The sequence below is a fragment of the Microlunatus capsulatus genome (genome assembly GCF_017876495.1).
Lineage (GTDB): Bacteria > Actinomycetota > Actinomycetes > Propionibacteriales > Propionibacteriaceae > Microlunatus > Microlunatus capsulatus.
Genome location: NZ_JAGIOB010000001.1, coordinates 282,330 through 743,702, shown reverse-complemented (window position 1 = coordinate 743,702; position 461,373 = coordinate 282,330). Strand labels below are relative to the sequence as shown.

Annotated in this window: 416 protein-coding genes, 2 tRNA genes and 4 pseudogenes (2 of these 422 running past the window's edge); 241 read left to right on the top strand and 181 right to left on the bottom strand. The window is 74.8% G+C overall.

Going from position 1 to position 461,373, the window contains the following annotated elements:
- The 5 genes from JOF54_RS03400 to JOF54_RS03380 all read right to left on the bottom strand — a co-directional run.
- Positions 1–1,075 carry the 5' portion of a toxic anion resistance protein gene (locus JOF54_RS03400; protein ID WP_210052995.1) on the bottom strand. The gene continues 164 nt to the left of window position 1, outside the view, so only the first 1,075 of its 1,239 coding nucleotides appear in the window; its start codon is at positions 1,073–1,075; its stop codon lies beyond the left edge, outside the window.
- Positions 1,076–1,200: 125 nt separating this feature from the next.
- Complete coding sequence (larC, locus tag JOF54_RS03395; protein ID WP_307803794.1) at positions 1,201–2,433, bottom strand: nickel pincer cofactor biosynthesis protein LarC; 1,233 nt, start codon at positions 2,431–2,433, stop codon at positions 1,201–1,203.
- Positions 2,430–3,167: a nickel pincer cofactor biosynthesis protein LarB gene (larB, locus tag JOF54_RS03390; RefSeq protein WP_307803793.1), complete on the bottom strand. Its 738-nt coding sequence runs from the start codon at positions 3,165–3,167 to the stop codon at positions 2,430–2,432. The genes larC and larB overlap by 4 nt, the downstream gene beginning before the upstream one ends.
- Entirely contained in the window at positions 3,164–4,015 is an 852-nt protein-coding gene (larE, locus tag JOF54_RS03385) for an ATP-dependent sacrificial sulfur transferase LarE (protein ID WP_307803792.1), read from the bottom strand. The genes larB and larE overlap by 4 nt, the downstream gene beginning before the upstream one ends.
- A 57-nt stretch (positions 4,016–4,072) precedes the next feature.
- Entirely contained in the window at positions 4,073–5,110 is a 1,038-nt protein-coding gene (locus JOF54_RS03380; protein WP_210052992.1) for a LacI family DNA-binding transcriptional regulator, read from the bottom strand.
- A 174-nt stretch (positions 5,111–5,284) separates the two neighbouring features.
- Here JOF54_RS03380 and JOF54_RS03375 point away from each other — a divergent pair, with 174 nt between their 5' ends.
- The 4 genes from JOF54_RS03375 (at position 5,285) to JOF54_RS03360 (ending at position 9,470) form a co-directional block, all read left to right on the top strand.
- The gene (locus JOF54_RS03375; protein WP_210052990.1) at positions 5,285–6,394 is read left to right on the top strand and encodes a substrate-binding domain-containing protein; all 1,110 of its coding nucleotides are present in this window, start codon (positions 5,285–5,287) and stop codon (positions 6,392–6,394) included.
- Between the two features lie 103 nt (positions 6,395–6,497).
- Entirely contained in the window at positions 6,498–7,535 is a 1,038-nt protein-coding gene (locus JOF54_RS03370; RefSeq protein WP_210052988.1) for an ABC transporter permease, read from the top strand.
- 13 nt (positions 7,536–7,548) lie between these two features.
- Positions 7,549–8,373, top strand: coding sequence for an ATP-binding cassette domain-containing protein (locus JOF54_RS03365; RefSeq protein ID WP_307803791.1), 825 nt, complete (start codon positions 7,549–7,551; stop codon positions 8,371–8,373).
- An 86-nt stretch (positions 8,374–8,459) separates the two neighbouring features.
- A complete protein-coding gene (locus JOF54_RS03360; RefSeq protein ID WP_210052984.1) occupies positions 8,460–9,470 on the top strand; it encodes a DUF4037 domain-containing protein in 1,011 nt (336 codons plus the stop codon).
- Between the two features lie 67 nt (positions 9,471–9,537).
- Here JOF54_RS03360 and JOF54_RS03355 read toward each other — a convergent pair whose 3' ends face one another.
- The gene (locus tag JOF54_RS03355; protein ID WP_307803790.1) at positions 9,538–10,173 is read right to left on the bottom strand and encodes a TetR/AcrR family transcriptional regulator; all 636 of its coding nucleotides are present in this window, start codon (positions 10,171–10,173) and stop codon (positions 9,538–9,540) included.
- A gap of 5 nt (positions 10,174–10,178) precedes the next feature.
- The gene (gene ligD, locus JOF54_RS03350; protein WP_210052982.1) at positions 10,179–11,201 is read right to left on the bottom strand and encodes a non-homologous end-joining DNA ligase; all 1,023 of its coding nucleotides are present in this window, start codon (positions 11,199–11,201) and stop codon (positions 10,179–10,181) included.
- A 33-nt stretch (positions 11,202–11,234) separates the two neighbouring features.
- On the opposite strand from ligD, the gene JOF54_RS03345 reads away from it, so the two are divergent.
- A complete protein-coding gene (locus tag JOF54_RS03345) occupies positions 11,235–12,134 on the top strand; it encodes an aminoglycoside phosphotransferase family protein (protein ID WP_210052980.1) in 900 nt (299 codons plus the stop codon).
- A 115-nt stretch (positions 12,135–12,249) separates the two neighbouring features.
- The gene (moeZ, locus tag JOF54_RS03340; RefSeq protein WP_210052977.1) at positions 12,250–13,440 is read left to right on the top strand and encodes an adenylyltransferase/sulfurtransferase MoeZ; all 1,191 of its coding nucleotides are present in this window, start codon (positions 12,250–12,252) and stop codon (positions 13,438–13,440) included.
- Between the two features lie 253 nt (positions 13,441–13,693).
- Here moeZ and JOF54_RS03335 read toward each other — a convergent pair whose 3' ends face one another.
- The 3 genes from JOF54_RS03335 to JOF54_RS03325 form a co-directional block, all read right to left on the bottom strand.
- On the bottom strand, positions 13,694–13,897 hold the full coding sequence (locus JOF54_RS03335; protein WP_091413209.1) for a cold-shock protein: 204 nt from the start codon (positions 13,895–13,897) through the stop codon (positions 13,694–13,696).
- A 192-nt stretch (positions 13,898–14,089) separates the two neighbouring features.
- Positions 14,090–14,443: an MGMT family protein gene (locus JOF54_RS03330; protein ID WP_210052975.1), complete on the bottom strand. Its 354-nt coding sequence runs from the start codon at positions 14,441–14,443 to the stop codon at positions 14,090–14,092.
- On the bottom strand, positions 14,440–14,940 hold the full coding sequence (locus JOF54_RS03325; protein ID WP_210052973.1) for a DUF427 domain-containing protein: 501 nt from the start codon (positions 14,938–14,940) through the stop codon (positions 14,440–14,442). The genes JOF54_RS03330 and JOF54_RS03325 overlap by 4 nt, the downstream gene beginning before the upstream one ends.
- Positions 14,941–14,989: 49 nt before the next feature.
- Between JOF54_RS03325 and JOF54_RS03320 the strand changes: the two genes are divergently transcribed.
- From JOF54_RS03320 to JOF54_RS03285, 8 genes are all read left to right on the top strand, one after another.
- Positions 14,990–15,706 carry a pirin family protein gene (locus JOF54_RS03320; protein WP_210052971.1) on the top strand — a complete coding sequence of 239 codons (717 nt, stop codon included), beginning with the start codon at positions 14,990–14,992 and terminating at the stop codon, positions 15,704–15,706.
- Positions 15,703–16,905, top strand: coding sequence for a phosphoserine phosphatase SerB (gene serB, locus JOF54_RS03315; protein ID WP_210052969.1), 1,203 nt, complete (start codon positions 15,703–15,705; stop codon positions 16,903–16,905). Before JOF54_RS03320 ends, serB begins: the two co-directional genes overlap by 4 nt.
- A 48-nt stretch (positions 16,906–16,953) precedes the next feature.
- On the top strand, positions 16,954–18,825 hold the full coding sequence (locus JOF54_RS21735) for an outer membrane protein assembly factor BamB family protein (protein WP_210052967.1): 1,872 nt from the start codon (positions 16,954–16,956) through the stop codon (positions 18,823–18,825).
- Complete coding sequence (locus tag JOF54_RS03305; protein WP_210052965.1) at positions 18,813–20,594, top strand: hypothetical protein; 1,782 nt, start codon at positions 18,813–18,815, stop codon at positions 20,592–20,594. Before JOF54_RS21735 ends, JOF54_RS03305 begins: the two co-directional genes overlap by 13 nt.
- A gap of 224 nt (positions 20,595–20,818) precedes the next feature.
- Positions 20,819–24,103 carry an ATP-dependent helicase gene (locus JOF54_RS03300; protein WP_210052963.1) on the top strand — a complete coding sequence of 1,095 codons (3,285 nt, stop codon included), beginning with the start codon at positions 20,819–20,821 and terminating at the stop codon, positions 24,101–24,103.
- A complete protein-coding gene (locus JOF54_RS03295) occupies positions 24,100–27,432 on the top strand; it encodes an ATP-dependent helicase (protein ID WP_307803787.1) in 3,333 nt (1,110 codons plus the stop codon). The genes JOF54_RS03300 and JOF54_RS03295 overlap by 4 nt, the downstream gene beginning before the upstream one ends.
- Positions 27,433–27,571: 139 nt before the next feature.
- Positions 27,572–28,444, top strand: coding sequence for an NAD(+) diphosphatase (nudC, locus tag JOF54_RS03290; protein ID WP_210052961.1), 873 nt, complete (start codon positions 27,572–27,574; stop codon positions 28,442–28,444).
- A 179-nt stretch (positions 28,445–28,623) separates the two neighbouring features.
- Positions 28,624–30,084 carry a nucleobase:cation symporter-2 family protein gene (locus JOF54_RS03285; protein ID WP_210052959.1) on the top strand — a complete coding sequence of 487 codons (1,461 nt, stop codon included), beginning with the start codon at positions 28,624–28,626 and terminating at the stop codon, positions 30,082–30,084.
- A gap of 74 nt (positions 30,085–30,158) precedes the next feature.
- Here JOF54_RS03285 and recD read toward each other — a convergent pair whose 3' ends face one another.
- The 6 genes from recD to JOF54_RS03255 are packed head-to-tail and all read right to left on the bottom strand — an operon-like array spanning position 30,159 to position 40,794.
- Positions 30,159–32,093, bottom strand: coding sequence for an exodeoxyribonuclease V subunit alpha (gene recD, locus JOF54_RS03280; protein WP_307803786.1), 1,935 nt, complete (start codon positions 32,091–32,093; stop codon positions 30,159–30,161).
- Positions 32,090–35,509, bottom strand: coding sequence for a UvrD-helicase domain-containing protein (locus tag JOF54_RS03275; RefSeq protein WP_210052957.1), 3,420 nt, complete (start codon positions 35,507–35,509; stop codon positions 32,090–32,092). Before JOF54_RS03275 ends, recD begins: the two co-directional genes overlap by 4 nt.
- A complete protein-coding gene (gene recC, locus JOF54_RS03270; RefSeq protein WP_210052955.1) occupies positions 35,506–38,931 on the bottom strand; it encodes an exodeoxyribonuclease V subunit gamma in 3,426 nt (1,141 codons plus the stop codon). Before recC ends, JOF54_RS03275 begins: the two co-directional genes overlap by 4 nt.
- Positions 38,932–38,988: 57 nt before the next feature.
- Positions 38,989–39,651, bottom strand: a complete 663-nt coding sequence (locus tag JOF54_RS03265; protein WP_281073544.1) for an HAD-IA family hydrolase — start codon at positions 39,649–39,651, stop codon at positions 38,989–38,991.
- A complete protein-coding gene (locus JOF54_RS03260; protein ID WP_210052953.1) occupies positions 39,648–39,914 on the bottom strand; it encodes a mycoredoxin in 267 nt (88 codons plus the stop codon). Before JOF54_RS03260 ends, JOF54_RS03265 begins: the two co-directional genes overlap by 4 nt.
- A 28-nt stretch (positions 39,915–39,942) precedes the next feature.
- On the bottom strand, positions 39,943–40,794 hold the full coding sequence (locus JOF54_RS03255) for an alpha/beta fold hydrolase (protein ID WP_210052950.1): 852 nt from the start codon (positions 40,792–40,794) through the stop codon (positions 39,943–39,945).
- Positions 40,795–40,874: 80 nt separating this feature from the next.
- On the opposite strand from JOF54_RS03255, the gene JOF54_RS03250 reads away from it, so the two are divergent.
- From JOF54_RS03250 to JOF54_RS03235, 4 genes are all read left to right on the top strand, one after another.
- Positions 40,875–41,540, top strand: coding sequence for a TetR/AcrR family transcriptional regulator (locus JOF54_RS03250; protein WP_210052948.1), 666 nt, complete (start codon positions 40,875–40,877; stop codon positions 41,538–41,540).
- A gap of 10 nt (positions 41,541–41,550) precedes the next feature.
- A complete protein-coding gene (locus JOF54_RS03245; RefSeq protein ID WP_307803785.1) occupies positions 41,551–43,680 on the top strand; it encodes an ATP-dependent DNA helicase UvrD2 in 2,130 nt (709 codons plus the stop codon).
- 137 nt (positions 43,681–43,817) lie between these two features.
- Positions 43,818–44,081: a hypothetical protein gene (locus JOF54_RS03240; RefSeq protein WP_210052944.1), complete on the top strand. Its 264-nt coding sequence runs from the start codon at positions 43,818–43,820 to the stop codon at positions 44,079–44,081.
- A 145-nt stretch (positions 44,082–44,226) separates the two neighbouring features.
- Positions 44,227–44,544, top strand: a complete 318-nt coding sequence (locus JOF54_RS03235) for a WhiB family transcriptional regulator (protein ID WP_210052942.1) — start codon at positions 44,227–44,229, stop codon at positions 44,542–44,544.
- A 336-nt stretch (positions 44,545–44,880) separates the two neighbouring features.
- Here JOF54_RS03235 and JOF54_RS03230 read toward each other — a convergent pair whose 3' ends face one another.
- The 3 genes from JOF54_RS03230 to JOF54_RS03220 all read right to left on the bottom strand — a co-directional run bounded on the left by JOF54_RS03230 (position 44,881) and on the right by JOF54_RS03220 (position 47,456).
- Entirely contained in the window at positions 44,881–46,197 is a 1,317-nt protein-coding gene (locus tag JOF54_RS03230; RefSeq protein WP_210052940.1) for an ABC1 kinase family protein, read from the bottom strand.
- Positions 46,194–46,808: a hypothetical protein gene (locus JOF54_RS03225; protein ID WP_210052939.1), complete on the bottom strand. Its 615-nt coding sequence runs from the start codon at positions 46,806–46,808 to the stop codon at positions 46,194–46,196. Before JOF54_RS03225 ends, JOF54_RS03230 begins: the two co-directional genes overlap by 4 nt.
- Positions 46,809–47,297: 489 nt before the next feature.
- On the bottom strand, positions 47,298–47,456 hold the full coding sequence (locus JOF54_RS03220; RefSeq protein ID WP_091413191.1) for a DUF5679 domain-containing protein: 159 nt from the start codon (positions 47,454–47,456) through the stop codon (positions 47,298–47,300).
- A 554-nt stretch (positions 47,457–48,010) separates the two neighbouring features.
- Between JOF54_RS03220 and JOF54_RS03215 the strand changes: the two genes are divergently transcribed.
- On the top strand, positions 48,011–48,613 hold the full coding sequence (locus JOF54_RS03215; RefSeq protein WP_210052937.1) for a M48 metallopeptidase family protein: 603 nt from the start codon (positions 48,011–48,013) through the stop codon (positions 48,611–48,613).
- Positions 48,597–49,232 carry a glycosyltransferase family protein gene (locus JOF54_RS03210; protein WP_210052935.1) on the top strand — a complete coding sequence of 212 codons (636 nt, stop codon included), beginning with the start codon at positions 48,597–48,599 and terminating at the stop codon, positions 49,230–49,232. The genes JOF54_RS03215 and JOF54_RS03210 overlap by 17 nt, the downstream gene beginning before the upstream one ends.
- A 27-nt stretch (positions 49,233–49,259) precedes the next feature.
- Here JOF54_RS03210 and JOF54_RS03205 read toward each other — a convergent pair whose 3' ends face one another.
- Positions 49,260–50,810: a zinc-dependent metalloprotease gene (locus JOF54_RS03205; RefSeq protein ID WP_210052933.1), complete on the bottom strand. Its 1,551-nt coding sequence runs from the start codon at positions 50,808–50,810 to the stop codon at positions 49,260–49,262.
- Between the two features lie 177 nt (positions 50,811–50,987).
- Between JOF54_RS03205 and JOF54_RS03200 the strand changes: the two genes are divergently transcribed.
- From JOF54_RS03200 to JOF54_RS03185, 4 genes are all read left to right on the top strand, one after another.
- The gene (locus tag JOF54_RS03200) at positions 50,988–51,428 is read left to right on the top strand and encodes a molybdenum cofactor biosynthesis protein MoaE (RefSeq protein WP_210052931.1); all 441 of its coding nucleotides are present in this window, start codon (positions 50,988–50,990) and stop codon (positions 51,426–51,428) included.
- Positions 51,425–52,471 carry a YlbL family protein gene (locus tag JOF54_RS03195; protein WP_210052928.1) on the top strand — a complete coding sequence of 349 codons (1,047 nt, stop codon included), beginning with the start codon at positions 51,425–51,427 and terminating at the stop codon, positions 52,469–52,471. The genes JOF54_RS03200 and JOF54_RS03195 overlap by 4 nt, the downstream gene beginning before the upstream one ends.
- A gap of 31 nt (positions 52,472–52,502) precedes the next feature.
- Positions 52,503–53,078, top strand: a complete 576-nt coding sequence (locus JOF54_RS03190) for a PPA1309 family protein (RefSeq protein ID WP_245357947.1) — start codon at positions 52,503–52,505, stop codon at positions 53,076–53,078.
- Between the two features lie 168 nt (positions 53,079–53,246).
- Positions 53,247–56,036 (top strand): UPF0182 family membrane protein, encoded by a 2,790-nt coding sequence (locus tag JOF54_RS03185; protein ID WP_307803783.1) that lies wholly within the window; start codon positions 53,247–53,249, stop codon positions 56,034–56,036.
- Between the two features lie 104 nt (positions 56,037–56,140).
- On the opposite strand, the gene JOF54_RS03180 is transcribed toward JOF54_RS03185, so the two are convergent.
- The 3 genes from JOF54_RS03180 to JOF54_RS03170 are packed head-to-tail and all read right to left on the bottom strand — an operon-like array spanning position 56,141 to position 59,633.
- Complete coding sequence (locus tag JOF54_RS03180) at positions 56,141–56,989, bottom strand: PhzF family phenazine biosynthesis protein (protein ID WP_210052923.1); 849 nt, start codon at positions 56,987–56,989, stop codon at positions 56,141–56,143.
- 8 nt (positions 56,990–56,997) lie between these two features.
- The gene (locus tag JOF54_RS03175; protein ID WP_210052921.1) at positions 56,998–58,347 is read right to left on the bottom strand and encodes a M16 family metallopeptidase; all 1,350 of its coding nucleotides are present in this window, start codon (positions 58,345–58,347) and stop codon (positions 56,998–57,000) included.
- The gene (locus JOF54_RS03170) at positions 58,344–59,633 is read right to left on the bottom strand and encodes a M16 family metallopeptidase (RefSeq protein ID WP_210052919.1); all 1,290 of its coding nucleotides are present in this window, start codon (positions 59,631–59,633) and stop codon (positions 58,344–58,346) included. The genes JOF54_RS03175 and JOF54_RS03170 overlap by 4 nt, the downstream gene beginning before the upstream one ends.
- Positions 59,634–59,712: 79 nt before the next feature.
- Here JOF54_RS03170 and JOF54_RS03165 point away from each other — a divergent pair, with 79 nt between their 5' ends.
- Positions 59,713–60,414 carry a GOLPH3/VPS74 family protein gene (locus JOF54_RS03165; RefSeq protein WP_210052917.1) on the top strand — a complete coding sequence of 234 codons (702 nt, stop codon included), beginning with the start codon at positions 59,713–59,715 and terminating at the stop codon, positions 60,412–60,414.
- 18 nt (positions 60,415–60,432) lie between these two features.
- Here the strand turns inward: JOF54_RS03165 and JOF54_RS03160 are convergent, their stop codons facing one another.
- On the bottom strand, positions 60,433–61,032 hold the full coding sequence (locus tag JOF54_RS03160; RefSeq protein ID WP_210052915.1) for a mismatch-specific DNA-glycosylase: 600 nt from the start codon (positions 61,030–61,032) through the stop codon (positions 60,433–60,435).
- Positions 61,033–61,239: 207 nt separating this feature from the next.
- On the opposite strand from JOF54_RS03160, the gene JOF54_RS03155 reads away from it, so the two are divergent.
- The 3 genes from JOF54_RS03155 (at position 61,240) to JOF54_RS03145 (ending at position 64,607) form a co-directional block, all read left to right on the top strand.
- Positions 61,240–61,797 carry a hemerythrin domain-containing protein gene (locus JOF54_RS03155; RefSeq protein ID WP_210052913.1) on the top strand — a complete coding sequence of 186 codons (558 nt, stop codon included), beginning with the start codon at positions 61,240–61,242 and terminating at the stop codon, positions 61,795–61,797.
- A gap of 106 nt (positions 61,798–61,903) precedes the next feature.
- The gene (locus tag JOF54_RS03150; protein ID WP_210052911.1) at positions 61,904–63,736 is read left to right on the top strand and encodes an amino acid permease; all 1,833 of its coding nucleotides are present in this window, start codon (positions 61,904–61,906) and stop codon (positions 63,734–63,736) included.
- Positions 63,737–63,740: 4 nt separating this feature from the next.
- Positions 63,741–64,607, top strand: a complete 867-nt coding sequence (locus tag JOF54_RS03145) for a universal stress protein (protein ID WP_210052909.1) — start codon at positions 63,741–63,743, stop codon at positions 64,605–64,607.
- Between the two features lie 30 nt (positions 64,608–64,637).
- Here JOF54_RS03145 and JOF54_RS03140 read toward each other — a convergent pair whose 3' ends face one another.
- Entirely contained in the window at positions 64,638–65,603 is a 966-nt protein-coding gene (locus JOF54_RS03140; RefSeq protein WP_210052907.1) for a proline dehydrogenase family protein, read from the bottom strand.
- The gene (gene pruA, locus JOF54_RS03135; protein WP_210052904.1) at positions 65,603–67,282 is read right to left on the bottom strand and encodes an L-glutamate gamma-semialdehyde dehydrogenase; all 1,680 of its coding nucleotides are present in this window, start codon (positions 67,280–67,282) and stop codon (positions 65,603–65,605) included. The genes JOF54_RS03140 and pruA overlap by 1 nt, the downstream gene beginning before the upstream one ends.
- 127 nt (positions 67,283–67,409) lie before the next feature.
- On the opposite strand from pruA, the gene JOF54_RS21730 reads away from it, so the two are divergent.
- The 3 genes from JOF54_RS21730 to pdxT all read left to right on the top strand — a co-directional run bounded on the left by JOF54_RS21730 (position 67,410) and on the right by pdxT (position 70,702).
- Positions 67,410–69,092: a helix-turn-helix domain-containing protein gene (locus tag JOF54_RS21730; RefSeq protein ID WP_210052902.1), complete on the top strand. Its 1,683-nt coding sequence runs from the start codon at positions 67,410–67,412 to the stop codon at positions 69,090–69,092.
- A gap of 90 nt (positions 69,093–69,182) precedes the next feature.
- A complete protein-coding gene (pdxS, locus tag JOF54_RS03125; RefSeq protein ID WP_210052900.1) occupies positions 69,183–70,100 on the top strand; it encodes a pyridoxal 5'-phosphate synthase lyase subunit PdxS in 918 nt (305 codons plus the stop codon).
- Complete coding sequence (gene pdxT, locus JOF54_RS03120) at positions 70,097–70,702, top strand: pyridoxal 5'-phosphate synthase glutaminase subunit PdxT (protein WP_372443464.1); 606 nt, start codon at positions 70,097–70,099, stop codon at positions 70,700–70,702. Before pdxS ends, pdxT begins: the two co-directional genes overlap by 4 nt.
- A gap of 45 nt (positions 70,703–70,747) precedes the next feature.
- Here the strand turns inward: pdxT and JOF54_RS03115 are convergent, their stop codons facing one another.
- The 4 genes from JOF54_RS03115 to JOF54_RS03100 all read right to left on the bottom strand — a co-directional run bounded on the left by JOF54_RS03115 (position 70,748) and on the right by JOF54_RS03100 (position 73,921).
- A complete protein-coding gene (locus tag JOF54_RS03115; protein WP_210052899.1) occupies positions 70,748–71,437 on the bottom strand; it encodes a GAF and ANTAR domain-containing protein in 690 nt (229 codons plus the stop codon).
- A 562-nt stretch (positions 71,438–71,999) separates the two neighbouring features.
- Positions 72,000–72,386, bottom strand: a complete 387-nt coding sequence (locus JOF54_RS03110) for a hypothetical protein (protein WP_210052897.1) — start codon at positions 72,384–72,386, stop codon at positions 72,000–72,002.
- A 191-nt stretch (positions 72,387–72,577) separates the two neighbouring features.
- Positions 72,578–73,672, bottom strand: a complete 1,095-nt coding sequence (locus JOF54_RS03105) for a DUF2332 domain-containing protein (RefSeq protein ID WP_210052895.1) — start codon at positions 73,670–73,672, stop codon at positions 72,578–72,580.
- Between the two features lie 21 nt (positions 73,673–73,693).
- The gene (locus tag JOF54_RS03100; RefSeq protein WP_210052893.1) at positions 73,694–73,921 is read right to left on the bottom strand and encodes a hypothetical protein; all 228 of its coding nucleotides are present in this window, start codon (positions 73,919–73,921) and stop codon (positions 73,694–73,696) included.
- Between the two features lie 256 nt (positions 73,922–74,177).
- On the opposite strand from JOF54_RS03100, the gene JOF54_RS03095 reads away from it, so the two are divergent.
- Positions 74,178–75,080 (top strand): phosphotransferase family protein, encoded by a 903-nt coding sequence (locus JOF54_RS03095; RefSeq protein WP_210052891.1) that lies wholly within the window; start codon positions 74,178–74,180, stop codon positions 75,078–75,080.
- A 50-nt stretch (positions 75,081–75,130) separates the two neighbouring features.
- Entirely contained in the window at positions 75,131–75,760 is a 630-nt protein-coding gene (locus tag JOF54_RS03090) for a GyrI-like domain-containing protein (RefSeq protein WP_210052889.1), read from the top strand.
- A 107-nt stretch (positions 75,761–75,867) separates the two neighbouring features.
- On the opposite strand, the gene JOF54_RS03085 is transcribed toward JOF54_RS03090, so the two are convergent.
- Positions 75,868–77,070 carry a glycoside hydrolase family 76 protein gene (locus JOF54_RS03085; protein WP_210052887.1) on the bottom strand — a complete coding sequence of 401 codons (1,203 nt, stop codon included), beginning with the start codon at positions 77,068–77,070 and terminating at the stop codon, positions 75,868–75,870.
- A gap of 218 nt (positions 77,071–77,288) precedes the next feature.
- Entirely contained in the window at positions 77,289–77,498 is a 210-nt protein-coding gene (locus JOF54_RS03080) for a hypothetical protein (protein ID WP_210052885.1), read from the bottom strand.
- Between the two features lie 304 nt (positions 77,499–77,802).
- Between JOF54_RS03080 and JOF54_RS03075 the strand changes: the two genes are divergently transcribed.
- The 3 genes from JOF54_RS03075 (at position 77,803) to JOF54_RS03065 (ending at position 81,054) form a co-directional block, all read left to right on the top strand.
- Positions 77,803–79,440, top strand: coding sequence for an MFS transporter (locus JOF54_RS03075; RefSeq protein ID WP_210052883.1), 1,638 nt, complete (start codon positions 77,803–77,805; stop codon positions 79,438–79,440).
- A 2-nt stretch (positions 79,441–79,442) separates the two neighbouring features.
- The gene (locus JOF54_RS03070; protein WP_210052881.1) at positions 79,443–79,844 is read left to right on the top strand and encodes a VOC family protein; all 402 of its coding nucleotides are present in this window, start codon (positions 79,443–79,445) and stop codon (positions 79,842–79,844) included.
- A 256-nt stretch (positions 79,845–80,100) separates the two neighbouring features.
- The gene (locus JOF54_RS03065) at positions 80,101–81,054 is read left to right on the top strand and encodes a helix-turn-helix transcriptional regulator (protein ID WP_210052879.1); all 954 of its coding nucleotides are present in this window, start codon (positions 80,101–80,103) and stop codon (positions 81,052–81,054) included.
- Positions 81,055–81,167: 113 nt separating this feature from the next.
- On the opposite strand, the gene JOF54_RS03060 is transcribed toward JOF54_RS03065, so the two are convergent.
- A tRNA-Met gene (locus tag JOF54_RS03060) sits at positions 81,168–81,241 on the bottom strand.
- Positions 81,242–81,301: 60 nt separating this feature from the next.
- Positions 81,302–82,435, bottom strand: a complete 1,134-nt coding sequence (locus JOF54_RS03055) for an FUSC family protein (protein WP_210052877.1) — start codon at positions 82,433–82,435, stop codon at positions 81,302–81,304.
- A 56-nt stretch (positions 82,436–82,491) separates the two neighbouring features.
- Between JOF54_RS03055 and JOF54_RS03050 the strand changes: the two genes are divergently transcribed.
- The 3 genes from JOF54_RS03050 (at position 82,492) to JOF54_RS03040 (ending at position 86,578) form a co-directional block, all read left to right on the top strand.
- On the top strand, positions 82,492–83,262 hold the full coding sequence (locus JOF54_RS03050) for a ThuA domain-containing protein (RefSeq protein WP_210052875.1): 771 nt from the start codon (positions 82,492–82,494) through the stop codon (positions 83,260–83,262).
- On the top strand, positions 83,259–84,365 hold the full coding sequence (locus JOF54_RS03045) for a Gfo/Idh/MocA family protein (RefSeq protein WP_307803780.1): 1,107 nt from the start codon (positions 83,259–83,261) through the stop codon (positions 84,363–84,365). Before JOF54_RS03050 ends, JOF54_RS03045 begins: the two co-directional genes overlap by 4 nt.
- A 179-nt stretch (positions 84,366–84,544) precedes the next feature.
- The gene (locus JOF54_RS03040; RefSeq protein WP_210052873.1) at positions 84,545–86,578 is read left to right on the top strand and encodes a SpoIID/LytB domain-containing protein; all 2,034 of its coding nucleotides are present in this window, start codon (positions 84,545–84,547) and stop codon (positions 86,576–86,578) included.
- Here the strand turns inward: JOF54_RS03040 and JOF54_RS03035 are convergent.
- Positions 86,575–86,940, bottom strand: coding sequence for a hypothetical protein (locus JOF54_RS03035; protein WP_210052871.1), 366 nt, complete (start codon positions 86,938–86,940; stop codon positions 86,575–86,577). The two genes, JOF54_RS03040 and JOF54_RS03035, sit on opposite strands and share 4 nt — an antisense overlap.
- Positions 86,941–87,003: 63 nt before the next feature.
- Between JOF54_RS03035 and JOF54_RS03030 the strand changes: the two genes are divergently transcribed.
- Both JOF54_RS03030 and serA read left to right on the top strand, forming a co-directional pair.
- Positions 87,004–87,990 (top strand): P1 family peptidase, encoded by a 987-nt coding sequence (locus JOF54_RS03030; protein ID WP_210052869.1) that lies wholly within the window; start codon positions 87,004–87,006, stop codon positions 87,988–87,990.
- Between the two features lie 101 nt (positions 87,991–88,091).
- Positions 88,092–89,288: a phosphoglycerate dehydrogenase gene (serA, locus tag JOF54_RS03025; protein ID WP_210052867.1), complete on the top strand. Its 1,197-nt coding sequence runs from the start codon at positions 88,092–88,094 to the stop codon at positions 89,286–89,288.
- 18 nt (positions 89,289–89,306) lie between these two features.
- Here serA and JOF54_RS03020 read toward each other — a convergent pair whose 3' ends face one another.
- The 6 genes from JOF54_RS03020 to JOF54_RS02995 form a co-directional block, all read right to left on the bottom strand.
- The gene (locus JOF54_RS03020; RefSeq protein WP_210052865.1) at positions 89,307–90,434 is read right to left on the bottom strand and encodes an XdhC family protein; all 1,128 of its coding nucleotides are present in this window, start codon (positions 90,432–90,434) and stop codon (positions 89,307–89,309) included.
- On the bottom strand, positions 90,427–91,002 hold the full coding sequence (locus JOF54_RS03015; RefSeq protein ID WP_245358739.1) for a nucleotidyltransferase family protein: 576 nt from the start codon (positions 91,000–91,002) through the stop codon (positions 90,427–90,429). The genes JOF54_RS03020 and JOF54_RS03015 overlap by 8 nt, the downstream gene beginning before the upstream one ends.
- 25 nt (positions 91,003–91,027) lie before the next feature.
- Positions 91,028–91,894, bottom strand: a complete 867-nt coding sequence (locus JOF54_RS03010; protein WP_210052863.1) for an inositol monophosphatase family protein — start codon at positions 91,892–91,894, stop codon at positions 91,028–91,030.
- 10 nt (positions 91,895–91,904) lie between these two features.
- A complete protein-coding gene (gene rsgA / locus JOF54_RS03005) occupies positions 91,905–92,900 on the bottom strand; it encodes a ribosome small subunit-dependent GTPase A (RefSeq protein WP_210052861.1) in 996 nt (331 codons plus the stop codon).
- Positions 92,901–92,916: 16 nt separating this feature from the next.
- Complete coding sequence (aroA, locus tag JOF54_RS03000; protein ID WP_210052860.1) at positions 92,917–94,254, bottom strand: 3-phosphoshikimate 1-carboxyvinyltransferase; 1,338 nt, start codon at positions 94,252–94,254, stop codon at positions 92,917–92,919.
- A 68-nt stretch (positions 94,255–94,322) separates the two neighbouring features.
- Positions 94,323–95,246, bottom strand: a complete 924-nt coding sequence (locus JOF54_RS02995; RefSeq protein ID WP_210052858.1) for a DoxX family protein — start codon at positions 95,244–95,246, stop codon at positions 94,323–94,325.
- Between the two features lie 65 nt (positions 95,247–95,311).
- Between JOF54_RS02995 and JOF54_RS02990 the strand changes: the two genes are divergently transcribed.
- The 4 genes from JOF54_RS02990 to rsrA all read left to right on the top strand — a co-directional run bounded on the left by JOF54_RS02990 (position 95,312) and on the right by rsrA (position 97,801).
- Entirely contained in the window at positions 95,312–96,106 is a 795-nt protein-coding gene (locus JOF54_RS02990; RefSeq protein WP_210052856.1) for an SOS response-associated peptidase, read from the top strand.
- Between the two features lie 77 nt (positions 96,107–96,183).
- Positions 96,184–96,768 carry an alpha/beta hydrolase family protein gene (locus JOF54_RS02985; protein WP_210052854.1) on the top strand — a complete coding sequence of 195 codons (585 nt, stop codon included), beginning with the start codon at positions 96,184–96,186 and terminating at the stop codon, positions 96,766–96,768.
- 116 nt (positions 96,769–96,884) lie between these two features.
- The gene (locus tag JOF54_RS02980; protein ID WP_210052852.1) at positions 96,885–97,526 is read left to right on the top strand and encodes a sigma-70 family RNA polymerase sigma factor; all 642 of its coding nucleotides are present in this window, start codon (positions 96,885–96,887) and stop codon (positions 97,524–97,526) included.
- Positions 97,523–97,801, top strand: coding sequence for a mycothiol system anti-sigma-R factor (rsrA, locus tag JOF54_RS02975; RefSeq protein WP_307803778.1), 279 nt, complete (start codon positions 97,523–97,525; stop codon positions 97,799–97,801). The genes JOF54_RS02980 and rsrA overlap by 4 nt, the downstream gene beginning before the upstream one ends.
- A gap of 103 nt (positions 97,802–97,904) precedes the next feature.
- Here the strand turns inward: rsrA and JOF54_RS22115 are convergent, their stop codons facing one another.
- From JOF54_RS22115 to JOF54_RS02965, 3 genes are all read right to left on the bottom strand, one after another.
- Positions 97,905–97,979, bottom strand: a complete 75-nt coding sequence (locus JOF54_RS22115) for a 50S ribosomal protein bL37 (RefSeq protein ID WP_369797015.1) — start codon at positions 97,977–97,979, stop codon at positions 97,905–97,907.
- Positions 97,980–98,102: 123 nt separating this feature from the next.
- Positions 98,103–99,737: a monocarboxylate uptake permease MctP gene (gene mctP / locus JOF54_RS02970; RefSeq protein WP_307803777.1), complete on the bottom strand. Its 1,635-nt coding sequence runs from the start codon at positions 99,735–99,737 to the stop codon at positions 98,103–98,105.
- Entirely contained in the window at positions 99,734–100,024 is a 291-nt protein-coding gene (locus JOF54_RS02965; RefSeq protein ID WP_245357943.1) for a DUF3311 domain-containing protein, read from the bottom strand. The genes mctP and JOF54_RS02965 overlap by 4 nt, the downstream gene beginning before the upstream one ends.
- A 136-nt stretch (positions 100,025–100,160) precedes the next feature.
- On the opposite strand from JOF54_RS02965, the gene JOF54_RS02960 reads away from it, so the two are divergent.
- Entirely contained in the window at positions 100,161–101,621 is a 1,461-nt protein-coding gene (locus JOF54_RS02960; protein ID WP_210052851.1) for a sensor histidine kinase, read from the top strand.
- 89 nt (positions 101,622–101,710) lie between these two features.
- Here JOF54_RS02960 and JOF54_RS02955 read toward each other — a convergent pair whose 3' ends face one another.
- Complete coding sequence (locus JOF54_RS02955; protein WP_091413122.1) at positions 101,711–101,962, bottom strand: WhiB family transcriptional regulator; 252 nt, start codon at positions 101,960–101,962, stop codon at positions 101,711–101,713.
- A gap of 247 nt (positions 101,963–102,209) precedes the next feature.
- Here JOF54_RS02955 and JOF54_RS02950 point away from each other — a divergent pair, with 247 nt between their 5' ends.
- Positions 102,210–102,611, top strand: coding sequence for a hypothetical protein (locus tag JOF54_RS02950; RefSeq protein ID WP_210052849.1), 402 nt, complete (start codon positions 102,210–102,212; stop codon positions 102,609–102,611).
- Between the two features lie 109 nt (positions 102,612–102,720).
- Here JOF54_RS02950 and JOF54_RS02945 read toward each other — a convergent pair whose 3' ends face one another.
- From JOF54_RS02945 to galK, 4 genes are all read right to left on the bottom strand, one after another.
- A complete protein-coding gene (locus JOF54_RS02945; protein WP_210059305.1) occupies positions 102,721–103,539 on the bottom strand; it encodes an amino acid ABC transporter ATP-binding protein in 819 nt (272 codons plus the stop codon).
- A 35-nt stretch (positions 103,540–103,574) separates the two neighbouring features.
- Positions 103,575–104,549, bottom strand: coding sequence for an amino acid ABC transporter permease (locus JOF54_RS02940; RefSeq protein WP_307803773.1), 975 nt, complete (start codon positions 104,547–104,549; stop codon positions 103,575–103,577).
- On the bottom strand, positions 104,546–105,436 hold the full coding sequence (locus JOF54_RS02935; RefSeq protein ID WP_210052847.1) for an ABC transporter substrate-binding protein: 891 nt from the start codon (positions 105,434–105,436) through the stop codon (positions 104,546–104,548). The genes JOF54_RS02940 and JOF54_RS02935 overlap by 4 nt, the downstream gene beginning before the upstream one ends.
- A gap of 198 nt (positions 105,437–105,634) precedes the next feature.
- Positions 105,635–106,783, bottom strand: coding sequence for a galactokinase (gene galK / locus JOF54_RS02930; protein ID WP_210052844.1), 1,149 nt, complete (start codon positions 106,781–106,783; stop codon positions 105,635–105,637).
- Between the two features lie 86 nt (positions 106,784–106,869).
- Between galK and JOF54_RS02925 the strand changes: the two genes are divergently transcribed.
- Positions 106,870–107,841, top strand: a complete 972-nt coding sequence (locus JOF54_RS02925) for a zinc-binding dehydrogenase (RefSeq protein ID WP_210052841.1) — start codon at positions 106,870–106,872, stop codon at positions 107,839–107,841.
- Positions 107,838–108,377 carry a GNAT family N-acetyltransferase gene (locus tag JOF54_RS02920; protein ID WP_307803770.1) on the top strand — a complete coding sequence of 180 codons (540 nt, stop codon included), beginning with the start codon at positions 107,838–107,840 and terminating at the stop codon, positions 108,375–108,377. The genes JOF54_RS02925 and JOF54_RS02920 overlap by 4 nt, the downstream gene beginning before the upstream one ends.
- Here the strand turns inward: JOF54_RS02920 and JOF54_RS02915 are convergent.
- The 6 genes from JOF54_RS02915 to JOF54_RS02890 form a co-directional block, all read right to left on the bottom strand.
- Positions 108,364–109,014 (bottom strand): slipin family protein, encoded by a 651-nt coding sequence (locus tag JOF54_RS02915; protein ID WP_210052840.1) that lies wholly within the window; start codon positions 109,012–109,014, stop codon positions 108,364–108,366. The two genes, JOF54_RS02920 and JOF54_RS02915, sit on opposite strands and share 14 nt — an antisense overlap.
- Positions 109,015–109,433: 419 nt before the next feature.
- Entirely contained in the window at positions 109,434–110,309 is an 876-nt protein-coding gene (locus JOF54_RS02910) for a phytanoyl-CoA dioxygenase family protein (RefSeq protein ID WP_210052837.1), read from the bottom strand.
- A 223-nt stretch (positions 110,310–110,532) separates the two neighbouring features.
- Entirely contained in the window at positions 110,533–111,261 is a 729-nt protein-coding gene (locus JOF54_RS02905) for a hemerythrin domain-containing protein (RefSeq protein WP_210052835.1), read from the bottom strand.
- A 41-nt stretch (positions 111,262–111,302) separates the two neighbouring features.
- The gene (locus JOF54_RS02900; RefSeq protein WP_210052833.1) at positions 111,303–111,479 is read right to left on the bottom strand and encodes a DUF6104 family protein; all 177 of its coding nucleotides are present in this window, start codon (positions 111,477–111,479) and stop codon (positions 111,303–111,305) included.
- A 9-nt stretch (positions 111,480–111,488) separates the two neighbouring features.
- On the bottom strand, positions 111,489–115,370 hold the full coding sequence (locus JOF54_RS02895) for a multifunctional oxoglutarate decarboxylase/oxoglutarate dehydrogenase thiamine pyrophosphate-binding subunit/dihydrolipoyllysine-residue succinyltransferase subunit (RefSeq protein WP_210052832.1): 3,882 nt from the start codon (positions 115,368–115,370) through the stop codon (positions 111,489–111,491).
- A 181-nt stretch (positions 115,371–115,551) separates the two neighbouring features.
- Positions 115,552–116,490, bottom strand: coding sequence for an N-acetylglucosamine kinase (locus JOF54_RS02890; RefSeq protein ID WP_210052830.1), 939 nt, complete (start codon positions 116,488–116,490; stop codon positions 115,552–115,554).
- A gap of 373 nt (positions 116,491–116,863) precedes the next feature.
- On the opposite strand from JOF54_RS02890, the gene ngcE reads away from it, so the two are divergent.
- From ngcE to JOF54_RS21725, 3 genes are read left to right on the top strand one after another with little or no spacing between them, the layout of a single operon-like run.
- Entirely contained in the window at positions 116,864–118,276 is a 1,413-nt protein-coding gene (gene ngcE / locus JOF54_RS02885; protein WP_210052828.1) for an N-acetylglucosamine/diacetylchitobiose ABC transporter substrate-binding protein, read from the top strand.
- A complete protein-coding gene (locus tag JOF54_RS02880; protein ID WP_307803767.1) occupies positions 118,273–119,265 on the top strand; it encodes a carbohydrate ABC transporter permease in 993 nt (330 codons plus the stop codon). Before ngcE ends, JOF54_RS02880 begins: the two co-directional genes overlap by 4 nt.
- Positions 119,262–120,164 (top strand): carbohydrate ABC transporter permease, encoded by a 903-nt coding sequence (locus JOF54_RS21725; protein WP_307803766.1) that lies wholly within the window; start codon positions 119,262–119,264, stop codon positions 120,162–120,164. Before JOF54_RS02880 ends, JOF54_RS21725 begins: the two co-directional genes overlap by 4 nt.
- 105 nt (positions 120,165–120,269) lie before the next feature.
- On the opposite strand, the gene JOF54_RS02870 is transcribed toward JOF54_RS21725, so the two are convergent.
- From JOF54_RS02870 to JOF54_RS02860, 3 genes are all read right to left on the bottom strand, one after another.
- On the bottom strand, positions 120,270–121,583 hold the full coding sequence (locus tag JOF54_RS02870; RefSeq protein ID WP_210052826.1) for a glycosyltransferase 87 family protein: 1,314 nt from the start codon (positions 121,581–121,583) through the stop codon (positions 120,270–120,272).
- 101 nt (positions 121,584–121,684) lie between these two features.
- Complete coding sequence (locus tag JOF54_RS02865; RefSeq protein WP_210052823.1) at positions 121,685–122,746, bottom strand: glycoside hydrolase family 6 protein; 1,062 nt, start codon at positions 122,744–122,746, stop codon at positions 121,685–121,687.
- A gap of 100 nt (positions 122,747–122,846) precedes the next feature.
- Positions 122,847–122,918: transfer RNA gene (locus JOF54_RS02860), tRNA-Arg, on the bottom strand.
- A 140-nt stretch (positions 122,919–123,058) separates the two neighbouring features.
- On the opposite strand from JOF54_RS02860, the gene lysA reads away from it, so the two are divergent.
- From lysA to JOF54_RS02755, 21 genes are all read left to right on the top strand, one after another.
- Positions 123,059–124,459 carry a diaminopimelate decarboxylase gene (gene lysA / locus JOF54_RS02855; RefSeq protein WP_210052821.1) on the top strand — a complete coding sequence of 467 codons (1,401 nt, stop codon included), beginning with the start codon at positions 123,059–123,061 and terminating at the stop codon, positions 124,457–124,459.
- A 127-nt stretch (positions 124,460–124,586) separates the two neighbouring features.
- On the top strand, positions 124,587–125,966 hold the full coding sequence (locus JOF54_RS02850; protein ID WP_210052819.1) for a homoserine dehydrogenase: 1,380 nt from the start codon (positions 124,587–124,589) through the stop codon (positions 125,964–125,966).
- A gap of 1 nt (position 125,967) precedes the next feature.
- On the top strand, positions 125,968–127,062 hold the full coding sequence (thrC, locus tag JOF54_RS02845) for a threonine synthase (protein ID WP_210052817.1): 1,095 nt from the start codon (positions 125,968–125,970) through the stop codon (positions 127,060–127,062).
- Between the two features lie 7 nt (positions 127,063–127,069).
- Positions 127,070–127,984: a homoserine kinase gene (gene thrB / locus JOF54_RS02840; RefSeq protein ID WP_210052816.1), complete on the top strand. Its 915-nt coding sequence runs from the start codon at positions 127,070–127,072 to the stop codon at positions 127,982–127,984.
- Positions 127,985–128,301: 317 nt separating this feature from the next.
- Positions 128,302–130,416 (top strand): transcription termination factor Rho, encoded by a 2,115-nt coding sequence (gene rho, locus JOF54_RS02835; RefSeq protein WP_210052813.1) that lies wholly within the window; start codon positions 128,302–128,304, stop codon positions 130,414–130,416.
- 153 nt (positions 130,417–130,569) lie between these two features.
- On the top strand, positions 130,570–130,779 hold the full coding sequence (gene rpmE / locus JOF54_RS02830) for a 50S ribosomal protein L31 (RefSeq protein WP_210052811.1): 210 nt from the start codon (positions 130,570–130,572) through the stop codon (positions 130,777–130,779).
- 120 nt (positions 130,780–130,899) lie between these two features.
- Positions 130,900–131,982: a peptide chain release factor 1 gene (prfA, locus tag JOF54_RS02825; RefSeq protein ID WP_210052809.1), complete on the top strand. Its 1,083-nt coding sequence runs from the start codon at positions 130,900–130,902 to the stop codon at positions 131,980–131,982.
- Positions 131,979–132,857 (top strand): peptide chain release factor N(5)-glutamine methyltransferase, encoded by an 879-nt coding sequence (gene prmC / locus JOF54_RS02820; protein ID WP_210052807.1) that lies wholly within the window; start codon positions 131,979–131,981, stop codon positions 132,855–132,857. The genes prfA and prmC overlap by 4 nt, the downstream gene beginning before the upstream one ends.
- A 253-nt stretch (positions 132,858–133,110) precedes the next feature.
- Entirely contained in the window at positions 133,111–134,127 is a 1,017-nt protein-coding gene (locus tag JOF54_RS02815) for an L-threonylcarbamoyladenylate synthase (RefSeq protein WP_210052805.1), read from the top strand.
- Positions 134,128–135,249, top strand: coding sequence for an MraY family glycosyltransferase (locus JOF54_RS02810; protein WP_210052802.1), 1,122 nt, complete (start codon positions 134,128–134,130; stop codon positions 135,247–135,249).
- A 160-nt stretch (positions 135,250–135,409) separates the two neighbouring features.
- Positions 135,410–135,907, top strand: coding sequence for a hypothetical protein (locus tag JOF54_RS02805; RefSeq protein ID WP_210052800.1), 498 nt, complete (start codon positions 135,410–135,412; stop codon positions 135,905–135,907).
- Between the two features lie 23 nt (positions 135,908–135,930).
- A complete protein-coding gene (locus JOF54_RS02800; RefSeq protein WP_245357939.1) occupies positions 135,931–136,230 on the top strand; it encodes an AtpZ/AtpI family protein in 300 nt (99 codons plus the stop codon).
- Positions 136,227–137,018, top strand: a complete 792-nt coding sequence (gene atpB / locus JOF54_RS02795; protein WP_307803765.1) for a F0F1 ATP synthase subunit A — start codon at positions 136,227–136,229, stop codon at positions 137,016–137,018. The genes JOF54_RS02800 and atpB overlap by 4 nt, the downstream gene beginning before the upstream one ends.
- A 46-nt stretch (positions 137,019–137,064) precedes the next feature.
- A complete protein-coding gene (gene atpE / locus JOF54_RS02790; RefSeq protein WP_210052798.1) occupies positions 137,065–137,292 on the top strand; it encodes an ATP synthase F0 subunit C in 228 nt (75 codons plus the stop codon).
- Between the two features lie 13 nt (positions 137,293–137,305).
- On the top strand, positions 137,306–137,851 hold the full coding sequence (locus JOF54_RS02785; RefSeq protein WP_210052796.1) for a F0F1 ATP synthase subunit B: 546 nt from the start codon (positions 137,306–137,308) through the stop codon (positions 137,849–137,851).
- Positions 137,848–138,717, top strand: a complete 870-nt coding sequence (locus JOF54_RS02780; RefSeq protein WP_210052792.1) for a F0F1 ATP synthase subunit delta — start codon at positions 137,848–137,850, stop codon at positions 138,715–138,717. Before JOF54_RS02785 ends, JOF54_RS02780 begins: the two co-directional genes overlap by 4 nt.
- A gap of 56 nt (positions 138,718–138,773) precedes the next feature.
- Positions 138,774–140,411 (top strand): F0F1 ATP synthase subunit alpha, encoded by a 1,638-nt coding sequence (gene atpA / locus JOF54_RS02775; RefSeq protein ID WP_210052790.1) that lies wholly within the window; start codon positions 138,774–138,776, stop codon positions 140,409–140,411.
- Between the two features lie 36 nt (positions 140,412–140,447).
- A complete protein-coding gene (locus JOF54_RS02770) occupies positions 140,448–141,359 on the top strand; it encodes a F0F1 ATP synthase subunit gamma (RefSeq protein WP_210052788.1) in 912 nt (303 codons plus the stop codon).
- A gap of 8 nt (positions 141,360–141,367) precedes the next feature.
- The gene (gene atpD, locus JOF54_RS02765) at positions 141,368–142,825 is read left to right on the top strand and encodes a F0F1 ATP synthase subunit beta (RefSeq protein WP_210052786.1); all 1,458 of its coding nucleotides are present in this window, start codon (positions 141,368–141,370) and stop codon (positions 142,823–142,825) included.
- Between the two features lie 39 nt (positions 142,826–142,864).
- Positions 142,865–143,266: a F0F1 ATP synthase subunit epsilon gene (locus JOF54_RS02760; protein ID WP_210052784.1), complete on the top strand. Its 402-nt coding sequence runs from the start codon at positions 142,865–142,867 to the stop codon at positions 143,264–143,266.
- A 45-nt stretch (positions 143,267–143,311) separates the two neighbouring features.
- Entirely contained in the window at positions 143,312–143,767 is a 456-nt protein-coding gene (locus JOF54_RS02755) for a DUF2550 domain-containing protein (RefSeq protein ID WP_210052782.1), read from the top strand.
- 37 nt (positions 143,768–143,804) lie between these two features.
- On the opposite strand, the gene JOF54_RS02750 is transcribed toward JOF54_RS02755, so the two are convergent.
- The 4 genes from JOF54_RS02750 to JOF54_RS02735 are packed head-to-tail and all read right to left on the bottom strand — an operon-like array spanning position 143,805 to position 147,032.
- Complete coding sequence (locus tag JOF54_RS02750) at positions 143,805–144,566, bottom strand: sensor domain-containing protein (RefSeq protein ID WP_210052780.1); 762 nt, start codon at positions 144,564–144,566, stop codon at positions 143,805–143,807.
- Positions 144,567–144,587: 21 nt separating this feature from the next.
- Positions 144,588–145,271: a sensor domain-containing protein gene (locus JOF54_RS02745; RefSeq protein ID WP_210052778.1), complete on the bottom strand. Its 684-nt coding sequence runs from the start codon at positions 145,269–145,271 to the stop codon at positions 144,588–144,590.
- A gap of 10 nt (positions 145,272–145,281) precedes the next feature.
- Positions 145,282–146,355, bottom strand: coding sequence for a sugar phosphate isomerase/epimerase family protein (locus JOF54_RS02740; RefSeq protein WP_210052776.1), 1,074 nt, complete (start codon positions 146,353–146,355; stop codon positions 145,282–145,284).
- Positions 146,352–147,032, bottom strand: coding sequence for a cob(I)yrinic acid a,c-diamide adenosyltransferase (locus tag JOF54_RS02735; protein ID WP_210052774.1), 681 nt, complete (start codon positions 147,030–147,032; stop codon positions 146,352–146,354). The genes JOF54_RS02740 and JOF54_RS02735 overlap by 4 nt, the downstream gene beginning before the upstream one ends.
- A 63-nt stretch (positions 147,033–147,095) precedes the next feature.
- On the opposite strand from JOF54_RS02735, the gene JOF54_RS02730 reads away from it, so the two are divergent.
- Positions 147,096–147,851, top strand: coding sequence for a peptidylprolyl isomerase (locus JOF54_RS02730; RefSeq protein WP_307803764.1), 756 nt, complete (start codon positions 147,096–147,098; stop codon positions 147,849–147,851).
- Positions 147,852–147,888: 37 nt separating this feature from the next.
- On the opposite strand, the gene JOF54_RS02725 is transcribed toward JOF54_RS02730, so the two are convergent.
- The 5 genes from JOF54_RS02725 to JOF54_RS21720 all read right to left on the bottom strand — a co-directional run bounded on the left by JOF54_RS02725 (position 147,889) and on the right by JOF54_RS21720 (position 150,712).
- Positions 147,889–148,107 (bottom strand): hypothetical protein, encoded by a 219-nt coding sequence (locus tag JOF54_RS02725; RefSeq protein ID WP_210052772.1) that lies wholly within the window; start codon positions 148,105–148,107, stop codon positions 147,889–147,891.
- Positions 148,104–148,256, bottom strand: a complete 153-nt coding sequence (locus tag JOF54_RS02720) for a hypothetical protein (protein WP_210052770.1) — start codon at positions 148,254–148,256, stop codon at positions 148,104–148,106. The genes JOF54_RS02725 and JOF54_RS02720 overlap by 4 nt, the downstream gene beginning before the upstream one ends.
- 148 nt (positions 148,257–148,404) lie before the next feature.
- Positions 148,405–149,220, bottom strand: a complete 816-nt coding sequence (locus JOF54_RS02715; RefSeq protein WP_210052768.1) for an alpha/beta fold hydrolase — start codon at positions 149,218–149,220, stop codon at positions 148,405–148,407.
- Positions 149,217–149,489, bottom strand: a complete 273-nt coding sequence (locus JOF54_RS02710) for an Rv1322 family protein (protein WP_210052766.1) — start codon at positions 149,487–149,489, stop codon at positions 149,217–149,219. Before JOF54_RS02710 ends, JOF54_RS02715 begins: the two co-directional genes overlap by 4 nt.
- Entirely contained in the window at positions 149,489–150,712 is a 1,224-nt protein-coding gene (locus tag JOF54_RS21720) for a 3-hydroxyacyl-CoA dehydrogenase (protein ID WP_307803763.1), read from the bottom strand. Before JOF54_RS21720 ends, JOF54_RS02710 begins: the two co-directional genes overlap by 1 nt.
- Before the next feature lie 62 nt (positions 150,713–150,774).
- Here JOF54_RS21720 and nucS point away from each other — a divergent pair, with 62 nt between their 5' ends.
- Positions 150,775–151,482 (top strand): endonuclease NucS, encoded by a 708-nt coding sequence (gene nucS / locus JOF54_RS02700; protein WP_210052764.1) that lies wholly within the window; start codon positions 150,775–150,777, stop codon positions 151,480–151,482.
- On the opposite strand, the gene JOF54_RS02695 is transcribed toward nucS, so the two are convergent.
- The 3 genes from JOF54_RS02695 to mce all read right to left on the bottom strand — a co-directional run bounded on the left by JOF54_RS02695 (position 151,434) and on the right by mce (position 154,778).
- The gene (locus tag JOF54_RS02695) at positions 151,434–152,621 is read right to left on the bottom strand and encodes a coiled-coil domain-containing protein (RefSeq protein ID WP_210052762.1); all 1,188 of its coding nucleotides are present in this window, start codon (positions 152,619–152,621) and stop codon (positions 151,434–151,436) included. The two genes, nucS and JOF54_RS02695, sit on opposite strands and share 49 nt — an antisense overlap.
- Positions 152,622–152,732: 111 nt before the next feature.
- Positions 152,733–154,199 (bottom strand): DivIVA domain-containing protein, encoded by a 1,467-nt coding sequence (locus tag JOF54_RS02690; RefSeq protein WP_210052760.1) that lies wholly within the window; start codon positions 154,197–154,199, stop codon positions 152,733–152,735.
- A gap of 87 nt (positions 154,200–154,286) precedes the next feature.
- Complete coding sequence (gene mce / locus JOF54_RS02685) at positions 154,287–154,778, bottom strand: methylmalonyl-CoA epimerase (RefSeq protein ID WP_210052759.1); 492 nt, start codon at positions 154,776–154,778, stop codon at positions 154,287–154,289.
- 62 nt (positions 154,779–154,840) lie between these two features.
- On the opposite strand from mce, the gene JOF54_RS02680 reads away from it, so the two are divergent.
- The 6 genes and pseudogenes from JOF54_RS02680 to JOF54_RS21715 all read left to right on the top strand — a co-directional run.
- Complete coding sequence (locus JOF54_RS02680) at positions 154,841–156,058, top strand: acetyl-CoA C-acetyltransferase (RefSeq protein WP_210052757.1); 1,218 nt, start codon at positions 154,841–154,843, stop codon at positions 156,056–156,058.
- Positions 155,986–157,014 carry a methylmalonyl Co-A mutase-associated GTPase MeaB gene (gene meaB, locus JOF54_RS02675; protein ID WP_372443504.1) on the top strand — a complete coding sequence of 343 codons (1,029 nt, stop codon included), beginning with the start codon at positions 155,986–155,988 and terminating at the stop codon, positions 157,012–157,014. Before JOF54_RS02680 ends, meaB begins: the two co-directional genes overlap by 73 nt.
- A 193-nt stretch (positions 157,015–157,207) precedes the next feature.
- Complete coding sequence (locus JOF54_RS02670; RefSeq protein ID WP_210052754.1) at positions 157,208–157,372, top strand: hypothetical protein; 165 nt, start codon at positions 157,208–157,210, stop codon at positions 157,370–157,372.
- Between the two features lie 5 nt (positions 157,373–157,377).
- Complete coding sequence (locus JOF54_RS02665) at positions 157,378–157,917, top strand: PH domain-containing protein (RefSeq protein ID WP_210052751.1); 540 nt, start codon at positions 157,378–157,380, stop codon at positions 157,915–157,917.
- Positions 157,914–158,441 carry a MarR family winged helix-turn-helix transcriptional regulator gene (locus tag JOF54_RS02660; RefSeq protein ID WP_307803762.1) on the top strand — a complete coding sequence of 176 codons (528 nt, stop codon included), beginning with the start codon at positions 157,914–157,916 and terminating at the stop codon, positions 158,439–158,441. Before JOF54_RS02665 ends, JOF54_RS02660 begins: the two co-directional genes overlap by 4 nt.
- A gap of 1 nt (position 158,442) precedes the next feature.
- Positions 158,443–159,477: pseudogene (locus JOF54_RS21715) on the top strand (DUF6716 putative glycosyltransferase); the annotation flags it as partial.
- A gap of 154 nt (positions 159,478–159,631) precedes the next feature.
- Here the strand turns inward: JOF54_RS21715 and JOF54_RS02655 are convergent.
- Both JOF54_RS02655 and JOF54_RS02650 read right to left on the bottom strand, forming a co-directional pair.
- Complete coding sequence (locus tag JOF54_RS02655; RefSeq protein ID WP_210052748.1) at positions 159,632–160,819, bottom strand: acylneuraminate cytidylyltransferase; 1,188 nt, start codon at positions 160,817–160,819, stop codon at positions 159,632–159,634.
- A 61-nt stretch (positions 160,820–160,880) separates the two neighbouring features.
- Entirely contained in the window at positions 160,881–161,342 is a 462-nt protein-coding gene (locus tag JOF54_RS02650; protein ID WP_210052746.1) for an Lrp/AsnC family transcriptional regulator, read from the bottom strand.
- A gap of 73 nt (positions 161,343–161,415) precedes the next feature.
- Here JOF54_RS02650 and JOF54_RS02645 point away from each other — a divergent pair, with 73 nt between their 5' ends.
- Positions 161,416–161,937 (top strand): DUF2000 domain-containing protein, encoded by a 522-nt coding sequence (locus JOF54_RS02645; protein ID WP_210052744.1) that lies wholly within the window; start codon positions 161,416–161,418, stop codon positions 161,935–161,937.
- Between the two features lie 33 nt (positions 161,938–161,970).
- On the opposite strand, the gene JOF54_RS02640 is transcribed toward JOF54_RS02645, so the two are convergent.
- Positions 161,971–162,780 carry an aldo/keto reductase gene (locus JOF54_RS02640; RefSeq protein ID WP_210059294.1) on the bottom strand — a complete coding sequence of 270 codons (810 nt, stop codon included), beginning with the start codon at positions 162,778–162,780 and terminating at the stop codon, positions 161,971–161,973.
- A 139-nt stretch (positions 162,781–162,919) separates the two neighbouring features.
- Between JOF54_RS02640 and JOF54_RS02635 the strand changes: the two genes are divergently transcribed.
- Positions 162,920–164,569, top strand: coding sequence for an NAD-binding protein (locus JOF54_RS02635; protein ID WP_210052742.1), 1,650 nt, complete (start codon positions 162,920–162,922; stop codon positions 164,567–164,569).
- A 115-nt stretch (positions 164,570–164,684) separates the two neighbouring features.
- Here JOF54_RS02635 and JOF54_RS02630 read toward each other — a convergent pair whose 3' ends face one another.
- The 5 genes from JOF54_RS02630 to pgm form a co-directional block, all read right to left on the bottom strand.
- Positions 164,685–164,990 (bottom strand): DUF3349 domain-containing protein, encoded by a 306-nt coding sequence (locus JOF54_RS02630; protein WP_210052740.1) that lies wholly within the window; start codon positions 164,988–164,990, stop codon positions 164,685–164,687.
- 1 nt (position 164,991) lies between these two features.
- Positions 164,992–165,261 (bottom strand): hypothetical protein, encoded by a 270-nt coding sequence (locus JOF54_RS02625; RefSeq protein ID WP_210052738.1) that lies wholly within the window; start codon positions 165,259–165,261, stop codon positions 164,992–164,994.
- A 10-nt stretch (positions 165,262–165,271) separates the two neighbouring features.
- Positions 165,272–166,468, bottom strand: coding sequence for an inorganic phosphate transporter (locus JOF54_RS02620; RefSeq protein WP_210052736.1), 1,197 nt, complete (start codon positions 166,466–166,468; stop codon positions 165,272–165,274).
- 106 nt (positions 166,469–166,574) lie between these two features.
- Positions 166,575–167,684, bottom strand: coding sequence for a spore photoproduct lyase family protein (locus tag JOF54_RS02615; RefSeq protein WP_245357935.1), 1,110 nt, complete (start codon positions 167,682–167,684; stop codon positions 166,575–166,577).
- A 143-nt stretch (positions 167,685–167,827) separates the two neighbouring features.
- Entirely contained in the window at positions 167,828–169,468 is a 1,641-nt protein-coding gene (gene pgm, locus JOF54_RS02610; RefSeq protein ID WP_210052734.1) for a phosphoglucomutase (alpha-D-glucose-1,6-bisphosphate-dependent), read from the bottom strand.
- Positions 169,469–169,588: 120 nt separating this feature from the next.
- Here pgm and JOF54_RS02605 point away from each other — a divergent pair, with 120 nt between their 5' ends.
- The gene (locus JOF54_RS02605; RefSeq protein ID WP_210052732.1) at positions 169,589–170,515 is read left to right on the top strand and encodes a tetratricopeptide repeat protein; all 927 of its coding nucleotides are present in this window, start codon (positions 169,589–169,591) and stop codon (positions 170,513–170,515) included.
- A gap of 9 nt (positions 170,516–170,524) precedes the next feature.
- Here JOF54_RS02605 and JOF54_RS02600 read toward each other — a convergent pair whose 3' ends face one another.
- Complete coding sequence (locus JOF54_RS02600; protein WP_307803757.1) at positions 170,525–171,484, bottom strand: helix-turn-helix transcriptional regulator; 960 nt, start codon at positions 171,482–171,484, stop codon at positions 170,525–170,527.
- 53 nt (positions 171,485–171,537) lie between these two features.
- Between JOF54_RS02600 and JOF54_RS02595 the strand changes: the two genes are divergently transcribed.
- Entirely contained in the window at positions 171,538–172,257 is a 720-nt protein-coding gene (locus JOF54_RS02595) for an alpha/beta fold hydrolase (protein ID WP_210052730.1), read from the top strand.
- Positions 172,258–172,308: 51 nt separating this feature from the next.
- On the opposite strand, the gene JOF54_RS02590 is transcribed toward JOF54_RS02595, so the two are convergent.
- From JOF54_RS02590 to JOF54_RS02575, 4 genes are read right to left on the bottom strand one after another with little or no spacing between them, the layout of a single operon-like run.
- Positions 172,309–173,100, bottom strand: a complete 792-nt coding sequence (locus JOF54_RS02590; protein ID WP_210052728.1) for an NUDIX domain-containing protein — start codon at positions 173,098–173,100, stop codon at positions 172,309–172,311.
- 11 nt (positions 173,101–173,111) lie between these two features.
- A complete protein-coding gene (gene glgB / locus JOF54_RS02585; protein ID WP_210052726.1) occupies positions 173,112–175,349 on the bottom strand; it encodes a 1,4-alpha-glucan branching protein GlgB in 2,238 nt (745 codons plus the stop codon).
- Between the two features lie 6 nt (positions 175,350–175,355).
- A complete protein-coding gene (locus JOF54_RS02580) occupies positions 175,356–176,888 on the bottom strand; it encodes a maltokinase N-terminal cap-like domain-containing protein (RefSeq protein ID WP_210052723.1) in 1,533 nt (510 codons plus the stop codon).
- Positions 176,885–178,981: an alpha-1,4-glucan--maltose-1-phosphate maltosyltransferase gene (locus JOF54_RS02575; RefSeq protein ID WP_307804451.1), complete on the bottom strand. Its 2,097-nt coding sequence runs from the start codon at positions 178,979–178,981 to the stop codon at positions 176,885–176,887. Before JOF54_RS02575 ends, JOF54_RS02580 begins: the two co-directional genes overlap by 4 nt.
- Before the next feature lie 217 nt (positions 178,982–179,198).
- On the opposite strand from JOF54_RS02575, the gene glgP reads away from it, so the two are divergent.
- Positions 179,199–181,784 carry an alpha-glucan family phosphorylase gene (glgP, locus tag JOF54_RS02570; RefSeq protein ID WP_210052719.1) on the top strand — a complete coding sequence of 862 codons (2,586 nt, stop codon included), beginning with the start codon at positions 179,199–179,201 and terminating at the stop codon, positions 181,782–181,784.
- A gap of 107 nt (positions 181,785–181,891) precedes the next feature.
- Here glgP and JOF54_RS02565 read toward each other — a convergent pair whose 3' ends face one another.
- The 3 genes from JOF54_RS02565 to glgX form a co-directional block, all read right to left on the bottom strand.
- Positions 181,892–184,144: a glycoside hydrolase family 43 protein gene (locus JOF54_RS02565; protein ID WP_307803754.1), complete on the bottom strand. Its 2,253-nt coding sequence runs from the start codon at positions 184,142–184,144 to the stop codon at positions 181,892–181,894.
- Between the two features lie 275 nt (positions 184,145–184,419).
- On the bottom strand, positions 184,420–185,373 hold the full coding sequence (locus JOF54_RS02560) for an alpha/beta hydrolase (protein ID WP_210052715.1): 954 nt from the start codon (positions 185,371–185,373) through the stop codon (positions 184,420–184,422).
- 12 nt (positions 185,374–185,385) lie between these two features.
- On the bottom strand, positions 185,386–187,488 hold the full coding sequence (gene glgX, locus JOF54_RS02555; RefSeq protein ID WP_210052713.1) for a glycogen debranching protein GlgX: 2,103 nt from the start codon (positions 187,486–187,488) through the stop codon (positions 185,386–185,388).
- A gap of 207 nt (positions 187,489–187,695) precedes the next feature.
- Between glgX and JOF54_RS02550 the strand changes: the two genes are divergently transcribed.
- From JOF54_RS02550 to ligA, 8 genes and pseudogenes are all read left to right on the top strand, one after another.
- Positions 187,696–188,493: an enoyl-CoA hydratase/isomerase family protein gene (locus tag JOF54_RS02550; RefSeq protein ID WP_210052711.1), complete on the top strand. Its 798-nt coding sequence runs from the start codon at positions 187,696–187,698 to the stop codon at positions 188,491–188,493.
- 182 nt (positions 188,494–188,675) lie between these two features.
- Positions 188,676–189,458 (top strand): electron transfer flavoprotein subunit beta/FixA family protein, encoded by a 783-nt coding sequence (locus tag JOF54_RS02545; protein WP_210052710.1) that lies wholly within the window; start codon positions 188,676–188,678, stop codon positions 189,456–189,458.
- Between the two features lie 60 nt (positions 189,459–189,518).
- Entirely contained in the window at positions 189,519–190,466 is a 948-nt protein-coding gene (locus JOF54_RS02540; RefSeq protein ID WP_210052708.1) for an electron transfer flavoprotein subunit alpha/FixB family protein, read from the top strand.
- 9 nt (positions 190,467–190,475) lie between these two features.
- Positions 190,476–191,639: a cysteine desulfurase family protein gene (locus JOF54_RS02535; RefSeq protein WP_210052706.1), complete on the top strand. Its 1,164-nt coding sequence runs from the start codon at positions 190,476–190,478 to the stop codon at positions 191,637–191,639.
- Between the two features lie 73 nt (positions 191,640–191,712).
- A complete protein-coding gene (gene mnmA, locus JOF54_RS02530) occupies positions 191,713–192,786 on the top strand; it encodes a tRNA 2-thiouridine(34) synthase MnmA (RefSeq protein WP_210052704.1) in 1,074 nt (357 codons plus the stop codon).
- Positions 192,783–193,781 (top strand): uroporphyrinogen decarboxylase/cobalamine-independent methonine synthase family protein, encoded by a 999-nt coding sequence (locus tag JOF54_RS21710; protein WP_307803753.1) that lies wholly within the window; start codon positions 192,783–192,785, stop codon positions 193,779–193,781. The genes mnmA and JOF54_RS21710 overlap by 4 nt, the downstream gene beginning before the upstream one ends.
- 50 nt (positions 193,782–193,831) lie before the next feature.
- Positions 193,832–194,221 carry a hypothetical protein gene (locus JOF54_RS02520; protein ID WP_210052703.1) on the top strand — a complete coding sequence of 130 codons (390 nt, stop codon included), beginning with the start codon at positions 193,832–193,834 and terminating at the stop codon, positions 194,219–194,221.
- 102 nt (positions 194,222–194,323) lie between these two features.
- A pseudogene (gene ligA / locus JOF54_RS02515) lies at positions 194,324–196,384 on the top strand (NAD-dependent DNA ligase LigA); the annotation flags it as partial.
- A gap of 263 nt (positions 196,385–196,647) precedes the next feature.
- Here ligA and JOF54_RS02510 read toward each other — a convergent pair.
- Positions 196,648–197,511 carry a phytanoyl-CoA dioxygenase family protein gene (locus JOF54_RS02510; protein ID WP_210052700.1) on the bottom strand — a complete coding sequence of 288 codons (864 nt, stop codon included), beginning with the start codon at positions 197,509–197,511 and terminating at the stop codon, positions 196,648–196,650.
- 72 nt (positions 197,512–197,583) lie between these two features.
- Between JOF54_RS02510 and JOF54_RS02505 the strand changes: the two genes are divergently transcribed.
- Complete coding sequence (locus JOF54_RS02505) at positions 197,584–198,846, top strand: alpha-L-fucosidase (RefSeq protein WP_307803751.1); 1,263 nt, start codon at positions 197,584–197,586, stop codon at positions 198,844–198,846.
- Positions 198,847–198,869: 23 nt separating this feature from the next.
- Here JOF54_RS02505 and JOF54_RS02500 read toward each other — a convergent pair whose 3' ends face one another.
- The 5 genes from JOF54_RS02500 to JOF54_RS02480 form a co-directional block, all read right to left on the bottom strand.
- Positions 198,870–200,450: an MFS transporter gene (locus JOF54_RS02500; RefSeq protein WP_210052699.1), complete on the bottom strand. Its 1,581-nt coding sequence runs from the start codon at positions 200,448–200,450 to the stop codon at positions 198,870–198,872.
- A gap of 29 nt (positions 200,451–200,479) precedes the next feature.
- Positions 200,480–201,214 (bottom strand): polysaccharide deacetylase family protein, encoded by a 735-nt coding sequence (locus tag JOF54_RS02495; protein ID WP_210052697.1) that lies wholly within the window; start codon positions 201,212–201,214, stop codon positions 200,480–200,482.
- Positions 201,211–201,438 (bottom strand): hypothetical protein, encoded by a 228-nt coding sequence (locus JOF54_RS02490; protein ID WP_210052695.1) that lies wholly within the window; start codon positions 201,436–201,438, stop codon positions 201,211–201,213. The genes JOF54_RS02495 and JOF54_RS02490 overlap by 4 nt, the downstream gene beginning before the upstream one ends.
- Positions 201,439–201,499: 61 nt before the next feature.
- A complete protein-coding gene (locus JOF54_RS02485; protein ID WP_210052693.1) occupies positions 201,500–202,018 on the bottom strand; it encodes a hypothetical protein in 519 nt (172 codons plus the stop codon).
- Positions 202,019–202,066: 48 nt separating this feature from the next.
- A complete protein-coding gene (locus JOF54_RS02480) occupies positions 202,067–202,681 on the bottom strand; it encodes an ACT domain-containing protein (protein ID WP_245358659.1) in 615 nt (204 codons plus the stop codon).
- Positions 202,682–202,794: 113 nt separating this feature from the next.
- Here JOF54_RS02480 and JOF54_RS02475 point away from each other — a divergent pair, with 113 nt between their 5' ends.
- The gene (locus JOF54_RS02475) at positions 202,795–203,973 is read left to right on the top strand and encodes a DUF1015 family protein (RefSeq protein ID WP_307803749.1); all 1,179 of its coding nucleotides are present in this window, start codon (positions 202,795–202,797) and stop codon (positions 203,971–203,973) included.
- 5 nt (positions 203,974–203,978) lie between these two features.
- On the opposite strand, the gene JOF54_RS02470 is transcribed toward JOF54_RS02475, so the two are convergent.
- Positions 203,979–204,998, bottom strand: coding sequence for a YdcF family protein (locus JOF54_RS02470; protein ID WP_210052687.1), 1,020 nt, complete (start codon positions 204,996–204,998; stop codon positions 203,979–203,981).
- 60 nt (positions 204,999–205,058) lie between these two features.
- Between JOF54_RS02470 and gatC the strand changes: the two genes are divergently transcribed.
- From gatC to JOF54_RS02435, 7 genes are all read left to right on the top strand, one after another.
- Positions 205,059–205,400 carry an Asp-tRNA(Asn)/Glu-tRNA(Gln) amidotransferase subunit GatC gene (gene gatC / locus JOF54_RS02465; RefSeq protein WP_210052685.1) on the top strand — a complete coding sequence of 114 codons (342 nt, stop codon included), beginning with the start codon at positions 205,059–205,061 and terminating at the stop codon, positions 205,398–205,400.
- Positions 205,397–206,908 carry an Asp-tRNA(Asn)/Glu-tRNA(Gln) amidotransferase subunit GatA gene (gene gatA, locus JOF54_RS02460; RefSeq protein WP_210052684.1) on the top strand — a complete coding sequence of 504 codons (1,512 nt, stop codon included), beginning with the start codon at positions 205,397–205,399 and terminating at the stop codon, positions 206,906–206,908. The genes gatC and gatA overlap by 4 nt, the downstream gene beginning before the upstream one ends.
- Entirely contained in the window at positions 206,905–208,398 is a 1,494-nt protein-coding gene (gene gatB / locus JOF54_RS02455; RefSeq protein WP_210052681.1) for an Asp-tRNA(Asn)/Glu-tRNA(Gln) amidotransferase subunit GatB, read from the top strand. Before gatA ends, gatB begins: the two co-directional genes overlap by 4 nt.
- 125 nt (positions 208,399–208,523) lie before the next feature.
- Positions 208,524–209,477: an endonuclease domain-containing protein gene (locus tag JOF54_RS02450; protein ID WP_210052680.1), complete on the top strand. Its 954-nt coding sequence runs from the start codon at positions 208,524–208,526 to the stop codon at positions 209,475–209,477.
- An 11-nt stretch (positions 209,478–209,488) separates the two neighbouring features.
- Positions 209,489–210,067: a hypothetical protein gene (locus JOF54_RS02445; RefSeq protein WP_210052678.1), complete on the top strand. Its 579-nt coding sequence runs from the start codon at positions 209,489–209,491 to the stop codon at positions 210,065–210,067.
- Complete coding sequence (locus tag JOF54_RS02440) at positions 210,064–210,627, top strand: DUF4352 domain-containing protein (protein ID WP_210052676.1); 564 nt, start codon at positions 210,064–210,066, stop codon at positions 210,625–210,627. Before JOF54_RS02445 ends, JOF54_RS02440 begins: the two co-directional genes overlap by 4 nt.
- Complete coding sequence (locus JOF54_RS02435; RefSeq protein ID WP_210052674.1) at positions 210,624–211,175, top strand: hypothetical protein; 552 nt, start codon at positions 210,624–210,626, stop codon at positions 211,173–211,175. The genes JOF54_RS02440 and JOF54_RS02435 overlap by 4 nt, the downstream gene beginning before the upstream one ends.
- Here the strand turns inward: JOF54_RS02435 and JOF54_RS02430 are convergent.
- From JOF54_RS02430 to JOF54_RS02405, 6 genes are all read right to left on the bottom strand, one after another.
- The gene (locus JOF54_RS02430; RefSeq protein ID WP_210052672.1) at positions 211,093–212,553 is read right to left on the bottom strand and encodes a hypothetical protein; all 1,461 of its coding nucleotides are present in this window, start codon (positions 212,551–212,553) and stop codon (positions 211,093–211,095) included. The two genes, JOF54_RS02435 and JOF54_RS02430, sit on opposite strands and share 83 nt — an antisense overlap.
- A gap of 25 nt (positions 212,554–212,578) precedes the next feature.
- Positions 212,579–214,438, bottom strand: a complete 1,860-nt coding sequence (locus JOF54_RS02425; protein WP_210052670.1) for a S9 family peptidase — start codon at positions 214,436–214,438, stop codon at positions 212,579–212,581.
- Positions 214,428–216,212, bottom strand: a complete 1,785-nt coding sequence (locus JOF54_RS02420; protein WP_210052668.1) for an N-acetylglutaminylglutamine amidotransferase — start codon at positions 216,210–216,212, stop codon at positions 214,428–214,430. Before JOF54_RS02420 ends, JOF54_RS02425 begins: the two co-directional genes overlap by 11 nt.
- Before the next feature lie 177 nt (positions 216,213–216,389).
- A complete protein-coding gene (locus JOF54_RS02415; protein WP_210052666.1) occupies positions 216,390–218,927 on the bottom strand; it encodes a carboxylate--amine ligase/circularly permuted type 2 ATP-grasp protein in 2,538 nt (845 codons plus the stop codon).
- 89 nt (positions 218,928–219,016) lie between these two features.
- Positions 219,017–219,226: a hypothetical protein gene (locus tag JOF54_RS02410; RefSeq protein WP_210052664.1), complete on the bottom strand. Its 210-nt coding sequence runs from the start codon at positions 219,224–219,226 to the stop codon at positions 219,017–219,019.
- A gap of 86 nt (positions 219,227–219,312) precedes the next feature.
- Positions 219,313–219,969 (bottom strand): TIGR03085 family metal-binding protein, encoded by a 657-nt coding sequence (locus JOF54_RS02405; RefSeq protein ID WP_210052662.1) that lies wholly within the window; start codon positions 219,967–219,969, stop codon positions 219,313–219,315.
- A gap of 98 nt (positions 219,970–220,067) precedes the next feature.
- On the opposite strand from JOF54_RS02405, the gene hisI reads away from it, so the two are divergent.
- The 12 genes and pseudogenes from hisI (at position 220,068) to JOF54_RS02345 (ending at position 235,209) form a co-directional block, all read left to right on the top strand.
- Positions 220,068–220,553: a phosphoribosyl-AMP cyclohydrolase gene (gene hisI, locus JOF54_RS02400; RefSeq protein WP_307803748.1), complete on the top strand. Its 486-nt coding sequence runs from the start codon at positions 220,068–220,070 to the stop codon at positions 220,551–220,553.
- Complete coding sequence (locus tag JOF54_RS02395) at positions 220,550–222,085, top strand: anthranilate synthase component I (protein WP_210052658.1); 1,536 nt, start codon at positions 220,550–220,552, stop codon at positions 222,083–222,085. Before hisI ends, JOF54_RS02395 begins: the two co-directional genes overlap by 4 nt.
- Entirely contained in the window at positions 222,082–222,792 is a 711-nt protein-coding gene (locus tag JOF54_RS02390; RefSeq protein WP_210052657.1) for a Trp biosynthesis-associated membrane protein, read from the top strand. The genes JOF54_RS02395 and JOF54_RS02390 overlap by 4 nt, the downstream gene beginning before the upstream one ends.
- 6 nt (positions 222,793–222,798) lie before the next feature.
- Entirely contained in the window at positions 222,799–223,029 is a 231-nt protein-coding gene (locus JOF54_RS02385; protein ID WP_210052654.1) for an HGxxPAAW family protein, read from the top strand.
- 13 nt (positions 223,030–223,042) lie between these two features.
- Positions 223,043–223,846: an indole-3-glycerol phosphate synthase TrpC gene (gene trpC, locus JOF54_RS02380; RefSeq protein WP_210052652.1), complete on the top strand. Its 804-nt coding sequence runs from the start codon at positions 223,043–223,045 to the stop codon at positions 223,844–223,846.
- Between the two features lie 148 nt (positions 223,847–223,994).
- Positions 223,995–225,221 (top strand): annotated as a pseudogene (trpB, locus tag JOF54_RS02375) (tryptophan synthase subunit beta); the annotation flags it as partial.
- A gap of 116 nt (positions 225,222–225,337) precedes the next feature.
- Positions 225,338–226,231, top strand: a complete 894-nt coding sequence (trpA, locus tag JOF54_RS02370; RefSeq protein ID WP_210052650.1) for a tryptophan synthase subunit alpha — start codon at positions 225,338–225,340, stop codon at positions 226,229–226,231.
- A gap of 7 nt (positions 226,232–226,238) precedes the next feature.
- Positions 226,239–226,751: a MauE/DoxX family redox-associated membrane protein gene (locus tag JOF54_RS02365; protein ID WP_307803746.1), complete on the top strand. Its 513-nt coding sequence runs from the start codon at positions 226,239–226,241 to the stop codon at positions 226,749–226,751.
- Positions 226,748–227,497, top strand: coding sequence for a DsbA family protein (locus JOF54_RS20650; protein WP_210052648.1), 750 nt, complete (start codon positions 226,748–226,750; stop codon positions 227,495–227,497). Before JOF54_RS02365 ends, JOF54_RS20650 begins: the two co-directional genes overlap by 4 nt.
- Position 227,498: 1 nt before the next feature.
- Positions 227,499–228,497, top strand: coding sequence for a prolipoprotein diacylglyceryl transferase (gene lgt, locus JOF54_RS02355; protein WP_210052645.1), 999 nt, complete (start codon positions 227,499–227,501; stop codon positions 228,495–228,497).
- 428 nt (positions 228,498–228,925) lie between these two features.
- The gene (gltB, locus tag JOF54_RS02350) at positions 228,926–233,479 is read left to right on the top strand and encodes a glutamate synthase large subunit (RefSeq protein WP_210052643.1); all 4,554 of its coding nucleotides are present in this window, start codon (positions 228,926–228,928) and stop codon (positions 233,477–233,479) included.
- Positions 233,480–233,745: 266 nt separating this feature from the next.
- Positions 233,746–235,209, top strand: coding sequence for a glutamate synthase subunit beta (locus JOF54_RS02345; RefSeq protein ID WP_210052640.1), 1,464 nt, complete (start codon positions 233,746–233,748; stop codon positions 235,207–235,209).
- Between the two features lie 247 nt (positions 235,210–235,456).
- On the opposite strand, the gene JOF54_RS20645 is transcribed toward JOF54_RS02345, so the two are convergent.
- The gene (locus tag JOF54_RS20645; RefSeq protein ID WP_307803744.1) at positions 235,457–236,209 is read right to left on the bottom strand and encodes an aminoglycoside phosphotransferase family protein; all 753 of its coding nucleotides are present in this window, start codon (positions 236,207–236,209) and stop codon (positions 235,457–235,459) included.
- A 156-nt stretch (positions 236,210–236,365) separates the two neighbouring features.
- On the opposite strand from JOF54_RS20645, the gene JOF54_RS02335 reads away from it, so the two are divergent.
- On the top strand, positions 236,366–238,072 hold the full coding sequence (locus JOF54_RS02335; protein WP_210052638.1) for a bifunctional metallophosphatase/5'-nucleotidase: 1,707 nt from the start codon (positions 236,366–236,368) through the stop codon (positions 238,070–238,072).
- 84 nt (positions 238,073–238,156) lie between these two features.
- On the opposite strand, the gene JOF54_RS02330 is transcribed toward JOF54_RS02335, so the two are convergent.
- The 6 genes from JOF54_RS02330 to JOF54_RS02305 all read right to left on the bottom strand — a co-directional run bounded on the left by JOF54_RS02330 (position 238,157) and on the right by JOF54_RS02305 (position 245,252).
- On the bottom strand, positions 238,157–238,822 hold the full coding sequence (locus JOF54_RS02330; protein ID WP_210052637.1) for a VC0807 family protein: 666 nt from the start codon (positions 238,820–238,822) through the stop codon (positions 238,157–238,159).
- Positions 238,819–239,421: a TetR/AcrR family transcriptional regulator gene (locus JOF54_RS02325; RefSeq protein ID WP_210052635.1), complete on the bottom strand. Its 603-nt coding sequence runs from the start codon at positions 239,419–239,421 to the stop codon at positions 238,819–238,821. Before JOF54_RS02325 ends, JOF54_RS02330 begins: the two co-directional genes overlap by 4 nt.
- Before the next feature lie 86 nt (positions 239,422–239,507).
- The gene (locus tag JOF54_RS02320; protein ID WP_210052633.1) at positions 239,508–242,093 is read right to left on the bottom strand and encodes an exonuclease/endonuclease/phosphatase family protein; all 2,586 of its coding nucleotides are present in this window, start codon (positions 242,091–242,093) and stop codon (positions 239,508–239,510) included.
- Between the two features lie 484 nt (positions 242,094–242,577).
- On the bottom strand, positions 242,578–243,366 hold the full coding sequence (locus tag JOF54_RS02315) for an ABC transporter permease (RefSeq protein WP_210052632.1): 789 nt from the start codon (positions 243,364–243,366) through the stop codon (positions 242,578–242,580).
- Between the two features lies 1 nt (position 243,367).
- Entirely contained in the window at positions 243,368–244,252 is an 885-nt protein-coding gene (locus JOF54_RS02310) for an ABC transporter permease (RefSeq protein WP_210052630.1), read from the bottom strand.
- On the bottom strand, positions 244,239–245,252 hold the full coding sequence (locus JOF54_RS02305) for an ABC transporter ATP-binding protein (RefSeq protein WP_210052628.1): 1,014 nt from the start codon (positions 245,250–245,252) through the stop codon (positions 244,239–244,241). Before JOF54_RS02305 ends, JOF54_RS02310 begins: the two co-directional genes overlap by 14 nt.
- A gap of 169 nt (positions 245,253–245,421) precedes the next feature.
- On the opposite strand from JOF54_RS02305, the gene JOF54_RS02300 reads away from it, so the two are divergent.
- Complete coding sequence (locus tag JOF54_RS02300; protein ID WP_210052626.1) at positions 245,422–247,077, top strand: bifunctional 3'-5' exonuclease/DNA polymerase; 1,656 nt, start codon at positions 245,422–245,424, stop codon at positions 247,075–247,077.
- The gene (locus JOF54_RS02295; protein ID WP_210052624.1) at positions 247,074–247,364 is read left to right on the top strand and encodes an Ada metal-binding domain-containing protein; all 291 of its coding nucleotides are present in this window, start codon (positions 247,074–247,076) and stop codon (positions 247,362–247,364) included. The genes JOF54_RS02300 and JOF54_RS02295 overlap by 4 nt, the downstream gene beginning before the upstream one ends.
- 43 nt (positions 247,365–247,407) lie before the next feature.
- Here the strand turns inward: JOF54_RS02295 and JOF54_RS02290 are convergent, their stop codons facing one another.
- The 3 genes from JOF54_RS02290 to JOF54_RS02280 all read right to left on the bottom strand — a co-directional run bounded on the left by JOF54_RS02290 (position 247,408) and on the right by JOF54_RS02280 (position 250,081).
- A complete protein-coding gene (locus JOF54_RS02290; RefSeq protein WP_210052622.1) occupies positions 247,408–248,943 on the bottom strand; it encodes an FAD-dependent monooxygenase in 1,536 nt (511 codons plus the stop codon).
- Positions 248,944–249,025: 82 nt separating this feature from the next.
- Positions 249,026–249,655, bottom strand: coding sequence for a DUF8129 domain-containing protein (locus tag JOF54_RS02285; protein WP_210052620.1), 630 nt, complete (start codon positions 249,653–249,655; stop codon positions 249,026–249,028).
- Between the two features lie 33 nt (positions 249,656–249,688).
- Positions 249,689–250,081, bottom strand: coding sequence for a nuclear transport factor 2 family protein (locus JOF54_RS02280; protein WP_210052618.1), 393 nt, complete (start codon positions 250,079–250,081; stop codon positions 249,689–249,691).
- Positions 250,082–250,195: 114 nt separating this feature from the next.
- On the opposite strand from JOF54_RS02280, the gene JOF54_RS02275 reads away from it, so the two are divergent.
- Positions 250,196–250,417: a hypothetical protein gene (locus JOF54_RS02275; RefSeq protein ID WP_210052616.1), complete on the top strand. Its 222-nt coding sequence runs from the start codon at positions 250,196–250,198 to the stop codon at positions 250,415–250,417.
- Positions 250,418–250,512: 95 nt separating this feature from the next.
- Here the strand turns inward: JOF54_RS02275 and JOF54_RS02270 are convergent, their stop codons facing one another.
- Both JOF54_RS02270 and cobA read right to left on the bottom strand, forming a co-directional pair.
- Positions 250,513–251,685, bottom strand: a complete 1,173-nt coding sequence (locus JOF54_RS02270) for a uroporphyrinogen-III synthase (RefSeq protein WP_210052614.1) — start codon at positions 251,683–251,685, stop codon at positions 250,513–250,515.
- The gene (gene cobA, locus JOF54_RS02265; protein ID WP_210052612.1) at positions 251,682–252,788 is read right to left on the bottom strand and encodes a uroporphyrinogen-III C-methyltransferase; all 1,107 of its coding nucleotides are present in this window, start codon (positions 252,786–252,788) and stop codon (positions 251,682–251,684) included. Before cobA ends, JOF54_RS02270 begins: the two co-directional genes overlap by 4 nt.
- Before the next feature lie 241 nt (positions 252,789–253,029).
- On the opposite strand from cobA, the gene JOF54_RS02260 reads away from it, so the two are divergent.
- From JOF54_RS02260 to JOF54_RS02220, 9 genes are all read left to right on the top strand, one after another.
- The gene (locus JOF54_RS02260; RefSeq protein WP_307803742.1) at positions 253,030–255,603 is read left to right on the top strand and encodes a molybdopterin oxidoreductase family protein; all 2,574 of its coding nucleotides are present in this window, start codon (positions 253,030–253,032) and stop codon (positions 255,601–255,603) included.
- Positions 255,603–258,173 (top strand): nitrite reductase large subunit NirB, encoded by a 2,571-nt coding sequence (gene nirB, locus JOF54_RS02255; protein WP_210052610.1) that lies wholly within the window; start codon positions 255,603–255,605, stop codon positions 258,171–258,173. Before JOF54_RS02260 ends, nirB begins: the two co-directional genes overlap by 1 nt.
- Positions 258,170–258,487 (top strand): Rieske (2Fe-2S) protein, encoded by a 318-nt coding sequence (locus JOF54_RS02250; RefSeq protein WP_307803741.1) that lies wholly within the window; start codon positions 258,170–258,172, stop codon positions 258,485–258,487. Before nirB ends, JOF54_RS02250 begins: the two co-directional genes overlap by 4 nt.
- A gap of 46 nt (positions 258,488–258,533) precedes the next feature.
- Positions 258,534–259,916, top strand: coding sequence for a nitrate/nitrite transporter (locus JOF54_RS02245; protein WP_245357933.1), 1,383 nt, complete (start codon positions 258,534–258,536; stop codon positions 259,914–259,916).
- A gap of 43 nt (positions 259,917–259,959) precedes the next feature.
- On the top strand, positions 259,960–260,487 hold the full coding sequence (locus JOF54_RS02240; protein WP_210052608.1) for a DUF1697 domain-containing protein: 528 nt from the start codon (positions 259,960–259,962) through the stop codon (positions 260,485–260,487).
- Positions 260,488–260,828: 341 nt separating this feature from the next.
- Positions 260,829–262,142, top strand: coding sequence for an extracellular solute-binding protein (locus JOF54_RS02235; RefSeq protein WP_307803740.1), 1,314 nt, complete (start codon positions 260,829–260,831; stop codon positions 262,140–262,142).
- A 2-nt stretch (positions 262,143–262,144) separates the two neighbouring features.
- Complete coding sequence (locus JOF54_RS02230) at positions 262,145–263,107, top strand: carbohydrate ABC transporter permease (RefSeq protein ID WP_245357931.1); 963 nt, start codon at positions 262,145–262,147, stop codon at positions 263,105–263,107.
- On the top strand, positions 263,104–264,036 hold the full coding sequence (locus JOF54_RS02225) for a carbohydrate ABC transporter permease (protein ID WP_210052604.1): 933 nt from the start codon (positions 263,104–263,106) through the stop codon (positions 264,034–264,036). The genes JOF54_RS02230 and JOF54_RS02225 overlap by 4 nt, the downstream gene beginning before the upstream one ends.
- A gap of 119 nt (positions 264,037–264,155) precedes the next feature.
- A complete protein-coding gene (locus tag JOF54_RS02220) occupies positions 264,156–264,617 on the top strand; it encodes a PH domain-containing protein (protein ID WP_210052603.1) in 462 nt (153 codons plus the stop codon).
- 51 nt (positions 264,618–264,668) lie between these two features.
- Here JOF54_RS02220 and JOF54_RS02215 read toward each other — a convergent pair whose 3' ends face one another.
- On the bottom strand, positions 264,669–267,851 hold the full coding sequence (locus JOF54_RS02215) for a glycoside hydrolase family 38 N-terminal domain-containing protein (protein ID WP_210052600.1): 3,183 nt from the start codon (positions 267,849–267,851) through the stop codon (positions 264,669–264,671).
- A gap of 211 nt (positions 267,852–268,062) precedes the next feature.
- Between JOF54_RS02215 and JOF54_RS02210 the strand changes: the two genes are divergently transcribed.
- The gene (locus JOF54_RS02210) at positions 268,063–269,112 is read left to right on the top strand and encodes a LacI family DNA-binding transcriptional regulator (RefSeq protein WP_307803738.1); all 1,050 of its coding nucleotides are present in this window, start codon (positions 268,063–268,065) and stop codon (positions 269,110–269,112) included.
- Positions 269,113–269,229: 117 nt separating this feature from the next.
- Positions 269,230–271,008 (top strand): class I mannose-6-phosphate isomerase, encoded by a 1,779-nt coding sequence (locus JOF54_RS02205; protein ID WP_210052598.1) that lies wholly within the window; start codon positions 269,230–269,232, stop codon positions 271,006–271,008.
- Here the strand turns inward: JOF54_RS02205 and JOF54_RS02200 are convergent.
- The 4 genes from JOF54_RS02200 to JOF54_RS02185 form a co-directional block, all read right to left on the bottom strand.
- A complete protein-coding gene (locus JOF54_RS02200) occupies positions 270,996–271,916 on the bottom strand; it encodes an ROK family protein (protein WP_210052596.1) in 921 nt (306 codons plus the stop codon). The two genes, JOF54_RS02205 and JOF54_RS02200, sit on opposite strands and share 13 nt — an antisense overlap.
- A gap of 19 nt (positions 271,917–271,935) precedes the next feature.
- The gene (locus tag JOF54_RS02195) at positions 271,936–272,301 is read right to left on the bottom strand and encodes a VOC family protein (RefSeq protein ID WP_210052594.1); all 366 of its coding nucleotides are present in this window, start codon (positions 272,299–272,301) and stop codon (positions 271,936–271,938) included.
- Between the two features lie 121 nt (positions 272,302–272,422).
- Positions 272,423–273,691 carry a prolyl oligopeptidase family serine peptidase gene (locus JOF54_RS02190; protein ID WP_210052592.1) on the bottom strand — a complete coding sequence of 423 codons (1,269 nt, stop codon included), beginning with the start codon at positions 273,689–273,691 and terminating at the stop codon, positions 272,423–272,425.
- 202 nt (positions 273,692–273,893) lie between these two features.
- Entirely contained in the window at positions 273,894–274,631 is a 738-nt protein-coding gene (locus tag JOF54_RS02185; protein WP_210052589.1) for a polysaccharide deacetylase family protein, read from the bottom strand.
- 50 nt (positions 274,632–274,681) lie between these two features.
- Between JOF54_RS02185 and JOF54_RS02180 the strand changes: the two genes are divergently transcribed.
- A complete protein-coding gene (locus JOF54_RS02180) occupies positions 274,682–276,145 on the top strand; it encodes a YcaO-like family protein (RefSeq protein WP_210052587.1) in 1,464 nt (487 codons plus the stop codon).
- A 22-nt stretch (positions 276,146–276,167) separates the two neighbouring features.
- On the opposite strand, the gene JOF54_RS21360 is transcribed toward JOF54_RS02180, so the two are convergent.
- The 5 genes from JOF54_RS21360 to JOF54_RS02155 all read right to left on the bottom strand — a co-directional run bounded on the left by JOF54_RS21360 (position 276,168) and on the right by JOF54_RS02155 (position 281,728).
- Positions 276,168–277,220 carry an FUSC family protein gene (locus JOF54_RS21360; protein WP_210052586.1) on the bottom strand — a complete coding sequence of 351 codons (1,053 nt, stop codon included), beginning with the start codon at positions 277,218–277,220 and terminating at the stop codon, positions 276,168–276,170.
- A gap of 42 nt (positions 277,221–277,262) precedes the next feature.
- Positions 277,263–278,237, bottom strand: a complete 975-nt coding sequence (locus tag JOF54_RS02170) for a TolB-like translocation protein (protein WP_210052584.1) — start codon at positions 278,235–278,237, stop codon at positions 277,263–277,265.
- Positions 278,234–279,487: an MFS transporter gene (locus JOF54_RS02165; RefSeq protein ID WP_210052582.1), complete on the bottom strand. Its 1,254-nt coding sequence runs from the start codon at positions 279,485–279,487 to the stop codon at positions 278,234–278,236. The genes JOF54_RS02170 and JOF54_RS02165 overlap by 4 nt, the downstream gene beginning before the upstream one ends.
- A gap of 12 nt (positions 279,488–279,499) precedes the next feature.
- On the bottom strand, positions 279,500–280,849 hold the full coding sequence (locus JOF54_RS02160; protein WP_210052580.1) for an alkaline phosphatase family protein: 1,350 nt from the start codon (positions 280,847–280,849) through the stop codon (positions 279,500–279,502).
- A 117-nt stretch (positions 280,850–280,966) separates the two neighbouring features.
- Complete coding sequence (locus JOF54_RS02155; RefSeq protein ID WP_210052578.1) at positions 280,967–281,728, bottom strand: type 1 glutamine amidotransferase; 762 nt, start codon at positions 281,726–281,728, stop codon at positions 280,967–280,969.
- Between the two features lie 264 nt (positions 281,729–281,992).
- On the opposite strand from JOF54_RS02155, the gene dnaE reads away from it, so the two are divergent.
- Both dnaE and JOF54_RS02145 read left to right on the top strand, forming a co-directional pair.
- Positions 281,993–285,586, top strand: a complete 3,594-nt coding sequence (gene dnaE / locus JOF54_RS02150; RefSeq protein ID WP_210052576.1) for a DNA polymerase III subunit alpha — start codon at positions 281,993–281,995, stop codon at positions 285,584–285,586.
- Between the two features lie 7 nt (positions 285,587–285,593).
- Entirely contained in the window at positions 285,594–286,178 is a 585-nt protein-coding gene (locus tag JOF54_RS02145) for a hypothetical protein (protein ID WP_307803735.1), read from the top strand.
- 42 nt (positions 286,179–286,220) lie between these two features.
- Here JOF54_RS02145 and ybaK read toward each other — a convergent pair whose 3' ends face one another.
- On the bottom strand, positions 286,221–286,718 hold the full coding sequence (gene ybaK, locus JOF54_RS20635) for a Cys-tRNA(Pro) deacylase (RefSeq protein WP_307803734.1): 498 nt from the start codon (positions 286,716–286,718) through the stop codon (positions 286,221–286,223).
- Between the two features lie 35 nt (positions 286,719–286,753).
- Positions 286,754–287,221, bottom strand: coding sequence for a hypothetical protein (locus JOF54_RS20630; RefSeq protein ID WP_245357929.1), 468 nt, complete (start codon positions 287,219–287,221; stop codon positions 286,754–286,756).
- Positions 287,222–287,486: 265 nt separating this feature from the next.
- On the opposite strand from JOF54_RS20630, the gene JOF54_RS21705 reads away from it, so the two are divergent.
- Positions 287,487–287,708, top strand: a complete 222-nt coding sequence (locus JOF54_RS21705) for an ANTAR domain-containing protein (protein WP_210052575.1) — start codon at positions 287,487–287,489, stop codon at positions 287,706–287,708.
- A 5-nt stretch (positions 287,709–287,713) separates the two neighbouring features.
- Here JOF54_RS21705 and JOF54_RS02130 read toward each other — a convergent pair whose 3' ends face one another.
- A complete protein-coding gene (locus JOF54_RS02130; protein ID WP_210052573.1) occupies positions 287,714–288,421 on the bottom strand; it encodes a GAF and ANTAR domain-containing protein in 708 nt (235 codons plus the stop codon).
- Between the two features lie 107 nt (positions 288,422–288,528).
- Between JOF54_RS02130 and JOF54_RS02125 the strand changes: the two genes are divergently transcribed.
- Positions 288,529–289,302, top strand: coding sequence for a GAF and ANTAR domain-containing protein (locus JOF54_RS02125; protein ID WP_210052571.1), 774 nt, complete (start codon positions 288,529–288,531; stop codon positions 289,300–289,302).
- Between the two features lie 28 nt (positions 289,303–289,330).
- Here the strand turns inward: JOF54_RS02125 and JOF54_RS02120 are convergent, their stop codons facing one another.
- Positions 289,331–290,977, bottom strand: a complete 1,647-nt coding sequence (locus tag JOF54_RS02120; protein ID WP_210059279.1) for a RecQ family ATP-dependent DNA helicase — start codon at positions 290,975–290,977, stop codon at positions 289,331–289,333.
- Positions 290,978–291,239: 262 nt separating this feature from the next.
- Between JOF54_RS02120 and JOF54_RS02115 the strand changes: the two genes are divergently transcribed.
- The 4 genes from JOF54_RS02115 to deoC all read left to right on the top strand — a co-directional run bounded on the left by JOF54_RS02115 (position 291,240) and on the right by deoC (position 295,580).
- The gene (locus tag JOF54_RS02115; protein WP_307803732.1) at positions 291,240–292,313 is read left to right on the top strand and encodes a galactitol-1-phosphate 5-dehydrogenase; all 1,074 of its coding nucleotides are present in this window, start codon (positions 291,240–291,242) and stop codon (positions 292,311–292,313) included.
- A 2-nt stretch (positions 292,314–292,315) separates the two neighbouring features.
- The gene (locus JOF54_RS02110) at positions 292,316–293,836 is read left to right on the top strand and encodes an FGGY-family carbohydrate kinase (RefSeq protein ID WP_210052569.1); all 1,521 of its coding nucleotides are present in this window, start codon (positions 292,316–292,318) and stop codon (positions 293,834–293,836) included.
- Positions 293,833–294,783, top strand: a complete 951-nt coding sequence (locus JOF54_RS02105) for a sugar-binding transcriptional regulator (protein WP_210052567.1) — start codon at positions 293,833–293,835, stop codon at positions 294,781–294,783. The genes JOF54_RS02110 and JOF54_RS02105 overlap by 4 nt, the downstream gene beginning before the upstream one ends.
- Positions 294,784–294,872: 89 nt before the next feature.
- Positions 294,873–295,580 carry a deoxyribose-phosphate aldolase gene (gene deoC, locus JOF54_RS02100; RefSeq protein WP_372443457.1) on the top strand — a complete coding sequence of 236 codons (708 nt, stop codon included), beginning with the start codon at positions 294,873–294,875 and terminating at the stop codon, positions 295,578–295,580.
- On the opposite strand, the gene JOF54_RS02095 is transcribed toward deoC, so the two are convergent.
- Complete coding sequence (locus tag JOF54_RS02095) at positions 295,574–296,302, bottom strand: TetR-like C-terminal domain-containing protein (protein WP_210052562.1); 729 nt, start codon at positions 296,300–296,302, stop codon at positions 295,574–295,576. The two genes, deoC and JOF54_RS02095, sit on opposite strands and share 7 nt — an antisense overlap.
- A gap of 120 nt (positions 296,303–296,422) precedes the next feature.
- Between JOF54_RS02095 and JOF54_RS02090 the strand changes: the two genes are divergently transcribed.
- Complete coding sequence (locus JOF54_RS02090) at positions 296,423–297,469, top strand: medium chain dehydrogenase/reductase family protein (RefSeq protein ID WP_210052560.1); 1,047 nt, start codon at positions 296,423–296,425, stop codon at positions 297,467–297,469.
- A 123-nt stretch (positions 297,470–297,592) separates the two neighbouring features.
- On the opposite strand, the gene JOF54_RS02085 is transcribed toward JOF54_RS02090, so the two are convergent.
- From JOF54_RS02085 to JOF54_RS02065, 5 genes are all read right to left on the bottom strand, one after another.
- On the bottom strand, positions 297,593–298,165 hold the full coding sequence (locus JOF54_RS02085) for a hypothetical protein (RefSeq protein WP_210052559.1): 573 nt from the start codon (positions 298,163–298,165) through the stop codon (positions 297,593–297,595).
- Positions 298,166–298,177: 12 nt separating this feature from the next.
- A complete protein-coding gene (locus tag JOF54_RS02080; RefSeq protein ID WP_210052557.1) occupies positions 298,178–299,323 on the bottom strand; it encodes a zinc-dependent alcohol dehydrogenase in 1,146 nt (381 codons plus the stop codon).
- A 113-nt stretch (positions 299,324–299,436) separates the two neighbouring features.
- Complete coding sequence (locus tag JOF54_RS02075; protein WP_307803729.1) at positions 299,437–299,748, bottom strand: AzlD domain-containing protein; 312 nt, start codon at positions 299,746–299,748, stop codon at positions 299,437–299,439.
- Complete coding sequence (locus JOF54_RS02070) at positions 299,745–300,467, bottom strand: AzlC family ABC transporter permease (protein ID WP_307803728.1); 723 nt, start codon at positions 300,465–300,467, stop codon at positions 299,745–299,747. Before JOF54_RS02070 ends, JOF54_RS02075 begins: the two co-directional genes overlap by 4 nt.
- Positions 300,464–301,246 carry a DUF554 domain-containing protein gene (locus JOF54_RS02065; protein ID WP_210052555.1) on the bottom strand — a complete coding sequence of 261 codons (783 nt, stop codon included), beginning with the start codon at positions 301,244–301,246 and terminating at the stop codon, positions 300,464–300,466. The genes JOF54_RS02070 and JOF54_RS02065 overlap by 4 nt, the downstream gene beginning before the upstream one ends.
- 112 nt (positions 301,247–301,358) lie before the next feature.
- Here JOF54_RS02065 and hisD point away from each other — a divergent pair, with 112 nt between their 5' ends.
- The 6 genes from hisD (at position 301,359) to JOF54_RS02035 (ending at position 307,566) form a co-directional block, all read left to right on the top strand.
- On the top strand, positions 301,359–302,672 hold the full coding sequence (gene hisD, locus JOF54_RS02060; protein WP_210052553.1) for a histidinol dehydrogenase: 1,314 nt from the start codon (positions 301,359–301,361) through the stop codon (positions 302,670–302,672).
- Positions 302,669–303,817, top strand: coding sequence for a histidinol-phosphate transaminase (locus JOF54_RS02055; protein ID WP_307803727.1), 1,149 nt, complete (start codon positions 302,669–302,671; stop codon positions 303,815–303,817). Before hisD ends, JOF54_RS02055 begins: the two co-directional genes overlap by 4 nt.
- Entirely contained in the window at positions 303,814–304,461 is a 648-nt protein-coding gene (gene hisB / locus JOF54_RS02050; protein WP_210052551.1) for an imidazoleglycerol-phosphate dehydratase HisB, read from the top strand. The genes JOF54_RS02055 and hisB overlap by 4 nt, the downstream gene beginning before the upstream one ends.
- Entirely contained in the window at positions 304,458–305,081 is a 624-nt protein-coding gene (gene hisH / locus JOF54_RS02045) for an imidazole glycerol phosphate synthase subunit HisH (protein ID WP_210052550.1), read from the top strand. The genes hisB and hisH overlap by 4 nt, the downstream gene beginning before the upstream one ends.
- A 10-nt stretch (positions 305,082–305,091) precedes the next feature.
- Positions 305,092–306,051 carry an HAD-IA family hydrolase gene (locus JOF54_RS02040; protein ID WP_210052547.1) on the top strand — a complete coding sequence of 320 codons (960 nt, stop codon included), beginning with the start codon at positions 305,092–305,094 and terminating at the stop codon, positions 306,049–306,051.
- A gap of 210 nt (positions 306,052–306,261) precedes the next feature.
- Positions 306,262–307,566, top strand: coding sequence for a DUF6716 putative glycosyltransferase (locus JOF54_RS02035; RefSeq protein ID WP_210052545.1), 1,305 nt, complete (start codon positions 306,262–306,264; stop codon positions 307,564–307,566).
- Here JOF54_RS02035 and JOF54_RS02030 read toward each other — a convergent pair.
- From JOF54_RS02030 to JOF54_RS02020, 3 genes are all read right to left on the bottom strand, one after another.
- The gene (locus JOF54_RS02030) at positions 307,520–308,908 is read right to left on the bottom strand and encodes a polysialyltransferase family glycosyltransferase (RefSeq protein ID WP_210052543.1); all 1,389 of its coding nucleotides are present in this window, start codon (positions 308,906–308,908) and stop codon (positions 307,520–307,522) included. The two genes, JOF54_RS02035 and JOF54_RS02030, sit on opposite strands and share 47 nt — an antisense overlap.
- Positions 308,905–309,864, bottom strand: coding sequence for a glycosyltransferase family 2 protein (locus JOF54_RS02025; protein ID WP_210052541.1), 960 nt, complete (start codon positions 309,862–309,864; stop codon positions 308,905–308,907). The genes JOF54_RS02030 and JOF54_RS02025 overlap by 4 nt, the downstream gene beginning before the upstream one ends.
- A 71-nt stretch (positions 309,865–309,935) precedes the next feature.
- On the bottom strand, positions 309,936–310,874 hold the full coding sequence (locus tag JOF54_RS02020; RefSeq protein WP_210052539.1) for a class I SAM-dependent methyltransferase: 939 nt from the start codon (positions 310,872–310,874) through the stop codon (positions 309,936–309,938).
- A 170-nt stretch (positions 310,875–311,044) separates the two neighbouring features.
- On the opposite strand from JOF54_RS02020, the gene JOF54_RS02015 reads away from it, so the two are divergent.
- The 14 genes from JOF54_RS02015 to JOF54_RS01950 all read left to right on the top strand — a co-directional run bounded on the left by JOF54_RS02015 (position 311,045) and on the right by JOF54_RS01950 (position 327,224).
- Positions 311,045–311,980 (top strand): N-acetylneuraminate synthase family protein, encoded by a 936-nt coding sequence (locus JOF54_RS02015; protein WP_210052537.1) that lies wholly within the window; start codon positions 311,045–311,047, stop codon positions 311,978–311,980.
- A 2-nt stretch (positions 311,981–311,982) separates the two neighbouring features.
- Positions 311,983–313,020 (top strand): hypothetical protein, encoded by a 1,038-nt coding sequence (locus JOF54_RS02010; protein WP_210052535.1) that lies wholly within the window; start codon positions 311,983–311,985, stop codon positions 313,018–313,020.
- Between the two features lie 82 nt (positions 313,021–313,102).
- A complete protein-coding gene (gene priA / locus JOF54_RS02005; RefSeq protein ID WP_210052533.1) occupies positions 313,103–313,867 on the top strand; it encodes a bifunctional 1-(5-phosphoribosyl)-5-((5-phosphoribosylamino)methylideneamino)imidazole-4-carboxamide isomerase/phosphoribosylanthranilate isomerase PriA in 765 nt (254 codons plus the stop codon).
- The gene (locus tag JOF54_RS02000) at positions 313,864–316,224 is read left to right on the top strand and encodes an HAD-IB family hydrolase (RefSeq protein ID WP_210052531.1); all 2,361 of its coding nucleotides are present in this window, start codon (positions 313,864–313,866) and stop codon (positions 316,222–316,224) included. The genes priA and JOF54_RS02000 overlap by 4 nt, the downstream gene beginning before the upstream one ends.
- A gap of 278 nt (positions 316,225–316,502) precedes the next feature.
- Positions 316,503–317,264, top strand: a complete 762-nt coding sequence (locus JOF54_RS01995; RefSeq protein ID WP_210052529.1) for a YebC/PmpR family DNA-binding transcriptional regulator — start codon at positions 316,503–316,505, stop codon at positions 317,262–317,264.
- Between the two features lie 129 nt (positions 317,265–317,393).
- Positions 317,394–317,957: a crossover junction endodeoxyribonuclease RuvC gene (ruvC, locus tag JOF54_RS01990; RefSeq protein ID WP_210059274.1), complete on the top strand. Its 564-nt coding sequence runs from the start codon at positions 317,394–317,396 to the stop codon at positions 317,955–317,957.
- Entirely contained in the window at positions 317,954–318,559 is a 606-nt protein-coding gene (gene ruvA, locus JOF54_RS01985) for a Holliday junction branch migration protein RuvA (protein WP_210052527.1), read from the top strand. The genes ruvC and ruvA overlap by 4 nt, the downstream gene beginning before the upstream one ends.
- Positions 318,560–318,563: 4 nt before the next feature.
- The gene (gene ruvB / locus JOF54_RS01980) at positions 318,564–319,613 is read left to right on the top strand and encodes a Holliday junction branch migration DNA helicase RuvB (RefSeq protein ID WP_210052525.1); all 1,050 of its coding nucleotides are present in this window, start codon (positions 318,564–318,566) and stop codon (positions 319,611–319,613) included.
- Positions 319,614–319,759: 146 nt separating this feature from the next.
- Positions 319,760–320,200, top strand: a complete 441-nt coding sequence (gene yajC, locus JOF54_RS01975) for a preprotein translocase subunit YajC (RefSeq protein WP_210052522.1) — start codon at positions 319,760–319,762, stop codon at positions 320,198–320,200.
- Positions 320,201–320,248: 48 nt separating this feature from the next.
- Positions 320,249–322,003 carry a protein translocase subunit SecD gene (gene secD / locus JOF54_RS01970; protein ID WP_307803726.1) on the top strand — a complete coding sequence of 585 codons (1,755 nt, stop codon included), beginning with the start codon at positions 320,249–320,251 and terminating at the stop codon, positions 322,001–322,003.
- Positions 322,003–323,184 (top strand): protein translocase subunit SecF, encoded by a 1,182-nt coding sequence (secF, locus tag JOF54_RS01965; RefSeq protein ID WP_210052520.1) that lies wholly within the window; start codon positions 322,003–322,005, stop codon positions 323,182–323,184. The genes secD and secF overlap by 1 nt, the downstream gene beginning before the upstream one ends.
- A 10-nt stretch (positions 323,185–323,194) precedes the next feature.
- On the top strand, positions 323,195–323,722 hold the full coding sequence (locus JOF54_RS01960) for an adenine phosphoribosyltransferase (RefSeq protein WP_210052518.1): 528 nt from the start codon (positions 323,195–323,197) through the stop codon (positions 323,720–323,722).
- 26 nt (positions 323,723–323,748) lie between these two features.
- On the top strand, positions 323,749–324,795 hold the full coding sequence (locus JOF54_RS01955; RefSeq protein WP_210059272.1) for a potassium channel family protein: 1,047 nt from the start codon (positions 323,749–323,751) through the stop codon (positions 324,793–324,795).
- A gap of 203 nt (positions 324,796–324,998) precedes the next feature.
- Complete coding sequence (locus JOF54_RS01950; RefSeq protein ID WP_210059271.1) at positions 324,999–327,224, top strand: RelA/SpoT family protein; 2,226 nt, start codon at positions 324,999–325,001, stop codon at positions 327,222–327,224.
- Positions 327,225–327,452: 228 nt separating this feature from the next.
- Here JOF54_RS01950 and JOF54_RS01945 read toward each other — a convergent pair whose 3' ends face one another.
- Positions 327,453–328,958 carry a DUF349 domain-containing protein gene (locus JOF54_RS01945; protein ID WP_210052516.1) on the bottom strand — a complete coding sequence of 502 codons (1,506 nt, stop codon included), beginning with the start codon at positions 328,956–328,958 and terminating at the stop codon, positions 327,453–327,455.
- Positions 328,959–328,989: 31 nt separating this feature from the next.
- Here JOF54_RS01945 and JOF54_RS01940 point away from each other — a divergent pair, with 31 nt between their 5' ends.
- The 4 genes from JOF54_RS01940 to JOF54_RS01925 are packed head-to-tail and all read left to right on the top strand — an operon-like array spanning position 328,990 to position 333,262.
- A complete protein-coding gene (locus JOF54_RS01940; RefSeq protein ID WP_210052514.1) occupies positions 328,990–329,697 on the top strand; it encodes an MBL fold metallo-hydrolase in 708 nt (235 codons plus the stop codon).
- Between the two features lie 3 nt (positions 329,698–329,700).
- Positions 329,701–331,032 carry a histidine--tRNA ligase gene (hisS, locus tag JOF54_RS01935; protein WP_210052512.1) on the top strand — a complete coding sequence of 444 codons (1,332 nt, stop codon included), beginning with the start codon at positions 329,701–329,703 and terminating at the stop codon, positions 331,030–331,032.
- 40 nt (positions 331,033–331,072) lie between these two features.
- Positions 331,073–331,786 (top strand): alpha/beta fold hydrolase, encoded by a 714-nt coding sequence (locus JOF54_RS22110; protein ID WP_372443456.1) that lies wholly within the window; start codon positions 331,073–331,075, stop codon positions 331,784–331,786.
- A 24-nt stretch (positions 331,787–331,810) separates the two neighbouring features.
- Entirely contained in the window at positions 331,811–333,262 is a 1,452-nt protein-coding gene (locus JOF54_RS01925) for a DUF2252 domain-containing protein (protein WP_210052510.1), read from the top strand.
- On the opposite strand, the gene JOF54_RS01920 is transcribed toward JOF54_RS01925, so the two are convergent.
- Positions 333,242–333,790 (bottom strand): hypothetical protein, encoded by a 549-nt coding sequence (locus JOF54_RS01920; protein ID WP_210052508.1) that lies wholly within the window; start codon positions 333,788–333,790, stop codon positions 333,242–333,244. The genes JOF54_RS01925 and JOF54_RS01920 overlap by 21 nt on opposite strands.
- The gene (locus tag JOF54_RS01915; protein ID WP_210052505.1) at positions 333,787–334,392 is read right to left on the bottom strand and encodes a hypothetical protein; all 606 of its coding nucleotides are present in this window, start codon (positions 334,390–334,392) and stop codon (positions 333,787–333,789) included. Before JOF54_RS01915 ends, JOF54_RS01920 begins: the two co-directional genes overlap by 4 nt.
- Positions 334,393–334,530: 138 nt before the next feature.
- Between JOF54_RS01915 and aspS the strand changes: the two genes are divergently transcribed.
- The 3 genes from aspS to JOF54_RS01900 all read left to right on the top strand — a co-directional run bounded on the left by aspS (position 334,531) and on the right by JOF54_RS01900 (position 338,424).
- Positions 334,531–336,330, top strand: a complete 1,800-nt coding sequence (gene aspS, locus JOF54_RS01910; RefSeq protein WP_210052504.1) for an aspartate--tRNA ligase — start codon at positions 334,531–334,533, stop codon at positions 336,328–336,330.
- A 171-nt stretch (positions 336,331–336,501) separates the two neighbouring features.
- Complete coding sequence (locus tag JOF54_RS01905; protein ID WP_210052502.1) at positions 336,502–336,918, top strand: WhiB family transcriptional regulator; 417 nt, start codon at positions 336,502–336,504, stop codon at positions 336,916–336,918.
- Positions 336,919–337,029: 111 nt separating this feature from the next.
- On the top strand, positions 337,030–338,424 hold the full coding sequence (locus JOF54_RS01900) for a replication-associated recombination protein A (protein ID WP_307803724.1): 1,395 nt from the start codon (positions 337,030–337,032) through the stop codon (positions 338,422–338,424).
- On the opposite strand, the gene JOF54_RS20615 is transcribed toward JOF54_RS01900, so the two are convergent.
- A complete protein-coding gene (locus JOF54_RS20615; protein WP_307803723.1) occupies positions 338,421–338,930 on the bottom strand; it encodes a DUF3253 domain-containing protein in 510 nt (169 codons plus the stop codon). The genes JOF54_RS01900 and JOF54_RS20615 overlap by 4 nt on opposite strands.
- Before the next feature lie 196 nt (positions 338,931–339,126).
- On the opposite strand from JOF54_RS20615, the gene JOF54_RS01890 reads away from it, so the two are divergent.
- The 9 genes from JOF54_RS01890 to aroB all read left to right on the top strand — a co-directional run bounded on the left by JOF54_RS01890 (position 339,127) and on the right by aroB (position 347,913).
- On the top strand, positions 339,127–339,531 hold the full coding sequence (locus tag JOF54_RS01890; protein WP_210052500.1) for a DUF948 domain-containing protein: 405 nt from the start codon (positions 339,127–339,129) through the stop codon (positions 339,529–339,531).
- Positions 339,531–339,761 (top strand): DUF6167 family protein, encoded by a 231-nt coding sequence (locus JOF54_RS01885; protein WP_210052498.1) that lies wholly within the window; start codon positions 339,531–339,533, stop codon positions 339,759–339,761. Before JOF54_RS01890 ends, JOF54_RS01885 begins: the two co-directional genes overlap by 1 nt.
- A 36-nt stretch (positions 339,762–339,797) precedes the next feature.
- Positions 339,798–342,476, top strand: coding sequence for an alanine--tRNA ligase (gene alaS, locus JOF54_RS01880; protein ID WP_210052496.1), 2,679 nt, complete (start codon positions 339,798–339,800; stop codon positions 342,474–342,476).
- Positions 342,477–342,483: 7 nt separating this feature from the next.
- A complete protein-coding gene (gene ruvX, locus JOF54_RS01875) occupies positions 342,484–342,990 on the top strand; it encodes a Holliday junction resolvase RuvX (protein WP_210052494.1) in 507 nt (168 codons plus the stop codon).
- Positions 342,991–343,060: 70 nt separating this feature from the next.
- Complete coding sequence (gene mltG / locus JOF54_RS01870; RefSeq protein ID WP_245358535.1) at positions 343,061–344,173, top strand: endolytic transglycosylase MltG; 1,113 nt, start codon at positions 343,061–343,063, stop codon at positions 344,171–344,173.
- Complete coding sequence (locus JOF54_RS01865; RefSeq protein WP_210052490.1) at positions 344,163–344,993, top strand: shikimate dehydrogenase; 831 nt, start codon at positions 344,163–344,165, stop codon at positions 344,991–344,993. The genes mltG and JOF54_RS01865 overlap by 11 nt, the downstream gene beginning before the upstream one ends.
- A gap of 106 nt (positions 344,994–345,099) precedes the next feature.
- Positions 345,100–346,311: a chorismate synthase gene (gene aroC, locus JOF54_RS01860; protein WP_210052488.1), complete on the top strand. Its 1,212-nt coding sequence runs from the start codon at positions 345,100–345,102 to the stop codon at positions 346,309–346,311.
- Positions 346,308–346,820 (top strand): shikimate kinase, encoded by a 513-nt coding sequence (locus JOF54_RS01855; protein WP_210052485.1) that lies wholly within the window; start codon positions 346,308–346,310, stop codon positions 346,818–346,820. The genes aroC and JOF54_RS01855 overlap by 4 nt, the downstream gene beginning before the upstream one ends.
- A complete protein-coding gene (gene aroB, locus JOF54_RS01850; protein ID WP_210052483.1) occupies positions 346,813–347,913 on the top strand; it encodes a 3-dehydroquinate synthase in 1,101 nt (366 codons plus the stop codon). The genes JOF54_RS01855 and aroB overlap by 8 nt, the downstream gene beginning before the upstream one ends.
- Positions 347,914–348,028: 115 nt before the next feature.
- On the opposite strand, the gene JOF54_RS01845 is transcribed toward aroB, so the two are convergent.
- Together JOF54_RS01845 and JOF54_RS01840 are read right to left on the bottom strand one after the other, a co-directional pair.
- Complete coding sequence (locus JOF54_RS01845; protein WP_210052480.1) at positions 348,029–348,763, bottom strand: hypothetical protein; 735 nt, start codon at positions 348,761–348,763, stop codon at positions 348,029–348,031.
- A gap of 182 nt (positions 348,764–348,945) precedes the next feature.
- Positions 348,946–349,509: a hypothetical protein gene (locus tag JOF54_RS01840; protein ID WP_210052478.1), complete on the bottom strand. Its 564-nt coding sequence runs from the start codon at positions 349,507–349,509 to the stop codon at positions 348,946–348,948.
- Positions 349,510–349,687: 178 nt separating this feature from the next.
- Between JOF54_RS01840 and efp the strand changes: the two genes are divergently transcribed.
- Both efp and nusB read left to right on the top strand, forming a co-directional pair.
- Positions 349,688–350,248, top strand: a complete 561-nt coding sequence (gene efp, locus JOF54_RS01835; protein WP_210052476.1) for an elongation factor P — start codon at positions 349,688–349,690, stop codon at positions 350,246–350,248.
- A 16-nt stretch (positions 350,249–350,264) separates the two neighbouring features.
- Positions 350,265–350,720, top strand: coding sequence for a transcription antitermination factor NusB (gene nusB, locus JOF54_RS01830; protein ID WP_210052474.1), 456 nt, complete (start codon positions 350,265–350,267; stop codon positions 350,718–350,720).
- Positions 350,721–350,800: 80 nt separating this feature from the next.
- On the opposite strand, the gene JOF54_RS01825 is transcribed toward nusB, so the two are convergent.
- Both JOF54_RS01825 and JOF54_RS01820 read right to left on the bottom strand, forming a co-directional pair.
- The gene (locus JOF54_RS01825; protein WP_210052472.1) at positions 350,801–352,693 is read right to left on the bottom strand and encodes an MFS transporter; all 1,893 of its coding nucleotides are present in this window, start codon (positions 352,691–352,693) and stop codon (positions 350,801–350,803) included.
- A gap of 25 nt (positions 352,694–352,718) precedes the next feature.
- Positions 352,719–353,231 (bottom strand): MarR family winged helix-turn-helix transcriptional regulator, encoded by a 513-nt coding sequence (locus JOF54_RS01820; protein ID WP_210052470.1) that lies wholly within the window; start codon positions 353,229–353,231, stop codon positions 352,719–352,721.
- Positions 353,232–353,424: 193 nt separating this feature from the next.
- On the opposite strand from JOF54_RS01820, the gene carA reads away from it, so the two are divergent.
- The 9 genes from carA (at position 353,425) to metK (ending at position 363,858) form a co-directional block, all read left to right on the top strand.
- A complete protein-coding gene (carA, locus tag JOF54_RS01815) occupies positions 353,425–354,633 on the top strand; it encodes a glutamine-hydrolyzing carbamoyl-phosphate synthase small subunit (protein ID WP_210052468.1) in 1,209 nt (402 codons plus the stop codon).
- Positions 354,633–357,950, top strand: coding sequence for a carbamoyl-phosphate synthase large subunit (gene carB, locus JOF54_RS01810; protein WP_210052466.1), 3,318 nt, complete (start codon positions 354,633–354,635; stop codon positions 357,948–357,950). The genes carA and carB overlap by 1 nt, the downstream gene beginning before the upstream one ends.
- Positions 357,951–357,960: 10 nt before the next feature.
- Positions 357,961–359,061 carry a quinone-dependent dihydroorotate dehydrogenase gene (locus tag JOF54_RS01805; RefSeq protein WP_210052464.1) on the top strand — a complete coding sequence of 367 codons (1,101 nt, stop codon included), beginning with the start codon at positions 357,961–357,963 and terminating at the stop codon, positions 359,059–359,061.
- Positions 359,058–359,903, top strand: a complete 846-nt coding sequence (gene pyrF, locus JOF54_RS01800) for an orotidine-5'-phosphate decarboxylase (protein WP_210052462.1) — start codon at positions 359,058–359,060, stop codon at positions 359,901–359,903. Before JOF54_RS01805 ends, pyrF begins: the two co-directional genes overlap by 4 nt.
- Before the next feature lie 59 nt (positions 359,904–359,962).
- Positions 359,963–360,319 carry an integration host factor, actinobacterial type gene (gene mihF, locus JOF54_RS01795; RefSeq protein WP_210052460.1) on the top strand — a complete coding sequence of 119 codons (357 nt, stop codon included), beginning with the start codon at positions 359,963–359,965 and terminating at the stop codon, positions 360,317–360,319.
- Between the two features lie 5 nt (positions 360,320–360,324).
- Entirely contained in the window at positions 360,325–360,870 is a 546-nt protein-coding gene (gmk, locus tag JOF54_RS01790) for a guanylate kinase (protein ID WP_425560666.1), read from the top strand.
- A gap of 120 nt (positions 360,871–360,990) precedes the next feature.
- A complete protein-coding gene (gene rpoZ, locus JOF54_RS01785) occupies positions 360,991–361,308 on the top strand; it encodes a DNA-directed RNA polymerase subunit omega (protein WP_307803719.1) in 318 nt (105 codons plus the stop codon).
- A gap of 81 nt (positions 361,309–361,389) precedes the next feature.
- Entirely contained in the window at positions 361,390–362,613 is a 1,224-nt protein-coding gene (gene coaBC, locus JOF54_RS01780; protein ID WP_210052456.1) for a bifunctional phosphopantothenoylcysteine decarboxylase/phosphopantothenate--cysteine ligase CoaBC, read from the top strand.
- Positions 362,614–362,664: 51 nt separating this feature from the next.
- Positions 362,665–363,858 carry a methionine adenosyltransferase gene (metK, locus tag JOF54_RS01775; protein ID WP_210052454.1) on the top strand — a complete coding sequence of 398 codons (1,194 nt, stop codon included), beginning with the start codon at positions 362,665–362,667 and terminating at the stop codon, positions 363,856–363,858.
- 3 nt (positions 363,859–363,861) lie between these two features.
- Here metK and JOF54_RS01770 read toward each other — a convergent pair whose 3' ends face one another.
- The gene (locus JOF54_RS01770) at positions 363,862–365,121 is read right to left on the bottom strand and encodes a threonine/serine exporter family protein (RefSeq protein ID WP_210052452.1); all 1,260 of its coding nucleotides are present in this window, start codon (positions 365,119–365,121) and stop codon (positions 363,862–363,864) included.
- Between the two features lie 188 nt (positions 365,122–365,309).
- Between JOF54_RS01770 and JOF54_RS01765 the strand changes: the two genes are divergently transcribed.
- From JOF54_RS01765 to rpe, 4 genes are all read left to right on the top strand, one after another.
- Positions 365,310–367,343: a primosomal protein N' gene (locus tag JOF54_RS01765; RefSeq protein ID WP_307803718.1), complete on the top strand. Its 2,034-nt coding sequence runs from the start codon at positions 365,310–365,312 to the stop codon at positions 367,341–367,343.
- 73 nt (positions 367,344–367,416) lie between these two features.
- Positions 367,417–368,340: a methionyl-tRNA formyltransferase gene (gene fmt / locus JOF54_RS01760; protein WP_210052450.1), complete on the top strand. Its 924-nt coding sequence runs from the start codon at positions 367,417–367,419 to the stop codon at positions 368,338–368,340.
- A 1-nt stretch (position 368,341) separates the two neighbouring features.
- Positions 368,342–369,712, top strand: coding sequence for an RsmB/NOP family class I SAM-dependent RNA methyltransferase (locus tag JOF54_RS01755; protein WP_210052448.1), 1,371 nt, complete (start codon positions 368,342–368,344; stop codon positions 369,710–369,712).
- A gap of 34 nt (positions 369,713–369,746) precedes the next feature.
- Positions 369,747–370,394: a ribulose-phosphate 3-epimerase gene (gene rpe, locus JOF54_RS01750; RefSeq protein ID WP_245358514.1), complete on the top strand. Its 648-nt coding sequence runs from the start codon at positions 369,747–369,749 to the stop codon at positions 370,392–370,394.
- Here rpe and JOF54_RS01745 read toward each other — a convergent pair.
- Entirely contained in the window at positions 370,371–371,543 is a 1,173-nt protein-coding gene (locus JOF54_RS01745; protein ID WP_210052444.1) for an AI-2E family transporter, read from the bottom strand. The genes rpe and JOF54_RS01745 overlap by 24 nt on opposite strands.
- A gap of 72 nt (positions 371,544–371,615) precedes the next feature.
- The gene (locus JOF54_RS01740; RefSeq protein WP_210052443.1) at positions 371,616–372,464 is read right to left on the bottom strand and encodes a PAC2 family protein; all 849 of its coding nucleotides are present in this window, start codon (positions 372,462–372,464) and stop codon (positions 371,616–371,618) included.
- A 57-nt stretch (positions 372,465–372,521) separates the two neighbouring features.
- Here JOF54_RS01740 and metH point away from each other — a divergent pair, with 57 nt between their 5' ends.
- Positions 372,522–376,103 carry a methionine synthase gene (gene metH, locus JOF54_RS01735; protein WP_210052441.1) on the top strand — a complete coding sequence of 1,194 codons (3,582 nt, stop codon included), beginning with the start codon at positions 372,522–372,524 and terminating at the stop codon, positions 376,101–376,103.
- A 77-nt stretch (positions 376,104–376,180) separates the two neighbouring features.
- Here metH and JOF54_RS21700 read toward each other — a convergent pair whose 3' ends face one another.
- Positions 376,181–377,044 (bottom strand): DUF559 domain-containing protein, encoded by an 864-nt coding sequence (locus JOF54_RS21700; protein ID WP_210052439.1) that lies wholly within the window; start codon positions 377,042–377,044, stop codon positions 376,181–376,183.
- A gap of 125 nt (positions 377,045–377,169) precedes the next feature.
- On the opposite strand from JOF54_RS21700, the gene JOF54_RS01725 reads away from it, so the two are divergent.
- From JOF54_RS01725 to arc, 4 genes are read left to right on the top strand one after another with little or no spacing between them, the layout of a single operon-like run.
- Positions 377,170–377,859, top strand: coding sequence for an HAD family hydrolase (locus tag JOF54_RS01725; RefSeq protein ID WP_210052437.1), 690 nt, complete (start codon positions 377,170–377,172; stop codon positions 377,857–377,859).
- Positions 377,846–379,333 (top strand): ABC transporter substrate-binding protein, encoded by a 1,488-nt coding sequence (locus JOF54_RS01720; protein WP_210052435.1) that lies wholly within the window; start codon positions 377,846–377,848, stop codon positions 379,331–379,333. The genes JOF54_RS01725 and JOF54_RS01720 overlap by 14 nt, the downstream gene beginning before the upstream one ends.
- A complete protein-coding gene (locus JOF54_RS01715) occupies positions 379,326–380,225 on the top strand; it encodes a tRNA (adenine-N1)-methyltransferase (RefSeq protein ID WP_307803716.1) in 900 nt (299 codons plus the stop codon). The genes JOF54_RS01720 and JOF54_RS01715 overlap by 8 nt, the downstream gene beginning before the upstream one ends.
- A gap of 32 nt (positions 380,226–380,257) precedes the next feature.
- Complete coding sequence (gene arc / locus JOF54_RS01710; RefSeq protein ID WP_210052433.1) at positions 380,258–382,003, top strand: proteasome ATPase; 1,746 nt, start codon at positions 380,258–380,260, stop codon at positions 382,001–382,003.
- Positions 382,004–382,234: 231 nt separating this feature from the next.
- Here the strand turns inward: arc and JOF54_RS01705 are convergent, their stop codons facing one another.
- Positions 382,235–382,609 carry a DUF3054 domain-containing protein gene (locus tag JOF54_RS01705; RefSeq protein ID WP_210052431.1) on the bottom strand — a complete coding sequence of 125 codons (375 nt, stop codon included), beginning with the start codon at positions 382,607–382,609 and terminating at the stop codon, positions 382,235–382,237.
- Between the two features lie 102 nt (positions 382,610–382,711).
- Between JOF54_RS01705 and dop the strand changes: the two genes are divergently transcribed.
- The 8 genes from dop (at position 382,712) to der (ending at position 390,294) form a co-directional block, all read left to right on the top strand.
- Entirely contained in the window at positions 382,712–384,223 is a 1,512-nt protein-coding gene (gene dop / locus JOF54_RS01700) for a depupylase/deamidase Dop (protein WP_210059265.1), read from the top strand.
- Positions 384,224–384,376: 153 nt separating this feature from the next.
- On the top strand, positions 384,377–384,577 hold the full coding sequence (locus JOF54_RS01695) for a ubiquitin-like protein Pup (protein ID WP_210052429.1): 201 nt from the start codon (positions 384,377–384,379) through the stop codon (positions 384,575–384,577).
- Positions 384,574–385,413, top strand: a complete 840-nt coding sequence (gene prcB, locus JOF54_RS01690; protein WP_210052427.1) for a proteasome subunit beta — start codon at positions 384,574–384,576, stop codon at positions 385,411–385,413. The genes JOF54_RS01695 and prcB overlap by 4 nt, the downstream gene beginning before the upstream one ends.
- 59 nt (positions 385,414–385,472) lie before the next feature.
- A complete protein-coding gene (gene prcA / locus JOF54_RS01685) occupies positions 385,473–386,303 on the top strand; it encodes a proteasome subunit alpha (RefSeq protein WP_210052425.1) in 831 nt (276 codons plus the stop codon).
- A complete protein-coding gene (locus JOF54_RS01680; RefSeq protein ID WP_210052423.1) occupies positions 386,300–387,373 on the top strand; it encodes a prephenate dehydrogenase in 1,074 nt (357 codons plus the stop codon). Before prcA ends, JOF54_RS01680 begins: the two co-directional genes overlap by 4 nt.
- A 109-nt stretch (positions 387,374–387,482) precedes the next feature.
- Positions 387,483–388,151 (top strand): (d)CMP kinase, encoded by a 669-nt coding sequence (cmk, locus tag JOF54_RS01675; RefSeq protein ID WP_307803715.1) that lies wholly within the window; start codon positions 387,483–387,485, stop codon positions 388,149–388,151.
- Positions 388,148–388,876, top strand: a complete 729-nt coding sequence (locus JOF54_RS01670; protein WP_210052419.1) for a lysophospholipid acyltransferase family protein — start codon at positions 388,148–388,150, stop codon at positions 388,874–388,876. The genes cmk and JOF54_RS01670 overlap by 4 nt, the downstream gene beginning before the upstream one ends.
- 65 nt (positions 388,877–388,941) lie before the next feature.
- Positions 388,942–390,294, top strand: a complete 1,353-nt coding sequence (der, locus tag JOF54_RS01665) for a ribosome biogenesis GTPase Der (RefSeq protein WP_210052417.1) — start codon at positions 388,942–388,944, stop codon at positions 390,292–390,294.
- A gap of 66 nt (positions 390,295–390,360) precedes the next feature.
- Here the strand turns inward: der and JOF54_RS01660 are convergent, their stop codons facing one another.
- The 9 genes from JOF54_RS01660 to JOF54_RS01625 form a co-directional block, all read right to left on the bottom strand.
- Positions 390,361–392,898: a DUF4118 domain-containing protein gene (locus tag JOF54_RS01660; RefSeq protein WP_307803714.1), complete on the bottom strand. Its 2,538-nt coding sequence runs from the start codon at positions 392,896–392,898 to the stop codon at positions 390,361–390,363.
- 7 nt (positions 392,899–392,905) lie between these two features.
- A complete protein-coding gene (kdpC, locus tag JOF54_RS01655; protein ID WP_210052415.1) occupies positions 392,906–393,472 on the bottom strand; it encodes a potassium-transporting ATPase subunit KdpC in 567 nt (188 codons plus the stop codon).
- Between the two features lie 5 nt (positions 393,473–393,477).
- Complete coding sequence (gene kdpB / locus JOF54_RS01650) at positions 393,478–395,511, bottom strand: potassium-transporting ATPase subunit KdpB (RefSeq protein ID WP_372443503.1); 2,034 nt, start codon at positions 395,509–395,511, stop codon at positions 393,478–393,480.
- Between the two features lie 38 nt (positions 395,512–395,549).
- The gene (kdpA, locus tag JOF54_RS01645; RefSeq protein WP_210052410.1) at positions 395,550–397,220 is read right to left on the bottom strand and encodes a potassium-transporting ATPase subunit KdpA; all 1,671 of its coding nucleotides are present in this window, start codon (positions 397,218–397,220) and stop codon (positions 395,550–395,552) included.
- Positions 397,220–397,309 carry a potassium-transporting ATPase subunit F gene (locus JOF54_RS20605; protein WP_245357920.1) on the bottom strand — a complete coding sequence of 30 codons (90 nt, stop codon included), beginning with the start codon at positions 397,307–397,309 and terminating at the stop codon, positions 397,220–397,222. The genes kdpA and JOF54_RS20605 overlap by 1 nt, the downstream gene beginning before the upstream one ends.
- Positions 397,310–397,393: 84 nt before the next feature.
- Entirely contained in the window at positions 397,394–398,737 is a 1,344-nt protein-coding gene (locus tag JOF54_RS01640) for a hypothetical protein (protein ID WP_210052408.1), read from the bottom strand.
- Positions 398,737–399,486 carry an ABC transporter ATP-binding protein gene (locus JOF54_RS01635; protein ID WP_210052406.1) on the bottom strand — a complete coding sequence of 250 codons (750 nt, stop codon included), beginning with the start codon at positions 399,484–399,486 and terminating at the stop codon, positions 398,737–398,739. Before JOF54_RS01635 ends, JOF54_RS01640 begins: the two co-directional genes overlap by 1 nt.
- Positions 399,483–400,367, bottom strand: a complete 885-nt coding sequence (locus tag JOF54_RS01630; RefSeq protein WP_210052405.1) for an NmrA family NAD(P)-binding protein — start codon at positions 400,365–400,367, stop codon at positions 399,483–399,485. The genes JOF54_RS01635 and JOF54_RS01630 overlap by 4 nt, the downstream gene beginning before the upstream one ends.
- The gene (locus JOF54_RS01625; protein WP_307803712.1) at positions 400,364–400,720 is read right to left on the bottom strand and encodes a nuclear transport factor 2 family protein; all 357 of its coding nucleotides are present in this window, start codon (positions 400,718–400,720) and stop codon (positions 400,364–400,366) included. Before JOF54_RS01625 ends, JOF54_RS01630 begins: the two co-directional genes overlap by 4 nt.
- A 166-nt stretch (positions 400,721–400,886) precedes the next feature.
- Here JOF54_RS01625 and JOF54_RS01620 point away from each other — a divergent pair, with 166 nt between their 5' ends.
- Positions 400,887–401,360 (top strand): MarR family winged helix-turn-helix transcriptional regulator, encoded by a 474-nt coding sequence (locus JOF54_RS01620; RefSeq protein ID WP_210052402.1) that lies wholly within the window; start codon positions 400,887–400,889, stop codon positions 401,358–401,360.
- A gap of 38 nt (positions 401,361–401,398) precedes the next feature.
- Here JOF54_RS01620 and JOF54_RS01615 read toward each other — a convergent pair whose 3' ends face one another.
- Both JOF54_RS01615 and JOF54_RS01610 read right to left on the bottom strand, forming a co-directional pair.
- Positions 401,399–402,685, bottom strand: coding sequence for an ROK family protein (locus JOF54_RS01615; RefSeq protein ID WP_210052401.1), 1,287 nt, complete (start codon positions 402,683–402,685; stop codon positions 401,399–401,401).
- A 464-nt stretch (positions 402,686–403,149) separates the two neighbouring features.
- On the bottom strand, positions 403,150–403,554 hold the full coding sequence (locus JOF54_RS01610) for an ArsR/SmtB family transcription factor (protein WP_210052399.1): 405 nt from the start codon (positions 403,552–403,554) through the stop codon (positions 403,150–403,152).
- Between the two features lie 61 nt (positions 403,555–403,615).
- On the opposite strand from JOF54_RS01610, the gene JOF54_RS01605 reads away from it, so the two are divergent.
- Positions 403,616–404,821: an MFS transporter gene (locus JOF54_RS01605; protein ID WP_210052396.1), complete on the top strand. Its 1,206-nt coding sequence runs from the start codon at positions 403,616–403,618 to the stop codon at positions 404,819–404,821.
- Between the two features lie 66 nt (positions 404,822–404,887).
- Here JOF54_RS01605 and JOF54_RS01600 read toward each other — a convergent pair whose 3' ends face one another.
- Positions 404,888–405,667 carry an SDR family NAD(P)-dependent oxidoreductase gene (locus JOF54_RS01600; protein WP_210052394.1) on the bottom strand — a complete coding sequence of 260 codons (780 nt, stop codon included), beginning with the start codon at positions 405,665–405,667 and terminating at the stop codon, positions 404,888–404,890.
- Between the two features lie 126 nt (positions 405,668–405,793).
- On the opposite strand from JOF54_RS01600, the gene JOF54_RS01595 reads away from it, so the two are divergent.
- The 3 genes from JOF54_RS01595 (at position 405,794) to JOF54_RS01585 (ending at position 408,042) form a co-directional block, all read left to right on the top strand.
- Positions 405,794–406,369, top strand: coding sequence for an SH3 domain-containing protein (locus JOF54_RS01595; protein WP_210052391.1), 576 nt, complete (start codon positions 405,794–405,796; stop codon positions 406,367–406,369).
- A 72-nt stretch (positions 406,370–406,441) separates the two neighbouring features.
- Positions 406,442–407,359 (top strand): S66 peptidase family protein, encoded by a 918-nt coding sequence (locus JOF54_RS01590; RefSeq protein WP_307803711.1) that lies wholly within the window; start codon positions 406,442–406,444, stop codon positions 407,357–407,359.
- Entirely contained in the window at positions 407,356–408,042 is a 687-nt protein-coding gene (locus JOF54_RS01585; protein ID WP_210052389.1) for an HAD family hydrolase, read from the top strand. The genes JOF54_RS01590 and JOF54_RS01585 overlap by 4 nt, the downstream gene beginning before the upstream one ends.
- A 14-nt stretch (positions 408,043–408,056) precedes the next feature.
- Here JOF54_RS01585 and JOF54_RS01580 read toward each other — a convergent pair whose 3' ends face one another.
- Together JOF54_RS01580 and JOF54_RS01575 are read right to left on the bottom strand one after the other, a co-directional pair.
- Positions 408,057–408,416, bottom strand: coding sequence for a hypothetical protein (locus JOF54_RS01580; protein WP_210052387.1), 360 nt, complete (start codon positions 408,414–408,416; stop codon positions 408,057–408,059).
- A 10-nt stretch (positions 408,417–408,426) separates the two neighbouring features.
- A complete protein-coding gene (locus tag JOF54_RS01575) occupies positions 408,427–409,185 on the bottom strand; it encodes a class I SAM-dependent methyltransferase (RefSeq protein WP_210052385.1) in 759 nt (252 codons plus the stop codon).
- Positions 409,186–409,270: 85 nt separating this feature from the next.
- Here JOF54_RS01575 and JOF54_RS01570 point away from each other — a divergent pair, with 85 nt between their 5' ends.
- From JOF54_RS01570 to JOF54_RS01555, 4 genes are all read left to right on the top strand, one after another.
- Positions 409,271–409,744, top strand: a complete 474-nt coding sequence (locus JOF54_RS01570; protein ID WP_210052383.1) for a GNAT family N-acetyltransferase — start codon at positions 409,271–409,273, stop codon at positions 409,742–409,744.
- A 33-nt stretch (positions 409,745–409,777) separates the two neighbouring features.
- Positions 409,778–410,173, top strand: a complete 396-nt coding sequence (locus tag JOF54_RS01565; protein WP_210052381.1) for a hypothetical protein — start codon at positions 409,778–409,780, stop codon at positions 410,171–410,173.
- Positions 410,174–410,359: 186 nt separating this feature from the next.
- Positions 410,360–411,037: a P-loop nucleotide/nucleoside kinase family protein gene (locus tag JOF54_RS01560; RefSeq protein ID WP_210052379.1), complete on the top strand. Its 678-nt coding sequence runs from the start codon at positions 410,360–410,362 to the stop codon at positions 411,035–411,037.
- 45 nt (positions 411,038–411,082) lie between these two features.
- Complete coding sequence (locus tag JOF54_RS01555; RefSeq protein WP_210052377.1) at positions 411,083–411,832, top strand: sulfite exporter TauE/SafE family protein; 750 nt, start codon at positions 411,083–411,085, stop codon at positions 411,830–411,832.
- 26 nt (positions 411,833–411,858) lie between these two features.
- On the opposite strand, the gene JOF54_RS01550 is transcribed toward JOF54_RS01555, so the two are convergent.
- Together JOF54_RS01550 and JOF54_RS01545 are read right to left on the bottom strand one after the other, a co-directional pair.
- The gene (locus JOF54_RS01550) at positions 411,859–412,692 is read right to left on the bottom strand and encodes a hypothetical protein (protein ID WP_210052375.1); all 834 of its coding nucleotides are present in this window, start codon (positions 412,690–412,692) and stop codon (positions 411,859–411,861) included.
- Between the two features lie 100 nt (positions 412,693–412,792).
- The gene (locus JOF54_RS01545; protein WP_210052373.1) at positions 412,793–413,188 is read right to left on the bottom strand and encodes a hypothetical protein; all 396 of its coding nucleotides are present in this window, start codon (positions 413,186–413,188) and stop codon (positions 412,793–412,795) included.
- Positions 413,189–413,597: 409 nt separating this feature from the next.
- Here JOF54_RS01545 and JOF54_RS01540 point away from each other — a divergent pair, with 409 nt between their 5' ends.
- The 3 genes from JOF54_RS01540 to JOF54_RS01530 are packed head-to-tail and all read left to right on the top strand — an operon-like array spanning position 413,598 to position 415,879.
- The gene (locus tag JOF54_RS01540) at positions 413,598–414,533 is read left to right on the top strand and encodes a hypothetical protein (protein ID WP_210052371.1); all 936 of its coding nucleotides are present in this window, start codon (positions 413,598–413,600) and stop codon (positions 414,531–414,533) included.
- Complete coding sequence (locus JOF54_RS01535; protein ID WP_210052369.1) at positions 414,526–415,422, top strand: aminoglycoside phosphotransferase family protein; 897 nt, start codon at positions 414,526–414,528, stop codon at positions 415,420–415,422. The genes JOF54_RS01540 and JOF54_RS01535 overlap by 8 nt, the downstream gene beginning before the upstream one ends.
- Complete coding sequence (locus JOF54_RS01530) at positions 415,412–415,879, top strand: hypothetical protein (protein ID WP_210052367.1); 468 nt, start codon at positions 415,412–415,414, stop codon at positions 415,877–415,879. Before JOF54_RS01535 ends, JOF54_RS01530 begins: the two co-directional genes overlap by 11 nt.
- Positions 415,880–415,910: 31 nt before the next feature.
- Here the strand turns inward: JOF54_RS01530 and JOF54_RS01525 are convergent, their stop codons facing one another.
- The 8 genes from JOF54_RS01525 to JOF54_RS01490 all read right to left on the bottom strand — a co-directional run bounded on the left by JOF54_RS01525 (position 415,911) and on the right by JOF54_RS01490 (position 424,079).
- Entirely contained in the window at positions 415,911–416,234 is a 324-nt protein-coding gene (locus JOF54_RS01525) for a hypothetical protein (RefSeq protein WP_210052365.1), read from the bottom strand.
- Positions 416,231–416,665, bottom strand: coding sequence for a hypothetical protein (locus JOF54_RS01520; protein WP_210052363.1), 435 nt, complete (start codon positions 416,663–416,665; stop codon positions 416,231–416,233). The genes JOF54_RS01525 and JOF54_RS01520 overlap by 4 nt, the downstream gene beginning before the upstream one ends.
- Entirely contained in the window at positions 416,662–417,198 is a 537-nt protein-coding gene (locus tag JOF54_RS01515; RefSeq protein WP_210052361.1) for a GNAT family N-acetyltransferase, read from the bottom strand. Before JOF54_RS01515 ends, JOF54_RS01520 begins: the two co-directional genes overlap by 4 nt.
- Before the next feature lie 57 nt (positions 417,199–417,255).
- Positions 417,256–417,735, bottom strand: a complete 480-nt coding sequence (locus JOF54_RS01510) for an NUDIX hydrolase (RefSeq protein ID WP_210052359.1) — start codon at positions 417,733–417,735, stop codon at positions 417,256–417,258.
- A 77-nt stretch (positions 417,736–417,812) separates the two neighbouring features.
- Positions 417,813–418,361 carry an NUDIX domain-containing protein gene (locus tag JOF54_RS01505; protein ID WP_210052357.1) on the bottom strand — a complete coding sequence of 183 codons (549 nt, stop codon included), beginning with the start codon at positions 418,359–418,361 and terminating at the stop codon, positions 417,813–417,815.
- Between the two features lie 73 nt (positions 418,362–418,434).
- Positions 418,435–419,199: a nucleotidyltransferase domain-containing protein gene (locus JOF54_RS01500; RefSeq protein WP_210052355.1), complete on the bottom strand. Its 765-nt coding sequence runs from the start codon at positions 419,197–419,199 to the stop codon at positions 418,435–418,437.
- A 267-nt stretch (positions 419,200–419,466) separates the two neighbouring features.
- Positions 419,467–423,144, bottom strand: a complete 3,678-nt coding sequence (locus JOF54_RS01495) for a fibronectin type III domain-containing protein (protein ID WP_210052353.1) — start codon at positions 423,142–423,144, stop codon at positions 419,467–419,469.
- Between the two features lie 218 nt (positions 423,145–423,362).
- The gene (locus JOF54_RS01490; protein ID WP_210052351.1) at positions 423,363–424,079 is read right to left on the bottom strand and encodes a GAF and ANTAR domain-containing protein; all 717 of its coding nucleotides are present in this window, start codon (positions 424,077–424,079) and stop codon (positions 423,363–423,365) included.
- Between the two features lie 645 nt (positions 424,080–424,724).
- On the opposite strand from JOF54_RS01490, the gene JOF54_RS01485 reads away from it, so the two are divergent.
- On the top strand, positions 424,725–425,480 hold the full coding sequence (locus JOF54_RS01485) for a GAF and ANTAR domain-containing protein (protein ID WP_210052349.1): 756 nt from the start codon (positions 424,725–424,727) through the stop codon (positions 425,478–425,480).
- 38 nt (positions 425,481–425,518) lie between these two features.
- Complete coding sequence (locus JOF54_RS01480) at positions 425,519–425,863, top strand: DoxX family protein (protein WP_210052347.1); 345 nt, start codon at positions 425,519–425,521, stop codon at positions 425,861–425,863.
- A gap of 54 nt (positions 425,864–425,917) precedes the next feature.
- Here JOF54_RS01480 and JOF54_RS01475 read toward each other — a convergent pair whose 3' ends face one another.
- Entirely contained in the window at positions 425,918–426,490 is a 573-nt protein-coding gene (locus tag JOF54_RS01475; RefSeq protein WP_307803709.1) for a GNAT family N-acetyltransferase, read from the bottom strand.
- Positions 426,487–427,047 carry a DEAD/DEAH box helicase family protein gene (locus tag JOF54_RS01470; protein ID WP_210052346.1) on the bottom strand — a complete coding sequence of 187 codons (561 nt, stop codon included), beginning with the start codon at positions 427,045–427,047 and terminating at the stop codon, positions 426,487–426,489. Before JOF54_RS01470 ends, JOF54_RS01475 begins: the two co-directional genes overlap by 4 nt.
- A 152-nt stretch (positions 427,048–427,199) precedes the next feature.
- On the opposite strand from JOF54_RS01470, the gene JOF54_RS01465 reads away from it, so the two are divergent.
- From JOF54_RS01465 to JOF54_RS01450, 4 genes are all read left to right on the top strand, one after another.
- The gene (locus tag JOF54_RS01465) at positions 427,200–427,829 is read left to right on the top strand and encodes an SRPBCC family protein (RefSeq protein ID WP_210052345.1); all 630 of its coding nucleotides are present in this window, start codon (positions 427,200–427,202) and stop codon (positions 427,827–427,829) included.
- Positions 427,826–428,494, top strand: a complete 669-nt coding sequence (locus JOF54_RS01460; protein WP_210052343.1) for a DUF4166 domain-containing protein — start codon at positions 427,826–427,828, stop codon at positions 428,492–428,494. The genes JOF54_RS01465 and JOF54_RS01460 overlap by 4 nt, the downstream gene beginning before the upstream one ends.
- A gap of 95 nt (positions 428,495–428,589) precedes the next feature.
- On the top strand, positions 428,590–429,207 hold the full coding sequence (locus JOF54_RS01455; protein ID WP_210052342.1) for a MarR family winged helix-turn-helix transcriptional regulator: 618 nt from the start codon (positions 428,590–428,592) through the stop codon (positions 429,205–429,207).
- Between the two features lie 9 nt (positions 429,208–429,216).
- Positions 429,217–430,158 (top strand): NmrA family NAD(P)-binding protein, encoded by a 942-nt coding sequence (locus JOF54_RS01450; protein WP_210052339.1) that lies wholly within the window; start codon positions 429,217–429,219, stop codon positions 430,156–430,158.
- Positions 430,159–430,203: 45 nt separating this feature from the next.
- Here the strand turns inward: JOF54_RS01450 and JOF54_RS01445 are convergent, their stop codons facing one another.
- Positions 430,204–430,461, bottom strand: coding sequence for a hypothetical protein (locus JOF54_RS01445; RefSeq protein WP_210052337.1), 258 nt, complete (start codon positions 430,459–430,461; stop codon positions 430,204–430,206).
- 17 nt (positions 430,462–430,478) lie between these two features.
- On the opposite strand from JOF54_RS01445, the pseudogene JOF54_RS22105 reads away from it, so the two are divergent.
- The 3 genes and pseudogenes from JOF54_RS22105 to JOF54_RS01435 all read left to right on the top strand — a co-directional run.
- Positions 430,479–430,850, top strand: a pseudogene (locus JOF54_RS22105) (DUF3224 domain-containing protein); the annotation flags it as partial.
- A 106-nt stretch (positions 430,851–430,956) separates the two neighbouring features.
- A complete protein-coding gene (locus JOF54_RS20600; protein ID WP_245357918.1) occupies positions 430,957–431,358 on the top strand; it encodes a hypothetical protein in 402 nt (133 codons plus the stop codon).
- A 203-nt stretch (positions 431,359–431,561) separates the two neighbouring features.
- Positions 431,562–435,872, top strand: coding sequence for an Ig-like domain repeat protein (locus tag JOF54_RS01435; RefSeq protein ID WP_210052334.1), 4,311 nt, complete (start codon positions 431,562–431,564; stop codon positions 435,870–435,872).
- Between the two features lie 81 nt (positions 435,873–435,953).
- On the opposite strand, the gene JOF54_RS01430 is transcribed toward JOF54_RS01435, so the two are convergent.
- Positions 435,954–436,814 (bottom strand): helix-turn-helix transcriptional regulator, encoded by an 861-nt coding sequence (locus JOF54_RS01430; RefSeq protein ID WP_210052333.1) that lies wholly within the window; start codon positions 436,812–436,814, stop codon positions 435,954–435,956.
- Between the two features lie 132 nt (positions 436,815–436,946).
- Between JOF54_RS01430 and JOF54_RS01425 the strand changes: the two genes are divergently transcribed.
- The 9 genes from JOF54_RS01425 (at position 436,947) to JOF54_RS01385 (ending at position 447,732) form a co-directional block, all read left to right on the top strand.
- Positions 436,947–437,138, top strand: coding sequence for a ferredoxin (locus JOF54_RS01425; protein WP_210052331.1), 192 nt, complete (start codon positions 436,947–436,949; stop codon positions 437,136–437,138).
- Positions 437,135–438,307 carry an NAD(P)/FAD-dependent oxidoreductase gene (locus JOF54_RS01420; protein ID WP_210052327.1) on the top strand — a complete coding sequence of 391 codons (1,173 nt, stop codon included), beginning with the start codon at positions 437,135–437,137 and terminating at the stop codon, positions 438,305–438,307. The genes JOF54_RS01425 and JOF54_RS01420 overlap by 4 nt, the downstream gene beginning before the upstream one ends.
- Positions 438,308–438,383: 76 nt before the next feature.
- Positions 438,384–439,574 carry a cytochrome P450 gene (locus tag JOF54_RS01415; RefSeq protein ID WP_210052324.1) on the top strand — a complete coding sequence of 397 codons (1,191 nt, stop codon included), beginning with the start codon at positions 438,384–438,386 and terminating at the stop codon, positions 439,572–439,574.
- A gap of 70 nt (positions 439,575–439,644) precedes the next feature.
- Positions 439,645–440,664, top strand: coding sequence for a LacI family DNA-binding transcriptional regulator (locus JOF54_RS01410; protein ID WP_210052322.1), 1,020 nt, complete (start codon positions 439,645–439,647; stop codon positions 440,662–440,664).
- A 160-nt stretch (positions 440,665–440,824) separates the two neighbouring features.
- Positions 440,825–442,354 (top strand): ABC transporter substrate-binding protein, encoded by a 1,530-nt coding sequence (locus tag JOF54_RS01405; protein WP_210052320.1) that lies wholly within the window; start codon positions 440,825–440,827, stop codon positions 442,352–442,354.
- The gene (locus JOF54_RS01400; protein WP_210052318.1) at positions 442,351–443,262 is read left to right on the top strand and encodes a carbohydrate ABC transporter permease; all 912 of its coding nucleotides are present in this window, start codon (positions 442,351–442,353) and stop codon (positions 443,260–443,262) included. The genes JOF54_RS01405 and JOF54_RS01400 overlap by 4 nt, the downstream gene beginning before the upstream one ends.
- On the top strand, positions 443,259–444,161 hold the full coding sequence (locus tag JOF54_RS01395; RefSeq protein ID WP_210052316.1) for a carbohydrate ABC transporter permease: 903 nt from the start codon (positions 443,259–443,261) through the stop codon (positions 444,159–444,161). Before JOF54_RS01400 ends, JOF54_RS01395 begins: the two co-directional genes overlap by 4 nt.
- Complete coding sequence (locus JOF54_RS01390) at positions 444,158–446,515, top strand: family 78 glycoside hydrolase catalytic domain (RefSeq protein ID WP_210052314.1); 2,358 nt, start codon at positions 444,158–444,160, stop codon at positions 446,513–446,515. Before JOF54_RS01395 ends, JOF54_RS01390 begins: the two co-directional genes overlap by 4 nt.
- On the top strand, positions 446,512–447,732 hold the full coding sequence (locus tag JOF54_RS01385; protein ID WP_210052312.1) for a Gfo/Idh/MocA family protein: 1,221 nt from the start codon (positions 446,512–446,514) through the stop codon (positions 447,730–447,732). Before JOF54_RS01390 ends, JOF54_RS01385 begins: the two co-directional genes overlap by 4 nt.
- 129 nt (positions 447,733–447,861) lie before the next feature.
- Here JOF54_RS01385 and JOF54_RS01380 read toward each other — a convergent pair whose 3' ends face one another.
- On the bottom strand, positions 447,862–448,641 hold the full coding sequence (locus JOF54_RS01380; RefSeq protein WP_210052310.1) for a DedA family protein: 780 nt from the start codon (positions 448,639–448,641) through the stop codon (positions 447,862–447,864).
- Between the two features lie 391 nt (positions 448,642–449,032).
- On the opposite strand from JOF54_RS01380, the gene JOF54_RS01375 reads away from it, so the two are divergent.
- The 3 genes from JOF54_RS01375 to JOF54_RS01365 all read left to right on the top strand — a co-directional run bounded on the left by JOF54_RS01375 (position 449,033) and on the right by JOF54_RS01365 (position 452,634).
- Positions 449,033–449,638: an RNA polymerase sigma factor gene (locus tag JOF54_RS01375; protein WP_210052308.1), complete on the top strand. Its 606-nt coding sequence runs from the start codon at positions 449,033–449,035 to the stop codon at positions 449,636–449,638.
- Positions 449,639–449,749: 111 nt separating this feature from the next.
- Positions 449,750–450,874, top strand: a complete 1,125-nt coding sequence (locus tag JOF54_RS01370; RefSeq protein ID WP_210052306.1) for a magnesium and cobalt transport protein CorA — start codon at positions 449,750–449,752, stop codon at positions 450,872–450,874.
- Between the two features lie 134 nt (positions 450,875–451,008).
- Positions 451,009–452,634 (top strand): hypothetical protein, encoded by a 1,626-nt coding sequence (locus JOF54_RS01365; RefSeq protein ID WP_210052304.1) that lies wholly within the window; start codon positions 451,009–451,011, stop codon positions 452,632–452,634.
- Positions 452,635–452,701: 67 nt separating this feature from the next.
- Here JOF54_RS01365 and JOF54_RS01360 read toward each other — a convergent pair whose 3' ends face one another.
- Genes JOF54_RS01360 through JOF54_RS01350 form a run of 3 tightly spaced genes read right to left on the bottom strand, consistent with a single transcriptional unit; the run spans position 452,702 to position 457,325 of the window.
- Complete coding sequence (locus JOF54_RS01360) at positions 452,702–453,379, bottom strand: ATP-binding cassette domain-containing protein (RefSeq protein ID WP_210052302.1); 678 nt, start codon at positions 453,377–453,379, stop codon at positions 452,702–452,704.
- Complete coding sequence (locus tag JOF54_RS01355) at positions 453,376–454,227, bottom strand: ABC transporter ATP-binding protein (RefSeq protein WP_210052300.1); 852 nt, start codon at positions 454,225–454,227, stop codon at positions 453,376–453,378. Before JOF54_RS01355 ends, JOF54_RS01360 begins: the two co-directional genes overlap by 4 nt.
- On the bottom strand, positions 454,224–457,325 hold the full coding sequence (locus JOF54_RS01350; RefSeq protein WP_210052298.1) for an FtsX-like permease family protein: 3,102 nt from the start codon (positions 457,323–457,325) through the stop codon (positions 454,224–454,226). Before JOF54_RS01350 ends, JOF54_RS01355 begins: the two co-directional genes overlap by 4 nt.
- Positions 457,326–457,555: 230 nt before the next feature.
- Between JOF54_RS01350 and JOF54_RS01345 the strand changes: the two genes are divergently transcribed.
- From JOF54_RS01345 to JOF54_RS01335, 3 genes are all read left to right on the top strand, one after another.
- Positions 457,556–458,020, top strand: a complete 465-nt coding sequence (locus tag JOF54_RS01345) for a hypothetical protein (protein ID WP_210052296.1) — start codon at positions 457,556–457,558, stop codon at positions 458,018–458,020.
- 429 nt (positions 458,021–458,449) lie between these two features.
- Complete coding sequence (locus JOF54_RS01340; RefSeq protein WP_210052294.1) at positions 458,450–458,965, top strand: AAA family ATPase; 516 nt, start codon at positions 458,450–458,452, stop codon at positions 458,963–458,965.
- A 31-nt stretch (positions 458,966–458,996) separates the two neighbouring features.
- Positions 458,997–459,137 carry a hypothetical protein gene (locus JOF54_RS01335; RefSeq protein WP_210052292.1) on the top strand — a complete coding sequence of 47 codons (141 nt, stop codon included), beginning with the start codon at positions 458,997–458,999 and terminating at the stop codon, positions 459,135–459,137.
- 762 nt (positions 459,138–459,899) lie between these two features.
- Here JOF54_RS01335 and JOF54_RS01330 read toward each other — a convergent pair.
- Together JOF54_RS01330 and JOF54_RS01325 are read right to left on the bottom strand one after the other, a co-directional pair.
- Positions 459,900–460,322 (bottom strand): hypothetical protein, encoded by a 423-nt coding sequence (locus JOF54_RS01330; RefSeq protein WP_210052290.1) that lies wholly within the window; start codon positions 460,320–460,322, stop codon positions 459,900–459,902.
- The gene (locus JOF54_RS01325; RefSeq protein ID WP_210052288.1) at positions 460,322–460,657 is read right to left on the bottom strand and encodes a nucleotidyltransferase domain-containing protein; all 336 of its coding nucleotides are present in this window, start codon (positions 460,655–460,657) and stop codon (positions 460,322–460,324) included. Before JOF54_RS01325 ends, JOF54_RS01330 begins: the two co-directional genes overlap by 1 nt.
- Positions 460,658–460,844: 187 nt before the next feature.
- On the opposite strand from JOF54_RS01325, the gene JOF54_RS01320 reads away from it, so the two are divergent.
- A protein-coding gene (locus JOF54_RS01320) for a GAF domain-containing protein (RefSeq protein WP_210052286.1) crosses the window boundary here: on the top strand, positions 460,845–461,373 show its beginning. 710 nt of this gene lie beyond the right edge of the window; the window shows 529 of its 1,239 coding nt (coding positions 1–529); it begins with the start codon at positions 460,845–460,847; its stop codon lies off the right edge, out of view.

The window sequence follows — 461,373 nt, the reverse complement described above, 5'->3', positions numbered from 1 at the left end:
CGATGGAATCCATCGTCGCGTAGATGTTGGCGAACGCGGCCTGCAGCTGCGGCAGCCCGATCGTCGCCGACGCGGCCTGCTGCTGGATCTGCGCCGAGTTGTCGCGCATCATCTCCGAGGTCCGCTGGATGAGGTCCGACGTCGTCGAGTTGAGGGCGCCGATCTGGTCCAGCACGAGCTTCTGGCTGCTCAGCGCCTGGGCCACGATCACCGCCGTGCGCAGGGCCGAGACGGTCGTCGTCGAGGCGCGGTCGACGCCCTTGATCAGCTCGAGGTTGTTCTTGATCACGACGTCGATGGCCAGGTAGCTCTGGATGGCCACGGCCAGCTGGGTCAGCAGGTCCTGGTGCTTCTGCCGGACGTAGAACAGCACGTCCTGGCTGAGGGCCTTGGCCCGCTCCGGGTCGGTGAGCTCGATGGCGGCGATCTGCTCGGCCAGCCGGGCGTCGAGCCGCTCGGCGACGTAGATGTAGGAGTTCAGCCGGCCCATGGTGGCCCACAGGTTCTGCTTCTCCATGTTCAGCGCGACGTTGTCGCGGGTCAGCTCGTCCTGGCCGTTGCGCAGGCTGTGCAGGATGCCGTCGAGGTGGCTCTGCGCCGCCTGGTACTTGCGGAAGTAGTCGACGACCTTGTCGCCGAAGGGCAGGAACCCGAGCAGCTTGCGGGCCCCGGTGGCCTGGCTGGGGTCGAGCTCCTCGACGGTGCGGCGCAGCTCCAGCAGGGTGCGGCCGACGGTGGAGCCCTCGGCCAGCCCGCCCTCCTGCAGCGCCCGGACGGGAGCCTGCAGCAGCCGGTTGGAGGTCTCGGCGGCCCGTCGGATGTCGGCGTCGCCCATCGCGCGGACGTTCTCGGCCTGCGCGGTGAACTGCGGGGACCGGGTCTGCGCGGTGGCCAGGGCGTCGAGGAAGCCGTCGACCTTCTGGTCCAGGGCCGGCACCGTCGCCGGGTCGACCTGCGGGGCCATCGCCGGGGCCGAGGTGGCGGCGACCGCGCGCGGCGGCTCCGGCACGGACAGCGTCAGCGGGCTCGGGTCGGGCGGGGCCAGCGGCGAGGGCGCGGACGTGGGCTCGGTCATCGGAGTCCTCCAGGAGAGCGGGGCGCGGCCGGGCCCTGGAGGGCCGGTCGGCGGGACTGAATCTAGCCGAACCAGCGGTCCACCGGGGCTGCTCGGCGCCGGGTCGGCGCGGCTTCTCCCCGGGCTCAGACGGCGGGCCGCAGCCCGGCGGGCAGCGGCGCGCCCGGGACCAGACCGGCCGTCGTCGCGGCCGCCGTCGCCTCGGCCAGCACGTCGGGCACCGGCCGCCCGGTGCGGGCGGCGAGCCGCTCCACCGCGTCGAACTCGGGGGTGGCCCGGACCACGCGGCCGTCGCGGTGGCCCACCTTGACGGCCACCGGCTGCTCGCCGACGGCGACGTCGACCCAGCCGCGGGGCAGCGCCGTCCGTGTCCAGTCGGCGGCGCGGACGCCCAGCGTCGAGGTCTCGGCGAAGACGAGGTCGCGCAGCGCGGGCACCCGGTGCGGGTGCGCCAGCACGGTGAGGGTGTGCGCGGGCCGGCCCTTCTTCATGAGCACCGGCACCAGCCAGGCGTCCAGGGCGCCGCCGGTCAGCAGCCGGTCCAGCACCCCGGGCCACAGCCGCGGGTCGAGGTCGTCGACGTTGGCCTCGAGGACCGTCACCCGGTCGCCGTCCGGGGCCGGGGCGGCGACCGCGGCCGTCGCGCCCAGCAGCACCCGCGTGAGGTTCGGCCGGTCGGGGAAGTCCTTGGTGCCCGCCCCGGCGCCCGCGCCGTCGACGACCATCGCCGGCAGGTCCTCGTCGCGCTCGCTGAGGGCCACCACGAGGGCCATCCCGGTGGGGGTGGCCAGCTCGCCCCGGCCGCCGGCCAGCACCCGCTTGCCGGTGGAGAGCTGAACGACGGCGGGCACCGGCACGCCGATGTCGCCGTGCGCGGTGCGGATCCGGCCCGACCCGACGGCCACCGGGCCGGCGCTGAGGGTGGCCACGTCCAGCAGCTCGAGGGCCGCGCAGACGCCGACCACGTCGGCGATCGAGTCCAGGGCGCCCACCTCGTGGAAGTGCACGTCCTCGGGGCTGGTGCCGTGCACCCGGGCCTCGGCGTCGGCGAGCCGGCCGAAGGTGGCCAGCACCCGGGCCCGCGTCCGCTCCGGCAGGTCGGCGTCGGTGACCATCGTCCGGATCTCGCTCCAGTGCCGGTGCGGCAGGTCGTCGGTGAGCACCTCGACGTCGACCTTGGTGCCCGACTGGCCGGCCCGCAGCACGCCGTGCGCGACCAGCCGGACCGCCCCGGGCACGACCGCGTCGACGGCGGCCTGGACCTGCGCCAGGTCGGCGCCGGCGTCGACGAGGGCGCCCAGCAGCATGTCGCCCGCGACGCCGGCGGAGGCGTCGACCCAGGCGTGCCGCCCGCTCACGCGGCGCTCCCGTCGGCGGACGGCTCGGCGGGCACGGGTGCGGCGATCTGGGCGGCCAGGTGGCCGGCGCCGTAGCCGTTGTCGATGTTGACCACGGCCACCCCGGGCGCGCAGGCGTTGAGCATGGTGAGCAGCGGGGCGACGCCGGCGAAGGCGGCGCCGTAGCCGACGGAGGTGGGCAGGGCGACGACGGGCGCGCTGACCAGGCCGGCGACCAGGCCGGGCAGGGCGCCGTCCATGCCCGCCGCGACGACGACGACCCGGGCGCTGCGCAGCAGCTCGAGGTGGCCGAGCACCCGGTGCAGGCCGGCGATGCCGACGTCGACGACGACCTCGGACCGCCGGCCCAGGTACCGCGCCGTGAGCAGCGCCTCGCGGGCGACGGGCAGGTCGGAGGTGCCGGCGGCCACGACGACGACCAGCCCGCCGGTGGGCGCCGGGGGCTCCGGCGGCCAGGCCAGCAGGCCGGCGTCGGGGTCGTGGACGGCGTCGGGCAGCGCGGCCAGCACGGCCGCGGCGTGCTCGGCGCCGGCCCGGGTGAACAGCGTCACCTGGGCGTGCTCGCGGGCGTCGGCGGCGATCAGCCCGACCTGCGCGGGCGTCTTGCCCGCGCAGTAGACGGCCTCGGGGTAGCCGCGACGGGCCTGCCGGTCGGTGTCGAGGGTGGCGAACTCGGCCAGCACCTGGGCGGGGGAGAGCCCTCCGGCGGCGGGCGTGCCGTCGGCGGCGGTCACCGGGTCACCAGCGGCAGGGTGAAGGCGCCGGACTGGATGCCGCCCAGGTCGAGGGCGACGAAGCGGAAGCCGGCCGCGCGGACGGCGGCCTGGACGGCGCCGCGGAGCGGGTCGACGACGGCCCGGGGCAGGTCCTCGGCCAGCAGCTCGACGCGGGCGACGTCGCCGTGGTGGCGGACGCGCAGATCGGTGAGCCCGAGGGCGCGCAGAGCGCTCTCGGCCTGGTCGACCTGCCGCAGCTTCTCCGGCGTCACCGGCTCGTGGTGCGGGATGCGGGATGCCAGGCACGGCGCGGCCGGCTTGTCGGCGACGGCGAGTCCCAGGTCGCGGGCCAGCCGGCGGACGTCGGCCTTGGTGAGCGCGAGGTCGGCCAGCGGCCGCAGGACGGCGTGGGTGGTCGCGGCGCGCGAGCCGGGGCGGTCCGGCCGGCGGGCGTCGTCGGCGTTCTCGCCGTAGGCCACGGCGTCCAGGCGGTGGGTGGCCACGACCTCGTCGTCGATCCGGCTGAACAGCTCGTCCTTGCAGAAGAAGCAGCGGTCGGGGCCGTTGGCCTGGTACTCGGGCCGCTCGCCCTCGTGGGTGGTGACCTCGACGACCCCGACGCCGATCCCGCGGGCCACCTCGTGGGCGGCCACCCGCTCGTCCACGGCCAGGCTGGGGGAGACGCCGAGCAGCGCGACCACCTGGTCGGCGCCGAGGGCGCGGACGGCGAGCGCCAGCAGCAGCGAGGAGTCGACGCCGCCGGAGAACGCGACGCCCAGCCGGGCGACGCCGGCGAGCCGGTCCTGCAGGTCGGCGAGCACGGCGTCGAGCTCGACGGGAGCGGTGTCGGTGCGGGTGGCGGTCACGGCCCCACGCTAGCCGCGGCCGGCGGGCGGTCCGCCGGGTGCCCGGGGAACGGGTCCTCAGCCCCGCGGCGGCACGATCTCGCCGGAGCCGCGGACCACGAGGGTGGCCGGCACCACGAGCGTCTCCTCGGGCCCGGTGCTGCCGCCGAGGCGGTCGAACAGCCGCTCGGCGGCCAGCGTGCCGATCCGGGCCGGGTCCTGGGCCATCACGGTGACGCCGGGCTGCAGCAGGTCGGCCAGCAGCAGGTCGTCGAAGCCGACGAGGGCCACCTCGTGCTGGCGCCCGGTGCCGTGCAGGGCCCGCAGCGCGCCGATGGTCACGAGGTTCTGCGCGGTGAAGAAGGCGGTCGGCGGCTCGGCCAGGTCGAGCAGGGCGCGGACGGCGGCCTCGGCCTCGGCCTCCGAGCGCAGGTCGTCGACGTGGTGGGCCACGACGTCGGGCCCCGCCGCGGCGACGGCGTCGGCGAACCCGGCCCGGCGCTCCCGGGCGGTGGAGATCCGCAGCTCGTCGCCGATGTGGGCGACCCGGCGGTGGCCGGCGGCCAGCAGGTGCTCGGTGGCCCTCCGCGCCGCGGCCTGGTTGTCGGTGACCACGGCGTCGGCCAGCAGCCCGACCGGGGGGCGGTCGACGAAGACCAGGGGCGTGCCCTGCTCGCGCTCGGCCTGCAGGTAGCCGTGGTCCTGGCTGATCATGGTCAGCAGCAGGCCGTCGACGCGGCGGCGGGTGAAGACGTCGACCAGCTCGCGCTCCCGCTCCGGGTCGTCCTCGGAGCTGGCGGCGAAGACGGCGGTGCCGTGCCGCAGGGCCACGGCCTCGACGGCCCGGTTGATGCTGGCGGCGAAGGGGTTGTCCACGGCGTCGAGCAGCAGGCCGAGGGTCCGCGTCTTGTGGTCACCGCGGCGCAGGGCGCCCGCGCCCTGGTGGGGTTGGAAGTTCAGCGCCACGACCGCTGAGCGCACCCGCTCGCGCATGGCGGGCGATACGTTGGCCTCGTCGTTGATCACCCGCGACACCGTCTTGATGCCGACGCCGGCGAGGGCCGCGACGTCGCGGATCGTCGCCCGGGAACGGGTGGCCCTGATCGGTGTTGACACCGGTGTCTCCTCTCGACGACGGCGAGTGTAGCGAGCAGGACACGAACGGCGCGGAAGGCTTGACGGTTTCCTGAGAACAGTCTATAAACATCCCATGACACCGTTGTCACGAGGAGACGGTGCGGCTGGGGGCCCGTCGGCCCCCGGTGACCACGTGTGACCAATGGAGGCCTCATGAAGCACCCGTCCCTGAACCCGCGGCTCCTGGCCGGCCTCGCGCTGGCCGCCGCCACCACCCTCGCCCTCACCGCCTGCGGCGGGTCCGCCGAGCCCGGTTCGACCGACGGCGGCAGCGGGGGCGGCGACGACGTCGCCGTCACCTTGATCACCAAGGACAACAACAACCCGTTCTTCGTGGCCATGCAGGAGGGCGCGAAGGAGGCCGGTGCCGCCAACGGCGTGTCGCTGACCCTCGCCGCCGGCGCCAAGGACGGCGACGAGGACGGCCAGGTCAAGGCGATCGAGGCCGCCGTCGCCCGCGGCGACAAGGGCATCCTCATCACCCCCAACGGCCCCGGCGTCAACACCGCGCTGGACAGCGCCCGCTCCGCCGGTCTCTACGTGATCGCGCTGGACACCCCGCCCGACCCCGCGGACACCGTCGACATCACCTTCGCGACCGACAACTTCAAGGCCGGTGAGCTGATCGGCCAGTGGACCGCCGGCCAGCTGGACGGCAAGACCGCCAACATCGCGCTGCTCGACCTGTTCAACGACAAGATCGTCTCCGTCGACTACAACCGCGACCAGGGATTCCTGACCGGGATGGGGATCGACGTCAAGGACAAGGCGAAGAACGGCGACGAGGACAAGTCCGGCTCCTACACCGCCGGCAAGGGCGGCAGCTACACGATCGCCTGCAACGAGCCGACCCAGGGCGCGCAGGACGAGGGCAAGTCGGCCATGGAGAGCTGCCTGGCCAAGACCAAGGACATCAACGTCGTCTACACGATCAACGAGCCCGCGGCCGTGGGCGCCTCGGAGGCCCTCAAGGACGCCGGCATCACCGACGCCCTGCTGGTCTCGGTCGACGGCGGCTGCAGCCCGGGCCTGGAGGCCGTCGCCGACGGCACGATCTCGGCGACGTCGCAGCAGTACCCGCTGAAGATGGCCCAGCTGGGCGTCGAGGCGATCAAGAAGATCGCCGACGGTGGCGAGAAGCCGGCCGTCACCCCGGGCCTGGACTTCTACGACACCGGCGTCTCGCTGGTGACCGACAAGAAGGTCGACGGCGTCGAGAGCATCAGCGTTGCCGACGGCCAGAAGGAGTGCTGGGGCAAGTGAGCCCTGCGGTCGGCCCCGTCGCTGAGGCGGGGCCGACCCCTCGGGGGCCGCAGGCCCTCTCCCGGCCGGCCCGTCCGGTCCCTACGAAGGCGAGGAAGCCCACGTGACCACCACCGTCGACACGGCAGCGCCGACCAGCGCCGCCGAGCAGTTCGCGATGCGGCGGCAGTCGCCGCTGCAGCGGCTGCAGAACCTGCTCCACTCCCACCCCTCGATCAGCCCCCTGCTGGTGCTGCTGATCTCCTGCATCGTCTTCACCCTGCTGAACCCGCGGTTCGCCCAGCCGGGCACGATCGGCATCATCCTGCAGCAGACCGCGGTCATCGCCGCCCTGGCCATCGGCCAGACGCTGGTCATCCTGACCGCGGGCATCGACCTCTCGGTCGGCGCGATCGCCATCCTCTCGACGCTCTTCTCGGCCAACCTGGCCGTCAAGAACGGCGTGCCCGGGGTGGTCGCGATCCTCATCGGCGTCGCCGTCGGCGTGCTGGCCGGCGCCGTCAACGGGATGCTCGTCACCCGGCTCCGGCTCCCACCGTTCATCGTCACGCTGGGCACCCTGAGCATCTTCACCGCGATCGCCCTGCTGTACTCCGGCGGCCAGCAGGTCGGCCGGCGCGACATGCCCGCCGCCCTCAACTGGGCCGGCACCCCGATCATCGTCGGGCCGTTCCGGATCACGGCGGGCGTCATCATCGTGGTGCTGCTCGCCGTGGTGATGGCCTTCGTGCTCAGCCAGACCTCCTGGGGCCGCCACGTCTACGCCGTCGGCAACGACGTCGACGCCGCCCGGCTGGTCGGCATCCGGGTCGACCGGGTGCTGCTGAGCGTCTACACCGTCGCCGGCCTCATCTACGGCATCACCGCCTGGGTGCAGATCGGCCGCTCCGGCACCGCGAGCGCCAACGCGATCGTGGACGCCAACCTCGACTCGATCACGGCCGTGGTGATCGGCGGCACCAGCCTCTTCGGCGGCCGCGGCGCGATCATCGGCACCATCCTCGGCGCGCTGATCGTCGGCGTGTTCCGGATCGGGCTGAGCCTCGCCGGCGTCGACGACCAGTGGCGGGTCCTCGCGACCGGCCTGCTCGTCATCGTCGCCGTCTCCATCGACCAGTGGATCCGAAAGGTGAAGTCCTGACATGAGCAGCTCGGTGGCAGACCCCAGTCCCGACGAGAAGTACCGCGGCCCGGCCGGCGAGCTCGCCGACCCCAGCCAGACGGTGCTCTCGGGCCGCAACCTGATCAAGACCTTCGGCCGGGTCATCGGCCTGGACGGCGTCGACCTCGACCTCTTCCCCGGCGAGGTGCTGGCGATCATCGGCGACAACGGCGCCGGCAAGTCGACGCTGGTCAAGGCCCTCACCGGGGCGCTGGTGCCCGACTCCGGGCAGGTGTTCCTCGACGGCCGCCAGGTCAACTTCAAGACCCCGCAGGACGCCCGCTCGGCCGGCATCGAGACGGTCTACCAGACCCTCGCCGTCGCCCCGGCGCTCGACATCTCGGCCAACATGTTCCTCGGCCGCGAGCGCCGTCGGCCCGGCGTGCTGGGCTCGGTGTTCCGGATGCTCGACAAGAAGGGCATGAAGGAGGACGCGGGCCGCTCGATGGCCAACCTCGGCATCGCCACGGTGCAGAACATGGACCAGGCGGTCGAGACGCTGTCCGGCGGCCAGCGCCAGGCCGTCGCCGTGGCCCGGGCCGCGACCTTCGCGTCCAAGTTCGTCGTCCTCGACGAGCCGACCGCCGCGCTGGGGGTGAAGGAGACCGGCCAGGTGCTCAACCTGATCCGCCAGATCAAGGAGCGCGGCCTGCCGGTGATCCTGATCAGCCACAACATGCCCAACGTGTTCGAGGTGGCCGACCGGATCCACATCGCGCGGCTGGGCGGCTGCGCCGGGGTCATCACGCCCCAGTCGCACACCCCGACCGAGGCGGTAGCGATCATGACCGGCGCCACCACCCTCCAGCGCGGCTGAGCTGGCGCGGACCCACCCCGACGGCTGCGGCCCGCACCCCTGACCGGGGTGCGGGCCGTGCCCGTCCCACCCGCAGGAGGTCGGCTGTGCACGAGCTCACCCCCGGCCTGGCGCTCTGCCGGGCCTTCTACCGCGAGGCGGTGGCCCCGGTGCTGGCGGCCGCCCACCCGGACCTGCCGCACGGCGCGGCGGTGATGGGCCGCGGCTCGGAGGTGCTCGGCTTCGACGACGCGATGTCCACCGACCACGACTGGCGCCCGCGCGTCTCGGTCTTCCTGGAGCCCGCCGCGCACGCCGCGGTGGGTGCCGCGGTCCTCGCGACGCTGCAGGAGCGGGTCCCGACGACCTACCGCGGCCTGCCGTGCGCCGTCGAGGTGGTGACCGTGCACGGCTACCTGCGGGACCTGGTGGGGCTCGACCTCGACCACCCGCTGACCGCGGCGGACTGGCTCGTCACCGCCGAGCAGCAGCTGGCCCAGGCGACCGCGGGCGCGGTCTTCCACGACGCGGTGGGCCTGGTCGCCGCGCGCGAGCGGCTGGCCCGCTACCCGCACGACATCTGGCTGTACCTGATGTCGGCGGCCTGGTGGCGGATCCACCCGGAGCAGAACCTCGTCGGCCGCACCGGCTGGGCGGGCGACGAGCTGGGCTCGGCGCTGCTGGCCGCCCGGCTGGTCACCGACATGATGAGGCTGGCCTTCCTGCAGGAGTGCCGCTACGCGCCCTACGCCAAGTGGTTCGGCACCGCCTTCGGCCGGCTCGGGGGAGCGGACGAGCTGGGGCCGCTGCTCGCCGCGGTGCTGCGGGCCGAGCGGTGGCCCGAGCGCGAGCGGGCGCTGGACGCGGCCTACGTCGTCCTGGCCCGGCGCCACGACGCGCTCGGCGTCACCCCGCCGGTGCCGACCGAGGTGGTGCGGATGTGGGACCGGCCCTTCGCCGTCACCTGGGGCGACGTGCCGGGCGCCCTGCAGGCCGCCGTCGCCGACCCCGAGGTCCGCCGGATCGCCGAGCGCTGGCCGACGGGCGGGGTCGACCAGCTGCGCGAGGTGCTGTGGCACCCGCGGTCCCGCGCGGCGCTGCTCCGCGTCCTCGACTGAGGTCGGCACCGCGACAGCGTGTGACCTCGTGAGGTGATGTCACCTCCTCAGGTCACACGCAACCGGGTCAGTGCAGGCGGGCCGGGTCGTACCCGGTGAGCGGGAAGCCGCGGATGCCGCGCCAGGCCAGCCGGCTGACCAGCGAGGTGGCCTCCTCGACGGGGATCGACATGCCGGAGGAGACCCAGTAGCGCGCGCTCACCTGGGCGTTGCCCACCAGCGAGATGGCCAGCAGCTTGGCCTGCTCGCGGGGGAGCGCGGTGTCGGACTGGATGACCTCGGCGATCAGGTCGGCGATCTCCTCGTTCACCTGCCACAGCCGCTTCTGCACCGACGCGTCGCCGGTCAGGTCGGACTCGAAGACGAACCGGAACTCCCCGCTGGTGCTGGAGACGAAGGCGTAGAAGGCGTCGATGGTGGCGACGACCCGGTCGGCGTTGTGCTCGTGGCTGGCCAGCGCCCCGCGCACCACCTCGACGAGGGAGTCGCAGCTGGCGTCCAGCAGGGCCAGGTAGAGGTCCAGCTTGGAGGGGAAGTGCTGGTACAGCACCGGCTTGGACACCCCGGCGGCCTCGGCGATGTCGTCCATCGCGGCCGCGTGGTAGCCGCGGCTGGTGAAGACCTCGTTGGCGGCCTCGAGCAGCGACGCCCGCCGCTCCTCGCGGGGCATCCTCGTCGCCCGCGTGCCGGCCTGGGAAGTCACGCCCGTCACCCTACTGGGGCCGGCGGCAGCGGAGGCCGGTCCTGCTCCAGCAGGTCCTGGGCCAGGTCCCCGTGCTCGGCCAGCCGGTCGAGCACGTCCTCGGGGGAGAAGCGGAGGTCGTCGGGGCCTGTCACCGCGCCCACCTCGTCCCAGCTGACCGGGGTGGCCACGGAGGGCTGCTCGCGGCCCCGCAGGCTGTAGGGCGCGATGGTGTTCCGCGCCGCCAGGTTCTGGTGGTGGTCGACGTAGATCTTCCCGCGGCGCTGCTCCACGGACATGCTGGCGACGAAGAAGTCGGGGTGCCGCCGGGCCATGGTCGCGTTCAGCCGCTTGGTGTAGGCCCAGGCGTCGCGGCTGCGGCAGGGCGCGACGGCGGCGTAGACCTGGATGCCCTTGCTGCCCGAGCTCTGCGGCACCGGCACCAGGCCGTCCTCGGCCAGCACGGCGGCGACCAGCAGGGCGGCCCGCGCGGTCTCGACGATGCCCATCCCGGCGCCCGGGTCGAGGTCGACGACGACCCGGTCGGCCAGCGGCTCCCCGGCCCGTGGCTCGTCGCCGGGGAGGTCGAGCACGCCGTCGTCGTCGACGGTGCCGCTGGAGATCGTCCACTGCGGGGTGTGCAGCTCCAGCGCGGCGAGGTTGGCCAGCCACACCAGGGTGGCCGGCTCGTCCACCACGACGTAGTCGATGACGCCGTCGCTGGTGCCGACCCTCTGCCGGGGCACCCACGACGGGGTGCCCGCCGGGGCGTTCTTCTCGTAGAAGGCCCCGCCCGGCGGCGGTGTGGTCCCGCCGCGCTCCTCGCGCGGCTCGTCGTAGCGGACGCCGTCGGGGTAGCGCAGCCGCGTCATCGCCCGGTCGCGGACGTGCGGCAGGATCGTCGGCGCGACCTGCAGGTAGTAGCTGACGACCTCGGCCTTGGTCCAACCGGTGGCCGGGTAGAGCACCTTGTCGAGGTTGGTCAGGCCCAGCACGCGGCCGTCGACCTCGGTGGTCACGTCGCTCGGCGGTCGGTCGGCCTGGCCCATGGCCGCAGTCTCCCACCCCCTACTGTTGCGCCGGTGAGCGTGCGGGTGCCGAATCTCCTCGGACGGCAGGCGGCGCGCGGACCGGCCTGGGCCGGCTGGCTCGAGACGCTGCCCCGGCTCGTCGCCGACGTCCTCGGCGGCTGGGGCCTGGTCGCCGACGGGCCGGTGCGGACCCGGGGGAGCGGCCTGGTGCTGCCGGTGCGCGACGACGGCCGGCCGGGCGACCTCGTCCTCGGCGGTCCCGAGCCGGACGCCGCCGCGGCCCACCTCGCCCTGCGGGCCTGGGACGGCGCCGGCGCGGTCCAGCTGCTCCGCGCCGACCCCCGTCGTCGCGTCCTGCTGCTGGAGCGCTGCGAGCCCGGGCACGACCTCGCCGACCTCGACCCCGTCGACGCCTGCGCCGTGGTCGCGGGGCTGTACCCCCGGCTGCACCGGCGGCCCGTGCCCTCGCTGGACCGGCTCTCGGAGCGCTCGGCGGGCTGGGCCGACGCGCTGGCCGCCCTGCACGGGACGACGGCGGCGCCCCGCCGCTTCGTCGACCAGGCCGTCGGGCTGGCCGCCGACTTCGCCGCCGACCCGGGCACCGACGTCGCCCTGGTGCACGGGGACCTGCACACCGGCACCGTGCTGGCGGCGTCCCGCGAGCCCTGGCTCGCCGTCGACCCGCACCCGCTGGCCGGGGAGCCGTCCTTCGAGGTGGCGCCGCTGCTGTGGACCCGTTGGGACGAGGCCGTGGCCTCGGGCGACCTGCGCGGCGCCGTCCTCGACCGGCTCTACGCCGTCGTCGACACCGCCGGGCTCGACGAGGACCGCACCCGGGCCTGGGTCACCGTCCGGGTGATGGTGGCGCTGCTGGCCGCGGTGAGCGCGCCGGTGCCCGACCGGGAGGCGGTCACCCGCTGCACCACCCTGGTCAAGGCGGTCCAGCGCTGAGCCGTCCGCCTGCCGGGACGGTCGTCCAGGCCTCGGAATAGGGGGCCCGGGCCGGAGGTTGGGGGAGAGGATCGCACGTCATCCCTGACGCCCCGAACGACCAGGAGGAACGACCGTGGCCCTGCCGCCGCTGGTGGAACCCGCCACCGAGCTGACCATCGACGAGGTGCGCCGGTACAGCCGTCACCTGATCATCCCCGACGTGGGCATGGACGGGCAGAAGCGCTTCAAGAACGCCAAGGTGCTGGTCATCGGCGCCGGCGGCCTCGGCAGCCCGGCGCTGCTCTACCTGGCCGCGGCCGGCGTGGGCACCCTGGGCATCGTCGAGTTCGACACCGTCGACGAGTCGAACCTGCAGCGCCAGATCATCCACGGCCAGTCCGACATCGGGAAGTCCAAGGCGCAGTCGGCCAAGGAGTCGATCGCCGAGACGAACCCGTACGTCGACGTGGTCGTGCACGACGTCCGGCTGGACAACGACAACGTGTTCGAGATCTTCAGCCAGTACGACCTGATCGTCGACGGCACCGACAACTTCGCGACGCGCTACCTGGTCAACGACGCCGCCGTGCTGCTGCACAAGCCGTACGTGTGGGGCTCGATCTTCCGCTTCGACGGGCAGGTCAGCGTGTTCTGGGCCGACCAGGGCCCCTGCTACCGCTGCCTCTACCCCGAGCCTCCGCCGCCCGGCATGGTGCCGAGCTGCGCCGAGGGCGGTGTCCTCGGGGTGCTCTGCGCCTCGATCGGCGCCACCCAGGTCACCGAGGCGCTGAAGCTGCTGGCCGGCATCGGCGACCCGCTGGTCGGCCGGCTGCAGATCTACGACGCCCTCGAGATGAGCTGGCAGCAGCTGAAGATCCGCAAGGACCCGAACTGCGCCGTGTGCGGGGAGAACCCGACCGTCACCGAGCTGATCGACTACGACGCCTTCTGCGGCGCGATCACCGACGAGGCCGCCGAGGCCGTCGCCGGTCACACCGTGGGCGTCCAGCAGCTCGAGGACTGGCTCAACGCCCGCGAGCAGGGCGAGAAGGACTTCGTCCTCATCGACGTCCGGGAGAAGGTCGAGCGGGACATCAACCAGATCCCCGGCTCGATCCTCATCCCCAAGGGCGACTTCCAGACCGGCGAGGCCCTCGGCCAGCTGCCGCAGGACAAGCAGGTCGTCCTCTACTGCAAGACCGGCATCCGCTCGGCGGAGGTGCTCGCCATCGTCCGCGGCGCCGGCCTCGACAACGCCGTGCACGTCGGCGGCGGCGTCAGCGCCTGGGTCAACTCCATCGACCCCTCCCAGCCCGCGTACTGAGCAGAAAGGTGGGGGACGGGCGAGCCTGACGGCGGACCCGTCCCCCGCCGCTCCTCGCGCCGCCGAACGGAGGAGGAGCCGGTGAACACGTTCTTCGTTCACCGGCGACGACGACGTCGGCGGACCAGAGCGAGGAGCGCGTCCGAGCGGAGCGAGGACAGACAACACTGCGTGCAGGAACAGAAAAGCCCCTCACGCCTCGGGAGAGGCGGAGGGGCTTTTCTGTTCCTGCAAGCAGTGCGGGTGACTCAGCTCAGATGGCGTGAACCTGGTCGGCCTGCGGGCCCTTGGGGCCCTGCGTGGTCTGGAACTCGACGCGCTGACCCTCGTCCAGGGTCCGGAAACCCGTCGACTCGATCGCGCTGTAGTGGACGAAAACGTCCGGGCCGCCGCCGTCCACGGCGATGAAGCCGTAGCCCTTCTCGGCGTTGAACCACTTGACGGTTCCCTGAGCCATGTGAATCTCCCTATGATCTGGCATTCGGAGCCGCACCTCACGACCCCGACCGCTGTCGGGCACCAGGGTGATGACTGACGCCCACGCAATAGTTCTGGGGGCGTAGCACGTACCACGACACAGACCACTTGCAACAGCAGGGAAAGACTGTCACAGAACACGCCGGGATGGGAACCCCCGGCGAGAACGCATTCAGGACGCGTCAGGTACCGCGTCGGGCGGGGATCCACCCGCCCCGAGCCGCGCCTGCGCCATGACAACGCGCGGCCCCCGCAGCGGAGTTCCCTCCGCGGCCAGCCGTCGCAGCGCCTCCGCCTCGTGACCCCGCGCGGGCGAGCCGTCCGCCCGCACGACGCGCCACCACGGGACCCCGCCGCCCCAGGTCGCCATCACCGTCCCGACCTGCCGCGGGCCGCCGCGGCCGACCGCCTCGGCCAGGTCGCCGTAGGTGGTCACCCGGCCCGCCGGCACCCGTTCGACGAGCCGCAGCACCGCCTCGACGTAGGCCTCCGGGTCGGGGGCACCCGGCTCGGGCCCGGTGGTCACCAGCCGTTGCTGCCGGGGCCGCCCTTGAACGGCCCGACGACGTTCGACGTGATCCAGCCGCCGTAGAAGCCGCCGGGCTGCGGCCCGACGAGCTCGCCGTCGACGAGGCAGCGGTCCACCATCGCGGGGTAGAGCGCGACGTGGTGCCGGAGCGCGGCGTAGCGCGGGGTCGGCTGCGGGTAGTACCAGGCGGCTCGCGGCGCCACCGTCGTGCCGCCGACGAGGTCGAGGTAGGACGCCTCGCCCTTCCACTCGCAGAAGGAGCTGCCGCGGGCCGGCACCAGCGCGCCCTCCCGGAAGGCGGTGCGCGGCAGGTAGTACGTCGGCGGGTGGGAGGTCTCCAGCACCCGCCAGCTCGTCGTGGTCTCGCAGATCTCCACCCCGCCGAGGACCACGGTCACCAGCTCGTCGCTGGCCACCAGCGCCGGCGGTCGGGGGTAGTCCCAGACGGACTCCTGGCCGGGGGCGATCGGTTCGGGGACGGGTCGGGAGGCCATGGGCTGAGCGTAGACGGGTGGTCCGCGCCGGGCCCGCGATACTGGCCCGGTGAGCGACCCCCTGCTGCAGCTGCGCCGCGGCTCCGACCGCTTCACCAGCTCCGCCCCCGGGATCGAGACCGCGCACGTCTTCTCCTTCGGCGCGCACTACGACCCCGAGCACGTGGGCCACGGCCCCCTGGTGGTGGTCAACGAGGAGTCGCTGCTGGCCGGCCGCGGGTTCGACGACCACCCGCACGCCGACGCCGAGATCCTCACCTGGGTGGCGGAGGGCTCCCTGGTGCACGCCGACTCCACCGGCCACCGGGGCGTGGTCGTGCCGGGCCTGGCCCAGCGGCTGAGCGCGGGGTCGGGGGTCGTGCACGCCGAGCGCAACGACGCCCCAGGCGCCGGTCCGGCCCGCTTCGTCCAGATGTGGCTGCGGCCCGACGAGCCGGGGCTGCCGCCCGCCTACGGGCAGGGCGCGGTCGAGCGCGACGCGCTGGCCGCCGACTGGGTGCCGGTCGCGTCGGGCGGCCGGTCCGACGCGGCCGTCGGGCTGGGGACCGCGGGCGCCACGCTGTGGGTGAGCGTGCTCACGCCCGGCACCGCCCGGCTGCTGCCCGCCGGCCCGCTGGCCCACCTGTTCGTGCTCCGCGGCGCGCTGGACCTGGAGGCCGTCGGCCCGCTCGCCGCCGGTGACTCGGTCCGGCTCACCGGCGAGGCCGCGCTCCGGGCGCGCGCCGTCACCGAGGCCGAGCTGCTGGTCTGGACGTTCGCCGCGTGAGCGCCGTCGAGACCGCCACCGAGCGGCCGCTGCTGATCCGCGTCTACGGCGCCGACCGCCCCCGGGTCACCGCCGAGCTGCTGCAGCTGCTGGGGGACGCCGGGGCCGTGCTGGAGGACATGGAGCAGCTGGTGGTCCGCGAGCGGCTGACCCTCGACGTCCTCGTCCGGCTGGCCGGGGCCGACGACAGCCTGCTCCGCGACATCCTCTACTGGGGCTTCACCCGCGACCTGCGGATCGAGTTCGAGCGGGTCGAGGCCCGCTCGCGCCGGGCCCAGCTGGTCCGGCACGCCGTCACCGTGCTCGGCCGCCCGCTGCCCGCCACCGCGCTGGCCGCCGTCGCCGCGGCCGTCGCCGGCACCGGCGGCAACATCGACCGGGTGGTCCGGCTGGCCACCACGCCGGTGACGGCCTACGACCTCGTCGTCATCGCCGGCGACGTCGAGGCCATGCGCCGGGCGCTCGTCGAGGTGGCGCGCGAGCACGGCATCGACGTCGCCGTCCAGGTCAACGGGCTCGAGCGGCGGGCCAAGCGGCTGGTCGTCATGGACGTCGACTCGACGCTGATCATGGACGAGGTCATCGAGCTGCTGGCCGACGAGGCCGGCCGGCTCGAGGAGGTCGCCGCGATCACCGCCCGCGCGATGGCCGGCGAGCTGGACTTCGAGGGCTCGCTGCGGGAGCGCGTCCGGCTGCTGGCCGGGCTCGACCAGGCCGCCGTCGACCGCGTGCAGGCCCGGATCCGGCTGACCCCCGGCGCCCGCACCTTCGTCCGCACGCTCAAGCGGCTCGGCTTCACCGTCGGCATCGTCAGCGGCGGCTTCACCCCCTTCACCGACCGGCTGCGGGCCGAGCTGGGCCTCGACCACTCCTACGCCAACGGCCTCGAGGTCGTCGACGGCGTGCTGACCGGCGAGGTCGAGGGCCCGGTCGTCGACCGCGCCGGCAAGGCGCGGCTGCTGGCCGAGATCGCCGCGGCCGAGGGGGTCCCGCTCTCCCAGACCGTCGCCGTCGGGGACGGCGCGAACGACCTCGACATGCTGGCCGCGGCCGGCCTGGGGATCGCCTTCAACGCCAAGCCGGTGGTGCGGGCGCAGGCCGACACGACGGTCTCGGTGCCCTACCTCGACGCCATCCTCTTCATGCTGGGCATCCGCGGGACCGACGTCGACCGGGGCGGGGAGACCGCGCCCGGCTGATCGTCGGGACGACCCGCCCCGACCCCGGCGCTCTGCCAGGATGGCGCCGTGGCGGAGGGGACCGGGCAGCCGTCGGGCGGGTGGGCGCCCCCGCCGCGGTGGTCCCCGTACCCCGTCCAGGACTGGTCGACGCTGCCGTTCGACCCGCTCGCCCCCGCCCTGGCGCCCGCGGCGGGAGGTCCGCCCGCCGTCCCCGCCCGTCGCCGGCCGTGGTGGCTGCCGCTGGTGGCCCTGCTCCTGGTCGGCACGCTGCTGAGCCTCGTGGTGCGCGCGGCCACCGCCGGCAGCGGGGCCGAGGACGCCGCCCAGCGCTTCCTGCCCCCCGACGGGCGGGCCGCCTGGCAGCAGACCGAGGCCGGCACCCCGCAGCAGCGGCGCAGCACCACCGGCGTCACCGAGTCGGCCCGGCTCGCCGGGGTGGCCGCGGTGTTCGGGCTCGACCCGGCCCTCAGCGCCCAGCTGGTCACCGAGGCCGTCGACCACCCGGGCCTGCAGCTCTGGCGGACCGTGAGCACCCCGCTCGACGGCCGGGGCCAGACCACGCAGGTCTACCGGACCGACGACGGCGTCAGCCTCCTCGGGGAGAACGGGCCCGACGGGCTGCTCCGCTTCACCCCCGGACTGCTCGAGCTGCCCGCCGACGTCGCGCCCGGCCGCCGCTGGCAGTCCGCCGGCACCACCGGGCCCGGGCGCTCCTACCGCAGCGAGCTGACGGCCGAGGCCGCCGACGGCGGGTGCCTCGCGGTGCGGGGGCGGCTGGAGCTGGGCGACGGCACCGGCACCCGCGCGCTGGACCTCGAGCGGACCTGGTGCCCCGGCCGCGGGCTGGTGGCCGACGCGGTCACGGAGGGCAGCAGCCGCACCGCCACGCTGCCCCGCGACCCGGCCCCGCCCACCCCGGCGACGACCGCCCCGCCGCTGCGCTGGACCGCGCCCGAGCGCTGGACCGCCCGCGAGGTGGCCACGGTCGCCGTCGACCCGCAGGCCGGCGCGCAGCCGGCGGTGGGCTCACCCGGCCAGCTGCCGCCGGTCCGCACGGCGTCGGGGGTGGTGGTCCGGGCCCTGGACGCCCAGCACGACCTGGTCGGCACCACCCGGACCGACGCCGGCACCTGGCGGACGGACTGGCGGGCCCACCCCGGCGGTGCCGTGCTCAGCCTGGCCGCCCTCGGCGACGTCGTCGTGGTGACGACGAGCGAGCGCGCCGTCGTCGCCTACGACGACGAGGGGGTGCCGCTGTGGCGGGTGGCGCTGCCGGAGCTGGCGCCCACCGCCGCGGTGGCGCTCGACGACCGGACCCTCGTGCTGGCCGGGCTGGACGGCGTCGTCCGCACCTTCGCGGTGGCCGACGGCCGGCCCGGCTGGACCCACGCCCTCGACGCCGACGTCACCCTCGCCCCCGCCGTCGGGGCCGGCCTGGTCGTGGTCGCCGACCGCGGCGGCACGACGACGGCGCTGGACGCCGGCTCCGGTGCCGAGCGCTGGTCGGTGCCGCTGCTCGCCACCGGGCTCGCGGTCGCCGGACCCGGCGTCGTCGTCCTGCAGGACCAGAGCGCGCACGCGCTCGACCCGGCCGACGGCCGGCACCGCTGGCTGCGGCCCTTCCGCGGCTCGGTGCAAGCCCTCGTCCCCGCCGGCGACGGGGTGCTGGTCGCGACCAGCGGCGCGAGCGTCCGGCTGGACCGGGACGGCCGGGTGAGCGCCCGGCTGGACGGCTTCCTCGACGTCACCGCGACCGCCGACCACCTCGTCGGCTGGGGTCGGTCCGAGGCCTCGCTGCTGACGCCCGACGGCGCCGTCCTGGCCCGCTGGCCGCTACCCCCCGACGCCACGCTGTTCGGCGAGCGGCCCGCCGTGGCCCTGCCCGACGGCGTGCTGCTGGCCACGGCCACCTGGACGCTGCACGGGTGGTCGGGGTGAGCGCCGGTCCGCTCGCGCCGGTGGGGGCGCCGGCGGCGGGACCGGCCCGTCGCCCTCGGCTGCGCACCTTCGCGAGCGGGGTGCTGCGCCAGACGCTGCTCGACCCGGTCCGGGAGGGCCGGCTGCGCGACCAGGGCTGGCCGGAGGGGCTGCGCGCGGTCGTGCTGGCCGGCTACGTCGTCTTCGCCGCCGGCGGCCTGCTCGTGGTGCTGTCCGGGCCGCTGCGCCGCTCGGCCGCGCTGAGCACCGCGGGCGGCAGCGGCCTCGGACTGCCCACCGCGGCCGCCTGGCCGCTGGTGGTCATGCTGTCCTTCGTCACGGCGCTCCTGCTGCTGGCCGCGGTCCGCGGGCCGTGGTGGCTGGCCGTGCTCGGCACCCTGTTCGCGCTGGTCCAGATGGGCGTCTGGTCGCTCCGGTCGCCGTCCTCCAGCGGCGGCTGGGGGACCCCGCTGCTGGGGGCGGCGGCCATGCTCGCGGTCGTCGTCCTGGTGCCGGTCCGGCGTCGGCGCCGGTCCACCTGGTGGGAGTTCCCGCTGCTGTGGGCGCTGGTCGGCGGCGCGCTCGCGGCGGGGGCGGTCGGGATGCGCCACGGCCGCACCTTCGGGTTCGACTTCGTCCCCGTCACCCTCCAGCTGACCGCCGCGACGCTCGGCTTCCTCGCCCTGCCCGCCGCCACCATCGCGGGGGCAGCCGTCGCGGAGATCACCGTGCGCGCCACCGTCGCCGCGACCCGCGGGGCCCAGCAGCTCACCCGCGCCCGGGCCGCGTTCGCCGTGCTCGGCGTGCTCGTCGGCCTGCGGCTCCTGCAGCTCGGCCACCAGCTGGCCGGTCGCGACCCCGTCAGCCAGGGCTGGAACCTGCTGCTGCCCGCGCTGCTCGTGGTGGCCGGCACCGGCGTCGCGGGCGGTCTGCTGCTGGCGACGGCCCGGCGCCGCGGCGCGGTGCCCGTGGTCGGCGACCTCGGCGACGAGCTGGGCGCGATCGGCTTCCCCGTCGCCGTCGCGCTGATCGCGGTCAACCTGCCCGTGCAGCTGCTCGCCGCCGCCGTCCCCGTGCTGGCCGCCCTCGGCCCGGGCGGCGTCGAGGACCAGACCTGGGTCAACGACCTGCCCCTGCTCGTCGAGGTGCTGGTCGACCCCGTCCGGGCGCTGGTCGGCGTCGGCCTCCTCGTGCTGGCCGTCCGCGCCGCGCGGGCCGGCCGGGCGGGGCGCGCGCTGGTGCTGGGCAGCGTCGGCGTCGTCCTGGTGGCGCTGGCCCGCAGCCTCGTCCTCGGCGACCGGGTGGCCGGCACCACCGACCCCGACGCGTTGAACCTGGTCGCCACCGTCGTCGTGCTCGCCGCGGTGGTCGTGACGTCGGTCCGGCGCCGGCTGACCCCGGTCCGGGCGCTCGGCTTCGCCGGGGTGCTCACGCTCTCGGCCCTCGTCGCCCACCGCACCCTGCTGGCCGACCCGCTCGGGGTGCTGCTGGGGTTCTCCGGCGCCGCGCTGCTGCTCGTCGGCCTCACCTGGGACCTGCTGACCGGGGCCGGCTGGGGCAACGGCAGCTCGGCCCGTTTCCCGCGGCCCACCCGGGTGCTGCTGGTGCTGACGAACTCCCTCCTCACCATGACCGTGCTGGCCTACGCCGCCCTGGTCCGCGACGGCAGCACCACCGTCTACCTCGACCCCTACGCCGAGCTCGGCGACCTGGTGCTGGGCACCGGCCTGCTCGGCGCCGCCGTCGTGGCCGTGCTCGACGCCGCCTGGCGGGGCCGCCCGGCGGTCTGACCCGGCCGGCGCTCTGACCCGGCTGCGCCGGCAGCCCCGGCCGGGACGGGGAACCGCTGAGCGGTCGCACCGCCCGGGAGACCGGGACGTCGGCCGTCAGCGGTTCCCCCACCGGGACCGCCCGCGGGCGGCGACGACGCCGGGGTTGTCAGCGGTGTCTGGTCGAATAGGACCTCCAGCACCCCCGCCCGCCCGGGCCCGACCGCAGGGACGCACCGCACCGCATGTACCGCCTCGTCCGCTCCGCCACCCCGCTCGCCGAGGGCGCCGCCGCCGCGCCGCCGCGGCTCGACGCCGCCCAGCAGGCCGTCGTCGACCACCCCGGCGGGCCGCTCCTGGTCCTGGCCGGGCCGGGCACCGGCAAGACGACGACGCTGGTCGAGTCGGTGGTGGCCCGGATCGAGCAGCGGGGCGTGACGCCGGACAGCATCCTCGTGCTGACGTTCTCCCGCCGCGCGGCGGCCGACCTGCGGACGCGGATCGCGGCCCGGCTGGGCCGGACCGTCGTCACGCCGATGGCCATGACGTTCCACGCCTTCTGCTACGCCCTCGTCCGCCGCTTCGGCGAGCGGCTGGGGGCCGAGAACGACACGGCCGCCACCTCCGGCGCGTCCGCGCCCGTGCGGCTGCTGACCGGCCCCGAGCAGGACTTCCGCGTCCGCGAGACGCTGCAGGGGAGCCTGGAGACCTCCCGCGCCGACTGGCCCGACAGCCTGGCCCGCGCGTTCCCCACCCGCGCCTTCGCCAGCGAGGTCCGCGCCGTGCTGGCCAAGGCCCGGCAGCTGGGGATGGACCCCGACGACGTCATCGCCGCCGGCCGGGCGGCCGGCCGCGCCGAGTGGGTGAGCATCGGGGAGTTCTTCGAGGAGTACCTCGACGTGATGGACGCCGAGGGCGTCCTCGACTACGCCGAGCTGGTGCACCGCAGCCGCATCCTGCTCACCGACCCCGAGGTGGTCGCGACGCTGCGCCGCGAGATCGGCTGCGTCTACGTCGACGAGTACCAGGACACCGACCCGGCCCAGGTCCGGCTGCTGCAGACCATCGCCGGCTCCGGGGCCGACGTCGTCGTGGTGGGGGACCCCGACCAGTCGATCTACGCCTTCCGGGGCGCCGAGGCTCGCGGCATCCTCGACTTCCCCGACCTCTTCCGCACCCGCGACGGCGCCCCGGCCCCGGTGCTCGCCCTCCAGCAGACCCGGCGCTTCGGCCCGGCCCTGCTGGCCGCCAGCCGCAGCGTCGCCAGCCGGCTCGGCATCCCGCGGTCGCTGCCGCCCGACGTCTACCAGGCCTTCCGGCACCCGAGCCCCGACCCGACGCGGCCCCGCGGCCGCGTCGAGGTGCTGACCTGCACCAGCGCGGGCGCCGAGGCCGAGCACATCGCCGAGATCCTGCGCGCCGCCCACCTGCGCGACGGCATCCCCTGGGAGGAGATGGCGGTGCTGGTCCGCTCGGGCCGCGCCAGCATCCCGCCGCTGGCCCGGGCGCTCGTCTCGGCCGGGGTGCCCGTCGAGGTGGCCGGCGACGAGATCCCGCTGGCCGCCGACCCGGCCGTCCGGCCGCTGCTGCTCGCGCTGCAGGTGGCCACCCGCAGCCGCGTGCTCGGGCCTGAGGAGGCGCAGCTGCTGCTGACCTCCCCGCTCGGCGGCCTGGACGCCATGGCCACCCGACGGCTGGGCCGCGCCCTGCGGCAGGCCGAGCGCGCCGAGCTGGCCGGGACCGCGATGCCCCGGCCCTCGGCCGAGCTGCTGGCGCTGGGCCTGCGCCAGCCCGAGCTGCTGGCCGAGTGCGACGGCGGTGCCGACGCCGAGGCGGCCGGCGCGCTGGCCGACCTGCTGCGCCGCTGCGAGCGCGCCGTCGCCGCGGGCAGCACCGCCGAGGAGGTGCTCTGGCTGCTCTGGTCGCGCACCGGCTGGCCCGCCCGGCTGCGCCGCGAGTCGGCCTACGGCGGCGACACCGGTCGCCGGGCCAACCGCGACCTGGACGCGGTGTGCGCCCTGTTCGAGATCGCCGCGCGCAGCGAGGAGGTCGCCGGCCTGCGCGGGGTGACCGGCTTCCTGGCCGAGGTCGAGGGCCAGCAGATCCCCGCCGACACCCTGCGCGAGTCCGAGCTGCGCGGCGGCGGCGTGCGGGTGCTGACGGCCCACCGCTCCAAGGGCCTGGAGTGGGAGCTGGTCGTCGTCGCCGGCGTCCAGGAGGGCACCTGGCCCGACGTCCGCCGCCGGGGCTCGCTGCTGGAGGCCGACCGGCTGGGCCGCCGCGGCGTCTCCGAGGCCGTGCCCACCGCGCAGCGGATCGCCGAGGAGCGACGGCTGTTCTACGTCGCCTGCACCCGCGCCCGCAGGCGGCTGGTCGTCACCGCCGTCGCGGGCACCGAGGGGGAGGGCGACCAGCCCTCCCGCTTCCTGCCCGAGCTCGGCGTCACCGTGCAGCTGCTGCCCGGCCGGCCCCGCCGTCCGCTCTCGCTGGCCGCCCTGGTCGGGGAGCTGCGCCGGGTCAGCGTCGACGCCGAGGCGCCGCCGCCGCTCCGCGAGCAGGCCGCCCTCCGGCTGGCCCGGCTCGCCGACGCGACCGGCGCCGACGGCCGCCCGCTGGTGCCCTCCGCGGCGCCGACGGCGTGGTGGGGGATGCGCGAGCTCAGCGACGCGCCGGCGCCGGTCGTCGCACCCGGTGCCGCCGTCCGGCTCTCGGGCAGCCAGCTCGGCAACGTGCTCGCCTGCCCGCGGCAGTGGTTCCTGGCCCGGCAGGCGCACGGCGAGCCGGTCCGGAACACGGCGGCCAGCTTCGGCTCGCTGGTGCACGTGCTGGCCGAGCACGGGGCGCAGACCGATGACCCCGAGGAGCTCGCCGGCCACCTCGACGCGGTCTGGAACCAGCTGGACTTCGACGCCAACTGGCTCTCGGCCGTCGAGCGGGTGGAGGCCGAGTCGGCGCTGGAGCGGTTCGCCGCCTGGCAGGCCGGCCGCCCCGGCCAGGAGCTGCTGGGCACCGAGGTGCCGTTCACCTGCGACGTGGAGCTGGGCGACGAGCGCGTCCACCTCACCGGCACCGCCGACCGGGTCGAGCGCGACCCCGACGGCCGGATCCGGATCGTCGACTTCAAGACCTCCCGGGCCGCCCCCGGTGCCGCCGACGTCGCCCTCCAGGACCAGCTGGGCGTCTACCAGCTGGCCGTCGCCGCGGACGCGTTCGCCGAGGTCGCCGGCCCGGGCGCCCGCCCGGCGGGGGCCGAGCTCGTCTACCTGCGGCTGGCCGACGGCACCACCGGCCACCCGAAGGTGTTCCAGCAGGCCTCCCTCGACGACGTCCCCTTCCCGGTCGGCCTGCCCGAGACCGACGACCCCGCGGACGCGGCGGTGCAGCCCACCTGGGTGCACCGCCGGCTCGCCGAGGCGGCGTCGGTGATCCGCTCCGAGCGCTTCGAGGCCCGGATCGGCGCCGCCTGCCGCTACTGCCCCTTCCGCGGCAGCTGCCCCACCCAGTCCGCGGGCCAGCAGGTGGTCGCGTGAGCGTCCACCTGCTGACCCCGCCCGCCCCGACCCGTCGGCTGCGGGACACCGACGACCTCGTCGACGCCCTGGGGATCGCCTTCTCCGAGCAGCAGCTCGACGCCATCACCGCCCCGCTCGAGCCCGGCGTCATCATCGCCGGCGCCGGCTCGGGCAAGACGACGGTGATGGCAGCCCGGGTGGTCTGGTTGGTGGGCACCGGCGCCGTTCGGCCCGAGGAGGTGCTGGGGCTCACCTTCACCCGCAAGGCCGCCGCCGAGCTGTCGGCCCGCGTCCGCGCCGCGCTGCTCAAGGCCGGCGTCGTGTCCGACCGCGGCGTCGACGAGTCCGGCGAGCAGCTGGTGATGACCTACGACGCCTTCGCCGCCCGGCTGGTCTCCGAGCACGGCCTGCGGCTGGGCTACGAGGCCGACCCGACGATGGTCAGCGGGGCGACCCGCTACCGGCTCGCGTCACGGGTGGTCAAGGCCGCGGCGGGGCCGTTCGAGTTCCTGTCCCGGCTGCGGCCCGCGTCGGTGACCGAGCGGGTGCTCAAGCTGGACGCCGAGCTGCAGTCGCACCTCGTCGCCGCCGAGGCCCTCGACGCCCAGGCCCGGGAGATGCTGCTGGGCTGGGAGTCGGCGCCGCCGAACCGCTACGGCAACGTCTACGCCGACGTGAAGAAGGCCGTCATCGCCGCCCAGGAGCGGCTGGAGCTGGCGAGCCTGGTGCTGGACTACCAGGAGCTGAAGCGCCGGCTCGGGCTGGTCGAGTTCGCCGACCAGATGGCCATCGCGGCGCGGCTGGCCGAGGAGGTGCCGCAGGTCTCCGCGACGCTGCGGGCCGCCTTCAGGGTCGTGCTGCTCGACGAGTACCAGGACACCTCCGCCGCGCAGGCCATCACGCTGCGGCACCTGTTCTCGGGGCCGGTGCCCTCGCTGGGCCTGGGGCACCCGGTCACCGCCGTCGGCGACCCGTTCCAGGCCATCTACGGCTGGCGCGGGGCGGCGGCCAGCAACATCCTCGGCTTCGCCCGCGACTTCCCGCGCGCCGACTTCAGCCCCAGCCGCCGGTTCGCGCTCACGGTCAACCGTCGCAGCGGCCAGACGATCCTGGACGTCGCCAACGAGCTCAGCCGCCCGCTCCGCTCGACGACGCTGCCCGGCACGGCCGACGACGCCGCGCAGGAGGGGCTGGGCCTGCTGCACGCCCCCGAGGGGACCGCGCCCGGCACCGTCCGCGCGGCGACCTTCGACACCTGGCCGGAGGAGGTGCGCTGGATCGGGGACCAGATCGTCGCCGCGCACACCGGCGGGCAGGCCCCGCACTGGGCCGACATCGCCGTGCTCACCCGGCGCAACGCCGACATCGCCCCGCTGTACGCCGAGCTGAGCGCCCGCGACGTGCCGGTGGAGATCGTCGGCCTCGGCGGGCTGCTGCACCTGCCCGAGGTGGTCGACGTGACAGCCACCCTGCGGCTGGTCGCCGACGTCACCGCCAACCCCGACCTCATCCGGCTGCTCACCGGGCCGCGCTGGCAGGTCGGCCCCCGCGACCTCGCCCTGCTGGGCCGCCGGGCCCGCGACCTGGCCCGCGGCGGCGACCCGCGCCGGGCCGACGACGCCGCTGACGCGGGCGCCCCGCCCGACGTCGTCGCGGCGCTGTCCGACGCTGTGGCCGGGGTCGACCCGACGGAGGTCGTCAGCCTCCTCGACGCGCTGGAGAGCCCGGGGGAGGAGCCGTACTCGGCCGCGGCCCGGGAGCGGTTCGCCCGGCTCGCGGCCGAGCTGGCCTACCTGCGCCGGCACAGCGACGAGCCGCTGCTGGACCTCACCCGGCGGATCGTGGTGACGCTCGGCCTCGACGTCGAGCTGGTCGCCACCCGGGAGTTCGAGCAGAGCAACCGCCGCGACCAGCTGGGCGCCTTCCTCGACGCCGTGGCCGACTACGTCGACGTCGACGGCGAGGCCTCGCTGACGGGGCTGCTGGCCTACTTCCAGGCCGAGATCGACCAGGGCGCCGGGCTGGAGCAGGCCGTCCCGTCCGACCGCGAGGCCGTGAAGCTGCTGACGGTGCACAAGGCCAAGGGCCTGGAGTGGGAGGTCGTCTTCCTGCCCGCGCTGATGAAGGGCGTCTTCCCCAGCGACCGGGTCACCGACAACTGGGTGACCAACCCGGCCGTGCTGCCCGCGGAGCTGCGCGGCGACGCGGACGCGATCCCGCACCTGGAGGAGGCCTCCAACGCGGGCCTGGCCGCCTACAAGGCCGAGCTCACCCGCCAGCAGCTGCTGGCCGAGGACCGGCTGGCCTACGTCGCCGCCACCCGCGCGCGGCAGCTGCTGGTCGGCACCGGGCACTACTGGCGGGCCGACCTGAGCAAGCCGCGCACGCCGTCGGTGTACCTGCGGGCGATCCTCGACGAGGCCGGCCGCCAGGGCGAGGTGGTGGCCGAGGCGACGCCGTCGGGTCCCGACAACCCGCTGGTCACCGCGGCCGCCCCGCAGCCGTGGCCCAAGCCGCTGGACCCCGACGCCTGGGCGCGCCGGCAGACGGCGGCCGGGCACGTCGAGGAGGCCCGCCGGCGGCAGGCCCGCACCGGCAGCTACGAGCCCGCGGGCGGGGCCGAGCAGCTGCTGCTGGACGCCGAGGAGGTGGTGGCCGGCTGGGACTCCGACATCGACAAGCTGCTGGCCGAGCTGGCGGCGTCCCGCTCCGGCGAGCAGGGGGTCGTGCTGCCCGAGACGCTCTCGGCCACGGCTGTCCTCCGGATGACCGCCGACCCCGACGGCTACGCGGCCGACCTCGCGCGGCCGATGCCCCGGCCGCCGTCGCGGGCGGCCCGGTTCGGCACCCGCTTCCACTCCTGGGTCGAGCACTACTTCGGCCCGCGGCTGGGCCACGGCGGGCTCGGCCAGCAGCAGCTGGTGGACCCCGACGACCTGCCGGACCGCGTCGACGGCGGGACCGAGGACGAGACCGAGCTGCGCGAGCTGTGCGAGGCCTTCGTCGCCGGCCGGTTCGGGGCCTCGGCCCCGTACGCCGTCGAGGCGCCGTTCAGCCTGCTGCTCGCCGGCCGGCTGGTCCGCGGCCGGATCGACGCCGTCTACCGGCTGCCCGACGCCGCCGACGGCCGCGCCCGCTGGCAGGTCGTGGACTGGAAGACCAGCCGGCTCGACGACGCCGACCCGCTGCAGCTCGCGCTCTACCGGCTCGCCTGGGCCGAGGTGCAGCAGGTGCCGCTCGCGCAGGTGGACGCCGTCTTCTACCACGTGCGCTCCGACCAGCTGGTGCGCCCGCAGGGGCTGGGGGACCGGTCCGCCCTCGAGGCGCTGCTGCTGGACCGGGGCTGAGGCCCGGCTGCCTGCGGCCCGGGTTCCGGGTCCGGGCGGCGGGCCTGCCGTCGGCCGCACCGGTCGCGCCCTCGGTGGCCCCTCCGGGCGCCCCGGCACGGGTGCGCGCGGCGCCGGCCGGGTCGCCTAGGCTGAGCCGGTGACGACCTGGGTGACCGCGAGCGACCTCGACCGCGTCGACCACCACCGGCGCTCCACCGAGTGGGTCGCCGGTCTGTGGCGGGCGCCGGACGCGAAGCTGCTCAAGCTCAGCGCCGACGGCAAGTTCACCACCCGCGCCGACGGCACCCGGCTGCGGATGGTCAAGCCGTTCGTCGACTTCGACAGCCAGCGCCACCGCCTGCTGGGGCTGCTGCACGGCGCCCCCGTCTTCGCCGTCGAGGCGCTGACCGAGGGCGAGGTGCACGACCTCCGCGAGGTGGGCGGCGTGCTCAGCGAGGCCGAGCTCGACATCGCCGCCGCGGCGACCGCCGTGCTCAACTGGCACCGGCTCGAGTCGCTGTGCCCGCGTTGTGGCGGCCCCACCGCCGTCATCAACGGCGGCTTCGCCCGGCACTGCGAGGCGTGCGGGGAGGACCACTTCCCGCGCACCGACCCGGCCGTCATCGTCGCCGTCGTCGACGAGGACGACCGGCTGCTGCTGGGCGGCCAGGCGCACTGGGGCAACCGCGTCTCGGTGCTCGCCGGGTTCGTCGAGGCGGGGGAGTCGGCCGAGCAGGCCATCCACCGCGAGATCGCCGAGGAGGTCGACGTGGCCCTCGACGAGCTGCACTACTTCGGCAGCCAGCCCTGGCCCTTCCCGCGCTCGCTGATGCTCGGCTACTTCGCCCGTGCGACCAGCACCACCATCAACGTCGACACCGACGAGATCAGCCACGCCGCCTGGTACACCCGCGACGAGCTGACCGCCGCCCTCGACGCCGGCCGGCTGGGTCTGCCCGGGGCCAGCTCCATCGCCTCCCGGCTGATCGCCACCTGGCGCGAGGGGCAGGACCCCTTCAGCAAGCGCTGACCGCGCCGCCCCCCGCGCGGTCCTGACCCGAGCGGCGCCCGACGCCGAGCTCCGGACCCGGCCGGTCGCCCGGCGACGGGTGCTGGGGCGTTTCACCCGATCGCAACCTGACGGCGTCCCCGTCGCAACACGGGCTGCCTACGGTGCTGCTGCTGGCCACCCACGCGCAGGGAGCACCCATGACCGCCACCGCCGCAGCCCCGTCCACCGCCCCGCCCGCCGGGCGCCACCCCGTCGACGAGGTCCCCCCGCTCCGCCGGCTCGCCCCGCTCGGCCTGCAGCACGTGCTCGCGATGTACGCCGGCGCGGTGGCCGTGCCGCTCATCGTCGGCGGGGCGCTGGTGCAGGCCGGTCGGCTGGACGCCTCCGACATCCCCTACCTGATCAGCGCCGACCTGCTGGTCGCCGGGATCGCCACCCTCATCCAGTCGCTGGGCTTCTGGCGCTTCGGCGTCCGGCTGCCGCTGATGCAGGGCTGCACGTTCGCGGCGGTCTCGCCGATGATCGCCATCGGCAGCGAGTACGGCGTCACCGCGATCTACGGGTCGGTGATCGCCAGCGGGGTCTTCATGATGGCGCTGGCGCCGGTGTTCGCGAAGCTGCTCCGCTTCTTCCCCCCGCTGGTCACCGGGACGGTCATCCTCGTCATCGGCCTCAGCCTGATGCCGGTGGCCGCCGGCTGGGCGGGCGGTGGCACCGGCAGCGACGACTTCGGCGCGCCGGCGAACCTCGGGTTCGCGGCGTTCACCCTGGCGGTGATCATCCTCATCGAGCGCTTCGGACCGCCCGCGGTCAAGCGGCTCTCGATCCTCGCCGGGCTGCTCGTCGGCACCCTCGTCGCCGTGCCCTTCGGGCTGGCGGACTTCAGCGCCGTCGGCGAGGAGGCCTGGTTCGGCGTCAGCACCCCGTTCCACTTCGGGCTGCCGACGTTCCAGATCAGCGCGATCATCGCCATGTGCGTCGTCGCGCTGGTGATCATGACCGAGACGACGGGGGACATGCTGGCCATCGGCGAGATCGTCGACAAGCCGGTCGCGCCGCGCCAGCTCGCCGACGGCCTCCGCGCGGACGGGCTCTCGACGGTGCTGGGCGGGGTGTTCAACACGTTCCCCTACACGGCGTTCGCCCAGAACGTCGGGCTGGTCTCGATGACCCGGGTGAGGTCCCGCTACGTCGCCACCTTCGCGGGCGGGGTGCTGGTGGTGCTGGGGCTGGTGCCCAAGCTCGGCGGGGCGGTCGAGGGGATCCCGCTGCCGGTGCTCGGCGGCGCCGGCGTCGCGCTCTTCGGGATGGTCGCGGCCAGCGGGGTGCGCACCCTGACGAAGGTCCGCTTCAACAACACGAACATCCTCGTCGTCGCGGTCGCGGTGGGCGTCGGCCTGCTGCCGACCGTGGCGTCGTCGATCTTCGACCAGTTCCCTACCTGGTTCCAGATCATCTTCCACTCCGGCATCTCGGCCGGCGCGATCACCGCGATCCTGCTGAACCTCCTGCTCAACTCCGACCGGCTGCAGGCCGAGCTGGCCGACGACCCGGAGCTGGCCCCGCACGACGCCGTCCGCGGCCCGGCCGCCGACCCGTCGCGGCACGGGGCCGACGCCACGCCGACGACGGCCGCGCTGCCGCCCGAGCGCTCCTGACCGAGGGCTCGCGGACCGCACCGGACCGGGCCCAGGGGTCCCGGTGACAGGTCGGGGTCGGGGTCGGGGCCGGCTCAGCCGGCGAGCCGGAGCCGCAGCCCGCTCGCCCGCAGGGCCGGCCGGCGGACCGCCTGCCGGACCGCCTCCTCGGTGCCCAGCACGAGCACCCGCTCCGTCGCCCGGGTGACGGCGGTGTAGAGCAGCTCGCGGGTCAGCAGCGGCGACGCCGGCGGCGGGACCACGAAGCTGACCCGGGTGAACTGGCTGCCCTGGGCGCGGTGCACCGTCATCGCGTGCACGGTCTGCACCGCGTCCAGCCGGACGGGCGCGACCAGCGACGGCTCGGCGCCGCGGGCGAAGGCGGCCCGCACGCCCTGCGGGGTCGAGACCACCACGCCGGTGTCGCCGTTGTAGAGGCCCATCTCGTAGTCGTTCGCGGTGACCAGCAGCGGCCGGCCCAGGTACCACTCGCCGTCCTCGCCGTAGCCGGGCACCGCCTCGACCAGCCAGCGCTCGGCCTCCAGGCTCCACCGGGTGACGCCGTAAGGACCGCGCCGGTGGGCGCAGAGCAGGCGGTGCTGGTCCAGCGCGGCCAGCGCTTCGCCGACCTGCCCGGCCTCGGCGGCCGCGCGGGCCGCCCGGCCCGCCCCGCGGACGGCGTCGGCCAGCTCGGCGAGGTCCTCGGGACCGGGGACCCGGCCGGTCTCGGGGTCCAGCTCCAGCTCGCAGAAGCCGACGTCGGGCGCCCCGGAGCGCAGCACCGCGACCACCGCGTCGTCGTCGCTGGCCCGGATGGCGCGGGCCAGCTCCTCGATGGAGCCGCCGAAGCGCCACGGCCGGGTGAGCTGCACGACGCCGTGCACGGGCGGCGGCTCGTCGGCCACCCCGGGCAGCCCGAGCGCGGCCAGCTCCTCGCCCAGCGGGGCGGACGGCTCACCCGGGGCCCGGGCGACGTCGGCCAGGACCGCCCCGGCCTCGACCGACGAGAGCTGGTCGGGGTCCCCGACCAGCACCAGCCGGGCGTCGGGCCGGACGGCCTCCAGCAGCCGGGCCATCATCGTCAGCGAGACCATCGACATCTCGTCGACGATGACGACGTCGTGCGGCAGGTGGTTGGTGGCGTCGTGGCGGAACCGGCTGCGGCTGCCCGGCTGCCAGCCCAGCAGCCGGTGCAGGGTGGACGCGCTGACGTCGCCGACCCGGGCTCGGTCCTCGGGCCCCAGCCCGGCGGTGGCCGAGCGGACGGCCTCCTCGAGCCGGGCCGCCGCCTTGCCGGTGGGGGCCGCCAGCGCGATCCTCGGCTCGGGTCCGGGCTGGTCGCGCAGCAGGGCCAGCAGCCGGGCCACCGTCGTCGTCTTGCCCGTGCCCGGGCCGCCGGCCAGCACCGTGACGCGGCTGAGCAGGCTGACCGCGGCCGCCTCCTGCTGCCGGTCGACCTCGCCCGCGGCCAGCCCCTCGCGCGGGAAGAGCCGCTCGAGGGCGGCGCGGGCGCGCTCGACGTCCACGGCGTAGCCCTCTCCGCTGAACCGCCTCTGGAGCTGCTGGCGGACCAGCTCCTCCTGCTGCCAGTAGCGCTCCAGGTAGAGCTGCCCGTCGTGCCAGCGCAGCGGCCGGCTGCCGTCACCCCCGCCGCCGACGGACACCAGGGGGCTGGCCCGGCACGCCTCGGCCCACGCGTCGGGCTCGGGCCAGGGCAGCCCGGTGAGGTCGACCTGCTCCTCCGCCTCGTCGAAGACGGTGCTGCTGACCCCGGCCAGGTCGACGCAGACCGAGCCGTTGCGCAGCGCCCGGACGGCGAGCGCGAGCGCCAGCTGGACCCGCTCGTCGGGCTCACCGGCCATCCGGGCGACGGCGCGGGCGGTGTGCACGTCCGCCGGGCGCAGCACGCCGGCCGTGTTGAAGGTGCCCAGCAGGCCGCGGGCGTGCCGGACCAGCGCCGGGTCGCCCGGGCTCGGCGCCGGCGGCACCACGGGCCGGGCGGTGGCGGCGGGGTCGGTCGTCGTGCTCACCGGTGCTCCTCGGGGTCGCGGCCGTCCAGCAGGTCGGAGAGGTCGGTGACCAGCGCGGCGGGCGGGCGCCAGCTGAAGACGCCGCAGGGGACGCCGTCGACCTGGGGGGTGTCCTCCCCGGCCATCCCGCGGACGAACAGGTACAGCACCCCGCCGAGGTGGGTCTCCGGGTCGTAGCCCGGCTGGCGCCAGCGCAGCAGCCGGTGCACGGCCACGCCGTACAGCAGCGCCTGCAGCGGGTAGTGCGCCGCCATCATCGCCTCGGCCAGCCGGGGCGGGGCGTAGTCGCCGACCGTCAGCGGCCGGCCGTCGAAGCTGCCCAGCCAGTTCGTCTTGTAGTCCACGACGAGGTAGCGGGGCATCCCGGCCTCGTCGGGCACCCGCAGGACGGCGTCGATGCTGCCGTTGAGGTAGCCCCGCAGCGGCTGCTCGGCCAGCGTCGGATGCTCCAGCAGCTCGGCGTAGCGGCGCAGCGGGTCGCCGGCGGCGAGGTGGCGCCGGACCAGCGGCGCCAGCCGGCCCACCGTCGTCTCGCTCCGGGCGTCGTCCCCACCGGCCAGCGGCATCTCGAAGGCCAGCTCGGGCAGCCGGTCGCGGGGCGGGATGTCGGCCAGCCGCCGGCCGCCGGCCAGCGGACCCAGCGGGGTCTGGAAGGAGGGCAGCAGCGCGGCGGCCAGGGACTCCACGCCCAGCCCGGTGCTGCCGGCGCGGCCGAGCGCCAGCCCCGTCGCCCGCCGCAGCTCGGCGGCGAGGTCGGGGGCCGTCGGGTCGACCTCCTCGAAGACGCTGTGCACCGCGGTGCCGAAGTCGACCCCGCTGGGCAGGTCACCCATCGGGGAGCGGGCGGCGAACGGTCCACCGGCGACCGCCGACCCGCTGCCCACGTCCTCGGGGGTGCCCACGGCCGGCGCGGCCTCGTCGTCCTCGTGCAGCGGCTCGGCCTCGCTGCCCACGGCCGGGACGGCCAGCTCGACGCCGTGCACGGCGGCGGTGAGCGCGGAGTAGGAGGTGCGCCGCCAGCGCAGGTCCAGCGGACGGCCGAAGTCGCGCACCTCCATGGCGGGCGGGTCGCTCCGGTCGGGCCGCCACGGCGTCGCGGGCCGGGCCTCCAGCGGCTCGACGACGACGCCCGGCCCGAGCCCGGGCACGCTGCCCGGGTCACCGGACAGCGGGTAGGTGGCCGCGGGCACCGCGCCCTCGGTGCGGCCGCGGTAGAGGTACCGCTGGAGGGCCGAGCCCGGCGTGTTGTGCGACGGCGCCCACCACGCGACGACCTGGCAGCGGGCCCGGGTGAGCGCGACGTAGAGCAGCCGGAGGCTCTCCCCGGCGTCCTCCTCCAGCGCGGCGCGGAAGCGCTCGGCGCGCCCGGTGCCGGAGCGGCCGCCGACGTCGAGCACGGCGCTGCCGTCCTCGTGCAGGGCGACCGTGCGGCCCTCGTCCCGACCGTTCACGTGCCGGTCCCAGCCGTCGGGCAGGTAGACCAGCGGGTACTCCAGCCCCTTGCTGCGGTGCACGGTGACGACGGTGACGGCCTCGGCGTCGGTCTCGAGCCGGCGGCTGCCGTCGCCGGCCTGCCGGGCGCGGGCCTCGGCCACCCGGTCCTGCAGCCAGGCCCGCAGCGCGCCGACGCCCAGCGGCCCGGCCACCATCGCGGCGTGCAGCGCCTCGGCCAGGTGCCGCAGGTCGGTGAGCCGGCGCTCGCCGCCGACGGTGCCCAGCAGCCGCTCGGGCAGGCCGGTGTCGGCCGTCAGCGTCTCCATCAGCGCGGCCACGCCGCGGCCGGCCAGCACCCGGCTCCACCAGCGGACGCGCTGCGCGAGGTCGGTCAGCTGGTCCTCGGTGGCCTGGGCCAGCTGGGCGAACGTCCAGCCGACGAACGGGGTGAGGGCGGCCCGCCGCGCCAGCTGCTGGCGCGGCTGCTCCAGGGCGGTGAGCAGCGTCAGCCACTCCTGCGCCATCGGGGAGGTGAACACCGAGCCGGCCCCGAGCATGACGGCGGGGACGCCGGCGGCCACCAGGGCCTCCCGCACCTCCTCGCCGCGGTCGTTCGTGCGGACCAGGACGGCGATGTCGGCCGGCTGCACCGGCCGCCAGCCGCGGCCGTCGAGGTGCAGGGTCGAGCCGCCCGCCAGGGTCGCGGTGACGTCGGCCACGAGGTCGGCGAGGATGACCGGCCGCAGCTCACCCACCAGCGGCGGCTCGTCGGCGTCGGGCTCGTGCGGTCGCACCCGCAGCCGCAGCGGCGGGGGCGCCGTGCCGTCGGGTCCGCGCAGCCGCCGCTCGGCGTGGTGCGCCGCCACCGGCCGGACGACGATCCGCGGGTCACCGAGGGCCGCGCCCCCGGTCAGCGCCCCGAGCGCCTCCACCAGGGCCGCGTCGCTGCGCCAGTTGGTGGCGAGGGTGGCCACCGTCCCGGCCTCCTCGCGGGCGTCGAGGTAGCTGAACACGTCGGCCCCGCGGAAGGCGTAGATGGCCTGCTTCGGGTCTCCGATGAGGATCAGCGTCGCGTGGCCGTGGAACGCCCGGCGCAGGATGTCCCACTGCACCGGGTCGGTGTCCTGGAACTCGTCGACCATGACGACGCGGTAGCGGTCGCGCAGCCGCGCGGCGGCGGCCTCGCCCCAGCGCGGGTCGGCGAGGGCGTCGCGCAGCCGGGTGAGCATGTCGTCGTAGGTGAAGAGCCGACCGGCCAGCTTGCGCCGCTCGACCTCGGCCCGGACCTCGGTGGCGAACCCGACCCGCTCGGCGGCGTCGGTCGCCTCGTCGGGGTCGCCGGGGGCGGGCACCAGCCGGGCGTGCACGGCGCCGACGGCCCGCTGCGCCACCCCGAGCGCCTCCTCGAAGGTGCTGAAGGGCGCCCGGCCGCCGGTCGCGTAGCGGCGCAGGTAGACGTCGCTGGTCACCTCGCGGACCAGGTCGCCGAGGTGCTCGACGAAGACGGCCTGCGGCTCGCGGTCGCCGAGCACGCCGAGCCCGTCCAGCATCTGCAGGCAGAACTCGTGGGTGGTGGCGATGGTGGCGGCGTCGAACTCGGCCAGCGCCCGGGCGACCCGGGCCCGGCGGACCTCGAGCTCGTGGGTGGTGCCGTCGCAGAGCAGTGCGCCGACCTCGTCGACCGGCGGCAGCGGGAGCCCCCGGGCGGCGGCCCGGAGCGCCGCCTCGGTGGCGACCAGCCGCTCCCGCACGCGCAGCCGCAGCTCCAGGCTGGCGTTGCGGCCGAAGGTGACCAGCATGAGGTCGTCGAGCTCGACGACGCCCTCGGCCAGGTACCGGGCGGTGAGGGCCGCGATGGTGAAGGTCTTGCCGGTGCCCGCGCTGGCCTCCAGGACCGTGGTGCCGGTGGGCAGCGGACCGCGGACGTCGAAGGGCTCGAGGTCGTCGGCCGTCGGCGCGGGCGGGGCGGTGACGGTGCTCACCCGAGCTCCTCGTTGCTGATCAGGGGGTGGAAGACGCGTCGGGCCAGGGTGCCGAAGCGGCTGGGCTCGGCGAGGCTGCCGCGCTCCTCGGTGCTGCGCGACGGCTCGGCCAGCAGCGCGTCCAGCCCGGTCGGGCCGTGGCCGCCGGGCGGCGGGTCGAAGAAGCGGGCGTACAGGTCGTCGCCCTCATCGCGCCACACGCCACGGAGCAGCTTCATCCGCGGGGCCAGCGGACGGTCGGCGAACCGGATCAGGGCGTACTCGGCCGACGTCTTGGCCGCGAAGGGCAACGGCTCGGCCAGCCCGGTGCGCTGCAGCTCGACGAGGTCGGCCAGCACCCGGGCGGCCCAGCCCGGGTCGAGGGGGCCGAGCACCGACCGCCCCCGCCGGGCGACGCTGACCGCCCGCCAGGGCCGGCCCGGCCGGAGCGCGGTGAGGGCGAGCAGCTCCACCCACGCCTGCAGCCGGTGCCGGGCGCTCAGCCGGGAGTAGCTGACCTGCACCACGTCGTCGCCGTGCACGCCGGTGACGGTGCCCACCAGCAGCCGGTCGCCGAGCCGGCCGGCCAGCTCGACCCGCTGCGGCCCCTCGCCCAGGTAGGGCTCGGCCGCGGCCCGGACCTCGGCCACCTGGGCGGTGACGTCGTCGAGGACGCGCGAGCCGAAGGCCCGGGGCGGCAGGTCGCCGCGGCGCCACTCGGCCGCGCGCAGCACGTCGAGCTCGACGCCCTGCAGGTGCAGGCCGAGCATCCGCTCGCCGACCACCCAGCGCTGCAGGCCGTCGAGGTCCGCCGGGATCTCGGGGTCGGGCGGCTCGTCCTCGCCGTACAGGGAGACGGCGGCCCGGGCCCGCAGCAACCCCCGCAGCGGGTGCCGGAAGAACCGGGTCAGCTCGGCCAGCTCGACGGGCCCCTCGTCCGGCAGGGCCGGCAGCGGGGCCCGCGCGAAGACGACCGGCGGCTCGGACCGCTCGCGCAGCGACGCCCGCGCCCCGCGCAGGGCGGCGGTGTCGAAGCTGAACGCCCGCCGCGCGGCGGGCTCGAGGCCGCCGCGGGCGAAGTTGGCGGGGTCGAACGGCTGCAGCCGGTGCCGCACGGTGACGTGCGCGGACGGCGGCCGGCCGTCGTCGGTCCGGACCGCGAGGTCGACGGCGTCCACCAGCTCCTTGACGGGCACCGCGGGCGGGATGTCGACCCCGGTGCGCGGGTCCATCCCGGCGAACACGACGACGAGGTGCTCCTGCGCCGCCAGCACGGCGTCGAGCAGCAGCTGCCGGTCCTCGCTGCGCGGGTCGGGATCGCCCACCCGCGGGTCGACGGCGGTGACGTCGTCCCCGTCCAGCCGGCCCCGGCGGGGGAAGACGCCGTCGTCCACCCCGAGCAGGCAGACGACGCGGTGCGGCACCGACCGCATCGGGTGCATCGTGCAGAGGGTGAGCGTCCCGGTGCGGAAGTTGCTGCGGCCCGGCCGTCCGCGGAAGGCCTCGGCCAGCAGGGCGTTGACCTCGGCGAGCGTGAGCACGGCCATGCTCTCCTCGCCGGCGGTCTCGGTGAGCCGGCCCAGCTCGGCCTGGGCGTGCGCGACCTGCCAGGTGTCGGCGGGGGTGACGGCGGTCAGCAGCTCCAGCGCGTCGCGGAACAGGGCCACCCAGCCGGCCAGCGGCTGCGGCTCGCGGCAGCGGTCGGTCACCTCGCCGAGCCGGGCCACCAGCTCGGCCAGCCGGCCCACGAGGTCGACGTCGGCGGAGTCGACGTCGTCCAGCGGCAGCGCGGTGCCGAGGAAGTGCTGGCCGGTCTCGTCCATGGCGACCCCGAGCAGCAGGCGGTCCAGCCCGGCGCTCCAGGTGTTCTGGCCGAAGCCGGCCATCCCGAAGGAGGCGCGGTGCCCGGCGTCGAGGCCCCAGCGGACCCCGGACCGGGCGACGAGGTCGCGCAGCCGCTCCAGGTCGTCACCGGTGAAGCCGAACCGGCGGGCCACCGGCGGGGTGGAGCAGAGGTCGAGCAGGGCGGCGGACTCCATCCGCGAGCCGGCCATCTCCACCAGCCGGCTGAGCACGGACAGCAGCGGGTTGACCTGGCGCAGCGAGCGGTCGGCCAGCCGGACGCGGAGCCGGTGGCCCGGGTGCTCGGCGGTGGCCTCGTCGGTGTCGAGCCCGAACGTCGCCGCCACCAGCGGGGCGAAGGTCTCGATGTCGGGGCACATGACGAGGATGTCGCGCGGCTCGAGGGTCGGGTCGTCGGCGAGCAGCCCCACCAGGACCTCGCGGAGCACCTCGACCTGCCGGTCGGGGCCGTGCGAGTGGTGCAGCCGGACGCTGCGGTCGTCGGGGGCGAGCGCGGGGCGGTCGGCCTCCTCGGCCGGCGGCTGGTTGGCCGCGATGCCGCGCTGGAGGTGCTGGAGCAGCCGGGGTGACGGCGTCGCGGACGTCGGCGCGGCGTGGTGGTGGTCCTCCAGCGGCACGCCCGCGGCCTGCAGCACCAGCTGCAGCTCCCGGACGTCGCGGCCGAGGTAGGCCAGCAGCCGGTGCCGGGCCGCGCCGTCGCTGCGGTCCTCGGCCCGGCGGGGGAGGTCGTGGTGGGCCGGCGCGGCGGCGAGGGACGCCCAGAGGTCGGGTGAGGGGTGGGGGAGCCACAGGTGCACGTCACGGCCGGCGGACAGCGCGGCGAGCACGGCGACGTGCTGCGGCTCCAGCCGGGTGGCGCCGAACACCGAGACCCGCTCGGGCAGGTCGCTGAGGGCCGGGTCGGCGGCCAGGGCGGTGGTGCCCGCGGCCACCCGCTCGGCCGGGCTGGGGGCGTCGAGCTCGGTGCGCAGCCGGCGCCACAGCTCGGCCTGCCAGGCGCGGTCGGGGGGGAGCGGGCGGCCCTCGCCGTCGACGTCGCGCCCGGCGGCCCAGGCCTGGACCATGGCGGGCCGGGCGGCGGCGTAGTGCGCGAAGAGCCCGGCCAGCTGCCGGGCCGTGGACCAGCGCCGGCCCCGCCGGCCGGCGTCCGCCCCCGACGCGGCGTCGGGCGCCTCCGGCTCCGGGCTGCGCGGATCGGCGCCCGGCCGGTCGCCGAGGTAGCTCCACAGGACAGCGGCCCAGGCCTCCCCCCGGGCCTCGTCGAGCACGCGCAGCAGCGGCCAGACGGCGCGCTGCGGCCGCCAGGGGTCCTCCAGCCGCTGCGTCGCCGGCGTGCCGAGCGCGCGCTCGACGAGCCGGGGCAGCGGGGGGAAGTCCACGCCGGCGCAGACGCCGTCGCCGCCGGACGGGCCGACGCCGAGGCGACCGGCGAGCCGCTGGGCCAGCCAGCGCTCGACGCCGGGGGTGGGGACGCTGACGACCTCGGTGGCGAAGGGGTCGGGCAGGGGGTCGGCGAGCAGCGCGCCCAGCGCGGCGACCAGGTGGTCGGCGCGCTCGGCGCGGTGGATCTGCAGGCTCATGGTCTGCACACCCTAGGACGCCGGGCTGACAGTTCCGGCCGCGGCGACCGGGCGGCCTCAGCCGAGCAGGTCGAGCAGCTCTGCGGGGTCGTCGAGCAGGTGGTCGGCCCCGGTCGCGGCCAGCTCGGCCACCGACCCGTAGCCCCAGGTCACCGCGACCGAGCCGACGCCGACCTCGTGCGCCGCGGCGATGTCGGAGTGCCGGTCGCCGACCATGAGGACGCCGGCGCGGTCCGGGTCGCCCAGCCGCTCGAGCGCGTGGGTCAGCGTCTCGGCCTTGGTGCGGTGCGTGCCGTCGGTGCCGTTGACCACGGCGAACCGGTCGGCGAGGCCGTGCCGCTCCAGGATGGCCTGCGCGGTCGGCGTCAGCTTCATGGTCGCGGTGGCCAGCGCGACGCCCCGCGCGCGCAGGCCGTCCAGCAGCTCGGCGACGCCCGGGTAGACCCGGGCGCGGTCCATCCCGGTGTCGGCGTAGAAGCGCCGGTAGGCCGCGACGGCCGCCTCGCTGGTGGCCTCGTCCAGGCCGAGGCGGGAGAAGATCACCCCGACCGGTGGCCCGAGGTCGGAGCGCAGCACCTCTTCCTCCGGCACCGGGACGCCGACGCTGCGGAGCGCGTGCTGGTAGCCCGCGACGATGCCGTCGGCGGAGTCCAGCAGGCAGCCGTCGACGTCGAAGACGACGGTGCTGACGGCGCGGACCGCAGGTGCCGCGGTGCTCAGCGGAGCTCGGCCAGCTTGCGCTCGACCTGGGAGGCCGAGGGGTTGGTCATCGACGAGCCGTCGGAGAACAGCAGCGTCGGCACCGTCTGGTTGCCGCCGTTGACCGCGGCCACGACGTCGGCCGCGTCCGGGTGGGACTCGATGTCGACCTCGTCCCACTCGATGCCGGACCGCTTCAGCTGGCCCTTCAGCCGGGCGCAGTAGCCGCACCAGCTGGTCGTGAACATGGTCGGCTTGCCCGGGGTCGCCTCGTAGCTGCTCATGGCCTCGTCAACCCGGTCGGCGGAGGTGCTATTCCCCGCGCGGACGGGCGGCTGCGGTGGCCCAGAACGTCGTCAGCGCGGCCGCCAGGGCCGCCGGCTGCTCGATCGAGGGCAGCACCCTCGAGCCGCTGACCGTCACGACGCGGGCGTCCGCCATCTGGGCCGCCATCGCCGCCGCCTGCTCGGGCGTCCACTCGCCCCGGTCGTCGGTGGTGACCAGCAGCACCGGGCAGGTGATCCGCCGCGCGGCCCACGCGAGGTCGGTGCGGTGCAGGATCGCGGTCCGGATGGCGCGGGCCGTGGCCGCTCGCGACGACCGTTCCAGCGGACCCAGGACCTGGCCGACGCCGGCCGGGTCCTCGGCCCGGCTGCGGTCGGTGAAGAGGGTGTCGAGGATCGCCTCGCGGACCGGTCCGCGCGCCCCGATGACGCGGTAGAGCGGCACCAGCACCGCCGTGAGCAGGCGGAGCCGCGGGCCGACGGGGTGGGTCGGCGCGCTGACGGCCACGAGGTCGCGGACCAGGTCCGGCCGGGTGGCGGCCAGGTGCAGGCCGACGTGACCGCCCCAGGCGCTGCCGAGCCAGGAGACCGGTCCCGGCCCGACGACGTCCCGCAGCCCGGCCAGCAGGTCTTCCGCGGCCGCGGCGCAGGTGCCGATGTCGACCGCCCGCCGGAGCGGGTCGCTGCCCCCGGAGGAGGGGCCGTCGACGAGGACCAGCCGTCGCCCTCCCAGCAGCGGCACGAGCCGGTCCCAGCTGCCCGCGTCGGTGAACAGGCTGTGCCACAGCACGACGGGCTGCCCCGACCCGGTGACCCGGACGCGGAGCCGGCCGAGCCGGGTGGGGACGTGCAGCGTGGTGGCGTCGTCGGTGAGCGCCATGGCTCCTCCTCGGGAGTGCGGGTGGTGCGACGAGTATTCACTGGACTCTGTGTACGGTCAATAGGCTCTAGGATGGTCCGGTGGCCCGCACCTACAGCTCGGAGCTGCGGGCCGAGCGCTCGCAGCAGAACCGGGCGACCGTCCTGGAGGCCGCGCACGCGCTGTTCCTGGAGCAGGGTTGGGTGGCCACGACGATGGGTCGCGTCGCCGAGCGCGCCGGCGTCTCCCGGCAGACCGTGTACGCCCTGCACGCCTCGAAGCTGACCCTGCTCGACGCCTGCATCGACGCCGCCCTGTCCGGAGGGCGGGCGCGCCGGCTGCGGGAGCTGCCCGAGTACTGGCTGATGGCCGACGGCGACTTCGACACCCGCGCCCGGGCGGCGGCGCGCTGGCTGAGCGGCGCCCACGAGCGCTCCGCCCGGATCCAGCGCGTGCTCGACGAGGCGGCCGTGGGCGATCCGGCCGCCGCCGCCCGGCTGGCTGAGCGGGAGCAGAACCGGCTGGCCGAGGTCCGCTACGCCGCCGGGCTCGTGCTGGCCGATCCCGAGCCGCCGGACCCCGTCGTCGACGGGCTGTGGACCCTCACCTCGCGCGACGTCTGGCTCAAGCTGGTCGGCCAGCGCGGCTGGACGGCACAGGCTTGGCAGGACTGGTTCGTCACGCAGCTCGGCACCTACCGCGGGCACGCCGCCGACGGGCGGGGGGAGCCTGTTGACGACGGGGGAGCTGTCAGCGGACCGGCTTAGGGTGGTCGCCGTGCCACCTGCTCCTCCCCGCTCCGCCCACGCCGACCCCGAGGCCCTGCTGGCCGGCCTCGACCCCGAGCAGCGCGAGGTCGCCACCACGCTCAGCGGTCCGGTCGCCGTCGTCGCCGGCGCCGGCACGGGCAAGACGCGCGCCATCACCCACCGGATCGCCTACGGCGTCGCCACCGGGGTCTTCAACCCCACCGCGGTGCTCGCCGTCACCTTCACCACCCGGGCGGCCGGCGAGCTGCGCGGCCGGCTCCAGCAGCTCGGCGCGCGCGGCGTCCAGGCCCGCACCTTCCACTCCGCGGCCCTCCGGCAGGCGCAGTACTTCTGGCCGCAGGTGTACGGCGGCGACCTGCCCTCGGTGCTGGACAACCGGATGGCGCTGGTGGCCGAGGCCGCCAGCCGGCTGCGGGTCCGGGTCGACACCCCCCGGCTCCGCGACCTGGTCTCCGAGGTCGCCTGGGCCAAGGTGAGCAACGTCAGCGCCGAGGACTACCCCCGGCTGGCGGCGGCCGCGGGCCGCAGCGTCGCCTCGGTCGACCCCGAGACGGTGGCCCGCATCTTCACCGCCTACGAGGCGGCCAAGCGCGACCGGGGCCGCATCGACTTCGAGGACATCCTGCTCTGCGCGGCGGCGCTGATGTCGGAGCACGAGGAGGTGGCCGACACGATCCGGCGCACCTACCGGCACCTCGTCGTCGACGAGTACCAGGACGTCAGCCCGCTGCAGGAGGCGCTGCTGACGCTGTGGCGCGGGGACCGGACCGACGTCTGCGTCGTCGGCGACCCCGCGCAGACCATCCACTCCTTCGCCGGTGCGCAGGCCAGCTACCTCACCGACTTCGCCCGGCGGCACCCCGGGGCGACGGTGGTGAAGCTCGTCCGCGACTACCGCTCCACCCCCCAGGTGGTGGGCGCGGCCAACAAGATCATGGCCGGGGTGAAGGCGGGCGGGATCAGCGCGGTGACGCTGCAGGCCCAGCAGCCGCCCGGCCCCGAGGTCGAGTACACCGAGGCCCCCGACGAGGCGGCCGAGGCCGCGGGGATCGCCGACTGGCTGGTCCGCCGGGCCCAGGCCGGCGTCGAGTGGCGCGACATGGCCGTCCTGTTCCGCATCAACGCGCAGTCACCCGCCGTCGAGCAGGCGCTGGCCGACCGGCAGGTGCCCTACCTCGTCCGCGGCGGGGAGCGCTTCTACGAGCGGGCGGAGGTGCGGCAGGCGCTGCTGACGCTGCGCACCGAGGCCCGCGCGATGAGCGGCCAGGAGGGCGGCAGCGCCGTCGACCAGATGAAGGCCGTCCTGGGCAGCCTGGGCTGGACGGCGACCCCGCCGGAGGGCGCCGGTGCCGTCCGCGAGCGGTGGGAGTCCCTGGCCGCGCTGCTCACCGTGGCCGAGGACCTGCTCGCCCGGCCCGCCGGTGGTCCCGCGCCCGACCTGCGCGCCGTCTCGGCCGAGCTCGACGCGCGCGCGGAGGCCCAGCACGTCCCGGCCGCCCAGGGCGTGACGGTCTCGACGCTGCACTCGGCCAAGGGCCTGGAGTGGGGGTCGGTCGCCCTGCTCGGGGTCCAGGAGGGCTCGCTGCCCTTCGTGCTGGCCACCCGTCCCGAGCAGGTGGAGGAGGAGCGCCGGCTGCTCTACGTCGGGGTCACCCGGGCGCGCACCGCGCTGCGCGTCTCGTGGTCGCGCACCCGCAACGGCGGCGGCAGCACCCGCAAGCCCTCCCGCTTCCTCGACCCCGTGCTGCCCGACAGCGCCCGCGCGGGAGCCGCCGGTCCCGCCGCCCGCCGCGGTCGGGGCCGGCCCTCGGTGCTGTCGCAGCACTGCCGCTCCTGCGGAATGGCGCTGGGCGACGCCGCCGAGCGCAAGATCGGCCGCCACCTGAGCTGCCCGTCGACCTTCGACGAGCACACGATGGCGATGCTGCGGGAGTGGCGCCGGCAGCAGTCGGCCGAGCAGAAGGTGCCGGCCTTCGTCGTCTTCACCGACGCCACCCTCATCGCCATCGCCGAGGCGCGGCCGCGGACCCGCGCCGACCTCGTCAAGGTGCAGGGGCTCGGCGTCACCAAGGCCGACCGCTACGGCGAGGAGGTGCTGGCCATCGTGGCCGGCGAAGCGGGGCTCGACGGCGCCTGACGAACGCCCGCAGAACAATCCGGGACGCACTCGTTAATACCGTTGCGCGCTCCCGGCACCTCCCCTAATGTGATCTTCGACCCCGCCGGGGTCGACCCACGCCCGGTCCCGGACCGGCCCCTGGACGACGAGAGGAGATGAGTCCCATGGAGAGCACCACCACCACCCGCACCCGTGAGACGGCTCTGCTCCCGCGTGTCCTCGAGGCCGACTTCGGCTGGCGCGCCGCGGCGGAGCTGCGGGGTCGCGGGGACATCTGCGCCCTCATGGCCAAGCCCGTCGTGGGCACCTCTCAGGGCGGAGCCATCGCCGTCATCGACATGGCTGCCGTCACCCCCGTGGTCTTCGACCACTCGTACTCGACCCGACCGGGATCTCCTTCCTGCAGTCCGCCGGTGTAGCTCCACCCACCGACCGCCTCAGGCCGTGAATCCCAGAACACCGGGAATCACGGCCTTCGTGTTTCCCGCCCCGAACCCGAGCCCCGGGACCACCGGAGCTCACAGCAGACAAGTGGGAGACATGAACAACGCAGGAGGTGCCCTCATGACGGCACCGAGGTGGGAAGCACCGAGCAGGCCGGGGGCGCTGCCGTGCCACCTGGTCGACCCCGAGGTGTTCTTCGCGGAGAGCCCGGCCGACGTCGAGGCCGCCAAGGCGCTGTGCGTCGGCTGCCCTGTGCTCGAGGACTGCCTCGAGGGCGCGCTCGAGCGCCGCGAGCCCTGGGGGGTCTGGGGTGGCCAGCTCTTCATCGGCGGCGTGGTCGTGGCGCGCAAGCGTCCGCGCGGCCGGCCGCGCAAGCACCCGGTCGCCGAGCCCTACGCCCCGGCGGCGGGCCGGCAGGGCAAGGAGGCCGCGGCGTGATCCGCGACGAGGACGGGACCGGGCTGAGCCGGGGCGAGCGGATGTTCCACGCGCTGCGGCTCTGGCTCAGCCGGGCCCTGTCGTGACGACCCCGACCACGACCGGCCGGACCGCCGAGCGGGACTCCTCCCGCTGGACCGGCCGACCTATCCTGGGCGGGTGCCGTCCGGGTGACCACTCCGTGGCACAGCCGCGATCCTCGCGGTCGAGCGTGGACCCCGGGCGCCCCGCCCTGGCGCGTCCTGCGACCGCGCCGCGGCTGTGCCACGCAGTGGCCACCCGGACGGCACGTCCGCTCCCGGTGGTCCCGTCCCGACGAGGGCGACGACCGGGCCGTCAGTCCTCGACGTAGCCGGGCAGGAACTCCTCGAGCACCTCGACGAAGGCCGCGCGCACCCCCAGCTGGGACAGCACGGCGAGGCCGCCGAGCCACACGCGGTGGATCAGCAGGTAGCTGGGCGGCAGGTTGATCTTCAGCCCCATCCCGCCCGAGGCCGAGAGGTCGCGCACGCGCAGGAACTGCTCGCGCATCCACTCGCGGTTGAACTGGAACTCCGGGACGGCGGCCGGCTCGACGAAGGGGGCCAGGTAGTCCCACAGGTCGTCGGCGTCGACGTCGGCGGGCACGAAGCCCTCGCGGTGCAGCTGGTCGGCGACCTCGCGGGCGTCCCCGCGCCGGGCGATCCGCAGGATCGTCCCCATGGCCCGCGGCAGCCCCTCGGGCAGCCGGGAGACCAGGCCGAAGTCGACGACGCCCAGCCGTCCGTCCGGGGTGATCCGGAAGTTGCCGGGGTGCGGGTCGGCGTGCAGCAGCCCGACCCGGCTGGGGGCGGCGAACAGGAAGCGGACGTACAGCAGGCCGACGCGGTTGCGCTCGGCCTCGTCGCGGCCGGCGGCCACCGAGAGGGGCTCGCCCTCCACCCACTCGCTGACCATCACCTTGGACGTGGCCGTCAGCACCTGCGGGACGACGAACTCCTCGCTGCCGACGAAGCCGTCGGCCGCCTGCTGCTGGGAGGCCGCCTCGACGGTGTAGTCCAGCTCCTCGCTGGTCCGCTCGACGAGCTCGTCGACCAGCGGCGTGACGTCCATGCCGCCGGCGAGCGGGGCGAACAGCTTGGAGAGCCGGCGGATCTGCCGCAGGTCCGAGCGTAGGGCCTCGTCGGCCCCGGGGTACTGGACCTTCACCGCGACGGGGCGGCCGTCGGCCCAGGTCGCCTTGTGCACCTGCCCGATGGAGGCGGCGGCGGCCGGCTGGGGCTCGAAGTCGAGGAACAGGTCGCGCCAGTCCACCCCGAGCTCGCGGCGCAGGACGGCGTGCACCCGCGACGTGGGCATCGGCGGAGCGTCCTGCTGCAGCTTGGTCAGCTGCTCGCGGTAGGGCCCGGCGATGTCGTCGGGCAGCACCGACTCGAACAGGCTCATCGCCTGGCCGAACTTCATGGCGCCGCCCTTGAGGTCGCCGAGCACCCGGAAGAGCTGCTCGGCCGCCGCCTGCTGGAGGTGGGCGCTCACCTGGTCGGCGGACTGGCCCCCGAGCCGGCGACCCAGCCCGACGGTGGCGCGGCCGGCGGCCCCCAGCGGCAGCGACGCCAGCCGGGCGCCCCGTCGGAGGGACGACCGGACGAGCGGGTCCCGGTCGTCGTTGCTCATGGGAGCCATTCTGTCGTGCCGGACCAAGCGCAGCCGCAGCCGGCGTGCCGGGGCCACGCCCGCCAGCGCACCAGGGGGTCGGCGTCGTCGAGGTCGAGGGTGGCGCCGGCCGACTCGGGGACGGCTCCGGCGAGGTGCGCGAGCACGTGCACGGCCGCCAGGGCGGCGGCCCAGGCGGCGAGCGCGGGCCGGGCCGGGCGGTGCAGCCGGACGAGCTGGTCGAGCAGCAGGGGCCAGCCGGGGTCGACGTCACGGCGGGCCAGGTCGGTGCAGCGCAGGCAGGCCGTGCGGCCCGGCAGCACCAGCGGGCCGACGGTCACCCCCGTCCCGCTGCTGCGCAGCAGCAGGTGCGGCTGGTCGGTGCGGACCAGGTGCGCCGTCAGGACCCGGTCGACCTCGACGGTGTCCACGGCGACGACGGTGAGGGGCAGCAGCACGCCGTCCGGCTTCGACCAGTGGTTGACCGGGCGGAGCCGGCCCCGCCCCGCCGGGCGGGGGAGTGGGCCGCCGTCGGCCACGGTGGATGCGTCACCGGCGTCGGCCAGGTGGACGTCGACGTCGGCCTCCAGCAGCAGCTCGGCCAGCCGCTGGCCCAGCTGCCCGGTGCCCACCAGCCGGACCGGCGGGCACGGGCGGAGCGGCGGCCGGCTCCAGCAGGTCCGCCGCGGCCAGCCGCTCCAGCACCTGGGCGACCGCCGCGGCCTCGAGGCCTGCGTCCGCCCCCCGCTCGACGAGCCGGGACCGCGGCGTCGCCCCGTCGAGGTGGCGGAGCAGAGTCCGAGCGCGGCCGTGCAGCACGACGGCGCGCCCGGGCAGCAGGCCGACCTGGACCGCGCCGGGGCCGCGCTGCAGCACGGGGGTGCCGGCGCGGAGGCGGGGCGGCTCGGCGACCGGGTCGGGGTGGGCCACCGCAGCAGTGTGCGCGGGGCGCCGGCCCCCGGGCCGCTCGTGCACAGGGCAGGCTCCCCGGACGTGCGCCCCCGGACGTGCGCCCCCGGACCTGTGCCCCCCGGACGTGCGACAGGGGCGGTCCGAGGACCGCCCCTGCAGGGTTCACGGGGTGCCGGCGGGGTTCCCGCCGCACCGGTCGAGCTGAGTGCTCAGGCCTTGCCGAGGATGCGGTTCAGGTTCGTCCCGCAGACGGGGCACTTGGCCTTCGCCATCCGGGTGCCCTTCTCGTTGACGTGCACCTCACCGGAGGCCTCGCGCTTCTCCTTGCACTTCACGCAGTAGAACTCACCGCTGTACGTCTCCGCCATGGTCTCTCCTTGCTCGATGTGTCGTGGACGGGTCGGGTCCACGAGACGGTGCTGCCCGCTCGAGGGCCGCCTCCGTTCCCGGACGGCGTCGCCCGACCGCGGCTGCATCGCTTGGTCGCCGGTAACAATACGACAGGCGCCTGCCGGGCGGGCTGGGCCACGCCGCAGGGGTGCTCGCGGGGGCGGGGGGCCCGGGGAGAACCCGGGACAGACGAAACCTCCAGGAACATCGGCGCCGCTTGCCTTCCCCTGCGAACGGACCGACCATCTGGAGGTTTCGTTCCGCGAACGCTAGGCCCCCGTCCGGGGGCGCGTCAAACCCCTCGCCGGCCCTGCTGTCCACCGCCTGTGGACAACGGTGTGGACGAGGTGTGCAGGGCGGCGTCCGTCCTGTGGAGGGCCGCGCGTCACGCGCCGGACACGGTGTGGACACCTGCCGGACACGACCGCCCCGTCCCGTCCCGTCGCCCGAGCGCCGGTGTCCGACCGGCGGGACGGCGGTAGCGTGGGTCGCTCCGCAGCAGGACCGGTCACGTCGTCAGGGAGGGGTGCGCATGGAGGCCGTCGGCACCCCGGAGGTCCGGGTCGAGGTGCGTCGCAGCCGCCGTCGCACCCGCACCGTCACCGCCTTCCGGGAGCGCGACACGATCGTCGTCGTCATCCCCCAGCGCATGTCCCGGGCCGACGAGCGCAGCTTCGTCGACTCCATGGTGGCCAAGGTCCTCGCCCGGGAGGCGCGGACCGCGACCCCCCGCGGGGACCAGGCCCTGCGCGACCGCGCCGGCGCGCTCGCCCTGGCGCACCTGGCCCCGGTGACGGGTGACCCGCCCGCGCCGACCGACGTCCGCTGGGTCGGCAACCAGCAGCGGCGCTGGGGGTCCTGCACCCCGGCCACGGGCGTGATCCGGCTCTCCGACCGGCTGCAGCCGATGCCGGCCTGGGTCGTCGACTACGTCCTGGTCCACGAGCTCGCCCACCTCGTCGAGCCCAGCCACTCCGCCGCCTTCTGGGCGCTGGTCGCGCGCTACCCCGACGCCGAGCGGGCGAAGGGCTACCTCGAGGGCTACCTCGCCGGCCAGGGCGTCCCGGCGGCCGCCGATGAGGAGGACGTCGAGGACGCCGTCGAGGGGGCCGACGACCGTGCCGACCGCGCCTGAGCCCGGCCCCCGCCGGGCCGTCCTCGTGCTCGCCCGGCACGGCGCCGGGGCGGCCGCACCGGCCGGCGTCGACCCGGGGGACCTGGCCCGGGCGGCGCTGGCCGACACCTACGAGGTGGTGGCCGACCTGGTCGGCGTCCGCTCGGGGGTGGCCGGCGACTGCGTGCCCGCCGACCTGCTCTGGCCGGGTGCGCTGCGCCAGCCGGACCGGCCGGCCGCGGACCTGGCCGCCGCGCTGACCGGGGAGGCGGACGAGCTGGTGCTCGTGCCCGGCGACGCGCCCGACCTGCCCGGGCTGGTGCTGGCCAAGGTGTTCAAGGTGCTGCACCGCAGCGACGTCGTGCTGGCGCCCGCCCGGGGCGGGGCCGGGGTGGTGGCGCTGGGGGTCCGGCTGCCGCTGGCCGGGTGGCTGGCCCCGCTGGACCTCGACCTCGACGCCCCCGACCTGGCGGACCGGCTGCTGGCCGCCGCGCCGCGCCGGTCGGCGGTCCAGACGGCGCCCGACTGGCACCGGCTGCGCTCGCCGGGGGCGCTGGCCCGGCTGGACCCCGGCCTGGAGGGCTGGGAGGAGACGCGCGAGCTGCTCCGCGTCGCCGGCGCCCTGCCGGGCCGCCGCTGAGGGCGGGCCCGGCGGGCGACCGTCGGGTCAGGCGGGGCGGGGACCCTCGTCGTCGGGCTCCTCGGCGTCGAGCAGCTCGGCCAGGGCGGCGTCGAAGTCCTCGTCGGACTGCTGCTCGGCCTGGTCGCCGGACACGAACCCCAGCGGGTCGTCGAGGTCCGCGGCCGTCGGCACGAGGTCGGGGTGGGCCCAGACCGCGTCGCGGCCCTCGACCCCGCGGGCCTCGCGGACCGCGGCCCAGAGGTTGGCCGCGTCGCGCAGCCGGCGGGGCCGCAGCTCCAGCCCCACGAGGGTGGCGAAGGTGGCCTCGGCGGGGCCGCCGCTGGCGCGGGCGCGCCGGACCGTCTCGGCCAGGGCGCCCGCCGCGGGCATCCACGGCGCGGTCGCCTGGGTGACGACGTCGTCCACCCAGCCCTCGACCAGCGCGAGCATCGTCTCGAGCCGCTCGAGCGTGGCCACCTGCTCGGGGGTCTTGCGCGGCTCGAACAGCCCGCCCTCGAGCGTCGCGCTCAGCTCCTCCAGGTTGGTCGGGTCGATCTGCCCGACGGCCTGCTCCAGCGCCGAGGTGTCGATGGTGATGCCGGCCGCGTACTGCTCGACGAGCACGAGGACCTGCTCACGGAGCCAGCCGGCGGAGGCGAACAGCCGCTGCCGGGCGCACTCGCGCAGGGCGAGGTAGAGGGTGACGTCGGTGGCGCTCTGCTCGAGGCCCTCGCCGAAGGCGGCGACGTTCGTGGGCAGCAGCGCCACGTGGCCGGGCTCGCTGAGCGGCAGGCCGATGTCGGTCGCGCCGACGACCTCCGCCGCGAGCTGGCCGAGGCCCTGGCCCAGCTGCAGCCCGAACATCGAGGCGCCCGAGCTGCGCAGCATGGGGCGGAGCACCTGCTCCATCCCGGCCATGCCGGGGATGGCGCCGGACTCGTCGCCGCCGAAGCTGAGCGCACCCTCCATCGCGTCGGCGATGTGGCTGGCCACGGGCTCCACGAGCCGGCGCCAGACGCCCATCGTGCTCTCGACCCACTCGGCGCGGCTCCAGGCCGTGACGCTGGTGCTCACGCGCGGGAAGCGGGTGGCCTCGTCCAGCCACACCTCGGCGATCGAGGCGGCCTCGGTGATCGCGGAGCGCTGCGCCGACGTCGGCGTGGGGTCCGGGCCCAGCGAGGCGACCATCTTGCGCGCGGTGTCCTTGGTGACCTCCCAGTTGACGCCGGAGCCGGAGTCGGGGGCGCCGTGGCCGAAGAGGCCGCCGCCACCGCCGGCGCCGCCGCCGAGCATCGAGAAGGCGTTCTGCAGCTGCTGCATCATCGCGTTCATGTCGCCGGCGCCGCCGCCCGCCCCGCCCAGGGAGGAGAAGAGGGCCTCGAAGGGGTTGGGGGGCTGCTGGCCGCCGGAGCCCGAGCCGGCGCCGGAGCCCGACCCCGAGCCGCTCGAGGAGCCGCCCCCGAGGCGGTAGCCGCTGTTCGGCGAGGCGGGCCCGCTGCCGCCGGCGGGGGAGGAGCCCCCGGTGCTCGCGTCGCCGGTCCCGCCCGGCTCGTCCTCGGGCTGGTCGGCGGATCCTGGCTGCCGGTCCTCGGCCATTCCCACTCCTGATGTCTGACGGCACGACGGGCGCGCGGTGCGCTCCCTGGTCCGTCCACGGTACGCGCCCGGCACGGTCCCCGGCCGGGTGACGGGCCCCGGGTCCGGCGGCTTCGCTCAGGGCGCAACGCGCTCCGCGGGCCCGGTCACCACGGGTCCCTCGGCTAGGGTCGGGCCATGGCATCCGTGGTGCGGGAGGCGAGCATCGGCGACGCGCCGATCAGCGTCGACCGGTTGCTCGGCCTGGTCCGCGAGCCCGCCGTCGGCGGCGTCGCCCTGTTCGTCGGGGTCGTCCGCGACCACGACGAGGGCCAGGGCGTCCGCTCCCTCGACTACACCGCGCACCCCAGCGCGGCGGCCGCGCTGGCCGCCTGCGCCGAGCGGGTCGCGCAGGCCCACGACGTCCTCGCCGTCGCCGTCGAGCACCGCGTCGGGCACCTGGAGGTCGGCGACCTGGCCGTCGTCGTCGCCACCGGCGCCGTGCACCGCGCCGAGGCGCTGGCCGCCTGCCGGCAGCTGATCGACGACCTCAAGGCCGAGGTGCCGATCTGGAAGGAGCAGGCCTTCGCCGGCGGGGGCGTCGAGTGGGTCGGGCTGCCCCCGGGGGACGAGGCGTGACCCGTCAGACCTGGACGGCCCTGGTCTCGGCGCTGGTCTTCGTGCTGCTGGCGGTCGCCCTGGTCGCGGTGCCGGTGCCCTTCGTCACCTGGGCGCCCGGCGGCACGCGGGACACCCTCGGCGCCGTCGACGGCAAGCCGATCATCGAGGTGCAGGGCATCCCGACGCACGAGACGACCGGCCGGCTCGACCTCACCGTCGTCTCGGTGACCCCGGCCGGCGCCCGGCTGAGCCTGCCGCAGGCGCTGCTGGCCCACTGGCTGCCGCACCGCGACGTGCTGCCGCTCGACTCCGTCTACGCCCCCGGCAAGTCCGCCTCCCAGGTGCAGGCCGAGGACGCCGACATGATGTCGACGGCCCAGGACGACGCCGTCGTCGCGGCGCTGCGGGCCGACGACCAGCCGGTCACCCCGCTGCCGGCCGTCTTCTCGGTCACCGTCGGCGGGCCGGCGCACACGATCCTGCGGCCGGGCGACCTCGTGCTGGCCGTCGACGGCGTCGCCACCCCGGCCACCGCGGACGTCAGCCGCCGGATCCAGGCGCACAAGCCCGGGGAGACCGTCGGGTTCACCGTCGTCCGGCAGGGCGAGGAGCGCACCGAACGAGTGCGCACGGTGGTCTCGACGACCCAGGACGGGGTGCCCGTGGTGGGCATCACGCTGGGCCAGGGCTACCGCTACGACCCGCGGATCTCCTTCGAGCTGGGCCAGCGGATCGGCGGGCCCAGCGCGGGCCTGGTCTTCGCCCTGGCCATCTACGACAAGATCACCCCCGGTGCGCTGCTGGCCGGCCGGCACGTGGCCGGCACCGGCTCGATCACCCCCGACGGCGAGGTCGGCGGCATCGGCGGCATCCAGGAGAAGATCGCCGGTGCCGAGGACGCGGGCGCGACCGTCTTCCTCGTGCCGGCAGCGAACTGCGGCGACCTCGCCGGCGTCCGGACCGACATGACCCTGGTCAAGGTGGGCACGCTGGACGACGCCGTCGGCGCCCTCGAGACCCTGCAGCAGGCGGGCGGCGACGCCCGTGTGCCGCGCTGCTGACCCCGCACCCCCGCACCCAGGACGTGACCCGATGACCACCGATCCCCCCACCGCCGACCCGACCGGGGCCGGTGCGCCCGACCCGGAGCAGCACGACGCCCTGGTGGCCGCGCTCGTCGACCTCGAGCGCCACATCGGCGCTGCCGGCTGGGACCAGCCCTCCCGGCTGTTCGCGCTCGTGCTGACCGACGTCTTCGCCGCCGCCGAGCCCGAGCTGGCGGCCGAGCTGGCGCTGCGGACGAGCGCGGAGGGCGGCCCGCCCGGCGCGCTCACCGCCATCGAGCAGGAGGGGTTCGAGCCCAGCGGCGACCTGGTCGCCGACCTCGAGCAGCTGGAGTGGCCGGAGACGGTCTTCGGCTGCGCGGTGAGCGCCGAGCGGAGCTTCCTGCCCAGCGGCGCCGAGGCGGACATCCCCGACGACCCGGAGGCGGCCGCGGCCTACGTCGCCGCCCACCCCGACCGTCAGGAGATCCGCGTCGTGGTCGGCGCGGACCGGGCCGGGAACACCCACGGCGTGGCCCGGCTGGTGTCGCAGCCGGGCGAGCTGCTCGGCGGCGAGGACCTCGTACCGGGGCTCGGTGCTGCGCTGGCGCATACGCTGTCCTGACCGCTCGGGGGCGGCGGGGCGACCCACGGCCTCCCCGGGCGGTTGGACGGACGAGGTCGCCGCGGTGCCGGTGACCGGTCCGCGGACGAGGAAAAAACTGAGGGAGAGTCGAGTTCGTTGAGCAGCGTACGGATCGGTGGACGCCGGAGTGCCATCCTGCCCACCCTGGTGATCGCGGCCGTCCTGGTCGTGCTCTTCGCCATCTTCACCAGCGTGTGGACCGACCGGTTGTGGTACCGCTCGTTCGACTTCGGCTCGGTGTTCACCACCCTGCTGAGCGCGCGGATCGGGCTGTTCGCGGTCTTCGGGCTGGTGATGGCGGCCTGCGTCGCCGCCAGCGCGGCCATCGCCTACCGCTTCCGGCCCCGGGTCCGGGTCAGCACCGCCGCCAGCCCGCTGCTGGAGCGCTACCGGGAGGTCCTGGAGTCGCGCTTCGTCTGGGTGGTCGTGGCCCTCGGCGTCGTCCTCGGGCTCTTCGCGGGCGGGGCGGCCGCCGGCCAGATCTTCACCTACCTGGCCTGGCAGAACGGCACCGACTTCGGCACGACCGATCCGAAGTTCGGCCTCGACATCGGCTTCTTCGTGTTCGGGTACCCCTGGTACCGCTTCGTCCTCTCCTTCGTCTTCGCGGTGCTCGGCTTCAGCGCCGTCGCCGCCGCCCTCGTGCACTACGTGATGGGCAGCCTGCGCTTCTCGGGCGCCCGCCGCGGCGCCAGCGGGGCGGCCCAGGCACAGCTCTCGATCCTCATCGGCCTCGCCGTCGTGGTGAAGGGCGTGCAGTACTGGTTCGACCGGTACGGCCTGGAGATCCAGAACCAGCAGCTGCTGACCGGCATCAACTACACCGCCGACAACGCGACGGTGACGGCCAAGGCCATCCTCGCCGTCATCGCCGGGATCTGCGCCCTGCTGTTCTTCGCCAACGCGGTGCTGCGCCGCTGGGTGGTCCCCACCATCGGCCTCGTGCTCATGGTGCTGTCGGCCATCGTCCTCGGCGTGATCTACCCCGGCGCCGTGCAGTACTTCAGCGTCCGGCCGAGCGAGCCCACCCGGGAGCGCCCCTACATCGAGCGCAACATCGCCGCCACCCGGGCCGCCTACGGGATCGACGACGTCGAGATCACCAGCTACTCGGCCGAGACCACGGCGACGGCGGGCCAGCTCCGCTCCGACGCCGAGGCGCTGCCCGGCATCCGGCTGATCGACCCGAGCGTCGTCGGCCCGGCCTACGAGCAGCTGCAGCAGGTCCGCGGCTACTACGCGTTCCCCGAGACCCTCGACGTCGACCGGTACACCATCGACGGCACCGAGACCGACGCCGTCGTCGGCGTCCGGGAGCTGAACCTGGCCGGCGTGCCCGGGCAGAACTGGAACAACCTCAAGACCGTCTACACCCACGGCTTCGGCCTGGTGGCGGCCTACGGCAACCGGCGGCAGAGCGGCGGCGAGCCCGAGTGGATCGCCCAGGGCATCCCGCCCACCGGTGAGCTCTCCGAGGCCGAGCCGCGGATCTACTTCGGCGAGTCGCCGTCGATGGACTACTCCATCGTCGGCGCGCCGGCCGGCACCGCGCCCGTCGAGCTGGACACCCCGGGCGGCGGCGAGGGCGGCAGCCCGAAGACCTACACCTACACCGGCTCGGGCGGCGTGGGCATCGGCAGCCTGTGGCACCGGATCCTCTACGCGGCCAAGTTCGCCGACGTCAACATCCTGCTCTCCAGCCGGGTGAACGACGCGTCCAAGATCATCTACGACCGCACCCCCAAGGAGCGCGTCGCGAAGGCCGCCCCGTGGCTCAAGACCGACGGCGACAGCTACCCGGCCGTCGTCGACGGGCGGATCGTCTGGATCGTCGACGGCTACACCACGTCGAACTCCTACCCCTACAGCCAGCGGGTAGCGCTCAACCAGGTCACCTCCGACTCCCAGACCGCCACCTCCGGCGGCGCGGTCGTCGCCCAGGCCAACTCCGACATCAACTACATGCGGAACTCGGTCAAGGCGGTCGTCGACGCCTACGACGGCACGGTGAAGCTGTACCAGTGGGACACCGAGGACCCGATCCTCAAGACGTGGGAGAAGGCCTTCCCGGGCGTCGTCCTGCCGAAGTCCGACATCTCCCCGGAGCTGAAGGACCACCTGCGCTACCCGCAGGACTACTTCAAGGTGCAGCGCCAGATCCTGGCCAAGTACCACCAGACCGACCCGAACAACTGGTACCAGAACTCGGCCCTCTGGGAGGTGCCGAACGACCCGGTGAAAACGGCCGGCCAGGCCAAGGAGTCGCCGTTCTACCTCTCGGTCAAGTGGCCGGAGGACGACCGGGCGATCTTCTCCCTGACCACCGCCTTCGTGCCCCGCGGCCGGTCCAACCTCGCGGCCTACATGGCGGTGAACGCTGACGCCAGCAGCCCGGACTACGGGCGGATGCGCGTGCTGCAGATGTCCGACACCACCCAGATCGACGGGCCCGGCCAGTCGTTCAACGCCATGACGACGAACGAGACGGTCGCGGAACGGCTGCGACCGTTCCAGCAGGGCACGGCGCAGTCGTCCTTCGGGAACCTGCTCACCCTGCCCGTCGGCGGCGGCCTGCTGTACGTGACCCCGGTCTACACCCAGCGCCAGGGCAGCACCGGCTCCTACCCGGCGCTGCGGTTCGTCATCGTCCGCTTCGGCCAGTCGGTGGGCATCGGCGACACCCTCCAGCAGGCGCTGGACGAGGTGTTCGCCGGCAACTCCGGCGCCAGCACGGGCGAGGAGGAGCCGGCCGAGCCGACCGAGCCGGGGACGGGCGAGACGGACAGCTCCGCCGCGACCCAGGCGCTCGACGAGGCGCAGGCGGCCTTCCAGGCCGCGGACAAGGCGCTCGCCGACGGCGACCTCGGCACCTACCAGACGCGGATCGAGGAGGCCCAGGCCGCCACCCAGCGCGCGCTGCGGGCCATGGGCCGCTAGGCCCACCGCTGACGACGGCCCCCGGGGAGCTCCCCGGGGGCCGTCGCCGCGTCCGGGGCCGGCCGCGTGCGGGCTCGTGCGCCCGCCCGGGCGGGCGCAGCGGCTCAGAGGGTGACGGTGCCGCGGACCACCGTCGTCGTCGCCCCGCCGACCCACACGGTGCCCGCGGCGTCCTGCTCGACGTCGAGGACGCCGGTCCGCCCCACCCGGGCGCCCTGGCCCACGCGGTAGCGCGACGCCGTCCGGCCCTCGCGCAGCAGCCACTGGGCGAGCGAGGCGTTGAGGCTGCCGGTGACCGGGTCCTCGCCCAGCCCCAGCGCCGGCGCGAAGGCCCGCACCTCCCAGCGCAGCGGGTGGCCGTCGGGGTGGGCGCCGAGGACGCCGATCTTGAGGTCGGGCACGGCCGCGAGGTCCGGCTCCAGGTCCAGCACGGCGGCGGCCGAGGCCAGCTGCAGGGCCAGCCAGCCGGGACCGTTGTCGACCCACTGGTGGGCCAGCACCGCGTCGGCCCGCACCCCGAGCGCGGCGGTGACCCGGGCCAGCAGGGCGTCGTCGAGCGGGCCGCTGCGCGTCGTGGGCGGGGCGGCGAAGGCCAGGGACGACCCGCTCCGGCGGACGCGGACGGGGCCGGCCGCGCAGCTCTGGACGAGCAGCGCGGGGTCCCGCGGGACGCCGCCGGCCTCCAGCCAGGCGTGCGCCGAGCCCAGGGTGGGGTGGCCGGCGAACGGCAGCTCGGCGCCGGGAGTGAAGATCCGCAACCGGTAGTCGGCCCCGGGAGTGTCCGGCGGCAGCACGAAGGTCGTCTCCGACAGGTTGGTCCAGCGGGCGAACGCCGCCATCGCGTCCGCGTCGAGGTCGGTGCCGTCGAGCACCACCGCCACCGGGTTGCCCCCCAGCGGGGTGCTGGCGAAGACGTCGACCTGGGCGAAGGCCCGCGACCGGGGGACGGCCACCGCGGACCTCAGCGGGTGCGGACCTCGAGGTCGGCGAACCCGACCTCGCGCAGCGGCCCGGCCACCACGGCGGCGTCGCCGACGACCACGAGGCTCAGCTCGTCGAGCCGGACGACCTCCTGGAACGCCCGGGTGGCCGAGGCCGGCGTGACGTCGGCGAGGGCGGCCAGCGAGCGGTCGACGTAGTCGACGGGCAGGTCGAGCAGCACGTTCGTCCCGGCCTGGTCGGCGACGCCGTCGGCCGTGGCGTAGCGCAGCGGCGAGACCCCGACGAAGTAGGCGACGGCCTCGCGCACCTCGTCGTCGGTGAAGGGCGCCTGCTCGGTCTGCAGCAGCTCCCGCGTCAGCCGCAGCGCGTCGGCCACCACCTCGGTGCGGAAGGAGCCCTGGACGGCGAAGCTGCCGCCCGAGCGAAGCGGCGAGAACGCCATCCGCACGCCGTAGGTGTAGCCCTTGTCCTCCCGCAGCACGGCGTTGAGCCGGGACAGGAAGGCCCCGCCCATCGCGTAGCTGGCCACGGTGAGGTCGGCCCAGCGCGGGTCGGTGCGGTCGACGGCGAAGGCGCCCAGCCGGACGTCGGCCTGGACCGCGCCCGGCCGGTCGACGACCAGCGTGGCCCGGCTGCCGGGGGCGGGCGCCTGGTAGGTGGTGCGGACCTGGTCGTCGTTGCGCCAGCCGCCGAGGTGCCGCTCGGCCAGGGCGACCGGGTCGAGCGCGGAGAAGTCGCCGGCCAGCACCAGGGTGGCGCCGGCGGGGCCGTAGTGCCGGGCGTGGAAGTCCCGGACGGCCTCCGGGGTCACGGCGGCGACGGTGGCCGCCTCGCCGCCGTTCATCCGCGACGCGCGGCTGCCGGCGTCGTAGGTGAGGCCGCGGAAGGTGTGGGTGGCGGTCTGCGCCGAGTTGGCCTGGCCCTGCTCGATCTCGGCGAGCCGCAGGGTGACGTGGCGGCGGACGTCGTCGTCGCCCAGGGCGGGGGTGGTCACCGCCTCGGCGAACAGCTCCAGCGCCCGGTCCAGCCGGGAGGCGGGCACGTCGAGCACCGCCTGGGTGCCCGCGAGGGTCAGCTCGACGCCGAAGCCCGCACCCTCGGTCTCCATCAGCTCGGCGAACTCCTCGCCGGGGTGGGCCCGGCTGCCCTCGTCCAGGACGCGGGCGGTGATGGTGGCGACGCCCTCCACCGCGGGGTCCTCGGCGTTCAGCGGGACGTCGAGGACGAGGTGGACGGAGACGACGTGCTGGCCGGGCCGGTCGTAGGTGAGGGTGCGGATGCCGTTGGCGAGCGTCCCCTCGACCGGCGTCGGGAACGACCAGGCGCCGGGCGGGCCGACCGGGGGCTGGGGCAGGGAGGTGGTGGTCACGCGTGCTCCTGGCGGTAGGTCAGGGTGGCCCGCTGGTCGCTGCGGAAGACCGAGGTGAGCGCCGCGGCCACGTCGTCGAGGGTGAGGGCGTTCACCTCCGCGATCCGGGTGTTGACCAGGGCGGGGTTGCGGTGCAGGGTGGCGTGCTCGCCGAGGGCGTCGGCGCGGGAGTCGACGCGGGCCAGCTCGTGCAGCCAGTGCCGCTCGAACTGCGCCTGCGCGCGGCGCAGCTCGCGCTCGGTCGGCAGGGTGGTGGCCAGCCCGTCGACCTCGGCCACCAGGGCCTCCTCGACCTGCTCGACGGGCACGCCGTCGCGGGCCCGGCCGTAGGCGAAGCCGTAGGAGGTGCCGCCGATCAGCCCCAGCGTGGTGGCGCCGGAGGACTCGGCCAGCTCGGACCCCCGCACCAGGCTCTTGTGCAGGCGCGACGTCTGGCCGTGGCCCAGCACCGAGAAGGCCAGGTCGACGGCGTCGAAGGCGGGCGTGCCCCGGGCGGGCAGCCGCCAGCTCAGGTAGACCGCCTCGGCGGGGACGTCGGCGGAGGTCTCGGCCCGCTCGGTCCCGGTCAGCGGCGGGAGCGGCGCGACGACGGGCTTGGCCGGCCTCTGGCCGCTGTGCAGGCCGCCGAAGTAGGTGTCGGCGCGGGCGAACGCCTCCTCGGGCTCGATGTCGCCGACGATCGAGAGGACGGCGTTGCTCGGCAGGTAGTAGGTGCGGAAGAAGGTCCGCACGTCCTCCAGGGTGGCTGCGTCCAGGTCGGCCATCGAGCCGATGGTGGTGTGCCCGTAGGGGTGGTCGGCCGGGAAGGTCAGCGCGATCATCCGCTCCATGACGTCGCCGTAGGGCACGTTGTCGTAGCGCTGGCGCTTCTCCTCCTTCACCACCTCGCGCTGGTTGTCCAGGCTCTCCTGCGTCATGGTGTCGAGCAGCCCGGCCAGCCGGTCCGCCTCCAGCCACAGCGCCAGGTCGAGCCCGCCGGTGGGGAGGGTCTCGAAGTAGTTGGTGCGGTCGAACCAGGTGGTCGCGTTGACCGAGGCCCCCGCCGCCTGCAGCAGGCCGATGTGCTGACCCGAGGGGACGTGGGTGGACCCCTGGAACATCAGGTGCTCGAACAGGTGGGCGAAGCCGGTGCGGCCGGGCTCCTCGTCGCGGGAGCCCACGTCGTACCAGAGGTTCACCGCCACCGTGGGGGTCTGGTGGTCGGGGCTGGCGACGACCCGGAGGCCGTTGGCCAGCGTGCGCTGGACGATCGGGTAGGCGAGCGTCGCGCCGGAGCCGGAACTCATGGGTCCCATCACAGCACGAGGGCCCCGACGCCCGGCGCCACGGGGGCGGCGCCGGACCCGGCCTCGCTACCGTGGCGGTGTGCTGATCGCCGAAGAGCTCCTGCTGCTGGCCCTGGACGACACCACCGGACGACGGCTGGTGGGCACCGACCGGCTGGACCCGACGTTGGGCGGTGCCCTGGTCGCCGAGCTGGCGCTGGCCGAGCGGATCGGGGTGACCGGGCCGGAGACGGGCTGGACCCGCCGCGGCCGGATCACCGTCACCGACCCCCGCCCCACCGACGACGTCGAGCTGGACCGCGCCCTGGCTGCCGCCGTCGCCGCGGAGGGCCGCAAGGTCAAGGACCTGCTGAGCAGCATGTCGAGCCGGCGGATCACCAAGGGCCTGGGAGAGCGGCTGGCCGAGCGGCTGGCGCGGGTCGGCATCCTGCAGCGGGTGGACGAGAAGGTGCTGGGGCTGTTCCCGTGGACGACGTGGCCGGCGCGCGACCGCGCCGCCGAGGACGAGGTCCGGCGGCGGTTGCACGGGGCGCTGGTCGCCGGCACCACCCCGGCCGAGCGGACCGTCGTGCTGGTCGCCCTGCTCCGGGTGGCCGGGCTGCTGCCCAAGGTGCTGCCCGACCAGGACCGGCGGCTGGTCCAGCGGCGGGCGAAGGAGCTGAGCGAGGGCGACTGGGTGGCCGGTGCGGTCAAGCAGGCCCTCGACGAGGTGGCCGCGGCGACGGCGTCCGTCGTCGTCTCCGGGGGTGGTGACGGCGGCGGCGGGGGCGGTGGCAGCTGAGGCCGCGGCCGGCCGCGGTCAGGTCGGGTCGGCGGTCGTCGGGGAGGGCTCGGCCGGCAGCAGGCCGGCGGCGCGGGCGGGCTCGGCGTAGGCGGCGGCCAGGGTGGCCGTCGTCTCGTGGGCGTTGAGCCCGCTGGGGTTCGGGACCACCCAGAGCCGGGCCCCCTCCAGCGGCTCGGGCTGCTCGCCGCCGCGGGCCGCGGGCCGGCCGAACGCCGTCCGGTAGGCGGTGATGCCCAGGACGGCCACGACGAGCGGGTGGTGCGTGCGGACGAACGTGCGCAGCCGCTCCGCGCCGGCGCGGAGCTCGTCGGCGTCGAGCTCGTCGGCCCGGACGGTCGCCCGGTTCACCAGGTTGGTCTGGCCGATGCCCCGGCGGACGAAGGAGGCGCGGTCGTCGTCAGTCATCCCGGCGGCGCGGTCGACGTCGCGGTCGATGATGCCGGCCAGCCGCAGCGCGGGGTAGAACCGGTTGCCCGGGTGGGAGAAGTGGGTGCGGGTGCCGGCGGTCCACAGGCTCGGGTTGATGCCCACGAAGACGAGCCGGACGTCCGGCCCCGCGAGGTCGGGGACGGCCCGGTCCCGGAAGCTCTCCAGCTCGGCGCGCGTGAACCCCACCGGGAGAACCTACCGCCGGCCCCGACCCCGACGGGCGGTGGAGGTCGGTCCCCGCGCCCGTCCCGCACTCCTGCGCCCGTTCCGCACTCCCGCGCCCGGTGCGCCGGGCGCGGGAGTGCCGACGGGGCGCGGGAGAGGTCGGTGCGACGCCTGGCGCCGGGCTGCACGGGGTCCGGGCGGGGAGCGCCGCGCGGTAGCGTGACCGCCATGACCTCGACCCCGATCGACCTGGGCCGTCCCGTCGCCGGCGACGTCGTCGAGCTGATCCTCGACGACCACCGCCGCTTCGAGACCCTGCTGCGGCAGCTCCGCGACGCCAGCTCCGACCGCGACGCGGTCCGCCGGGCCCTCGCCGCGCTGCACGTCGCGCACGCCGAGGCCGAGGAGCGGTTCGTCTACCCGACGCTGCGCGACGACCACGCGATCGGCGACCACGAGGCCCAGCACGGCGAGCACGAGCACGCCGAGGGCAACCAGGCGCTGCTGGACGTGCTGGAGCTCACCAGCGTCGCGGGCGAGGAGTTCGACGAGGCGGTCGAGGAGCTCTCCCGGCTCATCAACCACCACCTCACCGAGGAGGAGCTGACGATCCTCAACCCGGCGCGCTCCTCCGTGCCGGCGCCAGCGCTCGCCGAGCTGGGCGCCGTGTTCGCCACCGAGCGCAACGCCCTCATCGACGGCGACTGCGGCCGGCTGGAGAACGTCCGCGCCATCGTCGCCCGCGCCGAGGAGCAGGGCCTGCTGGACGAGGCCGAGGAGGACTGAGCCCCGGCCGGTCCGCCCCGCCGACCCGGAGGTCTAGACGGGAGCGCCCGTCGGGCGTTGGATGGGCCCGTCAGGCCCCCGCCTGGCCCGAGGTGAGGGGCGCACCATGCAGGCAGCACCGACCGAGCTCAAGAAGGGCCTCAAGCAGCGGCACCTGACGATGATCGCGATGGGCGGGGTGATCGGGGCCGGCCTGTTCGTCGGCTCGGGCACCGTGATCGGCAAGGCCGGGCCGTCGGCCTTCCTCACCTACGCGATCACCGGCGTGCTGATCATCCTCGTCATGCGGATGCTCGGGGAGATGGCGACCGCCAACCCCTCGACCGGCTCGTTCGCCGACTACGCCCGGCAGGCGCTGGGCGGCTGGGCGGGCTTCTCGGTCGGCTGGCTCTACTGGTACTTCTGGGTGATCGTCATCGGCTTCGAGGCCGTGGCGGGCGCCAAGGTCCTGCAGTACTGGATCCAGGCGCCGCTGTGGCTGATCTCGCTGATCCTCATGACGCTGATGACCCTGACCAACCTGTTCTCGGTGTCCTCGTTCGGGGAGTTCGAGTTCTGGTTCGCCGGGATCAAGGTCGCCGCCATCGTGATCTTCCTCGTGCTGGGCGGTGTGTTCGTGCTGGGGTTGTGGCCCGGCCGGGACCTCGACTTCAGCAACCTGACGCAGCAGGGTGGCTTCTTCCCCAACGGGGTCAGCGAGATCTTCGCCGCGATCGTCGTGGTGATCTTCTCCATGGTGGGCGCCGAGGTGGCCACCATCGCCGCGGCCGAGTCGCCCGACCCGGGCCGCTCCATCGCCAAGGCCACCAACTCGGTCATCCTGCGGATCGCGATCTTCTTCGTCGGCTCGATCTTCCTGCTGGCCGTGATCCTGCCCTGGAACAGCGCGGAGCTCGCGGCCTCGCCCTACGTCGCGGCCTTCAACGAGATGGGCATCCCCTACGCCGACGACATCATGAACGCCGTCGTGCTGACGGCGGTGCTGTCCTGCCTCAACTCCGGCCTCTACACGTCCTCGCGGATGCTGTTCGTGCTGGCCGCCCGGCGGGAGGCCCCGTCCCGGCTGATGGAGGTCAGCCGCGGCGGCGTGCCGCGGGCCGCGATCCTGTCGTCCACCGTCGTCGGCTTCCTCTGCGTCATCGCCGCGGCGGTCTCCCCGGACCGGGTCTTCTCGTTCCTGCTCAACTCCTCGGGCGCCGTCATCCTCTTCGTCTACCTGCTGATCGCGGTCTCCCAGATCATCCTGCGGCGCCGGACGTCGCCGGAGAAGCTGACCGTCAAGATGTGGCTGTTCCCGGTGCTGTCCTTCGTCGTGGTCGCGGCCATCCTCGCCGTGCTGGTGCAGATGGCCTTCGACGCCGAGGCCCGCACCCAGCTGGTGCTGAGCCTGTCGTCCTGGGCGCTCGTCGTGCTGCTGTACGTCGGGACCCGGCGGTTCCGCAACCGCGCCCCGCGGGACGCGGTGGACCGCCCGGCGCCCGTCGGCGACGCGCCGCCGGCCGAGCGGGTGCTCGTGCTGGCCAACGAGACCGTCGAGGGCACCGAGCTGATGGAGGAGCTGCGCGCCATCGACCGGGCCGGCCACGCCCGCTACTTCGTCTGCGTGCCGGCCAACCCGATCGACACCGGTCAGGCGCTGCACCAGGGCGCGGCCTTCGTCTGGCAGGCGACGACGGAGGCGGCGCAGGCCCGGCTGGACCGGACGCTGGACCTGCTGCACCGCGAGGGCCTGGAGGCCGACGGGGCGCTGGGCACCTACAAGCCCCTGCGGGCGCTGGCCGAGGCCGTCGCGTCCTTCGACCCGGACCGGCTGGTGATCTGCACGCTGCCGGAGGACCGCTCGGCGTGGCTGCGCTACGACGTCGTCGACCGCGCGCGGGAAACCTACGACCTGCCGGTCACCCACGTCGTCGTCACGTCCACCGCCGTCGGGGTCTGAGCTCGTGAGCATCCTCATCGCCCTGGCGCCGGGGGAGCGGGGCACGTCCGCGCTGGACCTCGGGGCGGTGCTGGCCCGCTCCGGGGACGAGCGCGTCGTCGTCGTCACCGTCGTCCCGACCCCGTGGCCACCCAGCCCGTACCGCGTCGACGCCGAGTTCCTGGCCCTGCAGGAGCGCGCCGCGCAGGAGGTGCTGGAGCAGGCCCGGGCCCGCCTCGACGACGACCTGGCGGTCGAGTACCTGGTCCGCCACGACCGCTCCGTCCCGGCCGGGCTGCTCGCCGTCGCCGCGCAGGTGGGTGCGGTGCAGGTGGTGCTGGGCTCCTCGGCGTCCGGCGGCTACGGCCGGGTCAGCCTGGGCGGGGTCGCCGACCGGCTGCTGCACAGCTCGGAGGTGCCGGTGGCCCTGGCGCCCCGCGGCTTCGTCGCCCGGGCGGGCACCCGCGTCCGGCGGGTGACCGTCGCGTTCGGCCGCTCCGACGGCGACAGCGACCTGCTGCGGACCGCGGCCGGGGTGGCCGACCGGATCGGCGCGACGCTGCGGGTGGCCTGCTTCGCGGTGCACCCGGTCAACGTCTTCAGCGGCGCGGTCCCCGACGGGGCCGACGCGCTGGTGGCGGAGGAGTGGCGGCGGCTGCTGGACCGCGACATCGCCCGGGCCCTCGACGGCGGGGCGCTGGCCACCCGCGTCGAGACCGTCGTCGGCCAGGGTGACTCCTGGTCCGCCGCGCTGACCGCGGTCGCCTGGGCCGAGGGCGACGTGCTGGCCATCGGCACCTCGAGCTCGGCCATCAGCCGGTTCTTCCTCGGCTCGCACGCCTCGAAGATCGTCCGCAGCTCCCCCGTGCCGGTGGTGCTGACCCCCCGCTGAGGCCGGCCCCACCGCACCCGCCGGGCGGGCTCAGCCCCGGCTCACCAGCGAGCGCAGGAAGAACGCGAGGTTCGCGGGCCGCTCGGCCAGCCGTCGCATGAAGTAGCCGTACCACTGGTCGCCGTAGGGGGTGTAGACGCGGACGTGGTGGCCCTGCACCACCAGTCGCCGCTGCTCGGCGTCGCGGATGCCGTAGAGCATCTGGAACTCGTAGTCGTCGGCGCCCCGGCCGGTCCCGGCGACGAGGGCCTCGGCCGCGCTGATCATGGCCGGGTCGTGGCTGGCCACCATCGGGTAGCCCTGACCCCGGACCAGCACCTCCAGGCAGCGGCGGTAGGACGCGTCGACCTCCTCACCGGACTGGAAGGCCACCGAGGCGGGTTCGGCGTAGGCCCCCTTGCAGAGCCGCACCCGCGAGCCCGGCCCCGACAGCGCCCGGCAGTCGTCCTCGGTGCGGTGCAGGTAGGCCTGCAGCACGGTGGCCACGGTCGGATGGTCCTCGCGCAGCGCGCGGACGACCGCCAGCGTCGAGTCGGTGGTGGTGTGGTCCTCGGCGTCGACGTTGACCCACACGCCCGCCGCGTCGGCCGCCCGGCAGATCGTCCGGGCGTTGGCCAGCGCGACCGCCTCGCCGTCCCCGGGTAGGGACTGGCCCAGCGCCGAGAGCTTGAGCGAGACCTCCAGGGCGGGCACCGCCGTGCCCGCGGGGACGGGCAGGTCGGCCCAGGCCCGCAGCAGCGACAGGTAGGCGGCGACGGTGGCGTCGGCCTGCGCGGCGTCGGTGGTGTCCTCGCCGAGGTGGTCGACCGAGACGAACCGGCCGGAGGCCAGCAGCTCCTCGGCGGCGGCCACGACCGACGCCTCCGACTCCCCGGGCACGAACCGGTCCACGACGCGCCGGGTCAGGCCCAGCCGGCTGACGGTCCGCTCGAGCCGGGGCGAGCGGGCGGCGGCCAGCAGGGCCGGCCGCAGCGGGTTGACCAGCACCGCGGGCATCAGGCGGACTCGCGCTCGGCCGACTCGCGCTGCGCGCCGGTCTGGGGGCCCTGGTGGGCGTAGCGGTGGTCGGTGGCGGGCACGAAGGTCTCCTTGATCGTCCGGGCCGACGTCCAGCGCAGCAGGTTCTGCGCCGAGCCGGCCTTGTCGTTGGTGCCGGAGGCGCGGGCGCCGCCGAAGGGCTGCTGGCCGACGACGGCGCCGGTCGGCTTGTCGTTGACGTAGAAGTTGCCGGCGGCGAAGCGCAGCGCCGTGCTCGCCTCCTGGACCGCGTGCCGGTCGGTGGCGATGACCGCCCCGGTCAGCGCGTAGCCGGAGCCGGCGTCGACGGTGCGCAGCACGTCGGACCAGGCGCCGGGGCCGCGGTCGTCGTAGACGTGCACCGAGAGGATCGGCCCGAAGTACTCGGTCGAGAACGCCTCGTCGGCCGGGTCGTCCCCCAGCAGCACGGTGGGCTGGACGAAGTAGCCCTCGGTGTCGTCGTAGGTCCCGCCGACGGGGATGGTGATGCTGCTCGTCGCCTTCGCCCGCTCGATGGCGGCCGCGTTGCGGTCGAAGGCCCGCTGGTCGATGACGGCGCCGCCGTAGTGGCCGAGGTCGGTGACGTCGCCGTAGCTCAGCCCGCCGACCTTGGTGATGAAGTCGTCGCCCATCCGGTCCCAGACCGAGCGCGGCACGAAGGCCCGCGAGGCGGCGGAGCACTTCTGGCCCTGGTAGTCGAAGGCGCCGCGGATCAGCGCCGTGGTGAGCACGTCCGGGTCGGCCGAGGGGTGCGCGACGACGAAGTCCTTGCCGCCGGTCTCCCCGACCAGCCGCGGGTAGCCGTGGTAGCGGCCGATGTTGGCCCCCACCTGGCTCCACAGCGACTGGAAGGTCGCCGTCGAGCCCGTGAAGTGGATGCCGGCGAGCCGCGGGTCGGCCAGCGCGACCTCCGACACCAGCGGGCCGTCGCCGAGCACGAGGTTGATGACGCCGTCCGGCAGGCCCGCGGCCTCCAGCAGCTGCAGCGTGAGGTAGGCGGCGACCGCCTGGGTGGGGGACGGCTTCCACAGCACGGTGTTGCCCATCAGCGCCGGCGCGGTGGGCAGGTTGCCGGCGATGGCGCTGAAGTTGAACGGGGTGATCGCGTAGACGAAGCCCTCGAGCGGGCGGTACTCGACGCGGTTCCAGACCCCGGGGGAGGAGACGGGCTGGTCGGCGAGGATCTGCGCGGCGAAGTGCACGTTGAAGCGCAGGAAGTCCACGAGCTCGCACGGGGTGTCGATCTCGGCCTGGTAGGCCGTCTTCGACTGGCCGAGCATGGTGGCGGCGGCGGTCGTCTCGCGCCAGGGACCGGCCAGCAGGTCGGCCGCGCGCAGGAACACCGCGGCGCGCTCGTCGAAGGGCAGGTCGCGCCAGGACGGGGCCGCGGCGGCGCAGGCCTCGACGGCGTCGGCGACGTCGGCGTGGGTGGCGTCGGTGTAGCGGCCGATCACCGAGGCGTGCCGGTGCGGCTGGACGACGTCGTGCTCGGCGCCCGCGCCGCGGCGGCGGCGGCCGCCCACCACCTGCTGGATGTCCAGCGGCTCGCCGGCGAGCCGGGCCAGCTGCGTCTCCAGCCGGGCGCGCTCGGGGCTGCCGGGTGCGTAGTCGTGCACGGGCTCGTTGGTCGGGGCGGGCACGACGGTGGCGGCGTCCACGGGTTCTCCTCGGGGGTGGGGCGGGAGCGGTGCCTCCATCCAACCGCCTGCGGGAGCCCGGCGTCTCGTCCGGTCGGCCGAACCTCGGCCCTGGACTTCGTCCGACCGGACGAGGGAGGCTGGTCCCGTGACCGATCCCGCCGCCCCTCGGACGGTCGCCCGGACGAGCGGCTGGACGCCCGGCCGGGTGCCGCTGGACGCGCTGCTCCGGGCGCTGGCCCCGGCCGCCGCCGAGCTCGTCGTCCCCGGCCCGGGTCCCGTCGAGGTCGCCGCCGCCGTGCTGGTGGACGCCGACGACCTCGCCCGCCCCGACGTCGTGCCCCGCGGTCCGGGGGAGCTGTGGCTGCTCGCCGGGGTGCCCGCGGCCCGGGCGGCCGACTGGCTGACCGCGTCCCCGGGAGGGTCACCGCGCCCACGTCCCGCCGCGGTGCTGGCCCGGGCCGGCGGCGACGCGCCGGAGCTGGTCCGGGCGGCCCGCGACACCGGCGTCGCCCTGGTGTCCGTCCACCCGCGGGCCCGCTGGGAGCAGCTGCTGGCCACCGTCCGCGACGTGCTGGACCGGGTGCCGGTCGGCGCGGACGCCGGACCGGGCGGGCCGGGCGTCGACACCGACCTCGCGGGCCTCGCGCAGACGCTGTCGACGCTGACCCGCGGGATGGTGAGCATCGAGGACGAGCACGCCCGGGTGCTGGCGTACTCGGCCTCCGACGACGCCGCCGACGAGCTCCGCCGGCTCTCCATCCTCGGCCGCGCCGGCCCGCCGGTGTACCTCGAACGGCTGCGCGCCTGGGGCGTGTACGACCGGCTGCGCCGCTCCGACGCCGTGGTCGAGGTGCCGGCCGACGCCGCGCTGGGGCTCCGGCGGCGGCTCGCCGTCAGCATGCGGGAAACGGTGCCGGCCGTGCTGCCCGGCAGGACCGCCCGGCCGCGGCAGCTGGGCACCATCTGGGTGCAGGAGGGCGACGACGTGCTCGCGGCCGACGCGGAGGCGGTGCTGCGCGGGGCCGCCGCCGTCGCCGCCCGGCTGATCACCCGGGCGCGGGACGCCCCCACCCAGGAAGCGGTGCAGATCCAGCGGCTGCTCGGCGCCCGGGGCGGCAGCGTCGACGTGCCGTCCCTGGCAGCCTCGCTCGGCATCCCCACCACCGGGCCGGCCGTCGTCGTGGGCTTCGACGCCGTCGGTCCGGCCGGCCCCGAGCTGGCCGGGGAGCGGGCGGCGGCGCTGCGGCTGCACGCCAGCGGGTACGCCCGGGAGTCGCCGGTGACGACGCTGGGCGAGCGGATCTACCTGCTGCTGCCGCACGCGGCGCCGGTCCCGGCGGTGGCGGCCTGGACCAGCGGCGTGCTGGGCCGGCTCCGCAGCCGTCCGGGCGCGGGCCTGCGGGCGGCCGTCGCCGCCCCGGTCGCGGCCCTGGCCGACGTCCCCCTGGCCAGGGCCGAGGTGGACCGGGTGCTGGACCAGACGACGGGGGAGGAGGGTGTGACGACGCTGGCCGACGCCCGCACGTCGGTGCTGCTGGGCGAGGTCCTCGACCTCGTCGCCGGCCGCCCGGAGCTGCGCGACCCGCGGCTCGACGCCCTGCTCGACCACGACGCCCGGCACGGCGGGGCGGCGCGGGTGAGCGTCGAGGCCTACCTGCGCCGGTTCGGCGACGTGCGTGCTGCCGCCGCCGACCTCAGCGTCCACCCCAACACGCTGCGCTACCGGCTCCGGCGGGCCGAGGCCCTGCTGGGGATCGCCCTGGACGACCCCGACGGCCGGCTGCTGCTCGAGCTCCAGCTGGCGGTGCTGCGTCGCTCGCGGCCCTGACCCCGCAGGATCTTCCGCGCTCGCCGCGCGCGGACCCCGCACCGCGTGGACGCGGTCGCGGCCCGCGGGCGGAGGGACGAGGATGGCGGGATGACGACTCCTGACGCCCCGGCCGACCCGCGCACGCCCCAGGTCGGCACCGACCGGGTGAAGCGGGGGATGGCCGACATGCTCAAGGGCGGCGTGATCATGGACGTGGTCACCGCCGAGCAGGCGAAGATCGCCGAGGACGCCGGCGCGGTCGCGGTGATGGCGCTCGAGCGGGTGCCCGCCGACATCCGTGCCCAGGGCGGCGTCTCCCGGATGAGCGACCCCGACATGATCGACTCGATCATCGCCGCCGTCTCGATCCCGGTGATGGCGAAGGCGCGGATCGGGCACTTCGTCGAGGCCCAGGTCCTGCAGTCCCTCGGTGTCGACTACGTCGACGAGTCCGAGGTGCTGACCCCGGCCGACTACAGCCACCACATCGACAAGTGGGCCTTCACCGTCCCCTTCGTCTGCGGCGCCACCAACCTCGGCGAGGCGCTCCGCAGGATCACCGAGGGCGCGGCGATGATCCGCTCCAAGGGCGAGGCCGGCACCGGCGACGTGTCGAACGCGACCACGCACATGCGCACCATCCGCGGTGAGATCCGCCGGCTGCAGAACCTGGCTCCCGAGGAGCTGTACCTGGCGGCCAAGGAGCTCGGCGCCCCCTACGCCCTCGTCGCCGAGGTGGCCGAGGCCGGCAGGCTCCCCGTCGTGCTCTTCACCGCCGGCGGCATCGCCACCCCGGCCGACGCGGCCATGATGATGCAGCTGGGCGCGGAGGGCGTCTTCGTCGGCTCCGGCATCTTCAAGTCGGGCAACCCCGCCGAGCGCGCGGCCGCCGTCGTCCAGGCCACCACCTTCTTCGACGACCCCGACGTCATCGCCAAGGTCTCGCGCGGGCTGGGCGAGGCCATGGTGGGCATCAACGTCGACGACATCCCGGCCCCGCACCGGCTGGCCGAGCGCGGCTGGTGAGCCGTCCGCTGGTCGGCGTCCTCGCCCTGCAGGGCGACGTCGCCGACCACGAGCGCGCGCTGGCGGCGTGCGGCGCGACCACCCGCCGGGTGCGGCGCGCCGCCGAGCTGGCGGGCCTCGACGGCCTGGTGCTGCCGGGCGGTGAGTCGACGGCCATCGACACGCTCGCCCGGGTCACGGGGCTGCGCGACCCGCTGCGGGCGGCGCTCGCCGCGGGCCTGCCGGCCTACGGCTCGTGCGCCGGGATGATCCTGCTGGCGCGGGAGCTCCTGGACGGCCGGCCCGACCAGCAGACCTTCGGCGGCCTCGACGTCGCCGTGCGGCGCAACGCCTTCGGCCGGCAGACCGACTCCTTCGAGGCCGACCTGGACGTCCGCGGGGTCCCCGGCGGGCCCGTCCACGCCGTCTTCATCCGGGCGCCCTGGGTCGAGCGGGCGGGGCCGGACGTCGAGGTGCTGGCCTCGGTGACGGTGCCCGCCGACGGCTCCACCCGGGCCGTCGCCGTCCGCCAGGGGGCGCTGCTGGCCACCTCGTTCCACCCCGAGGCCACCGACGACCGCCGGCTGCACGCCTACTTCCTCGCCCACTGCCTCCCGGGCTGACGGGGCTCGGGCGCCGGGGACCCGGGGCGCTGCGCGGCCGGTGGCTCAGCCCACCGCGTCCTCGCCCGGCAGCGACCGGTGCTCGACGACGTGCTCGGCCACCCCGCGGAGCTTGACGTTGCCGTCCTGCGAGCGCCGCCGCAGGGCCTCGAAGGCGCGGTCGACGTCCAGCCCGTAGCGCTCCATGAGGATCCCCTGGGCGACGCCGATGACGTGCCGGGCGCCGACGGCCTCGGTGAGCGACGTCGCGGTCCGTGCCGCCGCCAGGGCCAGCACGGCGTGCTCGGCGAAGAGGTGCGCGGCCTCGACGGCCTCGCCCGTGAAGCCCCCGGGCGCCCGCGCGACCAGGTTGAGGGTCCCGCTGGTCCGGTCACCCTCGACCAGCGGCACGCTCAGCACGCTGAGCCAGCCGAGCTCGACCATCCGGGGGGACCAGTGCGGCCAGCGGCGCTCGTCGCGCAGGTCGGCGACGTGCACCGTCCGGGTCAGCCGGAGGGTGTCCAGGCAGGGGCCCTCGCCGGCCTCGATCTGGGCCTGCTCGGCCGCTCGCAGGACCGGGTCGGAGAGCGCCGCGGCGTGCGCCGTCCCCTTGCGCAGCAGGAACAGCCCGCAGGCGTCGGCGCCGACGGCGGCGACGGCCTGCCGGCAGATCGTGTCCAGGGTGGCCTGGAGGTCGGGCTGGTCGGCCATCGCCCGCGCTGCGGTGGCCAGGTCCCTGGCCAGGCTCGCGTCCACCGTGTCGTTCTCCTCTGTCGTGCTGCTCCCGCGGGTCGCCCCCCGGGTGGGTTCCCGGAGCGGGCGCGGCCCGGGGCGCCGTGCGCGGCCGGGCGACCTCGGCGGGTGCTCCCTCTCCTACCCCGCACCGCCCGCGGGCGGATGCAGGGCGTCGGCGGGAGCTCCGGCGCGCGGTCGGCAGGAGTTTACGTCGTAAATCCCTGACGCCGCACCGGGTCGGCGCCGAGTCCTCGGGCGGAGCGTGCCGGGCGACCCGCAACGGTGCGGCGTCCCGTAGCCTGCAGGAGCGCACCCCGCCCGCCCGGGTCGCGGCCTCCGGGCTCCGGGTCGGGGTGGACGCCTGCACGTCACCTGGGGAGGGACGGCACGCGGCCCCCGGCGCAGGAGCGCTGGGGGCCGCTCTGTCCGCCGTCGCGCCTCCCGCGCGGGAGGCGCCGGGCCGGACGGAGGTCGCTGCCGGGTGCGACGGCCCCGGTCAGCGCTGCAGCAGCCCGATGGCGAGGACGTAGGCGAGCCCGACGGCGATGAGGACCAGGGTCGAGACGAAGACGGCGCGCACCGCTCAGCCCTCCACCAGGCAGTCGTAGGGCTCGTCGGGCCGGGGGGTGCAGCCCGCGGCCGTGACCCGCCAGCCGTCGCCGAAGCGGGCCAGGAAGAGCGTGCCCGCGTCCAGCCGGACCTGGGCGCCGCCGCCCCAGACCTCGACCGAACGGGTCGCGCCCCCGGGCAGCGGCAGCGCGGCCAGGGCCTCCGGGCACGACCGGGCACTGGCCTGCTCGAGGTTCGCGCGGGCGGCGGGGGAGAGCAGGGCGCAGGCCCCGGCCCGGTCGCCGGCGCCGACGGCCGCCTGGAACTGCCGACCGGCAGCCAGCGCGGCGGGCTGCTCGGCGGGCGTGCAGCCCGTCAGCAGCAGCGCCACCACCACCGGAGCCGCCCACCTCCTGCTCATGGGTCCATGGAACCAGCCCGCTCGAGGAGGGGACGACCGGGTGCGGGTTCTCCGTGCGGCGTGCAGATCCTGTCGCGCACGAGTAAGTTGGGCGCCATGGGCTTCCGCCACCACCCCCCGGCACGGCGGACGGTCCAAGAGCGGCGTTGATCCTGGGGAGGACGGCTGCTCGGCCCGCTCGGGGCGAGGTGTCAGGGCGCCACCGAGCGGGTCTCCCACCCCGGGCCGTCGTCCACCAGCCAGCTGAGCTGCCGTCCGCGCGACCAGCAGCGGCCGAGGGCCTCGACCCGCCCCGCGCCGCTGTCCAGGAACGTGACGGCGAGGATGCTGTGCCCCGACGCCGGCCGGTCACCCAGCGTCGGCACGCCGGGCGCGACGCCCACCCCCTCGGCCGAGACCCAGGCCAGGGGGCGACGCTCGGCGGCGGTCCGGAGCCCGTCCGCGAAGCGCGCGCGGTCCCCGGGACTCAGCCGGCCGAGCGCCCAGGTGGTGGTGACGACCGGCAGCGCCCCGGCGGGCACCCGGGCCAGGGCTGTGGGCAGCAGGTCGACGACGTCACCGGCCAGCAGCACCCGCGGGACCGCCCGGGCCAGCACGACCTCGGCCTCCAGCGCGACCCGCGCCGCCGCTGGCGCGTCGGGCCCGAGGCACGCGTGCAGCCAGCGGGCGGCGTCGTCGTCGGCCACGTCGAGGGGCTCGCGGTCGACACCCACCCGGGCCAGGACCGCCGGCAGCCGGGTCGTCGGGACGGCACGCCCGCCCACCACCGAGGCCGCCACCTGCCGGGGTGAGGTGGGGTCGCCCTGCACGGGGCCCGCGTCGTAGCGGACGCCGACCCGGTCGAGGTGGAGGTCGAAGCCGGCCGAGCAGCCGAGGCCGACCAGCCCGACCGCCGCCGCTCCCGCCCGTCGGGCGGCCTCGGCGACGAGCGGGCGGAGCACCGCATGCCGGCCCACCTCCTCGGTCCGCAGCCGTCGGCTCGCGCGCTCGGCCACCGCCCCGGGCTCGTCCTGCAGGGTCGCGACGGCGGCGTCCGCGGCCGCCGCGCCGTCCCCGGCGGCCCAGGCCGCGGCGAGGACCGGGGCGCGGTCGGCCAGCACGAGGTCGTGCAGGGCGGCCAGCACCGCCGCCGGTCGCCGGGCGCGGGCCGGGAAGGCCTCGAGGAGCCGCACCGCGTCCGCCGCGCCGGCCAGCCCGGTCGCCGCGGCCGCCTGCCGCGGCGCCGTCGGGGCGAGGGCCCGGGCGGCCTCGCGGTACCGTGCGGCGACACCGCCCGCGCTAGCCACGGGCGGGCCCGCGGCCGGGCGTCATCGCGGTCCCGGGCACCAGCCGTCCGAGCTGACGCTGCGCGCGCGCCCGTCGGGGGAAGGGGCCACGTGCCCGTGCAGCTCCCCGTCGGCCGACCAGTGGAGCACGTCCTCGAGCCAGGGGCGGTCCCGCAGCCGGCGGTGCTCGTGCACCCGTCGGTGCTGGGCCCAGGCCCGTCGCACGGCGGTGGTCAGGGGGTGGTGGTGGTCGTGGACCGTCCCGCTCATGGCGGGTCTCCTCTCTCCGACGGCGTCCTGCCCGACGGCGTCCCGGTCCGGGCGGACAGGGAGGCGGTCGGCGGTCGTGGGGCCGCCGGCACCGGGAGGGGCACGACCTCAGCCTCGGGCTGAGGGGGTCGGGCGCGCATGGGTCATTCTCCTCATCCGGGACGCCGCGGCACGTGGGCGGGGGACTGAGGTGCCCGCGCCGCCCCCCGTGGTTGGCTGGCCCGGTGAGCGGTGCGGCGGACCCGGGGGACGACCGGTGAGCGTGCTGGAGTTGCCCGACCGCGCCCTGACGTGGGCGTCCGGGCTGGCGCCCGCCGCCGTCGTCGACGCCACCCCGGTCGGCGGCGGGATCACCGGCACCAAGTGGCTGCTGCGGCTGGCCGACGGCGGGCCGCTGGTGGTCCGCTGGTGCGACCCGGCGGCGTGGGGCGCGACGGGGCGCGAGCACGTCCGGCGCGAGGCGCTCGCCTGCCGGCTGCTCGCGGGGACCGACCTCCCCGTGCCGCGGCTCCTCGGCACCGACCCCGACGGGGAGCACGCCGGGGGTCCCGCGAACCTCCTGACGTGGCGCCCGGGCCGGGTCCGGCTGGACCCGCTCGACGCCTCCGCCCTCACCGCGTGGGCCCGGCTGGCCGTCGCGGTCCACCGCCAGCCCGTGCCGGCCGGGCGGCGACCGCCACCGGCCGCGTTCCGGGGCCCGGCGCGGCCGGAGGTGCCGGGCTGGGTCCGGTGGCCGGGGCTCTGGCGGCGGGCGCTGGAGATCGGGGCGGCCGGCCCGCCGGCGGGTGCGGCCGGGCTGCTGCACCGCGACTTCCACCTCGGCAACACCGTCTGGGAGGGCGACGCGGTGACCGGCCTCGTCGACTGGGCCGAGACCTCGTGGGGAGCGCCCGACCTGGACGTCGCGCACGCCTGCGCCGACCTGGCGATGCTGCACGGCACCGCCGCGGCCGTGGCGTTCCGCACCGCCTACGTCGAGCAGGGCGGACGGCTGGACCCGGACCCCGACGTCGCCCGCCGGTGGGTCGTCGGCGACGTCCTCGGCTTCCTGCCCGACCCGGCGCACATCCTCCCGGCCGTCGCCGCCGGCCGTCCGGACCTGACGGCGGACGCGGTCCGCCGGGGCCTGGAGGACCTCCTCGCGCTCACCCTGGCGTGACGCCGGCCACGCCGTCCGCCAAGCTGGGCGACGAGGGTGAGGGGGAGCGCGTGACCACCGACGTCAAGCGGCTCGTGCCGTCCTACCGGGCGCGCGCGGGGCGCTTCGCCGTCGTCGAGGTCCCGCCGCTGCAGCACCTGGCCGTCGACGGCGCCGGCGACCCGAACACCGCGCCGGCCTACGCACGGGCGCTCGCCGCGCTGTACCCGCTGGCCTACGCGCTGAAGTTCCTGAGCCGGGACGCGCTGGGCCGCGACCACGTGGTGATGCCGCTCGAGGCGCTGTGGTGGTCGGCGGACCCGGCCACGTTCACCAGCGCGCGCGACAAGTCCCGCTGGAGCTGGACGCTGATGATCATGGTCCCGGACTGGATCGGCGAGGAGCACGTCGGGACGGCCCGGGCCACGGTGCGCCGGAGGGCCGGCCCCCGGGCCCTCGACCCCACCGCTCTCGAGGAGGTGCGGTTGCAGCCCCTCGACGAGGGGCTGGCCGTGCAGACCCTGCACGTCGGGCCCTACGACGACGAGGGTCCGGTGCTGGCCGCGATGCACGACGCGTTCATCCCCGCCCAGGGGCTGCGGATGACGGGCCACCACCACGAGATCTACCTCAGCGACCCCCGCCGCACCCCGCCCGCCCGGCTGCGGACGATCCTCCGGCAGCCGGTGGCGCGGGCCTGACCGGCCCGGCCCGGCGCGGCGCCCGTCCTGCACCCCGGTCTCGCTGCCGCACCCCGAGGAGGGGTGCAGCAGCGATCTCGGGGTGCAGGAGGGCCAGCGGCCGGGGCTCAGTACAGCCGGGACAGGTGCCCAGGGGCCCAGGCCAGGACGGCGAAGACCTGCACCATGGCCGCCTGCTGGATCATCTCGGCCCGCTCGCCGTCCGCCCCGCCGAAGAGGCCGGTGGCGGGGTCGCGGCGGGTGGTCCACATCCGCTCGGCGTAGGCGGCCATGTCGTCGCGGTAGCGCGACGTCCGGGTGGCCGCCCCCAGCCGCAGCAGGTTCTTGAAGTAGATCGAGTTGAAGAAGGCCGGCTGCTCGTCGAGGCGGTCGTCGACGGCGTAGTAGGACCGGGCGGCCCGGGCGATCCGGACGGCCTCGGTGAGGTAGCGGCGCTCGCCGGTCACCTCGTGCAGGGCCACGTTGACCCCGACCGGCACCCCCTGGTTGTAGCTCCAGATCGTCTTCTCCAGGGTGCCGTCGAGGCCGAGGTGGTCGTGGTAGAGCCCGTCCTCGCGCTGCAGGTGGCGGTTCGTCCACGCGTACATCCGCAGGGCCCACTCGCGGTGGTACCGGCGCCCCGTGATCTGGTGCAGCCGCAGGCCCAGCTCGGCGCCGGGCATGTTCGAGACCGTGTTGCGGTCGTCGCTCCACGGCGCCTGGGTCCAGAAGACCCCGCCCGGGGACGCGTGGTCGGGGTCGGTGTCCCAGCCGGAGACGACGAGGTCGAAGAGCTCCTCCGCCTCGCGCAGGGCGCTGCGGTCGCGGAACATCCGCCACTGCTGGACGTCCTTGAGGCCCACCCACTCGTTGTCGTCGTAGAAGAAGTCGCCGCCGGTGCCGTAGGGCGGCAGCGGGGCCGACGCGAACCCGGGCAGCCCGGTGCTGCCGGCGTCGCTCCAGTAGCGCTGCTGACCGCGGACGTGGTCGGCCAGCACGCGGCGGTCCCGGCGGTCGGCGCCGCGCATCCCGGCCAGGTCGAGGGCCGCGACGTGGGCCTGGGAGTAGGGCCACTCGTAGGAGTAGGTCGGGTCCTCGGCCGCGACCGGGTAGCGCTCGCGGTAGAGGCCCGAGTCGTCGTCGGCCCGGAAGTAGGTCTGCAGCGCGGCGAAGCTGGCGCGGGCCCGGGTCTCCCAGACATCGGGCCGTCGACGGGGCCGGGCGCTGGCGGCCGCGGACGGCAGCAGAGCGGCCAGTCCGAGGCCGCCGACGCCCGCGGCGAAACCGCGGCGGGAGACGGGCGAGGACGGGAGGTGGTGGGGGATCGGCATCAGCTGACTCCTTCGTCAGGGTGGGCGCCGAGGGGTGACGGCGGTCGGCCGCGGGTGCGGGACGGGGCCCGGGCCTCACCACCGGGGACCGCCCGGGGCGTGGATGATCTGAACCTACAGGACGTGCTCCTGGTAAGTCCTTGCCCCGACGAGAGAGCGTGCGACGGCACGGCTCGGACCCGAACGCCCGGCTCGGCGACCGGCGGACGTCGGCGGCGTCAGAAGCCGACGCTCCCGCCGCCGCCGGCGCCCGATGCGTCGCCCGGGTGGAAGGGCTCCCACCGGTCGGGGTCCCGCTGGAGCCAGGAGGAGGTCTTCGGGTAGTGGCGGCACCGCTCGCACTGCCGGGAGGTGACGATCTCGCCCCGCTCGCCCGTGCCCTGCCGCGTCACCCACCGGTGGCGCCCCGTCGCGCACAACAGGTTCATGGCGTCATGCTCGTCCTCGGCCGACGGTGCCGCCAGGTGCCGGAACGGCCCACGAGCACGGGGCGGCGGGGCGCAGATCCCTGACGTTCCCGGTCGGTCCTCGCCTCTTCGTGAACAGGCACGTGCTGTCCGTGCAGATCCCGGCCCTCGAGGTTGCCAGGACGAGGTCCTACCCGCGAGGCTCCCGGTGCCGGCGGACGAGGTCGGCGCCACCGCCCGTCCCGACCGGAGGAACCATGGCCGACAGCGGTCGCGTGCCCGAGCCGACCACCCGCGCCCGGGCTCGAGCGACGGCGTCGACGCGATGACGACCACGGCGGCCACGGCGACGCCGTCGCCGGTGGGGATGTGGGCTCCGCTGCACCGCCCGGTCTTCCGGGCGGTGTGGTTGGCCGCGTTCATCGCCAACATCGGCAGCTGGATGCAGACGGTCGGCGCCCAGTGGCTGCTGGTCGAGCGCCACAGCTCCAGCCTGCTGATCTCCCTGGTGCAGAGCGCCTCCAGCCTGCCGGTGCTGCTGCTGGTGATCCCGGCCGGCGTGGTCGCCGACTTCGTGGACAAGCGACGGCTGCTGGTGGCCGCCCAGGGCGTCCAGGCCTCGATCACCGCCGTCCTGGCCCTGCTCACGGCCACGGGTCGGATGACGCCCGAGCTGATCCTGGCCTTCACCTTCCTGCTGGGGTGCGGGGCCGCGGTGCAGCTGCCGGCCTACCAGTCGTTCATCTCCGACCTGCTGCCGCGCACGGAGCTCGGCCAGGGCGCGGCGCTGAGCTCACTGGGCGTCAACCTGGCCCGGGCCGTGGGGCCGGCCGTCGCCGGCCTGCTGGTGGCGCCGCTGGGCGTGCCGTGGCTGTTCGCCCTCAACGCGGTCAGCTTCCTGCTGTTCGCCGCGGCCCTCCTCACCACCCCGAGGACCGCCCCCAGCGCCGCCCCGCTGGTGCGCGCCGCGTCCTGGTCCAGCCTCGGCGCCGGTGCCCACTACGTCGAGCACTCCCCGGCCGTGCGACGGATCCTGCTCCGACTGGTGCTCTTCGCCGTGCCGGCCAACGTGCTGTGGGCGCTGCTGGCGCCGCTGGCCGAGGGACGCCTGGGGCTCGGTGCCACCGGCTACGGCATCCTGCTGGGGGCCGCCGGGGCCGGAGCCGTGGCCGGAGCCGTGCTGCTCCCCGCCGTCCGGACCCGGGTGTCGCCCTCCCGGCTCCTGACCCTGTCCGGAGCGGTGTTCGGCCTGGGACTGGTCGGGCTCGCGGCCGCCAGCACCCCGGTGGTGGCCGTGCTGGTCCTGGTGCCGACCGGGATGGCGTGGATCGCCGTGATCGCCGGCCTCAACGCCACCACCCAGGCCTTCCTGCCCGACTGGGTCCGGGCGCGGGCGCTGGCCGTCTACCAGATGGTGCTGTTCGCCTCGTTCGCCGGCAGCGCGGCCCTCTGGGGCGCGGCGGCGAACCAGCTCGGCCTGGGCTCCACCTTCCTCCTGGCCGGGGTGGCGCTCCTCGTGACGACGGTGGTCGGGATCTGGCTGCCGCTGCGGCGCACGGACGTCGGCGACCGCGCGCCGGTCGCCCTGGGCGTCCTGCCGGACGTCACGGTCCTGGGCGTCCCCCTCCCCGACGACCCGGTGGAGATCGTGCTCCGCTACCGCGTCGCCCCCGAGCAGCAGGACGAGTTCCTGCAGGCGATGGGCGACGTGCGGACCAGCCGCCTGCGCACCGGTGCCACCACGTGGACCCTGCTGCGGGACGCCGTCGACGCGGAGCAGCTGGTCGAGCGCTTCCGCGTCGCCTCCTGGGCCGACCACCGCGACCAGCACGACCGACGGCTCACCCCCTTCGACCACCAGGTCGTGCAGCGTGCCGCCGCGCTGGCGCAGGACGTCTCCCCGGCCACGCACCTGCTCGTCGTCCCCGTGCCGCACCACCCCCGCCACCGACCGGGGACGTGACCATGACCGCAGCCGACCCCCAGGAGACCACCGTGCCCACCCCGCCGTTCCACGCCGTGATCGACGTCTTCTGCTTCGTCGACGACCTCGACGCCGCCGTCGCCTGGTACACCGAGCGCCTGGGGACGGCTCCCGTGCTGACCGCCCCGCAGCTGGCGCGCTTCGACCTCGGCGGCTCCCGGCTGACGGTCCACCGCACCGACGAGTTCAACGCCGGCGGTCCCGCCGGGTGCGTCGCCTACTGGGACGTCGAGGACGTCGACCGGGTCACCGCCGAGTGGGTCGCTGGCGGCGCCACCGCTCACCGCGGACCGAAGACGATCATGACCGGGGAGCGGCTGTGCCAGCTGCTCGACCCGTTCGGCAACCTCATCGGCATCCGGCAGGCCGCTGCGGCGTCCTGAGGCCCGGTCCGGCACCAGCGGCCTCCCGCCGGTGAGCGTTCCGACCCGGCCACCCGGTACCTGAGGGGCCGCTCGCCGCCTGTCGCGTCAGGCACCGGCGCGACGAGGGGCGGTGCGGTGTCCCGTCGCGCCCCGGGCCGTTCGGCCCATCCCTCCGGGGCTGCGTCCGACGACGTGCCTCGCGGCCTGCCAGACTCGGGCGGGCCGGGCGCCGTGCCCGGCCGCCGTGCTGCAGGCCGTGGATCGAGGTGCCCCCGTGACCGTGCTGCTGGACACCGACCTCCTCGCCGAGCGGGAGCGTGCCGACGCCGTCCACGCCGCCTACGCGGACCAGAGCCCACGGCGCACCGTCGTCGTCGGCCCGGGGCCCGTCCGGCACCACGTGGAGCGGGTGGGCCTGGGGGACGGCGCCCACCTGCTGCGCACCGGCGGCAGCCCGCTCGACATCGTCCGCACCGCCCGCCAGGTCCGCGGGGACGCCGACGAGCACGTCGCCCTCGGCCTGCGCCGCCGAGGCCGGGGCGTGGTCTCCGCAGGCGCCACCGAGAGCGACATGCCGGTGGGACAGCTGAACTGCGTCGACATGACGCGGCCCTACCGGCTGACGCACACGACGGCGAACACCCACGACGTCCTCATCCTCAGCAACCGCGTCGCGGGCGTCCCCGTCGACGTGGTCCGGGCTGCCCTGCCGGCGTTGGCCGGCAGCCCCGTCTACGACCTGGTCCGCGGCCACCTCGGCTCGCTGTTCACCGCCGCCCGGGCCCTGTCTCCCGAGGTGCGGGCTCTCACCGGCCAGGCCACCGTCGCGCTGGTGCGAGCGCTGCTGACCACGGCGGCGGAGGTCGACGACGGACGGGGAGCCCTGGAAGAGGCGCTGCCGACGCGGATCGCCCTGTACGTCGACGCCCACCTGACCGACCGGGGCCTCACGGTCCAACGGCTGGCCGAGGCGCACCACATCTCGGTGCGGCACCTGTACAACGTGTGGGCGGCCGCCGGGCACAGCGAGACACCCGCGCAGTGGATCATCAGCCGCCGGCTGGGGCGGGCGCGCGAGCTGCTCGCCGTCAGCGGTGAGGCCAGGACCAGCATCGCGACCGTCGCCCGCCGGTCCGGCTTCTCCGACACCAGCCACTTCGCGCGACGGTTCCGCGAGTCGTCGGGGATGTCACCCAGCGAGTGGCGCGAGGCCCGCAGCAGCACCTGACGCGACCTCGACCGCGGGACGACCCGGCTGCGATCCAGCCCCGCGGGGTGCTCGCCCGGCTCGGGAGAAAGAGAAACGGCCTGCACAGTTTCCTGTGCAGGCCGTTCCGTTCGTAGCGGGGACAGGATTTGAACCTGTGACCTCTGGGTTATGAGCCCAGCGAGCTACCGAGCTGCTCCACCCCGCGCCGCTGAACAGAACATTACCCGGGGACCCCCGGGATGCCAAATCGGGGTGCCGACGGACCTCAGTCGACCTCGGGGACCAGCTCCCGGGCGTCCTCGGTCGGCAGCCCGGTCAGCTCCAGCAGGTCGACGACCATCGAGCGGGCCTGGGCCAGCACGGCGACGGCGGAGAGGGTGTGCGGGAGCTCCAGGTGCGAGCTGACCTCGCCGAGGGCGACCAGCTCGTCGCGGGCCGCGCGGGGGAGCCGGCCCTGCTCCAGCTCGTCCGACATCGAGCGGGCCGCGGCGCCGAGCCGGCCGAGCAGCTCGAGGTAGCCGGCCGGGACGTGCTGGCCGCGCCAGACCAGCACGACCGCCCGTCGGGCCAGCACCCGGAGGTTGCGGCTGGCGCGGTCCAGCGGGTCGAGCAGCTGGGCGTAGGCCTGGACCTCCGGCAGCCGCTTCCGGCGGAAGGGCGAGTGCCGGATGACCGCCAGCCCCTCGCGGTTGGCCTCGGCCAACGTCTGCAGCTGGTCCTCGGTGGCGCGCGCCCGCTCCAGCACGCGGTCGGCGGCCGCCTCGTCGTCCAGCCGCAGCGCCGCGGCGGTCGCCTCCAGGGTGGCCGCCATCTCGGCGAGGATCGCGGCCGCCAGCTTCCCGGGCCGGCGCAGCGGCGAGCTCGGGGCGACGGTGGCCACCAGCAGCGCCACGGCGCAGCCGACGAGGGCGTCGAGCCACCGCTCCAGGCCCTGGTCGGGGTTCGGCAGGAGAAGCGTCACCACCAGCGACTGCACGGCCGCCTGCGTCGTCATCAGCTGCCCGGCCCCGAGCAGGGTGGCCAGGGCCATGGACACGCCGACCACCAGCACCACCTGCCAGGCGCCCTGGCCGAACAGCTGGACGAAGAGGTCGCCGACGGCGATGCCGACGGCCACGCCGATGGCGATCTCGACCCCGCGCCGCATCCGGTGGCCGAAGGTGCCGCCCAGGCAGATGATGGCCGCGATCGGGGCGAAGAAGGGGTTCGCGTGCTGGAAGATCGCGCTGGCCAGCAGCCAGGCGAGCCCCGCCGTCACCGCCGTCTGCGGGATGAGGAAGGCCCGCGAGCGCAGCCGCGACCACCGCGCCCCGAGCGATCGGCGCCCCACCCGGGTGGTGCGCTCGCTGAGGTCGAACGCGCGCAGCTTCATCTGCTGCACCGAGAATCCGGACGCCATGCCCGACATGATCCCGGTGCACGTGCTGTCAGCGCGAACGGGCAGACTAGGCAACCGTGAACTCACCGATCCGCGTCACCGTATGGGGCGAGAACTTCCACGAACACAGCGACCGCGACCGCGCCGGCATGGCCGAGCGCTATCCCGAGGGGATGCACGGCGCCATCGCCGCCGGGCTGTCCGAGCTCCTCGGGGACCAGGTGGAGGTGCGCACCGCCACGCTGGACCAGCCCGAGCACGGGCTGACCGAGGAGGTGCTGGCGTCGACCGACGTCCTCACCTGGTGGGGGCACGCGCGGCACGGCGCCGTCGACGACGCCGTGGTCGAGAAGGTGCACCAGCGCGTGCTGGGCGGGATGGGCCTGCTGGCCCTCCACTCGGCCCACTTCTCCAAGATCTTCATCAAGCTGATGGGCACCAGCTGCTCGCTGTCGTGGCGCAACTCCGCCGACACCGAGCTGGTCTGGAACGTCTCGCCGTCGCACCCGATCAGCCAGGGCGTGCCCCAGCCGATCGTCATCGACGAGCAGGAGATGTACGGCGAGTACTTCGACATCCCCGCCCCCGACGAGCAGGTGTTCCTCTCGACGTTCTCCGGCGGCGAGGTCTTCCGCTCCGGCTGCACCTGGCGGCGCGGCAAGGGCAAGGTCTTCTACTTCTCCCCGGGCGACCAGGAGTACCCCGTCTACCACCACCCCGACATCAAGCGGGTGCTGGCGAACGCGGTGCAGTGGGCGCGCCCCGACGAGGTCGCCGACTTCGTCCCGCCCGCCGTCGTCAACGAGCCGGCGCCGTTCTTCGCCGGCGGCAAGGCGCTGCGCTCGTGAGCGCCCCGGGCAGCGAGCAGCGCAAGCTCCGCGCCGGCGTCGTCGGCCTGGGCTGGGCCGGCCGCCAGCACATGGCCGCCTACGACGGCTCGCCCGACGTCGAGCTCGTCGCGCTGGCCGGCATGGAGGTCGAGCCGATGCAGCAGCTGGGCGACCAGTACGGCATCGCCGAGGACCACCGCTACAGCGACTGGAAGGACCTCGTCGCCAGCGGCGACCTCGACGTCGTCAGCATCGCCACCCCGACGACGCTGCACGCGCCGATCGCCGTGGCCGCGCTGGACGCGGGCATCCACGTGCTGAGCGAGAAGCCGATGGCCGAGAACGCCGAGGCCGCGCAGACGATGGTCGACGCCGCCAAGCGCAACGGCAAGGTCCTCGACGTCTCCTTCAACCACCGCCGCCGCGGCGACGTGCAGGCCCTGAAGAAGATCGTCGACGCGGGCCTGCTCGGCGACATCTACTACGCCAAGGCCGGCTGGCTGCGCCGCGAGGGCATCCCCGGTCTCGGCAGCTGGTTCACCCGCCGGGCGACCGCCGGCGGCGGCCCGCTGATGGACATCGGCGTGCACATGCTCGACATGGCCCTGCACCTGCTGCAGGAGCCGGCCGTCACGTCGGCTACCGCGGCCACCTACGCCGAGTTCGGGCCCAAGGGTCGCGGCGGTTCCCCCTACGGCTCCACCGGCAAGACCGGGGTCGAGGCCAGCGACTACGACGTCGAGGACCTCTCGACGGCGTTCCTGCGCCTGGAGGGCGGGGCCACCCTGCTGCTCGAGTCGAGCTGGGCGCAGTGGATCCCGCGCGACCAGTGCTACGTCACCCTCTACGGCTCCGAGGGCGGCGCGAGCATCGAGTGGGGCGGCGGCCCGTCGGACGCCTACGACTCGCTGAACATCTGGACCGAGAAGGACGGCGTGCCGGCCGTCCTGCAGCCCGCCGTCCCGCCGGACGGCCAGCACACGGCCGCCGTGCTCGACTTCGTCGCCGCCGTCCTCAGCGGTGACGTCGAGGGCCACCAGGGCGACGAGGCGCTGGTCCGCGCCGCCGTCGTCGACGCCTGCTACGCCTCGGCGGCGCAGGGTTCCGAGGTCCGCCTCTGAGCCGGGACCCGCGCTCCCGCACCACCCCCGAGCCGTCCGACCCCGCCCTCCCGGGCGCGGGCCGGGCGGCTCGGGACTTTCGTCCCTGATGTCCCAGGTGACCCAGGAAAGTTCTGACGCCTCTGGCGTGTCGGGTTGACGGCGGTGCAGGCTGTGCCCACCCGAACGAATGGATGGTCATGTCCTCCCCGACACGCGCCGTCACCACCGTCCGGAGCCGTACGGGGCGGCTCTGGGGCGGCGCGGTGGCTCTCAGCCTGCTCACCTCCCTCGCCCTCCTGGCGCCGCCGACGGCCTCCGCCGACTCGGCCGTGGCGCCCCGGGAGGGCAGCTTCACCATCCGCGGCGCCGGCTTCGGCCACGGCCACGGGATGTCCCAGTACGGCGCCTACGGGGCGGCGAAGAAGGGCCTGACCTGGAAGCAGATCCTCGCCTTCTACTACCCGGGCACCACGCTGACGACGATGCCCACCGGCACGACGATCAAGGTGCTGCTCACCGCGGACAGCGACGGCGACCTGCGGGTGCAGCCGGCGGCCGGGCTGAGGGTCAGCGACGGCGAGGGCGGGCGCTACACCGTCCCGACGGGTGCGACCCACACCTCCTGGCGGATCAGCCGGAAGGGCGACGGCTACCAGCTGGCCTCGCGCGACGCCGCCGGCACCTGGAAGACGCGGTCCACCGGCCTGGGCGGTGGCACCTGGTCGTTCTCCTCGACCGCGAAGGTCCTCACCCTCGTGCGACCCGGCGGCTCGACACGGCCCTACCGGGGCTCGCTGGGGCTGGTCCGCAGCGGCTCGGGCGGGAAGACGGTCAACACCGTCCTGCTCGAGGACTACGTCCGCGCCGTGGTGCCGGTCGAGATGCCCACCTCCTGGGCGGCCGACGCGGTGCGCAGCCAGGCCGTGGCCGCCCGCTCCTACGCCGTCCGCACCCGGGACTTCACCGACCGGCCCGGCTACGACATCTGCGACACCGACACCTGCCAGGTCTACGGCGGCGAGCGCGCCGAGACCAGCGGCGGCGACGCGGCCGTGAAGGCGACGGCCGGCCGGGTCGTCAGCCACGGCGGGCGGGTGGCGCTCACCCAGTTCGCCTCGTCCAACGGCGGCGCCCTGGCGGCCAGCAACCTTCCCTACCTCGTGGCCAAGGCCGACCCCTACGACGGCGTCATCACCTCCCAGGCCTGGTCGCGCACCCTGACCGCGGCCGCCATCGGCCGCTCGTGGCCCTCGGTCGGCACCGTGAAGAAGCTGCAGGTGACCCGCCGGGACGGGTCCGGTCCCTGGGGCGGCCGGGTGGAGAAGATCACCGTCACGGGCAGCAAGAGCTCCGTCACCGTCGGCGGTGAGACCTTCCAGTACCGCTTCGGGATGCGCTCCTCGCTCTTCACCGTCGCCGGGGCCAGCACCGGCGGCACCGCGACGCCCACCCCGCCGCCGGCCACGGTGCGGCCCGGCCCCGCCTACGCCAGCTACCCGCGCAGCTACAGCGCCGCCTCCCGCGCGGACCTGCTGCTGGTGAGCGGCAGCACGCTGCGCCGCTACCCGGTCACGAAGGGCGTGCTGGGTGCACCCGTCACCCTCGGCACCGGCTTCGGCGCCGCCAGCCACGTCCTCAACGCCGGGGACTGGAACGGCGACGGGTACCAGGACGTCATCACCCGGGCCTCCGACGGCACCCTGCGCCTGCACCGCGGCACCGCGACCGGCCGGCTCGCCGCCGGGGTCGTCATGGGCTTCGGCGGCGGCATCCGCGCCCTGGCCGCGGTGGGCGACGTCACCGGGGACGGCAAGCCGGACCTCGTGAGCATCAGCCCCGCGGGCAACCTCTGGCTGCACGCCGGCAACGGCCGGACGGGCCGGGCGTCGCTGACCAAGCTGGCCGGTGGCTGGTCGGACCAGGAGTCGCTGCGCGGGCCGGGCGACCTGACCGGGGACGGCCGCCCCGACCTGCTGACCACCCGCGGCGACCGGCTCCAGCTCCACCGAGGCACCGCGAGCGGGTTCGCCGAGCCGGTGACGGTGGGGACCGGCTGGTCGGCCTACCCGGCGCTCACCGCCGTCGGCGACGTCACCGGCGACGGCCGCGGTGACGTGCTGGCCCGCACGTCGGCGGGGAAGCTGGTGCTCTTCCGCGGCGACGGCCGGGGCGGCCTGGCCGCCGGCACGACCCTGCCCGGCAGCATCAGCGGCACCCGGTTCGCGATCTAGGGGCGGCTGCGGCCGGCGCCCGCCGGAGGTTTCGGCGGGTGGCCGCGCCAGCGCAGGCTCTGCTCGTCGAGCCGGCGGAGCAACGGGTCGCCCTCGGCCGCGATCCGCTCGGCCAGCGCCACGGCCGCGCGCAGCCGCTCGTCGTCCAGCTGGGCGAAGGCGGGGGGGCGGCGGCGGTCCAGCACGTCGTACCAGCACCCGCCCACCGCGTGGTCCAGCACGATCCGGCCGAAGCAGTGGTCGGCGTGCACCACCCAGCGCTCGGCTCGCGCCCGCCGGGGCAGCTCGTCCAGCACCAGCCGGCGGTAGCGGGCCAGCAGGGCGTCCCGGTCGGCCGGGCCCGCGCGGTCGGAGGAGGTCACAGCCCCCTGTCTACCCGCCCGCCCGGGGCTCCCACCCCGTGGCGGCGGTCCTAGGGTGACCAGATGGTGGCAGGCTTCGAGATCGGGCACCGCACGGCGGACGGCGACGGCTGGCTGACCGGGACGACGGTGGTGCTGGCCCCCGCGGGCGCCGTCGGCGGCGTCGACGTGCGGGGCGGCGGACCGGGGACGCGGGAGACCGACCTACTCGACCCGAGCACCCTCGTCCAGCAGGTCCAGGCGGTGGTGCTCACCGGCGGCAGCGCTTACGGCCTCGCCGCCGCCGACGGCGTGATGGCCGGTCTGGAGGCGCGCGGGCTCGGGTTCCCCGTCGGCCCCGGACCCGGGCAGGTGGTGCCGATCGTGCCCGCCGCCGTCATCTTCGACCTCGGCCGCGGCGGTCACTTCGGGCACCGCCCGACGGCGGAGTTCGGGCGTGCGGCGCTGGACGCCGCCCGGCCGGGACGCCCGGCCAGCGGCTGTGTCGGCGGCGGCACGGGCGCCCAGGCCGGCGGCCTCAAGGGCGGCTTCGGCTTCGCCGAGCAGGCGCTGCCCGACGGCGCCGCGGTCGCCGCGGCCGTCGTCGTCAACGCCGCCGGGTCGCCGGTCGACCCGCGGACGGGCCGGCTCTGGGCCGACGTCGAGCACCGGCTCCCGGAGCCGGACGCGGCGCAGCGGCAGGCGCTGGCGGCGGCGCAGGCGGGGGCGACCCCGTCGCTGGCCACCACGATCGGGGTGGTGATGACCGACCGCGCGCTGGTCCCCGCGCAGGCGCGCAAGGTCGCCGCCGTCGCGCACGACGGGCTGGCCCGTGCCGCCCGCCCCGTGCACTCGATGACCGACGGCGACACCGTCTTCTGCCTCGCCGCCGGCCGCGTGCCGGAGCCTGCCGACCCGCGGGCCGCGCTGGGGGCGATGAACGAGCTGCTCGCTGCAGCGGCCGACGTCTTCACCGCGGCCTGCCTGGACGCCCTGGTCAGCGCCACCGGCCGCGGTCCGTGGCCCGCCTACGCCGACCTCGTGCCGGGCGCCCGGCCGGGGCCGGCCTGAGCCGCGGCCGGCGGGGTGCACCTGAGACGGACGGGCGCGCGCCGCCCCCGCTTCCTAGACTGGGCCGCGCCCTGCGTGCACCAGCCAGCTGACGAGGAACCATGAAGGCTCTCCTGCTCGAGAACATCCACCCCGACGCGGTCCGGGTCCTGAGCCAGCGCGGGATCGAGGTGACCACGGCGAAGGGGGCCCTCGACGAGGCCGAGCTGGTCGAGGCCGTCCGCGACGTGCAGCTGCTGGGCATCCGCTCGAAGACCACGGTGACCAAGGCGGTGCTGGACGCCAACCCGGACCTGCTGGGCATCGGCGCCTTCTGCATCGGCACCAACCAGATCGACCTGGAGGCCGCCGCCGACCAGGGCACCGTCGTGTTCAACGCGCCGTTCTCCAACACCCGCAGCGTCGTCGAGCTCGTCATCGCCGAGATCATCGCCATGGCCCGGCACCTCACGGACAAGAACGCCAAGATGCACGCCGGCGTCTGGGACAAGTCCGCCAAGGGCGCGCACGAGGTCCGCGGCCGGACGCTGGGCATCGTCGGCTACGGCAACATCGGCAGCCAGCTCTCCGTCGTCGCGGAGTCCCTCGGCATGCGGGTGCTGTTCTACGACGTCGCCGACAAGCTGGCCCTGGGCAACGCCCGCCGCTGCGGCTCCCTCGACGAGCTGCTGGCCGAGGCCGAGACCGTCACCCTGCACGTCGACGGCCGGGCCGGCAACGCCGGGCTGTTCGGCGCCGAGCAGTTCGCGAAGATGCGGCCGCGCAGCCTGTTCCTCAACCTGTGCCGCGGCATCGTCGTCGACCACGAGGCGCTGCGCGAGCACCTGGTCAGCGGGCACATCGCCGGGGCCGCGCTCGACGTCTTCGCCGAGGAGCCCAAGACCGCGGGCGACCCCTTCGTCTCCTCGCTGCAGGGCCTGCCCAACGTCATCCTCACCCCCCACGTCGGGGGCTCCACCGAGGAGGCGCAGCAGGACATCGGCGCCTACGTCGCCGGCAAGCTCGCCGACTACGCGCTGGCCGGCACGACGACGATGTCGGTCAACCTGCCGCACGTGCAGGCCACCGACACCCCCGAGCGCTACCGCGTCCTGCACGTCCACCACAACGTCCCGGGCGTGCTGGCCACGGTCAACGGGGTGCTGGCGGACTTCGGCGTCAACATCGAGGGCCAGACGCTGTCCACCCGCGGCCAGCTCGGCTACGTGGTGACCGACATCGGCGGCCCGTTCAGCGACGAGCTGCTCGACAAGCTGCGCGCCCTGCCCGAGACGGTGCGGCTGCGCGTCATCGACTGAGCCCGCGGCGGGCCCCGCTCAGCGGGGTCCGTGGTGGATCCGGCCGCTGACCTCGCTCAGCGGCCGGCCGGCCCCGCCCCAGCGCCGGCTGACCAGCTCGGCGGCGATGGAGACCGCGGTCTCCTCCGGGGTCCGGGCGCCGAGGTCGAGGCCCAGGGGGCTCGCCATCCGGGCCAACTGGTCCTCGGTCAGCCCCTCCGCGCGCAGCCGCTCCAGCCGGTCGGCGTGGGTGCGCCGCGAGCCCATCACCCCGACGTAGCCCAGCGGCAGCCGCAGCGCGGCGGCGAGCAGCGGCACGTCGAACTTCGGGTCGTGGGTGAGGACGCAGACGGCGGTCCGCCCGTCCAGCCGGCCCGCGGCGGCCTCAGCGGCCAGGTAGCGGTGCGGCCAGTCGACCACCACGGCGTCGGCCTCGGGGAACCGGGCTGGCGTGGCGAACCGTCCCCGGGCGTCGCAGACGGTGACGTGGTGGCCGAGGAAGGCGCCCATCCGCGCCAGCGCCACCGCGAACTCGCTGGCGCCGAACACCAGCATCCGCGGCCGGGGCGCCAGCGCGGTGACGAAGACCTGCAGCCCCTCGCCGCGGCGCTCGCCGTCGGGGCCGTAGGTGAGCAGCTCGTCCCGGCCCGCGGCCAGCAGCCCGCGCGCGTCGTCGGTGACCGCCGCGTCCAGCCGGTCCGAGCCGAGGCCGCCGCCGACGGCGGGCCCGTCGGGCCGCAGCACGAGGTGCCGTCCCCGGCGGTCCACGTCGTCGGCCGCGACCACCACGGCCACGGCCACCGGCTCCCCGGCGGCCACCAGCGCGGCGACCGCGGGCAGCGCGGGGAAGGTGGCCGGGGAGACCGCGGCGACGTGCACCTCCACCGTGCCGCCGCAGGGCAGCCCGACGGCCAGCGCGTCGCCGTCGCTGACCCCGTACCGGCGCAGCACCGGGACGCCGTCGGCGAGCACCTCCTCGGCCAGCGCGCAGACGTCGGCCTCGACGCAGCCGCCCGACAGCGAGCCGACGACGCTGCCGTCGGGGCCCACGACCATCGCCGCGCCCGCCGGTCGTGGCGCGGACTCCCAGGTGCCGACGACGGTGGCCAGCGCCGCCGTCCGCCCCTGCTGCCACCAGCCGAGCAGGGCGGGCAGCACGTCACGCACGGGCGCTCCCGGCCGGGACGTCGACGTCGTGACCCGCGGCCAGGTCCCCGCAGCCGACGACGGTGGCGTCGTGCGCGGCCAGGTAGGCCTGGCCGCCGGTGTCGCCGGCCAGGCCGGCGGCCAGCGGGGCCAGGTGCACCGGGCCGACCAGCACGGGGTGCCCCGGGCGGCCGTCGTAGCCGGCGCGGGCCAGCACGTCGGGGGCCGGCGGGGCGGCCGCGAGCAGGCGGCGGACCACCGCGGGCCCGACGTCGGGCAGGTCGACGAGGTGCACCACGACGGCGGCCGGCCGCAGCCGGGCGGCGGCGTCGAGGCCGTGCCGCAGCGACCCGGCCAGGCCGTCGGCCCAGCCGGGGTGGGTCAGGGTGCGGACGTCGGCCCCGGTGACGGGGTCGGCGGCCAGCAGGGCGGAAGCCTCCGCGGCCCCGCAGCCCAGGACCACCAGGACCGGGTCGCAGCCGCCGTCGACCAGGACCCGCACCGCGCGGGTCAGCCAGGCGGTGCCGTCGGCGTCGCGGCGGAGCGCTTTGGGGCCGCCGGCGCGCCGGCCCGCCCCGGCGGCGAGCAGCAGCCCGACGACGCCGGTCGTGGGCTCAGCCGGCCGCGCGGCCGTCCCCGTCCTCCTCGTCGTCCGTCGCGTCCTCGTCGTCGAGGGCGTCCGGGCGCAGGTGCCCCAGCACGGCGTCGTGCAGCAGGCCGTTGGTGGCGTAGGCGCCCGCGCCGTGCGGCCCGGGCCGGCCGTCGACGTCGGTGAACCGGCCGCCGGCCTCGGTGACGACGAGGGAGCAGGCGGCCATGTCGTGCAGCTCCAGCTCGGGCTCGCAGGCGATGTCCACCGCGCCCTCGGCCAGCAGCATGTAGGACCAGAAGTCGCCGTAGGCGCGGGTCCGCCAGCAGCTGCGCAGCAGGTCGACGAAGCCCTGGCCCTGGCCGGTGGCGACCCACTCGCCCAGCTCGGCGTAGCTCAGCGAGGCGTCCTCGACGCGGCCCACCTCCGAGACCCGGCACGCCGTGGGGTTCATCAGCGACTTGCCCGCGTACGCGCCGCCGCCCAGCGAGGCCCACCAGCGGCGGCCGAGCGCCGGCGCGCTGACCACCCCGACGACGACCTCGTCGTTGACCAGCAGCGAGATCAGCGTCGCCCAGACCGGCACGCCGCGGACGTAGTTCTTGGTGCCGTCGATGGGGTCGACGACCCAGCGCCGCGGCCCCCAGCCGGTGTCGGCCATCTCCTCGCCGTGCACGGCGTCGCGCGGCCGGGCCTTGCCCAGCGTCCGCCGGATGGCCTCCTCGACGGCGGTGTCGGCGTCGGTGACGGGGGAGAGGTCGGGCTTCTCGGTCACCCGCAGGTCGAGGGCCTTGAACCGGCTCATGGTGATCGAGTCGGCGTCGTCGGCGAGCAGGTGGGCCAGCCGCAGGTCGTCGGTCAGGTTGCGGTGCAGCGGGCTGTCGGGAGGCATGGCCGCCAACCTACTGGCCCGCGTCGATCATCCGCCGGAACGACTCCAGGCGGGCCGGGGCGAGGTCCCCGCGGGCCACCGCGGCGTCCAGCCCGCACTCCGGGGCCCCCGTCTCGTGGGTGCAGCCGCGCGGGCAGTCCTGGGTGAGCGCGTCCAGGTCGGGGAACGCGGCGACGATGCTCTCGCGGGTGACGTGGCTCAGCCCGAAGGAGCGCACGCCGGGGGTGTCGATGACCCAGCCGCCGTTCTCGACGTCGCCGACCGGGGGCAGCCGCAGCGCGATCGCCGAGCTCGAGGTGTGCCGGCCCCGGCCGGTCACCAGGTTCACCGCGCCGGTGCCGCGGTGGGCGTCGGGGATGAGGGCGTTGACCAGCGTGGACTTGCCGACGCCGGAGTGGCCGACGAAGACGCTGGTGCGCCCGGCCAGCACGGCCCGCAGGTCGGTGAGGTCGGCCCCCGGCTGCACCGTCTGGACGGGCACGCCCAGCGGCCCGTAGAGGGCGAGCAGCTCCTCGGGGCCGGCGAGGTCGGCCTTGGTGAGGCAGAGCAGCGGGTCCAGCCCGGCGTCGTAGCCGGCCACCAGGATCCGGTCGATCATCCCGGTGCGGGGCGGCGGGTCGGCCAGCGCGGTGACGATGACGAGCTGGTCGGCGTTGGCGACGATGGGCCGCTCGTAGGGGTCGTCGTCGTCGGCGGTCCGGCGCAGCACCGTCGTGCGCTCCTCGACCTCGACGATCCGGCCCAGCGTCCCCTCCTCCCCGGAGGTGTCGCCCACCACCCGGACCTCGTCGCCGACGATGACGCCGGTGCGGCCCAGCTGGCGGGCCTTGGTGGCGGTGATTTCGCGGTCCTCCAGCAGGACGGTGAAGCGACCCCGGTCGACGGTGACCACCCGTCCGACGGTCGCCGCGGAGTAGTCGGGGCGGTCCTTGGTGCGCGGCCGGGTGCGCCGGCGCGGCCGCTCGAAGGCCGCGTTCTCGTCGGTGCGGAACTGGCGGGAGGTCACGCGACCACCGCCCCGCTCACGCCGGCACCTCGGGGTCGAGCGGGCCGACCGTCTCGATCCCGGCCTCGGTGTCGGCGACCATCGCGTCCCACAGCCCGACGAAGTCGGGCATCGTCTTGCTGGTGCAGCCGACGTCGTCGACGACGACGCCGGCCACGACCAGGCCCAGGACGGCGGCGGCGTGCGCCATCCGGTGGTCGGCGTAGGTGCGGAAGACGGCGCTGCCCAGCAGCTTCGGGTGCACGGTCAGCCCGTCGTCGTCGCTGCTGACGCCGCAGCCCAGCGCCGACAGCTCGGCCTCCAGAGCGGCGAGCCGGTCGGTCTCGTGACCGCGGATGTGCCCGACGCCGGAGATCCGGCTGCTGCCCTCGGCCAGGGCGGCGACGGCGGCGACGACGGGGGTCAGCTCGCTGGCCGCGCGCAGGTCGAGGTCGACGCCGTGCAGGAAGTGGTGGCCGCGGACGGTGAGGTCGCCCTCGAACCACGTCACCTCGGCGCCGAAGGCCTGGAGGATGCCCCGGATCTGGTCGCCGGGCTGCAGGGTGCTGGCCGGCCAGTGCCGCACGGTCACCATGCCGCCGGTGACCGCGGCGGCGGCCAGGAACGGCGCGGCGTTGGACAGGTCGGGCTCGACGACGACGTCGTGGGCCTCCAGCACGCCGGGGGAGACCCGCCAGCGCCCGGGCTCGGAGTCGTCGACCTCGACGCCCCGCTCCCGCAGCATGGCCACGGTCATCGCGATGTGGGGCAGCGACGGCACCGGGCCGCCGACGTGGCGCAGGTCGAGGCCGTCGGCCAGCCGGGCGCCGACGAGCAGCAGGGCCGAGACGTACTGGCTGGAGGTCGAGGCGTCCACCGTGACGGCGCCACCGCGGAGCCCCGGGCGGCCCGAGACGGTGAAGGGGAGGCCCGGCCCGCCGTCGGTCCGGCTCTCCGCGCCCAGTGCGGTCAGCGCGTCGAGCAGCGGGGCCATCGGCCGGGCGGCCGCCTGCTCGTCTCCCTCGAACCGGACGTCGCCCGCGGCCAGCGCGGCCAGGGCGGGCACGAAGCGCATGACGGTGCCGGCCAGGCCGCACTGGACGGTGACCCCGCCGGTGAACGCCGCGGGCGGGGTGACCAGCCACTGGCTGCCGTTCTCGACGATGACGACGCCCAGCGCGCGCAGGGCCTCGCGCATCAGCACGGTGTCGCGGGCGTCGAGGCCGTTGGTGATCACCGACGGCTTGTCGGCCAGGGCGGCCAGGACCAGCGCGCGGTTCGTCTCCGACTTCGAGCCGGGCACGGTGACCGTCGCGCTGATCGGTGCGGGCGCCTCGGGGGCGGCCCAGGGCTGCGGGGGCGGGGTGCTCGGCACGGGGCGATCCTACGGTCCCGGACCGGCCCGCCGGGGGCGGTCAGCCCCGCGGCGAGACCCGCCCCGGCTCAGTTCTCGCCGAGCTGGATGTTCTTCTTGACCTTGCCGGCCTTCTTGGCCAGCTTCTTCGCGGTCTTGCGCCCCTGCTTCACGGCCTCGGCGGACCGCTTCTGCTGCTGCTTGCGGACCTCCTCGGCACGCTTGGCGCCCTCCTTCTTGGCGATGGCGGCCTGCTTCGCGGCGACCTCGCGGGCCTCGGCCAGCTGCTTCGCGGCCACCGCCTGGGTCTTCTTGAGCTGCTTGGACGCCTGCTTGCGCGCCTTGCGGGTGGAGGCCACGGCCGCCCCGACCAGCGCAGCACCGCCGGCGAGCGCGCCGTCGGCGAGCTGGCTCGAGCTCTTGCCGACGTTCTCGGCCAGGTCGCCGGCCGCGTCGGAGAGGCTGCTGACGTTCTTGCTCAGCGCGCTGGTGGTGAGCCCGGTGCGGCGGCCGAGGCGCTTGGTCGTCCGGCGCGTGTCGCGGGCGAGGTGCTCCCCGCCCTTGGCCGCGAGGTAGACCAGGCCCGGCTTGCCCTCGGTGTCACGGGCGGCCAGCAGCACGCCGCCGAGCAGGCTGACGTTCTTGAGGAAGTGCGAGCGGTCCTCGGCCTTCTCGACGGCGTCGGTCCGGCTCCAGAAGGGGTGCTTGGCCACCGTGCTGGGGATCAGCGAGGCGGCGAGGACGACGGCGCCGAGGCGGCGACCCTTGCCGGTGGCCAGCGCGAGGCCGCCGATGAGCTGCAGGGCGCCGTTGATCCGGACCAGCGTCTGCGCGTCCTCGGGCACGTAGCCCGCCACCGAGGCGGGGGCGTAGCGCTTCACGAACGGCACCAGCTTGTCGGTGACCGGCTCGGCGGCGTCGACCAGCAGCTCGGGGTGCCGGACGGACTTGAAGCCGCTCGCGACGAAGTAGGAGGCGAGCAGGGTACGGGCGGTGGCGCGCAGCAACGTCATGGCCTATTCCTACCGTGCCGCCCGGGCCGAGCCAAGCCCGCCCTCCCGCGGGTAACGTGCCCGGCATGTGCGGTCGCTACGCGTCCACGGCGAGCCCGGCCCAGCTGGCGGAGGAGTTCGACGTGGACGACATCCTCGACGGGCTGCCCGGGCCCGACTACAACGTGGCGCCCACCGTGCCCGTGCCCGCGGTCTTCGAGCGGGTGGACAAGGGGAGCGGGGACGTCCGCCGCCGGCTGGCCCCGCTGGTCTGGGGACTGGTGCCCTCGTGGGCCAAGGACCGGGCGATCGGCGCCCGGATGATCAACGCGCGGCTCGAGACGGTGGCCGAGAAGCCGGCCTTCGCCAAGGCCTTCCGCGCCCGCCGCTGCCTGCTGCCGGCGGCCGGCTTCTACGAGTGGTACGTGCCGGAGACCCCTGCCGGCGGCCGCAAGCCGGCCAAGCAGCCCTTCTTCCTGCACCGCGCCGACGGCGGGCTGCTGGTGATGGCCGGGATCTACGAGATCTGGCGCGACCCGACGAAGGACCGCGACGACGACTCCGCCTGGCTGCGGACCTGCTCGGTCATCACCACGCAGGCGACCGACGCGGCCGGGCACATCCACGACCGGATGCCGCTCGTCGTCCCCGCCGACGCCGTCGACGGCTGGCTGGACCCCGCTCTGACCGACCCCGAGCAGGCCCTGGCGCTGCTCAGCGTCACCGGCGCCGCCGAGCTGGAGGCCTACGCCGTCAGCACTGCGGTGAACAAGGTGCAGAACAACGACCCGTCGCTGCTGGCACCCCTGGACGAGGCGGCCGAGCCGCCCGTCGACGACGCCGGGCCGGCCGACCCGCCGCAGCAGGACCGGCTGCTCTGAGCACCCGCGCGCTGGCCGTCACCACCACCCAGGGCCCGGCCCGGTGGCTGCTCGACGAGGCCGACGACCCGGGCGCGGTGCTGCTGCTGGGCCACGGCGCCGGTGGCGGGCCGGACGCTCCCGACCTCGCCGTGCTGGCCCGCCGGCTGCCCGCGCTGGGGATCGTCGTCGCCCGCTTCGAGCAGCCCTGGCGGACCGCCGGCCGGAAGGTGGCGGTGGCGCCGCCCCGGCTGGACGAGGCCTGGCTCGAGGCGGTGCCCGTGCTCCGTGCCGCCCTGCCCCCAGGACTGCCGCTCGCCGCCGGCGGCCGCAGCGCCGGCGCCCGCGTCGCCTGCCGGACGGCCGCGGCCACCGGGGCGGCGGCCGTGGTCTGCCTCGCGTTCCCGCTGCACCCGCCGGGCCGGCCCGAGCGGTCCCGCGCCGCCGAGCTGCTGGCCCCGGCGGTGCCGCGGCTGGTCCTGCAGGGCACCCGGGACACCTTCGGCGGTCCGGACGACGTGCGGCGGGCCGCCGCGGGCGACCCGGGGGTGCGGGTCGTCGAGCTGCCGGGTGCTGACCACGGCTACCGGGTCCCGGCCCGGGCGGCGTTCGGCCCGGCCGAGCTGCGGGAGCGGCTCGTGGCCGAGGTCGCGGCGCTGCTCGGGATGCCGGCCGCCGGCTGAGACGCACCCGGGAATAGGGCCGCGGCGCCGGCGTTGTACCCGACATGCCGATGACCATGCCGCGTGCTGCCGAGCAGCCGACGCTGCGCGGGACCTCGCCGGTACTCTCGTACGTGATGAGCATCCCGACGAGTTCCACCGCCAGCGCGACCGCCGCCCCGGCCGACCCGCGCGAGACCGAGACCGAGGCCGAGCGCACCGCCCGCTTCGAGGCGGAGGCGCTGCAGTACCTCGACCAGCTGTACGCCGCCGCGATGCGGATGACGCGCAACCCGGCCGACGCCGAGGACGTGGTGCAGGAGACCTTCGCGAAGGCCTACGCCTCGTTCCACCAGTTCACGCCGGGCACCAACCTCAAGGCGTGGCTGTACCGGATCCTCACCAACACCTACATCAACTCCTACCGGAAGAAGCAGCGCGAGCCGCAGCTCTCCGACGGCGAGAGCGTGGAGGACTGGCAGCTGGCGCGGGCGGAGTCCCACACCTCCAGCGGCCTCAAGTCCGCCGAGACGGTGGCCCTGGAGAACCTGCCCGACTCCGACGTCAAGGAGGCGCTGCAGCAGCTCGCCCCGGACTTCCGGCTCGCGGTGTTCCTGGCCGACGTCGAGGGGTTCTCCTACAAGGAGATCGCGGGGATCATGGGCACGCCCATCGGCACCGTGATGTCACGGCTCAACCGCGGCCGCACCCAGCTCCGGGCGCTGCTCGCCGACTACGCACGGGACCGCGGGATGGTCCGACAGGGGGGGACGAAGTGAGCGACCTGCAGAAGCCGCCGAGCACCGACTGCGAGCACATGCTCGCCCGTGTGCACGAGTTCCTGGACCACGAGCTGGACACCGCCAGCAGCGACGAGATCCGGGCCCACCTCGCCGCGTGCGAGCCGTGCCTGGACCAGTTCGACGTCGAGCAGGCGGTCCGCAGCCTGGTGAACCGCTGCTGCGGGGGCGACAAGGCCCCCAGCGCGCTGCGCACCAAGGTGCTCGGGCAGCTGGCGGCGGCGCAGGCCACCGCGCACGCGCAGCAGGCCTGAGTCACCGAGCGCCTGCGGCGCAGCACGACGAGACGACAAGACCCCCGCGGTGGTACCGCGGGGGTCTCGTCGTCGTCAGACGCATGCTCGTCGGCGCGTCGCCTCAGGCGTTGGGGCGCTTGCCGTGGTTCGCGCCCTTCTTCCTGCGGGCGCGGCGCTTGCGGCCAGTCTTACCCATCCGTGCCTCCTCACCTGTGCAGTCGGTCAGCGCCCCGGCCGGTGGTGGCACCGGGGCACGGCCAGCCATTCTGCCACACCGGCGCCCGCCCGGTCCGCGCACGGCACCGGGCGGGACCCGGTGTCAGCGCAGCGGCTCGCCCTGGGCCAGCACCGGCCGGACGCCCGGGTCGCCGACGTCGGCGAAGTAGTCGGACTGGCTGGTGATGTCGGTGCCGTTGCCCACCCGGGCCGCGTTCAGCAGGGCGCTGAGGGCGACCGTCACGACGACGTTGAGCGCCAGCGCGGTGAGGCCGATGTAGCCCGCGTCGCCCAGGCCGGGCACCACGGCGAGGGAGTTGCCGAACGGCCGCGTCGTGCAGGCGGTGCAGAACCCGTAGGCGGTGACGGTGCCGTAGAGCATCCCGACCGCCCAGCCGGCCAGCAGCGCCCAGCGGTGGAACCACCGGGTGAAGAGGCCGAAGACGATCGAGGGCAGCGTCTGCAGGATCCAGACCCCGCCCAGCAGCTGGAAGTTCAGCGCGTTCTGCTTGTCCAGCAGCAGGACGAACATCAGCGCGCCCACCTTGGTGACCAGCGAGACGATCTTGGAGACCTTGGCCTCGCGGGCGTCGTCGGCGTCGGGCTTGAGGTAGGCCTTGTAGATGTTGCGGGTGAACAGGTTCGCGGCCGCGATCGACATGATCGCCGCCGGCACCAGCGCGCCCACGGCGATGGCGCCGAAGGCCACACCGGTGAACCAGCTGGGGAAGTGGTCCTCGAACAGCTGGGGGATGACGAGCTGCGGGTTGACCTTGCCGTCGAGCCCGACCGGCTTGGTCCCGGCCTTGATCGCCACGTAGCCCAGCAGGGCCAGCAGGCCGAGCAGCAGCGAGTACGCCGGCAGGATCGCGGCGTTGCGGCGGCCGGTGCTGCGGTCCTTGGAGCTGAGCGCCGCGGTGACCGAGTGCGGGTACATGAACAGCGCCAGCGCCGAGCCCAGGGCCAGCGAGGCGTAGGCCCAGTGCTGGGTGGGTCCGGGGATGAAGACGCCGGTGGGCACGGCCGGGTTGGCCGCCGACGGCGCCGCCATCTTGGTCTGGGCCGCGTCGAAGATGCTGCTCCAGCCGCCGAACAGGCCGGGCAGGTGGATGATCGCCACGAAGATCACGATGTAGATCAGCAGGTCCTTGACCACCGCGATCATGGCCGGCGCCCGCAGGCCCGAGGAGTAGGTGTAGGCCGCCAGCACGGCGAACGCGATGAGCAGCGGCAGGTCGCGGGCCAGCAGGCTCTCCCCGCCGACGCCCAGCACCTCGAGGATCGCCTGGATGCCGACCAGCTGCAGGGCGATGTAGGGCATCGTGGCCAGGATGCCGGTGACCGCGACGGCCAGGCTCAGGCTGCGGGTGCCGTAGCGGCCCTGCACGATGTCGGCCGTGGTGATGTAGCCGTGCCGGTGGGCCACCGACCACATCCGGCCCAGGAAGAAGAAGATCACCGGGTACAGCACGATCGTGTACGGCACGGCGAAGAAGCCCGAGACCGCACCGGTCGCCCACATCGCCGCCGGCACCGCGATGAAGGTGTAGGCGGTGTAGAGGTCGCCACCCAGCAGGAACCAGGTGGTGATGGTGCCGAAGCTCTTCCCGCCCAGCCCCCACTCGTGCAGCGACTCCAGGTTCGCCGGCCGGCGCCAGCGCGCCGCCATGAAGCCCATGACCGTCACGAGCCCGAAGAGCGCGATGACGACGGCCAGGGCCACCCCGTCGACGTTCACCGGTGCTCACCCGCCCCGGTGCGGCGCTCGTGCGCGCGGCGCTCGCGCTTCAGCAGCCAGAAGCTCAGGTAGCACAGGCCAGCAGCGAGGAACACCCACAGCAGCTGGTACCAGTAGAAGAAGGGGAAGCCGAGCAGCCGGGGCTCGACCCGGTCGTAGGTGCCGACCAGCAGGGGCACGACGATGCCGACCAGCAGCAGGCCGGCCACGGCGATCTTGGTGGGGGTGAGCCGCCAGCGCGGGTCCGTCCCCCCGGGTTCCACCCGTCGTGCTGCCATCTCGTCCATCGTTGCCTCCTCAGGCGGCCACGACCCCGTGGCCCGAGTGCACGCTACTGCCCGGGCCGGAGGCGGTGCCGGAGCCCCGTTCCGGCGTGGCGGGCCTGGTCGGGGGGCCTCCCCACGCGCTACTAGGGTGGCCCGCATGCCGTCCATGTCGGAGATCGTCGCCGAGCACACCGACCTCTCCGACGCCGACCAGCGCTGGCTCAAGGTGCTGGTGTCGGAGTGGCAGCTGCTGGCCGACCTCTCCTTCTCCGACCTGGTGCTCTGGGTGCCCGACCGCGACGAGAACGTCTTCTGGGCCGCCGCCCAGATCCGGCCCAACACCGGCCCGACGGCGCTGCTGGACGACGTCGTCGGCGACCTCATCGCCTACTCCCCGGAGCACCTGGTCTCCGAGGCCTTCGGCAGCGGGCAGATCACCCGCACCAGCGCCGCCAAGCTGCAGGCCGGCATGCCCGTCGACACCCACGCCATCCCGGTGAAGCTGGCCGAGCGGGTGATCGCCGTCGTCGAGCAGCACACCAGCCAGCTCGGGGTGCGGGCGCCCAGCTCGCTCGAGTCCGCCTACACCGGCACCGGGGAGATCCTCGCCCGGATGGTGACCGTCGGCGCCTTCCCGATGCCGGCCGACTCCTCGAACCTGGCCTTCAGCCCCCGCGTCGGCGACGGCTTCATCCGGCTCGACGCCGGCGGGGAGGTCGAGTACGCCAGCCCGAACGCGCTGAGCGCCTACCGCCGGCTGGGGCAGATCGGCGACCTCGTCGACGAGCACCTGCCCAGCCTGACGGCGTCGCTGGTGCCCACCGGCCGCGGGCCCGTCGACGACTCGCTCACCTCGGTGCTGGGCGGCCGGACGGCGCGCCGGACCGAGCTGGTCTCGGGTGACGCGCACCTGATGATCCGGGTGCTGCCGCTGCTCGACGGCCGCGAGCGGGTGGGCGCCATCGTGCTCTGCCGCGACGTCAGCGACCTGCGCAGCAAGGAGCGCCAGCTCGTCACCAAGGACGCGACGATCCGGGAGATCCACCACCGCGTGAAGAACAACCTGCAGACGGTGGCGGCGCTGCTGCGGATGCAGGCCCGCCGGATGGAGTCGCCGGAGGCGAAGATCGCGCTCACCGACGCCATGTCACGGGTCGCCGCCATCGCCATCGTGCACGAGACGCTGTCCCAGGCGTTCGACGAGGCCGTCGAGTTCGACAAGGTGGCCGACGGCCTGCTGACGATGGTCGCCGACGTCTCCTCGACCTCGGCCGGGGTGACCGCAGTGCGGCGGGGCACCTTCGGCGTCGTCTCCGCCGACATGGCGACGGGGCTGTCGATGGTGGTGACCGAGCTCTGCCAGAACGCCGTGGAGCACGGGCTGGCCGACGGGTCGGGGGAGGTGCTGGTGCTGCCCAGCCGCCACGAGGGCCGGCTGCGGGTCGAGATCAGCGACGACGGCCGGGGCCTGCCCGCGGACTTCGACTGGCGGCAGTCGCGGAGCCTGGGGCTGTCCATCGTCAACACCCTGGTCGCGGAGATGGAGGGGACGTTCGCGATCGGCCCCCAGCCTGAGGGCCGGCCCGGCACCCGGGCGGTCTTCGAGATCACGGTCTGAGAGCAGCCCTGGGCTCCGAGCACGAAAAAGGACGCCGGGAGATGTCTCCCGACGTCCTCGGTCGTCCGCTGAGCGCGGCCGGCCCGGTGCTACGCGGTGCGGATGCGGGCCCGGGCGGCACGGCGCTTCAGCGCCCTGCGCTCGTCCTCGCTGAGACCGCCCCAGACCCCGTGGTCCTGACCTGCTTCCAGCGCCCACTGCAGGCACGCGTCGCGCACGTCGCACCGCCGGCAGACTTGCTTGGCCTCGTCGATCTGGAGGAGGGCCGGTCCGGTGTTCCCAATCGGGAAGAACAGCTCGGGGTCCTCGTCCAGACAGGCAGCCTTGTGGCGCCAATCCATGGCTTACTCGCTCCTTACTCGGTGACTCGGGCTGGTGGTGCCGCCCGGGAAGGTCCGGAGCCCCGTCCTCTACACTGATGAACTCGGCTTCGGATGCAACCTTTTCAAGTATCCCGGTCGCGCACAAGGGTTTCGCGCGTCGGGTGCCTCACATTTCGTCCGGGTTACAGCCGGATCACGTTCCGACCGTCGTGCTGCGGGCTCCGCGAGAGGTCGGCCGCCGCGGGCACCGCCGTAGGCTGGAGCGGTGACGACGCCCCCCGGCCGCAACCGGTTCCTCCTCCTCGCCACCGCCGGCCTCGGGCTGGAGGCCCTCGCCGCCGTCGTCTTCGCGGTGCTGGAGGCGGCCGCGATCTCCCCGGTCCGCGTCGTGCTCGGGATCGGCGTCACCCTCATCATGCTCGGCTACGGCCTGCTGCTCGTCGTCGTCGCCCGGGGGGTGCTCCGGGCCCGGCGCTGGAGCCGCGGCCTCGCCGTCGTCACCCAGCTGATCCTGCTGCTGCTGGGCTACAGCTTCCGCCAGCCGCCCACCACCTGGGTGGGCCTGGTCATGGGCCTGCTCGCCCTGGCCGTGCTGGTCGGCCTGCTGGCCCCGTCCTCCACCCGCGACTTCCTGGCGGAGGACCCGCCGGTCGACCGCGCGCCCTGAGCTCGACCCCGCGCCCTGAGCCGACTTCCGCGCCCTGAGCCTGTCGAAGGGCCTTGGACAGGCTCAGGCAGCGGTGGTCGACGGGCTCAGGCCGCGGTGGTCGACGGGCTCAGCCGGCCGGCTCCTCCAGCGTCGCCGCGAGCTCGGCGTCCCGCTCGGCCTCGGCCTGGGCCTCGGCCTTGACCCGCTGCAGGAAGGTGCGGGTCCGCTCCTCCTGCGGGTGCAGCAGCACCGCGTCGGGCGGGCCCTCCTCGACGACGACGCCCTGGTCCATGAACACGACCCGGTCGGCGACGCCGCGGGCGAAGCTCATCTCGTGGGTGACCACGATCATCGTCGTGCCCTCCTCGGCCAGCCGGCGCATGACGCCGAGCACCTCGCCGACCAGCTCGGGGTCCAGCGCCGAGGTGGGCTCGTCGAACAGCATCAGCTCGGGCTGCATGGCCAGGGCCCGGGCGATCGCCACCCGCTGCTGCTGGCCCCCGGAGAGCTGGCTGGGGTAGTAGCCCGACCGGTCGGCCAGGCCCACCATGTCGAGCAGCCGCTCCGCCTCCTGGCGCACAGCGGCCTTCGGCAGCCGCTTGACCTGGACCGGGGCCTCCATGACGTTCTCGACCGCGGTCATGTGCGGGAACAGGTTGAAGCGCTGGAAGACCATGCCGATCCGGGACCGCTGGCGGGCGATGTCCTTGTCGGTCCGGGTGTGCAGCCGCCCGCCCCGCTCCTCGACGCCGACCAGCTCACCGCCCACCCAGATGCGGCCGCCGGTGAGGGACTCCATCTGGTTGATCAGCCGGAGGAACGTCGTCTTGCCCGAGCCGCTGGGCCCCAGCAGGCAGACGACCTCGCCCGGGTCGACGGTCAGGTCGATGCCCTTGAGCACCTCGTTGCCGCCGAAGGACTTGGTGACGTTGACCGCCCGGACCAGGTGCTCGACGGGGGCGCCGTCCGCGCGCGCGGCGCTCACTTGGCCGACCCCGCCTGCAGGCCCTTGGCCGCCTTCTCGGCGTCGGAGCTGACGGTGGTGCCGAAGCCGCGGCCGAAGCGCCGCTCCAGGTAGGCCTGGCCGACCATCAGCACGCTCGAGGCGATGAGGTAGAACAGCGTGGCCGCCACCAGCACCGGGAAGGTCTGGTAGGTGCGGCTGCCGATCGCCTGCAGCTGGAAGAACAGCTCCGTGCCGACGGGGATGGCCAGCAGCAGCGAGGTGTCCTTGAGCATGGCGATCGTCTCGTTCCCCGTCGGCGGCACGATCACCCGCATGGCCTGGGGGAGCACCACCCGGCGCATCGCCCGGCCGCGGCTCATGCCGAGGGCCTGCGCGGCCTCCATCTGGCCCTTGTCCACGCTGAGGATCCCGGCGCGGGCGATCTCGGCCATGTACGCGGCCTCGGACGCGGCCAACCCGATCACCCCGCCGGCCAGGCCGACGAAGATCGCGTTGGCATCGAAGGTGGCGATCCGCCAGTCACCCGACAGGCCCAGCCAGTCGATGATCACCCAGTCGAACGGCACGCCGATCGCGATGCCCTGCTGGAAGAGGATGCCCAGCGCGCCCATGATCGTCAGCAGGACGTAGCGCGGGATCGCGCGGAAGAACCACGTGTAGACCCAGGAGACCCCGCGCAGGACCGGGTTGTCCGAGAGCCGCATGACGGCCAGCAGCACCCCGAGCGCCACGCCGAAGACCATGGCCAGCACGGTGACGAGGATGGTGCCCTTCCAGAAGCCCTCCAGCACCGGGCTCTGGTTCATGGCCTGGAAGACGAACGGCCAGTTGAAGGCCTCGTTGCCGACCAGCAGGTTGACCAGCATGGCCGCCAGCACGGCGAGCACCGCGATCGCGACCCAGCGCCACGGGTGCCGGACCGGCCGGGCCTCGATGAGACCCGGCCGGTCCTCGGCCACCGGCGGTGCCGCCGGGGCGGTGGTGGTCACGGGTTGACGGCGAAGTCCGTGACGGCGCCCTGCTCGACGCCCCACTTGGTGAGGGCCGCCTCGTAGCTGCCGTCGGCCTGGACGGCCTCGAGCGCGGCGGCGAGGGCGTCGGCGAACCCGGTCTCCTCCTTCGGCACCACGTAGCCGTAGGGGGCGGCCTCGTAGATGTCGCCGAGGGTCTCCAGCTTCCCGGCCGACTGCTTCACCGCGTAGGCGACGACGGGGGAGTCGGCCAGCATGGCGTCGGCCTTGCCGGTGACGACGGCGCTGGTGGCCTGGTCCTGGCCCTTGAACTGCAGGACCTCGATCTTGTCGTCGCCGCACTGCTCCTGCCGCGCGGGCAGGTCGTCAGTCTCCTGGACGGTGCCGGTCTGGACGGCGATCGTCTTGCCGCAGGCGTTGTCGGCGTCGATGCTCTCCGGGTTGCCGGCGGCGGTCGCCCACTGGGTGCCGGCCGAGAAGTAGCTGACCATGTTGACCTGCTGCTTGCGCTCGTCGTTGATCGTGAAGGACGAGACGCCGACGTCGTACTTGCCGCCCTGGACGCCGGTGATGATCGAGGAGAAGTCGGCGGGCTGGAACTCCGCTCGCACCCCCAGCTTCGCGGCGACCGCGTTGAACACGTCGACGTCCATGCCCTGCACCGTCTTGCCGTCGCCGGCCAGGAACTCGTTGGGCGCGTAGCTGGCGTCCGTGCCGACCTTGATCACCCCGGCGTCCCGGATCTCCTGCGGCAGCTGCGAGGCGAGGTCGGCGTCGGAGCTCACCGACACCGAGGGCGCGCTCTCGCCGGCGGGCTCGCCGCTCAGCGAGTCCGAGCCGCAGGCGCTCAGCGCCAGGGCCGCGACGCAGGCGGTGGCCAGGCCGAGCTTTGCACGTACGTTCACAGGTACTCCTCCTCTGACCCCGACCAGAAGGTGCCCGGGGTGCGGCGCTGACGCGCACGGGCGATCGACGCGGCGCACCGACCTCGGGCGGTCGCCGGCGAGGTGGGCGCTGGGTGCCCACCTCGGACGATCCTCGCACGGCCTGCGCCCGTGGCGCGGCCGTGCGCAGCCGAGAAACCTGATCGAAACGCGGCGGTCTCAGACCGCGCGGTGCGCCCCCTGCGACGGCACGCCGACGAAGTGCTCCGGCGCCGCGTGCCCCGCCGTGGCGAAGGCTTCGGCGACCGCGGCGGCCACGGCGTCGGCGCGCCCCGTCGGCACCAGCGCGATGATGCAGCCGCCGAACCCGCCGCCGGTCATCCGGGCCCCGGTGGCGCCGGCCGCCCGCGCCGTCTCCACGGCGAGGTCGACGGTGGGGACCGTGATCTCGAAGTCGTCGCGCATCGAGGTGTGCGAGGCGTCGAGCAGGGGGGCCAGCTCGGCCACCCGGCCCGTCCGCAGCACCTCCGCGGCCGCGCGCACCCGGGCGTTCTCGGTGACGACGTGCCGCACGCGCCGCTGCATGACCGGGTCGGGCAGGGCCGCCAGGGCCGCGTCGAGGTCGGTGACGTCGCGCAGCGCCGGCACCCCGAGCAGGGCGGCGGCCTCCTCGCAGGTGGCGCGGCGGTCGGCGTACTCGCCGTCGACGTGGGTGTGCGGGGTGTTCGTGTCGAGGACCAGCAGCTCCAGGCCCGCGTCCCCGAGGTCCAGCGCGACCTGGACGGCCTCGAGGGTGCGGCAGTCGAAGAAGAGCGCGTGGTCGGCGGTGCAGAGCGTCGACGCCGCCTGGTCCATGAGGCCGGTCGGGGCCCCGACGAAGGCGTTCTCGCAGCGCCGGGCCAGCACGGCCCGCTCCAGCGGCTCGACGGCCAGGCCGTCGAGGTCGGCGAAGGCGGCCAGCACGGCGCACTCCAGGGCCGCGGAGGAGGACAGGCCCGCGCCGATCGGCACGTCGGAGGTGAGCACGAGGTCGGCCCCGCCGACGGCGTGCCCGGCCTCGGCGAGAGCCCAGACGACGCCGGCGACGTAGGCCTGCCAGCCGCTCATCCCGGGCACCAGGTCGGCGCGGCCGAACTCGCGGGTCTCCCCGGTGCTCAGCGAGGTGACGCTCCACCGGTCGTCGTCGCGCGGCGCCGCCGCGACGGTGACGGCCTGGGCCAGCGCGAACGGCATGACGAAGCCGTCGTTGTAGTCGGTGTGCTCCCCGATCAGGTTCACCCGGCCCGGGGCCACCCAGACCCCGGCGGGCGGGCGCCCGTGGCGGTCGGCGAAGTCCTGCGTCACGGCGTCGGCGTCGGCGGAGGTCACCGGGGCACTCTAGCGGCGCGACCGCGGCCCCGACCCGCAGCACGGCGGGGCCGGTCCACGGCCGCGGGCGGCCCTAGGCTGCCCCTGTGCTCGCCGCCCACGCCGTCACGGCCGACCCCGACCACCCCCTCCGCGCCCTGCGCGTCGGGGAGGTCGAGCCGCCCCCCGTGCCGGAGGACTGGGTCGAGGTGCGGGTCCGCGCCACCGCCCTCAACCACCACGACGTCTGGTCGCTGCGCGGCGTGGGCCTGCCGGCGGAGCGGCTGCCGATGGTGCTGGGCTGCGACGCGGCCGGGGTCACCGCCGACGGCCGGGAGGTCGTCGTGCACGCCGTCGTCAACGACCCCGGCTTCACCGGCGTCGACACCACCCACGACCCCCGCCGCTCGCTGCTCTCCGAGCGCCACCCGGGCACCCACGCCGAGGTCGTCCGGGTGCCGGCCGCCAACCTCGTCGACAAGCCCGCCGAGCTGGGCTTCGTCGAGGCGGCCTGCCTGCCCACGGCCTGGCTGACGGCCTACCGGATGCTCTTCACCCAGTCGGGGCTGCGGCCCGGCGACACGGTGCTGGTCCAGGGCGCCGGCGGCGGGGTGGCCACCGCGCTCACCGCCCTCGGCCGCCAGGCCGGCTTCCGGGTCTGGGTCACCTCCCGCGACGAGGCCCGCGGCGCCCGGGCCGTCGCGCTGGGCGCGCACCGGGCCTTCGCGGCGGGGGAGCGGCTGCCCGAGCGGGTCGACGCGGTGATGGAGACGGTCGGCGCGGCCACCTGGTCGCACTCGGTGAACGCGCTCCGCCCGGGCGGCACGCTGGTGATCAGCGGCACCACGTCGGGGGCCGAGCCCGGCCGGGCTGAGCTGACCAAGATCTTCTTCAAGCCGCTGCGGGTCGTCGGGTCGACGATGGGCACCCGCGACGAGCTGGAGGCGCTGCTGCGGCTGCTGGTCACGACGGGGCTGCGGCCCGTCGTCGACCGCACCCTGCCGCTGGCCGACGCCGCCGAGGGCTACGCGGCCATGGTCGCGGGCGAGCTGTTCGGCAAGGTGGTCTTCGAGCCGTGAGCGGGGCGGCGGTGGTCCGGCCCGCCCGGCCCGACGACGCCGGGGCGCTCGGCCGCTGCCACCTCGCCTGCTGGGACGAGGCCTACACCGGCCTGGTGGACGGCCCCGGGTTCCGCGCGGCGCTGACCCGCGTCGACGAGCGGGTCGAGCGCTGGCGCCGGGTCCTCGCCGGGCCGCACGGGACGGTCGTCGCCGTGGTCGCGGGCGAGGGGGCCGGCGACGCCGCGGACGAGCAGGTGGTGGGCTTCGCCTCGGCGGGCCCGCAGCGCGACGAGGACGTCGACCTCCCGCGGGAGCTCTACGCCCTCTACGTCCGCCGGGCCCGGTGGGGCACCGGCCTCGGCCACCGCCTGCTGCAGACGGTGGTGGGCGACGACCCCTGCTCGCTGTGGGTGTTCCGCGACAACGCCCGGGCCCGCGGCTTCTACGCCCGGCACGGCTTCCAGCCGGACGGCGCCGCGAAGGTCGAGCCGTTCTTCGGCGGCGCCGAGGTCCGGCTGGTGCGGCGGGCCGGGCCGCCGGCTACGGCAGGGTGATGACCACCTGGCTGCCGGGCGGGGCGGACTCGACCACGCGCAGCCGGGCGAGGGCCGGGTGGTCCTCCAGCAGCCGGGCGCCGTTGGCCAGCGAGCGCAGCGCGGCGGTCTCGGACCGGGCCGCCTCCAGCCGGGCCAGCCCCCGCTGCCGGGTGGCGACCAGCTCGGCGTAGGCCGCCCGCAGGTCGGCCGGGAGCACGACGTCCTTGACGACGGCCGCCCGCACCGCGATCCCCAGCGGCTCGCCGACGGCCCGGGCGCGCTCGGTCAGGGCCGCGGCGACGTCGGCCCGGCCGGCCCGCAGCAGGTCCGCGACCTCGAGCGCGGCCAGCTGCTCGCGCAGCACCAGCTGCACGGCGAGGTAGACCTCGGCCACCGGGTCCTGCGCGACCTGGAGGTGGCGGGCCGCGTCGGCCACCCGCCAGGTGAGCGCGGCGCTCACCTTGACGCTGACGCCGTCGGCGGTCAGCAGCTCCTGCGGTGCGACCGTGCTCACCTGGTCGCGGACGTCCACCCGGGTGACCACCTGACGGCGCCGGGCCGGGTAGCGACCGGGGTCGAGGACGGCGACCAGCCGGCCGTCGACGTGGACGACGGCCTGCTCGTGGGCGTGCACGGTGAGGTGGCGCAGGGCCATGGTCGGAGCTCCTGGGAGGGTGCCGGAGGTGCCGCCGGCAGCGAGGCCGGACGGGACGCACCGGACCGCGGGACCGGTCGACGTCGAGGACGTCGCCGGCCGCAGAGCGGACCGCTGGCCTGTCCCGGCCGGCCCGCCGGCGAGGAGTCGAACCCCGGCGCCCGGGGGCGCCGCACCATTTCAGAGGTCGCACCGGGTACGACGCGTGGCATGTCCCGCCCCCAGCGGGAGCGGTCACCACTGATCCGGTGCGGCGTCAGCGTACGGGCGGGCGCCCGCCGGCGCGACGGGGTTGTCCCCTCCGGCGCCGCTCCCCGCCCAGCCGCGGGTCCGATGGCGTGGTGCGGCCGGGGCTGGCCGCAGGCCCCCCAGCGCCGCGCCGCTGGCCATCACGCCCATGCCTGTGCACGACGGGACGGTCAGGCCGGCAGGCAGGCCAGCTGCGCAGGGCTCAGACCGGCCCGGATCCGGGCGTCCTCGTCGGCGGTGAGCGGCTCGGCCGGGGGCATCGTCTTGATCGGGTGGCGCGACGTCCACGTGAAGGTGACCGAGTACCGGTCCTGGTCCTCGGCGGGGCTGGCCCGGTGCAGGATCCGGGCCGGGTCAGCCAGCACGGCCGTCCACGCCGGTCCGGTCGCCTTCACCCACGCCGAGGGCGGCACCACCTCCGCCATCTGCTCGTCGGTCACGAAGCCGGCGACATACCTCAGCCGCTGGACCGCCGGGTCCGAGACGGGCCGGGGGATGTACTGCAGGGCGCCCCCGCGCGGGCCGACGTCGTTGAGCCACACGAGGATCTTGAAGACCTTGTGGTCCTCGATGTCGCGGTGCCACTGCCGCGTCCACTGAGTCGTACCGTCGGCCACCTCGCGGTAGACCGCGGCGCCGTAGTAGGTGACCGGCAGACCGATGTAGTTCTCGACCACGTCGAGCAGCCGCTGGTCGAGACCCCACCGCCACAGCGCGGCGTCAGCGAGGAGTTCGCTGTGCGCTGGTCTGAGCGCGCTGGCCCCCTGAGGGTCCCGAGCGGCCAACGACGCCTTGAGGTGGCCGAGGACGCCCTTCAGCTGGTCTGTTCCGGGGATGCCCAGCTCGTCCTGCGAGCTGACGGCAACCCCTGTCCCCTCGACCTGCTCGAGCAGGGCCGACGTGGCAGGACTGATCGAGGGGAGGTGCTCGCGGTGGTCGCGCAGCCTCGACTGGTGGAGGCCCTCGACCAGGCGGGTGACCGGTGGGACGCGGGCGATCACCTGCCGCTTCGCCCGGTTGGTCGCTCGGCTGAGGATGTTCGTCACGGTGGGCCTCTCGACTCGAGGACGCGCCCCGGGAGACCCCGGATCTGGACGCACGTCGTCGTCGTGCGTGGCGCCACCGCGGTCCGCCATCAGTCGACCCCCCGGTCTGAGCAGCACCCTAGCCATGCGGAGCAGGGCGCGCGGGTCGTACGGGAGTTTGGTTCCGGGTGCCGGCCTCGGAGTGGAGCGTCGTAGGAGGTCGTCCGAGCCCAGCGCCTCCGGCTCAGCCGCGGGCGGTCGTGGGGTCCTCGCCCCGGCGCAGCAGCGGGACCCGCTCGACGGCGTGGGCGGCGGCGGTCAGGCCCCGGCTGGCCGTCCGCAGCACCGCGGCTCCGCGCGGCGGGCCGGCCTGCAGGACCGCGTCGACGACGTCGCGGGCCCGGTCGAGCACCGAGAGCGGCAGGGCGGCGAGGACGTTGCCGGGCGGTCGGCGCGCGACCACGGGGTGCGCGCGGGTCGGCGCCACCCGGCGGACGACCTCCCAGGCCAGGCCCAGGGCGCGCAGCCGGCCCGGGCCGACCCGCTCCTGCAGCTCGGGCAGCAGATGGTCCTCCTCGTCGCGGACGTCCTCCCGCAGGACGGCGGTCAGCCGCGCGAGCACCGCGGGTCGCTCGTCGGCCTCCGGTCCCAGCTGCTCCAGCCGGGTGACGAGCTCGTTGACCTCCTGGTGCTCCTGCTCGATCTGCAGCGTCAGCGCCGGTCCGTCGGGCAGCGAGCGGCGCAGGGCGGGCCACAGCACCGACTCCTCGGCGAAGGCGTGCGGGAAGACCAGGCGGTAGATCCGGCGCAGCACGGGGTCCTGCGCGGCCGGCGGCGTGGCGTCGAGCTGGTGCAGCAGCCGGTCGAGGTGGACGTGGTCGGCCTTCTGCCGCGCCAGGACGCTCAGCCGCCCGCCGAGCTGGGCGACGTCCTGGTCGGCCAGCGACCGCCGGGCCGGGGGTGAGGTGCTCATGCCCGGACGGTGCCCGTCCGGGCGCCGGTCAAACGGCCCCGCTACTCGTCCTCGTCGTCGAGCCGCGCCAGCCAGGTGGCCAGCCGCTCGACGGGGGTCTCGAAGTCGGGGTGCAGGTCGACGAACGTGCGCAGCTGCTCGGCGAGCCACGCCAGGGTGACCTCCTCGTCACCCCGGCGCCGCTCCAGCTCCTCGATCCCGCGGTCGGTGAAGTACACCCGTGCCGCTCAGGCGAAGGCGGCGTCGACGAGCGAGCGCTGCTGCACCTCGTGCACCTTGGCCGAGCCCACCGACGGCGCCGACGCCGCCTCGCGGGTGACGGGCAGCAGCTCCCAGCGCTTCCCGGGCGCCGCCTCGGCCAGCGCGTCGGGCAGGTTGAGGGCCATGAAGGGCCACGCGCCCTGGTTGGCCGGCTCGTCCTGCACCCAGCGGACCTCGTCGACCTGCGGGAAGCGGCTGAGCTCCTCGGCGATCTCGGCGGCCGGGAGGGGGTAGAGCCGCTCGACGGGGACGATCGCGACCTTGCCCTCGAGGCCCTCCTTGGCCCGCTTCGTCACCAGGTCCCAGCGGACCTTGCCCGAGCAGAGCAGCACGCGCTCCACCCGCGACGGGTCGGTGACCGTCGGGTCGGACAGCACGGGCCGCCAGCCGCCGGAGGTGAAGTCCGACGGGTCGGAGACCGCCTGCTTGTTGCGCAGCATCGACTTCGGCGTGGCCACGATCAGCGGGCGGTGCCGCTCGCCGAGGGCCTGGGCCCGCAGCAGGTGGAAGTAGCTGGCCGGTGTCGAGGGCTGCGCGACGGCGAAGGCGTCCTCGGCCGCGAGGGTCAGGAAGCGCTCGATCCGCGCCGAGCTGTGGTCGGGCCCCTGGCCCTCGTAGCCGTGCGGGAGCAGCAGCACCACGCCCGACTTCTGGGTCCACTTGGCCTGGCCGGAGGTGATGAACTCGTCGATGATGATCTGCGCGCCGTTGGCGAAGTCGCCGAACTGGGCCTCCCACAGCACCAGCGCCTCGGGCCGGGCCACCGAGTAGCCGTACTCGAAGCCCATCGCGGCGTACTCGCTGAGCAGCGAGTCGAAGACGTGGAACTTGCCCTGGTCGTCGTCGAGGTGCTTCAGCGGCACCCACGACTCGCCGGTGACCCGGTCGATGATGGCGGCGAAGCGCTGCACGAACGTCCCGCGGCGGGTGTCCTGACCGGTCAGCCGCACCGTGCGGCCCTCCAGCAGCAGCGAGCCCAGCGCGAGGATCTCCCCGGTCGCCCAGTCGATCGGGCCCTGGGTGATCGCCGCGGCCCGGCGCTGCAGCTGCGGCATCACCTTCGGGTGCACGTGGAAGGCGTCCGGGAACGTCGTGTGGGCGTCCGAGATCTTCTTCAGCGCCTCCAGCGAGACGGCGGTGCCGTGGTCGGCGGCCGCCTTGCTCGGGTAGGCCGGCACCCGGCTGTAGCCCGACTCGCGCGGCGGGAGCTCCGGGTCGCGGACCTCCTTGAACACGCTCTCCAGCCGCTGCTGGAACTTCGTCATCACGGCCTCGGCGTCCTCGACCGTGATGTCGCCGCGGCCGATGAGGGCCTCGGTGTAGAGCTTGCGGGTGGACCGCTTCCGCTCGATCAGGTCGTACATCTTCGGCTGCGTGAAGCTGGGGTCGTCGCCCTCGTTGTGACCGCGGCGGCGGTAGCAGACGATGTCGATGACGACGTCCTTGTGGAACGTCTGGCGGAACTCGAACGCCAGCCGCGCCACCCGGATGCACGCCTCGGGGTCGTCGCCGTTCACGTGGAAGATCGGCGCCGCGACCATCCGGGCCACGTCGGTGGAGTAGATCGACGAGCGCGACTCGGTCGGGGAGGTGGTGAAGCCCACCTGGTTGTTGACGATGATGTGGATCGTCCCGCCGGTGCGGTAGCCGCGCAGCTGGGACAGGTTCAGCGTCTCCGCCACCACGCCCTGGCCGGCGAAGGCGGCGTCGCCGTGCATGAGCACGGGCAGCACCGGGAACTCCGCCCCGCGGTCGAGGATGTCCTGCTTGGCCCGGGCGATGCCCTCCAGGACCGGGTTGACGGCCTCGAGGTGGCTGGGGTTGGCGGCGACCGAGGTCTTGATGGTGCTGCCGCTGAGCGCGGTGAACTCGCCCTCGGCGCCCAGGTGGTACTTGACGTCGCCCGAGCCCTGCACGGTGCGCGGGTCGATGTTGCCCTCGAACTCGCGGAAGATCTGCGCGTAGGACTTGCCGACGATGTTGGCCAGCACGTTCAGCCGGCCGCGGTGCGGCATGCCGATGCAGACCTCCTCCAGCCCGGCGTCGGCGGCCTGCTCGCAGACCTCGTCGAGCAGGGCGATGGCGGACTCGCCGCCCTCGAGGCTGAAGCGCTTCTGGCCGACGAACTTGGTCTGCAGGAAGGTCTCGAAGATCTCCGCCTCGTTGAGCTTGTCGAGGATCCGCAGGTGCTCGTCGCGGGGGAGCGACTCGTGCGGGCGCTCCACCCGGTCCTGGATCCAGCGGCGCTGCGCGGGCTCGGAGATGTGCATGTACTCGATGCCGGTGGTGCGGCAGTAGGAGTCGCGCAGGATGCCGAGGATCTTGCGCATCTTCATCACGCCCTGGCCGCCGGCGAACGCGCCGGTCGCGAAGCCGCGGTCGAGGTCCCACAGGGTGAGCCCGTGGTTCTGCACGTCGAGGTCGGCGTGGTCGCGCTGGCGGTACTCCAGCGGGTCGGTGTCGGCCATCAGGTGGCCGCGGACCCGGTAGGCGTTGATCATCTCCATGATCCGCGCCTGCTTGGGGATCTGGTCCTCGTGGTCGGTCGTGACGTCCTGCGCCCAGCGGATCGGCGCGTAGGGGATGCGCAGCGCGGCGAAGATGTCGTCGTAGAAGCCGTCCTCGCCCAGCAGCAGGGCGTGCAGGCGCTGCAGGTACTGGCCCGACTGCGCGCCCTGGATGATCCGGTGGTCGTACGTCGAGGTCAGCGTGAGGACCTTCGAGACGCTCATCTCGCTCAGCCGGTCGGGGTCGGAGCCCTGGAACTCCGGCGGGTAGTCCATCGAGCCGACGCCGATGATCGTGCCCTGGCCCTGGACCAGCCGCGGCACCGAGTGGTTGGTGCCGATCGTGCCGGGGTTGGTGAGGGTGATCGTGGTGTCGGCGAAGTCGGTGACGGCGAGCTGCCCGGCGCGGGCCTTCTTCACCATCTGCTCGTAGGCGGCCCAGAACTGCGCGAAGTCGAGCTTCTCGCAGTTCTTGATGCTGGGCACCAGGAGCTGGCGGGTGCCGTCCTTGGCGGGCAGGTCGATGGCCAGGCCGAGGTTGATGTGGGCCGGCACCACCATCGTCGGCTTGCCGTCGACGACCTGGTAGCTGTTGTTCATCGCGGGCACGGCCTTGAGGGCCTGCACCATCGCGTAGCCGATGAGGTGGGTGTAGGACACCTTGCCGCCGCGCGCGCGGCGCAGGTGGTTGTTGATCACGACGCGCTGGTCGATGAGCAGCTTGACCGGCAGCGAGCGGACGCTGGTGGCCGTCGGCACGCTTAGCGACAGGTCCATGTTCTTCGCCGTGCGGGCGGGCGCGCCGCGCAGCGTGGTGCGGACCGGCTCCTCGCTCGCGACGTCGGGGCGGTCGGACGGGTTGGGCGGGTCGGCCGGCACGCCGCCGCGGCTGCCCGGGGTGGCGGGGCGGCCCTCGCGGTTGGTCGAGGGCTTCTCCACCGTCGGGTTGGGCCGCGACGTGGTGCCCTTGGCCGCGGGGGGCGTCGCGGCCGGTCCCGCGCTCGGGGTGGCGGCCTGCTCGGCCGGGCGGGAGGCGGCAGTGCGGCCGTTCGTGCCGCCGGCCGGGGCGTCGGGTGCCGGGGAGGACGCCTTCGCGGCGGCCGGGGGAGCGGTGGTCCTCGCGGCCGGGGCCGGCGCGGCCTGCGGGGCGGCGGTACGGCTGGGCTCGGGGGTGGCACCGGGGGCGCCGTGCTCCGCGAAGTAGGTGGCCCAGGTCTGGTCCACCGAGCTCGGGTCGGCGGTGTACTGCTCGTACATCTCCTCGAGCAGCCAGTCGTTCGCGCCGAAGTCGGTCTCCTCGGTGGTGCCGGAGGGAGCCGTCGAGCTGGATGAGTCGGGCATGGTGGCCTGGTCGCCTTCTTCCGTGCGATTGTCGAACTGCGTCGGGTGCGGGTGTGGTCCGCCGTTCAGGCTGCACGCCAACACGATTCCGTACGCATTCCGGGCAAGCCCAGGGCTAGGTTACCCACACCGAGCAGACCAGCGTGCGACTGGTGCGCGGTGTCGTGGGGCGGGGCCCGCGTCAGCGCCGGGACGCGGCGCCCAGGGTCGCCACCAGCCGCGCGTGCAGCGCGGCCGAGGCCCGCCCCAGCCGGCGGCTCGCGATCCAGGTGGCCCCCACCAGGCCCGACTCGGCGCTCAGCAGCTCCAGCCCCGGGGCGACGCGGGCGGCGAAGCGGTCGCGGACCGGCCCCGGCGTCGCCAGCACCGAGCCGCCGAGGACCACGGGCTCGCCCGGCCGGGGGTCGAGGGTGGCGAGCGTGGCGGCCAGCAGGTCGGCGGCGGCGTCGGCGATCGCGCCGGCCACGGGGTCGTCCTCGGCGTGCCGGCTGACCAGCGGCGCGAACCGCGCCAGCCAGGTGGGCGGGTGCGTGTAGCAGGCCTGCACGAGGTCGAGGTAGCCCCCCGCCCCGGCCTCGGCCAGCACGGCGGCGGTGAGGGGGGTGGGCGGCCGACCCTCGTCGAGCACCTCCAGCGTCGCCCGGACCGCCGCCCGGCCCAGCCAGAAGCCCGAGCCCCGGTCGCCCAGGAGGTACCCCCAGCCGTCCCGCCGGGCGTGCAGCGCGTCCCCGACGACCCGGCCGGCGACGGCTCCGGTGCCGGCGATGATCATGCAGCCCTCGTCGGCCGGGGTCGCCGAGGAGAACCCGACGGCCAGGTCGGAGACCAGCACGGCGGGCGCGTCCAGCCCCGCGGGCAGCGCCGCGGGCAGGAAGGTGGGGTCGGCGGCGGCGACGGACCCTCCCGCGAGCCCGACGACGGCGCCGCGGACGGTGCCGTCCAGCCCGGCCAGGGCGCGCTCGGCCGCCCCGCGGATCTCGGCCGCCGAGCCCGCGACGCCGACGAGGTTGGGGTTGCCCGGGCCGCCCGAGGCGACGGCGAGCACGTGGCCGTCGAGGTCGACCACGGCGACCCGGGTGGAGGTGCCGCCGACGTCCGCGCCGAGGACCAGATCGGCCATCAGGAACGCTCCTCCTCGGCCTCGAGAGCCCGAATGTGTCGGCGGTGTTGCAAGTTCGTGCAAGTTCTAGCCCACATACTGCAAAACTCGCGCATCTGTGTTTGAGTGTCGGTACTTCGACGGGGCGAGAGGAGTCCGGTGCAGCGCCTTCGCAGAGCTCCTGCGTGTCGCCGTCCGCGACGCCGTCCCCGCCGGCCCGGTCACCGAGACCACGCTACCCACCACGTCCCCGGCGCGCTCGCGCCCACCGGCGTGGCGGCGGCGCCGAGAGGGCGCCCGCAGGGTGGAGTGGGGCACCGGGACCCGGTGGGTCACGCGCACCGTCCGGTCACCTCCCCGCGGTCCAGTCCCGCACACCGATGAAAGGCAGCACATGGACACCTCACGAACCCTGCAGCGCCGGCACTTCCTGCGCATCGCGCTGACCGCCGCCGCCCTCACCCCGGTGGCCGGGGGACTGGCCTCCTGTGCGGCCGGTGGCGGCGAGCCCGCGGCCAGCTCGGGCCCGACCGGCGCGGTCTCGGCCGAGAACCCCTTCGGCGTGGCCGACGGCTCCACCGTCGACGCGGTCATCTTCAACGGCGGCTACGGCACCGACTACGTCACCTTCGCGGCGACGAAGTTCAAGGAGGCGCACCCGAACGCGACGGCGAAGGTCTCGCCGTCGACCCAGATCGCCCAGGAGCTGCAGCCCCGCTTCGTCGGCGGCAACCCGCCCGACCTGATCGACAACTCCGGCGCCAACGCGATCGGCATCAGCACGATCGTCGACCAGCTGGAGGACCTCACCTCGGTCATCGACGCCCCGAACCTCGAGGGCACGACGATCCGCGAGACCCTCTACGACGGCGTCGTGGAGCCGGGCACCTTCGACGGCAAGTTCGCCGCCCTGAACTACGTGCTCACGGTCTACGCGCTCTGGTACTCGGCGTCGCTGTTCGAGGAGAACGGCTGGACCCCGCCCAAGACCTGGGACGAGGCCTACGAGCTGGGCACCAAGGCCAAGGAGAAGGGCAAGTACCTCTTCGCCTGGGGCAAGGAGGCGGCCACCTACTACCAGACGCTCGCCATCGCGTCGGCCATCAAGGAGGGCGGCGACGAGGTCCGGCTGGCGCTGGAGAACCTGGAGCCCGACTGCTGGTCCAAGCCGGCCGTCCAGTCGGTGTTCGAGGGCATGAAGAAGATCATCGACGCCGGCTACTTCAAGCCGGGTGGCTCGGGCACGCAGTTCACCGCGGCGCAGGCCCAGTGGAGCAACGACCAGGACGCGGTCCTCTACCCCTCGGGCAGCTGGATCGAGAACGAGATGAAGGACCAGACCAAGTCCGGCTTCGACATGACCGGTGCGGCCGAGCCGACCGTCACCTCGGGCAGCTCGCTGCCCTACGAGGCGCTGCACAGCACCGCCGGCGAGCCGTTCGTCGTGCCCTCGCAGGCCGCGAACGTGGCCGGCGGCAAGGAGCTGCTGCGCGTCATGCTCAGCAAGGACGCGGCCACCAACTTCGCCAAGGAGCTGCTGGCCCCGACGATCGTCAAGGGCACGGTGCCCGCCGACGGCTTCGGCTCCACCGCGCTGGTCAGCCAGACCACGCTGCTGGAGGCGGCCGGGACCAACATCTTCTCCTGGCAGTTCGTCGACTACTACGGCCTGAACACCGACCAGCTCGTCGTCTGGAACACCTTCCTCGACGGCAAGTCCGACGTCGCGACCCTGACCAAGGGCCTGCAGGGGATCACGGACAAGGTGGCGAAGGACGACTCGGTCAAGAAGATCGAGGTGAAGTGACCGCGGTCGTCACACCGCTGCAGCCGGGCAGGGGCGCCGCCGTCCCTGCCCGGCCGCGCCGGCGGAAGCTGACCCTGGACCGGGTCAGCTTCATGCTGGTGTTCCTCGGGGTGCCGCTGGCGATCTACGTGATCTTCGTGGTGTCGCCGTTCCTGCAGGCGGTGTACTACTCGCTGACGAGCTGGAGCGGGTTCACCCCCACCCAGACCTTCGTCGGGCTGGACAACTACACCCGGGTGCTGACGGACTCGATCTTCCTGCGGGCCATGCGGAACAACATCATCCTCGTGGTGGTGCTGCCGCTGGTGACGATCGTGCTGGCCCTGGCGCTGGCGTCCCTGCTCACCGTCGGCGGCAGCAGCCGCGGCCAGACCCGGGGGCTGAAGGGCTCGGACTTCTACCGCGTCGTCTCCTTCTTCCCCTACGTCATCCCGGCCATCGTCATCGGCATCATGTGGAGCCGGATCTACGACCCCAGCGCCGGCATCCTCAACGGGCTGCTGACCCGGGTCGGCGTCGACAGCGCCGCCTCCTTCCCCTGGCTGGGTGACGAGCGGACGGCCATGCCGGCCACGATCTTCGTCATCGTCTGGGGCTTCGTGGGCTTCTACATGGTGCTGTTCGTGGCCGCCATCAAGGGCATCCCGGCCGAGATCTTCGAGGCCGCCCGCATCGACGGCGCCGGCCGGCTGCGGACCGCGGTCAGCATCACCGTCCCGCTGATCCGCGACAACGTGCAGACGGCCTACGTGTACATGGGCATCCTCGCCCTCGACGCGTTCGTCTACATGGCCGCGCTGAACCCCGGCGGCGGGCCGAACAACTCGACCCTGGTGATGTCGCAGCAGCTGCTGACGACGGCGTTCACCAAGGGCCAGTTCGGCGTGGCCTGCGCCATGGGCGTCGTCCTCGCGGTGGTCACCCTGGCCTTCTCCGGCCTGGTGTTCCTCGTGAACCGCCTGCTCGGCGGCAAGGAGGAGACCCGGTGACCGCCACCCAGCTCGACCAGCCCCGCACCGACGACCGGTCCGACCCGCCGCGGCGGCGCAGCCAGGTCCCGGCGGGGGAGAAGGTCTTCGGCGGCGTCTCGCACGGGGTGCTCGTCCTGTGGTCGCTGATCGTCGTGCTGCCGCTGCTGTGGACGTTCATGACGTCGTTCAAGACGACCAGCCAGATCTTCTCGTCCCCCTTCACGTTCCCGACGTCGTTCAACTTCGTCAACTACGTGAACGCCTGGACCACCGCCGGCATCGGCAGCGCGTTCCTCAACACGATCATCGTCGTGGGCTCCGCGCTGGTGCTGGTGATGATCCTCGGCGCCATGTGCGCCTACGTGCTGGCCCGGTTCTCGTTCCCCGGCAACCGGCTCGTCTACTACGCGATGCTCGCGGGGCTGACGTTCCCGATCTTCCTCGCCATCGTGCCGCTGTTCTTCACCCTGAAGAACTTCGGGCTGCTCAACACGCTGCCCGGGCTGATCATCACCTACGTGGCGTTCGCGCTGCCGTTCACGGTGTTCTTCCTGTTCTCCTTCTTCAAGACCCTGCCGGACGAGATCGCCGAGGCGGCCGCGCTGGACGGGGCGGGGGAGTGGAAGACGTTCTTCCTCGTCATGCTGCCGATGGCGAAGAACGGCCTCACCTCGGTGCTGATCTTCAACTTCCTCGGGTTGTGGAACCAGTTCCTCATCCCGGTAGCGCTGAACACCAACGTCGCCAACTACGTGCTGTCGCAGCGGATGGCGTCCTTCGCCTCCCAGGCGGGCTACGCCGTCGACTTCGGCGCGCTGTTCGCGGCCGTGGTGATCACCGTGACGCCGGTGCTCGTGGTCTACGTGATCTTCCAGCGCCAGCTGCAGGGCTCGGTGTCCCAGGGCACGTCCAAGTAGCCGCACCCCAGGGCTCACCGCGACGCCCCGTCACCCCTCCGGGTGGCGGGGCGTCGTCGTGCCCCGGGGTCGTCGGCGTGCGCGGGCCGGGGTGCGGGGCCGCGGTCAGCGGACGAGGGCGCGGTCGCCCGCCGGGGCGCCCAGCCAGCGCCAGGCCAGCTGCACCACCCGGACCGTGAAGACGACGAGGGCGAGGTTGCGCACCGTGGTGACGACGGTCGCGGCGACCACCATGGGGTGTCCGAGGCGGCCCAGCAGGCCGTCGTAGAAGAGCGGGTAGACCAGGTGCGTGAGCAGGGCCAGCACCAGCAGGAAGGCGGCCAGGCCGCGCATCTGCGAGCGCTCGGCGGGCGTGCCGTACCGGGCCAGCAGCAGCAGGCCGGCCATCGGCCCGCCCAGCCACAGCAGGTACTGCGGGCTGAGGGTCTTGTTGGTCACCGTCATCACCGCGACCGTGGCCAGCACCACCAGGCCGACGGCCATCGCGCCGGGGGCCGGGTTGCGGAAGGCGCGCAGGTAGAGGGCCACGATGACGACGAGCCCGGCGACGGTGGCGGCGGTGGCGACGCCCAGCCAGAGCGCGACCGAGGGCCCGAAGATCTCGTACGCCTGGTACTTGGAGATGTCGACCAGCCAGCGGCCCGGCGCGAGCGCGCGGGCGACCATCACCGGCGTCGCCCAGACCGACTCGATCTGCAGGCCGCGGTCGGACTGCCAGGTGAGCGGGGAGACGAGCCGCGACCAGCCGCCGGCGACGAGGCTGACCGCCGCCAGCCCGAAGCCGACGCCGACGAACGCCCAGCCGGCCGGCTTCCGGTCGGCCCGGTGGGCCAGGAAGGCGGGGATCAGCAGCGCCGGCCACAGCTTGAGCGCGGCACCGAGCCCGGTCAGCGCACCGGTGACCCAGGGCCGGCGCCGGGCCGCCAGCAGCGCGCCTCCCGCGAGCACGGCCGGCAGCACGTCGAAGCGCAGGTAGGACAGCGGGCCGATGAGCAGCACGAAGGCCAGCCAGAAGTCGGCCGCCCCGGTGTGCCGGCGCCCGGCCACCCGGTACAGGGCCAGGGTGAAGGCGGCGTCGAGCGCGAGCATGAAGACGATGAACGCGACCAGGTAGCCCACCCGGTTGCCGCCGGTGGCCCCGTAGGGCAGCCAGAGCAGCCAGGTGACCGGCGTCGGGTACTCGTTGAGCGTCCGCTCGAGGCCGACGTCGAAGAGGGCGCGGATCTTGCGGTGGTAGTAGAAGACGTCGCCGACGACGAAGCGCTCGAACAGCGCGAGCACGCCGAGCACCGCCAGCCGGGTGAGGACCCAGGCCAGGGCCAGCGTCGGCCCGCCTCGCCGGGCGTCCCACCAGGCGGCCAGCCGGTGCAGGGGGCCGGCGGGACCCGGTCGGGTGGGGGCAGGGGCGTTCGCAGACACAGCAGCTTCCCGTCCGGGGTCAGGGGGCGGTGAATCTACCACCGCGGACCCCTCCGCGCGGGGCGCGCGAGCGGGCGCTCGGGCGCGTCCCGACGCCGCGGTCAGGGCCGCTGGTCGACGAGCCGCTGGGCCTGCTCGGGCCAGAACTCGCCGGCCGGCGGCTCGCCGGGCCGGCAGCTGCCGTCGGAGGCGCCCGGCTCCTTGACCCAGAGCAGGGCGACCGCCAGCGCCCGGTCCGGACCGGTCCGCGGGTTCTCCCCCAGCGCGGCGCCGGGCGGGTTGCACCAGGCGTCGACGCCCTCGGTGGCCGCCGGCGCCCCGCGCCCGTTGCGCGAGACGTCGACGACGAACTGGGCGTCGTCGAGCAGCGCGGACAGCCGCTCGCCGTAGGCGACGCTGGCGTCGGTGGTCTGGAAGTTGGCGACGTTGAGGCTGAACCCGTCGGCGCGCCCGACCCCGCTCGCCCGCAGGGCGTCGGCGAGCGCGTCGAGGTCGCCGACCCAGCCGGCGTGCCCGGCGTCGAGGTAGACCCGGGTGCCGGGCCGCTCGGCGAGCACGTCGACGGCGCGGCCGAGCAGCGCGTAGACGCCCGCGGCGTCCGCCGGGCTGCCGCACGTCCCGCTGAGGGCCTGGGCCACCGCGTCGGGCTCCAGCACCACCAGCGCCGGCCGGTCGCCGATCCCGGCGGCCAGCCGGCCGACCCAGGCGAGGTAGGCGTCGGCGTCGGCCGAGCCCCCGGCGGAGTAGGAGCCGCAGTCGCGGCCGGGCCGGTGGTAAGCGACCAGCACCGGCAGCGCGGCCTCGACCTCCGCGGACTGCGTCACCCGGACGGCCTCGTCGAAGGGGTCGTCGGTCTGGCCGGCCAGCCAGGTGGCCACCGGCTGGCTCGTCACCGCCTCGACGGCGGCGTCGGCGGCCGGTCCGACGCGAGCGCGCCAGGCGTCCGCCTGCTGCGCCGCCGTCGAGCGCGGGTCCACCCACAGCCGGGCACCGGCGAGCGGGTTGGCGGGCTGGGAGCCGGCGCCCGAGCCGCAGCCGGACACGGCCAGCAGCAGGGCGAGCAGCAGGGCGAGGGTGAGGGCGACGACGAGTCGGGGGCTCCCGGCACCCTCGACCCCGATCGCCGACGGGCGGGTGCGGCGGGGGTCCACGGGGTCCAGCATGGACCAGCGGGTGGTGCCGGTGGGGTGGACGGGGCCGGTGGGCCTGTGCGTGGAGGGCTCCGGACGCAGCAGAGGCGGGCGTCTCCGCCCGCCTCGTCGGCGCCCCCGGCAGGATTCGAACCTGCGCCACCGCCTCCGGAGGGCGGTGCTCTATCCCCTGAGCTACGGGGGCCGGATCCGGTGGTGACCGGCGTCCAGCCCGTCTGGGCCGAAGAGAAATGTACCAGTGTCCCGAGCCCGACCGCGCCACCGGACCGTCCAGCCCGCGGCGCGCCGCCGCCGGGCTGGATCCGGTCTGGCACGCTCGACATCGTGACCCACACCCACGTCGCCGGCTCGATCCACGCCGACGCGACCTCCCGCGCCCCGGGGTGGCTGGCGCTGCCCGACGACGTCAACGCGCTGCTGCCGCGGCTGTGGAGCCGCGGCGTCCGCAAGGACGAGGACGGCGTGCTCACCGTCGCCGGGGTCGGCGTCACCGAGCTGGCCGAGCGGTGCGGCACGCCCGTGTACGTCGTCGACGAGGACGACCTGCGCGCCCGGGCCCGTACCTTCGCCGAGGCGTTCGCCGGCTGGGAGGTCTACTACGCCGCCAAGTCCTTCCTCTGCACCGCGGTCGCCCGCTGGGTCAGCGAGGAGGGGCTGGGGCTCGACGTCTGCACCGGCGGGGAGCTCGCGGTGGCCCAGCGCGCCGGCGTCGACCTCTCCCGGGTGGGCCTGCACGGCAACAACAAGAGCCTGGACGAGCTGCGCCAGGGCCTGACCGCCGGCGTCGGGCGGATCATCGTCGACTCCTTCGACGAGGTCGCGCGGCTCTCCGCCCTGGCGGCCGAGCTGGAGGTCCGGGCCCGGGTGATGGTCCGGGTCACCACCGGTGTCGAGGCCCACACCCACGAGTACATCGCCACCGCCCACGAGGACCAGAAGTTCGGCTTCTCCATCGCCGGCGGCCAGGCGGCCCGCGCGCTGCAGGCCTGCCACGACGCCGAGTGGCTGGACCTGCGCGGCATCCACTCCCACATCGGCTCGCAGATCTTCGAGCCCGACGGCTTCGAGGTCGCGGCCCGGCGGACGCTGCGGCTGCACGCCGAGCACGCCCGCGCCACCGGCGTCGAGCTGCCCGAGCTCGACCTCGGCGGCGGCTTCGGCATCGCCTACACCAGCGCGGACAGCCCGGCCGACCCCTTCGTGCTGGCCGCGGCGCTGCGCCGCATCGTCGAGGCCGAGTGCGCGGGCCTCGGGGTGGCGGTGCCGCACCTCTCCATCGAGCCCGGCCGGGCGATCAGCGGGCCCAGCGCCTTCGCCCTCTACCGGGTGGGCACCGTCAAGCAGGTGCTGCTGGACGGCGGCACCAGCCGCACCTACGTCGCCGTCGACGGCGGGATGAGCGACAACATCCGCACCGCGCTGTACGCCGCCGAGTACTCCGCGACGCTGGCCGACCGCCGCTCCGACGCGCCGCCCGCGCTCTCCCGGGTGGTCGGCAAGCACTGCGAGGGCGGCGACATCCTCGTCCGCGACGAGTTCCTGCCGGCCGACGTCCGGCCCGGCGACCTGCTCGCGGTGCCCGCCTCGGGCGCCTACAGCCGCTCGATGGCCAGCAACTACAACCACGTGCCGCGGCCGCCGGTGGTGGCCGTCCGCGACGGCGAGATCCGCACCCTCATCCGCCGCGAGACCGTCGAGGACCTGCTCGCGCTCGACGTGGGCTGAGCCCGCCGGTCCCGGCGGCCCGCCACAGGGCGGACAGAACATTCGTGGCGCCGGGGCCGATGGGGGAGAATAAGTCGCCGCCGGCCTGTCCTGGCCGTGAGAGATGCAGGTGAGGACCTCCGTGACGATGACCAGCGCGACACCGACGGGTGTCCTCCGAGGCGACGGCGCGGTGCTCGCGACCGGGCCGGAGACCTCGCCGGACGGCAGCACCGCCACCACGCTGCGGGTCGCGCTGCTCGGCTGCGGCGTCGTCGGCTCCGAGGTGGCCCGGCTGCTCACCGAGCAGGCGGTCGACCTGCAGGCCCGCGTCGGGCGCCCGCTGGAGCTCGTCGGCATCGCCGTCCGCCGGGGGAACCGGCCGCGCCCCGGCATCGACCCGGCGCTGTTCACCACCGACGCCGAGGCGCTCGTCGCCCGGGCCGACGTCGACCTCGTCATCGAGGTGATCGGCGGCATCGAGCCCGCCCGCTCGCTGATCCTCACCGCGCTCGGCCACGGCGCCTCGGTGGTGACGGCCAACAAGGCCCTGCTGGCCCAGGACGGCGCCACCCTGTTCGCCGCCGCGGCGCGGGCCGAGGCCGACCTCTACTTCGAGGCCGCGGTCGCCGGTGCGATCCCGATCATCCGGCCGCTGCGCGAGTCGCTGGTCGGCGACGAGATCACCTCGGTGATCGGCATCGTCAACGGCACCACGAACTTCATCCTCGACAAGATGGACACCGACGGCGCGGGCTTCGGCGACACGCTCACCGAGGCCCAGGAGCTCGGCTACGCCGAGGCCGACCCGACCGCCGACGTCGAGGGCTTCGACGCCGCCGCCAAGGCCGCCATCCTGGCCAGCCTCGCCTTCCACACCCGGGTCACCGCGGCCGACGTGCACCGCGAGGGCATCACCGAGGTCACCTCCACCGACATCGCCTCGGCCAAGGCGATCGGCTGCGTCGTCAAGCTGCTGGCCATCTGCCAGCTCTCCGACGAGGCCGAGGGGGAGCGCACCGTCTCGGTCCGGGTGCACCCGGCGATGATCCCGCGCAGCCACCCGCTCGCCGGCGTCGGCGGCGCCTACAACGCCGTCTTCGTCGAGTCCCGCTCGGCCGGCCGGCTGATGTTCTACGGTCCCGGCGCCGGCGGCTCCCCGACGGCCAGCGCCGTGCTCGGCGACCTCGTCACCGTCGCCCGCAACCGCGTGCGCGGCGCCGTCGGACCGGGGGAGTCCAGCTACGCCGCCCGTCCCGTGGCCAGCATCGGCACGGTGACGACCCGCTACCACCTCTCCCTCGAGGTGGCCGACGTCGCGGGCGTGCTGGCCCGGATCGCCCAGGTCTTCGCCCAGCACGACGTGTCGATCCAGACCGTCCGCCAGAACGGCCGGGGCGAGGACGCCCAGCTGGTCGTCGTCACCCACCGCGCCACCGACGCGGCGCTCAGCGCCACGGTGGCCTCCCTCCGGGAGCTCGACATGGTGCGCGACGTGACCAGCGTGATGCGAGTGGAAGGTGAGTGACATGTCCGACGCCGCCCTGCAGGTGCGCCCCGCGACGACGGCCCGGGGGCTGATCGCCCGGTACCGGGAGTGGCTGCCGGTCGCCCCGGACGGCCCCGTCATCACCCTGGGCGAGGGCAGCACGCCGCTCGTCGAGGCCGTGGCGCTCTCGGAGCTGCTCGGCTGCTCGGTCTTCGTCAAGGTCGAGGGCGCCAACCCCACCGGCTCGTTCAAGGACCGCGGGATGACGGTGGCCGTCAGCATCTCCGCCGCCGAGGGCGCGCAGGCGGTGGTCTGCGCCTCCACCGGCAACACGTCGGCCTCCGCGGCCGCCTACGCGTCGCGGGCCGGGATGCTGCCCATCGTGCTGCTGCCCGCCGGCCGCATCTCCACCGGCAAGCTGGCCCAGGCGATCGTGCACGGCGGCAAGGTCGTGCAGGTCGACGGGAACTTCGACGACTGCCTCGACCTGGCCCGCCGGCTGGCCGACAGCTACCCCGTCGCGCTGGTGAACTCGGTCAACGACAACCGGCTCGAGGGCCAGAAGACCGCCGCCTTCGAGGTGGTCGACGACCTCGGCGACGCCCCCGACCTGCACGTGATGCCCGTCGGCAACGCGGGCAACATCTCCGCCTACTGGCGCGGCTACCGGCAGTACGCCGAGGCCGGCCGAGCCACCCGGACCCCGCGGATGTGGGGCTTCCAGGCGGCCGGTGCGGCTCCGCTGGTGCTCGGCCACCGGGTGCTGCAGCCCGACACCGTGGCCAGCGCCATCCGGATCGGCAACCCCGCCTCGGCGCACCTGGCCCGCGAGGCGCGCGACGACTCGGGCGGGCTCATCGACTCCGTCACCGACGACCAGATCCTCGACGCCCAGGCGCTGCTGGCCAGCCGGGAGGGCATCTTCGTCGAGCCCGCCTCCGCCGCGGGCGTCGCCGGCCTGCTCAAGAAGCACGCCGCGGGCGAGCTGGACCCGGGGCAGCAGGTCGTCGTCACCGTCACCGGCCACGGCCTCAAGGACATCGACACCGCGCTGACCCGCTGGACCCCGCTGCAGGCCGAGGTCGTCGCGGCCGAGCTCGAGTCCGTGGCCGCGGTCTGCGGCCTGCGCGGCTGACGCCGGGGTGAGCACGCTGGAGCCCGGCCGACGGGTCACCGTCGAGGTGCCGGCCACCAGCGCCAACCTCGGCCCCGGCTTCGACTGCTTCGGCCTGGCCCTGTCCTGGCGCGAGCAGGTCGAGCTGACCGTCACCGACGGCGGCTTCGGCGTCGACGTGACCGGTGAGGGTGCCGACGCGGTGCCGCGGGACGAGTCCCACCTCATCCTGCGCTCGACGCTGCGCGGGCTCGCCGACCTCGGGCACGCCGTCCCCGGCCTGCGTCTGCGCTGCCACGGCACCATCCCGCACGGCCGCGGCCTCGGCTCCTCCTCGGCGGCCATCGTCGCGGGCCTGCTGGCGGCGTCGGGTCTGGTGCACGGGGTGCGGGAAGAAACGGCCACGAGCCGGCGTTGGACCCTCCAGCACGCCGCCGCGATCGAGGGCCACCCCGACAACGTGGCGGCCGCGGTCCACGGCGGGTTCGTCCTGGCCTGGACCGGCCCCGAGGGGGTCGAGGTCGCCGTCAGCCCGGTGCACCCCGACGTCGCCGCCACGGTCTTCGTGCCGTCGACACCGGTGGCCACCAAGGCAGCCCGCGGCCTGCTGCCGCCCGCGGTCCCGCACCGCGACGCCGCCCGCAACGCCGGGCGGGCCGCCCTGCTGGTGCACGCGCTGGCCGTCGACCCCGGCCACCTCCTGGCCGGGACCGCCGACTGGCTGCACCAGGACCAGCGACGACCGGCGATGCCGGACTCGTGGACGCTGATGCACCACCTGCGCGGCCTCGGCCACGCCGCGGTCATCAGCGGCGCGGGGCCGACGGTGCTGGTGCTCGGCCGGCCCGCCGAGCTGGCGGGCCTGGAGGCCCGGCCCCTCGGGTTCCGGCGCGTCCCGCTGACCGTCGGCGCGGGGGCGTCCGTCACGGCCGTCCAGGGCTGAACGGGCACGGCGCACCGCGCCCGCGCGGGTGTGCCGCGAAGACGGGGGACAGTGCTAGCCTTTCTGTGCCGCAAGGCCAGGGGAACCACAGGGAGCCAGCAACTCCCAGGTAACGGTTCGGGGCCAGGCACCGCCGCAAGAGCAGGCGCGGCTCGGATGACGACGTGCAGCACTCGTGCTCCTGCGGAGTCTCCCGCCACATCATTTCCCTCCGCCACGTCGCCAGGACGTGGGGAGAACTCAGCACTCACGCCTCGTGGGAACGCACTCCGAGGTGGGGATCGGGCACACCGGTGCCTGTTCCGAAAGGAAACACGTTGACTGACATCGCCGAAGTGACGAGCGACGCGCCCGCCGAGGGTGCCGCTCGCAAGCGCCGGGGCTCCGGCCTGGACTCGATGGTCCTGCCCGAGCTCAAGCAGCTCGCGGGCTCGCTCGGTCTCAAGGGCACGGGCGCCATGCGGAAGGGCCAGCTGATCGAGGCCATCCAGTCCGCCCAGGGAGGCTCCGCCCCCGCCGCGCGCGACAGCGCGCCGGCCCAGAACGGCGGCGGCAACGGCGAGCGCCGGGTCTCCCGCCGCGCGGCCGGGCCGCCCACCACCACCACCGAGAGCGACCGCTCCGACGTCGCCGCCGCGCTCAGCGACCTGCAGCGGGCCCCGCGCGAGGAGATCGCCCGCGTCGAGGAGGGCGTCCGCTCCGAGCCCGCCGCCCCGGCCCGCACCGAGGCCCCCGAGGTCCGCAGCCGGCCCGAGCAGGGCGACGGCGGCCAGGGCTCCGACGACGACGCGAACGGCCGGGACGGCGGCGAGCGCCGCCGGCGCGGCCGCGACCGCGACCAGAACCGCGACGGCCAGCAGGCCCGCGGGGACCAGCAGGCCCGCGACGGCCAGCAGGGCCAGCAGAACCGCGACGGCCAGCAGGGCCAGCAGAACCGCGACGGCCAGCAGGGCCAGCAGAACCGGGACGGCCAGCAGGGCCAGCAGGGCCGCGGTGACCAGCAGGGTCGTGGCGACCGTGACGGCCAGCAGCAGCGCGGCGACCGCGGCAACAACCGCAACGACCGGGGCGGCGACAACCGGGGCAACGACAACCGCGGCGGCAACGACCGGGGCAACGACAACCGCGGCGGCAACGACCGGGGCGGGAACGACCGCAGCGAGGCCCCCGGCAACGACTGGGACGACGACGGCGGTCGCCGTGGTCGTCGTCGTCGCAGCCGCGACCGGCAGAACCGGCGCACCGGCCGCAACGGCTCCGGCGGCGGCTCCGAGCGGTTCGAGTCCGACCCCGTCGTCTCCGACGACGACGTCCTGGTGCCCGCCCGCGGCATCATCGACCTGCGCGACAACTACGCCTTCGTCCGCACCTCCGGCTACCTGCCCGGCTCCGAGGACGCCTACATCGCGCTCTCCACGGTCAAGAAGTTCGGCCTGCGCAAGGGCGACATCGTCACCGGCATGATCCGGGCGCCCAAGGACGGCGAGCGCAAGGAGAAGTTCGCGCCGCTGGTCAAGCTCGAGACGGTCAACGGCGGCGACCCCGAGGACGCGAAGAACCGCGTCGAGTTCGGCAAGCTGACGCCGCTGTACCCGCAGGAGCGGCTGAAGCTGGAGACCGGGCCCACCAACCTGGTCGGCCGGATCATCGACCTCGTCGCCCCCGTCGGCAAGGGCCAGCGCGGTCTGATCGTCTCCCCGTCCAAGGCCGGCAAGACGATGATCATGCAGTCCATCGCCAACGCGATCAGCCAGAACAACCCCGAGGTCCACCTCATGGTCGTGCTGGTCGACGAGCGTCCCGAGGAGGTCACCGACTTCCAGCGCGCCGTGCAGGGCGAGGTCATCGCCTCGACGTTCGACCGTCCGGCCGACGACCACACCACGGTCGCCGAGCTGGCCATCGAGCGGGCCAAGCGCCTGGTCGAGGCCGGCCGCGACGTCGTCGTGCTCCTCGACGGCATCACCCGCCTGGGCCGCGCGTACAACATCGCGGCCCCGGCCAGCGGGCGCATCCTCTCCGGTGGTGTGGACTCTGCGGCGCTCTACCCGCCGAAGAAGTTCTTCGGCGCCGCCCGCAACATCGAGCACGGCGGCTCGCTCACCATCCTCGCCACGGCGCTCATCGAGACCGGGTCGAAGATGGACGAGGTGATCTTCGAGGAGTTCAAGGGCACCGGCAACATGGAGCTCCGGCTCCGCCGTGAGTTCTCCGAGAAGCGCATCTTCCCGGCCATCGACGTCGACGCCTCGAGCACCCGGCGCGAGGAGCTGCTGATGAGCCGCGAGGAGCTGGCCATCGTCTGGAAGCTCCGCCGCGTGCTGTCGGGCCTGGACAACCTGCAGGGCCTGGAGATGCTGCTGGACCGGCTGCGCAAGACGCAGAGCAACGCCGAGTTCCTGATGGCGATCACCAAGTCCGTCCCCAGCTGAGCAGTGCCGCCGACGCCCGGGCCCGCGGAATATCCGCGGGCCCGTGGCGTTGGAGTTTGTGTCGCCGCGGAGATCTGCGGCAGACTTCACCCTTGGTGCCGGTTCACGTCGCGTGACACGCTCGACGACCCGGTGCGAGAAAAGGAGAAACCTATGAAGGCGAACATCCACCCCACGTACGTGGAGACCCAGGTCACCTGCACCTGCGGCAACACGTTCATGACCCGCAGCACCGAGACCAGCGGCACCATGCGCGCCGACGTCTGCTCGGCCTGCCACCCCTTCTACACCGGCAAGCAGAAGATCCTCGACACCGGTGGCCGCGTCGCCCGCTTCGAGAAGCGGTACGCCAAGAAGGCTTGATCCACCACGGCGCCGGGAACAGGGAGCACCTGTTCCCGGCGTTCGTCTGTCTCCACCCACCCGACCTGTCAGAACCCCGTGGGCCCGGAGCACCGCCAGGTTCTGACAAGTCGGAGACCCGTGTTTGAGCAGGCCCAGCCGCTCGTCGAGGAGTTCGCCGCGCTCGAGGCGTCCATGTCGGACCCCGCCGTGCACGCCGACCTCGCCCGCGCCCGCCGCATCGGCCGTCGCTACGCCGAGCTGACCCCCGTCGTCAAGGGCCTCGACGAGTACCACCGGCTGACCGACGACCTCACCGCGGCCCGCGAGCTCGCCGCCGACGACCCGTCGTTCGCCGCCGAGGCCACCGCCCTGGAGGCCCAGCTGGAGCCGGTCGTCCAGCGGCTCACCCGGCTGCTGGCCCCGCGGGACCCCAACGACTCCTCCGACGCCCTCGTCGAGATCAAGTCCGGCGAGGGGGGCGAGGAGTCGGCGCTCTTCGCCGGAGACCTGCTCAAGATGTACAGCCGGTTCGCGGAGTCGCGCGGCTGGAAGGTCGAGGTCCTCGACGCCCAGGAGACCGACCTCGGCGGGTACCGCTCGGTCACGGCCGCGGTCAAGGCGCCCGCCGCCGGCGACCCCGACAACATGCCCTACGGGGTGCTGAAGTTCGAGGCCGGCGTGCACCGCGTGCAGCGGGTGCCCGTCACCGAGTCGCAGGGCCGGGTGCACACCTCCGCCGCCGGCGTCCTGGTGATGCCCGAGGTCGAGGAGACCGAGGTCGAGCTGGACCCCGACGACCTCCGGATCGACGTCTTCCGCTCGTCGGGACCCGGCGGCCAGGGCGTCAACACGACCGACTCCGCCGTGCGGATCACGCACCTGCCCACGGGCATCGTCGTCTCCTGCCAGAACGAGCGCTCGCAGCTGCAGAACCGCGAGCAGGCGATGCGGATGCTCCGCTCGCGGCTCATCGCCGCGGCCGAGGAGCAGGCCGCCAGCGACGCGTCCGCGGCCCGGAAGAGCCAGGTGCGCACCGTCGACCGCTCCGAGCGGATCCGCACCTACAACTACGCGGAGAACCGGATCGCCGACCACCGGATCGGCTTCAAGGCCTACAACCTCGACGCCGTCCTCAACGGCGAGCTGGGCCCGGTCATCGGCGCCCTTCAGGAGGCCGACACCCAGCTGCGCCTCGCCGCCGTCGGCGAGCCGCAGGGGTGAGCCACCCCGTCCGGCCGCTGCTCACCGCCGCGGTCCGCCGGCTGCGCGACGCCGGCGTCGAGAGCCCCGAGCAGGACGCCCGGGTGCTGCTCAGCCTCGTGGCGGGCATCGAGCCCGCCCGGCTGCCGCTGCTCGACGCGCTCGACGACGCCCAGGCCGACCTCTTCGACTCCCTGGTCATCCAGCGCGCCGTGCGGATCCCGCTGCAGCACCTCACCGGCCGGGCCTACTTCCGCCACGTCGAGCTCGCCGTCGGCCCCGGGGTCTTCGTGCCCCGGCCCGAGACCGAGGTGATGACGGGCTGGGCCCTGGACCAGCTCCGGCCGCTCGTGTTCCAGATGCAGCGCCCGCTCGTCGTGGAGCTGTGCACCGGCTCCGGCGCGATCGCCAAGGCCCTCGTCGACGAGCTGCCGCGGCTGCGCGTGCACGCCGTCGAGAAGTCCGAGGACGCCGCCCGCTGGGCCGAGCGCAACCTCGCCGGCACCGGCGTCGCGCTGCACGTCGGGGACATGGCCCACGCGCTGCCCGAGCTCGACGGCACCGTCGACCTCGTCATCGCCAACCCGCCCTACATCCCGCTCGACGCCTACGAGTCGGTGACGCCGGAGGTCCGCGACCACGACCCGGCCCTCGCGCTGTTCTCCGGCGACGACGGCCTGGACGCCATCCGCGTGCTCACCCAGGTCGCCTCCCGGCTGCTGAAGCCGGCCGGGCTGCTCTGCTTCGAGCACGCCGACGCCCAGGGGGAGAGCGCCCCCGCCGTCGTCAGCGGGCACGGGTCCTTCACGGCCGTCCGCGACCACCGTGACCTCGCCGGCCGGCCCCGGTTCACGACGGCCGTGCGGGCGCGGCTGAGCGGCCGGATGTCTGCTTGATCTGCCCTCGCTCCGCTCGGGCGCGGACCACGCTCTGATCCGCCGTGTTCGTCGTCGCGCGTGGACGAAGAGCGTGTCCACGCGCTCCTCCTCATCACGGCGGCGCGCGGTCCGGGTGCCGGGCGGGGACGTGTCGAGGGGTGACGGCGGTGGTCGGGACTCCGCGGCCTGAGCCTGTCGAAGGCCCCGACGGAGCCCTCCGGCACGGTGCGATCGGGGCGGGGAGCGTGTCCGTCTCTGGCAGACTGACGGGGTGAGCGAAGCCGACCGTCCCGGGGATCCGGAGACCCCTGAGCCCTCCTCGTCCGACGACGCCGCGGCGGCGTTCGCCGCCGAGGACGGGCAGGAGCACGAGTTCGGCTCCGACGAGGTCGCGGACGAGGGCACCTACCAGCGGTTCGACTGCACCGGGGGGGTCGACGGCCTGGACGAGGCGACCGAGGCCGCCCGGGCCGCCGTCGAGGCGGGGGAGTGCATCGTGCTCCCCACCGACACCGTCTACGGGATCGGGGCCGACGCCTTCAGCGCCGACGCCGTCCAGCGGCTGCTGGACGCGAAGATGCGCGGCCGCGACATGCCGCCGCCGGTGCTGATCGGCGACCCGAGCCTCATCCGCGCGCTGGCGACCGACGTGCCCGACACCGCGCGCGACCTCGTCGCCGCGCACTGGCCGGGCGCCCTGACCGTCATCCTCAAGATCCAGCCCAGCCTCCGGATGGACCTCGGCGAGAACGAGGGCACCATCGCGCTGCGGGTCCCCGACCACGAGTTGGCGCGGGAGATCCTGCGCCGCACCGGCCCGATGGCCGTGAGCAGCGCCAACCTCAGCGGCAAGCCCGCCGCCCTCACCTGCGACGACGCCGTCGACCAGCTGGGGGACCGGGTCAGCGTCTACCTCGACGGCGGCGAGCTCTCCGCCTACGGCGGGGCCCCCTCCACCATCGTCGACTTCACCCAGCACGACCACGGCGAGGTCCTGCGCCGCGGCGCGCTCGACGTGGCGGTGCTCCGGGCCACCCTGCCCGACCTCGTGGACCTCACCGAGCCGGAGCCCGAGCCGGAGCCGGAGCCCGTCGACGCCGCCGCCGGCTCAGAGCCCACCACGGAGCCGGAACCGGACGGCGTCGCCGACCCGGTCGACCCGGAGCCCGTGCCGGACCCGGCGCCGCACGCCGAGGACGACGTCCCGGCCGAGCCGGACGGACGAGCCGGCGCCCACGCCCTCGACCCCGACGCCCCGGCCGACGAGCGCCCCGCCACGGGCGGCTGAGTGCGCGAGTACCTCCTCGTCCTGCTGGTCGCGGCCGCCGTCACCTACCTGACCAGCGGGCTGTGCCGGCGGCTGGCGCTGCGGACGGGAGCGCTGGCCAAGGTCCGCGACCGCGACGTCCACACCATCGAGATGCCCTACTTCGGCGGGGTGGCGATGCTGGCGGGGGTCGCGGCGGCCACCGTGCTGGCCTGGCAGCTGCCGTTCCTCGGCGCCCAGCCGACCGTCCAGCAGGACTCGCGCGGCGTCCTCGTCGCCGCCCTGGTCATCTGCCTGGTGGGGGTGCTGGACGACATCTACGACCTGCCGGCGCTGACGAAGTTCGCCGGTCAGGTGCTCGCGGCGGGGATCGCCGTGGCCCTGGGCGTCAAGATGCTCTGGATCCCGCTGCCGGGGGAGACCATCGCCCTCAACAGCTCGGCCTCGGTGGCCATCACCGTCTTCTTCATCGTGCTCTGCTCCAACGCGGTCAACTTCGTCGACGGCCTCGACGGCCTGGCCACCGGCGTGGTGGGCATCGGCGCGCTCGCCTTCTTCGCCTACTCCTACCTGCTGACCGTCACCGAGGGCCTGACGCGGGCGACGACGTCCAGCCTCATCACGGTGGCCATCGCCGGCGCCTGCCTGGGGTTCCTGCCGCACAACTTCTTCCCGGCGCGGATGTTCATGGGCGACTCGGGGGCGATGCTGCTCGGCCTGCTGCTGGCCACGTCGACGATCAGCCTCACCGGCCAGATCGACACCTCCCAGCTGCAGGAGGGGCTGGTGCCCACGGTGCTGCCGCTGGTGCTGCCGCTGGCCATCCTCGCCCTGCCCTTCCTCGACCTCGTGCTGGCCTTCGTCCGCCGGACCTACGCGGGGAAGTGGTGGTTCGTGGCCGACAAGCAGCACCTGCACCACCGGCTGCTGCAGCGCGGGCACAGCCAGCGCCGCGCCGTCCTGCTGATGTACGTCTGGTCGGCCCTGGTGTCGTTCGGGGTCATCGTGCTGGGCCTGGTGCGCGGCGACGCGCAGTGGACGGTCGTCGCCGTCTGCGTCGTGCTGGCCGTCGTGCTGCTGGTCCTGACCCTCGGCCGGCCGGTCAAGGTGGGCGCCCCGGTGCGCCGCGGAGAGCTGCCCTGAGGGTCGGCTGAAGGGTGCCTGAGGACGGCTCACCCGGGTCGTCTCGAAGCGGGTCCCAGGCGTCGCCTGTGCTAGTTTTCACCCGCACTCACGTCCCGCTCGGCACGGCCGGGCAGGTGACCTGGCCCTCCCCGACCGATCACAGAAGGACGCGCCCCCGATGACCGTGGACAGCAGAGCCGACGCCGCAGCCGACGCTGCGACCGGCCCGAGCGTGCACGTCCGGCGGGCCCTCAAGCTGCTGGCCGGCGGAGCCGTCGGCGGCGTGGTCGCCGCGGTGCTCTGCGTGGTCGGGTTCGGGATCGGCTACGGCGGGTCCGGGGTCCTCTCCGCGGCCGTCGCGGCGCTGCTGGTGCTCCTCTTCTACGCCGTCGGCCAGTACGTCATGGTGCTGTTCGCCGACGCCGGTGCGCGGCTGCTGCTCAGCGTCGCCCTCTTCAGCTACACCACCCGCGTGCTGCTGCTGGGGCTGGCCCTGCTGGTCTACCAGCGCAACGCCGACGCCCTGCCCGCCCTCGTCCCGGTGGCGGTCTTCCTGACCACCGTCGGCGTGGTCGTCGGCTGGCTGGTGGCCGAGGTCTGGGTGTTCTCCCGGCTGCGGGTCACGGCGTTCGACACCGAGTACGTGCCGCCCGCGACGGCGGACGGCGGTCAGTGATGGAGCGGGCCAGGACTGCTAGCGTGAGCACGGCCATGAACCAGCCGCCGCCCCCCGACCAGCCGTCGGGGTCGACCGGCTCCCAGGGCATGAACCAGGGCCTGCAGGTGCTCTCGTACCTGATCGCCGGCATCGGCGTCTACGGCTTCCTGGGCTGGTTGGGCGACCACTTCCTGGGTACGGGTTTCCTGCTGCCGCTCGGGATCGTGGTGGGCGCCGCGCTGGGGATCTACGTGGTGATCAAGCGCTTCAGCGCCGAGCCGGGCACCGGCGCCGGTGCGGGGCCTGACCGAACGACGACGAAGACGAGGGGACGAGTGTGAGCGGCTGGACCGGCCTGATGCCGATGGAGACCTTCGAGCCGCCCGGTGTCGAGAGCTTCGACCTGCCCCCGCTGATCCCGGGGCTCCCGTGGTTCGACAAGTACATGCTGATGGCTGTGGTCAGCGTCGTGCTGATCCTCGCCTTCTGGCTGTCGATGGCCCGCAAGACGGCCCTGGTCCCGACGAAGGGGCAGTTCGTCGGCGAGGCCGCGTACTCCTTCGTGCGGAACACGCTGGGCCGGGACATGATCGGGCACGACTTCAAGAAGTACCTGCCGTTCCTGATCGCGATCTTCTCGTTCGTCCTGGTCAACAACCTGTGGGGCATCTTCCCCCTCACCCTGCTGCCCACGGCCTCCCACGTCGGCTGGGCCTACGGCCTGGCCGGCCTGGTCTGGATCCTCTACAACGGCATCGGCATCCGGAAGTTCGGCCCGATCGGCTACCTCAAGCACGTGACGATCCCGCCGGGCGTGCCGACGTGGATGTACCCGCTGATCATCCCGCTGGAGTTCCTCTCCAACATCCTCGTGCGGCCCATGACGCTGTCGCTGCGGCTCTTCGCCAACATGTTCGCCGGCCACCTGCTGGTGCTGGTCTTCGTGCTGGGCGGGGAGTACCTGCTGCTGCACAGCGAGCCCGTGATCAACAAGGTCGCCGGCGTCGCGTCGCTGATCTTCAGCATGGCGATCTTCGGGCTGGAGATCTTCGTGCAGATCCTGCAGGCCTACATCTTCACCGTCCTCACCGCCCAGTACATCTCGTCGGCGACCGCCGAGGAGCACTGACCACCTCAGTTCCGCACCCCTGCGGGAGACGAAAGGAAACACCCTCATGACCCCCATGGAGATCGTCGGTTCGCTCGGCATCGTCGGCTACGGCCTCGGCGCGATCGGCCCGGGCATCGGCGTCGGCCTGATCTTCGCCGCCGTCATCAACGGCACGGCCCGTCAGCCCGAGGCGCGCGGCGCCCTGCTCAGCACCGCGTTCATCGGCTTCGCCCTGACCGAGGCGCTCGCCATCATCGGCATCGCGCTGGCGTTCGTCTTCAGCGGGCAGTGAGCACGAGGTCCTGATGACCACCCTCATCCCACTCGCGACCGAGAACCCGCTCTTCCCGGCGATCGCGGAGATCATCGCGGCGGTCGTCTTCGTCCTGCTGCTCACGTTCTTGATCAGCAAGTACGTGGTGCCGCAGTTCGAGGCGACCTTCGCGGCCCGCCACGAGGCCATCCAGGGCGGGATCGAGAAGGCCGAGAAGGCGCAGGAGGCCGCGGCCGCCGCGCTCACGCAGTACAACGAGCAGCTCGCCGAGGCGCGTGCCGAGGCCGGCCGCATCCGCGAGGACGCCAAGACCCAGGGCTCGCAGATCCTGGCCGAGATGCGCGAGCAGGCCCAGGCCGAGGCGAACCGCATCAAGGTCTCGGCGCAGGCCCAGCTCGAGGCCGAGCGCAGCCAGATCCTGGCGCAGCTCCGGAGCGAGGTCGGCGGCCTGGCCACGACGCTGGCCGGCCGCATCGTCGGCGAGTCGCTCGAGGACGACGAGCGCGCCCGCCGCACCGTCGACCGCTTCCTGGCCGACCTCGAGGCCGACGACCACCAGCCGACGGTCCCCGCATGAGTGCCGGCGGCGAGGCTCGCGTGCAGGCCCTGGACGAGGTCCTCGACCAGGCCGAGGCCCGGACGGCGAGCAGCGACCAGGGACTGCTGGCGAACCTGGCCGCCACGGTCACCGGGGCCCCGCGCGAGGCCGAGATGGCGGCGCTGCCCGGCGAGCTCTTCGCCGTGGTCGACGCCCTCGACTCCTCGGTCACCCTGCGCCGGGCGCTGACCGACCCGAGCACCCCCGAGGAGGGACGGCGCCGTCTGGTGCACACCCTCCTCGACGGGCGGGTCGGGAAGGTCTGCGTGCACGTCGTGGAGGAGGCCGTGGGCCTGCGCTGGGGTGGCGGTCGCGCCCTGGCCGACGCCCTGGAGCGGCAGGGCGTCCGCGCCCAGCTGGTCGTGGCCGAGCGCGCGGGTAACCTGGACGAGACCGAGGACGAGCTCTTCCGGTTCGCCCGTCTCGTCGAGTCCACCCCTGCGGTGCGCGACGCGCTGAGCGACCGGGCGGTCACCCTCGAGGGCCGGCGCAGCCTGGTCCAGGACCTCCTGCGGGGTCGCGCGAGCGACACCACGGCGGTGCTGGCGCAGCGTGCGGTGGCGGCTCGGGAGCGCACCTTCGCGCACACCATCGAGGGGTTCGTGGAGCTCGCCGCGGCCCAGAAGAACCGGGTGCTGGCCACGGTCCGGGTGGCCCGTCCGCTCACCGCCGACCAGCGCTCGCGTCTGCAGTCCTCGCTCAGCCGTCAGGTCGGCCGCGAGGTGCTGCTCCAGGAGGTCGTCGACACCGACGTCCTCGGCGGCATCCGCGTCGAGCTCGGCGACGAGGTCATCGAGGGCACGGTCGCCGGCCGGCTCGAGCAGGCCCGCCGTCTGTTCGGCTGACGGCCCACCACTTCACCCAGACATCGACAGCAGAGATACGAGAGCAGGAAGCAGCGATGGCAGAACTGACGATCCGTCCGGAGGAGATCCGGGACGCCCTGGACCGCTTCGTCCAGAGCTACACCCCCGACACGTCCAGCCGGGAGGAGGTCGGCACGGTCGTCACCTCCGGTGACGGCATCGCGCGCGTCGAGGGCCTGCCCTCGGCGATGGCCAACGAGCTGCTCGAGTTCGAGAACGGCGTGCAGGGCATCGCCCTGAACCTCGACGTCCGCGAGATCGGCGTCGTCGTGCTCGGCGACTCCGAGGGCATCGAGGAGGGGCAGACGGTCCGCCGGACCGGCGACATCCTCGGCGTCCCGGTGGGCGACGGCTACCTCGGCCGCACGGTCAACGCCATGGGCATCCCGATCGACGGCCTCGGCGACATCGAGGGCACCACGGAGCGCCGCGCGCTCGAGCTGCAGGCCGCCGGCGTCATGGACCGCCAGGAGGTCCGCCAGCCGCTGCAGACCGGCATCAAGGCCATCGACGCCATGATCCCGATCGGCCGGGGCCAGCGCCAGCTGATCATCGGCGACCGCAAGACCGGCAAGTCGGCCATCGCGCTCGACACGATCATCAACCAGAAGGCGAACTGGGAGTCCGGCGACCCCGAGCAGCAGGTCCGCTGCATCTACGTCGCCATCGGCCAGAAGGGCTCGACCGTCGCGGGCATCCGCGGCGCGCTCGAGGAGGCCGGCGCCATGGCCTACACGACCATCGTGCACGCCCCCGCGTCCGACCCGGCCGGCTTCAAGTACGTCGCGCCCTACACCGGCTCGGCCATCGGCCAGCACTGGATGTACCAGGGCAAGCACGTCCTCATCGTCTTCGACGACCTGACCAAGCAGGCCGAGGCCTACCGGGCCATGTCGCTGCTGCTCCGTCGCCCGCCGGGCCGCGAGGCCTACCCCGGCGACGTCTTCTACCTCCACTCGCGTCTGCTCGAGCGCTGCGCCAAGCTCTCCAAGGAGCTCGGCGGCGGCTCGATGACCGGCCTGCCGATCATCGAGACCAAGGCCAACGACGTGTCGGCCTACATCCCGACCAACGTCATCTCGATCACCGACGGGCAGATCTTCCTGCAGTCCGACCTCTTCAACGCCAACCAGCGCCCGGCCATCGACGTCGGCGTCTCGGTGTCCCGCGTGGGTGGTGCCGCGCAGATCAAGGCGATGAAGAACGTCTCGGGCTCGCTGAAGATCAACCTGGCGCAGTACCGCGACATGCAGGCGTTCGCGATGTTCGCCTCCGACCTCGACGCCACCTCGCGCCGCCAGCTGGACCGCGGCGAGAAGCTGGTCGAGCTGCTCAAGCAGCCGCAGTACAGCCCGTACCCCGTCGAGGAGCAGGTCGTCAGCGTCTGGGGCGGCATCAACGGCCAGTTCGACGACGTCCCCACCGACGACGTGCTGCGCTTCGAGCAGGAGCTCCTGGAGCACCTGCGCCGCAACGGCTCGGTCCTGCAGAACATCCGCGAGAGCAAGGTCTTCGACGACGACACCGCCGCCGCCCTGACCGAGGAGATCGCGCGCTTCAAGGGCCAGTTCCAGACCTCGGACGGGAAGCTGCTCGCCGGGCGCGAGGAGCACCAGTCCATGGCGGAGGACGAGGTCGAGCAGGAGCAGATCGTCCGGCAGAAGCGGGGCTGACCGGTGCCGGCCAGCCCTCACGAGCGGAGCGAGTAGATGCCAGCAAGTCTGAGAGAGCTGAGATCCCGTCGGAACTCGGTCTCGACCACGAAGAAGATCACCCGGGCGATGGAGCTCATCGCCGCGTCGCGGATCATCAAGGCGCAGCAGCGTGCCCGTGAGGCCGCGCCGTACGCCCGCGAGCTCACCCGTGCGGTGTCGGCGGTGGCGACGTTCTCCAACGTCGAGCACCCGCTGACCACCGAGGGGGAGAACCCGACGCGCGCGGCGGTGCTGCTCATCACCTCCGACCGCGGGCTGGCGGGTGCCTACTCCTCGTCGGTCATCAAGGCCGGCGAGCAGCTCACCTCGCTGCTGCGCGAGGAGGGCAAGGAGGTCCTGCCCTTCCTCACCGGTCGCAAGGCTGCGGCGTTCTACCAGTTCCGCCGCCGGTCGGTGCACCGCCAGTGGGAGGGGTTCTCCGACGCGCCGAGCTACGCCGACGCCCGCGAGATCACCGACGCCCTCATCGAGGCGTTCCGCACGCCGACCGAGGAGGGGGGCGTGGACGAGATCCACGTCGTCTACACCCGCTTCGTCTCGATGCTGACGCAGTCGCCGGAGGTCATCCGGCTGCTGCCGCTCGAGGTCGTCGAGGGCGAGGCCGCGCCCGCGGCGGAGGACCTGCTGCCGCTGTACGAGTTCGAGCCGAACGCGGAGACGGTGCTGGACGAGCTGCTGCCGCTGTACGTGGCCAGCCGGATCCAGTACTGCCTGCTGCAGTCGGCCGCCTCGGAGCTGGCCGCCCGTCAGAAGGCGATGAAGTCCGCCACGGACAACGCCCAGTCGTTGATCGAGCGCCTGAGCCGGGAGGCCAACCAGGCCCGGCAGGCCGAGATCACCCAGGAAATCAGCGAGATCGTCGGTGGCGCCAGCGCGCTGGCCGACGCCGGCGCCACGAGCGAGTGAGGGAACCCATGTCCACTGCCATCTCCGACCAGCCCACGAGGAAGCACTCGTCCGGGGGCGTGGGCCGCGTAGCCCGCGTCATCGGCCCCGTCGTCGACGTGGAGTTCCCCGTCGACGGCATGCCCGACCTGCAGAACGCCGTGCTGGTCGACACCACCGTCAGCGGCACGACGACCACCATGACCATGGAGGTCGCCCTCCACATCGGTGACAACATGGTCCGCTGCATCGCGCTGAAGCCCACCGACGGCATGCAGCGCGGTGCCGAGGTGCGCGACACCGGCGCACCGATCTCGGTGCCCGTCGGCGACATCACCAAGGGCCACGTCTGGAACGTGACCGGCGACGTCCTCGACGTCGACCCGTCGACGATCGAGATCACCGAGCGCTGGCCCATCCACCGCTCCGCGCCGAAGTTCGACGCCCTGGAGTCCAAGACCGAGATGCTGGAGACCGGCATCAAGGTGCTGGACCTGCTGACCCCCTACGTGCAGGGCGGCAAGATCGGCCTGTTCGGCGGCGCCGGCGTCGGCAAGACGGTCATGATCCAGGAGATGATCTACCGGATCGCCCACAACTTCGGCGGCACCTCGGTGTTCGCCGGCGTGGGGGAGCGCACCCGCGAGGGCAACGACCTCATCAACGAGATGGAGGAGGCCGGCGTCCTCAAGGACACCGCCCTCGTCTTCGGCCAGATGGACGAGCCGCCGGGGACCCGGCTGCGCGTCGCCCTGTCCGCGCTGACCATGGCCGAGTACTTCCGCGACGTCCAGAACCAGGACGTGCTGCTGTTCATCGACAACATCTTCCGGTTCACCCAGGCCGGCTCGGAGGTGTCGACCCTGCTGGGCCGGATGCCGTCCGCCGTGGGCTACCAGCCCAACCTGGCCGACGAGATGGGCCAGCTGCAGGAGCGGATCACCTCGACGCGCGGTCACTCGATCACCTCGATGCAGGCGATCTACGTGCCCGCCGACGACTACACCGACCCGGCCCCGGCGACGACGTTCGCCCACCTGGACGCGACGACCGAGCTGTCCCGCGACATCGCGTCGCGCGGTCTGTACCCGGCCGTGGACCCGCTGACCTCGACGTCGCGGATCCTCGACCCGCAGTACATCGGGCAGACGCACTACGACACCGCGACCGAGGTGAAGGGGATCCTGCAGCGCAACAAGGAGCTCCAGGACATCATCGCGATCCTCGGCGTCGACGAGCTGTCCGAGGAGGACAAGATCGTCGTCAACCGCGCCCGTCGCATCCAGCAGTTCCTCAGCCAGAACACCTACATGGCGGAGAAGTTCACCAACATCGAGGGCTCGACGGTGCCGCTCAGCGAGACCATCGAGGCCTTCCAGATGATCTGCCGCGGCGACGTCGACCACATCGCCGAGCAGGCCTTCTTCAACGTGGGCGGCATGGACATGGTGGAAGAGCGCTGGGCGCAGCTCCAGAAGGAGCAGTGACCGTGAGCTCCGAGGTCCTGGGCACGGGGGGCGGTCGCCGTGGCTGACCCCATGCAGGTGGAGGTCGTGGCCGCCGACCGCGTGGTGTGGTCGGGCACGTCCTCCAACATCATCGCCAAGACGGTGGAGGGCGAGATCGGCATCCTGCCGGGCCACGCGCCGCTGCTGGCCGTGCTGGAGCCCAGCGCCGTCGTCATCTTCTGCGACGACGGCACGCGCGAGGTCGTCGCCGTCGAGGGCGGCTTCATCTCCGTGTCGCAGGGCCGGGTGTCGATCCTCAGCGAGTACGCCCGGCTGGCCACCGAGATGAGCGTCCGGGACGCCGAGCGCGAGCTCGACGCGGCCCAGCAGGTGCTCGACAGCGGGGACTACGACGACGACGACCGCCGGCGCTTCGACCGCGCCAGCGCTCAACTTCGTGCCGCGCAGAAAGCGCAGTAGGGTCGCACCCACACTGCGGGACGAGCGTGAGGTGCGACGGGTTCGATGATGGACGGCTGGTGGGGGATCGCGGAGGCACTCGGCCTCGTGGTCGTCCTGCTGGCCCTGGCCCTGGTCCTGCTGGCCGTCCGCCGTCGCTACCTCGCCCGTCAGGGCGGCACGTTCGAGTGCAGCCTGCGGCTCAGCACCACCACCCCCGGCGCGGGGTGGGTGCTGGGCGTCGGCCGCTACAACGGCGGGCAGCTGGAGTGGTTCCGCTTCTTCTCCTACTCCTGGCGCCCGCGCAAGTCCTTCCCCCGGCGTGAGGTCCGGGTCCTCGAGACCCGCGACCCGGACCCCGTCGAGGCGGTCTCCCTCTACGCCGAGCAGCGGATCGTCAGCTTCGAGGTGGTGGGGGACCCCGGCGACGCCGAGTGGAGCCTGGCGCTGAGCCCCGACTCCCTGACGGGGCTGCTCAGCTGGCTCGAGGCCGCCCCGCCCGGCCTCAGCCGGCTCCCCTGACCGTTCGCGGCGCCTCCCGGGCCCGCGCATCCGCAGCTCAGCCGGCGGCCGCCGCCCGCTGCACCGACAGCAGCTGGGCGCTCATCCCGTCCATCAGCTGCTGGGCCGGCGTCGGGTCGTAGGCGCCCCCGCCGGTGTCGTAGCGGTACTGCCAGGTCACCGTGTTGCTCAGCCGCAGGACGTGCAGGGCGTAGCGGCCCTGGCCCGGTCCGCGCTCCAGCGCGAACGCGAGCTGCTCCGGCGCGTCCTCCGGGGCCGTCACCGCCACCGGCTCCACCCGTCCGGACCCCTCGGCGCCGGAGAACCTCACCGTCTCACCCGTGCAGCCGGCCGCGGCCTGGTCGACGGCCCGGTAGGCGGCCTCGGCGGCGTCGGCGTCGGGGTAGCGGACGGTGAACAGCGAGATGGAGGAGGACGAGCCGCCCAGCCAGTAGGTCGAGACGCCGTCCAGCGCCCCCGGCGGGAACTGGTTGGACACCGTCGAGGCGAACAGCGGCGCGCAGGCCTCCGGGCTGATCCGCAGGGGTGACTCGGTGAAGCGGCTCGCGTCGAGGGTCGAGACGTCGTTGGTGCCGTCGGAGCGCACCATGCCGGTGTAGGCGCCCTGGAGCTGGGACAGCGTGAAGTCCGGGGGCGGCTGCAGCTGGCGCCAGACGGCCAGCCCGGCCACGGCCAGCACCGCGGCCAGCCCGACGGCGACCAGCGTCCGGACCAGCCGGCGGTCGACGGGTCGGGGGGCGGCCTCCAGCACCTCGGGAGCCTGCGGTTCCGCCTCGTCGCGGACCTCGGACGTGGTCATGGACGCAGCGTAGCCGCGGGCTCAGCCCGCCGGGCCCCGTCGGGCGGCGCGGTCCAGGGCGGCCGCGAACCGGTCCGCCTCCGACCGCGCCGGCGGGCTCAGCACGGGGTAGCCGATCTGCAGGACGACGGCGTTCGCGCTGCGCCGCACGTGCACGCTCTGCCGCCGCCCCGGTCCCCGCAGCGCGAACCAGACCTGTCCGTGCGGGGCGTCGGCCACCTCGACGGCGTAGCGGGCCGGCTCGCCGCCTGCCGTCGCGTAGACGACCTCCGGGCACGACGCGGCGGCGCGGTCGAGCTCGGCCAGCGTGGTCCGGGCCGCGTCGGCGTCGGCGTAGAGATAGCTGACCAGCGCGTGCCGGCGGTCGTCGTCGGCCCGGTCGAACACGCCGTGCACCCAGCGGTCCGGCGGGCCGGCGGTGCCGGGGGCGAAGACGGGGCTCAGCAGGATCCCGCAGCCGGCCGGGGTGTAGCGACCGGGATCGGCGGGCCGGTCGTCGTCGCCGTCCTCGACGACGTTGGCCACGGGCGCGCGGCCGAGGCCGGTGGCGAGCACCTGCTGGACCTGGTCGGCGTCCAGCACCGGTGCGGGCCGCAGCGCCAGTCCGGCCGCGAGGGCGGCCAGGCCGAGGACGAGCGCGACCGGTCCGGGCCACCGCCGGCGCCGGGCCGGGGGACGGCCCAGGTCGAGGACCTCGGCCGGCACGGCGACGGCGCTAGCGGGTGGAGAAGGCCGCGTCGAACGCGGCGGCCGGCGGGGTGATGGCGTTCATCGAGCGGATGAAGTCGAGGGCCTCGGGGGCGCCGTCGAGGCGGTCCATCCCGGCGTCCTCCCACTCCACCGAGACCGGGCCGGCGTAGCCGATCCGGTTGAGCATCCGGAAGATGTCCTCCCAGCGGGCGTCGCCGTGGCCGGTGGAGATGAAGTCCCAGCCGCGGCGCGGGTCGGCCCAGGGCAGGTGGCTGCTGAGGACCCCGTTGCGGCCGTTGTGCATCCGGAGCTTGGTGTCCTTGCAGTGGACGTGGCTGATCAGCGCGGAGAAGTCGTCGAGGAAGCCCACGTAGTCGATGCCCTGCCAGACCATGTGGGAGGGGTCGAAGTTGAGCCCGAACGCCTCGTGGGGGCCGAGGGCCTCCAGCGCGGCCTTCGTCGACCAGTAGTCGTAGGCGATCTCGCCGGGGTGCACCTCGTAGGCGTAGCGCACGCCCTCGGCGGCGAAGACGTCGAGGATCGGCGTCCAGCGCTCGGCGAAGTCGCGGTACCCGGCGCGGACGACGTCGTCGCCGACGGGCGGGAACATCGCCAGGTAGTGCCAGATGGCCGAGCCCGTGAAGCCGACGACGGTGCCGACGCCGAAGGCCGCCGCGGCCCGGGCCGTCGTCCGCATCTCCTCCGCCGCCCGCTGCCGGACGCCCTCGGGGTCGCCGTCGCCCCAGACCCGGGGGTGGACGGTGGCCTGGTGCCGCTGGTCGATGACGGCGTCGCAGACGGCCTGGCTGGTGAGGTGGGTGCTGATCGTCCAGCAGCCCAGCCCGTGCTCGGCCAGCACGTCCTTCTTGGCCTGGACGTAGGAGGGGTCCTCTACGGCCTGCACCACGTCGAAGTGGTCGCCCCAGCAGGCGATCTCGAGGCCGTCGTAGCCCCAGGACGCGGCGAGCCGGCAGACCTCCTCGAAGGGCAGGTCGGCCCACTGGCCGGTGAACAGGGTGACCGGGCGGGGCTGCTGCGGCCGGGCGCGGCCGGTGGCCTCGCGCAGGCCGGGGGAGCCGGGGCGGGTGTCGTCGGTCATGCCTGGTCCTCCTGCGGGGGTGTCGTCGGCCGTCGGCGGCGGCTGCCGCCCTCGAAGGCATCGCGGGTGAGGTGGTGGCGCTCGCCGCCCGGCACCCAGAGGATGTCGCCGTCGCGGCCGTTGACCACCCGGATGAGGATGAAGAGCAGGTCGGAGAGCCGGTTGAGGTAGGTGAGGGCGAGCGGGTTCACCCCGCCCGGCACGTCCGGCTCGGCCACCGGCTCGGTGCCGTAGAGCTCGACGGCGGCCCAGGCGCTGCGCTCGGCCCGGCGCGTGACGGTGCGGGCGACGTGCAGCTGGGCCGCGGCCATCGAGCCGCCCGGCAGGATGAAGGACGTCAGCGCGGGCAGCGGGCCGGAGAACTCGTCGCACCAGCGCTCGAGCCGGTCGACGTAGTCCTGGGTGATCCGCAGCGGCTCCCACTCCGGGTCGGGCCGCACCGGGGTCGACAGGTCGGCCCCGAGGTCGAACATCTCGTTCTGCAGCGAGGCGAGCAGCTCGGCGACCGCCGGGGGCAGCTCGCCGGTGGACAGCGCGACGCCGAGGAAGGAGTTGGCCTCGTCGACGGTGCCGTAGGCCTCGATCCGGGGGTCGGTCTTGGGCGCGAGCGACATGTCGGAGAGCCGGGTGCTGCCGCCGTCGCCCGTCCGGGTGTAGATGCGGGTGAGGCGGACCATGGGCACACCCTACGCACGCGTGGTGCGGCCGGCGGGTGGGCGGGCCTGTGTCAGAGTGGACCGGTGCCCGGAACCGACCTCCCCCGCCGTCCCCGCGCCCTCGCCCTGACCGGCCTCGTGCTCGCCCTCACCGGGCTCGCCGCCTGCGCACCCCCCTCCTCGACCCCCGCCCCCTCCGCGGACGGGTCCGCCAGCGCGGGCGCGGGCAGCAGCGCTCCCTCCGCCGACGCCGACCCGGCGGGCTGCGCGTACCCCGCCGAGGGCGAGGCGGCCAAGCCGGTCAACCCGCCGCCCACCGGCGACGTCGAGACCACCGGGACCGTGAAGTACACCCTGCAGCTGAACGGCGACGCGCCGGGGGAGACCGGCGGCGACGTGACCATCACCATGGACCGCAGCGCCACCCCGTGTACCGTCAACTCCTTCGCCTCGCTGGCCGACCAGGGCTACTTCGACGGCACCTCCTGCCACCGGCTCGCCGACTCGGGGCTGTTCGTCCTGCAGTGCGGCGACCCGACGGGCACCGGCTCGGGCGGCCCCGGCTACTCCTTCGCCGACGAGCTCACCGGGGAGGAGTCCTACACCCGTGGCGTGGTGGCCATGGCCAACGCCGGCCCGGACACCAACGGCTCCCAGTTCTTCCTCGTCTGGGAGGACTCGACGGGCCTGCCGCCCAGCTACACCGTCTTCGGCACGATGGACAGCGCCTCCCGCGACGTGGTCGCGGGGATCGCGGGGGAGGGCCAGGACGGCAGCTACGGCGACGGCACGGGCAAGCCCAACAACCCGGCGAAGATCACCGCGGTGACGAAGGGCTGAGCGCCTCGGCGGCGCCGGCCCGGTCGCCGCGCGCCTCTCAGTCGTTCGGGCCGGTGTAGGGCTCGCGCCGCTTCGGCTTGAGGTTGAGCAGGAAGTAGATGAGCGAGAGCAGGCCCACGCCGAAGAACCCGCCGAGCACGGTGGCGTAGGCGAAGCCCGAGTCCTGGGGCGGGTGCACCGCGACCGGTGAGGGCGTGGCCTCCAGCAGGACGAGCAGCGGCAGCAGCACCGTGCTCACCAGCACGTCCGGGCTCACCGGGTGCCGCCGCCCCGGCCGAGGCGGCGCAGGGCCACGAGTGCCGTCAGGGTGAGGGCGGCCAGCGCGAGCAGCGCCAGCCAGTCCTCCGCGCCGTCGTCGTCGCCGCCGGGGCGTCGGCCGCGGTCGCCGTCCAGCAGGGTGATCATCGGCGGGCTCCTCGGGGTCGGCGGCGGCGGCGCGGGTCCGCGCGGGACGGGTGGGGTGTCCGGACCTCGACGGCGGCGGCGGTGCTGTCGGCGCGGCGTTCGCCCTGCCGGAGGCCCGGACACGTCCAGGATTCCGGCGTGCTGCCGGTCACAGATGCAGGAACCTGCGGAGGACGGACTCGAAGACCGCGGGCTGGTCGGCGTGCACCCAGTGCCCGGCCCCCTTGACCGCGACGCTCTGCACCCGGGGGAACAGCGCCCGCATGACGTCGGCGTGCTCGGGGCGGACGTAGTCCGAGCGGCTGCCGCGCACCCAGAGCACCGGCCCGGGGTAGGGCTCGGCGTGCCACGGGTCGCCCGTGAGGTCGGGCCAGCCGGCGACCGCGGGCAGCTCGTCGCCCAGCAGGCGCAGGTTCATCTGCCAGCGCCAGCGGCTCCCGTCGCGGCGGAGGTTCTGCAGCAGGAACGAGCGGATGACCGGGTCGGGGACGAAGGGCTCCAGCGTCGCCTCCGCGCTGGCGCGGTCGGGCAGGTGCTCCAGGTCGACGGCGCGCATCCCCTCGACGTAGGTGCCGAAGCTGCTCATCGGGCCGGTGGGCACGGGGGCGACGTCGACGACGACCAGCCGCTCGACCAGCTCCGGGCGCAGCAGGGCCAGCGCCATGGCGACCTTGCCGCCCATCGAGTGCCCGACGACGGCGTAGGGCTCGCCCCCGCCGTCGACGACCAGGGCGTCGCCGACCACCTCGGCCATCGCCGGGTAGGCGAGCTGCTCCGACCAGGCCGAGCGGCCGTGGTCGGGCAGGTCGAGCAGCGTGACCCGCGCCGTCGCCGCCAGCGAGCGGCCGAGCGTGGTCCAGTTCTTGCCCTGCCCGAACAGCCCGTGCAGGAACAGCACCCGGGGACCGGCCTCGCCCAGCCGGGTGGTGTGCAGGGTGCCCGCTGCGGCGGGGGAGGCGGTCACCGGCGGCGCTCCCAGCAGCTCGTGTGCCAGTGCCGGCGCTCGTCGACGCCGCTGCTGACGTGCCAGGCGGGCTCGGCCGGCCAGACGACGACGTGGGCCACCCCGACGGGGATCTCCTGCGAGCAGCCGGGGCAGCGGTAGGTCTTGACGGCCGAGGCGCCGGGGATGCTCCGCACCAGCCAGCGGCCGTCGGACTTGGCGGCGGCGCCGGCGTGGCCGGCGCCCAGCGGGCGGGCGGTGCGCAGGTGCTTGCTGGGACGCTTGGCCATCAGCCGAGCCGTCCCGCGGGGACCCGCCCGTCCGCCGTCCGCAGCGCGTGCAGAGCCAGGTCGGGGTCGTCGGCGGCGGCGAGCTGCTCCAGCAGCCGGGCGGGCCGGTGCCCGGGCTCGGCCGTCTCGGCGAACACCTGCTGCTGGCGGGCCAGCGTCGCCGCCGGGCCCAGCGCGGCGAGCTGGTCGAACGGGCGCGGCATCCGGCAGCCGAGAGCCATCCCGGTGTCGACGTCGGCCGCGGTGGCGTAGCGGTCGCCCACCATCGTCGCCACGTCGTTGAGGTAGGGGACCAGCAGCGCCTCGGGCAGCTCCCCGGCCCGCGAGGCGGCCGGCGCCGGGACTGGTCCGGGGGCGTCGGTCGGGCCGTCGGCGTCGTAGGTGTAGAAGCCGCGGCCGCTCTTGCGGCCCAGCAGCCCGGCCTCGACCAGCGAGGTCAGCAGCGGCGTCGGCAGGTGCCGGCGGTCCCCGGTCTGCTCGTGCAGCCGGTGCAGGACGGCGGTGGTGACGTCGTGGCCGACGAGGTCCAGCAGGGCCAGCGGCCCCATCGGCAGCCCGGCACCCACCATGGCGGCATCGATCTCCTCGCGGGTGGCGAACCCGCGCTCGTACCAGGAGGCGGCGTGGTTGAGGTAGGGCACCAGCAGGGCGTTGACGACGAAGCCGGCCCGGTCGGTGCAGGCGATGGTCGTCTTGCCCAGACCCTCGAGGACGTCGCGGGCCCGCTGGAGGGTCGCGGGGGCCGTCAGCACCGTGGCGATCACCTCGACCAGGGGCTGCACGGGAGCCGGGTTGAAGAAGTGGACGCCGACGACGCGGGAGGGGTCGGAGGTGCCGGCGGCCAGCGCGGTCACCGACAGCGACGACGTGTTGGTGGCCAGCAGGGCGTCGGGGCCCACGACGGCGTCCAGCCGCGCGAAGACGGCCTGCTTGAGAGCCGCGACCTCGGGGACGGCCTCGACGACGACCTCGCAGCCGGCCAGGTCGGCCACGTCGGTGGTGTAGGTGACCCGCGCCGTCAGGGCCTGCGCGCCGGCGTCGTCGAGCTTGCCGCGCTCGACCGCCCGGGCCGTGGAGGTGGCGAGCCGCTGCCGCGCCCGGTCCAGGGCGGCGGGCTGCTCCTCGAGCCCGACGACCGACCAGCCGCCGCGGGCGAACACCTCGGCGATCCCGGAGCCCATCGCCCCGAGCCCCACCACACCCGCTCGTCCGCGCTCCGCCACAGCGCGAGTCTGCCACGCGCGCACCGGTCGGCCGCGGGCGCGGGCGCCGGTAGGTTGTCCCGGTGCGTCTCGTGATCGCTCGCTGCCAGGTCGACTACGCCGGTCGGCTCACCGCCCACCTGCCGATGGCCACCCGGCTCATCCTGGTCAAGGCGGACGGCTCGGTCTCGGTGCACGCCGACGACCGCGCCTACAAGCCGCTGAACTGGATGAGCCCGCCGTGCACGCTCGTCGAGCTGCCGCCCCCGCCGCCCGATCAGGACATCGTCCCCGGGCCGGAGCCGCTGACCGCCCTGTGGGAGGTGCGGGGGCGCGACGGCGACACCCTGCAGATCTCGCTCGCCGAGGTGCTGCACGACTCCTCCCACGAGCTGGGCGTCGACCCGGGCCTGCAGAAGGACGGCGTCGAGGCCCACCTGCAGGCCCTGCTGGCCGAGCACCCGGAGACCTTCGGGCCCGGCTGGTCGCTGGTGCGCCGCGAGCACATGACCGCCATCGGCCCCGTCGACCTGCTCTGCCGCGACGCCACCGGGCGCTACGTGGCCGTCGAGGTCAAGCGGCGCGGCGACATCGACGGCGTCGAGCAGCTGACCCGCTACCTGGAGCTGATGCGCCGCGACCCGCTGCTCGGCGCGGTGCAGGGCGTCTTCGCCGCCCAGCAGATCAAGCCTCAGGCCCGCGTCCTGGCCGGTGACCGCGGGATCACCTGCGTGACGGTCGACTACGACGTGCTGCGGGGCATGGACAACGCCGACGAGCGGCTGTTCTGATCCTCGTCGTCCGGGACGTCCTGGCTGTCCTGGACGTCCGGCGCCTCCCCGCCCTCCGCTGACGCGGTCTCGTCCGGCATGGCGTCCGCTGGCGACGTCGGGTCCTCGGCCAGGGCGAGGTCCGGGACGTCGGGCAGGCTGTCGGCGGTCTCCACGGCGAGCGCGGACAGCGACGTCAGCTGGCTGAGCATCGCCTGCTTGCGGCGGGTCAGCAGGTCCTGCTCCTGGCGCAGCTGGCGGCGGCGCCACGCGAACTCCTGGCGGGAGCGCTCCTCGACCGTCGCGGCCTGCTGCCGGGCGGCCGCGAGCAGCTGGTCGGCCTCGGCCTGCGCCGCCTGCCGGATCCTCTCGACCTCGGCCAGCGCCTCGGCCCGGAGCCGGCCCGCCTCCTCCGACTCGGCCGCCAGGTGCTCGGCGGAGCGGCGGTGCAGGGCGGTGGACTCGGCCAGCGTCTGCTCGATCCGGGCCCGGAGGTCGTCGGACTCCCGCGTCAGCTCGGCCAGCACGCGCTCGCGCTCGGCCGCGGCCTCCTGGCGGACGGCCAGCACGTCGCGCTCGGCGTCGGAGCGCAGCGTCGTGGCCCGCAGCTCGGCGGCCTCGACGGCGGCCCGGGCCTGGCCCTCGGCCTCGTCGTGGATGGCGCCGGCCTCGAAGCGGGCCGCCTGCAGCAGCTGCTCGGCCTCGGCCCGGGCCGAGGCCAGCAGCGTGCCGGCCTCCTGCTCGGCCTGGCGCCGCAGCGCGTCGAGGCGGGCGAGCTCGGCCCGGCGGACCTCGTCGAGCTCGGCGACCGCGTGGTCGCGCAGGGTCTGCACCTCGTGCTCGGTCTGCTCGGTGAGCCGGTCGGCGTCCGCGGCGGCCCGGCCGGTCAGGTCGAGGGCCTGCTCCTCGGCGATCCGCAGGATCTCCTGGGCGCGGCCGCCCAGCCCGCTGTAGTCGGCCGCCGGGGCGGCGGCCGGCGCGGCGTCACGCTCGGCCTGCAGCTGCGCGTAGTGGGCGGCGAGGGTCTCGTAGGCGTGCCGCAGCTCGGTGATCTCGGCGTGGGCGTCGCGGGAAAAGGTGTCGACGGCCGCCTTGTCGTAGCCCCGGCGGACCACCGGGAAGCCGTAGGTGGTGCTGTTGTCCTGCTGCCCGCTGGTCACGTCCGCTGCTCCTGGTGAGTCCCCGGGTCGGCTGCCGCCCGACCGCGGAGGTCAGCCTAGTGCGCCCGGACCGGCCCGCCGGGGGGTGCCCGGCGGGCGGCGGGCCGCCGGTCAGCGCCGGTCGGAGTCCTCCGGGCGGCGCTGCAGGTGCTCGGTCCCGGCGGGCAGGTCGGCGGCCGCGATCATGATCGTCGCGTCCCCGTCGAGCGGCGGCAGCTCCATCCCGCGCGGTGCGGTCTCGTCGCGCCGACCCGCGTCCTCGGCGGGCCCGGCGTCGGCGTCGTGCTCCTCGACGACCGCCTGCTCGGCGGTGTCGTCGTCGCCGTGCTCGTCCCGCTCGTGCTCGTCCGGCTCGTCCTGGGGCTGCTGGTCGAGGTCCTGCTCGTCGTGGGGCTGCTCGTCGTGGTCCTGCTCCGGCTCGGCGGGCGGGGCGGGCGGGGCGGACACGGCGGCCCGCACCGTCGTCTCGGCCTCGTCGCCGGCGGGCAGCTCCTCGCGCCCGGGCTGCTGGGTGTCGTCGCCGTCCCGCTCCAGCTCGTCGAGGTCGGGGAAGGTCTGCGCCGTCTGCTCGGCCAGGGCCGACAGGCTGGCCAGCTGGCTGAGCACGGCCTGCTTGCGCTGGCTGAGCAGCTCGGTCTCGCGGCGGAGCTGCTGCTTGCGCCAGGAGAACTCCTGCTGCGTGCGCTCGCGCAGCGCGGCGACCTCCTGCTGCGCGGCCGCGAGCCGGGCGTCGGCCTCCTGGGCGGCGGCCACCTTGGTGGCCTCGGCCTCGGCCAGCGCCTCGGCGCGGATCCGGGCGGCGTCGGCGACGTCGGACTCGAGCCGCGCCCCGGCCTCGGCGTGGTGGGCGGTGGCCTCGGCGAGCAGGGCCGCGGTGGCACCCTGGGCGTCCTCGTGCACGGCCCGCAGCTCGACGAGGGCCTGCTCGCGGGCGACCGCGATCTCCTGCCGGGCCTCGGCGGCCTCGCGCTCGACGGTCCGGCGGAGGTTCTCGGTGTCGAGGTAGGCCTCCTGGCGCACGCTCTGCGCGTCGTGCTCGCTCTGCCGGCGCAGCGACTCGGCCTGCCGGGTGGCCGCGGCCACGATCGCCTCCGCGTCCGCCCGGGCGTGCTCGACCTGGGCCCGGACCTCCTCGTGCAGCCGGACCCGCAGCTCGTCGATCTGCGCGACCCCGCCGGTGCGGATCTCCTCGCCCTGCCGGGCGGCGTCGCGGCGGATGCCGTCGGCCTCGCGGCGGGCCAGCTCCTTGGTCCGCTCGGCCTCGGCCGCGGCGTTCTCGGTCAGGTCGCGGGCCTGCTCCTGGGCCAGCCGGAGGATGTCGCTGGCCCGGCCGCCCAGCTCGGAGTAGTCGACCTCGGGCGGGTGGGCCGCGCGCTCGGCCTGCTCCTGGCGCACCCGGTCCAGCTCGTCGCGGACCTCCTGGGCCTGCCGACGGGTGGCCACCACCCCGGCCTCCAGGCTGCGGACGTACTCGTCCACCGCCGAGCGGTCGTAGCCGCGCAGGGCGGTGGGGAAGCTGCCGGCGGCGCTGGCGGCGTCGTCGAACAGCCCCAGGCCGGTGTTGTCAGCTGAGCTCACGGGTGGTGTCCTCTCTGTCCCCGCCCTCGCGACCTGCGGCGGGCGGGGGTGACGTCGGCCCCCGGCGGGCGGGAGCCGGTCGGGCCGTCAGGCGTGCTCCGGCGGCGCGGCGGGCTCGACCAGCTCGACCAGCACACCACCGGCGTCGTGCGGGTGGACGAAGTTGATCCGGGACCCCCGGGTCCCGGTCCTGGCTGCATCATAGAGCAGCCGCAACCCCCGGGAGCGGAGCACGCGGGCCGCCTCGTCGACGTCGGCCACCCGGTAGGCGAGCTGCTGCAGGCCCGGGCCGGAGCGCTCCAGGAAGCGGGCGATGGGGGACTCCGGGGAGATCGGCGCCAGCAGCTGGACCTGCGCCCCCGCCCCGTCCGCGGTCGCGCCGAGCATCGCCTCGGCGACGTCGGCGTCGGCGTTCTCCTCCCGGTGCAGGAGCACCAGGCCCAGGACGTCGGTGTGGAAGGCGATGGCGGCGTCGAGGTCGGGCACGGCCAGGCCGACGTGGTCGACCGCCAGCAGACCGGGGAGCCCGGGACCGCCGTCCGGCTCGGGGGCACCGCCGTCGTCGTCGCGCTGGGGCATGCGCCCAGGGTGCCAGACTGGGCCGGCGCGGGGCCGCCGGGCACCGCAGCAGGAGGTCGGAGATGGGTGCGGTCGTCGTCGCCGGGGTACGGACGCCGGTGGGCAAGCTGCTGGGCTCGCTGTCGGGGCTGAGCGCGGTCGAGCTGGGCGGGCTGGCCATCGCGGGGGCGCTGGAGCGGGCCGGGCTCGACCCCGGGCAGGTCGACTACGTCGTCATGGGCCAGGTGCTGCAGGCCGGCAGCGGCCAGATCCCCGCCCGGCAGGCCGCCGTCCGGGCCGGTATCCCGATGAGCGTGCCCGCGCTGACGGTCAACAAGGTGTGCCTGTCGGGCCTGAACGCGATCGCCCTGGCCGACCAGCTGATCCGTGCCGGGGAGTGCGAGGTCGTGGTCGCCGGCGGCATGGAGTCCATGAGCCAGGCCCCGCACCTGCTCACCGGCTCGCGGGCCGGCCACCGCTACGGACCGGTGACGATGCTCGACCACCTGGCCCACGACGGCCTCGAGGACGCCTTCACCGACCAGCCGATGGGCGCGCTCACCGACGCCCACGACACCGGCGACGTCGCCGTCAGCCGGGCCGACGCCGACGCCTTCGCCGCCCGCTCGCATCAGCGGGCGCTGGCCGCCACCCGCGCGGGCGTGCTGGGGGAGGAGATCGTCGCGGTCCGGGTGCCGCAGCGCCGCGGACCGGACGTCGTCGTCGACGCCGACGAGGGCATCCGCGCGGGGGTGACCGCCGAGTCCCTCGGCCGGCTGCCCCCGGCCTTCTCGGCCGACGGCTCGATCACCGCGGGCTCGGCCAGCCCGATCTCCGACGGCGCGGCGGCCGTCGTCGTCGCCAGCCGGGAGGCGGCGGAGCGGCTGGGCCTGCCGGTGCTGGCCGAGATCGGCGCGCACGGCATGGTCGCCGGCCCCGACTCCTCGCTGCAGCTGCAGCCGGCCCACGCGATCGCCAAGGCCTGCGCCAAGGCGGGGCTGGACGTCGCCGACCTCGACCTGGTGGAGATCAACGAGGCCTTCGCCGCCGTCGGCGTGGCCAGCGCCCGGGCGCTGGGCCTCAGCCCGGCCGAGGTCGACGCGAAGGTCAACGTCAACGGCGGCGCGGTCGCGCTGGGCCACCCCATCGGGGCGTCCGGGGCGCGGCTGGTCCTCACCCTGGTGATGGAGCTGGCCCGGCGCGGCGGCGGCACCGGGGTGGCGGCGCTCTGCGGCGGCGGGGGGCAGGGCGACGCCCTCGTCCTGCGGGTGCCGGCCGGAGCCGGGAGCGCGGGCCGCTGAGCGGGTCCGGCGGGCTCGACGCCCTGCTGGCGGGGGTCCGGGCCGGACGGCCCCGGGCCGTCGGCCGGCTGATCAGCCTGGTCGAGGACGGCTCGGCGGCGCTGCCCTCCATCATGGCGGCGCTGGCGCCCGACACCGGCCGGGCCTTCGTCGTCGGGGTGACGGGGCCGCCCGGGGCGGGCAAGTCGACGACGGTGACCGCCCTGGTCCGGGCCCTGCGGGCGCGGGGGGAGCGCGTCGGCGTGCTGGCCGTCGACCCCACCTCGCCCTTCACCGGCGGGGCGCTGCTGGGCGACCGGGTGCGGATGCAGGAGCACGCGCTGGACGACGAGGTGCTCATCCGCTCGATGGCCACCCGCGGGCACCTGGGCGGGCTGGCCGTGGCCGCGCCGCAGGCCCTGCGGGTCTTCGACGCGGCGGGCTGCGCGACCGTCGTCGTCGAGACGGTGGGGGTGGGCCAGTCCGAGGTCGACGTCGCCGCCGCGGCCGACGCCGCCGTCGTGCTGCTGGCCCCGGGGATGGGCGACGGCGTGCAGGCGGCCAAGGCGGGGATCCTCGAGATCGGCGACCTCTTCGTGGTGAACAAGGCCGACCGCGACGGCGCCCAGCCGCTGGTCCGCGAGCTGCGCTCGATGGTCGGGCTGGCCGACCGGCCGCCCGGGGCGTGGAAGCCCCCGGTGCTGACCACGGTGGCCAGCGAGGGGACCGGGGTGCCGGAGCTTCTCGACGCCCTGGACCGCTTCCGGGTCGCGCAGGCGGCGAGCGGGGACCAGGCCCGGCGGCGGCTGCAGCGCTCCCGCCGCGAGGTCGAGGGGCTGGCCCTGGCCACCCTGGCGGGGCGGCTGCGCCGGGAGGGCTCGGCGGCCCTGGACGACCTGGCCGCCGCGGTGCGCGACGGCGGCACCGACCCCTACGCCGCAGCGGCCGCGCTGCTGGCCCGGACCGACCTGCGGTGAGCGGGGAGCTGACCGCCGCCCTGGAAATGCAGCGCCAGTGCGCGGTAGAAGGCCCGGAAAGCCCTCTCCGCGCGCACTGGCGCTGCATTTCCAGGGCCGACGCGCGCGGCGTGCCTGCTGGCCCCCTCGGCCGGGGTGGGATAGACAAGGGCGCGACATCCTGCGTGCGGATCCGGAAGGGGGGACGTCCGACGTGAAGTGGACCAAGAAGATCCTGTTCGTGCTCGTCGTGGGCTTCTGCCTGTTCTACCTGGTCCAGCAGCCCGAGGGGGCGGCGGAGGCCGTCCGCACCGTCTTCGGCGCGCTCGTCCGCGCCTTCCAGGCGATCGTCACCTTCTTCACCACCCTCGCCGCGTAGCCCGCGTGCCGGGCCTCGTCGAGTGGCTCGACCCCCACGTCGAGCGCTACCTGCTCCTCAGCGAGCAGGAGTACGTCGTGCTGGAGGTCTACAAGCACTGGATGGCCAGCATCGGCGCCTGGACCCGGCTCGTCATCGCCGTCCCGGTGCTGATCAGCTCGTGGGCCTTCGAGCCGCCGCTGTTCTGGGTGCTGTTCGTGCTGGCGCTCGGCGTCAGCGCCCAGGCGCTCTACAGCATCGTCGACGAGTACCGCGACCGCTTCGTCATCACCAACCAGCGGGTGTTCCGCGTGCACGGGACCTTCTCGGTCCAGCGGGCCAGCGTGCCCCTGGGCCGGATCCTCGACATCACGGTCAAGAAGCCGCTGGTCGGGCGGATCTTCAACTACGGTCACTTCGTGTTCGAGTCCGCCGCCCAGGTCCAAGGGCTCAGCGAGGTGCGGTTCGTCCGCGACATCGACGCGCGCGACCGCACCCTGCAGGAGACGATGCAGCGGGCCGGCCTGCGGGCCACCGCGCCGCAGCTCGGGGACGACGGCACGTGAGCGGTCGACGCCGCGCCCTGCCGTTCGACCCCATCCAGGAGGCGTCACGGCTGTGGGCGGAGCAGTGGAGCGCCGACGAGACGCCCCGGATGCGCGCCGTCACCTCGCTGATGCGCGTGCACCAGCTGGTGCTCACCGAGCTCGACGAGCTGCTGCGCCCGCTGGGTCTCACCTTCGCCCGCTACGAGGTGCTGGTGCTGCTCTCGTTCTCGCGCCGCGGCTCGCTCTCGCTGGGCACGATCGGCGAGCGGCTGCAGGTGCACGCCACCTCCGTCACCCCGCTGGTCAACCGGCTGGAAGCGGCCGGGCTGCTGGTCCGCAACCCGCACCCCGAGGACGGCCGTGCCGTGCTGGCCGCCATCACGCCGCAGGGCAGGGCCGTCATGCAGCAGGCCACCGAGGCGATCGTCGGCGCCGACTTCGCCCTCGGCGCGCTGAGCGACGCCCAGTGCGACGAGCTCACCGCCCTGCTGACGACGCCCCGTCGCGCCGCCGGGGACTTCGAGCTGCCCGAGGACGCCTGAGGTGGCCGGTTCGACCGCGCCGGTCCGGGTGCTGGCGGTGGCCGACACCGACTCCTACCTCAAGTGGGGCGTGGCCACCCTGGCCACCCTGCCCGCCGGCTGGCAGAGCCGGCAGGTGCTGCTGCGCAACGCCGTGATGCCCTCACCGGCGCAGGTGGCGGCGGCCGGCCGGGCGGGCGGGGACCCGGCGACGCCGGTGGAGACCCTCGGCCTGCCCGCCCTCGCCGCGCTGCTGCTGCGGGAGCGCCCCGACGTCGTCCTGCTGGCCTGCACCGGGCCCGTGGTCGCGCGGCTGACGGCCCTGCCGGTGCTGCGCGGCGCCCGCCGCCCGGTCCTGCTGACGGGGCTGCCGGGGATCAGCATCCCCGCCTCGCCGCGCGCGGTCTCGTTCCGCCGCAGCTGCGACCTCTTCCTCGTGCACAGCCACCGCGAGCGGGTCGCGTTCCTGCGGGCGGCGGACGGGATCGCCCCCCAGCTCGGCTTCGGGCTGGCCCGGCTGCCCTTCCTGCCCGCGCGGCCGCTGCCCGTCGTCGACCCGGCCGAGCGACCCGACGCCCCGCTGGTCTTCGCCTCCCAGGCCCGGGTGCCGCCCGCGCGGGAGGACCGCGAGCACGTCCTGCGCTCCCTCGCCGCCGCGGCCCCGGCCGTGGTGAAGCTGCGGGCGGGCGCCGGGGAGCAGCAGACCCACCGCGAGGAGCACCCGTACGACGTGCTCTGGGCCGACCTCGTGGCCCGCGGCGAGGTCGCGCCGGACGCCGTCACCTTCGCCACCGGCGGGATGGCCGAGGCCGTCACCGCGTCCCGGGGTCTGGTCACGGTCTCCTCGACGGCGGCCCTGGAGGCGATCGCGCTGGGCCGCCCGCTGCTGGTGGCCGACGACTTCGGCGTCTCGGCCGAGATGATCAACCTCGTCTTCGAGGGCTCGGGCTGCCTGGGCCCGCTCGACGCGCTGGCCGACGGCGGGCTGCGCCGCCCCGACCCCGACTGGCTAGCCGACAACTACTTCCACCCCGACGAGGACGCCGACTGGCTGGTCCGGCTCGGGGCGCTGGTGGAGACGCGCCGGGGCGGCGGACTGCCGCCCGTCCCGCCCGGTCCGCCGTCGACGCCCGGGCAGGTCGTCCGGCAGCACCTGCGGCTCGCCTTCTCGGTGCGCGGGGTGGCCCGCGGCGAGCGGGTGCTGACGGCTCTCAGGCGGACGTCGCGCGTGCTGCGAGCACCCGGTCGCACAGCTCGCGGACGGCTCCCTGGCCGCCCGGGCGGCGCAGCACCAGCCGCGCCACGGCCAGCACCTCCGGCCGCGCGTCCGACACCGCCACCGGCCAGCCCACCATCCCCAGCGGACCGAGGTCGTTGACGTCGTTGCCGAGGTAGGCCACCCGGGCCGGGTCCAGGCCCTGCGCGGCCAGCCAGCCCGTCAGCGCGGCGACCTTGTCGTCCACGCCCTGCAGCACCTCGACGCCCAGCTTGGCCCCGCGGGCGCTCACCACCGGGTTGCGCTCCTTGGAGACGATGAGCACCGGGACGCCGGCCGCGCGCAGGGCGGCCACCCCCATCCCGTCGGCCCGGCTGACCCGGACGGCCTCGTGCCCGGCGGCGTCCACCAGGGCGGCGTCGTCGGTGTGCACGCCGTCGAAGTCGGTGACGACGGCGTCGACGTGCACGGGCTCGTCGGCGCGCGCGTCGACCAGCGCGGCCAGCGCCTCGGCCATCGCGAGCTCCGCCGGGCTGTCGATCTCCAGCGCCGTCGCCTCGGGGACGGCCACCGCCGCCGTGCGGCCGAAGAAGCGGTGGCCCGCGGCCCGGAAGCCGGCGACGTCGACGACGTAGAAGCCCCCCGTCTCGCGCCAGTCGGGCTCGCGGTCCTGCCGGCGCGGGCGGTGGCTGGCGTCGTGGTTGACCCCGGCGACGGTGCGCACGGCGCCGGCGCCCGGCTGCGCGCGCCAGAGGAACTCATAGGTCTCGACGGCGGAGAAGGCGGAGTCGGCGTGCCCGTCGGCGACCAGGGCGACCCCGGCGTCGAGGTCGGCCGGGTCGAGGAACGGGCTGGTGCACTGCACGAAGAGCAGCGTCGTCGGCTCGCCGTCGAGAGCGTCGAGGGCGTGCAGGAGGGCCGACTCCGAGGTCGCGGTGTCCCCGGACAGCGCGGGTGGGCGGCGGACGACGTGCGCGCCGGCGGCCGCGGCGGCGTCGGCGATGGCGTCGTCGTCGGTGCTGACCACCACGAGGTCGACCCGGGCGGCGGCCCGGCAGGCGCGGACGGCCCGGACCACCAGGGGCACCCCGCCGACGCGGCGCAGGTTCTTGCCCGGCACGCCCTTAGACCCGCCGCGGGCGGGGACGACGGCCACCGTGCGCAGCTGCTCAGCACCACTCATGCGGCGCACGCTAGGTCGTCCACCTTGCCGCGACGTGAACAGCAGGTGTCCCGTGACCGCCTCAGCCCGCGGGGCGGATCCGGTGGTTGCGCAGGTGCTCGTAGACCACCGAGGTGCGGACGTCGGCCACCTCGGCCCGCTCGGTGAGGGTGTCCACGACGAAGGCGTAGAGCGCCTCGTTGTCGGGCACGGCGACGTGCAGCAGGAAGTCCTCGGTGCCCGAGGTGACGAAGACCCCGAGGATGTCCGGCAGCCCGGCCGCCCAGGAGCGGAAGCCCTCGATCACCCGGCGCGACGGCGGCCGGATCCGCACGGCGACGAGCGCCTGGACCGGCCGGCCGAGAGCGGCCAGGTCGACGTCGAGGATCGCGCCGCGCAGCACCCCGCGCTCGCGCAGGGCCCGGGTGCGGTCCAGCGCGGTGGTGGGGGAGACGCCGACGGCGGCGGCCACGTCGCGGTTGGTCCGCCGTGCGTCCACCTGCAGCTCGCGCACGATCGCCGCATCAAGTGCGTCCAGGACCACCTGTGGACCTCCTCCGCCGGATCATGTACGGATCGCTTGCGGCTCTCCGGGACGCGTGCCTAGCCTCGTCCGCGTGAACCGTACGACGAGCCAGCAGTCCGCGCCAGCCCCGGACACCGACGAGACCGCCGACGCACGGGTCGGCTTCCGGCCCGAGGAGGTCGACACCGCCGCCCCCACCCGGGCCGCCCGGCTCAAGTGGGTGGTCGTCGTCGACGAGGCGCTGCCGCCCGGCCGCGCCGTGAACGCCGCCGTCTGCGCGGCCGCGGCGACCGGGGTGGGGGTCGAGGGCCTGCTGGGACCGGACGCCGTCGACGCCGACGGCTCCACCCACCGCGGGCTGCCCTGGGCGGGCTGCACGGTGCTGGGCGCCGGCGCGGACCGGCTGGCCGACCTGCGGGCGCGGGCCGTGGCCGCGGAGGGGGTCTTCGTCGCCGACATGCCGCACGCCGCGCAGTCGACCCGGGTCTACGACGAGTACCGGGCGGCGGTGGCGGCCAGCCCGGCCGGGGAGCTGGGGCTGGCCGCCGTCAGCGTCGTCGGCCCGCGCAACCGGGTGGACCGGCTGGTCAAGGGGCTCGCGCTGCTGGCCTGAGGGGAGCCGGCCGGCTCCCCCAGGACCGGGACCTCAGCGGCGGTCGAAGGTCCGGGGGTCCGGCCCGAGCCGCCCGCCGGTGTCCACCTGCGCGATGGTGGCCAGGTCGTCGTCGTCGAGCGCGAAGTCGAAGATCGCGATGTTCTCCGCGATCCGGCTGGGCGTCACCGACTTGGGGATCACGACGAGCCCCAGCTGCACGTGCCAGCGCAGCACCACCTGGGCGGGCGTCCGGCCGACCTTGCGGGCGACGGACCGGACCCGCTCGTCCTCCAGCAGGCCCTTGCCCTGGCCGATCGGGCCCCACGACTCGGTGAGGATGCCGTGCTCGGCGTGGTAGGCGCGCAGCTCGGCCTGCGGGAACTGCGGGTGCAGCTCGATCTGGTTGACGGCCGGCACGACGCCGGTCTCGGCGGCCAGCTTCTCGAAGTGCTCGACCTCGAAGTTGGAGACGCCGATGCTGGCGATCCGGCCCTCCTCCTGCAGCCGGACGAAGGCCTTCCAGGTGTCGGTGTAGAGGTCGAACATCGGCAGGGGCCAGTGGATGAGGAACAGATCCAGCACGTCGAGGCGGAGCTTCTCCATGCTCGCGTCGAAGGCCCGGAGGGTGGAGTCGTAGCCCTGCTCGCCGTTGGTGAGCTTGGTGGTGACGAACACGTCCTCGCGGGCGACGTCGGAGGCGGCCAGCGCGGCGCCGACGCCCTCCTCGTTCTGGTAGCCCTGGGCGGTGTCGATGAGCCGGTAGCCGGCCTCCAGGGCCGTGGTCACCGCGACCTCGGTCTCGTCCTGGGGGATCTGGAACACCCCGAACCCCAGCTGGGGGATGGTGCGGCCGTCGTTCATGGTCAGGGTGGGGACGTCGGGCACGGGGCTCCTCGGTGTGGTGGTGGGTCGTGGTGCAGGCCGAGGACGACCCTAGTCACCGGTCCGACGCCCCTGCAGGCGCCCCCCGCGGTGGCCCGGGCGCCCCTAGCATGACCGGGTGCCCGTGCCCCCGCCCCGTCAGCACCTCGTCGTGGTGGGCGCCGACACCACCGCGGTCCGGCTGGTCGAGGAGCTGGTCCGGACCGGTGAGGAGGTGGTGGTCCTCGCGCCCGGCGGCGGGGACCCGGGCGCGGTCGCCGACGTCGAGGCCCTCGGTGCCCGGGTGGTGGCGGCGCCCCGCCGGGTGGGCGAGGCGGACCTGCGCGCGGTCGGCGTGCCGGGGGCCCGCGCGGTGGTCCTGCTGGGCGACGACGACGTCGGCGCCCTCCGGCTCGCGCTGGTGGTGGAGGAGCTGGCGCCCGAGGTGCGGCTGGTCATCGAGATGGCCAACCCCCGGCTGGGCACCACGCTGACCGAGCTGATCGGGGACGTCACGCTGCTGTCGCCGGCCGAGCTGGCCGGCCCGGCCTTCGTCGCCGCCGCGCTGGCCACCGCCGACACCCAGGCCTTCGAGATCGGCGGCCGGATGGTCGCCGCCGGCCCGCGCGAGCGGGTGACCGGCGAGGAGCTGGCCGTGCTGGCCAACTCCCGGCTCACGGGCATCGAGGCGGTGCTGCCCGCCGGCCCGGGCGACGTCGTGCTGGGCACCGCGCTGGTGGCCCCGCCGCGCAGCGACGCCCGGCGCAGCGGCGTCCCGGGGGCGCTGGCCCGGGTCTTCGACCGGCGGGCCCGGGTGGTCGTCGTCGGCATCGTCGTCCTCGTGCTGCTCAGCACCCTGTACTTCCACGCGGGCGGCAGCAGCTGGCTGGTCTCCCTCTACCGCGCGCTCACCACCTCCACCGACACCGGCGACGGCGACCTGGGCGACCTGAGCGTGCCGTTCCGCTTCGGCGCGGTGGCCATCCAGCTGTTCGGGCTGGTGCTGTCGGCCGGCATCACCGCCGTCATCGTCGACGCGCTGGTCAGCGCCCGGCTGGCGGCGATCACCGGTGGGGTCCGCGGCCGGCCGCGCCGCCACGTCGTCGTCTGCGGGCTGGGCCGGGTGGGCACCGCCGTCGCGGCCCAGCTGAAGGCGCGCGGCGTCCCCGTGGTGGCCGTCGAGCGCAGCGAGGACGTGCCCGGCGTGCTGGAGGCCCGGCGGCTGCGGATCCCGGTCGTCATCGGGCCGGCCAGCGACGCCGCCGCCCAGGCGGTCGCGGGCATCGCCCGGGCCGTGGCCGTCGTCGCGGTCACCGACGACGAGGCGGTGAACCTGGAGATCGCCCTGGTCGCCCGGGACGTCAACCCCCGGGTCCGGGTGGTGACGCGGATGTTCGACCACGAGCTGGCCGCCCGCGTCGAGCGACGGCTGGAGCTGGGCACCACCCGCAGCGTCTCGATGCTGGCGGCGCCGGCCTTCGCCGCCGCGGCCCTGGGCCGTCGGCGGGAGGTGATCTTCCCCGTCGGACGCCGCGTGCTGCTGTTCACCGAGGTGACGGTGCACGCCGGCTCGGCGGCCCCGGGGCGGTCGCTGTGCTCGCTGGCCGAGGAGGGAGTGTCGCGGCTGCTGGCGGTGGCGCCCGCCGGTGGCGGCTGGGACTGGCGGTGGGCCGACCGTCCCGTCGAGGCCGGCGACCGGCTCGCGGTGGTGGCCACCCGGGCGGGCCTGGCCCGCATGCTGCGGGCCACGAAGGCCGTCCGGCCGCCCGCCGGGACCCCCGGGACGTAGCGAACCCGGAGCGCTGCCTGCTCGGGGGTTCAGGTAGCGGTCCGGGTTCACCCGCCACATCGTCGCGGGGGCCGCCGGCGTTACACGTCTGCCGGATCTTTTTTTCGGCTGCCCCTCAGGCGGGGGTGCGCGGGTCGGCCAGCGGCCACCCGCCCAGGGCCAGCCGGGAGCGGACCCGGTCGACGTCGGCCGGCCGGGGCAGGTCGGCGGTGATCTTGGTGATGACCGTGCCGATGTCGGTGTCGTCGATCGGCAGCCGGCCCTCGCGGCCGAGCTCGACGGCCACCGCCCGGACCTCCTCCGGCGTCAGCCGGCGGGCCAGCACGGCGACCAGGGGGATGTAGTCCGACTCCGGCACGCCGTCGGGGTAGCCCGCGCGGAGCCAGCCCACGACCGAGGCCAGGAAGCTGCTGAGGGGCACGTCAGCTCCCGAACAGCTGCTTGCCGAAGATCACCACGACGATGCCGAAGACGACCGCCAGGGCGGTGACGCCGAAGCACAGCACGGCCAACGTCTTGCCGCCCGTCGAGGCGCGGCTGCTGATCTCGCCGCCGTCGGCCGCCAGCAGCACGCGGTCGCTCTCCAGCGCCCGGACGCCGAGGGCGAACAGGGCGGGCAGGCCGGCGCCGAGCAGCAGGCCCACGGCCACGACCTGCCACAGGGCCTCGAGGGACTTGGTCAGGATCTCCACGTCGGGCTCCTCAGGCGTTCACGGTCGGGCGGACCGGGTCGGCGGCGGGGACGAGCCCGCCGTCCCAGTCGGCGTTGACGTTGGAGTGGTCGATGGCGTTCTTGCGCGAGTGGCGGAAGATCGCCGTCGCGGCGGCGACCAGGACGACGAAGACGAGCGCGACGCCCGCCCAGCCGCCGACCAGGTGCGCCAGGCCCCAGCACAGGGCGCCGACGACGGCGGCCGCGGGCAGCGTGATGACCCAGGCGACGGCCATCCGGCCGGCGACGGCCCAGCGGACCTCCGCGCCCTTGCGGCCGAGGCCGGTGCCGAGGATCGAGCCGGTGGCGACGTGCGTCGTCGAGAGCGCCATGCCGAGGTGGCTGGAGGAGAGGATGATCGCCGCGGAGGCGGTCTCGGCGGCCATGCCCTGCGGGGAGCTGATCTCGACCAGGCCCTTGCCCAGCGTGCGGATGACCCGCCAGCCGCCGATGTAGGTGCCGGCGGCGATGGCCAGCGCGCAGGCGGCCTTGACCCAGAACGGGATGGCGCCGAGGTCGGTCCAGCTGCCGTAGGCGATCAGCGCCAGGGTGATGACGCCCATCGTCTTCTGGGCGTCGTTGGTGCCGTGGGCCAGCGAGACCAGCGACGCGGAGCCGATCTGGCCCCAGCGGAAGGCGCGGTCGCGGCGCTCCTCGGGCACCTTGGCGACGGTCCGGAAGATCAGCCGGGTGCCGACGGCGGCCACCAGGCCGGCGACGACGGGCGCGGCGACGGCGGGGATGACGATCGAGGAGATGACGCCGTCCCACTTGACGCCGGAGAGCCCGAGCGCGGCGATGGCGGAGCCGATGAGGCCGCCGAAGAGTGCGTGGGAGGAGGAGGAGGGGAGCCCCAGCAGCCAGGTCGCCAGGTTCCAGAGGATGCCGCCGACCAGGCCCGCGAAGACGATGGTGAGGATCGGCGTCCCCATCAGGGCCGCGACGGGTGCGCCGTCGGACCCCTGGATGTTGACGACCTTGTTGCTGACGGTCAGCGCCACCTCGATGGAGAGGAAGGCGCCGACGAGGTTGAGCACCGCCGAGAGGGCCACCGCGACCTTGGGCTTGAGGGCACCGGTGGCGATGGAGGTGGCCATCGCGTTCGCGGTGTCGTGGAAGCCGTTGGTGAAGTCGAAGACCAGCGCCGTCGCGATCACGATCGCGAGGATGAACAGGGGTTCGGTCACGGGAAGATCGTCGTCCTTCTCACGGGTGCGCGTCGATCCGGAGCGGCCCCGGGACGCAGAGGTTCACGAAGTGTTCATCTGGCGCCGCGCTGCGCCGACCTGGGGTTCAGGTCCAGTACAGGAGCGGGGCGCCGGGCAGCCGGGAAGCCAGCTCGGTGGAGAACCAGGAGCGCATCTCGGCCATGGTCTGACGGGGGTAGACGTACTTGACGCCGCCGAACTTGGAGCGCTTCTGGGTGCGGGCGTCCTCGTCCATCTCGAGCTTGGTGTGCGGGTACCAGCCGAGCAGGACGTCCTTGCTGGCCGGGGTGAACCGGTGGGTGATGATCTCGGTCGTCAGGTCGAGGTCGGGGACCCCGTCCAGGGCCAGGCCCACCTGGTCGAGCAGGTCGGCGTAGCCCTCGCGCCAGCCCGGGTAGGCCATCACCGGGGCGATGGTCAGCCCGACGCGGTAGCCGGCCAGGGCCAGCGAGCGCAGCGCCGTCAGCCGGCCGGCGAGCGGTGAGGTCCCGCCGTCGAAGCGGCGGGCCAGCTCGGGGGCGTTGACGGAGAACCGGACGCGGGTGCGGCGCTGGTGGTCCACGGCCAGCAGGTCGGCGACGTCGTCGAACTTCGTCGTGAAGCGCAGGGAGACGCCGTCGCCGTAGCGGCCGGCGCCGACCCGGCGGACCGCCTCGGCCAGCGAGCCGGTGACGTGCTCGATGCCCAGCGGGTCGGTGTAGCAGGAGAGCTCGAAGGTGGTGCCCTCGTGCCCGCGCTCGGCGGTACCGCTGGTGACGGTGCCGAGCCCGGCGTGGGTGCGGACGCCGTCGAGCACCTCGTCGAGGTTGGCGTAGACCCGCGTGACGGGCGGGCCGCTGAGTGAGCCGGCCAGGTAGCAGTACTGGCAGTGCGCCGGGCAGCCCTTGGCCAGGTCGATGCGCCAGTCCGCGCTGGGCGGGATGGGCTGCGGCTTGAGCGCGCTCGGCGGGGCCACGACGACGGCCAGCGTCGTCTTGGCCCGGGCGTAGGTCTCCCGCTCGGTCTCCCCGCGCAGGCCGGTCAGCCGGTCGTTGGTGAGCAGGGTGATGTCCTCGACGCCGGCCGCCTCGCAGCGGCGCAGGATCTCGGCGGTGTGCGGCTGCTCCGCTGCGGCCCGGGTGACCAGGACGCGCTTGGGCGTCCAGAGCCGGGTGGGGGCGGGGGCGGCGGGGAGGTCGATCAGCGGGGCGGTCATCGAGGGGTACAACGCCCCCGCCGGGGCCGATCTTCCGGTCGGGGTACGCACGGGCCGTGGCGGGCGTCACGTTGCGCACCCCACCCTGAGTTGTCAGCGCCGGTGGTCGCCGGGGCCACCACCGGCGCTGACGGGTCGGTGGGTCAGCCGCCCAGCGTCGCGGAGACGACCGCGCGGGCCTCCTCCTGCACCCGGGCCAGGTGCTCGGGGCCCTGGAAGGACTCGGCGTAGATCTTGTAGACGTCCTCGGTGCCCGAGGGGCGGGCGGCGAACCAGGCCGAGGCGGTGGTGACCTTGAGGCCGCCGATCGCCGCGCCGTTGCCGGGCGCCGTCGTCAGCTTGGCGGTGATCTCCTCCCCGGCCAGCTCCGTCGCCTCGACGGCCGACGGGTCCAGCTTGGCCAGCTTCGCCTTCTGCTCGCGGGTCGCCGGGGCGTCGACCCGGGCGTAGGCGGGGGAGCCGTGCCGCTCGGTGAGGGCGGCGTAGTGCTGGCTGGGGGAGAGCCCCGTGACGGCCTGGATCTCGCTGGCCAGCAGGGCCAGCAGGATGCCGTCCTTGTCGGTGGTCCAGGTGCTGCCGTCGCGGGCCAGGAAGGACGCGCCCGCGGACTCCTCGCCGCCGAAGGCGATCTCGCCGGTGCGCAGCCCGGGCACGAACCACTTGAAGCCGACGGGCACCTCGAGCAACGTCCGGCCGAGGTCGGCGGCGACCCGGTCGATCATCGAGGACGAGACCAGCGTCTTGCCGACCGCCGCGTCGGGCCGCCAGCCCGGCCGGTGCCCGTAGAGGTACTGGATGGCGACGGCGAGGTAGTGGTTGGGGTTCATCAGCCCGGCGTCGGGCGTGACGACCCCGTGCCGGTCGGAGTCCGCGTCGTTCCCGGTCGAGATCTGGAAGCGGTCCTTCTGGCCGATCAGGCTGGCCATCGCGTTCGGCGAGGAGCAGTCCATCCGGATCTTGCCGTCGGTGTCCAGGGTCATGAAGGACCACTGCGGGTCCACCTTCTCGTTGACCACCGTGAGGTCCAGGCCGAGCCGGTCGGCGATGTAGTCCCAGTACTGGACGCTGGCCCCGCCCATCGGGTCGGCGCCGATGCGCACGCCGGCGTCGCGGATCGCGTCGAGGTCGAGGGCGTTGCGCAGGTCCTCGCAGTAGGCGCCGAGGTAGTCGAAGCGGACCAGCCGGTCGCTGACCTCGGCGAAGGGCCGGCGCCGGATGGGCGACGGGTCGCCCAGCAGGGCGTTGGCGCGGTCGGCGATGACGCTGGTGGCGTCGGAGTCGGCCGGACCGCCGTGCGGGGGGTTGTACTTGAAGCCGCCGTCGCGGGGCGGGTTGTGCGAGGGGGTGACGACGATGCCGTCGGCGGCCTGGGCGTCGCCCTCGGGCAGCTCGGCGTTGTGCACCACGATGGCCCGCGAGACCGCGGGCGTCGGGGTGAAGTCGTCGTCGCCCTCGCAGCGCACGTCGACGTCGTTGGCCAGCAGCACCTCGATCGCCGTGGTCCAGGCGGGGCCCGAGAGCGCGTGGGTGTCCTTGCCGAGGTAGAGCGGCCCGGCGATCCCCTGCGCGGCCCGGTACTCCACGATCGCCTGGGTGGTGGCGGCGATGTGCGCGTCGTTGAACGCGGTGTCCAGGCTGGAGCCCCGGTGCCCGGACGTGCCGAAGACGACCTGCTGGTCGGGGTCGGCCGGGTCGGGGACCAGGTCGTGGTAGGCCGAGACCACGGCATCGACGTCGATGAGGTCTTCGGGGAGAGCCGGTTGACCGGCGCGCGGGTGAGCCATGCCCGCCATTGTGGCCGAACGGGCTCCGGCGCGGGAGGTGGGCCGTCCGGGGCGGGCCCGGCGGCCGGGACGGGTGAGACCTCGACGGGCCCCCGGGAGCCGTGCGGCAGGATGGGGCGCATGAGTTCGTCCAGCTTCAGCCGTGCCGGTGCCATCGACCTCTCCCAGCTCGCCGCGCGGGCCCAGCAGCCGCCCGCGGGCGCGGCCGGGTCCCCCCGGGGCGGGGCCAGCTACGTGCTCGAGGTGACCGAGCAGACCTTCGAGGCCGAGACGATCCGGCGCTCGGTCCAGCACCCGGTCGTCGTCGAGCTGTACTCCCCGCGGGTCTCCTCCGGCGCCCAGCTGTCGGCGGCGCTGGCCGAGATCGCCAACGCCTCCGAGGGCAAGTTCCTGCTGGCCCGGCTGGACGTCGACACCGCGCCCGGGATCGTCCAGGCCCTCCAGCTGCAGGCCGTGCCCACCGTCATCGCGCTGATCGGCGGCCAGGTGGCGCCGTTGTTCCAGGGCGTGCTGCCCAAGGCCGAGGTGCAGGCCTACCTCGACCAGCTGCTGACCGCCGCGGTGGCCAACGGCGTCGTCGGCCGTGCCGACCCCGTCGGCGGGCCCGCCGAGCCCGACGAGGAGGCCGAGGCGGGTCCCGACCCGCGCTTCGCCGCCGCCGACCAGGCCATCGAGAACGGCGACTTCGACACCGCCGTCGCCGAGTTCGACCGGCTGCTGCAGGCCGACCCGAACGACGCCGAGGCCAAGGCGGGCCGCGCCCAGGCCGGCCTCTTCGCCCGCGCCTCCGGGCTCGACCCGCAGGCCGTGCTGACCGCCGCCTCGACCTCGTCGTCGGTCGAGGACCAGCTGGCCGCGGCCGACGTCGAGATGCTGACCGGCCAGGCCGAGCTGGCCTTCGCGCGGCTGACCGCCCTGGTGCGGCGCACGGCCGGGGACGAGCGCAACACCGTCCGGGTCCGGTTGCTGGAGCTCTTCGAGACCCTCGGCAACGCCGACGAGCGGGTCCTCAAGGGCCGCCGCGACCTGATGTCCGCCCTGTTCTGAGCCCCCGGCTCACCCCAGCGCGGCGGCCAGCCGGCCGGCCAGGGCGCCGACGGCCGCCCGCAGCTCGGGCCCACCCTCGACGGTGAGCGGGAAGGGGATGGCCGCCAGCCACTCCCCGGCGTACATCTCCGGGTTGTCGGTGGTGCCGGTGAGCCGGCACGACTCCGCGTCGACGGCGACCAGCTCGCCCATGGTGGGGCTCACCCAGGGCGCGACGGCCTCCACCGGCGCCCCGAGCACGACGCTGGTGGCGAAGGCCCGGCCCGTGCCGAGGTGCCGCTCCAGCCAGCCGACGGCGTCCAGGTCGGCCGGCGGCACGCAGCGGGCGGTCAGCACCTCGAGGGTGACGACGCGGTCCACCCGGTAGGTCCGGGGCGCGTCCGGCCCGTGGGCCAGGCCCAGCAGGTACCAGAGACCGCCGCGCACGACGACGGCCCAGGGCTCCACCTGCACGGTGTGCGGGACGCCGGACCGCGGCCGGTAGCCGATCCGCACCTGCCGGCGGTCGGCCACCGCCTCGACCAGCCGGCTCGTGGTGTCCGGGTCGGGCCGCGCGGTGCGCCGCGGCGGGGCCGCCAGCGCGTGCTCGCGCAGCAGCGCGGCCTGCCGGCCGACGTCGGGGGGCAGCGCGCTGATGATCTTGCCCAGCGCCGCACCCACCGGCTCGCCCGCGTCGGCGGCGGCGTGCTCGCCGTCGAGCACCGCCATCACCAGCCCCAGCGCCTCGGTGCTGCTGAACACCAGCGGGGGCAGCTTGAGCCCGCGGCCCAGCCGGTAGCCGCCGTAGCGGCCGGGCGTGGAGTCGACGCTGATGTCGGCCTCGCGCAGGATGGCGACGTAGCGGCGGGCGGCGCGGTCGGAGACCCCCAGCCGGGTCGCCAGGTCGGCCGCGGTGAGCCCCGGGTGGCGCTGCAGCAGCTCGAGGGTCCGCAGCGCGCGGGCGGTGGGGCTGCCGTCGTCGACGATCACGTCGTCAGTGAACCAGGACGCCGACCGTCCTGGAAGGGCTCTAGCGTCGGGCCATGACCTCCCCCTCCGGCACCCCCGCCCCCTCCGGCCGCGACGTCGTGCTGCTCGCCGGTCTCTGGCTCACCGGCGACGCCTGGGACGCGGTGGCGGCCGAGCTGACCCGGCTCGGCCACCGGCCCGTCGTCCCGCCGCTCCCCGGGGCCGACGACGGCGCCACGACCGCCACGCTCGACGACCAGCTGGCCGCGGTGGTCGCCGCCGTCGACGCGGCCGAGCGCCCGGTGGTGGTCGGCCACTCCGCCGCGGCCTCGCTCGCGTGGCTGGTCGCCGACCGCCGGCCGGCCGACGTCGCCCGGGTGGTGCTCGTCGGCGGCTTCCCGGGCGCGGACGGCACCGCGTACGCCGACTTCTTCCCCGTCGTCGACGACGTCATGCCCTTCCCGGGCTGGACGGCCTTCGAGGGTCCGGACTCCGTCGACCTCGACGAGGACGCCCGCCGCCGGTTCGCCGCCGCGGCGGTGCCGGTCCCGGCCGGGGTCGCCCGGGCGGAGCTGCGGCTCGGTGACGATGGCCGCTACGCCGTGCCCGTGACGCTGGTCTGCCCGGAGTTCAGCCCCGACGACGCCCGCGCGTGGATCGCCGCCGGCGACCTCCCGGAGCTGGCCCGCGCCGCCGAGGTGGACCTGGTCGACCTCGACTCCGGGCACTGGCCGATGCTCACCCGGCCGCAGGCGCTGGCCCGGTTGCTCGACGGGTTGCCCGCGGAGGGCTGAGGCCTCGACGGGCGCCGGGCGGCCCTTCGACGGTCTCAGGGAGCGGTGCTGTCAGCGGGGCGGGAGGCCGTCCTCGAGGTAGGCCGTCTCGCCCGGGCCGAGGCCGGCGGCGAGGGTCAGGCGGCGGTGGGAGAGCGGCGTCACCAGGGCGGCCGCCTCCTCCAGCGTGCAGAGCCGGGCCTGGATGATCTCGCTGGGCTGCAGCACGAAGCGGTCGAGGTCGTCCTCGCTCACCAGGCCGCCGTCGTAGACGAGCTCGAGCGCGTCCTCCCAGCCCAGGTAGGGCGGCATCCAGTCCGCGACCAGCAGCCGGCCGACCGGCCACTCGACGCCCAGCTCCTCGCGGAGCTCGCGCAGCGCGCCCAGCCGGGGCGGCTCGCCGGCCTCGACGATGCCGCCGGGCAGCTCCCAGTCGGCCTTGAACCGGGTCTCGCAGAGCATGACGCGGCCCTCGACGTCGCGGAGCAGGACGTGGGCGATCAGCCGCTTGCGCGGCAGCGCCGAGCTCATCACCGCCGAGAACCCGTCGGGGCCGCTGACGACGTCGCCGGCCAGCCGGGCGAACAACCACTCGTCCTGGTGGCCGCCCTCGCCGTCGGGCCGGGCCTGCCGGCGGACGCCCTCCAGCCGGAAGCCGGCCAGCAGCAGGGCGCGCCGGCCCCAGCCGTCCTCGGCGGCTACGGCGGCCTGCAGCCGTCGCACCCCGGGTCCGCCGAGCGCCGCGGCGGCGGCCGCGGACACCGACTCGACCAGCCCGGCCGCCTCCGCCTCGCCGGCGACGCCGCTCCAGGCCAGGACGGCGGTGTCGCCGTCGACGGCGACGGTCAGCCCCAGGTCGGGCACCCCGGCGCCGGTCAGCCGGCGGAGCGTCGGGTGCGCCCGCGCTTCGCCGGGGCCGGGGCCGGGTCCTCGACGGGGGTCTCCGCCGCCGAGGACGGCGACGCGACGGCCGCCTTGTTCTTGGCGTCGGGGCGGGCGGCCGAGGCCGTGCCCGCCGTCGCCGCGGGCTGGGAGGGCTTGGCGTCCGCCTTCGAGCGGCGCGACCGCTTCGGCGCGGCCGAGGCGTCGTCGGCGCCGGCCTCGGGCGCGGTGGTGGTCACCGCCCGGGTCCGCGAGCGCGGCGACGCCTGCTTGGCCACCGCCCGCTGGCCGGCCTCGACCCGCGCGTCCTCCTCCGGCGTCGCCTCCTCCGCGACCGGCAGGAAGCGGAACCAGACCGAACCGAGCGGCGGGATCGTCACCGTCGCCGAGGCCGGGTAGCCGTGCGAGGGCACCGCACCGGCGACGACGCGGCCCAGGTTGCCGAACTGGCCGGTGCCGTCGTAGACCTCGGAGTCGGTGTTGAGGATCTCCTCCCAGACGCCCTCGGCCGGCAGGCCGATCCGGTAGTCGGTCCGCGGCTCGGCCGCGAAGTTGGCGAGGCAGGCGATCATCTGGCCCTCGCCGTCGTAGCGCAGGTAGGAGAAGACGTTGCCGCCCCGGTCGTCGGCGCTGATCCAGGAGAAGCCGGCGGGGTCGGTGTCGAGCGCGTGCAGCGCCGGGTTCGCCTTCTGGATCGCGTTGAGGTCCTTGACCAGGCGCTGCACGCCCCGGTGGCCGGGGGCCGCGCTCTCCTCCCAGTCCAGGCTGCGCTGCTCGGAGAACTCGCGGCGCTGGCCGAACTCGGTGCCCATGAACAGCAGCTGCTTGCCGGGGTGGGACCACATGAAGGAGTAGAAGGCGCGCAGGGTGCCGAACTTGCGCCACGCGTCCTCGGGGGCCCGCTCGAACATCGAGCCCTTGCCGTGCACGACCTCGTCGTGGCTGATCGGCAGGATGTAGTTCTCGGAGTAGGCGTACGCCATCGCGAACGTCATCTCGTGGTGGTGGTGCTGGCGGTAGACGGGCTCCCGGCCGAGGTAGCGCAGGGAGTCGTTCATCCAGCCCATGTTCCACTTGAAGCCGAAGCCCAGCCCGCCCGCGTCGACGGCGCGGGTGACGCCCGGCCAGGAGGTCGACTCCTCGGCGATCATCATGATCCCGGGCTTGCGCGCGTAGTTGTGCTGGTTGACCCGCTGCAGCAGCGAGACGGCCTCGAGGTTCTCGTTGCCGCCGTACTTGTTGGGGATCCACTGGCCGGCGTCGCGGGAGTAGTCGAGGTAGAGCATCGAGGCGACGGCGTCGATCCGCAGGCCGTCGATGTGGAACTCCTCCAGCCAGTAGTAGGCGTTGGAGATGAGGAAGCTCTGCACCTCGTTGCGGCCGAAGTTGAAGATGTAGGAGCCCCAGTCGGGGTGCCAGCCCAGCTTCGGGTCCTCGTGCTCGTAGAGCGCGGTGCCGTCGAAGCGCTGCAGCGCCCACGGGTCGGTGGCGAAGTGCCCGGGGACCCAGTCGACGATGACGCCGACGCCGGCGCGGTGCAGGCTGTCGACGAGGAAGCGGAACTCGTCGGGGGAGCCGAAGCGCGAGACCGGGGCGAAGTAGCCGGTGACGTGGTAGCCCCACGAGCCCTCGTACGGGTGCTCGGCGACGGGCATCAGCTCGACGTGGGTGTAGCCCTGCCAGGTCACGTACTCGACCAGCTGCTCGGCGAGCTCGACGTAGGTGAGCCCGCGCCGCCAGGAGCCGAGGTGCACCTCGTAGACGCTGACCTGCTCGGTGTGCTGGGTCTTCTGACCGCGGTACCAGAGCCACTCGTCGTCGCCCCAGGTGTAGCTGCTGGTGTGCACGATCGAGGCGGTGTGCGGGGCGGCCTCGCAGAACCGCGCCATCGGGTCGGCCTTGAGCCGCCAGACGCCGTCGCTGCCGAGCACCTCGAACTTGTAGAGCGCCCCGGTGCCGACGCCCTCGACGAACAGCGCCCACACCCCGGAGCCCGGGACCAGGTGCATCTGGCCGGCGTCGCCGTTCCAGCCGTTGAAGTCGCCGACGAGCCGGACGGTCTGCGCGTTGGGCGCCCAGACCGAGAACCGGGTGCCGTGCAGCTCGCCGCGCTCGGAGTCGTGCACCGAGGCCTCGACCGCGCCGAGCCGCCGCCAGCACTCGGTGTCGTGACCGGCGTGGAAGCCGCTCAGGGTCTCCCCGGTCAGTCCTGCGCTGAGATCGAACGCCATGAGGTCCTACTCCTTCGTGTCGACCGGGCGCCGCGCGCCCTGGTCCGGGTCGGCGGCCGAGGTCGCCGCGTCCGTGCTGGTGGGGTCGTGGGGGGTGGCGCCGGTCAGGGCGGCCAGGGCGCCGAGCGGGATCTGCACCCACTCGGGGCGGTTGCGGACCTCGTAGACCACCTCGTAGACGGCCTTGTCCGCCTCGTAGGCGCGCAGCGTGCCGGCGTCGGCCGGGTCGAGGGGACCGCCCGCGTAGCCGTCGAGGAAGGCGTCGCGGCAGGCTGAGGCCCAGGCCGCGCTGCCCGGTCCGGGCACGCTCGCCTCGGCGTAGCCGAACGAGCGCAGCATGCCGGCGATGTCGCGCCAGACGCTGTCGGGTGCCACCCGCTCGGCCATCGTCTTCGCCGGCTCGCCCTCGAAGTCGATGATCTTCCAGCCGTCGGGGGTGTGCAGCGTCTGGCCCAGGTGGAAGTCGCCGTGCACCCGCTGCACGTCGAGGTCGTGCCCGGCCAGCGCGCCGAAGACGGCCTCCAGGCCGGTCCGGTGGTCCTCGAGCGCGGGCGCGACGGCGCGGGCGGCGGCCAGCCGGTCGGCCATCACCGCCGCCACCCCGTCGCCGGGGCGCCGGTCGGTCGGGAAGGCCGCGCGGAGCGCGGCGTGGGTCTCGGCCAGCGCCCGGCCCAGGGCGCGGGCCTCGGCGGTGAAGTCGGCCCCCGCCTGCAGGGCGTGCAGCGCCAGGTCCCAGCCGTCGGTGGCCTGCGCCAGCTTCTCGACCACCATGGCCAGGTCGGCGGTCAGCGTCGCCGGGGCTCCGCTGGCGTCGGTCGTCGACCAGGTCGCCTCCGCCCAGCCGAACAGCCGGGCGACGTCGCTCGTCCCGGTCCGGGAGAGGGCGTCGTGCACCTCGATGTCGAGGTTGCGACCCAGCTCCAGGCGGCGGAAGAGCTTGAGCATCGCGACCTCGCCGAACATCACCGAGGTGTTGCTCTGCTGGCCCCGGAAGACCGACGGCTCCAGCTCGGCGGTGAGGCCCTCGGCCGCGCTGAGGTGGAAGCGCACCTCGGCGTCGTCGGCGCCCACCCGGCGCTCGTCGAGCAGGGCGCGCAGCAGCACCGAGGCCGCCGCGGGGTCCTGGGTGGCGTCGTAGGCGACGACGGGGCCGAGGTCGGCGTCGGTCCAGCGGCCGATCTCGGCGCCCTGCAGCTCGGCGTGCGGGGCGGGCCGGTAGGCCACGGCCAGCTGGTAGAGGTCGCGCGGGGCGCCGTCCAGCGGACCGTCGGGGGTGGTGACCTCCGGGGCGCCGTCGTCGGCGGGCGCCGGGTCGGGCCCCGTGCCGTCGTCGACGGGGGCGTCGAGGTAGGCCACCTCGACGACCTCGAGCCGGACGGCGGGGCCGGCGGCGTCGAGGTAGGCGGCCGGGTCGGTGAGCCAGGGCAGCGGCGTCACCCCGACGACGGCGGCCCGGCGGCCCTTGCCGCCGAACCAGCGGGCCCCGCTGACGTGCCGGAGCAGCTGCTCGGCGACGTCGGGGCTGAGGGCGGCGCTCACCGGCCGGTCGTGGTCGCGGCGGGGGCCGGGCCGTCGGCGGTCGGCTCGGGGTCCGGGCCCACCTCGGCGGCGCCGGTCACCGGGTTGCCCAGCTGGCGAGGCCCGGGGCGGACGATGCTCAGCACGTGCGCCGGGTCGTCGACGGTCAGCCGGACGAAGGCGCGCTGGCCCCAGCGCCAGGTCTGCCCGGTGAGCTCCTCGTGGACGAGGAAGACGTCGGACGCGCCGAGGCCCAGCGCCTCCATGTCGAGGTAGATCTCCGACTCGACCGTGGCCAGCGGGTCGAGGTTCACCACGGTGAGCACGACGTCGTCGCCGGTCCGCTTGGAGTAGACGATGACGCTGTCGTGCGGCGCGTGGTGGAAGTGCAGGTTGCGCAGCTGCTGCAGCGCGGGGTGCTCGCGGCGGATCGCGTTCAGGGTGCCCAGCAGCAGGTTGAGGTTCTCCCCGCTCGCCTCGGCCGCCTCCCAGTCGCGCGGGCGGTACTGGAACTTCTCCGAGTCCAGGTACTCCTCGCGCCCCGGGGCCAGCACGGCGTTCTCGAACAGCTCGAAGCCGGAGTAGACGCCCCAGGTGGGCGCGAGGGTGGCGGCGAGGACGGCGCGGATGGTGAACGCGGTCTTGCCGCCCCACTGCAGGAACGTCGGGAGGATGTCGGGGGTGTTGACGAAGAAGTTGGGCCGGAAGAAGGCGTCGGACTCCGTCGTCAGCTCGGTGAGGTACTCCTCGAGCTCCCACTTCTCGTTGCGCCAGGTGAAGTAGGTGTAGCCCTGGTGGAAGCCGGCCTTGCCGAGCGCGTGCATCATCGCCGGCTTGGTGAAGGCCTCGGCCAGGAAGAGCACGTCGGGGTCGGTCCGGCGCACCTCCGCGGTGATCCAGGCCCAGAAGTCGACGGGCTTGGTGTGCGGGTTGTCGACCCGGAAGATGCGGACGCCGTGGCTCATCCAGAGCTGGAGGATGCGCAGGCTCTCGGCGTAGATGCCGTCGCGGTCCCGGTCGAAGTTGATCGGGTAGATGTCCTGGTACTTCTTCGGCGGGTTCTCGGCGTAGGCGATGGACCCGTCGGCGCGCTGGGAGAACCACTCCGGGTGGTCCTTCACCCAGGGGTGGTCGGGCGAGGCCTGGAGGGCGAAGTCCATGGCGATCTCGAGCCCCAGCGACTTCGCCTTGGCGACGAACCGGTCGAAGGAGTCGAAGTCCCCGAGGTCGGGGTGGATGGCGTCGTGGCCGCCCTCGACGTTCCCGATGGCCCAGGGTGAGCCCGGGTCGGCCGGCCCGGGGGTCAGCGTGTTGTTCGGGCCCTTGCGGAAGGCGGTGCCGATCGGGTGGATGGGCGGCAGGTAGACGACGTCGAAGCCCATCGCCGCGGCCGCCTCCAGCCGCTCGTGGGAGGAGTCGAAGGTGCCGGAGACCCACCGCTGCGTGTCCGGGTCGAAGTGCGCCCCCTGCGAGCGGGGGAAGAACTCGTACCAGGAGGCGTAGAGCGCCTCCCGCCGGTCGACGAACACCGGGAAGTCGGGGCTGGGGGAGACCAGCTCGCGGGGGCCGTGCACGGCCATCGCCTCGCGGACGTCGTCGCCGAGCACGTCCTCGAGCCGGTCCTCCACCTGCTGCTCGGAGTCCAGGGCGGTGCCGGCCTCGCGGAGCAGGGTGGCGACGGCGGTGTCGCCGGCTGCCTCGGCGCGGGCGGCCGCACCGGCGAAGAGGGCCTTGCCCTCGGTGCAGACCAGGGCGACGTCGATGCCGGCCGGGATCTTGATCTCGGCGTTGTGCACCCAGGTCTCCCACGGGTCGTCCCAGCCCTCGACGCGGAAGGTCCACGCGCCCTCGGTCTCCAGGACGACCTCGGCGGCCCACCAGTCGAAGCCGGCCGGCGTGCTCGGGTGCATGCGCTCGACGCGCTCCCGACCGGTCGGGTCGGTGAGGACGACCGAGGCGCCGACGGCGTCGTGGCCCTCGCGGAAGACGGTGGCGCGGACGGCGAACGCCTCCCCGACGCTGGCCTTGGCCGGGTAGGCGCCGCCCTCGATGACGGGGGACACCTTGGTCACCGGGATGCGGCCGAAGGCCGTGCCGCGCTCGGGCGGGGTGATGACGACGGCGGGCGGCTGGCGGTCGTCGGACGGGACGCTGGTTCCAGTGCTGGCGGTGGTCACGGGGCCAACCTATCGGTACTGCTCCGGCCCGCTCCCCGAGGTGCGGGGGCCGTGGCGGCCCCGGGCGGGAGGCGCTCGAGCCGGTGCGCGACGCCCCGTGGACAGCCGGGTCGCGGCGTCCCCACGCGGGGGTCGGCGCCGCTAGGGTGCCTCCGTGCGCGCCATCCGTCGATTCACCGTCCGTCCCGTGCTGCCCGAGGTGCTGAAGCCCCTCGGCGACCTGGCGCGCAACCTGCGCTGGTCCTGGCACGCGGACACCGAGGACCTCTTCCGCTCCGTGGACCCCGAGCTGTGGGCCTCCACCGGCGGCGACCCGATCCGGCTGCTGGCCGACGTGCCCGCCGAGCGGCTGCAGACGCTGTCGGGGGACAAGAAGTTCCTCAAGAACCTGCGCGGCGTCCAGGCCGACCTGGCCGACTACCTCAGCGGCGACCTCTGGTACCAGTCCTGGGCGGCCGAGAACCCGACCGCCCCGCAGGGCATCGGCTACTTCTCCCCGGAGTTCGGGATCACCGAGGTGCTGCCGCAGTACTCCGGCGGCCTCGGGATCCTCGCCGGGGACCACCTCAAGACGGCTTCCGACCTCGGCGTGCCGATCATCGGCGTCGGCCTGCTGTACCGGCAGGGCTACTTCCGGCAGTCGCTGAACGCGGCCGGCTGGCAGCAGGAGCGCTACCCGCTGCTGGACCCCAACGCGCTGCCGCTGACCCTGCTGCAGGACGCCGACGGCCCGGTCCGGATCGAGGTCCCGCTGGGCGGCCGCACGCTGCACGCCCAGGTCTGGCTGGCCCAGGTGGGGCGGGTGCCGCTGCTGCTGCTGGACTCCGACGTCGAGGCCAACGCCGGGCCCGAGCGGGAGACGACCGACCGGCTCTACGGCGGCGGCACCGACCACCGGCTGGCCCAGGAGGTGCTGCTGGGCATCGGCGGCGTCCGGGCCATCCGGGCCTACTGCCGGGTGACCGGGGCCCCCGCGCCCGAGGTCTTCCACACCAACGAGGGCCACGCCGGCTTCCTGGGCGTGGAGCGGATCCGCGAGTACATGAACGACGGGCTCGACTTCGACACCGCCCTCGAGCGCTGCCGGGCGGGCACCGTCTTCACCACCCACACCCCGGTCCCGGCCGGCATCGACCGCTTCCCGCACGCCCTGGTCGTCGACCAGTTCGCGAGCTTCGACCCGGTCCCGCTGGACCGGGTGCTCGCGCTCGGCGGCGAGGACTACGAGGGCGGCGACCCGCACATGTTCAACATGGCGGTGATGGGCTTCCGCCTCGGCCAGCGCGCCAACGGCGTCTCGCTGCTGCACGGGGAGGTGTCCCGCGGCATGTTCCAGGGTCTGTGGGACGCCTTCGACACCACCGAGGTGCCGATCGGCTCCATCACCAACGGCGTCCACCACTACACCTGGGTGCACCCCCGCCTGCTGGAGCTGCTGGAGGCGCCGTCGGGCAGCAAGGCCGCCAGCGTCGTCGACGGCTACGACTGGAACGGCCTGGCCACGGTCCCCAGCAAGACCATCTGGGACCTCAAGCGCACCATGCGCGACGAGCTCGTGGCCATGACGCGCACCCGGCTCACCGAGAGCAGCCTGGGCCGGGGCCTCGGCGCCGAGTGGGTGGACGAGGTGCTCGACCCCGACGTCGTCACCTTCGGCTTCGCCCGCCGGGTGCCCTCCTACAAGCGGCTCACCCTCATGCTCCGCGACCCGGAGCGGCTCAAGGCCCTGCTGACCGATCCCGAGCGGCCGATCCAGATCGTCATCGCGGGCAAGTCGCACCCGGCCGACGAGGGCGGCAAGGCGCTGATCCAGCAGATGGTGCAGTTCGCCGACGCGGCGGACGTCCGGCACCGGATCGTCTTCCTGCCCGACTACGACATCTCGATGGCCAAGCCGCTCTACCCGGGCTGCGACGTCTGGATGAACAACCCGCTGCGGCCCTACGAGGCCTGCGGCACCTCCGGCATGAAGGCCGCGCTGAACGGTGCCGCCAACCTCTCCATCCGGGACGGCTGGTGGGACGAGTGGTACGACCCGGCCTTCGGCTGGGAGATCCCCTCGGCCGAGGGGATCGACGACCCCGACCAGCGCGACGACCTCGAGGCCCGCGCCCTCTACGACATCATCGAGAACGAGATCGTCCCGCGGTTCTACGACGTCGACGGCGACGGCATCCCGGAGCGCTGGGTGCAGATGATCCGCGAGACCGTCGCCGGCCTCGGCCCCAAGGTGCTGGCCTCGCGGATGGTGCGCGACTACGTCACCCAGCTGTACGGCCCCGCGGCCGCGTCGACGCACGCGGTGGAGTCGGCCGACGGCGGCGCCGAGGGCCTGGCGCTGTGGAAGCGCCGGGTCCGCGAGGCGTGGGAGGGCGTCAAGGTCGACCACGTCGAGAGCCTCGACGGCGACCAGCTCGAGGTGGGCGCGAAGCTGCATGTCAGCGCCCTGGTCCGGCTCGGCGAGCTGACGCCGAACGACATCGAGGTGCAGCTGGTCACCGGACGGCTCGACTCCGACGACCAGCTCCGCGACCCGCGGGTCAACCCGTTCCCGACCGGCACCGACGTCGGGGACGGCCTGCGCCGCTACGAGGGCTGGGTGGAGGCGAAGCGCTCCGGCGCGATCGGCTACACCGTCCGCGTCGTGCCGCACCACCCGCAGCTGGCCAACCAGGCCGAGATGGGCCTGGCCACCCTGCCCGCCGACCTGCCCACCCCGCCTTCGGCCGAGCCCGTCTGACGCCGGCCCTTCGACAAGCTCAGGGAGCGTGGGTCGAGGCCCACCTCCGCTGCGAACGGGTTGTGAGGACTTCGACCGGGAACACCCGGTCGAAGTCCTCACAACCGTCAGCTGCGCGGGCCGTCGACCGCCGGCCAGGTGGTGCGGTAGAAGCGCAGGTAGTCGAAGCCCGCGGTGAGCGCCGGGGTGTCCCCGCCGTGCGCGACCAGGCCGATCCTGGGGCTGGTGCCCGGAGCGAAGGCCCAGACCGCGCCCCAGGTCCAGGCCTTGCCGTCGCGGCTGGTCGCCGCCCGGTAGAGGTGCTCGCCGGCGGCGTCGGTGGTGTGGGCGAGCCGCAGCCACATCTCCGCGTCGGGCGTCCCGACGATGGCGCCGCCGTAGCTGGTCCGGCCGTCGGAGGTGGCCACGAGCTCACGGCCGAACTCGGTCTGCCGGGTGTTCCAGATGGCGACCGAGGACAGCCGGGCGAAGTCGTCGTCGCCCCGGTAGGCGACGAGCCCCGCCTGCTGGAAGTTGCGGACCGTCTCCTCACCCAGGTCGAGGTCGAGCTTGGTCTCGGCGATCCAGGTGCCCTCCGGCGTCCGGTCGCTGAGCAGCACCCCGGCGTTGTTGCTCTCGCCGGTGAGGTCGGCGGCCTGGAGCGGCCAGCGCAGCTGCCCGGACGCGACGGTCGCGTCCGCGTCGCGCCGGACCCAGGTCCAGTCGTCATCGGCCAGCGGCCCGCTGAAGTCCTCCGCCCGGATCAGCGCGCCGCGCTGCGGGACCGGGACCAGCCGGTCGGCCTCCACGGCGAGCCGGCGCACGGAGACGTTGTCGACGACGGCCCGCGTGCTGCGCAGCCGCAACGGGGCGCTGCGCAGCCGCAGGTCGCGGTCGGTGAGCCGGACCTCGGCGAACGGGTCGCCCAGGTCGTCCTCGCTGAGCTGGGCGAGCACCCCGCCGCGGTCGACCTCGACGACCAGGGTGCGCCACCCGTCACCGCGCAGCCCCAGGTCGTCCGTCCGGGTGAGCGTCGAGCGCCCCGAGCCGGAGCGGACGGTCAGCCGGGCGGCGCGCTCGTCGACGCGGACCCGCACCTGGTCCTGGCCGCGGCCGAGCCGGACCTCCAGCGGTCGGTCACCGCGCACGTCGAGCCGGAGCCGGACCGAGGAGCCGGTGACGTCCTGCGTGGTGCGGGCGGTGCCCCGGACGCGTCCGGCGGCGCCGGATTGGATGTCCCGCGGACCCGGTCGCAGACCGCGGAAGCCGCGCGCCGCCGGGTCCGACGGCGTCAGGCCCAGGTCGCTGCCGGTGACCGGTGCGGGCTGCGGGGTGTCGCTGGGGCCGGCGCCCGCGCGGGTCCGCGGCCAGCCGTCCACCCAGTCGACCCGGTCGAGCAGCATCGGCCGCTTCGTGATGCCGAAGGGCTCCTCCAGCCACGCGTCGTCCCGGTCCAGGGCGTGGTAGACGAGGAAGTCGCGGCCCGCGTGGTCGGTGGCGAGGGCGTGGTGCCCCGCGCCGATCCAGCGGTTGCCGTTCTGCGTGACGAGGATGGTGCCGCCGGCCCGGGACGCGGTCAGGCTGATGCCGTCCTCGTCCACGAAGGGTCCCATCGGCGAGCGTGAGCGACCGGTGAAGACCGAGTAGCCGGTGGTCGGCCCCGCGCAGCAGTTCGCCGAGGAGGCCATCAGGTAGTACCAGCCGTCGTGGCGCACCACGTAGCTGCCCTCGAACTTGTTGTCGATCGCGACCAGCGTCGGCTCGCCGGTGGCCGTCAGGCCGTCCTCGCTCACCCGGGTGGCCCAGACGCCGCCGTTGTAGCTGCCGAAGTACAGGTAGCGCTGGCCGTCGACGTCGGTGAAGCCGCTGGGGTCGAAGGTCCAGAGGAAGTCCCGGGCCGCGGGGTCGGTGCCCGGCCGGGTCCGCGGCGCGACCACCGGGGCGTCCGACGGCGTCCAGGGACCGGTCGGCGACGGGGAGGTCGCCACGCCGATCGCCGAGTCGGCGTCGCCCGGGTCGAGCGTGGTGTCGGTGACGGTGTAGTAGAGGACGTACCGGCCGTCGACGTAGCGGACGTCGGGGGCCCAGAGCCCGGACGTCGGCGTCGCCCAGGTGGGCCGGTTGGTCTCGTCGAAGACGGTGCCCTGGTACTGCCAGCTGACGAAGTCCCGGGTGCGGGCGATGTGCATGACGCCCGGCTCGTCACCGGCGCGCAGCGGGTCGGCCGTCGAGTACGCGTACCACCAGCCGTCCTTGGCCTCGATGATCGACGGGTCGGCGAAGGTGTCGGCGAAGGACGCGCTCACCGGGTTCTCGTAGGTGGCCCGCGCGGGGGCGGCGGTGGCCGCGACCGGGGCGCCGACCAGGCCGAGACCCGTCACCGCGGCGACCAGCAGGGCCGCTCCGCGGACCCGGCGCCGTGGCGATCGGGACGCGCCTCGCGCGCCTGGACGGGATCGGACCTGGGGGTCCTGAACGGCCATCTCGACTCCTTCGTCGGTGCTGGGCGGTGGTGCTGGGCGGGGCGGTGCGCCGGCGCCCCCACGAGGGCGGCGGACCCGGTCAGGGCCGGGACGACCTCGTCCGGGGTGCAGCGCGGCTCACCGTAGCGGGTGGCTCCGACAGCCGGCCGCGGGGTCGGGCCGGCGCCGCCCGCTCAGCCCGCCAGGGCGTCGACGACCTCGCCGAGCGCGGCCCGGGCTGCGGGCTCGAAGAGCGGGATCGAGGCGAAGCCGTGGATCGCGTCGGGGTAGAGCACCCGGCGGACGGCGACGCCGTCGGCCTCCAGGGCGTCGGCGTAGCGCAGCGCGTCGTCGCGCAGCGGGTCCTGGCCGGCGGCCACCAGCAGGGTGGGGGGCAGGTCGGACTTGTAAGGCGCGTGCAGCGGGCTGACCCACGGGTCGGCCGGGTCGAGGCTGTCCGGACGGCCCTGGGGGACGTAGCGGGCGCCGAACCAGTCGAGCGAGCGGCGCTGCAGCATCGGCGCGTCGGGCAGCTCGTCGATCGAGGGCGAGGCCAGCGTCAGGTCGGTGATCGGGTACAGCAGCAGCTGGTGCACCAGGGCCGGCCACGCGGGGTCCTCGCGGTGCGCGTCGCGCGCGGCCAGGGCCACCAGCGCGGCCAGGTTGCCGCCGGCGCTCTCGCCCATCACCGACACCTGCTCCGGGTCGCAGCCCAGCCGGTCCGCGTGCCCCACCAGCCAGCGGGTCGCCTGCCAGCAGTCGGTGAAGGGCCCGGGCGCGGGGTGCTCCGGGGCCAGCCGGTAGTCCACGGACGCGACGGTGACCGGCAGCCGGGCGGCCAGGTTCCCGCAGAGCCAGTCGGCGGCGGTGAGGTTGCCGTAGACGAAGCCGCCACCGTGGAAGTTCACCACCAGCGGCGTCGGACCCCCGACGCCGTGGCGCCGGTAGAGGCGCACGCGGAGCCGGGCGCCGGGGACCGGCACGGACAGGTCGTCCAGGACGACGTCGCGGCCCACCGGACCCAGGACGGCACGGGCCAGCGGGCGGGGCAGCTCCCGCCGGACGCCGGCCAGGTAGGCCGCGGTGGGCGGGTCGGGCTTGGGCAGCCGGCGCAGCGCGCCGACCAGCACCCGGGTGCGCAGGTTCACCGCGGCCGCGCCTCAGTCGACCTGGAGGACGACCACGCAGCGGCCGGGCAGCTCCAGCGTCGAGCCGGCGGCCAGCTTGTCGCCTGGCAGCTCGTGCTCCTGCGCCGAGCTGGCGACGACGGTGTAGGTGTGGGCCCAGGGGCCGTCGGGCAGCGCCACCCGCGTCGCCTCAGCGCCGGCGTGCAGCCAGATGAGGAAGGCGGCGTCCTGCTCGCGGTCCGGGGCGTCCTCGGCGAGGTAGATGCCGAGCGTCCGCCGGCTGCCGTCGTGCCAGTCGTCGGCGGTCATCTCGTGCGGGGCGCCGCCGAACCAGGCGAGGTTCTTGCGCCCGGTCGAGCGGCCGGTCGGGTCCAGCAGCGGCTCGCCGTGCCGGTAGGCGGTGCGACGGAAGACGGGGTGCTCGGCCCGCAGCTGCAGCAGCCGGCGGGTGAGGTCGGTGAGGTCGCCCCACTGCTGGGCGGTGTCCCAGTGCAGCCACGAGATGGGGGAGTCCTGGCAGTAGGCGTTGTTGTTGCCCTGCTGGGTCCGGCCCAGCTCGTCGCCCGCGGTGATCATCGGGACGCCGTTGGACAGCAGCAGCGTGGCCATGAGGTTCTGGGCCTGCCGGTGCCGCAGCGTGACGACGTGCCCGTCCTCGGTCTCGCCCTCCACGCCGCAGTTCCACGAGCGGTTGTCGTCGGTGCCGTCGCGGTTGGACTCGCCGTTGGCGCCGTTGTGCTTGACGTCGTAGGTGACGAGGTCGCGCAGGGTGAAGCCGTCGTGCGCGGTGACGAAGTTGACGCTCGCCTCGGGCGCCCGCTCGGCGAAGATGTCGGGGGACCCGACGAGGCGCTGGGCCAGCTCGGCGACGCCGTGGGTCGCCCCGCGCCAGAAGTCGCGCACGTAGTTGCGGAACCGGTCGTTCCACTCGCTCCAGCCCTCGCCGAACGCGCCGACCTGGTAGCCGTAGGGCCCCATGTCCCAGGGCTCGGCGATGAGCTTCACCCGGCTGAGCACCGGGTCCTCGCGCAAGGCCACCTTGAAGGGGTGCTCCTGGTCGACGTGGTGCTGCTCGTCGCGCAGCAAGGTGGTGACGAGGTCGAAGCGGAAGCCGTCGACGCCCATCTCGGTCACCCAGTAGCGCAGCGAGTCCAGCACCAGCCGCAGCACGCCCGGCTCGGAGGTGTCGACGGAGTTGCCGCAGCCGGTGACGTCGTAGTCGTCGCGCTGGTCGTCGGTCAGCCGGTAGTAGCCGAGGTGGTCCAGGCCGCGGAAGGCCAGCGTCGGGCCCTCGTGGCCGCCCTCGCCGGTGTGGTTGTAGACGACGTCGAGGATGACCTCGATGCCCGCCTCGTGCAGGGCCGAGACCATCTCCTTGAACTCGCGGACCTGCTGGCCCAGCGTGCCCACGGAGCCGAAGGCGGAGTGCGGGGCGAAGTAGCCGAGGGTGTTGTAGCCCCAGTAGTTGGAGAGCCCGCGGCTGATGAGGAACGGCTCGGAGACGAACTGGTGCACCGGCAGCAGCTCGACGGCGGTGACGCCGAGGTCGGCGAGGTGCTGCACGACGGCCGGGTAGGCCAGCCCGGCGTAGCTGCCGCGCAGGTGCTCGGGGACGGCCGGGTGCAGCCGGGTGAAGCCCTTGACGTGCAGCTCGTAGATGACCGAGCGCTCCAGCGGCACGGGCTCGGCGATCGGCGTCGGGGGCGGCGAGTCGGCCACCACGACCGAGAGCGGCACCGAGGCGAAGGAGTCCGTGGCGTCGGGGACGAAGTTGGCGTCGGGGAGGTGGTCCAGGATCGGGCCGGAGTAGTCGACGCCGCCGGTCACGGCGCGGGCGTAGGGGTCCAGCAGCAGCTTGGCGGGGTTGAACCGGGCGCCCGAGGCGGGGTCCCACGGCCCGTGCACCCGGTAGCCGTAGCGCTGCTCGGCGCCGATCCCGGGCACGTGCGCGCTCCAGACGCCGTCCGCGCCCAGCGCGAGGTCGACGTTGGTCTGCCGGCGGTCCTCGTCGACCAGGGCCAGCTCGACGCGGGTCGCCCGCGGGGCCCAGAGGCCGAAGGTGGTCCCGCCGTCGCGCACGTGGGCGCCGAGCAGGGACGTGTCCGCCGGGACGGGCAGCGCGGTGGAGGTGGTCATGACGGGCCTTCGGCTCGGACGGCGATGGAGCGGGTGCAGCGGTGGTCGCCCGTTCTGACACCGTTGTCGGCGCGAGAGAAGAGTAGCGGGCGACCTAAATCCGGACCTATTAGATACCCCGGGCCGGGGTCTGGTCTGCAGATCGGCCGACAAGACCCGGCCGGGCGCGGCGGTCGAGCCCGGCGGCGGCGGGGTTAGGGTCGCGAGATGAGCGAGGTCGCACCCGGGGCAGAGCACGTCCGGCTCGAGGTCGAGGACGGGGTGGCCGTCCTGCGGCTGGACCGGCCGAAGCTCAACGCGCTGGACGCCGCCATGCAGCGCCGGATCGGCGCGCTGGCGCTGGAGTGCGGGACCCGGGACGACGTCGCCGCGGTGGTCCTCACCGGGGGCGAGCGGGTCTTCGCCGCCGGCGCCGACATCAAGGAGATGCAGGCGCTGAGCCACGCCGACATGGTCGCCCACTCCGGCGTCCTGCAGGCGGCCTTCACCGCCGTCGCCCGGATCCCCAAGCCGGTGGTCGCCGCCGTCAACGGCTACGCCCTCGGCGGCGGCTGCGAGCTGGCCCTGTGCGCCGACGTCCGGATCGCGGCCGACGACGCCACCTTCGGCCAGCCCGAGATCAAGCTGGGCGTCATCCCGGGAGCCGGCGGCACCCAGCGGCTCGCCCGGCTCGTCGGACCCAGCCGGGCCAAGGAGATCGTGCTGACCGGCCGCTTCGTCGGGGCCGCGGAGGCGCTCGCCCTGGGCCTGGTGGACCGGGTCGTCCCCGCGGCCGACGTCCTCCCGACGGCGCTGGCCTGGGCGCGGCAGTTCGTCGGCGGGCCGGCCCTGGCGCTGCGGGCGGCCAAGGAGTGCGTCGACCGCGGTGTCGAGGTCGACCTCGACACCGGCCTGGAGATCGAGCGCGCCCAGTTCGCCGCCCTGTTCGCCACCGAGGACCGGGCCACCGGGATGCGGTCCTTCGTCGAGCAGGGGCCGGGCCAGGCCCGCTTCGCCGGCCGCTGAGGACGCCTGCACCGCCGACAACCCGCGGGCCGCGGCGCGCGACGGGTGCCGGGACCGGGTCGCGCCCGCCGGTGCCGGCCTGTGGGAGCCTTCCGGAGGAGCCGTTCCCGGGTTACCCGCGGGTAATGTGAGGGCGTCCGACCCGGCGCAGGTGCCTGCGCCCGTCCTGAGCGGAGCAGCAGATGAAGATCCTCGTCCTGGTCAAGCACGTGCCCGACGCGACCGGTGAGCGCACCTTCGCCGCGGACGGCACCGTGGACCGCGAGGCCGGCGACGGCCTGCTCTCCGAGCTGGACGAGTACGCCCTCGAGCAGGCCCTGCGGATCGCCGACGAGCGCGACGACGTCGAGGTGGTCGCCCTGACGCTGGGCCCCGACGACGCGGCGGCGGCCCTCAAGCGCGCGCTGCAGATGGGCGCGTCGGCCGGCATCCACGTCAGCGACGACGCCGTGCACGGCGCCGACTACCTGGGCACGAGCACCGTCCTGGCCGCGGCCGTCACCAAGGCCGCCCCCGACCTCGTGCTCTGCGGGATGGCCTCCACCGACGGCAGCGGCGGCGTCGTGCCGGCCATGGTCGCCGAGCGGCTGGGCTGGCCGGCCGCCACCTTCGGCGCCACCCTGGAGCTGACCGGCTCCACGGTGCGGATCCGCCGCGACGACGACACCGCCAGCCTGACCGTCGAGGCCGACCTGCCCGCCGTGGTCAGCGTCACCGACCAGTCCGGCGAGGCCCGCTACCCCTCGATGAAGGGCATCCTGGCCGCCAAGAAGAAGCCGGTCGAGACCTGGTCGCTGGCCGACCTCGGCGTCGACCCCGCGCAGGTGGGCCTGGCCGCCGCCTGGACGACGGTCCTCGAGGCCACCCCGCGACCGCCCCGGCAGGCGGGCCGGGTCGTGCCCGACGAGGACGGCGCCGGCGCCGGTGCGCTGGTGGAGTTCCTCGTCGCCGGCCGGTACGTCTGACCGCCCTGCCGCCCCCGCCCTGCTGACCGCGCACCGCCCGCGCACCCGAGAGGAACCCCGATGCCCCAGGTCCTGGTCGTCGCCGACGTCACCGACGGCGCCGTCGCCAAGCCCACGCTCGAGCTGCTGACCCTGGCCCGCCGGATCGGCGACCCGGTCGCCGTCGTGCTGGGCCCGGGCGCCGAGGACGCCGCCGCCCGGCTGGGCGAGTACGGCGCCACCCGCGTGCTGTCGGTCACCGACCCGGCGCTGGCGGAGTTCCTGGTGGCCCCGCAGGCCGAGGCGCTGGCCCAGCTCGTGGCCGCCGAGCAGCCCGCGGCCGTGCTGCTGGGCACCGGCGCCCAGGGCAAGGAGGTCGCCGCCCGGCTGGCCGTCAAGCTCGGCTCCGGGCTGATCACCGACGCCGTCGACGTCGCCGCCGACGGCTCGACCACCCAGGCCGTCTTCGCCGGCGCCTACAGCGTGCACGCCGCGGTCACCCACGGCGTGCCCGTGATCACCGTCAAGCCCAACGCCGTCACCCCGGAGCCCGCCCCGGCCACCCCGGCCGTCGAGCCGGTCGACGTCACCATCTCCGACTCCGCCCGCGGCGCCCGGATCGTCGCCGTCGAGCCGCGCGCCGCCAGCGGCCGACCGGGCCTCACCGAGGCCGCCGTCGTCGTCTCGGGCGGTCGCGGCACCGGCGGCGACTTCGGGCCGGTCGAGCAGCTCGCCGACAGCCTCGGCGGGGCCGTCGGTGCCTCCCGGGCCGCGGTCGACTCGGGCTGGTACCCGCACGCCTACCAGGTGGGCCAGACCGGCAAGACCGTCTCGCCGCAGCTCTACGTCGCCGCCGGCATCTCCGGGGCCATCCAGCACCGGGCCGGCATGCAGACCTCCAAGGCCGTCGTCGCGGTGAACAAGGACGCCGAGGCGCCGATCTTCGCCCTGGCCGACCTCGGCGTGGTCGGCGACCTGCACCAGGTGCTGCCCGCCGTCGCCGCCCAGGTGGCGGCCCGCCAGGGCTGAGGACGTGCGGTGAGCCGGACCTACCTCGACCACGCGGCCACCACGCCGATGGTGCCCGAGGCCGTCGCCGCGATGACGGCGGAGCTGACCCGCGTCGGGAACCCCTCGGCCGCGCACGGCTCGGGCCGGGCCGCCCGCCGGGTGCTCGAGGACGCCCGGGAGCTGATCGCCGCCCGGGTGGGCGCCGACCCGGCCGAGGTCGTGCTCACCTCCGGCGGCACCGAGAGCGACAACCTCGCCGTCAAGGGCGCCTGGTTCGCCCGCCGGGACCGCCGCCGCGACCGGGTGGTGACGTCGGCGGTGGAGCACCACGCCGTCCTGGACTCCGCCGCCTGGCTGGGCGCCGCCGAGGGCGCCACGACCGTGCTGCTGCCGGTCGACGGCACCGGCCGGGTGCCCGAGGCCGCGGTGGACGCGGCCGTCGACGAGCGGACCGCCGTCGTCTCGGTGATGGCCGCGAACAACGAGGTCGGCACCCGCCAGCCGCTGGCGGCGGTCGCCCGGCGGGCCGCCGAGGTGGGCGCGGTGTCGCACAGCGACGCCGTCCAGGCCGTCGGCCACGTGCCCGTCGACTTCGCCGCCAGCGGTCTGGACCTGCTGACCTTCACCGCCCACAAGCTCGGCGGCCCGGTCGGCGTCGGCGCCCTGCTGGCCCGCCGCGAGACCGCGCTGGCCGCCGTCCAGCACGGCGGCGGCCAGGAGCGCGAGATCCGCTCCGGCACCTTCGACGTCGCCGCCGTGGCCGGCTTCGCCGCGGCCGTCGAGGTGGCGGTGCGCGACCTCGAGGCCGAGGAGGTCCGGCTGCGGGCGCTCCGGGCCGAGCTGGTCGCCGGCGCGCTGGCCGCCGTGCCGGGAGCCGTGCTGCGCGGCACCCTCGACCCCGAGCGCTCGCTGCCCGGGGTGACCAACCTCGGCTTCCCCGGCTGCGCCGCCGACGCGGTGCTGATGGTCCTCGACGCCGCCGGCCTCGACTGCTCGGCCGGCTCGGCCTGCTCGGCCGGGGTGCCGCGGCCCAGCCACGTGCTCACCGCCATGGGCCTGGCCGACGACGACGCCCGGTCCTCGGTCCGCTTCTCCCTCGGCCGGGGCAGCACCGGGGCCGACGTGGCCGCGCTGCTGGCCGTGCTGCCGGACGCAGTCGCCCGGGCCCGGGCCGCGACCGCCGTCGGCTGAGCGTCCGGGTCCTCCCGCGCGACCTGACAGACTGGACGCCGCCCGGTCCGTGCCGGGCGGGGGAGGGGACGTGATGAGGGTGCTGGCCGCGATGTCCGGCGGGGTCGACTCCGCCGTGGCCGCCGCGCGCGCCGTCGACGCCGGCCACGACGTGACCGGGGTGCACCTGGCGCTGTCGAAGAACCCGCAGTCGTTCCGCTCCGGCGCCCGCGGCTGCTGCTCCCGCGAGGACGCCCACGACGCCCGCCGCGCCGCCGACCGGCTGGGCATCCCGTTCTACGTCTGGGACCTCTCCGACCGCTTCGCCGCCGACGTCGTCGACGACTTCGTCGCCGAGTACGCGGCCGGCCGGACGCCCAACCCGTGCCTGCGCTGCAACGAGAAGATCAAGTTCGAGGCCGTCCTCGACCGCGGGGTCGCCCTCGGCTTCGACGCCGTCTGCACCGGCCACTACGCCCGGCTGGTCGACGGTCCCGACGGGGTCGAGCTGCACCGCGCCGTCGACGACGGCAAGGACCAGTCCTACGTGCTCGGCGTGCTGCGCGCCGACCAGGTCGCCCGGTCGCTGTTCCCGCTCGGCGGCACCCCCAAGCCGGAGGTCCGCCGCGAGGCCGAGCGGCGCGGGCTCTCCGTGGCCGCCAAGCCGGACAGCCACGACATCTGCTTCATCCCCGACGGCGACACCGCCGGGTTCCTCGACGCGCGGCTGGGCCGCCGGGCCGGCTCCGTCGTCGACGAGACCGGCACGACGGTCGGCGAGCACGAGGGCACCCACCACTTCACCATCGGCCAGCGCCGCGGGCTGCGGCTCGGCGTGCCCGCCGCGGACGGCAAGCCGCGCTACGTCCTCGACATCTCCCCGGTCACGGGCACCGTCACCGTCGGCCCGCAGGAGGCGCTCGCCGTCCGCGGGATCGACGCCCGGCGACCCAGCTGGGCGGGGCCGGTCCGGCTGGGGCCCTGGCGCGGGCACGTCCAGGTCCGCGCCCACGGGGCGGCGCTGCCGGCGTCGGCGCTGCTGCAGGCCGACCGGGTCGAGGTCACCCTGGACGAGCCCGCGACCGGGGTCCCCCCCGGCCAGGCCGTCGTGCTCTACGAGGGCACCCGGGTCGTCGGCGGCGCCACCATCGAGGGGACCAGCGCGTGAGCGCCGAGGTCGTGCCGGTCCTCAGCACCGGCATCGGCTCCTGGCCGGGCGCCGACGTCGAGGACGCGGTGAAGATCGCCTTCGCCGAGGCCCCCGACCTGCCCTACCTGCCCGAGCTCCCGGCCCGCGGTCCGCACGCCGGTCTCGTCGGCCGCAGCACGGCGCTGCTGGCGGGGCTCGCCTTCGACCTGCAGCCCGCCGGCTGGCGGCTCACCGACGCCTCCAGCCGCGACCACCGCGCCGCCCGGTCCACCCTGCGCAGCGATCTCGACGTGCTGGAGGAGCAGGCCCAGGACTACGCGGGCCCCTACAAGATCTCCGTCGCCGGCCCCTGGACGCTGGCCGCGACGCTGGAGCGCCCGCGCGGCGACCGCGTGCTGGCCGACTCCGGCGCCCGCCGCGAGGTGGTGCAGTCCCTCGCCGAGGGGCTGTCCGACCTGGTCACCGAGCTCGCCCGGCGGCTGCCCGGCCTCGACCTCCGGGTGCAGCTGGACGAGCCGCTGCTGCCCGCGGTGATGCGCGGCGAGGTGCCCACGGCCAGCGGCTTCTCCCGGCACCGCGTCGTCGACCTGCCCGCGCTGAGCGGCGCCGTCGAGCACGTCGTCGAGCGGCTGGCGGGGACCCCCGTCGTCGTGCACTGCTGCGCCGCCGGTGCCCCGGTGGACCTGCTGCGGCGGGCCGGCGTGGCCGCGGTCTCCCTCGACCTCGACCAGCTCGTGCCCGCCGACTGGGACGCCCTCGGCACCGGCGTCGAGCAGGGCCTGGACCTCTGGCTCGGCGCGCTGCCCACCGACCGCGCGGCGGGCGCCGACGAGGTGGCCCGCCGGACCCTGGCCCCGCTCCGCGCCCTGGGCCTGGAGCCCGGGCCGCTGAGCGAGCACCTCGTGCTGACGCCCGCCTGCGGGCTGGCCGGGGCCACCGTGCGCGGCGCGGTGCAGGCGCTGCGCACCGTCCGGACGGCCGCGGGGATCGTCACCGACCAGCTCGCCGACTAGGCCGCGCGCGCCCGCCCGGGCCGCCGGCGGGGCTGCGGCATGATGTGGCCGTGCAGACCAAGCAGCTCCGCATCCTCTCCACCGTCCTGCTCTCCTTCGCCGTGGGCCAGGCCGGCCTGGGCTCGGGCTACCTCGACGCGAGCGCGCGGGGGCTGCTCATCGCCCACCTGACCAACGCCTTCGCCGTCGTCGTGCTGTCGGTGCTGGCGGCGGTGTTCGGGCTGTCGGCGCGGCGCGCGGGCGGCCCGGGCTGGGTCTTCCTGCTGCCGGCGGCGCTGGCCGTGGTCTCGCTGGTCCAGCTGAGCCTCGGCTTCGCCGGCGTCCGCGGCGGGCACGTCTTCCTCGGCGTGCTCTTCCTCTGCGGGGTCACCACCTACTGCTCCTACACCTGGCGGCTGCTGCCGGTCCCCGGGCCTGCGCGGGGCTCCTCGGCCGCCTGAGACCGGCTGCCGTCCGAGGGCCCGGGAACTGTCGGAGCCGGACGTTAGGGTGCTGACGTGGCCGACCCGACCGACCTCCCCAGCCCCGACGACGCCCCGGCGGTGCCCGCCCAGGACGCGCCCGACGACGCCGCGCGCCACCGGCACCGCGAGCTGAGCGGCCTCCTCGACGAGGCCCGGTGGCGCTACCACGTGCTCGACGCCCCCACGATGTCCGACGGCGCGTTCGACGCGCTGATGCGCGAGCTCAGCGCCCTCGAGGACCGGTTCCCGGCGCTGCGCACCCCGGACTCGCCCACCCAGCAGGTCGGCGGTCCGCCGGCGGCCACGTTCGCGCCCGTCGAGCACGTGCAGCGGCTGCTCAGCCTCGACAACGTGTTCGACCGCGAGGAGCTGGAGCGCTGGGCCGCCCGGCCGGTCCGCGAGCTGGGGGAGCAGCGGGTGGCGCAGTCGGGCTACCTGTGCGAGCTGAAGGTCGACGGGCTGGCCCTCGACCTGGTCTACGAGCAGGGCCGGCTGGTCCGCGCGGCGACCCGCGGCGACGGCCGGGTGGGGGAGGACGTGACGGCGAACGTCCGCACCATCGTCAGCATCCCCGACGAGCTGCGCACCGACGAGCCGCCGGCGCTGCTGGAGGTCCGCGGCGAGGTCTACTTCGCCGTGGAGGAGTTCCGGGCGCTCAACGAGGCCCTCGTCGCCGACGGCAAGGCGCCGTTCGCCAACCCGCGCAACGCCGCCGCCGGCTCGCTGCGGCAGAAGGACCCCCGGGTCACCGCCAGCCGGCGGCTGGGCTTCGTCAGCCACGGCATCGGCGCCTGGGAGGGCCACGAGCGCAGCCGGCTCTCCGAGGCCTACGAGACGCTCGCGGACTGGGGTCTGCCCGTCAGCCCGCACCGCCGGCTCACCCCGACCCTCGACGACGTCTGGGCCTACATCGAGCACTTCGGGGAGCACCGGCACTCCGTCGAGCACGAGATCGACGGCGTCGTCGTCAAGCTGGACGAGCGGACCGTGCAGGACCAGCTGGGCTCGACCGCGAAGTCCCCGCGCTGGGCGATCGCCTTCAAGTTCCCGCCCGAGGAGGTGACCACCAAGCTGCTCTCCATCGACGTCAACGTGGGCCGCACCGGGCGGGTGACGCCGTTCGGGGTGATGGAGCCCGTGCTGGTGTCGGGGTCGACGGTCGGGATGGCCACGCTGCACAACGCGTCCGAGCTGGACCGCAAGGGCGTGCTGGTGGGGGACACCGTGGTGCTCCGCAAGGCCGGTGACGTCATCCCCGAGATCGTCGGCCCGGTGGTGGAGCTGCGCACCGGCGACGAGCACGCCTTCGTCATGCCGACCCACTGCCCGGCCTGCGGGACCGAGCTGCGGCACGAGAAGGAGGGCGACGCCGACCTGCGCTGCCCCAACCACCGCTCCTGCCCGGCGCAGCTGCGCGAGCGGCTCTTCCACGTGGCCAGCCGCGGCGCGCTCGACATCGAGAACCTCGGCTACCAGTCGGCCACCGCCCTGCTGGAGAGCGGCCTGCTGGCCGACGAGGGCGACCTCTTCGACCTCGACGAGGCCCGGCTCACCGGCGTCCCGTTCTTCACCACCACCGCGGGCCGGCTGACGGCCAACGGGGCCAAGCTGCTCACCAACCTCGAGGCCGCCAAGACCCGTCCGCTGGCCAAGTTCCTCGTCGCCCTGAGCATCCGCCACGTCGGGCCCTCGACCGCGCCCGACCTCGCCCGGGCGTTCGGCGACGTCGACGCCATCGCCGCGGCCAGCGCCGAGGAGCTGGCCGCCGTCGACGGGGTCGGGCCGACCATGGCGGCGACCATCGCCGAGTGGTTCGCCGTCGACTGGCACCGCGAGATCGTCGCCAAGTGGCAGCGGTCGGGCTGCGTGCTGCGCGAGGAGCCGCAGGAGCAGCGCGAGCAGACCCTCGCCGGGATCTCCGTCGTCGTGACCGGCTCGCTGGAGGGCTTCACCCGCGACAGCGCGGCCGAGGCCGTCACCTCGCGCGGGGGCAAGGTGGCCAGCTCGGTGTCGAAGAAGACGTCGTTCGTCGTCGTCGGGGAGTCACCCGGCTCCAAGGCCGACAAGGCCGTCGAGCTCAAGGTGCCCGTGCTGGCCGGCGCCGAGGGCTTCCGGGTGCTGCTCGAGCAGGGGCCCGAGGCGGCCGCGGCCGTCGCCACCCGCGGGGACGGCACCGAGGAGGATCCCGCGGTCGTGGAGGCCGCCGCGGCGGAGGCCAAGGCGGCGCGGGCCGCGAAGGCCAAGGCCACCCGGGCCGCCAAGGCGGCGGCGAAGGCCGAGGCGGCGGCCGAGACCGAGGCGGCGACCGGTGGAGCCGGGGCGACGGCCGAGCCGACGACGGCGACGGCCCAGGACGACACCACCCTCGACTAGCGGGCAGCGCCCGGCGGCGCCGGGACTACTCAGGCCTCGCCCATCACCAGCCCCTCGATGGTGTGCTTCTGGGTGATGGGGGTCAGCGTGTCGACGACCGGGCAGGCGAGGTGGTCGCGGACCCGCTGCGGCAAGGCCGCGTGGTAGCCGTGGGTGACGGCCAGGTCGTGGTGCTCGGCGTTGCCCGCGCCGGGCGCGTCGAGGCCCAGCACCAGCACGGGCCGGGACAGCGACGAGCGGTTCTGCGTCCCCCGGTGGATGGTCAGGGCCGAGCGCACCGAGATGTCGCCGCGCTGCGGGTACTTGCGGACGGCGCGCTCGGCGTAGCGCGGGTAGGCCGACTTCGGCGGGAACATCCCGTGGTCGAACTCCTCGGACCAGTCCCACTGGGTCCCGGGCGCGATCTCGAACGGGCCCATCTCGTCGGTGGTGTCCACGGCGGTGAGGTTGAAGGCCAGCGAGGTCAGCCGTCCGTGCTCCCGCGTCTCCTCGGGCATGGGGAAGTCCCGGTGCCACGGCTGGTTCATCGCGCCGGCGAAGGGGATGTCGAAGCCGACCTCGACGATCTGGTACTCCGGGCCCAGCACCGCCCCGGCGACGGCGCGCACCCAGGGGTGGTCGACGAGGTCGACGAAGCCGCGCAGCTGCTCGGGGTGGATCTCGACGTAGTAGCGGTTCGGCCCGCGGCCCACCGCGCCGCCCTCCCGGCTGCGCGCCTCGGCGAAGGCCGTCTCGATGTCCTCGCCCATCCGGTCGGCCCACTCCGGGGCGAACGCGCCCTTCTTGGCCGCGATCCCGTCGGTGTAGAGCGCCTCGACCACGGCCGCGGTCTCCGCGTCCGTCCCCGGCGGCACCGGCGGAGCGCCGCTCGGGCGCCTCTCGGTGATCGGCATCGTCCCCTCCTGTCGTCGTCGACCTGGTGGCGACCAACCTAGACCGGCGGGGCCGGCCGCTAGCGTGAGGTCGTGAGCGACCTCCGGCCGACCGCGGCCCAGCTGGCCTGGCAGCAGCTCGAGCTGGGCATGTTCGTCCACGTGGGCGTCAACACCTTCGCCGGGCGGGAGTGGTCGGACGGGACCCTGCCCGCCGCGAGCTTCGACCCGACGGCGCTGGACGCCGGCCAGTGGGTGGCCGCCGCGCAGGCGATGGGCGCGCGCTACCTGGTGCTGACGGCGAAGCACCACGACGGCTTCTGCCTGTGGCCGACCGCCACCACCGACTACTCGGTCGCCTCCTCGCCCTGGCGGGACGGCCGGGGCGACCTGGTGGCCGAGGTCGCCGAGGCCTGCCGCGCGGCGGGGCTGGTCTTCGGCGTCTACCTGTCCCCGTGGGACCGGCACGAGCCCCGCTACGCCGACCCGCCCGCCTACGACGCCTTCTACACCGCCCAGCTGCGCGAGCTCTGCACGCGCTATGGGCCGCTGGGCGAGATCTGGTTCGACGGCGCCGGCTCGGCGGGTCGCGTCTACGACTGGGACGCGATCATGGCCGTCGTCGAGGAGACCCAGCCCGACGCGATGGTCTTCACCATGGGCCGGCCGACGATCCGCTGGGTGGGCAACGAGGACGGCCTGGCCGGCGACCCGGTGCACTACGTCACCGACCGGACCGACCTCAACAGCTACGACGACGACGTCACCCATCTCGGCCGGCCCCGCTACCTGCCGCCCGAGTGCGACGTGTCCCTGCGCCGCGGGTGGTTCTGGGCGGCCGAGGACGAGCCCAAGTCCCTCGACCACCTGCTGGCCATCCACTACCGCTCGGTCGGCCGCGGGGCCAACCTGCTGCTGAACGTGCCGCCCGACGACCGGGGCCTGGTCCCCGACGCCGACGTGGCCCGGCTGCGGGCCTGGCGCGCCGAGCTCGACCGCTGCTTCGGCCGTCCCGTGGCCGCGGCCCTGGAGCTGGTCGCCGAGGACGGCGACCGCCGCACCTGGGCCGCCCGGCTGCCCCGTGAGGTGCGGCTGGACCACCTGCGGCTCCGCGAGGACTACCGGGAGGGGCAGCGCGTCGAGGGCCACGTCGTCCGGGCCGGGACGACCGAGCTGGCCTCGGGGCTGACGATCGGCCACCAGCGGGTGCACGCGTGCGCGCCGCTCACCACGGCGACGCTGGAGGTGGAGACGGTCGGCGCCGGCGCGCGGCTGGTGTCGCTCGAGGTCTTCGACACCGGTGGCGCCGCGGTCCCGGAGCCGGGCTACGTCGCCAGCACCGACGAGCCGACCTGATCCGCTGACCCGCGGGCTCCGGCCTAGGGCCGCCCGGCGTCCGCCGTCGCGAGCGGCCGCTCGCGGACCAGCAGCAGGAGCAGCGTGCTGGCCAGCACCACCGGCACCAGCAGCGCGAAGACCGGGGTGAGCGCGTCGTTGTAGGCCGCCGCGACCGCCTCCCGCACCGCCGACGGCAGGCCCGCGGCCAGGGCGGGGGTCAGGCTCCCGACGTCCACCCCGCCCACGGCGGGGACCCGGTCGGCGAGCAGCGCGCCGAGCCGGGCGGTGAACAGCGCGCCGACGAGCGCCGAGCCCGTGGTCACCCCGATCTCACGGAAGAAGCTGTTGGTGGCCGTGGCGGCGCCGACCGCGCCGTCGGGCGCGGTGTTCTGCACGACGACGACGAGCACCTCCCAGGCGCAGCCGATGCCCAGGCCCAGCACCAGCAGGTAGAGCCCGGCCAGCGGCAGCGGGGTGGTCGGCGTCAGGGTGGCCAGCAGCGCCAGCGCGGTGGCGACGAGGGCGGTGCCCACCAGCGGCAGCAGCTTGGTGCGCCCGGTGCGCCGGACCAGCTGCGCCGAGCCGACGGTGGACAGGGCCAGGCCGGCGACCAGCGTCAGCATCGCCATCCCGGCGGCGGTGGGACCCAGCCCGACCGCCATCTGGAGGTAGGTCGGCAGGTAGCCCAGGGTGCCGAACATGGCCGCGCCCATCACCAGGCCGGCGACCACCGCGGCGGTGAAGGTCCGGTCGCGGAACAGCGTCAGCGGGATCACGGGCTCGGCGGCCCGGCGCTCCACCAGCACGAGGACGACGGCGGCCGCCACGACGAGGGCGGCCAGCGCCAGGGCGCCCGGCGAGGTCCACGGCAGCCGGGTGCCGCCCCAGGAGACCAGCAGCACCAGGGCGGTGACGGCGACGGCGAGGGTCGCGGTGCCGGCGACGTCGAGCCGCACCCGCTCCGTCCGGCGCGGCGGCTCCCGCAGCAGCAGGGCCACCGCCAGCACGGCCAGGCCGCCCAGCGGCAGGTTGACCCAGAACGCCCACCGCCAGCCGACGCCCTCGGTGAGCCAGCCGCCGACCACCGGACCGGCGATCGCGCTGAGGGCGAAGACGGCGCCGATGGCGCTGAGGTAGGGCGCACGGTCCCGGGCCGGGACGGTGTCGGCGACGACGGACTGGACGAGCACGATGAGCCCGCCGCCGCCGAGCCCCTGCACCGCGCGGGCGGCGATGAGCGTGCCCATGTCGGTGCTCAGCCCGCCCAGCACCGAGCCGGCGACGAAGACGAGCATCCCGGCCAGCAGCACGGGCTTGCGGCCCAGCAGGTCGCTGAGCTTGCCGTAGACGGGCAGCGCGGCGGTGCCGGTCAGCATGTAGGCGGTGTTCACCCAGAGCATGTCCTGGACGCCGGACAGCTCGCCCACCACCGTCGGCAGGGCCGTGGCGAAGACGGTCTGGTCCAGCTCGGAGAGCAGCAGCGCGAGGGCGAGGCCGGTGAGCAGCAGCCAGAGCCGCGAGCGCGACGGGGCCGCTGCGTCGCCGTCGGACCCAGCGCCTGCGTCGGGGCCGGGACCGGGACCGGGGCCGGGCTCCACCCGCTCACCGGTCTCCGCGCTCACCCGGCCACCGTACGTGCGGCGCCGGCGGCTCAGCCGTACGCCGGCAGCCCGAGCAGCCGGTCGACGGTGGTGAAGCGGTAGCCGCGGGCGCGCAGCCGGTCGACGAGCGGGCCGACGGCGGCGACCGACGACGCCCGGTCACCGCCGCGGGCCTCGCGGCCGTCGTGCAGGATCAGGACCGACCCGGGGACCGTCCGCCCGGCGGCCGCCGCGGCGATCCGAGCGGGCGCGGGCTGCGCCACCTCCAGCAGGCTGCCGAAGGTGCCCGAGACCACCGACGAGCCCGACCGGGCGATGCCGCGGAGCACCCAGGGCCAGTGGCACAGCCACGGCGGCCGGTACAGCAGCGGGGTCACCCCGGCCACCTCCCGCAGCACCCGCTGGCCGCCGAGGATCTCGGCGTCCTGGCGCGGCTCGGTGAGGTAGCGGCCGAAGGCGTGGCTGAGGCTGTGGTTGCCGAGCACGTGGCCCTCGGCGACGACGCGCCGGGTGACGTCGGGGTGCCGCTCGGCGCAGCGGCCCACCTGGAAGAAGGTGCCGGGCACCTCGCGCTCGCCGAGGGTGTCCAGCAGCCGGCTGGTCCACGGCTCGTTCGGGCCGTCGTCGAAGGTCAGGGCGACCACCGGCTCGTGGTCCGGGCCGCGGTGGGGGAAGGGCCCGAAGACCTGGCTGGCGGAGCCGAACCCGGCCCGGTAGAGCGCGGCGAGCCCGGCCATCGAGGCGAGCGCCGAGGCGGCGCCGAGGGCGGGGTGGGGGCGGCTCACGAGCCGATGCCGAAGCCCCAGCTGCCGGTCATGGCGTGGTAGACGTACCAGCCGAGCAGGAAGACCGCGAGCATCGTGCCCAGCAGGGCGAGCCCGACCCAGATCCGCATCCGCCGCTTCTGCCGGGTGGTCGGCACCTGCAGCGGGCCCCACTCACCGAGCGTCGGCCGGACCCGCGGGGGCGTCGCCCCGTTCAGGTTGAGGTCGCTGAAGATCTTGGGCACGCGTCCACTCTAGTCGGGCGGCCGGGCCGGGGACCGGCCCCGCGGGGGCGTCGGCCGGGGCTCAGGGCTCCGACCACCAGCCCATCCCGTCGACGCCGTAGGCCACCAGCCCGAAGCGCAGCGCCCGGCCGGCGAGCACGACGGCGGCGAACCAGACCAGCCGCATCCGCGTCGCCCCGGCCAGCAGCGCGACGGCGTACAGCGGCGGGACGCCGACGACGGCGGCGACGAAGGTGATCGGCAGCCCCCAGCGCTTCTGCCCGACGAGGGCGAGCAGGGCCTGCAGGACGGCCCGGACGCGGGCCCGGGCCGGGCCCGCGGGCCGGCTCCGCAGGGCCGCACGCTTGTGCCGGATGCCCGGCAGGTTCTTGCCGCGGCGCACCCCGTAGAACAGCAGCACCTTGCCGATGGTCTGGCCGACGGCGATGCCCAGGGCGACCTCGACCGGGTCGACGGTCCGCGAGAGCTGGGTGGTGAAGACGTAGGCCTCGGCGTTGGCCAGCGGGATGATGGCCGACAGCACCCCGAAACCGATGGTCCCGAGCAGGGTGAGCACGTCGGCCCACCCCATCGCGGTCATCGTGCGACCGTACCGGACCCGGCCCCCGGCCGGGAGGGCTCGGCCGGGCTACTTCACCAGGGCGGCGAGGTGGTGCAGCCGGGCGATCTCGGAGTCGAGGAACGCGGGCCCGCCCAGCCGGCCGATGGCGATCACCCGGTCCCCGGTCAGCGGGGTGACCACGAGGGTCGTGTCGCCCCAGCCCGGGCTCCAGCCCGAGGGCAGGTCGACGCGGTGGGTGGCCTCGAAAGGCCCGAAGGTGGCCGCCACCTCCGGCGTCAGGTCGGGGGCCAGCGTCGTCGAGTAGACCACCCGGGTGCCGTCGCCCAGCTGCAGCAGCGTCGCCCAGTGCGAGCGGAAGACGACCGGGCAGAGCGAGACCAGCGTCTCGGCGGCGTGCACCGGGTCGGCGGTCATCCGCTCCAGCGCCTCGAGGTCGGACTGCAGGCCGCCGCCCTCGGGGTAGCGGGAGATCCACTCGACCTTGACGCCCTCCAGGGTCTGGCAGGCGGTGACGATGTTCTCGGGCAGCGCGCCCGGCGGCAGGTCGACGATGAAGTCGTCGACGACCACCCCGTCACCCTTCTCGACGATCTCGACGGCGTTGATGTCGCCGCCCACCCCGCCCATGGCGGTGGCGACCGCACCCAGGGAGCCGGGGCGGTCGGGCAGGCGCACGCGCATGAGGAACACGCCGACATCCTCGTCCATCGGCGTTACCGGTGGGTGACGCAGGCGTTCCGACACGGGACCCGTCCCGGCCCGTGGACAGCGCGGGCGGTGCCACCATGGTCGCCGTGCCCCGCTTCCGCCCGTTCCGCGCGCTCCGCTACGCCGTCGACGACCTGGCCCTGGTGACCGCGCCGCCCTACGACGTGATGGCCGAGGCCGAGGTCCGCGAGCGCGGGGACCGCTCACCGCACGCCGTGGTGCACGTCGACGTCCCGCTGGACGGCGACGACCGCTACGAGCGGGCGGCCGAGCGGCTGCGGGCCTGGCGGGCCGACGGCGTGCTGGTCGAGGACCCGGCGCCGTCGTTCACGCTCTACCGGCTGCGGTTCACCGACGCGGCGGGCGCCGCGCGCGACCTGGTCGGCGTGCTCGGCGGGCTGGAGGTCGTCGACGAGGGGGCCGGCGGGGTGCTGCCGCACGAGCGGACCACCCCCAAGGCGTCGACCGACCGGCTGGACCTGACGCGGGCCACCCGGGCGAACCTGTCCCCGGTCTGGGGGCTCTCGCTGGCCACCGGGCTCACCGCGCTGCTCCGCGAGCCGGGCGAGGTGCTGGGCCGCGTCGTCGAGGACGGCGTCGAGCACGTCGTCGAGCGGGTCGACGACCCGGCGCGGGTGGCCGCCATCGCCGCCGCCGTCGCCGTCGACGACGTGCTGGTCGCCGACGGGCACCACCGCTACGCCGTCAGCCGCACCTACCGCGACGAGGTCCGGGCCGTCACCGGTGGCGACGCCGGTCCCGCGGAGGAGACGCTGGCCTTCGTCGGCGAGCTGGTGCCCGAGCAGCTCAGCGTGGCCGCGATCCACCGGCTCTACGCCGACGTCGACCCCGCGGTGCTGCGGGAGGCGCTGGCCCGCCGCTTCGACCTCGCCCCGGTCGACCCGCCCGGGCCGGGCACCCTGGCCGCCATGGCCGAGGAGGGCTTCCTCACCCTCGTCGAGCCCGGCGCCACCTGGGCCCTGACCCCGCGGCCCGGCGCCTTCGACGGCGTCCGGGCCCTCGACGGCGGCTGGCTGGAGACGGCGCTGGCCGACGTGGCGCACACCGTCAGCTACCAGCACGGCCTGGACCCCGTGCTGGCCGCGGTGCAGGACGGGCAGGCTGCCGCCGCCGTGCTCATCCGCCCGGTCGGCATCGCCGAGATCGAGCGGACTGCCCGCGAGGGCCTGCTGATGCCGCCCAAGTCGACGTTCTTCACCCCGAAGCTGCGGACCGGCTTCGTGCTGCGGCCCCTGGAGGGCTGAAGGCCTCAGGCCAGCAGGCCGCTGAGGTCGAGGACCAGCAGCACCGCGCCCAGCAGGAACGGCACGCCCAGGACGACGGCGTGCACCAGCCGCTGCTCGACGAGCACGGCGGCGAACTCGCGCAGGAAGGCGCTGGGCACGTAGTAGCGGGCGGTCGGGGAGCCCACGACCTGGGTGTCCAGGCCGAGGTCGCGGGCGATCATCGCCGCCCGCAGCGTGTGGTAGCTGTTCGTCACCGCGAGCGCCGGACCGGGCCGGCCCGCACCGGCCTGCACCGCGGCCGCCAGCACGAGGTTCTCCCGGGTGGTGGTGGCCCGGTCCTCGGGGAGGACGTCGGCCGGGTCCGCGCCCTGGGCCAGGAGGTACTCCGCCATGGCCGTCGCCTCGGCCCGGGTCTCGTCGGCGCCCTGGCCGCCGGAGGGGATCAGCAGCGGTGCCCGACCGGTGGTCGCCGCGGTCCGCCGGTAGACCTGCAGGGCCTTGTCGAGCCGGCTGCGCAGCAGCGGCGGCACCCGGCCGTCGATGATCTTGGACCCCAGCACGACCACGGCCTCGGGCGGGCTCTCGATCGCCGTCCGCCCGTAGACCAGGGAGTAGACGAGGAAGGCGACGAAGACGACGCCGAGGTAGCTGGACACGAAGACCAGCGCGGCCGAGAGCAGCACGCCGACGCGCAGGCCGCTGCTCAGCAGCAGGACGGCCACCACGGGCACGGCCAGCACGGCCAGGCCTGCCACCAGGGACAGCAGGTTGGCGAGGCTCCGGCCCTCCTTGCGCACCATCGTCAGCCCGTTGGCGATGAGGAAGCCCGCCAGCACGAGGACGGCGGCCGGCAGCAGGGCGAGCAGGGCGACCACGGCCAGTCCCAGCACCGGCACCTGCTCCACCAGCAGCGTCAGCACCCCGACCAGGCCGAAGAACAGGGCGGCGACGAGGAAGAAGCCGTTGCGCAGCAGCCGGCGGTCGCGGCGCCGGAAGACGACGTAGAGGACGGCGAACACCGCGGCCAGGACGATGCTCGTCATGGGCGGACCGTACCTGGCGCCGGTGAGCGGGCGGGGGAGCGCGGGCCCGACGCACCTAGGATGAGCGGGCACTGCACCCGATGGCACGAGGGAGAACTGACCGAGGTGGCACTCACACCGAACGACGTGGCCGACCTGGCCCGGCTGGCCCGGATCGAGCTGACCGACGACGAGCTGGAGCTGCTCGCGCCGCAGCTGGACGTGATCCTGGAGTCGGTGGCCCACGTCGCCGACGTGGCGGCCGAGGACATCCCGCCGACGTCGCACGCGCTGCCGCTGACGAACGTGTTCCGCGCCGACGTCGTGCAGCCGTCGCTGCCCCGGGAGCAGGTCCTCGCCGGGGCCCCGGCCGCCGAGCAGGACCGCTTCCGCGTGCCCCGGATCCTGGGGGAGGACGCGTGAGCGACACCCTGCGTGCCACCGCCGCGGAGCTGGCCGGCCGGATCGCCTCCGGCGAGCAGAGCGCCGTCGAGGTCACCCGCGCGCACCTGGACCGGATCGAGGCCGTCGAGCCGGCCGTGCACGCCTTCCTGCACGTGGACGGCGAGCGCGCCCTCGCGGCCGCGGCCGCCGTCGACGCCAAGCGCGGCCGCGGCGAGGCCCTCGGCCCGCTGGCCGGCGTGCCGCTGGCCCTCAAGGACGTGCTGACCATGACCGGGGCGCCGACGACCTGCGGGTCACGGGTGCTCGAGGGCTGGTACCCGCCCTACAACGCGACGGTCACCCAGCGGCTGCTGGACGCCGACCTCGTCGTGCTGGGCAAGACGAACCTCGACGAGTTCGCCATGGGCTCCTCCACGGAGAACTCCGCCTACGGGCCCACCCACAACCCCTGGGACCTCGACCGGATCCCCGGCGGCTCCGGCGGCGGCTCGGCCGCAGCGCTGGCAGCCTTCGAGGCCCCGCTCTCCATCGGCACCGACACCGGCGGCTCGATCCGCCAGCCGGCGTCGGTCACCGGCACGGTCGGGGTGAAGCCGACCTACGGCGGCACCTCCCGTTACGGCCTGGTCGCGCTGGCCTCCAGCCTCGACCAGCCCGGGCCCTGCGCCCGGACCGTCCTGGACGCGGCGCTGCTGCACCAGGTCATCGCCGGCCACGACCCCCGCGACTCCACCTCCATCGACGCGCCCGTCCCCGACGTCGTCGGCGCCGCCCGCTCGGGCGACGTCGCCGGCATGCGGATCGGCGTCGTGAAGGAGCTGAGCGGCGAGGGCTACGCGCCCGGGGTCGAGCAGCGCTTCGCCGAGTCGGTGGCGCTGCTGTCCTCGCTGGGCGCCGAGATCGTCGAGGTCTCCTGCCCGCACTTCGTCTACGCCATGCCCGCCTACTACCTCATCCTGCCCAGCGAGGCCTCGTCCAACCTCGCCAAGTTCGACGCGATGCGGTTCGGCCTGCGGGTCGGCGACGACGGCACCCTGAGCGCCGAGCAGGTGATGGCCGCGACCCGCGAGGCCGGCTTCGGCGCCGAGGTGAAGCGCCGCATCATCATCGGCACCTACGCGCTGTCCAGCGGCTACTACGACGCCTACTACGGGCAGGCGCAGAAGGTCCGGACGCTGATCAGCCGCGACTTCGAGGCCGCGTTCAGCGCCGCCGACGTGCTGATCTCCCCCTCCACCCCGACGACCGCCTTCAAGCTGGGCGAGAAGGTCGACGACCCGCTGGCCATGTACATGAACGACCTCTGCACCATCCCGTCCAACCTCGCCGGCAACGCGAGCGCGTCGTTCCCCGTGGGCCTGGCCCCCGAGGACGGCCTGCCCGTCGGGCTGCAGGTGATGGCCCCGCCGCTGGCCGACGACCGGCTCTACCGGGTCGGCGCCGCGCTGGAGCGCGCGCTCACCGCGCAGTGGGGCGGCGCCCTGCTGGACCGCATCCCGCCGCTCCCCGAGGCGGTGTCCGCATGAGCGACGCGGTGATGGCCTACGACGAGGCGATGGCGACCTTCGACCCCGTGCTGGGGCTGGAGGTGCACGTCGAGCTCAACACGGCGTCGAAGATGTTCTGCGGCTGCTCGACGGAGTTCGGCGCCGAGCCGAACACCCAGGTCTGCCCGGTCTGCCTCGGCCTGCCCGGTGCGCTGCCGGTGGTGAACGCGAAGGCGATCGAGTCGGCGATCCGGATCGGGCTGGCGCTGAACTGCTCCATCGCGGAGTGGTGCCGGTTCGCGCGGAAGAACTACTTCTACCCCGACCAGCCGAAGAACTACCAGATCTCCCAGTACGACGAGCCCATCGCCTACGACGGCTGGGCCGAGGTCGAGGTGGACGGCCAGACGTACCGCATCGAGATCGAGCGCGCGCACATGGAGGAGGACACGGGGAAGTCGCTGCACGTCGGCGGCGCCACCGGCCGCATCCACGGCGCCGACCACTCGCTGCTCGACTACAACCGCTCCGGCGTGCCGCTGATCGAGATCGTCACCAAGCCGATCGAGGGCGCGGGGGACAAGGCGCCGGAGGTGGCGCGGGCCTACGTCGCCATGCTCCGCGACCTGCTGCGCGCGCTCGGCGTCTCCGACGTCCGGATGGAGCAGGGCTCGCTGCGCTGCGACGCCAACGTCTCGCTGCGGCCGACCCCGGAGTCCCCGCTGGGCACCCGGACCGAGACCAAGAACGTCAACTCGCTGCGCAGCGTCGAGCGGGCCGTCCGCTACGAGCTCACCCGTCAGGCCGCGCTGCTGGCGTCCGGTGGCCGGGTGAAGCAGGAGACCCGGCACTGGCAGGAGGGCTCGGGGACGACCTCGCCGGGCCGCTCCAAGGAGCAGGCGGAGGAGTACCGCTACTTCCCCGACCCCGACCTGGTGCCGGTGGCGCCGTCGCGGGCGTGGGTCGAGGAGCTGCGCGGCACGCTGCCCGAGCCGCCGGCCGAGCGGCTGAAGCGGATGAGCGCCGAGTGGGGCTTCTCCGACCTCGAGCTGCGCGACGTCGTCAACGCGGGTGCGCTGGACGCCATCGAGGCGACGGTCGCGGCCGGGGCCTCGCCGCAGTCGGCGCGCAAGTGGTGGCTGACCGAGCTGGCCCGGCGCGCCAACGAGCAGGGCGTCGAGCTGGAGGAGACCGGCGTGACCCCCGCCCAGGTGGCGGAGATCCAGGCGCTGGTCGAGGCGGGCACCATCAACGACAAGCTCGCCCGGCAGGTCTTCGACGGCGTCATCGCCGGTGAGGGCACCCCGGCCGAGGTCGTCGAGCGGCGTGGCCTGGCTGTCGTCTCCGACGAGGGGGCGCTGGGCGCTGCCGTCGACGCGGCCATCGCCGCCAACCCGGGCGTCGCCGACAAGGTGCGGTCCGGCAAGGTGCAGGCCGCCGGCGCGCTGATCGGCGCCGTGATGAAGGAGATGCGCGGGCAGGCCGACGCCGGCCGGGTCCGCGAGCTCATCCTGGAGCGGCTGGCCTGACCGACTGCGCGCTCCAGCAGGTTCGGGAGACCCCGACGCCTGCTGGAGCGCGCAGTCGCTCGCCGTCGTCCACAGATCGCTGACCGGATCGCGCGCCCGACGTCGGGACCGGTGACGCTGGTGGGGTGCCGCGCCCGCTGACCACCGCCGAGGCACTGGCGGCGGGCTGGACGCGCGGTCGGCTGGCCGGCCCCTCGTCGCGGCGCCTGTTCCCGGGGGTGCACCTACCGGCGACGACGGACCTGACCCTGCCCGTGCTCGTCGACGGCGCCCGTGCGCTCCTGCCGCCCGACGCCTTGGCCACCAGCGTGACAGCGCTGCGCCTGGTCGGAGTGCCCGCGGGACCGCTGCGGCCGCTGCGCTTCATCACCGCTCACCCGCACCAGGTCCGCCGTCCCGGACTGTTCGTCAGCCGGACGGCGCGGCTGCCGAGCGGGTGCGAGGGCGTCGTCCCCGTCCTCGACGCCTTCCTGTCCGCCGCACCGCTGGTCGACCTCGTCGAGCTCGTCGCCGTCGGGGACCAGCTCGTGCGGCGCGGTCTCGTGACCGCCGACGGGCTGGTCGAGGCCACGACGGCGTGGCGGGGTCGTGGTGCCCGCGCGGCCAGGAGGGCCGCCCACCTCGTCCGGCCCCGGGTGGAGTCCGCCCAGGAGACCGAGCTGCGGCTCTGCCTCGTGCTCGCCGGGCTGCCCGAGCCCGAGCCGAACATCACGGTCGGCTCGGCCGTCGAGCCCCTGGCGCGGGTCGACCTCGTGCTCCGGCGCCACCGCCTCGTCCTGGAGTACGAGGGCGACCAGCACCGCCGCGACCGGAGCCAGTGGAACCGCGACATCGCCCGCCAGGAGGCGCTCGCGGCGGAGGGCTGGGCCCTGCTCCGGGTGACGTCGGAGGCGATGACGCACCCCCGCGCGCTGATCGGTCGCGTCCTGCGCGCGCTGCGGAGCGCCGGCTACACCGGTCCCGACCCCGTCCTGTCGTCCGAGTGGTCGCAGCTGTTCTCGTCGAGTGCGCGCCGCAGCAGGCTGGCGCACGCCTTCGACCTGCTGGAGTGCGCAGTGGACGGCCGTTCCCCCGGTTAGGGTGACCGGCGATGAGAGGCATCACGCAGACCTGGACGGCCGTGCGGCTCTGGCTGGTGCCGGCGGCCGTGCTGGTGCTGGCCGTCGTCGTGCTAGCGGTGAGCGGCGGCCTCGACAAGGTCACCGGGGCGCAGGGCCGGGCGGCGGAGCCCGGGGAGGAGCTCGCCCTGTCCCGCTGGGTGCTCGTGGTCCGCGACGCCGCGCTGGTCGACGGCAACGACTACGACCCCGCCTCGGAGCCGCCCCGGGTGCGCCTGCACCTGCGGGCCACCTTCGACGGCGAGGAGACCGCCTACGGGCTCCCGACGTCGATGGTCACCGTCCAGCTCCCGCCCGGCCTGCCGCCGCTGGACGCCACGCCGCTCACCGACGGCGACCGGGACGGCAACCTCGACCCCGGCGTCGGCCAGGAGCTCACCCTCGAGCTCGCCTGGCCCGACGCGCCCGCGCGGGCGCCGGGCACCGTCCGCGTGCTGGTCCGCGACGAGGAGGAGCGGGACAACTACCTGACCGGTGACGCGTGGGAGGTCCGGCCGTCGCCGTCCCGGCACGTCGACCTGGCCCTGCCCGACCAGCGGACGGTCCGGTGACCCGCCGGGTCCGCGCCGGCTGGGCGACGCTGCTCGTCTGCCTGCTGGTCGTCGTCCTCGTCAGCGCCACCGCACCCGACCCGGCCGCCGACGTCCGCCGCGCCCACGCCGACGTCGCCGTCGGGCAGGTCGGCCGGCTGGACCACGTCGAGGTCCTGGTCGAGCGGGTGCGGCGCAGCCGGTCGGTGACCACGGCGACCGAGCGCCAGCTCGACAGCGGAGCCACCCTCGTCCTCGTCGACGTCCGCGCCGCCGTCAGGGGAGAGTCCGTCGCCTTCCGCTCGGTGCGGCTGGAGACCCGCGACGGCCACCGCTACGAGGCGCGCCCCGAGGTCCCCGCGCTGACCACGACCCAGCCCGGCTTCACCCGGGTCGGCACGCTGGTCTTCGAGGTGCCCGACGCGCGGGTGGCGGGCGCCCGCCTGGTCGTCGACTCCGAGCAGGGCGCCTACGACGTCTACAGCCGGGCGGTCCGCGTCGACCTCGCCCTGCGCACCGACGGCCCGCCCGAGCCCGGCCCCGTCTCCGTCACCGAGCCGCTGCTCGAGGTCACCCCGTGACGCCGGCCGCCCGGTGGCGCTCCCCGCGCGCCGGCTTCGCCGCCGCCCTGGTGCTGGCCCTGGTCGCGGCCGGCGCGCAGGGCGTGCTGTCCACCCGGGACGCGACCCCGCCGGTGACGTCGACCGCCCGTGTGGGGGAGACGGCCGTCCTGGGCGGCACCACGGTGGTCGTCGACGCCGTCACGACCGCCGCCGCGCTGCCGGCGGCCGAGGCGGGCGACCCCGACGTCGCCGGACCGGCCGGCTCGGTCCTCGTGCTCGTCGTCTTCACCCAGCGGGTGGACGCCACCGTCGACCTGGAGCGCCACTTCTGCACCAGCACACTGGTCGCCGACGACGGCTCGGTCTGGGACACCGACGACGAGCTGGGCTACCGGCTGCGCCGGCCCGAGGCGTCGACCTGCGGGGACGACGCGTCGGACCCGATCCGGCCCGGCGAGCCCCGCCAGATCGGGGCGAGCTTCCTCATCCCCGCCCGCTACGCCGACCAGGTCCGCTGGCGGCTGTCGCTGGAGGACGACCGGACCCGGCTGGAGGTGAGACCGTGACAGCGCCGGCCGTCCCGGGGCGCCGTTCCAGGTCCACCGCACCGTCACTGGGTTCCGGGGGACTCCGCCGCAGGGCCGCCGTCAGGGCCTCGTCGAACGCGGCGGCGTAGAGGGCGATCGCCACCGGGGTGAACAACAGCCCCGACACCAGCACCGCGAAGGGGTCGACGAGCAGGGCCGTGTCCGCGCCGCGCGGGCCCACCAGGACCGTGACGGCGATGTCGAACCCGGCCTGGGCGGCCGTCAGCACGGTGGCGAGCACCAGGTAGACGCCGACGAAGCGCGGTCCGGCCCGGGCGACCAGCCGCAGCGCCTGCAGCACCGGCAGGTACTTCGTGCGCAGGTCGTCGGTGGCCAGGGCCGCCAGCACCCGGGTCCGGCGCCCGAGGACCAGACGGGCGGCGGGCCGCTCGAGCCGGGTGCCCGCGAGCGCGTCGGCGCCGCCGAACTCGCGCCAGCCGAGCACCGTCGCCGTCAGCGCCAGCCAGACCAGCGGCAGCGCCACCGCCGTCCAGGCCCCCGGCACCACGGTGCCCACGAGCAGCTCGACGGCCCGGTCCAGCGCCTGCGGCACGGTCAGCCCGAACGGCAGGTGCCAGTCCGGCAGCAGCCCGAGCAGGCCCTGCCAGCCGTCCTGCAACCCCACCCAGGCCGCCCGCGTCCGCAGCCACACCAGCCCGGCGCGGGTGGCGATGATCGCCACCGCGAACAGGCCGAACACCCAGAGCGCCTCCGCGAGGACCCCGAGCAGGGCGAGCCCCCTCCGGCGTCCGCCGGCCGTCAGCAGGCCCAGCCCCTGCTTCGCGACCCAGGCCACGGCGGCGGCGGCCGCGAAGAAGCGCCACCGGTCCGGGCTCAGGTTGATGGAGAAGTTCAGCACCCCGCCCAGCCCCTGGACGGCGTAGTTGGCGGCGAACAGCTCCCGCACCTGGTCGTCGACGAAGCCCCAGACGGCGTACACGGCCAGGAAGGGGCCCACGGCGGCGGCGACGACGTCCACCGCGCGCTCCCGCGCGAAGACCTGCGCGGGCACCCGGGCGCTGGTCAGCGCGACGGGGTCCGCCGGCGGCCCTGACGCCGTGCGCAGGTGCGGCTCGACAGCGTGGATCATCAGCACCAGCGCGACCAGCGTGGCGACCACCCCGATGACGAAGGCCACGAGCGCCAGCCCGCCGTGCGCGGCGCCCAGCCGGGCCGAGGCCAGCAGGCCCAGCGTGTGCACCGCCCAGCCGAGGCAGAACCAGGCGCCGGTCTGCCACCACGTGCGACGCCACAACCGGCCCGTCGTCCGGACCAGCGACCAGAGCTCCAGCAGCGCCGCGGCGGCCTCCGCCGACGCCGACGGGCGGGGTCGGCGCGGGGCGGTCGGCTCGGGCACCGCGCCAGTCTGCCGGACGCCGGCCTCAGCCGCCGGCGAGCACGCGGGTGAGGAACTGCAGCAGCCGCTCGTCCAGCTGCCGCCGCGAGTCGGCCCGGCGGTACTCGTGGCCCTCGCCGGCCAGCTCCAGGTACTCCACCGGGCGGCCGAGCGCGCGCAGGGCGGCGACCACCTGGGTGGCCTCGCCGAGCGGCACGTTGGTGTCGAGCTCGCCGTGCACCACCAGCAGCGGGACCGCGATGTTGGTGGCGAAGTGCAGCGGGGACAGCGCCCGGAGGAGCGCGTAGTCGTGCTCGGGGTGGCCGTACTTGCTGACCGCCGCCGCGGCGATCCAGGGCTCGGTGTCGCGGTAGAAGGTGTGCAGGTCCGACATGCCGCAGATGTCGACGCCGGCGGCGAAGATGCCGGGGGAGAAGGCCAGCATCGCCAGCGTCAGGTAGCCCCCGTAGGACCGGCCGCCGACGGCGATCCGCCGGGGGTCGGCGACGTCGGTCGCCAGCAGGTGGTCGCGGCAGGCGAGGACGTCGTCGAACGCGTCGCGCCGGCCGCGGACGTCGTCGGCGTGCACGAAGGCGCGGCCGAAACCCGACGAGCCGCGGATGTTCGGGGCGAAGACGGTGATCCCGGCGGCCACCACGGCCTGGTGCTGCGGGTTGAAGGTCGGCCGCTCCTGCGCCTCCGGCCCGCCGTGCAGGCTCACCAGCGCCGGCCCGGGTCCGGTCGACCCGGGCACCCGGTACAGCCAGCCCGTCAGCGGCAGGCCGTCGCGGCCCACCAGGTGCTCCAGCGTCGGCACCACCAGCGGCACGTCCGGCAGGGCGGGCACGTCGGTGACGCGCCGCCAGGCCAGGGTGGCGACGGCGACGGTCCACAGCTCGCGCGGTCGCTCCGGACCCTCGACGGCCATCAGCACCAGCGAGCCGTCGCGGCTGAGCAGGGCGCCGCTGACCACCGCGCCCGGCATCCCAGGCACCGCCCGCAGGGCGCCGGTCGCGGTGTCGTAGAGCTGCAGCTCGCTGGTCCCCGCCACGTTCCAGACCAGCAGCAGCAGCCGGCCGGCGTCGTCGGCGTCGAGGCCCTCCAGCTCGGCGTCCTCGCGCGGGGCGAGCACGCCGGTCTGCCCGCGCCAGCCCTCGGGGCCCAGCGGCACGGCCACCACCTGGCGGCGGGGGAGCCCGGCGTCGGTGGCGACGTAGGCGACCAGCGCGGACGCGTCGCCGGGGGGCGCGGGCCGGATGATCGCGCGGTCGGTCGAGCCGGTCGCCGGGTAGGGCAGCAGCGGGTGGTCCTCGTCGGCGTCGCGGTCGACGACGACGCAGAACTGCTTCCCGCGCTGCCCGTCCTTGAGGATCACGTGCTCCTGGTCGACGCTGAGGTCGAGGACGCTGATCAGCTCGCCGACGGCGAGAGCGGTGAGCACCCCGGTCGCCGGGTCGGCCAGGTAGCAGGTGGTCGGCTCGCCCGCCGCCTCGCCCGGCACCGTGACGACGACGCGGTGCCCGCTGCGCGTCCAGGGGCCCAGCTCGGCGTGCGTCTCCCGGGAGCCCGCCAGCCGACGGGCCTGGCTGCCGTCGGGCCGGACCACCCACACCTGGGTACGGACGCCGCCGTCGGTGGCCACGCAGACGGCGAGCCAGCCGCCGTCGGCCGACCAGCTGACGGCGACGACGGGGTCCTCCGACAGCGCGAGCCGCACCGGGGCCGGCTCCGCGCCGTCGACCGGCAGGTCGTCCACCCAGACGCAGGGGGTCCCGCTGCGGTCGCTGACGAAGGCGATCCGGCGGCAGTCCGGGTCCAGGGTCGGGCCCCAGCTGCCCCAGGCGTCGACGAGGGCGTGCGCCAGCGCGACCGGGCCGGCGGGCGCCGTCCCCGCCTCAGCCGACATCGTGCTTCTGCAGCCACATCTCGAGCAGCGCCAGCTGCCACAGGGCGTTGGAGCCCAGCGTCGTGCGGGTGCTGTTGGGGTCGGCCAGCAGCCGCTGCACCAGGGCCGGGTCGAACAGCCCGCGCTCCCGGGCCCGCGGGTCGGTCAGCGCGTCCCGCACCCGCTCGAGGTAGGGGCCCTCCAGCTGGCGGATCGCCGGCACCGGGAAGTAGCCCTTGGTCCGGTCGATGACCTCGTCGGGGACGACACCGCGGCTGGCCCGCTTGAGCACGCCCTTGCCGCCGTCGGCCAGCTTGAGCTCGGGCGGGATCGCGCCGGCCAGCTCGACCAGCTCGTGGTCCAGGAACGGCACCCGGGCCTCCAGCCCCCAGGCCATCGTCATGTTGTCGACCCGCTTCACCGGGTCGTCGACGAGCATCACCGTGGTGTCGTTGCGGAGCGCCGCGTCGACAGCGGTGTCCGCGCCCGGCCGGCCGAAGCGCTCGGTGATGAACGCTGTCGGGGCGTCGTGGTCCAGCAGCCAGTCGCGGCTCAGCACCCCGGCCATCGCGTCCCAGCGGCGGTCGAAGAACACCCGGGAGTAGGCCTCGACGGCGTCCGCGCGCGGCACGTCGGAGAGCGGCGGGTACCAGTCGTAGCCGCCCAGCACCTCGTCGGCGCCCTGGCCGGACTGGACGACCTTGACGCTCCGGCTGACGTCCTCGCTGAGCAGGTGGAAGGCCACGCAGTCGTGGCTGACCATCGGCTCGCTCATCGCCTCGACGGTGGCGTCGATCCCGGGCAGCAGCCGGGCGCTGTCGATCGAGATCCGGTGGTGGTCGGTCCCGAAGCGCTCGGCCACCAGCGTCGAGTACTCGAACTCGTCGCCGGACTCCCCGCCGGCGGAGTCGAAGCCGATGCTGAAGGTCTTGAGGTCGGTCTGGCCCATCTCGGCCAGCAGCGCCACGACGAGGGAGGAGTCGATGCCGCCCGACAGCAGCACGCCGACGGGCACGTCGGACACCATCCGCCGGTCGACGGCCACCCGGAGGCTCTCCAGCAGGGCCTCCTCCCAGTCCCGGTCGGACCAGCCGGCCTTGTCGGGGTCGCGGCCGAAGGTGGGCTCCCAGTAGAGCCGGTCGGTCCAGGTGCCGTCCGGCTCGACGACGCGGACCGTCGCCGGCGGCAGCTTCTTCACCCCGGAGAGGATGGTGCGGGGGGCCGGCACGACGCTGTGGAAGGTCAGGTAGTGGGCCAGCGCCTCGCGGTCGAGCGAGGTGTCGGTGCCACCGCCGGCCAGCAGCGCGGGCAGCGTCGAGGCGAACCGGAGCCGCTCGGACGTCTGGTCGAGGTAGAGGGGCTTGATGCCCAGCCGGTCGCGGCCCAGCACCAGCCGGCCGGACAGGTGCTCGTAGATCCCGAACGCGAACATCCCGAGGAAGTGGTCGACGCAGTCCAGCCCCCACTGAGCGTAGGCCTTGCCGATCACCTCGGTGTCGGAGGTGGAGAAGAAGCGGTGCCCGTGCCCCTCCAGCTCGGCGCGCAGCTGGCGGTAGTTGTAGATGCAGCCGTTGAAGACCAGGGTCAGGCCCAGTGCTGTGTCGACCATCGGCTGCGAGCCCGCGACCGAGAGGTCGATGATCGACAGCCGCCGGTGCGCCAGCGCGACCGGGCCGTGCGCCCAGATCCCGTCGCCGTCCGGGCCGCGGTGCTCCAGGCACGTGCCCATCCGGGCGCAGGCGCCCACGTCGGCGCTGCGCCCGTCGAAGCGGAGCTCACCGGCCAGTCCGCACATGCTGTGTCCTCTCCCTCGCGCTCGGTCGGGCCCTCATGGTGCCCTCTTCCTCCTCGCCCGTGACGACGAAAAGCGTGTCGTCACGGCCTCGTCGTCCAGAGAGCACCCGGGCCCGACCTCCCCGACGCTCGGGAGGGGTCGGCCCCGCACCGGGTCGCGTGGTCCTCTGACGCCCGGTCATCCGTCCGACGCCCCGGCTCCCGGCGCCACGATCCAGGTGTCCTTGGCCCCGCCGCCGCGGGAGCTGTTGACGACGAGGCTGCCCTCGGGCGCCATCCGGGTGAGGGCCAGGCCGGCGAGGGTCTGCTCGCCGGGGCCGGTGCCGGTGAGGTAGACGAAGGCGCGGAGGTCGACGTGCCGGGGCTCCAGCGAGCCGTCGTCCAGCGTCGGGTGGGAGGAGAGCATGACGACCTCCTGGGCCACCCAGCCGGCCGGGTCGGCGACGATCTGGGCGCGGCGCTCGGCCACCGCCGAGGCGGCGGCGTCCGGCCCGATGAGGACGCCGAGGCCGCCGTGGCCGTCGACGGGCTTGGTCACCAGCTCGCCCACCCGGTCCAGCACGATCCGGTACTCGGCCTCGTCGCTGGTGCGGTAGGTGGGGACCGACTCCAGGGTCGGGTGCTCGCCGAGGTAGTAGGCGATCAGCTCGGGGACGTGGCAGTACATGGCCTTGTCGTCGGCCACCCCGTTGCCCGGGGCGTTGGCCAGCCGGACGCCGCCGGCGACCGCGGTCTCGAAGAGCTGGGCCCCGACGGGCCGGCCGTCGGCGTCGACGAGGTCGACCAGCTCGACGTCCAGCCGCAGGTAGAGGCACCCCACCGCACCACCCGAGCCGCGGTGCCGCACCCGCCCGTCGACGACCTCCAGGTCGTCGGCCCCGCACAGCAGCAGCCCGGCCTGCTCGGCCAGCACGCGGTGCTCGAACCACGCGGAGCTGCCCGGGCCGCTGGACAGCAGGGCGACGGCGCCGTCGGGGCTGCCGGCCCGCAGGGTGGCGGCCAGCGCGGCCAGCGCCGTCCGCGGGTCAACCAGCCCGTCGGGCCGGGGGAGCTCGGGCACCACCGCGTCCAGCAGCTCGCGGACGGCGAGGGCGTACGCGGCCCCGCTGGGGTTGCGGAGGTTGTCCTCCAGCACCCGCCAGCCGCCGAACTCGTTGCGGACCAGGTCGAAGCCCATCACCGGCGCCCGGACCACCCCGGCGGGGAGCCGGCGCGCCTCGGCCCGCCAGCCGGGGGAGCCCTCCACGAGGTCGCGGTCCAGCACGCCGTCCGCGAGCAGCCGCTGCTCGCCGTAGACGTCCTGGAGGAAGGCCTCGACGGCGCGCGCCCGCTGGCCCAGGCCCTCGGCGAGCGCCGCCCACTCGTGCGGGCTGATCAGCCGGGGGACCAGGTCGACGTGGAAGCGCTGCTGCTCGCCCTCCACGCCGAAGGTCAGCCCGCGGGCGTCGACCCAGGCGTCCCGGGCGGCCACCCGCTCGGCGAGCTGCTCCGGCGGCTGCTTCCGGAAGTGGTCGACGAGGTCGCGGTAGGCGGCCCGCGGCTGCAGGCCGGGCCCGACGGCCTCGTCGCCCGCCCGGGCCCGGTAGCGGCGCAGCGCCGGCACCGCGGGGGCCGGGCCCGAGGCGGGCCCGTGGGTCTCGGCGACGACCAGCTCGACGACGTCGCTCAGCCGTCCGCGCTCGGCGAAGGCGGCCCGCTGCCGGTCGGCGCTGTTGCCGCGGGCCAGGGCCGTCTCGGACAGCTCCTGCACCTCGTCCCAGTCGCCCAGCTCCTCCAGCTGCGGGCGCAGCCGGTGCACCAGCGAGCGGACGACCTCCCGGGCCGGGTGCGGGCGGGGGTGGCGCAGGTGGTCCAGCAGCTCACCGCTCAGGCCGCCGCGCGCCGCCCGCCACACCGACGCCCGGTGCAGCGGCGCGGGCACCGGCGCGAACGGGCGGCAGGCGGCGATGTCGACCTCGGCAGCCCGGACCGCGGCCCGGAACAGCCCGGCGATGAGGATGGCGTCGTCGACGATCGGGGTGGCGTCGCAGACCCGCAGCTCCAGCGTCGGCGCGTGCGAGGAGGGCCGGACGTCGAAGTAGGCCATCTTGGCGTCGGCGATGACGCCGGTGCTGATGAGGTCGTCGACGAGGTCGCCGTACTCCGCGGCCGAGGCCAGGTAGCCGGTGGAGCCCGCGCTCGGCCAGCGCTGCCAGATGATCGAGCGGATGGAGGAGTAGCCGGTGTCCTGCTCGTTCCAGTAGGGCGAGCTGGCCGACAGGGCCAGCAGCACCGGCAGGTCGGGGGCGATCCGCTGCATGATCTGCACGGCGAGGTCGCGGTTGCTCACCCCGACGTGGACCTGCAGCCCGCAGATCAGCTGCTCGTCGACCAGCAGCCGGTACTGCTCCTGCATGCGCCCGTAGCGGCCGGTGGCGGTGAGCTCGAAGTCGGCGAAGGCGGCGGTGGGCGCGGTGCCGACGGCGGCGATCCCGATGCCGTCCTCGGCGGCGACCTCGACCAGCCCGCGGCGCAGCCGGACGAGCTCGTCGCGCAGCCCGCCGAGGGTGTCCACGACGGCGGTGTTGGTCTCCACCGTGGTGCGCTGGATCTCCGCCGAGTAGTGCTCGCGGGGCAGACGGCTGAGCAGCTGGGGAGCCCGTGCCGACAGCTTCCAGCTCTCCAGGTCGATCAGGTGCAGCTCTTCCTCGGCACCCAGCGTCAGTTCAGCGCTCATCCGTCGTCAACCTAGCGACGCCGTGTTACGTCCGGGTGACCGCCGGGGCGCGGGTCCGCGGCCTCCCGAGGGCGGCCCGGACCGCCGGCTCAGCGGGTGCGGGGCGGCCGGCGCAGGCCGGCGAGGACCAGCACGAGGCCGACGACGGCAACGACCAGGCCGATCCAGAACCACCGCATGGCCCCGGTCATGAAGCTGCCCGGCACGTAGCCCAGCCCCTGGCCGATCCACAGCAGACCCACCAGCAGGGCCAGCGCGCCGACGACGACGCTGCTCATCCGGGCCGTACGTGACTTCACGGTGCTCCTCGTGCTCGACGCACGCGCGGACGGGCCCGACGTGACGGCGCCAGCCTAGGCGGCGCTCCCGCCGCGGGCGGGGACGTTCAGACGCGGAAGTCGGCGGCGCCGAGCTCCTCGACGGCGTCGGCCTCGCCGACCAGCTTCACGTCGGCGACGGCCGTCCGCCCGTGGGCGTAGAGCATCAGCTCGCTCGGCTGGCCGACCAGGGTGACCGTGCGGGTGCCCCCGGTCGCCCGGATGGTCTCGGGCTCGCCCTCGGCGTCGGCGCTGCCGAAGCGCTCCAGCACGACGCCGACGGGGGCGCGGCGGAACCAGGCGCGGGCCAGCAGCTTGAGCCGGCGCCACATCCACTCCTCGACCTCGGGCGCGAGCACCCGGGTGGGCTGGGGGGCGTCCCCGGCGCGGCGGACGTCCTCGTGGTGCACGAAGTACTCGGTGGTGTTGGCGCCCTCGTCGACCCCGGGGATGGCGAAGACCGACAGCCGGGCGGGGCCGCGGCGGATCCGGTCGACCAGCTCGGGGTAGGGCCAGCGTTGGCGCACCTCGGCCATCCGGCGCTCCAGCAGGCCCGACAGCGGCTTGGCGACCATCCCGCCGACGCCGACGGGGTCGGTCTCGCGGACCCACAGGTGGACCGTCAGGGCGTGGGCGTCCCAGCCCTCGCAGAGCGTGGGGGCGTCGGGTCCGACCTGGTCGAGCAGGTCGCACAGCGCCGAGCGCTCGTCCTTGGCGAAGGTCACGAGCGACCATGCTAGACCTGCCCGCCGGGGCCGCCCCCGGCCCTGCGGGGTGGCCGAACGCGTTCGCGCCCCGCCGCGGGGCTGTGGACAATGGGCGCGTGCCCACCCCGCCCGACCCCGCCCGCCCCGCGCCCGCGCGCCCCCAGACCCGCTCGGCGCTCGACCCCGCCGTCGCCGCCCTGCTGCGCCGCGACGCCGCCGGCCTCGTCCCCGCCGTCGTCCAGGACGAGCGGACCCGTGCCGTGCTGATGGTGGGCTGGATGGACGACGAGGCGCTGCACCGGACCCTGACCACCGGCCGCTCGACGTTCTGGTCGCGCAGCCGCGAGGAGTACTGGGTCAAGGGGGAGTCCAGCGGGCACCGCCAGTGGGTGCGCGAGGTCCGCCTCGACTGCGACGGCGACACCCTGCTCGTCACCGTCGTCCAGGAGGGCCCGGCCTGCCACACCGGCGACACCACCTGCTTCGACGCCCGGGTGCTGCCGGCTGTCGTCGGCGAGCCCGCCGTCGACACCACCGCCGCCGACAGCGCCGGCGAGCCGCCGCTGGCTGTGTCCTGCGCCGGGATGGGGGTCGGCGCGTGATCGTCACCCCCGACCTCGAGGGCTTCCGCGCCCGGGCCGCCGAGCGCCGCGTCGTGCCGGTGCACACCCGGGTGCTGGCCGACGCCGAGACCGCCGTCGGCCTCTACGCCAAGCTGGCCGGCGACCGGGCCGGCACCTACCTGCTGGAGTCGGCCGAGCAGGGCGTCTGGTCGCGCTACTCCTTCATCGGCGTCCGCTCGGTGGCCACCCTGACCGAGCGTGACGGCGAGGCCGTCTGGACCGGGCACACCCCGGTCGGGCTGCCCAGCGGCGGCGACCCGCTCGCCGCGCTGCGCGAGACCCTGGCCCTGCTGCACACCCCGGCCGAGGACGACGCCGACGACGGGCTGCCGCCGTTCAGCTCCGGCCTGGTCGGCTACCTCTCCTACGACGCCGTCCGCCGCGTCGAGCACCTGCCGGACAGCAACCCGCGCGATCTCGCCATCCCCGAGCTGGGTTTCCTCCTCGTCGCCGACCTCGCCGTGCTGGACCACCACACCGGCGAGGTGTGGCTGGTGGCCAACGCCATCAACTTCGACGGCAGCGACGAGCGGGTCGACGAGGCGCACGCCGACGCGGTCGCCCGGGTCGAGGCGATGGCCGCCCGGCTGGCCGAGCCCACGCCGTCCTCGGCCGTCACCGTCCGCAGGGACGCGCCGCTGCCGGTCCGACGCCAGCGCAGCCCCGAGGAGTTCCAGGCCGCCGTCCGGGCCGCCGTCGAGGAGATCCGGGCCGGCGAGGCCTTCCAGGTCGTGGTCAGCCAGCGCTTCGAGGTCGACACCACCGCCGACGCGCTCGAGGTCTACCGGGTGCTGCGGCTCACCAACCCCAGCCCGTACATGTACCTGGTCCGGCTGGAGGACGCCGACGGCCGGCCCTTCGACATCGTCGGCTCCAGCCCGGAGGCGCTGGTCACGGTGAAGGGTCGCCGGGCCGTCACCCACCCGATCGCCGGCTCCAAGCCCCGGGGCGCCACCCCGGCCGAGGACGCCGCGCTGGAGGCCGAGCTGCTGGCCGACCCCAAGGAGCGCGCCGAGCACGTGATGCTCGTCGACCTCGGCCGCAACGACCTCGGCCGGGTCTGCGAGCCGGGCTCGGTGGAGGTGGTGGAGTTCATGGAGGTCCGCCGGTACAGCCACATCATGCACCTGGAGTCGACGGTGACCGGGACGGTCGCGCCCGGCCGCACGGCCCTCGACGTCGTGCTCGCCGCCTTCCCGGCCGGCACGCTGTCCGGGGCGCCCAAGGTGCGGGCGATGGAGATCATCGACGAGCTCGAGGTGTCCCGCCGGGCGCTCTACGGCGGCGTCGTGGGCTACCTCGACTTCGCCGGCGACGCGGACGCCGCCATCGCCATCCGGACGGCCCTGCTCAAGGACGGCACCGCCTACGTGCAGGCGGGCGGCGGCATCGTCGCCGACTCCGACCCGCCCACCGAGGACCAGGAGTCCCAGAACAAGGCGGCGGCCGTCATCCGCGCCGTCTCCGTGGCCCAGTCGTTCACCCCGCTCGGCCGCGGCACCGGCGGATGAGCGACGCCCCCGCGCGCCCGCCGGGCGGCCGGCTCCGCGGCGCCTCCCCCTCGGGTGGCCGGCTCCGCGGCCGGGCCCTCCTGCCGGGCCTGGTCGGCGGCGCGCTCGCCCTGGTGACGGGCGCGCAGCCCTGGTGGCGGGCCAGCGCCGAGGGCGTGGACGTCGCCTTCTCCGGCACCGAGACCACCGCGGGCCTGGCCTCGGCGCTCGGCGTCGTCGCGCTGGCCGGCTGGCTGCTGGTGCTCGTCCTGCGCACCCGCGGCCGCCAGGTCGTCGGCGTGCTGCTGGCGCTGACCGGCGCCGGCGTCGTCGTCGCCGGCTCCCTGGGCCTGCGGCCGAGCGACGCGGCGGTGCGGACCTCGGTCCGCCAGGTCAGCCTCGTCGAGTCCTACGGGCTCGTGGCCACCGGCTGGTCCTGGGGCTACGCCGCCGCCGGCGTCCTCGTGCTGGCGGGCGGGCTGCTCGTCGCGGTGACCGCGCCGCGCTGGCCGCAGCGCGCCGACCGCTTCACCCGCACGGCGGCGGTCGCCGCGGCCACCGCCGCCGAGGACGACCCCGCGGCGGTCTGGCGGGCCCAGGACGCCGGGCTCGACCCGACGACCGCGCCGCGACCGGCCGCCGGTCCCGCCCCCGATGTGCGTTCTGGGCGCCCGGGGGACACAATGGGCGGTGCTGAACGGCCCCTCCCACCACCTCCCCCGGAATGAGGACGCATGGCTGAGAAGACCGAGACCGGGTCCCGCGCCGAAGCCGGCAAGCACGTCCACCACGGGCGCACCGCCGCCGCGTGGGCGGGCAGCATGCTGGCCATGCTCGCGTTCGTCCTCGGCGGGATCGCCGTGGTCATGCAGAACTGGGTGCTGTTCGGGGTCGCCGTGGTCGTCATCGTCGTCGCGCTCGTCGTCACCAAGGTCCTCCAGGTGCGCGGGCACGGCGCGCTGTGACGGGCTGATCGCCGTGGGAGCCCTGGACGACATCCTGGCCGGTGTCCGCGAGGACCTGGAGCTGCGCCAGCAGCAGGTGCCCCTGCACCGGCTCAAGGAGCGGGTGCAGCACATCGACCCCGCCCTCGACCCCATGCCCGTGCTGCGCGGCCCCGGCGTCTCCGTCATCGCCGAGGTCAAGCGGGCCAGCCCCAGCAAGGGTGCGCTCGCCGAGATCGGCGACCCGGCCTGGCTGGCGGGGGAGTACGCCGCCGGCGGCGCCGCGGCCATCTCCGTGCTCACCGAGGCCCGCCGGTTCTCCGGCTCCCTCGACGACCTCGTCCGCGTCCGGCTCGCCGTCGACGTCCCGGTGCTCCGCAAGGACTTCATCGTCACCGCCTACCAGCTGTTCGAGGCCCGCGCCGCCGGCGCCGACCTCGTGCTGCTGATCGTCGCGGCCCTGACCGACGACGAGCTGGTCTGCCTGGTCGAGCGCGCCGAGTCCATCGGCCTCACGCCGCTGGTCGAGGTGCACGGTCCCGAGGAGGTGCCGCGCGCCGTCGACGCGGGCGCCCGCATCATCGGGGTCAACGCCCGCAACCTGCAGACCCTGGAGGTCGACCCGAAGACGTTCGCCCGGACCGCCCCGCTCATCCCCGACGGCATCGTCCGGGTGGCGGAGTCCGGCGTCCGGGGCCCGCACGACGTCATCGAGCTGGCCCGCTCCGGCGCCGACGTCGTCCTCGTCGGCGAGGCCCTGGTGACCGGTCGCGACCCGCGCAGCGGCGTCGCCGACCTGGTCGCCGCGGGTGCCCACCCGGCCCTGCACAAGTCCTGACCTCCCCGCTCCCGGCCCGACCGGGAGCGCGGGCCGGCGGTCGCCCCGAACGGCGTCCGTCCGGCCCCCTGCAGCAGAAGGAAGCACCGTGACCACCTCAGCCGCCCCGTCCACCGCCAGCGACCCCGCCGACCGCGCGCCGGGCTGGCTGGAGGAGGCGCTCCGGCACCCCGACGCCGGCGGCCACTTCGAGCAGTTCGGCGGCAAGTTCGTCCCCGAGGCGCTCTACGCCGCGCTGGGCCAGCTGGAGCAGGAGTTCCGGGACGCGATGGTCGACCCGGACTTCCACGCCGAGCTCGACGCGCTGCTGAAGGACTACACGGGTCGCCCGACGCCGCTGACCGAGGCGCACCGCTTCTCGGCCGCCTGCGCGCCCGAGCACGGCCCGGCCCCGCGGATCCTGCTCAAGCGCGAGGACCTCAACCACACCGGCTCGCACAAGATCAACAACGTCCTGGGCCAGGCGCTGCTGACCCGGCGGATGGGCAAGACCCGCGTGATCGCCGAGACCGGCGCCGGCCAGCACGGCGTGGCCACCGCGACCGCCGCGGCCCTCTTCGGGCTCCGCTGCACCGTCTACATGGGCAAGGTCGACACCGAGCGGCAGGCGCTGAACGTCGCCCGGATGCGGCTGCTCGGCGCCGAGGTGATCGCCGTCGAGTCGGGCACCCAGACGCTCAAGGACGCGATGAACGACGCGATGCGCGACTGGGTCGCCTCCGTCGACGACACCCACTACCTCATCGGCACCGTCGCGGGCCCGCACCCGTTCCCGATGCTGGTCCGGGAGTTCCAGCGGGTGATCAGCACCGAGGCCCGCGGCCAGGTGCTGGAGCGCTACGGCCGGCTGCCGGACGCCGTCGCGGCCTGCGTCGGCGGCGGCTCGAACGCCCTCGGCATCTTCGCCGACTTCATCCCCGACGCCGAGGTGGCCCTGCACGGCTTCGAGGCCGGCGGCGACGGCCTGGAGACCGGCCGGCACGCCGCGACCATCTCCGCCGGCGAGGTCGGCGTGCTGCACGGCATGCGCACCTTCGTGCTGCAGGACGCCGACGGCCAGACCAAGGAGTCGCACTCGATCTCCGCCGGCCTGGACTACCCGGGCGTCGGCCCCGAGCACTCCTACCTGGCCGCGACCGGTCGGGCGCACTACGAGCCCGTCACCGACGCCGAGGCCATGGAGGCCTTCGCGCTGCTGTCCAAGACCGAGGGCATCCTGCCCGCCATCGAGTCCGCGCACGGCCTGGCCGGAGCCATGCGGCTCGCCCGCCGGCTGCCCGCCCGCCCCGACGGCGAGCCCGCGCTGATCCTGGTCAACCTCTCCGGCCGCGGTGACAAGGACGTCGACACCGCCATCCAGTGGTTCGGCATCGACACCCGCGGCACCGGCTCGGAGTCCGGCCAGCCCGTGGGCACCGACCTGAGCGCCGAGGAGGAGATCGACCTCGGCCTGCAGGAGGACGGCCCGGCCAGCACCACCGGGGTGCAGCTGTGAGCGCGCCCACCGCGACCGGCCCGGGAGCGGCGCCGGGCGCCGCCTTCGACCTCGGGCGGACCGGGCGGACGTTCGCCGACTGCCGCGCGCAGGGCCGCGGGGCGCTCGTCGGCTTCCTGCACGTCGGCTACCCCGACGTCCCCCGCTCGCTGGCGGCGCTGCGGGCGCTGGCCGGCGACGGCGAGGGCACCGGCGTCGACCTCGTCGAGGTCGGCATGCCCTACTCCGACCCGATGATGGACGGCGTCACCATCCAGCGGGCCGGCACCCGGGCCCTGGAGCGCGGTGTCCGCACCGCCGACGCCTTCGCCGCCGTGGAGGCCGTCGCCTCGACCGGGACGCCCGCGGTCGTCATGACCTACTGGAACCTCATCGAGCGCTACGGCCCCGACCGGTTCGCCCGCGACCTCGCCGCCGCCGGCGGCGCGGGCGCCATCACCCCCGACCTCACCCCGGACGAGGCGGAGGAGTGGCTGTCGGTCTCCGACGCGCACGGCCTCGACCGCATCTTCCTGGTCTCGCCGTCCTCCACCGACGAGCGGCTGGCCGCCACCGTCGCCGCCTGCCGCGGCTGGGTCTACGCCACCTCGGTGATGGGCGTCACGGGCGCCCGGACGCAGACTTCCTCGGCCGCGCCGGCGCTGGTCGAGCGGATCCGCGCCGTCGCGCCGGACGCCGCCGTCGGCGTCGGGCTCGGGGTCTCCGACGGCGCGCAGGCCCGCGAGGTGCTCGGCTTCGCCGACGCCGTCATCGTCGGCTCCGCCCTGGTCCGGGCGCTGCTGGAGGCCGAGGACGCGGGCCGGCCGGACGACCTGTCCCGGCTGCGCGCCGTCGTCGCCGACCTGGTCGAGGGCGTCCGGTCGGGAACCTCCGCGCCGCTCGCCCGTTGACCACCGGGTGATCGCCCGCGCGCCCGTCCGCACCCCGTTCCAGCGCGTCGCCCCCTGGGTGTCGACGCTGGTCCGGCTGGTGCTGGCCGGGGTCTTCCTGGCCGCGGGCGGGCTCAAGGCCGTCGACCCGCAGGGCTCGGTCGCCGCGGTCCGCGCCTACGAGGTGCTCCCCGCGGGCCTGGAGACCCTCGTCGGCTGGGGCCTGCCCTTCGTCGAGATCGCCCTCGGGCTGCTGCTCGCCGCCGGCGCGCTGACCCGGCTGGCCGGGGTCGCGAGCGCCGTGCTCATCGGCGTCTTCGTGCTGGCGGTGGTCTCCGCCGCTGTGCGCGGGCTGAGCATCGACTGCGGCTGCTTCGGCGGCGGCGGTACCGTGGCCGCCGGCCAGACCGACTACGGCGGCGAGATCCTGCGCGACTCGCTGCTTCTCGTGCTGGCCCTGTGGCTGGTGTGGCAGCCCCGCAGCCGGCTCGCCCTGGAACCGGGCCCGGACCGACGTCGAGACCTGGAGGACCACCGGTGAGCAGCCGAACACCCGGACGACCGGGGGCACGGGCCTCGCGGTCCTCCCAGGAGGCCTCCCGCCGCGCCGCGGAGCAGGCGGCGCAGCGGCGTCGCGACCGCAACCGGCTGGTGCTGCTCGTGGCGGTGCTCGTCGTCGCCCTGGTCGGCGGCGGGCTCGGCCTGCAGGCCTGGCGCACGGGCCGCAGCCCGTCGGCGGTGCCCGCCGGCAGCTATGCCGACGCCCCGCAGCCGCTGGCCGACGGCCAGCCGCTCCGCTTCGGCGATCCCGCGGCGCCGGTCGAGCTGACGGTCTACGAGGACTTCCACTGCCCGCACTGCGCCGACTTCGAGGAGGCGTTCGGGCCCACCCTCGACGCCGCCCGCGACGCCGGGACGCTGAAGCTGGCCGTCTGGCCGATGTCGTTCATCGACGAGGGCTCGGGCCGCGCGGCCGCGGCGATGGGCTGCGCCGCCGAGGCGGGCTTCGGCGAGCGCTACTACCGGGGCCTGTTCGCCAACGCCCGGCTGCAGTGGAGCCAGACCCAGCTGCTGGAGCTCGGCGCGCTCAGCACCGACTCCGTGCCGGCCTCCTTCGCCACCTGCGTGCAGGGCGGGGAGCGGGTGGCCTGGGCCGACGCGGTGGACACCGCGGCCGACGCCGCCGGCGTCACCGGCACGCCCACGCTGTTCCTGGACGGCGCGCCGCTGCCGCTGGAGGGCCTGACGGCTGAGAGCCTGCAGGACATGATCGAGGCGAAGGGCTGACGTGCTGCTCTCCATCCCCAGCCCCGGCACCGGCGTCTGGTACCTCGGGCCGTTCCCGCTCCGGGCCTACGCGCTGTGCATCATCGCCGGCATCGTCGTGGCGATGGTCATCGCCAACCGGCGCTGGCGGGCCCGCGGCGGCACGGCCGAGGCGCTGGAGACGGTGCTCGTCGCCGCCATCCCCAGCGGCATCGTCGGCGCCCGCGTCTACCACGTCATCACCGACTACGAGCTGTACTTCGGGCCCGGCCGCCACCCCGTCGACGCCCTGAAGATCTGGAACGGCGGGCTGGGCATCTGGGGCGCGGTCGCCGGTGGCGCGCTCGGGGCCTACCTGGTCGCCCGCCGTCGGGGCATCCGCTTCCCGGCCCTGCTGGACGCCCTGGCGCCCGCCGTCCTCGTCGCGCAGGCGATCGGCCGGCTGGGCAACTGGTTCAACCAGGAGCTGTTCGGCCGGCCCACCACGCTGCCCTGGGCGCTGGAGATCGACCTGCAGCACCGGCCGGCCAGCTACGCATCCTTCGCCACCTTCCACCCGACGTTCCTCTACGAGCTGCTGTGGAACCTCGCCGTCGCGCTGGTCCTGGTGGTGGTGGACCGCCGCTTCCGGCTGGGCCACGGCAAGGTGTTCGCGCTCTACGTGGCGCTGTACTCCGCCGGCCGGTTCTGGATCGAGGCGCTGCGGATCGACAACGTCAACGAGATCGCCGGATTCCGGCTCAACAACTACACCGCGCTGGTCGCCTTCGTCGTGGCCGCCGGGCTGTTCCTCTGGCTGGTCCGCACCCGGCCGGGCCGCGAGGCCGTCGTCGAGGCCCCGCCCGCGTCGGCCGACGAGGCGGACCCCGCCCCGGCCGACGGGGCGACGGTGCCCGGCGACCCCGGCAACCCTGTCGGCACCGACGACGCCGGCCGTGCGGACCCCGCGGATCCTGCCGACGCCGACCGGGCCGACGCGGGCCCCGGCCCCGGTACGACGGGGCGCGACAGCAGCAGCTGAGCCGGCGGTGTCCACGGGCGCGCGCGGGTTCGCGTCCGGCCGCCGCGTCTGACTACCCTGGGGCCGACGGTCGACGCCACCGCGTCCCGCCCGTCGCCCCTGGTGTGCTCAGCACCACACCACCGCCCGCGACGCGAAGATGCGTCGTCCAGCAGCCGATCACAGCGGCTCCGTGCGGGAACCGCCCCGCCGGTCGGGAGATCCGACCGGTCGTGCCGCGCGCCCTCGTCCCGGGGGTCGCCCGGCGCAACTCTTCGGGCCGCTGGGGGCGAACAGAGTGCGTTAGCCTTTCCGCGCTGGGCCAGTGTCGTCCCCAGAAGTCCTTGTGAACAGGCCCCTCCCGGCACCCGGGGGCGCGCCGATGCCGCTCAACCAGACCCTGTGACAGAGCCCGTCTCTCTCACCGGCTTCGACGACGGGAGTCCGAGATGTCAGCCACCCCCGCCCAGCCCAGGTCCAGGGCCGGAGAAGGTCTCTACGACCCCGCCTTCGAGCACGACGCCTGCGGTGTGGCCTTCGTCGCCACCCTCACCGGCGTCCCCAGCCACGACATCGTGCACAAGGGCCTGGAGGCGCTCCGCAACCTCGACCACCGCGGCGCGACCGGCTCGGACCCCCTCACCGGTGACGGCGCCGGCATCCTCATGCAGGTCCCCGACGCCTTCCTGCGCGCCGAGGCCAGCTCCTTCCTGGCGGCCGGCGTCGAGCTGCCCGAGGCCGGGACCTACGCCGTCGGCAACGCGTTCCTGCCCACCGACGAGCAGGCCCGCGCCGAGGCCAAGGCCGCGATCGAGCGGATCGCCGCCGAGGAGCAGCTGACCGTCCTGGGCTGGCGCCGCGTGCGCACCGACGACTCCTCGCTGTCGGACCTCACCCGGTCCAACATGCCCTGGTTCGAGCAGCTGCTCGTCGCCCCGGCCGGCGAGCCGGTCCGCGGGATCGAGCTGGACCGGCTGGCCTACTGCCTGCGCCGCCGCACCCAGCACGAGACGGGCGTCTACTTCGCCTCGCTGTCCGCCCGCACCCTGGTGTGGAAGGGCATGCTCACCACCGAGCAGCTCGAGCTGGTCTTCCCCGAGCTGCTGGACGAGCGGATGACCAGCGCGCTGGTCGTCGTGCACTCCCGCTTCTCGACCAACACCTTCCCGGCCTGGGAGCTCGCGCACCCCTTCCGGATGATCGCCCACAACGGCGAGATCAACACCGTCAAGGGCAACCGGAACTGGATGCGGGCCCGCGAGGCGCTGCTGAGGTCGGACCTGATCCCGGGCGACCTGGAGCGGCTCTTCCCGATCTGCACCCCGGACGCCTCGGACTCCGCCTCGTTCGACGAGGTCGTCGAGCTGCTGCACCTCGGCGGGCGCTCGCTGCCGCACGCGATGCTGATGATGATCCCGGAGGCCTGGGAGAACAACCCGGTCATGGACCAGGCCCGGCGGGACTTCTACGCCTTCCACTCCTGCCTCATGGAGCCCTGGGACGGCCCGGCCGGCGTCGTCTTCACCGACGGCACCCAGGTCGGCGCCGTGCTGGACCGCAACGGCCTGCGCCCCGGGCGCTACTGGGTCACCGACGAGGGGCTCGTGGTGCTGGCCTCGGAGGCCGGCGTGCTCGACATCCCGGCCGAGACGATCGTCCAGAAGGGCCGGCTGCAGCCGGGCCGGATGTTCCTCGTCGACCTCGACGAGCACCGGCTGATCTCCGACGAGGAGGTCAAGGCCGAGCTGGCCGCCGCCGCCCCGTACGGCGAGTGGCTGGCCCAGGGCCGCACCCTGCTCACCGACCTGCCCGAGCGCGACCACGTCGTGCACACCCACGCCTCGGTGACCCGTCGCCAGCAGGTCTTCGGCTACACCGAGGAGGACCTGCGGCTGATCCTCGCCCCGATGGCCTCCGGAGGCGCCGAGGCCATCGGCTCGATGGGCACCGACACCCCGATCGCGGCGCTCAGCGACAAGCCGCGGCTGCTCTTCGACTACTTCTCCCAGCTGTTCGCCCAGGTCACCAACCCGCCGCTGGACGCCATCCGCGAGGAGCTCGTCACCTCGCTGTACAACACCATCGGCCCGGAGCAGAACCTGCTGGAGCCCGGCCCGGTCTCGTGCCGCCGCCTCGTGCTGCCGTTCCCGGTGCTGGACAACGACGCGCTGGCCAAGGTCGTCCGGATCAACCGGGCCGGCGACACCGAGTACGCCACCTACGTGGCCCGCGGCCTCTACAAGGTCAGCGGCGGCGCGCAGGCGCTGACGGAGAAGCTCGACGAGCTGTGCGCGGAGATCTCCGACGCCATCGCCGGCGGGGCCAAGATCATCCTGCTGTCGGACCGGCACTCCAACGGCGAGTACGCGCCCATCCCGTCGCTGCTGTTCACCGCCGCCGTGCACCACCACCTGGTGCGGGAGAAGACGCGCACCCACGTCGGCCTGGTCGTCGAGGCCGGGGACGTCCGGGAGGTGCACCACGTCGCGCTGCTGATCGGCTACGGCGCGGCCGCGGTCAACCCCTACCTGGCCATCGAGTCCGTCGAGGACCTGGCCCGGCACGGCGTCTACACCTCCGTCACGCCCGAGAAGGCCGTCGCCAACGTCGTCAAGGCGCTGGGCAAGGGCGTCCTCAAGGTGATGTCCAAGATGGGTGTCTCCACCGTCGCGTCCTACACCGGCGCGCAGATCTTCGAGGCCCTCGGGCTGTCCCGCGAGGTCGTCGACCGCTACTTCACCGGCACCACGTCCAAGCTGGGCGGGATCACCCTGGAGCAGCTGGCCGACGCCGTCCACCAGCGGCACCTGCGGGCCTACCCGGCCGACGGGATCCCGCTGGCCCACCGGCTGCTGCCGGTCGGCGGGGAGTACCAGTGGCGCCGCGAGGGCGAGCCGCACCTGTTCGACCCCGAGACGGTGTTCCGGCTCCAGCACTCCACCCGCTCGGGCCGCTACGACATCTTCAAGCAGTACACCGCCCACATCGACTCCCAGGCCGAGCGGCTGATGACGCTGCGCGGGCTGCTCAAGTTCAACAGCGAGCGGCCGCCCGTGCCCATCGACGAGGTCGAGCCGGTCAGCGAGATCGTCAAGCGGTTCTCGACCGGCGCGATGAGCTACGGATCCATCAGCCTCGAGGCGCACCAGACCCTGGCGATCGCCATGAACCGGCTGGGCGGCAAGTCCAACACCGGTGAGGGCGGGGAGGACAAGGAGCGCCTCTACGACCCCGAGCGCCGCTCGGCGGTCAAGCAGGTGGCCTCCGGCCGCTTCGGCGTCACGTCGGACTACCTGACCAACGCCGACGACATCCAGATCAAGATGGCCCAGGGCGCGAAGCCCGGCGAGGGCGGCCAGCTGCCCGGCCAGAAGGTCTACCCGTGGGTGGCCAAGACCCGGCACTCGACGCCGGGCGTCGGCCTCATCTCCCCGCCCCCGCACCACGACATCTACTCGATCGAGGACCTCAAGCAGCTCATCCACGACCTGAAGTGCGCCAACCCGTCCGCGCGGGTGCACGTCAAGCTCGTGGCCGAGGTGGGCGTGGGCACGGTCGCGGCCGGCGTCTCCAAGGCCAAGGCCGACGTGGTGCTGATCTCGGGCCACGACGGCGGCACCGGTGCGGCACCGCTGACCTCGCTCAAGCACGCCGGCGGACCCTGGGAGCTCGGCCTGGCCGAGACGCAGCAGACGCTGCTGCTGAACGGGCTGCGCGACCGGATCGTCGTGCAGGTCGACGGTCAGCTCAAGACCGGCCGCGACGTCATCATCGGCGCCCTGCTGGGTGCGGAGGAGTTCGGCTTCGCGACGGCCCCGCTGGTGGTCAGCGGCTGCATCATGATGCGGGTCTGCCACCTCGACACCTGCCCGGTCGGCGTCGCCACCCAGAACCAGGAGCTGCGCTCCAAGTTCTCCGGCAAGCCGGAGTTCGTCGTCAACTTCTTCGAGTTCATCGCCGAGGAGGTCCGCGAGCACCTGGCGGCCCTGGGCTTCCGGAGCATCGCCGAGGCCGTCGGCCGCGTCGAGGCGCTGGACACCACCCCGGCCGAGGAGCACTGGAAGGCGCACGGCCTCGACCTGCGGCCGATCCTGCACCGCCCCGAGCTGCCCGAGGGCACCCCGCTGCACAACACGACGAAGCAGGACCACGCGCTCGAGTTCGCGCTGGACCAGATGCTCATCGACCTGTGCCGCCCCGCCCTGGACTCCGGCGAGGCCGTCCGCGCGCAGCTCAGGATCCGCAACGTCAACCGCACGGTCGGCACGATCCTCGGCCACGAGGTGACGAAGGCGACCCGCGGCGAGGGCCTGCCCGACGGGACGATCGACCTCACCTTCTCGGGGTCGGCCGGCCAGAGCTTCGGCGCGTTCCTGCCCGCCGGCATCACCCTGCGGCTCGAAGGCGACAGCAACGACTACCTCGGCAAGGGCCTGTCCGGCGGCCGGATCGTCCTGCGGCCCGACCGCGCGGCGACCTTCGTGGCGGCGGACAACATCATCGCCGGCAACGTCATCGGCTACGGCGCGACCTCGGGCGAGATCTTCATCCGGGGCCAGGTGGGGGAGCGGTTCTGCGTCCGCAACTCCGGGGCCACCGCCGTCGTCGAGGGCACCGGCGACCACGCCTGCGAGTACATGACCGGCGGCCTGGCCGTCATCCTGGGCTCGACGGGACGCAACGTCGCGGCCGGCATGTCGGGCGGCATCGCCTACGTGCTCGACCTGGACGCGTCGCTGCTGAACACCGACATGGCCGACGCCCTGCCACTCGGCGAGGGCGACCAGGACCTCGTCCGCGGGCTCGTGGTCCGGCACGGCGAGGAGACCGGGTCCGATGTGGCCGCGGCGCTGCTCGCCGACTGGGACACCGCCAAGGAGCGCTTCACCAAGGTGCTCCCGCGGGACTACGCCCGGGTGCTGGCGGCGCGCGAGGCCGCCGAGGCCGAGGGGCTGGACGACGACGCGACCACCGTGGCGATGATGGATGCGGCTCGTGGGTGAGCTCGTGGCGTGGCTCAGTCCGCGGTTGTCTGCCGGGGTTGGGTGCGCGGCGCTGCGGACGCCCCCGAGCCGGGGCAACCATCCGCCCTCCGCAGGCTCCGGGCTCCCGCCAGGCCCATCCACGCCCCGGCTCGGGGGCGTCCTCCGCGCCGCTCCTGCGCACGTCACCCCGCGCCCTGAGCCTGTCGAAGGGCCCCGCCGTGCCCCGCTCCCTGAGCCCGTCGACGGGCGCCTCCTCTTCCAGCACCTGACGAAGGACGATCACCATGGCTGACCCCCGCGGGTTCATCTCCACGCCGCGCAAGGTCGCCGAGCGGCGGCCGGTGGCCGAGCGCGTGCGCGACTGGAACGAGGTCTACCCCGGCACGCCGGGGCGGGCCCTGCTGCCGATCATCTCCGAGCAGGCCGGGCGCTGCATGGACTGCGGCATCCCGTTCTGCCACACCGGCTGCCCGCTGGGGAACCTCATCCCCGAGTGGAACGACCTGGTGTGGCGCAGCGACTGGGACGAGGCGCTGGAGCGGCTGCACGCGACCAACAACTTCCCGGAGTTCACCGGGCGGCTGTGCCCGGCCCCCTGCGAGACGGCGTGCGTCGTCGGCATCAACCGGGACCCGGTGACCATCAAGAACGTCGAGGTCACCATCATCGACAAGGCGTGGGACGAGCACCGCGTGCTGCCCCAGCCGCCCGAGTGGCACACCGGCCGCACCGTCGCCGTCATCGGCTCCGGGCCCTCGGGGCTGGCCGCCGCCCAGCAGCTCACCCGGGCCGGCCACACCGTCGCCGTCTTCGAGCGGGCCGAGGAGCCGGGCGGCCTGATGCGCTTCGGCATCCCCGAGTTCAAGATGGAGAAGTACGTCCTCGACCGGCGCATCCAGCAGATGAAGGACGAGGGCACCAACTTCCGCTGCGGCGTCGAGGTCGGGGTCAAGATCACCGGCCAGCAGCTCAAGGAGCGCTACGACGCCGTCGTGCTCGCCGTCGGCTCCACCATCCCGCGCGACCTGCCGGTGCCGGGCCGCGAGCTCGACGGCATCCACCAGGCCATGGAGTTCCTGCCGCACGCCAACCGCTACGCCCGGGGCAAGATCGAGCAGCCGCCGATCTCGGCGCAGGGCAAGCACGTCGTCATCATCGGCGGCGGCGACACCGGCGCCGACTGCCTCGGCACCGCCATCCGGCAGGGTGCGGCCTCCATCCGGCAGCTGGAGATCATGCCCACCCCGCCCGAGGAGCGGCCGGCCCACCAGCCGTGGCCGACCTACCCGATGACCTACCGGGTGTCCTCGGCCCACGAGGAGGCGGGGGAGCGGATCTACTCGGTCTCCACCTCCCGGTTCAACGGCGAGGACGGCAAGGTCACCTCCTTGACCCTGTCCGAGGTGCGCTTCGAGGGCGGCAAGCTCGTCGCCGTCGAGGGCACCGAGCAGGAGATCCCGGCCGACCTCGTGCTGCTGGCCATGGGCTTCGTGGGCCCGGAGAAGGACTCGGTGATCTCCCAGCTGGGCGTCACCCTGGACGAGCGCGGCAACGTCAAGCGCGACGACAACTACGCCACCGACGTCCCCGGGGTCTTCGTGGCCGGTGACGCGGGTCGCGGCCAGTCGCTGATCGTCTGGGCCATCGCCGAGGGCCGCGCCTGCGCGGCCGGGGTGGACGAGTACCTCTCCGGCTCCACCAAGCTGCCCAAGCCCATCCCGCCCACCGCCCGGCAGATGATGGTCTGACGCCCGACGAGCCCACCGCCGCTAGCGAGCCGACAGCACACCGCTCGCTCAGCTGATACCTCCCGCTCCCTGAGCTCGTCGAAGGGCCTTCGACGAGCTCAGGCGGCGGGGGCCAGCTCGGGTGCGCGAGAGCGGCTGATCCCCAAGGGGTCAGGTGGTCGTCGCCCTGGGAAGTCAGCGCTCGACGGCGGCAGCGGGCCTCCTGGGGGCCTCAGCGCGCATCGAGCGCTGACCATCCGGGGACGCCTCAGGTGAACAGCCGCCGGTGCCGCTCGACCCAGCGGACGCCGGCCTCGACCTCGGCGGCGTGACCGCCCGCCAGCCACCCGGCCTGCGGCTCGACGCCGTCCGCCGCCAGGGCGCGGACGACGTCGAGCGTGCGCAGCCGGACCTCCAGGACGAGGTCGACCACCCGGTCGGGCTCCGTGCCGTAGGCCGCGCAGAAGGCCCGGATCCGCGACCCCCGGTCCGGCGGCGCGGCGAAGCCGTGCCAGCGGAGCGCCTCGTCGTCGGGGCGGAACGGGGCGAGCCAGTCCAGGGCGTACGCGACGTCGTGCCGGCGCGGCCCGGGGTGGCAGAAGTCCCAGTCGAACAGCCCGGTCGCGCGGCCGTCGGCCCAGGTCATGTTCCAGGGTCCGGGGTCGCCGTGGCAGAGCACCTCGGCCGGCTCCCGCACCGGCTGGGACCAGGCGGCGTCGGGCGGCCAGGACCAGCCCGCGCTCGCGTCGTGCACCCGGCGGAGCAGCCGGGCGGCCGACACCAGGCCCGCCTCGGGCACCTGGTGCGGCCAGCACGCGGCACCGGCGTCGCCCGGCAGGAAGCCCAGCACCTCCTCGTGCGCGCCCAGGGCCAGCGGTGCCGGCACCTCGACCACGCCGGCCGCGCGCAGCCGCTCCAGCGCCGCGTGCACCGTCGGCGTCCACGCGTGCACCGGCCGGTGCACCCCGTCGAGCCCGACCTGCACGTGGCGGGTCGGCTCAGCGCTCGCGGCCGGGTCCACCCTCCGACCCTGACGCCTGCGGCCCGGGACGGCAAGCGCGTTCCCGACGGCCCCGGCCCGTCGCCCGGTCGTCACCCGGCCGGCCTGGACCCCGGCGCCGCTCGCGGGGCACACTGAGTGCGAAATCCACCCCTCCAGCCCCCAGAAGGGTTCGTCATGCCCCTCGCCGCCCGCGCCGCGCGCCGGATCGGTGCCCTGTCGATCGCCGCCGCCGTGGCGCTGTCGATCTCGGTCCCCGCCGCCGACGCCGCCCCGCGCCCCACCACCTCCAAGAAGCCGAAGACCGTCGCCGTCCGGGTGATGAGCTTCAACGACCTGCACGGCAACCTCGAGAACCCGACCGGCTCGTCCGCCCGCGTCCAGATCGGCGGCGGCAAGACGCTCGAGAACAACGGCGGTGCCGCCTACCTCGCCCGCCACGTCGAGATGCTGCGCTACGGCCACCCGAACTCGCTGCTGCTCAACAGCGGGGACAGCATCGGCGCCTCGCCGCTGGCCTCGGCCCTGTTCCACGACGAGCCGACCGTCGAGGTCCTCAACGCCATGGGCGTCAAGGCCTCCGTCGTCGGCAACCACGAGTTCGACGAGGGCCTGGCCGAGCTGCGCCGGATCGAGCACGGCGGGTGCCACCCGACCGACGGCTGCGCGTTCCGCACCTCCTACGAGGGCACCGACTTCCCCTTCCTCGGCGCGAACGTCACCTTCGAGAGCGGCAAGCCCGCCTTCTCGCCCTTCAGCATCCAGAAGCAGGGCGGGGTGAAGATCGGCGTCATCGGCGTCACCCTCCGCGACCTGCCGGACGTCGTGACCCCCGCCGCCGTCGCCGGTCTGGAGTTCACCGACGAGGTCGCCGCCATCAACCGCACCTCCAAGCTGCTGCAGAAGATGGGCGTCAAGGCCCAGGTCGTGCTCATGCACCAGGGCGACGAGACCAGCGGGGCCGGCAGCCCCAACTCCTGCGACCTCGGCGAGGAGCAGCTCGCCCACCGGATCGCCAGCCGGGCCAGCGCCCGGGTCGACGCGTTCTTCGCCGGCCACACCCACCAGGCCGAGAACTGCACCGTCACCGACCCGGCGGGGAACCCGCGGCCGCTGATCCAGGGGCTGTCCTTCGGCCGGCTGATCTCGGTCGTCGACCTCACCGTGAGCACGAAGACCAAGGACGTCGTCCGCAGCCGCACCAAGGCCACGAACATCATCGTGACCCGGGACGTCCGGCCCGACGCGAAGGTGCAGGCCATCGTCGACCGCGCCGTCGCGAAGGCGGCCCCGCTGGCGAACCGCTCGATCGGCAGCACCACCGAGGCCCTGCTGGGCCGGGGCAGCAGCGACCCGGAGAAGCCCCTCGGCGACGTCATCGCCGACGCCCAGCTCGCCGCCACCACCGGGAACGGCGCCCAGGTCGCCATCACCAACCCGGGGGGCATCCGCGCCGACCTCGACGCGGGACCGGTGACCTACGGCGAGGCGTTCTCGGTGCAGCCCTTCGCCAACATCCTGCAGACCATCACGCTGACCGGTGCGCAGCTCGACGCCGTGCTCGAGCAGCAGCAGCAGGCCGCCGGGGACTCCCCGACCTGGCTGCAGGTGTCCTCGACGCTGGGCTACACCTGGACCAGCGGGGCCGCGCCCGGCGCCAAGGTCTCGGGGATCACCGTCGACGGCAAGGCCGTCGAGCCGACCGCCACCTACCGGGTGACGGTGAACAACTTCCTCGCCGCCGGCGGGGACGGGTTCTCGGTCTTCGCCGACGGCACCGACCTGCAGGGCGGGCCGATCGACCTCGACGCCTTCGTCGAGTACCTCGAGGACAACCCGGGCCTGTCGGCCCCGCCGGCTGACCGGATCACCGTCGTCGGCTGACCCCGGCCCGCCGCTCGACGCGCGCGCCCCGGCCACCAGGTCCGCCCCTGGTGCTGCCGGGGCGTCGCGCGTCCGGGACCGGGGCTACCCGGCGGCGACGGCGCCCGGCCGGTGGAACGGCCCCCGCCGGTCGAAGGCGCCGCACCGCGCGTAGAAGACCGTGGTGGCGACGTTGAGCAGCACGGCGGTGGCCACGAAGAGGCCGAGGCTCAGCGCCGGGACGGCGTCGGCCGGGGACGTCGCGACCAGCACCACCCGGCCGACGGCGTCGGCGAGCGTGCCCACCCCCCAGGCGAGGCTGGACCGCCGCCACATCCGCCGGAAGGCGGGCGAGGTCGCCCACAGCGACTCCCAGCCGGACGGCCAGCCCAGCCGCCCCTCGGTCATCGGCCGGGCGAACTGGTAGGCCAGCGGCCGGGCGGACCGGGTGCTGAGCAGGAACCAGACCCCGGTCGCAGCGGTCAGCAGGGACTCCTTGGCCAGCACCAGCCGGCCGCCGCCGGGCAGCAGGGCGACCGCCACCGCCGCCAGCAGCATGACGGTGAAGAACGCCTCCAGCCCCCGCGGCCGGTAGCCCCGCGCGAGCCGGACGAGCGTGGGCACCGCCCCGACGACGGTCGCGGTCAGCAGCGCCGTCCGCAGGCTCAGGCCGGACGCCCGGAGGCCGTAGAACAGCAGCGTGGAGCCGACCAGGCCGACGGCCAGGGAGGCGACCCGCCACCACCGCCGGCTCGCGGTCGTCGTGCTCACCCCGGGTCCCGGCGGGTGCCGCGGTCGAACAGCTCGACCAGCTCGCGGGCCCAGGCGTCGCAGTCCAGCTCGGGCTCCGCGGCCAGCCGGAACGGCAGCGCCTCGACCGCCCGCTGCACCGCGGAGGCGACGACGGCGGGGTCGAAGGCGCGCAGCTCGCCGGTGCGCTGGCCCTCCCGCAGCAGGGCCTCCAGCGGGGCGGTCGCCGCCGGGGTCCCGACGTCGGCCGACCAGGCGCCCGCCAGCAGGATCTGCAGCAGCGCGCTCATCTCCCGGCGGTGCACGTCGCTGAACCCCACGACCGCGGTGATGTAGGCGGCCAGCCGCTCCGGCGCCGTCGTCGCCGCGCGCACCCGGGCGCCGACCTCGGCGCCCAGCGCGCTGACGACGCTCTCGACGCAGGCGGCGACCAGCGCCTCCTTGGAGGCGAAGTGGTAGGAGATGAGCCGGGTGCTGGAGAGCCCGGCGTGCGCGGCGATGCGGGCGAAGGTCGCGTCCCGGTAGCCGCCGTCGGCCACCACCGCGAGCGTCGCGGCCACGACCTGCGCGCGCCGGGCCTCGGCGGCGGGAGAGCGGGGAGGAGCGGGACTTACCTGCACGAGTAAGACGGTAGACCGGTCGGCCCGGCGGCGCCAGACCCCCCGACCCGCGGGGGTCGGGGGGGCCGGGCGTGCGGGTCGAGGGGTCAGCCGGCCAGGTAGCCGACGACGTCGGCGACCAGCTCGGTCTGCGCGGTCGAGCTCAGGCTCACCCGGCCGTCGGCGCTGACGGGCACGATCACCCGGTTGGCGATCGCCCGGCCGGGGACGAGGGCGAGGTCGGTGGCGCTGGTGGTCGCTGCACCCGTGGGGCGGACCGAGACGAAGCCCGTCGTGGCCGCCTGCGCGGCGGTGACGTTGAGGACGACGGCCCGCACGCCCGCGGTGGGGACGCCCTCGCGTCCGGTCACCTGGAGGTCGACCCTGCCACCGGCGGGCACGGCCGCCGCGCGGGCGCCGGTCCCGTCCCGGGTGTCCAGCAGGCGGGCCGGGGTGAGGCCGGTGAGGTCCGAGCTGGTCGGGAACCAGCCCTGGACGTCGGCGACGAGGTGGGTGCCGGCCGAGACGTAGAGGCTGACCTTGCCGCCGCTGCCGACCTTGAGCACGGTGCCGTTCGCCGTCGTCGCGCCCCGCACGTAGTTCAGGGTCGAGGCGCCGGGCCGGGAGGCGCCCGCCGGGTAGGCCGTCAGGTAGCCGGTGCCGCTGGCTCCGGTGGCGGTGAGGTTCAGCACGACCGAGCCGACGCCGCTGGCCGGGACCCCGCCGCGGCCGGTGACCTGCAGGTCGATCTTCTGCGTCCCCGCGACCGGCGCCTTCGCGGCGCCGGTCCCGTTGCGGGTGTCGAGCAGCCGGGCCGGGCTCAGCGCGGTGTAGTCCGAGCCGGTCGGGAACCAGCCCTGCACGTCGACGAGGACGTCGGTGGCGGCGGAGCCGTAGAGCTGGACGGCGCCGTCGGCGCCGACCCCGACCACGACGCTGTTGGCCATCGACGTGCCGGTGGTGAAGTTGAGGGTCGAGGCCGTCGTGCGGGGCTGGCCGGACGGGTAGGCGGTGAGGTAGCCGCCGGACCTGGCGCCGACGGAGGTGAGGTTGAGGACGACGGCGCCCACGCCGGTGGCGGGGACGCCGGCGCGGCCGGCGACCGGGATCGCGAGGGTGCCCTGGGCGGCGAGCGGGGCGGCCGCCCCGGTGCCGGCCCGGGTGTCGACGACCCGGGTGGGCGTCACGGGCCGGTAGCCGTCGGTGTCGGGAGCGGTGGTGCCCCCGGAGCCGGTCCCGGTCCCGCCGGAGCCCGTCCCCGTCCCGCCGGAGCCGGAGCCCGCGCCGTCGCCGGGCAGCCGGAGCTCGGCCGTCACCATGTTGTGGTCCGACGGCCGGGCGCTGTCGGTCACCTTCATGACGTTCTCCCAGGCCACCGGGCCCTCGAACCCCTTGGTCATCAGCACGTCGAGCCGCGAGCCGAAGCCCGTGCCCGGGTCGGCCAGCGTGGTCTTGAAGTCGTTCATGGTGGTGAAGCGCAGGTTGGTGGTCTGCTCCGCGGCGGCCGTGTCGTGGAAGCCCTTGTCGACCAGCACGTCGTGGGCGGTGTAGCCGACCTTGTTGTTCTGCCAGGTGTTGATGTCCCCGCCGAGGACGACCGGCAGGCCCTGGCTGTTCTGGCGGGCGACCCCGTCGACGGCCGCCGCCACCTGGGAGGCGCGGAGCTGGTCGTAGGTGCGCTCGACGGCGGCGTCGGTGGAGTGCCGGGCGTCGAGGTGGACCGAGACGAAGTAGAAGCGCTCGCCGGTGGCCTTGTCGGCGAAGAGCGAGTAGACGGCCTTGCGCCGGTCGGAGTCGCTGTCGCCGCTGGGCCGGATCGGGAGGGCGACGGTGCAGACGTCGTTCCAGGCGCTGGAGCCGGTCTTGTCGGCGCACGGGCTGAGCATCGTGTACTTCGCGCTGTCGTAGAGGATCCGCATGCCCTGGGTGCTGGCCTCGGTGCCGGCCTTGACGTAGGGGGTCGTCTGGATCAGCTTGTAGCGGCCCGCGTCCTGCTTCGCCAGCTCGGTGAGCAGGCTCTCGGTCTGCCGCGGGCGGCCGCCGGTGCTGCCGCTGACGCCGTCGGCCCGGCCCGGGCCGAGCTCCTGGAGCGCGACGAGACCGAGCCGGTGGTCGATGATCTGCCGGGCGACGGCGGGCACGCGCTGCAGCCAGGTCTGCGGGTCGGTGGTGGCCCGGGCGGTGCGGACGTTGAACTGCCCGACCCGCAGCGGCGTGCCCGCGGCGGCCGGGGTCGGGGGGGCGACCCCGACGGTCTGCAGGTTCGGGTGGTCGCGGAAGGTCTCGCCCGCCGAGGTCGTGTTGACCGCCCGCAGGCGGAAGTAGAGGTGGTTGGCCGAGCCCAGCGGGGCGCCGGCGGCGGCCGTCTGCTCGGCGGTCAGGGTGAGGCTGCGGGCGCCCGCCGGGGCGGTGAAGACCTTCCAGCCGCGCGCGTGCAGCGGCATCGAGGAGTCGGTGCGGCTGAAGCTCGTCAGTCCGGTCTCCACCTCGTAGCGGGTCGTGTTCTTCCCGTCGTGGGTCCAGCGGATGGTCACCTCGCCGGGCTGCGGTCCCGGGGTGGAGGAGACGGAGGTGAAGGAGGCGGGGCGGGCCACCGCGGCGACGGCCGTGGTGGCCGTCAGCGGCGCGGCGACGGTGCCGAGGCCGAGCGCGAGGACGAGGGCGGTGAGGGTTCCGGCGGGCTTGCGGATCATCGGGGGTTCTCCTGGCGGGCCGTCGAGGCACCGGACAGCGCGACGCGGGCGTGCGTCAGCGCGGGAGGGCGGGGGAGGGGTGCAGCGGGGAGGGACGTCGCGGCGGGCCGGGGCCCGCCGGGTCAGCGGGCGGGGTCGGGCGGCGGGTCGTCCCGGGTCACGACGGTCGCCCGGGAGGGACGGCGGCGGGGGCCCGTGGGGGACATGGAGACTCCTGGAGAGGTCGTGGCCTGCCCCCGAGCAGCACCTGATGACCTCCATCCTGCTGTCCCGGCAAGGCCGCGGGCAGGGGAGAAAGCACCCGTCCCCGCAGCCTTAGGTCCCGGGTCGGGCGGGCCCTCCGCCGGTCGATGGTCCCGGGTCGACCGGGCCCTGGCGGGTCGATGGTCCCGGGCCCCCCGGCCGCGTCAGCGCGGGCGCGGGCGGACCGGCCCGGGTACGGGAGGACCCGGGTCGCACGGCGACCGGCTCGGGAGGCCGGGCCTCAAGCGGAGGCGCCGGTGTAGCGGCGCAGGGCCACCAGCCAGAAGGCCCGCGAGGCGACGACGAAGCCGACGGCGACGGCGACCGAGAGCAGGGCGGCGCCGCCGGTGAGCTGCCCGGTGAGGGCCTGGGCGGGCACGGTCACCGCGAACGCGATCGGCACGACGAAGGTGAGCACCGGCCGCATCCAGCCCGGGAAGATGGTCACCGGCCAGCGCCCGGCGTTGCCGAAGAGGGCCTGGAAGATCACCAGGATGTTGTCGAGCTTGACGAACCAGAACGCCAGCGTCGAGAGCAGCAGCAGGAAGCAGTAGACGGTCGCGAAGCCGGCGGCCAGGGTGACGAGGAACAGGGCCAGGGATCCGGCGTCCAGGGACAGCCCGGTCCGCGACACCCCGTAGGCCACGACGCCGACCCCGACGACGAGGTCGGTCGCGGCCTGCGGCGCCACCACCTGGGAGCTGGCGAGCAGCTGGGAGTCGGCCGGCTTGGTCAGCAGGAAGTCGAACGTGCCCAGCCGGATGCCCTCCATCAGCGCCTCCATCGAGGGCCGGATGACCAGGCCGACGAGGCCGCTGATGAAGAAGTGGACGCCGATCAGCACCAGCAGGTCGTCGGCCGTCCAGCCCCGCAGGTCGGCGGTGTTGGTGAAGATCACCGACAGCCCGAGCACCTGCGTGACCAGGCTGATGGCGGCGTTGACCAGGGCGATGACGAAGTCCGAGCGGTACTGCACGATGTTTAGCACGCCGACGGTCAAGAAGGCGCGCAGCACCCGCAGCGAGTGCACCTCAGGCCCCGACCGCGCTGTAGCGGCGGGTGGCACGGCTCCACAGCAGGCGCAGGACCACGAGCGCGACGACGACCCAGACCACCTGCGCCCCGTAGCCGACCAGCAGCTCGGTCCCGGTGCGCCGGCCCAGCAGCACCTCGACGGGGAAGGCGAGCGTCCACGGGAAGGGCGTCCAGGCCGCGACGGTCTGCATCCAGCCCGGCAGCACCGAGAGCGGGGCGAACTGGCCGCCGAGGAAGGTGAAGAGGGAGAAGAAGACGGCGTTCATGGCCGAGACCTTGGTGAGCCAGAAGGCCGAGAGGGCCACGCACCACTCGACGACGAAGCGCAGCACCATCGCCAGCAGGACCGCGGGCAGGAAGGCCAGCACCGTCGCCGGCGTCGTCGCCGACAGGTCGGCGCCGAAGACGACGGCCAGCAGGACGGCGGCGGGCAGGATCCCCACCAGCCCGACCAGCTTGTAGCTGAGGTTCTCGCAGACGTCGTTGTGGATGGGGTGCACCGGCCGGAGCAGCAGCGGGGAGAACGCCCCGGTGCGGATCCGGTACTCGAACTCCCACATGTGCCAGATGAAGGTCAGGTGGTCGACCACCATCATCACGAGGAAGTAGGCGACGAACTGGGCGGCCGTGTAGCCCCCGGTGCTGCCGGAGCCCGCCACCGTCCGCCAGACGACGATGAAGACCAGCGGCTGGATGACGCTGGTGACCACCCAGATGGCCACCGCCCCGCGGTAGGCCAGGTTGTTCGCGAGCGCCGAGCCGAACTGGCGGCGGTAGTAGAGCGCCAGCGCCGCCGGGGAGAACGCCCCGAACGACGGCCGGGGCGCCGCGTCGCCCGGCTCGTCGCGCTGCCGGAGCGGACCCGGCTCAGCGGCCCTCACGGCCGGCCTCCTCCGCGGGCGAGGCGAACACGTCCTCGATGACGCCCTCGATGGGCGGGTCCTCGATGGTCAGGTCGACCACCGGCAGCCGGGCCAGCAGCTGGCCGGCCGCGGTCGGGGTGTGCGCCCGCGGGACCTGCACCGTGACGCTGGTGGGCGTCCGGCCGGTCACCGTCCCCCCGACCAGGTCGGCGAGCTCGGCGTCGGAGACGGTGCTGCCCTCCTCGAGGGCGACGGTGATCACCTTGTGCGCCGCGAACCGGTCGACCAGGGCGGACAGCTCGCCGTCGAACAGCAGGCTGCCGCGGTGGATCACCACGACCCGGCGGCAGAGCGCCTCGACGTCGGCCATGTAGTGGGAGGTCAGCATCACGCAGGCGCCGGTGCGCTGGTTGTACTCGGCGACGAAGGAGCGGATGCGGCGCTGCATGGCGACGTCCAGGCCGATGGTCGGCTCGTCGAGGAACAGCACGGCCGGGTAGTGCAGCAGCGACCCGGCGATCTCGCACTTCATCCGCTCGCCCAGGCTGAGGTTGCGGACCGGCTTGCGCAGCAGGTCGCCCAGCTCGAGCAGCTCGGTGAGCTCGGCCAGCCGGCGGGTGAAGTCGGCGGGCCCGATGCGGAAGATCGCCTGGTACAGCCGGTAGGAGTCGAGCACGGGGATGTCCCACTGCAGCTGGTTGCGGTTGCCCATGACCAGCGCCATCCGGCCCAGGTAGGCCCGGTCGCGCAGCCAGGGCGTGTGGCCCAGCACCGAGGCGGTCCCGGTGGTGGGGTGCAGCAGCCCGGCGAGCATCTTCAGCGTCGTCGTCTTGCCCGCGCCGTTCGGGCCGAGGAAGCCGACCACCTCGCCCCGGTCGACGGTGAAGCTCACCCCGGCCACGGCGCGGACCTGCCGCGTGCGCCGGTGCACCAGCGACGTCAGCGCCGCCTTCACCCCGCCCTCGCGCTCGGGCACGACGTAGGTCTTGCCCAGGTCCTGGACCTCGATGTCCGCCATCGCGGGCGTCCCTCCTTCTGCCGGCCCCGATCCTGCCCGACGACCGGGGAGCGCGCGAGCGGGTTGGCCGCGCGGCGACCGGCCGGGACATCATGGCGCGCCCCGCTGACAGTTCCGCGCGGCGCACCGGCGGCCCCCGCTGTCAGCGGTCGGCCCTAGGGTTCCGCGGGTGGACATCGCCCTCGCCGCCGACGACGACGCGCTCGCCCTCGCCGTGCTGGAGGGCGGCCGCCCGGGACCGGTGGAGCGGCTGCGCGGGCCGGCGGCGCCCGCCCGGGTGGCCGAGCTGGAGCGGCTGGGGCCGCGCTGGGTCTGGGCCGACACCACCGCCCTGCACCCGCCGCTGCTCGCGGCCGGGGTCGCCGTCGGCCGGGCGCAGGACCTGCGGCTGGGCCACGCGGTGCTGGCGCGCTCGCGGTACCTCGACGTCCCCCTCGCGGGCGCGGACGACGAGCGCTGGCGTCCCGTCGACCCGGTCAGCACCGGCGGGGAGCCCAGCCTGCTCGACCTTACGGCGGCCGATGGCGCCCCGGACCTGGCCGAGGTGGTCGCCGAGCACGCCCGCCAGCAGGAGGCCGTGGAGGCCTCGGCCCGGCGGGACCGGCTGCGGCTGCTGCTGGCCGCCGAGTCGGCCGGCGCCCTCGTCGCCGCCGAGCTGACCGCCGTCGGGCTGCCCTTCGACGAGGCCGAGCACGATGCCCTGCTCACCCGGGTGCTGGGCCCGCGGCCGCTGCCCGGCGGGCGGCCGGCCCGCCTGGAGGCGCTGGCGGGGGAGGTCCGGACGCTGCTGCGGGCCCCGGGCCTCAACCCCGACTCGGGCCCGGACCTGCTGCGGGCGCTGCACACCCAGGGGCTGACCGTCGACAGCACCCGGCAGTGGGAGCTGGAACGCCTCGACCACCCCGTCGTCGCCCCGCTGCTGGAGTACAAGAAGCTGGCCCGGCTGCTCAGCGCCAACGGCTGGAGCTGGCTGGCGGCCTGGGTCCGCGACGGCCGGTTCCGCCCCGAGTACCTGCCCGCCGGCGTCGTCACCGGCCGCTGGGCCGCCCGGGGCGGCGGTGCGCTGCAGCTGCCCAAGCAGGTCCGGGCCGCCGTCGTGGCCGCTCCCGGCCGACGGCTCGTCGTCGCCGACGCGGCCCAGCTGGAGCCGCGGGTGCTGGCGGCCATGGCCCGGGACGAGGCGATGGCGCGGGCCAGCCGGGCCGGCGACCTGTACCAGGCGCTGGTCGACGAGCACGTGGTGGACACCCGCGCGCACGCCAAGGTGGCCATGCTGGGCGCCCTCTACGGCGCGACCTCGGGCGAGGCCGGCCAGCTGATGCCGCGGCTGCTGCGCAGCTACCCGCGCGCCACCGGCCACGTCGAGGAAGCCGCCCGGGCGGGGGAGCGCGGCGAGGTCGTCACCACCTGGCTGGGCCGGAGCTCCCCGCCGCCCCCGGAGTCCTGGCACCGGGTGCAGCAGCGGGCGAGCCTGCCGGAGGCGACGCCGGCCGACCAGCGCCGCGCCCGCAGCCAGGCCCGCGACCAGGGCCGCTTCACCCGGAACTTCGTCGTGCAGGGCACGGCGGCGGAGTGGGCGCTGTGCTGGCTGGCCGACCTCCGCCGCCGGCTGCGGGCGCTGGAGCCCGTCGACGGCGTCCGGCCGGCGCTCGTCTACTTCCTGCACGACGAGGTGATCGTCGAGACCCCGGAGGCGCTGGCCGGAGCCGTGGAGGAGGCGGTCCGGGCGGCGGCCCGACGCGCGGGCGAGCTGCTCTTCGGCCGGTTCCCCGTCGAGTTCGCCCTGGACGTGCAGTGCGTGCAGAGCTACGCGGAGGCGGGATGAGCCCCGACGACCCGTCGGGGCCGGCCCGCTACCGGCTGCTGGGCGCCGACGGCCGGCCCGTGCTCAGCACGGTCCCGGGACGCCTCGGCGGGCACCGCCGCAGCCGGGTCTACGGGCGGCTCGACTGCCGGGCGGCGGCCCGTGCGCTGGCGGCCGGCGGCTACGCGGCCTCCCGGGTGTTCTTCGCCCGCGAGGAGACCGCGCGCGCGGCCGGCTACCGGCTCTGCGCCGTCTGCCTGCCGGAGGCCTACCGGGTCTGGCGGCGCGATCGGGCACCCGCAGGCTGACCGGGTACGACGACGGGTGGCGCGTCGCGGGCGGCCCGGCTCCTCAGGCGGATGGACGCGGGCGCAGCCCCCGCCGGTCGAGGTGGCGGAGCAGCCGGGCGGGGTCCTGCGCCGGGTCGGCGAGGGCGACGTAGCCGTCGGGACGGACGAGGTAGGCGGCGTGGCGGCGCAGGCCGACCGCCCGGGCCGCCCCGGACCAGGGCCAGCGGTGGACGGCCAGCCCCCGCGCGGCGCAGGCGGCGGCCAAGGCCGGCCGGACGTCGCCGTGGACGTGCACCTGCCAGTCGAGCGCGTCGAGCGGGGCGTGGGTGTCGCGGCCGTCGCCCGGGTCGACCCAGGGCAGCCGGTCGCCACCGCGCACCCGGCCCGCCCGGCCCTCGCTGAGCGGCCCGCCGCGGTAGCGCAGCCGGATCTGGCCGACCGCCGCCCCGGCGGCGCGGCGCCCCACCCGGGTCGCGAGAACGGCTGGCAGCGCGACCCGGAACAGCAGCCGGCGGGCCAGCCGGGCGCGGCGCCCGGCGCCGGTGACGCGGTCGAACACCCGGTCGGTGGTGGCGACCAGGCGGCGCGCGAACGGCAGCCGCTCGGCCTCGTAGCTGTCCAGCAGCGACGCCGGGGCCCGACCCTGCAGGACGGCGGAGAGCTTCCAGCCCAGGTTCACCGCGTCGCCGACCCCGGTGTTCATGCCCTGGCCGCCGAGCGGGCTGTGCACGTGGCCGGCGTCGCCCAGCAGGAACACCCGACCGGTGCGCAGCCGCTCGGCGACCCGGTGGCTCACCCCGTAGGTGGAGAACCAGTGCACCGCCCCGACGCGGGTCCCGGTGGTCCGCTCGGCGAAGCCGCGGACGTCCTCGAACCCGACGTCGTCGCCCAGCCCGGTGGGCAGCAGGCCGACGAACCGGGAGGTGCCGTCGGGCCGGGCCGGCACCACGAGCAGGAAGTCGTCGCGGGACAGGCAGAAGCTGAAGGCGCCCTGCTCGGGCGGCGCCGCGGCCGGCCCGGTGGCGGTGACGTCGGCGACGACGTAGCGGCGGTCCGAGCTCGTGCCCCGGTAGGCGGTGCCCAGCTCGTCGCGGACGGTGCTGCGGGAGCCGTCGCAGCCCGCGAGGTAGCCCACCTCCAGCCGCTCGAGGCCGCCGGCCGGTCCCCGGAGCGTGGCGGTGACGGCGCCGTCGTCCTGCGCGAGGCCGACGCACGTGGTGCCGAACTCCACCTCCAGCCCCGCCTCCGCCAGCGCGGACACGAGCAGCTCCTCGTGGGTGTCCTGCGGGCAGCAGAGGATGTAGGGGTAGCGGCTGAGCCCGGCGCCGGCGTCGCCGATGTCGCGCACGGCCAGCGTCCGGACGCCGTCCTGCACCCGGACCTGGCGCACCCGCACGCCCGCGTCGACCAACCGGTCCGCGACGCCGAGGGCCCGGTAGAGCTCCAGGGTGCGGGCCTGCACGTCGAGGGCCCGGGACTCCCCGGCGGGACCGGGCCGGCGGTCGACCACCCGGACGGCCACCCCCGACCGCACGAGGGACAGCGCGAGCGCCAGCCCGGTGGGGCCGGCGCCGACGACCAGCACCTGCGTGCTCACGGCGGCCCCGTCGGGCTCGGCGTCATCGGCCTGCTGCTCCGGCCTGCCCGGCACCGTCCGTGGCCCGCTGCCCGCACCGGGCTCAGGAGAGCTCTCGCTCGACCCGGTCGAGGACCGTCTTGCGGTTCTTGTGCGCCCGCTCGTGGTCGCGCACGGCCCGGACCTGGTCGTCGTCGTCCAGGGCCGCGACCTCCTTCGCCGCCTGCCGGGCGTCGAGGTCGTCGTAGCCCTCCAGCGGCGGCGCGTCCGCGTCGCCCGGCTGGGGGTGGTGCTGGCGGGCGTCGTGCCCGGCCTCGGCGGCGGCGTCGGTGTTGGGCACGAACTGCTCCCCGCGGGCGCTGCCGGCGGCCTTCTCGGCGTCGGTGGCGCGCTTCTCCTCCTCCGACAGCTGCTCCCAGGCCTTCTCGGGCAGGTAGCGCCGCGACGCCCCGCCCCTCTCCTGCGGACCCCCGGTGCGCGCGTCGGCCGAGCCGTCCGCGGTCTGCCACCTCTCGTCGGTCCACGCGGTGAGGTGCTGCTGGCTCTCGTCCTTCTCACCGCGGTAGCCGCCGCCAGCCTTCTCGTACTCGGCGGCCAGCAGCTGCGCCTTGCGGGCGCTCCACTGCCCGGGCTTGCCGCCCTTGTCGCCGGCGACCACCTCGTCCTTGAGCCGGAGCCGCAGCTGCGGGTCGGTGTACTTGTCGTCCCAGTCCGCCGGGTACCCAGGTGTCATGCGCCCCTGTCTACCCGGACGCGCGGGAGGTACTCAGGCCGACGGCAGCGCAGCACCCATGACCGCGGTGTCGCAGACCTGCTCGAAGGTTGCCAGGCGCCCGTCCCGCACGGTCCACCAGTGGACGAAGCGGGCCCGGAAGGAGCGGCCCGTCGTGCGGTGGGTGCCGGTGTACCAGCCGCGCACCACCACCTGGTCGCCGTCCGCGACGACGGCGTCGGGCCGGGGCTCGAACCCCTCCCACTCGGCCCCCAGCCGGGCGAAGACGTTCTCGAGCACGGCCGGCCCGCCGGTGTAGGTGCCGCCGTTGAAGGAGCCCTCGGACTCGGTCCAGCGCACGTCCTCGGTCAGCAGGCCCAGCACCTGGGGGATCTCACCCGCCGCGAAGTGCCCGTACGCCCGCTCGACGATCTCCTGGTTGCTCACGTCTGCTCCCCTGGTGGTATGACGCGCGTCACTCTCCTCCGCACGGTAGGACGACGGGCGACGGCTGTCCAGCGCCGGCCGCCCGGGCGAGGGCCACGCGGCTACCGTCGGGGCATGGACCCCGCGGAGGTCGGCCGGCGCAAGCGCCGGTCCAGCCGGTCAGCCCTGGCCGGCTGCTCGCTGATGGTGGCCGCCCTGGTGCTGAGCGCCCACGACGTCGGCCCGCCGATCACCACCACCGCGGGCGCCGTCGTGGGCTTCGTCCTCCTGCTCCACGGCGTGCACGTCGGCTGGCTCGTGTTCTACGACCGCGACGACGACGGCCCTTCCAGCTGACCCGCTGCCGCGCCCCGTCCGTGCTCCCGCGCCCCGCCGGGACTCCCGCGCCCCGAGCACCGGGCGCGGCCGTCACGACGGGGCGCGGGACGGGCTCAGCCGTGCACGCGGAAGGCGTTCAGCCGGTAGCCCCGGCGGACGACGGTGCTGATCAGCCCGGGGACGTCGAGGCTCCGTCGCAGCCGGCTCATCGCCACCTCCAGCGCGTGGTCGTCCAGGACCTCCGGGAGGGCGTCGACCAGCTCGGCCCGCGACACCACCGTCGCCGAGCGGGCCAGGGTCTTGACCAGGGCCAGGGCGTTCGGTCCCAGTGGCACCAGCCGGCCGTCGACGCTGACCTGGCGGCCGCGGACCTCGAGCAGCACGTCGCCGCTCTGGTACCGCTCGACGCGGTGCTCGCCCAGCTGCTCGCAGACCAGCCGGATCAGTGCCCCCAGCCGGTAGCGCTCGGGCACGACCGGCTCCACCCCCGCCGCGCGCAGCGGCGCGGCCGTCACCGGTCCCACGGCCGCGGCCAGCACCGGGCCCGACAGGGCCCGCACCAGGGCGCTCCGCAGCCCGAGCGCCTCGGCCGTCTCCAGGGTGGCGACCGCTCCCGGGGCGGAGGTGAAGACGACGGCGTCGAGCTGGTCGCGGGTGGCGGCCTCGATCAGCCGGGGGAGCCGGTCGGTCGCCGCCGGTTGCACCCAGCGGTAGGGCGTCACGGTCAGCACCTCGGCGCTCAGCGCCCGGAGCCGGCCCAGCTGGACCTCGTCGGTGTAGCCGTGCAGCTGGATGGCCACGCGGCGCCCGGTCAGGGCCCGGTCGGCCACGGCGTCGACCAGCGAGGCGGTGGTGTCGAGGTCGGTGGGCTGGGCGTCCTCGAGCCCGGCCGCCCGGACGGCGCCGACCGCCTTGGGGCCGCGCGCGAAGATCTGCGCCTGCTCCAGCACGGCCGTCAGCTCCGCGCCGAGGCCGGCGGTGTCGGCGACCTCGAACCAGCGGCGCATCCCGTAGCCGGTGGTGACCAGGACGACCTCCGGACGCTGCCGGATCAGCTCGCGCGTCTCCTCCAGCAGGGTGGCGTCCTGGTCGTTGGGCGCGATCTTGAGGGCGGGGGCGTGCAGCACCTGCGCGCCCCGCCGCTCCAGCGCGGTGATCAGGTCCTGCGAGCGCCGGTCGGAGGTGACCCCCACCCGGAACCCGCTCAGCTGCTCGACGCGGGCGGCGCCGCCGCGCGGACCCCCCGTCGGTGCCGGGTCGGCCGTCGCCCCCGAGGCCGTGCTCACGGCCGCGGCACCTGCGCCGGGGCGACGGCGTCGAGGGCGCCCACCAGCTCGCCGGTCCGGCCGGCGGCGGGCGCGACGTCGACCACGGCCCCGATCACCACGACGGCGGGGGAGACGAGGTCGAGCCGTCGCACCTCCGCCGGCAGCCGGCCGACCGAGGTGAAGGTGCTGCGCTGGGAGGCGGAGAACCCCCGCTCGACCACGGCCGCGGGGACGGCGGGGTCGAGGCCGGCGGCGAGGAGGCCGGCGACGATCTGCTCGAGGTTGGCGATGCCCATCAGCACCACCACGGTGCCGCCCAGCCGGACCAGGGCCGCCAGCTCCTCCGCGGGCGGCGGGACGTGCCCCGAGATGACGGTGAAGGAGTGGCTGAGCCCGCGGTGGGTGACGGGGATGCCGGTGGCGGCGGGCACCGCGAGGGCGCTCGAGACGCCCGGGACCACCCGGACGGGGACTCCGGCCGCGACGCAGGCCAGCAGCTCCTCACCGCCCCGGCCGAAGACGAAGGGGTCGCCGCCCTTGAGCCGGACGACGGACTGCCCGGCCCGGGCCCGGGCCACCAGCTGCTCCTCGATCGAGCGCTGGGTGACCGGGTGGTGGTAGGGGCGCTTGCCGACGTCGACCAGCTCGGCGCCGGCGGTGAGCTCGGCCAGGTCGTCGGTGGGGGCCAGCCGGTCGTAGAGGACGACGTCGGCCTCCCGCAGCGCCGCGACCGCCTCCAGCGTCAGCAGCCGGGTCGAGCCGGGACCGCCGCCGACCAGCACCACCTGGCCCGCCGCCGCGGCCGGCTCCTCGCGCTGCAGCAGGACGCGCAGGTGGCCGGCCAGCGCCGTGACGTGCCGGTCCAGCTCGGGCTCGGCGTCGACCACCACGACCGACCAGGCCGGTCCGACGAGCCGGAGCAGCCCGCGGGCGTCGGCCGGGTCCGGCTGCAGGACGACGCGGACGCCGTCGGGGCTGGCGAGGACGGGCGGCAGCAGGCCGGGGACGGCCACGGTGACGCGGGCCCCGGCCCGGGCGTAGCGGCGCACGACGCGACGCGTGCCCGCCCGGGTCCCGAAGACCACGACTTTGCGGCCGCTCACGTCGACGTCGATCTGCATGCTGGCTCCAGCCCTCCTCGGAAGGGGCCGTCCCGGGGCTCGGCCGCTCCGGGCGCCCCCGGCGCCGCTCCGCACACTAGGCAGGGCCGGTTACCCGGACGTTTCGCCGCGGTAAAAGTGGTGGGAGGGGTGCGGGGTGCCCGACCCCTCACGCGGTGCCCGGAGTCGTGTGAGTGGACGGGAAAGGGCTCGTAACCTCGCGGCCCCCTCGTCCGTAACAGGGCTCTCCCACGATGAGGGCGTGGCCGCCGCGACCCTCACGCACTGCCCGTACTGCTCGCTGCAGTGCGGGATCTCGGTGGTGGCCGGCGACCGGCCGGCGACGCTGGAGCCGCAGCCGGACTTCCCCACCAACCGGGGCGGGCTGTGCTCCAAGGGCTGGAACGCGGCCGGGCTGCTCGACCACCCGCAGCGGCTGCTCAGCCCGCTGGTGCGGAGCGTCCCCGGGGACCGGACCAGCCCGTTCCGCGCCGCCGGCTGGGACGAGGCGCTCGACCTCGTCGCCGGGCACCTGGTCCGGCTGCAGGCCGAGCACGGCCGCGACGCCGTCGGCTGCTTCGGCGGCGGCGGGCTGACGAACGAGAAGGCCTACACCTTCGGCAAGTTCGCGCGGGTCGCGCTGGGCACGGCGATGATCGACTACAACGGCCGGTTCTGCATGTCCTCGGCGGCCACCGCGAGCAACCGGGCCTTCGGCCTGGACCGCGGCCTGCCCTTCCCGCTCGCCGACCTCGCCGAGGCGCAGACGGTGGTGCTGGTCGGGGCCAACCCCGCCGCGACCATGCCGCCGGCCATGCAGTTCCTCGACGCGGGCCGGGCCGCCGGGGCGACCCACGTCGTCGTCGACCCCCGGGCGACCGCCACGGCCCAGGGCGCGGCCCTGCACCTCGCCTCGTTGCCCGGCACCGACCTGGCCCTGGCCAACGGTCTGCTGCACCTGGCGGTGAAGGAGGGGCTGGTCGACGAGGCCTACGTGGCGGAGCGGACGACCGGGTTCGACGCCGTCCGGGCCGGCGTCGCGTCCTCCTGGCCGGACCGGGTCGAGCGGATCACCGGCGTCCCCGTCGAGTCGATGCGGCAGACGCTGCACGCGCTGGCCGGCGTCGACCGGGCCGTGATCCTCACCGCCCGGGGGGCCGAGCAGCACAGCAGCGGCACCGACACGGCCCAGGCCTGGGTCAACCTCGCCCTCGCCCTGGGGCTGCCGGGCCGGCCGTTCTCGGGCTACGGCACCATCACCGGCCAGGGAAACGGGCAGGGCGGTCGTGAGCACGGCCAGAAGGCCGACCAGCTGCCCGGCTACCGCAAGCTCGCCGACCCGGCCGACCGGGCGCACGTCGCCGCCGTCTGGGGCGTCGACCCCGCGTCGCTGCCGCAGCCGGGCCTGTCGGCGTTCGAGATGCTCGACCGGCTCGGCACCCCCGGCGGCGTCCGCGCCCTGCTGGTGCTCGCGTCCAACCTCGTCGTCTCGGCCCCCGACGTGAACCGGGTCCGCGACCGGCTCGCCGCCCTCGACCTGCTCGTGGTCTCCGACATCTTCCTGTCCGAGACCGCCGCGCTGGCCGACGTCGTCCTCCCGACCGCCCAGTGGGCCGAGGAGGAGGGCACGATGACCAACCTCGAGGGCCGGGTGATCCGCCGCCGGCAGGCGCTGCGGCCGCCCGAGGGCGTGCACGACGACCTCCACCTGATGAAGGGGCTGGCCGAGCGGCTGGGCCGGGGCCAGCACTTCTCGACCGATCCCCGCGCGGTCTTCGACGAGCTGCGCCGGGCCAGCGCCGGCGGTCCGGCCGACTACTCCGGCATCACCTACGAGCGCGTCGACGCCGAGCAGGGCGTCTTCTGGCCCTGCCCCGCCACGGCCGAGGGCGAGCCGCCGCACCCCGGCACCCCGCGGCTGTTCGCCGACCGCTTCGCCACGCCCGACGGCCGTGCCCGCTTCGTCCGGGTCGAGCACCGCGGACCCGACGAGACCCCCGACGCCGCCTACCCGCACGTGCTGACCACCGGCCGGCTGCAGGCGCACTACCAGAGCGGCACCCAGACCCGCCGGCACCCGGCCCCGGCCCAGTCCGCCGTCGGGCCCGAGGTGCAGCTGCACCCCGACCTGGCCCGCGCCCTGGGCATCGGGACCGCCGACGTCGTCCGGCTGACCACCCGCCGCGGCGCCGCGACCTTCCGGGCCAGCCTCAGCGCCGACATCCGCCCCGACGTCGTCTTCGTGCCCTTCCACTGGGGCGGGGCCTCGGCCGCCAACGCGCTGACCAACCCCGCACTGGACCCGTTGTCGCGGATGCCGGCCTTCAAGGTCTGCGCCGTCCGGGCCGAGCGGGTCGGCGCGCCCGACGACGACCACCTGCTGAGCGGCCCGCCCCTGACCGCCGACGCGGCCACCGGCAGCACGGCCCCGACGACCCGCACCGCCCCGGACCGACGACCCCCGCCCCGCCGACGTGAGGACCCCCCGATGATCAGCCAGAACCGTTTCCTGCAAGGGATCTTCCCCTTCGAGGGCGCCGGCCTCGACAAGCCGGTCCCGATCAGCCCCGAGCTCAGCCACGTCGTCCCCGACGGCGTCGTGGGCCAGGCCCTCTACTTCCGCGGCGGCAACTCCAGCGACGAGCTGGTCACCGTCGTCCTGATGCGCGACGGCGTGCCCATGCGCTACTTCCCGATGGGCGCCAAGGAGAGCGTGCACGTCCCGCTCCGCGTGGTCGAGGACGTCGAGGGCGGCTCCGTCGTCGAGCTGAGGCTGGTCGCCCCGCTGGGCGTCAGCGGCACCGTCGTCGTCGACCTGGGACTGGTGGAGCACTGATGACGAGCACCGTGGACCCCGCCGTCGACGGCACCACCGACCCGGGCGACCAGCGCCGCCGGCTCGTCGTCATCGGCAACGGGATGGCCGGCGCCCGCGCCGTCGAGGAGGTGCTGGCCCGCGGCGGGGCGGAGATGTTCGCCATCACGATGTTCGGCGACGAGCCCTACGGCAACTACAACCGCATCATGCTCAGCCACGTGCTCTCGGGCGAGGAGCACGAGGACGGCATCTACCTCAACTCCCTGGCCTGGTACGAGGAGAACGCCATCACCCTGCACGCCGGGGTGCGCGTCACCCGCATCGACCGGCACGCCCACGTGGTCGTCTCCGACGACGGCCGGGTCACCCCCTACGACCAGCTGGTGATCGCCACCGGCAGCCGCTCGTTCATGCCGCCGATGGACGGCGCCCGGCTGCCCGGTGCGGGCGGCGGGCCCGCCGGCGGTCGGCTGCTGCCCGGCATCTTCGCCTTCCGCACCATCGACGACACCCGCGGCATGGTCGAGCACGCCCGCCACGACGACCACGCCCGCGCCGTCGTCGTCGGCGGCGGTCTGCTGGGCCTGGAGGCGGCCCGCGGGCTGCAGAGCCACGGCCTGGCCGTCGACGTCGTGCACTCCGGCCGCTGGCTGATGAACGCCCAGCTGGGCCGCGAGGGCGGGGAGGTGCTGCGCCGCAGCATGGCCGACCTCGGCATCGGCATCGAGGTCAACAACCGCGTCACCGCCGTCTGGGGCCCCGACCGGGTGCGCGGGGTCCGGCTGCGGGACGGCTCCGAGCTCGACTGCGACCTCGTCGTGGTCGCCGCGGGCATCCGGCCCAACACCGACGTGGCCCTGACCAGCGGGTTCACCGTCGAGCGCGCGATCGTCGTCGACGACCAGCTGCGCACCGTCGACGACGACGACGTCTTCGCCGTGGGGGAGTGCGTGCAGCACCGCGGCCAGGTCTACGGCCTGGTCGCGCCGCTCTGGGAGCAGGCCGTCGTGCTCGCCGACGTGCTGACCGGCGCCGACCCCGGGGCCGCCTACCTGGGCTCGCGGACGGCGACCAAGCTCAAGGTGGCGGGCGTCGAGGTCGCCTCGATGGGCCTCACCGAGCCCGAGCGGGACACCGACGAGCACATCGTCTTCTCCGAGCCCGGCCGCGGCGTCTTCAAGTCCGTGGTGATCCGCGACGGCAAGGTGGTCGGCGCCACCCTGCTGGGCGACAGCCGCAAGGTCGCCTTCCTGCAGCAGGCGTTCGACCGCGGGCTCCCGCTGCCGGAGGAGCGGGCGGGCCTGCTGTTCGACCTCGGCGGGCCCGCGGAGGAGGTCGGCGCGGCCGAGCTGGCCGACGACGCGCAGGTCTGCAACTGCAACGGGGTCAGCAAGAAGACGATCACCGACTGCGTCGCCGCCGGCTGCCGGACCGTCTCCGGGGTGATGGACTCCACGCGCGCGGGCAAGGGCTGCGGCACCTGCAAGGGCCTGGTCGCCCAGCTGGTCGAGCACGCGGCGGGCGGCGCCGTCGAGGAGGACCCGGCGGCGAGCTACTACGTGCCGGGCATCCCGATGGCCAAGGCGCCCCTGATGGAGATCATCCGCGAGCAGGGGCTGCGCAGCCCGTCGGCCGTCTTCGCCGCGCTGGCCCCGGGCGGCGCGGAGGACGCCAAGTCGAAGATGGGGCTGGCCTCGCTGCTCAAGATGATGTGGGGCGAGGAGTACGTGGAGGAGAAGGACGCCCGGTTCATCAACGACCGGGTCAACGCGAACATCCAGAAGGACGGCACCTTCTCGGTGGTGCCGCAGATGCGCGGCGGCGTGACCACGCCCGAGCAGCTCCGGCGGATCGCCGACGTCGCCGAGAAGTACCAGGTGCCGATGGTCAAGCTGACCGGCGGCCAGCGGATCGACCTGCTGGGCATCAAGAAGGAGGACCTGCCCGGCGTCTGGGCCGACCTCGACATGCCGTCCGGGTACGCCTACGGCAAGTCCTTCCGCACCGTGAAGACGTGCGTCGGGCAGGAGTTCTGCCGGTTCGGGACCGGGGACTCGACCAAGCTGGGCGTGGAGATCGAGACCCGCATGCAGGGCATGGAGGCGCCGGCCAAGATGAAGCTGGCCGTCTCCGGCTGCCCCCGCAACTGCGCCGAGTCGCTCTGCAAGGACGTCGGCATCGTGGCCATCGAGGGCGGCCGCTGGGAGATCTACGTCGGCGGGGCCGCCGGCGCCCACATCCGCAAGGGCGACCTGCTGTGCACCGTCGACACCGCGGACGAGGCGCAGCTGCTGACCGGCCGCTTCCTGCAGTACTACCGCGAGAGCGCCAGCTGGCTGGAGCGCACCTACGCCTGGGTCCCGCGGGTGGGGATCGAGCACATCCGGTCGGTGGTGGTCGACGACGCCGAGGGGATCGCGGAGCGGCTGGACGCGGCCGTGCAGCAGCACGCCGACACCCACGTCGACCCGTGGACGCAGGGGCGCGAGCCGCTGACCCCGGGCCAGTTCCGGACCGCGCTGCCGCTGGAGGTGCTGCCCCGGGTGCCCGCCGACCGCGCCGAGCAGCTGCTGGGCGGTGCCTGGTGAGCCTCGCCACCCGGGCCCCGCACCGGCTGGGCCCGGTCGACCAGATCCCGTTCGGCGAGGGCCGCGCCTTCGACGTCGCGGGCGAGCAGGTGGCGGTGTTCCGGCTCCGCAGCGGCGCGGTGCACGCGCTCTCGGCCGTCTGCCCCCACCGCGGCGGGCCGCTCGCGGACGGCCAGCTCGACGCGACGGTCGTGCTCTGCCCGCTGCACCTGAACGCCTTCGAGCTGGCCACCGGCTGCTCGACCACCGGAGCGGCGCCCCTGACGCGCTACGACGTCTCGCTCGACGGCGACGAGATCGTCCTCCTGCTGTGACCCCGCCCCGCCCCCGCCCCACCGCCGACCCCACCAGGAGCCGACCATGACCACGCTGAAGACCGCCGACCCGACGCTGGACGGCACCCACCGCAGGATCGGGGGACGCTGGATCGACGACTGGCGGCCCGAGGACCCCGCGTTCTGGAACACCACCGGACGGGTGGTCGCCCGCCGCAACCTCGTGTTCTCCGTGCTGAGCGAGCACATCGGCTTCTCGGTCTGGAGCCTCTGGTCGGTGCTCGTGCTGTTCCTCGGCCCGGCCTACGGCTTCGACCCGGCCCAGAAGTTCCTGCTGACGGCCCTGCCGACGCTGGTGGGGGCCGTGCTGCGGATCCCCTACACCTTCGCCGTCGGCACCTTCGGCGGTCGCAACTGGACGATCGTGTCGGCCCTGCTGCTGCTCGTGCCGTGCGCGCTGATCGCGGTGTTCCTCGAGCCGGGCGTCTCCTTCACCACCCTGCTGGTGATCTCGCTGTTCGCCGGTGTCGGCGGCGGCAACTTCGCCTCCTCGATGACCAACATCAACGCCTACTACCCGCTGCGCCTCAAGGGCTGGGCGCTGGGCGTGAACGCCGGCGGCGGCAACCTCGGCGTCCCGGTCGTGCAGCTGGTCGGCCTGCTGGTGCTGGCCACCCTCGGCGCCACCCACCCGCGCGCGCTGGTCGCGATCTACTTGCCCCTCATCGTGCTGGCCGCCCTCGGGGCGTACCTGACGATGGACAACCTCACCCAGAACAGCAACGCCAAGGGCGCGATCCGCGAGGTCACCCGGCATCGCGAGACCTGGGTCATCTCGCTGCTCTACATCGGCACCTTCGGCTCGTTCATCGGCTTCGGCTTCGCCTTCGGCCAGGTGCTGCTCGTGCAGTTCCCGGAGCAGTTCCCGGTGCCGGTCAAGGCGGCGGCGCTGACCTTCCTCGGACCGCTGCTCGGCTCGCTCATCCGGCCCGTGGGCGGCGCGCTGGCCGACCGGTACAAAGGGTCGGTGGTCACCTTCTGGAACTTCGTGGCCATGGCCGCCGGCGCGGCCATCGTGCTGGTGGCCTCCCAGCGCGGCTCGCTGCCCCTGTTCCTCGTGGGCTTCGTGATGCTCTTCGTGTTCAGCGGCGTCGGCAACGGCTCGGTCTACAAGATGATCCCGGCGATCTTCACGGCCAAGGCCCTGCTGTCGAGCGAGAACGCGGGGGAGGACGGCGGGCTGGCCGCCCGGCTCGCCACCAAGCGCTCGGGCGCCCTGATCGGCCTGGCCGGGGCGATCGGCGCCTTCGGCGGGGTGCTGGTGAACCTGGCCTTCCGCCAGTCGTTCCTCACGCTGCAGAACGGGGACGGCGCCTACATCGCCTTCATCGCCTTCTACGCGCTCTGCTTCGTCGTCACCTGGGCGGTCTTCCTCCGCCCGCGCGCGGGCCGGCTCCAGCTGGTCTGAGCGCGCGCCCGCGGCGGCGGCCCACCTCGGGCAGGATGAGCCCGTGACCACCCACGTCGCCCTGCTGCGGGGGATCAACGTCGGCACGGCCAAGCGGGTGGCGATGCCCGCGCTGCGCGAGCTCGCCACCCGGCTCGGCTACGCCGACGTCGCCACCCACATCAACAGCGGCAACCTGCTGCTCACCACCGACGAGGACGCCGTGACCCTGCGCCGGCGGCTGGAGCAGGGGATCGAGCAGGACTTCGGGCTGCACGCGGACGTCGTGGTGCGCACCACGGCCGAGCTCGCAGCGGCGCTGGCGGCCTGCCCGTTCCCCGAGGAGGACCCGAGCCGGGTGGCGATCGCGTTCCTCGCCGGGCCCGCGCCCGCCGACCTCGCCGAGCGGCTGGCCGCGGTGGCCGCCGAGGACGAGCCCGTCGTCGTGGACGGGCTCGACGTCCACGTGCACTACGGCCACGGCCAGGCCGACAGCCGGCTGGCCCTCGCGTTCGCCGGGAAGCTGGGGGTGCCAGCGACGGTGCGCAACCTGCGGACGGTCACGAAGCTGGTGGGGCTCGCCCGGGGCTGAGGGCGACCCGCCCGGTGGAACTCCTCGAACGACCGCCCGCGCGGGGCCCGGCCTGGTAACGTTACCGGTCAGAAGAAGTGGACACCGGCGTCGACAGCGAGGGGATCGTCCGTGGTGCCGTCAGAGGCCCGGACCGGCTCAGCGCTCGGAGGCCTCGGGATCGGCGACTTTTGACCGGGGGGCAGGCGCACCAGACCATCGTTGACAACCTGTTGGCCGCGGTACAAGATCACCCCACCGGATGGCCGTCCTCGGCCGTTCCGGTCCCGTAGTAACTATTCAAAGGAGAATGGATGACCGACGCGAAAGATGCACTTGGCCGGACGATATCACGTCGATCGGTGCTGACCAAGAGCTCTCTTCTCGGTATCGGCCTCGCCAGCTCGGGCTCCGTGCTCGCGGCCTGCGGAGGCGGCAGCAGCGGCGGTCCCGGCGGTGGGACCGGCGGCGACCAGGGCGACGCGGCCACCGGCAAGGGCGGCGCTGTCACGTGGGCCTCCTGGGCCAACCCCGGTGAGGCCGAGCGCTTCCGCGAGGTGTCGAAGGACTACACCGCGGCGAACGAGACCAAGGTGACGTACCAGATCGTCACCGGCGACTACAACGCCAAGCTGCTCACCCAGCTCGCCGGCGGCAGCGCCCCGGACGCCTTCTACATCAGCACCGAGGGCATGGCGAAGCTCATCGAGTCGAAGAACCTCATCGACCTCACCGAGTTCGCCGGCACCGCCGACTCGCCCGTCAAGATCGACGCCTTCTACCCCGGCCTGCTGCCCTGGTGCAAGACGCCCACCGGCGAGGGCATCTACGGCCTGCCGGTCGACTGCAACCCGCTGGTGTTCTGGTTCAACAAGGACATGGTCGCCGCGGCGGGCATCACCGAGAACCCGCAGCAGAAGTTCGAGGCCGGCACCTGGAACCGGGACGCCCTCGACGAGTTCCTCACCGCGATCAAGGCCAGCGGCAAGCGCGGCCTGGTCCTCGAGGGCGGCTGGGCGGCCATCCTGTCCTGGCTGACCACCTTCGGCGGCACGACCTTCGACGAGAGCAACAAGGCCGTCTTCGACACCGACGCCAAGTCGATGGAGACGATGGAGTGGCTCTTCCAGCACATGAAGGACGACACCATCAGCTACGGCGGCTCGCTGCCCAAGGGCCAGGGCGTCGACGCGCTCTTCTACGCCCAGCAGCTCGCCAGCGTGCAGATGGGTCGCTGGATCCTGCCGAACCTGAAGAAGCTGAAGTTCGCCTACGACATCGCGCCCTACCCGTCGGAGGACGGCAAGAGCTTCGCGCCGGTCAACATCCCGGTCGCGGCCATGGGCGTCAACTCCAAGGCCAAGGACCCCGAGGCCGCGCAGTGGTTCGCCACGCGCTACGTCAGCCCGGAGGGCCAGAAGGCCCGTCTGTCCGGCGGCGGCAACGCGGTGCCCTCGATCCCGGGTGCCGAGGACGTCGTCACCGAGGGCGGCCTGCCCGAGCACGCGTCGTACTGGAACGAGGTCGCCAAGACCGGCTACGCCATCCCGCAGGGCATCGCCACCAAGGCCTCGGTCGCCAGCAACATCAACGCCGAGATCGACAAGGTGATCAAGTCCGGCGCCGACGCCAAGACCTTCGCGACGAAGATCTGCGCCTTCATCAACGAGGGCTAACCATGGCCACCACTGTGGAAAGCTCCACGGGCGCGCGGAGCTCGGCCGGTACGCCGGCCGAGCTCCAGCGGGTGTCCCCCAACATGAGGAAGAAGCGTCGCGCCGACAACCTGTGGGCGCTGGCGTTCCTCTCGCCGCAGCTGGTCGGGCTGATCGCCTTCATGCTCGGCCCGCTCGTCTTCGCGATCATCCTGGGCTTCTCCAGCTGGGACGGCTTCGGCTCCCGGACGTTCGTCGGCTTCGACAACTTCATCGGGGTGCTGAAGGACCCGCAGCTGCGCCAGTCGTGGATCAACACGGCCTGGTTCACGGTGCTGCAGCTCCCGGGGCTCATGATCACCGGCTTCCTGTTCGCGTTCCTGCTGCAGAAGGCCGGCCGCGTCAAGTCGGTCTACCGGGTGTTCTTCTTCGCCCCGCAGGTGACGTCGAGCATCGCGGTCGCCGCCATCTGGCTGTGGCTGCTCAACCCCGAGATCAGCCCTCTCAACACGTTCCTGGCCAAGATCGGCCTGCCGACCCCGGACTGGCTGCAGGACACGAGGACGGCCATCCCGGCCATCGCCTTCGTCTCCGTGTGGCAGGCGCTGGGCTACATGATCGTCATGTACATGGCGGGGCTGGAGAGCGTGCCGAAGGCGCTGCTCGAGGCCGCGGACATCGACGGGGCGAGCGAGTTCCAGAAGCTGCGCAAGATCACCCTGCCGCTGCTGTCGCCGACGATCCTGTTCCTGTCGATCACCTCGATCATCGGCTCGTTCCAGGTCTTCGACTACATCTTCTTCTTCTACGACACCACGGCGCCCTCGAACGCCCGCACCATCGTGTACGAGATCGTCAACATCGCTTTCCGCGAGTTCAGGTTCGGGTTCGCCTCGGCGATCGCGATCTACCTCTTCATCGTCCTCCTGATCGTGACCGGCCTCCAGCTGCTCGCGCAGAAGAGATGGGTGCACTACACAGAATGACCACCACACGAGCCGAGCTAGCCATCGACGCGGTCCAGGAGACTGAGGCCGCCGAGCACAAGGCGTCGAGGACGTCGAAGGGGGGCCCGAGCGACAGCGGCGGGCGCGGCTTCCGGCCGAGCAAGATCCCCCTGCACATCCTGCTGATCGTCTTCGCGGTCCTGATGTTCATCCCGTTCATGTGGATGGTCTTCTCCGCCTTCAAGCCGCTGGACGAGATCTTCCTGCGGCCGCCGGTGCTGCTGCCGAAGGCGTGGACGATCGACGGGTTCCGCACCGCCTGGGAGGGCGCGCCCTTCGCCACCGCCTACTTCAACAGCTTCTACATCTCGGCGTCGGTCACGATCATCACCCTGCTCACCTGCTCGATGGCGGCCTACGCCTTCGCGCGGATCAGGTTCACCGGCAGCAACGCCCTCTTCGGGGTGTTCCTGGCGACGATGATGGTGCCGTTCCAGCTGACGATCATCCCGCTGTACATCATCCTCGGGAAGCTCCAGTGGATCGACACCCACCTGGCGCTGATCGTCCCGGCCGGCCTGTTCAACGCGTTCGGCGTGTTCCTCATGCGCCAGTACGTGCGGGGCATCCCGATCGAGCTGGAGGAGGCCGCGGCCATCGACGGGGCCGGACGCATCCGGACCTTCACCACCGTGATCCTGCCGCTGCTCAAGACGCCGATGACCGCCCTGGGCATCTTCGTCTTCCTCGGGCAGTGGAACGACTTCTTCCGGCCGCTGATCTTCCTGAACAGCGAGGACAAGTTCACCATCCCGATGGTGGTGAACTACTTCAAGGGGGCCTACTCCTCGGACTGGACGAGCCTGATGGCCGCCACGACGATGGCCGCGCTCCCTATGCTGATCATCTTCATCATCGCCCAGAAGCAGATCGTCGAGGGCATCGCGCTCTCGGGGTCCAAGACCTGACGGTCGCCGACCGCACGCACGTCCCGTCCAGCGCCGGTGGAGCCTCTCCGCCGGCGCTGGACGGCGTCCGGGACCCGTCGTGGGACGATGGGCCCCTCGCCGCCGAGCCAGGAGGACCGTTGTCCCACCCCGAGCCGGACGGACGGGCCCCGTCCCGTCACCGGCTGCCCGTCGAACCACCCACCCGCGAGCTCCTCGTCGCCTCGCTCGCGTCGATCGCCGGCGCCTGCCAGCTGTTCGCCTGGGCGCTCGCCCGGCTGCCGACCTTCTTCGTCGTCCTGGGCGTGGTCCTGATGCTGACCGGTCTCGGCTTCGCCGCGTCCGCGCTGGTCCGGCACCGCCGGCTGCGCTGGATCGCCCACGTCGGAGCGGACGCCCTCACCGTCGTCAACGGGCGGCAGCGGACGGTGCTGCCGTGGTCCGAGGTCCGCGCCGTCGACTACCGCGACTTCACCCTCAGCGTCACTGGTGAGGGAGGGCGGCGGCTGGCCGCGCTCGCCGTCGACCGCACCCGGCCCGCCCACGAGGCGGCCCAGGACGTCGAGCGCGCCATCGCGGCGCAGCTGGGTGCGCGCACCTGAGGGACGCCACGACGGGCGGGGGCCGTGCCCCCGCCCGTGCGACCTCGGTCCTCAGCCCCGCGGGGCGAGGGTGAGCAGCACCGCCCGGGCGCCGGAGCCCGCGAACGTCACGGCGACCCGGCCGTCGACGACCGGCAGCTCCTCGCCCGGCTCGCCGAGGTAGCTGGCGAGGCTCGCCGCGGTGACGTCGGCGGGCAGCCGGACCTGCGTCGTCAGCCCCTCGGGGGCGTTGGAGCGCAGCCGGAGCAGCAGCCGGTCGTCGGCCTGGTGCTGGAGCCCGACGAGCTGGACCCGCGGGTCGGAGAAGCCGAGCAGCGACCCCTCCGCCGGCGGCTCGTCGCCGGGGGCCTCGGCCAGGACGGCCCGCAGGGGCTGGACCAGCGAGGCGGCCGTCGCAGCCGCCAGCGCCGGGCCGTCACCCGTCCCGGCGGCGACCCGGTAGTGCAGGTCGGTCTCGAAGCTCTGCTGCACGGGGAAGTTGGTGTCCCAGATGTTGTTGTGCACCCAGGAGAACAGCGTCCCCGGCTCGGTGCGCGGCAGCGTCGCGGGGAAGGGCACGTAGGGCAGCGCGAGATTGCCGACCTCGACCAGGGGGACCTCGGCCGTCGCCCAGCCGACGGAGCCGGCCGCGTCCTGCAGGCTGACGAAGTGCCGGATCGCCCGCATGTACTCCGCCCCGCCGGGCACCTGGCCGACCGCGGGCCCGGTCAGCCCGCCGGCGGACTCCTCGAGCACGGTCGGCTGCTCCAGTGCGAAGGGGAAGGCGAAGAAGGCGCTCTCCTTGTCCCAGGTGCTGCCCTTGGCCAGCCGGTCGGTGATCTCCAGGTGCGCGACGCCGGCCGGCAGCCGGTAGGTGACCTCCAGCCACTCCGCTCCCACCACCTGCTGGCGCAGGGTGACCTGCTGCCCCCGGGGGTCCGACGTCGCCGAGACCACCGCGGCGGGCCCGGCCACGTCGCGGCTGCTGATCAGCGCGAGGTTGCCGGCGTCGGCGAACTTGGAGGAGTTGTGGTTGGAGCGGCCGACGGTGGAGTAGCGGTCGTAGACGTAGTGGTTGAACCCGAACGGGCTCCGCGTCTCGACGAGCTCGCGGCCGGTGGCCCGGTCGACCACGGAGGACAGCGTGCCGGTGGCGAGGTCGACGGTCACCGCGAGGTGCTCGTTCTCCAGCCGGGTGGGGTCGGCCAGGGGCACCGCCGGGGCCGGCGGGGCGTCGGCCGGGCGCAGGTCGAGACGGACGTGGCCGACCGGCGGCACGTCGGCGACGCGGCAGGTCAGGTAGCGGCCCAGCGCCCGGCTGCCGGCCTCCTCGGGCCGCTCGGTGTGGGGGAGGACCTCGCCCGTCCGGGCGTCGACCACCGCCACCGGCCGGGTCAGCGGGACCAGGCCGGCGGGCAGGAACAGCTCGAGCTCGTCGGTGCGGGCGGACCCGGTGACGTTGAACGCGTAGGCCGACACCAGCGCGTCGCGGTGCCGGGGCAGCGCGGCGGCCAGCGCCTGCCGGGAGAGCTGCAGCGCCCGGTCGGAGGCGTCGACCGCGGCGTAGGCGCGCGCGACCTTCCAGGCCCACTGGTGCTCACCGGCCGAGGACCCGTGGTCGGCGTGCTCCCAGGAGTTCGACGCCCCCCACGTGTGCTCGTCCCACAGGGCCAGCTCGCGGTAGCCCGGGTCGGGGTCGACGACGGGCGCCGCCGGTGTGGCCGGGTCCAGCAGCCGGGCGGCCGCCCCCAGCGTCTGGGCGTCGGCCAGGTCGTTCTGCGCCTGCCGGGCCAGGCCGACGGGGGCGGTGGCCGAGCCGACGCCGTGGGCCCACCAGTCGTTCCAGTCGCCGGTGTGGGTGGGGATGACGTCGCCCAGCCGCTCGACGGCGTCGTCGAAGAAGGCCTCGTTGGTGGAGACGCGCAGGCGCGGCCACAGCCAGCGGCTGTTCCACTCCTCGACGATGTCGCTGACGGCCCGGCTGGGACCGGCGTTGTCGCTCCAGCGGCCGTGGGTGCGGATGTGCAGGACGTCCCAGGCGAACGGCGGGCGCTCCTCGACGTCGGTGCCGCCGTCCAGCCAGCCGAAGATGCTGCCGACGGGCAGCGGGTAGGGCCGGGTGCCCAGCGAGGCGAGGTAGGCGCCGAAGACGTCGGAGGTGACGGCGTAGTTCTCGTGCAGGCCCACCATCGGGCCCTCCATGTAGGCGAGGCCGTGCGGGGTGTCGGTGCGCCAGACGACGACCTCCCCGCCCTCGGGCCCGCGCCAGCGGAAGAGCCGGGGCATGGCCATCTGGCCGTGGCCGTCGGGGTGGGAGCGGCCGGCCCAGTTGTGGGCGACGCTGAGGTAGCGGACGCCGTTCTGGGCGAGCGCGTCCGGCAGCCCGACGACGTGGCCGGGGACGTCGGTCTGCATCGCCGAGCGGAAGGGCACGCCGTAGCGCTGCCGCAGGCCCAGCGCCGGCCGGAGCAGCTCGTGCAGCTCGTCGGTGCTGCACATCTCGCTGTGCAGGTTGAAGGGCAGGGCCGACAGGGAGATCCGGCCCTCGGCGACGCGCTGGAGGAACTCGCGCCGCTTGGTCTCGGGCCGGTTGGCGAACCAGTCCTCGACGCTGAACAGCGCCTCCTCGTTCCAGCGGAAGCGGGCCGGCTCGCTCAGCCCGTCGGTGTCGCGGACCAGCCGGAGCACGTCGTCGAGGTAGCCGAGGTGCTGGGCCCGGACGACGTGCTGGCGGTCGGTGTAGCCGATGTCGAGGTGGCTGTGCTGCACCACGTGCACGTCGTAGTGCCGGGGCGGCTGCAGCGTGGTGGCGAGGACGACGGCGTCCTCGCCCGTGCCGCAGGTGACCCGGACCGGGGTGGGGGCGGTGACCTCGGGGACGAGCAGACGCAGGCCCGCCGGGCCCACCGGCTCGGTCCGGGGCGTGACGTCGACCCCGCCCAGCTCCACCCGGACCTGCGCGGGGTCGAGCGGCTCCGCGGCGCGCCAGCCGGTCGCCGCCCCGCCGGTGCCGGGCAGCCGCTGCAGCCGGAGCGACTGCACCGTCCCGTCGCCGTCCGCGGCCACCAGGGGCTCGGCGATGAGGCCGAGCCGGGTGCTGCCGCTGGCGACGACGGCGTCGCAGGCGTGCTCGACGATCTTGCCGCGCTGCAGCGAGGCGTCCCAGACCGGGCTGGGCACCAGGAAGTCGTCGGTGGTGGCGAAGGTCGAGTCCCAGACCGGGCCGGGCTCGTCGGGCAGGACGTGTGACGTCATGGGTCGCTCTCTGGTGGACGGGAGGGTGACGGTCCGGGGCGGGGGAACGGGGTCTGCATCCCGGCGGGGCGGGACCGGGTCGACGGCCGCCCTGGTCACCAGGACGGCACGGGCCGAGTTGTTATCGTTACCAACCGGACGCTAGCACGCACGTCCGGACGTCACAACAGGCTCCGCGCGGGCGGCGCGGCGGGCGCAGTACCGTGCCCTGGTGGACCAGACGGCGGCAAGACCGGGACGGCGGCGGCGACCGGCCGCGCCGACCGTGCAGGACGTCGCCGTCGAGGCCGGCGTGAGCCCGATGACGGTCTCGCGCGTGCTGTCGGGGGCGGCGCACGTCCGCCCGGAGCTGCGCGCGCGCGTCGAGGCGGCGGTCGCCAAGCTGGACTACCACCGCAACGAGAACGCGCGGAGCCTGCGACCGGGGCACCGCTCGGGGCTGGTCGGGGTGACGATCACCAACATCGCCAACCCCTACTACGCCGAGCTGCAGCGCGGGCTGGAGGAGGTGGCGGCCCGGCACGGCCGGCGGATCCTCGTCGGCAACTCCAACGAGGACCCGGCGCTGGAGCGCCAGCTGGTGGCCGACTTCCTCGGCCGCCGGGTGGAGGGCCTCGTCGTCGTGCCCTCCGGCGGGCCGGACGCCGACCACCTGCAGCCCGCGGCCCTGGGCGGGGTGCCGCTGGTGCTGGCCTCCCGGGCGGTGCCGGGCGTCGACGTCGACACGGTGCTGGTGGACGACGTGCGCGGTGCCCGCGAGGCGACCGCCACCCTGCTGGCCGAGGGCCACCGGCGGGTCGCCTTCCTCGGCCACCGGCTCTCGGCCTTCACCGGTCAGCGCCGGCTCGAGGGCTTCCGGCTGGCCCACGCGCAGGCCGGGGTCCCGGTGGTCGACGAGCTGGTGCGGGTGGGCCAGCAGGACGCCGCGTCGGCCCAGCAGGCGCTGACCGCGCTGCTGGAGCTCGACGACCCGCCCACCGCGGTCTTCAGCGCCAACAACCGCAACACCGTGGGGGCCATCCGGGCGATCGCCGCCCGGGCGGCCACGGGTGGTCCACCGGTCCGGCTGTTCGGCTTCGACTCCTTCGAGCTGGCCGACCTGTCCCCGGTCGCCCTCTCGGTCGTCGACCACGACGCCCGCGAGCTCGGTGCCCGGGCGGCCGGGCTGCTCTTCGAGCGGCTGGAGGGGACCGTGCCCCGCGCGCCCGCCCGCCTGGTCGAGCTCCCCGTCGTCCTCCGCGAGCACCTGCGCGACCGCTGAGGCGACGATGGAGTGCTGGCCCCGCTCGTGGCTGATAACGTTACCAACCCAGGCCGCCGGGGCGGTGGCCCGAGCCCGACGCCGGGCCGCGCGCCCCACCCCGACCGAGAGGCGCCGATGCCCCACCCCCTGCCCGCCGAGTCCGTCCCGGGCGCCTACGACACCGCACCGACGATCGTCCTGCCGCCCGGGCACCACGCCTGGCTGGGCGACGAGGCGTGGCAGCGGCTGGCGGACGCGGTGCGCGGCCCGGGCCGGACGATGGCCGTCGACACCTACCCGGGCTGCGACCTGCCCGGGGTGCTCGAGCGGCTCCGTGCCGTGCTGCCGGAGGCGACCGTCCTGGACGTCGAGGAGGCGGCCGCCCTCGCGCCGGAGGAGCTCGAGGCGCTGGTCCGCCCGGGCCTCACCGACGACCGCGTCTTCGGGGTGCTGAGCCACCACGTGCTGGCGGACTTCTACCACCCCGAGCGGCTGGCCGCGCTGGCCCGCGAGGTGGTGGAGCGGCCCGGACCCGTCGTCGTCGTCGGCTGGGGGGCCGCGCTGGTCCCCGTGGACTTCGACGTGCTGGTGCTGGCCGACCTCGCCCGCTGGGAGATCCAGCAGCGGCAGCGCGCGGGCGCACCCAGCTGGCGGGCCGCCGACGCCGACGACGACGCGCTGCGCAAGGTCAAGCGCGGCTACTTCCTCGAGTGGCGGGTGGCGGACCGGCACAAGCGCACCCTGCTGGACCGCGTCGACCACGTGCTCGACCTCAACGGCCCGGTGGCGGCGGCCAAGCTGGTCGACGGCGCCACGTTCCGCACCGGCCTGGAGCTCGCGGTGCGGCAGCCCTTCCGCGTCGTGCCCTTCTTCGACCCCGGCGTCTGGGGCGGCCAGTGGATGCGGGAGGCGTTCGGCCTGGCCGAGGCGCCCAACTACGCCTGGTGCTTCGACTGCGTGCCCGAGGAGAACAGCCTGCTGCTGCAGGTCGGCGAGCACACCGTCGAGCTGCCGGCCCTCGACGTCGTCCTCGCCCAGCCCCGCGCGCTGCTGGGCGAGCGGACCTACGCGCGCTTCGGCGCGGAGTTCCCCATCCGCTTCGACTTCCTGGACACCGTCGACGGCCAGAACCTCTCGCTGCAGGTGCACCCGCTCACCGACTACGCCTTCCAGACCTTCGGCCAGCCCTACACCCAGGACGAGAGCTACTACCTGCTCGACGCCGGCGAGGACGCCGTGGTCTACCTCGGGCTGCGCGAGGGCACCGACCCCGAGGAGATGGCGGCGGCGCTGCGGACGGCCGCCGAGGGCGGCACGCCCTTCGACGCCGAGCGCTTCGTCGGCACCTACCCGGCCCGGCGCCACGACCACTTCAGCATCCCCGCCGGCACCGTCCACTGCTCGGGGGCGGACGCCATGGTGCTGGAGATCTCGGCGACGCCCTACCTCTTCACCTTCAAGATGTGGGACTGGGGGCGGGTGGGCCTGGACGGCAAGCCGCGGCCGATCCACCTCGACCACGCGCTCCGCAACGTCCAGTGGGACCGCGACAGCGCCTGGACGCGGGAGAACCTCGTCGGGCAGGTGCAGCAGGTCGCCGAGGGGGAGGGCTGGGTGGAGGAGCGGACCGGCCTGCACGCGCTGGAGTTCATCGAGGTCCGTCGGCACTGGTTCGACGGGCCGGTGCCCCACGACACCGAGGGGACGGTCAACGTGCTGAACCTCGTGCAGGGGGCCGAGGCCGTCGTGGAGAGCCCGGACGACGCGTTCGCGCCCTTCGTCGTGCACTTCGCGGAGACCTTCATCGTGCCGGCCGCCGTCGGCCGCTACGTCGTCCGGCCGCACGGGGCGGGCGTCGGCCAGCGGCTGGCCACCGTCAAGGCCTCGGTGCGCGGGACCGCTCAGCCGTCCTGACGGGCCCGCCAGACGGCCGCGCCCACCAGCGGGGCGTCCTCCTGCAGGGTGGCGGCCGACAGCGGCGGGACCTCAGCGCCGCTGTCGGCGATGCCGGCGGCCAGGGGCCCCTCGAGCAGGTCGAACGAGCGGGCGATCGCGCCGCCGACCACCAGCCGGGTGGTCCCGAAGCGCTGCAGCGACGGCCCTACCGCGCGGCCGAGCGCGTGGAACGTCGGGTCCCACGTGGCCCGGGCGTCCGCGTCGCCGGCGCGGACCGCCTCGGCGATGCCCCGGACGTCGGTGCTGACGCCGGTCCGCCGCCGGTGGGCGGCCACCAGGGCGCGGGTCGAGACGGTGTCCTCCAGCGGTCCGCCGTCGACGGTGAGCAGGTGGGCCCAGCCGTGCGGGGGCACGTCGGGCCCGTCCTCGACGGGCTCGCCGTCGGCCAGCCAGGCCGAGCCCACCCCGGTGCCCAGGGTGAGGCAGACGAAGCGGCCGGCGGGCGCCCCCCGGTCCGACCACTCGCCGAGGCCGTAGGCGACCGCGTCGTTGACGAAGCGCACCTCCGCACCGGCCACCCCGAGGCGGCCGGCGAGCGCGGCCCGCAGGTCGACCCCGGCCAGCGAGGCGAACTTGGCCACGTCGGCGAAGTCGCCCCGACCGCGGGCGTAGTCGAAGGGGCCGGGCAGGGCGACCGTCCAGGAGGACGCCGCCAGCGGGGCCGCAGCGGCGGCGAGCGCGTCGAGGAGCTCCTCGCGGGGCGCGGCGGGGTCGAGCGCGGACGTCCGCCGGTCCTGCAGCCGGAACGGCCCCGTGCCGACCGCCAGCGCTGCGGTCACGTGGGAGCCGCCGACGTCGACCACCCCCACGGGGCGGTCCGCCGCCGGCGCTGTCGGGGCGGGCGTGGGCGTCGGGGCGGCGGGCACGGACCCATCCTGCCGTCCCTCAGGCCGGCGGGTCCTCGATCAGCACCAGCGCGTTGCCGTCGGGGTCGCGCAGGCTGAGCATCGGCGGCGCGACCTCCATCCGCAGCACCTCCCCGACGTCGACGCCGGCCGCGACCAGCCGGGCGTGCGCGGCCTCGGCGTCGGCCGTGCCGAACCGCGGCGCGACCGGCATCCCGCCCGCCTCGGTGAGCAGCACGATCGCGACGGGGGAGCCGGGCGGCACCACCTCCACCCAGCGGCCGCCGGGCCAGAGCTCGACGTCCGTGCGGAGGGTGCAGCCGAGCACGTCGACGTAGAACGCGATGGCCCGGTCCTGGTCGGCGACGCGGACGGCGACGCTCAGCAGTCTCGTGGTGGTGGTCATGCTCCTCCAGACCAGCCCGCCGTCCCGGACTCACCGGCCGGCCCCGGGGACGCTGCTGCGCTGTGCCGTGAACTCACGGCACAGCGCAGCAACATCGTGGTGCAGGTCGGACGGCGGCGGGTCAGCGGCGCTGGCGCGCCATCCACTCCCAGATCGAGATGCCGTTCTTGCGGGGGTCGTTGCGCGCGACGTAGATCCAGGACCAGTGGCCGGGGTACTCGTCGCCCTCCCACGTGACGTCCTCGTAGAGCGACAGCAGCGCCCCGGGGATCAGCTCGGACGCCTTGACCGTGTTGGCGATCGGGTCGATCGTCTGGTCGTTCCTGGCCGCGACCAGCCAGGACGGCGTGTCGATGGCGCGCAGCTGCGCGTCGCTGATCAGCTCGTCGGTGCCGCGGAAGGCGCCGACGACGCCGCAGATGGGCACGGCGGCGGCGAAGAGCTCGGGGTAGACCACCTCGAGCTTCAGCGTCATGTAGCCGCCGTTGCTGCAGCCCGCGACGTAGATGCGGTCGCGGTCGACGTCCTCGGCCTTGACGACCTCGGCGATCACCTGGCGGATCTGCGGGGCGAAGCGGTCCCCGTCCTCCAGCCAGAACGAGGTGCTCTGCGGGGCGACGACGTACGCCCCGCCGAAGATCTCCTGCGCCTCGTCGGTGGCGAAGCCCAGCGCGCCGCGGTTGGCCCGCAGCGTCGTCTCGTTGTCGTAGTAGCCGTCCGGCAGCGACGCGCCCTCGCCGCCGCCGTGCAGCCAGACCACGAGCGGCCGCTTCCCGCGCCCGCGGTGGTGGCCCCGGCCGCGACGCTCGGGGGAGAACAGCCGGTACTTGAGACCGGACGCGGAGGTCCGGTAGCGGAAGGCGTCGACCTCGGGGTCGGAGAGCCGGCCCTGGACGAAGCGGGGGATGGTGACCTCGCGGCGGCCGCGCAGCGCGAGCGGCTCCTCCTGGGTGATCGTGTACTCCAGGTCGAGGACGACGTTGCGGCCGCGGGAGGCGAAGTAGCCGAGGGTGCTGGCCCCGACCGCTTCCACGCCGGACTCCAGCTCGAGGACGACGTCGCCGCGGCGGTCGACCCGCGCACCGGTGACGGTGCGGGGCTCGTCGAAGTTCAGCGTCGCCTCGCCCGCGGGGATGGGGCTGGTGCCCTTCGCGCGCACCGTGAAGGTGCCGGTGGTCAGGCTGCGGGGGTCGACGCGGCCGAGGCGGCTGGTGGCGATGGTCAGCGAGGTGACCTGCTCGCCGCCGTCGAGGACCTCGGCGTTCAGGGTGAAGCCGATCGCGCGCTGCGGCCGGCGGGCGGCCAGGGCGTCGGCGGCGGGCAGGGCTGCGGCGACAGCTCCGGCTCCGGCTCCGGCCAGCAGGGTGCGGCGGCGGATGGGTGCGGCCATGGGGACTCCTTCGTCCAGGGGGGTGAGGCTGCTCGAGCGGGCCCAGGTCTACCACAATGCGCGTGCGGCGCGGAAGATCGGGACCGCCGGACGTGGACGCCCCTGAGTGGCCAGGTCGGCCCCGGGGCGCGCCCGGGCTGCGGCCCGTCGACGGCGACGGCCGCTGCCGGCGCGGTGTCGGCCGGGGCGGTGTCGGGAGCGCCTAGACGATCCGCTCCACCGACCAGTTGGAGACGACGTGGGTGACGCCGAGGTCCCGGATGGCCTGGTTGCCGAGCTCGGTGGCGTCGAAGCGCGCCCCGCCGCGCCAGGCGCCCAGCCGGGGCGGGCGGCCGGCGGCGCGGGTCAGCCGCTCCACCACCTCGGTCACCTCCGACGCCACCGTCCCCGGGCTGATCTCGACGGCCGAGCGGTGGGTGGCGGTGTGGAAGCCCAGCTCGTGGGCCGTGGCGATCTGGGCCAGGTCCTCGTCGGTGACCCGCGGGCCCTCCTCCAGGCTGGTCCAGCGCACGGGGTAGAACCAGGCCCGGATCCCCAGGCCCGTGCAGAGCTCGGCCGCCCAGTGCGCGGTGCCGGCGTCGCCGTCGTAAAAGGCCAGGGCCACCTGGGGCCCGGTGCCGTCGCCGTCGGGGTCGTAGGGGTCGCCGAGGTCGAGCATCCGGCGCACGCGCTCGCCGGCCTCGCGCCGCGAGTCCGCCGGCACCTCGTGGAAGTTGAGGGCCAGCAGGTGCGCGCCGGTCTCCTCACCTCCCAGGTCGCCGGTGTCGAAGAGCCGGAGCCCGAGCGCCGACTGGCGCAGGTAGCCGGCGGTGCTGAACAGGTCCGGCGCGGGGTCGGCGCCCAGCGACGCGTCGGTGTGCAGCAGCATCGGCACCCCGATGCCCCGCTCGTCGTGGTTGAGCACCACCGCCGACAGGCCGGCGGTCGAGGGTGAGGTCATGGCCACAGTCCACCACGGCCGCCCGCGCGGGGTGCGCCTACAGTCACGGTGTGCTTTCTCCTGAGCCCGGCGACGCCGCCCCGGACCCCGCGACCACCGCCTACGCCAGCACGCTCGGCCGCCTCGGCGAGCTGGTGCAGCTCGAGCTGTCCGGTCTGGACCGGCTGGGCGTCCCCGTCACCAGCTGCTCGCTGCTCGCCGACGGCCGGGTGGTCTCGCACGGCAACGGCTACGGCCGCACCAGCGCCACCGCGCGGCGCGGCGGTCTGGGCGAGCTGGCCGAGGGCGTCCTGTCCGCGCTCGGCGTGCAGCGCCTGCGGGAGCGGGCCCGGACCGGGAGCCACCGCGAGCTGCTGGCCGCCGAGGGCGCCGACCGGGTCGCCGACCCGCGCACCCTCTGCCTGCCGGCCGGCTCCCCCTGGACGCCGGACCTCCCGCTGACCTGGCTGCCGATGCAGCGGGTCCGGACGGGGGAGGACGTGCTGGTGCCCGTCGAGCTGGTGGCCAGCGAGCCCGGCGAGCTGCCGGCCGGGACGACGCCGCTGCTCACCCCCGTGACCAACGGGCTCGGCGCCGGCCAGGACGCCACCCGGCCGGTGGCCCACGGGCTCCTCGAGATCCTCCAGCGGCACACCAACGGTCTGCGCTTCCGGGCGCTCGACGCCCGCTCGCCCGAGATCGCCAAGGACAGCCTGCCGCCCGCCGTCGCCGCCCTGGTGGCCGAGCTCGAGGCGTCGGGGGTCGAGCTGGTCCTCAAGCACGCCGGCACCGAGCTGGGCGTCTGCTCCACCTACGTGATGGGCGTCGACCCCACGCCGGGCGCGGCGATCCAGGTGACGGCGTGCGGCGAGGCGGCCGACCCGTCGGCCGAGGCGAGCCTCACCAAGGCCGTCCTCGAGTACGCCAACTCCCGGGCGCGCAAGGCCTTCATGTTCGGCCCGCCGGAGGCCTCCCGGCCGCTGGCGCCCGCGTCCTACTGGGCGGCGGTCGAGGCCTCCGCCGGCGGCGGCGAGGCCCGGGCAACGGCGGCCATGACGGCCTGGCGCGACCTCGGCGTGGACGCCCTGCGCACCCTGACGGCTCCCGACCGCTCCCGCACGGTCCGCTACGAGGACGTCGTCACCGGCGCCCCGGCCCTCGACGGGCCCGACGCCCAGCTCGGCCACCTGCTCGAGCAGCTGGCCGACCACGACGTCCTGGCCCACCGGGTCACCGTCGACGACGTCACGGTGGCCAAGGTGCTGGTGCCGGGGCTGGAGGTCGAGACGCTGTCCTACGGGCGCCTGGGGGAGGTCAACGCCACCCGGCTGCTGGCCACCGACCTCGACCTGGTGCGCCGCCAGGACGGCCCCAGCGACAGCCACCACGACCGGGTGCTGCTGACGCCGGAGGCCGAGGAGCGCCTGGGCGGTCCGGTCTGGTACTCCTACGCCGCCGCCGACCGCGTCGTCGGCCCGCTGTACCCGCTGTACCGGGAGCCCACCCGGCACTCGGTCACCCTGCCCGCCGGCTGAGCCGACCCCGTCCCGGTCCCGGTCAGCCGGCGGCCGGCGACGGCGGCACGGGCGGGTAGGCGCTCCGCTCGCGGACCAGCACCGTCAGCGCCAGGGCGACGGCCACGCCCACCACGGTCTCGACGGCCCGGTCGCGGACCAGCGGGCCCGCCGGGTGCGCGACCGCCAGCTGGCCCAGCAGCAGGGCGAGCGGGGTGACGCAGACCAGCGCCAAGCCGTAGTTGCGGCCCACCAGGAGCTCGGCCCCGACCTGCAGGGCCACGACCACCGCGACGAGCGCCAGCCCGCGCAGCGGCAGGGCCAGCAGCAGCGCGGCCAGGCCCAGCCCCAGAGCGGTGCCCAGCAGCCGGTGGGCGCCGCGGACGAGCTGCCCGGTGAGGTCCCGCGCCGCCATCGGCACCACGGCCGAGACCATCGCCCAGTAGGGGTGGCCGATGCCCAGCCCCGTGGCCAGCCCGCCCGCCACCAGCACGGCGACCACGTAGCGGACCAGGTGCAGCCGGACCCCGCGCTCGGCGAGCAGGTGCCGGACCCGGCGCCGGTCGGCGTCCGTCCGCGGGGGCGCGGCCCGCCCCCGCCAGCCGACGGTCCCGACCAGGACCGAGAACAGCGCCGAGGCTCCCGCGACGACGGCGGCGGTGCCGACCTGGCCCGTCGTCGCGGGCAGGGCGGCGCAGGCGGCGAAGGCGAAGACGACGAACAGGGGTCCCGGAGGGTGCCAGTCCTGGGCGTCGGAGACCAGGGCGACCAGGCCGGCCAGCAGGGCGGCGCAGGGGACGGTGAGCCAGGCCCGCTGGTCGCTGGTCCCGACGACGACCCCGCCGGTGACCGCGGCGACCAGCACGAGGGCCAGCGTCAGCTGCATCCGCAGCCGGCTCAGGTGGACGCGGTTGCGGCCGTAGAGGCTGGTGAAGGCGCCGAACGCGGCGTAGATCGACCACTCGGGCCGGTCCAGCAGCTGCAGCACCACCAGCGGCACCAGGACCGACGTCCCGGCCCGCAGGGCGACCCGGTGGGCGCCGGCGTGCGGGGCGACGCGGACGAGCCGTCCCGCTCCCGCCCGACAGCCGCTCACCGTCCCACGCTAGACGGGACCCATCGCCCGGTCCGCCCGGGCCTAGCCGCCGACCCGCCCCGACGGCGACTCGGCGTCGGCGGCCAGCAGGGCCGGGGCGCCGCTGCCGTCGGCGGGCACGGTCCAGACCCCGACGGCGCCGGTGGCCGGGTCGAGCCGGCCGTAGGCGATCGTGGCGTCGTCGAGCCAGGAGCCCTGGTCGTCGACGTCGGCGGTCTCGGCCAGCGGGGTGCGGCGGCCGCTGCCGAGGTCGTAGACCTCGAGCCGCCAGGTCAGGTCGGGGAGCCGGTGCTTGTAGACGAGCCGGGTGCCGTCGGGGGACAGCGAGGGGCACTCGACGCCGTCGGCCAGCACGGTGACGGTCTCGCCGGCGAAGTCGCCCTGCACGAGGTAGAAGTGCGAGCCGGTGGCCATCGTCGCGTAGAAGGTGTTGTCGTCGTCGGCGAAGCTGACGCCCCAGAAGTTCGCGTCGACCGGCGGCTTCCGCGCGCGGCCCTCGTCGTCGGTGAGGCTGAAGTCCTCGAGGCTGGTGGTCAGCACGCCGGTCTCGAGGTCGAGGATCCCCGACCGGGTCGAGAAGCCCGAGCTGGTGTAGGAGTCCCCGGACACGAACACCGTCCAGGCCACCACCCGGCCGTCGGCGGAGATCCGCGCGCGGGTGGGCACGCCGTTCACCGGCAGCGTGCGCTGCACCGCCAGGTCGGCGCCCAGGACGTCCAGGACGAAGGTGGCCGGGGAGGCGGGGTCGGGGCGCAGGCAGACGGCGCGGCCGCCGGCGGCGTGCACCCGGGAGCAGCCGGCGGCGGTCTGCCCCCGGCTGCCGTCGGGCCGGACGACGGCCAGCCGGCCGGTGGTGGTGTCGCGGACGACGACCCCCGGGGTCGTCAGCGTGACGGCGGGGTCGACCGCGACCTCCGGGGCCGAGCGGGTGAGGGCCCACAGCACCGCGGCGGCCAGCAGCACCAGCGCGGAGGACCCGGCGACCAGGACCCGTCCCCGGGTGGACAGCGTGCTCACCGGACCCGCCCGGGGGAGCGCAGCAGCAGTGCGCAGCAGGGCAGCAGCAGCACGGCCACGGCCGCGGCGGTCAGGCAGGCCGCCGCCACGCCGGCGTTCTGCCACAGCAGCCCGAAGACCACCGACGACACGACGTAGGCCAGCGCCTGGCCGGTCTGCAGCAGGGCGAGGCCCGTCGTCCGCAGGGCCTCCGGGATCAGCGGCACGGCCAGCGCGGAGAGGACCCCGTCGGTCGCGGCGTAGTAGGCGCCGTAGAGGGCGAGCACCAGCCACAGCGGGCCGGCGTCGGTGCTCAGCAGCAGGTACACCCCGAGCAGGCAGGCGTAGCCGCCGACGACCACGGGCCAGCGCCCCACCCGGTCGGCCAGCCGGCCCAGCGGCACGGCGAGCACCAGGAAGGCCAGGCTGGTGCCCACCGCCAGCAGCGGGAACACCCGGACCGGCAGGTCGTCGCGGTCCTGCAGCACCAGGTAGACGAAGCCGTCGCCGACGGTGACGAGGCCGAGCAGGGCGGCGACCACGCAGAGCCGGCGGAAGGCGCCCGCGTGCAGCAGCCGGCGGGCCCGGAGCCGTCCCGGTGCGCTCAGCACGGGCTCCGCGCCCGGGGCCGGCTCCAGCGCGGCCGCCGCGGCGGGCTCGCGGACGAACAGGGTGAGCACCACCAGGCCCAGCAGGCCGGCGCACAGGCTGCCGACGAAGACGACGGAGTAGTCGGTGGTCCCGGCCAGGGCCAGCAGGCCCAGGGCGGCGACGGGCCCGAGGAAGGCGCCGACGGCGTCCATGGCCCGGTGCACGCCGAACGCCTGCCCGAGGTCGCGCTCGGGCACCGAGGTGGCGATGAGGGCGTCCCGCGGGGCGGTCCGCAGGCCCTTGCCCGTGCGGTCCGCGGCGATGACGGCCCCGACGCCGACGGCGCCGTTCGCGCCCAGCAGCCCGAGCTTCGCGACGGCGGACAGCCCGTAGCCGACGAGGGCGACGACCTTGCGGCGGCGGAAGCGGTCGGCGAGGTAGCCGCCGACCAGCCGGGTGAGGGCGGTGGCCCCCGTGTAGAGCCCGTCCAGCGCGCCGTACTGCGCGATGCTCAGGTGCAGGCCCAGCACGAGGTAGGCCGGCAGGACGGCGGTGACCATCTCGGCCGAGACGTCGGTGAGGAGGCTGACGACCCCGAGGGCGAGGACGTTGCCCGTGGCGACCCGGCGCAGCGAGCCGCCACGCAGCCCGGCGCTGCGGGTGACGTCGGCGAGGTACATCCGGGCCGGCGCCTAGCGGAGGGTGACGTCGTCGAAGTAGGTGCGGTTGGGCGTCGAGGACTTCCCGTCGTCGTGGTTGACCAGCTGCAGCGTGTAGGAGTGCCCGGGGGTGACGTCCACGCCGACCTTCTTCCAGGCGCCCTTGCGCACGCAGGTCTTCGGCAGCAGCGTCGACTTCTTCGCCGAGGTGTTGCGCTTGACCACGACGGTCGCCCAGGCCTTGCCGACGGTGTCGGAGCAGCGGCCCTGCCACCACAGCGTCAGCCGGCTCCTGCCCGCCGGCACGACGAACGTCTGGCTGAGGATCGAGTCGCCGCGGGTCGCGGTGAGCGCCCCGGCCCGCCCCGACCGGTCGCCGCCGTGCACGTTGTTGGTGGAGGTGGTCGTCCTGCCCGAGGTGGCCCACGCCGACAGCCTGCTCTCGAAGCCCGCGTTGCTGAGCCCGGTGCGGGGCTTCGGGGCGGAGGTCCAGATGGTCCGCAGCGGCGTCGCCCGGGCGGCGGCGCCGAGGGGGGCCAGGCCGTAGGCGTCCTCGATCGTCCGGAGCAGCGTGTAGTGGTCCGTCCACTCGGCGTAGAGCCCGGGGCGCACCTTCTGGCCGACGAGGAGGGTGGGGATCTGGTTGACCGTGCCGCCGGCGTTCTCGTCGAAGGTGACCACCAGCAGGCTGTTGTGGGTCATGGCCCAGCGGGCGTAGCCGTCGAGGTTCTTCTTCAGCCACGCGTCGCCGGTGGCGACCGAGCAGTCGTGCATGTCGTGGCACATGTTCGGGGTCACGAAGCTGACCGTCGGCAGCTCCGTGTAGTCGCGGGGGAAGGCGCTGAAGGGCTGGTTGACGCTCTTCGGGAGGTTGGAGAAGTCGACCCACGGGTTGTGCTTGCGCTCGTACTCGCCCTTGCGGCAGCCGGTCCAGCCGACCGAGGGCAGGGACTCGGCGTAGCCGGTGAAGCTGAGGCCGTCCGCCCGGAGCTGGCTGCCGAGGTTGGGCTTCGCCCCCAGGTCGCGGCAGGCGTTGGTCGTCACGCCGTGCTGGCTGCCCGAGAACAGCGCGACGTAGTTGGGCTGGCTGGGGTGGGTCACGCCGTAGGACTGCGACAGGTTGGCGCCGCGGGCGGCCAGGGCGTTGATGTAGGGGGCCTTCGCGCTGCCGATGACGCTGGTCCGGTTCTTGTTCTCCAGCACCACGACGACGACGTGGTCGGGCCGGGGCACGAGGGCGGACGCGGTGGTGGCGGCGACGGCGGGGGCCGGGTCGACGGAGGCGCCGGCCGCGGTGAGGCCGCCGGCGACGAGGGCGAGCAGCGCGGCGGCCACGAGCAGACGTCGCGGGGCGCGGGCGCGCGGGTGGTGTGCAGAGGTCATGCCGGCTCCCCAGGAGGGTGGGCCCCCCGGCCCCAGGTGTGGTGTCCTGCGAACCCTACGGAGTGCCGCCGACAATTCCCAAGCGGGTCGCGACGGGCGCGGACGGGCGCACCAGGTTCAGGCGGCGGCGTGGCGGAGCCCGGCCGCGGTGCGGAGCTCGGCGGCGAAGCGACGGGTCGCCGCAGACCAGGTGCGCACGAGCGCGGCGTCGGCGGCGGCGACGTCGGCCAGCCGCTCGGCGGCCCGGACCGGCTCGAGCAGCCCGGCCGCGACGTCGGCGTCGGCCCACAGGCCCAGGGTGGCCACGTCGACCTCGGGGTGGAACTGGACACCCCACGCGCGGGCGCCCAGCCGCAGCGCCTGGACGGTGCCGGCCGACCGGCTCAGCACGACCGCCCCGGGCGGCGGCTCGACGACCAGGTCGTTGTTCCAGTGCACCGCGGGGGCGCCGGCGGGCACCGGTCCCAGCAGCGGGTCGTCGGCCGCCGCGGGCTCGTGCTCGACCGGCCGGACGCCGAGCTGGGGTCCGCTCGGCGCCGGCTCGACCCGCCCGCCGCAGGCGACGGCCAGCAGCTGCAGCCCCAGGCAGACCGCGAGCACCGGGGTGCCGTCCTCGACCGCCGCGCGCAGCAGGTCCCGGGTGCCCGGCAGCCAGGGGTGCGCGGCGTCGTCGTGGGCGCCCATCTCCCCGCCCAGCACCACGAGGCCGTCGTAGCCCTGGAGCGAGGACGGCAGGCCGTCCCCGGCGTGCCCGCGGTAGAGGTCCAGCCGGCAGCCCTCCGCGACGAGCCAGTCCCCGACGCGCCCGGGCGGGCAGACGGCGGTGTGCTGGACGACGGCGACGCGGGGGCCGGTGGGCGGCAGGAGCGCGTCGCTCACGGGGTTCCTCCAGGTCGGCGGGCCGGGTCGGGCGGTGTCGCGGGACGGGCGTCGCCCACCAGTTTCTGTCGGTGCCACCGGGCATGCTGGTGGCACCGGTGGAGGCCGGTCGGCGGACCCGCCGGGCACGCGTGCCGTGGCCGGTCACGGCGGGTCGAGCGACTACTGTAGGCGCTTGCCGGTCGGCCGGCGGACCCCCGGCGCGGGGTCCGTGGAGCGGGCGGCGAAGCGGGCAGGGCAGCGAGTTGGAGGTCGATCGAGAACATGCCGGACAGCTCCACAGCCGTGAGCGGCGCGACACCTCCGGGCACCACCACCAGCGCGGGCCGATCGGGCGGGAGCGACTCCTTCGTCCACCTGCACGTCCACTCCGAGTACTCGATGCTCGACGGCGCGGCCCGGGTGTCCGACCTCTTCAAGGGCGCCGCGGAGATGGGCATGCCGGCGGTCGCGATGACCGACCACGGCAACCTCTTCGGGGCCTACGAGTTCTACAAGGCGTCCAAGACCTCCGGCGTGAAGCCGATCATCGGCCTCGAGGCCTACGTCACCCCCAAGACGCACCGCAGCGAGCGCAAGCGGGTCCGCTGGGGCGACGGCGGCGGCGACGACGTCTCCGGCGGTGGTGCCTTCACCCACATGACGCTGTGGTCGGAGTCCACCGAGGGCATGCACAACCTGTTCCGGCTGGGCTCGCGCAGCTCGCTGGAGGGGTACTTCTACAAGCCGCGGGCCGACCGCGAGCTGCTGCAGACCTACGCCAAGGGCCTGATCGCCACCACGGGCTGCCCGTCGGGGGAGGTGCAGACCTACCTGCGCCTCGGCCGCTACGACGAGGCCGTGGCCAGCGCCGCCGAGTTCAAGGACATCTTCGGCGCCGAGAACTACTTCGTCGAGCTGATGGACCACGGGCTCAGCATCGAGAGCCGGGTCCGCAAGGACCTGCTGCGGATCGCGAAGGACCTGCACCTGCCGCTGGTCGCGACCAACGACCTGCACTACGCCGCCCGGTCGGACGCGTCGGCCCACGAGGTGCTGCTCTGCGTGCAGACCGGCTCCACGATGGCCGACGGCAACCGCTTCAAGTTCGACGGCGACAGCTACTACCTCAAGTCCCCGGCCGAGATGCGCGAGCTCTTCGCCGAGCTGCCCGAGGCCTGCGACAACACCCTGGCCATCGCCGAGCGCTGCGACATCTCCTTCAACGAGCGGGTCGGCGCCTTCATGCCGCGCTACCCCTGCCCGCCCGGGGAGGACGAGGCCTCCTGGTTCGTCAAGGAGGTGGAGACCGGTCTGGCCCGCCGCTACCCGCGCGGGATCCCCGACCACGTGCGGAAGCAGGCCGAGTTCGAGACCGGGGTCATCCTCTCGATGGGCTTCGCGGGGTACTTCCTCGTCGTCGCTGACTTCATCAACTGGGCGAAGGAGAACGGCATCCGGGTCGGTCCGGGCCGCGGGTCGGGCGCCGGCTCGATGGCCGCTTACGCCATGCGGATCACCGACCTCGACCCGCTGCAGCACGGCCTGATCTTCGAGCGGTTCCTCAACCCCGACCGCGTCTCGATGCCCGACTTCGACATCGACTTCGACGAGCGCCGGCGCGGCGAGGTCATCCGCTACGTCACCGAGAAGTACGGCGACGACCGGGTCAGCCAGATCGTCACCTACGGCACCATCAAGGCCAAGCAGGCCGTCAAGGACGCCTCCCGCGTGCTCGGCTACCCGTTCGGGGTGGGGGAGCGGATCACCAAGGCCATGCCGGCCCCGGTGATGGGCAAGGACGTCCCGCTGGCCAAGCTGTTCGACCGCGAGCACGCGCGCTACGGCGAGGGCGGGGAGTTCCGCGCGCTCTACGAGAACGACCCCGAGGTGGCCAAGGTCGTCGACACGGCCCGCGACCTCGAGGGTCTGAAGCGCCAGTGGGGCGTGCACGCGGCCGGCGTGATCATGTCCAGCGAGCCGCTGATCGACATCATCCCGATCATGCGCCGCGAGCAGGACGGCGCGATCATCACCCAGCTGGACTACCCGACGTGCGAGTCGCTCGGGCTGATCAAGATGGACTTCCTGGGGCTGCGCAACCTCACCGTCCTCGACGACGCGGTGGGCAACATCCGGCTCAACCGCGGCTTCGAGATGGTGCTGGAGGACCTGCCCCTGGACGACGCCGCCAGCTACGCCCTGCTGGGCCGCGGGGACACCCTCGGGGTGTTCCAGCTCGACGGCGGGCCGATGCGCTCGCTGCTGCGGCTGATGCGCCCCGACAACTTCGAGGACATCTCCGCGGTGCTGGCGCTGTACCGCCCCGGCCCGATGGGCGCGGACAGCCACACGAACTACGCCCTGCGCAAGAACAAGCGCCAGGAGATCACCCCCATCCACGCCGAGCTCGAGGAGCCGCTGGCGGAGATCCTCGGCACCACGCACGGCCTGATCGTGTACCAGGAGCAGGTGATGGCGATCGCGCAGAAGGTCGCCGGGTACAGCCTGGGCCAGGCCGACCTGCTGCGCCGCGCGATGGGCAAGAAGAAGAAGGAGGTCCTCGACGCCGAGTTCGTGCCGTTCTCCGACGGCATGCGGGCGAACGGCTACGGCGAGGCGGCGGTCAAGGCGCTGTGGGACATCCTCGTCCCCTTCTCCGACTACGCGTTCAACAAGGCCCACACCGCCGCCTACGGGCTGGTGTCGTACTGGACGGCCTACCTCAAGGCCAACTTCCCGGCCGAGTTCATGGCGGCGCTGCTCACCTCGGTGGCCGACGACAAGGACAAGATGGCCATCTACCTGTCGGAGTGCCGGCGGATGGGCATCCAGGTGCTGCCGCCCGACGTCAACGAGTCCGCGGCCAACTTCACCCCCGTCGGGACCGACATCCGCTTCGGCCTGACGGCCATCCGCAACGTCGGCGCCAACGTCGTCGACGGGATCGTGAACGCGCGCGAGCAGCACGGCAAGGCGGTCAACTTCCACGGCTTCCTCGACCAGGTGCCGCTGGTCGTCTGCAACAAGCGGGTCATCGAGTCCCTGATCAAGGCCGGCGCCTTCGAGTCGATGGGCCACACCCGCCGCGCGCTGATGAGCGTCTACGAGGCCGCCGTCGACGGCGTGCTCGACCTCAAGCGCAACGAGGCCCACGGCCAGGACGACCTGTTCGGCGACTGGGGCGACGGCGACGGCGGCAACGACCCGGTGCTGTCGGGCACGGTGCCCGACCTCGCCGACTGGGACAAGCGGACCAAGCTGGCGTTCGAGCGCGACATGCTCGGCCTCTACGTCAGCGACCACCCCCTGCAGGGCCTGGAGCACATCCTCGTCGGCGAGCGGGACGTGGCCATCGCCGAGCTGCTGGCCGACGACGGGCCCAAGGAGGGCATGGTCACCATCGCGGGGATGATCACCAACGTCACCCGCAAGACGACCAAGCGCGGGGACATCTGGGCGGTGATCACCGTCGAGGACCTCGAGGCCTCGGTCGAGGTGCTGCTGTTCCCCAAGGCCTACGACCTCGTCTCGACGGTGCTGGCCACCGACGTCGTGGTCAAGGTCAAGGGCCGGCTCAAGCGCGACGACGACTCGGTCTCCATCAGCGCGCAGGAGCTCACCCTGCCCGACATCACCGACGGCCCCTCGGGCCCGGTGGTCATCTCGCTGCCGGCCGTCCGCTGCACCCCGCCGGTGGTCCAGCAGCTCCGCCAGGTGCTGGCCGGCCACCCCGGGATGACGGAGGTGCGGCTGCGGCTGCAGTCCTCGGGCAAGACGACGGTGATGAAGTTGGACGACCAGCTGCGGGTGACGCCATCGGGACCCCTGATGGCCGACCTCAAGGCGCTGCTGGGTCCGTCGTGCCTCGCCTCGTGAGGGCGCCGTGCCGGAGCTGCTGAGCAGCGACGGCGCGCCCGCCCGCGCGCGGTCCCGCGGGAGCGCGGGGGCCGTCGCCTGCTTCGTCGCCCTCGCCCTCGGCCTGGGGGCGCTGGGCGGGGTCGTCTGGGAGGCCGTCGTCGACCTGCCCGTCTACGTCGTCGGGCCGGATGGCGGGGCCTCGACCACCGAGCGCGGCCTGACCGCGCTGTTCGGCTCCGACGCCTGGTTCTGCCTGGTGGGGGGCGTCGTCGGCCTGCTGCTGGGGCTGGTGGCCTGGCGCCGGCTGCGGTCCCTCGGCTGGCCGCTGGTGCTGCTCGTCGTCGTCGCCGCGTCCGCCGCTGCCCTGGTCGCCTGGTGGGTGGGGACGGTGTCGGGCCCGGGCCCGTTCAACCCCCGGCTCGCCGCTGCCGGTCCGGGCGACGTCGTGCCGGTGGCGCTGGAGCTCCGGGCCCCGGCGTCGCTGCTGGTCTGGCCGTTCCTGGCCGTCGTCCCCGTCCTGCTGGGCTCCTCGCTCGGGCGTGACGAGGAGGAGCCGGCCGAGCCCGTGGAGCCGGCCGAGGAGACCCGCACCGCTCCGGGCCCGGCCTGAGCCACCGCTCGCCGGGCGGCGGACCGCCGGCGGCCGCGCGGCTCAGTGGCCGATGGGTGCCGTCAGTGCCCCGGTGGTCGTGACGAGGGCCTCCGGCGACAGCTCCACCTGCAGCCCGCGCCGGCCCGCGGAGACCAGCACGGTGGGGAAGCCGGCGGCCGAGCTGTCGACCACGGTCCGCAGCCGGGTCCGCTGGCCGAGCGGGGAGATCCCGCCCAGCACGTAGCCCGTGCTGCGGGTCGCGGCCGCGGGGTCGGCCATCGCGGCCTTCTTCGCCCCCAGCGCGGCGGCGAGCGCCTTGAGGTCCAGCTGCCGGGCGACCGGCACGACGGCGACGACCAGCTCACCGCCGAGGTCGGCGACCAGGGTCTTGAAGATCCGCTCCGGCGCCACGCCCAGCGCGGCGGCCGCCTCCTCGCCGAACCGCTCGACACCGTCCTGGTGCGCGTAGGGGTGCAGCGTGTGCGCCACGCCGGCCGCGGTCAGCGCCGCCGTCGCCGGCGTCCCGCCCCCGGTCCGGCTGCTCTTCGAGCTCTTCACGGTCTCCGTCCTACCAGCGGGGGCCCGGCGACTGCTCAGCGGTGCCGGAGCGCGGCCAGCCGGGCGCGGAGCCGGGCCAGCGGGGGAGGCGGCGTGCTGCTGACGGGCGCCGCCGTCAGCTCGTCCACCAGGGCCTCGACGCGCGTCAGCAGGTCGTCGGCCTCCAGGTCCCACTGCTCGTAGCGCGGGCCCGGCAGCCGGGCCACGTCGACGTCGGTGCCCAGCACGACGACGCGGTCGGCGGCGCGCAGGGAGCCCGCGCTCAGGGGGCGCTCCTCGGCCGGGTCGAGGCCCATCGCCACGAGCATCTCGTCGGCACGCCCGCCCGGGTCGGCGGGCTGGGTGCCGGAGGTCCCGACGACGACGGCGTCCCCGGCCACCTGGCGCAGCACGCTGGCGGCGATCTGCGGGGAGCCCGCGTCGTGCCCGACGAACAGGACACGGGGCCGGCGGCCCGGGGGCGGGAGGACCACGGGGCGCGGGGTGGTGGCGACGGCGGTCATGCGCGGAGCTCCTGACGGTGGGTGGCATCCAGGCGGCGTCGACCGGGCGCAGCCTGGCTGCGCGGGCTCCCAGCCTAGTCGGCGGGGACCTCCCGGGTCGCGCGGCGACGGGGGAGGTGCGTCACAGCGGCGTAGGGTCGGGGCCTGCGGCCGCCCGAGGGCGGCGGGCGGTACCGGTCGTCGCGGACCGTCCCGGGTCAGGCAGCGGCCCGAGCAGCGGCCGTGCCGTGCGCGGAGCGGCCGACCGCCCTGCGTGAGGACCGCTGTGCACCCTCCCGACCCGTCCCCTCCCGGTCCGCCCGCCCGCGGGTCCGGGCTGCACGACCGCGCCCTGGTCGCCCGGGCCACGGGGGTGCTGATGGTCACCCACGGCTGCACGGCCGAGGCGGCGCTCGCCCTGCTCCTCGCCTCGGCGCGGACCCGCCGGCTGAGCCCGGCCGCCGTCGCCGCCGGGGTGCTGGCCGCCGTGCCCCGCGAGCCCGCGTGAACGGGTCAGCGCGTCCGGGTGGCGCCGCGGAGCACCCCGGTCTGCACGAGCTCGTCGGCGACGTCGCGGAGCTTGACGTTGCCGTGCTGGGAGGCGCGGGCGAGCAGCGTGAACGCCTGCTCGGCGGTCACCCTGTAGCGCTCCATGAGCACGCCCTTGGCCTGCTCGATGGTGGCCCGGGAGACCATCGCGGTCCGCAGGTCCCGCAGCTCCTGGTTGGTCATCGACGAGGACTCGGCGTTGCCGATGGCCAGGGCCACCCAGGTGGCCACCTCCTCGCCCCGCGCGACGTCCTCGTCGGAGAAGGCGTCCGGCCGGACGGCGTAGGTGTTGAGCGCGCCGACGGTCGCGTACTGGAAGGGCAGGGGGAGCGACAGCGAGCTGCCGATCCCGCGCTCCGCGGCCCGGGCCGTGTACTCCGGCCACCGGTCCTCGGTGCGGGTGTCCCGGACGAGCAGCACCTCGCCGGCCCGTCCGGCGTCCAGGCAGGGACCGTAGCCCTCGGCGTACTGCAGCTCGTCGGCGTCCAGGGCCAGCTGGCCGTCGTAGGCGGCGGTGTGGCCCTCCGCGGCCCGGACCAGGGTGATCGAGGCCGCGTCGCAGCCCGGCATCGCCCGGTGGGCGATGCCGGTGATGTCGTGCAGCACCTCGTCGAGCTCGCGGTCGTGGACCACGACCCGTGCCAGCTCCTCGTGCATACCCGTCAGATCCACCGCAGGTCCTCCCGGACTCCTCGTACCGCTGGACACCGCTTACCCCGATCGGGGACCGCCGACGCGGGACCCGGCGCCGGGGGCACCGACGTGCCAGACTCCCCGGCATGAGCGTCGGCGGGGGGCGGGAGCGGCCGGGGACCTCGGCCGACCACGACCGCGCCCGCGGCGACGACCTCGCGACCCTGCTCAGCGAGGTGGCCCAGACGCTGCAGCAGGAGGTCGGGGTGGGGGCGACCCTGCAGGGCGTCGTCGACGGCGCGGTGGCCCTGGTGCCCGGCGTCGAGCACGCGAGCCTGTCGACGATCGTGCGGCGGCGGGCCATGGTCACCCGGGCGAGCAGCGGGGAGCTGCCGGAGGCGGTGGACCGGGCGCAGGTGGAGACGGGCCAGGGGCCCTGCCTGGACACCCTCTACGAGCAGCGGACGGCGCGGCTCCCGTCGATGGCGCGCGAGCGTCGGTGGCCGCGCTTCGCCGCCCGCGCGCGCGAGCTCGGGGTGGGCAGCATGCTGGCCGTGCAGCTGTTCGTCGAGGGCGACAGCCTCGGGGCGCTCAACCTGTTCAGCAGCGTCCCGGACGCGTTCGGCGACGAGTCCGAGCACGTCGCCCTGCTGTTCGCCTCGCACGCGGCGGTGGCGATGTCCGGGGCGCAGGAGCAGGAGAGCCTGCGCGGAGCCATCGACAGCCGCGACCTCATCGGCCAGGCCAAGGGCATCCTCATGGAGCGCCACAAGGTGACGGCCGCGGCGGCGTTCCTCGTGCTGAGCCGCGTCAGCCAGACCAGCAACCGCACCTTGCGCGACGTGGCCTCCGAGCTGGTCCGGCAGGGGTCCTTCGAGCCGCCCGTGCCGGGGGCGACGCCGGCCGCGCCGCGCCGCTGACCGCGACCGGGACGGCGCGGCCCGGCGGTCAGGCCGAGGGCTCCAGCGGGGTCAGCAGGTCGTTCTGCTCCACCGCCTGCAGGGCCAGGGTCTTGTAGCCGGTGTCGTCGAACAGGACGGTGAGCCGGTCCTGCTCCAGCGACATGACCAGGCCGCGGCCCCACTCCCGGTGCTCGACGACGCTCCCGCGGCGGTAGGGGCCCTCGTCCTCCCCGGGCTGCTCGGACGCGGTGCCGGCCTCGCAGGTGTCGCAGCTGCCGCAGGGGGAGGTCAGCTCCTCGCCGAAGTAGCCGAGCAGGAACTGCCGCCGGCACCCCGTGGTCTCGGCGTAGCCCCGCATCATCTCGATCCGCGACCGGGTGAGCCGCTGGTGCGTCTCGGCCACCCCGACCGCCCGCTCGACGGCCTCGCCGGTTCCCATCTGCGGGTCCAGGTACTCCAGCCGGCCGTCCTCGCTGGTGCCGACCGCCCCGGCCTGCTCGAGGAGGTTGACGGCGCGGGTCCGCTTCGCGGGGGAGAGGTCGAGCTCACGCCCCAGCTCGGCTGGCCGGAGCGGGTCCGCGCGCTCGTGCAGGGCGTCGGCCACCCGGGCCAGCGCCTTGACCGGGGCCTTGTGGGAGGTGAGGAACCGCTGCAGGTTGAGGTCCTCGGGGCGGTAGAAGAGGACGATCTCGGCCGGTGCGCCGTCCCGGCCGGCGCGGCCGATCTGCTGGTAGTAGGAGTCCAGCGACTCCGGGGCCGAGGCGTGCACCACGAAGCGCACGTCGGGCTTGTCGATGCCCATGCCGAAGGCGGAGGTGGCCACGACCACCTCGACCGAGCCGTCGAGGAAGCCCTCGTGGACGCGCGTCCGCTCGGCCGCCCGCAGGCCGGCGTGGTAGGCCGCCGCCCGGATCCCGAACTGCTCCAGCTCGCCGGCGTAGAGCTCCGCGTCCTTGCGGCTGGCGGTGTAGACCAGGCCGCTGCGGGTCCCCGGGTCGGCCATCAGGGTCCGGACCCGGACCACCACCTGCTCGCGCTTGCGGCGGTCCTCCGAGGCGTGCTCGACGGTCAGCCGCAGGTTCGGCCGGTCGAAGCTGGCCACCACCTCGCGGTGGTCCCGCAGCCGCAGGCGCTCGACGATGTCCTCGCGCACCGGTTGCGCCGCGGTCGCGGTGAGGGCGACGACGGGCGGGTGCCCCAGCCGGGCGATCGCGCCGCCGAGCCGCAGGTACTCCGGCCGGAAGTCGTGCCCCCACGCCGAGACGCAGTGCGCCTCGTCGACGACGAAGAGGCTGATGCCCAGACCGGCCAGCTCGTCGACGACCTCGTCCTTGGCCAGCTGCTCGGGGGAGAGGAAGAGGTACTCGGCCTCGCCCTCCTCGACCGCCCGCCAGGCGTGCCGGCGCTCCGCTGTCCGCTGCGCCGAGTTCACCGCGACCGCCTCCGGCGCCTCGGAGCTCTCGATCCCGTCCACCTGGTCCTCCTGCAGCGCGAGCAGCGGGGAGACGACGAGCGTCGGCCCCGGCAGCAGCAGGGCCGGGACCTGGTAGATGGCGGACTTGCCGGCGCCGGTGGGCAGGACCGCGAGGACGTCGTGGCCCTCCATCAGCGGTTCCATGGCCGCGAGCTGCTCGGGGTGCAGCGCGTCCCAGCCGAACGTCTCGGCGGCGACCTGCTGCAGGCGGGTGGTCATCGTGGGCACGACACCGGGCTACCCGGCCGCGCCGGGGCCTAACGACGCGGATCCGCAGGGCGTTGCCCCGGGCCCGCGCCGGTGGGGGCAGAAGTTGTGAGGACTTCGCCTGCGAGTACCCGGCCGAACTCCTCACAACTCGGCGTCGACCGTCGTCGCGACCGTCCTGCTCATCTGAGCAAAGGTGCCAACAGAAGTTGCCGGCCGGCGCGGTGGGCGGCTAGCGTCGGTGACCGCCCCGCACCCCGTCCCGAGGAGAACCGTGACCGACCAGCCCAGCACCGCGTCCGCCCTGCCCGCCGTGATGACCGCCGCCGTGATGCACGCGCCCGGGGACATCCGCGTCGAGGAGGTCCCGGTGCCCTCGCCCGGTCCCGGCGAGGTGCTGCTCAAGGTCGCGGCCTGCGGTGTCTGCGGCTCCGACATCCCCCGGATGCTGCGCAACGGCGGCTACGTCATGCCGATCATCTGCGGCCACGAGTTCTCCGCCCACGTCGAGACGCTGGGGGAGGGCGTCACCGGCTTCAGCCCCGGCGACCTCGTCTCCGTCCCGCCGCTGATCCCCTGCCGGCACTGCGACTTCTGCGTGCGCGGCGACTTCGGCCTCTGCGAGGACTACGACTACTTCGGCAGCCGCAGCGACGGCGCCTACGCCCAGTACGTCGTCTCGCCCGTCGGCAACCTGCTGCTGATGCCGGAGGGCCTCGACCCCCGCGCCGCCGCGATGCTCGACCCGGCCGCCATCGCCCTGCACGCGCTCTGGAAGACCGGCCTGCGCGCCGGCCACCGGGTGCTCGTCGTCGGCGCCGGCCCCATCGGGCTCTTCGCCGTCCAGTGGGCCCGCCTGCACGGGGCCGCCGAGGTCGTCACCATCGACCTCAGCGAGGAGAAGTCGGCGATGGCCCGCGAGGCCGGCGCCGACCACGCCGTCCAGACCCTCGACGAGGCCAAGGCCCTGGCCGGACGCGGCTTCGACGTCGTCCTGGAGTCCGCGGGCGTCGCGGTGACGGCCGACATGGCCGCCCGGCTGGTGGGCCCCAAGGGGCACGCCGTGTTCGTCGGCATCCCGCACGCCCCCGTCGAGCTGGCCAAGGAGACCTTCAACCAGTTCCTGCGCCTGGAGGTCACCCTGCACGGCTCGTGGAACTCGTTCTCGGCCCCGTTCCCGGGCGACGAGTGGCGCGTGTCCGCGGCCAAGATGGCCTCCGGCGAGCTGCGCTGGGAGTTCATGATCACCCACGAGCTGCCGCTGTCCGCCCTGCCCGAGATGATGCAGAAGCTGGGCGCGCGGTCGGAGCACTCCTCCAAGGTGATCTTCGTCCCGAACGCGGGCTGAGCGTGGGCCTGCTGCTGGGGCTCGACCTCGGCACCGAGGGCGCCCGGGTGGGCGCCTTCACCGAGGACGGCACCGCCCTCGGCTCGGTGCACCGGCCCTACGCCACCTCCTTCCCCCGCGCCGGCTGGGCCGAGCAGGACCCGGAGGCCTGGTGGGCCGCCGTCGTCGACGCCGCCCGGACCCTGCTGGCCACCGACGCCTGCCGCGCCGCCGGCCCGGTGCTGGCGGTCGCGTCGGCCACCACCGCCTCGACGGTGGCGGTCCTCGACGCCGACGGCCGGCCGCTGCGGCCCGCCATCCTCTGGATGGACTCCCGGGCCTCGGCCCAGGCGGCCCGGACGGCGGGGCTGGCCGACCGGCACCCGGTGCTGGCCTGGTCCGGCGGATCGGACGCGTCGGAGTGGCTGCTGCCGAAGGCTGTCTGGCTCAAGGAGCACGAGCCGGCCACCTGGGCGCGGGCGGCGCGGGTCGTCGAGGCAATCGACTACCTGACCTTCCGGCTGACCGGGCGCTGGGTGGGCTCGCAGATGAACGCCGTCTGCAAGTACAACTACGACGGCCTGCGCGGCGCGTTCCCCGTCGGGTTGTACGCCGACCTCGGGGTCGCCGACCTCGTCGAGCGGCTCCCCGACCAGATCCTGCCCGTCGGCTCGGTCGCCGGGCCGCTGACCGCGGAGGCGGCCGCGGCCTTCGGGACCGCTCCTGGTGCGCCCGTCGTCGTCGGCGGGATCGACGCCCACGTCTCGCTGCTGTCCTGCGGGGCGTCCGACGACGTCGTCTCGCTGGTCTCCGGCACGTCCTCGGCGATCATCGCCGAGGTCGACGAGCCCACCGAGACGACCGAGATCTGGGGGCCCTACCCGCACGCCCTGCGGACGACGAAGTGGCTGGTCGAGGGCGGCCAGGTCACCAGCGGCTCCGTCCTCACCTGGGCCGCCGAGAACATCATGGGCGTCGCCCGCACGGACCTCTCCACCCTGGTCGAGGAGGCCTCCCGGGTCGAGGCCGGAGCGCACGGGCTGCTGGCCCTCGACACCTTCATGGGCAACCGGACGCCCTACCGCGACGCCCGGCTCCGCGGCGCCGTCGTCGGGCTCACCCTGGGCACCACCCGGGCCGAGCTCTACCGGGCCTCGGTCGAAGCCGTGGCCTGCGGCACGAAGGGCGTCGTCGACTCCTTCGAGCGGGCCGGCGTCGCGTGCGGCCGGCTGGTGTTCTCCGGCGGGATCGAGAAGAACCGGCTCTGGCAGCAGGTCACCGTCGACGTGCTGGGCCGCGAGGTGGAGGTCGTCGACGGCGACAACCTGACCCTGCGGGCCTGCGCGGTCATCGGGGCGGCGGGCGCCGGCCTGGTGAGCGGGCTGGACGAGGGCGCGGCGGCCTACGCACCGCGCACCCGCACGCTCACCCCGGACCCGGCCCGGCACGCGCTCTACCGCCAGACCTACGCCGACTACGTCGGGCTGATGCAGGCGCTCACGCCGCTGATGCACGCCTCCGTCGACCGGCTGGCCGCGCGGTGAGCACGCCGCCCGGGGACCGGACGGCCCTGCTGCTGGAGGTCGCGCAGCGCTACTGGGAGCAGGGCCGCACCCAGGAGGACATCGGCCACGAGCTGCACCTCACGCGGTGGAAGGTCGGCCGGCTGCTGGAGGAGGCCCGGGCGGAGGGGATCGTCCAGATCACCGTCGTCCACCCCCGCGCCCGCCGGCACGACCTCGAGGCCGAGCTCCGCGCCCGCTTCGGGCTGCGCGACTGCGTCGTCGTGCCCGCGCCCGGTGGTGCGGCGCCGGGCAGCACGCACGTGGCGCTGGCCGCCGCGGACCTGCTGCGCAGCCGCGGCCGCTCCCTGCGCACCCTCGGCGTCTCCTGGGGCAACACCCTGCAGGAGGTGGCCGCGGTGCTGCCGGCCGGCTGGACCACCGGGCTCGAGGTGGTCCAGGTCAACGGCAACGTCAGCCGCTCCGTGCGCCCGACGACGGCGGCGGACGTGGCCCTGAGCATCGCCCGGAGCGGGAACGGCCGGGCCACCCTGCTGCCGTTGCCCGCCATCGTCGAGCACGCCAGCACCCGGACGGCGCTCTACGCCGAGTCCTCGGTGCGGGAGACGCTGGACAGGGCCCGCGGCGCGGACGCGCTGCTGTTCTCCCTCGGCGCCCTGAGCCCGGACTCGGTGCTGGTGCAGAGCGGCGCCGTCAGCCCCGCCGAGCTGGACCGGTTGCGCGCGGCCGGCGCCTGCGGCGACGTCCTCGGCCACTACGTGACCCCCGACGGCGCCGTCGCCGACGCCGGCGTCGAGTCCCGGACCGTCGGGCTGACCCTGGACGACCTCCGCGCCGCGGAGCTGGCCGTCGCCGTCGCCTCCGGCCCCGCCAAGGCCGACGTCATCCTCGCCGCCCTGACCAGCGGTCTCTGCTCGGTCCTCGTCACCGACGAGGACGCCGCCCGCCGCGCCCTCGGCGCCGGCTGAGCACCCGGCGCGGGACGATGCTCCCGCAGCCCGTCCCCGCACCCACCCCGATCCACCCAGACCCCGCAGCACCGACCGGAAGGCATCCCGTGACCGACAACCGCATCCCCGAGCTGAGCCCCGCCGCCGTCGCCCGGCTCATCGACCACACGCTGCTCAAGCCCGAGGCCACCCGGGCCGACGTCGAGGCGCTGGTCGCCGAGGCCGTCGCGCTGGGCACCTACTCCGTCTGCGTCTCGCCCTCGATGCTGCCGCTGGACGTCCCGGCGGGCAGCGGGCTCAAGGTCGCCGCCGTCACCGGCTTCCCGAGCGGCAAGCACACCTCCGCGACCAAGGCCGCCGAGGCGACCCAGGCCGTCCGCGCAGGGGCGGACGAGATCGACATGGTGATCGACGTCGGCGCCGCCAAGGCCGGGGACTTCGCCGCCGTGCAGGCCGACGTCGCGGCCGTCCGGGCCGCGGTGCCGGCCCCGACGGTGCTCAAGGTGATCATCGAGTCCGCCGTCCTCACCGACGACGAGGTCGTGGGCGTCTGCCGGGCCGCCGTCGAGGCGGGTGCGGACTTCGTCAAGACCTCCACCGGCTTCCACCCGGCCGGCGGTGCCACCGAGCACGCGGTCCGGCTGATGGCGCAGACCGTCGGCGACCGCGCCCACGTCAAGGCCTCGGGCGGTGTCCGCACCCTCGACGACGCCCGCCGGATGGTCGCCGCCGGTGCCACCCGGCTCGGCGTCTCCGGCTCCCGCGCGCTGCTGGAGTCCGGCAGCGGGGCGGCCGGGGCCTCCGCCGGCTACTGAGCGCCGGGGCCCCCGCCCGGGCCGACCGCGGCGCCGAGCACCGCGACCTCGGCCGCGTAGAGGGCGCCCGGGTCGACGCCGACCGCCCCCAGGTGACCGCCCAGCTCCAGGCTGATGACCCCGTGCAGCCGGGTCCAGGCGGTGAGCGCCAGCCGCAGCACCCGCGGCGGGTGGCCGTCGAGCCCGGCGCGCCGCCCCCAGGCGGCGACCTCGGCGTCGAGGGCGGCGGTGCCGGCGTCCCGGTCCGCGGCGTCGGTGCCACCGCCGGCGGCGTGCGCGGCCTCCAGGGCGTCGACGAGGACGGCCATGCTGCGCGAGGCCGCGGACACGGTCCGCTCGGGCGCGAGGTCACGGCCCGAACCGCTGGCGGTCTGGAAGACCAGCCGGTAGCGGTTCGGGTGGGCCAGGGCCCACGTCCGGGCCGCGCCCAGGACGGCGACCAGCCGCGCGGTCGGTGCCGCCCCGGCGGGAGCCGCTGCGGCCAGGGCGTCGGCGAAGTCGTCGTAGGCGTCCACGACGAGGTCGGCGAGGAGGGCGTCGCGGCTCTCGACGTAGCGGTAGATCGCGGCGGGCGACATCGACATCGCCCGGACGATCCCGCTGAGCGACACCGCCTCCGGCCCGCCGGCGCTGACCTGGTCCAGGGCCAGTGCCCTGATCTCCTGCACCGTCTGCGTGCGCCGCTCCTCGCGCCTCGTCGGACGTCGGGTCTCCGTGCTCACGGCCGCACCTCGCTCCTGGTTCGGTGGCCTCGGTCGTTGACACCGTAACAGGGTCTCTCTAGTGTGATGGGTATTCACATTGCGAGGTGCTGTCACCTCCTGACCGAGCCGAGGACCACCATGAGCACCGCCCCCTCCCTGCCCCGGACGACGACGCGGGTGGTCCTGCCGGGGCTGGTCGAGCCGTCCGGCCTCCAGCTCGTGACCGGCCCGGTGGCCGCGCCCGGCCCGGGCCAGCTGCTCGTCCGCGTCGAGGCCACCGGGATCTCCTACGCCGAGCAGGCCATGCGCAAGGGCCGCTACGCCGGTCAGCCCGCCTTCCCCTTCACCCCCGGCTACGACCTCGTCGGCCGGGTCGTCGCCGTCGGCCCGCGCGCCGAGCCGGCGCTCGTCGGGCAGCGGGTGGCGGTGATGACGAAGACCGGGGCCTGGGCCGAGCACGTCGTCGTCGAGGCCCGCGACAGCGTCCGCGTCCCCGACGGCGTCGAGCCCGAGGAGGCCGAGACGGTGGTCGTCAACGGGGTGACCGCGTGGCAGATGCTGCACCGCGCCGCCCGCGTCCGGCCCGGGCAGACGGTCCTGGTCTTCGGGGCCAACGGCGGCGTGGGCGGCATCCTCATACAGCTCGCGCACCACCACGGCGTGCGGGTGGTCGGCGCCGCCGCGCCCCGCCACCACGCGGCGCTCCGCGCGGCCGGCGTCGAGCCCGTCGACTACGCCGACCCGGACCTCGCCGCCCGCGTGCGGGAGCTCGCCCCCGGCGGGGTGGACGCGGTGTTCGACAACATCGGCGGGCCGGTGACCGACACGGCCTGGGGCCTGCTGGCCCCGGGTGGAACCCTCGTGTCGTACGCGATCATCGCCGCGGTGAGCGGGACGGGGAGCCTCTGGACCCCCTTCCTCACCGCGATCGGCCAGACGGTGCTGCGCTCGGCCCTGCCCAACGGGAAGCGGGCCACCTTCTACGACCTCTGGTCGGGGCACCGGCTGCGGCCGCGCCGGTTCCGGGCCCACCTGGAGGCGGACCTCGGGCACGTCCTCGCGCTGCTGCGCGACGGGGTGCTGACGGCCAACATCGCCGCCCGCTTCCCCCTCGCCGACGCCGCCCGGGCCCTGGAGCTGGCCGAGTCCCGCACGCTCAACGGCAAGGTCGTCCTCGTCCCCTGAGCACGCGGCTGGATCCCGCTGCCCGAGCCCCCCCGCTGCCTGAGCCTGTCGAAGGCCCTTCGACAGGCTCAGGGTGCGGAGGTCGAGCTCAGGGCGCGGGTGTCGAGCGCTGAGGGGTCGCGCTCAGCCCCGCCGTCTCCGGACCACCCGGACGGCCGCCCAGCCGAGCGCTCCGGCGGCGAGCCAGGGCCCGGCGACGAGGACCGGGTCGAGCCACTGGTGGTGGACGTCGGCCCGGTGCTGGCCGGCGCGCGAGGCCCAGCCGTGCCGGCGGGCCTCGCCCAGCACCCCCGTCTCGGTCACCGGGTCGTCGGGCCGCGCGCTGGCGAGCGAACGGACGCGGGCCCCCGCGGTGTCGACCCGGTCGGCGGCGATGAGCAGCAGCCAGTGCGCGGAGCGCGCCTCGCTGTAGCGGCGGTAGGCGTGGCGGCGGATCGCACCCGAGACGCCGTGCAGGGGCTGGGCGGTGCCGAAGACCGGCGGCAGCATCCCGTGCTCGATGGAGCGCTCGCGCGCGGCCAGCTCGGGCTGGCGCTCGGGGAAGTCCCACCGCGCCCCGGAGGCGCCGGGGTCGAAGCGCTCGCGCGGGTAGGAGGGCCGGTCGGCGGGGTCGAGGTCGGCGCCCCAGCCGGGGATCCGGGCGCGGAGCTGGTCCGGGGTCTCGGGCAGCGGCGGGTGGTCGGCGGTGTAGGTCATCGGTCTCCTCCTTCAGGCGCCGGGCTCGACGAGGGTCTTGATGCAGCCGTCGAGCTTGGCCGAGAACATGTGGTAGCCCTCCGCGATGTGCTCCAGGGGCACCCGGTGGGTGACGATCCCGCTCGGCTCCAGGTAGCCGTTCTGGATGTGGGAGAACAGCCGGGGCCACTGCCGCTTGACCGGCGTCTGGTTGGTCCGGATGGTCAGGCCCTTGTTCATGGCGTCGCCGAACTTCACCAGGTTCGGCACCGGCCCGTAGGCGCCGACGACCGAGACGGTGCCGCCCTTGCGGACGCTGTCGATGGCCCAGTTGAGCGCGACGGGGGAGCCGCCCTGCAGCTTGAGCTTGGTCCCGCTGACCTGCTGCCGCAGGTTGCCGTCGGCCTCGGCGCCCACGGCGTCGATCACCCGGTCCGCCCCGAGCCAGCCGGTCATCTTCTTCATCTCCACGACGACGTCGTCGAGCTCGGCGAAGTTGCGGGTCTCGGCGTGCGCGAAGGTGCGGGCCTTCTCCAGCCGGTAGTCGAGGTGGTCGACGACGATGACGCGGCCCGCGCCCATCAGCCAGGCCGACGCGGCGGCGTAGAGGCCGACGGGGCCCGCGCCGAAGACGGCGACGACGTCACCCTGCTCGATGTCGGCCAGCTGGGCCCCGAAGTAGCCGGTGGCCAGGGCGTCGGTGCAGAGCACGGCGTCCTCGTCCGACATCCAGTCGGGGATCTTCGCCGGTCCGACGTCGGCGAACGGCACCCGGACGTACTCGGCCTGGCCGCCGTCGTAGCCGCCGGTGGTGTGGGAGTAGCCGTAGATGCCGCCCACCGCGGTGGCGTTCGGGTTGACGTTGTGGCAGTTGGAGTACAGGCCGCGGGCGCAGAAGAAGCAGGAGCCGCAGTAGATGTTGAACGGCACCATGACCCGGTCACCCACCTGCAGGTTCGCCACGTCGGGGCCGACCTCGTGCACCACCCCGATGAACTCGTGGCCGAAGGTGTGCCCGACCCGGGTGTCGGGCATCAGCCCGTGGTACAGGTGCAGGTCCGAGCCGCAGATGGCGGCCAGCGTCACCTTCACGATCGCGTCGCCGGGGTGCTCGATCCTCGGCTCGTCCTTCTCCTCCACCCGGACCGTGTAGGGCCCTCGGTAGACCATCGCCCGCATCGGCGTCTCCTCCCTCGGTGCTGCTCGTCACCCGAGGACGTACCCCGCCGGCGCGAGCGCTAACGGCGGGGGACGGTGGCCGCTCCCCGGCCCGTCGTCCTCCCGTGGTCCGCTCAGGTGAGCAGGCGGAGCAGGGCCGTGACCGCGATGGCGGTGAGGAAGACGACGAGGAACCCGCGCCGCATGAGCAGGGCGACGACGGCCGCGGCCACCCCGGCGAGCACCCGCCAGTCCACCGCGTACCGCCCGCCGCCGTCGGCCAGCTGCACCGCGACGAGCGCCGCCAGCATGGCGACGGGCAGGAAGGCGGCGACGCGCTGGACGCGCGGGTGGGCCAGCACCGACTCGGGGAGGGACAGCCCGGCCAGCTTGGTCAGGTAGCTGCCGACCGCCGCCACGACGAGGGCCACCCACAGCCCGGTCACGACGCCGGCCCGGTGCGGGTCGCGCCCGGCCGCAGGCCCGCGGCCACGGCGACCCCGGCGGCGGCGAGGACCGGCACGCCCTGCGGCGCCACGGGGACCAGGGCCAGCGCGAGCGCCGCCCCGACCACCGCGACCCAGCGGGCCTCGCGGCTCGTGAGGCCCGGCCAGAGCAGGGCCAGGAAGACGGCGGGACCGGCGGCGTCGAGGCCGAAGTCGGCGGGGTCGACGATCCCGCCGGCCAGCGCGCCGGCGAGCGTGCCCAGCTGCCACAGCGCGCAGAGGATGAGCCCCGTCGACCAGAACGCGTAGCGCTGCAGCCGGACGCCGCGCTGGCCGACGGCCATGGCCGTCGTCTCGTCGATGACGAAGTGCGCGGTCCAGAACCGGGACGCGCCGCGCGGAGCCAGCACCGAGGTGAGGGTGACGCCGTAGAAGGCGTTGCGCAGGCCCAGCAGCAGCGCCGCGGCGACGGCGGTCAGCGCCGACCCGCCGGCGGCGGCCACGCCGGTGAAGGCGAACTGCGAGGCGCCCGAGAACATCACCAGGCTCAGCACCACCGCCTGGGCCGCACTCAGCCCCGAGCCGGTGGCCACGGCGCCGAACGAGGCCCCGAAGGCGGCGGCGTAGAGGCCGATGCCGACCGCCGCGCGCAGCACCGAGCGGCGGGCGGCGCGCTCGTCCACCTCCGGACCGGCGGCGTCGTCGGACCCGTCGTTCACCGGAACGCCGCCACGGCCGCGACCAGCAGCGGCGCGACCACGAGCGCGGGCAGCAGGTTGCCGACGGGCACCTGGCGGATCCGCAGCAGCCGCAGCCCGACGCCCAGCAGCAGCAGCCCGCCGGTGGCGGTCAGCGCGTCGAGGTGGGCGGCGGGCAGCACGTCCCCGACGACGAGGCCGACGACGGTCAGCAGGCCCTGCACGACGGCGACCGTGAGCGCGGAGGCCAGCACCCCGACGCCGAGGGAGGCGGCGAAGGCGATCGCGGCGAAGCCGTCCAGCGTCGCCTTGAGGTAGAGCTGCTCCGCGCCCAGCCCCAGCCCGTCGGACAGGGCCCCGAGGATGGTCAGCGGCCCGACGCAGAACACCAGCGAGGACGTGACGAAGCCCTCGATGAACCGCTCCCGCGCCGCGTCCTGGGCCTCGCCCGCCGCGGCGCCGGCCGTCGCGGCGCTCCGGCGTCCGAGGCGGACCCGGACCCAGCCGCCGAGGTCCTCCAGCCGGCGCTCGACGTCGACCAGGGAGCCGGCGATGCCGCCCAGCAGCAGGGCGCCGAGCACGATGAGCACGGGGGCCGAGGAGCCGACGGCGCCCTCCAGGGCGGCCGAGCCGACCGAGGCGGCGGACAGCGCGCCGATCAGCAGGGTGACCAGGCCGAGCCCGTCGGTGACGGTGTCCCGGGTCCGCTCGGGGAGCCGGTGCCCCAGCGCCAGCCCGAGTCCACCGCCGGCCAGCACCGTGGCGACGTTGACGAGCGTGCCGGCGCCGGCGAAGGTCATGGCGGTCCTGTCGGGTCACGAGGGGGGAGCGGGGCCGGCTGAGCCTAGCCGGGGCCGGCGGCCCGGCTGAGAACGTCCCGGGGCTGTCAGCGCGGCTCCGTAGGATGGCGGCGTGCTGAGGACGATCGACCTGCGGGGCCGTGCGGCGACCGGCGAACGCCTGGACTACGCGACGGTGGTGCCGCGCGCCGCCTTCGACGTCGCGGCCGCCGTCGAGGTGGTCCGGCCCATCTGCGACGACGTGGCTGAGCGCGGGGCCGTCGCGCTGGCGGAGTACTCCGAGCGCTTCGACCACGTGGTGCCGCCGTCGTTCCGGGTGCCGGCCGAGGCCCTGGCCCGCGCCCTGGAGCAGCTCGACCCCGACATCCGCGCCGCGTTCGAGGAGTCCACCCGGCGCCGGCGGCTCGTCAGCGAGGCCGAGCTCGGGGAGCGGGCCGTCGAGGTCCAGGTCGCCCCGGGCGCCCAGGTCACCCAGAAGATGGTCCCGGTCCGCCGCGTCGGGCTCTACGTGCCGGGCGGGCTCGCCCCGCTGGCCTCCAGCGTGATCATGAACGTCGTCCCGGCCCAGGTGGCGGGCGTGCGGTCCATCGCCGTCGCCTCCCCGCCCCAGCGCGAGTTCGGCGGGCTGCCGCACCCCAGCATCCTGGCGCTCTGCCACCTGCTGGGGGTCGAGGAGGTCTACGCCGTCGGCGGGGCCCAGGCCGTCGCCATGTTCGGCTACGGCGTGCCGGGCCTGTGCCCGCGCGTCGACCTGGTGACCGGCCCGGGCAACATCTACGTCGTGGCCGCCAAGCGGCTGCTCAAGGGCCGCGTCGGCATCGACTCCGAGGCCGGCACCACCGAGATCGCGGTGCTGGCCGACGACTCGGCGAACCCGGTGCACGTCGCCGCCGACCTCATCAGCCAGGCCGAGCACGACCCGATGGCCGCCGCCGTCCTGGTCACCGACTCCCCGGAGCTGGCCGCGGCCGTCGAGGCCGAGCTGCCCGAGCAGGTGGCCGCCACCAAGCACGCCGACCGGATCCGCACCGCCCTCGGCGGGGTGCAGTCGGCCGTCATCCTCGTCGACGACGTGGAGCAGGGCCTCGACGTGGTGGACGCCTACGCCGCCGAGCACCTGGAGATCCAGACCCGCGACGCCGCGGCGGTCGCCGCCCGCGTGCAGAACGCCGGGGCGATCTTCGTCGGGCCCTGGTCCCCGGTCTCGCTGGGCGACTACTCCGCCGGCAGCACCCACGTCCTGCCGACGGCCGGCTGCGCCTGCCACTCCTCGGGGCTCAACGTCAAGAGCTTCCTCAAGGCCGTGCACGTCGTCACCTACTCCGAGCAGGCGCTGTCCGACGTCGCCCGGCACGTCGAGGTGTTCGCCGACGCCGAGGACCTGCCCGCGCACGGCGCTGCTGTCAGCCGGAGGATCCCCCGGTGACCGCGACCGCCGCCGGCACGGCCAGCCCCGCGCTGGCCGACCTGCCGCTGCGCCCCGAGCTGGTGGGGGAGGAGCCCTACGGCGCCCCGCAGCTCGACGTCCCCGTCTGCCTCAACGTCAACGAGAACCCGTACCCGCCCAGCCCGGCGGTCGTGGCCGAGATCGCCACCGCCGTCGCGCACGCGGCCGGCTCGATGAACCGCTACCCCGACCGCGACGCCCTGGGCCTGCGCGGCGACCTGGCCCGCTACCTCGGCCACGGCCTGGGGGCCGAGCAGGTCTGGGCGGCCAACGGGAGCAACGAGGTGATGACGCACGTCCTGCAGGCCTTCGGCGGGCCCGGCCGGACGGTGCTGTCCTTCGCCCCGACCTACTCGATGTACCCCGAGTACGCCCGGAACACCCACACGGCCTGGGTCACCGCGCCCCGGACGGCCGACTTCCGGATCGACGCGGCCGCGGCCGTCGCGGCGATCGCCGAGCACGCCCCGGACGTCGTCCTGGTGACCAGCCCGAACAACCCCACCGGCACGGCGGTCGACCTGGCCACGGTGCGCGCGATCTGCGACGCCGCCCCAGGCGTCGTCGTCGTCGACGAGGCCTACGTCGAGTTCGCCCGCAGCGGCACGCCCAGCGCGCTGGAGCTGCTGCCGGCGTACCCGCGGCTCGCCGTGAGCCGGACGATGTCGAAGGCCTTCGCCTTCGCCGGCGGCCGGCTCGGCTACCTCGCCGCCGCCCCGGCCTTCGTCGACGCGCTGCGCGTCGTCCGGCTGCCCTACCACCTCTCCGGCGTCACCCAGGCCGTCGCCCGGGTCGCGCTGGCGCACGCGCCCGAGATGCTCGCCGCCGTCGACCAGCTGCGGGTCGCGCGTGACGAGGTCGCCGGCTGGCTGGCCGGCCAGGGCCTCGCGGTGGCCGAGTCCGACGCCAACTTCGTCCTCTTCGGCCGCTTCGCCGACCGGCACGCCGTCTGGCAGGCGCTGCTGGACCGCGGTGTGCTGATCCGCGAGACCGGCCCCGCCGGCTGGCTGCGGGTCTCGGCCGGCAGCCCGGCCGAGATGGACGCCTTCACCACCGCCCTCGCCGAGGTGCTGGCGACGCCCGCCGCGCGCCGCGCCCCCGACCCCCAGGGAGACCCCCGATGACCGAGCGCCGCGCCCGGACCGCCACGATCGAGCGGATCACGTCGGAGTCGATCGTCCGGCTGAGCCTGGACCTCGACGGCACCGGGGAGTCGAGGATCTCCACCGGCGTCGGCTTCTACGACCACATGCTCACCGCGCTGGCCCGGCACGCGCTCGTCGACCTCGAGGTCGAGAGCACCGGCGACCTGCACATCGACGCCCACCACACCGTCGAGGACACCGCGATCGTGCTCGGCCAGGCGCTCCGCGAGGCGCTGGGCGACAAGCGCGGCATCCGTCGCTTCGGCGACGCGATGGTGCCGCTCGACGAGGCGCTGGCCTCCGCCGTCGTCGACGTCTCCGGCCGGCCGTACTGCGTGCACACCGGCGAGCCGGAGGGCCAGGCCTTCGCCCGGATCGGCGGCGGCACCCCGGCCGGTCCGGGCGCCCGCGACAGCGTCCCCTACACCGGCTCGCTGACCCGGCACGTCATGGAGACGCTGGCCTTCCACGCCCACCTCTGCCTGCACCTCACGCTGGTCGCCGGCCGCGACCCGCACCACATCGTCGAGGCGCAGTTCAAGGCCGTGGCCCGCGCCCTGCGCGACGCCGTCGCCTACGACCCCCGGGTGACCGGGGTGCCCAGCACGAAGGGATCCCTGTGACCGACCGCAAGACCGTCGTCGTCCTCGACTACGGCTCCGGCAACCTGCGCTCGGCCGAGCGCGCCGTCGCGCACGCCGGGGTCGCCGTCGTCGTCACCGCCGACACCGAGCAGGCCCTGGCCGCCGACGGCCTCGTGGTGCCCGGCGTCGGCGCCTTCGCCGCCTGCATGGCCGGGCTGACCGACGTCGGCGGGCCCGGGCTGATCGCCCGCCGGGTGGCGGACGGGAAGCCGACGCTGGCCATCTGCGTCGGCCACCAGGTGCTGTTCGACGCCGGCATCGAGCACGGCGTCCGCGCCGCCGGCTGCTCCGTCTGGCCCGGCCTGGTCGAGCAGCTGACCGCCCGCCGGCTGCCGCACATGGGCTGGAACACCGTCGAGCCGGCCGCCGGCAGCGGGCTGTTCGCCGGCCTGGAGGACGAGCGCTTCTACTTCGTGCACTCCTACGGGGTGCGCGTGCTCGAGGAGACCCTCGACCGCAAGGTCACCTGGGCCGAGCACGAGGGCGACCGCTTCGTCGCCGCCGTCGAGGAGGGCCCGCTGTGGTCCACCCAGTTCCACCCCGAGAAGTCGGGGGAGGCGGGCACCGGCCTGCTGCGCAACTGGGTCGCCACGCTGTGAGCCCGGCCCGGTGAGCGTCTCGCCGTCGGTCCTGTTCGACCTCGGCGGCGTCGTCGTCGGCTGGGACCCGGCCGGCGCCTACGCCGGCGTGCTGGCCGAGCCCGAGGTGGCGGGCTTCCTGGAGCGCACCGGCTTCGGGACCTGGAACCGGGCCGCCGACGCCGGCCGGCCCTTCGCCGAGATCGAGGCCGAGCTGCTCGGCCGCTTCCCCGACGAGGGCGCCGCCATCGCGGCCTACCGCGCGAACTTCGGCCGCACCCTGACCGGGCTGGTGCCCGGCACCGGCGCCGTGCTCGCCGAGCTGCAGCAGGCCGGCGTGACCTGCGCCGCGCTGACCAACTGGTCGGCGGAGACCTTCCCGGTGGCCCAGCAGCGGTTCGGGCTGCTGCGCCGGTTCGTCGGCGTGCTGGTCTCCGGCGCCGAGCGGCTGGCCAAGCCCGACCCGGCGATCTTCCGGCTGGCGCTGGAGCGCTTCGACCTCGACCCGGCGGGCTGCGTCTTCGTCGACGACTCCCCGGCCAACGTCGAGGCGGCGGCCGAGCTCGGGATGACGGGCCTGCCCTTCACCGGCGCGGACCGTTTCCGGGCCGACCTGGAGCGGCTCGGCCTGCTGGGGCCGCGCCGCCCGCCGGCGGCACCGGTGCTGCACCTCACCGAGGCAGCCGTCTGGGAGCGGGCCCGGGAAGCGGGCTCCTACCCGTGGTCGGGCCGGACGGGGACGTACGAGTCGGAGGGCTTCGTGCACGCCGGGTTCGCCGACCAGGTGGACGGCACCCGCGACCGCAAGTACGCCGACCTGCCCGACGACGCCCTCGTGGTGCTGGAGCTGGACGCGACGACCCTCTCGGTCCCGGTCGTGGTCGAGGACCTCGGCGCCGGGCCCTTCCCGCACCTCTACGGCCCCCTCCCGGTCGAGGAGGTCGTCGCCGTCCACCCCTACGCCTCGGCCTCCTGGCGCCCCGCGCCCTGACCTCACCGCTCCCTGAGCCTGCCGAAGGGCTCGACCCCGCTCCCTGAGCCTGTCGAAGGGCCTGCGACGAGCTCAGGCAGCGGTGGACCAGCGCAGGCAGCCGGGGACGAGCTCAGGGAGCGCCGACGGCGACACGACACGAGGCGTTCGGCTCCTGTTCACCCACCGGAACTAGCGTCGCGGCTCCCTGACCCCGGCGGACGGAACCTGATGCGACGCGCCCTCTTCGTGGCTGCCTTCGACTCCCAGCTCAAGTGGTGCGCCCGCATCCGCGACGAGCTCGAGGCCCGCGGCTTCGCCTCCGAGGTGGTGGTGCCCGACGTCCGCTCGGCCCTCTCGCCGGGCCAGATCGAGGCGGCCGGCTTCACCGACGTCGAGACGGTCAGCTGGGACGAGCTCCTGGAGCGGGCGCTCGCGGCCGACGCCGTCGTCTGCAGCCTGTCCGGGCCGTTCACCAAGGCGCTGCTCTTCGACCTCGCCGACCGCCTCGAGGGCTCCGGCACGCCGGGCCCGGTCGTGGTCAGCGGCTGGGTCGGCGTGATCATCGAGAAGATCACCGCCGGCTACCTCGACCGCTGCGGCTCCGACGTCGTGGCCGTGAACTCCGTCGAGGACCTCGAGCACTTCCGCCGTGCGGCGGCCGCCCTGGCGCTGCCGACGGACAACCTGCTGCTGACCGGCCTGCCCTTCCTGAGCGGTGACCCGGCACCGGCCCGCACCGAGGTCCGCCGGCTGCTGTTCGCCGACCAGCCGACGGTGCCCAGCTCGGCCGCGGAGCGCCGCTTCCTCTACGACGGCGCCCTCGCCTACGCGCGCGCCCACCCCGACCGCGAGGTGCTGCTCAAGCCGCGGCACCGCCCGGACGAGGACACCTTCCACCGGATGCGGCACCACCCCGAGGTCCTGCTGGCCGGCGCCGAGCTGCCGCCGAACTTCCGCGTCGACTACACCTCGGTGGCCGAGCTGCTGCCCGACGTCGACCTGCTGGTCACCGTGTCCTCCACCGCCTGCCTGGAGGCGATCGACCACGGCTGCCGGGTGGCGCTGGTCCTCGACCTCGGTGTCCACGAGCGCTACGGCAACCAGGTGTTCCTGGGCAGCGGGCTGCTGCGCACCTGGGAGGAGATCACCGCCGACCAGCTGGGCACCCCGCGGCCGGACTGGCTCGCGTCCTACTTCTTCCGACCCGAGCGCACCGCCACCCAGACCGTCGCCGACCGCGTCGAGGAGCTGCTGGCCAGCGGGGAGCGGCCGGCGGCCGCGGTCCGCGGGTCGGACTACTTCCGCAGCGCGGCCAGCTACCACCGGACCCTGCCGAAGCCGGCGCCGCCCGCCCCGCCCGTCCCGAAGCCGGCCCCGCCGCGCCGCCGGCTGCGGGGGCGCGACTTCGTCCCCCCGGTGCTGCACCGACCGCTGGCCCGGGTGCGCCGCGAGGTGCGGCCCGCGGCCGGCCGGCTGGTCGGCGCGGTCAGCGGGCGGCGCGCGCCGTCGGGCCCCGACGCAGCAGACGTCTGACCCGGCGGCGGACCGGCCGCAGCGCCCGGCGCGCGGCCTGCTCCCAGCCGGGCACCGGGGCCGGCACCGGCGCCGGGGGCACCTCGACGACCACGGGCGCGGGCAGCCGGCCGGGCAGGTCCAGCAGCGTCAGCCGGCGCCGCCGGAAGTAGCGGCCCAGCACGGGCCAGTGCGTCCGCAGGAAGGCCTCGGCGCCGGGCCTCAGCGCGGGGTAGCGCTCGGGCTGCATGCAGTAGCTGACCGCCCGGACGAGCGCGCCGATCGCGACCTCGCCGCGCGCGGCGGGCCCGGGCACCACCGAGCGGGTCAGGTCGGGGAGCCAGGCGTCGACGACCGTCAGCGGCACCCGGTTGCTGTTCTCGTAGGGCTTGAGCCGCTCCATCAGCAGCTCGGTCCCGACCCGCGCGGCCGGCAGGTCGTAGAGGCTGGACGCGGTCATCAGCGCCGTGGAGAAGCAGCCGACGACGAGGCCCACCGAGGGGCTGCGGAACCAGGCCTCCACCAGCGCCGGTCCGTCGACGAAGGTCAGCTCCACGCCCAGCCGGGCGGCCTCGTGCTGCAGCTGGGCGCCGTGGGCGGGCGGGGCCCCGGGGTGCGGCTTGACCACCATCCGGGTGAAGCCGGCCGCGGCGGTGTGCCGGACCATGGCCCGCACCAGGGTCGCCTCCTCCTCGGCGGAGACGAGGTCGAGGGCCGCCAGGTACTGGCCGAGCACGACGGCGACGCTCCGCGCGGGTGCGTCGGCGACCGCCGCCGGCGGGGGGTCCAGGGTGGCGACGACCGTGCGGAAGGACTCCGACGAGATGGTCTGCGCCGGGACGCCGAACTCGGTGAGCAGGACCGGTACCAGGCCGGGGACGAGGTCCAGGTGCAGGAGCCGCTCGAGCCGGCAGGCGACCTGCGCGGGGATGGTGTCGCGCGTCGGCCCGTAGCTCATCAGCCCGTCGGCGTAGACGTCGACCCGGGCGTCGGCGAAGATCCGGCACAGGGTCAGCGACGGCGCGGTCCACACGCACTCGACGACGAGGTGGACGTCCCCCTCGAGGTCCCAGCTGCGACGCACCATCCGCTCCAGCAGCGGCAGGTCGGCCGCGCGCGGGCGCCACAGCGACGGGTGCTGCGGGGCGATCAGCTGGTTGTAGTCGTGCACCGCGTCGAAGCGCGCGGCCAGCCGGTCGACGCCGGCCACCTCGGTGACCGCCACCGCGGCCTCCGGGACCGCCGCGTTGGTGCTGAGCACGAGGACGCGCCGGTCGGCGGCGTCGAAGAGCCCGTCCTCCAGGGCCGCGGTGAGGGTTGCCAACCCGAAGGCCGTCGAGGCGACGAAGACCTGCGTCGTCACGCCGCCACCCCCTGCAGCGCGCGCAGCCGGTCGGCCCGGTCGGGGTCGAGGCCGGCGACGACGGCCGCCAGCGGACCCGCCGGCATCCGGCGGAGCGCGGCCCGGCAGCGCTCGTCGAGGACCGCCGCGAGCTCGGGCGCGTACCGCTCGCGGAGGGCCAGGTGGTGCAGCAGGATCGAGCAGTACGAGCGCACGGCCTTGGGCAGCAGCAGCGCGGCGTCGCGGTCCCCGCTCACCAGCTCGAGGATCTGGTCGAAGGCCGGCAGGAAGTCCAGCTGGCGCTCGTCGGCCACCTGGGTCAGCGAGCCCGGCACGCCACGGCGGTAGAACAGGCCGTGCAGGCCCACCACCGCGAAGGAGGCGGCCCGCAGGTGCAGCCGCCAGATCCAGGGCCGGTCCTCGCAGGTGCGCAGCCGCTCGGAGAAGTGCAGGAGCCCGTCGTCGACGAGGCGGCGGTGGTAGATCCCGGCCCAGGCGTAGGGCGCGTCCACGGAGGTGACGCGGTGCACCGGGAGGATCGCGTCCCGCGGCCGGCCGACGACCCCGCGCGGGCCGTGCCCGATCCGGTGGACGGTGCGCTCGCGGCCCTTGACCTGCACGTGGTCGGTGCGGACGAGGTCGCAGCGCAGCCGCTCGGCGACGGCCAGCAGCTGCGGGTAGTAGCCCGGGCCGACGAAGTCGTCGCCGTCCAGGAAGGTGACGTACTCGCTGCCGGCCGCGTCGAGGCCGGCGTTGCGGGCGCCGGCGAGGCCCCGGTTGGCCGGCAGCCGCAGCAGCCGCGCCCCCGGCAGGGTGTCGAGCTGCTCCTCGAGCACCGCCGCGGTGGCGTCGGTGGAGGCGTCGTCGACGAAGAGGAACTCGACGTCGGGGCTGGCGCTGCGTCGCAGGCTCGCGACGGTCTGGCCGACGTAGCGCTCCACGTCGTAGCAGGGGATGACCACGGTCAGGCGTCTCACCGGAGGGACGGTAGGGGACCAGCGGGAGGGCGTCGGGGCCGAACCCGTGGCCGCCCGGTGAACGTTGCCTGTCAGAACGGTGACCGGCGGCGCAGCGCCCGGAGCGCTCGCCCGGCGCGGCCGCGGAGGGCCGGCGCGGGCGCGGGGGCCGGGCGCGCGTCGAGCCGGCGGCCGACCCGCTCGGCCACCCGGTCCGCCAGCCGGTCGAGGTCGCGGTCGTCGAGCCGGGGGCCCGCCGGGGCGGGCTTCGCGCCCAGCCGGCGCAGCCGCAGCACCTCGTGCCCCGCGATGCTCTGGGTGGCGCTGCGCAGGTCCGCGTCGCCGGCGACCAGGTCCTCGACCACCCGCCGGGCCGGCGCCGGGTCGTCGTAGACGCCGTAGAACTTGTGCGGCGTCAGCGCCACCGGGACCAGGCCGCCGGTGAGCACCGCCTCCCACACCGCCGCGGCGACGCCCGGGGTGTGCTCGGAGCGCCAGTCGTCGAGCACGACGACACCGCCGGGGCGCAGCAGCTCCCGGGTGCGTGCGATGTCGGCGCGGACGACGTCGAAGAGGTGCGAGGCGTCGACGTGCACGAAGCGGGCGGTGCCGGGCGCGACGTGGTCGACGACGGTCTCGCTGAGGCCCTCGACGACGGTCGGCAGCTGCGGGTGCAGGGCCCGGTAGTTCTGCTCGAAGGTCTGCCGGGTCAGCGTGCGGTAGGAGCCGTCCACCTCGGCCCGGTTCGCGTCGGCCACCGCGGAGCCGGGCAGCAGGTCGGTCCGGCCGAACAGGTCGACCACCACGAGCTCCTCGCCCGGGCGGACGTGCTCGCCGATCACCACGGCGCTCTTGCCGAGGTAGGCCCCGATCTCCACCAGCACCCCCGGCGGGCTCGCGGCCTGGGAGCGCAGCAGGGCGCGGAAGAGGAGGTAGTCGAGCCAGTAGAACCAGCCCGGGATGTCGGTGAACCCGCGCACGGGACCGCGCGGTCGGTCGAGCGGGGGCGCGTCCCCCGGGGCTGCGGTCACCCCCGGTACTGTGCCGGAGCAGGCCGGGCGCGCACGAGGACCGCGGTCTGAACAGCGGGTGAACGACCGTGGCCCGCCGCGGGGACCGGAGGTCGAAGCGTGTGCTGGTGTTCTCCGGGCGTTCAGGTGTCGGCACCCGTCCTGCCACCTCGGCGGCCTACTTTCCGGGCATGACCACTTCCGCACAGCTGCTCCAGGGACCGACGCGACGCCTCGGCGACCGCGTCGTCGGACCGGGCCACCCGGTGTACATCACCGGCGAGATCGGCATCAACCACAACGGCGAGCTCGCGAACGCTTTCGCGCTCATCGACCAGGCCGCCGCCGCCGGCTGCGACGCCGTCAAGTTCCAGAAGCGCACCCCCGAGATCTGCACCCCCCGCGACCAGTGGGACATCGAGCGGGACACCCCCTGGGGCCGGATGACCTACATCGACTACCGGCACCGCGTCGAGTTCGACGCCGACGACTACCGCCAGATCGACGAGCACGCCCGCGCCCGCGGCATCGCCTGGTTCGCCTCGCCGTGGGACGTCGAGGCCGTCGACTTCCTCGAGCAGTTCGACGTGCCGGCCCACAAGGTCGCCTCGGCCTCGCTGACCGACGACGAGCTGCTGCGCCGGCTGCGCGCCACCGGCCGCACGATCATCCTCTCCACCGGCATGTCGACCCCCAAGCAGATCCGGCACGCCGTGGAGGTGCTGGGCAGCGAGAACATCGTCATGTGCCACGCCACGAGCACCTACCCGGCCAAGCCGACCGAGCTGAACCTGCGGATGATCCACACCCTGCAGTCGGAGTTCCCCAACGTCCCGATCGGCTACTCCGGCCACGAGACCGGCCTGCAGACCACGCTGGCCGCCGTCGCCCTCGGCGCCGTCTTCGTCGAGCGGCACATCACCCTCGACCGCGCGATGTGGGGCTCGGACCAGTCCGCCTCGGTGGAGCCCCCCGGCCTGCAGCGGCTCGTCCGCGACGTCCGGATCATCACCGAGTCCCTCGGCGACGGGGTCAAGAAGATCTACGACGGCGAGCTCGCCGCGATGAAGAAGCTGCGCCGGGTGCAGGACAGCAGCGAGCCGCAGCTCGCGAGCACGGGCAGCTGACCGTGCGCTCGTCGGCCCTGGTGGAGAGCCCCGCCCAGCTGCTGAACGTGGTCGAGTGGGCCCACCAGGCCGGCGAGCCCCGGGACGACCTCACCGTCATCGTCCTGGCCCCGACGAACGAGGCCTCGCGCCGCCAGCTGCGGGCGATGTCCGCGCTGGCCCGCGAGGACGGCCTCGAGGTGCTCTGGCACGAGCCGCGGCTGGGCGGTGCGGCGACCGCCCGCACCGTCCGGTCCCTGGCCAGCGAGCTGTCCGGGATCGAGCGGCTCGTCGTCGGGGACCCGTTCTCCGGCGTCCTGCAGGTGGTGATGAGCATCAGCCGGGCGCCCGAGGTGGTGATCGTCGACGACGGCACCGCCACCCTGGAGTTCGCGCGGCAGTGGGTGGCGGGGGAGCACCTGTCGCGCTGGCACACCGTCGCCACCCCCGGCCAGCGGCGCCAGATCAGCCAGCTGGCCCGCGACCAGATCTCCGGCTCGGTCCGCCGCCGGATCGGTCCGGAGTCCGGCTGCCGGCTGCGGCTGTTCACCAGCCTCGACGTCGAGCTGCCCCGGGTCGAGGTGGGCCGCAACACCTTCGGCTGGGTGCGGTCCCGCTTCCCGGTGCCCGAGGTCAAGCTCGGCTCCGACCTCATCGGCACCTCGCTGGTGGAGACCGGCGTCGTCGACGCCGAGTCCTACCACGGCGGCGTCGCCAGCCTCGTCGAGCAGTACGCCGTCGACCGCTACTTCGCCCACCGCAAGGAGTCCGACGCCAAGCTCGCCCGGATCGAGGGCCTCGGCGTCGAGGTCGTCCGGCCCGACCTGCCCCTGGAGATCGCGGCCCGGCTCGGCGTGCTGGCCCGCCGGCTCATCAGCTTCCCCTCCACCGTCGTGCACACCCTGCCGCTCGTGCTCGCCGACACCCCGGCCGAGCTGCTCGTCTGCGACATCGACGAGCGCTGGTACACCGAGCGGGCCACCGCGAACTCGGGCCGCTTCCTCGGCCAGGTGAGCGCCTCCGCCCGCGACCGGTTCGGCCTCGCGGCCGTCGCCTGCTGAGCGCGCCCGGACCCCTCCCGACGGCCTCCCGGGCCCGGCGGACGTGGCCGGTCGGGCGGCGGCGCTCCGGTAGGGTCATCGGGTGAATTCGCAGAACCCGTTGGTGCTGCTGCCCGCCGTCGACGTGTCCGGCGGCCAGGCGGTGCAGCTGGTCCAGGGTCGGCTCGGCTCGGAGAAGGTTTTCGGGGACCCGCGGGCCGCCGCCCAGCGCTGGCAGGACGCCGGCGCGGAGTGGATCCACCTGGTCGACCTCGACGCCGCCTTCGGCCAGGGCAGCAACGCCGAGATCATCGCCGAGATCGTCTCCCACCTGCACCTGGAGGTGGAGCTGTCCGGCGGCATCCGCGACGACGAGACCCTCGAGCGGGCGCTGGCCACCGGTTGCCGGCGGGTCAACATCGGCACCGCGGCCCTCGAGCGCCCGGAGTGGTGCGAGGAGGTCATCCGCACCCACGGCGACCGGATCGCCATCGGCCTCGACGTCCGCGGCACCCGGCTCGCCGCCCGGGGCTGGACGTCGGAGGGCGGTGAGCTCGACGAGACCCTCGACCGCCTCGACCGCGCCGGCTGCTCCCGCTTCGTCGTCACCGACGTCGCCTCCGACGGGATGCTGAGCGGCCCCAACCTCGACCTGCTGCGGCACGTCTGCGCGCGGACCGAGGCGCCCGTCGTGGCCAGCGGCGGCATCTCGAGCCTGGAGGACCTGGTCGCGCTGCGCGACCTCGTCCCCGTCGGCGTCGAGGGCGCGATCGTCGGCACCGCCCTCTACGTCGGCAACTTCACCATCGAGGAGGCCCTGCGCGCCGCCTCCCTGCCGCTCGCCACCCCCGAGGACCGCACCCCATGACGGCTGTCGCCGACCCCTTCGCCCGCCCCACGGTCGTCCGCGACCCGGCGGACCCCGCCCCCCTGCTCGACGGCCGGCTCCGCGACCTCCTGGCCGGTCGCACCATCGTCATGACCGGGGTGACCGGGTTCATCGGCGAGCAGCTGCTGTGGAAGATCCTCACCGAGCTCCCCGACGCCCGGCCCGCGGTGCTGGTGCGCCGCAAGGGCTCCGCCGCGGCGCGCGACCGGGTGGTCTCGCTGGTGAAGAAGGCGATCTTCGCCGAGGTCCGCGAGGCGGCCGGGGGCGCCGAGGCGCTCGTCGACAGCCGCATCCAGGTCATCGAGGGCGACCTGCCGAACGTTCCCGCGCTACCGCGCGACCTCGACGTGCTGGTCCACTGCGCCGGCGACGTCTCGTTCGACCCGCCGATCGACCAGGCCTTCACCACCAACGTCGTCGGCACCAAGGCGCTGATGGAGCGGATGCTCGAGGCCTGCCGCGACGAGGACGGGACGCCCACCTCGGTCCCGCACTACGTGCACATCTCCACCGCCTACACCGCCGGCCGACGGCGCGGCGCGATCCCGGAGGGTCCGCAGGAGCACAGCGTCGACTACGAGGCCGAGACCGCGGCGGGGCTGGCCATGCGCGAGCTCGTCGAGGCCGAGTCCCGGATGCCCGAGCGGCTCACCGCGCTGCGCAAGGAGGCCGAGCGCCAGCACCGCCGCGCCGGCTACCTGACCACGGCCGCCGACACCGAGCGCCGGCGCACCGAGTGGGTGCAGGCCGAGCTCGTCCGGGCCGGGACCGAGCGCGCCCGCTCGCTGGGCTGGACCGACGTCTACACCTTCACCAAGGCCCTCGGCGAGCGGGTGGTGGCCGACCTGGGTGCCGACATCCGGGTCTCGATCGTGCGGCCCGCCATCGTCGAGTCGTCCTGGGCGCACCCCTACCCGGGGTGGATCGAGGGCTTCAAGATGGCCGAGCCGCTGATCCTGGCCTACGGGCGCGGCGAGCTGCCGGAGTTCCCGGGCTCGCCCGACTCGGTCCTCGACATCGTGCCGTGCGACCTCGTCGTCAACGCCATCGTCGCCGTCTGCGCCAGCGAGCCCGCGGTCGGCCGGCCCGAGTACTACCACGTCAGCTCCGGCGCCCGGAACCCGCTGACGATCGCCGACATGTACAACCACATCCGGCGCTACTTCGCCGAGCACCCGCTCGAGCGGACCGCCAAGCCGGGGGAGCCGCTGCCCGAGTGGGACTTCCCGGGCTCCTCCTCGGTGGGCCGGCTCCTCGTCGCGTCGGAGCTGGCGCACTCGGTGGCCGAGCGCGTGCTCGCCCGCGCGCCCCGCTCGGACCGGGCCCGGCAGGCCGCCCGCAGCCTCGACCGCTTCCGCGGCCGGCTCGACTTCTTCAAGCGCTACCACAGCCTCTACAACGAGTACGCGCAGTCCGAGCTGCACTTCGTCGACGACGCCACGCTGGCCCTGACCCGCTCGCTGCACCCCGACGACGTCGCCACCTTCGCCTTCGACACCGCCGTCTTCGACTGGAAGACCTACATCGAGGACGTGCACTGCCCCTCGATCACCACCTCGGTGCGGCGGATGGACGCCCTGCGCAAGAAGCGCGGGGCCCGGCCGAGCACCATGAAGGACCTCAGCCGGGACACCGCCGGGTCCTCCGCCGTCGCGATCTTCGACCTCGACGGCACGATCATGTCCACCAACGTGGTGGAGCAGTACCTGTGGTCGCGGCTGCCCGAGCTCTCGACCGCCGCCCAGGTGGCCGAGGTCGGCCAGGTCGCCCGCCGGCTGCCCGGCTACCTGCTGGCCGAGCAGCGCGACCGCGGGGACTTCCTGCGTGCGGTCTACCGCCGCTACCGCGGCCTCGACCTCGCCGACCTCGAGCACCGCGTCGACACGACGATGGCCCCGGCCATCCTCAGCCGGGTCTCGCCCGAGGCGCTCGCGCGGATCCAGGAGCACCGGGCCGCCGGCCACACGACGATCCTCATCACCGGGGCCGTCGAGACGCTCACCCGGCCGCTGCGCCAGTACTTCGACGTCGTCGTCGCGGCCGAGCTGGCCACCGACGCCGACGGCCGCTGCACCGGCTTCCTGGCCCGCCCGCCGCTGGTGGGGGAGTCCCGCGCCGCCTGGCTCAAGCACTACGCCTCGCTGCACGGCGTCGACCTCACCCGCAGCTTCGCCTACGCCGACTCCCAGGCCGACCTGCCGATGCTGCAGACCGTCGGGCACCCCGTCGCGGTCAGCCCGGACATCCCGCTGATGCGCGCCGCGGCCCGCAGCCAGTGGTCGACGGTGGAGTGGAAGATCAAGCCGACGACGCCGCGGTGGCGCATCCCGCGGTAATTCTGTCCTCGCTCCGCTCGGACGCGGCGGGGGCTCTGGTCCGCCGACGTCGCCGTCGCCGGTGGACGAAGAACGTGTCCACCGGCTCCTCCTCCGCTCGGCGGCGCCCCCGCCGGTGGTGGTCCCGGGCTGCGGCGCCCCCGCCGGTGGTGGTCGGGTGGGCGGCCTTGCTGCCGCGCCCTGTGCCGAGTTGTCAGACGTGGGTTGACCCCTGGGTCAGCTCAGGTCTGACAGGTCGGCGCCGAGCGGGGCGGCGACGGACGGATAAGATCGCCTGCATGTCGGGACACTCCAAGTGGGCAACCACCAAGCACCAGAAGGCCGTCGTCGACGCGCGCCGGGCCAAGTCGTTCGCCAAGCTGATCAAGAACATCGAGGTCGCCGCGCGCCTCGGCGGCGGTGACGTCGACGGCAACCCGACGCTCTTCGACGCCATCCAGAAAGCCAAGAAGACCTCCGTCCCCAAGGACAACATCGACCGCGCGGTCAAGCGCGGCTCCGGGGCCGAGTCGGGCGGCGCCGACTACGAGACGCTGATGTACGAGGCCTACGGCCCGGCCGGCATCGCGATGCTCATCGAGTGCCTGACCGACAACCGGAACCGCTCCGCCTCCGAGGTCCGGGTCGCGGTCACCCGCAACGGCGGCACCATGGCCGACTCCGGCTCCACCGCCCGGGTGTTCAGCCGCAAGGGCGTCGTCGTGGTCCCCAAGCAGCAGGGCGACAAGACGCTGGCCGAGGACGACGTCCTCGAGGCGACGCTGGACGCCGACCCCGAGGAGGTCAACGACCTGGGGGAGACCTTCGAGATCATCTCCGACCCGGCCGACACCGTCCGGGTGCGCACCGCGGTGCAGGAGGCCGGCCTGGACTACGACTCCGCCGAGGTCTCCTTCGTCCCGGAGTTCACCCAGGAGGTCGACGGGCCGACGGTCGAGAAGGTCATGAAGATCATCGACGCCCTCGAGGACTCCGACGACGTGCAGAACGTCTACGCGAACTTCGACGCCTCCGACGAGGTCCTCGCTTCGATCAGCTGACCCCGGTCGCCGGCTGCGCGCCCTCCGGCGCGCCGTCCCGGCCCGCCCGGCCCCGGCTCGTAGGGTGAACCGAACACCCGTTCGACCGAGGGACCGGGCCAGACCGGTCGAGGAGCTGCTGTGCGCGTGCTGGGCATCGACCCGGGCCTGACCCGCTGCGGCCTCGGCGTCGTCGACGGCACCCCCGGGCGCCCGCCCACCATGGTGGCGGTCGGCGTCACCCGCACCCCGGCGACGCTGGAGACGGCTCGCCGGCTGGTGCAGATCGAGGAGGCGGTGGAGGCCTGGGTGCGCGAGCACCGGCCCGACGCCGTCGCCGTCGAGCGGGTCTTCGCCCAGCACAACGTCCCGACGGTGATGGGCACCGCCCAGGCCGCCGGCATCGCCATGCTGGTGGCGGCCCGGCACGGGCTGCCCGTCGCCCTGCACACCCCGAGCGAGGTCAAGGCCTCGATCACCGGCTCCGGCCGGGCGGGCAAGGACCAGGTCGGCGCCATGGTCACCCGCATCCTGCGGCTCACCGCCGCCCCCAAGCCCGCCGACGCCGCCGACGCCCTGGCCCTGGCCATCTGCCACGTCTGGCGCGGTGGGGCCACCGCCCGGGTGGACGCCGCCCTCCAGGCCGCCGCCGTCGCGTCCGCCCGCCAACGCCGGGCCTTCACCCAGGCCCGCCCGTCCCGAGGAGCCTCGTGATCGCCTCCCTCAGCGGCACCGTCCTGCAGGTCGGTCCCACCTCCGCCGTCGTCGAGGTCGGCGGCCTCGGCGTGCTGGCCCTCTGCAGCCCCGGGACCGTCGCCGGCCTCCGCGTCGGCCAGCGGGCGGCGCTGGCCACCTCGCTGGTCGTCCGCGAGGACTCGCTCACGCTGTACGGCTTCGCCACCGCTGACGAGCGGGAGCTCTTCGAGCTGCTGCTGACCGCGACCGGCGTCGGCCCCAAGCTGGCCCAGGCCGCGCTGGCCGTGCTGCCGCCGGACCAGCTGCGGTCCGCGATCGCCAGTGAGAACCTCGTGCAGCTCTGCAAGGTGCCCGGCATCGGCCGCAAGGGCGCGCAGCGGATGGTCATCGAGCTCAAGGACAAGATCGGCGCCGTGGGGCTGTCGGCCGAGCCGCACACGAGCACGAGCGCCGTGCCGGCCTGGCGCGACCAGGTCGCCCGCGGCCTCGTCGGGCTCGGCTGGTCCGAGCGGGACGCCGACGCCGCGTGCACCGAGGTCGAGCCGCTGGTCGCCGAGGACCCCGCCACCAGCGTCGCCGTGCTGATGCGCGCCGCGCTGCAGTCGCTGGCCCGGGGCTGAGCGGGTGAGCACCGAGGACCTCGGCGCGCTGGTCCGGCCCGCCGCCGACGCCGACGAGCGGGCGGCCGAGTCGGCGCTGCGGCCCACCTCGCTGGCCGAGTTCGAGGGGCAGCCGCGGGTCAGCGACCAGCTGGGCCTCGTCCTGGAGGCGGCCCGGCACCGCGGGGCGGTCGCCGACCACGTGCTGCTGTCGGGCCCGCCCGGGCTGGGCAAGACGACGCTGGCCATGATCATCGCCGGCGAGATGGGGGCCCCGCTGCGGATCTCCAGTGGACCGGCCATCACCCACGCCGGCGACCTCGCCGCCATCCTCTCCGGCCTCACCGAGGGCGAGGTCTTCTTCCTCGACGAGATCCACCGGATGTCGCGGCCGGCCGAGGAGATGCTCTACCTCGCCATGGAGGACTTCCGGGTCGACGTCGTCGTCGGCAAGGGCCCGGGCGCCACGGCCATCCCGCTGGAGATCCCGCGCTTCACCCTGGTGGGCGCCACCACCCGTGCGGGCCTGCTGCCGGGCCCGCTGCGCGACCGGTTCGGGTTCACCGCCCAGCTCGACTTCTACGACACGCCCGCCCTGGAGCACATCGTGCACCGCTCGGCGGAGCTGATCGAGGCCCACCTCGACCAGGCCGGCGCCGCCGAGATCGCCCGCCGCTCGCGGGGGACACCGCGGATCGCGAACCGGCTGCTCCGGCGGGTGCGCGACTACGCCCAGGTCCGCGCCGACGGACGGATCACCGCGACCCTGGCCCGGGCGGCCCTGGAGCTCTACGAGGTCGACGAGCTCGGCCTCGACCGGCTCGACCGGGCGGTGCTGCGCGCCGTGTGCACGCGCTTCGGCGGCGGGCCCGTCGGGCTGTCGACGCTCGCCATCTCGGTCGGGGAGGAGCGGGAGACCGTCGAGGAGGTCGCCGAGCCGTTCCTGGTCCGACAGGGCTTCCTCATGCGGACCCCGCGCGGCCGGGTGGCGACCCCGGCGGCCTGGCGGCACCTCGGGCTGGCCGTCCCCGGCGGGGTCACGGGCCCCGACACCGCTCCCGACCTGTTCGGCTAGGGCGCTCGGGGGCGCCGAGTGGGTAGAGTACGTCGGTCGGCGCGCGCGCCGACCCGCTCGACCCGACCCTCGGTCGGCCTCACGACCCGACCCACCCCGACCGGTGCGCAGCCCGCGTGCCGGGTGCCCCGACGGATGCTGGAGCCATGCAGAACTACACGACCCTGATCATGATCGCCCTGATGGTGTTCGCGTTCTACTTCCTCATCCTGCGGCCCCAGAAGAAGCGTCAGCAGGCGATCCAGAACACCCTGAGCAGCCTCCAGCCGGGCACCCGCGTGCTGCTGGGCAGCGGCCTCTTCGGCACCATCGTCTCCCTCGGGGACCGCCAGGCCGTGCTCGAGATCGCGCCCGGCGTCGAGCTGACCGTGCTCAAGCAGGCCATCGTCCGCGCCGCCACCGAGGCCGACGAGGACACCGTCGACGAGGACACCTACGTCGACGACGACGACGTGCTGGCCGACCCGCAGGGCCTGGCCCCGCGCGACACCACGACCGACCTCGACGGCCGCGACGGCTCCACCGCCGCCTCCGACCTCGAGTGGCAGAACCCGTCGGCGGGGGCCGACCCCAAGCGCCCCAGCTGATCGACCGACCACCCCGCTCGGTCTCGCGTAGCAAGGAACTCCTTCCCCGTGGCAGCACAGAGTGGCCGACCCGGCCGCACCCTCATCGTCCTGACGGCCCTCGTGGCCGCGCTGATCGGCCTCATGGCCCTGGGCGGCACCTGGACCCCGAAGCTCGGGCTCGACCTCCGGGGTGGCACCACCATCACCCTGACGGCGCAGAACACGTCGGGCTCCGGGTCCATCGACCCCACCAGCCTCGACGAGGCCCGGACGATCATCCAGAACCGCGTCGACAGCCTCGGCGTCGGCGAGTCCGAGGTGACCACCGCGGGCGACCGGCAGATCATCGTCAGCGTCCCCGACGTCCAGGAGGACCGGCTCGTCGAGCAGGTCGGCCAGACGGCCGTGCTGCGCTTCCGCGCCGTCTACTCCGCCGAGCAGGTCACGCCGCCGGTCGCCCCCAGCGAGGAGCCGTCGACACCGGCCCCGAGCGGTGAGCCCGGCAGCGACGAGTCGGCCGGCGCCCCGTCGTCGGCGCCCAGCAGCACCCCGGCGCCCGGTGCCAGCCCCAGCGGTGACAACCGCCCGCTGCCCGGGCTGCCCACCGCCCCGCCCGCGCCGTCCACGCCGCGGCCGACGGCCGAGGGCCAGGGCACGCCGCCCGACCAGGCGATCGGCTACCAGCCCAGCGAGGCCGACACGGCCGACTTCGCCGCCTTCACCTGCGACCAGGCCGGCAACCAGGTCGACGTCTCCGACCAGCCGCTGTTCTCCTGCAACCGCGAGGGCACCGAGAAGTACCTGCTGGGCCCGACGCTGATTCAGGGGGACACCCTGACCGGCGCGACGGCCGGGATCCCGCAGAGCGGCATCCAGTGGGTCGTCAACCTGACCTTCAACTCCGAGGGCGGCACCGCCTTCGAGAACATCACCGGCCAGCTGGCCCAGCGCAGCGAGCCGCAGAACCGGTTCGCCATCGTCCTCGACGGCGAGACGATCTCCGCCCCGTCGGTGAGCTCGGCGATCCCGGGCGGCCAGGCCGAGATCTCCGGCAGCTTCACCCAGGCCAGCGCGACCGACCTCGCCAACGTCCTCAAGTACGGCGCGCTGCCGCTGGCCTTCGAGGTCTCCGAGGTCTCCAACGTCTCCGCCACCCTCGGCGGCGAGCAGCTGCAGGCGGGCATCATCGCGGGCATCATCGGCCTCGTCCTGGTGGTCGGGTTCTGCTTCGCGTACTACCGCGGGCTCGGCATCGTCGTCGTGGCCTCCCTCGCGGTGGCCGCGGTCATCACCTACGCGTGCATGGTGCTGCTGGGCAGCTCGGTGGGCTTCGCGCTCAACCTGCCCGGCATCGCCGGCGCGATCGTGGCCATCGGCGTGACCGCGGACAGCTTCGTCATCTACTTCGAGCGCATCCGCGACGAGGTCCGCGACGGCCGGAGCCTGCGGACCGCCGTCGAGACCGGCTGGCGGCGGGCCCGGCAGACGGTGCTGATCGCCGACGCGGTGTCGATGCTCTCGGCGATCATCCTGTTCATCCTGGCCATCGGCTCGGTCAAGGGCTTCGCGTTCACCCTGGGCCTCACGACGCTCATCGACGTGCTCGTGGTGTTCCTGTTCACCAAGCCGCTGATGTCGGTGCTGGCCCGCACCAAGTTCTTCGGCAACGGGCACAAGCTGTCCGGGCTCGACCCGGGCCACCTCGGCGTCAAGGCGCTGCCGGGGATCCGGGCCCGACGCCCCGGGTCGGCCGCCGCCGGCCGGGCGGGGTCCGCGCCCACCCCGGCCACGCCCGTCGCCACCACTGGAGAGAAGGCCTGATGTCGAAGTTCAGCGATCTCGGGCACCGGCTCTACACCGGTGAGGTCTCCTACGACTTCATCGCCCGCCGCCGCCGCTGGTACGCGCTCTCGGCCGTCCTGCTGCTCATCTCCCTCGGCGCCCTGGCCATCCGCGGCCTCGACTTCGGCATCGAGTTCGAGGGCGGGGCGGACTTCCGCGCCACCACAACGGTGAACAGCCAGACGGTCGACGACATGCGCTCGGCCCTGGAGCGGACCGGCCTCCCGGACCTCGACGACTCCACCATCAACACCATCGGCAGCGACCAGGTGCGCGTGCAGACCCGCACCCTGGACCCGACCAGCGAGGTCCCGGTCGTCCGCGCCGCCATCGGCGAGGAGGTCGGCCTGCCGACCGACCAGGTCGCCTACAACCTCATCGGCGCGTCGTGGGGCGACCAGATCACCGAGCGCGGGCTGATCGCCCTCGGGGTGTTCCTCGTCCTCGTCGGGCTGATGATCTGGATCTACTTCCGCGACGGCGCGATGTCGGCCGCCGCGCTGGTGGCCCTGGGGCACGACCTGGTCCTGACGGTGGGCATCTACGCCCTCGTCGGGTTCACGGTCACGCCGGCGACGCTCATCGGCGTGCTGACGATCCTCGGGTACTCCCTCTACGACACCGTCGTGGTGTTCGACAAGGTCCGCGAGAACGTCCGCGACCTGCGCAGCAGCACCACCCGGACCTACTCCGAGGCCGCCAACCTGGCGGTCAACCAGGTGCTGGTCCGCTCGATCAACACGACGATCATCGGCGTGCTGCCGGTGGCGGCGCTGCTGTTCGCCGGGGCGTTCATCCTGGGCGAGGGCCCGCTCAAGGACCTCTCGCTGGCCCTGTTCGTCGGCATGATCTCGGGCGCCTACTCCTCGATCTTCATCGCCACGCCGCTGCTGGCGCAGATCAAGGAGCGCAACCCCGAGATGCAGAAGCTGGCCGCCCGGGTCGCCGCCCGCCGCAGCAAGGAGAGCGCCCGCACCCGCGGGGCCGACGGCGAGCCCGTCGAGGGTGTCGAGGAGGCGGGCGAGGGCGCGGGTCCCCGGACCCCGGCCCTGACCGTCACCCGCGCGGTCGCCGGCACGGTGCCGGTCCGGCCGGTCAGCGAGGGTGCCGCCAAGCGCCCGCAGCCGCAGCACAAGCCCCGCAGCCAGCGTCGGGGCTGAGCGGCCTCCGATGGTGGACCTGGCCTCCCTGGTCGTCGACGTCCCCGACTTCCCCCGCCCCGGGGTGGTGTTCAAGGACGTGACGCCGCTGCTCGCCTCCGCCGAGGGGCTGGCCGCCGCCGTCGACGCGATGGTGGCCTCGGTCCCCGGCGGCGTCGACGTCGTCGTCGGGCTGGAGGCGCGCGGCTTCCTCTTCGGGCCGCCGGTGGCGCTGGCGCTCGGGGTGGGTTTCGTGCCCGTCCGCAAGCCGGGCAAGCTGCCGCGGGAGAGCGTCGAGGTCTCCTACGCCCTCGAGTACGGCGAGGAGACGCTGGCCCTGCACGTCGACGCGGTGGGCCCGGGTGACCGGGTGCTGGTCGTCGACGACGTGCTGGCCACCGGCGGCACCGCCGTGGCGGCCGCCGGGCTGGTCCGCCGGCTCGGCGCCGAGGTCGTCGGCGTCTCCGTGCTGCTGGAGCTCACATTCCTGCCGGGCCGGGCGCTGCTCGCCGAGCACGGGCTCGACCGCGTCGACGCCGTCCTGACGAGCGACGCGTGAGCGGCCGCTCCGGCCGCAGCTCGACGCTGGTCCGGCGCCCGGGCGGCCAGCGGCCGTGGACCCACGACGCCCTGGTCAGCCTGCCCGCGCGGACGACGTCCCCGCTGGTCGAGCTGGCCCGGCGCGGGGCGCTGGCCCTGCTGCTGGTGGCCTTCATCGTGCTGCTGGTGTACGTGGACCGGAACGCCTACACCGACAACCACGACGGCGAGGTCTCCTTCGTCGACGCGATCTACTACGCCACGGTCACCATCACCACGACCGGCTACGGGGACATCACCCCGATCACCCCGCACGCCCGCATCCTCAACGCCATCCTCGTCACGCCGCTGCGGATCATGTTCCTGGTCCTGCTGGTCGGCACGACGCTGCAGGTGCTGGCCAACGAGGGCCGGCGCATCTTTCTGGACTCCCGCTGGAGGAAGCACATGCGCAACCACGTGGTCGTCGTCGGGTACGGCACGAAGGGCCGCAGCGCCGTCGACACGCTGGAGGCGAACGGCTGCAACCCGGCCCAGATCGTCATCATCGACGGCCGCGGCAACGCCGTCGCCGACGCGAACATCCGCGGCTACGCCGCCATCGAGGGCGACGCCACCCGGCGCGAGGTGCTGCGCCGCGCCGAGATCATCAAGGCGCGCGAGGTCATCATCACCCTCGACCGCGACGACTCCGCGATCCTCGTCACCCTCACGGTCCGCCAGCTCAACCCCAGCGCGCACGTCGTCGTCGCCGTCCGCGAGGAGGACAACGCGTCCCTGCTGCGGCAGTCCGGCGCCAACGCGGTCATCACCTCCTCCGAGGCCGTCGGCCGGCTGCTCGGGCTCTCGGCCACCAGCCCCAACCTCGGCACCGTGATCGAGGACCTGCTGTCCTCGCGCGAGGGCCTGGAGGTGGGCGAGCGGCAGGTCACCCGCGAGGAGGTCGGGCTGAACCCGGGCCAGGTCGAGGGGGAGCGGGTCATCGCCGTGGTGCGCAACCGGACGCTGCGCCGCTTCTACGACCCGACGGTGGCCAAGCTGGAGACCGGTGACCAGGTCGTCGTGGTCCGGCACGCGGCCGATCAGCCCTGAGCGTTGACCTAGACTGACGTCACCGTCGAGGTGAGGGACAGCCTGTGAGCGATCAGGGAGCGGCCGTGCGGCCGGACGTCGGGACGAGCGCGGACCCGGCGGTCCCGCCCCGGGCCCTGGTGCCCGAGCGCGCCCCGGGCGAGGTGGCCACCACCACCGAGCTGGTGCCCCGCACCGCGCCCGGTGAGCAGCCGCGGGTCCGGATGCGGCAGCGGCTCGCCCGGCTGGGCACCACCCGTCCGCAGACCCCGGTCCTCGACCCGCTGTTCCGGGTCATCCGGGTCAGCCACCCCAAGGCCGACCTCAGCGTCGTCGAGCGCGCCTACCGCACCGCCGAGCAGCACCACGCCGGCCAGCTCCGCAAGAGCGGTGACGCCTACATCACCCACCCGCTGGCCGTCACCACGATCCTCGCCGAGCTGGGCATGACCGAGGCGACGCTGTGCGCCGCGCTGCTGCACGACACCGTCGAGGACACCAGCTACACGCTGGCCCAGCTGACCCGCGACTTCGGCGAGGAGGTGGCCCTGCTCGTCGACGGCTGCACCAAGCTGGACAAGGTCAAGTACGGCGACTCGGCGAAGTCCGAGACGATCCGCAAGATGGTCATCGCCATGAGCCGCGACATCCGCGTGCTCGTGATCAAGCTGGCCGACCGGCTGCACAACATGCGCACGCTGCACTACCTGCGGCCCGACAAGCAGTCTCGGATCGCCACCGAGACGCTGGAGATCTTCGCCCCGCTGGCCCACCGGCTAGGCATGAACGCGATCAAGTGGGAGCTCGAGGACCTCGCCTTCGGCACCCTGCACCCCAAGGTGTACGACGAGATCGTCCGGCTGGTCGCCGAGGCGGCCCCCAGCCGCGACGAGTGGCTGGCCGGCGTGATCGAGCAGGTCCAGGCCGACCTCAAGGCGGCCAAGATCAAGGCCTCGGTCACCGGCCGGCCCAAGCACTACTACTCGATCTACCAGAAGATGGTCGTCCGCGGCCGCGAGTTCCGCGACATCTACGACCTCGTCGGGCTGCGCGTCCTGGTCGAGGACAACCGCGACTGCTACGCCGCCCTCGGCGTGCTGCACGTCCGCTGGAACCCCCTGCCCGGGCGGTTCAAGGACTACATCGCGATGCCGAAGTTCAACATGTACCAGTCGCTGCACACCACGGTGCTGGGGCCGGCGGGCAAGCCCGTCGAGCTGCAGATCCGCACCGAGGAGATGCACCGGCGGGCCGAGTTCGGCGTCGCCGCGCACTGGAAGTACAAGGAGGGCAAGGGCGCTCCGCCGACGGCGAACCCGGGCGACACCGGCGAGCTCGTGTGGGTCCGGCAGCTGATGGACTGGCAGCGCGAGTCCGCCGACCCGGGGGAGTTCCTCGACTCGCTGCGCTTCGAGATCAACTCCACGGAGGTCTACGCCTTCACCCCGAAGGGCGAGGTCATCTCCCTGCCCCAGGGCTCGACGCCGGTGGACTTCGCCTACGCGATCCACACCGAGGTGGGCAACCGGACCATCGGCGCCCGCGTCAACAACCGGCTGGTGCCGCTGGAGTCCCAGCTGTCCAACGGCGACGTCGTGGAGATCTTCACCTCCAAGGCCGAGAACGCCGGCCCCAGCCGCGACTGGCTGGCCTTTGTCGCCAGCCCCCGCGCCCGCAACAAGATCCGCCACCACTTCACCCGCGAGCGCCGCGAGGAGTCGATCGAGTCGGGCAAGGAGGCGCTGGCCCGCCAGATGCGCAAGGCCGGCCTGCCCATGCAGCGGCTGCTGACGCTGGAGCACCTGACCGCCGTCGCCGGCTTCTTCAAGCTGGCCGACGTCTCGGCGCTCTACGCCGCGGTGGGGGAGAACACCGTCGGCGCGCAGGCCGTGGTCAACCGGCTGATCAGCGTCGAGGGCGGGGAGGACGCCGCTGCGGACGAGACCAGCGAGGACCGCGTCGTCACCGGCCGCCGGGCCCGCACCGGGGGCAGCACCAGCAGCGAGTCGGGCATCCGCGTCGTCGGGGCCACCGACCTGTGGGTGAAGCTCGCCAAGTGCTGCACGCCGGTCCCCGGCGACCCGATCCTGGGTTTCGTCACCCGCGGCGCCGGGGTCTCGGTGCACCGCACGGACTGCGTCAACGCGGCCAGCCTGCGCGCCGAGCCCGAGCGGCTCATCGACGTCGAGTGGGCGCCGACGGCCAAGAGCTCGTTCCTCGTCGCCATCCAGGTCGAGGCGCTGGACCGCAACCGGCTGCTGTCCGACATCACCCGGACGCTGTCCGACCAGCACGTCAACATCTTGTCCGCGGCCCTGAGCACCACCAAGGACCGGATCTGCAAGGCCAAGTTCACCTTCGAGACGGCCGACCCGACCCACCTCGACCACGTCCTGCGCGCCGTCCGCGGCGTCCCCGCCGTCTTCGACGTGTACAGAATTTCTCAGTGAGCTCGTTCGCGCACGCGGCGCTCTAGCTGCCGTCTTCCTCCCTCGCTCGCAGGCGAGGAACGTGCCTGCTCGCTCGGTCGTCCAGACGGCAGCGCGCCGCTCCGACGCTCACGAGCTGGTGGTCACCGCCCGACGTTCACGAGCTCGTGGTCACCGCGCCCTGAGCCTGTCGAAGGGCATGGTTCTTGCGCACGCCGCCGGGTGGACCAGCCGCGGGCGCGAACGAGGTCAAGCTGAGTAGTCGGCCACAGCCTTGCGGGCCTGCTCCAGCCACTCCTGGTAGGTCGACGCCGAGCTGCGGGCGTCGGCGGCGGCCTTGGTGTCGCCGCGGGCCTCGGCCTTCTCGGCCTTCTCCAGCAGCGTCGCGATCTGGACCTCGAGCTTGGCCGCGGTGTCCTCGGCGCGGGCGCGGGCCTCGGGGTTGGTCCGCCGCCAGCGCTCCTCCTCGGCGTTGTTGACCGCCTCCTCGATGGCGCGCAGCCGGTTCTCCAGCGGGCGGATGGAGTCGCGCGGGACCTTGCCCAGCGCGGACCAGCGCTCGATGAGGTCGCGGTACAGGGCGCGGCCGGCCGCGGGGTCGGTGATCGGCAGCTTCGCCTCGGCCTCGGCGAGCAGCTGCTCCTTGGCGTCGGCGTTCACCCGGAACTCGGCGTCCTGCTCCGACATCGCCTCGGTCTTGGCGGCGAAGAAGGTGTCCTGGGCGGCGCGGAAGCGGCGCCACAGCGCCTCGTCCACGCCCCGGGGGGCGGGCCCGGCGTCCTTCCAGCGCTGCATGAGGTCGCGGTAGGTGCCGGTGGTGGGGCCCCAGTCGGTCGAGCCGGCGAGGGCCTCGGCCTCGACCGCCAGCTGCTCCTTGACGGTGCGGGCCGACTCGCGCTGCTCGTTCTGCTGCGCGAACTGGGCCTTGCGGCGGCGGGTGTAGGTGGTGCGCGCGCTGGAGAAGCGGTGCCACAGCGCGTCGTCGGTGGCCCGGTCCAGCCGGGGCAGCGTCTTCCACTGGTCCAGCAGGGCGCGGAACCGGTTGACGCCGCCGCGCCAGTCGTTGCCGGCGGCCAGCTTCTCGGCCTCGACGACGAAGGCCTCCTTGGCCGCCCGCGCCGCCTCGTTCGCCTTGGCCTTCTCGGCCCGGCGGACGGCGCGCTGCTCGGCCAGCCGGGGCGCGAGGGCGTCGAGCCGGGCCAGCAGGGAGTCCAGGTCGCCGACGGCGTGCGCCCCGTCGACGGCGGTCCGCACCGTCTTGACCGAGCCGGCCGCGTCGTCGGGGGAGAGGGCGCCGGAGGCCACCCGCCGTTCCAGCAGCGAGACCTCCAGCTCCAGCGCCTCGTAGCGCCGGGTGAAGAAGGCCATGGCCTCCTCGGCGGGCACGCCGGGCACCTGCCCGACGCTGCGCTCGCCGTCGGCGGTGCGGACGTGCACGGTGCCGTCGGGGTCGACCCGGCCGAACGACGCCGGACCGGCGCCGCCGGGGGCGACGGGACCCGGACCGGGGACGACCGGTGGGCTGACCTCGGGCGCGGCCGGTGCCGGGGCGGGCTCGGCGGGCACAGCCGGCTCGGGAGCCTCCGGCGTCGAGGGCGCGGGCTCGACGGCCGCGTCGGCCACCCGGACCTCGGTCGCGGGCTCGTCCGGCGTCGTCGAGGGCTCGACGGCGGCGGTCTCGACGGCCTCGGGCGCGACCGCGCCGGGCTCCGCGGCCTCAGGTCCCGTAGCTCCTGGCCCCGCAGCATCAGTCATGGGCCCAATCCTGCCCGATAGTCTCGCGATTGTGTTCATCGCGTCCTTCCCGGCCGGCCCCTGGCAGACCAACTGCTACGTCGTCGCCACGGCCCCGGGCGCGGAGTGCGTCGTCGTCGACCCGGGACTGGGGGCGGTCGCCGGGGTCCAGGAGCTGGTGGCCGAGCACGGGCTGAAGCCGGTCGCGGTCCTGGTCACCCACGGGCACCTCGACCACACCTTCTCCGTCACCCCGTTGTGCGCCGGGAACGCCGCCACCTGCTGGGTCCACCCGCGCGACCGGGCCCTGCTCGGCGACCCCTACCGCGCGATGGGTCCCGACACCCGGGCCCTGGTGGAGCAGCTGGCCGGGCCGACGGTGTTCACCGAGCCGGACGCCGTCTCCGAGCTGGCCGACGGCACGGCGTTCGAGGTCGCGGGCCTCACGTTCGAGGCGCTGCACGCTCCCGGGCACACGCCGGGCTCGACGATGCTGAGGACCGCCTACCCGGGCGCGGAGGTGGAGTCGGTCGTCTTCTCCGGCGACGTGCTGTTCGCCGGCTCGGTCGGCCGGACCGACTTGCCAGGCGGGAGCCACCTGGACATGCTGAGCAGCCTGCGCACCAAGGTGCTGCCGCTGCCGGACCGGGTGGCGGTGCTCCCCGGGCACGGCCCGCAGACCACCATCGCCGCCGAGCGCGCGCAGAACCCCTACCTGCAGGCGTCCTACCTGCAGGCCCCGAACGCCGGACAGGAGTAGGTCGTGAGTCGCCCCAAGCCGCTCTCGGGCTTCCCGGAGCTCGCCCCGGACGCCCGCATCGTGGAGCAGTTCGTGCTCGACCGGCTGCGGGAGACGTTCGAGCTGCACGGCTTCGGCTCGATCGAGACCCGCGCCGTCGAGCCGCTCGACCGGCTCGCCAAGCAGGGTGAGATCGACAAGGAGGTCTACGCCGTCCAGCGGGTGGCCGCCGAGCCGGGCACCCGCGCCGATCTGGGCCTGCACTTCGACCTCACCGTGCCGTTCGCCCGCTACGTGCTGGAGAACGCCGGGCAGCTCGCCTTCCCCTTCCGGCGCTACCAGATCCAGAAGGTGTGGCGCGGCGAGCGGCCGCAGGAGGGCCGCTACCGCGAGTTCACCCAGGCCGACATCGACATCGTCGACGCCGGCACCCTGGCCGCCCACCACGACGTCGAGCTGCCGCTGGTCACCCTCGGCGCGCTCGAGCGGCTGCACACCGACCTCGGCGTGCCCCCGGTGCTGATGCGGGTGAACAACCGCAAGCTGGCGCAGGGCTTCTACCTCGGGCTGGACATCGCCGACCCGCCGGCCGTGCTCCGCCAGGTCGACAAGCTGGACAAGATCGGCCCCGACCGGGTGACGGCGCTGCTGACCGACGAGGTCGGCGTCAGCGCGGCGCAGGCCGCCTCGGTGGTCCGGATGGCCCAGATCTCGACGGCGGACGAGTCCTTCGTCGACCACGTGCGCGCCCTCGGCGTCGACCACCCCCAGCTGGACGAGGGCCTCGAGCTGCTGGCCGGCGTGGTCCGCGCCGCCCGCGAGCACGTCCCGGGCCGGCTCGTCGCCGACCTCAAGATCGCCCGCGGCCTCGACTACTACACCGGCACCGTCTACGAGACCGAGCTCGTCGGCTTCGAGGGCTGGGGCTCGATCTCCTCCGGCGGCCGCTACGACTCCCTGGCCACCGACGGCCGGACGAGCTACCCCGGCGTCGGCCTGTCGATCGGCGTCACCCGGCTGCTGGCCCCGCTGCTGGGCCGGGGGTTCCTGCGGGCCTCCCGCTCGGTCCCGACGGCGGTGCTCGTGGCCGTGGAGTCGGAGGAGAGCCGCTGGGACGCGATGGCGGTGGCCGAGCAGCTGCGCGCCCGCGGCATCGCCTGCGAGGTGGCGCCGAAGGCCGACCGGTTCGGCAAGCAGATCCGCTACGCCGACCGGCGCGGGATCCCGTTCGTCTGGTTCGGCGGCGCCGAGGGCGAGGTCAAGGACATCCGCTCCGGGGACCAGGTGCCCGCCGTCGCGGCGAGCTGGGCACCCCCGGCCGAGGACCTGCGGCCGCAGGTGCACTCCGCCGGCTGACCGGGCCGGAACTGTCAGCGGTCCCCTCTAGCGTCTGGTCATGGCTGCCGCACCGTTCGTCCTCGTCCCCGGCTACTGGCTCGGCGGGTGGGCCTGGGAGCGGGTCGCCCCGCTGCTCCGGGCCGCCGGCCACCCGGTCAGCACCCCGACGCTGCCGGGCCTGGAGCCCGAGCCCGCGCGGCGACCGCCCGGGGTCACCCTGGAGGACCACGTCGCCGCGGTGGCCGACGCCGTCCGCGCCGCCGGCCCGTCGGCGGTGCTGGTGGCCCACAGCGGCGCCGGCAAGCTGGCGACGGCGGTGCTCGACCGCGACCCGGCGGCCGTGGCCCGCGTGGTCTACGTCGACAGCGGCCCCGCCGCCGACGGGCTGGCCGAGCCCCTGCCCGATGGGGCTGACCGCGCTCGCGCTGCCCCCGTTCGAGGGGCTGGAGGCCAGCCTGGACGGGCTGTCGGAGGCCGATCTGCAGGACTTCCGCGAGCGCGCCGTGCCGCACCCCGCGGGCGTGGTCCGCGAGCCGCTGCGGCTGCACGACCCCGCGCGACGCGCGGTGCCGGCCACCCTCGTCTGCTGCTCGCTCCCGGCCGCGACGGTCCGGGAGCTGGCCGCGGGCGGGCACCCGATGTTCGCCGAGGTGGCCGAGCTCGCCGACCTGACGGCGGTCGACCTCCCGACGGGGCACTGGCCGATGTGGAGCCGGCCCGGCGAGCTCGCCGAGGCGCTGCGGGAGGCCGCCGGCGACGGGCACTAGGGTGACGGCGTCGAGGCGGAGGAGGACGCGTGACGGAACGAGCCCGCGGTCACCAGGTCCTGGCCTCGGCCGACAGCGACGTCTTCGCCTCGCTGCGCAAGCGGCCCAGCTCCCGCGAGGAGCGCTACGCCCTGGGGCGGGAGCTGCGGCACCGGGTGCCGCGCAGCGCCCTCGGCGACTGGACGGCGCCGCAGGACCGGGCCGACCCCGTCCGGCTGGTCCAGCAGTCCCACCGCGGCCGGGTCCCCGCGCTGGTACCCGTCCGGGTGGCCCGGATGGTCGGCTCGCCCTACGGCTTCCTGCGCGGGACGGCGGTGGTGATGGCCGAGGACGTGGCCCGGCTGCCCGCCACCGGGATCCAGCCGGTGATCTGCGGCGACGCCCACCTCGGCAACTTCGGCTTCTACGCCTCGCCCGAGGGCGAGCTGGTGATCGACCTCAACGACTTCGACGAGGCCCACCCCGGCGGCTGGGAGTGGGACCTGCGCCGGCTGGTGGCCAGCATCTGGGTGGCCGGCCGCGAGAACGGCTCCACCGAGGAGCAGTGCCAGAGCTCGGTGCTGGCCTGCGTCGCTGCCTACCGCGAGGAGGTCCGCTTCCTCGCCGAGCAGCCGTTGCTGATGCGCAGCTACAACCGCCTCGACGTCGGCCGGCTGCACGAGACCGCGACCGAGAAGACGTTGCGCGACGAGATCCAGCGGGCGGCCAAGCGGGCCCGGCAGCGCACCAGCGACCGCGCGCTGCCGCGGTTCACCGCCGAGCGCGACGGCCGTCGCCAGATCGTCGAGGAGCCGCCGCTCATCACCCGGCTGGAGGCGCGCGAGGCCGCGGCCGTCGGGCAGGCCCTCGACCGCTACCTGCTGACGCTGGCCCCGCACTGGCGCCGGGCGGTCGGCGGGTACACCCTCGTCGACCTGGCCCACAAGGTCGTCGGGGTGGGCAGCGTCGGCCTGCGCGCCTACGTCGCGCTGCTGGAGGGCAGCAGCCCCGACGACGTGCTGTTCCTCCAGCTCAAGCAGGCCCGCCGCTCGGTGCTCGCGCCGCACGTGCACGGCGGGTCGGCCTGGCACGCCCACCAGGGCCAGCGCGTGGTGGAGTACCAGCAGGCCCTGCAGACCGTCAGCGACCCGCTGCTGGGCTGGACGACGGTGCAGAACCGGCAGTACTACGTCCGCCAGTTCCGCAACATGAAGGGCACGATCCCGCTGGACGCGATCGACGCCGCGGCCCTCACCGACTACGCCGGCATCGTCGGGCACCTGCTGGCCAAGGGCCACGCGCGGACCAGCGGGGCCTCGATGATCGCCGGCTACGCCGGCTCCTCCGACAAGCTCGACCAGGCGCTCGCGGTCTTCGCCCGCGCCTACGCCGACCAGACCGAGGCCGACCACGCCCGGCTGGTCGCGGCGGTCCGCGCCGGCCGGCTGCCCGTCACCGAGGGCGCCCTGGACAGCGGCGGCTCAGCCTTCCGACCGGCCTGAGCGCCGGTGCAGCAGGGCCACGGCCCCCAGCGCGGCCAGGGCCACGAGCAGCGCCGCCGCCGCGGCCGGTCCGGCTCCCCAGCCGTCGGCGGGCGGCCCGCCGCCGGGCATCGGGGGGTAGCCGGTCTCACCTCCCGCCGAGCGGACGGTCGGCCGCGTCCCGCCGCAGAGGTCGGCCACCAGCCCCCGAGCGCCGTCCCGAGCCTGCACGAGGAAGGGGCCGGTGCCGGTGACCTCCAGGCCGCAGGTCGCGGGCTCCACGGGCGTCCGGACCTGCTGCAGGCTCGTCGCCGCACCCTTGTAGACCCGCTCCACCGCGAAGGTCAGCGTCCGGGTCTGGCCGCGGCTGCGGTCGTCGACCACCGAGCCCCGGAAGACCACGGCGGCCCGGTCGAACAGCGCCGGGTCCTCGGCGCTCGTCACGCAGCTGCAGGCCGACGCGGGCGGGGCCAGCGCGGCCGATCCCAGGACGGCGAGCAGCAGCGCCAGCAGGACGGCCCGGACGCGGGTCCGGCGCGCGGCGGTCACCGGCGCGGCCGGCCGGGGCGCCAGAGGACGACGAGGCCGGCCCCGGCGACGACGAGCAGCCCGGCGCCCGCGATCCCGGCCACCCGCAGCCAGCGGCTCAGCGTCCGGTCGGTGCGGGTCGCACGCTCCGCCCGGTCGGAGCTGCCCGGCCGCGGGATCTGGCCCGGACCCAGGGCGGGCGGCGCCGTCCCGGTGGCGAGGTTCCCGCTGCACAGGGTGGTGACGAGCCGGGCGACGGCGTCGTCACCCCGGCCCTCGACCCCGGACCGGGCGAACACCACCCAGGTCGAGCCGGGCGCCGGCTCCAGGCCGCAGCCGGCGGGGTCCTGCGGGGTCGCCACCACCTGGTCGGCGAAGGCGGTGCCCTTCCACACGGTGTCGACCCGGAAGCGCACGTCGGTGCGGGCGTCGGCCCCGCGCCCGACCTCGTCGGTGGCCGTCACCACCCCGCGGAAGACGACGTCGGCCTGCCGCAGCGCCCGGAGCGGGCTGATCCCGGCGCAGTCGCAGGCGGAGGCGGCGGCGGGGGACACCCAGGCCCCGAGCAGCGCCAGCAGCAGCGCGGCCAGCAGGCCCGCCGCGCGGGCGCCGACGCGGTTCATGCCGTCATCGTGCCCCGCCGGCGTCACCGGGGCGAGGGGGGTGCCGCACAGCCGTCCGCAAACCCGTCGGGCACCCCGGCCCGCTCGCCGTAGGATCGGGAGCTGTCCACGGAGAAGTTTGTTGGAAGGAAGCAGTCTGTGATCCGCACCCACGGCGCCGGCACCCTCGGGGCCGAGCACGCTGGAACCACCGTCACCCTGGCCGGCTGGGTCGCCCGCCGCCGAGACCACGGAGGGGTGGCCTTCCTCGACGTGCGCGACGCCACCGGGGTCGTCCAGGTGGTGGTGCGGGACGAGACGCTGGAGGCCTCCGGCGCGCACGACCTCCGCAACGAGTACTGCATCAAGGTCGTCGGCGAGGTCTCGCTGCGGCCCGAGGGCAACGCGAACCCGGACCTGCCCACCGGCGCCGTCGAGGTCGTCACCAGCGAGCTCGAGGTGCTCAGCACCGCCGCGCCGCTGCCGTTCCAGATCGACGAGCGGGTCACCGTCGGGGAGGAGGCCCGCCTCAAGTACCGCTACCTCGACCTGCGCCGGCCCGCTCAGGCGGCGGCCCTGCGGCTGCGCAGCGAGGTGAACCGGGTCGCCCGCAACACCCTCGCCGACCGGTCGTTCGTCGAGATCGAGACGCCCACCCTGACGCGCTCGACGCCGGAGGGCGCGCGCGACTTCCTCGTCCCGGCGCGGCTCAAGCCCGGCTCCTGGTACGCCCTGCCGCAGAGCCCGCAGCTGTTCAAGCAGCTGCTGATGGTCGCGGGCATGGAGCGCTACTTCCAGATCGCGCGCTGCTACCGCGACGAGGACTTCCGCGCCGACCGGCAGCCCGAGTTCACCCAGCTCGACGTCGAGATGAGCTTCGTCGACCAGGACGACATCATCGAGCTGAGCGAGGAGCTGCTGACGCGCATCTGGGCCCTCATCGGGGTCGAGCTGCACGCGCCGTTCCCGCGGATCACCTACGCCGACGCCATGGCGCGCTACGGCTCGGACAAGCCCGACCTGCGCTTCGGCAACGAGATCACCGAGGTGACCGGGTACTTCGCCGAGACGCCCTTCCGCGTCTTCCAGGCCGAGTACGTCGGCGCCGTGGTGATGCCCGGTGGTGCCTCGCAGCCCCGCAAGCAGCTGGACGCCTGGCAGGAGTTCGCCAAGCAGCGCGGCCACCGCGGGCTGGCCTACGTGCTCGTCGGCGAGGACGGCGAGCTGGGCGGTCCTGTCGCCAAGAACCTGTCCGAGGGCGAGCGGGCCGGCCTGGCCGCGCAGGTCGGCGCCCGGCCGGGGGACTGCGTGTTCTTCGCCGCCGGCGCCCGGTCCCAGGCCCAGTCGCTGCTCGGCGCCACCCGGCTCGAGATCGGCCACCGGGTCGGGCTGGTCGACACCAGCGCCTGGGCGTTCGGCTGGGTCGTCGACGCGCCGCTGTTCGAGCCGGCCAGCCAGGCCGTCGCCGCGGGTGACGTCGCCGTCGGCAGCGGCGCCTGGACCGCGGTGCACCACGCCTTCACCTCGCCCAAGCCGGAGTCGCTGGAGACCTTCGACACCGACCCGGGCCACGCGCTGGCCTACGCCTACGACATCGTCTGCAACGGCAACGAGATCGGCGGCGGCTCCATCCGCATCCACCGCCGCGACATCCAGGAGCGGGTGTTCGCGGTGATGGGCCTCTCGGCCGAGGAGGCGCAGGAGAAGTTCGGCTTCCTGCTCGACGCCTTCAGCTTCGGGGCTCCGCCGCACGGCGGGATCGCCTTCGGCTGGGACCGGATCTGCGCCCTGCTCTCGGGCATGGACTCGATCCGCGACGTCATCGCCTTCCCGAAGTCGGGCGGCGGGGTCGACCCGCTGACCGACGCGCCGGCGCCGATCACGGCCCAGCAGCGCAAGGAGGCCGGGGTGGACGCCCCGGCCGTGCCCGCCGCGGCCGCCGCCGCCGCCCAGGGCTGACCGGCTCCCGGGGGCGGTCGCGCCGACCGCCCCCGGGGCCACCCGGCCGTCCCCGCCGCAGGCCGTGCGGACCCCGGGCTTGCGCTCGCGGAGCCGGTCTGCTTGGCTCAGGGCAGAGCAAGACGTGGTCGAGAAGAGTGCCGCATTCCTTCACTACAGGACGGCACCCCCATGTCTGCACCTCCCGTCTCCCGTCTCCGCGTCGTGCGGGACACCGCGTCGGCCCCCTCCACCCGCGTCACGGTCAAGCGCCGCGCCGCCCCCGGTGAGGAGGAGGTCCCCGACTGGCGCGAGTCGGCGGCCTGCGCCCGCGAGGACCTCAACCTCTTCTTCCCGATCAGCAGCGTCGGCGCCGCCGCCCAGCAGCAGGTCGAGGCGGCCAAGGCCGTCTGCGCTCGCTGCCCGGTGCGCCAGGACTGCCTGGAGTGGTCGCTGGACGTCGGCCCCGAGTTCGGCATCTTCGGCGGCTGCACCGAGGTGGAGCGCCGCCGCCTCCGCAACGAGCGCAGCAGCGGTCCCCGCTGGCGCTCCGACGTCGGCCCGCACCGCTCCGAGGCGGCCGTCCGCGAGGCGCTGGAGCCGTTCTGAGCTGACCCGCCACCGGCGGCCGCCGAGCCTGCGCGAGCCGGCGGGTCCGCCCGGGGCCACTACAGTGCTGGTCGTGGATCGAGTGCTGGTCGTGGATCGAGCGCGGCGCCGGTGAGCGAGGACCTCTTCGGGGGCGGCGGTGCGGCCGGCGGACCGGCCCCCAGCGGCAGCCTCGGCGACGCCGCCGGCAGCCACCTCCCGCTCGCGGTCCGGATGCGTCCGCGCACCGTCGACGAGATCGTCGGTCAGGGCCACCTGCTCGGCCCGGGCTCCCCGCTGCGCCGGCTCGCCGCCGGCGAGGCGATGTCGGTCTTCCTGTGGGGCCCGCCCGGCGTCGGCAAGACGACCATCGCCTCCGTCGTGTCGCAGAGCACCCGGCGCCGCTTCGTCGAGGTCAGCGCCGTCACGGCGGGCGTCAAGGAGGTCCGGGCGGTGCTCGACCAGGCCCGCCGCGACCTGCGCGTCGGCCAGGAGACCGTCCTGTTCGTCGACGAGGTGCACCGCTTCTCCAAGACCCAGCAGGACGTGCTGCTGCCGGCGGTCGAGAACCGGCTGGTCACCCTGGTCGCCGCGACGACGGAGAACCCCAGCTTCTCGGTGATCTCCCCGCTGCTGTCGCGCTCGCTGCTGCTGACGCTGAAGCCGCTCACCGACGACGACGTCAGCGCCCTGCTCGACCGCGCGCTGAGCGAGGAGCGGGGTCTGCGGACCGCGGACGGGCTGCCCTACGAGCTCACCGAGCCGGCCCGCCAGACGCTGCTGCGGCTGGCCGGCGGTGACGCCCGCCGCGCCCTCACCTACCTCGAGGAGGCCGCGGCCGGCGCCGAGGCGGTCGGCGACGCGCAGATCGACGACGACGCCGTGGCCCGGGCCGTCGACAAGGCGGCCATCCGCTACGACCGCGACGGCGACCAGCACTACGACGTCATCAGCGCCTTCATCAAGTCGATCCGCGGCTCCGACGTCCAGGCCGCCCTGCACTACCTGGCCCGGATGATCGCCGCCGGGGAGGACCCGCGGTTCATCGCCCGCCGGCTGGTGGTGCTGGCCTCGGAGGACATCGGGATGGCCGACCCCGGCGCCCTGCAGACCGCCGTCGCCGCCGCGGACGCCGTCGCCTTCATCGGGATGCCGGAGGGCCGGATCAACCTCGCCCAGGCGGTCATCGCCCTGGCGCTCGCGCCCAAGTCGAAAGCGGTCATCACCGCCATCGACGCGGCCCTGGCCGACGTCGGCGCCGGGAAGATCGGCCTGGTGCCGGCCCACCTGCGCGACGCGCACTACGCCGGGGCGAAGAAGATCGGCCACGGCCAGGGCTACGTCTACGCCCACGACGCACCGCACGGCATCGCGGCCCAGCCCTACCTGCCCGACGAGCTGGCCGGCGCCCGCTACTACAGCCCGACGGACCACGGCGCCGAGGCCGCGCTGGCGGCCCGGCTGGCCCGGATCGAGCAGCTGCTCGGACGCGCAGACCCGCCCGCCCGCCAGCCGGACCGCCGCTAGCCCGACCAGTCCGGGCCGCGGGCCAGCCGGAGCGCCCCGGTCGCCGTCGCGGGGTCCACCCGCTCCCCGTGCTGGCGCACCTCGACGACGCCGTCGGCGGCCAGCGCGGCCGCGACGTCGCGGGCCGCGTCCATCAGCTCCCGCCAGCCCTCGCCACCGGTGACGCGCGCGGCGTCGCTGGGGCAGATCGTCGACTCGGGCTTCCGGTGCCGCAGCAGCGACCGCACCGCGGACGCCAGACGCTCCCGGCGACCCTCCTCGGTGCCCGGCTCCCACCACGCCTCGCCGCGCTCGCCCAGCGCCACCTTGGCGTCCTGCACCCGGCGCCGGGCGGCGGCCGTGGCCACCTCCTCGCCGGCGGCGTCCTTCACCGCCCGCCGGGCGGCCATCAGCTCGGCGACCAGCTCGGTCCGCAGGGGGTCGGGGATGCCGGGGTCGCTGGCCCGCCAGCGCCGACCGCCCACCACGAGGTAGCGCCCGTCCGGGGTCCGCTCGGGCTCGCTCACCGGCCCAGCCTCGCAGAGCCCCGCCCGGCCCGTGCTCCCGGTGCGGCGCCGGGGCCGCCGATGTGAGCACGCGACGGGGGGCACGGGCGCGATAGGGTTTCCGCGGACCGGCGGCCCCGCCGCCGGTCGACGCCGCCCCCGGCGGCCCGCACACCGCAGCCACGTCACGCTGCACCAGCACCGGAGGAAGACCCCCATGACCGTAGGAGCGATCGCCGGCTTGATCGCCGCCATTGCCTTCGTCGCCCTGGTCGCCCTCGCGGCCGTCCCGCTGCTCAAGCTCGGACGGGTGCTCGAGGAGGTGCGGCTGGCGGTGCGCGACCTCGGCCACGAGTCGGTGCCGATCCTCACCGAGCTGCAGGGCACGGTCCGGGCCACCAACGCCGAGATCGAGAAGCTCGGCGTCGTCACCACCGACGTGGCCACGGTCAGCCGGAACGCCACGGTGGTCACCGACAACGCGGCCAAGCTCACCACCCTGTTCTCCGCGACCCTGGGCGGCCCGCTGGTGAAGACCGCCGCGCTGACCTACGGCGTCCGGACGGCCCTCAAGGGAAGCGGCGGCTCGGCGAAGCGCGCCGCCAAGCGGGCGAGCGCGTGATGGGCCGGGTGCTCTGGTTCGCCCTCGGCGCCGGGGTGGCCGTCTACGGCTACAGCAAGGTGCGGGCGTCGCTGCGGCAGGCCACCCCGCAGGCCCTGGGTCAGCGGGCGACCGGCTCGGCCGTCGAGCTGGCCGACTCCGCGCGCGGCTTCGTCGACCGGGCCCGAGCCGCCATGGCCGAGCGCGAGGCGGAGCTCCGCGACACGCTCGGCCTGCCCGCGCCCGAGTGACCCCCGGCTCGACCCGAACTTCGTGAGGACCTCTCCATGAACACCGCCGAGATCCGGCGCCGCTTCCTCGACTACTTCGCCACGCGAGGTCACGAGGTGGTGCCGTCCGCGCCCCTGCTCTACAACGACCCCACCCTGCTGTTCGTCAACGCCGGCATGGTGCCCTTCAAGCCCTACTTCACCGGGGCCGAGACCGCGCCGTTCGACCGCGCCACGAGCGTCCAGAAGTGCGTCCGCACGCTGGACATCGAGGAGGTCGGCAAGACGACCCGGCACGGGACGTTCTTCCAGATGAACGGCAACTTCTCCTTCGGCGACTACTTCAAGGCCGAGGCCATCCGCTACGCCTGGGAGCTCGTCACCGGCAGCCAGGACGCGGGCGGGCTCGGCTTCGACCCCGAGCGCGTCTGGGTCACCGTGCTGCACAGCGACGACGAGGCGGCCGCGCTGTGGGCCAACATCGCCGGCCTGCCCGCCGAGCGGATCCAGCGCCGCGGCCTGCTCGACAACTACTGGCACATGGGCATCCCCGGCCCCGGCGGCCCCTGCAGCGAGATCTACATCGACCGCGGGCCCGCCTACGGGCGCGACGGCGGTCCCGTCGTCGACGAGGACCGGTTCCTGGAGATCTGGAACCTCGTCTTCATGCAGGAGGAGCTGTCGACCGTCCGGGCCAAGGACGACTTCGACACGCTCGGCGACCTGCCGCGCAAGAACATCGACACCGGCATGGGGCTGGAGCGCGTCGCGCTGCTGCTGCAGGACGTCGACAACCTCTACGAGATCGACCAGGTCTTCCCGGTCATCCAGCGGGCGGTCGAGCTGTCCGGCCGGCGTTACGGCCGGGGCGGCGACGACGGCCGCCAGGACGACGTCCGGATGCGGGTGGTCGCCGACCACATCCGCTCCAGCCTGATGCTCATCGCCGACGGCGTGACCCCCGGCAACGAGGCGCGCGGCTACGTGCTCCGCCGGCTGCTGCGCCGCACCGTGCGCTCCATGCGGCTGCTGGGCGTGCACGACCCGGTGCTGCCCGAGCTGCTGCCGGTCAGCCGCGACGCCATGGGCGCGGCCTACCCCGAGGTCGTCGAGAACTTCGACCGCATCGCGGGCATCGCCTACGGCGAGGAGGACGCGTTCCGCCGCACCCTGACGACGGGCACCCAGATCTTCGACCTGGCCGTCTCCGACGCCAAGACCGCGCAGCAGCCGCAGCTGTCGGGTGAGCGGGCGTTCCAGCTGCACGACACCTACGGGTTCCCCATCGACCTCACCCTGGAGATGGCCTCCGAGCAGGGCCTCAGCGTCGACGCCGACGGCTTCCGCCGGCTGATGCAGGAGCAGCGCGACCGCGCGAAGGCCGACGCGAAGTCGAAGAAGGCCGGCGCCGCGAGCACCGAGGTGTACCGCGAGCTCCGGGCGCTGGGCCTGACGCCGTTCACCGGCTACGAGGAGCTCGTCACCGAGTCCCGGGTGCGCGGCATCGTCCGCGACGGCGCCCTGGTGGAGAGCGCGGGCGAGGGCGACGTCGTCGAGGTCGTGCTGGAGCAGACCCCGTTCTACGCCGAGTCCGGCGGCCAGGACTCCGACGCCGGCCTCATCCGGGCCGACGGCGCGACCCTCGAGGTCGTCGACGTCCAGCGCCCGGTCAAGGGCCTGGTCGTGCACCGGGTCCGGGTGGCCGACGGCGAGCTGCGCAGCGGCGTCGACGTCTCCGCCGAGGTCGACGGCGAGTGGCGGCTCGGCGCCTGCCAGGCGCACTCGGGCACCCACGTCGTGCACGCGGCGCTGCGCCAGGTGCTCGGCCCGACGGCGCTGCAGAGCGGCTCGTACAACAAGCCCGGCTACCTCCGGCTCGACTTCGCGTGGCCCTCGGGGCTCAGCCCCGCCCTCCGCTCCGACGTCGAGGAGGCGGCCAACCAGGCCATCCGGCTCGACCTCAACGTCCGGGCCAACTACATGTCCCTGGCGGAGGCGCGCGAGCTGGGCGCCCTGGCGCTGTTCGGCGAGACCTACGGCGAGGAGGTCCGCGTCGTCGAGATGGGCGGCCGCTGGTCGCGGGAGCTGTGCGGTGGCACGCACGTGCAGCACTCCTCCCAGATCGGGCTGGTCACCCTCAACGCCGAGTCCTCCGTCGGCTCGGGGGTTCGCCGCGTCGAGGCCTTCGTCGGCATCGAGGCGTTCCGCTACCTCGCGCGGGAGCGCGCGCTGGTGTCCGGCCTCACCGAGGCGCTCAAGGTCCAACCGGACCAGCTGACCGACCGGGTGCACCGCCTCGTCGAGCAGCTGAAGACCGCCGAGCGCCAGATCGCGGAGCTGAAGAGCCGCAACGTGCTGGCCGAGGTGGGCACCATCGCGGCCAAGGCGCACGACATGTGGGGCGTCGGCTACATCGGGCACCACGCCGAGGGCGTCGCCGGCGGCGACCTGCGCACGCTGGCCCTCGAGGTCCGCAACCGCGTGCAGGACACGCCCGCCGTGGTCGCGGTCGTCGGCGGCACCGCTGAGAAGCCGGCGGTCGTCGTCGTCACCACCCAGGGCGCGCGGGACCGCGGGCTCAAGGCGGGTGACCTCGTCCGCACCGCCAGCGAGGTGCTGGGGGGTCGCGGGGGCGGCAAGGACGACGTCGCCCAGGGTGGCGGCACCGACGGCAGCCGCGTCGGCGAGGCGCTCACCGCCGTCGAGCACGCCGTCGGCCACGTGGTGCAGAGCTGACGAGGGCGTGAGCCCGGACGAGGACCCCCGGTCCGACGCCGCGCCGGTCTTCCGGCGCGGCGTCCGACTGGCCCTGGACTGGGGCGACGCCCGGATCGGCGTCGCCGCGTGCGACCGGGACGGACTGCTCGCCTACCCGCTCGACACCGTCACCGCCGGCCCTGCCGAGCTCGACCGGGTCGTCGCCCTGGTCGCGGAGCACGAGCCGCTCGAGGTGGTGGTGGGGCTCCCGCGCTCCCTCAGCGGCGCCGACGGGCCGGCCGCCACGAAGGTGCGGGCGCGGGCCGAGGCGCTCGCCGCGCGGCTCGCCGTGCCCGTCCGGCTGGTCGACGAGCGGCTCACCACGGTGACCGCCTCGAGGCGCCTGCGGGAGGGCGGGAAGAAGGCCAAGCAGCAGCGCTCGGTCATCGACGCCGCCGCCGCGGCGGCCATCCTGGAACAGGCCGTGGCGCTCGAACGTTCGAGGGGTGGGCCACCGGGGGAGCTAGTATCGGTCCCTGGTCGCTCTGACTAGGGCGCCTGCCCGACACCGGCGCCCCGGGCGGGGCCCAGGACACTCGAGGGAGACCGACCGCGTGACATCGATGCTGGACCCGGAGGTCAAGCCGAGCCGGGCACGGGAGGTGGCGCACCAGGGCAAGGGCTGCCTGGCGGTCATCGTCGCCGCGGCCGTGCTGCTGTTCGGCGGCTTCTTCGTCTACGACCAGTCGAAGGGTCTGCTCGAGGGGTTCGGGGAGATCCCGGACTACCCGGGGCCGGGCACGGGCTCGGTCACGATCACGATCCCCGAGGGCGCGACGCTGAACGACATCGGCGACCTGCTGGTGGCTGATGACGTGGTGAAGTCCGTCGACGCCTGGGACCGGGCGGTCCGGAGCGAGGAGGCGGCCACCAGCGTCCAGCCGGGCAAGTACCTGATGCAGCAGCAGATGCCGGCCGTCGACGCGCTCGGCCTGCTGATCAACCCCGGCAGCTCGCGGGTGCGCAGCGAGTTCACCATCCAGGAGGGCCTGCGGCTCAGCGAGCAGGTCAGCGCCCTGGCCAAGGGGACCAAGATCAAGAAGTCCGCCTTCACCAAGGCGCTGGACGAACCGGACGAGCTGCGGCTGCCGAAGTACGCCAAGAACAGGCCCGAGGGGTTCCTCTTCCCCGACACCTACGAGCTGACCGAGGACGCGACCGCCCGCTCGACGCTGCGGCAGATGGTGGCCCAGTACAAGCGCGTCACCGACGACATCGGCCTGGAGGCCGACGCCAAGAAGATCGGCCGGACGCCGTACGAGGTGCTCATCGTGGCCAGCATCATCGAGAAGGAGGTGAACCAGGACCAGTACCGCGCCAAGGTCGCCCAGGTGCTCTACAACCGCCTCGACGAGGGCATGCCGCTGGGCCTGGACTCCACCGTCGTCTACGCCGAGAAGCTGAAGACGAACACGACGACGCCCGAGGACCGGCTGAGCGACTCGCCGTACAACACCTACCTCGTGGACGGGTTGCCGCCCGGGCCGATCTCCGCCCCGGGCCGCGCCGCGCTGGAGGCGGCCGCCAACCCGGAGAAGGGCGACTGGCGCTACTTCGTCACCGTGAACTTCGAGACCGGTGAGACCAAGTTCGCCACCACCAACACCGAGTTCGAGCAGATCCGCCAGGAGTTCCAGGACTACTGCCGCGCCAACCCCGGGACCTGTGACAGCTGACCCCGGCCGTGGCCGGCGGTGCGCGGTCCTCGGCTCGCCCATCGCGCACTCGCTGTCCCCGGCCCTGCACCGGGCGGCCTACGCCGAGCTCGGCCTCGACTGGGAGTACGGCCGGTTCGAGGTGCCCGAGGACGGGCTCGCGCCGTTCGTGGCCGGCTGCGACGGCTCCTGGCGGGGCCTGAGCCTCACCATGCCGCTCAAGGTCGTCGCGCTGGGGCTGGGCCGGGTCGAGCCGCTGGCCGCCCGGGTCGGCGCGGCCAACACCCTGGTCTTCGAGGACGACGGCTCCCGCACGCTGCACAACACCGACGTGCCCGGGCTCGTCTGGGCGCTCGGCGAGGTGGGCGTCACGGCCCTGGAGCGGGCGACCCTGCTGGGTGCGGGCGCCACCGCCCGGTCGACCGTCGTCTCGCTGAGCGGGCTGGGTGCGCGGGAGGTGACGGTGCTGGCACGGACGCCGGCCCGCGCCGAGCCGCTCGTCACCCTGGGGGCCTCGCTCGGGCTGTCCGTCGTCGTCCTCGGCTGGGACGCCCCGCTGCCGCCGGCCGACGTGCTGCTCAACACCGCCGTCGCCGGGGCGGCCGACGCCGTGGCCGTGCGCGCGGCCGCGAGCGCACCCGTCGTCTTCGACGCGCTCTACGACCCCTGGCCGACGGCGCTGGCCGTCGCCGCGGAGGCGGCCGGCTGCCGCGTCGTCAACGGCCTCGACCTGCTGGTCGGCCAGGCGCTGGTCCAGGTCGAGCTGATGACCGGCCGCACGGTCCCGGCCGCGACGCTGATGGCGGCGGGCCGCGCCGCCCTCGCCGCGGGTCAGCCCTGACCGAGCTGTCAGACGCCAGTAGGGCCAGGACCCCGGCGGCGTCTGACAGGTCGGGGCGGGTGGACGAACCGGGGCCGTGTGGGCGCCGCGTGGAAGACTGACGCCCATGCTCAGATGGCTGACCGCAGGAGAGTCCCACGGCCCGGCGCTGGTGGCGATCCTCGAGGGGCTGCCCGCCCACGTCCGCGTGACCACCGACGACCTCGCCGACGCGCTCGCCCGTCGCCGCCTCGGCTTCGGCCGCGGCGCCCGGATGAAGTTCGAGGCGGACGCGGTGACGGTGCTCGGCGGCGTCCGGCACGGCGAGACCCAGGGCGGTCCGGTGGCCATCCAGGTCGGCAACACCGAGTGGCCGAAGTGGGAGACGGTGATGTCGGCCGATCCCGTCGACGCCGAGGTGCTCGCCGGCCAGGCCCGCAACGCCGCCCTCACCCGGCCCCGTCCCGGGCACGCCGACCTCGCGGGCATGCAGAAGTACGACTTCGACGAGGCCCGTCCCGTCCTGGAGCGGGCCAGCGCGCGCGAGACCGCCGCCCGGGTGGCGCTCGGCCGGGTGGCCACGGCCTTCCTGCAGCAGACCCTCGGCGTCACGGTGCTGAGCCACGTCGTCGAGCTGGGCACGGTGTCCGCCCCGGCCGGCGTCGTCCCGACCTTCGCCGACCTCGAGGCCGTCGACGCCGACCCGGTCCGCTGCTTCGACCGCGACGCCTCCGCGGCGATGATCGCCGAGGTCGAGGCGGCGCAGAAGGACGGCGACACCCTGGGCGGTGTCGTCGAGGTGGCCGTCTGGGGCCTGCCGCCGGGCCTCGGCTCGCACGTCCACTGGGACCGCCGCCTCGACGCGCGGCTGGCCGGGGCGCTGATGGGCATCCAGGCGATCAAGGGCGTCGAGGTCGGCGACGGCTTCACGCTGGCCCGCACCCGCGGCAGCGCCGCGCACGACGAGATCGTCGCCGGCGAGGGCGGCATCTCCCGGGCCTCGCACCGCTCCGGCGGCACCGAGGGTGGGATGAGCACCGGCGAGCTGCTGCGCGTCCGCGCCGCGATGAAGCCGATCGCGACCGTGCCGCGGGCGCTGCGCACCGTCGACACGGCGACGGGGGAGAACGCGGTGGCCCACCACCAGCGCTCCGACGTCTGCGCCGTCCCGGCGGCCGGCGTGGTGGCCGAGGCCATGGTGGCCCTCGTCATCGCCGACGCGGTACTGGAGAAGTTCGGCGGCGACTCCGTCGAGGAGACCAAGCGCAACGCCGAGGCCTACCTGGAGCACGTGGCCGAGCGCGGGCTGTCGGTGGCGCCCGGCGCCGGCCAGGCGTGAGCGGCCCCGTCGTCCTGGTCGGCGCGCCCGGCTCCGGCAAATCCACCACCGGTGCGCTGCTGGCCGAGCGCCTCGGCGTGCCGTTCGCCGACGTGGACGCCGTGATCGAGCAGCGGGCCGGACGGAGCATCGCGGCGATCTTCGCCGACGACGGCGAGCCGGCCTTCCGGGCGCTGGAGGAGCAGGTCACCGCCGAGCTGCTGGACCAGCCGGGCGTGCTGTCGCTGGGTGGGGGAGCGGTGCTCTCGGCCACGACCCGGGCGGCGCTGCGCGGGCACCGCGTGGTGTGGCTCGAGGTGAGCGCGGCGACGGCCGTGTCCCGGGTGGGGCTCAACGAGGCCCGGCCGCTGCTGCTGGGCAACGTCCGCGGCCGGCTGATCAAGCTGCTGGCCGAGCGGACCCCGCTCTACGCCGAGGTGGCCACCGAGCGGGTGGAGACCGACAGTCTGCCGCCCGAGCAGGTCGTCGCGCTGCTGCTCACGTCGTCCTCGGAGGAGACCGGTGCCTGAGACCACCCGCATCACCGTCTCGGCGGAGCGTCCCTACGACGTGCTCGTCGGGCACGGCCTGCTGGGCGAGCTGCCCGGCCTGCTGGGCGCCGACGTGCAGCGGGTCGCGCTGATCCACCCGCCGACGCTGGCCCGGCTCGCCGCCTCGGCGAACCACGTGCTGGCCGAGGCAGGCTACGAGGTCGTCCGCATCGACGTCCCCGACGCCGAGGCCGCCAAGACCGCGACCGTCGCCGCGTCCTGCTGGTCCGTCCTCGGCAACGCCGGCTTCACCCGCTCCGACGCCGTCGTCGGCCTGGGCGGCGGCTCGACGACCGACCTCGCCGGCTTCGTCGCCGCCACCTGGCTGCGCGGCGTGCGCTACGTCAGCGTGCCGACCAGTCTGCTGGGCATGGTGGACGCCGCCGTGGGTGGCAAGACCGGCATCAACACCGCCGAGGGCAAGAACCTCGTCGGCGCGTTCTACGAGCCGGCCGGCGTCCTCTGCGACCTCGAGGCCCTGACGACGCTGCCCCCGGCCGACCTCGTCGGGGGGCTGGCCGAGGTCGTCAAGTGCGGCTTCATCGCCGACCCGGCGATCCTGACCCTGGTCGAGACCGCCCCCGACGCCTGCCGCACCCCGGGCTCGCCGGAGCTGCGCGAGCTGGTCGAGCGCTCCGTCCGGGTCAAGGCCGAGGTGGTGTCCGGCGACCTGCGCGAGGCGACCTCGGTCGGCTCCCGGGTCGGACGCGAGCTCCTGAACTACGGCCACACCCTCGGCCACGCCGTCGAGCGCCGCGAGCAGTACCGCTGGCGCCACGGCGAGGCCGTCAGCGTCGGGATGGTCTTCGTCGCCGAGCTGGCCCGGCGCGCCGGGCTGATCGACTCCTCGCTCGCCGCCCGGCACACGGCCGTGCTCGCCAGCGTCGGCCTCCCGGTCCGCTACGACCCCGACGCCTTCGACGACCTGCTGGTCACCATGGGCCTGGACAAGAAGACCCGCGGCTCGACCCTGCGTTTCGTCGTCCTCAACGGCCTCGCCTCGGCCGAGATCCTCGCCGGTCCGTCGGAGGACCTGCTGCGCGAGACCTACGCCGCGGTGAGTGCTGGATAACCGCGGCTGAGAGCGCCCTGCTCGAGCGGGTTCCCAGCACTCGCCGATCCGGTCGGCAACTGCGGGGAGACGACGAGTTCCGGGCGCGGGCAGGTGTCGTCCTCCCGCAGTTGCGTCAGCGGACGAGGACCTGCAGCTCGCCGACGGGGATCGTCGTGCTGGCCGACTGGTAGAAGGGGATCGAGCCGGTCGTCCCGTTGATCGCCCAGTCGATGGCCCAGACCGCGTTCGCGGTGACGGTGTACGAGCCCTCCGGCAGTGACGGCTGCGGGTAGGCGTAGCCGCAGGACGGCGACGCGGTACCGGGCTCGACGGAGCGGGTCCAGCGGGTGCCGAGGTCCGAGCAGCGGACGCGGTTTCCGTCGCCCATGTCGAAGACGACCTCGACGAGGCGGGCGTCGAGCGCGACGGACAGGTCGAAGACCGAGTCCGACACCGGAGCCGGGTCGAGGTCGCCCTCCGCCCACAGCCAGAGCGGGTAGCCGACGGCTGCCATGTCCCACTCGTTGATGTCGGGCGGCGGCCCGACCACCGGTTGCGGCGCCGTGAGGCGGAGGCGGGCCGAGGCGATGTAGGCGGCCTGCTCGGGCGTGACGGCGGGCGCGGCGGGTGCTGCGGCCGGATCAGCGGGGTCGCCTGCCTCGCGGATGTTCGGGTCGTCGGGGAGCGGCACGGTCTGGAAGCGCCCGCAGTTGAGGTTGCCCGCGGTGGCGACGCACTGACCCTGCGCGTTGGTGGCGGCCTTGTTGGCGCTGATGGCGGCGGCCAGCCGGGTGCGGTAGCTGTCCATCTGCGCCTTGTACTCGTCCTGCGGCAGATACTTGTAGTCCGACTTGCCACTGGTGGTCACCGGCCTCGCGGGACTCTTGCCGGGTCTTGTGCCTGACGACGGCGCCTGCTGACGCTGCTTCCAAGCCTGGACACGGACAGAGTTGTCCCCTGTGCGGAGGCCGCTGCCTTCGTCTGCCTGGCTTGTCGTTGGTGGTGTTGCGAAGACCAGGAGGCCGGTCAGAATCCCCGCGGTGAGCATCCTCAATCGCATGTCGATACCTTCTTGCCGCTGCCCGACCAGAGTTTCCAGGCATCGCTGATCCGCCGAACTTGGATGATCGACTGGCGCATCTCGCCTTGGCCGACCTGTTCGCCGTTCTTTGCGATGATCCTGATTGAACGACTGTCCTCGCAGACCCGAAGCTCTAACTCGGCCGCGGAGTAGGCGCCCGGCGCGACAGAAAGAATCCTCTCCTTGCCTTCTTGGTGGTCTCCCAAGCCGTGGTATGCCTCGGTGACCTCGGCAAACTCCTTCAGGTACTCACCCCCGGCGGTCTGCTTCATCACCTTTGTCGGCTCCTTCGCCCCGCCAGCCCGCAGCACCCGCCCGTACTCGGCCCGAAAGGTCCGGTACGCCTTCTCGGCCGTGGCGTAGTCGAGCCGCTCCTGCCGCTCGGCGTCGGTCTCGGTCGGGGTGGCGGACGAGGCGCTGGGCGACGGCGAGGGCTGGACCACCGCATCCGGCGTGCAGCCGGTCAAGCCCGGGCCCAGGGCGAGCGCGCCGACCAGCGCGGCGACGCCGACCCCCGTCCGACCGTCCCTCACCTCACGTCCTCCCCGTCCGCGAGCGGCCAGACTCCCACGCACCGCGGCCCCGTGTCAGCCCCCGCCGGGCACTCCTGTGGACAACCAGGGGCACGGCGACCGTCGGACGGCCGTCAGCGGTGGTCTAGACTGAGTGGCTGCCCTCGAAGGGCTCCACCATCACGAAGGGTTTCCGCGCGTGGCGTCGACGAATGATCTCAAGAACGGCATGGTCCTCGACCTGGACGGCCAGCTCTGGTCCGTGGTCTGGTTCCAGCACCACAAGCCCGGCAAGGGCAACACGGTCGTCCGGACCAAGCTGAAGCACGTCCTGTCGGGCAAGGTCGTCGACAAGACCTTCAACTCCGACACCAAGGTCGACACCGCGAGCGTGGACCGCCGCGACATGCAGTACCTGTACCACGACGGCTCCGGCTTCGTCTTCATGGACACCTCGACCTACGAGCAGGTGACCATCAGCGACGAGACCGTGGGCGACGCGAAGAACTACCTCCTCGAGGAGCAGGTCGCCACCGTCGCGATCCACGAGGACAACCCGCTGTACATCGACCTGCCGGCCTCGGTCGAGCTGCTCATCACCTACACCGAGCCCGGCCTGCAGGGCGACCGCAGCACCGGCGGCACCAAGCCCGCCACGCTGGAGACCGGTCTGCAGATCCAGGTCCCGCTGTTCATCACCAACGGCGAGAAGGTCAAGGTGGACACCCGCACGGGTGACTACCTGGGCCGCGTCGCCTGACCTGACGACGAGCAGCATGTCCGAGCCCGACCGGCCGCGCACCCTCTCGACCCGGAGCAAGGCCCGCAAGCGCGCCCTCGACATCTTGTTCGAGGCCGACCTGCGGGGCAACGACCCGCTCGAGACGCTCGCGGCCAGCACGGATCGCTCCGACCCGCCGGTTCGCGACTACACCGCCACCCTGGTGCGCGGCGTCGTCACGCACCGGACCGAGATCGACCGGCGGATCGCCTCCTGCATGGCCAAGAGCTGGTCGGTGGAGCGGATGCCGCGGGTCGACCGCGCCGCCGCCCGGATCGCGGTCTTCGAGATCGACTTCGGCGAGGTGCCCGACCCGGTCGCGGTGGCCGAGGCCGTCGCCCTGGTCGGCGACCTCTCCACCGACGAGTCGCCGGCCTACCTCACGGGCCTGCTCAGCGCGGTGCTGGCGACCAAGACGCCCGACGCCGAGCCCCCGGCCCAGTCGGCCTGACCGACCGGACCCGCAGACGCCACGAGCGGCCGCCCCCTCCTGGGGACGGCCGCTCGTCGCGTTCTCGGTGGGTGAGAAGCTCAGCCCTGGAGGATCTTCTCGCCGACGCGCTCGGTCAGGTCGGCCTCGGTGGCCTTGAGCAGCCGGATCCGCTCCTGCCGCTCGGCCAGCTCGGCGTCGGCCTCGGTGAGGACCCGCTCGGCCTCGAGCCGGGCGAGCCGGGTCAGCCGGTCGGCCGTCCGCTGGCTCTCCAGCAGCAGCTGGCGCGCCTGCTCCTGCGCCACCGTCAGGACGTCGAGCGCGGCGGCGGAGAGTTCCTCGCCGGCGTCCTCGGCCGCCACGCGGCGAGCAGCCGGAGCAGGGGCCGGACCCTGCAGCGCGGGCACGTCCTCCGCGACCGCCTCGGCGTTCCCGTCGGCCGCCGCGGTGGCCGTCGGGGTGATCCCGACGGTGGTGCGCAGCGGGACCTCGCGGACCAGCACCACCGCGACCAGGGTGACGACCGAGATGACGGCGGCGATGGCGAACAGCAGGCCGAAGGAGTCGCCGTAGGCCACGTGCACGATGCTCTGGATCGGCGCGGGCAGGTCCTTGATGTCGAGGCTGCCGCTGGAGCCGGTGCCGGCGCTCGGCAGGCCGGCGGCGGTGAGGCCGCTGGTGATGTTCCCGGCGACGTGGTTGGCCAGGATGGCGCCCAGCACGGCGACGCCGACGGCCCCGCCCAGCGAACGGAAGAACGTGATGGTCGCCGAGGTGGAGCCGACGTCGCGGACGTCGACCGTGTTCTGCACGGCCAGCACGATGTTCTGGATCAGCGCGCCGACGCCCACGCCCATGACGGCCATGAAGAGGCCGACCTGCCAGTAGGCGGTGGTGTGGTCGATGGTGCCCAGCCCGGCGAGGCCGGCGACCAGCGCGATCGCGCCGACGACCATCAGCGGCTTCCAGCGCCCGGTGCGGGTGACCACCTGGCCGCCGATCGTCGAGGTCAGCATCTGGCTGATGATCAGCGGGATCGTCATCAGGCCGGCCCGGGTGGCGGAGTGGCCGCCCGCCAGCTGGAAGTACTGAGTGAGGAAGGTGCTGCTGCCGAACATGGCGACGCCGACGGCGAGGCTGGCGATGATCATGAGGATGGTCGTCCGGTTGCCCAGCAGGCGGATCGGCACCATCGGCTCGCTGACCCGCAGCTCGGTGACCACGGCGAGGGCGACGGCGACGGCGAACGCCGCGAGGAAGGCGCCCGACTGCCAGGAGATCCAGGCGTAGTCGGAGCCGGCGAAGGTGACCCACAGCATCGGCAGCCCGGCGACCAGCGCGATCAGCACGGCGCCGAGGTAGTCGATGCGGACGCCGCGGCGGCCGGCCGGGGCGTGCAGGGTGAGCTGCAGCGCGACGAGGGCCAGGACGGCGAGCGGCACGCAGACGAAGAAGCACCAGCGCCAGTTGGCGTTGTCGGTGATCACGCCGCCCAGCAGCGGGCCGGAGACCGTGCTCACGGCCATCACCGCGCCCATGTAGCCGGCGTAGCGGCCGCGCTGGCGCGGCGGGATGAGGGCGCCCATGATCGACTGCGTCAGCGCCACCAGCCCGCCCATCCCGAGCCCCTGCAGGGCGCGGAAGGCCATCATCGGCGGCACGGTCTGGGAGAGCCCGGCGCCGACGGAGCCGGCGACGAAGATCACGATCGACAGCTGGACGAGGACCTTCTTGTTGAACAGGTCGGAGAGCTTGCCCCAGATGGGCGTGCTGATCGTCATCGCCAGCAGCGACGAGGTGATCACCCAGGTGTACTGGCGCTGGGTCCCGTTGAGGTCGGCCATGATCGTCGGCAGCGCCGTGGAGACGATCGTCGTCGACAGCATGGCGGTGAACAGGGCGGCGAGCAGCCCGGTCATCACCTTGAGGATCTGCTGGTGGGTCAGCGCGTCGCCGACGGGGGCGACGGCGGGTGCTGCGGTGGTGGTGGTCATGCGTGCCTTCGGTGGTGGGAGCGGGTCAGGAGGAGGTGCGGGCCGGCGAGCGCGAGCCGTGAGCGGGGGAGCCGAGGTCCAGGCCCTCGGTCAGCGTCGACTCGAGGCGGTCCATCAGCCGGGTGAGCGTGGCGACGTCGGCGGGGTCCCAGGCGTCGAGCAGCGGCGTGAAGCGGTCGGAGAACTCCCGGCGGGCGCTCTCCAGGCGGTCGCGGCCGGCGTCGGTCAGACCCAGCCGGGCCGCACGGGCGTCGTCGGGGTCGTGCCGGCGCTCGACGAGCCCCGCCTGCTCCAGCGGCACCAGGGCCCGGGAGACCACCGACGGCGCGATCTGCAGCCGTCCGGCGAGGTCGCCGGCCCGGGACTCGGCCGTGGAGAGGGCCTTGAGGATGCCCAGCGGGGTGCCGCTGAGGCCGTACTCGGCCTGGTGGCGGTGCCCGGCGGCGCGCGCGGTGCGGATCAGCCGGCCCAGCACGTCGAGCAGCTCGGCCGTGCCGGCCGTCCGCTCGTCGTGCTGCGGGTCGCGCGTCGCCGTCATCAGGTCTCCTCCAGGTCGATAGTTGCTGCAAGCAACCTTACGGTCACGGGTTACATAGCGCAACTAACCGTCGGTTTGTTCCCGGGCCGGTCTCGCGGCCGTCACGGCGGGCGGCCGGGGGGTCTCCGGCTGGTAGCGTGTCCGCGATCTTCCAACCTTTAAGACCTGTCCTGTGAGGCAGGAAAGGACGGGCATGAGCACAGCCGATTCGACGCGTCCAGATCCCTCCGACTCCCGTCCGCCGGCAGCGCTGCTGGTGCTCGAGGACGGCCGGACCTTCACGGGCCGGGCCTACGGGGCCGTGGGGGAGACCTTCGGCGAGGCGGTCTTCGCCACCGGTATGTCGGGCTACCAGGAGACCTTGACCGACCCCAGCTACCACCGGCAGGTCGTCGTGGCCACCGCGCCCCACATCGGCAACACCGGCTGGAACGACGAGGACGACGAGTCCGGCCAGATCTGGGTGGCCGGCTACGTCGTCCGCGACGCCGCCCGGGTGCCCTCGAGCTGGCGCTCGCGCCGGACCCTGGAGGACGAGCTCCGGGCCCAGGGCGTCGTGGGCGTCCAGGACGTCGACACCCGCGCCCTCACCCGGCACCTGCGCGAGCGGGGCGCCATGCGCGTCGGCCTCTCCAGCGTCGAGACCGACCCCGCGGCCCTGCTCCGCCGTGTCCAGGAGGGACCCGCGATGGCGGGCGCCCACCTCGCCGACGAGGTCACCACGCGCGAGGCCTACGTCGTCCCCGCCGAGGGCGAGCGGCGGTACCGCGTCGTCGCCGTCGACCTCGGCATCAAGACCATGACCCCGCGGCAGATGGCCCGGCGGGGGATCGAGGTGCACGTCGTGCCCTCCACCGCGACCTTCGAGCAGATTGCGGCCCTGGAGCCGGACGGCGTCTTCTTCTCCAACGGCCCCGGCGACCCGGCGGCCACCGAGGGCCCGGTCGAGCTGCTGAAGGCCGTGCTCGGCGCCGGCATCCCCTACTTCGGCATCTGCTTCGGCAACCAGATCTTCGGCCGCGCGCTGGGCTTCGGCACCTACAAGCTGGGCTACGGACACCGGGGCCTCAACCAGCCGGTGATGGACCTGCGCACCCGGCGGGTCGAGGTCACCTCGCACAACCACGGCTTCGCCGTCGACGCCCCGCTGGACCGGCCGACGACGACGCCCTTCGGCACCGCGACCGTCAGCCACGTCGGCCTCAACGACCAGGTGGTCGAGGGCCTCGAGCTGCGCGACGGCGCCGGCCGCGTGCTCGGCTTCTCCGTCCAGTACCACCCCGAGGCCGCCGCCGGCCCGCACGACGCCAGCTACCTCTTCGACCGCTTCGTCGAGGTCATGACCCTTCGATCCTTCGACAGGCTCAGGACAGGCGAAGCTCAGGGAACGGAGAACGTCTGATGCCCCGTCGCACCGACCTGCACACCATCCTCGTCATCGGCTCCGGCCCCATCGTCATCGGCCAGGCCAGCGAGTTCGACTACTCCGGCACGCAGGCCTGCCGCGTGCTCAAGGAGGAGGGCTTCCGCGTCGTCCTCGTCAACTCCAACCCGGCGACGATCATGACCGACCCGGAGTTCGCCGACGCCACCTACGTCGAGCCGATCACCCCCGAGTTCGTCGAGCAGGTCATCGCCCTCGAGCGGCCCGACGCGCTGCTGGCCACCCTGGGCGGGCAGACCGCGCTCAACGCCGCCGTCGCCCTGCACGAGAACGGCGTCCTGGAGAAGTACGGCGTCGAGATGATCGGCGCGTCCTTCGACGCCATCCAGCGCGGGGAGAACCGCGAGCAGTTCAAGGCCATCGTCGAGAACCTCTCCGGCCTGGCCGGCGGCGTCGCCGAGGTGGCCCGCAGCTACGTCTGCCACTCGATGGACGACGTGCTGGCCGCGGCCGGGGAGCTGGGCTACCCGCTCGTCGTCCGGCCCAGCTTCACCATGGGCGGTGTCGGCTCCGGGTTCGCGCACGACGAGACCGACCTGCGCCGCATCGCCGGCGCCGGGCTCTCGGCCAGCCCGACCACCGAGGTGCTCATCGAGGAGTCGATCCTCGGCTGGAAGGAGTACGAGCTCGAGGTCATGCGCGACCGCGCGGACAACGTCGTCATCGTCTGCTCGATCGAGAACTTCGACCCGATGGGCGTGCACACCGGCGACTCGATCACCGTCGCACCGGCCATGACCCTGACCGACCGCGAGTACCAGCTGATGCGCGACGTCGCCATCGGCATCATCCGCGACGTCGGCGTCGACACCGGCGGCTGCAACATCCAGTTCGCCGTCGACCCGGCGACGGGCCGGATGATCGTCATCGAGATGAACCCGCGGGTCTCGCGCTCCAGCGCCCTGGCCAGCAAGGCGACGGGCTTCCCCATCGCCAAGATCGCGGCCAAGGTCGCCGTCGGCTACACCCTCGACGAGATCCCCAACGACATCACCGAGCAGACCCCGGCCAGCTTCGAGCCGACGCTGGACTACGTCGTCGTCAAGGTGCCGCGGTTCGCCTTCGAGAAGTTCCCCTCGGCCGACTCGACCCTGACCACGCACATGAAGAGCGTCGGCGAGGCGATGGCCATCGGCCGCAACTTCACCGAGGCGCTCGGCAAGGCGCTCCGCAGCCTGGAGGACCCGAAGGCCCCCTTCGAGTTCGCGCAGCCGGTGACCACGCCGGTCGAGGAGATCCTGGCCGCCGCCGCCCGCCCCCACGACGGCCGGATCGGCCTGGTCATGCAGGCGCTGCGGGCCGGCGCCACCCCGGAGCAGGTCTTCGCGGCCACGAAGATCGACCCGTGGTTCGTCGACCAGCTCGTCCTGGTGCTCGAGGTGGCCGACACCGTCCGCGACGCCCCCGAGCTGACCGCCGACGTGCTGCGGCTGGCGAAGCGGCACGGGCTCTCCGACGCCCAGGTCGCGGCCCTGCGGCACCTGCGCGAGGACGTCGTCCGCGGCGTCCGCTGGGCGCTGGGCATCCGGCCGGTCTACAAGACCGTCGACACCTGCGCGGCCGAGTTCGCCGCCCGGACGCCGTACCACTACAGCTCCTACGAGACCGAGTCCGAGGTGATGCCGCGGGACAAGCCCGCGGTGCTCATCCTGGGCAGCGGCCCGAACCGGATCGGCCAGGGCATCGAGTTCGACTACTCGTGCGTGCACGCCGCGATGGCGCTGTCGGCGGCCGGCTACGAGACCGTGATGGTCAACTGCAACCCGGAGACGGTGAGCACCGACTACGACACCGCCGACCGGCTCTACTTCGAGCCGCTGACGCTGGAGGACGTGCTCGAGGTCGTGCACGCCGAGCAGCAGGCCGGCCCGGTCGCGGGCGTCATCGTCCAGCTGGGCGGCCAGACGCCGCTGCGGCTGGCCCAGGGGCTCAAGGACGCGGGCGTCCCGATCGTCGGCACCAGCCCCGAGGCCATCCACCTGGCCGAGGAGCGCGGCGCCTTCGGCGAGGTGCTCGACGCCGAGGGGCTGCCGGCCCCCAAGCACGGGCTGGCCCGCTCCTTCGACGAGGCCAAGACCATCGCCGACGAGATCGGCTACCCGGTCCTGGTCCGGCCGTCCTACGTGCTCGGCGGGCGGGGGATGGAGATCGTCTACGACGAGCCGTCGCTGTCCTCCTACATCGGCCGCGCCACCGAGGTCTCGCCCGCGCACCCGGTGCTCGTCGACCGCTTCCTCGACGACGCGGTGGAGATCGACGTCGACGCGCTCTACGACGGCACCGACCTCTACCTCGGCGGCGTCATGGAGCACATCGAGGAGGCCGGCGTGCACTCCGGCGACTCCGCCTGCGCGCTGCCGCCGATCACCCTCGGCGCCGAGGTCGTGGACCGGATCCGCGACTCCACCGAGAAGATCGCCCGCGGCGTCGGCGTCCGCGGCCTCATCAACATCCAGTTCGCGCTGGCCGGGGACACCCTCTACGTGCTGGAGGCCAACCCGCGCGCGTCGCGCACGGTGCCCTTCGTCTCCAAGGCGACCGGCACCCAGCTGGCCAAGGCCGCGGCCCGGGTGATGCTGGGCACGAGCATCGCCGACCTGCGCGCCGAGGGCCTGCTGCGGCCCACCGGCGACGGCTCCGACGAGGACGTCGCCGGGCCGATCGCCGTCAAGGAGGCCGTTATGCCCTTCAACCGGTTCCGCACCGTCGAGGGCATCTCGGTCGACACCATCCTGGGCCCGGAGATGAAGTCGACCGGCGAGGTCATGGGCCTCGACCTCGGCTTCGGCACCGCCTTCGCCAAGAGCCAGGTCGCCGCCTCCGGCCCGCTGCCGCTGAAGGGCACCGTCTTCGTGTCCGTCGCCAACCGGGACAAGCGCAACGTCGTGTTCCCGGTCAAGCGGCTGGCCGACCTCGGCTTCCAGATCGTGGCCACCACCGGCACCGCGTCCATGCTGCGGCGGCATGGCGTGCAGGTGACCACGGTCCGCAAGTACAGCCAGGGTCCCGGCCCGGACGGGGAGAAGACGGTCGTCCAGGCGATCCTCGACGGCGAGGTCGACCTCATCTTCAACACCCCGCACGGGCTCAGCCCCGACGGCCGGCCGCGTTTCGACGGCTACGAGATCCGCACCGCGGGCGTGCTGCGCAACGTCCCCTGCATTACCACGGTGCAGGGGCTGGCGGCGGCCGTGCAGGGCATCGAGGCCGTCATGGCCGGCGACGTCGGCGTGCGCTCGCTGCAGTCCTGGGCGCAGGACCGCGCGGCCCGGTGACCGGCGCCCGATGAGCGCGGACACCTGGCTGCTGGACCGCGGCTACCGCCGGCTGCTGCGACCGGTGCTGTTCCGCTCCGGCGGCGGCGACCCCGAGCAGGTGCACGACGCCACGCTGGCGGCGCTGCACCGGGTGGGGGAGAACCGGGCGGCCCGCGGCGCGCTGGCCGCGCTGCTGGCCCGGCACCGCGACCCCGTCCGGGTGGCCGGCGTCGACTTCCCCGGCCGGGTCGGCGTCGCCGCGGGCCTGGACAAGAACGGGCTGGGGCTCAGGGCCTGGGGCGCGCTGGGCTTCGGCTTCGCCGAGCTGGGCACCGTGACCAGCCAGGGCCAGCCGGGCAACGCCCAGCCGCGGCTGTTCCGGCTGCCCGAGCACCGGGCCATCGTCAACCGGATGGGCTTCAACAACGCCGGTGCGGCGGCGCTGGCGGCCCGGCTGGCCGCCGCCGACGTCGTCCGGGGCAACCGCGCCGTCGGGATCCCGCTGGGCGTCAGCCTGGGCAAGACGAAGACGACCCCGCTGGCCGAGGCGACGGCGGACTACCTGGCCTCGTTCCGGCTGCTGGCCGGCTACGCCGACTACGTCGCCGTCAACGTCTCCAGCCCGAACACCCCCGGCCTGCGCTCGCTGCAGGACGCCGCGGCCCTCCGCGAGCTGGTGGGCACGCTGGTGGACGAGGCCCGGCGCCGCGACCCCGACCGGCCCGTGCCGGTGTTCGTGAAGCTGGCGCCCGACCTCTCCGACGACGCGCTCGAGGAGCTGCTCGACGTCTGCACCGACGCCGGCGCCGCCGGGCTGGTGGCGACCAACACGACGCTGTCGCGGGACGCCGTCGCCGGCCACCGGCACGCCGCCGAGGCGGGCGGGCTGTCCGGCTCCCCGCTGGCCGCGCGGGCCCGGGCCGTCGTCGCCTTCCTCACCGCCCGGACCACGCTGCCGGTGATGGGCGTCGGCGGCATCCTCACCGCCGACGACGGCCGCGCCATGCTGGACGCCGGCGCCGTCCTGCTGCAGGTCTACAGCGGCTACATCTACCGCGGTCCGGCGCTGGTCGCCGAGCTCAACCGGCTGCGGCCGGCGGACCGCCCGAGCACGACGACGAGGGGATGACGCCGGTGCGCGCGAGCTACGGGGAGCGGCTGCAGCAGGTCGTGGGGGAGCGGGGGCCGCTCTGCGTCGGCATCGACCCGCACCCCGGCGTGCTGGCGGCCTGGGGGCTGGCCGACGACGTCGCCGGCCTCGAGGCCTGCGCGCGGGGGATGGTCGAGGCGCTGGGCGCCGAGGTGGCGGTCTTCAAGCCCCAGTCGGCGTTCTACGAGGCCCACGGGTCGGCCGGCGTCGCGGTGCTGGAGCGCGTGCTCGCCGACATCGCCGCGGCCGGCGCCCTGTCGCTGCTCGACGTCAAGCGCGGGGACATCGGCTCCACCATGGACGCCTACGCCCGCGCCTACCTGGCCGACGGCGCCCCGCTGGCCGCCGACGCGGTCACCCTCAGCCCCTACCTCGGCTTCGGCTCCCTCGACGGCGCGGTGGACCTCGCGGCCCGGCACGGCCGCGGTGTCTACGTCCTGGCGCTGACCAGCAACCCCGAGGGCCCGCAGCTCCAGCACGCCCGGACCGCCGACGACCGGCTGGTCGGCCAGCTCGTCGTCGACGAGGCGGCCGCGCGCAACCCGGGGCCGGGGCTCGGCCACGTCGGCGTCGTCGCCGGGGCGACCATCGGCCGCACCGGCGTCGACTTCTCCGCCCTCAACGGCTCGATCCTCGCCCCGGGCATCGGCGCGCAGGGCGGGACGGCGGCCGACCTGGCGGAGGTCTTCGGCGCCGCGGCCCCGCTCGTCCTCCCCACGACCAGCCGCGAGGTGATGGGCGCGGGGCCCGACCCCGAGGCCCTCCGCGACGCCGCGCGCAGCACCCTGGCCGCCATGCGCGCGGTGCTGTCCGTGGGGTAGGTTTCGAGGCTCCGGAGGTCGCCGTCCGCTGCCGAGTGCGGGGCACCTGGAGTTCGTAGATGAGGACGCACGTAGTGACCATTCCCCCGTTGAGCGACGAGCAGCGCCAGCTCGCCCGGCACGCCGCGACCGAGGCCCGGCGCCGTCGCGCCGAGGTCAAGCAGGCCCTGCGCACCGGTCGCCGGACGCTCGCCGAGGTCCTGGCCCAGGCCGAGCAGGACGACGTCGTCGCCCACACCAAGGTCGTCGACGTGCTCAAGTCGCTGCCCCGCGTCGGCGCCGTGCGCGCCGCCCGGGTGATGGAGCGGCTGGACATCGCCCCGAACCGCCGCCTGCGCGGCCTCGGCAAGCACCAGACCGCCGCCCTCGTGGCGGAGTTCCCGGCCCCGGGCGTCTCCGCCGACCCCTCCGCGTGACCCCGGTGGGCCTCACGGTGCTCTCCGGCCCGACGGCGGTCGGCAAGGGCACCGTGGTGACGCACCTGGCGGCGCAGCACCCGGAGATCTTCGTCTCGGTGTCGGCCACGACCCGCCCGCCGCGGCCCGGCGAGGTGGACGGCGTGCACTACCTCTTCGTGTCCGAGGACGAGTTCGACGCCCTGGTCGCCGACGGCGCCCTGCTCGAGTGGGCCGTGGTGCACGGGGTGCACCGCTACGGCACGCCGCGCGCGCCCGTCGTCGCCGCGGTGCAGGAGCACCGGCCGGCGCTGCTGGAGATCGACCTCCAGGGGGCGCGGCAGGTGCGCGACGCCTGGCCGGACGCCCGGTTCGTCTTCCTGGCCCCGCCCAGCTGGGAGGAGCTGGTCCGCCGGCTGGTCGGCCGCGGCACCGAGTCGGAGGCCCAGCGGGAGCGCCGGCTGCAGACCGCGCGGGAGGAGCTGGCCTCGGCCACCGAGTTCGACCACGTCGTCGTGAACGGCGAAGTAGGCCAGGCCGTGGCCGAGTTGGTAGCCTTGACTCGTCTGTGACGACAGACGCCCCACCTCAGCGCGGTCCGGCTCGACGAGCCGGTCGCTGCGCTGCGCGGGACCCGGCCTCTGCGGCCGGTCCTGCGGGGGGTCACCCGAGCTGAAACCGAAGGTATCTCCGTGACTGTCCACCCCGTCGCCGAAGGCATCACCAACCCGCCGATCGACGAGCTGCTCACCCGTTCGGACTCCAAGTACAAGCTGGTGCTGTTCGCCGCCAAGCGCGCCCGCCAGATCAACGCCTACTACTCCCAGCTCGGCGAGGGCCTCCTGGACCACGTCGGCCCGCTGGTCGAGACCGGCCCGCAGGAGAAGCCGCTGTCCATCGCCCTGCGCGAGGTCAACGCCGGCAAGCTCGACTGCATCGACATCGACCCGGACGCCGAGGAGACCGAGGAGTCCGGCCCGCAGGGCCCGACGCTGGTCGAGCCGGCCTGAGCCCGACCCCGTGAGCACGGTCCTGGGCCGCCGGCCGCCCCGCGGGTGGGCGGCGGGCCCGGCCCCCGCGACGGCCCGGCGGTGAGCCGGGTCGTCCTCGGCGTCGCCGGCGGGATCGCGGCCTACAAGGCCTGCGAGCTCCTCCGGCGGCTGCTGGCCGCCGGTCATGAGGTCACCGTCGTCCCGACGGACTCGGCTCTGCAGTTCGTCGGCGAGGCCACCTGGGCGGCGCTCTCCGGCCGGCCGGTGCACACCGGCGTCTGGGCCGATGCCCAGCACGTGCCGCACGTGAAGCTGGGCCAGGAGGCCGACCTCGTCGTCGTCGCCCCGGCCACGGCGGACCTGCTCGCGCGGGCCGCCACCGGCCGCGCGGACGACCTCCTGACCAACGTGCTGCTCACCGCGCACGGCCCGGTGGTGATGGCCCCGGCCATGCACACCGAGATGTGGCAGCACGCCGCGACCCGGGCCAACGTGGACACCCTCCGCTCGCGCGGCGTCGTCGTCGTGGACCCCGACTCGGGCCGGCTCACCGGCCCCGACTCCGGTCCCGGCCGGCTGCCCGACCCGGCCGAGCTGGCCGCCGTCGTCGAGGCCGTGCTGGTCGACGCCGACCTCACCCGCCGCGCCGCCGCGCAGGACCTGGCCGGGCTGCGCGTCGTCGTCAGCGCCGGCGGCACCCGGGAGCACCTCGACCCGGTCCGCTTCCTCGGCAATTCCTCCTCCGGCCTGATGGGCTGGGCCCTCGCCCGCGCCGCCCGGCTGCGCGGGGCCGACGTGACCCTGGTCGCGGCCAACGTCGACCGCCCCGCCCCGCCCGCGGTGCCCGTCACCCCGGTGACCTCCACCGCCGACCTGGACGCCGCCGTCCGCGCCGCCGCGGCGACCGCCGACGTCGTGGTGATGGCCGCCGCGCCCGCCGACTTTACCCCCGCCGCCGCCAGCGGCACCAAGATCAAGAAGTCCGGCGACGGCGGCCTCGAGCTCGACCTCGTGCAGACCGCCGACGTCCTCGCCGGCCTCGTCGCCGCGCGGACCGACCCGCGCCAGGTGCTCGTCGGCTTCGCGGCCGAGACCCCGTCCGACGACGCCGACCTGCTCGCCCTGGGCCGGGCGAAGCTGGCCCGCAAGGGCTGCGACCTGCTGGTGCTCAACGCCGTCGGCCGCGGCCGGGTGTTCGGCCAGCCGGACAGCGAGATCACCCTGCTCACCGCCGACGGGGCGCAGGGGCCGCGTGCCGGCAGCAAGGACACGCTGGCCCACCTCATCTGGGACACCGCCCTGCGCCTGCGCTCCTCCCGGTAGGTTGGCCCGGGCCGGTGCAGGAGCCGGTCCAGCCCAGAGGGAGACGAGGCCATGGCGCGCAGACTGTTCACCTCCGAGTCGGTCACCGAGGGCCACCCGGACAAGATCGCCGACCAGATCAGCGACACCGTCCTCGACGCCCTGCTGGACCAGGACCCCTCCAGCCGCGTGGCCGTCGAGTGCCTGGTCACGACCGGCCTCGTCGTCGTCGCCGGCGAGGTGACCACCGACTCCTACGTCGAGATCCCGGGCCTGGTCCGGCAGAAGGTCATCGACATCGGCTACGACTCCTCCACCAAGGGCTTCGACGGCGCCTCCTGCGGCGTCTCCATCGCCATCGGGCAGCAGTCGCCCGACATCGCCCAGGGCGTCGACACCGCGTTCGAGTCCCGCACCGGTTCCTCGGTCGACGCGCTCGACGCGCAGGGGGCCGGTGACCAGGGCCTGATGTTCGGCTACGCCTGCGACGAGACCGCGTCGCTGATGCCGCTGCCGATCGACCTCGCGCACCGGCTCGCCGAGCAGCTCTCCGCCGTCCGCAAGGACGGGACCATGCCCTACCTGCGCCCCGACGGCAAGACCCAGGTCACCATCGAGTACGACGGCGACCGGCCGGTCCGGCTGGACACCGTCGTGCTGTCCAGCCAGCACGCCGCCGACATCGACCTCGACGCCCTGCTGGCTCCCGACGTCCGCAAGCACGTCGTCGAGCCGGTGCTGGAGCGCTTCGCGATCGACAGCTCCGACTACCGGCTGCTGGTCAACCCCACCGGGCGGTTCGAGATCGGCGGCCCGATGGGCGACGCCGGGCTGACCGGCCGCAAGATCATCGTCGACACCTACGGCGGGATGGCCCGGCACGGCGGCGGCGCCTTCTCGGGCAAGGACCCGTCCAAGGTCGACCGCTCCGGGGCCTACGCGATGCGCTGGGTGGCCAAGAACGTCGTCGCGGCCGGGCTGGCGCGTCGCTGCGAGGTCCAGGTCGCCTACGCCATCGGCAAGGCGCACCCCGTGGGCTTCTACGTCGAGACCTTCGGCACCGAGTCGGTCCCGACCGACCAGATCGCCGACGCCGTGCTGGCCACGTTCGACCTGCGGCCGGCCGCGATCATCCGCGACCTCGACCTGAAGCGGCCGATCTATGGTGCCACGGCCGCCTACGGCCACTTCGGCCGCGAGCTGCCCGGCCTCACCTGGGAGGTCGCCGACCGCGCCGACGCCCTCGCGGCGGCCGTCCGCGGCTGAGCCTCAACGGGCCAGCAGGCTGCGTCGGCGGGTCCGGCGCACGGCCCCCCGCACGGACTGGGCGACCGCGGCACCGACGAGCAGGCCCAGCGCGATCGCGGTGACGACGCCGAGGACGCCCAGCGCGGCCTCGGCCGAGCCGTCGGGGTCGACGGCCAGCTGGGTGGTCGAGAGCAGCCCCAGGCTGCCGGGCACCAGCAGCCAGAACGACGGCAGGAAGACGACGAGCCGGGGCAGCCGCGGCTTGACCGCCTCGACCGCCGAGGCGCCCAGGCTGGCGGCCAGCGCCCCGGCGAAGCTGCCCAGCACCGGACCCGAGAGGGCCTGGCCCAGCGACTGCGCGGCGAAGGCCAGCACCAGCGTGAGGGCGATGAAGGGCAGCAGCCGCAGCGGCGGGCTCTCCAGGACGCCGATGCCCAGGGTGATGAGCACCAGCCCCAGCGGGGCGGCCCACCAGCCCAGCTCGTCGACCCGCAGGTTCGTCAGGGCCTCCTGCGGGATGCTGAACAGCCGGGCCGCGGCGACGATCCCGAGGGTGAAGAGCAGCAGCTGGACGGCGCCGAACGCCAGCCGCGCAGTCCCCGCCACCATGTCCCCGGTGGCCAGCTCCGACATCGCCGTGACGATGAGCGCCCCGGGCAGCAGCACGGCCAGCGGCGGCAGCAGCGTCCGCAGCGGCCCCTCGAGCAGACCGGCGTCCACGGCCGCGAAGACCAGGCAGGCCAGCACGAAGGCGGCCAGCGTCGGCAGCAGCGTGCTGATGAGCCGGAACCGCTGGCTCAGCCGGAACAGCCCGACGACGACGGCCCCGCCCAGGACGGCGAAGGCCACGTTGGCGCGCCCCGGCTGCAGGATCAGCGCGATGCCGGTCGCGATGCCCACCCAGCCGAGGTTGGCGAGCCACACCGGGTAGCGCGACGGGCGGGCGCTGAGGGCCAGCAGGGCGCTGATCCCCTGCTCGATGCTGAGGGACCCCTCGACGAGCTGGTAGCGGATGGTCCGCACCTCGGCCGCCTGGTCGAGCCGCAACGAGCCCTTGACGCTCTCGTAGGTGGACGGCTCGCCGCTGCCGACGCAGACCGTCACCCCGGTCGGGCCGGCGGCCACCTGCGCGTCGGGGAACCCGAGCCGGCCCGCCACCTCGACCACCTCGTCCTCGATGTCGGAGACGGGCTGGCCGGTGGCCACCATGGCCGCGGCCAGGGCGACGAGCAGCCGTCGCACCTGGAGGTCGGACGGCTCGGCGGGCGTGCTCTGGCTCATGGCTCCTTCTCGGTCGGTCGGCGCGTCCGCCCCTCGCCGGGCCTGTGCGCGGGCCCGGGGCTGTCGGACCCCTCTGCCTATCATCGGGTGTGCCTCTCCGGTCGGACCCGCGGACGAGTGCCGCGGAGCCCGCGGCACCGCTGGTCCCCGCGCCCGAGCGCCCGTCGCGCCCCGTCCCCGTGGCCCCGGTGCCCGTGCCCGCCCCGGCGCCGCACCTGCCGGCGGAGGACCGGCCCGTCGCCCGCGTCGTGCTCGACCTGCCGCTCAGCCACCTCGACCGGCCCTTCGACTACACCGTCTCCCGGGCGCAGGACCCCGAGGCCGTCCCCGGCGCCCGCGTGCGCGTCCGGTTCGCCGGCAAGCAGCGCGACGGCTTCCTGCTGGAGCGGCGCGACGCCAGCGACCACGACGGCGCCCTCAGCCCGCTGGCCAAGGTCGTCTCGGCCGAGCCGGTGCTCACCCCGGAGGTGGCCCGGCTGGTCCGCGGCGTCGCCGACCACTACGCCGGCAGCTTCTCCGACGTCGTGCGCCTCGCGATCCCGCCGCGGCACGCGGCCACCGAGAAGGCCGCACCCGTCGCCGGTCCCGCGGTGCCGCCGCCCGCCGCCCCGCCGCACCCGTTCGGCGCCTACCCGGCCGGTCCCGGCTTCCTGTCCGCGCTCGCCGGGGGCCGCAGCCCCCGCGCCGCCTGGCAGGTGACGCCCAGCGCGGACCCCAGCGGCGACTGGGCCGCCGGGCTGGCCGCGGCCGCCCGGGCCGCGGTCGAGGGCGGGCGCGGGGCCGTCCTCGTGGTGCCCGACCAGCGCGACGTCGAGCAGCTCAAGCAGGCGTGCGCGGCCGCGCTCGGACCCACCGGCTTCGCCGTACTGGTGGCCGAGGCCGGCCCGGCCGCCCGCTACCGGGCCTTCCTGCGCGCCCTGCGCGGGGAGGTGCGGGTGGTCATCGGCAACCGGGCCGCGGCGTTCGCCCCCGTGCACGACCTCGGTCTCGTCGCGCTCTGGGACGACGGCGACGACCTGCTGGCCGAGCCGCGGGCGCCGTACCCGCACGCCCGCGAGGTGCTCGCGCTGCGCGCCGCCCAGCAGGGCGCCGGCGCGCTGTTCGCCGGCTACGCCCGCACGGCCGAGGTCCAGGCCTGGGTGGAGCAGGGCTGGCTCCGCGAGCTGGCCCAGGACCGGGTCGCCCTGCGGCACACCGCCCCGCAGGTGAAGGTGAGCGCCGATACCGACCGGGCCCTCGAGCGCGACCCGGCGGCCCGCGCCGCCCGGCTGCCGCACGAGGTCTTCACCCTCATGCGCTCGGCGCTGCCCCAGGGCCCGGTGCTGGTGCAGGTGCCGCGCTCCGGCTACCTCGTCGCGCTGGTCTGCCAGGACTGCCGCGAGCCCGCCCGCTGCCGGCACTGCGGCGGTCCCACCCGCGCCGGCCGGGGCCGCACGGGCGACGGACCCCAGGCCACCTGCACCTGGTGCGGGCGGCTGCAGGTGGGCTGGGAGTGCCCGATCTGCGGCTCGCACCGGTTCCGGGCCCCCGTCGTCGGCTCCGAGCGGACGGCGGAGGAGCTGGGCAAGGCGTTCCCCGGGACGGCCGTCCGGCAGTCGAGCGCCGGTCAGGTCGCGGCCACCGTGCCCGCGACGCCGGCCATCGTCGTCGCGACCCCGGGTGCGGAGCCGCGGGCCGAGGGCGGCTACGCCGGCGCCGTGCTGCTGGACACCCCGCTGCTGCTGCTCCGCGCCGACCTGCGCGCGACCGAGGAGGCGCTGCGCCGCTGGCTGAACGCCGTCGCCCTGGTCCGCGGCGGCGGCGACGGCGGCTCGGTGATCGCGGTGGGGGAGAGCTCCGGCCGCGCGCTGCAGGCGCTGGTCCGCGTCGACCCGGCGGGGCTGGCGGCCCGCGAGCTGGTCGACCGGGCCGAGGCCCACTTCCCGCCGGCGGCCAAGCTCGTCACCGTCGAGGGCCGGCCCGAGGCGCTCGCCGAGTTTGTCGAGCTGGCCCAGCTGCCGCCGCACGCCGAGGTGCTCGGGCCCGTCGCGCTGCCGCCCGAGCGGCGCCCCGGCGAGGCGCCGGGCCCGGGGGAGAGCGCCCTGTCCCGGCTGACGCTGCGCTCGCCGCGCACCGAGGGGGCCGCGCTGGTCCGGGCGGCCAAGGACGTCGCCGCCATCCGCAGCGCCCGCAAGAGCGAGGGCGCGCTGCGGATCCGCGTCGACCCCGTCGCCGTCGGCTGAGCGGCCACTCCGGAGCCACCGGCTGAGCGACGGCGCGGTCGGTCGGAGCGGCTCCGCGCCCTAGACTCGGCCGGTGCGCATCGTCTTCGCCGGGACCCCCGAGGTGGCCCTGCCCCCGCTCGAGGCGCTGCTGGCCTCCCGGCACGAGGTGGTCGCCGTCCTCACCCGACCCGACGCCCCCGCCGGCCGCGGCAAGAAGCTGACGCCCAGCCCCGTCGCCGCCCGTGCCGCCGAGCTGGGGATCGAGACGCTGACCCCGCGGAGGCCGCGGGACGAGGACTTCGTCGCCCGGCTCAGCGCGATCGCCCCGGACTGCGTCCCCGTCGTCGCCTACGGCGCGCTGCTGCCGCAGCGGGTGATCGACGTGCCGCGGCACGGGTTCGTCAACCTGCACTTCTCGCTGCTGCCGGCCTGGCGCGGTGCCGCCCCCGTCCAGCACGCCCTGCTGGCGGGCGACGCGGTCACCGGCGCCACGACCTTCCAGATCGTCCTCGAGCTGGACGCCGGGCCCACCTTCCTGCGCGTCGAGGAGCCCGTCCGGCCCGACGACACCGCGGGCGACCTGCTGGCGCGGCTGGCGGTGTCCGGCGCCGAGCTGCTGGTCCGCACGCTGGACGGGATCGAGGACGGCACCCTGACCGCCCAGCCGCAGCCGGCCGAGGGGGTCAGCTTCGCGCCCAAGATCGAGGTCGACGACGCCCGCGTCGACTGGTCGCTGCCGGCCGAGGTCGTCGACCGGCGGATCCGCGGCTGCACGCCCGCCCCGGGCGCCTGGACCACCCTGGGCGGCGAACGGCTCAAGCTCGGCCTGGCGACCCCTGCCGACGGCGAGCTCGCACCGGGTGCCCTCCAGGTCGGCAAGGCCGCCGTCCTGGTCGGCACCGGGACCCGGCCGCTGCGGCTCGGCCGCGTGCAGGCACCGGGGAAGAAGCCCATGCCCGCGGCCGACTGGGCCCGCGGCGCCCAGCTGCCGCCCGACACGGTCCTGGGGGGCTGACGTGGCCGCTCCCGACCGCGGACGCCGCGGCACCACGGCCCGCCGCAAGCCCGACCGCGCCCGACGGCTGGCCTTCGACGCCCTCCGGCTGGTCAACGGCGAGGGCGCCTACGCGAACCTCGTGCTGGCCGACCTGCTGGCCGAGCGGCACCTCGAGGGCCGCGACGCCGCCTTCGCCACCGAGCTCGTGGCCGGCACCTGCCGGCTGCAGGGCACCTACGACGCCGTCCTCGTCGCCGCGTCCGGCCGCAGCCTGGGCAGCCTGCAGCCCGCGGTGCTCGACCTGCTGCGGCTCGGCGCCCACCAGCTGCTCTCGCTCCGGGTCCCCGGGCACGCCGCCGTCGCCGCGATGGTGGACCTCGCCGCGGCGACCGTCGGCGAGCGGGTCACCGGGCTGACCAACGCGGTGCTGCGCAAGGTCGCCGCTCGGGACCTCGACGGCTGGCTGGACCAGCTGGGCGCCGGGCTCGACGAGCGCGACGCCCTGGCCCTGCGCACCGCCCACCCCCGCTGGGTCGTCGACGCCCTCGCCGACGTGCTGCCCGCGGACGAGCTGGCCCCGGCGCTCGCCGCGGACAACGTCAGCCCGGTCGTCAGCCTCGTCGTCCGGCCGGGCCTGGCCGAGGTGGCCGAGCTGCTGGACGCCGGCGCGGAGCCCGGCACCCTGTCACCGTTCGCCGCGCGCTGGACCGGCTCGCCGGGCGCGCTGCCCGCCGTGCGGGAAGGTCGCGCGGGGGTGCAGGACGAGGGCTCGCAGCTGGTCGCCTGGGGCCTCACCCGGGCCAGCGCCCCGACCGGCCCCTGGCTGGACCTGTGCGCCGGTCCCGGCGGCAAGGCCGCCCTGCTGACCGGCCTGCTGGGGCCCGACGACGGCCCGCTGGTCGCCGTCGAGCCCTCGGCGCACCGGGCGGCCCTGGTGGCCGGCGGGCTGCGCGGCTACCGCGGGGACCGCGCCGTCGTGCTGCAGGCCGACGGCACGCGCCCGGCCTGGCGAGCGGGCACCTTCGCCCGGGTCATCGCCGACGTGCCCTGCACGGGCCTCGGGGCCCTGCGCCGCCGTCCGGAGGCCCGCTGGCGGCGGGCCGACACCGCCGTCGAGCAGCTGCACGGGCTGCAGCGCGCCCTGCTGGCCGCCGCGCTCGACGCCGCCGCGCCCGGGGGCGTCGTCGCCTACGTCACCTGCTCCCCGCACCGCCGCGAGACCGTCGACGTGGTGGCCGAGACCCTCGCCGGCCGGGACGACGTGACCGTGCTGCCGGCGTCGGAGCTGCTGCCCGAGGTGCCCGACGCGGCGGCGGGGGACTTCCTCCAGCTGTGGCCCCACCGGCACGGCACCGACGCGATGTTCGCCGCGTACCTCCGGGTGTCCTGAGGCCGCAGGCTAGGGTCGGGGCGTGGTCCGCCTCATGCCCAGCCTGCTCTCCGCCGACTTCGCCAACCTCCAGGCGGCGATCGAGTCCGTGCCGTCGGCGGACGCGCTGCACGTCGACGTGATGGACAACCACTTCGTCCCGAACCTGACGCTGGGTCTGCCGGTCTTCGAGTCCATCCGTGCGGCCACCCCGGTGATGCTCGACGTGCACCTGATGATCGAGGACCCGGACCGCTGGGCGCCCGCCTACGCCGAGGCCGGGGCGGAGTCGGTGACCTTCCACGTCGAGGCGGCGGCCGCGCCCGTGCGGCTGGCCCGCGAGCTGCGCGGCCGCGGCGCCCGGGCGTCGATGGCCCTCAAGCCGGCGACGCCGATCGAGCCCTACGCCGACCTGCTGCCCGAGCTGGACATGGTGCTGATCATGACCGTCGAGCCGGGCTTCGGCGGCCAGAAGTTCCTCGACCTGTGCCTGCCCAAGATCGAGCGCACCCGCGCCCTGCTGGACAAGGTGGGCGGCGACGTCTGGCTGCAGGTGGACGGCGGCGTCTCGGCCGAGACGGTCGAGCGCTGCGCGGCCGCGGGGGTCGACTCCTTCGTGGCCGGGTCGTCGGTGTTCGGCGCCGACGACCCGGACGCGATGGTGGCCGAGCTGCGCCGGCTAGCTCTGGCGGCCGCGGGCTGACTGCCGCTTCGACGCGGGGACCTCGCGGTCGCGCCGCTTCCGCTGCTCGACCGGGGTCTCCTTCTTCGGTGCTGAGCTGATCAGCCCGTTGATCCAGTTCGCCGGCACGGAGTTGTCCACCAGCACGGACTTGACGAACAGCGTCGCCGGGATCGCGATCAGCGCCCCGAGGGCGCCCAGCAGGTAGGCCCAGAAGATCAGCGAGACGAACGCCACCGTCCCGTTGATGCCGACGGCGTCGCCGGTGAAGCGGGGCTGGATGATCGTCTGCACGACGACGTTGATCACGGTGAAGACGATCACCACGGCCAGCGCCTGGCCCGGACCGCCGGCCAGCAGCGCGATCAGCGCGGGCGGGATGACGCCGATGACGAAGCCGATGTTGGGGATGTAGTTGGTGACGAAGGCCAGCACGCCCCAGGTCAGGGCCAGCGGCACGCCGATGATCAGCAGCGCGACGTAGTCCATCACCGCGACGATCAGGCCGAAGACGGTGGTGACGATCCAGTACTTGCGCACCCGGCTGGCGAAGTTCACGAGGCCGTCGGCGATGTGCGGCCGGGTCTCGCGGATGACGGCGATCCGGTCGGCGATGCTGCCGGAGTCGAAGGCCAGGAAGATCACGACGGTGATGATGAGGATCAGCAGCGAGGCGCCACCGCTGAGCGCGCCCAGCAGGGCCTGCGCCGGACCGGTCAGGCTGCTGAGCTGGAAGGACGACGCGAGGTTCTGGATCTGCTCCGAGCCGTAGCCCAGCCGGGTCGACAGCGCCAGCAGCGAGTCGAAGATCTTGTTGAAGGCCTCGGCGTACTGGGGGAGCGCGTTGACCAGCTTGACGACGGCGTAGACCACCGAGCCCAGGATCACCAGCAGCAGCGCGTAGATGGCCAGCAGGCTCACCACGCTGGCCAGCCAGGACGGCCAGCGGTGCTTGACGAGGAACTTCCGCAGCGGGGCGACGGTGATCACCAGGGTGAGCACCAGGAAGACGGGCGCGACGATGTCCGCGGCCGAGCGCAGCCCCACGCCGACGACCACGAGGGCGGCCAGCAGCACGATCCCGAAGTAGGGCGGGCTGGGGGCCGTGCCGACGCCGGGGTCAGGCTTGGGGGGTGCGGTGGGGGCCGGGGCGGCGGACTGACGGGGCACGGAACTCCTCGACGGGTGGGGACACGGGCGGGGGCGCCGGCCCTCAGCCTGCCCTAGTTACCCGTTCTGCGCTCAATGACCCTGCCGGCGCCGCAGGTACCGCTCGAACTCGGCGGCGATGACCTCACCGCTCGCCTCGGGCAGGTCGGTCGCGTCCTGCTGCTGCTCCAGCGACGTCACGTACTCCGCCACCTCGGAGTCCTCGGCGGCCAGCTCGTCGACACCGCGCTCCCAGGCCCGGGCCAGCTCGGGCAGCTCGCCCAGCTCCAGCGGGGTGTCGAGCACCTGCTCCAGCTGGGACAGCAGGGCCAGCGTGGCCTTGGGGCACGGCGGGTGCGAGACGTAGTGCGGCACGGCGGCCCAGGACGAGAGGACCTGCACCCCGCTGCGCTCCAGGGCGTCGGCCAGCACGCCGACGATGCCGGTCGGCCCCTCGTAGGTGGAGGGGGCCAGGCCCATCGACGTCATCAGCTCCCGGTTGCCCGTGGAGGTGGAGACGGGGATGGGCCGGGTGTGCGGGGTGTCGGCCAGCAGCGCGCCGAGCAGGTGCACCCGGCGGGTGCTCGCGGACTTCAGCGCCGAGGTGATGAGCGTGCAGAACTGGCGCCAGCGCAGGTTGGGCTCCAGGCCGTGGACGAGGACCAGCGGGCGGCCGTCGGGCAGGTCGGCGACGAGCACCTCGGTGGTCGGCCAGACCAGCTCGCGGTCGTCGTCCTCGTCCAGCTTCACCTCGGGCCGGTTGACCTGGAAGTCGTAGAAGTCGTCGGGGTCGATGGCGAAGACCGACTCGGCCTCGTAGACCTCGCTGAGGTGCTCGACGGCGCCGGTCGCCGCGCTGCCCGCGTCGTTCCAGCCGCCGAAGGCCACCACCACCACCGGGTCGTCCAGGTCACGGAGGTCACGGCTGGGCACGTCTGACATGGCTTCACTGTAACCGGCGGTCCCGGTGCCCGACGGCGGTCCGCGGGGGCCCGCCACATGGTGGCTACCCGGTGCCGGGAGGCGCCGCGGACCTATCCTCGACGGGTGCCCACCGACCTGCGCTCCGCCCTGTCCTCCCGTGTCGTCATCGGCGACGGGGCGATGGGGACGATGCTGCAGGGCTACGACCTGACGCTGGAGGACTTCGAGCAGCTCGAGGGCTGCAACGAGGTGCTCAGCCGGACCCGGCCCGACGTCGTCCGGGCCATCCACGACGCCTACTTCGCCGTCGGGGTCGACGCGGTGGAGACCAACACCTTCGGCACGAACCTGTCGGCCCTCGGCGAGTACGGCATCGCCGACCAGATCCTGCCGCTGGCCGAGGCCGCCGCCCGGATCGCCCGCGAGTCCGCCGACGCCTTCAGCACCCCCGACCGGCCGCGCTGGGTGCTGGGCAGCGTCGGCCCGGGCACCAAGCTCCCCACGCTCGGCCACATCTCCTACACCGCCCTGCGCGAGGCCTACCAGCGCCAGGTCGAGGGGATGGTGGCCGGTGGCATCGACGCCGTCCTCATCGAGACCTCGCAGGACCTGCTGCAGACCAAGGCCGCCGCCCTCGGCGCCCGCCGGGCGCTGGCCCACGCTGGCCGCGACCTGCCGGTCATCGTGCACGTCACCGTCGAGACGACCGGGACGATGCTGCTGGGCTCGGAGATCGGCGCCGCGCTGACCGCGCTGGAGCCGCTGGGCATCGACATGATCGGCCTCAACTGCGCCACCGGCCCGGCCGAGATGAGCGAGCACCTGCGCCACCTCGCCCGGCACGCCACGGTGGGCGTCAGCTGCATGCCCAACGCCGGCCTGCCCCAGCTCACCTCCACCGGGGCGCACTACCCGCTGCAGCCCGTCGAGCTGGCCGACGCCCTCGAGCAGTTCGTCGGGGAGTTCGGCCTCGGCCTGGTGGGCGGCTGCTGCGGCACCTCGCCGGAGCACCTGGCCCGCGTCGTCGAGCGGCTCGGCGAGCGGCCCGTCGTCGAGCGCTCGCCCGGCCACGTCGCGGCCGCCGCGTCGCTCTACGCCGAGGTGCCGTTCCGCCAGGACACCAGCTACCTCTCCATCGGCGAGCGGACGAACGCGAACGGCTCCAAGGCCTTCCGCGAGGCCCTGCTGGCCGAGCGCTGGGACGACTGCGTCGACATCGCGCGCGCCCAGATCCGCGACGGCGCGCACCTGCTGGACCTCAACGTCGACTACGTCGGCCGCGACGGCGCCGCCGACATGAGCGAGCTGGCCTTCCGGCTGGCCACCGCCTCCACGCTGCCGATCGTGCTGGACTCCACCGAGCCCGCCGTCCTGCAGGCCGGGCTGGAGCGCCTCGGCGGCCGGGCCGTCGTCAACTCGGTGAACTACGAGGACGGCGACGGGCCCGACTCCCGCTTCACCAAGATCATGGCGCTGGTGCAGGAGCACGGCGCGGCCGTGATGGCGCTGACCATCGACGAGGAGGGCCAGGCCCGCACCCGGGACTGGAAGGTCGCGGTGGCCACCCGGATCGTCGAGGACCTCACGCAGAACTGGGGGATGCGGCGCAGCGACATCATCCTCGACTGCCTCACCTTCCCGATCGCCACCGGCCAGGAGGAGACCCGCCGCGACGGCATCGAGACGATCGAGGCCATCCGCGAGGTCAAGCGGCTCTACCCCGACGTGCAGACCACCCTGGGGCTGTCCAACATCTCCTTCGGCCTCAACCCGGCCGCCCGCGTGGTGCTGAACTCGGTCTTCCTGCACGAGTGCGTGGAGGCCGGCCTGGACTCCGCGATCGTGCACGCGGCCAAGATCGTGCCGATGAACCGGATCCCGGACGAGCAGCGCCGGGTGGCGCTCGACATGGTCTACGACCGTCGGCGCCCTGCCACCGAGGACCAGGGGGGCTACGACCCGCTGCAGACCTTCCTCGAGCTGTTCGACGGCGTCACCACCGCCGACACCAAGGCCGAGCGGGCCGCCGCCCTGCTGGCCCTGCCGGTGAGCGAGCGCCTGCAGCAGCGGATCGTCGACGGCGAGGGCAAGGGCCTCGGCGACGACCTCGAGCAGGCGATGGGCGAGGGCAAGACGGCGCTGGAGATCATCAACACCGACCTGCTGCAGGGCATGAAGGTCGTCGGCGAGCTGTTCGGCTCCGGCCAGATGCAGCTGCCGTTCGTGCTGCAGTCCGCCGAGGTGATGAAGAGCGCCGTCGCGCACCTCGAGCCGTACATGGAGAAGGCCGACAGCCGGGGCAAGGGCACCATCGTGCTGGCCACGGTCAAGGGCGACGTCCACGACATCGGCAAGAACCTCGTCGACATCATCCTGACCAACAACGGCTACACCGTCGTCAACCTCGGCATCAAGCAGCCGGTGAGCACGATCATCGAGGCCGCGGAGGAGCACCACGCGGACGCTATCGGCATGTCCGGGCTGCTCGTGAAGTCGACCGTGGTCATGCGGGAGAACCTGCAGGAGCTCAACGCCCGCGGCGTCGCGGCGAGCTACCCCGTCTTCCTCGGCGGGGCGGCGCTCACCCGCGCCTACGTCGAGCAGGACCTCCGCGAGGTCTACGCCGGCGAGGTCCGCTATGCCCGCGACGCCTTCGAGGGCCTTCGTCTGATGGACGCCCTGATGGCCGTCAAGCGCGGCGAGGAGGGCGCGGCCCTGCCCGCCCCGCGCGAGCGGCGGGTCAAGCGGCGGGCCGACCAGCCGGCGACGCACGCGGAGGCGGCCGACGCGCCGGGCGCGGTGCAGACCGCCGTCCGCTCTGACGTGGCCCGCGACGTCGACGTGCCGGTGCCCCCGTTCTGGGGCGACCGGATCGTCAAGGGCATCAAGCTGGCCGACGTCGCCTCGTTCCTCGACGAGCGGGCGACGTTCCTCGGCCAGTGGGGCCTCAAGGGTGTGCGCGGGGGGCCGTCCTACGAGGAGCTGGTGGAGACCGAGGGGCGACCGCGGCTGCGCGCCTGGCTGGACCGGGTGCAGACCGACGGCATCGCCGAGCTCGCCGTCGTCTACGGCTACTGGCCCTGCTACAGCGAGGGCGACACCCTCGTGGTGCTGCGGCCCGGCGGCGACGTCGACGACCCGGCGGCCGAGCTGCACCGCTTCACGTTCCCGCGGCAGACCCGCGACCGGCACCTGTGCCTGGCCGACTTCTTCCGCGACCGCGGCGAGGTGCGCGAGCACGGCCCCGACGTCATCGCCTTCCAGCTGGCGACGATGGGGTCGGCCGTGAGCCGGGCGACCGCCGAGCTGTTCGAGCGCAACGCCTACCGCGACTACCTGGAGCTGCACGGGCTGAGCGTCCAGCTCACCGAGGCGCTGGCCGAGATGTGGCACGCCCGCATCCGGTCCGACCTCGGCCTGGGCGCGGCGGACGGCCCGGTCGACGACATGGTCCGCGACCAGGCCTACCGCGGCTCGCGCTACTCCTTCGGCTACCCGGCCTGCCCGGACCTGGAGGACCGCGCGAAGCTCGTCTCGCTGCTCCGCCCGGAGCGGATCGGCGTCGAGCTGAGCGAGGAGCTCCAGCTGCACCCCGAGCAGTCGACCGACGCGCTCGTCGTCCACCACCCCGAGGCCAAGTACTTCAACGCCCGCTGAGATCCGGCACGTCGTCGGTGCCGGAAGGCCCGGAGGGCGGCGTGTCGCTCAGTCGGGGGCCGACGACGTGTCGAGATTCAGCGCAAGGCGGCGAGGACGGCCACGACGACGGCGTCCGGGTCCTCCGTCAGCATCGCCCAGGTGAAGCGGAGGACGCGCCAGCCGGCCAGGACGAGGTCGTTCTGCCGGGCCCGGTCCTGCTCGAAGGCCGCCCGGCTGCCGTGGAACTCCCAGCCGTCGATCTCCAGGACCAGCCGCTCGCGGTCGAAGGCGATGTCGACGTAGTAGCGGGTCCCGTGGACGACGACGGGCCGGTTGGCCGACCAGCCGCCGATGCCCGCCCTCCGCAGCAGCGCGTGGGCGATCCGCTCCGCCTCGGACCACGGCTCGTCCCGCGAGTCCCGCAGCAGGGCCCGGCGCCGCTGGTTCCCGCGGCGGTCCGGGTGGGCGGCGAGGACCCGGTGCAGGTCGGCCAGGCGGGCCTGCCGGCTGCGGAGCACGGCGTCGACCGCTGCACCTCCCTCCTCGTCGCAGAGGTCGAGGGCGGTCAGGGCCGGGGACGTGCAGCGGAGCCCGTGCCGCTCGACCACCTCGTCCGGGTCGACCCGCCGGTTGCGCAGCACGAAGCCGGCCCGCTGCCCGCGCAGACCGGGAGCCGCCGCCTCCACCGCCCCCACCCGCAGCTCCGGCCAGAAGAGGAGCTGCGCCGCGGCCCGGCCGCTGACGACCGCGTCCGGGCGCCAGGCCCGGAGGGCGGCCAGCCGCACGCCGAGGTCGGCGCACCGGGCGGCGTCGCCGTAGACCCCGGGTAGCAGCGCCGTCAGGCGGCCGTCCCGCAGCAGCCGGTCGAGGCTGCCGGCCAGGGCCGGGTGGTCGGCCCGCCGGACCGCCCCGCCGCCCTGATCCAGCAGCCGGCTGATCTCCACCTCACGCGCGCGCACGCCGGGACCCTCGGGACGCGGGCGGCCGCAGCGGCGCCCTGCGCCGGCCCTGTGGACCTCCCGGCCCGCAGGTCGCGGCCTGGGGATTCGTGCTCTCGGTGCCGCGGCTGGGAGGATGTCGGGCGATGAGCACCACGACCCCCGCCGCCCCGGCCGCCGTCCTCTGGGACTTCGACGGCACCCTCGCCGACACCGAGCCCCTGTGGATCGAGGCGGAGTTCGAGCTGATCGCCACCCTCGGCGGCACCTGGTCGGAGGAGCAGGCCGACGAGCTGGTCGGCAACTCGCTCATCGACTCCGCGATCTACATCCTCAACGCCATCGACCGGCGCGACGTCGACCCCGCCTGGGTGGTCGACCAGCTGCTGGGCCGCGTCGTCGGCTTCCTCGCCGAGCGCCCGATGCCCTGGCGGCCGGGCGCCCTCGAGCTGCTGACGGCCCTGGGCCGGGCCGGCGTGCCCTGCGGGCTCGTCTCGGCCTCCTACCGGGTGCTGCTCGACGCCGCCCTGTCCCAGCTGCCGGCCGGCACCTTCGCCGTCTCGGTGGCTGGTGACGAGGTCACCCAGGGCAAGCCCCACCCCGAGCCCTACGAGAAGGCCTGCGAGGCGCTCGGCGTCGACGCCCGCCGCTGCGTGGTCATCGAGGACTCCGTCACCGGCGCCCGCTCCGGCAACGCCGCCGGCTGCCTCGTCGTCGGGGTCCCGAACCGCGTCGAGATCCCCGCGGCCCCGCGCCGCCGCGTCGTCGCCTCCCTGACCGAGCTGGACGCCGCCGGCGTCGCCGAGCTCCTGGAGCATGCCGATGACCCGGACTGAGCGCACCCGGGTGCTGGCCGGCGCGGCCGCGGCCGTGCTGCTGGCCGGCTGCAGCCTGACCGGGGGAGGGACGGACCCCGCGCCGTCGGACAGCCCGGCACCGCGGCCCTTCACGGTGATGAGCACCGACCGCGTGCGGGTCACCGACCCGGCGGCGATGACCGACGCCTCCTCGGCGATGCTGGCCCTCAACGTCTTCCAGCGGCTGATGACGGCGGCGCCCGGGGAGTCGGTGCTCAAGCCCGACGCGGCCCGCGACTGCATCTTCACCGCGGCCACCACCTACACCTGCACGCTCAACGAGGACGAGGCCTTCCACAACGGCCACCCGCTGACCTCCAGCGACGTGAAGTTCAGCATCGAGCGGGCGGCCCGGCTGAACGTGGCCGGCTCGTCGGCCCCGCTGCTGTCCTCGCTCCGCCGGATCGAGACGCCGGACCCGCTGACCGTCCGCTTCCTACTCAGCCGCGTCGACACCCAGTTCGGCTGGGCGCTCGCGAGCCCGGCCGCCTCGATCGTCGACGAGGAGGTCTACGACGCCGACGAGATCCGGAGCCGGGAGGACCCGGTCGTCGGGTCGGGGCCGTTCAGCGTCACCAGCCTGACCGAGGACGAGATCGGGCTGCAGCGCTACCCGGACTACCAGGGCCGCAACCCCACCTCCCTCGACGCCCTCGTCTACCGCAGCGTGGACGACTCCGCGACCATCGAGGACGCGATGGCCAAGAACACCGTCGACGTCGTCTGGCGCGGGCTCGACGAGGCCGCCGTGACCCGGCTCAGCCAGCAGGCCGTCAACGCCGACGCGACGACCGCCACCGGCTTCCGCCAGCAGGTGCTGACCGGCACCCGGGTGCTGCAGCTGGAGTGGTCGCCGGACTCCCGCAGCCGCGGCACCAAGGCCCTGCGGACGGCCATCGCGCTGGCCCTGCAGGGTGACCGGACCTCGGACTCCGTCGTCCCCGGCGGCGTCCCCGGCCACGTCGCCACCTTCCCCCTCGGGGGCACGACCAACCCGCGGGTGACCTGGGACAACCGGATCAACCTCACCCTCGGCTACGACTCCACCCAACCGAACGGACGCGACATCGCCACCCAGATCCGCAGCCGCCTCGAGGACACCGGCGGCCTGAGCGTCCAGCTCCGCGCCGACGAGCCGGGCGACCTCACCCTCGTCGACCGCAAGGCCTGGACGGCCACGCCGCTGGCGTGGCTGCAGCCCTACGTCGAGGCCCCGCTGCCCGCCTCCGCCGACGCCGTCGCCACGGCCGAGTCCGGCTACCGGGCCACGACCACCGACGACGCCGCGAACCAGCTGCTGGCCACCCTGCAGGAGCAGGCCGCCGCCGACCTCGTCGTGCTGCCCGTGAGCCAGTCCGACGAGTACGTCTACGTCGGCCCCGGCACCGACATGAGCGAGACCTCCTACGGCCCGGGCTGGCAGCTCGGCCTCTTCGGGATCTCCCGTGGGTGAGCCGAGCACGGAGCACCCGGCCGTGCTGTCGGGTGTGCGCCTCGGGGAGCTCCGGGCCGGCGAGCGGATCACCCTGACCGACAACAAGAACCGGCGGCACTCGGTGCTGCTCGCCGAGGGCGGGCGCTTCCACACCACCAAGGGCGCCGTCGAGCACGACGAGCTCATCGGGCAGCCGGAGGGCACCGTCGTCACCTCGGTCGGCGGCACCGCCTACCTGGCCCTGCGGCCGCTGCTCAACGAGTACACGGTGACGATGCCGCGCGGCGCCCAGGTGATCTACCCCAAGGACGCCGCCCAGATCGCCATGACCGCCGACATCTTCCCGGGCGCCCGGGTGGTCGAGGCGGGCGCCGGCTCGGGAGCCCTCACCTGCACGCTGCTGCGGGCCGTCGGACCGACGGGCCGGGTGCGCTCCTACGAGCGCCGCGAGGACTTCGCCGCCCAGGCCCGCAAGAACGTCGAGGCCTTCTTCGGCGGTCCGCACCCCTCCTGGGACCTCCGGGTCGGCGACCTCGTCGAGAACCTCGGCGACCAGCCGGTCGACCGGGTGGTCCTCGACATGCTCGCGCCCTGGGAGTGCGTCGACGCGCTGGCCGAGGTCCTGGTACCCGGCGGCGTGCTCTGCGCCTACGTCGCCACCACCACCCAGCTGGCCCGCACCGTCGAGACGCTGCGGGTGCGCGGCGGCTTCACCGAGCCCGAGGCGGGGGAGACCCTCATCCGGGCCTGGCACGCCGAGGGCCTGGCCGTGCGGCCCCGCCACGACATGGTCGGCCACACCGGGTTCCTGGTCACCGCGCGGCGGCTGGCGCCCGGCGTCAACGCCCCGCCGCGCAAGCGCCGCCCGGCGCCCGGCGCGTATGGCGAGGACTACACCGGGCCCCGCTGAGCCGCGGGTAGGGTCGTGCCAGGAGGTGCGTCATGACCGGACCCGTCCATGATCGTCCCGAAGAGCGTGGAGCTCTCGTCGCCCAGATCAGTGCGCTCAGCGAGGAGCTCACCCGGTTGCGCGAGCGGCTCGCGTCCCACCCCCACGACATCGCCGTGCTGGAGCGCCGGCTCGCCGACGCCCGGCAGGACGCCCGCACCACGGCGTCCAACAACGAGCGGCTGGCGTCGACCCTGCGGGAGGCGCGCGACCAGATCGTCGCGCTGAAGACCGAGGTGGACCGGCTGGCGCAGCCGCCGGCGAGCTTCGGCATCTTCCTGGCCGACACCGGGGAGAACACCGCCGACATCTACACCTCCGGGCGCAAGATGCGCGTCAGCGTCAGCCCCGACGTCGACCTGGCGGCGGTCACGCCCGGTCGCGAGGTGATGATCAACGAGGCCATGAACGTGGTCGCCGCGCTGGACTTCGACGAGGTCGGCGAGGTCGTCCTCCTCAAGGAGGTCATGGACGGCGGCGACCGCGCCCTGGTCGTCGGGCACGGCGACGAGGAGAGCGTCGTCCGGCTGGCCCAGCGCCTCCGCGACGAGAAGCTCCGCTCCGGTGACTCGCTGCTCATCGACCGCCGCGTGCACTTCGCCTACGAGCGCGTCCCCAAGATGGACGTCGAGGAGCTGGTGCTGGAGGAGGTGCCGGACATCGACTACTCGGTGATCGGCGGCCTCGGCGGCCAGATCGAGGCCATCCGCGACGCGGTCGAGCTGCCCTACCTGCACAAGGAGCTGTTCGCCGAGCACGAGCTGAAGGCGCCCAAGGGCATCCTGCTCTACGGCCCGCCCGGCTGCGGCAAGACCCTGATCGCCAAGGCCGTCGCCAACTCGCTGGCCAAGAAGGTCACCGAGCGGACCGGCCAGGAGGGGCGCAGCTTCTTCCTCAACATCAAGGGCCCGGAGCTGCTCAACAAGTACGTCGGCGAGACCGAGCGGCACATCCGCCTGGTCTTCCAGCGGGCCCGCGACAAGGCGTCCGACGGCATGCCGGTGATCGTCTTCTTCGACGAGATGGACTCGCTGTTCCGCACCCGCGGCACCGGGGTCTCCTCCGACGTGGAGAACACGATCGTCCCGCAGCTGCTGAGCGAGATCGACGGCGTCGAGGGCCTGGACAACGTGATCATCATCGGCGCGTCCAACCGCGAGGACATGATCGACCCGGCGATCCTGCGGCCGGGCCGGCTGGACGTCAAGATCAAGATCGAGCGGCCCGACGTCGAGGCCGCCCGCGAGATCTTCAGCAAGTACCTGACGCCGACGCTGCCGCTGCACGCCGAGGACCTCGCCGAGTTCGGGGGGGACCGGGCCGCGACGGTGGCCGGGATGATCGACCGGACCGTCGCCCGGATGTACGAGGAGTCCGAGGAGAACCAGTTCCTCGAGGTCACCTACGCCGGCGGCGACAAGGAGGTCCTGTACTTCAAGGACTTCAACTCCGGCGCGATGATCCAGAACATCGTCGACCGGGCCAAGAAGATGGCGATCAAGGACCTGCTCGACGCGGGCGTCCGCGGTCTGCGGATCGGCCACCTGCTGCAGGCCTGCCTCGACGAGTTCGCCGAGAACGAGGACCTGCCGAACACGACGAACCCCGACGACTGGGCGAAGATCTCGGGCAAGAAGGGGGAGCGGATCGTCTTCATCCGCACCCTCATCTCCTCGAACAAGGGCACCCAGCCGGGCCGCTCGATCGACACGGTGTCCAACACGGGGCAGTACTTGTAGCGGGGTCTTCACTCCGGCCGTGGCGCTGCTGCTGACCGGTGCGCCTCGCTCGTCGTGAACGAAGAGCGTGTTCACGACGAGCGTCGCCGACCGGTCAGCGCGCCACGGCCTGCGTTCGACCCCGCTGGTCCGCTCTCTGCCCCTCGGGTCCCTGCGTCCGGTGCGGGGCAGGAGGGGTCGGGACCACCGCTCCCTGAGCTCGTCGAAGGGCCGCTTCGCAACCCTCGCGCGTCAGGCCGGGGCGTGCCCGGAGCGGTGGCGGGCGCGCTGGACGAGGGACCACAGGCCGCGCCAGCCGAGCAGCAGGACGCCCAGCACGACCGCCGTGACGATGACGAAGGAGAGCTGGACGCCGGCGCCGGTGAGGACGCGGAAGGCCATCCCGACCACCACCGTCGAGCCCCACAGGATGAGGGCGGAGGGACGGGCGACCGGGTGCCGCCAGGAGCGGGCCAGGGTGAGACCCAGCGCGTAGCCGGCCAGGAACGGCCAGGCCGTGGCCAGCACGCCGACCAGGTCGGTGCTCTCGGCGTGGCTGCTGCGGCCGACGATGGCGAACACGAGGATGCAGATGACGTCGGCAGCCAGCGCGGGCCAGATTCTCACGGCGGCAACACTACGCTGGACGGCATGGCTGAGGCGTCCCGTCGCGGGGAGAGCACGACGAGTGGACCCGACCCGGCCGAGGTGCCGCGCCCGACGCGGGTGATGGGGCTGGAGACCGAGTACGGGATCAGCGCCCTGCCCGGGCCGCACCGCGGCGCCGAGGAGGAGCTGCACCCGATGCAGCTCTCGAACCACGTCGTCAAGGCCTACGGGCAGCTCGCCCCGGGCCAGCCGGCCGGCTGGGACTACGAGACCGAGACCCCGCTGCGCGACATCCGCGGCTACGACATCTCCCGCTCGACGGCGCACCCGGACCAGCTGACCGACACCGACCTCGGCATGGCCAACCTGATCCTGACCAACGGGGCGCGGCTGTACGTCGACCACGCGCACCCCGAGTACTCCGGGCCGGAGGTGACGAGCGCGCTCGACGTCGTCCGCTGGGACAAGGCCGGGGACGTCGTCGCCGCCATCGCCGCCCGCCGCGCCAGTCAGTCCCTCGGCCGGTCCGTGCGGCTCTACAAGAACAACACCGACGGCAAGGGCGCCTCCTACGGCACCCACGAGAACTACCTGCTGGACCGGGCCACCCCGTTCGACCGGGTGGTCACCCAGTTCACCGCCTTCCTCGTCTCCCGCGCGGTGGTCACCGGGGCGGGGCGCGTCGGGATCGGCCAGGCCAGCCAGCAGGCCGGCTTCCAGCTCAGCCAGCGCGCCGACTTCTTCGAGGCCGAGGTCGGCCTGGAGACCACGCTCAACCGGCCCATCATCAACACCCGGGACGAGCCGCACGCCGACGCCACCCGGCACCGCCGGCTGCACGTCATCACCGGCGACGCGAACCTGTCCGAGATCTCCACCTACCTCAAGGTCGGCACCGCCTCCTGGGTGCTCCGGGTGATCGAGGCCGGCCAGCTGGGCGCCGACCTCCGGCTCGAGTCGCCCGTGGCGGCCATGCGGGCCGTCAGCCACGACGTCGGCTGTGCCGCCCCGCTGACCCTGGCCGACGGCCGCCGGTTCTCCGCCGTCGACCTGCAGGAGGCCTACCTCGAGGCGTGCCGCCGCCACCTCGAGCGCGTCGCCGGCAGCCTGTCCGAGCCGGCGGTCAGCGAGGCCAAGGACGTCTTCACCCGCTGGCAGGAGGTGCTCGACGCGCTCCGCGCCGACCCGTTCGTGCTGGCCGACCAGCTGGACTGGGTGGCGAAGCTCCAGCTCATGGAGTCCTACCGCGCCCGCGACGGCCTGGGCTGGGACGCCCCCAAGCTGGCGCTCATCGACCTGCAGTACGCCGACGTCGACCCGGCCCGCAGCCTCTACGCGGCCCTGGTGGCCAAGGGCAAGATGCAGCGGCTCGTCGGCGACGACGAGGTCGAGGCCGCCCGGACCACGCCGCCCGAGGACACCCGGGCCTGGTTCCGCGGCCGGGTGGTGGAGCTCTTCGGGGACGCCGTCGTCGCCGCCTCCTGGGACTCGGTGATCTTCGACGTGCCCGACCGGCCCGCCCTGCAGCGCGTGCCGCTGCTCGACCCCCTGCGCGGCACCCGGGCGCACCTCGGGCAGGTGCTCGAGAGCTGCGCCGACGTCACGGAGCTCTTCGCCGCCCTCGGCCGGTAGCCGCCCTCACCGCGGGAGCGGCAGGTGGGCAGGCCGGCGCGAGCGCGAGCGCGACAGGACTGTCAGCGGGGGTGGTTAGGCTTGGCAGCACTCGACGCACGGCGGGCCGCGAGGCCCGGCACGGCCGTGGGCGGGTCGACACGAGGAGCACCGATGGCTGAGTCAGAGCAGAGCGCCCGCCGCACGAGGCGGAGCGAGGACACCGAGCCCGAGGAGGAGCTGGCGCCCGTCGACACCGCGCACAAGGCCGAGCTGGACTCCGACGTCGACTCCCTGCTGGACGAGATCGACGGCGTCCTCGAGGTCAACGCCGAGGAGTTCGTCCGCTCGTTCGTCCAGAAGGGTGGCCAGTGAGCGTCCGACCCAGCACCCCCGGGCTGCCCGCGGAGTACCTGAGCGTGGGCACGTCGTCCTTCGCCGACTTCGCCGCCCAGGTCGCGCCCAACGTCCTGCCCAGCTCGCGCGCGGTCTCGGCCGGCGTGGCCGACCTGGCCCCGCACGGCACCACCATCGTCGCCGCGACCTTCCCGGGAGGCGTCGTCGTCGCCGGTGACCGCCGCGCCACCATGGGCAACGTCATCGCCCAGCGCGACATCGAGAAGGTCTTCCCGGCCGACGAGTTCTCCGTCGTCGGGATCGCCGGCGCGGCGGGCATCGCCGTCGAGATGGTCGGGCTGTTCCAGGTCGAGCTGGAGCACTACGAGAAGATCGAGGGCGCCCCGCTCTCGCTGGTGGGCAAGGCCAACCGGCTGGCCACGATGATCCGGCAGAACCTCGGCCTCGCCCTGCAGGGCCTCGTCGTCGTCCCGCTGTTCGCCGGCTACGACGTCGCCACCGGCCAGGGCCGGATCTTCTCCTACGACGCCACGGGCGGTCGCTACGAGGAGCACGCCTTCTTCTCCGTCGGCTCGGGCTCGGTCTTCGCCCGCGGGGCGCTGAAGAAGCTGTACCGGCCCGACCTCGACGCGGGGGCGACCACGCTGGCGCTGCTGCAGTCGCTCTACGACGCCGCCGACGACGACTCTGCCACCGGCGGCCCGGACCTGGCCCGGCGGATCTTCCCCGTCGTCCTCGTCGCCACGGCCGACGGCGTGCAGCGGGTCAGCGAGGCCCAGGTCGAGGAGTTCGTCGAGCAGATCGTCAGCAGCCGCCGGCAGCGTCCCGACGGCCCGGCCGCCCCGCTGACCTGACGTCCTGCCCCGACCGCTGACATGAGCCCGTCCGTCCCGAGCCCGATCGGAACCCCCGCATGAGCACGCCTTTCTACGTCGCGCCCGAGCAGCAGATGAAGGACCGCGCCGACTTCGCCCGCAAGGGCATCGGCCGCGGTCGCTCGGTGGTGGTCATGCACTACGCCGACGGCATCCTCTTCGTCGCCGAGAACCGGTCGCAGGCCCTGCACAAGGTCAGCGAGATCTACGACCGGATCGGCTTCGCCGCCGTCGGCCGCTACAACGAGTTCGAGAACCTGCGCACCGCGGGGATCCGCTACGCCGACCTGCGCGGCTACAGCTACGACCGGACCGACGTCACGGGCCGGGGTCTGGCCAACGCCTACGCGCAGCTGCTGGGCACGATCTTCTCCTCGGGCGGGGAGAAGCCCTACGAGGTCGAGATCATCGTCGCCGAGCTCGGCGCGACCGACCAGCTGGACCAGATCTACCGGCTCACCTACGACGGCTCGGTGGCCGACGAGACCGACTTCGCCGTGATGGGCGGCTCGGCCGAGGTGATCACCGAGACCGTCCGGCGGGGGTTCCGGCCCGACCTGAGCCTGGTCGCCGCCGTCCGGCTGGCCGTCGGCGCCCTCGCCTCCGACGGCGGCCCGAACGCGCCGGCCCGCGAGCTGGGCGACCAGGCGCTGGAGGTGGCGATCCTCGACCGCAACCGCGCGCTGCCGCGGAAGTTCCGCCGGCTGCAGGGCGCGCGGCTCGCCGACCTGCTGCGCGGGGAGGCCGAGAGCGGCGACCCCGGCCACGAGACGGCACCGCAGCTCGCCCCGCAGCCGCTGCCGGAGACCGAGCTGCCCACGGGGGACACCGGCCCCGGCGCGCCCGGTCCCGCCCAGCCCACCTCGTGACGGGGGAGCGCCGGACCGCGGTCGTCATCGGCACCGGCCTCATCGGGGCCAGCCTGGCCCTGGCGCTGACCGCCGACGGCTGGACGGTGCACCTGCAGGACCGCACCAGCAGCCACGCGCGGGTGGCCGCGGGCCTCGGGGCCGGCGTCCTCGATAAGCCGGAGCCCGGCGTCGTCGACCTGGTCGTCGTCGCCGTCCCGCCGGCGGCCATCGCCGCCGTCGTGCGGCAGAGCCTGCAGACCTTCCCGGCCGCCACGGTCACCGACGTCGGCTCGGTGAAGGCCGGCGTCCTCGACGCGCTGTGGGACGGCGACGCCGACCTCGGCCGCTACGTCGGGTCGCACCCGATGGCCGGCTCGCAGCACTCGGGGCCGGTGACCGCGCACGCCGACCTCTTCGACGGCCGCACCTGGGTGGTGGCCCCGCACCGGCGCTCCCGCGAGGAGTCCGTGCAGGACGTGCTGGCCCTCGTCCGCGCCTGCCGGGCCCGCGAGGTCGTGATGGACGTCGACGACCACGACGCCGCCGTCGCCCGCGTCTCGCACCTGCCGCACCTGATGTCGGTGCTGATGGCCGGCCACCTCACCGCCGTCCCGACCTCGGACCTGCTGCTGGCCGGGCAGGGCCTGCGCGACGTCACCCGGATCGCCGGCAGCGACCCGGGGCTGTGGCAGCAGATCCTCAGCGCCAACGCGACCGCGGTCCTGGCCGAGCTCCGCGCCGTCTCGGGCGAGCTCGCCGGGCTGATCCGCTCGCTGGAGACCGGCACCACCACCGGGGAGCTGGAGGAGCAGCTGGCGCGCGGCGTCGACGGCACCCGGCGCATTCCCGGCAAGCACGGGGCGGCGCCAGCCACCTACCACCAGGTGGTCGTCGAGATCCCCGACACCCCGGGCGCGCTCGGCCGGCTGTTCGCCGAGGTCGGCGCCGCTGGCGTCAACGTCGAGGACATCGCCATCGAGCACGACCAGGCCCGCGAGATCGGCTACCTCGCGCTGTCCGTCGCGCCGGAGCAGGCGGACGACCTGCTCGCCACGATGCGGGCCGGCGGCTGGTCCGTCGGCTCCTGAGCCGCGCGCGGACCGGGGTCTGTCAGCGCCTCCCGGTACGCTGGCCCGCGTGTCAGAGGCAACGAGAGTCCAAGGTCCGCGCACCGCCGCGCCCTCCGGGGAGCGGCTCGTGGTGGCCATCGACGGTCCCAGCGGGTCCGGGAAGTCCAGCACCGCGCGGGGGGTCGCCGACCGTCTCGGCCTGGCCTTCCTCGACACCGGGGCGATGTACCGGGCGGCCACCTGGCTCGCCGTGCACGAGGGCCTCGACCTCGCCGACACCGACGCCGTGGCCGCCCTGGTCCGCGCCGCTGTCTTCGACATCGCCCTCGACCCGGCCAGCCCCACGATCGCGGTCAACGGCCACGACGTCACCCAGGCCATCCGGGCGCCCGAGGTCTCGGCCGCGGTCAGCGCCGTCGCGACCAACCTCGACGTCCGCGCCGACCTCGTGGCCCGCCAGCGCCGGCTGATCGCCGACGCCCCGGCCGGCGTCGTCGCCGAGGGCCGCGACATCACCACCGTCGTGGCGCCCGACGCCCACGTCCGGGTCCTGCTGGTGGCCGACCCGGCCGCCCGGGTCGCGCGCCGGCAGGCCGAGCTGGGCACCGCCGTCGACGCCGCCGCCGTCACCGACCAGGTGATCCGCCGCGACGCCGACGACTCCACCGTGGCGCAGTTCCACGACGCCGCGCCCGGGGTCACCGTCGTCGACTCCACCCACCTCGACCTGGCCCAGGTCATCGAGGCGATCTGCGAGCTGGCCCCCGGCCGCGCCGGGGCCGAGCCACGTCCGTGATCGCCGGCATCAGCCCGGACCTGCCGCACACCGACGAGCTGCCCCCCGCCAAGGAGTGGGGGCTGCGGCTGCTGCGGGTGCCGGTCCGGCTGGTGCTCAGCACGTGGTGGCGGGTGCGGGTGCACGGCCGCCAGCACGTGCCGCGCCGCGGCCCCGTCATCCTGGCCGCCAACCACCTCGGCTTCCTCGACGGGCCGGCCCTGGTGGCCTTCACCCGCCGGCGGACCTTCACCGTGGCCAAGACCGAGCTGTTCCACGGGGTGCTGGGGCACCTGCTCACCTACGTCGGGCAGATCCCGGTGCACCGGCACGAGCCGGACACCCGGGCCATCGACCGGGCCGTCCAGGTGCTCCGCGCGGGCAAGGTGCTCGCGCTGTTCCCCGAGGGCCGGCGGACCGGCGGCGAGGTCGCCCACGCCCACCGGGGCGCGGCCTACCTGGCCATGGTCACCGGGGCGCCCGTGGTGCCGGTGGCGCTGCTGGGCACCCGCGAGCCCGGGCACACCGACGCCCAGCTGCCCCGTCGCGGCGGGCCGGTGCACATCGTCTACGGGGAGCCGCTGCAGCTGCCCCGCGAGCCGTGGCCGCGGCGCCGCGACGAGGTCGCGCGCTGGACCGAGCACGTCCGCCGGCACCTGGCCGAGCACGTCGTGGCCGCGCAGGCCCTGACCGGACTACCCTTGCCAGGGCCGCCGAAGGCCAAACCGCGCCTCACCCGGCACTGAGTCCGCCCCCGCGGCGACCGCGCCGGGTTCCACCGCGTCGTGAGACGCAGATCTGAAGTGAGCACATGACCGACCTCGAGACCGCCGACGCGGCCCCGATCCTGCCGGTGGTGGCCGTCGTCGGCCGCCCCAACGTGGGCAAGTCGACCCTGGTCAACCGCATCATCGGCCGCCGCGAGGCCGTCGTGCAGGACGTCCCCGGCGTGACCCGGGACCGGGTGTCCTACGACGCCGACTGGAACGGCAAGCAGTTCGTCCTCGTCGACACCGGCGGCTGGGCCCCCGACGCCAAGGGCATGGCCGCCCAGATCGCCGAGCAGGCCGAGCTGGCCATCGCCGCCGCCGACGCCGTCCTCTTCGTCGTCGACGCCACCGTCGGCACCCAGGACGTCGACGAGGCGGTGGTGCAGATCCTGCGCCGCAGCGGCAAGCCCGTCGTCCTGGCCGCCAACAAGGTCGACGACCAGCGTTCCGAGGCCGAGGCCGCCACCATGTGGAACCTCGGGCTGGGCGAGCCCTTCCCCGTCTCGGCGCTGCACGGCCGCGGCAGCGGCGACCTGCTCGACGCGATCCTGGAGGCCATCCCCGAGGCGCCGCGCGAGGTCGTCCAGGCCGAGCGCGGCCCCCGCCGGATCGCCATCGTCGGCAAGCCGAACGTCGGCAAGTCGAGCCTGCTCAACAAGGTCTCCGGGCAGCAGCGGGTCGTCGTCGACAACGTGGCCGGCACCACCGTCGACCCGGTCGACGAGCTGGTCGAGGTCGACGGCACCATCTACAACTTCATCGACACCGCCGGCATCCGGCGCCGCGTGAAGGAGGCGTCGGGCCACGAGTTCTACGCCTCGCTGCGCACCCACGGCGCCATCGAGCGGGCCGAGGTGTGCGTCGTCGTCATCGACGCCAGCGAGCCCGTCACCGAGCAGGACCTGCGCATCCTCACCTCGGTCGAGGAGGCCGGGCGCGGCCTGGTCATCGCCTTCAACAAGTGGGACCTCACCGACGAGGAGCGCCGCCGCTACCTCGACCGCGAGATCGAGCGCGACCTCGTCCAGTTCGGCTGGGCCTCGCACGTCAACATCTCCGCCACCACCGGCCGGCACGTCGACCGGCTCGGCCCGGCGATCCAGGAGGCGCTCGCCGGCTGGGAGACGCGCATCTCGACGGGCAAGCTCAACGCCTTCCTCGGCCGCATCGTCGCCGCCCACCCGCACCCGGTGCGCAGCGGCAAGCAGCCGCGGATCCTCTTCGGCACCCAGGCCCAGGCCGGCCCGCCGACCTTCGTGCTGTTCACCTCCGGCCAGATCGACCCGGGCTACGTCCGGTTCGTCGAGCGGCGGCTGCGCGAGGAGTTCGGCTTCGTCGGCACGCCGGTGCACGTCGAGGTCCGGGCGCGCGAGAAGCGCAAGGACCGCTCCTGACGTCCCTGCCCTGACGTCCCCGCCCTGACGTCCCTGCCCTGACGTCCTCGCCCTGACCCCGGTGGGTCAGGGCGTCCCGTCCGGCGCCCGAGCCGGCAGCTCGACGACCAGGGTGAGCCCGCCGCCCGGGGTCTCCCTCGCGTCCAGGGTGCCGGCCATCGCCTCGGTGAGCCCGCGCGCCACCGCGAGCCCGAGGCCCAGCCCGTCGCCCTGGGGCACATCGCCCAGGCGCTGGAACGGGGTGAACAGGTCCTCGCGCGCACCGCCGGGGACACCGGGCCCGTGGTCGGTGACCCGGAGCTGGACACGGGGGCTGCCGTCGGACCCGCGCGCGGGACCGCTGGTGATCTCCACCGGGGCCCCGGCGCCGTGCCGGAGCGCGTTCTCGACGAGGTTGGCGACCACGCGGTCGAGCAGGCCGGCGTCGGCCCGGGCCGTCGGCGTCGCGGGGTCGAGGCGCAGGACGACGCGCCCGGCGTCCGGCAGCGGCTCCAGCGCCCAGCCGACGGCGCTCTCCAGGTCGACCTCGCCCAGCAGCGGGCTGAGCGTGCCCATCTGGAGCCGGCTGAGGTCCAGCAGGTTGCCGACGAGGTTCTCCAGCCGGTCGGCGCCGATCTCGACGGCGGCCAGCAGCTCGGCCTCGTCCGCGGCCGACCAGGTGACCGACGGGTCGCGGAGGCTGCCGACCGCCGCCTTGATCCCCGCCAGCGGGGTGCGCAGGTCGTGCGAGACGGCGGCGAGCAGGGCGGTCCGGGTCCGGTCCGCCTCGGCCAGCTCAGCCGCGTGCCGGGACTCGGCCAGGGCCTCGCGGCGCTCGCGGACCACCGCGAAGTGCGCGGCGTAGGCCGACATCAGGCGCTGGTCGGCCGCGTCGAGGGGGTGCCCGCGGAGAACCACGGCGACGTCGGAGGACACGGTGATCCGGGCGTCCCCGCCGTCGGGGGTGCCCGGGGCGTCGCCGACGACGGCCTCGGCCGTCCAGCCCTCGTCGGTGCGCCGCAGGATCGCCGCCCCCGTCATGGCGAACACCTCGCACACCTTCTGCAGCAGCTCGGCGGGGTTGTCGCCGGTGTGCAGCAGCGTGTGGGAGAGCACGGCGAGCGCGTTCGCCTCGGCCCGGGCGCGGGTGGCCTGCTCGGTGCGCCTCGCGGCCCGGTCGACGACGGTGGCGACGGCCACGCCGGTGAGCAGGAAGACCGCGAGCGCGAGCGCGTTCTCAGGGTCGGCGATGGTCAGCGTGCCGGTGGGGGGCACGAAGAGGACGTTGAGCAGCAGGCTGCTGAGGACGGCGCCCAGCACGGCGGGCAGCAGCCCGCCGACGAGGGCGGTGGCGACCACGAGGGCCATGAAGAGCATCGACTCGGTGGGCAGGGCGTGCAGGTCGGGGCTGGCGGTCAGCAGCGCGGCCAGGGCCAGGCTGCCGGGCACGGCCATCAGGTGCCCGCCGACCCGCCGCCGGCGGCTCACGGTCGCGCGTCGGCGGCCCGTGCCGGCACCCCGCCGGGCGTAGGGGTGGGTGACCACGTGCACGTCGATGTCGCCGGACTCGGCGATGACCACCTCGCCCACGCCGGGGCGGAGCAGGCTGGCGGGCCGGCTGCGGCGGCTGGCGCCGATCAGCACCTGGGTGGCGTTGACCCCGCGGGCGAAGTCCAGCAGGCCGGCGGCGACGTCGGCGGCCACGACGGCGTGGAAGGTCCCGCCCAGCCCGGCGGTGGTGACGCGCAGCTTCTCCAGCTGGACGGCCGAGACCCCGGCCAGCCCGTCGCGGCGGGTGACGTAGACCGCCATCCACTCCCCGCCGGTGCTGCGCGAGGCGATCCGGGCGGCGCGCCGCAGCAGCGCCGTCGACTCCTCCAGCCCGGACACCGCCACCACCACGCGCTCGCGGGTGGCCCAGGTGGCGTCGATCCCGTGGGCGCTGCGGTAGCGGTCGAGGCCCTCGTCCACCCGGTCGGCGAGCCACAGCAGGGCGAGCTCGCGCAGGGCCGCGAGGTTGCCCTCGCGGAAGTAGTGGGTGAGCGCGTGCTCGACCTTCTCGGCCGGGTAGATGTTCCCGTGGGCCATCCGCCTCTGCAGCGACTGCGGGCTCATGTCGACGAGCTCGACGGCAGCGGCCCGGACCACCGCGTCGGGGACGGTCTCGCCCTGCCGGATGCCGGTGATCGCCTCCACCACGTCGTTCAGCGACTCCAGGTGCTGCACGTTCAGGGTGGTCACCACGTCGATGCCGGCGGCGAGGAGCACCTGCACGTCCTGCCAGCGCTTGGCGTGCGTGCCCGGGTGGCGCCGCCGGTGGTCCTCGTCGAAGGCGTTGGTGTGGGCCAGCTCGTCGACGAGGACCACCTGGGGCCGTCGGGCCAGCACGGCGTCGAGGTCCATCTCCGTCGTCTCGACGCCCCGGTAGCCGACCGGCTGGCGGGGGACCACCTCCAGGCCCTCGACGGCCTCCGCCGTGCGCGGGCGGCCGTGGGTCTCGACGTAGCCGACGACGACGTCGGTGCCGCGCTCGGCGCGCCGGTGCCCCTCGTCGAGCATGGCGAAGGTCTTCCCGACGCCGGGGGCGGCGCCGAGGTAGACCCGGAGCTGCCCGGGGTGGCTCACCGCCGCCTCAGGACCGGGCCGCGAGCGCGGCGTTCAGCTCGACGACGTTGACCCGCGGCTCGCCGAGGAAGCCCAGGGTGCGGCCCGAGGTGGCCGCGGCGACCAGCTCCGCAACCTCCGCGCGGTCCAGGCCGCGCTCCCGCGCCACCCGGTCCTCCTGCAGGCGCGCGTAGGCGGGGGAGACGAAGGCGTCGAGCCCGGAGGCCGAGGCGGTCAGGGCGTCCGCGGGGACGTCGGCGGGGGCGACGCCCTCGCGGGCGGCCACGGCGGCGCGGCGCTCGGCGATGGCGGCCAGCAGGTCGGGGTCGGAGGGCCCGGCGTTGGAGCCGCCGCTGGCCTGGGCGTCGTAGTCGCCGGCGGAGGGCCGGGGCTGGAACCACTGGTCGCCCTCCACCGCCTGCCCGAGGAGGGTGGAGCCGCGGACGGCGCCGTCGGCGACGAGCAGCGAGCCGCGGGCCCGGTCGGGGAAGGCGACCTGACCGAGCCCCCAGACCGCGGCGGGGTAGGCGACGCCGAGGAGGACGGTGAGGACGGCGAGCAGGCGCACGCCGGTGAGGAGCTGGCGGAGGGTCATGGTGGTCACAGTCCTGGGAGGAGGGAGACGAGGAGGTCGATGATCTTGATGCCGACGAAGGGCACGACGACGCCGCCGACGCCGTAGAGCAGCAGGTTGCGGCGGAGCACGTCGGCCGCGGGTCCGGGCCGGTACCGCACGCCGCGCAGGGCGAGCGGGATGAGGGCCACGATCACCAGGGCGTTGAAGATCACCGCGGAGAGGATGGCGGACGACGGCGACGAGAGGCGCATGACGTTCAGCGTCTGCAGGCCGGGGTGGACGGCCACGAACATGGCGGGGATGATCGCGAAGTACTTGGCGACGTCGTTGGCGATCGAGAAGGTCGTCAGCGCCCCGCGGGTGATCAGCAGCTGCTTGCCGATGGCCACGACCTTGATCAGCTTGGTGGGGTCGGAGTCGAGGTCGACCATGTTGCCCGCCTCCTTGGCCGCGGCGGTGCCGGAGTTCATCGCCACCCCGACGTCGGCGGCGGCCAGCGCGGGGGCGTCGTTGGTGCCGTCGCCGGTCATCGCGACCATCCGGCCGCCGGCCTGCTCCTCCTTGATCAGCGCCATCTTGTCCTCGGGCGTGGCCTCGGCGAGGTAGTCGTCGACGCCCGCCTCGGCGGCGATCGCGGCGGCGGTCCGCGGGTTGTCGCCGGTGATCATCACCGTCCGGATCCCCATCGAGCGCAGCTCGGCGAAGCGCTCGGCGATGCCGGGCTTGACGACGTCCTTGAGGTGGACGACGCCGAGGACCTCGGACCGCGCGCCGGTCCGCTCGGCCACGACGAGCGGCGTGCCGCCCGAGGCCGAGACCCGCTCGACGAGCGCGTCCAGCCCGTCCGGGGTCCGGCCCAGCCAGGCCGCGACGGCGGAGGCCGCACCCTTGCGGATCTGCCGGTCCCCGACGTCGACGCCGGACATCCGCGTCTGGGCGGTGAAGGCGAGGTAGGTGGCCCCGTCCGGCAGGTCGTCGTCGTCGGCCCCCTGGGCGAGGGCGAGCTGGACGACCGAGCGGCCCTCGGGGGTCTGGTCGGCCAGGCTGGACCAGCGGGCGACGTCGCGCAGCCGGGCCGGGTCGACGCCCGTGAGCGGCAGCAGCTCGGCCGCCTGCCGGTTGCCGTAGGTGATGGTGCCGGTCTTGTCGAGCAGCAGGGTGCTGACGTCCCCGGCGGCCTCGACGGCGCGGCCCGACATGGCCAGCACGTTGGCCTGCACGAGCCGGTCCATGCCGGCGATGCCGATGGCGCTCAGCAGGGCGCCGATCGTGGTGGGGATCAGGCACACCAGCAGGGCGACCAGGACGACGACGGGTTGGCGCTGACCGGAATAGGTGGCCAGCGGCTGGATCGTCACGACGGCGAGCAGGAAGATCAGCGTCAGGCCGGACAGCAGGATGGACAGCGCGACCTCGTTCGGGGTCTTGCGGCGCTGCGCCCCCTCGACAAGGCCGATCATCCGGTCGAGGAAGGACTCGCCGGCGGCCGCGGTGATCCGGACGACGACCTCGTCGCTGAGCACGGTGGTGCCGCCGGTCACGGCCGAGCGGTCGCCGCCGGCCTCGCGGATCACCGGGGCCGACTCGCCGGTGATGGCGGACTCGTCGACGCTCGCCACGCCCTCGACGACGTCGCCGTCACCGGGCACGACCTGGCCGGCGCTGACGCGGACGCGGTCGCCGACGACCAGCTGGGTGCTGGGCACCGCGTTCTCGCCGCCGTCGGGGTCCACCCGGCGGGCGACGGTGTCGGTGCGGGTGGCCCGCAGCGAGGCGGCCTGCGCCCGTCCCCGGCGCTCGGCGACGGACTCGGCGAGGTTGGCGAACAGCACCGTCAGCCAGAGCCACACCGCGATGGACACGGAGAAGACGCCGGGCTCGGCGACCGCCGCGACCGTGGTGACGACGGAGCCGATCCAGACGATGAGCACCACCGGGCTGGTCCACAGGTGCCGGGGGTCGAGCTTGCGGAACGCCTCGGGCAGGGCGGCGGCGAGCTGGCCGCGCAGCGGTGCGGTGCCCGCGCGGGAGCGGCGGTCGGAGCTGGTGCTGGTCAGCACCGCGTCGAGGTCGGGGTCGGTGAGCGGGGAGAGGGTCATGAGAGCGCCTCGGCGATCGGCCCGAGCGCGAGCCCGGGGAAGAAGGTGAGACCCGTGACGAGGAGGACCACGCCGACGAGCAGGGTGACGAACAGCGGGGTGGTGGTGGGCAGCGTCCCGGGGGTGACCGGGACCGGCCGGGCCTGCGCCAGCGACCCCGCCAGGCCGAGGACGAGGACGATCGGCAGCAGCCGGCCGACGAGCATGGCGGCGGCGAGGGTGTACTGGAAGAAGTCGGAGGTCACGGTGATCCCGCCGAAGGCGCTGCCGTTGTTGTTCGCCGCCGAGGCGTAGGCGTAGAAGACCTCCGACAGGCCGTGCGCACCGGCGTTGCCCTGGGCGTCCGGGGTGCTGGGCAGCGCCATCGCGACGCCGAGCCCGATCAGCACGAGCGCGGGCGAGGCGAGCACGTAGAGCGACACGAAGGTCATCTCCCGCGCGCCGATCTTCTTGCCGAGGAGCTCCGGCGTGCGCCCGACCATCAGCCCGGCGACGAAGGTGGCCAGGATGGCGGCCACCAGCATCCCGTAGAGGCCGGAGCCGGTCCCGCCCGGCGAGACCTCGCCGAGCAGCATGTTGACGAGCACGACCCCGCCACCGGCCGGGCTCAGCGAGTCGTGCATGGCGTTGACGGCGCCGGTCGAGGTGCCGGTGGTGGAGACGGCGAACAGGGCGCTCGTCCAGGGGCCGAACTGGGTCTCCTTGCCCTCCAGGGCGGCGCCCGCGGCCCCGGCGGCGAGCCCGGCCCCGCTCGTCTCGGCCCAGGTGGTCAGGGCCAGGGCCCCGGCCCAGAGGACGGTCATGGCCGCCAGCACGGCGCGGCCCTGCCGCCGGTCGCCCAGCATCGTGCCCAGGGTCCGGGTGAGCGCGACGGGGATGACCAGCATGAGGAAGACCAGGAACAGGTTGGTCAGCGGGTTCGGGTTCTCGAAGGGGTGGGCGGAGTTGGCGTTGAAGAAGCCGCCGCCGTTGGTGCCGAGCTGCTTGATGACCTCCTGGGAGGCCACCGGACCGCCGGGCAGGGTCTGGCTGCCCCCGGTCACCGTGGTCACCACGGTGTCGGGGGCGAAGTTCTGGATGACCCCACCGGCGACCAGCACGAGGGCGCCGACGACCGAGATCGGCAGCAGGACCCGCAGCACCACCCGGGTCAGGTCGACCCAGAAGTTCCCCAGCTCGCCGGTCCGGGAGGCCACGAAGCCCCGGATCAGCGCGGCCGCGACGGCGATCCCGACGGCGGCCGAGACGAAGTTCTGCACCGCGAGGCCGGTCATCTGCGCGGTGTGGCCGAGCGTGGACTCCCCGCCGTAGGACTGCCAGTTGGTGTTCGTCACGAAGGAGACAGCGGTGTTCAGCGCCATCGCGAAGCCCATCCCCGGCAGCCCGCGGTCGAAGGGGAGGGCGGACTGGCCCATGAGGATCGCCACCAGGGCCACGACCGAGACGGCCGAGAAGGCCAGCACGGCGACGGCGTAGCTCCGGGCGCTCTGCCGGCCGTCGGGGTCGACGCCGGCGGCGCGGTAGACGAGGCGCTCGACGCGGGAGTGGCGGACCGGCGTGAGCACGCGCGCGAGGTGGTCGCCGAGGGGCACGTACGCGAGGGCCAGCAGCAGGACGAGCAGGCCGGTGGTGGCCAGGCCGGCGGCGGCGTCGGAGAGGGCCGGCATCAGAACCTCTCGGGGAGGACGAGGGTGGCCAGCAGGTAGACGACGAGGGCGGCCACCCCCAGCAGCAGGGCGATCGACAGCAGGGACATGGCTCCAGCCCACACCGCGGCCGTCGTGGTCCGACCGGTCTTGACAGCGTCTTGACGGCTCTTGACGCCGTCTTGACGGGGTCCCTACTCCGCGGCCAGCACCGCCCGGACGGAGCGGCGGGCGCCGAGGGCGGCGGGCACGAGGGCGGCGGCGGCGAGCACGACGAGCTCGGCCGCGGCGGTCACCCCGGCGGCGCGGAAGCCGGGCCCCGTCGCCGGTCCGAGCAGGGGTGCCCCGACCGCCGCGAGCCCGACGGCCGTGGTCACCGCGACGGCGACCAGGCCGAGCAGGGCGGCGGTGACGACGTAGATGACGGCCTCCGCGAGCGCGGCCAGCAGGACCAGGCCCGGGGTGCCGCCGGCGGCCCGCACCAGGGCGGCCTCGCGGTGGCGGGGGCCGGCGGACATCAGGACCGTGACGACGGCGCCCAGGACCGACAGCAGCACCGGCCCGCCCACCAGCAGGACGACGGTGGGCAGCGACACCGGGCTGACGGTGCCAGCCTCCGCCGGTCCGGCCGTGGCGACGGCGCCGGCCGCGGACAGGCTGCCGGTGAGCGCGCACGCGACGAGCAGCGGGCTGATGGCCGCCGCGCTGCGCCCGGTGCGGTGGGCGGCGCTGGCCCGGGCGAGGAACCACGCCGACGAGAGCCGGACGGGGACGAGCCGGGTCCACGCCCGCAGCACCGCCGGGACGACGAGCGGGCCGAGCGCGACCAGCACGCCGGCCACCAGCAGACCGGTCAGCAGCAGCGGGGGCTGCAGCCGGTCGGCGGGCCGGCCGCCGAGGCTGGCGAGCACGGCGACGAGGACCCCGAGCAGGACCACCGCCAGCACCCACCGGCCCGCGCCCGCGCGGGTGCCGGGCGGGTCGGGGTCGCGCAGCACGGCGGTGGCGGCGACCCGGGACGCCCGTCGGGCGCTGCGTCCGCCGCTGAGGCCGACGACGACCACGACCACCACGACGACCGCGGCCGCGCTGAGCCCGCCGAACCGGACCTCGACCATCCCCAAGCCGGGTGCGGCCCCCACCGTGCGGGCGAACAGGGGCGCCAGCAGGGGGACGGCGAGCGCGGTGCCGCCCAGGGCCCCGACCAGCCCGGCCAGCAGGAGCTGTGCCCGGACCACCCGTCGGACGGCGGCCGGGCTGATCCCGAGCAGCAGCCACAGGGCGTGGCTGCGCTGCTGCAGCACCACCGTCAGGTCGGCGGCCGACGCCAGCACGACGACGGCGGCCACCGTCGTCGTCGCCACGACGAGCCCGCCGATCGCGTAGAGCGCCAGACCGACGTCCCCGCCGGTCCGGGCCGCCGTCTCGAGGTCGGCGGCGGCGGTGCTGAGGACCAGGGCGGCCGCGGCGGCGACGACGGTGACGCCGAGCCAGACCCGGGCGTGCTGCAGCAGGTCGGCGAGCACCAGGCGCAGCATCAGGCCGGGCCCGGCTGCTCGGCCCGGGTGACCGCGGCGAGGACCTCGGCCGCGGTCGGGTGCACCAGCTCGGCGTGCAGCCGGCCGTCGCGCAGGACCAGGACGCGGTCCGCCCGCGCGGCCGCCTCCAGGTCGTGGGTGACCATGACGACGGAGCGGTGCTGGTCGACGACCTCTCGCAGCAGCGCGAGCACCTCGGCGCCGCGGGCGGTGTCCAGCGCCCCGGTCGGCTCGTCGGCGAAGACGAGGTCGGGCCCGCTGGCCAGCACCCGGGCGATCGCCACCCGCTGCTGCTGGCCGCCGGAGAGGGCGGCGGGCTTGTAGCGGGCGCGGTCGGCGAGCCCGACCCGCCGCAGGGCGTCGTCGACGACGGCGGGGGAGACCCGCCCACGGGCGAGCCGCGCGGGCAGCGCGACGTTCTCCCAGGCGTGGAGGGAGGTGATGAGGTTGTAGGACTGGAAGACGAAGCCGACGTGGTCGCGGCGCAGCGCCGCCAGCGCGCGGGGCCGCAGGCCCGCCAGCGGGGTGCCCAGCACCGACACCGACCCGGTCGTCAGCGGCTCGAGCCCGGCCAGGCAGTAGAGCAGGGTCGACTTGCCCGAGCCGCTGGGCCCGACGACGGCGACCAGCTCGCCCGGCGCGACGGCGAGGGTGACGTCGCGCAGCACCTCCACCGCCCCCGCGCCGTCCTGGGCCGGGAAGCTCTTGCCGACGCCGCGGGCCTCGAGCAGCGGGGCCGGGGCGCTCACCGTCGGGCAGCGGCGCCCGTGCGGGCGGCCACGAAGTCGTCGAAGGTCTGCAGGGCGGGCTGCAGCCGGCGGGTCCGGGCGACGTCGGCCCGGTAGGCCGGCAGCGTGCCGAGCCAGCCGAACATGGCGCGGCTGTCGTCGTCCCCGACGTCGGCGAGCGGGACGGTCGCCAGCCGGCAGGTGGTCCCGGTCCGGGCGGCGACCACCTCGGTGACCGCCTCGGGCGTCAGCTCGTCGCCGCCGATCTCCAGCCCGTCGGGCGGCACCAGCGCCGGGTCGAGCAGCGCGGCCGCGGCGACCGCGCCGATGTCGGCGACGGCGATCATCTGCAGCGGCACCCCGGGCCGGAGCGGGGTGCGCAGGACGAGGTCCCCGTCGCCGGGCGCCGGGGCCAGCGCGCCCAGGAAGTTCTCCATGAAGAAGACGGGCCGGACGACGCTCGCGGGCACGCCCGAGGCCCGCAGGTGCTCCTCGACGGCCCACTTGCTGGCGAAGTGCGGCACGCCGGAGCCCCGGTCCGCACCGCCGACGGAGCTGTAGACGACGTGCGGCACCCCGGCCGCGGCGGCCGCGTCGACGACCGCCCGGCCCTGCACGACCTCGCCCTCGGGCCCGTGGCCGGCGAACACCGTCATGGCGAACAGGCCGCGCAGTCCCGCCATCGCCGCCGGCAGGCCGGCCGGGTCGTCGGTGTCGGCCCGCACGACGTGGACGCCGTCGGCCGCCAGCGCCCGGCTCCGCGGGTCGTGGACGTCGCGGACCAGCGCCCGGACCCCCGCCCCCCGGGCGCGCAGGGCCCGGACGACGGCGCCGCCCTGCTGGCCGGTGGCGCCCAGCACGCCGAGCTCGCCGTCGGGGACCGGGTGCCCGCCGGCGGTCACGGCGTCTGCAGCAGCGTGTAGACGCGGGCGAGGAGGCCGTCCTCCACCAGCGCGATGTCGAGGCCGCGGACCACCGGCGGCTGCCCCTCGGGCGCCAGCGTCCACGCCAGGTACCCGAGGTCGTGGTTGACCCGGACGGGGCCGTCGGCGGCGAAGACCAGGCCGGGTGCCCCGTCGAGGATCTGCTGCACCTTGGCGTGCAGGGCGTCGTGGCCGGTGAGGCTGTCGTCGGGGTCGAAGAACTGCACCCCCGGGGTGTATGTGCGCGCGATCGCCGCCCGGCGCCGCTCCGGGTCGTGCTCGGCGAACACCTCCAGCAGCTGCGCCGTCATGAGCTCCTCGATCGTGGCCACGTCGGTCCTCCCCGTCGTCCTCGCCGCGGGCAGCCGCCCGCGCGGGCAGCGTAGGAGCGCGATACATGACACGTCAAGCATCGGTCGTGCGGGGTGGACCCTGCCGCCGCGGGCGGCGGACGAGCGCGCGGCGGACGAGCGCGCGGCGCGTTGCTAGGTTGCGGGGGTGGAGTCCGAGGCCGGGTCGTGGGAGCTGGACCCCCTCGAGCTGCGGGCCTGGCGCGGGCTGATCGAGACGACCGCGCTGCTGCGCCGGCGCTCGGACCAGCTGCTGCTCGCCGACTCGGGGCTGTCCGGCAGCGACTACCCGGTGCTCGTCACCCTGCACGAGCTGGGGGAGGGCACCATCCGCCTCACCGAGCTCGCGGAGCGGATCGGCTGGGAGCAGAGCCGGCTGTCCCACCACCTCGTCCGGATGGAGCGGCGGGGGCTGGTGAGCCGGCGCCCGCACGCCGCGGACCGCCGCGGCTCGGAGGTGGTGATCACCGAGCAGGGGCGGACGGTCTTCCTGGCGGCCACGACCGCCCACTCCCGCACCGTGCGCACCCACTTCGCCGACGTGCTGAGCCCCGCCCAGCTGGAGGCGCTGGCTGACGCGATGGAGGCCCTGGCCCGCCACCTCGCGGCGACCGAGGACTGAGCCGGCCCGGGTCGCCCGGGAGCGCGGCCGAGCCCGGGTCAGCGGTCGGCGGCGGCCGCGGCCTGGAGGGCGGCGCGGTCCCGGTGGGGTGCGCCGTCGTCCAGCCAGACGGCGAGCGCGCGCGGGCCGAAGAGGCCGTCGGCCGCCATCGCCGCCGCCCCGACCAGGCCGGCGGTGTCGCTCAGCGGCGAGACGGTCAGGCTGAGCGACTCCGTGGCCACCCGCATGGCGCGGGCGTCGACGGCGGCCCGGACGGCGTCGACGACGACGTCGCCCTCGGCGACCAGGGTGCCGCTGAGCAGCACGAGCGCGGGGTTGAGCAGGGTGACGACGCCGGCCAGCACCGCCCCGGTGCGCTCGCCGGCCCGGGTCAGCACCCGGACGGCCCCCGGGTGCCCGTCGGCCGCGGCCGCGACCAGCGCGCGGACCGCGTCCTCGTCGTCGGCGGGCTGCGGGTCCTGCGCCGGGGCGGGGAGCGGCACACCCTCGGCGCGGGCCTCGTCGAGGAGCGCGGCCGTCGACGCGAAAGTCGAGAGGCAGCCGCGGCCGCCGCACCAGCAAGGCCGCGGCTCCTCCCCGGGCACGGCCAGGTGGCCGATCTCGCCCGCGGCGGCGGCGCCGTGCTGCAGCCGGCCGCCCAGGACGAGACCGCCGCCGATGCTCGGGCCGAGCTTCACCAGGACGACGTCGTCGACCCCGCGCGCCTGGCCGGACCGCAGCTCGCCCAGCGCCATCAGGTTCACCTCGTTGTCCACCCAGACGGGGCGCTCGAGCGCGTCGGCCAGCCGCTGCCGGACCGGGTAGCCGTCCCAGCCGGCCAGCGCCGTGCCCTCGAAGAGGTGCCCGGGGGCGACGTGCCCGAGGTCACGGTCGACGGGCGCCAGCACGCCGACGCCGACCGCCCAGAGCCGTTCCGAGGTCTGGCCGCTGGACTCCAGCAGCCCCCGGAGCGTCGTCGCGATGCCGTCGCAGACGGCTTCCGGCCCGGCGGCCGCACCCAGCGCGAGCTGCTCGCGGACCAGCACCGTCCCGTCCAGCTCGGTCAGCGCCACGGTCGTCTGGTGCAGGTTCATCTGGGCGACGCCGAGCAGACCCCGGTCGGCCTGCAGCCCGACGGTCCGGGGCATCCGGCCCCCCGTCGAGCGGGCCAGCTCGCCCTCGGACACCAGCCCGAGCGCCATCAGCTCCTGGACGCGCTCGGAGACGATCTTGCGGCCGAGCCCGGTGGTCCGCTCCAGCTCCGCGCGGGTCGTCGGGCCGACCTGGCGCAGCACCTGCAGCAGGGCGGCGTGGCTGACCTCGCGGGAGGTGGGCAGGGGCGACATGCGCCCAGTCTGGCGAATGTCGGGCGGTCGGGGGACCGATCGCGTCGTGTCGGGCCCGGCGCCCCGGGCCTGGGTGGGCTGAACTGCGGAGAGCCGACAGCTCCGAGCGGCTCCCGCCTGTCGTCTCCCCGCAGTTCCCGCGCGCGGTCGGTGAACTGGCGCGGGGCGTGACCCAGGTGAACGCTCGTCCGAGCTGAAGACGTCGAGCAGGACGGCTCTGCTCGCGCAAGCCGGCCGACCCCTTACCTCGACGCAGGCCGAGCCGTGGCCGGTGCGAGTGCTGAAGAGAGGCACGTCTGGGCCCGTCTTCTCTGCACCTTCTCAGCACTCGCCGGTGCGACGGGGCCCTTCGACAGGCTCAGGGAGCGGCGGAAGCGGAGGCGAGCAACTGCGGGAGGACGACAGCCCGGACCGGCTCCCCGCTGTCGTCTTCCCGCAGTTGCTGCCTGCGGGCGTGAGTCGGCCTAGCTCGTGGTCGGCGGGTCCTCGGACCGGTCCTCCGCGGTCCGCGCCAGGTGGTCCCGGACGACGTCGGTGCGGACCGCCGGCCGCCCGTCGCCCATCGGCCCGGTCCTGGTCAGCGCCTCGACGAGGCCCGGGAAGCGGGCGTCGAGGTCGGCGCGCCGGAGCTCGCAGAACTGCGCCCGGCCCTCCACCAGCGTGCGGGTCAGGCCCGCCTCGCGCAGCACCTTGAAGTGGTGCGACATCGTCGACTTCGTGACGCCCGTGCCCCACGCGTCGACCCGCTTGGGGTGGGGCCGGCCGTCGGCGAGCACGGTGACGATGTCGAGCCGCGTCGGGTCGGCGAGGGCGCGTAGCACCTGGACCAGGTCGAGGTCGGCCACGTCGGGGACGGGCTGGTCGGTCACGGCGGGCTCCTCACCTCAAGATCGGTTCGACAGTCGTCGAACCGCGGGGTACGGTCACGGTATGACCACCGTCGAACCATCGTACCCGGGCCGACTCGTCGGGGTGCGGCTCGGGCTGCTCGCCGCGGCGCTCTTCGTGGTCGGCACCAACGCCTTCGTCATCGCCGGCGTGCTGCCGCAGATCGCCCTCGGGCTGGGGACCACCGACGCCCGGGTGGGCTACACGATCACCCTCTACGCCGTCGTGGTGGCGGTCGGGTCGCCGGTGCTCTCGATCCTGCTCGCCCACCGCGACCGCGGCCGGCTGATGGCCCTCGCGCTGGGGGTCATCGCCGTCGGCACGGCGACGACGGCCGTCGCGAGCAGCCTCCTCGTGTTCGAGCTGGGCCGGGTGCTGGCGGCCGTCGGGGGAGCGGTCCTGGTGCCGGCGGCCACGGCCGCCGCCCCGTCCCTGCTGCCGCCCGAGCAGCGGGGCCGCGCCCTGGCCGTCGCCGGGCTGGGCTTCACCCTCGCCATCGCCGTGGGTTCGCCGGCGGGGACCGCGCTCGCGGGATCGGGTAGCTGGCGGCTGCCCCTCGGCGTGCTGGCCGGGGTCGGCGCGGCCCTCGCGGTGGCCCTGCTGCTCGTGGTCCGCGACGTCCCCCGGGGGCCGGTCGCCGGGGTCGCCGCCCGGCTCCGGGTGCTGCGCTCGAGGGCGGTGGTGCTCACCCTCGGCTCGGCCCTGCTGCTGACGGCGTCGTTCAACGTCGTCTACATCTTCTCGGCGGCCGCCACGGCGCAGGCGACGGGCGGCTCGAGCCGGCTCCTCGCCGTCCTGCTGCTGGCCTTCGGGGCCGGCGGCGTGCTCGGCACCGCGCTCGCGGGCCGGCTGACCGACCGGCTGGGCAGCCGGCTGATGGTGGCCGTCGCCCTCGGGGCCCAGGTCGTCGCGCTGGCCCTGGTGCCGCTGCTGCAGGGCTCCTACCCCGCGCTGGCGCTGGATTTCGTCGTCTGGGGCGCCGTCGCGTTCGCCGCCGTGATCCCGGTCCAGCACCGGCTGGTGAGCATCGACCCGGCCACCGCCGGCATCGCGCTGTCCTGGTACTCGACGGCGATGTACGTCGGCATCGCCCTCGCCCCGCTGCTGGGCGGGGCGGCGCTCGGCGGGGTCGGCGGGCTGCCCGGCGCCGACCTCGTGCCGCTGGTCGGCGCGGCCCTCGGGCTGGCCACCCTCGCGCTGTTCCTCGTCGGCCACACCGGTCGGCGCCCGCCGCTCGCCGCGGCCTGACGGCGGGTCCGGTGCGCGTCGCGCCGGGGAGGGCGGACGCGCTGCGCCATCCGCTGACCCGGCCCGTCAGTCCCCCAACCCGGTGAGCCGGTCGCAGGCGGCGGCCAGGGCGTCGACGAGGGCGTCGTCGCGCAGCCGTCCGGGCAGCCGGGCCGGGCCGTGGCCCTTCCAGCAGGGGGCGGTGGCGAGGTCGGCGCCGCCCTCGGCCACCGGCAGCGCGCAGAAGGCGAGGGACTCGGCCGAGTCCTGCACCCGTCCGGTCGCGCCCGGGCTCGCGAGTTTCGTCGGCACCCAGCCCGGGTCGAGGGCCGCCGAGGCGAGGTCGGGACGCCGCCGCCCCCAGGCCACGGCCAGCGCGACGTCGCAGGCCTTGCTGTCCCGGTAGGCCTGCTGCGGGTCGGTCACCTCGCCGAGGCGCTCCGGGTCCGGGCGCCCCGAGCCGGCCATCCCCGAGCCGAGCCAGACCACGCGGTCGCGGACGGCGTCGCCGAGCAGGGCCGTCAGCAGGTGCGGGGCCAGCACGTTGACGGCCAGCGTCGTCTCGACGCCGTCGGCCGTCCGGGCCGGCGTGGCCCCGCGGACCCAGACGCCGGCGTTGTGCACCAGGCTGTCGACGCCGCCCGCCTCCCGCACCTGCGCCGCGAGCGCGTGCACCTCGTCGGGCCGCGAGAGGTCGCCGGTCACCAGCCGGGCCGTGCCGGGCCGGTCGGCGAGCTCGGTGAGGACGGGGGCGCCGCGCTCCGCGCTGCGGGCGTGCACGAGGACGTCGTGGCCGCGGGACAGCAGCAGGGCGGCGGTGGCGCGGCCGATGCCGTCGGTGGCGCCGGTGAGGAGGACGGTCGTCATGCCGCCATCGTGCTCCCCGGGTCCGCACCGGCCGGCGCGCCGGTGTATCAGGCCGGCCCGTCCGCTGCTCCTCCCGGTCACCAGGCGCTGCTCGACAGGGACGGCGCTGTCCCGGAAGGACCTGAGATGAACCGCACCACCGTGAGGACCGTCCTGGCGCTGGCCGCCACCACCGCCGTCACCGCGACCACCGTCCTGCCCCTGACCACCGCCAGCGCGGCCCCGGGCGACGAGCCCGCGCGCGGGGTCGTCGTCGCGAAGGGCGGGCTGGTGGGCCACCTCCGGCCCAGCACCCACGCCCCGGACAACTACACCTACCCGCAGGGCTCCGAGGTGACCCTGGACTGCAAGGTGAGCGGGCCCGTCGTCGGCGGCAACCCGCGCTGGTACCTGGTCAACGGCGAGGGCGACGCCAACTGGGTGTCGGCGCGCTACGTCCGCAACGTCGGCCCCGGCCCCGAGCCCTGCGACCCGAGCGACGGGACGTTCGCGGCGAAGACGAAGACGGCGCTCAAGAAGCGGGTCGGCCCCAGCACCGCCGACGCCAGCGCCGGCACCTACGCCAAGGGCGCGAAGCTCCGCGTGCAGTGCTACACCGGCTCGGGCGCCCAGAAGTGGTACCTGACCAGTGCCGGCCGCTGGGTGAGCGCGACGTACGTGACGACGTCGACGAAGGTGCGCTACTGCTCGAACAACAGCTGACGGTCCGTCCCGCGTCACCCGCCGTCCGCGCGCCTCACCCGTGGGGACGGCCGGGTGGCGCAGTCTCGGCGGGTGCCCGTTCCCCGCCTGGTGCCCGGTGACCGCGTCCGGTTCGTCTCGCCCGCGAGCCCGCCGACGCGGGAGGCGGTCGCCCGGGGGGCCGAGGTGGTCAGCGGCTGGGGGCTCCAGGTCGAGCTGGGCGAGCACGTCTTCGACCGCACCGGCTACACGGCCGGCCCCGACGCCGTCCGGCTCGCCGACCTCGACGCGGCGCTGCGCGACCCCGGCGTCCGCGCCGTCTTCGCCACCACCGGCGGCAAGGGCGCCTACCGCATCGCGGCCCACCTCGACGTCGCCGCGGCGCGCGCGCACCCCAAGCCCGTCGTCGGGTTCAGCGACATCACCTTCGTGCACCTCGCCCTACTGCGGGCCGGGGTGCCGGGACCGGTGCACGGCCCCTTCGTCAACTGGACCGACGAGTACTACGACGCGGACTGCACCGAGGCGCTGCGGCGGAGCCTGATGGAGCCGGAGCCCGTGGTGGTCCGCAGCGACCCGGGGGAGTACACGGCGCAGCTCAGCACCGGCGGCTGGGCGACGGGCGTGCTGGTGGGCGGTCACCTCGACAGCGTGAGCCGGGCGGTGGGCTGGGGGCTGCCCTCGCTCGCGGGGGCGATCCTGCTGGTGGAGGACCACCACGGCACCGGGCTCGGCCAGATCGACCGCTGCTTCGCCCAGCTCGCGCACACCGGCCTGCTGGGCCAGCTGCACGGCGTCGCCCTGGGCACGTTCGGCGAGTTCGAGACCACCACCGCCAGCGGGACGACGCTCGCCGACGTGCTGCGGCACTGGCTCGCCCCGCTCGGCGTGCCCGTCCTCGGCGGGCTGCCCGTCGGGCACGGCCTCAACCCCGCCTCCGTCCCGCTCGGCACCAGCGCCATGCTCGACGTCCCGGCCGGGACGCTGACCGTGGACCCGGCCGTCCGGTGAGCCCGCCGCCGGAGCAGGGTCCCGGTGGGGAGCGGCCGCGCGGGCTCGTGTTCTTCGACGTCGACGGGACGCTCGTCCCCGGCGGCTCGTCGAGCAGCTACCTCGCGTCGCACCTCGGCCACCAGCCCGCGCTGGACCGGGCCGAGGAGCGCTACGCCCGCGGCGAGCTGACGAACCAGGAGGTCTGCGCCGTCGACGCCGCCGGGTGGGCGGGCGCCACGCCGGCGGAGGTCGACGGCTGGCTGGCGGACCTGCCGGTGATCCCGGGCGTCGAGCCGGTGCTCGCGTGGTGCCGCGAGCACCACGTGGAACCGGTGCTCGCGTCGCTCGCGTGGCAGCCGGTCGGGGCCTTCCTCGCCCGCCGCTACGGCTTCACCGCCGACGGCGGGCCGCGGGTGGGCATGACCGGGTCGCACTACGACGGGACCGTGGCCGAGGCGTTCGACGAGCACGACAAGCGCGACGGGGCGCTGGCGCTCGCGGCCGTCCGCGGGGTCCCGCTCGCGCACTGCTGCGCGGTCGGCGACAGCCGCTCCGACCTGCCGCTGTTCCGCGCGCTGCCCACGTCCCTGGCGCTCAACGCCGGCGCGGCGGCGCGGGAGGCCGCCTCCGACGTCCTGGACGCCGACGACCTGGTGGCGATCCTGCCCTGGCTGCGGCGCTGGGAGCGCGGGCTCGGCTGACCGACGGGCCCGGGTCAGGTCTCGAGGGTCACCAGGAACAGCTCCGAGTCGGCGGTCACGGGCAGCCCGGTCCAGGGCTGCTCCAGGTGACCGTCGTCGGTGTCGTCGTACCCGCGCAGGGCCCGCCCCCCGGGCAGCCGGAGGACCGGCTCGACCTCCCCGTCGGGGTGCTGGACGGCGACGTCCACGACCCGTCCGCGCAGCGTCACCCGCGGGTGCCGGGTGGTCAGCTCGTGGTGGGTCTCGACGTGGCGCGGTGGGCCGCCCTCGACGCCCGGCACGACCAGGCAGGTGACCTCGACGACGGCGTCCCGCTCGTAGGCGGGCCCGCAGCACGCGTGCTGCCAGCCGCCGACCTCGACCACCACCCGCACCCCGGCGATGCTAGGGCCGGACGGCTCCGGCGTCGACGGGTCCGGCGTCGCGGCGGGCCACCACGACCAGCTCGCGGCCCGGGCGGTCGGGCGCGTCCCGGACGTCGACCACGGTGAAGCCGGCGCGCCCCAGGTCCTCGGCCACCTCGTCGCGGGTCCGGAACCGCAGCGTCGAGTCCGAGGTCAGCACCGCGCCGTCGGCGGCGAAGCGCCAGGTCGAGCGGAAGCTCACCAGCGGACCCTCGACGGCGGTGACCTCGGTCCAGGTGGTCACCGGGCCGGCGCCGGCGACGTCGGCGGTCCGCAGCGTCGCCTCCCGGGTCCACTCCTCCCAGGCGCGCGCCGCCGGGTCCCGGGTCTCCAGCACCAGCACCCCGCCCGGCACCAGCGCGGCGTGCAGGGCGCGGAGCGTCGCCGCCCAGTCCTGCGGGTCGTCGACGGCCTGCGCCACGTTGGCCGTCATGGTCGCGACGTCCCGGTCGTCCAGGCGCAGCGCGCGGGCGTCGCCCTCGACCCAGCGCACCCGCTCGGCCCCCGGCTTGGCCCGGGCCACGGCGAGCGAGGCCGCCGCGGGGTCGACGCCGACGACGTCGAGCCCGCGTGCGGCCAGCAGCAGCGCGAAGGTCCCGGTCCCGCAGCCGACGTCGAGCACCCGGCGGGCCCCGAGCGCGGCGACGAGGTCGAGGTAGGGCAGCAGGTCGGAGCGGTCGGGGTCGAGGGCGTCGTAGACGGCGGCCAGCCGTGGGTGCCCGAACTCCGCGTCGACCACGCCGCCTCCTCCGCCCGGCGCCCCGGTGGCGCCCGGGGTCGAGCCTAGGACCGGACGCCGGCGCGGGGGCGGCTACCGTGCGGGGGTGGTCGACGGGTCTGCGGCGTGGGTGGTGGGAGCGGTCAGCGCGCGCGAGCCCGACGTGCAGGAACTGCTGGCGGCCCTGACCGCCGAGCTCGCGACCGGCGGCTACAGCGCCGAGCAGACCTTCGGCTACTCCGTCGAGCAGATCGAGCGCAGCGGCGTGCACCTCGTGGGCGCCCGGGTCGGGGCCGACCTCGTCGCGGTGGCGGGGCTCGAGCCGCAGACCGACGGCGTGGGGGAGCTCAAGCGGTTCTTCGTCAGCCCCCCGTGGCGCGGGCGCGGGGTCGCGGACGGCTTGATGACGGCGCTGCTGGCGCGGGCGGCGGAGCTCCGGCTCGGCGTGCTCAGGCTGGAGACGGGCGACCGCCAGGCGGCGGCGCTGGCCTTCTACCGCCGCCACGGGTTCACCCCCGTCGCGCGCTTCCCGCCCTACCAGGACAGCGCGACCTCGGTCTGCCTGGAACGGCGGCTCTGACGTGGCGCGCGCCGGTGACGTCCGGGGGGACGGGTGAACGGCCTCGGGCCGGAGGAGCTGGTCGTCGTCGCGCTGGTCGTGCTGGTCGTGCTGCTGCCGGCCGCCGTCGTCGTGCTGGTCGTCGTGCTCTCCCAGCGGCGCTCCCGCGACCCGGTCGGCGGTCCCGACGGCCGTCCCGGCGCGGCCCAGACGGAGCACCCGCTCGCCGTGACCAGCCTGGTCCTGGGGGTGCTCGGGCTGTCCGGGCTCGGGCTGCTGGCCCCGCTGGCCTGGGTCCTCGCCCGCCGGGGGCTGCGCGAGGTGGCGGCCGCACCGGGGCGGTACCGGCCCGGCGCGCTGCTGCGGGCGGCTCGCCTGCTCGGGATCGTCGGGACGACCCTGCTCGGGCTCTTCCTCGTCGCCGTCGTCATCGCCCTCGTCCTGCGCTGACCGGTCCGGCCGGCCCGGTGCGGGCACGGCCGACGCCGGGCGGCCTGGCTAGAGTGCGGGCATGACCTGCTGCCCGGCCGCTGAGCGCACCCGCCGCCGCTGAGCGGCGCGCCCACGCCCGCCGCTCCCGCGCCCCCGCCGGCCCCGTCCGGGCGCCGGCCCCGTCGTCGTGAACCGGAGCCACCCGTGAACCAGCAGCAGACCACCACCCCCAGCCCCACTCCCACCACCAGCCCGACTCCCACCACCAGTCCGACGCCGTCCCCGACCTGCGTCGTGCTGATGCTCGGCTACCCCGGCATGGGCAAGCGCACCATCGGCTCGCACCTCACGGCGCTGCTCGACGGCGTCCTGGTGGACAACCAGCTCATCAACCGGCCCGTCCTCGAGCTGTTCCGCTGGGACGGCGTCGCCCCGCTGCCCCGGGGGATCTGGGACCGCGTCCGACCGATCCGGGACGCCGTCCTCGGCGTCATCGAGGACCTCGCCCCGCTGTCCACCAGCTACGTCTTCACCAACGTGCTCGAGGACGAGCCGGCCGCCGTCGAGGAGTACGCGCAGCTCCGCGCGCTCGCCCACCGCCGCGGGTCGCTGTTCCTGGCCGTGCTGCTGACCTGCGACGTCGACGTCCAGGTCAGCCGGATCGACAACCCCGACCGGGTCGCCCTCCGCAAGGGGTCCGACCCCGAGGGCTACCGCGGCCACCGGCTCAGCACGCAGTTGTTCCAGCCCCCGGCCGAGGAGGTCCTGCACCTGGACAGCACGACGACGAGCCCGGCCGACAACGCCCGGCGCGTCCTCGACGAGCTGACGTCCCGTGGCTTCGCGCCCCCCTCGGGAGCCGCGCCGACGACCGGCGCCTGAGCTCCGGCGCCCGCCGCGCCGCACGGCCCGTGTGAGGCTGGCGCGGTGGGCGCAGCGGAGTCGGCGGTGCTGCTGGTGCTGGCGGGCGTCGCGGCCGGTGTCGTCGGCGCCGGGGGCGGGGTCTCCTCGCTGGTGTCCTACCCGGCGCTGCTCGCCGTCGGGGTCCCGCCGCTGGCGGCGAACGTCGTCAACCTGCTGGCCGGGGTGGCGATCGGGCCGGGCTCGGCGGTCAGCTCGCGCCGGGAGCTGGCCGGCAGCCGGGGCACCCTGGCCCGGCTCCTGCTCCCGACGGCGGCGGGTGCGCTGAGCGGGGCGACCCTGCTCGTGGTCACCCCGCCGGGAGTCTTCGAGGCCGTCGTGCCGTTCCTCGTCCTGAGCGGTGCGGTGGCCGTGCTGCTGCAGCCGCTGCTGGTGCGCCGGGTCCGGCGCGGAGCGGTCCCGCGCTGGGTGCCGCCCGCCGTGGTCGGCGTCGTCGCCGTGTACGGCGGCTACTTCGGCGCCGGCTCCGGGGTGATGCTCCTCGCTGCGGTGCTGGTCCTGGTCGAGGAGGCCGTGCTCCGGGCCAACGCGCTGAAGAACCTGCTGCTGGGCGTCATCTCCGTCGTCGCCGCCGTCGTCCTGGTGGTGGGGGAGCCGGTGCGCTGGTCCGCCGTCCTCCCGCTCGCCGCCGGGCTGCTGGTCGGCAGCGCGCTCGGCCCGGTGGTGGTCCGGCACCTGCCGCACGGCCTGGTCCGCGGGGTCGCCGCCGGGTGCGGGGTGGCCCTGGCCGTCTACCTGTGGGTGGTCCCGGGCTGACCTCGTCGGGTGGAGCCGGCGACGGCTCAGGCCACGACCGCGTGCCTGCTCAGCATGCCGCCTTGGAAGCGGGAGGCGGCGATGGTCTCCCGCACCGACCAGACGATGAAGGGGCTGAACCACCCCTGCGACGGCTTGCTGAACGCGTAGCCGCCGCCGAGGGTGACCGCGGCGTGCTCCGCCTGCCCCTCCCGGTTCCGCCAGACGAGGACGACGCCGGGTTGGTGGTCGTGACCGGTGCCGCGCACCGGCCGGGTCCGCGTGGAGAGCCAGAGGTCGATCGGCTCGCGCTGGCTCCGGTCGGCGGTGGAGCCGTCCTGCACCGCCGCCAGCACGGCGCCGAAGCAGTTGGGCCCGGACGCGGCCGGGAAGGTCCCGGCGCGGCCCTCCGCTCCTGGGAGGAGGACGCGGGCCTGCTCCCAGACCGCCGGAGGCACCTCCCCGTGTCGGCTGGCCGGCAGCCCGTGCTCGACGTAGTCCAGCAACGGCCGGTCGCCGACCCGGCGCAGCAGCCCCGGCCACCACACGATGCGCGAGTCCACCGCATGGTCCTCGGCGAGGGCACGAGCGGGCGCGGGCAGGTCGCTGACGCGCCCGGTCGCGGGTCTCCCGCGCAGGAGCGCGCGGCGCGTCGTCCGGTCGAGGGCCTCGAACTCGGGTTGCTCCAGCCAGGTCCAGCTCGGGTCGTCGTAGACGTGGAACGTGTCCCGCACACTGAGCGCCGGCTCGGTCGAGCGCCCGATCCCCGCGCCCCCGCCGCCGAGGAACCGCGTCGGGAACGGCTGCAGGGCCGGGGCGAACCAGTCGCGCCAGCGCTCGACGAGAGCGGGCGGCACCTCGATCCCCAGCACGGTCGTCACGGTCACGACTGCTCGCGGACGAGGAGGAGAGCACACACCGGTGCAGTCTCGACCACGTACCCGGTCCGGGTCGAGCACGGACCCGACGGCGCTCAGGACGTCAGCGTCGCGGACGGCTCCGCAGCCGGTGGACGAGCGCGGTCAGCCCGACGAAGGGGAGCAGCAGCACGAGCATGTACACCGGCAGGAACAGCAGGAGCAGGACCGCGGTCGAGCTCTCGTCCCGCAGCATGGAGACCAGCGACACGACGATCAGCCCCGTCTGCACCACGCAGGCCACCACGACGACCGAGAGCCCGCGCGGCGCCCGCCGGGCGGCCACCCGGACCAGGGCCGCCAGGGCCAGGGGCGGGAGCAGGTTGTAGCCGACGAGGACGAGCTCGAAGACGGCGTCCTCGCCGACGCCCCCGGGCCGCGACCAGGGCGGCGCCCACGTCGCCGGGTCGAACAGCCCGGCCGAGAAGGCCAGCACCGCCAGCGTCACGAGGGCGCTCACGGCGGGGAAGGCCAGCAACCACCGGGCCGAGGGGTTCCCGGGTGACGGCCGTCGCGCTCCTCCGGGTCGCCCCGACGGGTGGCCCGGCCGCGGTCCTGCGGTCAGCAGCTCGCCGGCGGGAGCCGTCGCGGCGTCCCGGCTCTCGGTCCCGGGCTGCGGGGGGTGGTCCTGGGGTCCTGCGGCGCTGAGGTTCGTCATGGGACCAGCCTGGGGACGAGGCGGGGTGGCGCGCGTCGTGCCGCAGCATGAGGGGCGTCCGTCCCCGGGTGGAACCTGCGCCGTCGTGCACCCGGTCCGCGTCCGGGGTCAGCGAGCATGGGACCACCGCTGCTGCTCATGGCCGACATGTCCCGTCCGGGACGGTTGCCGTCCCCCGACCGCCCCCACCTCCGATCGGATCGTCCTGCTGATGACTGCGACCACCCCCACCGCCGACCCCCCGCCCCGGCCGCGACCGCTGCCGGCGTGGCTCGGCGTGCTCGTCGGGATCGCGGCGGCCGGGGTCGGCCTGCTGCCCTGGCTGGTGACCGGGCTGCGGCTGCCGCTGCAGAACCTGTGGGCCGTCGAGACCCGGCCCGAGGACATGCCGCGCGTGCTGCTGCCGTTCAACCAGTACCTCCTGGTCCTGCTGATCGGCGTCCTCGTCACCGGCTCCGTCCTCGCCGGGCTCGCCGCCCGGGTGCTCCGCGAACGGCTGCCGCGCGGCGGGGTGCTCGCCGTGGCGGCCGGGCTCCTGCTCGTCCAGCTGGTCGCCGTGGTCCAGACCACCGCGGTCGTGCACGCCGGCCTCACCGAGCGCCTCGCCGCGACGTTGTACCTCCTCGCCCTGGTCGGGGTCGCCGGGCTGTCGGTGCTGGTGGGTGCCGTCGCCCTGGCCCTGGTCGCGACCGCCCCGCCCGGCGGCGCCGTCGTCGGGCTGTGCGTCGGGGCCCTCGCCCTCGGCCCGTGGCTCAGCGGGCTCGTCGTCCCGTCCGGCTCCGGGTACCCCTCGCCCGGCGTGCTCGCCCTGCTCACGGCGCTGCGGTGGGTGCCACCCGTGCTGGTCGGGCTCGCGGTAGCGTGGGCCGGGCTGCGGACGCCGGGCCGGGTCGCGGCCGCCGTCGTCGGCCTCCTGCTGGTCTGGGTCGTCCCCGCGCTCACCACCGGCCTGGTCAACGCCGGCGGCAGCCGGGCGCTGGCCCGCGACCCCGCCGAGCTGGTGGCCTACGCTGCCGAGGTGTTCCGCGCGGCGCTCACCACACCGGCTCTCGCGCTGCCGCCCATCGCGGTCGCGGTGCTGGTCGCCGTCGTCGGCCTGGTCGTCGGCCCCGTGCTCCGTCGTCGCGGCGGAGGAGACGGTGCGTAACCCGCCGGCCGAGGTGGCCGTCGACGCCGCCCTGGTCGAGGCGCTGCTGCACGAGCAGCTGCCCGCGCTGGCGGGCGAGGTGCGGGTCGTCGCCCACGGGTGGGACAACGTCATCGCCCGCGTCGGCGCCGACCTGTGCGTCCGGGTCCCGCGGCGCGCCCTGTCCGCCCCGCTGGTGCAGCACGAGGCCCGGTGGCTGCCCCGGCTCGCGCCCCTGCTGCCGGTCGAGGTCCCGACGGCGGTGGCCGTCGGCGGCCCGGGGCACGGCTACCCGTGGACCTGGCTGGTCTGCCCGTGGTTCGAGGGCCGCCCGTTGGCGGAGGTCCCGGTCGGCGAGCGCGGTGGGGTGGCCGCCGGGCTGGGTGCGTTCGTGGCGGCGCTGCACGTCCCCGCCCCGGCCGACGCCCCGGCGAGCCCGTGGCGCGGCATCCCCCTCGCCGTCGTCGACGCCACCGTCGAGGACCGCCTGCGGCAGGTCCCGTCCGCCGACGCCGAGACGCTCCGCGCCGCCTGGCTCCGGTGCCGGGACACGCCTGCGCACGCCGGCCCTCCGCGGTGGCTGCACGGCGACCTGCACCCGCTCAACGTGCTGGCCGACGTCGGACCCGAACCCGGCCTGCGGGCGGTGATCGACTGGGGCGACCTCTGCTGCGGCGACCCGGCCACCGACCTGGCCGTCGGCTGGCTGGCCTTCGACGCCCACGACCGGGCCACCTTCCGCGCCGCTGCCGCGGCCCGGCACCCGCTCGACGACCCGGTGTGGGACCGGGCGCTGGGCTGGGCGGTGGCCCTCGGACTGCTGTTCATGCTCGACGCCGAGCCCGGGACCGTCGCCCACGGCGTCGGCGCCCACCTGCTGGAGCAGCTGCGGGGCCACGATGAGCGCTGACAGGCCGGGCGCGGGGGACGCGGTGCCGGCCGCACCCGGGGCCACGGAGGGGCGGGTGCTGCGGCACGGCGTCCTGGTCCTCGGGCTGGCGGTGCTGGCCGGCGCGCTCGGCGGAGCCGTCCTCGGTGCCCTGACGGTCGCTCTCGACGCGCTGACCACGCGGTCCTCCACCACCTGGGCGTTCGACGCGCTCGTCGCCGCGGCGGCCGGAGCGGTGGTGGGCGCCGTCGTCGCGACGCCGACCAGCCTGGTCTGGATGCTGCTCGCCGACGGCGGACGGCCCCGGCCGCGTCTCGCCCGGGCCGGTTCCGGCGTGACGGCGGCCCTGGCCGTCCTGGTGCTCGCTCAGGTCCTCGTGCGCGGGATCGGCTGGTTCGCCGTCGTCTGCGCCGTGGTCGCCGCCCTCGTCGCGGCTGCGGCCGGACCCGCGCTGGGCTACCGGCGACGGCGGCGCTGACCCCCGCCGGCCGACCTCGAGCCGACGGGCGTCAGCGGTGCCGGACCCAGATCGCCGGCTCGACGCAGGTCCCGCGGTCGACCGCCCGGTCGACGTGCAGCGGGGCCAGCGCGTCGGGGACGACGTAGGCCCCGTCACCCGGCAGCTCGAGCCCGCTCCAGTCCCGCCACTGGTCGACCGTGCCGGTGAAGGTCTGGGAGGCGGGGCTGGTGCCCAGCAGCCGGCCGCCCATCCGCAGGTGGGTCCGCAGCCACGGGTCGAAGGCGCTGCCGTCGTCGCGCGTCCAGCGCGCGTAGTCCTCGACCGGCGTGAGCGGGTAGCGGTGCTTGGCCGTGGGGCGCAGGGGAGCGATCACCCGGGCGAGCCCGGCCGCCTCCGCCGTCTCGCGCAGGCCGTCGACCAGGGCCGCGGCGAGACCGGTGCGGCCGGCGTCGGGCCGGACCTGCGCTGCGCAGAGGACGAAGGTGTCGGGGACGGCGGCGGCCTCGTGGTCGCGGACGGCGCGGGCCAGGGCGTCGCTGTAGCCGCCCGGGAGGTCGTGACGGTCCCGTCCCAGGCCAGCGGCACGCCCCAGCCGGCGGCGACGAGGACGTCGTCCTGCAGCAGCGCGACCTCGAGGTGGCCGAAGGTGGCGCGGATGGCCGGCAGGTGGCGCGCGGCCTCGGCGTCGGCCTCGATGAACGCCGGCCAGCCGCCGGCGAACAAGGCCGCGAGCTGCTCGGCCGGTCGCGGACGGAGGTGGAAGGGCTCGACCGTCAGGCCCGGCCGAGGTCCCGGCGCGGTCACGGGGCGTGGGGCGAGACCGCCCACTCCGACGCGAGGACGCTGCGGACCTCGGAGTCGCGCCAGCCGTCCCGGAGCCGGATCGTGTCGCGGAGACGGCCCTCGTAGGTCATGCCGATCTTCTGCAGCACGCGGGCGGACGCCGTGTTGCGGGGGTCGCACGTGGCGCTCACCCGGTGCAGGCCGTGCTCGACGAAGGCCCGTCGCAGCAGCTCGACGGCGACCGCCGTCGCGATGCCGCGCCGCCAGTGGTCGACGTCCACCGCGTAGGCGATCTCCCCGTGCTGGTCGCGCCGGCTGCGGATGGTGAGCTCGCCGAGTCCCACCACCTGCCGCCCCAGCTCGGCCACCCAGACGTGGCGGTCCTGCGGGACCCGGCTCCAGGCGGCGACGGCGGCCGAGGTGAACGTCCGCGTCTGCTCCGGGGTGTTCGGCCCCCAGGCCTGGAACCGGCAGGCCTGCTCGTCCGCGGCCCAGTGGTGGATGGCCGGCCAGTCGGCGAGCACGACGGGGCGGAGCAGGACCTCGGGCGGCACGGTGCCATTGAACTCCCTGCCGTCTCGATCCCGGACGGGGCGGGGCCGTCCCGTGGCTCAGAGCACGAAGCGCGTGGTCGGGTCGTCCACCAGGACCACGTCGATGCGCTCGCGGTGCGCGGGCTCCATCGGCGGCAGGTCGTTGACGGACCACCAGACCGCCTCCGTCGACTCCTCGTCCGCGGCGTACGGCTCGCCCTCGAGCCAGGTGCAGGCGAAGGTGTGGTCGAGGTAGTGGGCCAGGTCGCCGTTGGGGTGGGCCATGAGCGGGTGCGCCGCGACCGAGGCGAGGCGGTCGACGCGGATGCGCACGCCCGTCTCCTCCAGCGTCTCGCGGGCCGCAGCGGCCGCCGGCTGCTCACCCGGGTCGACGATCCCGGTGACCGGAGCCCACCGACCGTTGTCCGAGCGTCGGACCAGGAGCACCTCGGTGCCCCGGTCGCAGGGACGGCGGACGACAGCTGTCACGCCGGGGAGCCACAGCGGGGCGTGGCCGACGTGGCGGCGGAGGGCGAGGACGAACTCGGGGACGGCCATGGACGCAGGCTAGGTCCGCCGCCCGTCCCCGCGCCCGGGTCGTCGCCCACCAGGTCGGTGCGGACCGTGTCCGGTCGTCAGAGGAGCCCCAGGTCGGCGGCGAGGGCGACGAGGTCAGCCTGCCCGCCGTTGTCGAAGCCGGCGAGATAGGTTCTGGCCTCGGCCGGCGGGAGGGCGTGCACGGCGACCACGACCTCGCCGTCGGGCGGGTTCGTCGGCTCGCCCACCCGCTCCACCTCGACCGCCCCGACCAGCCACGCCGTCACGGGGAAGGGGTGCCAGTCGCGCCACGGCGCGTCCGTGCTGGTCACCGTGAAGCTGGCGAACCAGGTGACGGGCCCGGTGGGGACGCAGCCGGCCTCCTCGACGAGCTCACGACGCGCCGTCGTCTCGACGTCCTCCCCGCGCTCGCGGCTGCCGCCGGGGAGCGTCCGCCAGCCCTCGACCGTCTGGCACACGACGAGGCGGGACCCGGTGGTGGCGAGGAGCCGCACGTTGACGACCAGGTCGTCGGGCGGCAGGTCCAGCGTCAGCGCCAAGCGGTGGTCGCGCGACTCGCCCGCCCAGCTGTGCCGGTGCGGGCGGACGAGGCGCGGGTAGCGGGCCTCCAGGTCGACGCTGTCCACTGTGCGAGCATCGCAGCCGACCGAGGCTCAGAGCAGCGATCGCCGCACAGTCGAACGCGCGCAGCACCGGACCTCAGGACTCCGGGGTCCCGCGCATCAGCTCCACGTCGGCTCCCCAGCCGTCGACCACGTCGCCGTGCCCGTGCTCGCGGGCCGTCGGCTCGACCGCGGCGAAGGCCTGCCGCACCCCGACGGAGACGTCCACCGGCCGGAGCAGGGAGCCGACCACGCGGCGGGTGCTGGCGAGGTCCCAGCCGGGCACGGGCAGCGGGAACCGCTCCAGCTCCCACTCCAGGTACTTGTTGTACGGCTCGACCCGGCGGGCCAGCGCGAAGACGTAGCCGATCATCGGCCGGACCGCCTCGGCGGCGTCCAGCCGGGCGGCCAGACCGCGTCCGTCGCGGTCGTTCTTGAGGGCGCGGTAGACCGAGTTGAGGAACTGGTCCAGGAGGCGCGGTGCCAGCGTCGCGGCCTCCGCCTCACCCAGCGCGGCCTTCTCCGCCACCAGCGGGCCGACCTGTCCGTCGCGGTCGAGGACCACCTGGGCGTAGGCGTAGGAGTAGCGGTCCCAGACGTATTCGCTGCCGGGCAGCGCGTGCCGGCGGAAGGCCGTCAGCCCGGTGACAGCCAGGTCGAGCTCAGGGGTCCGGCGCCGCTCGGCGGCCAGCTCGTCGACGTGCTCGTCGCGGGCCACGACCAGGACGTCGTAGTCGGAGCGTTCCGTGGCCGTGCCCGCGCGGGCCTGCGAGCCGGACAGCACCACCCCCAGCACCCAGTCGTCGGCTCGCAGCCGGTCGAGCAGGTCGGTGTACTGGCGGCGGAGCTCGCGCTGGTCCATGCGGGCAGCCTCGCCCCTGCCGACCGACGGGGCCAGAGGGTTTCCGGAGCCCTCCCGCACCCGCGGGCGCTGGTCGTCCCGCGCCCCTCCTCGCACGCCGCGCCCCGTCGGGACGGCCGCGCCCCGTGCACCGGGCGTGGGAGTCGGATCGGGGCGCGGGAGTAGGAACGGGGCGCGGCAGCAGCGACGGGGCGCGGGAGCCGGTCTGCTCCGGACGACGCGAGGGGCGCCGGGTCGTCAGACCCGGCGCCCCTCGTCCAGCTCCGCCTACTTCCGGATGACCACCACCACCCGGCGGTTGGCCGAGCGGTCCGCGGGCTGGCCGCCGACGACCACCGGCCGGCTGCTGCCGTAGGCCTTCTCCTGGCGGGAGGAGACCTGGCGGGCGTACTGCCCCAGCAGGTCGCAGACGGCCGCCGCGCGCTGGGCCGACAGCTTCTTCTCCCGCGAGACGACGCCGCCGTAGTCGGCGTAGCCCTCGCAGGTGACCGCCTTGACGTAGGTGAGGCTGGTCGCGACCGACTTCACCTGCGCGCGCCCGGAGGCGCTGATCTTCGTGCCGTCGAAGCTGAAGAGGTTGAGCAGCTCGACGGCCTGACCGGGCTGCAGCTGACGCCCGTCCAGGCTGGTGCCGGGCACGGCCACCCGGTCGTAGCCCGAGCGGGCGCTCGCCCGCGTCACCCGCAGCGGGCCGCGGTAGGACGCCGGCTTCTTCGGCACCGCGACCTGCTTCTTGCGCGCCGCCTTCGTCACCGGGTCCTTGAACCACTGGGCCGTGGCGGCCTTCACCGCGGCGGTGGCCGGACCGGTACCGGCGGCGTTGCGGGCCCGGACCCGGACGCTGAACGCCTTCCCGTTGAGGACCGGGGCCACCGTGACGCGCAGCGGCTCCCGGCCGGTGGTCCTGGCCGTGGTCCAGGTCTTCCCGCCGTCCAGGCTCAGCTGGTAGCCGGTGACCGGGGTCCCGCCGTCGTCGGCCGGGGCCCTGAAGGTCAGCGACAGGCTGCGGTCGCCCGCCGTCACCGCGAGGGCCCGCGGAGCGCTGGGCGCCGCGGTCACCTCGACGGCTGCGCTGGTGCGGACCGGGCCGGTGCCGGTGCCCGCCCGGGTGGCGTCGAGGTTCACGGCCACGACGCTGAAGCGGTACTCGACGCCCGTGGGCAGGTCGTCGAAGGTGCACCGCGTCGTGCGGGTGGTGCACGTCTGGCCGCCCGGGGCGCTGGTGACGACGTAACCCGTGATCGGGGAACCGCCGTCCGACGCCGGAGCCCGCCAGCTGACGGTCGGCTCCCCGCCCGCGACGGTGACGGCCAGCGAGCGGACGGCGCCCGGGGTGGTGGCCGGGGTCGCCTCGACGACCTCGGACCGCGGACCGTTGCCCACCGCGTTCACGGCGCGGACCGCGACGGGGTAGCGGGTCCCGTTGGTCAGGCCGGTCACGGTGGCCGTGAGGTCGTCGCCGACCGGAGCGGTGGTGAGGGGACCCCACGTCCGCCCGCCGTCGAGGGACACCTGGTAGCCGACGACATCGGCGCCGTTGGCGGCCGGCGGTCCGAGCTGGAGCACGAGGGCGCCGGCGGTCGAGCTCACCGACCGCAGGACCGGACGGCCCGGCACGGCGGCCGGGGTGACGGCGTCGGAGGCAGCCGAGGGGTCGGAGTCGCCGACGTCGTTGGTGGCGACCACGGTGAAGGTGTAGCTGGAGCCGTTGTCCAGCCCCTCGACGACGCAGGGGCTGCTCGCGCACACGACGGTGCGTCCGCCCGGGGCCACCACGACGGTGTAGCCGGTGATCGCGGAGCCGTTGGCCGCCGGTGCCGTCCAGGAGACGGTCGCCGCGCGGTCCCCGCGGGTGGCGGCCACGCCGGTCGGGGCCTCGGGCGCCCGGGCCGGGGTGACGGCGGAGGACGGGCTGCTGGCGCCCGGCCCCACCTCGTTGACGGCGCGCACCCGCAGGTCGTAGTCGCGGCCGTTGGTCAGCCCGGTGAGGCTCGCCTCGACCGGTCCGGTGCCGGTGGTCTCGAGGTCCACCCAGGTCTCGCCGCCGTCGAGGCTGACCTCGTAGGAGGTGATGGCGGAGCCGCCGTCGTCCGGGACGTCGAAGCTCAGCGCGGCCGAGGAGTCCCCGCGCTCGACCCCGAGGGCCAGCGGTCCGGCGGGGACGGTGGCCGGGACGACCGGACCGGCCGACGCGGACTCCGCCGAGAGGCCGACCTCGTTGAGCGCGGCCACCGTGACGGTGTACGCGGTGCCGTTCTCGAGGCCGTCGACGACGCACGGGCTGGCCGGGCAGGTGACGACGGGCCCGTCCGGGGACACGGTGACCCGGTACTCGGTGACCGGGCTGCCGCCGTCGTCGGCGGGGGCGGTGAAGGTGACGGTGGCCGACCCGGCGCCGCGGCTCGCGGAGACCCCGGTGGGAGCGGACGGGGCCGCGAGCGGGGTGACCTCGCCGGCGCCGACCGGTGCCGACGAGCCGACCGCGTTGACGGCCTGGACGCTGAAGGCGTACTCCTCGCCGTTCGTCAGCCCGGGCACCACGCAGGGCGAGGCCGCACAGGTGACCACCGCGCCGGAGGGCTCGACGGTGATCCGGTACCCGGTCACGGGGGTGCCGCCGTCGTCGGCCGGCGCCGTGAAGCGGACGGTGGCGGACCCGGCGCCGCTCTCGACGCTGAGGTCGGTCGGGCTGCCCGGCGTGGTGGCCGGGGTGACCGGCGCGGTGCGGACCGAGGCCGGACCGGTGCCGTGCACGTTGCGCGCCTGGACCGTGAAGGTGGTGGCGGTGCCGTTGGTGAGGCCGCTGACCTCGCAGGGGCTGGCGGTGCAGGTCGTCGTGGCGCCGCCCGGGCTCGTGGTGACGACGTAGTCCAGGACGGGGGAGCCGCCGGTGCTGGCCGGTGCGGTGAAGGTCACCGTCGCCGTGCCGTCGCCGCGGGTGGCGACGACGCCGGTCGGGGCGCCCGGCACGGACTCGACCGAGACCCGCGCGCTGGCGCGGGCGACGACGCCGGCGGTGGTCGAACCGACGGCCAGGTCGCCGTACTCGACGATGTAGCCCGCGATCGCGCCGGAGACGGGGGCGAGGTCGTTCCACCGCCCGATGGTGCCGCCCCAGTTGGTGACGGCGGCGTACTCACCGCTCCCGGAGTTGTTGGGCTCGCCCGTCCCCCAGCTGCTGTAGCTGTTCGGCGTGGTGAAGCTGCAGGGACCCGTCGCGTTGGTGCAGGACGAGACGACCTGGCCGGCGAGCGGACCGTCGCCCCAGGCCCACGTGCGGGCGGGGTTCTGCGTCGGGTTGGTGGTCGCGAAGGCACCGAACCAGACGTTGGTCGCCCCCTGGATGCGGCTGGAGACCAGGTCGTTCAGCGCCTGGCTGGGCATCGTGGCGAGGTAGCCCGTCTGGCCCTGGAACGTGCGGGCCCGGGCCGCGCTGCGGGCGGTGGTGGCGCTGATCCCCGCTGCCGGCACGTACTCGTAGAAGTGCTGGTTGGGCGCGGCGTAGACGTAGCCCGGCGTCGAGATCTGCGCGGCCACGTCGACGGTGGCGACGACGCCGGAGGTCGTCCCGGGGCTCAGGACCAGGCTGGCCAGCCCCGCGTTGAGGTCGGGCTGCAGACCGGTGAAGGTGATGGCGGAGCCACCCGACCAGGAGTTGCCGAAGGCGAGCGTGAGCCCGGTGGTGGTCGTGATGGCCAGGGTGCCGCGGTCGGTGGAGACGGTGACCTGGATGTCGGTGGTGTCGTCGAGGCCGGTGACGCCGACCCCGGTGAGCGGGGTCCTCGCGCCCGTGAGGGCGACGGTGGTGCTGGTGGAGGTGACGGCCAGGCCGGGGGCCGCGCTGGCACCGGGGGCGGTGACCAGCAGGGTGAGGGCGGCGAGGACCAGGGCCACGGTGGCCGAGCAGGTCCTGCGGAACCGCCCCAGGGAGGGGGGTGGGGTCATGCGGGTGGTGCTCCTTCGTCCCCGAGTGGACGGTGCCGAGCGAGCGCTGGTCGGCTGGCGTGGTCCCCCGAGCGGACGGCGGGCGGGAGGTCGGCGACCCCGTGGGCCCTGAGCCGGGCGTCAGCGTAGTGCCCTCGTGGCGTCAGCGCGCGGAGAAGAGGCGGACGGGGTCAGCCTCGTCGCCCGTTCCGCGATACCGGATCGTCAGGACGAGCCGCTCAGGAGGCGTCGGCGAGCGCCTCGGGCTCGAGTCGTCGCTCGATCAGGCGCTCGGCCACCGTCTCGAGGCTCAGCGTGCGGCTGAAGGCGTACCCCCGCAGGACGGCCAGCGCGTCGTCGGCCGTCAGCGCCAGGGAGTGGACGACCATCCCGACGGCGGTCCAGACGTCGAGCCGGCGGGCGGCGGCCTGCGTCGGCTCGCCGAAGCCCTGCAGCAGCTGCGGCACCCACTCGGCCTCGCCCACCAGCACCGCACCCATGGGGTCGATGACCGCGTCGATGACCTCGGTGAGGTCCCCGAAGGGGGCGTCCGGGTCCAGGGAGTAGAGGTCGACGGCGCCGAGCCTCGTGCCGTCCAGCTCCAGCGGCAGGGAGGCGACCGAGCGGAACGGCGTCGCGGCGAGCAGCTCGGCCGCGTACACGGGCCACCGGTCGGCCATCGCCTCCAGCGCGACGGCGACCGGCCGGCCGGAGGTGACGGCGTCCAGGCACGGACCCTCCCCCAGCGTCGTCTGCAGCCGCTCGGCCTCGGCGACGGCCACCGAGGTGGCGGCCAGCGGGAGCCGGAGCTCGGCGGTGATGCTGATGCCCGCCCCGGCCACCGGGAGCACGGACAGGCAGGCCTGGACCAGGATCAGCGGCAGGGCGGCGGCGGGCTCGTGGTGCTGCGTCGCCGCCTCCACCACCGCGCTCTGGTACGCGCGGCGCAGGCTCACCGGCCCGGGTCCGCGGTGGTGACCGGGAGGGGGCCGTCGTCGTCGGGACGGCGGGGGACCGCCCCGACGACGACGGTGTCACAGCAGCGCCCGCTGGCGCGGAGTTTCCCCCGGGGAACGGTCCCCGGGCGGGCAGCGGCTGTGGCGCGGCCCGCGGGGGCGCAGCAGGTGCCCCTCCGCGGACCGTGCGCCGTGCCCGGGACGGGTCGCGGCGCGCTGGGGGTGCGGGGAGGCAGGGTCGTCGTCAGCGGGCGGGGCCCGGGACGGCGGTGTCGCCGAGGTCCGGGGTCGGTGCCGTCGGGGGCGACGGGCACGGACGTCCGGGGACGGCTCGACGCCGGCAGCGACCGGGGTCGGCCGGGAGGGGTGGTCTGGGCTGGGTGGGCCGTCGCGGCGTCCACGCTCACACTCGCAGGGTTCGGGGAGGGGGCACGCACGAGCGCGCCGGCTGTTCCCCAACCGTGAGCACCGTAACCCACGGCCGCGCCCGCCGGGCGGCGCACCCGGATGCGGGTCCGCGCGGCGCGCGGCGGGTCGCCGGTGGGCGTAGTGTCAGAGCGCCGTGGATCCCCGGGCGACCCCACCGGGAAGTCGTCCACGGAGCTCCGCCGTCAGGGCCGGTCGCGGCCCCAGGATCGGTCACCCATGGCAGGACCCCCGCTCGAGCCCTCCCCGCTGCCCTTCCGCGAGATCCAGGCGCTGCTGCTCAGCACCCGCGACGTCGACGACTTCCTGCAGGACCTCGCCGGGCTGGCGGCCCAGGCGGTCCCCGGGCTCCCGCTGGCCTGCGGCGTCACCATGCGCCTCGCCAGCCGCACCCTCACCGTCGCCTCCAGCGACGCCCGGGCGGAGCGGCTCGACGAGTCGCAGTACCAGGCGCGGAGCGGACCCTGCCTGCAGGCCCTGAGCACGGGGCAGGCCGTCCGCTGCGACGACGTCGAGCACGAGGAGCGCTGGCCGGACTACACCCGCCACGCCCGCGGCGAGGGCCTGCGCAGCTCGTTGTCGCTGCCGCTGGTCGCGACCGGCTCGACGTCGGGGGCCCTGAACCTCTACGCCTTCGACCGCACCGCGATGGCTGAGGACCCCGAGGTCCGCGGCCGCCTCGAGCTGCTGGCCACCCAGGCCTCGGACTCGCTGCGGTTCGTCACCCGGCAGCTCGAGGACACCGCCCTGATCAGCCAGCTCGAGCAGGCCCTCAGCTCGCGCAGCGTCATCGACCAGGCGATCGGCATCCTCATCGGACGGCACCACCTGAGCGCGGCGGACGCCTTCGACCTGCTCCGGCGCCGGAGCCAGACCAGCCAGACCAAGCTGCGCGCCGTCGCGGCGGACCTGGTGGAGGAGGCCAGCGGGCACCCCGCCACCCCGGGGCGCACCTTCCGGTCCAACCAGGACTGACCGCACGCCGACCGGACCGGTTGGGCGAGGATGGGCCCGTGCAGATCGCGTCCGTGGTGATGTCGGTGCTCCTCGCGGCGGTGCTGACGGTCTCGGCCGTCGCCAAGCTGGCCCGGGTGCCCGCGGTGGTGGAGTCGATCACGGGAGTGGGCTGGCCGGCGTCGCGGCTGTGGGTGCTGGCGGTGGTCGAGCTGGCCGGCGCGGCCGGTCTGCTCGTGGGCCTCGCCGTCCCGGTTCTCGGGCTGGCCGCCGCGGTCGGCGCCGCCCTCTACTTCGTCGCCGCCGTGGTCTCCCACCTGCGGCTGCGCCAGTCGGCGTCCGCCGCCCTCGGCCCGCTCGCGATCGCGGTGGCCACGGTCGTGGTGCTGGTCCTGGCCCGGTGACCTCGCCGTCCGGCAGGACCGTGTGACCTGACGAGGTGCTGACGGCTCGTCAGCTCACACGATCCCGGCGGGCCCGGGCCGACCGTCGGTGCGGAGGGCGGCGTAGGAGCACATGTCCCGGCGTCGTCCGCCGATCTCCTGGTGCTGGCGCAGCACCCCCTCGAAGCGGTAGCCGGCGCGCTCGGCGGTCCGCCGCGACGCCGCGTTGGCGGGCTCGATGAACAGCTCGACGCGGTGCAGCCCGGGCACGGTCCACGCGAAGGCGGTCAAGGCCACGAGCGCGTGCCCGGCGACGCCGCGACCGCGGGCCGAGGGCCGGACCGCGTAGCCCGCGCTCGACCGGCCGGCGGCCAGGTCGCGCAGCCACAGGCCGGCGGACCCCAGCGGCTCGTCCTGCTCCCCGGCGACGCAGAAGCTGAAGCCGGCGCCCTCGGCGAGCCGGCCCTGCTGCCGGGTGATCCAGTCCTGGGCGGCGACCGGACCCGCGTGCGCGGGCAGCGAGCCGATCAGCGGGACGTACGGGTCCGTGGCGAGCTCCTCCACCATGGCGACGTCGCCCGACCGGAACGCCCGCAACCGGACCGGACCGGAGCGGGGCGGCGTCTCCGGCCAGCGCAGGTCGGTCACAGCCGCAGCCCCGCCGCGATGCGGGCGGCCGCCTCCGCGGGGGAGAGCCGGCTGTTGTCCACCCGGAGGTGCTGCTCCGGGTAGACGAAGTCCCCGCGGGTGCTGAGCTGGTGGGCGACGTCGTCGGCGAGCAGTCGCTGCCGGGTGGCATCGAGGTCGCGCTTGCTGCGCTTGTGCTCCAGCCGCAGCGGCGTGCCCTCGCGGGCCAGACGGGTGGCCTGGTCGGCGTACAGCTCCACGAAGTCCAGCCGTCCGCCGGCCTGCCGCACGGGTTCGGTCAGCCGGTCCACGTACTCCCGGTCGCCGGGGTCCTCCAGCGCCCAGACGTAGGTGAAGACCAGACCGGGCATCCCCGCTGCGACGGCCTCCTCCACCACGCCGCGCCGCAGCTGCTCCGTCAGCCGGACGAAGCCCGGCGAGCCCCACGGGAAGATGTCGAGCACCGGCTCGATGCTCATGTGGTTGTGGAACAGCGGGTAGCCCGTGATCGCGCTCAGCTCGCGGCCGACGGTCATCTTCCCCACGGCGGACGGGCCGAACAGCATGATCAGGTGCACGGGATGATCATGGTCGACCGCCAGCGGTCCGACCAGCGGGTTGCTGCCGACGCGGCCGGTGAGGGGCTCGGCGCCGGCGGCGAACGCCCACGCCGGGGACAGGATCTGCGCGTCAGAGCCCTCGACGGCCGTGGCTCCCGCATGATGGCCTGGTGCGACGTCGACGGCAGGCTCGGAGCGGGGCGCCCCTCTACGTCGAGACCCTGGTCCGGGCGGACCTGGACCGCGTCTGGTCCCTCACCCAGGACACCGAGAGCCACCCGCGCTGGGACCTCCGCTTCAGCGCCATCGTGCCGACGGGCACCGAGCCGGACGGCGCCTGGCGGTTCCGCTACGAGCTGCACCTCCCCTTCCACCGCATCTGCGGCACCGGCATCTCCCTCGGTGAGCGGGTCCGGCCGGACGGGACGCGCACCTCCGCGCTGCGGTTCACCACGACCGACCGGCTGTCCCCGCTGGGCGACGGCCGCGGCTACTGGCGCTACGTGCCGACCCCGGAGGGCGTGCGGTTCCTGACGGGCTACGACTACCGGCCCGGCTGGGGTCGGCTGCCCGACGCCCTCGGGATCCGCCGGGCGCTGGGGTGGATGACGGCGTGGAGCTTCGACCGGCTCCGCATCTGGGCCGAGACCGGGGTGCCACCCGAGGCGTGGCCCTGGTGGTCGGTGTTCCAGCTCTGGCGACCGGACCGTCCGCGCGCGTCGCGCTGCCGGCGCGCACCGGTCCGCGGGACCGCGATGAGCGACTCACCCGCCACCCTCGAGACCCTGGACCGCCCGTGACGTCGATCTTCCGGGAGGCGATGGGGGAGGACTTCGACCGCCTGCACCCGATGCTCCAGCGGCGCTTCGGGATGGGTCTGGCGGCCGGCTACGGGTGCGTGGGGACCGGCGTGATGACCTCCATCCGGCGCGGGCCGTGGTGGACGCTGCCCTTCCTGCACCTCGGCCGGGTGCGCAACATCCTCATCCCCGACGTCGGCACCGACGTGCCCTTCACCATCCGCAACTTCCCCTACCGCGACCCGTACGGGCGCGAGACCATCACCTTCGCCCGGGAGTACGCGGTGCGGGCGCGGCCGAGCCGGTTCGACGCCACGATGGTGCTCGACGCCGGACGGGTCGTGGACTACCTCGGCACCCACCAGCACCTGGCCGTCGACCTGCGGATGCGCGCCGAACCGGACGGGTCGCTGCTCCTCACCACCCACGCCCAGCGGTTCTACGAGGGGCCCGTCGGCTTCACGTTCCCGCTGCTCCTCAGCGGCACCGCGGTCCTCCGGGAGAGCTGGGACGACGCCCTCCAGGCGTTCCGCGTCGACCTCACCGTCCGCAACCGGGTCTTCGGCTTCCTGTTCGGCTACCAGGGCACCTTCACCTGCGAGTACGTGCCGGCGACCGACGCCCCGGCGGAGCTCAAGCCGAGGCGGCACGAGCGCCGGACCTGAGGGAGGCGGTCGCCGGGAGCCCGGGCGGAGGCCCTGTCGGTCTGGGAAACAGACGATCTGAACCTCAGACCTTCTCGCTGCGATACGATCTGCCCGTGTCCGCCGACCCCGAACCCGCGCCCCGCCGGGCGGAGGAGATCGACTGGGAGGCGGGCGGGATCGAGACCGAGCTGGGCTGGTCGCTGCAGGCGTTCTACCAGGCCTTCACCCGGACCGCGACGCCCGCCGTGGCGGAGGTGCCGGGCGGTCCGCGCGGCTACCAGGTCCTCGTCGCCGTCACCACCGAGGACCCGACGTCCCAGCTCCTGCTGGCCCAGCGGCTGGGTGTCGACAAGACGGCGATGACCTACCTCGTCGACGCGCTCGAGGCCGAGGGGCTGGTGGAGCGCCGGGCCCACCCGCGCGACCGGCGGGTCCGCCAGGTCCTGCCGACGGCTCCCGGAAGGGCGCGGCTGGAGAGCGCCCGGACCGCGCTCCGCGCCGTCGAGGACCTGCTGATGCGCGACCTCGACGTCGACGAGCGGACCCGGCTGCGTCACCTGATGGCCCGGGTGGCGCTCGGCGCCGGTGACACCCCTGCCCAGCCCGACCACCCCCAGCCCGACCAACCCCAGCCCGACCAACCCCAGCCCGACCACCCCCAGCCCGACCAACCCCTGGCCGCACCGCACCGGTCCGCGCGCCGACGTCCCACCCCGTCTCCGGAGAGCTGAGCCCCACCCATGACCACCACCGTCCTCGTCGCCGGCGCCACCGGCGACCTCGGCCGACGCATCGTCGCCGAGCTCCTGACCCACGACACCCGGGTCCGGGTCCTCACCCGGCCGGGCAGCGGCACCGCCGCCGACCTCTTCGGCCACGACCCGCGCGTCGACGTCGTCGAGGGCACCTACGACGACGCGGTCACGCTCAGCGCCGCCCTCACCGGGGTCGAGACCGTCGTCTCGGCGCTCAGCGGCACCCGTCCGGTCATCGTCGACGCCCAGCGGGTCCTGCTCGACGCGTCGGTGCGCGCCGGCGTCGCCCGGTTCATCCCCAGCGACTACTCGGCTGACTACCGCCAGATCGCCGTGGGCAGCAACCGCAACTTCGAGCTCCGTCGCGAGTTCGCGGCCGCCGTCGACGCCGCACCGGTCCGCGCGACCTCGGTGCTGAACGGCGCCTTCACCGACATGCTCACCGGGGAGGCGCCGATGATCATGTTCGGCCGCCAGCGCGTGCTCTTCTGGTCCTCGGCGGACCAGGTCCTCGACTTCACGACGAAGGACGACGTCGCCCGGACCGTCGCGCTCGTCGCGCTCGACCCCGCGGCGCCCCGCGTCGTCGAGGTCGCCGGCGACCGGGTGACCGCCCGCGAGGTCGCACGGACGATGACCGAGCTGACCGGCACGCGGTTCGCGCTGCAGTGGGCGGGCACCACCGGCACCCTGTCGTTGATGAGCAAGGTGGGCCGCCGCTTCGCCAAGGACGAGGACGAGACGTTCCCCGCCTGGCAGGGCATGCAGTACTTCGTCAGCATGTTCAGCGGTCAGGCCCAGCTGCACCACGTCGACAACGACCGGTACGGCGAGCAGCCCTGGACCACCGTGAGGGACGTCCTGGCCGCTCACGTCACCCGGCCGCGCGACCTCCGCGCCGCCGACCCGGACGACGCCGCGGCCTGAGTCCGACGAACCCGGCCGCCCCGCGGACGTCAGCGGGCGGTCGGCTCAGCCCGGGTCGGACGTGCCCGTGTCCGCGACCGTCGCGGTCGGCGGCTCGACCGGCCCCCAGGCCGGGACCAGCGCGTACAGCACGAGCGGGCGGTCCGGGCTGTCGCCCTCCTCGACGACCCGGGCCGCCTCGACCTCGTCGTCCCAGACGTGGCCGTCGCGGTGCAGGCGGTCGACGAGCTCCCCGCTGGGGGTGAACTCGGCGACCACCCAGCCGGCGGGGTGGGGTCGCTCGGGACGCTCGGCCAGTTCCATGACCGCAGGCTAGCGGGGTGCTGGACACGTCCCCTGGCCACCGCCGTCGGAACCTTCGACACCTCCGCCCGTCCCGAGCCGCCGCTGTCCGCCGAGGACGGGTGGTGCTGGGTCGGATGACGATCGACAAGACGTTCCACGGACCGCTCGAGGGGACCGGTGTCGTCCACCTGACGTGCGCGCGCACCCCGGTGGAGACCAGGGCCGGGTACGTCGCCGTCGAGCAGGTGCGGGGCTCCCTCGGCGGCCGGCAGGGCTCCTTCGTGCTGCTGCACGTGGGCACGGCCCAGGGCGGCGGCACGCGTCTCGAGGTGACGGTCGTCCCCGACTCCGCGACGGGCGAGCTGGTCGGCCTCACCGGGTCGATGACGATCTCCGAGGACGCGGACGGCCACCACGACGCCCCCGACCACCAGCTGCCCGGCCGAGCCGCCGCCGGTCCACCGGTCCCCGGCCGTGCTCGGCGGGGAAGAGACCTCTCGTACCGTGACCCGGGTGTACGTGCAGACCTTCATCCCCGGCGGCCGGCCGATCCCCGTCCTGCTCGCCACCACCTCGACGGACGAGCTGCTGCGCCTGCGGCTCACCCGGGAGGGCTGGGTCCCGTTCGGCCAGCCCCTGCAGTCCGGTGCCGTAGGCGAGGTGCGGAGCGGCCTGGACCGGCTCCAGGTGGTGGCCAACGGGCGGGTGCTGCTGGACCACCTCCTCGACCCCGTCACCCCGGACGGCTGGTGGACGGCCGTCGACGCCCTCGGCAGCCACTGCGTGGTCGTCCTGGCCCGCGAGGGCTCGGTCGACCTGGGTGGCCCTGACGCCGCCGAGCGGCTCTCAGGCCTGCTCGGCACCGAGCAGGCGATGTCGGCGGCGTTGCCCGTCGTCACCGACCTGACCGGCTGAGCCGAGCGCCGACCGGGTCGGGAGCGGGATCGACCAGCGCGTCGAGCCTCGCAGCGGATCCTGGTGCGTCTCATCGCAGCCCGTCGCGGGTTGGCCAGGAGCGGCCGAGTTCTGTACTGTCCCGCGCAGAAGTCCCTCGGGGGACCACCGCCAGATCTGTCGTCCGCGTCGCGGTCGGCTCGACCAGAACGGTTCCACCCCCGATGACTCGTGCCATCAGGCTCGCTCTCGCCCTCCTGCTCAGCACCGCAGGGCTCCTCATCCCCCTCGGAGCACTCGCTCCCACCGCCTCTGCCGCCCAGGGCCAGCTCGGGGCCCCCCAGGTCGTGCTCAACCCGGGCGGCGGTCGGCTGGCCGACGGCACGGATGGGCTGCGCTTCACCATCAACGCGCTGTCGCGTCAGTCCGACGAGGGCGACGAGTCCTTCGACGAGTACTACGTGCCTGGTCAGGACGCGCTGTTCTACCGCGGGACCCAGCAGTACTGCTGCTCGGCCGGTGCTCCCATGCTGGCAGTCGGCGGGACCGCCTTCGGTCAAGCCGGCCCCGGGATGGACGTGGGCGACTGGTCCTCGCTCACGGTGGTGTCGACCGGGGGGAGCACCTCGACCGATGACGTCAAGCCGGACCGGACGGGCAACGCCAGTGCCCGGGTCCGCTACGTCGCCACGAAGAACGGGCTCGAGTACCAGGTCACCCGCACGGTGACCTACACCTACCCGAACGACTTCGTCACGGACAGCTACGCGTTCGTGATCCCGGAGGGGAACACCGAGCCGGTCAAGTTCTACCTCGGCGGCGACACCGCGCCGGGCGGCTCGGACCAGGGCTACGGCGTCATGCTGACCTCCCCGGTCCGTTCGGTCATCTCGCTGAACACCTCCTCCCAGATCCAGTTCGGCATCCGGGAGGTCCCGGAGTCGAAGAAGTTCGACGGCGCCACCTCGCAGTCCTTCTACACCCCCTACGGCACGGTCCAGACCGGCGGCGACATCGGCTTCGTCGCCACCAACCAGACGCACGACGCCGGGCTGATGGTGCAGTGGAACCTCGGCAGCACCCCCGGGACCCAGACCGCGGCCCTGCAGCAGTTCGTGAACAAGCAGGGGACCAACCTCTCCGGCGGGTTCGACCGCACCTTCACCACCGCCGGTCAGCCGGTCCGGCTCAACCTCTCGGTGGAGAACACCAACCTGACGGCGGCCGTCGGCCTCGGCTACGCGGTGAACCTGCCCACGGGCACGGTGCTGGCCCCCGGCACCCGCTCGAACACCTGCGGCGGCACGCTGACGGCGACCGACGGCGGGACCAGCGTCACGCTGACCGGCGCCTCGGTGGGCGCGACGGCGAACTGCGTCGTCGGCGTCCCCGTGGTCGCCTCGACCTACGGCACCTACACGCTGTCGCTCGACAACGTCGCCTCGGTCACGGGCGGCCTCAACAACAACGTCGGGACGACGGCCTTCTTCGTCCCGCTGGCGCCCACCTACGGCGACGCCGCCCTCGGCGACCTCACCGTGGGGACGGCCACCACCGGCTCCGTCACCGCCGGCGGCGCTCCGGCCCCGACCTACGCCGTGACGACCGGCGCCCTGCCCGCCGGGCTCCGCCTCGACGGCGACACCGGCGTGGTGACGGGGACGCCGACGAGGGCCGGAACCTACAGCTTCACCGTGACGGCCACGAACGCCGGCGGCACGGCCACCCGGGACTTCACCGGCACGGTCGGCCGGGGTACCCCTGGTCTGACCGGCAGCGCTGACCCGGCCTCGGCGCCCTTCGGCTCGGCCGTCACGCTGAGCGCGGGCGACCTGCCGGGTTCGGCCACCGGCACCCTGTCGTTCCGCTCGGGGGAGACGGTGCTGTGCAGCGCCACCCTGCCCGCCACCAGCTGCGCGGTGGACGCCGACCTCGAGCCCGGGACCTACCCCGTGGACCTCACCTACTCCGGCGACGCCAACTGGGCGGAGCGGACGGTGGCGCTCCCCGCGGTCGCGGTCACTCTCGCCGAGGCCAGCCTCAGCGCGACCCTCGACGACCGGACCACCGAGTTCGGCCAGCGCTCCACCGTCGAGGTGGCGCTGCGACCCGCCGGGGCGACGGGCACCGTGACGGTGAGCGCGGGCGCCCTGGTGCTCTGCGAGGTGACCCTGCCCGGCTCGAGCAGCTGCCGCACCCCGGCCGACCTGCCCGTGGGCACGCACACCGTCACCCTGAGCTACGCGGGCGACGCCCGGTACGCGCCGGTGGCGGCCGGGGCCGGCACCCTGACGGTGGAGCGGGCGACGCCGGCCCTGCCGCCGGAGGAGCTGGTCACCGGCACCTTCGGGCAGCCGACGACCGTCAGCCTGCCCGGCCTGCCCGAGGGCGCGACGGGCCGGGTGACCGTCTTCGTGGACGGCCGCGAGGCCTGCTCCTACGACCTCGGCGACGACCCGGAGAGCTGCGACCTCCCGGCGGACCTCCGCGCCGGGGAGCACGTCCTGCGCCTGGACTACGCCGGTGACGACCGCTACCAGCCGGCCACTTTGACCACCGACCTGGTGGTCGACCGGGCCAGCACCGCCCTCACCACGCCGGCCACGGCGTCGGGCACCTACGGCAGCCGGACCACGGTGCAGGCCGGCGGCCTGCCCGAGGGCGCGACCGGCACCGTCACGGTCACCGTCGGCGGGGAGGTCGTCTGCCGGTTCGACGTCGCCACCGCCACCAGCTGCGACCTGCCCGCCGACTTCCCGGCCGGTGAGCGGTCCGCCCTCGTCACCTACTCCGGCGACGACGACCACCTGGGCTCCAGCACGACGGTCGAGCTCGACGTCGACGTCCGGCCCACCGCGGTCGAGGCCGACGCCGAGGTGGCGGCCGTCTACGGCGCGCCGGCCACGATCGCCGTCGACGGGCTGCCCGCCGGGGCGACCGGGCTGGTCACCGTGACCGGCGGGCCGGCGGGCACCGAGTGCACCATCGACCTCGACGAGGACGAGACCAGCTGCGCGACCGACGGGCTCACCCGGCCCGGCCGCTACACGCTGACCGTCCGCTACGCCGGTGACGCCAACCACGCGCCGTCGGTCGCCGAGGTGGTCCTCGAGGTCGCGCAGCAGGCGACCACGCTCGAGACGGCCGCCACGGTGGCCGGCACCTTCGGCACGGGGGCGACCGTCTCGTTCGACGGCCTCCCGAACGGGGCCACCGGGACCGTCGTGGTCCGGCTGGGCGAGCGCGAGCTCTGCACGGTCACCGTCCCGGGTGGCGTCCCCTGCACCCTGCCCGCCGACCTGCCGGCCGGCGAGCACGAGCTGGAGGTCGCGTACTCCGGGGACGACAACTTCGCCGCCTCCACCACCACCACGACGCTGACGGTGGGCAAGCGGGCCACCACGATCGGCGCGATCGCCCCGCTGACGTCGGTCTTCGGCACGGCCGGGCAGGTGCAGGTGGTCGGGCTCCCGGAGGCGGCCACGGGCACCGTGACGGTCACCGCGCGCTCGGAGGACGGCGACGTCCTCGAGGTCTGCACGCTGGACCTCGACGAGGACGAGACGACGTGCCCCACCCCGGTGGACGTCGACGCCGGGCGCTACACCCTGGTCGTGTCCTACCCGGGTGACGCGAACCACGAGGGCACGGAGACCACGACGACGTGGGAGGTGGGCCAGGCCGAGCTGACGAAGCTCCCCGCCTCGCCGACCACCACCGGGACGTCCGGCTCGCGGCCCGAGGTCGCGATCGCCCCGCTCGACGGCGCCACCGGCACGGTCGTGGTGACCTACACCGGCCCCGACGGGACCGAGCTGCCCTTCTGCGAGATCCAGCTCCCGGGCACCACCTGCACCGGCCCGGCCGGGCTCCGGGCCGGCACGTACCGGCTGACCTTCCGCTACGGCGGCGACGCCAACTTCGCGGCGGCGACGGGTGAGACCACGCTCGTGGTGGGGCCCCGCTCCACCCAGGTGACCACCGAGGAGCGGTTCTCCAGCACCGAGGGGCAGCCGGCGCGCATCACCTTCGGCGGCCTGCCGGTCGGGGCCACCGGGACCGTGACGGTCGCGCTCGCCGAGCCGGAGGCGCCCGTGGAGGTCGAGGCCGCCCTGCGGGTCCCCGCCGCCGGTGAGGAGCTGTGCACCGTCGACGTGACCGCGGACGACGGGTGCAGCACGCCGGCCGACCTCGAGGACGGCTCCTACGACCTGGTGGTGCGCTACGGCGGGGACGCCGACCACCAGCCGTCGGAGGCGACCACGGTGCTGCTCGTGGAGCCGGCGGTCGAGGAGCCGACCGAGCCCACCCAGCCTGCCGAGCCGACCCAGCCGCCCGAGCCGGCGCAGCCCGCCGACCCGGACCCGGCGCCCTCGACGGCGCCGGTGGCCGAGCAGCCGGTCAGCGGCGGTGGTACCACCGGTGGTGGCTCGCTGGCGCACACCGGTGGTCCCGGTCTGCTGCTGGGCCTGCTGGGGCTCGCCCTGCTGGGCTCCGGCGGGGCCGCCCTGCTCCGGGCGCGTCGCCGGGCCTGACCCACCCCGTGCACGTCGCCGACGGCGGTCCCGGTCACCCGGGGCCGCCGTCGGCGCGTCCGGAGCCTCTCGCGGGCCGTCTCAGGGCCGCAGGTCGCCGCGGCCGTAGCGGGAGGGCGAGGTGCCGAAGGTCTGGCTGAACACCCGGGAGAAGTGCAGCGGGTCGGGGTAGCCGACCACGGCGGCCACCTCCCCGACCCGGAGGGCGGAGCCCCGGAGGAGCCGGGCGGCCTCCTCCATCCGGGTGCGGCGGACCCACCCCTGGACGGAGCTGCCGGTGCCCTCGCGGAACAGCCGCTGCGCGGTGGAGGTGCTGCACCCGCCGGCGGCGGCGACGTCGGCGACGCTGAGCCGGCGGCCGAGGTCGCCCCGGACGAAGCGCACCATCTCCGCGAGCGGCGGCGCCAGCCGCGGCGCGGGCCGGTGGCGCGACCACACCGCGTCCTCCGCCAGCAGCAGGCGGCCCAGCGCGCGGCCGACGACCTCGTCGAAGGGCTCGGCCAGCCAGCGCTCGACGGCGTAGGAGCCCAGGTGGACCAACCGGGCTCCACCGGGGTCGGCGGCGCTGCCCTGGCGCCAGCCGGGGGACCGGGGGTCGCCCCGCCGCGCGGGGTCGTGCAGCAGCGGGTCGCCCGGGCGGTGCGCCACCCGGGGGACGACGGGGGTCCCGGCCGCGTGACGGGGGACCAGGTGCAACGTGCCGAGGTGGAACGGCCGGCGCTCGTCGGCCCGGTACCGGACGTGGTGGCCCCACGGCAGGCGCAGCAGCGAGCCCTTGTCCAGCCGGCCGGTGCGCTCGCCGGAGACGACCTGGCCGCCGCCCTCGACGACCCAGAGGAAGCAGAGGCTCATCACCCGGTCGTGCTCGATCTCCTCGCCGCTGCGGAACCGGTACCCGTTGGCGCCGACGACGACCGGACCCGGCTGGCGCTCGTCCTCCATGCCCCCAGCATGACCCCGCGGGGGGACCCGGGCACTCCGCCGCGCGTCCTGTCCATGACCTGCATCCCCGGTGCCTGGTCGGCACCGGGTCGTCCCTCCTAGCGTCGGAGCAGCCGAGGAGAGGTGGAGCCGATGGAGGTCGACGTCGACCGGGACGCGTGCGTGGCGGCGGGGCAGTGCGCCCTGGTGGCCGGGGAGGTGTTCGACCAGGACGACGACGGCCTCGTCGAGCTGCTGACCGCCGCGCCGGGTGCTGAGCAGCGGACGGCGGTCGAGCGCGCGGCCGCGCTGTGCCCCGCACGGGCGATCCGGGTGCGCGGGTGAGCGGCACCCCACCGGTCGTCGTGGTCGGCGCCTCGACCGCCGGGGTGACGACGGCGGAGGCCCTGCGCGCCGAGGGCTGCACGGCCCCCGTGCTGCTGGTCGGCGCGGAGGCCCACGCCCCCTACGGCCGCCCGCCGCTGTCGAAGCAGGTGCTCACCGGGGCCTGGTCGCCCGAGCGCGCCGAGGTGCGCTCGGCGGCGGCGCTGGCCGACCGCGGCATCACGCTGCGGACCTCGTGCCCCGCTACCGCGCTCGACCCGCGGAACCGCCGGGTGGCCCTGGGCGGACGGTGGCAGGACTACGCGGAGCTGGTCGTCGCCACCGGCCTGACCGCCCGCCGGCTGCCCGGGGCGGGGGCCGGGGTGCCCGTCCTGCGCACCCTCGACGACGCGGTGCGGCTGCGGGCGCGGCTGCTCGGGACGCGGCACCTGGTGGTGGTGGGGGCCGGGATCCTCGGCCAGGAGATCGCGTCGGCCGCGCGGGCGCTCGACGTCGCGGTGACGCTGGTGGGTCGGTCGCGAGAGCTGTCGCTGGGCACCGTCGGCGCCCTCCTCGCCGAGCGGCTGGCGGCGCTGCACCGCGAGCACGCGGTCGACCTCCGGCTGGGCCGGGCCGTGCTGGGTGTCCGGCCGGTCGGCACGAGACGCTGGTGCGTCGAGCTCGACGACGGGTCCCGGCTGACGGTCGACCTCGTCGTCGCCGCCCTCGGCGGCGTGCCGACGACCGGCTGGCTGCGCGGCTCCGGGCTGGACCTGGCCGACGGGGTGCTCTGCGACCCCGCCGGTCTGGCGGCGCCCCACGTCCACGCGGTCGGCGACGTGGCCCGCTGGCGCGACGCCCGCACGGGCCGGGGTCGGCGGGTGGAGCACCAGACCAGCGCGGTCGAGCAGGGCCTGGCCGTGGCGCGGCGGCTCGTGCACGGGACCCCACCCGAGCCCGCGGTTCCCTTCCTGTGGTCGGAGCTGCACGGCACCCGGGTGCAGGCCTACGGGTGGTTCCCGCCCGGCCGTTCGCTGGAACCGCTGCCGTCGGCGAGCGGGACGCTGCTGGCCGCCACCGCCGCCGGTCGGACCACGGGCGTCGTGGGCTGGGGCGCCGGTCGCGCGTTCCGCGTCGCCCGCGGGCTCGTCACGGCGGAGTCCCCCGGAGCCCCCGGTGCCCGTCGCTGAGGGGTGCCCGGCCCGCGCCGGTGCCCCCTCCGGGCCTGCGTTCGGGACGGCCCCCGAGCCGGGTCGCCCCGGACCGGTGACCCTGCCCGGTGACGGCACCCCGCTCCAGCCCTCGCCCGCGCTCGCGGCGTGGCGCGCGGTCGCGCCGGCCACCCCGCTGGACTACGCCGACGGTCACCGCGGCCTCGTCGTGACCGACCACGCGCTGGCCCGGGCCCTGCTGGAGGACCCGCGGTTCAGCATGCAGCCGGCCCGGATGCCCCGGGGCCCGGGAGCGCCGGCAGCGGTCGACGGCGACCCTCCCGACCCGCTCGACGACGCCGGGCGGGAGGCGCAGCGGGCCAGCCTGCTCTCCCTCGACGGCGCCGAGCACGCCCGGCTGCGGCGGGCCGTCGCCGCCGGCTTCGCGCTCAAGCGGGTGCGGGCGCGTGGCCCTGCGGTGGCCGCCACGGTCGCGTCGGCCCTCGCGCGGTTCCGGGCCGAGGGCTCGCCCAACGACCTCTGGCGGCGCTTCGCCCAGCCCGTCGCCGCCCGGACCCACTGCCAGGTGCTCGGGGTCCCGCCGGACCAGGAGGACGCGTGGGTCGACCTCTTCGTCGAGCCCGCGCCCGCCCAGGAGCGCCACGACTTCATCCGGCGGCTGGTCGCGCTCCGCCGGGCCGACCCGGGCGAGGACGTGGTCAGCGGCCTGCTCGCCCGCCCCGACGTCACGGACCCGGAGGTCGAGGGCCTCCTGTTCATGCTCATGCTCTCCGGGCGGGACTCGGTCGCCTACACGATCACCACGACGGTCCTCGCGCTGCTCCGCCACCCCGGGCAGCTCGCCGCCCTCCGCGCCGACCCGGCCCTCGTCGGGCCCGCCGTGGAGGAGTTCATGCGGGTCAGCGCGATGTTCCTGACGCTGTTCCCGCGGACGGCGCGGGAGGACGTCGAGCTCGCCGGCTGCCCCGTCGCCGCCGGCACCACGGTGTCGGTCTCCGCGGTCGCGGCCAACCGGGACCCGCAGCGCTGGGACCGGCCCGACGAGCTCGACACGGGCCGGGACGCCTTCGGCCACCTGGGCTTCGGGCACGGGATCCACGGGTGCATCGGGCAGCAGCTGGCCCGCGTCGAGATCACCGAGGCGGTCCGCCAGGTGCTGCTCGGCCTGCCCGGGCTGCAGCTGGTGGCGGCCGAGCAGCTGGCGCCGCTGCCCTTCGCCCACCCCGTCGCCACCTACGAGGCGGGCGAGCTCCTCGTCCGCTGGGATGCGACGGCACCGGCGTGAGCGGCACTAGGCTCAGCGGCGAGCGGCGGCCCGGCCCACCGCGCCCCGACCCGTCGAGAGAAGCGAGACCATGGCTGCCGCCCGCACCACGGGCCCCCGACCCGCCGGTCGGCGACCGACCATCGTCGACGTGGCCCGCCGGGCCGCGGTGTCGCCGGCGGCCGTGTCCAAGGTGCTGCGCAACGCCTACGGCGTGAGCCCCTCCATGCGCGAGCGGGTCGAGACCGCGGTCTCCGAGCTGGGGTACCGGCCGATGGTGTCGGCGCAGAGCATGCGCACCGGCACCCGGACCCTCGGCGTCTCCTCCCTCGACCCGCGGAACCCCTTCATCCCGATGCTGCTCGACGGCGTCGCCCGCGAGGCCCGGCGCAGCGCGTTCAGCGCGTTGATCACCCTCACCGACGCCGACGGCGCCACCCAGCTGGAGGCCGCCCGCTCCATGGTCGACCGCCAGGTGGACGGGCTGATCCTCATCACGCCGACGATGTCGGAGGACGACCTGGTGCAGCTGGCGGCGGAGGTCCCGCTGGTGCTGCTCGGCCGGCACGGCGCCCACCCGGCCTTCGACTCCGTGGCCAGCGACGACGCCCTCGGCGCCGCCCTCACCGTCGACCACCTCGTCAGCCGCGGGCACCGCCGGATCGCCTTCCACACCCAGCCGACCCGGTCCGGCGGGCTGCCCGAGGAGTTCCGCGAGGCGGGCTACCGGGAGGCCGTCCGCCGGCACGGCCTGCAGGCCGACGTCGTCGTGGGGGAGTGGTCGGCCGAGGGCGGCCGCCGCCTCGTCGACGAGCTCCTGGGCCGCCCGACGCCGCCGACCGCCGTGCACGCCGGCGCCGACATGGTGGCGCTCGCCGTCCTGGACCGGCTGCTGGAGCGGGGCGGGCGGGCGCCGGACGACCTGGCCGTGGCGGGGTGCGACGGGGTCCCGGCCGCCGCCCTGCGGGCCGTCAGCCTCACCACCGTGGACCAGCAGGCCGCCGAGATGGGCGGTCTCGCCGCCCGGCTGCTGGTCGAGCGGCTGGCCGGCCGCGCCGAGCCCCGGCACGTGCTCGTGCCCCCGCAGCTCGTGGTCCGCGCGACGACCTGACCTCCACCCACCCGGCGACGCGGGCCGGCCGAGACCCCCTTGACGTCGATCTGTGGAACGTTCTACGTTTGCCCGCAGGGGCCGTTGAAACCATTCAGTCGCTGCGGACAGCACCAGCGCGCGGGTGAGGCCGGGAAACCACCTGTCAAAGGAGATGGACATGATCACTCGCCGTGGACTGCTCGGGAGCACCGCCGGCCTCGCGGGGGCGGCCGCCCTGGCCGGCTGCAGCACCAGCGCCGGCGGGCCGACCGGCAGCGGGTCGGTCGCCACCCGCGCCGACGGTCTGCCCGACCTCACGTGGAAGGGCACCATCACGATGGGCGCGCAGGGGTACACGCCGGCGGTCGAGGGCGTGAAGCTCGCACCCGGCACGGCGAAGCTCCAGCAGTTCGGCAAGGCCGCCGAGGAGTTCACCAAGCTCTACCCGGGCATCACCGTGAAGTTCCTCGGCTCGGAGTACACCTACGAGGTCGACCAGATGAAGACCGCCGCGACCGGCGGCCAGCTGCCCGACGTGTGGTGGCAGCAGGCCCCGCTGGTCAAGACCTCGTTCCCCAAGGGCGTCGCCACCAACCTCAACGCCTACATGGACCAGCCCAACCCCTTCGTCGAGGGCAACACCCGCTGGCGCGACGTCTTCAACACCTCGGTCTACGCGACCACCGCCGTCAACCCCGAGACGCTCTACACGAACAACGGCGACTTCGTCGGGACGGCCTTCTTCTACAACGTGAAGATGTTCGCCGACGCCGGCCTGACCCCGCCCACCACCTGGGCCGAGCTGCTGGAGGTCTGCCGGGCGCTGTCGGCGCGGGGCGTGACCCCGCTGGCCATCCAGCCGATCACCAGCGGCTTCGGCTGGGTGTCGCGCATCTTCCTCGGCAACATGCTGGGCCGCGAGACGCTCGAGAAGATCGACGCCTACTCCGCCGAGCCGGGCATCTCGGTCACCGACGTGGCCGTGGCCTACAAGAAGGGTCTGCTGGACCCGCGGCAGAACCCCGGGGTGCTGGCCTGGTGGCCGGTCGCCAAGCAGCTCTTCGACTTCTGCGACAAGACGATCATGCAGCTGCCGCCGAACCCGCCGACCGGCTCGCCCGAGCCGGGCACCTACTTCGCGGCCGAGAAGGTGGCGATGATCTACGACGGCACCTGGGCGCCGGGTGCGGTGGCCGACAACGGCTCCGACTTCGAGGTCGGCTCCTTCCCCTGGCCGGCTATGGCGGGCTCCTACGAGAACGCCACCGACTACGACAGCTCCAACGCCGTCTCCGGCCCGTCGGCGGCCTGGCAGTTCCACGTGTCCACCGACCGCTCGGACTCGACGCTGAAGGAGGAGGGCAAGCTCGACGCCGTCGTCTCCTGGATGAAGTTCTTCTCCACCCCGCAGTGGAACCAGGCGATCTGCAACGAGCGCGGAGCCTTCCTGCCGACCTTCCAGGGCACGACGCCGCCGGCGTCCATGAAGGACCTGGCCGCGCTCGCGGCCGAGCCGATCTACGCGGTGAGCGGTGGGGCGGAGTTCTCCACCGAGGCGGCGGACCAGGTCTCGCGCCTGTTCCAGCAGTTCCTGCTCGGCCAGGTCGGGATGGACGAGGTGAGCACCAAGTACCCCCAGATCATCGACAAGGGCCTGCAGGAGTACCTGCGCGCCAACCCCGTCGACTTCGACCAGTACCCGGCATGAGCGCGGTCGTCGCCCAGCAGCGGCGGCCACCGGTCCGTCGCCAGGTGCTGGAGCGGGTCGCGGCGGTCGGCTTCCTCGCGCCCACCCTCGTGCTGGTCGTGCTGTTCTGCTACTACCCGGCGGTGCGCGCCGGTTACACCTCGCTGACCCGCTGGGACGGCTTCAACGCCCCCGAGTGGGTGGGACTGCAGAACTTCGTCGACGTGTTCGCCGACGCGGACTTCCGCCGGTCGGCGGTCAACGTCGCGATCTGGACCGCCGTCGGGGTGCCGCTGGCCACCGTGCCGTCGTTCGTGGTCGCGGAGCTGATCTTCCGGCTGCGCTCGGAGCGGCTGCAGTACTTCTGGCGCGCGGTCTTCACCGCGCCGCTGATCATCCCACCCGTGGTCTCGGTGCTCATCTGGCAGTTCCTCTACGGTCCCGAGGGCCCGATCAACCGGGTGCTGGCGGGCGTCGGCCTCGAGTCGCTGACCCGCAGCTGGATCGCCGACCCGCGCTTCGCCCTATGGGCGCTGATCTTCCTGGGCTTCCCGTGGGTGTCGGCGTTCAACGTGCTGATCTTCTACGCCGGCCTCAAGGCCATCCCCAGCGAGGTGCTCGAGGCCTCGGCCCTGGACGGGGCGGGGCGCTGGAAGCAGTTCACCCGGCTCGAGGTGCCGCTCACCTTCGGCCAGTGGAAGCTGCTGCTGGTGCTCAGCATCATCGGCGTCACCCAGAACCTCATGGTGCCGCTGCTGCTGACCGGCGGAGGTCCGGGCAACGCGACCCTCACCCCGGTGCTCTACATGTACCAGGGGGCCATCACCTACGGGAACTACGGCTTCGGCATGGCCGTCGGCACCATCCTCTTCGTCGTGGTGCTGGCCCTCTCCATCGTCAACATGCGCGTGCTGAGGACGGACCGATGACCACCTCCACCACCCTCCGGGCCCCCGCCGTCGACCGCACCGCGACGGCCCGTGCCGTGCCCGCGCGGCGCCGGCCCCGCCGTCGGCTCTCGGTCACGGCCAACGTCGTCCTGGGCCTGGTGGCCCTGCTGAGCTACGTGCCGATCTACTTCATGGTCAACAACGCGCTGCGCAGCGGGCCCGAGATGCAGACGTCGCCCTTCGCGCCGACCAGCGCGCCCCGGTGGCAGAACTTCCAGTTCGCCTGGGAGGCCAGCGGCTACGCCTACCCGCGGACCCTGCTGGTCGTCGGCCTGGCCGTGCTGGGCATCGCCGTGACCACGGCGGCCAGCGGCTACGCCTTCGCCCGGCTCCGGTTCCGCGAGAAGGAGGTCTGGTTCTACGCCGTCTTCGGCCTGCTGCTGATCCCCGGCTTCATCACCCTCATCCCGCTCTACGTGCAGATCGTGGACTTCGGGCTGGTGGGCACCTCGTGGGGGCTGATCCTGCCCTACCTCGCGGGTGGGCAGGCGCTGGGCGTCGTCGTGCTCCGCAGCGCCGTCGAGGCCATCCCCGAGGAGCTGTTCGAGGCGGCGAAGCTCGACGGCGCCGGCCACCTGTGGCAGTTCGTCTACATCGCGCTGCCGCTGGCCCGGCCGCTGGTGATCGCGCTGGCCCTGCTCAACGTCGTCGGGCTCTACGGCGACTACGTGCTCCCCTCGCTGGTGCTGCAGGGGGAGGGGTCGACGGTGTCCGTGGCGATCACCGGCTTCACCCCGCCGGCCTTCTCGCCGAACCTCGACACCTTCAACATCCAGCTGGCGGCGTTCACCATCGCCTCGCTGCCCATCGCCGTGCTCGTGCTGGTGCTGATGCGCTACTTCGTCTCGGGCCTGTCGCAGAGCGCGGTGAAGATGTGACGGCGGCACCGGGGTCGCGGGTCCGCTGGCAGGGCCACTGGATCACCAGCGGGGACGACGGGCCCGTGGCGCCGCTGCTGCGCCGCGAGCTCACCGTCCCGGCCGGCACGGTCGCGGGTCTGCTGCACGTCGCCGGCCTGGGGCTGCACCGCACCACCCTCGACGGCGTGCCGGTCTCCGACGCCCGCCTGGAGTCGGGCATCAGCGCCTACGACCGGCGGATCGCCCACAGCAGCTACCCGGTGGCGCTGGAGCCGGGTCCCGCCGTGCTCGGCGTCGAGCTGGGCCGAGGCTTCTACGCCATGACCACCCCCAACGTCTGGGGCTGGCACGAGGCGCCGTGGCGCGGCCTCCGGATGGCGCTGGTGCAGCTGGAGCTGCTGGGCGCCGACGGGGAGCAGCTGGGGGTGGTGGTCAGCGACGACGCGTGGCGGTGGGCGCCCGGCGGCACCCGCTTCGACTCCCTCTACGAGGGCGAGACCTTCGACGCCCGGCGGGAGCCGACCGGCTGGGACCGGCCCGGCTTCGACGCCTCCGGCTGGTCCCCGGTGCACCGGGGCACCCCGCCGGCCGGGCTGCTCGTGCCGCGGTCGCACGAGCCCGTCCGCGTCACCGCCTCGCACCCCGTGGTGGCCTGGAGCGGCGGCGGCGAGGCCCCGCTGGTCGCCGACTTCGGCCGCCAGCTGGCCGGCTGGGTCAAGGTCAGCGCACCGGACCTCGACGCGGGCCGCCGGATCACCCTGCGGCTCGGCGAGCGGGCCGACGCGGGCGGTGTGCTGCTGGAGAACCCGCACGTTCACTCCGAACGGCTGGACGTGCACGAGTTCGTCGTCGCCGAGGGCGGCGGCAGCTGGGAGCCGCGGTTCACCTGGACCGGGTTCCGCTACGCCGAGGTGAGCGGCGTCGAGCACCCCGACCAGCTGGAGCTGCTGGCCCAGCACGCGCACACCGACGTCGCGACCGCGAGCACCTTCTCCTGCGACGACGAGGTCCTCACCTGGATCGACACCGCCATGCGGGCGACGGTGGTGAACAACCTGCACCACCTGCCGACCGACACCCCGGTCTACGAGAAGAACGGCTGGACCGGCGACGCCCAGGTGGCGCTGGAGGCGATGCTGCACCAGCTCGACCTGCAGCACCTGCTGGTGAAGTGGCTCGACGACCTCGCCGACGGCCAGGCCGAGGACGGCCAGCTGCCGGTGATGGCCCCCACCCCCGGCTGGGGTTACATCGAGGCGCCGGAGTGGACGACGCTCTACCCCTATCTGCTCGAGCGGCTCGACAGCTGGTACGGCCTGCCCGCGGTGGTCGAGCGCCACCGCGAGCCCCTGCTGCGCTACCTGCGGCGCGAGCTGGCCCGGGTCGATCCCTCGGGCCTGGTCGTCGGGGTGCTCGGGGACTACCTGGCCCCGGGCACCGAGGGCACCCCGCCCGAGGACGACCTCCGGATCGCGGCGAGCTGCTACCTGGTTCGCGGGCTGCGCGCCGGCGCCGCCCTGCTGGAGCGGCACGGAGCCGGCGACGGGACGGGCGGGGAGGCGGCCGAGCTCCGAGCCGCGGCCGACGCCCTGGCGGCCGCGGTCAACCAGGCCTTCCTCGACCCGGTCGCGGGCTGCTACCGCAGCGAGCGCGAGCCGCGGTACCGGCAGGCTTCGAACATCTTGCCGGTGGCCTTCGGCATCACCCCGCCCGGTCACGTCGACGCGGTGGTGGGGCGGCTGGTCGAGGAGCTGGAGGCCCGCGGCCTGCGTCACGACACCGGATGCCTCGGCCTCTCCGAGCTCTTCGGCGTGCTCACCCGAGCCGGGCGGGCCGACGTCGCCCTCGCCGTCGCCACCGGCACCGACGCCCCCAGCTGGGGCGCCTGGAAGGAGGCGGGCGAGACGACGATGCTCGAGATGTGGGGGCCGGTCGAGCGGTCCCGGAACCACTACTTCATGGGGGCGATGGCGCGCTGGCTCTACGAGGACGTCGCGGGCGTGCGGATGAGCGCACCGCAGTGGCGGGAGTTCGTCGTCGCGCCGGCGCTTACCGGGTCCGGGCTGGGGCACGCGGCCTACCACCGGCAGGGCCCCCGGGGACGGCTGGGCGCCGCCTGGCGGCGGACCGGGGCCGCGGTGGAGGTCACCGTCACCGTGCCGCCCGGCAGCACCGCGCACGTGCACCTGCCCGGCGTCGCGCCCTTCGCCGCCGGCCCGGGGGAGTGGACCCACCACGTCGACGTCCCGGCCCCGGTCCGGACACGTCCCGGGGGTGGGTCGCCCGACCACCGCCACCGGCCCCGGTGCGACGATGGGGCCGCGGCCACCGGGCCCGCGACCACCACCAGGACAGAGGAGTCTGCATCGTGAAGATCGGCGTCATCGGTACAGGGCAGTTCGCCCGGAGCTTCTTGTCCCTGTGGCAGCTCCACCCCGATGTCGAGGAGGTCTACGTCACCGACCTCGTCCCCGAGCGGGCGGCGGAGCACGTCGAGCGCTTCGGGCTGGCCGGCACCTTCGCCGACATCGACGAGATGCTGGCCTCCGACGTCGACTCGGTCGCCGTGCTGACCCAGCGCTGGAGCCACGGCCCGATCGTGCTGAAGGCGCTCGACGCCGGGAAGAACGTCTACTCGGCGGTCCCGATGGCGGTGAGCGTCGAGGAGATCGAGGCCATCGTCAAGAAGGTCGAGGAGACCGGCCTCATCTACATGATGGGGGAGACGAGCTACTACAACCCGGCCGTCGTCTGGGCCCGCAAGCAGGTCGCCGAGGGCGCCTTCGGCCGCGTCTTCTACTCCGAGGGCGACTACCTGCACGACATGGACAACGGCTTCTACGCCGCCTACCAGTACAGCGGCGGCGACGACTGGAAGAGCACCGCCAGCTACCCGCCCATGCTCTACCCGACCCACGCCATCGGCGGCGTGCTCGGCGCCCTGCCGACCTACGCCACCTCGGTGAGCTGCATCGGCATCCGCGACGACCGCGGGGACGGGGTCTTCGACCGCGAGGTCTCCCGCTGGCAGAACGAGTTCTCCAACATGACGTCGCTGATCGAGTTCGCCGACGGCGGGACCATGCGGCACAACGAGTTCCGCCGCCTCGGCTACTGGCAGGGCCACGAGTCGCGGTTCCGGTTCTACGGCACCGAGCAGGTCTTCGAGCAGAGCGGCCACGGCGCCACGCTGAGCGTCAAGACCGAGGGCGAGGACTACGCCAAGGGCGAGACCCGCGACATCAGCGACCTCTTCTACACCCGCGGCGGGCAGATCCCCGAGGGCTTCGGCGACGTCGACCCGGCGCTCATGCAGAGCTTCAGCTCGGGCACGGCCCCGGTGCAGGACCGCTCGCGGCTGCCGCAGGAGTACGAGGGCGCCCACAACGGGCACGAGGGGAGCCACCACTTCCTGGCCGACGACTTCGTCCGGGCGGTGACCACCCGCACCCACCCGCCGGTCAGCGCCTGGAAGGCCGCCCGGTTCACGCTGCCCGGCATCGTCGCCTGGGACTCCGCCCGTCAGGGCGGCGTGCGGCTGCTGGTCCCGGACTTCGGCGACGGCCCGGCCACGCCCGCCTGGGACTGACCTGCTGACGAGCACCCGCTCGTCACCCGTCCGCTGACGTCAGCGGTGGGGGCACCCACGTGCCGCCACCGCTGTCGTGCGTCCGGGCCCCCGGCCGTGGGTCAGGTCCCCGCGGTCAGGTCCCCGTGGTCAGGTGCCGCTGCGTCCCTCATGGGCGGCGGCGGCCTGCCGTGAGCTGCGGCGGCCGGCGGCGACGGACACCACGACGACCAGCGCCAGGCTGACCCAGAGGGCGTACTTGTCGACCAGCAGCACGACGTCGACGGCGTGCTGGCCGAGGCCGTAGCCGAGGCCGGCCACCAGGCCCACCACCAGCAGCGCGCCCAGGGCGTCGAACAGCAGGAAGGTCGCCAGCCGCATCCGCGTCAGGCCCGCGAGGCAGTAGACGGCGACGGCGGGGACGCCGGGCAGGGCGCCGGCCAGCACGGCGAGCCGGACCAGCCACGGGTTGGCGGTCCGCAGCCGCTCCACGAAGCGGCCCGCGCGCTCACCGGGCGCGAACAGGGCGACGACCCGCGCGCCCCAGCGGCGTCCCGCGAGCCAGAACAGCCAGTCGAGCTTGATCATCCCGACGACGCCCGCCAGCACCACGAGCGCCAGGGAGGTCTCCCCGATCCGGGCGAAGGCCGCGCCGGCGCCGATCGCGGACAGGCTGCCGGTGACCAGCTCCAGCACCACCGGGTGGCTGGCCAGCAGGAAGGGCCGCAGCGGGATCGTCAGCAGGAGCACGCCCATGACGCCGAAGATCGTGCCCAGGAGCACCTTGTCGCCGCGGGTCGCACGGCCCTCCCAGGGCAGCACGTCGGCCCAGGTGGGGGGCCGGCCGGGTTCGGCGGTGGTCGGCGCGGGGTCGGCTCCCGCCATGGTCGGGCGGGCGGGCGGCACCTCGGGGTCCGGGGACGTCGTCATGGCCCCATCGTGCCCGGCGCGGGCGCTCCGGACCGCGTGGCGGCCGGCCTCTCACCGTGCCGTCAGGAAGTTCTCGGCCGCGGTCCGCACGCCGTCGGCCCCGGGCCGAGCCCGGCGCGGGGCGATCTTTGACCTGCCCCGACCTCTTCGTGTTGCTTCTTTGTCCGGGCAATCCTCTTTCTCCGAGCCTCCGAAGAAGTCGCTGGGGAAGCCCGGGACGGGCGTCGCACCGTGCGCGGTCCCCATCGGGTGACGGACGTGCCGGCGCCTGCCTGAGGAGCACCACGATGAGGCGCAGATCCAGCCTCCTGGCCACCGGCCCGACCGCGTCGACCGGTCCCACCGACCCCACGACCGCCGACGGCGGCGTCCCGGCCCTGGCCGTGGAGGGATGAGCGCCGCGACCGCGGAGCTCCTCGCGGAGGAACCCGGGGCGTTCCTCGTCCAGGCCACGGTGGTGGCGGCCGCCCGGCGCGGTGACGTGGACGCCTTCGAGCAGCTCGTGCACCGGTACCAGCGCGAGATGTTCCGCCTCGCGTTCCGCCTGCTCGGGGACCGGGGCGAGGCCGAGGACGCCGTCCAGGACATCTTCGTGCTGGTCTGGCGGCGCCTGCCGACCCTCGCCGACCCGCGGGCCTTCCACGTCTGGAGCCGTCAGCTCGGCACCCGCTGCTGCCTGGACCTGCTGCGGGCCCGCAGCCGGCGGCCCTCCGAGGTCGGGCTGCCGGCCGAGGAGCCCGACGGGCGCGACGAGGTGTGCGGGAGCCGTTCCCCGGGGCCGGAGGACGTCGTGCAGACGGCGGGCGGGCTCGCCGGCCTGCAGCAGCTGGTCGCCGCCCTGCCGCCGGAGCAGCGGGCCTGCTGGGTGCTGCGCGAGCTGCACCACCTGACCTACCCCGAGATCGCGGACGCCGTGGGCGCCCCCGTGAGCACGGTCCGCGGACGGCTCGCCCGGGCCCGCCGCAGCCTGGCCGAGGGCATGACCGCCTGGCGGTGACCCCCGGCGGTGCCCGGGAGGGCGCCGGGGGGCCGGGCGGACACCGCGAGGACACCTCGCCGCCCGGTGCGGGGCCTACACTCCGGCGACCTCGTCCCGATGGGAGCCCTGATGCCGATCCGTCCCACCCTGCGCCTGCCCCGTCGCCTGGCCCCGCCGGTCGGCGCCGTCGTGCACCCCGGCGCCAGCCCGACGGCCGCCGAGGAGTCCCGCCAGCCGAGCCTCGTCGACAACGCGATCTACGTGGACGGCGTCCGGACGGGCAACCCGGCCAGCCTGGAGGAGACCTACGAGCTGCTGCGGGAGCGGCGCGGCACGGCCTGGATCGGGATGTACCGCCCGACCGTCGCCGAGATCACGTCGGTGGCGCAGGAGTTCGACCTCCACCCGCTGGCCGTGGAGGACGCGATCCTCGCCCACCAGCGGCCGAAGCTGGAGCGCTACGGCGAGATCCTGTTCATCGTGCTGCGGCCGGCCCGCTACCTCGAGGCCGAGGAGCGGGTCGAGTTCGGCGAGCTGCACGTCTTCGTCGGGCCCTCGTTCGTCGTGACCGTGCGCCAGGCGGAGTCACCCGACCTGGCCGCGGTGCGGCAGCGGCTGGAGTCCAACCCGGGACTGCTCGGCTGCGGGCCCGAGGCCATCCTCTACGCGATCCTCGACCAGGTCGTCGACGAGTACGAGCCGGTGGCGGCCGGGCTCGAGAACGACATCGACGAGATCGAGGACCAGCTGTTCAACACCGGCGACGACGCCGTCTCCCGGCGGATCTACGACCTGTCGCGGGAGGTGATCGAGTTCCAGCGCACCACCCGACCGCTGCTCGGCATCCTCGAGGCGCTGAAGGGCGGCTTCGACAAGTACGGGGTCGACGTCGAGCTGCAGCGCAACCTGCGCGACGTCGCCGACCACGCCATCCGGCTCGTGGAGCGGGCCGACGGCTTCCGGGCGCTGCTGCAGAACGCGCTGACGGTGCACGCCACCCTGGTGGGGCAGCGGCAGAACGACGAGATGCGGCACCTCAGCGAGTCGAGCCTGGCCCAGAGCGAGGAGGTCAAGCGCATCTCCTCCTGGGCCGCCATCCTGTTCGCCCCGACGCTGGTGGGCACGGTGTACGGGATGAACTTCGAGCACATGCCCGAGCTCGACTGGCGCTACGGCTACCCGCTCGCGCTGGTCGCGATGCTCGCCGTCGGCGCCGTCCTCTACCTCATCTTCCGCCGGCGCCGCTGGCTCTGACGCGGAGCCGGGGGGACGGGAACGCCGCCCCCCGGGCGTCACCACCCCGACCGCCGGCCCCGCGGCGCGGCCCCCGCACCCGCCGTTCACCCGGACGTCGGGTGCCCGTCGCACGGGCTCCCTACGGTCACCCGGTGCCCGACCGACCCCGTCCGCTCGTCGGCCGCGTCGGCGTCGGGCTGGCCTGCGCCGCCGTCCTGGCCGCCTGCCTGGTGTTCCTGGTGGCTCCGCTGAACCCGAACCTGCGCTACGAGGCCGGCGTAAAGCTCGTCTCCGACGGCTCCGCGGCCGGGACCTTCTCCCACCGGCCACTGGCCTACCGGCTGGTCATGGACGCGGTGTTCCGTGCCGCCCGCGCGTCCACCTCGGGGGTCGTGGCGTTCGAGCTGGCCGTCCGCGTGCTGCTGGTCCTGCTCGCCCTGGCCGCCGGGGCGCTGCTGGGGCGGGGCCTGGCCCGGCAGGGGGTCGGGGCACCCTGGCTGCACGCCGCCGTGGTGGCCGTCGGGCTCGTGGTGCTGGGTCCGGTGAGCGGCGGCGAGCCGGACTGGATGGCGGCGCTGCTGACGGCGGCCGGCGTCGGGGTCGCCCTCCTCGGCGACCGCGGGCGCGCGGGGCTGGCGGTGCTGGCGGTGCTGGCCGGGGTGCTGCTGGTGGCGGCGGCCGGCATGAAGGTCGTCACCCTCCCGGTCGCCGTCCTGGGCCTCGTGGTGGTGCTGGCCCTGGACCGCGGCCGGGGGCTGCGGGTGCTCGGCGGGTCGGTGGTCGTCGGCGTCCTCGTCGTGGTGGCGACGCTGCTCCTCGTGCCGTGGGAGGTGCACTGGCTCCTCGACATCCGCGCGGTCCAGGTCGACGCCGCCGAGCAGCTGCCCGACGCCGGCCCGTTCCTGCTGGCCCTGGCGGCCGACCACCCCGTCCTCGCCCTGCTGCCGGCGGCGCTGGTGCTGGTGCCCCGCGCCGAGCGGGCGGTCGTGGCCGTCGCCGTCCTCGTCACCGGGGGGATGGTCGTGGCCCAGGGCCAGTACTTCGGCTACCACGCGCTGCCGCTCCTGGTCGTCGCGCTGGTCGCGGTGTTCCGCGCGCTCCGGGGCCGGATGGGCGCCGCGGCCGGCGCCGTCCTGCTGGTCGCCGTGACCGCGGCCTCGGCGCTGACGACCACCAGCACGAGCTGGCAGACCGGCCACCAGCGGCTCTGGGTCGGCGGGCTCGCCCTGCTCGCCGTCGCGGGCCTCGGCTGGGCGGGCGTCGTCCGGGGCCGGCGACCCGACGACCGGCGGGCGGGTGCCGCGGTGGCCGCGGTGGCGGCCCTGGCCCTGCTGGTCCCGGGCGCGACGCCGTGGTCCGCGCAGCTGCTCCGTCCCGCGGACCCCGACGGGGAGCGGCCGCCGAGCACGCGGCAGGTCCGCGACGACCGCCGGGCGACGGTCCGGGAGGTCCACGCCGTCGTCGGCGGTGCGGGCGTCCCGGTCACCTACCTGACCAGCGGCGAGTGGACCTACTGGCTCGGCAACCCGACGCGCTGCCGCTACCCGTCGCCGCTGTTCCTGCAGCGCACCCGGCAGCAGGCCCGGCTGGGGACCGCCAGCTACCGCGAGAACCTGGCGTGCCTCAGCGCGCCCGGCTCCCGCTGGCTGGTCGTCGAGACGTCCTGGTTCGTCGTGGGCCGCCAGCCCCCGGACGTCCGGGCGGTGCTGGACCAGGAGTGGGACTGCGACGCCGCCCGCGAGGTCGGCCGGCTGCGGCTCTGCCCGCGCCGGGCCTGAGCCGCGCCGGGCCTGAGCCGCGCCGGGCCTGACCGGGTGCGTCCGACCGGCGCCCGACCGGGCCCGGTCAGCCGAGCGCGACCCGGCTGCCGCAGGCGCCCAGCACCACCTCGTCGTCGCTGCTGAGCACGCAGCACACGCCGTCGGCGGCGACCGCCTCGAGCACGCCCACCACCCGCTCGACGCTGTCGGGGTCCAGCTCGCTGGTCGGCTCGTCGAGCACCACCAGCCGGGGCCGCAGCACCAGCGCGCGGGCCAGCGCCACCCGCTGCTGCTGACCGCCGGAGAGCTGCTCGACCAGGTTGTGCCAGGTCGCGGGGGAGAGCCCCAGGGCCTCCAGCTGGGCCTCTGCCCGCGCGCCGGTCGCCCGGGTGGGTGGCTCGCCGCCCGCGATCAGGGTGACCAGGAGGTTCTCCACCGCGGTCAGCGTGCCGATCAGCCGGTGCTCCTGGCTGAGGTAGCCGAGGCGGCGCGGGTCGGGGTCCAGGCCGAGGTCGGTGCCGTCGAGCACCACCGAGCCGGCGGCCGGTGCCCGCAGGCCGGCCAGCCGGGCCAGCACGGCGGTGACGTCGGCGCTCGACGGCCCGGTGATCGCGAGCCGCCCGCCCGCGGCCAGGTCGAGGTCGAGGCCCTCCACGACGGTCCGGCGCTCACGGCCGGCCGCGGCGCCGCCGGCCGGGACGGTGACGACCAGCCCGCGGACCCGCAGCCCGGTCGACGCGCTGCCCGCTGCTCCGCCGCTCACGGCGCCTCCTCGGCCGGCAGCCGCCGGCGGATGCTGATCTCGTCGGGGGAGGAGGCCTGCACCGACACGGTGGACCCGGCGGGCCAGGACGCCAGCAGCTCCTCGGGCAGCTGCACCGAGCCGTCGGCGCCGATCACCGCGTACTGCTCGTGCCGCTGGCCCTCGGCCCCCACCCGGCCGTCGCGCATCCGGACCATCCGCTGCATGCGGTGCGCGACCTGCTCGTCGTGGGTGACCATCAGCAAGGTGGTGCCGACGGCCGTCGTCGTCTGGACCAGGGTGTCCAGCAGGCTCTCGCGGGCGTCGTCGTCCAGCTGGCTGGTGGGCTCGTCGACCAGCAGCAGGCGCGGGCTGCCGGCCATGGCGACCGCGAGCGCCGTCGCCTGCTGGTCCGCGCGGCCGAGCACCCCCACCGGTCGTCGCTCGTCGGCCAGCCCGGCCGCGGCCAGCGCCTCCTCGGCCACCGGGTCGCGGCCGCGGGACCGGCCCCGGCCGCCGACGAAGGCGACGTTCTCCCGCGGGCTGGCGTAGGGCAGCAGGTTGGAGACCGCGCCCTGCATCATCAGCCCGAGGCTCTCGCTGCGGTAGCCGTAGAGCTGCGCCTCCGTGTAGCGGGCGATGTCACGGCCGTCGACCAGCACCGAGCCCGCCGACGGGCGGCGGAGCCCCGCGACCACGCTCAGCAGCGTGGACTTGCCCGAGCCCGAGGGACCGAGCAGGGCCACCCGCTCGCCCGGGGCGACCGCGAGGTCGACGCCGCGCAGCGCGGCCACGTCGGTGCCGGCCACCCGGTAGACGTGCACCACCCCGACGGTGCGGACCGCCGCCCCCTGCTGCGTCCCGGTCACCGGTCCTCCTCCGCGCGCACCTCGGCGAGGGCCCCGACCTGGGCGACGACCGCGATGACGAGGACCGCGCCGGCCCCCAGCAGCAGCACCGGCCACCAGGCCAGCTGGAGGTCCAGCGGGGGTCCGGGGGCGTCGGCGTCGACCAGGGGGAGCCGCGAGCCGGCGACCCGGGCGGCGGCCGCGCCCGCGAGCAGGCCGACGACGACGGCCAGGACGGCGGGCGCGGCGATCTCGGTGCGCGCCAGCCGGCGCAGCCGACGGGGGCTGACCCCGCCCTCGCGGAGCGCGCGCCAGTCGGTGCGACGGCGGCCGGCGTCGGTCCAGCGGGCGGCGACCAGGGCGAGCAGGCTGAGCGCGAGCGCGGCGACGCTGATGACCACCGCCACCGCGGCCCCGCGGGTGGTGGCCTGCTGCTCGAGCGCCTCCCGGGTGGTGCTGAGCAGCTCGCGGCTCTGCACCCGGACCCCGTTCTCCGCCAGCCGCTCCTCCAGCTGCGGCGAGGCCCCCGGCGCCAGCCAGACCTGGTCGACCATCTGGCTGGCCGCCGGGTCGGACAGGGTGCGGGCGGCGCCGAGGTCGACGAGCACGCCGTCGTCCAGCCAGCGGGGCAGGACGGCGGCGGTGCCGAGCACCGTCAGCCGCTGGTCCTGCCCGTCCAGGCCGATGCCGTTGACCGCCCCGACCCGCCCCGGGACGGGCGTGAGGGAGGTGGTGGGGCCGAGCAGCGCCGGGAGCGGGTCGACGGTGTCGCCGGGGGAGACCGCGGTGACGCTGCCGCCCTGCTCGTCGAACGCCACCAGGGCCAGGCCGTCGGGAGAGGCGGCCGGGGTCGCCATGGCCGTCGGCTCGGGCTGGGTGTCGTTGGCCGTCTGCTCGTGCCAGCCCTGGTCCAGCGCCAGCCAGGCGGCCGAGTCGGCGACGGGCTGGACGTCGGTGCCCACGCCGGTGACGGTGAGCGTCGCCCGGTAGGGGGCGTTGGCGCCGGCGGCGAGGCCGATCGAGACCAGCCGGCAGCCCGCCGCGCACGGCAGCGCCGCGGTCAGCCGCTGCTCCCGGGCGGACCGCTCGAGGGGCCCGAGCCGGACCGTCTGCCAGCGGCCCTGCGCCTCGACGGTCAGGGCGAGGTCGGGCGGGGGCGGCGGGTAGACCGCGTCCCGCGGGGCCGAGGGCGGCAGCTGCAGGGGCAGCAGCTCGAGGTCGGCCAGCTCGACGTCGACGCGTTCGCCGCGGAGCACGACCGGCTCCCGCTGGCCCGCGGTCAGCGCCGGGGCCAGGTCGTCGACGCCGGCCCAGTCGGGCGACCAGCTGGAGACCGCCGCCAGCCGCGGGCTGTCGACCGCGAGGATGCGGGCGGCGCCGTTGGAGGCGACGACGGCGCTCTGCTGCACCGCCATCGCCTGCCGCCCGTCGGGGTCGGCGGCCCGGACGGCCGTGAGCAGGTCGGCGCCGGGCGCGACCGAGACGCCGAGGACGGTGCTGGCCCCGGTGACGGCGTCGGCGCGCAGGCCCTGGTTGCGCTCGGAGAACACGAGCACCTGGCTGGCGAACACCGCCAGCGCGACGCCGACGGCGATGACCATGGCCGGGTTGAGCGAGGACGGGGTCCGCGCGGCGTGCCGGCCGACGACCAGGGAGGCGAGGCCGCGCGGGGGCCGGGTGGTGACCCGACGGACCACGACGACGGCCAGCCGGACGGCCCCGAGCGCGACGGCCAGCGCGAACAGGCCGGGCGCGAGCAGCCCCAGCTGCGGGCCGCTGCTGGAGAGCCGGCCCCCGGTCACGAGCTGGTAGATGGTGGCGGCGGCCAGCAGGAACACCCCGGCGTGCACGACCGCGCCCGCCGTCGTCAGCCGGCGCGACTCGGACTCCTGCTGGACCAGCTCGGCGAGCGGGCGGCGGATGCTCGGCAGGGTGACCCCGACCAGGGCGGCGACCGCCACGACGGTGGTGGCGACCGCGGCGGCGACGACCGGCCACCGCCACGGCTCGACGGGGGTGCCGGGGCGCAGCACGAGGTCGGCACCCAGCCGGCCGACGGCGCTCCCGGCCAGGAAGCCGAGCGGCAGGCCGACGAGGATGGCGAGCAGCGGCTCGGTGAGCACCGAGCGCAGCCAGCGTCCCCGCGGCACCCCGCGCAGCCGTCCGACGCTCCACTCGCCGGCCCGGGTCCGGCCGATCCGCTGCAGGACGATCGCGAGGGCGAACAGGGCCAGGAAGACCGCCTGCACGTCGGTGACGAGGACCAGCACCCGGGCGGCGGAGGCCTGGTCGTCCACCCGGTCGAGGACCTCGGGAAGCTGGCTCTGGACGGCGAGCAGCCGGTCCTGGGCGTTGGTGGCGGTCTTGAGCTGCTCGACGGAGGCCTGCACCACGGGGACGTCGCCGACGGCCAGGCCCGGCCGCAGGGCCAGCCGGACGCTGATCTCGACCGGCAGCGGGAGCTCCTCGGCCTGGCGCCGGCTGAGGACGAGCGGGTCGGCCTCGACCCCGGCCGCCACCCCGGCGGTGGTGCCGGGCCGGGTGAGGCCGGCGGTGGCCGAGCCGTCGGCGTCGTAGAGCCCGACGACGGTGACGGTGGTCCGCGGCACCCGGGCCAGGCTGAAGGAGAGCCGGTCGCCGACCGCGACCTCCCGGGCCGTGGCGTCGGCCGTGCTGAGCATCGCCTGGCCGGGAGCGGCGGGGCAGCGGCCCTCGGTGAGGCGGAAGGCGCCGCAGTCACCGTCGACGGCGTTGACCAGGGCGGCGGTGGGAGCGGCGCCGGTGCGCGCGGTGGAGAAGGTGAGGGAGGTGGACCGGGTCAGGACCTGCGGGTCCTCCCACTGCTGCGGGGCCGCCTGCCGGCCGGCCTCCACCGCCGCGACCGCGAGGTCCTCGACGCTCAGCCACGGGTCGTCGGCCCCGGCGTCACCCGAGACCGAGATGGACGTCCCGGGGAGCCCACTGGCCTCGAGCGCATCGCTGAGGGTCGACTGCTGGACCGCCCGGACCAGCAGCGGGCCCAGCACCGACGTCATCACCGCCACCGCCGAGAGCAGGCAGAGCAGCACGGCGATGTGGGGTCGGCGCTGGACGCTGCGCAGCCACAGCGGTCCGCTCACGGGGTCGGCCGTCCGGTGGGGAGCTCGCGCGGGGTGCGCTGCCGCAGGGCGTCGGCCGGTCGGGGGGCCGGGCGCGGCGGGCTGGTCGGCAAGCGGTCCTCCTGGTCGGCGTCGTCGTCGGCGTCCCGCTGCTCCCGCGGCGGACAGGTCCGGCCACCCTAACGGCCGGTCCTGCGGCGTCCTCGCGTCGACGTCTCGTCGGCCGTGGTCGCGGGCTCTACCCTCGACGCGTGCAGCAGCTGGTGCGGACGCGTCGGGCCGCCCGCCGGCGGGTCGTGCTGCTCGTCGTCGCGGGTGTCGCGGTGGTGCTGCTGGTCTCGGTCGCCGTGGTCGGGGTGCGGCGGGCGGTGCAGCACGAGTTCGCCTGCTCCGGGCCGCCGAGCGCCCAGGAGAGGGTCCGGCAGGAGGCCTTCGTCCGCGTCCACGTGGGCGACGCGCACGGGTTCGGCTGGGAGACGGCGGACTGCGACGACGACGGCGTCTCGACCCTGACCTACGAGACGTCCCTCGACCCCGCGGCGGCGCTCGCGGCCTTCCGAGCCGACCCGGTGTGCGTCGCGGCCTCGCCCCGGCAGGAGCCCGGCGGCCTCGTCTGCGCCACGGACCCGGGCCGGGTGGTCGTCGGCGTCGAGCGGGACGACCGGGGTCGGACGACCGGGTACCTGGTCTGGACCGACCTGGACCTCGACCGCTGAGCGGAGGTGCGTTGCGCCGTGGGCTAGCCGGCCCCGCGGCCGGGGAGGGGGCACCGGACAGGAACGCCTCGTCCTCAGCCCGGACGTCCACCTCGACCACGGGCTGCTGCCCGCTGCACCGCGCGCCCGTCCGGTCCCCCCCCCCCCCCCCCCAGGGCCGGAGAACTAGCCCTCGTCCCCCGACGCCACGTCGCCGCTCACACCCTGGTGACGGCGGGCGGGTCGACCCGTGCCACCCCGCGGACCGCCAGCTCGCCGAGAACCGCACCCGGCCGATCCAGCACGGTCCCCGGTCGGCGTCGTGGCCGCTCTCCCGCTGGACGAACATGATCCGCCTGGGCACGACGCGACAGCAGCTGCCCCTGGCTAGCGACCCTCGGACGAGAGCACGTCGTCCGCACCGCCGGTGGGGTCCCTCATGCTGGGGCCGTGCGCGCACCCCTGCTGCTGACCGGACCGCCCGCCGCGGGCAAGAGCACCACGGCGCGGGCCCTGGCCGCGAGCCTGCCCCTCGCCGCGGTGGTCGACGTGGACGACGTCCGGCACCTGGTCGTGGCCGGGCACGCCGCCCCCTGGGACGGCGACCGGGGCCGCCTCCAGCAGGACGTCGGCGTCGACAACGCCTGCGACCTCGCGCGCCGGTTCGTCGCCGCGGGGATCGCGGTCGTGCTGGCCGACGTCGTCACGGCCCGGACGGCGGTCCGCTACCGCGAGCGGCTGCCGGGGCTGCTGGTCGTCCGGCTGCGGCTGCCGCTGGACGAGGCCCGACGCCGGGCCCGGCTCCGGCCGGTGCACCTGACCGAGCAGGAGCTCGACGACCTCCACCTCGCCGACGCAAAGGGCGCCTTCCCCGTCGACCACGTCCTCGACGTCGGCGGTCTCGACCCGGTTCAGCAGGTCGACGCCGTCCGGTCGCTCTGGTCGGGGGAGCCGCCGGTCGGCTGAGTCCTGGCTCCGGATCTACACCAGCACGACGATGCACGTCCTCGTCGACCTCACCGGGGTCACGCTGGCCGGCAACGCGGGCAGCACGCAGCCCGCCGGCTCGCCCGCGCAGCGCAAGGCGGCGCGGACGGACCGGACGACGCGGTTCTTCGAGGTCGACCAGCAGCGGTAGCCGACCAGCCCGACGACGAGCAGCAGGGCACTCCGCACAAACGGCACCCGCGGTACCTCCGAGCCGGGCGGCGAGTGCTGAGAATCCGCAGCGACACGCCGCTGGTCCGGGCGGTTTCTCAGCACTCGCGCGGATCCGTCATCGCCGGTGGCAACTGCGGAGAGACGACGTGCGTGAGCGGGCTGGGGCTGTCGTCTCCCCGCAGTTCCTCCTCCGGGCGCCGGTCCGGCCAGCTGTCGGGGCGACGACCCGCTCGGCGTTGACCAGCACGCGTTGGTGTCCTCGGAGGTCCGGAGGGTGGGTGTCGTAGCGACCGCGTCCTCGATCCTGCCCGTGACCGGGTGATCAGGTCGTCGGTGGCTTCGTCAAAGCTCCGGCCCGCTGAGATCTGGCACGTCGTCGCGGGCGGGAGGGCCGGGGAGCGGCGTGTCGCGCGCTCGGGGCCGACGACGTGTCGAGATTCAGCGCAGGGCAGCGAGCACGGCCACGACAAGAGCCTCCGGGTCCTCCGTCAGCACCGTCCAGGTGGAGGGGAGGACGCGCCGGCCGCCGAGGACGAGATCGTTCTGCGGCGAGGTCGTGCTCGAGAGCCGCCCGGCTGCCGCGGAGCGGAGGCAGACCGGCACGTCGGTCGCCCTGGTGAAGGGTTCGCACAACTCCTCGGCGGCGAGCTCGGATCAGGGCCGGCGCGACCCGTGACCAGCACGCGGCTCACCGCGGGCCACCCCGGGTCGCCAGGACGGCCGCCCCGGCTGGCTCCGTTCACCCTCCGGCGCGGGCCACCGCGCGTCGCCCCAGCCGGAGCGTCGCGGCCACGAGGTCGCCGAGGACCTGCGGGCTCCGAGCCTGCTGCAGGTCGCCCAACATGCTGTCGACCTCACCCATCCCGCCCTCGACGAACAGGGTCTTGTCGTTGGTGACCCAGCGTCCTCCCGTCGCGGCCGCGGCGTGGGCGAACTCGGCCGCTCCGACGGCGACCAGTCCCAGGCACGCCGTCGTCCGGCCGTGCCCGGCGTGACCGGCGGCGTGGTCGAGGGTGAGCTCCGCCCGCCGCGCCCACCCGGGGCCGGCATTCGCGCGCAGGGCCGCCGGGTAGTCCGGTCGCGGCAGCCGTCCGTGCAGCACCTGGTTCCGCGCCAGCTCGGCCAGCAGGAGGTAGGTCGGGATGCCCGTCAGGTGGAACATCAAGGGCTCCGTGCGCCACCGACCTGCGCGAGCGGCTCCGATCTCCTCCTCGACGACGTCCAGGTCGCGCCAGAGGAGGTCGACCTCCGTCCCGTCCAGGCACCGATCTCGGTCACCGTGCCGGGATGGCCGAGCACGCGGACGTCGGCCGGGTGGAAGTCGCCGCGGTAGTAGACGCCGAGGTCCCAGTCGCTGTCCGCGGTGTGCGTGCCGGCGGCTCGCGACCCGCCGAGGGCCACGGCCTCCACCCCCGCGACGTCGGTGAGGTCGCGGACCAGCGCGTGCAGGGCGGGCGGGCCGTCCTGCAGCTGGTCGTACCAGGGGGAGCGGTCCACGGGTCGGACCCTGCCAGGACTGCCAGGAGTGGTCCGGGGGTTCCGCACGACGTCTGCACGTGCAGTCCCGCCGGCTCACCGCCGGGCAGCGTGCGGCGGCGTCCCTTGACTATCCGGCGCCGGGGGGCAGGATGAGCCTGCTGGTGACACCGGTCCTCGGGGGACACGTCGATCTGGAGGACCGTCTGTGAAACCCCCGCTGCTCGAGCGCACCTCCGCCGACCCGGCCCCGCTGAACGACCAGGCCCGCGACGGCCGCTGGTGGCGGCTCACCCAGGCGATCTGCACCATGGGCCGCGAGATGAGCGTCGAGGGCCGGCTGCGCCAGACGGTGGTGGCCGCGGCGGAGACGACCGGCGCGCGCCACGCCGCGCTGGTGCTGTTCGACCGGACAGGCACGGGGGTGGAACGCGTGGTGCACAGCGCCACCGACCCGGCGGAGATCACCGCGGCCGACGCCCTCCTCGCCACGCGTCTGGGGCGGTCGACGACGGCGCACCGTACCGGGCCGGCACCGGACGACGCCGCGGACCTCCAGGTGGGCGGCCGGTGCCTGGTGGTGCCCATCGAGGCCGAGACCGGCGCTGTCGGCGCCATCTACGTGCTGGAGCCGCTGGAGGCGGACGCGTTCGGGCTCGACGACCGCAACCTGCTCGTCAGCCTGGCCGAGACGGCCGGCGTCGGGGTCGACTGCGCGACCGCCTTCGAGGAGTCGG

Excerpts from the sequence above, each read along its gene's own strand:
- JOF54_RS03375 (WP_210052990.1), top strand. The coding sequence starts at position 5,285 with ATGAAGCACCCGTCCCTGAACCCGCGGCTCCTGGCCGGCCTCGCGCTG.
- ligD (WP_210052982.1), bottom strand. The coding sequence starts at position 11,201 with ATGGGCCAGGCCGACCGACCGCCGAGCGACGTGACCACCGAGGTCGAC.
- JOF54_RS03335 (WP_091413209.1), bottom strand. The coding sequence starts at position 13,897 with ATGGCTCAGGGAACCGTCAAGTGGTTCAACGCCGAGAAGGGCTACGGC.
- JOF54_RS03325 (WP_210052973.1), bottom strand. The coding sequence starts at position 14,940 with ATGGCCTCCCGACCCGTCCCCGAACCGATCGCCCCCGGCCAGGAGTCC.
- JOF54_RS03300 (WP_210052963.1), top strand. The coding sequence starts at position 20,819 with ATGTACCGCCTCGTCCGCTCCGCCACCCCGCTCGCCGAGGGCGCCGCC.
- JOF54_RS03285 (WP_210052959.1), top strand. The coding sequence starts at position 28,624 with ATGACCGCCACCGCCGCAGCCCCGTCCACCGCCCCGCCCGCCGGGCGC.
- recC (WP_210052955.1), bottom strand. The coding sequence starts at position 38,931 with ATGAGCCTGCAGATCCACCGCGCCGAGCGCGCCGACCACCTGGTCGCC.
- JOF54_RS03260 (WP_210052953.1), bottom strand. The coding sequence starts at position 39,914 with ATGAGCAGCTACGAGGCGACCCCGGGCAAGCCGACCATGTTCACGACC.
- JOF54_RS03255 (WP_210052950.1), bottom strand. The coding sequence starts at position 40,794 with ATGGCGCTCACCGACGACGCCACCACGCTGCACGTCCCCACCCGGCTC.
- JOF54_RS03240 (WP_210052944.1), top strand. The coding sequence starts at position 43,818 with ATGAGTCCCATGGAGAGCACCACCACCACCCGCACCCGTGAGACGGCT.
- JOF54_RS03235 (WP_210052942.1), top strand. The coding sequence starts at position 44,227 with ATGACGGCACCGAGGTGGGAAGCACCGAGCAGGCCGGGGGCGCTGCCG.
- JOF54_RS03230 (WP_210052940.1), bottom strand. The coding sequence starts at position 46,197 with ATGAGCAACGACGACCGGGACCCGCTCGTCCGGTCGTCCCTCCGACGG.
- JOF54_RS03220 (WP_091413191.1), bottom strand. The coding sequence starts at position 47,456 with ATGGCGGAGACGTACAGCGGTGAGTTCTACTGCGTGAAGTGCAAGGAG.
- JOF54_RS03215 (WP_210052937.1), top strand. The coding sequence starts at position 48,011 with ATGGAGGCCGTCGGCACCCCGGAGGTCCGGGTCGAGGTGCGTCGCAGC.
- JOF54_RS03205 (WP_210052933.1), bottom strand. The coding sequence starts at position 50,810 with ATGGCCGAGGACCGGCAGCCAGGATCCGCCGACCAGCCCGAGGACGAG.
- JOF54_RS03200 (WP_210052931.1), top strand. The coding sequence starts at position 50,988 with ATGGCATCCGTGGTGCGGGAGGCGAGCATCGGCGACGCGCCGATCAGC.
- JOF54_RS03190 (WP_245357947.1), top strand. The coding sequence starts at position 52,503 with ATGACCACCGATCCCCCCACCGCCGACCCGACCGGGGCCGGTGCGCCC.
- JOF54_RS03170 (WP_210052919.1), bottom strand. The coding sequence starts at position 59,633 with ATGAGTTCCGGCTCCGGCGCGACGCTCGCCTACCCGATCGTCCAGCGC.
- JOF54_RS03155 (WP_210052913.1), top strand. The coding sequence starts at position 61,240 with ATGACCTCGACCCCGATCGACCTGGGCCGTCCCGTCGCCGGCGACGTC.
- JOF54_RS03150 (WP_210052911.1), top strand. The coding sequence starts at position 61,904 with ATGCAGGCAGCACCGACCGAGCTCAAGAAGGGCCTCAAGCAGCGGCAC.
- JOF54_RS03140 (WP_210052907.1), bottom strand. The coding sequence starts at position 65,603 with ATGCCCGCGGTGCTGGTCAACCCGCTGCGGCCGGCCCTGCTGGCCGCC.
- pdxS (WP_210052900.1), top strand. The coding sequence starts at position 69,183 with ATGACGACTCCTGACGCCCCGGCCGACCCGCGCACGCCCCAGGTCGGC.
- JOF54_RS03110 (WP_210052897.1), bottom strand. The coding sequence starts at position 72,386 with ATGAGCAGGAGGTGGGCGGCTCCGGTGGTGGTGGCGCTGCTGCTGACG.
- JOF54_RS03100 (WP_210052893.1), bottom strand. The coding sequence starts at position 73,921 with ATGAGCGGGACGGTCCACGACCACCACCACCCCCTGACCACCGCCGTG.
- JOF54_RS03085 (WP_210052887.1), bottom strand. The coding sequence starts at position 77,070 with ATGCCGATCCCCCACCACCTCCCGTCCTCGCCCGTCTCCCGCCGCGGT.
- JOF54_RS03080 (WP_210052885.1), bottom strand. The coding sequence starts at position 77,498 with ATGAACCTGTTGTGCGCGACGGGGCGCCACCGGTGGGTGACGCGGCAG.
- JOF54_RS03075 (WP_210052883.1), top strand. The coding sequence starts at position 77,803 with ATGACGACCACGGCGGCCACGGCGACGCCGTCGCCGGTGGGGATGTGG.
- JOF54_RS03070 (WP_210052881.1), top strand. The coding sequence starts at position 79,443 with ATGACCGCAGCCGACCCCCAGGAGACCACCGTGCCCACCCCGCCGTTC.
- JOF54_RS03055 (WP_210052877.1), bottom strand. The coding sequence starts at position 82,435 with ATGGCGTCCGGATTCTCGGTGCAGCAGATGAAGCTGCGCGCGTTCGAC.
- JOF54_RS03040 (WP_210052873.1), top strand. The coding sequence starts at position 84,545 with ATGTCCTCCCCGACACGCGCCGTCACCACCGTCCGGAGCCGTACGGGG.
- JOF54_RS03030 (WP_210052869.1), top strand. The coding sequence starts at position 87,004 with ATGGTGGCAGGCTTCGAGATCGGGCACCGCACGGCGGACGGCGACGGC.
- serA (WP_210052867.1), top strand. The coding sequence starts at position 88,092 with ATGAAGGCTCTCCTGCTCGAGAACATCCACCCCGACGCGGTCCGGGTC.
- JOF54_RS03010 (WP_210052863.1), bottom strand. The coding sequence starts at position 91,894 with ATGCCTCCCGACAGCCCGCTGCACCGCAACCTGACCGACGACCTGCGG.
- JOF54_RS02995 (WP_210052858.1), bottom strand. The coding sequence starts at position 95,246 with ATGACGTTGCTGCGCGCCACCGCCCGTACCCTGCTCGCCTCCTACTTC.
- JOF54_RS02990 (WP_210052856.1), top strand. The coding sequence starts at position 95,312 with ATGTGCGGTCGCTACGCGTCCACGGCGAGCCCGGCCCAGCTGGCGGAG.
- JOF54_RS02980 (WP_210052852.1), top strand. The coding sequence starts at position 96,885 with ATGAGCATCCCGACGAGTTCCACCGCCAGCGCGACCGCCGCCCCGGCC.
- JOF54_RS02965 (WP_245357943.1), bottom strand. The coding sequence starts at position 100,024 with ATGGACGAGATGGCAGCACGACGGGTGGAACCCGGGGGGACGGACCCG.
- JOF54_RS02960 (WP_210052851.1), top strand. The coding sequence starts at position 100,161 with ATGCCGTCCATGTCGGAGATCGTCGCCGAGCACACCGACCTCTCCGAC.
- JOF54_RS02955 (WP_091413122.1), bottom strand. The coding sequence starts at position 101,962 with ATGGATTGGCGCCACAAGGCTGCCTGTCTGGACGAGGACCCCGAGCTG.
- JOF54_RS02915 (WP_210052840.1), bottom strand. The coding sequence starts at position 109,014 with ATGGCCCTGCGCCACCTCACCGTGCACGCCCACGAGCAGGCCGTCGTC.
- JOF54_RS02905 (WP_210052835.1), bottom strand. The coding sequence starts at position 111,261 with ATGAGCACCTCACCCCCGGCCCGGCGGTCGCTGGCCGACCAGGACGTC.
- JOF54_RS02895 (WP_210052832.1), bottom strand. The coding sequence starts at position 115,370 with ATGCCCGACTCATCCAGCTCGACGGCTCCCTCCGGCACCACCGAGGAG.
- JOF54_RS02890 (WP_210052830.1), bottom strand. The coding sequence starts at position 116,490 with ATGGCCGATCTGGTCCTCGGCGCGGACGTCGGCGGCACCTCCACCCGG.
- ngcE (WP_210052828.1), top strand. The coding sequence starts at position 116,864 with ATGGACACCTCACGAACCCTGCAGCGCCGGCACTTCCTGCGCATCGCG.
- JOF54_RS02865 (WP_210052823.1), bottom strand. The coding sequence starts at position 122,746 with ATGCTGGACCCCGTGGACCCCCGCCGCACCCGCCCGTCGGCGATCGGG.
- JOF54_RS02850 (WP_210052819.1), top strand. The coding sequence starts at position 124,587 with ATGACCAGCGCGACACCGACGGGTGTCCTCCGAGGCGACGGCGCGGTG.
- thrC (WP_210052817.1), top strand. The coding sequence starts at position 125,968 with ATGTCCGACGCCGCCCTGCAGGTGCGCCCCGCGACGACGGCCCGGGGG.
- rpmE (WP_210052811.1), top strand. The coding sequence starts at position 130,570 with ATGAAGGCGAACATCCACCCCACGTACGTGGAGACCCAGGTCACCTGC.
- JOF54_RS02805 (WP_210052800.1), top strand. The coding sequence starts at position 135,410 with ATGACCGTGGACAGCAGAGCCGACGCCGCAGCCGACGCTGCGACCGGC.
- atpE (WP_210052798.1), top strand. The coding sequence starts at position 137,065 with ATGACCCCCATGGAGATCGTCGGTTCGCTCGGCATCGTCGGCTACGGC.
- JOF54_RS02785 (WP_210052796.1), top strand. The coding sequence starts at position 137,306 with ATGACCACCCTCATCCCACTCGCGACCGAGAACCCGCTCTTCCCGGCG.
- JOF54_RS02780 (WP_210052792.1), top strand. The coding sequence starts at position 137,848 with ATGAGTGCCGGCGGCGAGGCTCGCGTGCAGGCCCTGGACGAGGTCCTC.
- atpA (WP_210052790.1), top strand. The coding sequence starts at position 138,774 with ATGGCAGAACTGACGATCCGTCCGGAGGAGATCCGGGACGCCCTGGAC.
- JOF54_RS02770 (WP_210052788.1), top strand. The coding sequence starts at position 140,448 with ATGCCAGCAAGTCTGAGAGAGCTGAGATCCCGTCGGAACTCGGTCTCG.
- atpD (WP_210052786.1), top strand. The coding sequence starts at position 141,368 with ATGTCCACTGCCATCTCCGACCAGCCCACGAGGAAGCACTCGTCCGGG.
- JOF54_RS02755 (WP_210052782.1), top strand. The coding sequence starts at position 143,312 with ATGATGGACGGCTGGTGGGGGATCGCGGAGGCACTCGGCCTCGTGGTC.
- JOF54_RS02750 (WP_210052780.1), bottom strand. The coding sequence starts at position 144,566 with ATGACCACGTCCGAGGTCCGCGACGAGGCGGAACCGCAGGCTCCCGAG.
- JOF54_RS02740 (WP_210052776.1), bottom strand. The coding sequence starts at position 146,355 with ATGACCGACGACACCCGCCCCGGCTCCCCCGGCCTGCGCGAGGCCACC.
- JOF54_RS02735 (WP_210052774.1), bottom strand. The coding sequence starts at position 147,032 with ATGGTCCGCCTCACCCGCATCTACACCCGGACGGGCGACGGCGGCAGC.
- JOF54_RS02720 (WP_210052770.1), bottom strand. The coding sequence starts at position 148,256 with ATGATCACCCTGCTGGACGGCGACCGCGGCCGACGCCCCGGCGGCGAC.
- JOF54_RS02710 (WP_210052766.1), bottom strand. The coding sequence starts at position 149,489 with ATGGCCAAGCGTCCCAGCAAGCACCTGCGCACCGCCCGCCCGCTGGGC.
- mce (WP_210052759.1), bottom strand. The coding sequence starts at position 154,778 with ATGCCCCAGCGCGACGACGACGGCGGTGCCCCCGAGCCGGACGGCGGT.
- JOF54_RS02680 (WP_210052757.1), top strand. The coding sequence starts at position 154,841 with ATGGGTGCGGTCGTCGTCGCCGGGGTACGGACGCCGGTGGGCAAGCTG.
- JOF54_RS02655 (WP_210052748.1), bottom strand. The coding sequence starts at position 160,819 with ATGAGTGGTGCTGAGCAGCTGCGCACGGTGGCCGTCGTCCCCGCCCGC.
- JOF54_RS02640 (WP_210059294.1), bottom strand. The coding sequence starts at position 162,780 with ATGAACGACGGCCGCACCATCCCCCAGCTGGGGTTCGGGGTGTTCCAG.
- JOF54_RS02615 (WP_245357935.1), bottom strand. The coding sequence starts at position 167,684 with ATGACCGCCCCGCTGATCGACCTCCCCGCCGCCCCCGCCCCCACCCGG.
- pgm (WP_210052734.1), bottom strand. The coding sequence starts at position 169,468 with ATGGCTCACCCGCGCGCCGGTCAACCGGCTCTCCCCGAAGACCTCATC.
- JOF54_RS02605 (WP_210052732.1), top strand. The coding sequence starts at position 169,589 with ATGAGTTCGTCCAGCTTCAGCCGTGCCGGTGCCATCGACCTCTCCCAG.
- JOF54_RS02595 (WP_210052730.1), top strand. The coding sequence starts at position 171,538 with ATGACCTCCCCCTCCGGCACCCCCGCCCCCTCCGGCCGCGACGTCGTG.
- glgB (WP_210052726.1), bottom strand. The coding sequence starts at position 175,349 with ATGGCGTTCGATCTCAGCGCAGGACTGACCGGGGAGACCCTGAGCGGC.
- glgX (WP_210052713.1), bottom strand. The coding sequence starts at position 187,488 with ATGACCACCTCCACCGCGCTGCCCGTCCCGGCGGACACGTCCCTGCTC.
- JOF54_RS02550 (WP_210052711.1), top strand. The coding sequence starts at position 187,696 with ATGAGCGAGGTCGCACCCGGGGCAGAGCACGTCCGGCTCGAGGTCGAG.
- JOF54_RS02545 (WP_210052710.1), top strand. The coding sequence starts at position 188,676 with ATGAAGATCCTCGTCCTGGTCAAGCACGTGCCCGACGCGACCGGTGAG.
- JOF54_RS02540 (WP_210052708.1), top strand. The coding sequence starts at position 189,519 with ATGCCCCAGGTCCTGGTCGTCGCCGACGTCACCGACGGCGCCGTCGCC.
- mnmA (WP_210052704.1), top strand. The coding sequence starts at position 191,713 with ATGAGGGTGCTGGCCGCGATGTCCGGCGGGGTCGACTCCGCCGTGGCC.
- JOF54_RS02510 (WP_210052700.1), bottom strand. The coding sequence starts at position 197,511 with ATGCCGATCACCGAGAGGCGCCCGAGCGGCGCTCCGCCGGTGCCGCCG.
- JOF54_RS02485 (WP_210052693.1), bottom strand. The coding sequence starts at position 202,018 with ATGACCGCGATGGGGTGGGCCGACGTGCTCACCCTGCTCGGGACCATC.
- JOF54_RS02480 (WP_245358659.1), bottom strand. The coding sequence starts at position 202,681 with ATGCGCGTGCGCCTGCCCGACCGCCCCGGCTCCCTGGGTGCGGTCGCC.
- JOF54_RS02470 (WP_210052687.1), bottom strand. The coding sequence starts at position 204,998 with ATGACGAGCATCGTCCTGGCCGCGGTGTTCGCCGTCCTCTACGTCGTC.
- gatC (WP_210052685.1), top strand. The coding sequence starts at position 205,059 with ATGAGCGGGCACTGCACCCGATGGCACGAGGGAGAACTGACCGAGGTG.
- gatB (WP_210052681.1), top strand. The coding sequence starts at position 206,905 with ATGAGCGACGCGGTGATGGCCTACGACGAGGCGATGGCGACCTTCGAC.
- JOF54_RS02445 (WP_210052678.1), top strand. The coding sequence starts at position 209,489 with ATGAGAGGCATCACGCAGACCTGGACGGCCGTGCGGCTCTGGCTGGTG.
- JOF54_RS02425 (WP_210052670.1), bottom strand. The coding sequence starts at position 214,438 with ATGTCGGCTGAGGCGGGGACGGCGCCCGCCGGCCCGGTCGCGCTGGCG.
- JOF54_RS02420 (WP_210052668.1), bottom strand. The coding sequence starts at position 216,212 with ATGTGCGGACTGGCCGGTGAGCTCCGCTTCGACGGGCGCAGCGCCGAC.
- JOF54_RS02415 (WP_210052666.1), bottom strand. The coding sequence starts at position 218,927 with ATGAGCGCTGAACTGACGCTGGGTGCCGAGGAAGAGCTGCACCTGATC.
- JOF54_RS02390 (WP_210052657.1), top strand. The coding sequence starts at position 222,082 with ATGAGCGACGCCCCCGCGCGCCCGCCGGGCGGCCGGCTCCGCGGCGCC.
- JOF54_RS02385 (WP_210052654.1), top strand. The coding sequence starts at position 222,799 with ATGGCTGAGAAGACCGAGACCGGGTCCCGCGCCGAAGCCGGCAAGCAC.
- gltB (WP_210052643.1), top strand. The coding sequence starts at position 228,926 with ATGTCAGCCACCCCCGCCCAGCCCAGGTCCAGGGCCGGAGAAGGTCTC.
- JOF54_RS02345 (WP_210052640.1), top strand. The coding sequence starts at position 233,746 with ATGGCTGACCCCCGCGGGTTCATCTCCACGCCGCGCAAGGTCGCCGAG.
- JOF54_RS02335 (WP_210052638.1), top strand. The coding sequence starts at position 236,366 with ATGCCCCTCGCCGCCCGCGCCGCGCGCCGGATCGGTGCCCTGTCGATC.
- JOF54_RS02320 (WP_210052633.1), bottom strand. The coding sequence starts at position 242,093 with ATGATCCGCAAGCCCGCCGGAACCCTCACCGCCCTCGTCCTCGCGCTC.
- JOF54_RS02305 (WP_210052628.1), bottom strand. The coding sequence starts at position 245,252 with ATGGCGGACATCGAGGTCCAGGACCTGGGCAAGACCTACGTCGTGCCC.
- JOF54_RS02295 (WP_210052624.1), top strand. The coding sequence starts at position 247,074 with ATGAGCCCCGACGACCCGTCGGGGCCGGCCCGCTACCGGCTGCTGGGC.
- JOF54_RS02285 (WP_210052620.1), bottom strand. The coding sequence starts at position 249,655 with ATGACACCTGGGTACCCGGCGGACTGGGACGACAAGTACACCGACCCG.
- JOF54_RS02275 (WP_210052616.1), top strand. The coding sequence starts at position 250,196 with ATGGACCCCGCGGAGGTCGGCCGGCGCAAGCGCCGGTCCAGCCGGTCA.
- cobA (WP_210052612.1), bottom strand. The coding sequence starts at position 252,788 with ATGCAGATCGACGTCGACGTGAGCGGCCGCAAAGTCGTGGTCTTCGGG.
- nirB (WP_210052610.1), top strand. The coding sequence starts at position 255,603 with ATGACGAGCACCGTGGACCCCGCCGTCGACGGCACCACCGACCCGGGC.
- JOF54_RS02245 (WP_245357933.1), top strand. The coding sequence starts at position 258,534 with ATGACCACGCTGAAGACCGCCGACCCGACGCTGGACGGCACCCACCGC.
- JOF54_RS02230 (WP_245357931.1), top strand. The coding sequence starts at position 262,145 with ATGGCCACCACTGTGGAAAGCTCCACGGGCGCGCGGAGCTCGGCCGGT.
- JOF54_RS02225 (WP_210052604.1), top strand. The coding sequence starts at position 263,104 with ATGACCACCACACGAGCCGAGCTAGCCATCGACGCGGTCCAGGAGACT.
- JOF54_RS02215 (WP_210052600.1), bottom strand. The coding sequence starts at position 267,851 with ATGACGTCACACGTCCTGCCCGACGAGCCCGGCCCGGTCTGGGACTCG.
- JOF54_RS02205 (WP_210052598.1), top strand. The coding sequence starts at position 269,230 with ATGCCCCACCCCCTGCCCGCCGAGTCCGTCCCGGGCGCCTACGACACC.
- JOF54_RS02195 (WP_210052594.1), bottom strand. The coding sequence starts at position 272,301 with ATGACCACCACCACGAGACTGCTGAGCGTCGCCGTCCGCGTCGCCGAC.
- JOF54_RS02190 (WP_210052592.1), bottom strand. The coding sequence starts at position 273,691 with ATGGCCGCACCCATCCGCCGCCGCACCCTGCTGGCCGGAGCCGGAGCC.
- JOF54_RS02185 (WP_210052589.1), bottom strand. The coding sequence starts at position 274,631 with ATGACCTCACCCTCGACCGCCGGCCTGTCGGCGGTGGTGCTCAACCAC.
- JOF54_RS02165 (WP_210052582.1), bottom strand. The coding sequence starts at position 279,487 with ATGTACCTCGCCGACGTCACCCGCAGCGCCGGGCTGCGTGGCGGCTCG.
- JOF54_RS02160 (WP_210052580.1), bottom strand. The coding sequence starts at position 280,849 with ATGACCTCTGCACACCACCCGCGCGCCCGCGCCCCGCGACGTCTGCTC.
- dnaE (WP_210052576.1), top strand. The coding sequence starts at position 281,993 with ATGCCGGACAGCTCCACAGCCGTGAGCGGCGCGACACCTCCGGGCACC.
- JOF54_RS20630 (WP_245357929.1), bottom strand. The coding sequence starts at position 287,221 with ATGACCGCCGTCGCCACCACCCCGCGCCCCGTGGTCCTCCCGCCCCCG.
- JOF54_RS02125 (WP_210052571.1), top strand. The coding sequence starts at position 288,529 with ATGAGCGTCGGCGGGGGGCGGGAGCGGCCGGGGACCTCGGCCGACCAC.
- JOF54_RS02120 (WP_210059279.1), bottom strand. The coding sequence starts at position 290,977 with ATGACCACCCGCCTGCAGCAGGTCGCCGCCGAGACGTTCGGCTGGGAC.
- JOF54_RS02090 (WP_210052560.1), top strand. The coding sequence starts at position 296,423 with ATGAGCACCGCCCCCTCCCTGCCCCGGACGACGACGCGGGTGGTCCTG.
- JOF54_RS02085 (WP_210052559.1), bottom strand. The coding sequence starts at position 298,165 with ATGACCTACACCGCCGACCACCCGCCGCTGCCCGAGACCCCGGACCAG.
- JOF54_RS02080 (WP_210052557.1), bottom strand. The coding sequence starts at position 299,323 with ATGCGGGCGATGGTCTACCGAGGGCCCTACACGGTCCGGGTGGAGGAG.
- JOF54_RS02065 (WP_210052555.1), bottom strand. The coding sequence starts at position 301,246 with ATGACCTTCGCCGGCGCCGGCACGCTCGTCAACGTCGCCACGGTGCTG.
- hisB (WP_210052551.1), top strand. The coding sequence starts at position 303,814 with ATGACCGAGCGCCGCGCCCGGACCGCCACGATCGAGCGGATCACGTCG.
- JOF54_RS02035 (WP_210052545.1), top strand. The coding sequence starts at position 306,262 with ATGCGACGCGCCCTCTTCGTGGCTGCCTTCGACTCCCAGCTCAAGTGG.
- JOF54_RS02015 (WP_210052537.1), top strand. The coding sequence starts at position 311,045 with ATGACCACTTCCGCACAGCTGCTCCAGGGACCGACGCGACGCCTCGGC.
- JOF54_RS02000 (WP_210052531.1), top strand. The coding sequence starts at position 313,864 with ATGACGGCTGTCGCCGACCCCTTCGCCCGCCCCACGGTCGTCCGCGAC.
- JOF54_RS01995 (WP_210052529.1), top strand. The coding sequence starts at position 316,503 with ATGTCGGGACACTCCAAGTGGGCAACCACCAAGCACCAGAAGGCCGTC.
- yajC (WP_210052522.1), top strand. The coding sequence starts at position 319,760 with ATGCAGAACTACACGACCCTGATCATGATCGCCCTGATGGTGTTCGCG.
- secF (WP_210052520.1), top strand. The coding sequence starts at position 322,003 with ATGTCGAAGTTCAGCGATCTCGGGCACCGGCTCTACACCGGTGAGGTC.
- JOF54_RS01960 (WP_210052518.1), top strand. The coding sequence starts at position 323,195 with ATGGTGGACCTGGCCTCCCTGGTCGTCGACGTCCCCGACTTCCCCCGC.
- JOF54_RS01950 (WP_210059271.1), top strand. The coding sequence starts at position 324,999 with ATGCGGCAGCGGCTCGCCCGGCTGGGCACCACCCGTCCGCAGACCCCG.
- JOF54_RS01945 (WP_210052516.1), bottom strand. The coding sequence starts at position 328,958 with ATGACTGATGCTGCGGGGCCAGGAGCTACGGGACCTGAGGCCGCGGAG.
- JOF54_RS22110 (WP_372443456.1), top strand. The coding sequence starts at position 331,073 with ATGGCTGCCGCACCGTTCGTCCTCGTCCCCGGCTACTGGCTCGGCGGG.
- JOF54_RS01915 (WP_210052505.1), bottom strand. The coding sequence starts at position 334,392 with ATGAACCGCGTCGGCGCCCGCGCGGCGGGCCTGCTGGCCGCGCTGCTG.
- JOF54_RS01905 (WP_210052502.1), top strand. The coding sequence starts at position 336,502 with ATGTCTGCACCTCCCGTCTCCCGTCTCCGCGTCGTGCGGGACACCGCG.
- JOF54_RS01890 (WP_210052500.1), top strand. The coding sequence starts at position 339,127 with ATGACCGTAGGAGCGATCGCCGGCTTGATCGCCGCCATTGCCTTCGTC.
- JOF54_RS01885 (WP_210052498.1), top strand. The coding sequence starts at position 339,531 with ATGGGCCGGGTGCTCTGGTTCGCCCTCGGCGCCGGGGTGGCCGTCTAC.
- alaS (WP_210052496.1), top strand. The coding sequence starts at position 339,798 with ATGAACACCGCCGAGATCCGGCGCCGCTTCCTCGACTACTTCGCCACG.
- mltG (WP_245358535.1), top strand. The coding sequence starts at position 343,061 with ATGCTGGACCCGGAGGTCAAGCCGAGCCGGGCACGGGAGGTGGCGCAC.
- aroC (WP_210052488.1), top strand. The coding sequence starts at position 345,100 with ATGCTCAGATGGCTGACCGCAGGAGAGTCCCACGGCCCGGCGCTGGTG.
- nusB (WP_210052474.1), top strand. The coding sequence starts at position 350,265 with ATGTCCGAGCCCGACCGGCCGCGCACCCTCTCGACCCGGAGCAAGGCC.
- JOF54_RS01825 (WP_210052472.1), bottom strand. The coding sequence starts at position 352,693 with ATGACCACCACCACCGCAGCACCCGCCGTCGCCCCCGTCGGCGACGCG.
- JOF54_RS01820 (WP_210052470.1), bottom strand. The coding sequence starts at position 353,231 with ATGACGGCGACGCGCGACCCGCAGCACGACGAGCGGACGGCCGGCACG.
- carA (WP_210052468.1), top strand. The coding sequence starts at position 353,425 with ATGAGCACAGCCGATTCGACGCGTCCAGATCCCTCCGACTCCCGTCCG.
- carB (WP_210052466.1), top strand. The coding sequence starts at position 354,633 with ATGCCCCGTCGCACCGACCTGCACACCATCCTCGTCATCGGCTCCGGC.
- JOF54_RS01805 (WP_210052464.1), top strand. The coding sequence starts at position 357,961 with ATGAGCGCGGACACCTGGCTGCTGGACCGCGGCTACCGCCGGCTGCTG.
- pyrF (WP_210052462.1), top strand. The coding sequence starts at position 359,058 with ATGACGCCGGTGCGCGCGAGCTACGGGGAGCGGCTGCAGCAGGTCGTG.
- mihF (WP_210052460.1), top strand. The coding sequence starts at position 359,963 with ATGAGGACGCACGTAGTGACCATTCCCCCGTTGAGCGACGAGCAGCGC.
- metK (WP_210052454.1), top strand. The coding sequence starts at position 362,665 with ATGGCGCGCAGACTGTTCACCTCCGAGTCGGTCACCGAGGGCCACCCG.
- JOF54_RS01770 (WP_210052452.1), bottom strand. The coding sequence starts at position 365,121 with ATGAGCCAGAGCACGCCCGCCGAGCCGTCCGACCTCCAGGTGCGACGG.
- rpe (WP_245358514.1), top strand. The coding sequence starts at position 369,747 with ATGCCCAGCCTGCTCTCCGCCGACTTCGCCAACCTCCAGGCGGCGATC.
- JOF54_RS01740 (WP_210052443.1), bottom strand. The coding sequence starts at position 372,464 with ATGTCAGACGTGCCCAGCCGTGACCTCCGTGACCTGGACGACCCGGTG.
- metH (WP_210052441.1), top strand. The coding sequence starts at position 372,522 with ATGGTGGCTACCCGGTGCCGGGAGGCGCCGCGGACCTATCCTCGACGG.
- JOF54_RS01725 (WP_210052437.1), top strand. The coding sequence starts at position 377,170 with ATGAGCACCACGACCCCCGCCGCCCCGGCCGCCGTCCTCTGGGACTTC.
- JOF54_RS01720 (WP_210052435.1), top strand. The coding sequence starts at position 377,846 with ATGACCCGGACTGAGCGCACCCGGGTGCTGGCCGGCGCGGCCGCGGCC.
- arc (WP_210052433.1), top strand. The coding sequence starts at position 380,258 with ATGACCGGACCCGTCCATGATCGTCCCGAAGAGCGTGGAGCTCTCGTC.
- dop (WP_210059265.1), top strand. The coding sequence starts at position 382,712 with ATGGGGCTGGAGACCGAGTACGGGATCAGCGCCCTGCCCGGGCCGCAC.
- JOF54_RS01695 (WP_210052429.1), top strand. The coding sequence starts at position 384,377 with ATGGCTGAGTCAGAGCAGAGCGCCCGCCGCACGAGGCGGAGCGAGGAC.
- prcA (WP_210052425.1), top strand. The coding sequence starts at position 385,473 with ATGAGCACGCCTTTCTACGTCGCGCCCGAGCAGCAGATGAAGGACCGC.
- der (WP_210052417.1), top strand. The coding sequence starts at position 388,942 with ATGACCGACCTCGAGACCGCCGACGCGGCCCCGATCCTGCCGGTGGTG.
- kdpC (WP_210052415.1), bottom strand. The coding sequence starts at position 393,472 with ATGACCCTCCGCCAGCTCCTCACCGGCGTGCGCCTGCTCGCCGTCCTC.
- kdpA (WP_210052410.1), bottom strand. The coding sequence starts at position 397,220 with ATGCCGGCCCTCTCCGACGCCGCCGCCGGCCTGGCCACCACCGGCCTG.
- JOF54_RS20605 (WP_245357920.1), bottom strand. The coding sequence starts at position 397,309 with ATGTCCCTGCTGTCGATCGCCCTGCTGCTGGGGGTGGCCGCCCTCGTC.
- JOF54_RS01640 (WP_210052408.1), bottom strand. The coding sequence starts at position 398,737 with ATGCTGCGCCTGGTGCTCGCCGACCTGCTGCAGCACGCCCGGGTCTGG.
- JOF54_RS01615 (WP_210052401.1), bottom strand. The coding sequence starts at position 402,685 with ATGTCGCCCCTGCCCACCTCCCGCGAGGTCAGCCACGCCGCCCTGCTG.
- JOF54_RS01605 (WP_210052396.1), top strand. The coding sequence starts at position 403,616 with ATGACCACCGTCGAACCATCGTACCCGGGCCGACTCGTCGGGGTGCGG.
- JOF54_RS01600 (WP_210052394.1), bottom strand. The coding sequence starts at position 405,667 with ATGACGACCGTCCTCCTCACCGGCGCCACCGACGGCATCGGCCGCGCC.
- JOF54_RS01595 (WP_210052391.1), top strand. The coding sequence starts at position 405,794 with ATGAACCGCACCACCGTGAGGACCGTCCTGGCGCTGGCCGCCACCACC.
- JOF54_RS01540 (WP_210052371.1), top strand. The coding sequence starts at position 413,598 with ATGACTGCGACCACCCCCACCGCCGACCCCCCGCCCCGGCCGCGACCG.
- JOF54_RS01530 (WP_210052367.1), top strand. The coding sequence starts at position 415,412 with ATGAGCGCTGACAGGCCGGGCGCGGGGGACGCGGTGCCGGCCGCACCC.
- JOF54_RS01510 (WP_210052359.1), bottom strand. The coding sequence starts at position 417,735 with ATGGCCGTCCCCGAGTTCGTCCTCGCCCTCCGCCGCCACGTCGGCCAC.
- JOF54_RS01500 (WP_210052355.1), bottom strand. The coding sequence starts at position 419,199 with ATGGACCAGCGCGAGCTCCGCCGCCAGTACACCGACCTGCTCGACCGG.
- JOF54_RS01495 (WP_210052353.1), bottom strand. The coding sequence starts at position 423,144 with ATGACCCCACCCCCCTCCCTGGGGCGGTTCCGCAGGACCTGCTCGGCC.
- JOF54_RS01485 (WP_210052349.1), top strand. The coding sequence starts at position 424,725 with ATGGCAGGACCCCCGCTCGAGCCCTCCCCGCTGCCCTTCCGCGAGATC.
- JOF54_RS01450 (WP_210052339.1), top strand. The coding sequence starts at position 429,217 with ATGACCACCACCGTCCTCGTCGCCGGCGCCACCGGCGACCTCGGCCGA.
- JOF54_RS01445 (WP_210052337.1), bottom strand. The coding sequence starts at position 430,461 with ATGGAACTGGCCGAGCGTCCCGAGCGACCCCACCCCGCCGGCTGGGTG.
- JOF54_RS01435 (WP_210052334.1), top strand. The coding sequence starts at position 431,562 with ATGACTCGTGCCATCAGGCTCGCTCTCGCCCTCCTGCTCAGCACCGCA.
- JOF54_RS01430 (WP_210052333.1), bottom strand. The coding sequence starts at position 436,814 with ATGGAGGACGAGCGCCAGCCGGGTCCGGTCGTCGTCGGCGCCAACGGG.
- JOF54_RS01425 (WP_210052331.1), top strand. The coding sequence starts at position 436,947 with ATGGAGGTCGACGTCGACCGGGACGCGTGCGTGGCGGCGGGGCAGTGC.
- JOF54_RS01410 (WP_210052322.1), top strand. The coding sequence starts at position 439,645 with ATGGCTGCCGCCCGCACCACGGGCCCCCGACCCGCCGGTCGGCGACCG.
- JOF54_RS01405 (WP_210052320.1), top strand. The coding sequence starts at position 440,825 with ATGATCACTCGCCGTGGACTGCTCGGGAGCACCGCCGGCCTCGCGGGG.
- JOF54_RS01400 (WP_210052318.1), top strand. The coding sequence starts at position 442,351 with ATGAGCGCGGTCGTCGCCCAGCAGCGGCGGCCACCGGTCCGTCGCCAG.
- JOF54_RS01395 (WP_210052316.1), top strand. The coding sequence starts at position 443,259 with ATGACCACCTCCACCACCCTCCGGGCCCCCGCCGTCGACCGCACCGCG.
- JOF54_RS01380 (WP_210052310.1), bottom strand. The coding sequence starts at position 448,641 with ATGACGACGTCCCCGGACCCCGAGGTGCCGCCCGCCCGCCCGACCATG.
- JOF54_RS01375 (WP_210052308.1), top strand. The coding sequence starts at position 449,033 with ATGAGCGCCGCGACCGCGGAGCTCCTCGCGGAGGAACCCGGGGCGTTC.
- JOF54_RS01370 (WP_210052306.1), top strand. The coding sequence starts at position 449,750 with ATGCCGATCCGTCCCACCCTGCGCCTGCCCCGTCGCCTGGCCCCGCCG.
- JOF54_RS01335 (WP_210052292.1), top strand. The coding sequence starts at position 458,997 with ATGCACGTCCTCGTCGACCTCACCGGGGTCACGCTGGCCGGCAACGCG.
- JOF54_RS01330 (WP_210052290.1), bottom strand. The coding sequence starts at position 460,322 with ATGTTCCACCTGACGGGCATCCCGACCTACCTCCTGCTGGCCGAGCTG.